The sequence below is a fragment of the Streptomyces sp. NBC_01384 genome (assembly GCF_045040035.1).
GTDB lineage: Bacteria > Actinomycetota > Actinomycetes > Streptomycetales > Streptomycetaceae > Streptomyces.
This window is the reverse complement of the sequence record NZ_CP109559.1, coordinates 4237516-4698888: the sequence shown is the minus strand read 5'-3', so window position 1 is coordinate 4698888 and position 461373 is coordinate 4237516. Positions and strand designations below refer to the sequence as shown.

General features: G+C 69.9%; 413 protein-coding genes, 3 tRNA genes, 3 rRNA genes, 25 pseudogenes and 1 riboswitch (1 of these 445 only partly in view). Of the genes and pseudogenes, 243 read left to right on the top strand and 201 right to left on the bottom strand.

Annotated elements, in window-relative coordinates:
• The first annotated feature begins 372 nt into the window (after positions 1-372).
• From pdhA to OG747_RS21455, 3 genes are read left to right on the top strand one after another with little or no spacing between them, the layout of a single operon-like run.
• Positions 373-1623 (top strand): pyruvate dehydrogenase (acetyl-transferring) E1 component subunit alpha, encoded by a 1251-nt coding sequence (pdhA, locus tag OG747_RS21465; protein ID WP_405880952.1) that lies wholly within the window; start codon positions 373-375, stop codon positions 1621-1623.
• 2 nt (positions 1624-1625) lie between these two features.
• Positions 1626-2606 carry an alpha-ketoacid dehydrogenase subunit beta gene (locus OG747_RS21460; protein WP_405880951.1) on the top strand — a complete coding sequence of 327 codons (981 nt, stop codon included), beginning with the start codon at positions 1626-1628 and terminating at the stop codon, positions 2604-2606.
• Between the two features lie 10 nt (positions 2607-2616).
• On the top strand, positions 2617-4095 hold the full coding sequence (locus OG747_RS21455; RefSeq protein ID WP_405880950.1) for a dihydrolipoamide acetyltransferase family protein: 1479 nt from the start codon (positions 2617-2619) through the stop codon (positions 4093-4095).
• Positions 4096-4574: 479 nt separating this feature from the next.
• On the opposite strand, the gene OG747_RS21450 is transcribed toward OG747_RS21455, so the two are convergent.
• On the bottom strand, positions 4575-5477 hold the full coding sequence (locus OG747_RS21450; protein ID WP_405880949.1) for a D-alanyl-D-alanine carboxypeptidase family protein: 903 nt from the start codon (positions 5475-5477) through the stop codon (positions 4575-4577).
• Positions 5478-5711: 234 nt separating this feature from the next.
• Here OG747_RS21450 and OG747_RS21445 point away from each other — a divergent pair, with 234 nt between their 5' ends.
• Complete coding sequence (locus tag OG747_RS21445) at positions 5712-6386, top strand: GntR family transcriptional regulator (protein WP_405880948.1); 675 nt, start codon at positions 5712-5714, stop codon at positions 6384-6386.
• Positions 6383-7687, top strand: coding sequence for a nitrate/nitrite transporter (locus tag OG747_RS21440; RefSeq protein ID WP_405880947.1), 1305 nt, complete (start codon positions 6383-6385; stop codon positions 7685-7687). The genes OG747_RS21445 and OG747_RS21440 overlap by 4 nt, the downstream gene beginning before the upstream one ends.
• Positions 7688-7809: 122 nt before the next feature.
• On the opposite strand, the gene OG747_RS21435 is transcribed toward OG747_RS21440, so the two are convergent.
• Positions 7810-10335 (bottom strand): N-acetylmuramoyl-L-alanine amidase, encoded by a 2526-nt coding sequence (locus OG747_RS21435; RefSeq protein WP_405880946.1) that lies wholly within the window; start codon positions 10333-10335, stop codon positions 7810-7812.
• Between the two features lie 263 nt (positions 10336-10598).
• Positions 10599-11423, bottom strand: coding sequence for a maleylpyruvate isomerase family mycothiol-dependent enzyme (locus OG747_RS21430; protein WP_405880945.1), 825 nt, complete (start codon positions 11421-11423; stop codon positions 10599-10601).
• 154 nt (positions 11424-11577) lie between these two features.
• Here OG747_RS21430 and OG747_RS21425 point away from each other — a divergent pair, with 154 nt between their 5' ends.
• Positions 11578-12372, top strand: a complete 795-nt coding sequence (locus OG747_RS21425; protein ID WP_405880944.1) for a carbon-nitrogen family hydrolase — start codon at positions 11578-11580, stop codon at positions 12370-12372.
• 90 nt (positions 12373-12462) lie between these two features.
• Here the strand turns inward: OG747_RS21425 and OG747_RS21420 are convergent, their stop codons facing one another.
• Both OG747_RS21420 and OG747_RS21415 read right to left on the bottom strand, forming a co-directional pair.
• Complete coding sequence (locus tag OG747_RS21420; RefSeq protein WP_405880943.1) at positions 12463-12957, bottom strand: LURP-one-related/scramblase family protein; 495 nt, start codon at positions 12955-12957, stop codon at positions 12463-12465.
• Entirely contained in the window at positions 12954-13964 is a 1011-nt protein-coding gene (locus OG747_RS21415) for a GlxA family transcriptional regulator (protein ID WP_405880942.1), read from the bottom strand. Before OG747_RS21415 ends, OG747_RS21420 begins: the two co-directional genes overlap by 4 nt.
• A gap of 51 nt (positions 13965-14015) precedes the next feature.
• On the opposite strand from OG747_RS21415, the gene OG747_RS21410 reads away from it, so the two are divergent.
• Positions 14016-14408, top strand: a complete 393-nt coding sequence (locus OG747_RS21410) for a cupin domain-containing protein (protein ID WP_405880941.1) — start codon at positions 14016-14018, stop codon at positions 14406-14408.
• A 127-nt stretch (positions 14409-14535) separates the two neighbouring features.
• Positions 14536-16377, top strand: coding sequence for an NHL domain-containing thioredoxin family protein (locus OG747_RS21405; protein ID WP_405880939.1), 1842 nt, complete (start codon positions 14536-14538; stop codon positions 16375-16377).
• 466 nt (positions 16378-16843) lie between these two features.
• On the opposite strand, the gene OG747_RS21400 is transcribed toward OG747_RS21405, so the two are convergent.
• Both OG747_RS21400 and OG747_RS21395 read right to left on the bottom strand, forming a co-directional pair.
• Positions 16844-18160 (bottom strand): M18 family aminopeptidase, encoded by a 1317-nt coding sequence (locus OG747_RS21400; protein ID WP_405880938.1) that lies wholly within the window; start codon positions 18158-18160, stop codon positions 16844-16846.
• Between the two features lie 408 nt (positions 18161-18568).
• Complete coding sequence (locus OG747_RS21395; protein ID WP_405880937.1) at positions 18569-20395, bottom strand: acyl-CoA dehydrogenase; 1827 nt, start codon at positions 20393-20395, stop codon at positions 18569-18571.
• Between the two features lie 143 nt (positions 20396-20538).
• Here OG747_RS21395 and OG747_RS21390 point away from each other — a divergent pair, with 143 nt between their 5' ends.
• The 7 genes from OG747_RS21390 to OG747_RS21360 all read left to right on the top strand — a co-directional run bounded on the left by OG747_RS21390 (position 20539) and on the right by OG747_RS21360 (position 27575).
• The gene (locus OG747_RS21390) at positions 20539-21012 is read left to right on the top strand and encodes an SseB family protein (protein ID WP_405880936.1); all 474 of its coding nucleotides are present in this window, start codon (positions 20539-20541) and stop codon (positions 21010-21012) included.
• 223 nt (positions 21013-21235) lie between these two features.
• Positions 21236-22093: an SDR family NAD(P)-dependent oxidoreductase gene (locus OG747_RS21385; RefSeq protein WP_405880935.1), complete on the top strand. Its 858-nt coding sequence runs from the start codon at positions 21236-21238 to the stop codon at positions 22091-22093.
• Positions 22093-23493, top strand: coding sequence for an aminotransferase class I/II-fold pyridoxal phosphate-dependent enzyme (locus OG747_RS21380; RefSeq protein WP_405880934.1), 1401 nt, complete (start codon positions 22093-22095; stop codon positions 23491-23493). Before OG747_RS21385 ends, OG747_RS21380 begins: the two co-directional genes overlap by 1 nt.
• Positions 23450-24439, top strand: coding sequence for a diiron oxygenase (locus OG747_RS21375; RefSeq protein ID WP_405880933.1), 990 nt, complete (start codon positions 23450-23452; stop codon positions 24437-24439). Before OG747_RS21380 ends, OG747_RS21375 begins: the two co-directional genes overlap by 44 nt.
• 49 nt (positions 24440-24488) lie before the next feature.
• A complete protein-coding gene (locus tag OG747_RS21370; protein ID WP_405880932.1) occupies positions 24489-25259 on the top strand; it encodes a tryptophan 2,3-dioxygenase family protein in 771 nt (256 codons plus the stop codon).
• A gap of 175 nt (positions 25260-25434) precedes the next feature.
• Entirely contained in the window at positions 25435-26406 is a 972-nt protein-coding gene (locus OG747_RS21365) for a pirin family protein (RefSeq protein WP_405880931.1), read from the top strand.
• A 110-nt stretch (positions 26407-26516) separates the two neighbouring features.
• Positions 26517-27575 carry an AI-2E family transporter gene (locus OG747_RS21360; protein WP_405880930.1) on the top strand — a complete coding sequence of 353 codons (1059 nt, stop codon included), beginning with the start codon at positions 26517-26519 and terminating at the stop codon, positions 27573-27575.
• Here the strand turns inward: OG747_RS21360 and OG747_RS21355 are convergent.
• Positions 27533-29695 (bottom strand): SpoIIE family protein phosphatase, encoded by a 2163-nt coding sequence (locus tag OG747_RS21355; RefSeq protein WP_405880929.1) that lies wholly within the window; start codon positions 29693-29695, stop codon positions 27533-27535. The genes OG747_RS21360 and OG747_RS21355 overlap by 43 nt on opposite strands.
• Before the next feature lie 138 nt (positions 29696-29833).
• Here OG747_RS21355 and aspS point away from each other — a divergent pair, with 138 nt between their 5' ends.
• Both aspS and OG747_RS21345 read left to right on the top strand, forming a co-directional pair.
• Positions 29834-31597 (top strand): aspartate--tRNA ligase, encoded by a 1764-nt coding sequence (gene aspS / locus OG747_RS21350; RefSeq protein ID WP_405880928.1) that lies wholly within the window; start codon positions 29834-29836, stop codon positions 31595-31597.
• Positions 31598-31758: 161 nt separating this feature from the next.
• Entirely contained in the window at positions 31759-32685 is a 927-nt protein-coding gene (locus tag OG747_RS21345) for an intradiol ring-cleavage dioxygenase (protein ID WP_405880927.1), read from the top strand.
• 100 nt (positions 32686-32785) lie between these two features.
• Here OG747_RS21345 and OG747_RS21340 read toward each other — a convergent pair whose 3' ends face one another.
• The 3 genes from OG747_RS21340 to OG747_RS21330 all read right to left on the bottom strand — a co-directional run bounded on the left by OG747_RS21340 (position 32786) and on the right by OG747_RS21330 (position 35130).
• Positions 32786-34234 carry an ATP-binding protein gene (locus OG747_RS21340; RefSeq protein WP_405880926.1) on the bottom strand — a complete coding sequence of 483 codons (1449 nt, stop codon included), beginning with the start codon at positions 34232-34234 and terminating at the stop codon, positions 32786-32788.
• Between the two features lie 45 nt (positions 34235-34279).
• Positions 34280-34546, bottom strand: a complete 267-nt coding sequence (locus OG747_RS21335) for a hypothetical protein (RefSeq protein WP_405880925.1) — start codon at positions 34544-34546, stop codon at positions 34280-34282.
• A gap of 158 nt (positions 34547-34704) precedes the next feature.
• On the bottom strand, positions 34705-35130 hold the full coding sequence (locus OG747_RS21330; protein ID WP_405880924.1) for an ATP-binding protein: 426 nt from the start codon (positions 35128-35130) through the stop codon (positions 34705-34707).
• Positions 35131-35351: 221 nt separating this feature from the next.
• On the opposite strand from OG747_RS21330, the gene OG747_RS21325 reads away from it, so the two are divergent.
• The 5 genes from OG747_RS21325 (at position 35352) to OG747_RS21305 (ending at position 38429) form a co-directional block, all read left to right on the top strand.
• A complete protein-coding gene (locus OG747_RS21325; RefSeq protein ID WP_405880923.1) occupies positions 35352-36194 on the top strand; it encodes a helix-turn-helix domain-containing protein in 843 nt (280 codons plus the stop codon).
• 3 nt (positions 36195-36197) lie between these two features.
• A complete protein-coding gene (locus tag OG747_RS21320) occupies positions 36198-36380 on the top strand; it encodes a DUF397 domain-containing protein (protein WP_405880922.1) in 183 nt (60 codons plus the stop codon).
• Positions 36374-36571: a DUF397 domain-containing protein gene (locus OG747_RS21315; protein ID WP_405880921.1), complete on the top strand. Its 198-nt coding sequence runs from the start codon at positions 36374-36376 to the stop codon at positions 36569-36571. Before OG747_RS21320 ends, OG747_RS21315 begins: the two co-directional genes overlap by 7 nt.
• The gene (locus tag OG747_RS21310; RefSeq protein ID WP_405880920.1) at positions 36568-36945 is read left to right on the top strand and encodes a hypothetical protein; all 378 of its coding nucleotides are present in this window, start codon (positions 36568-36570) and stop codon (positions 36943-36945) included. The genes OG747_RS21315 and OG747_RS21310 overlap by 4 nt, the downstream gene beginning before the upstream one ends.
• A 137-nt stretch (positions 36946-37082) precedes the next feature.
• On the top strand, positions 37083-38429 hold the full coding sequence (locus OG747_RS21305) for a polysaccharide lyase family 1 protein (protein ID WP_405880919.1): 1347 nt from the start codon (positions 37083-37085) through the stop codon (positions 38427-38429).
• A 56-nt stretch (positions 38430-38485) separates the two neighbouring features.
• Here OG747_RS21305 and OG747_RS21300 read toward each other — a convergent pair whose 3' ends face one another.
• Complete coding sequence (locus OG747_RS21300; protein ID WP_405880918.1) at positions 38486-38962, bottom strand: hypothetical protein; 477 nt, start codon at positions 38960-38962, stop codon at positions 38486-38488.
• 479 nt (positions 38963-39441) lie between these two features.
• Here OG747_RS21300 and OG747_RS21295 point away from each other — a divergent pair, with 479 nt between their 5' ends.
• Positions 39442-40665 (top strand): IS110 family transposase, encoded by a 1224-nt coding sequence (locus OG747_RS21295; protein WP_331744925.1) that lies wholly within the window; start codon positions 39442-39444, stop codon positions 40663-40665.
• 255 nt (positions 40666-40920) lie between these two features.
• On the opposite strand, the gene metG is transcribed toward OG747_RS21295, so the two are convergent.
• Both metG and OG747_RS21285 read right to left on the bottom strand, forming a co-directional pair.
• Entirely contained in the window at positions 40921-42648 is a 1728-nt protein-coding gene (gene metG / locus OG747_RS21290; protein ID WP_405880917.1) for a methionine--tRNA ligase, read from the bottom strand.
• A 172-nt stretch (positions 42649-42820) separates the two neighbouring features.
• A complete protein-coding gene (locus tag OG747_RS21285) occupies positions 42821-44611 on the bottom strand; it encodes a VWA domain-containing protein (RefSeq protein ID WP_405880916.1) in 1791 nt (596 codons plus the stop codon).
• Between the two features lie 219 nt (positions 44612-44830).
• Here OG747_RS21285 and OG747_RS21280 point away from each other — a divergent pair.
• Positions 44831-45151: pseudogene (locus OG747_RS21280) on the top strand (phosphatase); the annotation flags it as partial.
• A 52-nt stretch (positions 45152-45203) separates the two neighbouring features.
• Here the strand turns inward: OG747_RS21280 and OG747_RS21275 are convergent.
• The 4 genes from OG747_RS21275 to OG747_RS21260 form a co-directional block, all read right to left on the bottom strand.
• Positions 45204-47147 (bottom strand): FUSC family protein, encoded by a 1944-nt coding sequence (locus OG747_RS21275; protein WP_405880915.1) that lies wholly within the window; start codon positions 47145-47147, stop codon positions 45204-45206.
• Between the two features lie 217 nt (positions 47148-47364).
• Positions 47365-47655: a hypothetical protein gene (locus OG747_RS21270; protein WP_405880914.1), complete on the bottom strand. Its 291-nt coding sequence runs from the start codon at positions 47653-47655 to the stop codon at positions 47365-47367.
• On the bottom strand, positions 47652-48035 hold the full coding sequence (locus tag OG747_RS21265; RefSeq protein WP_405880913.1) for a DUF6247 family protein: 384 nt from the start codon (positions 48033-48035) through the stop codon (positions 47652-47654). Before OG747_RS21265 ends, OG747_RS21270 begins: the two co-directional genes overlap by 4 nt.
• Before the next feature lie 174 nt (positions 48036-48209).
• Entirely contained in the window at positions 48210-48995 is a 786-nt protein-coding gene (locus tag OG747_RS21260; protein ID WP_405880912.1) for an alpha/beta fold hydrolase, read from the bottom strand.
• Positions 48996-49089: 94 nt separating this feature from the next.
• On the opposite strand from OG747_RS21260, the gene OG747_RS21255 reads away from it, so the two are divergent.
• A complete protein-coding gene (locus OG747_RS21255) occupies positions 49090-50463 on the top strand; it encodes a PLP-dependent aminotransferase family protein (RefSeq protein WP_405885621.1) in 1374 nt (457 codons plus the stop codon).
• On the opposite strand, the gene OG747_RS21250 is transcribed toward OG747_RS21255, so the two are convergent.
• Positions 50378-51277 (bottom strand): hypothetical protein, encoded by a 900-nt coding sequence (locus OG747_RS21250; protein WP_405880911.1) that lies wholly within the window; start codon positions 51275-51277, stop codon positions 50378-50380. The genes OG747_RS21255 and OG747_RS21250 overlap by 86 nt on opposite strands.
• Before the next feature lie 341 nt (positions 51278-51618).
• Positions 51619-52077, bottom strand: a complete 459-nt coding sequence (locus OG747_RS21245) for a hypothetical protein (RefSeq protein WP_405880910.1) — start codon at positions 52075-52077, stop codon at positions 51619-51621.
• A gap of 173 nt (positions 52078-52250) precedes the next feature.
• Between OG747_RS21245 and OG747_RS21240 the strand changes: the two genes are divergently transcribed.
• The 4 genes from OG747_RS21240 to OG747_RS21225 all read left to right on the top strand — a co-directional run bounded on the left by OG747_RS21240 (position 52251) and on the right by OG747_RS21225 (position 56402).
• The gene (locus OG747_RS21240; protein ID WP_405880909.1) at positions 52251-52886 is read left to right on the top strand and encodes an NAD(P)-dependent oxidoreductase; all 636 of its coding nucleotides are present in this window, start codon (positions 52251-52253) and stop codon (positions 52884-52886) included.
• A 31-nt stretch (positions 52887-52917) separates the two neighbouring features.
• On the top strand, positions 52918-54210 hold the full coding sequence (locus OG747_RS21235; protein ID WP_405885620.1) for a PP2C family protein-serine/threonine phosphatase: 1293 nt from the start codon (positions 52918-52920) through the stop codon (positions 54208-54210).
• An 87-nt stretch (positions 54211-54297) separates the two neighbouring features.
• Positions 54298-55383 (top strand): hypothetical protein, encoded by a 1086-nt coding sequence (locus tag OG747_RS21230; RefSeq protein WP_405880908.1) that lies wholly within the window; start codon positions 54298-54300, stop codon positions 55381-55383.
• 89 nt (positions 55384-55472) lie between these two features.
• Entirely contained in the window at positions 55473-56402 is a 930-nt protein-coding gene (locus OG747_RS21225; RefSeq protein WP_405880907.1) for an extracellular solute-binding protein, read from the top strand.
• Here OG747_RS21225 and OG747_RS21220 read toward each other — a convergent pair.
• A complete protein-coding gene (locus OG747_RS21220; RefSeq protein WP_405880906.1) occupies positions 56380-57633 on the bottom strand; it encodes an amidohydrolase in 1254 nt (417 codons plus the stop codon). The genes OG747_RS21225 and OG747_RS21220 overlap by 23 nt on opposite strands.
• A 23-nt stretch (positions 57634-57656) precedes the next feature.
• A complete protein-coding gene (locus tag OG747_RS21215; RefSeq protein ID WP_405880905.1) occupies positions 57657-58085 on the bottom strand; it encodes an ATP-binding protein in 429 nt (142 codons plus the stop codon).
• A gap of 83 nt (positions 58086-58168) precedes the next feature.
• Between OG747_RS21215 and OG747_RS21210 the strand changes: the two genes are divergently transcribed.
• From OG747_RS21210 to OG747_RS21200, 3 genes are read left to right on the top strand one after another with little or no spacing between them, the layout of a single operon-like run.
• Complete coding sequence (locus OG747_RS21210) at positions 58169-59017, top strand: helix-turn-helix domain-containing protein (protein ID WP_405880904.1); 849 nt, start codon at positions 58169-58171, stop codon at positions 59015-59017.
• Positions 58977-59186, top strand: coding sequence for a DUF397 domain-containing protein (locus OG747_RS21205; RefSeq protein ID WP_405880903.1), 210 nt, complete (start codon positions 58977-58979; stop codon positions 59184-59186). Before OG747_RS21210 ends, OG747_RS21205 begins: the two co-directional genes overlap by 41 nt.
• 20 nt (positions 59187-59206) lie before the next feature.
• Positions 59207-59764, top strand: coding sequence for a Uma2 family endonuclease (locus OG747_RS21200; RefSeq protein WP_405880902.1), 558 nt, complete (start codon positions 59207-59209; stop codon positions 59762-59764).
• Positions 59765-59825: 61 nt separating this feature from the next.
• Here the strand turns inward: OG747_RS21200 and OG747_RS21195 are convergent, their stop codons facing one another.
• Both OG747_RS21195 and OG747_RS21190 read right to left on the bottom strand, forming a co-directional pair.
• On the bottom strand, positions 59826-60998 hold the full coding sequence (locus tag OG747_RS21195) for an RNA-guided endonuclease InsQ/TnpB family protein (RefSeq protein WP_405880901.1): 1173 nt from the start codon (positions 60996-60998) through the stop codon (positions 59826-59828).
• Positions 60999-61247: 249 nt separating this feature from the next.
• Positions 61248-62873: an IS1182 family transposase gene (locus OG747_RS21190; RefSeq protein ID WP_405877939.1), complete on the bottom strand. Its 1626-nt coding sequence runs from the start codon at positions 62871-62873 to the stop codon at positions 61248-61250.
• Positions 62874-63195: 322 nt separating this feature from the next.
• Between OG747_RS21190 and OG747_RS21185 the strand changes: the two genes are divergently transcribed.
• Positions 63196-63327: a hypothetical protein gene (locus OG747_RS21185; protein WP_405880900.1), complete on the top strand. Its 132-nt coding sequence runs from the start codon at positions 63196-63198 to the stop codon at positions 63325-63327.
• Here the strand turns inward: OG747_RS21185 and OG747_RS21180 are convergent.
• On the bottom strand, positions 63308-63514 hold the full coding sequence (locus tag OG747_RS21180) for a hypothetical protein (protein ID WP_405880899.1): 207 nt from the start codon (positions 63512-63514) through the stop codon (positions 63308-63310). The genes OG747_RS21185 and OG747_RS21180 overlap by 20 nt on opposite strands.
• A gap of 152 nt (positions 63515-63666) precedes the next feature.
• Here OG747_RS21180 and OG747_RS21175 point away from each other — a divergent pair, with 152 nt between their 5' ends.
• Complete coding sequence (locus OG747_RS21175) at positions 63667-65010, top strand: helix-turn-helix domain-containing protein (protein WP_405880898.1); 1344 nt, start codon at positions 63667-63669, stop codon at positions 65008-65010.
• Positions 65011-65064: 54 nt separating this feature from the next.
• Here the strand turns inward: OG747_RS21175 and OG747_RS21170 are convergent, their stop codons facing one another.
• The 6 genes from OG747_RS21170 to OG747_RS21145 all read right to left on the bottom strand — a co-directional run bounded on the left by OG747_RS21170 (position 65065) and on the right by OG747_RS21145 (position 71130).
• On the bottom strand, positions 65065-66903 hold the full coding sequence (locus tag OG747_RS21170; RefSeq protein WP_405880897.1) for an alkyl/aryl-sulfatase: 1839 nt from the start codon (positions 66901-66903) through the stop codon (positions 65065-65067).
• A 91-nt stretch (positions 66904-66994) separates the two neighbouring features.
• Positions 66995-67216 (bottom strand): hypothetical protein, encoded by a 222-nt coding sequence (locus OG747_RS21165; RefSeq protein ID WP_405880896.1) that lies wholly within the window; start codon positions 67214-67216, stop codon positions 66995-66997.
• The gene (locus OG747_RS21160) at positions 67213-69126 is read right to left on the bottom strand and encodes a transglycosylase domain-containing protein (RefSeq protein ID WP_405880895.1); all 1914 of its coding nucleotides are present in this window, start codon (positions 69124-69126) and stop codon (positions 67213-67215) included. Before OG747_RS21160 ends, OG747_RS21165 begins: the two co-directional genes overlap by 4 nt.
• A complete protein-coding gene (locus tag OG747_RS21155; RefSeq protein WP_405880894.1) occupies positions 69123-69863 on the bottom strand; it encodes a hypothetical protein in 741 nt (246 codons plus the stop codon). Before OG747_RS21155 ends, OG747_RS21160 begins: the two co-directional genes overlap by 4 nt.
• Positions 69860-70423 (bottom strand): SigE family RNA polymerase sigma factor, encoded by a 564-nt coding sequence (locus OG747_RS21150; RefSeq protein ID WP_405885619.1) that lies wholly within the window; start codon positions 70421-70423, stop codon positions 69860-69862. Before OG747_RS21150 ends, OG747_RS21155 begins: the two co-directional genes overlap by 4 nt.
• Before the next feature lie 140 nt (positions 70424-70563).
• Positions 70564-71130 (bottom strand): hypothetical protein, encoded by a 567-nt coding sequence (locus OG747_RS21145; protein ID WP_405880893.1) that lies wholly within the window; start codon positions 71128-71130, stop codon positions 70564-70566.
• A gap of 361 nt (positions 71131-71491) precedes the next feature.
• On the opposite strand from OG747_RS21145, the gene OG747_RS21140 reads away from it, so the two are divergent.
• The 3 genes from OG747_RS21140 to OG747_RS21130 are packed head-to-tail and all read left to right on the top strand — an operon-like array spanning position 71492 to position 73171.
• Entirely contained in the window at positions 71492-72052 is a 561-nt protein-coding gene (locus tag OG747_RS21140; RefSeq protein WP_405880892.1) for a SigE family RNA polymerase sigma factor, read from the top strand.
• The gene (locus OG747_RS21135) at positions 72042-72839 is read left to right on the top strand and encodes a L,D-transpeptidase (protein WP_405880891.1); all 798 of its coding nucleotides are present in this window, start codon (positions 72042-72044) and stop codon (positions 72837-72839) included. Before OG747_RS21140 ends, OG747_RS21135 begins: the two co-directional genes overlap by 11 nt.
• A gap of 53 nt (positions 72840-72892) precedes the next feature.
• Positions 72893-73171 (top strand): ribosomal protein L7/L12, encoded by a 279-nt coding sequence (locus OG747_RS21130; RefSeq protein ID WP_405880889.1) that lies wholly within the window; start codon positions 72893-72895, stop codon positions 73169-73171.
• A 148-nt stretch (positions 73172-73319) separates the two neighbouring features.
• Here the strand turns inward: OG747_RS21130 and OG747_RS21125 are convergent, their stop codons facing one another.
• On the bottom strand, positions 73320-74261 hold the full coding sequence (locus OG747_RS21125; RefSeq protein WP_405880887.1) for a hypothetical protein: 942 nt from the start codon (positions 74259-74261) through the stop codon (positions 73320-73322).
• A gap of 144 nt (positions 74262-74405) precedes the next feature.
• Here OG747_RS21125 and OG747_RS21120 point away from each other — a divergent pair, with 144 nt between their 5' ends.
• The 3 genes from OG747_RS21120 to OG747_RS21110 all read left to right on the top strand — a co-directional run bounded on the left by OG747_RS21120 (position 74406) and on the right by OG747_RS21110 (position 75808).
• Complete coding sequence (locus tag OG747_RS21120) at positions 74406-74738, top strand: MerR family transcriptional regulator (protein ID WP_405885618.1); 333 nt, start codon at positions 74406-74408, stop codon at positions 74736-74738.
• Between the two features lie 319 nt (positions 74739-75057).
• A complete protein-coding gene (locus tag OG747_RS21115; protein ID WP_010986199.1) occupies positions 75058-75261 on the top strand; it encodes a cold-shock protein in 204 nt (67 codons plus the stop codon).
• A 271-nt stretch (positions 75262-75532) separates the two neighbouring features.
• Entirely contained in the window at positions 75533-75808 is a 276-nt protein-coding gene (locus OG747_RS21110; protein WP_405880886.1) for an SCO5918 family protein, read from the top strand.
• 114 nt (positions 75809-75922) lie between these two features.
• On the opposite strand, the gene OG747_RS21105 is transcribed toward OG747_RS21110, so the two are convergent.
• Positions 75923-76753, bottom strand: a complete 831-nt coding sequence (locus OG747_RS21105) for a hypothetical protein (protein WP_405880885.1) — start codon at positions 76751-76753, stop codon at positions 75923-75925.
• 229 nt (positions 76754-76982) lie between these two features.
• Positions 76983-77405: an ATP-binding protein gene (locus OG747_RS21100; RefSeq protein WP_405880884.1), complete on the bottom strand. Its 423-nt coding sequence runs from the start codon at positions 77403-77405 to the stop codon at positions 76983-76985.
• A gap of 269 nt (positions 77406-77674) precedes the next feature.
• On the opposite strand from OG747_RS21100, the gene OG747_RS21095 reads away from it, so the two are divergent.
• Positions 77675-78238, top strand: coding sequence for a hypothetical protein (locus tag OG747_RS21095; protein ID WP_405880883.1), 564 nt, complete (start codon positions 77675-77677; stop codon positions 78236-78238).
• A 25-nt stretch (positions 78239-78263) separates the two neighbouring features.
• Here OG747_RS21095 and OG747_RS21090 read toward each other — a convergent pair whose 3' ends face one another.
• From OG747_RS21090 to modA, 3 genes are read right to left on the bottom strand one after another with little or no spacing between them, the layout of a single operon-like run.
• Entirely contained in the window at positions 78264-79403 is a 1140-nt protein-coding gene (locus tag OG747_RS21090) for an ABC transporter ATP-binding protein (RefSeq protein ID WP_405880882.1), read from the bottom strand.
• Positions 79400-80266, bottom strand: coding sequence for an ABC transporter permease (locus OG747_RS21085; protein WP_405880881.1), 867 nt, complete (start codon positions 80264-80266; stop codon positions 79400-79402). The genes OG747_RS21090 and OG747_RS21085 overlap by 4 nt, the downstream gene beginning before the upstream one ends.
• Positions 80263-81117 carry a molybdate ABC transporter substrate-binding protein gene (gene modA / locus OG747_RS21080; RefSeq protein WP_405880880.1) on the bottom strand — a complete coding sequence of 285 codons (855 nt, stop codon included), beginning with the start codon at positions 81115-81117 and terminating at the stop codon, positions 80263-80265. The genes OG747_RS21085 and modA overlap by 4 nt, the downstream gene beginning before the upstream one ends.
• Before the next feature lie 175 nt (positions 81118-81292).
• Here modA and OG747_RS21075 point away from each other — a divergent pair, with 175 nt between their 5' ends.
• Positions 81293-81781: a molybdopterin-dependent oxidoreductase gene (locus OG747_RS21075; RefSeq protein WP_405880879.1), complete on the top strand. Its 489-nt coding sequence runs from the start codon at positions 81293-81295 to the stop codon at positions 81779-81781.
• Between the two features lie 27 nt (positions 81782-81808).
• Positions 81809-82066 carry a hypothetical protein gene (locus OG747_RS21070; protein WP_405880878.1) on the top strand — a complete coding sequence of 86 codons (258 nt, stop codon included), beginning with the start codon at positions 81809-81811 and terminating at the stop codon, positions 82064-82066.
• A gap of 26 nt (positions 82067-82092) precedes the next feature.
• On the opposite strand, the gene OG747_RS21065 is transcribed toward OG747_RS21070, so the two are convergent.
• A complete protein-coding gene (locus OG747_RS21065; RefSeq protein ID WP_405880877.1) occupies positions 82093-82488 on the bottom strand; it encodes a molybdopterin-binding protein in 396 nt (131 codons plus the stop codon).
• Between the two features lie 94 nt (positions 82489-82582).
• Positions 82583-82831 carry a hypothetical protein gene (locus tag OG747_RS21060; RefSeq protein ID WP_405880876.1) on the bottom strand — a complete coding sequence of 83 codons (249 nt, stop codon included), beginning with the start codon at positions 82829-82831 and terminating at the stop codon, positions 82583-82585.
• A 227-nt stretch (positions 82832-83058) separates the two neighbouring features.
• Here OG747_RS21060 and OG747_RS21055 point away from each other — a divergent pair, with 227 nt between their 5' ends.
• On the top strand, positions 83059-84609 hold the full coding sequence (locus OG747_RS21055) for a serine/threonine-protein kinase (RefSeq protein WP_405880875.1): 1551 nt from the start codon (positions 83059-83061) through the stop codon (positions 84607-84609).
• A gap of 162 nt (positions 84610-84771) precedes the next feature.
• Here the strand turns inward: OG747_RS21055 and OG747_RS21050 are convergent, their stop codons facing one another.
• Positions 84772-85617 carry a Cof-type HAD-IIB family hydrolase gene (locus OG747_RS21050; protein ID WP_405880874.1) on the bottom strand — a complete coding sequence of 282 codons (846 nt, stop codon included), beginning with the start codon at positions 85615-85617 and terminating at the stop codon, positions 84772-84774.
• A gap of 101 nt (positions 85618-85718) precedes the next feature.
• Entirely contained in the window at positions 85719-87695 is a 1977-nt protein-coding gene (locus tag OG747_RS21045; protein ID WP_405880873.1) for a YncE family protein, read from the bottom strand.
• A gap of 253 nt (positions 87696-87948) precedes the next feature.
• Between OG747_RS21045 and OG747_RS21040 the strand changes: the two genes are divergently transcribed.
• Positions 87949-88098, top strand: coding sequence for a hypothetical protein (locus tag OG747_RS21040; protein ID WP_405886097.1), 150 nt, complete (start codon positions 87949-87951; stop codon positions 88096-88098).
• Positions 88099-88191: 93 nt separating this feature from the next.
• Complete coding sequence (locus OG747_RS21035; RefSeq protein ID WP_405880872.1) at positions 88192-89001, top strand: L,D-transpeptidase family protein; 810 nt, start codon at positions 88192-88194, stop codon at positions 88999-89001.
• Between the two features lie 109 nt (positions 89002-89110).
• On the opposite strand, the gene OG747_RS21030 is transcribed toward OG747_RS21035, so the two are convergent.
• Genes OG747_RS21030 through OG747_RS21015 form a run of 4 tightly spaced genes read right to left on the bottom strand, consistent with a single transcriptional unit; the run spans position 89111 to position 92803 of the window.
• Positions 89111-90526 carry a hypothetical protein gene (locus OG747_RS21030; protein WP_405880871.1) on the bottom strand — a complete coding sequence of 472 codons (1416 nt, stop codon included), beginning with the start codon at positions 90524-90526 and terminating at the stop codon, positions 89111-89113.
• Positions 90523-91395 (bottom strand): class I SAM-dependent methyltransferase, encoded by an 873-nt coding sequence (locus OG747_RS21025; RefSeq protein WP_405885617.1) that lies wholly within the window; start codon positions 91393-91395, stop codon positions 90523-90525. Before OG747_RS21025 ends, OG747_RS21030 begins: the two co-directional genes overlap by 4 nt.
• Before the next feature lie 50 nt (positions 91396-91445).
• On the bottom strand, positions 91446-92063 hold the full coding sequence (locus tag OG747_RS21020) for a DUF2064 domain-containing protein (protein WP_405880870.1): 618 nt from the start codon (positions 92061-92063) through the stop codon (positions 91446-91448).
• A complete protein-coding gene (locus OG747_RS21015) occupies positions 92060-92803 on the bottom strand; it encodes a glycosyltransferase family 2 protein (protein ID WP_405880869.1) in 744 nt (247 codons plus the stop codon). Before OG747_RS21015 ends, OG747_RS21020 begins: the two co-directional genes overlap by 4 nt.
• A gap of 103 nt (positions 92804-92906) precedes the next feature.
• On the opposite strand from OG747_RS21015, the gene OG747_RS21010 reads away from it, so the two are divergent.
• Both OG747_RS21010 and OG747_RS21005 read left to right on the top strand, forming a co-directional pair.
• Positions 92907-93770, top strand: coding sequence for a response regulator transcription factor (locus tag OG747_RS21010; protein WP_405880868.1), 864 nt, complete (start codon positions 92907-92909; stop codon positions 93768-93770).
• 92 nt (positions 93771-93862) lie between these two features.
• Positions 93863-94975, top strand: coding sequence for a sensor histidine kinase (locus tag OG747_RS21005; RefSeq protein ID WP_405885616.1), 1113 nt, complete (start codon positions 93863-93865; stop codon positions 94973-94975).
• Between the two features lie 83 nt (positions 94976-95058).
• Here the strand turns inward: OG747_RS21005 and OG747_RS21000 are convergent, their stop codons facing one another.
• From OG747_RS21000 to OG747_RS20990, 3 genes are all read right to left on the bottom strand, one after another.
• Positions 95059-96054 (bottom strand): NAD-dependent epimerase/dehydratase family protein, encoded by a 996-nt coding sequence (locus tag OG747_RS21000; RefSeq protein WP_405880867.1) that lies wholly within the window; start codon positions 96052-96054, stop codon positions 95059-95061.
• A gap of 185 nt (positions 96055-96239) precedes the next feature.
• Complete coding sequence (locus tag OG747_RS20995) at positions 96240-97622, bottom strand: ATP-binding protein (RefSeq protein WP_405885615.1); 1383 nt, start codon at positions 97620-97622, stop codon at positions 96240-96242.
• A gap of 91 nt (positions 97623-97713) precedes the next feature.
• The gene (locus tag OG747_RS20990) at positions 97714-98391 is read right to left on the bottom strand and encodes a response regulator transcription factor (RefSeq protein WP_405880866.1); all 678 of its coding nucleotides are present in this window, start codon (positions 98389-98391) and stop codon (positions 97714-97716) included.
• Positions 98392-98527: 136 nt separating this feature from the next.
• Here OG747_RS20990 and OG747_RS20985 point away from each other — a divergent pair, with 136 nt between their 5' ends.
• On the top strand, positions 98528-99187 hold the full coding sequence (locus OG747_RS20985) for a hypothetical protein (protein ID WP_405880865.1): 660 nt from the start codon (positions 98528-98530) through the stop codon (positions 99185-99187).
• 90 nt (positions 99188-99277) lie between these two features.
• Here OG747_RS20985 and OG747_RS20980 read toward each other — a convergent pair whose 3' ends face one another.
• Complete coding sequence (locus tag OG747_RS20980; RefSeq protein WP_405880864.1) at positions 99278-100423, bottom strand: winged helix DNA-binding domain-containing protein; 1146 nt, start codon at positions 100421-100423, stop codon at positions 99278-99280.
• Positions 100424-101070: 647 nt separating this feature from the next.
• Here OG747_RS20980 and OG747_RS20975 point away from each other — a divergent pair.
• The 5 genes from OG747_RS20975 to OG747_RS20955 all read left to right on the top strand — a co-directional run bounded on the left by OG747_RS20975 (position 101071) and on the right by OG747_RS20955 (position 105757).
• Positions 101071-102246: an acyltransferase family protein gene (locus OG747_RS20975; protein ID WP_405880863.1), complete on the top strand. Its 1176-nt coding sequence runs from the start codon at positions 101071-101073 to the stop codon at positions 102244-102246.
• A 29-nt stretch (positions 102247-102275) separates the two neighbouring features.
• Positions 102276-102440: a hypothetical protein gene (locus tag OG747_RS20970; RefSeq protein ID WP_405880862.1), complete on the top strand. Its 165-nt coding sequence runs from the start codon at positions 102276-102278 to the stop codon at positions 102438-102440.
• A gap of 183 nt (positions 102441-102623) precedes the next feature.
• Positions 102624-102986 carry a DUF952 domain-containing protein gene (locus OG747_RS20965; RefSeq protein WP_405880861.1) on the top strand — a complete coding sequence of 121 codons (363 nt, stop codon included), beginning with the start codon at positions 102624-102626 and terminating at the stop codon, positions 102984-102986.
• Between the two features lie 798 nt (positions 102987-103784).
• Positions 103785-104597 carry an esterase/lipase family protein gene (locus tag OG747_RS20960; protein WP_405880860.1) on the top strand — a complete coding sequence of 271 codons (813 nt, stop codon included), beginning with the start codon at positions 103785-103787 and terminating at the stop codon, positions 104595-104597.
• A gap of 176 nt (positions 104598-104773) precedes the next feature.
• Positions 104774-105757 carry a hypothetical protein gene (locus tag OG747_RS20955; protein WP_405880859.1) on the top strand — a complete coding sequence of 328 codons (984 nt, stop codon included), beginning with the start codon at positions 104774-104776 and terminating at the stop codon, positions 105755-105757.
• Positions 105758-105864: 107 nt separating this feature from the next.
• Here the strand turns inward: OG747_RS20955 and OG747_RS20950 are convergent, their stop codons facing one another.
• Positions 105865-106524, bottom strand: coding sequence for a hypothetical protein (locus OG747_RS20950; RefSeq protein ID WP_405880858.1), 660 nt, complete (start codon positions 106522-106524; stop codon positions 105865-105867).
• 243 nt (positions 106525-106767) lie between these two features.
• Between OG747_RS20950 and OG747_RS20945 the strand changes: the two genes are divergently transcribed.
• Complete coding sequence (locus OG747_RS20945) at positions 106768-107400, top strand: hypothetical protein (protein ID WP_405880857.1); 633 nt, start codon at positions 106768-106770, stop codon at positions 107398-107400.
• Positions 107401-107596: 196 nt separating this feature from the next.
• Positions 107597-109396, top strand: coding sequence for a S8 family serine peptidase (locus OG747_RS20940; protein WP_405880856.1), 1800 nt, complete (start codon positions 107597-107599; stop codon positions 109394-109396).
• A 99-nt stretch (positions 109397-109495) separates the two neighbouring features.
• Here the strand turns inward: OG747_RS20940 and OG747_RS20935 are convergent, their stop codons facing one another.
• Positions 109496-110821, bottom strand: coding sequence for an alpha/beta fold hydrolase (locus OG747_RS20935; protein WP_405880855.1), 1326 nt, complete (start codon positions 110819-110821; stop codon positions 109496-109498).
• 302 nt (positions 110822-111123) lie between these two features.
• Positions 111124-111657, bottom strand: a complete 534-nt coding sequence (locus tag OG747_RS20930) for a TerD family protein (RefSeq protein WP_405880854.1) — start codon at positions 111655-111657, stop codon at positions 111124-111126.
• 218 nt (positions 111658-111875) lie between these two features.
• Between OG747_RS20930 and OG747_RS20925 the strand changes: the two genes are divergently transcribed.
• Entirely contained in the window at positions 111876-112322 is a 447-nt protein-coding gene (locus OG747_RS20925; RefSeq protein ID WP_405880853.1) for a hypothetical protein, read from the top strand.
• Positions 112323-112499: 177 nt separating this feature from the next.
• Here OG747_RS20925 and OG747_RS20920 read toward each other — a convergent pair whose 3' ends face one another.
• Positions 112500-112835, bottom strand: a complete 336-nt coding sequence (locus OG747_RS20920) for a winged helix-turn-helix domain-containing protein (protein WP_405880852.1) — start codon at positions 112833-112835, stop codon at positions 112500-112502.
• Between OG747_RS20920 and OG747_RS20915 the strand changes: the two genes are divergently transcribed.
• On the top strand, positions 112834-114276 hold the full coding sequence (locus tag OG747_RS20915; protein WP_405880851.1) for a chaplin: 1443 nt from the start codon (positions 112834-112836) through the stop codon (positions 114274-114276). The genes OG747_RS20920 and OG747_RS20915 overlap by 2 nt on opposite strands.
• Before the next feature lie 319 nt (positions 114277-114595).
• Here OG747_RS20915 and OG747_RS20910 read toward each other — a convergent pair whose 3' ends face one another.
• Positions 114596-115363, bottom strand: coding sequence for a thiamine pyrophosphate-dependent enzyme (locus OG747_RS20910; protein ID WP_405880850.1), 768 nt, complete (start codon positions 115361-115363; stop codon positions 114596-114598).
• 300 nt (positions 115364-115663) lie between these two features.
• Between OG747_RS20910 and OG747_RS20905 the strand changes: the two genes are divergently transcribed.
• The 3 genes and pseudogenes from OG747_RS20905 to OG747_RS20895 all read left to right on the top strand — a co-directional run bounded on the left by OG747_RS20905 (position 115664) and on the right by OG747_RS20895 (position 118944).
• Positions 115664-117157, top strand: a complete 1494-nt coding sequence (locus OG747_RS20905) for an FAD-binding oxidoreductase (protein ID WP_405880849.1) — start codon at positions 115664-115666, stop codon at positions 117155-117157.
• A gap of 516 nt (positions 117158-117673) precedes the next feature.
• Positions 117674-118165 (top strand): annotated as a pseudogene (locus OG747_RS20900) (hypothetical protein); the annotation flags it as partial.
• Positions 118166-118272: 107 nt separating this feature from the next.
• Positions 118273-118944: a vitamin K epoxide reductase family protein gene (locus OG747_RS20895; RefSeq protein WP_405880847.1), complete on the top strand. Its 672-nt coding sequence runs from the start codon at positions 118273-118275 to the stop codon at positions 118942-118944.
• A gap of 122 nt (positions 118945-119066) precedes the next feature.
• Here OG747_RS20895 and OG747_RS20890 read toward each other — a convergent pair whose 3' ends face one another.
• Positions 119067-119690 carry a DUF4142 domain-containing protein gene (locus OG747_RS20890; protein WP_405880846.1) on the bottom strand — a complete coding sequence of 208 codons (624 nt, stop codon included), beginning with the start codon at positions 119688-119690 and terminating at the stop codon, positions 119067-119069.
• A gap of 481 nt (positions 119691-120171) precedes the next feature.
• On the opposite strand from OG747_RS20890, the gene OG747_RS20885 reads away from it, so the two are divergent.
• Both OG747_RS20885 and OG747_RS20880 read left to right on the top strand, forming a co-directional pair.
• Entirely contained in the window at positions 120172-120573 is a 402-nt protein-coding gene (locus OG747_RS20885; RefSeq protein WP_405880845.1) for a hypothetical protein, read from the top strand.
• A gap of 728 nt (positions 120574-121301) precedes the next feature.
• Complete coding sequence (locus OG747_RS20880) at positions 121302-122564, top strand: serine hydrolase domain-containing protein (protein ID WP_405880844.1); 1263 nt, start codon at positions 121302-121304, stop codon at positions 122562-122564.
• Between the two features lie 109 nt (positions 122565-122673).
• On the opposite strand, the gene OG747_RS20875 is transcribed toward OG747_RS20880, so the two are convergent.
• Both OG747_RS20875 and OG747_RS20870 read right to left on the bottom strand, forming a co-directional pair.
• The gene (locus OG747_RS20875) at positions 122674-123423 is read right to left on the bottom strand and encodes a hypothetical protein (protein WP_405880843.1); all 750 of its coding nucleotides are present in this window, start codon (positions 123421-123423) and stop codon (positions 122674-122676) included.
• 180 nt (positions 123424-123603) lie between these two features.
• Positions 123604-124236, bottom strand: a complete 633-nt coding sequence (locus OG747_RS20870; RefSeq protein ID WP_405880842.1) for an RNA polymerase sigma factor — start codon at positions 124234-124236, stop codon at positions 123604-123606.
• Between the two features lie 574 nt (positions 124237-124810).
• Here OG747_RS20870 and OG747_RS20865 point away from each other — a divergent pair.
• From OG747_RS20865 to OG747_RS20850, 4 genes are all read left to right on the top strand, one after another.
• Positions 124811-125305 carry a DUF1877 family protein gene (locus OG747_RS20865; protein ID WP_405880841.1) on the top strand — a complete coding sequence of 165 codons (495 nt, stop codon included), beginning with the start codon at positions 124811-124813 and terminating at the stop codon, positions 125303-125305.
• Between the two features lie 324 nt (positions 125306-125629).
• On the top strand, positions 125630-126445 hold the full coding sequence (locus tag OG747_RS20860) for a hypothetical protein (protein ID WP_405880840.1): 816 nt from the start codon (positions 125630-125632) through the stop codon (positions 126443-126445).
• Positions 126442-128724, top strand: coding sequence for a bifunctional polysaccharide deacetylase/glycosyltransferase family 2 protein (locus OG747_RS20855; RefSeq protein ID WP_405880839.1), 2283 nt, complete (start codon positions 126442-126444; stop codon positions 128722-128724). The genes OG747_RS20860 and OG747_RS20855 overlap by 4 nt, the downstream gene beginning before the upstream one ends.
• A 304-nt stretch (positions 128725-129028) precedes the next feature.
• Positions 129029-131125: a transglycosylase domain-containing protein gene (locus tag OG747_RS20850; protein WP_405880838.1), complete on the top strand. Its 2097-nt coding sequence runs from the start codon at positions 129029-129031 to the stop codon at positions 131123-131125.
• A gap of 263 nt (positions 131126-131388) precedes the next feature.
• On the opposite strand, the gene OG747_RS20845 is transcribed toward OG747_RS20850, so the two are convergent.
• Positions 131389-133629 carry a protein kinase domain-containing protein gene (locus tag OG747_RS20845; RefSeq protein WP_405880837.1) on the bottom strand — a complete coding sequence of 747 codons (2241 nt, stop codon included), beginning with the start codon at positions 133627-133629 and terminating at the stop codon, positions 131389-131391.
• 165 nt (positions 133630-133794) lie between these two features.
• Here OG747_RS20845 and sigJ point away from each other — a divergent pair, with 165 nt between their 5' ends.
• Positions 133795-134739: an RNA polymerase sigma factor SigJ gene (gene sigJ / locus OG747_RS20840; protein ID WP_405880836.1), complete on the top strand. Its 945-nt coding sequence runs from the start codon at positions 133795-133797 to the stop codon at positions 134737-134739.
• 93 nt (positions 134740-134832) lie between these two features.
• Positions 134833-136029: an NAD(P)/FAD-dependent oxidoreductase gene (locus tag OG747_RS20835; protein WP_405880835.1), complete on the top strand. Its 1197-nt coding sequence runs from the start codon at positions 134833-134835 to the stop codon at positions 136027-136029.
• Between the two features lie 64 nt (positions 136030-136093).
• On the opposite strand, the gene OG747_RS20830 is transcribed toward OG747_RS20835, so the two are convergent.
• The 3 genes from OG747_RS20830 to OG747_RS20820 form a co-directional block, all read right to left on the bottom strand.
• Positions 136094-140536, bottom strand: coding sequence for a choice-of-anchor D domain-containing protein (locus tag OG747_RS20830; protein ID WP_405880834.1), 4443 nt, complete (start codon positions 140534-140536; stop codon positions 136094-136096).
• 324 nt (positions 140537-140860) lie between these two features.
• Positions 140861-141415 (bottom strand): cupin domain-containing protein, encoded by a 555-nt coding sequence (locus tag OG747_RS20825; RefSeq protein WP_405880833.1) that lies wholly within the window; start codon positions 141413-141415, stop codon positions 140861-140863.
• Between the two features lie 259 nt (positions 141416-141674).
• Positions 141675-142442 carry an MBL fold metallo-hydrolase gene (locus tag OG747_RS20820; RefSeq protein ID WP_405880832.1) on the bottom strand — a complete coding sequence of 256 codons (768 nt, stop codon included), beginning with the start codon at positions 142440-142442 and terminating at the stop codon, positions 141675-141677.
• A 65-nt stretch (positions 142443-142507) separates the two neighbouring features.
• Here OG747_RS20820 and OG747_RS20815 point away from each other — a divergent pair, with 65 nt between their 5' ends.
• From OG747_RS20815 to OG747_RS20790, 6 genes are all read left to right on the top strand, one after another.
• The gene (locus OG747_RS20815; protein ID WP_405880831.1) at positions 142508-143161 is read left to right on the top strand and encodes a TetR/AcrR family transcriptional regulator; all 654 of its coding nucleotides are present in this window, start codon (positions 142508-142510) and stop codon (positions 143159-143161) included.
• 491 nt (positions 143162-143652) lie between these two features.
• The gene (locus tag OG747_RS20810; RefSeq protein ID WP_405880830.1) at positions 143653-146013 is read left to right on the top strand and encodes a nitrate- and nitrite sensing domain-containing protein; all 2361 of its coding nucleotides are present in this window, start codon (positions 143653-143655) and stop codon (positions 146011-146013) included.
• The gene (locus OG747_RS20805) at positions 146010-146480 is read left to right on the top strand and encodes a roadblock/LC7 domain-containing protein (RefSeq protein WP_405880829.1); all 471 of its coding nucleotides are present in this window, start codon (positions 146010-146012) and stop codon (positions 146478-146480) included. The genes OG747_RS20810 and OG747_RS20805 overlap by 4 nt, the downstream gene beginning before the upstream one ends.
• Positions 146477-146869, top strand: a complete 393-nt coding sequence (locus tag OG747_RS20800) for a DUF742 domain-containing protein (protein ID WP_405880828.1) — start codon at positions 146477-146479, stop codon at positions 146867-146869. The genes OG747_RS20805 and OG747_RS20800 overlap by 4 nt, the downstream gene beginning before the upstream one ends.
• Positions 146850-147506: a GTP-binding protein gene (locus tag OG747_RS20795; RefSeq protein WP_405880827.1), complete on the top strand. Its 657-nt coding sequence runs from the start codon at positions 146850-146852 to the stop codon at positions 147504-147506. Before OG747_RS20800 ends, OG747_RS20795 begins: the two co-directional genes overlap by 20 nt.
• 917 nt (positions 147507-148423) lie before the next feature.
• Positions 148424-150262 carry a hypothetical protein gene (locus tag OG747_RS20790; RefSeq protein WP_405880825.1) on the top strand — a complete coding sequence of 613 codons (1839 nt, stop codon included), beginning with the start codon at positions 148424-148426 and terminating at the stop codon, positions 150260-150262.
• Between the two features lie 184 nt (positions 150263-150446).
• Here the strand turns inward: OG747_RS20790 and OG747_RS20785 are convergent, their stop codons facing one another.
• The 7 genes from OG747_RS20785 to OG747_RS20755 form a co-directional block, all read right to left on the bottom strand.
• On the bottom strand, positions 150447-150800 hold the full coding sequence (locus OG747_RS20785; protein WP_405880824.1) for a hypothetical protein: 354 nt from the start codon (positions 150798-150800) through the stop codon (positions 150447-150449).
• A gap of 73 nt (positions 150801-150873) precedes the next feature.
• The gene (locus OG747_RS20780) at positions 150874-151560 is read right to left on the bottom strand and encodes a TNT domain-containing protein (RefSeq protein ID WP_405880823.1); all 687 of its coding nucleotides are present in this window, start codon (positions 151558-151560) and stop codon (positions 150874-150876) included.
• A gap of 592 nt (positions 151561-152152) precedes the next feature.
• Positions 152153-154519, bottom strand: a complete 2367-nt coding sequence (locus OG747_RS20775; RefSeq protein ID WP_405880822.1) for an NACHT domain-containing protein — start codon at positions 154517-154519, stop codon at positions 152153-152155.
• Between the two features lie 192 nt (positions 154520-154711).
• On the bottom strand, positions 154712-155917 hold the full coding sequence (locus OG747_RS20770) for a low temperature requirement protein A (RefSeq protein ID WP_405880821.1): 1206 nt from the start codon (positions 155915-155917) through the stop codon (positions 154712-154714).
• A 29-nt stretch (positions 155918-155946) separates the two neighbouring features.
• A complete protein-coding gene (locus tag OG747_RS20765) occupies positions 155947-156246 on the bottom strand; it encodes a hypothetical protein (protein WP_405880820.1) in 300 nt (99 codons plus the stop codon).
• Between the two features lie 87 nt (positions 156247-156333).
• A complete protein-coding gene (locus OG747_RS20760; RefSeq protein ID WP_405880819.1) occupies positions 156334-156972 on the bottom strand; it encodes an alpha/beta hydrolase family protein in 639 nt (212 codons plus the stop codon).
• Positions 156969-157850, bottom strand: a complete 882-nt coding sequence (locus OG747_RS20755) for an alpha/beta fold hydrolase (protein WP_405880818.1) — start codon at positions 157848-157850, stop codon at positions 156969-156971. The genes OG747_RS20760 and OG747_RS20755 overlap by 4 nt, the downstream gene beginning before the upstream one ends.
• Before the next feature lie 182 nt (positions 157851-158032).
• Here OG747_RS20755 and OG747_RS20750 point away from each other — a divergent pair.
• The 6 genes and pseudogenes from OG747_RS20750 to OG747_RS20725 all read left to right on the top strand — a co-directional run.
• Positions 158033-158530 (top strand): annotated as a pseudogene (locus OG747_RS20750) (LuxR C-terminal-related transcriptional regulator); the annotation flags it as partial.
• Positions 158531-159380: 850 nt separating this feature from the next.
• Positions 159381-160906 (top strand): 16S ribosomal RNA (locus tag OG747_RS20745).
• A gap of 317 nt (positions 160907-161223) precedes the next feature.
• Positions 161224-164346: ribosomal RNA gene (locus OG747_RS20740) — 23S ribosomal RNA — on the top strand.
• A gap of 94 nt (positions 164347-164440) precedes the next feature.
• Positions 164441-164557: ribosomal RNA gene (rrf, locus tag OG747_RS20735) — 5S ribosomal RNA — on the top strand.
• The 16S, 23S and 5S rRNA genes sit together here, the layout of an rRNA operon.
• Positions 164558-165244: 687 nt before the next feature.
• Complete coding sequence (locus OG747_RS20730) at positions 165245-166045, top strand: MerR family transcriptional regulator (protein WP_405880817.1); 801 nt, start codon at positions 165245-165247, stop codon at positions 166043-166045.
• On the top strand, positions 166042-167256 hold the full coding sequence (locus tag OG747_RS20725) for a glycosyltransferase (RefSeq protein ID WP_405880816.1): 1215 nt from the start codon (positions 166042-166044) through the stop codon (positions 167254-167256). Before OG747_RS20730 ends, OG747_RS20725 begins: the two co-directional genes overlap by 4 nt.
• A gap of 332 nt (positions 167257-167588) precedes the next feature.
• Here the strand turns inward: OG747_RS20725 and OG747_RS20720 are convergent, their stop codons facing one another.
• Entirely contained in the window at positions 167589-169709 is a 2121-nt protein-coding gene (locus OG747_RS20720) for a protein kinase domain-containing protein (RefSeq protein ID WP_405880815.1), read from the bottom strand.
• Between the two features lie 534 nt (positions 169710-170243).
• Between OG747_RS20720 and OG747_RS20715 the strand changes: the two genes are divergently transcribed.
• Complete coding sequence (locus OG747_RS20715; protein ID WP_405880814.1) at positions 170244-170783, top strand: hypothetical protein; 540 nt, start codon at positions 170244-170246, stop codon at positions 170781-170783.
• Here OG747_RS20715 and OG747_RS20710 read toward each other — a convergent pair.
• Positions 170771-171748, bottom strand: a complete 978-nt coding sequence (locus OG747_RS20710) for a hypothetical protein (RefSeq protein ID WP_405880813.1) — start codon at positions 171746-171748, stop codon at positions 170771-170773. The two genes, OG747_RS20715 and OG747_RS20710, sit on opposite strands and share 13 nt — an antisense overlap.
• Positions 171749-172293: 545 nt before the next feature.
• Between OG747_RS20710 and OG747_RS20705 the strand changes: the two are divergent.
• The 6 genes and pseudogenes from OG747_RS20705 to OG747_RS20680 all read left to right on the top strand — a co-directional run.
• Positions 172294-172611 (top strand): annotated as a pseudogene (locus OG747_RS20705) (PIN domain-containing protein); the annotation flags it as partial.
• A 73-nt stretch (positions 172612-172684) separates the two neighbouring features.
• Positions 172685-173521, top strand: coding sequence for an alpha/beta fold hydrolase (locus OG747_RS20700; protein ID WP_405880812.1), 837 nt, complete (start codon positions 172685-172687; stop codon positions 173519-173521).
• Positions 173522-173543: 22 nt separating this feature from the next.
• Positions 173544-174077: a TetR/AcrR family transcriptional regulator gene (locus OG747_RS20695; RefSeq protein WP_405885614.1), complete on the top strand. Its 534-nt coding sequence runs from the start codon at positions 173544-173546 to the stop codon at positions 174075-174077.
• A 344-nt stretch (positions 174078-174421) separates the two neighbouring features.
• Positions 174422-174637 (top strand): annotated as a pseudogene (locus OG747_RS20690) (phosphotyrosine protein phosphatase); the annotation flags it as partial.
• A 248-nt stretch (positions 174638-174885) separates the two neighbouring features.
• A complete protein-coding gene (locus OG747_RS20685) occupies positions 174886-175536 on the top strand; it encodes a ricin-type beta-trefoil lectin domain protein (RefSeq protein ID WP_405880811.1) in 651 nt (216 codons plus the stop codon).
• Positions 175537-175941: 405 nt separating this feature from the next.
• Positions 175942-176685 (top strand): DUF4232 domain-containing protein, encoded by a 744-nt coding sequence (locus OG747_RS20680; protein ID WP_405880810.1) that lies wholly within the window; start codon positions 175942-175944, stop codon positions 176683-176685.
• A gap of 59 nt (positions 176686-176744) precedes the next feature.
• Here OG747_RS20680 and OG747_RS20675 read toward each other — a convergent pair whose 3' ends face one another.
• A complete protein-coding gene (locus OG747_RS20675; RefSeq protein ID WP_405885613.1) occupies positions 176745-177548 on the bottom strand; it encodes an SDR family NAD(P)-dependent oxidoreductase in 804 nt (267 codons plus the stop codon).
• Positions 177549-177687: 139 nt separating this feature from the next.
• Here OG747_RS20675 and OG747_RS20670 point away from each other — a divergent pair, with 139 nt between their 5' ends.
• On the top strand, positions 177688-178596 hold the full coding sequence (locus tag OG747_RS20670) for a LysR family transcriptional regulator (protein ID WP_405880809.1): 909 nt from the start codon (positions 177688-177690) through the stop codon (positions 178594-178596).
• Between the two features lie 104 nt (positions 178597-178700).
• Here OG747_RS20670 and OG747_RS20665 read toward each other — a convergent pair whose 3' ends face one another.
• A complete protein-coding gene (locus OG747_RS20665) occupies positions 178701-179300 on the bottom strand; it encodes a TetR/AcrR family transcriptional regulator (protein WP_405880808.1) in 600 nt (199 codons plus the stop codon).
• A gap of 147 nt (positions 179301-179447) precedes the next feature.
• On the opposite strand from OG747_RS20665, the gene OG747_RS20660 reads away from it, so the two are divergent.
• Entirely contained in the window at positions 179448-180581 is a 1134-nt protein-coding gene (locus OG747_RS20660; RefSeq protein WP_405880807.1) for an FAD-dependent oxidoreductase, read from the top strand.
• Positions 180582-180677: 96 nt separating this feature from the next.
• Here the strand turns inward: OG747_RS20660 and OG747_RS20655 are convergent, their stop codons facing one another.
• The 4 genes from OG747_RS20655 to OG747_RS20640 form a co-directional block, all read right to left on the bottom strand.
• Positions 180678-181652: a hypothetical protein gene (locus OG747_RS20655; RefSeq protein ID WP_405880806.1), complete on the bottom strand. Its 975-nt coding sequence runs from the start codon at positions 181650-181652 to the stop codon at positions 180678-180680.
• Positions 181649-182269, bottom strand: coding sequence for an RNA polymerase sigma factor (locus tag OG747_RS20650; protein WP_405880805.1), 621 nt, complete (start codon positions 182267-182269; stop codon positions 181649-181651). Before OG747_RS20650 ends, OG747_RS20655 begins: the two co-directional genes overlap by 4 nt.
• 341 nt (positions 182270-182610) lie before the next feature.
• Positions 182611-183831, bottom strand: coding sequence for a DMT family transporter (locus OG747_RS20645; RefSeq protein WP_405880804.1), 1221 nt, complete (start codon positions 183829-183831; stop codon positions 182611-182613).
• 275 nt (positions 183832-184106) lie between these two features.
• Positions 184107-184532, bottom strand: a complete 426-nt coding sequence (locus OG747_RS20640) for an organic hydroperoxide resistance protein (RefSeq protein WP_405880803.1) — start codon at positions 184530-184532, stop codon at positions 184107-184109.
• Between the two features lie 298 nt (positions 184533-184830).
• On the opposite strand from OG747_RS20640, the gene OG747_RS20635 reads away from it, so the two are divergent.
• Both OG747_RS20635 and OG747_RS20630 read left to right on the top strand, forming a co-directional pair.
• Complete coding sequence (locus OG747_RS20635; RefSeq protein WP_405880802.1) at positions 184831-185787, top strand: helix-turn-helix transcriptional regulator; 957 nt, start codon at positions 184831-184833, stop codon at positions 185785-185787.
• Positions 185784-186335, top strand: a complete 552-nt coding sequence (locus OG747_RS20630; RefSeq protein WP_405880801.1) for a hypothetical protein — start codon at positions 185784-185786, stop codon at positions 186333-186335. The genes OG747_RS20635 and OG747_RS20630 overlap by 4 nt, the downstream gene beginning before the upstream one ends.
• Positions 186336-186592: 257 nt before the next feature.
• Here OG747_RS20630 and OG747_RS20625 read toward each other — a convergent pair.
• The 3 genes and pseudogenes from OG747_RS20625 to OG747_RS20615 all read right to left on the bottom strand — a co-directional run.
• Positions 186593-186823 (bottom strand): annotated as a pseudogene (locus OG747_RS20625) (RNA-binding protein); the annotation flags it as partial.
• Positions 186824-186910: 87 nt separating this feature from the next.
• Positions 186911-186994: pseudogene (locus OG747_RS20620) on the bottom strand (transposase); the annotation flags it as partial.
• Positions 186995-187353: 359 nt separating this feature from the next.
• Positions 187354-187427, bottom strand: a tRNA-Gly gene (locus OG747_RS20615).
• Between the two features lie 503 nt (positions 187428-187930).
• Between OG747_RS20615 and dcd the strand changes: the two genes are divergently transcribed.
• Positions 187931-188506 carry a dCTP deaminase gene (dcd, locus tag OG747_RS20610; RefSeq protein ID WP_405880800.1) on the top strand — a complete coding sequence of 192 codons (576 nt, stop codon included), beginning with the start codon at positions 187931-187933 and terminating at the stop codon, positions 188504-188506.
• A gap of 28 nt (positions 188507-188534) precedes the next feature.
• Positions 188535-189032: a phosphoribosyltransferase gene (locus tag OG747_RS20605; RefSeq protein WP_405880799.1), complete on the top strand. Its 498-nt coding sequence runs from the start codon at positions 188535-188537 to the stop codon at positions 189030-189032.
• A 114-nt stretch (positions 189033-189146) separates the two neighbouring features.
• On the opposite strand, the gene OG747_RS20600 is transcribed toward OG747_RS20605, so the two are convergent.
• Both OG747_RS20600 and OG747_RS20595 read right to left on the bottom strand, forming a co-directional pair.
• Positions 189147-190184: a Yip1 family protein gene (locus OG747_RS20600; RefSeq protein WP_405880798.1), complete on the bottom strand. Its 1038-nt coding sequence runs from the start codon at positions 190182-190184 to the stop codon at positions 189147-189149.
• Between the two features lie 127 nt (positions 190185-190311).
• A pseudogene (locus OG747_RS20595) lies at positions 190312-190599 on the bottom strand (hypothetical protein); the annotation flags it as partial.
• Between OG747_RS20595 and OG747_RS20590 the strand changes: the two are divergent.
• Positions 190569-191500 (top strand): annotated as a pseudogene (locus tag OG747_RS20590) (Tat pathway signal sequence domain protein); the annotation flags it as partial. The pseudogenes OG747_RS20595 and OG747_RS20590 overlap by 31 nt on opposite strands.
• 207 nt (positions 191501-191707) lie before the next feature.
• Here OG747_RS20590 and OG747_RS20585 read toward each other — a convergent pair.
• Together OG747_RS20585 and OG747_RS20580 are read right to left on the bottom strand one after the other, a co-directional pair.
• A complete protein-coding gene (locus tag OG747_RS20585; protein WP_405880797.1) occupies positions 191708-191962 on the bottom strand; it encodes a GntR family transcriptional regulator in 255 nt (84 codons plus the stop codon).
• A gap of 50 nt (positions 191963-192012) precedes the next feature.
• Positions 192013-192270, bottom strand: a complete 258-nt coding sequence (locus OG747_RS20580; RefSeq protein WP_405880796.1) for a GntR family transcriptional regulator — start codon at positions 192268-192270, stop codon at positions 192013-192015.
• A 155-nt stretch (positions 192271-192425) separates the two neighbouring features.
• Here OG747_RS20580 and OG747_RS20575 point away from each other — a divergent pair, with 155 nt between their 5' ends.
• Both OG747_RS20575 and OG747_RS20570 read left to right on the top strand, forming a co-directional pair.
• On the top strand, positions 192426-192725 hold the full coding sequence (locus tag OG747_RS20575; RefSeq protein WP_405880795.1) for a hypothetical protein: 300 nt from the start codon (positions 192426-192428) through the stop codon (positions 192723-192725).
• Positions 192725-193006 carry a hypothetical protein gene (locus OG747_RS20570; protein ID WP_405880794.1) on the top strand — a complete coding sequence of 94 codons (282 nt, stop codon included), beginning with the start codon at positions 192725-192727 and terminating at the stop codon, positions 193004-193006. The genes OG747_RS20575 and OG747_RS20570 overlap by 1 nt, the downstream gene beginning before the upstream one ends.
• Before the next feature lie 103 nt (positions 193007-193109).
• Here OG747_RS20570 and OG747_RS20565 read toward each other — a convergent pair whose 3' ends face one another.
• Positions 193110-195377: a (Fe-S)-binding protein gene (locus OG747_RS20565; RefSeq protein ID WP_405880793.1), complete on the bottom strand. Its 2268-nt coding sequence runs from the start codon at positions 195375-195377 to the stop codon at positions 193110-193112.
• A gap of 271 nt (positions 195378-195648) precedes the next feature.
• Between OG747_RS20565 and OG747_RS20560 the strand changes: the two genes are divergently transcribed.
• The 5 genes from OG747_RS20560 (at position 195649) to OG747_RS20540 (ending at position 201047) form a co-directional block, all read left to right on the top strand.
• Positions 195649-196764: an MraY family glycosyltransferase gene (locus tag OG747_RS20560; protein ID WP_405880792.1), complete on the top strand. Its 1116-nt coding sequence runs from the start codon at positions 195649-195651 to the stop codon at positions 196762-196764.
• A gap of 95 nt (positions 196765-196859) precedes the next feature.
• Positions 196860-198710: a molecular chaperone DnaK gene (dnaK, locus tag OG747_RS20555; RefSeq protein ID WP_405880791.1), complete on the top strand. Its 1851-nt coding sequence runs from the start codon at positions 196860-196862 to the stop codon at positions 198708-198710.
• Positions 198707-199375 (top strand): nucleotide exchange factor GrpE, encoded by a 669-nt coding sequence (gene grpE, locus OG747_RS20550; RefSeq protein ID WP_405880790.1) that lies wholly within the window; start codon positions 198707-198709, stop codon positions 199373-199375. Before dnaK ends, grpE begins: the two co-directional genes overlap by 4 nt.
• 33 nt (positions 199376-199408) lie before the next feature.
• Entirely contained in the window at positions 199409-200593 is a 1185-nt protein-coding gene (dnaJ, locus tag OG747_RS20545) for a molecular chaperone DnaJ (RefSeq protein WP_405880789.1), read from the top strand.
• A 4-nt stretch (positions 200594-200597) separates the two neighbouring features.
• Positions 200598-201047 (top strand): heat shock protein transcriptional repressor HspR, encoded by a 450-nt coding sequence (locus OG747_RS20540; RefSeq protein WP_405880788.1) that lies wholly within the window; start codon positions 200598-200600, stop codon positions 201045-201047.
• A 147-nt stretch (positions 201048-201194) separates the two neighbouring features.
• Here OG747_RS20540 and OG747_RS20535 read toward each other — a convergent pair.
• A pseudogene (locus tag OG747_RS20535) lies at positions 201195-201493 on the bottom strand (cellulose 1,4-beta-cellobiosidase); the annotation flags it as partial.
• Between the two features lie 377 nt (positions 201494-201870).
• Between OG747_RS20535 and OG747_RS20530 the strand changes: the two are divergent.
• A complete protein-coding gene (locus tag OG747_RS20530; RefSeq protein WP_405880787.1) occupies positions 201871-202998 on the top strand; it encodes a sugar ABC transporter substrate-binding protein in 1128 nt (375 codons plus the stop codon).
• Positions 202999-203068: 70 nt separating this feature from the next.
• On the opposite strand, the gene OG747_RS20525 is transcribed toward OG747_RS20530, so the two are convergent.
• Positions 203069-203638: a hypothetical protein gene (locus OG747_RS20525; protein WP_405880786.1), complete on the bottom strand. Its 570-nt coding sequence runs from the start codon at positions 203636-203638 to the stop codon at positions 203069-203071.
• 142 nt (positions 203639-203780) lie between these two features.
• Here OG747_RS20525 and OG747_RS20520 point away from each other — a divergent pair, with 142 nt between their 5' ends.
• Positions 203781-204296: a hypothetical protein gene (locus tag OG747_RS20520; protein ID WP_405880785.1), complete on the top strand. Its 516-nt coding sequence runs from the start codon at positions 203781-203783 to the stop codon at positions 204294-204296.
• Here the strand turns inward: OG747_RS20520 and OG747_RS20515 are convergent.
• The gene (locus tag OG747_RS20515; protein WP_405880784.1) at positions 204271-204459 is read right to left on the bottom strand and encodes a DUF397 domain-containing protein; all 189 of its coding nucleotides are present in this window, start codon (positions 204457-204459) and stop codon (positions 204271-204273) included. The genes OG747_RS20520 and OG747_RS20515 overlap by 26 nt on opposite strands.
• A 2-nt stretch (positions 204460-204461) precedes the next feature.
• Positions 204462-205352, bottom strand: coding sequence for a helix-turn-helix domain-containing protein (locus OG747_RS20510; RefSeq protein ID WP_405880783.1), 891 nt, complete (start codon positions 205350-205352; stop codon positions 204462-204464).
• A 246-nt stretch (positions 205353-205598) separates the two neighbouring features.
• Here OG747_RS20510 and OG747_RS20505 point away from each other — a divergent pair, with 246 nt between their 5' ends.
• Together OG747_RS20505 and OG747_RS20500 are read left to right on the top strand one after the other, a co-directional pair.
• Entirely contained in the window at positions 205599-206075 is a 477-nt protein-coding gene (locus OG747_RS20505) for an ATP-binding protein (RefSeq protein ID WP_405880782.1), read from the top strand.
• Positions 206076-206602: 527 nt separating this feature from the next.
• The gene (locus OG747_RS20500) at positions 206603-207370 is read left to right on the top strand and encodes a class I SAM-dependent methyltransferase (RefSeq protein ID WP_405880781.1); all 768 of its coding nucleotides are present in this window, start codon (positions 206603-206605) and stop codon (positions 207368-207370) included.
• A gap of 75 nt (positions 207371-207445) precedes the next feature.
• Here OG747_RS20500 and OG747_RS20495 read toward each other — a convergent pair.
• Positions 207446-207589 (bottom strand): annotated as a pseudogene (locus tag OG747_RS20495) (transglutaminase family protein); the annotation flags it as partial.
• A gap of 278 nt (positions 207590-207867) precedes the next feature.
• On the opposite strand from OG747_RS20495, the gene OG747_RS20490 reads away from it, so the two are divergent.
• Positions 207868-208902, top strand: a complete 1035-nt coding sequence (locus OG747_RS20490) for a LuxR C-terminal-related transcriptional regulator (protein ID WP_405880780.1) — start codon at positions 207868-207870, stop codon at positions 208900-208902.
• A gap of 146 nt (positions 208903-209048) precedes the next feature.
• Here the strand turns inward: OG747_RS20490 and OG747_RS20485 are convergent, their stop codons facing one another.
• Positions 209049-210002 (bottom strand): helix-turn-helix transcriptional regulator, encoded by a 954-nt coding sequence (locus OG747_RS20485; protein WP_405880779.1) that lies wholly within the window; start codon positions 210000-210002, stop codon positions 209049-209051.
• 351 nt (positions 210003-210353) lie between these two features.
• On the opposite strand from OG747_RS20485, the gene OG747_RS20480 reads away from it, so the two are divergent.
• The gene (locus OG747_RS20480; RefSeq protein ID WP_405880778.1) at positions 210354-210689 is read left to right on the top strand and encodes a hypothetical protein; all 336 of its coding nucleotides are present in this window, start codon (positions 210354-210356) and stop codon (positions 210687-210689) included.
• Between the two features lie 193 nt (positions 210690-210882).
• Here the strand turns inward: OG747_RS20480 and OG747_RS20475 are convergent, their stop codons facing one another.
• Positions 210883-211296, bottom strand: coding sequence for a pyridoxamine 5'-phosphate oxidase family protein (locus tag OG747_RS20475; RefSeq protein ID WP_405880777.1), 414 nt, complete (start codon positions 211294-211296; stop codon positions 210883-210885).
• A gap of 143 nt (positions 211297-211439) precedes the next feature.
• Between OG747_RS20475 and clpB the strand changes: the two genes are divergently transcribed.
• The 4 genes from clpB (at position 211440) to OG747_RS20455 (ending at position 215203) form a co-directional block, all read left to right on the top strand.
• Positions 211440-214037 carry an ATP-dependent chaperone ClpB gene (gene clpB, locus OG747_RS20470; protein WP_405880776.1) on the top strand — a complete coding sequence of 866 codons (2598 nt, stop codon included), beginning with the start codon at positions 211440-211442 and terminating at the stop codon, positions 214035-214037.
• Positions 214038-214061: 24 nt separating this feature from the next.
• Complete coding sequence (locus tag OG747_RS20465; RefSeq protein WP_405880775.1) at positions 214062-214286, top strand: hypothetical protein; 225 nt, start codon at positions 214062-214064, stop codon at positions 214284-214286.
• Entirely contained in the window at positions 214283-214603 is a 321-nt protein-coding gene (locus OG747_RS20460) for a type II toxin-antitoxin system PemK/MazF family toxin (protein ID WP_405880774.1), read from the top strand. The genes OG747_RS20465 and OG747_RS20460 overlap by 4 nt, the downstream gene beginning before the upstream one ends.
• Before the next feature lie 69 nt (positions 214604-214672).
• Entirely contained in the window at positions 214673-215203 is a 531-nt protein-coding gene (locus OG747_RS20455) for a YbjN domain-containing protein (protein WP_405880773.1), read from the top strand.
• A 55-nt stretch (positions 215204-215258) separates the two neighbouring features.
• Here the strand turns inward: OG747_RS20455 and OG747_RS20450 are convergent, their stop codons facing one another.
• From OG747_RS20450 to OG747_RS20440, 3 genes and pseudogenes are all read right to left on the bottom strand, one after another.
• Positions 215259-216461 carry a hypothetical protein gene (locus OG747_RS20450; RefSeq protein ID WP_405880772.1) on the bottom strand — a complete coding sequence of 401 codons (1203 nt, stop codon included), beginning with the start codon at positions 216459-216461 and terminating at the stop codon, positions 215259-215261.
• A 122-nt stretch (positions 216462-216583) separates the two neighbouring features.
• Positions 216584-216685, bottom strand: a pseudogene (locus OG747_RS20445) (aminotransferase); the annotation flags it as partial.
• Positions 216686-216729: 44 nt separating this feature from the next.
• Positions 216730-217749, bottom strand: a complete 1020-nt coding sequence (locus tag OG747_RS20440) for a thaumatin family protein (RefSeq protein ID WP_405880770.1) — start codon at positions 217747-217749, stop codon at positions 216730-216732.
• 190 nt (positions 217750-217939) lie between these two features.
• Here OG747_RS20440 and OG747_RS20435 point away from each other — a divergent pair, with 190 nt between their 5' ends.
• A complete protein-coding gene (locus OG747_RS20435) occupies positions 217940-219859 on the top strand; it encodes a sigma-70 family RNA polymerase sigma factor (protein ID WP_405880769.1) in 1920 nt (639 codons plus the stop codon).
• 53 nt (positions 219860-219912) lie between these two features.
• Here OG747_RS20435 and OG747_RS20430 read toward each other — a convergent pair whose 3' ends face one another.
• On the bottom strand, positions 219913-220932 hold the full coding sequence (locus OG747_RS20430) for a thaumatin family protein (RefSeq protein ID WP_405880768.1): 1020 nt from the start codon (positions 220930-220932) through the stop codon (positions 219913-219915).
• Between the two features lie 359 nt (positions 220933-221291).
• Between OG747_RS20430 and OG747_RS20425 the strand changes: the two genes are divergently transcribed.
• Positions 221292-223331 (top strand): flavin monoamine oxidase family protein, encoded by a 2040-nt coding sequence (locus tag OG747_RS20425; protein WP_405880767.1) that lies wholly within the window; start codon positions 221292-221294, stop codon positions 223329-223331.
• Between the two features lie 182 nt (positions 223332-223513).
• Here the strand turns inward: OG747_RS20425 and OG747_RS20420 are convergent, their stop codons facing one another.
• The 3 genes from OG747_RS20420 to OG747_RS20410 all read right to left on the bottom strand — a co-directional run bounded on the left by OG747_RS20420 (position 223514) and on the right by OG747_RS20410 (position 225426).
• Entirely contained in the window at positions 223514-223774 is a 261-nt protein-coding gene (locus OG747_RS20420) for a Txe/YoeB family addiction module toxin (RefSeq protein WP_405880766.1), read from the bottom strand.
• Positions 223775-223784: 10 nt separating this feature from the next.
• Positions 223785-224042 (bottom strand): type II toxin-antitoxin system Phd/YefM family antitoxin, encoded by a 258-nt coding sequence (locus OG747_RS20415; RefSeq protein WP_405880765.1) that lies wholly within the window; start codon positions 224040-224042, stop codon positions 223785-223787.
• A gap of 163 nt (positions 224043-224205) precedes the next feature.
• Positions 224206-225426, bottom strand: coding sequence for a pyridoxal phosphate-dependent aminotransferase (locus OG747_RS20410; RefSeq protein WP_405880764.1), 1221 nt, complete (start codon positions 225424-225426; stop codon positions 224206-224208).
• Between the two features lie 920 nt (positions 225427-226346).
• Between OG747_RS20410 and OG747_RS20405 the strand changes: the two genes are divergently transcribed.
• The 7 genes from OG747_RS20405 to OG747_RS20375 all read left to right on the top strand — a co-directional run bounded on the left by OG747_RS20405 (position 226347) and on the right by OG747_RS20375 (position 233973).
• The gene (locus tag OG747_RS20405; RefSeq protein WP_405880763.1) at positions 226347-226868 is read left to right on the top strand and encodes a DUF2617 family protein; all 522 of its coding nucleotides are present in this window, start codon (positions 226347-226349) and stop codon (positions 226866-226868) included.
• A gap of 214 nt (positions 226869-227082) precedes the next feature.
• Entirely contained in the window at positions 227083-228726 is a 1644-nt protein-coding gene (locus tag OG747_RS20400) for a polyamine aminopropyltransferase (protein ID WP_405880762.1), read from the top strand.
• A gap of 68 nt (positions 228727-228794) precedes the next feature.
• Positions 228795-229667 (top strand): SRPBCC family protein, encoded by an 873-nt coding sequence (locus tag OG747_RS20395; RefSeq protein ID WP_405880761.1) that lies wholly within the window; start codon positions 228795-228797, stop codon positions 229665-229667.
• Between the two features lie 181 nt (positions 229668-229848).
• Positions 229849-230637 carry an aldose 1-epimerase gene (locus tag OG747_RS20390; protein ID WP_405880760.1) on the top strand — a complete coding sequence of 263 codons (789 nt, stop codon included), beginning with the start codon at positions 229849-229851 and terminating at the stop codon, positions 230635-230637.
• Between the two features lie 10 nt (positions 230638-230647).
• A complete protein-coding gene (pyrE, locus tag OG747_RS20385) occupies positions 230648-231196 on the top strand; it encodes an orotate phosphoribosyltransferase (protein ID WP_329365972.1) in 549 nt (182 codons plus the stop codon).
• Between the two features lie 186 nt (positions 231197-231382).
• Complete coding sequence (gene fbaA / locus OG747_RS20380; RefSeq protein ID WP_405880759.1) at positions 231383-232405, top strand: class II fructose-bisphosphate aldolase; 1023 nt, start codon at positions 231383-231385, stop codon at positions 232403-232405.
• Positions 232406-232473: 68 nt separating this feature from the next.
• Positions 232474-233973: an MFS transporter gene (locus OG747_RS20375; RefSeq protein WP_405880758.1), complete on the top strand. Its 1500-nt coding sequence runs from the start codon at positions 232474-232476 to the stop codon at positions 233971-233973.
• A gap of 117 nt (positions 233974-234090) precedes the next feature.
• On the opposite strand, the gene OG747_RS20370 is transcribed toward OG747_RS20375, so the two are convergent.
• Positions 234091-234510: a DUF3151 domain-containing protein gene (locus OG747_RS20370; protein ID WP_405880757.1), complete on the bottom strand. Its 420-nt coding sequence runs from the start codon at positions 234508-234510 to the stop codon at positions 234091-234093.
• A gap of 2 nt (positions 234511-234512) precedes the next feature.
• On the opposite strand from OG747_RS20370, the gene OG747_RS20365 reads away from it, so the two are divergent.
• The 4 genes and pseudogenes from OG747_RS20365 to OG747_RS20350 form a co-directional block, all read left to right on the top strand.
• Positions 234513-234644, top strand: a complete 132-nt coding sequence (locus OG747_RS20365) for a hypothetical protein (protein WP_405880756.1) — start codon at positions 234513-234515, stop codon at positions 234642-234644.
• Positions 234645-234733: 89 nt separating this feature from the next.
• Positions 234734-234913: riboswitch (M-box (ykoK) riboswitch) on the top strand.
• A gap of 316 nt (positions 234914-235229) precedes the next feature.
• Positions 235230-236576: a magnesium transporter MgtE N-terminal domain-containing protein gene (locus OG747_RS20360; protein WP_405880755.1), complete on the top strand. Its 1347-nt coding sequence runs from the start codon at positions 235230-235232 to the stop codon at positions 236574-236576.
• Entirely contained in the window at positions 236573-237874 is a 1302-nt protein-coding gene (locus OG747_RS20355; RefSeq protein WP_405880754.1) for an NRAMP family divalent metal transporter, read from the top strand. Before OG747_RS20360 ends, OG747_RS20355 begins: the two co-directional genes overlap by 4 nt.
• A gap of 51 nt (positions 237875-237925) precedes the next feature.
• Positions 237926-238336, top strand: a pseudogene (locus OG747_RS20350) (cation diffusion facilitator family transporter); the annotation flags it as partial.
• A 27-nt stretch (positions 238337-238363) separates the two neighbouring features.
• On the opposite strand, the gene OG747_RS20345 reads toward OG747_RS20350, so the two are convergent.
• Positions 238364-239482, bottom strand: coding sequence for a magnesium and cobalt transport protein CorA (locus OG747_RS20345; protein ID WP_405880753.1), 1119 nt, complete (start codon positions 239480-239482; stop codon positions 238364-238366).
• Between the two features lie 250 nt (positions 239483-239732).
• Here OG747_RS20345 and OG747_RS20340 point away from each other — a divergent pair, with 250 nt between their 5' ends.
• Both OG747_RS20340 and kynU read left to right on the top strand, forming a co-directional pair.
• A complete protein-coding gene (locus tag OG747_RS20340; protein WP_405880752.1) occupies positions 239733-240581 on the top strand; it encodes a tryptophan 2,3-dioxygenase family protein in 849 nt (282 codons plus the stop codon).
• Positions 240582-240663: 82 nt separating this feature from the next.
• A complete protein-coding gene (gene kynU / locus OG747_RS20335; RefSeq protein WP_405885612.1) occupies positions 240664-241857 on the top strand; it encodes a kynureninase in 1194 nt (397 codons plus the stop codon).
• 129 nt (positions 241858-241986) lie between these two features.
• On the opposite strand, the gene OG747_RS20330 is transcribed toward kynU, so the two are convergent.
• Complete coding sequence (locus OG747_RS20330) at positions 241987-242643, bottom strand: TetR/AcrR family transcriptional regulator (protein WP_405880751.1); 657 nt, start codon at positions 242641-242643, stop codon at positions 241987-241989.
• Positions 242644-242878: 235 nt separating this feature from the next.
• Between OG747_RS20330 and OG747_RS20325 the strand changes: the two genes are divergently transcribed.
• The 8 genes from OG747_RS20325 (at position 242879) to OG747_RS20290 (ending at position 252374) form a co-directional block, all read left to right on the top strand.
• Positions 242879-243772: an alpha/beta hydrolase family protein gene (locus tag OG747_RS20325; RefSeq protein ID WP_405880750.1), complete on the top strand. Its 894-nt coding sequence runs from the start codon at positions 242879-242881 to the stop codon at positions 243770-243772.
• A gap of 134 nt (positions 243773-243906) precedes the next feature.
• Positions 243907-245052, top strand: coding sequence for an alpha/beta hydrolase (locus tag OG747_RS20320; protein ID WP_405880749.1), 1146 nt, complete (start codon positions 243907-243909; stop codon positions 245050-245052).
• A 199-nt stretch (positions 245053-245251) separates the two neighbouring features.
• On the top strand, positions 245252-246451 hold the full coding sequence (locus tag OG747_RS20315; protein ID WP_405885611.1) for an acyltransferase: 1200 nt from the start codon (positions 245252-245254) through the stop codon (positions 246449-246451).
• 10 nt (positions 246452-246461) lie between these two features.
• Complete coding sequence (locus tag OG747_RS20310; RefSeq protein ID WP_405880748.1) at positions 246462-248159, top strand: histidine kinase; 1698 nt, start codon at positions 246462-246464, stop codon at positions 248157-248159.
• Positions 248156-248836, top strand: coding sequence for a response regulator (locus OG747_RS20305; RefSeq protein WP_405880747.1), 681 nt, complete (start codon positions 248156-248158; stop codon positions 248834-248836). The genes OG747_RS20310 and OG747_RS20305 overlap by 4 nt, the downstream gene beginning before the upstream one ends.
• Before the next feature lie 119 nt (positions 248837-248955).
• Positions 248956-250314 (top strand): sensor histidine kinase, encoded by a 1359-nt coding sequence (locus tag OG747_RS20300; RefSeq protein WP_405880746.1) that lies wholly within the window; start codon positions 248956-248958, stop codon positions 250312-250314.
• Entirely contained in the window at positions 250311-250985 is a 675-nt protein-coding gene (locus OG747_RS20295) for a response regulator (protein ID WP_405880745.1), read from the top strand. Before OG747_RS20300 ends, OG747_RS20295 begins: the two co-directional genes overlap by 4 nt.
• A gap of 105 nt (positions 250986-251090) precedes the next feature.
• Positions 251091-252374, top strand: a complete 1284-nt coding sequence (locus tag OG747_RS20290) for a cytochrome P450 (protein ID WP_405880744.1) — start codon at positions 251091-251093, stop codon at positions 252372-252374.
• Positions 252375-252460: 86 nt separating this feature from the next.
• Here OG747_RS20290 and OG747_RS20285 read toward each other — a convergent pair whose 3' ends face one another.
• Entirely contained in the window at positions 252461-254077 is a 1617-nt protein-coding gene (locus OG747_RS20285) for an ABC transporter permease (RefSeq protein WP_405880743.1), read from the bottom strand.
• On the bottom strand, positions 254074-254991 hold the full coding sequence (locus OG747_RS20280) for an ATP-binding cassette domain-containing protein (RefSeq protein ID WP_405880742.1): 918 nt from the start codon (positions 254989-254991) through the stop codon (positions 254074-254076). The genes OG747_RS20285 and OG747_RS20280 overlap by 4 nt, the downstream gene beginning before the upstream one ends.
• A gap of 103 nt (positions 254992-255094) precedes the next feature.
• Here OG747_RS20280 and OG747_RS20275 point away from each other — a divergent pair, with 103 nt between their 5' ends.
• Positions 255095-255592: a GbsR/MarR family transcriptional regulator gene (locus OG747_RS20275; RefSeq protein WP_405880740.1), complete on the top strand. Its 498-nt coding sequence runs from the start codon at positions 255095-255097 to the stop codon at positions 255590-255592.
• Positions 255593-255655: 63 nt separating this feature from the next.
• On the opposite strand, the gene OG747_RS20270 is transcribed toward OG747_RS20275, so the two are convergent.
• A complete protein-coding gene (locus OG747_RS20270) occupies positions 255656-257176 on the bottom strand; it encodes an APC family permease (RefSeq protein WP_405880739.1) in 1521 nt (506 codons plus the stop codon).
• Positions 257177-257403: 227 nt separating this feature from the next.
• Between OG747_RS20270 and OG747_RS20265 the strand changes: the two genes are divergently transcribed.
• Positions 257404-258798 (top strand): ethanolamine ammonia-lyase subunit EutB, encoded by a 1395-nt coding sequence (locus OG747_RS20265; protein ID WP_405880738.1) that lies wholly within the window; start codon positions 257404-257406, stop codon positions 258796-258798.
• Positions 258795-259634, top strand: a complete 840-nt coding sequence (gene eutC, locus OG747_RS20260) for an ethanolamine ammonia-lyase subunit EutC (protein ID WP_405880737.1) — start codon at positions 258795-258797, stop codon at positions 259632-259634. The genes OG747_RS20265 and eutC overlap by 4 nt, the downstream gene beginning before the upstream one ends.
• Before the next feature lie 30 nt (positions 259635-259664).
• Here the strand turns inward: eutC and OG747_RS20255 are convergent, their stop codons facing one another.
• A complete protein-coding gene (locus OG747_RS20255) occupies positions 259665-260591 on the bottom strand; it encodes a diacylglycerol kinase (RefSeq protein WP_405880736.1) in 927 nt (308 codons plus the stop codon).
• 191 nt (positions 260592-260782) lie between these two features.
• Between OG747_RS20255 and OG747_RS20250 the strand changes: the two genes are divergently transcribed.
• Both OG747_RS20250 and OG747_RS20245 read left to right on the top strand, forming a co-directional pair.
• Positions 260783-262066, top strand: a complete 1284-nt coding sequence (locus tag OG747_RS20250; protein ID WP_405880735.1) for an adenylosuccinate synthase — start codon at positions 260783-260785, stop codon at positions 262064-262066.
• Positions 262067-262281: 215 nt separating this feature from the next.
• A complete protein-coding gene (locus OG747_RS20245) occupies positions 262282-264099 on the top strand; it encodes a 5'-nucleotidase C-terminal domain-containing protein (protein ID WP_405880734.1) in 1818 nt (605 codons plus the stop codon).
• A 52-nt stretch (positions 264100-264151) separates the two neighbouring features.
• Here OG747_RS20245 and OG747_RS20240 read toward each other — a convergent pair whose 3' ends face one another.
• The 4 genes from OG747_RS20240 to OG747_RS20225 form a co-directional block, all read right to left on the bottom strand.
• Positions 264152-264793, bottom strand: a complete 642-nt coding sequence (locus tag OG747_RS20240) for a Uma2 family endonuclease (RefSeq protein WP_405885610.1) — start codon at positions 264791-264793, stop codon at positions 264152-264154.
• Positions 264794-264827: 34 nt separating this feature from the next.
• Positions 264828-265475 (bottom strand): hypothetical protein, encoded by a 648-nt coding sequence (locus OG747_RS20235; RefSeq protein WP_405880733.1) that lies wholly within the window; start codon positions 265473-265475, stop codon positions 264828-264830.
• Between the two features lie 106 nt (positions 265476-265581).
• The gene (locus OG747_RS20230; protein ID WP_405880732.1) at positions 265582-265761 is read right to left on the bottom strand and encodes a DUF397 domain-containing protein; all 180 of its coding nucleotides are present in this window, start codon (positions 265759-265761) and stop codon (positions 265582-265584) included.
• Between the two features lie 2 nt (positions 265762-265763).
• Entirely contained in the window at positions 265764-266597 is an 834-nt protein-coding gene (locus OG747_RS20225) for a helix-turn-helix transcriptional regulator (protein WP_405885609.1), read from the bottom strand.
• Positions 266598-266722: 125 nt separating this feature from the next.
• On the opposite strand from OG747_RS20225, the gene OG747_RS20220 reads away from it, so the two are divergent.
• The 4 genes from OG747_RS20220 (at position 266723) to OG747_RS20205 (ending at position 268610) form a co-directional block, all read left to right on the top strand.
• A complete protein-coding gene (locus tag OG747_RS20220) occupies positions 266723-267148 on the top strand; it encodes a hypothetical protein (RefSeq protein ID WP_405880731.1) in 426 nt (141 codons plus the stop codon).
• Positions 267149-267552: 404 nt separating this feature from the next.
• Entirely contained in the window at positions 267553-267774 is a 222-nt protein-coding gene (locus OG747_RS20215; RefSeq protein ID WP_405880730.1) for a hypothetical protein, read from the top strand.
• A 126-nt stretch (positions 267775-267900) separates the two neighbouring features.
• Positions 267901-268167, top strand: coding sequence for a hypothetical protein (locus tag OG747_RS20210; protein WP_405880729.1), 267 nt, complete (start codon positions 267901-267903; stop codon positions 268165-268167).
• Entirely contained in the window at positions 268164-268610 is a 447-nt protein-coding gene (locus OG747_RS20205; protein ID WP_405880728.1) for a hypothetical protein, read from the top strand. Before OG747_RS20210 ends, OG747_RS20205 begins: the two co-directional genes overlap by 4 nt.
• A 158-nt stretch (positions 268611-268768) precedes the next feature.
• Here the strand turns inward: OG747_RS20205 and OG747_RS20200 are convergent, their stop codons facing one another.
• The 4 genes from OG747_RS20200 to OG747_RS20185 form a co-directional block, all read right to left on the bottom strand.
• Positions 268769-269419 (bottom strand): hypothetical protein, encoded by a 651-nt coding sequence (locus OG747_RS20200; RefSeq protein ID WP_405880727.1) that lies wholly within the window; start codon positions 269417-269419, stop codon positions 268769-268771.
• 112 nt (positions 269420-269531) lie between these two features.
• Positions 269532-271994, bottom strand: coding sequence for a dolichyl-phosphate beta-glucosyltransferase (locus OG747_RS20195; RefSeq protein WP_405880726.1), 2463 nt, complete (start codon positions 271992-271994; stop codon positions 269532-269534).
• Positions 271991-272686, bottom strand: coding sequence for a GntR family transcriptional regulator (locus OG747_RS20190; RefSeq protein WP_405885608.1), 696 nt, complete (start codon positions 272684-272686; stop codon positions 271991-271993). Before OG747_RS20190 ends, OG747_RS20195 begins: the two co-directional genes overlap by 4 nt.
• A 163-nt stretch (positions 272687-272849) precedes the next feature.
• Positions 272850-274205 (bottom strand): aspartate aminotransferase family protein, encoded by a 1356-nt coding sequence (locus tag OG747_RS20185; protein ID WP_405880725.1) that lies wholly within the window; start codon positions 274203-274205, stop codon positions 272850-272852.
• A 314-nt stretch (positions 274206-274519) separates the two neighbouring features.
• Here OG747_RS20185 and OG747_RS20180 point away from each other — a divergent pair, with 314 nt between their 5' ends.
• Positions 274520-276436 (top strand): protein kinase domain-containing protein, encoded by a 1917-nt coding sequence (locus OG747_RS20180; protein WP_405880724.1) that lies wholly within the window; start codon positions 274520-274522, stop codon positions 276434-276436.
• 89 nt (positions 276437-276525) lie between these two features.
• Here OG747_RS20180 and OG747_RS20175 read toward each other — a convergent pair whose 3' ends face one another.
• Positions 276526-277266: an SLATT domain-containing protein gene (locus OG747_RS20175; protein WP_405880723.1), complete on the bottom strand. Its 741-nt coding sequence runs from the start codon at positions 277264-277266 to the stop codon at positions 276526-276528.
• 354 nt (positions 277267-277620) lie between these two features.
• On the opposite strand from OG747_RS20175, the gene OG747_RS20170 reads away from it, so the two are divergent.
• From OG747_RS20170 to OG747_RS20160, 3 genes are read left to right on the top strand one after another with little or no spacing between them, the layout of a single operon-like run.
• Positions 277621-277965 (top strand): YbaB/EbfC family nucleoid-associated protein, encoded by a 345-nt coding sequence (locus OG747_RS20170; RefSeq protein WP_266457444.1) that lies wholly within the window; start codon positions 277621-277623, stop codon positions 277963-277965.
• A 57-nt stretch (positions 277966-278022) separates the two neighbouring features.
• Entirely contained in the window at positions 278023-278622 is a 600-nt protein-coding gene (recR, locus tag OG747_RS20165; RefSeq protein ID WP_100596382.1) for a recombination mediator RecR, read from the top strand.
• Positions 278615-279274, top strand: a complete 660-nt coding sequence (locus OG747_RS20160; protein ID WP_405880722.1) for a DUF5063 domain-containing protein — start codon at positions 278615-278617, stop codon at positions 279272-279274. Before recR ends, OG747_RS20160 begins: the two co-directional genes overlap by 8 nt.
• Before the next feature lie 137 nt (positions 279275-279411).
• On the opposite strand, the gene OG747_RS20155 is transcribed toward OG747_RS20160, so the two are convergent.
• The 3 genes and pseudogenes from OG747_RS20155 to OG747_RS20145 all read right to left on the bottom strand — a co-directional run.
• Positions 279412-279933 carry a hypothetical protein gene (locus tag OG747_RS20155; protein WP_405880721.1) on the bottom strand — a complete coding sequence of 174 codons (522 nt, stop codon included), beginning with the start codon at positions 279931-279933 and terminating at the stop codon, positions 279412-279414.
• 121 nt (positions 279934-280054) lie between these two features.
• Positions 280055-280774 (bottom strand): sulfite exporter TauE/SafE family protein, encoded by a 720-nt coding sequence (locus OG747_RS20150; RefSeq protein ID WP_405880720.1) that lies wholly within the window; start codon positions 280772-280774, stop codon positions 280055-280057.
• 271 nt (positions 280775-281045) lie between these two features.
• Positions 281046-281153, bottom strand: a pseudogene (locus tag OG747_RS20145) (DNA-binding response regulator); the annotation flags it as partial.
• Positions 281154-281453: 300 nt separating this feature from the next.
• Here OG747_RS20145 and OG747_RS20140 point away from each other — a divergent pair.
• From OG747_RS20140 to OG747_RS20125, 4 genes are all read left to right on the top strand, one after another.
• Complete coding sequence (locus OG747_RS20140; RefSeq protein ID WP_405880719.1) at positions 281454-282740, top strand: aspartate kinase; 1287 nt, start codon at positions 281454-281456, stop codon at positions 282738-282740.
• Positions 282740-283861, top strand: coding sequence for an aspartate-semialdehyde dehydrogenase (locus OG747_RS20135; protein WP_405880718.1), 1122 nt, complete (start codon positions 282740-282742; stop codon positions 283859-283861). Before OG747_RS20140 ends, OG747_RS20135 begins: the two co-directional genes overlap by 1 nt.
• 587 nt (positions 283862-284448) lie before the next feature.
• The gene (locus OG747_RS20130; RefSeq protein WP_405885607.1) at positions 284449-285024 is read left to right on the top strand and encodes a SigE family RNA polymerase sigma factor; all 576 of its coding nucleotides are present in this window, start codon (positions 284449-284451) and stop codon (positions 285022-285024) included.
• Complete coding sequence (locus OG747_RS20125) at positions 285021-286202, top strand: hypothetical protein (protein WP_405880717.1); 1182 nt, start codon at positions 285021-285023, stop codon at positions 286200-286202. Before OG747_RS20130 ends, OG747_RS20125 begins: the two co-directional genes overlap by 4 nt.
• On the opposite strand, the gene OG747_RS20120 is transcribed toward OG747_RS20125, so the two are convergent.
• On the bottom strand, positions 286172-287056 hold the full coding sequence (locus OG747_RS20120; protein ID WP_405880716.1) for an SURF1 family protein: 885 nt from the start codon (positions 287054-287056) through the stop codon (positions 286172-286174). The two genes, OG747_RS20125 and OG747_RS20120, sit on opposite strands and share 31 nt — an antisense overlap.
• Positions 287057-287219: 163 nt before the next feature.
• On the opposite strand from OG747_RS20120, the gene OG747_RS20115 reads away from it, so the two are divergent.
• Positions 287220-289067 carry a S9 family peptidase gene (locus OG747_RS20115; protein WP_405880715.1) on the top strand — a complete coding sequence of 616 codons (1848 nt, stop codon included), beginning with the start codon at positions 287220-287222 and terminating at the stop codon, positions 289065-289067.
• A 254-nt stretch (positions 289068-289321) separates the two neighbouring features.
• Here OG747_RS20115 and OG747_RS20110 read toward each other — a convergent pair whose 3' ends face one another.
• Entirely contained in the window at positions 289322-291340 is a 2019-nt protein-coding gene (locus tag OG747_RS20110; RefSeq protein WP_405880714.1) for an NAD-binding protein, read from the bottom strand.
• A 385-nt stretch (positions 291341-291725) separates the two neighbouring features.
• Between OG747_RS20110 and OG747_RS20105 the strand changes: the two genes are divergently transcribed.
• Both OG747_RS20105 and OG747_RS20100 read left to right on the top strand, forming a co-directional pair.
• Positions 291726-292295, top strand: a complete 570-nt coding sequence (locus OG747_RS20105; RefSeq protein WP_405880713.1) for a Chromate resistance protein ChrB — start codon at positions 291726-291728, stop codon at positions 292293-292295.
• On the top strand, positions 292292-293500 hold the full coding sequence (locus tag OG747_RS20100) for an MFS transporter (RefSeq protein ID WP_405880712.1): 1209 nt from the start codon (positions 292292-292294) through the stop codon (positions 293498-293500). Before OG747_RS20105 ends, OG747_RS20100 begins: the two co-directional genes overlap by 4 nt.
• Here the strand turns inward: OG747_RS20100 and OG747_RS20095 are convergent.
• Positions 293478-294860, bottom strand: a complete 1383-nt coding sequence (locus OG747_RS20095; RefSeq protein ID WP_405880711.1) for an ATP-binding protein — start codon at positions 294858-294860, stop codon at positions 293478-293480. The two genes, OG747_RS20100 and OG747_RS20095, sit on opposite strands and share 23 nt — an antisense overlap.
• Entirely contained in the window at positions 294857-295528 is a 672-nt protein-coding gene (locus OG747_RS20090) for a response regulator transcription factor (protein WP_405880710.1), read from the bottom strand. Before OG747_RS20090 ends, OG747_RS20095 begins: the two co-directional genes overlap by 4 nt.
• A 162-nt stretch (positions 295529-295690) precedes the next feature.
• Between OG747_RS20090 and OG747_RS20085 the strand changes: the two genes are divergently transcribed.
• Genes OG747_RS20085 through OG747_RS20075 form a run of 3 tightly spaced genes read left to right on the top strand, consistent with a single transcriptional unit; the run spans position 295691 to position 298118 of the window.
• The gene (locus OG747_RS20085) at positions 295691-296383 is read left to right on the top strand and encodes a DUF4956 domain-containing protein (protein ID WP_405880709.1); all 693 of its coding nucleotides are present in this window, start codon (positions 295691-295693) and stop codon (positions 296381-296383) included.
• Between the two features lie 50 nt (positions 296384-296433).
• A complete protein-coding gene (locus OG747_RS20080; RefSeq protein ID WP_405880708.1) occupies positions 296434-297264 on the top strand; it encodes a polyphosphate polymerase domain-containing protein in 831 nt (276 codons plus the stop codon).
• Positions 297261-298118, top strand: a complete 858-nt coding sequence (locus tag OG747_RS20075; protein ID WP_405880707.1) for a phosphatase PAP2 family protein — start codon at positions 297261-297263, stop codon at positions 298116-298118. Before OG747_RS20080 ends, OG747_RS20075 begins: the two co-directional genes overlap by 4 nt.
• A 286-nt stretch (positions 298119-298404) precedes the next feature.
• Here OG747_RS20075 and OG747_RS20070 read toward each other — a convergent pair whose 3' ends face one another.
• The 3 genes from OG747_RS20070 to OG747_RS20060 form a co-directional block, all read right to left on the bottom strand.
• Positions 298405-298710 (bottom strand): DUF6247 family protein, encoded by a 306-nt coding sequence (locus tag OG747_RS20070; protein WP_405880706.1) that lies wholly within the window; start codon positions 298708-298710, stop codon positions 298405-298407.
• 71 nt (positions 298711-298781) lie between these two features.
• Positions 298782-299195 carry a hypothetical protein gene (locus OG747_RS20065; protein WP_405880705.1) on the bottom strand — a complete coding sequence of 138 codons (414 nt, stop codon included), beginning with the start codon at positions 299193-299195 and terminating at the stop codon, positions 298782-298784.
• Positions 299195-299539, bottom strand: a complete 345-nt coding sequence (locus OG747_RS20060; protein ID WP_405880704.1) for a hypothetical protein — start codon at positions 299537-299539, stop codon at positions 299195-299197. The genes OG747_RS20065 and OG747_RS20060 overlap by 1 nt, the downstream gene beginning before the upstream one ends.
• A gap of 183 nt (positions 299540-299722) precedes the next feature.
• Between OG747_RS20060 and OG747_RS20055 the strand changes: the two genes are divergently transcribed.
• Positions 299723-299992, top strand: a complete 270-nt coding sequence (locus OG747_RS20055; RefSeq protein ID WP_405880703.1) for a GntR family transcriptional regulator — start codon at positions 299723-299725, stop codon at positions 299990-299992.
• A gap of 130 nt (positions 299993-300122) precedes the next feature.
• On the opposite strand, the gene OG747_RS20050 is transcribed toward OG747_RS20055, so the two are convergent.
• From OG747_RS20050 to OG747_RS20040, 3 genes are all read right to left on the bottom strand, one after another.
• Positions 300123-300449, bottom strand: coding sequence for a hypothetical protein (locus OG747_RS20050; RefSeq protein ID WP_405880702.1), 327 nt, complete (start codon positions 300447-300449; stop codon positions 300123-300125).
• Positions 300450-301072: 623 nt separating this feature from the next.
• Entirely contained in the window at positions 301073-302656 is a 1584-nt protein-coding gene (locus tag OG747_RS20045) for a hypothetical protein (protein WP_405880701.1), read from the bottom strand.
• Between the two features lie 124 nt (positions 302657-302780).
• A complete protein-coding gene (locus OG747_RS20040; protein ID WP_405880700.1) occupies positions 302781-303530 on the bottom strand; it encodes a TioE family transcriptional regulator in 750 nt (249 codons plus the stop codon).
• A gap of 58 nt (positions 303531-303588) precedes the next feature.
• On the opposite strand from OG747_RS20040, the gene OG747_RS20035 reads away from it, so the two are divergent.
• From OG747_RS20035 to OG747_RS20025, 3 genes and pseudogenes are all read left to right on the top strand, one after another.
• Positions 303589-304806, top strand: coding sequence for an erythromycin esterase family protein (locus OG747_RS20035; RefSeq protein WP_405880699.1), 1218 nt, complete (start codon positions 303589-303591; stop codon positions 304804-304806).
• A gap of 213 nt (positions 304807-305019) precedes the next feature.
• A pseudogene (locus tag OG747_RS20030) lies at positions 305020-305367 on the top strand (WbqC family protein); the annotation flags it as partial.
• A 58-nt stretch (positions 305368-305425) separates the two neighbouring features.
• Positions 305426-305644, top strand: a pseudogene (locus OG747_RS20025) (flavoprotein); the annotation flags it as partial.
• Here the strand turns inward: OG747_RS20025 and OG747_RS20020 are convergent.
• Both OG747_RS20020 and OG747_RS20015 read right to left on the bottom strand, forming a co-directional pair.
• Positions 305645-305811 (bottom strand): annotated as a pseudogene (locus OG747_RS20020) (mobilization protein); the annotation flags it as partial.
• Between the two features lie 569 nt (positions 305812-306380).
• Positions 306381-306764: an STAS domain-containing protein gene (locus OG747_RS20015; RefSeq protein ID WP_405880698.1), complete on the bottom strand. Its 384-nt coding sequence runs from the start codon at positions 306762-306764 to the stop codon at positions 306381-306383.
• A gap of 789 nt (positions 306765-307553) precedes the next feature.
• On the opposite strand from OG747_RS20015, the gene OG747_RS20010 reads away from it, so the two are divergent.
• Both OG747_RS20010 and OG747_RS20005 read left to right on the top strand, forming a co-directional pair.
• A complete protein-coding gene (locus OG747_RS20010; protein WP_405880697.1) occupies positions 307554-307949 on the top strand; it encodes a DUF5994 family protein in 396 nt (131 codons plus the stop codon).
• 267 nt (positions 307950-308216) lie between these two features.
• Positions 308217-309458: a PP2C family protein-serine/threonine phosphatase gene (locus tag OG747_RS20005; RefSeq protein WP_405880696.1), complete on the top strand. Its 1242-nt coding sequence runs from the start codon at positions 308217-308219 to the stop codon at positions 309456-309458.
• Between the two features lie 300 nt (positions 309459-309758).
• Here the strand turns inward: OG747_RS20005 and OG747_RS20000 are convergent, their stop codons facing one another.
• Positions 309759-310031 (bottom strand): hypothetical protein, encoded by a 273-nt coding sequence (locus OG747_RS20000; protein ID WP_405880695.1) that lies wholly within the window; start codon positions 310029-310031, stop codon positions 309759-309761.
• 91 nt (positions 310032-310122) lie between these two features.
• Here OG747_RS20000 and OG747_RS19995 point away from each other — a divergent pair, with 91 nt between their 5' ends.
• On the top strand, positions 310123-310272 hold the full coding sequence (locus OG747_RS19995; protein WP_405880694.1) for a hypothetical protein: 150 nt from the start codon (positions 310123-310125) through the stop codon (positions 310270-310272).
• A 135-nt stretch (positions 310273-310407) separates the two neighbouring features.
• Here the strand turns inward: OG747_RS19995 and OG747_RS19990 are convergent, their stop codons facing one another.
• From OG747_RS19990 to OG747_RS19970, 5 genes are all read right to left on the bottom strand, one after another.
• Entirely contained in the window at positions 310408-310653 is a 246-nt protein-coding gene (locus OG747_RS19990; protein WP_405880693.1) for a hypothetical protein, read from the bottom strand.
• Positions 310650-311147: a DUF5994 family protein gene (locus OG747_RS19985; RefSeq protein WP_405880691.1), complete on the bottom strand. Its 498-nt coding sequence runs from the start codon at positions 311145-311147 to the stop codon at positions 310650-310652. Before OG747_RS19985 ends, OG747_RS19990 begins: the two co-directional genes overlap by 4 nt.
• Positions 311148-311495: 348 nt before the next feature.
• Positions 311496-312107: a DUF5994 family protein gene (locus OG747_RS19980; protein WP_405880690.1), complete on the bottom strand. Its 612-nt coding sequence runs from the start codon at positions 312105-312107 to the stop codon at positions 311496-311498.
• Positions 312108-312298: 191 nt separating this feature from the next.
• Positions 312299-312469 carry a hypothetical protein gene (locus tag OG747_RS19975; protein WP_405880689.1) on the bottom strand — a complete coding sequence of 57 codons (171 nt, stop codon included), beginning with the start codon at positions 312467-312469 and terminating at the stop codon, positions 312299-312301.
• Between the two features lie 55 nt (positions 312470-312524).
• Positions 312525-312881 carry a PRC-barrel domain-containing protein gene (locus tag OG747_RS19970; protein WP_405880688.1) on the bottom strand — a complete coding sequence of 119 codons (357 nt, stop codon included), beginning with the start codon at positions 312879-312881 and terminating at the stop codon, positions 312525-312527.
• 558 nt (positions 312882-313439) lie between these two features.
• Between OG747_RS19970 and OG747_RS19965 the strand changes: the two genes are divergently transcribed.
• Positions 313440-313733: a hypothetical protein gene (locus OG747_RS19965; protein ID WP_405880687.1), complete on the top strand. Its 294-nt coding sequence runs from the start codon at positions 313440-313442 to the stop codon at positions 313731-313733.
• 588 nt (positions 313734-314321) lie between these two features.
• Here the strand turns inward: OG747_RS19965 and OG747_RS19960 are convergent.
• From OG747_RS19960 to OG747_RS19945, 4 genes are all read right to left on the bottom strand, one after another.
• Positions 314322-315038: a GAF and ANTAR domain-containing protein gene (locus tag OG747_RS19960; protein WP_405880686.1), complete on the bottom strand. Its 717-nt coding sequence runs from the start codon at positions 315036-315038 to the stop codon at positions 314322-314324.
• A gap of 183 nt (positions 315039-315221) precedes the next feature.
• Complete coding sequence (locus tag OG747_RS19955) at positions 315222-315983, bottom strand: GAF and ANTAR domain-containing protein (protein WP_405880685.1); 762 nt, start codon at positions 315981-315983, stop codon at positions 315222-315224.
• Positions 315980-316609 (bottom strand): hypothetical protein, encoded by a 630-nt coding sequence (locus OG747_RS19950; RefSeq protein ID WP_405880684.1) that lies wholly within the window; start codon positions 316607-316609, stop codon positions 315980-315982. Before OG747_RS19950 ends, OG747_RS19955 begins: the two co-directional genes overlap by 4 nt.
• A 56-nt stretch (positions 316610-316665) precedes the next feature.
• Positions 316666-317091, bottom strand: coding sequence for an STAS domain-containing protein (locus OG747_RS19945; protein WP_405880683.1), 426 nt, complete (start codon positions 317089-317091; stop codon positions 316666-316668).
• Positions 317092-317542: 451 nt separating this feature from the next.
• On the opposite strand from OG747_RS19945, the gene OG747_RS19940 reads away from it, so the two are divergent.
• Positions 317543-317680 (top strand): hypothetical protein, encoded by a 138-nt coding sequence (locus OG747_RS19940; RefSeq protein WP_405880682.1) that lies wholly within the window; start codon positions 317543-317545, stop codon positions 317678-317680.
• Between the two features lie 122 nt (positions 317681-317802).
• Here OG747_RS19940 and OG747_RS19935 read toward each other — a convergent pair whose 3' ends face one another.
• On the bottom strand, positions 317803-319008 hold the full coding sequence (locus OG747_RS19935) for a peptidoglycan DD-metalloendopeptidase family protein (RefSeq protein ID WP_405880681.1): 1206 nt from the start codon (positions 319006-319008) through the stop codon (positions 317803-317805).
• A gap of 506 nt (positions 319009-319514) precedes the next feature.
• On the opposite strand from OG747_RS19935, the gene OG747_RS19930 reads away from it, so the two are divergent.
• The gene (locus OG747_RS19930) at positions 319515-321293 is read left to right on the top strand and encodes a phosphatidylglycerol lysyltransferase domain-containing protein (protein ID WP_405880680.1); all 1779 of its coding nucleotides are present in this window, start codon (positions 319515-319517) and stop codon (positions 321291-321293) included.
• 3 nt (positions 321294-321296) lie between these two features.
• Here OG747_RS19930 and OG747_RS19925 read toward each other — a convergent pair whose 3' ends face one another.
• Entirely contained in the window at positions 321297-322088 is a 792-nt protein-coding gene (locus OG747_RS19925; protein WP_405880679.1) for a BTAD domain-containing putative transcriptional regulator, read from the bottom strand.
• Positions 322089-322623: 535 nt separating this feature from the next.
• On the opposite strand from OG747_RS19925, the pseudogene OG747_RS19920 reads away from it, so the two are divergent.
• Positions 322624-322917, top strand: a pseudogene (locus OG747_RS19920) (AMP-binding enzyme); the annotation flags it as partial.
• Positions 322918-322976: 59 nt separating this feature from the next.
• Here OG747_RS19920 and OG747_RS19915 read toward each other — a convergent pair.
• The 7 genes and pseudogenes from OG747_RS19915 to OG747_RS19885 form a co-directional block, all read right to left on the bottom strand.
• Positions 322977-323300 (bottom strand): hypothetical protein, encoded by a 324-nt coding sequence (locus OG747_RS19915; protein ID WP_405880677.1) that lies wholly within the window; start codon positions 323298-323300, stop codon positions 322977-322979.
• A 570-nt stretch (positions 323301-323870) separates the two neighbouring features.
• A complete protein-coding gene (locus tag OG747_RS19910) occupies positions 323871-324479 on the bottom strand; it encodes a hypothetical protein (protein ID WP_405880676.1) in 609 nt (202 codons plus the stop codon).
• Positions 324480-324644: 165 nt separating this feature from the next.
• Positions 324645-324884 (bottom strand): lactococcin 972 family bacteriocin, encoded by a 240-nt coding sequence (locus OG747_RS19905; protein ID WP_405880675.1) that lies wholly within the window; start codon positions 324882-324884, stop codon positions 324645-324647.
• 572 nt (positions 324885-325456) lie between these two features.
• Positions 325457-326245: pseudogene (locus OG747_RS19900) on the bottom strand (chromate transporter).
• A gap of 23 nt (positions 326246-326268) precedes the next feature.
• Positions 326269-326700, bottom strand: a complete 432-nt coding sequence (locus tag OG747_RS19895) for a chromate resistance protein ChrB domain-containing protein (protein WP_405880674.1) — start codon at positions 326698-326700, stop codon at positions 326269-326271.
• Positions 326697-327275, bottom strand: a complete 579-nt coding sequence (locus OG747_RS19890; protein WP_405880673.1) for a Chromate resistance protein ChrB — start codon at positions 327273-327275, stop codon at positions 326697-326699. The genes OG747_RS19895 and OG747_RS19890 overlap by 4 nt, the downstream gene beginning before the upstream one ends.
• A gap of 96 nt (positions 327276-327371) precedes the next feature.
• Positions 327372-327800 carry a sensor histidine kinase gene (locus OG747_RS19885; protein ID WP_405880672.1) on the bottom strand — a complete coding sequence of 143 codons (429 nt, stop codon included), beginning with the start codon at positions 327798-327800 and terminating at the stop codon, positions 327372-327374.
• A 30-nt stretch (positions 327801-327830) separates the two neighbouring features.
• Here OG747_RS19885 and OG747_RS19880 point away from each other — a divergent pair, with 30 nt between their 5' ends.
• From OG747_RS19880 to OG747_RS19860, 5 genes are all read left to right on the top strand, one after another.
• Positions 327831-328322 carry a DUF1259 domain-containing protein gene (locus OG747_RS19880; RefSeq protein WP_405880671.1) on the top strand — a complete coding sequence of 164 codons (492 nt, stop codon included), beginning with the start codon at positions 327831-327833 and terminating at the stop codon, positions 328320-328322.
• Between the two features lie 20 nt (positions 328323-328342).
• The gene (locus OG747_RS19875) at positions 328343-329026 is read left to right on the top strand and encodes an ATP-binding cassette domain-containing protein (RefSeq protein ID WP_405880670.1); all 684 of its coding nucleotides are present in this window, start codon (positions 328343-328345) and stop codon (positions 329024-329026) included.
• Positions 329023-329814, top strand: coding sequence for an ABC transporter permease (locus OG747_RS19870; RefSeq protein ID WP_405880668.1), 792 nt, complete (start codon positions 329023-329025; stop codon positions 329812-329814). Before OG747_RS19875 ends, OG747_RS19870 begins: the two co-directional genes overlap by 4 nt.
• The gene (locus tag OG747_RS19865) at positions 329811-330716 is read left to right on the top strand and encodes a YncE family protein (RefSeq protein ID WP_405880667.1); all 906 of its coding nucleotides are present in this window, start codon (positions 329811-329813) and stop codon (positions 330714-330716) included. The genes OG747_RS19870 and OG747_RS19865 overlap by 4 nt, the downstream gene beginning before the upstream one ends.
• Before the next feature lie 410 nt (positions 330717-331126).
• Positions 331127-331621, top strand: a complete 495-nt coding sequence (locus tag OG747_RS19860; RefSeq protein ID WP_405880666.1) for a hypothetical protein — start codon at positions 331127-331129, stop codon at positions 331619-331621.
• Here the strand turns inward: OG747_RS19860 and OG747_RS19855 are convergent.
• Positions 331537-332010: a hypothetical protein gene (locus OG747_RS19855; RefSeq protein WP_405880665.1), complete on the bottom strand. Its 474-nt coding sequence runs from the start codon at positions 332008-332010 to the stop codon at positions 331537-331539. The genes OG747_RS19860 and OG747_RS19855 overlap by 85 nt on opposite strands.
• Before the next feature lie 337 nt (positions 332011-332347).
• Positions 332348-332869: a hypothetical protein gene (locus OG747_RS19850; RefSeq protein ID WP_405880664.1), complete on the bottom strand. Its 522-nt coding sequence runs from the start codon at positions 332867-332869 to the stop codon at positions 332348-332350.
• Between the two features lie 316 nt (positions 332870-333185).
• Here OG747_RS19850 and OG747_RS19845 point away from each other — a divergent pair, with 316 nt between their 5' ends.
• Both OG747_RS19845 and OG747_RS19840 read left to right on the top strand, forming a co-directional pair.
• On the top strand, positions 333186-333440 hold the full coding sequence (locus tag OG747_RS19845; protein WP_405880663.1) for a hypothetical protein: 255 nt from the start codon (positions 333186-333188) through the stop codon (positions 333438-333440).
• A gap of 306 nt (positions 333441-333746) precedes the next feature.
• On the top strand, positions 333747-334202 hold the full coding sequence (locus OG747_RS19840; protein ID WP_405880662.1) for a tyrosine-type recombinase/integrase: 456 nt from the start codon (positions 333747-333749) through the stop codon (positions 334200-334202).
• A 278-nt stretch (positions 334203-334480) separates the two neighbouring features.
• On the opposite strand, the gene OG747_RS19835 is transcribed toward OG747_RS19840, so the two are convergent.
• On the bottom strand, positions 334481-334828 hold the full coding sequence (locus OG747_RS19835) for a hypothetical protein (RefSeq protein ID WP_405880661.1): 348 nt from the start codon (positions 334826-334828) through the stop codon (positions 334481-334483).
• 662 nt (positions 334829-335490) lie between these two features.
• Here OG747_RS19835 and OG747_RS19830 point away from each other — a divergent pair.
• Positions 335491-336582, top strand: coding sequence for a hypothetical protein (locus OG747_RS19830; protein WP_405880660.1), 1092 nt, complete (start codon positions 335491-335493; stop codon positions 336580-336582).
• Between the two features lie 27 nt (positions 336583-336609).
• Positions 336610-337152 carry a hypothetical protein gene (locus OG747_RS19825; RefSeq protein ID WP_405880659.1) on the top strand — a complete coding sequence of 181 codons (543 nt, stop codon included), beginning with the start codon at positions 336610-336612 and terminating at the stop codon, positions 337150-337152.
• Between the two features lie 478 nt (positions 337153-337630).
• On the opposite strand, the gene OG747_RS19820 is transcribed toward OG747_RS19825, so the two are convergent.
• A complete protein-coding gene (locus OG747_RS19820) occupies positions 337631-338029 on the bottom strand; it encodes a hypothetical protein (protein WP_405880658.1) in 399 nt (132 codons plus the stop codon).
• 325 nt (positions 338030-338354) lie between these two features.
• Positions 338355-338540: a hypothetical protein gene (locus OG747_RS19815; RefSeq protein ID WP_212726939.1), complete on the bottom strand. Its 186-nt coding sequence runs from the start codon at positions 338538-338540 to the stop codon at positions 338355-338357.
• 646 nt (positions 338541-339186) lie between these two features.
• On the opposite strand from OG747_RS19815, the gene OG747_RS19810 reads away from it, so the two are divergent.
• The 6 genes and pseudogenes from OG747_RS19810 to OG747_RS19785 form a co-directional block, all read left to right on the top strand.
• Positions 339187-339396 carry a hypothetical protein gene (locus OG747_RS19810; protein ID WP_405880657.1) on the top strand — a complete coding sequence of 70 codons (210 nt, stop codon included), beginning with the start codon at positions 339187-339189 and terminating at the stop codon, positions 339394-339396.
• A gap of 22 nt (positions 339397-339418) precedes the next feature.
• Positions 339419-340015 (top strand): DUF2637 domain-containing protein, encoded by a 597-nt coding sequence (locus tag OG747_RS19805; RefSeq protein ID WP_405880656.1) that lies wholly within the window; start codon positions 339419-339421, stop codon positions 340013-340015.
• Between the two features lie 11 nt (positions 340016-340026).
• Positions 340027-340218, top strand: a complete 192-nt coding sequence (locus OG747_RS19800; RefSeq protein WP_351925844.1) for a mobile element transfer protein — start codon at positions 340027-340029, stop codon at positions 340216-340218.
• 9 nt (positions 340219-340227) lie between these two features.
• Positions 340228-340422 (top strand): hypothetical protein, encoded by a 195-nt coding sequence (locus OG747_RS19795; RefSeq protein ID WP_405880655.1) that lies wholly within the window; start codon positions 340228-340230, stop codon positions 340420-340422.
• Positions 340423-340436: 14 nt separating this feature from the next.
• On the top strand, positions 340437-340682 hold the full coding sequence (locus tag OG747_RS19790; protein ID WP_405880654.1) for a SpdD protein: 246 nt from the start codon (positions 340437-340439) through the stop codon (positions 340680-340682).
• 130 nt (positions 340683-340812) lie between these two features.
• Positions 340813-341055 (top strand): annotated as a pseudogene (locus OG747_RS19785) (replication initiator); the annotation flags it as partial.
• Between the two features lie 62 nt (positions 341056-341117).
• Here OG747_RS19785 and OG747_RS19780 read toward each other — a convergent pair.
• Both OG747_RS19780 and OG747_RS19775 read right to left on the bottom strand, forming a co-directional pair.
• Positions 341118-341603, bottom strand: a complete 486-nt coding sequence (locus OG747_RS19780; protein WP_331744895.1) for a hypothetical protein — start codon at positions 341601-341603, stop codon at positions 341118-341120.
• Positions 341604-341667: 64 nt separating this feature from the next.
• The gene (locus OG747_RS19775; protein ID WP_331744898.1) at positions 341668-342921 is read right to left on the bottom strand and encodes an IS256 family transposase; all 1254 of its coding nucleotides are present in this window, start codon (positions 342919-342921) and stop codon (positions 341668-341670) included.
• Positions 342922-343049: 128 nt separating this feature from the next.
• On the opposite strand from OG747_RS19775, the pseudogene OG747_RS19770 reads away from it, so the two are divergent.
• The 3 genes and pseudogenes from OG747_RS19770 to xerC all read left to right on the top strand — a co-directional run.
• Positions 343050-344113 (top strand): annotated as a pseudogene (locus tag OG747_RS19770) (replication initiator); the annotation flags it as partial.
• Complete coding sequence (locus OG747_RS19765) at positions 344106-344288, top strand: helix-turn-helix domain-containing protein (protein WP_405880653.1); 183 nt, start codon at positions 344106-344108, stop codon at positions 344286-344288. The pseudogene OG747_RS19770 and the gene OG747_RS19765, both read left to right, overlap by 8 nt.
• On the top strand, positions 344288-345457 hold the full coding sequence (gene xerC, locus OG747_RS19760) for a tyrosine recombinase XerC (protein ID WP_405880651.1): 1170 nt from the start codon (positions 344288-344290) through the stop codon (positions 345455-345457). The genes OG747_RS19765 and xerC overlap by 1 nt, the downstream gene beginning before the upstream one ends.
• 97 nt (positions 345458-345554) lie before the next feature.
• On the opposite strand, the gene OG747_RS19755 is transcribed toward xerC, so the two are convergent.
• From OG747_RS19755 to OG747_RS19745, 3 genes are all read right to left on the bottom strand, one after another.
• A tRNA-Pro gene (locus OG747_RS19755) sits at positions 345555-345628 on the bottom strand.
• 28 nt (positions 345629-345656) lie between these two features.
• Positions 345657-346457 carry a Pr6Pr family membrane protein gene (locus tag OG747_RS19750; RefSeq protein ID WP_405880650.1) on the bottom strand — a complete coding sequence of 267 codons (801 nt, stop codon included), beginning with the start codon at positions 346455-346457 and terminating at the stop codon, positions 345657-345659.
• A 214-nt stretch (positions 346458-346671) separates the two neighbouring features.
• Positions 346672-347598, bottom strand: a complete 927-nt coding sequence (locus OG747_RS19745) for a metallophosphoesterase (RefSeq protein WP_405880648.1) — start codon at positions 347596-347598, stop codon at positions 346672-346674.
• A gap of 155 nt (positions 347599-347753) precedes the next feature.
• Here OG747_RS19745 and OG747_RS19740 point away from each other — a divergent pair, with 155 nt between their 5' ends.
• Entirely contained in the window at positions 347754-348218 is a 465-nt protein-coding gene (locus OG747_RS19740) for a GatB/YqeY domain-containing protein (RefSeq protein WP_405880647.1), read from the top strand.
• 266 nt (positions 348219-348484) lie between these two features.
• On the opposite strand, the gene OG747_RS19735 is transcribed toward OG747_RS19740, so the two are convergent.
• A complete protein-coding gene (locus OG747_RS19735; RefSeq protein WP_405880646.1) occupies positions 348485-350800 on the bottom strand; it encodes a transglycosylase domain-containing protein in 2316 nt (771 codons plus the stop codon).
• A 621-nt stretch (positions 350801-351421) separates the two neighbouring features.
• Here OG747_RS19735 and wblA point away from each other — a divergent pair.
• Positions 351422-351760, top strand: a complete 339-nt coding sequence (gene wblA, locus OG747_RS19730; protein WP_028799159.1) for a transcriptional regulator WblA — start codon at positions 351422-351424, stop codon at positions 351758-351760.
• Positions 351761-351900: 140 nt separating this feature from the next.
• Here wblA and OG747_RS19725 read toward each other — a convergent pair whose 3' ends face one another.
• On the bottom strand, positions 351901-353328 hold the full coding sequence (locus OG747_RS19725) for an ArsA family ATPase (protein ID WP_405880645.1): 1428 nt from the start codon (positions 353326-353328) through the stop codon (positions 351901-351903).
• Entirely contained in the window at positions 353325-354302 is a 978-nt protein-coding gene (locus OG747_RS19720) for an ArsA family ATPase (RefSeq protein WP_405880644.1), read from the bottom strand. The genes OG747_RS19725 and OG747_RS19720 overlap by 4 nt, the downstream gene beginning before the upstream one ends.
• Before the next feature lie 95 nt (positions 354303-354397).
• Between OG747_RS19720 and OG747_RS19715 the strand changes: the two genes are divergently transcribed.
• The 4 genes from OG747_RS19715 to OG747_RS19700 all read left to right on the top strand — a co-directional run bounded on the left by OG747_RS19715 (position 354398) and on the right by OG747_RS19700 (position 356848).
• A complete protein-coding gene (locus OG747_RS19715) occupies positions 354398-354559 on the top strand; it encodes a DUF4177 domain-containing protein (RefSeq protein ID WP_075033571.1) in 162 nt (53 codons plus the stop codon).
• A complete protein-coding gene (locus OG747_RS19710) occupies positions 354556-355026 on the top strand; it encodes a RidA family protein (RefSeq protein WP_405880643.1) in 471 nt (156 codons plus the stop codon). The genes OG747_RS19715 and OG747_RS19710 overlap by 4 nt, the downstream gene beginning before the upstream one ends.
• Positions 355027-355151: 125 nt before the next feature.
• A complete protein-coding gene (locus OG747_RS19705) occupies positions 355152-356021 on the top strand; it encodes an NUDIX hydrolase (protein ID WP_405880642.1) in 870 nt (289 codons plus the stop codon).
• A complete protein-coding gene (locus OG747_RS19700) occupies positions 356018-356848 on the top strand; it encodes an MBL fold metallo-hydrolase (RefSeq protein ID WP_405880641.1) in 831 nt (276 codons plus the stop codon). Before OG747_RS19705 ends, OG747_RS19700 begins: the two co-directional genes overlap by 4 nt.
• 29 nt (positions 356849-356877) lie before the next feature.
• Here OG747_RS19700 and OG747_RS19695 read toward each other — a convergent pair whose 3' ends face one another.
• Complete coding sequence (locus OG747_RS19695; RefSeq protein ID WP_405880640.1) at positions 356878-357114, bottom strand: hypothetical protein; 237 nt, start codon at positions 357112-357114, stop codon at positions 356878-356880.
• An 85-nt stretch (positions 357115-357199) separates the two neighbouring features.
• Complete coding sequence (locus tag OG747_RS19690; RefSeq protein WP_006382668.1) at positions 357200-357874, bottom strand: Crp/Fnr family transcriptional regulator; 675 nt, start codon at positions 357872-357874, stop codon at positions 357200-357202.
• Between the two features lie 318 nt (positions 357875-358192).
• On the opposite strand from OG747_RS19690, the gene nth reads away from it, so the two are divergent.
• From nth to OG747_RS19675, 3 genes are read left to right on the top strand one after another with little or no spacing between them, the layout of a single operon-like run.
• A complete protein-coding gene (nth, locus tag OG747_RS19685; RefSeq protein ID WP_405880639.1) occupies positions 358193-359209 on the top strand; it encodes an endonuclease III in 1017 nt (338 codons plus the stop codon).
• 52 nt (positions 359210-359261) lie between these two features.
• Complete coding sequence (locus OG747_RS19680) at positions 359262-360092, top strand: NUDIX hydrolase (protein ID WP_405880638.1); 831 nt, start codon at positions 359262-359264, stop codon at positions 360090-360092.
• Between the two features lie 13 nt (positions 360093-360105).
• Entirely contained in the window at positions 360106-361305 is a 1200-nt protein-coding gene (locus OG747_RS19675; RefSeq protein ID WP_405880637.1) for a MarP family serine protease, read from the top strand.
• A 33-nt stretch (positions 361306-361338) separates the two neighbouring features.
• Here the strand turns inward: OG747_RS19675 and OG747_RS19670 are convergent, their stop codons facing one another.
• The 6 genes from OG747_RS19670 to OG747_RS19645 all read right to left on the bottom strand — a co-directional run bounded on the left by OG747_RS19670 (position 361339) and on the right by OG747_RS19645 (position 370175).
• Positions 361339-361518, bottom strand: a complete 180-nt coding sequence (locus OG747_RS19670) for a hypothetical protein (protein ID WP_405880636.1) — start codon at positions 361516-361518, stop codon at positions 361339-361341.
• 150 nt (positions 361519-361668) lie between these two features.
• Positions 361669-362607 (bottom strand): alpha/beta fold hydrolase, encoded by a 939-nt coding sequence (locus OG747_RS19665; RefSeq protein WP_405880635.1) that lies wholly within the window; start codon positions 362605-362607, stop codon positions 361669-361671.
• Positions 362604-363080: a phage holin family protein gene (locus tag OG747_RS19660; RefSeq protein WP_405880634.1), complete on the bottom strand. Its 477-nt coding sequence runs from the start codon at positions 363078-363080 to the stop codon at positions 362604-362606. Before OG747_RS19660 ends, OG747_RS19665 begins: the two co-directional genes overlap by 4 nt.
• A 177-nt stretch (positions 363081-363257) precedes the next feature.
• Positions 363258-364655: a Na+/H+ antiporter NhaA gene (gene nhaA / locus OG747_RS19655; RefSeq protein ID WP_405880633.1), complete on the bottom strand. Its 1398-nt coding sequence runs from the start codon at positions 364653-364655 to the stop codon at positions 363258-363260.
• A gap of 510 nt (positions 364656-365165) precedes the next feature.
• Positions 365166-367166: an acetate--CoA ligase gene (gene acs / locus OG747_RS19650; RefSeq protein WP_405880632.1), complete on the bottom strand. Its 2001-nt coding sequence runs from the start codon at positions 367164-367166 to the stop codon at positions 365166-365168.
• A gap of 558 nt (positions 367167-367724) precedes the next feature.
• Positions 367725-370175, bottom strand: a complete 2451-nt coding sequence (locus tag OG747_RS19645; protein WP_405885606.1) for a bifunctional SulP family inorganic anion transporter/carbonic anhydrase — start codon at positions 370173-370175, stop codon at positions 367725-367727.
• Between the two features lie 334 nt (positions 370176-370509).
• On the opposite strand from OG747_RS19645, the gene OG747_RS19640 reads away from it, so the two are divergent.
• Positions 370510-371781: a hypothetical protein gene (locus OG747_RS19640; RefSeq protein ID WP_405880631.1), complete on the top strand. Its 1272-nt coding sequence runs from the start codon at positions 370510-370512 to the stop codon at positions 371779-371781.
• Here the strand turns inward: OG747_RS19640 and OG747_RS19635 are convergent.
• On the bottom strand, positions 371771-372751 hold the full coding sequence (locus OG747_RS19635; RefSeq protein ID WP_405880630.1) for an ATP-binding protein: 981 nt from the start codon (positions 372749-372751) through the stop codon (positions 371771-371773). The genes OG747_RS19640 and OG747_RS19635 overlap by 11 nt on opposite strands.
• Before the next feature lie 101 nt (positions 372752-372852).
• Between OG747_RS19635 and OG747_RS19630 the strand changes: the two genes are divergently transcribed.
• Positions 372853-373677, top strand: coding sequence for an oxidoreductase (locus OG747_RS19630; protein WP_405880629.1), 825 nt, complete (start codon positions 372853-372855; stop codon positions 373675-373677).
• A 412-nt stretch (positions 373678-374089) separates the two neighbouring features.
• Here the strand turns inward: OG747_RS19630 and OG747_RS19625 are convergent, their stop codons facing one another.
• On the bottom strand, positions 374090-374923 hold the full coding sequence (locus tag OG747_RS19625; protein WP_405880628.1) for an HAD family hydrolase: 834 nt from the start codon (positions 374921-374923) through the stop codon (positions 374090-374092).
• A gap of 596 nt (positions 374924-375519) precedes the next feature.
• On the opposite strand from OG747_RS19625, the gene ssd reads away from it, so the two are divergent.
• From ssd to OG747_RS19590, 7 genes are all read left to right on the top strand, one after another.
• Positions 375520-376614, top strand: coding sequence for a septum site-determining protein Ssd (ssd, locus tag OG747_RS19620; protein ID WP_405880627.1), 1095 nt, complete (start codon positions 375520-375522; stop codon positions 376612-376614).
• Entirely contained in the window at positions 376611-377831 is a 1221-nt protein-coding gene (locus OG747_RS19615) for a TadA family conjugal transfer-associated ATPase (RefSeq protein ID WP_405880626.1), read from the top strand. The genes ssd and OG747_RS19615 overlap by 4 nt, the downstream gene beginning before the upstream one ends.
• 32 nt (positions 377832-377863) lie before the next feature.
• Entirely contained in the window at positions 377864-378697 is an 834-nt protein-coding gene (locus tag OG747_RS19610) for a type II secretion system F family protein (RefSeq protein WP_405885605.1), read from the top strand.
• Positions 378694-379473, top strand: coding sequence for a type II secretion system F family protein (locus tag OG747_RS19605; protein ID WP_405880625.1), 780 nt, complete (start codon positions 378694-378696; stop codon positions 379471-379473). Before OG747_RS19610 ends, OG747_RS19605 begins: the two co-directional genes overlap by 4 nt.
• A gap of 69 nt (positions 379474-379542) precedes the next feature.
• On the top strand, positions 379543-379749 hold the full coding sequence (locus OG747_RS19600; RefSeq protein WP_405880624.1) for a DUF4244 domain-containing protein: 207 nt from the start codon (positions 379543-379545) through the stop codon (positions 379747-379749).
• Complete coding sequence (locus tag OG747_RS19595; protein WP_405880623.1) at positions 379736-380125, top strand: TadE family type IV pilus minor pilin; 390 nt, start codon at positions 379736-379738, stop codon at positions 380123-380125. The genes OG747_RS19600 and OG747_RS19595 overlap by 14 nt, the downstream gene beginning before the upstream one ends.
• Before the next feature lie 44 nt (positions 380126-380169).
• Positions 380170-380637, top strand: coding sequence for an Rv3654c family TadE-like protein (locus OG747_RS19590; protein ID WP_405880622.1), 468 nt, complete (start codon positions 380170-380172; stop codon positions 380635-380637).
• Here the strand turns inward: OG747_RS19590 and OG747_RS19585 are convergent.
• A complete protein-coding gene (locus OG747_RS19585; RefSeq protein ID WP_405880621.1) occupies positions 380603-383056 on the bottom strand; it encodes a DEAD/DEAH box helicase in 2454 nt (817 codons plus the stop codon). The two genes, OG747_RS19590 and OG747_RS19585, sit on opposite strands and share 35 nt — an antisense overlap.
• Positions 383057-383136: 80 nt before the next feature.
• Between OG747_RS19585 and bldG the strand changes: the two genes are divergently transcribed.
• From bldG to OG747_RS19525, 12 genes are all read left to right on the top strand, one after another.
• A complete protein-coding gene (gene bldG / locus OG747_RS19580; RefSeq protein ID WP_010986038.1) occupies positions 383137-383478 on the top strand; it encodes an anti-sigma factor antagonist BldG in 342 nt (113 codons plus the stop codon).
• A gap of 116 nt (positions 383479-383594) precedes the next feature.
• The gene (locus OG747_RS19575; RefSeq protein ID WP_405880620.1) at positions 383595-384029 is read left to right on the top strand and encodes an ATP-binding protein; all 435 of its coding nucleotides are present in this window, start codon (positions 383595-383597) and stop codon (positions 384027-384029) included.
• Between the two features lie 300 nt (positions 384030-384329).
• Entirely contained in the window at positions 384330-386735 is a 2406-nt protein-coding gene (locus OG747_RS19570; RefSeq protein WP_405880619.1) for a sodium-translocating pyrophosphatase, read from the top strand.
• Between the two features lie 195 nt (positions 386736-386930).
• On the top strand, positions 386931-387542 hold the full coding sequence (locus OG747_RS19565; RefSeq protein WP_405880618.1) for a small secreted protein: 612 nt from the start codon (positions 386931-386933) through the stop codon (positions 387540-387542).
• A gap of 187 nt (positions 387543-387729) precedes the next feature.
• Positions 387730-389259 carry a methyltransferase gene (locus OG747_RS19560; RefSeq protein ID WP_405880617.1) on the top strand — a complete coding sequence of 510 codons (1530 nt, stop codon included), beginning with the start codon at positions 387730-387732 and terminating at the stop codon, positions 389257-389259.
• A gap of 248 nt (positions 389260-389507) precedes the next feature.
• Positions 389508-391631, top strand: a complete 2124-nt coding sequence (locus tag OG747_RS19555) for a serine/threonine-protein kinase (protein WP_405880616.1) — start codon at positions 389508-389510, stop codon at positions 391629-391631.
• Between the two features lie 119 nt (positions 391632-391750).
• On the top strand, positions 391751-391948 hold the full coding sequence (locus OG747_RS19550; protein WP_405880615.1) for a hypothetical protein: 198 nt from the start codon (positions 391751-391753) through the stop codon (positions 391946-391948).
• Between the two features lie 235 nt (positions 391949-392183).
• Complete coding sequence (gene topA / locus OG747_RS19545; RefSeq protein ID WP_405880614.1) at positions 392184-395000, top strand: type I DNA topoisomerase; 2817 nt, start codon at positions 392184-392186, stop codon at positions 394998-395000.
• 134 nt (positions 395001-395134) lie between these two features.
• A complete protein-coding gene (gene tmk, locus OG747_RS19540) occupies positions 395135-398398 on the top strand; it encodes a dTMP kinase (protein WP_405880613.1) in 3264 nt (1087 codons plus the stop codon).
• Between the two features lie 156 nt (positions 398399-398554).
• Positions 398555-399760 carry a DNA polymerase III subunit delta' gene (locus OG747_RS19535; protein WP_405880612.1) on the top strand — a complete coding sequence of 402 codons (1206 nt, stop codon included), beginning with the start codon at positions 398555-398557 and terminating at the stop codon, positions 399758-399760.
• Positions 399761-400149: 389 nt separating this feature from the next.
• Positions 400150-401793, top strand: coding sequence for an alpha/beta hydrolase (locus OG747_RS19530; RefSeq protein ID WP_405880611.1), 1644 nt, complete (start codon positions 400150-400152; stop codon positions 401791-401793).
• Positions 401794-401900: 107 nt separating this feature from the next.
• Positions 401901-401974, top strand: a tRNA-Thr gene (locus OG747_RS19525).
• A 564-nt stretch (positions 401975-402538) separates the two neighbouring features.
• Here the strand turns inward: OG747_RS19525 and OG747_RS19520 are convergent.
• The 6 genes and pseudogenes from OG747_RS19520 to OG747_RS19495 form a co-directional block, all read right to left on the bottom strand.
• Positions 402539-402886: a hypothetical protein gene (locus OG747_RS19520; protein ID WP_405880610.1), complete on the bottom strand. Its 348-nt coding sequence runs from the start codon at positions 402884-402886 to the stop codon at positions 402539-402541.
• Complete coding sequence (locus OG747_RS19515; RefSeq protein ID WP_365157397.1) at positions 402883-403512, bottom strand: SigE family RNA polymerase sigma factor; 630 nt, start codon at positions 403510-403512, stop codon at positions 402883-402885. Before OG747_RS19515 ends, OG747_RS19520 begins: the two co-directional genes overlap by 4 nt.
• Before the next feature lie 71 nt (positions 403513-403583).
• Entirely contained in the window at positions 403584-404036 is a 453-nt protein-coding gene (locus tag OG747_RS19510) for a hypothetical protein (protein ID WP_405880609.1), read from the bottom strand.
• 81 nt (positions 404037-404117) lie between these two features.
• Positions 404118-404417: a hypothetical protein gene (locus tag OG747_RS19505; RefSeq protein ID WP_365157394.1), complete on the bottom strand. Its 300-nt coding sequence runs from the start codon at positions 404415-404417 to the stop codon at positions 404118-404120.
• Between the two features lie 253 nt (positions 404418-404670).
• A pseudogene (locus OG747_RS19500) lies at positions 404671-405123 on the bottom strand (transposase); the annotation flags it as partial.
• Positions 405124-405298: 175 nt separating this feature from the next.
• Entirely contained in the window at positions 405299-406177 is an 879-nt protein-coding gene (locus OG747_RS19495; RefSeq protein WP_405880608.1) for a helix-turn-helix transcriptional regulator, read from the bottom strand.
• A 105-nt stretch (positions 406178-406282) separates the two neighbouring features.
• Here OG747_RS19495 and OG747_RS19490 point away from each other — a divergent pair, with 105 nt between their 5' ends.
• The 3 genes from OG747_RS19490 to OG747_RS19480 all read left to right on the top strand — a co-directional run bounded on the left by OG747_RS19490 (position 406283) and on the right by OG747_RS19480 (position 409661).
• Positions 406283-406981, top strand: coding sequence for an SDR family NAD(P)-dependent oxidoreductase (locus tag OG747_RS19490; protein ID WP_405880607.1), 699 nt, complete (start codon positions 406283-406285; stop codon positions 406979-406981).
• A 450-nt stretch (positions 406982-407431) separates the two neighbouring features.
• Complete coding sequence (locus OG747_RS19485; protein WP_405880606.1) at positions 407432-408385, top strand: helix-turn-helix domain-containing protein; 954 nt, start codon at positions 407432-407434, stop codon at positions 408383-408385.
• Between the two features lie 37 nt (positions 408386-408422).
• Positions 408423-409661: an IS256 family transposase gene (locus OG747_RS19480; RefSeq protein ID WP_405880605.1), complete on the top strand. Its 1239-nt coding sequence runs from the start codon at positions 408423-408425 to the stop codon at positions 409659-409661.
• Positions 409662-409930: 269 nt separating this feature from the next.
• On the opposite strand, the gene OG747_RS19475 is transcribed toward OG747_RS19480, so the two are convergent.
• From OG747_RS19475 to OG747_RS19445, 7 genes are all read right to left on the bottom strand, one after another.
• Positions 409931-410836 carry a hypothetical protein gene (locus tag OG747_RS19475; protein ID WP_405880604.1) on the bottom strand — a complete coding sequence of 302 codons (906 nt, stop codon included), beginning with the start codon at positions 410834-410836 and terminating at the stop codon, positions 409931-409933.
• A gap of 305 nt (positions 410837-411141) precedes the next feature.
• Positions 411142-411501 (bottom strand): hypothetical protein, encoded by a 360-nt coding sequence (locus OG747_RS19470; protein ID WP_405880603.1) that lies wholly within the window; start codon positions 411499-411501, stop codon positions 411142-411144.
• A 326-nt stretch (positions 411502-411827) separates the two neighbouring features.
• The gene (locus OG747_RS19465; protein WP_405880602.1) at positions 411828-412142 is read right to left on the bottom strand and encodes a hypothetical protein; all 315 of its coding nucleotides are present in this window, start codon (positions 412140-412142) and stop codon (positions 411828-411830) included.
• Between the two features lie 558 nt (positions 412143-412700).
• Positions 412701-412841 carry a hypothetical protein gene (locus OG747_RS19460; protein ID WP_405880601.1) on the bottom strand — a complete coding sequence of 47 codons (141 nt, stop codon included), beginning with the start codon at positions 412839-412841 and terminating at the stop codon, positions 412701-412703.
• Positions 412838-412978 carry a hypothetical protein gene (locus OG747_RS19455; RefSeq protein ID WP_405880600.1) on the bottom strand — a complete coding sequence of 47 codons (141 nt, stop codon included), beginning with the start codon at positions 412976-412978 and terminating at the stop codon, positions 412838-412840. Before OG747_RS19455 ends, OG747_RS19460 begins: the two co-directional genes overlap by 4 nt.
• Positions 412978-413802: a recombinase family protein gene (locus tag OG747_RS19450; RefSeq protein WP_405880599.1), complete on the bottom strand. Its 825-nt coding sequence runs from the start codon at positions 413800-413802 to the stop codon at positions 412978-412980. The genes OG747_RS19455 and OG747_RS19450 overlap by 1 nt, the downstream gene beginning before the upstream one ends.
• Positions 413803-414155: 353 nt before the next feature.
• Positions 414156-415142, bottom strand: a complete 987-nt coding sequence (locus OG747_RS19445) for an alpha/beta fold hydrolase (RefSeq protein ID WP_405880598.1) — start codon at positions 415140-415142, stop codon at positions 414156-414158.
• A gap of 144 nt (positions 415143-415286) precedes the next feature.
• On the opposite strand from OG747_RS19445, the gene OG747_RS19440 reads away from it, so the two are divergent.
• Positions 415287-415853 (top strand): helix-turn-helix domain-containing protein, encoded by a 567-nt coding sequence (locus OG747_RS19440; RefSeq protein ID WP_405880597.1) that lies wholly within the window; start codon positions 415287-415289, stop codon positions 415851-415853.
• 44 nt (positions 415854-415897) lie between these two features.
• On the opposite strand, the pseudogene OG747_RS19435 reads toward OG747_RS19440, so the two are convergent.
• The 3 genes and pseudogenes from OG747_RS19435 to OG747_RS19425 form a co-directional block, all read right to left on the bottom strand.
• Positions 415898-417716 (bottom strand): annotated as a pseudogene (locus OG747_RS19435) (DUF4158 domain-containing protein); the annotation flags it as partial.
• Positions 417717-417855: 139 nt separating this feature from the next.
• A complete protein-coding gene (locus tag OG747_RS19430) occupies positions 417856-417990 on the bottom strand; it encodes a hypothetical protein (RefSeq protein WP_405880595.1) in 135 nt (44 codons plus the stop codon).
• Between the two features lie 69 nt (positions 417991-418059).
• Positions 418060-419301: an IS256 family transposase gene (locus tag OG747_RS19425; protein WP_405880594.1), complete on the bottom strand. Its 1242-nt coding sequence runs from the start codon at positions 419299-419301 to the stop codon at positions 418060-418062.
• Positions 419302-419457: 156 nt separating this feature from the next.
• Here OG747_RS19425 and OG747_RS19420 point away from each other — a divergent pair.
• Positions 419458-420223 (top strand): annotated as a pseudogene (locus OG747_RS19420) (ABC transporter substrate-binding protein); the annotation flags it as partial.
• A 102-nt stretch (positions 420224-420325) separates the two neighbouring features.
• Here OG747_RS19420 and OG747_RS19415 read toward each other — a convergent pair.
• The gene (locus tag OG747_RS19415) at positions 420326-421489 is read right to left on the bottom strand and encodes a DUF6183 family protein (RefSeq protein WP_405880593.1); all 1164 of its coding nucleotides are present in this window, start codon (positions 421487-421489) and stop codon (positions 420326-420328) included.
• A gap of 119 nt (positions 421490-421608) precedes the next feature.
• On the bottom strand, positions 421609-426258 hold the full coding sequence (locus tag OG747_RS19410; protein ID WP_405885604.1) for an RICIN domain-containing protein: 4650 nt from the start codon (positions 426256-426258) through the stop codon (positions 421609-421611).
• Between the two features lie 843 nt (positions 426259-427101).
• Between OG747_RS19410 and OG747_RS19405 the strand changes: the two genes are divergently transcribed.
• The 3 genes from OG747_RS19405 to OG747_RS19395 all read left to right on the top strand — a co-directional run bounded on the left by OG747_RS19405 (position 427102) and on the right by OG747_RS19395 (position 432091).
• Complete coding sequence (locus tag OG747_RS19405) at positions 427102-427284, top strand: hypothetical protein (protein ID WP_405880592.1); 183 nt, start codon at positions 427102-427104, stop codon at positions 427282-427284.
• An 83-nt stretch (positions 427285-427367) separates the two neighbouring features.
• Positions 427368-428264, top strand: a complete 897-nt coding sequence (locus OG747_RS19400) for a glycosyltransferase family 2 protein (protein WP_405880591.1) — start codon at positions 427368-427370, stop codon at positions 428262-428264.
• Between the two features lie 452 nt (positions 428265-428716).
• Positions 428717-432091 (top strand): BTAD domain-containing putative transcriptional regulator, encoded by a 3375-nt coding sequence (locus tag OG747_RS19395; RefSeq protein WP_405880590.1) that lies wholly within the window; start codon positions 428717-428719, stop codon positions 432089-432091.
• Between the two features lie 100 nt (positions 432092-432191).
• Here the strand turns inward: OG747_RS19395 and OG747_RS19390 are convergent, their stop codons facing one another.
• Both OG747_RS19390 and OG747_RS19385 read right to left on the bottom strand, forming a co-directional pair.
• Positions 432192-433886, bottom strand: coding sequence for a bifunctional 3'-5' exonuclease/DNA polymerase (locus tag OG747_RS19390; RefSeq protein WP_405880589.1), 1695 nt, complete (start codon positions 433884-433886; stop codon positions 432192-432194).
• A 241-nt stretch (positions 433887-434127) separates the two neighbouring features.
• Positions 434128-434862 (bottom strand): Clp protease N-terminal domain-containing protein, encoded by a 735-nt coding sequence (locus OG747_RS19385; RefSeq protein WP_405880588.1) that lies wholly within the window; start codon positions 434860-434862, stop codon positions 434128-434130.
• Positions 434863-435002: 140 nt separating this feature from the next.
• On the opposite strand from OG747_RS19385, the gene OG747_RS19380 reads away from it, so the two are divergent.
• Positions 435003-436151 carry a DUF2786 domain-containing protein gene (locus tag OG747_RS19380; protein WP_405880587.1) on the top strand — a complete coding sequence of 383 codons (1149 nt, stop codon included), beginning with the start codon at positions 435003-435005 and terminating at the stop codon, positions 436149-436151.
• Positions 436152-436315: 164 nt separating this feature from the next.
• Here OG747_RS19380 and OG747_RS19375 read toward each other — a convergent pair whose 3' ends face one another.
• Together OG747_RS19375 and OG747_RS19370 are read right to left on the bottom strand one after the other, a co-directional pair.
• Positions 436316-436894: a DUF4232 domain-containing protein gene (locus OG747_RS19375; RefSeq protein WP_405880586.1), complete on the bottom strand. Its 579-nt coding sequence runs from the start codon at positions 436892-436894 to the stop codon at positions 436316-436318.
• A gap of 163 nt (positions 436895-437057) precedes the next feature.
• Positions 437058-437615, bottom strand: coding sequence for a hypothetical protein (locus tag OG747_RS19370; protein WP_405880585.1), 558 nt, complete (start codon positions 437613-437615; stop codon positions 437058-437060).
• 337 nt (positions 437616-437952) lie between these two features.
• On the opposite strand from OG747_RS19370, the gene OG747_RS19365 reads away from it, so the two are divergent.
• Positions 437953-438558, top strand: coding sequence for an ABC transporter ATP-binding protein (locus OG747_RS19365; protein WP_405885603.1), 606 nt, complete (start codon positions 437953-437955; stop codon positions 438556-438558).
• A gap of 8 nt (positions 438559-438566) precedes the next feature.
• A complete protein-coding gene (locus OG747_RS19360) occupies positions 438567-439367 on the top strand; it encodes an ABC transporter permease (RefSeq protein ID WP_405880584.1) in 801 nt (266 codons plus the stop codon).
• A gap of 75 nt (positions 439368-439442) precedes the next feature.
• On the opposite strand, the gene OG747_RS19355 is transcribed toward OG747_RS19360, so the two are convergent.
• Positions 439443-441440: a polyprenyl synthetase family protein gene (locus OG747_RS19355; RefSeq protein ID WP_405880583.1), complete on the bottom strand. Its 1998-nt coding sequence runs from the start codon at positions 441438-441440 to the stop codon at positions 439443-439445.
• A gap of 265 nt (positions 441441-441705) precedes the next feature.
• Here OG747_RS19355 and OG747_RS19350 point away from each other — a divergent pair, with 265 nt between their 5' ends.
• From OG747_RS19350 to OG747_RS19335, 4 genes are all read left to right on the top strand, one after another.
• Positions 441706-441831 (top strand): hypothetical protein, encoded by a 126-nt coding sequence (locus tag OG747_RS19350; protein WP_405880582.1) that lies wholly within the window; start codon positions 441706-441708, stop codon positions 441829-441831.
• 140 nt (positions 441832-441971) lie between these two features.
• Positions 441972-442394: a metalloregulator ArsR/SmtB family transcription factor gene (locus OG747_RS19345; protein ID WP_405880581.1), complete on the top strand. Its 423-nt coding sequence runs from the start codon at positions 441972-441974 to the stop codon at positions 442392-442394.
• The gene (locus OG747_RS19340) at positions 442391-442882 is read left to right on the top strand and encodes an SRPBCC domain-containing protein (protein ID WP_405880579.1); all 492 of its coding nucleotides are present in this window, start codon (positions 442391-442393) and stop codon (positions 442880-442882) included. Before OG747_RS19345 ends, OG747_RS19340 begins: the two co-directional genes overlap by 4 nt.
• Positions 442883-443075: 193 nt before the next feature.
• Positions 443076-443345, top strand: a complete 270-nt coding sequence (locus OG747_RS19335; RefSeq protein WP_405880578.1) for a DUF397 domain-containing protein — start codon at positions 443076-443078, stop codon at positions 443343-443345.
• A 177-nt stretch (positions 443346-443522) separates the two neighbouring features.
• On the opposite strand, the gene OG747_RS19330 is transcribed toward OG747_RS19335, so the two are convergent.
• Positions 443523-444044: an ATP-binding protein gene (locus OG747_RS19330; RefSeq protein WP_405880577.1), complete on the bottom strand. Its 522-nt coding sequence runs from the start codon at positions 444042-444044 to the stop codon at positions 443523-443525.
• 336 nt (positions 444045-444380) lie between these two features.
• On the opposite strand from OG747_RS19330, the gene OG747_RS19325 reads away from it, so the two are divergent.
• From OG747_RS19325 to OG747_RS19310, 4 genes are all read left to right on the top strand, one after another.
• Positions 444381-445205: a helix-turn-helix domain-containing protein gene (locus OG747_RS19325; RefSeq protein WP_405885602.1), complete on the top strand. Its 825-nt coding sequence runs from the start codon at positions 444381-444383 to the stop codon at positions 445203-445205.
• 196 nt (positions 445206-445401) lie between these two features.
• Entirely contained in the window at positions 445402-446862 is a 1461-nt protein-coding gene (locus OG747_RS19320; protein ID WP_405880576.1) for an aldehyde dehydrogenase family protein, read from the top strand.
• Between the two features lie 144 nt (positions 446863-447006).
• Positions 447007-447546: a DinB family protein gene (locus OG747_RS19315; RefSeq protein WP_405880575.1), complete on the top strand. Its 540-nt coding sequence runs from the start codon at positions 447007-447009 to the stop codon at positions 447544-447546.
• Between the two features lie 38 nt (positions 447547-447584).
• Complete coding sequence (locus OG747_RS19310) at positions 447585-448226, top strand: PadR family transcriptional regulator (protein WP_405880574.1); 642 nt, start codon at positions 447585-447587, stop codon at positions 448224-448226.
• A 44-nt stretch (positions 448227-448270) separates the two neighbouring features.
• Here the strand turns inward: OG747_RS19310 and OG747_RS19305 are convergent, their stop codons facing one another.
• Positions 448271-449677: a glutamate decarboxylase gene (locus OG747_RS19305; RefSeq protein WP_405880573.1), complete on the bottom strand. Its 1407-nt coding sequence runs from the start codon at positions 449675-449677 to the stop codon at positions 448271-448273.
• A 150-nt stretch (positions 449678-449827) separates the two neighbouring features.
• Positions 449828-449965 (bottom strand): annotated as a pseudogene (locus tag OG747_RS19300) (ion channel protein); the annotation flags it as partial.
• Positions 449966-450370: 405 nt separating this feature from the next.
• Between OG747_RS19300 and OG747_RS19295 the strand changes: the two are divergent.
• A complete protein-coding gene (locus OG747_RS19295) occupies positions 450371-451138 on the top strand; it encodes a MerR family transcriptional regulator (RefSeq protein WP_405880571.1) in 768 nt (255 codons plus the stop codon).
• Positions 451139-451222: 84 nt separating this feature from the next.
• Here the strand turns inward: OG747_RS19295 and OG747_RS19290 are convergent, their stop codons facing one another.
• A complete protein-coding gene (locus OG747_RS19290) occupies positions 451223-451405 on the bottom strand; it encodes a heavy metal-binding domain-containing protein (protein WP_405880570.1) in 183 nt (60 codons plus the stop codon).
• 170 nt (positions 451406-451575) lie between these two features.
• On the opposite strand from OG747_RS19290, the gene OG747_RS19285 reads away from it, so the two are divergent.
• Entirely contained in the window at positions 451576-452613 is a 1038-nt protein-coding gene (locus OG747_RS19285; RefSeq protein WP_405880569.1) for a DedA family protein, read from the top strand.
• A 111-nt stretch (positions 452614-452724) separates the two neighbouring features.
• Here OG747_RS19285 and OG747_RS19280 read toward each other — a convergent pair whose 3' ends face one another.
• Together OG747_RS19280 and OG747_RS19275 are read right to left on the bottom strand one after the other, a co-directional pair.
• A complete protein-coding gene (locus OG747_RS19280) occupies positions 452725-454368 on the bottom strand; it encodes a threonine/serine exporter ThrE family protein (RefSeq protein ID WP_405880568.1) in 1644 nt (547 codons plus the stop codon).
• Positions 454369-454486: 118 nt separating this feature from the next.
• Complete coding sequence (locus OG747_RS19275) at positions 454487-454978, bottom strand: inorganic diphosphatase (RefSeq protein ID WP_405880567.1); 492 nt, start codon at positions 454976-454978, stop codon at positions 454487-454489.
• Positions 454979-455057: 79 nt separating this feature from the next.
• On the opposite strand from OG747_RS19275, the gene dacB reads away from it, so the two are divergent.
• From dacB to ftsH, 5 genes are all read left to right on the top strand, one after another.
• On the top strand, positions 455058-456722 hold the full coding sequence (gene dacB, locus OG747_RS19270) for a D-alanyl-D-alanine carboxypeptidase/D-alanyl-D-alanine-endopeptidase (protein ID WP_405880565.1): 1665 nt from the start codon (positions 455058-455060) through the stop codon (positions 456720-456722).
• A 98-nt stretch (positions 456723-456820) separates the two neighbouring features.
• Positions 456821-457960 carry a zinc-dependent metalloprotease gene (locus OG747_RS19265; protein WP_405880564.1) on the top strand — a complete coding sequence of 380 codons (1140 nt, stop codon included), beginning with the start codon at positions 456821-456823 and terminating at the stop codon, positions 457958-457960.
• A 193-nt stretch (positions 457961-458153) separates the two neighbouring features.
• Positions 458154-459161, top strand: a complete 1008-nt coding sequence (gene tilS / locus OG747_RS19260; protein WP_405880563.1) for a tRNA lysidine(34) synthetase TilS — start codon at positions 458154-458156, stop codon at positions 459159-459161.
• A gap of 230 nt (positions 459162-459391) precedes the next feature.
• Positions 459392-459952 carry a hypoxanthine phosphoribosyltransferase gene (hpt, locus tag OG747_RS19255; protein WP_010986089.1) on the top strand — a complete coding sequence of 187 codons (561 nt, stop codon included), beginning with the start codon at positions 459392-459394 and terminating at the stop codon, positions 459950-459952.
• A gap of 198 nt (positions 459953-460150) precedes the next feature.
• Positions 460151-461373 carry the 5' portion of an ATP-dependent zinc metalloprotease FtsH gene (ftsH, locus tag OG747_RS19250; protein WP_405880562.1) on the top strand. The gene runs 805 nt beyond the window's last position, so 1223 of the gene's 2028 nt are visible here — the first part of the coding sequence; it begins with the start codon at positions 460151-460153; its stop codon lies off the right edge, out of view.

Here is a 461373-nt window from a genome sequence, read left to right as displayed (position 1 = left end):
TGTCACACGCCACCCCTGGCCCCGCCCGGGGTGAACTCTTCCCGTGCCTGGGGTCACCGGGATAACGTGCCCGTGTTCCGGCCCCTTGCAAGGCTGCGACCAGTGCTGTGACCAGCGACTGTTCCCGACCTGTGCGCATTACTTGGAAATCCGACTAAAAAGTAGTGGGAAGTCCAAGCAAAAACGCAGGTCAGGAGGGGTTTCACAGAAATGTGGAGCACTGGGTAACGTTGCCGTTGCAGGGCGCTCGCCGGGGCACCTGTCACGCCTGTTCCCGGTCGAGTGCACCCACCCCGTGCACGGGTACTTGGAGCAGGCGAGCCGCACTGGCCACCCGGCAACCCCGGGGGCCGGACCGACGGAGGAGCACACGTGACCGTGGAGAGCACTGCCGCGCGCAAGCCGCGACGCAGCGCCGGTACGACCGCTGCGAAGAGCGGCGCCGGTACGACCGGTACGAAGAGCGCCGCGAGCAAGCGCACCAGCGCGGCCGGCAAGAAGTCACCGGGCGTACCCGGCGCACCTGGCGCATCGGGCACCGGTCCCGAGCTCATCCAGCTGCTGACCCCGGAAGGCAAGCGGGTCAAGGACGCCACGTACGACCCGTACGTCGCCGACATCACCCCCGAAGAGCTGCGCGGTCTGTACCGGGACATGGTGCTGACCCGCCGCTTCGACGCCGAGGCCACCTCCCTGCAGCGCCAGGGCGAGCTGGGTCTGTGGGCCTCGCTGCTCGGCCAGGAGGCCGCCCAGATCGGCTCCGGGCGGGCCACCCGCGAGGACGACTACGTCTTCCCGACCTACCGCGAGCACGGCGTCGCCTGGTGCCGCGGGGTCGACCCGACCAACCTGCTCGGCATGTTCCGGGGTGTGAACAACGGCGGCTGGGACCCCAACAGCAACAACTTCCACCTGTACACGATCGTCATCGGCTCGCAGACGCTGCACGCCACCGGCTACGCCATGGGCATCACCAAGGACGGCGCGGACTCGGCCGTGATCGCGTACTTCGGGGACGGCGCCTCCAGCCAGGGCGACGTAGCCGAATCGTTCACCTTCGCCGCGGTCTACAACGCCCCGGTCGTGTTCTTCTGCCAGAACAACCAGTGGGCGATCTCCGAGCCCACCGAGAAGCAGACCCGCGTCCCGCTCTACCAGCGCGCGCAGGGCTACGGCTTCCCGGGCGTCCGGGTCGACGGCAACGACGTCCTCGCCTGCCTGGCGGTCACCAAGTGGGCGCTGGAGCGGGCCCGCCGCGGCGAGGGCCCCACGCTCGTCGAGGCGTACACCTACCGCATGGGCGCGCACACCACCTCCGACGACCCGACCAAGTACCGGGCCGACGAGGAGCGCGAATCCTGGGAGGTGAAGGACCCGATCCTGCGCCTGCGCACGTATCTCGAAGCTTCAAACCACGCGGACGAGGGATTCTTCGCGGAACTTGAGGCCGAGAGCGAGGCGTTGGGCAAACGAGTACGCGAAGTCGTACGGGCCATGCCGGACCCGGACCACTTCGCCATCTTCGAGAACGTGTACGCGGACGGGCACGCGCTCGTCGACGAGGAGCGGGCCCAGTTCGCCGCCTACCAGGCGTCGTTCGCGGATGAAGGGGAGGGCAAGTAGCGATGACCGCGGAAAAGATGGCGCTGGCCAAGGCGATCAACGAGTCGCTGCGCACGGCCCTCGACGCCGACCCCAAAGTCCTGATCATGGGCGAGGACGTCGGCAAGCTCGGCGGTGTCTTCCGGGTCACCGACGGGCTGCAGAAGGACTTCGGCGAGGACCGGGTCATCGACACCCCGCTCGCCGAGTCGGGCATCGTCGGCACGGCGATCGGCCTCGCCCTGCGCGGCTACCGTCCGGTGGTGGAGATCCAGTTCGACGGTTTCGTCTTCCCGGCGTACGACCAGATCGTCACGCAGCTCGCGAAGATGCACGCGCGGTCGCTCGGCAAGATCAAGCTTCCCGTCGTGATCCGGATTCCGTACGGCGGCGGCATCGGCGCGGTCGAGCACCACTCCGAGTCCCCCGAGGCGCTGTTCGCGCACGTGGCGGGCCTGAAGGTGGTCTCCCCGTCGAACGCGTCGGACGCCTACTGGATGATGCAGCAGGCCATCCAGAGCGACGACCCGGTGATCTTCTTCGAGCCCAAGCGGCGCTACTGGGACAAGGCCGAGGTCAACAAGGAAGCGATCCCCGGACCGCTGCACAAGGCGGTCGTGGCGCGTCAGGGCAGCGACCTGACCCTCGTCGCCTACGGCCCCATGGTGAAGGTCTGCCTGGAGGCCGCCGCGGCCGCCCAGGAAGAGGGCAAGTCGATCGAGGTCCTGGACCTGCGCTCGATGTCGCCCCTCGACTTCGACTCCGTCCAGGCCTCGGTCGAGAAGACCCGCCGCCTGGTCGTGGTGCACGAGGCCCCGGTGTTCCTCGGTACGGGCGCGGAGATCGCCGCCCGCATCACGGAGCGGTGCTTCTACCACCTGGAGGCACCCGTCCTGCGGGTCGGCGGCTATCACGCCCCCTATCCGCCGGCGCGCCTGGAGGAGGAGTACCTTCCGGGCCTGGACCGGGTGCTCGACGCCGTCGACCGCTCGCTGGCGTACTGAGGAGAGGGTCGTGACGACGATGACTGAGAACGCGTCGGGGCTCCGCGAGTTCAAGATGCCCGACGTGGGCGAGGGGCTCACCGAGGCGGAGATCCTCAAGTGGTACGTCCAGGCCGGTGACTCCGTCACCGACGGCCAGGTCGTCTGCGAGGTCGAGACCGCCAAGGCCGCCGTGGAGCTGCCCATCCCGTACGACGGTGTGGTGCGCGAACTCCGCTTCCCCGAGGGAACGACGGTGGACGTGGGCCAGGTGATCATCGCGGTGGACGTGGCCGGTGGATCGGCTCCCGCCGCGGAGCCCCCGGCCCCCGCCGCCGAGCAGGTCCCCGCCGCCCCTGCCGCTCCTGCCGCTCCTGCCGCCCCTCCCGCCCCTGCCGCTCCTTCCGAGGAGCCCAAGCCCGAGGGCCGCACGCCGGTCCTCGTCGGGTACGGGGTGGCCGAGTCCTCCACGAAGCGCCGCCCCCGCAAGGGCACCGAGGTCCCGGCCCAGCAGCCCGAGACGTTCCTGGCGGCCACCGCGATCCAGGGCGAGCTCAACGGCCACGGCCACGGCCAGCAGCAGCGTCCCCTTGCCAAGCCCCCCGTCCGTAAGCTGGCCAAGGACCTCGGCGTCGACCTGACGACGATCACACCGTCGGGCCCGGACGGCATCATCACGCGCGAGGACGTGCACGCGGCGGTGGCCCCCGCCCAGGCTCCGGCCCCGGTGGTGGAGCCGGTTCCGGCCGCCCCCGCCCAGGCCCCCGCCCGCCTCCAGGCACCGGCCCCGGTCGTCACGTACGACACGGCACGGGAGACCCGTATCCCGGTCAAGGGGGTCCGCAAGGCCACCGCCGCCGCGATGGTCGGCTCGGCGTTCACCGCGCCGCATGTCACCGAGTTCGTGACGGTCGATGTGACGCGCACGATGAAGCTGGTCGAGGAGCTGAAGCAGGACAAGGATCTCGCGGGTCTCCGCGTGAACCCGCTCCTGCTCATCGCCAAGGCCCTGCTGGTGGCGATCAAGCGCAACCCGGACGTCAACGCGTCCTGGGACGAGGCCAACCAGGAGATCGTCCTCAAGCACTACGTCAACCTGGGCATCGCCGCGGCGACCCCGCGTGGCCTGCTCGTCCCGAACATCAAGGACGCGCACGTCAAGACGCTCCCTCAGCTCGCCGAGGCACTGGGCGAGCTGGTGGCCACGGCCCGCGAGGGCAAGACCTCACCGGCCGCGATGCAGGGCGGCACGGTCACGATCACGAACGTCGGCGTCTTCGGCATCGACACCGGCACGCCGATCCTCAACCCCGGCGAGTCGGCGATCCTCGCGGTCGGCGCGATCAAGCTCCAGCCGTGGGTCCACAAGGGCAAGGTGAAGCCGCGCCAGGTGACGACGCTGGCGCTGAGCTTCGACCACCGCCTGGTCGACGGCGAACTGGGCTCGAAGGCCCTGGCCGACGTGGCGGCGATCCTGGAGCAGCCGAAGCGGTTGATCACCTGGGCGTGAGCCAAGGGGTATGAGCCAAGGACAGGGGGCCGTTTCCCTGAGAGGTGCTGTCGGGGATCCCGGCGGGGCCCCGGCGAGTGGCCGTTGAGTCTCAGCGACACGCCGTGAGCCACGGCGTGTCGCTGAGACTCTCAGGACATTTACGTCGCCTACGTCGCCCGACACGTTCGCCGACAGCATGCTGCGGGGTGCGTGCGTGCAGGGAAACAGTCGACGCAGGCCGAGGCCGCCGAGGCGCTCACCGCGTCCACTCCCAAAGTTGCGAAGATCGAGCGTGGGCAGATACCGATGCGCGACCCGGATGCCCGGGCCGCGTCACCGGGCGTGGACCGCACATGCCCGGGCTTGAACTCGGTCAGGGAACGCGACGAAGGGGGCCTGCCGCGGTCAGCGGCGGACCCCCTTCGTCGTATGCCGGGAGTGTTTCCCTTGTCCGGGAGTGTTTCCCGTATCCGGGAGTGCCTCCCTCGCGCCTGGGGCTACTGGGCGAAGCCGTAGTTCAGGAGCTTCGTCGCGTCCGTGGCGCGCTGGGGGATCGAGGTCGACGCGAGGACCGTGCCGATGATCGTCTTGCCGTTGCGGGTGGCGGCGAAGACGAGGCAGTACTTGGCCTCGGGGCCGGAGCCGGTCTTCACGCCGATGGCGCCGCTGTAGCTGCTGAGCAGCGTGTTCGTGTTGGTCCACGCCGCCATGGTGCGGATGGTGCCGGTCTTCGTGACGGTCTTCGCCGTGTACGACTTGGTCTTCACGACCGTGCTGAACGTGGCGTTCTTCATCGCGCTGCTGGCGAGCTTCGTCAGGTCGCGCGGCGTCGAGTAGTTGGTGCCGGTGCCGGTGCCGATGCCGTCGAACGAGTCGAACTTCGTGTTCGTCATGCCGAGGCTCTTCGCCGTGGCGTTCATCTTGCCGATGAACGACGCCACGCGGGCGGCACGCGTCGTGCCCGAGCCGAACTTGTCGGCGAGCGCGTACGCGGCGTCGCAGCCGGACGGCAGCATCAGCCCGTAGAGAAGCTGACGGACGGTGACCTTGTCACCGACGATCAGGTGGGCCGAGGACGCCGTGTTGGCGACGATGTAGTCGCTGTACGCCTTCTGGATCGTGACCTTGGCGTCGAGGTTCAGGTTCGGCTGCGCGAGCACGACCTTGGCGGTCATGATCTTGGTGGTGGAACCGGTGGAACGCTTGGTGTCCGCAGCCTTGGTGTACAAGGTCTTGGCCGTGCCGTTGTTCATCACATAGCCGCCCGCGGCGACGATCGTGGGCGTCGTGACGGCCCCTGCGGGGACGGCCCCGAACGCTCCGACCGCCAGCACGGCGCCGGTGGTGACGGTGACAGCGGCGGCTCGGCGGATACGCTTGCCCTTAATGCCGGTAATCAAAATTAACGCTCCGAATGCGCGAAATGCCCCTGGGAGAACGGCACATGGCAGTGCCGTCTTACGTACGGACTCTCGACACCCTCAAAGGGATGCACTGAAAGGAGGGTTGGTTCGTGTGACGTGGGTTACGTCAGGAGGCTATAGGTGGTTGTGTGAGGGGCCTTTGGGGGGTGCGCCGGTCCGCATCCTGGACGGCGCACGGACATGCGTACGTGTTGTATCTATGATGTGCGCATGCCTGCCGCCCCGTCCGTGTCCGCTCCGCCCGCCATCAAGCAGCCCCCCGCCGCCGACCGTGTCTACGCCCACGTCAAGCAGGGTGTCCTGGAACGCCGTTACGAGGGCGGCACGCTGCTCACCGAGGGCGAGCTCGCCGAAGCCGTGGGGGTCTCGCGCACGCCGGTGCGCGAGGCGCTGCTCCGGCTCGAGGTCGAGGGCCTGATCAAGCTCTACCCGAAGAAGGGCGCGCTCGTCCTGCCCGTCTCCGCGCAGGAGATCGCGGACGTGGTCGAGACGCGGCAACTCGTGGAGGAGCACTCGGTCCGCAAGGCCGTACCGGCGTCGCCGTACCTCATCGCGCGCCTGGAGGAACTCCTCGCCCAGCAGAAGGAACAGGCCGCCGCGGGCGACCTGGCCGGCGCCGCCGTCACCGACCGCTGCTTCCACGCCGAGATCGTCCGCAGCGGTGGCAACGAGATCCTCGCCCGGCTCTACGACCAGCTCCGCGACCGGCAGTTGAGGATGGGCGTCGCCGTCATGCACGCCCACCCCGACCGGATCACCAAGACGCTCACCGAGCACGAGCAGATCCTCGAAGCGCTGCGTTCCGGCGACGCGGAGGCGGCGATCGGCATCGTCCACCGGCACGTCAGCTGGTTCTCGAACCTGGCGCGGGGAGAGGTCCGATGAGCTCCCACTCGGCCGTGTCGCTCCCGGGAGATCCGCCCGGCGGTCGCCGGGCCATCGGCGTCTGGGGCATCGGCGTCTCCGTCTACTTCGTCGCCGTCATCTTCCGTACGTCGCTGGGGGTGGCCGGGCTCGACGCCGCGGACCGCTTCCATGTGAACGCCTCCGCCCTCTCCACCTTCTCGATCCTCCAGCTCCTCGTCTACGCGGGCATGCAGATACCGGTGGGTCTGCTCGTCGACCGGCTCGGCACGAAGAAGGTGCTGACGATCGGCGTCCTGCTCTTCACCGCGGGCCAGTTGGGCTTCGCGTTCTCCCCTTCGTACGGGATGGCGCTGGCCTCGCGCGCGCTGCTGGGCTGTGGGGACGCCATGACGTTCATCAGCGTGCTGCGGCTGGGCACACGGTGGTTCCCGGCGCGACGCGGTCCGCTGGTCGCGCAGCTCGCCGGGCTGGTGGGCATGGCGGGCAACCTGGTCTCCACCCTCGTCATCGCGCGGCTGCTGCACGGGGTGGGGTGGACGGCGGCGTTCGCGGGCAGCGCGTTCGCCGGAGTCGTCGTCCTCGTACTTCTCCTCCTGTTCCTGAAGGACCACCCCGAGGGACATGAGCCGGAGCCGTTCCCGCATCAGGGGGCCGCGTATGTGCGGCGGCAGATCGTGGTGTCCTGGCGGGAGCCCGGTACGCGCCTGGGGATGTGGGTGCACTTCACGACCCAGTTCCCCGCGATGGTCTTCCTGCTGCTGTGGGGCATGCCGTTCCTGGTCGAGGCGCAGGGGTTGTCGCGGGCGACGGCCGGTGAACTGCTGACGCTCGTGGTGCTGTCCAACATGTTCGTGGGTCTCGTCTACGGGCAGATCGTCGCCCGGCATCACGCGGCACGGCTTCCGCTGGCGCTCGGGACGGTGACGGCGACGGCGGTGGTCTGGGCGAGTGCGTTGGCGTATCCCGGCGACCGCGATCCCATGTGGCTGCTGGTCGTGCTGTGCACGGTGCTGGGGGCCTGCGGCCCGGCTTCCATGATCGGGTTCGACTTCGCGCGGCCCGCGAATCCGCCCCAGCGGCAGGGGACCGCGTCCGGGATCACGAACATGGGTGGTTTCGTCGCCTCCATGACGACGTTGTTCGCGATCGGTGTGCTGCTGGATGCGACCGGGGACAACTATCGCGTCGCGTTCTCGGCGGTGTTCGTCCTTCAGGCGGTGGGGCTGAGCCAGATCTTCCGGTTGCGGAAGCAGGCGGCGCGGAGGGAGCGGGAGCGGTTGGTGGCCAGCCGGGTGGAGACGGTGCACGTCCCTGCGTAGCCACCCGGTGTGGGGTTTGGACCACCTCTCGCCCGTAGGTTCGGTCGCGGCACAGACGGAAGGGCCGGCCCAGGAGGGGTTTCCTCCTGGGCCGGCCCTTCACAGTCTCCGGCGCAGGCTGCTCAGCCGATGGTCGTGATGCCGTCGGTGGTGACGGCGGGGCGGCCCGAGGTGCCGACCACGACGATCTTCAGGGTGTGTTTGGCGGAGCTGGACCAGGTCTTGGTCCAGATCGCCTGCCGGTACTGGGTGGTGGAGGACTTCAGGTCCACCGTGGTGACCTTGGTGCCGTCGACGTAGACGTACGCCTGGCCGGAAGTGGAGGCCCGCGAGACTATCCAGGCCACCGAGCGGCCGGTGAAGGTCCAGCTGATCGAGGCCCCGGCGGACGAGGAACTGTAGGAGTAGCCGCCCAGGTAACTCGTGCTGCTCTTGTGGCTCCAGCTACCGGTCCGGGTGGTGGAGGTCTCCTGGATGACGTACGGCGTCCGGTAGACGGAGGTGCCAGCGGTGTTGCCGGCCACGTCGTACGCCTTCAGGGCGAACAGGTCCGAGGTGCCGGGCTTGGCGGTGGTCGCCCAGGAGGTCACGGTGGGGCCGAAGGTGGCGGAGTACGGCGAGGTCGCCAGGACCTTGGCGAGCGCCGCGGTGTCGGCGGCCTTCCAGGTCACCGTGACCGGGACCGCCGTGGAGTTCACCGTGCCGGTACGCACGCTCACCGTGGGAGTGGTCGGGAAGGTGGGCGCGGTGGTGTCGCCGACCAGGGTGACCGAGCCGGACAGCGTGGTCGACCCTCGGACGTGGGTGGCACGCACCTGGACGGTGTGGCTGCCCGCGGCGACCGAGACCGAGGCGGAGCGGGCGGAGCCGGAGGTGTGCGCCACGGCCTTTCCGTCGACCAGGACGTCGAACCCGGAGATCACCGCCGACGGCGTGGAGGCCGTCCAGCTCACCGTGGCCGAGCCCCTGGTGTAGTAGCTCGTCCCGGACTTGGCCGCCCCGCCGGACATCCCGGTGACGGCGACACCACTGACCGGGCCGGACGCGTAGGAGCGGATTGCGGCCAGGGCGTTGTAGAGCTGGTTGCCGGGGCAGTCGGTGGCGAAGCCATTGCGGTGCCCGGAGACCACGTTGAACTTGTAGCTCGTGCCCAGGGTGAAGCCGGAACTGTTGGAGGCCCCCTCGGTCAGGGAGGCGGTACCGGTGCCCGGATCCACGCCGGTCATGCCGAACTTCCAGGCCGCGAGCCGGGCGATGGAGCCCAGCATCGCCGTGCTCGGCGTGGCTCCGGTGAAGGTGCTGGCCGTGGAGTCGCCGCCGGTGAAGTCGGTGTACGTGCCGATGGCGGCCACGCCCATGCTGTTGGTGTTGAACCCGTACGTCTGGGCGCCCACGAGCGGCAGCGCCATCCCGCCGAAGCGGCCCTCGAAGATGGTGCCGCACTTGTCGACCAGGAAGTTGTAGCCGACGTCGCGCCAGCCCTGGTTGAGGTGCTCCGCGTAGATGCCCCGCACGATCGCCGGCGAGTCCGAGCAGGAGTAGTCGTTGGTGGTGTCCGTGTGATGGACGAACATCGTCTTCACCGACGTTCCGTACAGCGGGTAGCCGGTGTCCCGGGCGCACTCGTCCGCACCCCAGCCGGCCCTGGTGACCACCGTCGGCGGTGCCACCGTCGAGGTGGTCGTGGCCGGCATCGGGTCCGGCGGGGTTTGCGACGCCGACGCCGAGGCGGAGGGGCCGGCCGAGGAGGTCGGGCAGGACGGGTACGCCTCGGACAGCGTCGGAAGCTGGCTGGGCCAGGAACTCGCGGACGCGCTCGGCGAGGTGGAGGCAGAGGTCCCGGTGGACGGCGAGGCGGAGGCGGAGTCCGTGGCCGTCGCGGTAGCCGTGGTGTCCGCGGGGGAAGCGGAGTCGGTCGGGGCCGCGGTGTCCGGCGTACTGGCACTGCCAGTGGCCGTGTCGGTCGGGGTGCCGCTGTCCGACGTCGTGGCGGTGCCGCCGTCCGTCGGCATGGCGGTGCCGCTGTCCGTCGGCATGGCGGTGTCGGTGGCCGCCACGTCCATGGCGTAGCCCGCCAGCCCCATGCCGGAGCCCGACGCCTCTCCGGCGCCGGTGGCGGCCTTGCCCGGATCGATCAGGTCCACCCGCAGCCCGGCGGGCAGCGCGGTCGCGTGGTGCGCGCCAGTCGCGCGGACCTGGATTCCGTTCGACGGCCCCGACCACATCGGCGACATCCCGCCGCGTACCCCGGGACGGTCCAGCTCGGAAGGGTCGGGAATGTCGTCCGGCTGCTGCAACTTCAGCCACTGCGTCCAGTGGCCGCCCACGGCGGAACGGGTCCGTACCTCCACCGTGCCGCGCAGCTCGGCGTGTGCACCGCTCCAGGTGACGCCCACCATGCTGAACGGAGCCGTGGACCTGGCGCCCAGCGTCTTGAGCGACGCGTCGGTCCCGGTCAGGGGCAGCGAGTGCACATGCGTCTTGATCGGTGCCGACACGGCCGACGCCCCGGTACCGCCGCCCGACTTGACCGCTGCGACGGCCACCGCGGCCACGCCGCCTCCCGCGACGACCGCCCCCAGCGCCACCCACGCGCGCGTTTTCAGCCCACCGCGACGCGCGTGGTCACCCCTGTGTTCAGTTCTCATGCCCCACCCTGAAGGAACGTGGCATCACAGGCCACATGCCGAATGTGGGGGGCCGGTGACGTGCTGCACGCAGAGCCACGCTCTCCCCCCGCTATAACTGCCATAGCTTTGGGCACAGCTGTCACAAGGTGCCCCGTACATCCAGCGCAGCGGAATGCTCAGACGTCACAGGTGTGGAACCGGGGACAGGGCGGTCAGCTGTTCAGCACTGCCCACACCTGACAGAACGGCTGTTTCTCATGGAGGTCCGGCCGGCCCCCGTGCTACCGCGTGACCGTGAAGTTCCTCAGGATGGCCGTGGTCAGTTCCGGGTCGCCTTCCGTCTTGATGCGGTCGGAGACCGCCTCGGGTGAAACGCGGCCGCAGGCGAGGCGGTAGTACGTCTCCCAGTCGAGGGTGAGGGTGGCGGCGGGGCCGAGGGAGGGGGCGCCGTCTATCGAGCCGCGTCCCTCGGCGTCGACACGCACCGTGCGCAGGAACTCCAGCGGCCCGTGGATGTCGAAGACGACCGCCGAATTCGCGGGCGCCCCCGCGTCCTTGGCGACGACCTTCGGGAGGGCCGCGAGCAGTTCGTCGCGGACGATGTGGGCGCCCGGGGAGTCGAGGTTGCCGGGGACGCCGAGGGAGGCTCGGAGGTCCTGCTCGTGCACCCACACATCGAAGGCCCGGTTCCGCATGGCCTGTTCGAGGGTGATCTCGGTCCCGAGCGGACCGCGCACCTTCGCGTCCGGCTGCCGCGACTCGTTCCGCAGCTGACGGTTGCGGCGGATGACCGTGTACTCCAGCTCGGAGGTCATCTCCGGCGCCGTGTGGTGGCGGCGCACGTCGACCTGCATCTCCATGTACCGCTGGTGCTCGTTCGTCACGTGGAACAGGTCACGCGGGAGCGTGTGGATCGGCCGTGGATCGCCCAGCATCTCGCAGTCCAGCCCGATGACGTGCGAGACGAGATCCCTCACCGACCAGCCGGGGCAGGGTGTCCGCCGGTTCCACTCGCCTTCCACCAGCGGCGACACCAGCTCGGATATCGCATCAATGGAGTGGGTCCAGGCGTCGGCGTAGGACTGAAGGCTGGGATGCAGACTCACGGAACGGGACCCCTCGGGCGGTTGGACGCGGGCAGTGCTCAGGTAGCGGGTGTCTTGGGACGCTAAGTTACGCTGCTGTGAGGCACCCCGGCAGTGCTTTCGTGTGACGATCGTAGGCCCGTATGAACGGCTCGAATGCCAGGACGGTGGTAGTGTGCGCGCCTCGCTCCTCCAGATCGACGTAAACGACAGCGAATCGGTCGATTCGCGTCGGCAGCGCCTGGCGACTCTGGTACGAGAACAGGCCGGAGTCGATCTGGTCGTGCTGCCGGAGCTGTGGACCACGGGCGCGTTCTCCTACGAGTCGTTCGGTACGGAGGCGGAGTCCCTCGCGGGGCCGACGTCCGAGGCCATGGCGAAGGCGGCGAGCGACGCGGGCGTGTGGCTGCACGCGGGTTCGATCCCCGAGCGGGACCCCGACGGCACGCTCTACAACACCTCCCTCCTCTTCACCCCCTCCGGCGACCTGGCCGCCGCCTACCGCAAGATCCACCGCTTCGGCTTCGACAGGGGCGAGGCGGTGCTGATGGGCGCGGGCGGCGAACTGGTGACGGTCCCTCTGCCGGACACCACCGTCGGCCTCGCCACCTGCTACGACCTCCGCTTCCCCGAGCTCTTCCGCGGGCTCGTCGACGCGGGCGCCGAGACCTTCGTCCTCTCGGCCGGCTGGCCCGAGCGGCGTCGCTCCCACTGGACGCTGCTCGCCCAGGCCCGCGCGGTCGAGAACCAGGCGTTCGTTCTTGCCTGTGGAACGGCCGGTACCCATGCGGGCGTTCCCCAGGCCGGTCACTCGATCGTGGTCGATCCGTGGGGGGAGGTCCTGGCAGAGGCCGGGGACGGGGAGCAGGTGCTCACAGTGGACTTCGACCCCGGGAAGGTGGCGACCACGCGCGAGCAGTTCCCGGCGCTGAAGGACCGGATGCTGGGGCTGGCGGCGCCCCGCCGCTGAGTCGGCCTTCGGTCGGTGCCTTCGGTCCGTGACTTCGGGACAGATCTCGGTCCGGTCCTTCGAGTCAGTCCTCGTTCCCGGTCCTCTGAGTCAGTCCTCGCCCCGTTCCCTCTCCGCCAAGTGGATCACGCACACCGCCACCGCGATCAGCAGCGCGGGGTCCGCGTCCTCGCGGACGACGTCGACGCCGTACGTCTCCCGTACGTGCAGCCACCGGCGCGAGATCACCGCCAGCAGCTCACCGTCGTAGTCGATGGCGAACTCGCGGTCGAGGATCTTGCCGCTGACGTCGAGTTCCGTACCGTCCACCAGGGACACCCGGTAGTGGTTGCGGAGCAGGGACAGCCGCTTGCGTCTGATCGTCGCCAGCGGTTCCCCGTCCCGCCCGATCACCATCGTGTCGCGCAGGGCGAACATCTTCTGGTGGATGTCGATGAGGACACGCCCATGGGTGTCCTTCAGCTCGAAGGTGTCCCGCAGCCGCATCGCCTTGCCGTCGACGAGGAACACCTTGGTGCCGTGGTCGTCCTCGATCCAGTAGTCGTCACCGAAGCCGAGGAGCCGGTCGCGCACGAGGAATCTCATAAAGGCAGGGCTTCCCCGATGGCCGGTCCGAAACGCCGTCGGTAGGCCGATGGGCTGAGGCCCGTCTCCCGTCGCAGCCGCGCCCGCAGGTTCGCGGCGCTGCCGAGGCCGCTGTGCTGCGCGACGACGTCGAGCCGGTGCTCGCCCCGCTCGATGAGGCGACACGCGAGCGCGACCCTCTCCCCGGTCAGCCACGCCAGCGGAGTCGTGCCCAGCTGTGCCCGGAAACGGCGGTGCAGCGTGGCCGTGCTGACCGCCGCGTACGCCGCGAGGTCCGCGACCGTGAGCGGCTCGCCGATCCGCTCCAGCGCCCAGGCCAGCAGCGGTGCGAGGGACTCGTCCGGTACGTCGGGCACGGGCCGCTCGACGAACTGCCGCTGCCCGCCGGCGCGGTGCGCCGCGAAGACCAGCCGCCGCGACACGGCGTTGGCGATCTCGGCGCCGTGGTCGAGCCGCCAGACGTGCAGCCCGAGGTCGAGCGCCGCGGCGCTGCCGGCGGCGGTCAGGATGTCGCCCTCGTCCACGAACAGCACGTCCGGTTCCAGCAGGACCCTCGGATGCAGCTGCCGGAAGGAGTCGGCCCAGCGCCAGTGTGTCGTGGCCCGGCGCCCGTCGAGGAGCCCGGCCTCGGCGAGCGCGAAGCTGCCGGTGCACAGGCTCAGGACACGGGCCCCGCGCGCGTGGGTGCGGCGGATGGCGTCGAGCACGGCGGTGCCGCGCGGCACGACGTTGTCCGGGCGGCCGGGCACGACGAGGGTGTCCGCCTCGTCCACGGCCTCCAGACCGGGTACTCCGGTGAGGGTGAAGAAGCCATGGTTCATCCGGACCTCGGGCGAGGGCGTGCACAGCGTCACCTCGTACAGCGGTCCAGGGAGGCCGAGTTCGGGCCGAGGCAGTCCGAACAGCTCGGTCGCCACGCCGACCTCGAACGGGTTGGTGCCCTCGTCGATGATCACGGCGACCCGGTGCGGTCGTCGTCCGTCGGACTGAGAGGATCCTTGCGGCATATGCGATTTCTAGCACTCGTGCGGCCCGGGAGACACGGCCAGGATGAGTCCATGAACACCGAACCCGTCTCCCTGGCCGCCGCCCTCGCCTCCTTCTCCGACCTCTGGAGCCCCCGTATCGTCACCGCCGTCAACGACTACGACGTACGCATCGCCAAGGTCGAGGGCGAGCATGTGTGGCACGTGCACGACCACACGGACGAGTTCTTCCTGGTTCTGGAGGGAGAGCTGACCATCGCGCTCCGGGAGACGGCGGGCGAGCGGACCGTCGTCCTCCCCAAGGGCTCCGTCTTCACCGTCCCCCGTGGCACCGAACACAAGCCGAGCGCCCCGACCGGCGCCGCGATCCTCCTCTTCGAGCCCACCGGAACCGTCAGCGTCGGCGACCGCCATGACGAGGTCCCGGACCACGTGGACGCCACGACGGGCCATGCCCTGAGGTGAGTTCCTTGCCTTTGACTCCGCTGACTCCGCTGACTCCGCTGTGCGTTCACAGGGTGATCTGCGGATCGTCCGGGCCGGGGAAGGCCGGGCGGAATAGGGCTCGGGGGGGGTGTGGTTGGCTTGAACCATGGCAAAGCGAGCACGCGTCCGGGCCCCTGAACTGGCAGGTAAGGGTGGCTGGATCAACACAGTCGGTGGAGGGCTCAGCCTCGCTGACCTTCGAGGTCGCATCGTAATCGTTGATTTTTGGACATTTTGTTGCGTGAATTGCCTGCACGTCCTGGACGAGCTGCGCGAGCTGGAGGAGAAGCACCGGGACACGGTGGTGATCATCGGGGTGCACTCGCCGAAGTTCGTGCACGAGGCCGAGCACCAGGCGGTGGTCGACGCCGTCGAGCGGTACGGGGTCGAGCACCCGGTGCTCGACGACCCCGAGCTCGCGACCTGGAAGCAGTACGCCGTACGGGCCTGGCCGACGCTCGTCGTGATCGACCCCGAGGGGTACGTCGTCGCGCAGCACGCCGGTGAGGGGCACGCGCACGCGATCGCCCGGCTGGTGGAGGAGTTGGAGGCCGAGCACGCCGAGAAGGGGACGTTGCGGCGCGGCGACGGGCCGTACGTGGCGCCCGAGGCGGAGCCGACCGTGCTCCGTTTCCCCGGCAAGGCGCTCGCGCTGCCGAACGGGAACCTCCTGGTCAGCGACACGACCCGGCACCAGCTCGTCGAGCTGGAGGGCGATGGGGAGAGTGTCGTACGGCGGATCGGGTCCGGCGTACGGGGGTTTGTGGACGGGGCGGCCGGGGCGGCCGGGTTCAGTGAACCGCAGGGGATGGCGCTGCTCGACGACGGCTCGGTCGTCGTCGCGGACACCGTGAATCACGCGCTGCGTCGGCTGGACCTCGCGACCGGCGAGGTCACCACCCTCGCGGGGACGGGGCGCCAGTGGTGGCAGGGCTCGCCGACGTCCGGACCGGCGCGCGAGGTCGACCTGTCCTCGCCGTGGGACGTGGCCCTGTTCGGCGGCAAGGTCTGGATCGCCATGGCCGGGGTGCACCAGCTGTGGGTGTACGACCCCGAGAGCGGGACCGTCGGGGTCGCGGCCGGTACGACGAACGAAGGGCTCGTCGACGGACCGGGAGCCGAGGCCTGGTTCGCGCAGCCGTCCGGGCTCGCCGCCACCGCCGACCGGCTCTGGCTCGCCGACTCCGAGACCTCCGCCCTGCGCTGGGTGGACCTCGACGGGGCCGTGCACACCGCCGTCGGCACCGGCCTGTTCGACTTCGGGCACCGCGACGGGGCCGCCGGACAGGCCCTGTTCCAGCACCCGTTGGGCGTCACGGCACTCCCCGACGGATCGGTCGCCGTCAGCGACACGTACAACCACGCGCTGCGCCGCTACGATCCCGTGACGGGCGAAGTGACCACGCTGGCGACCGACTTGAGGGAGCCGAGCGACGCGGTCCTCGTCGGGGACGACATCGTGGTCGTGGAGTCGGCACGGCACCGCCTGACCCGGCTGCGGCTGCCCGAGGAGGCCGTACGGGTGGAGTCGGTCGCCCACCGCACCCAGCGCGCCGCCACCGAAGTCGCCCCCGGCGAGCTGCGGCTGGACGTCATCTTCCAGGCCCCGGCGGGCCAGAAGCTGGACATCCTCCCCCACGCTCGAACAGACTCGCGCGGGGGCACCCCCATCGGGCCCTCGACCTGGCTGCTGGTCTCCTCCACCCCACCCGAGCTGCTGCTGAAGGGCGAGGGCGCGGACACGGACCTGTCCCGCACGCTGGAGCTCAACCCGGAGGTGAAGGAGGGCGTGTTGCACGTCTCCGCGATGGCGGCGTCCTGTGACGACGACCCCGCGAACGAGTATCCCGCCTGTCACGTCCACCAGCAGGACTGGGGCGTGCCGGTCCGCCTCACCGAGGGCGGGGCGGACCGGCTGCCGCTGGTCCTGGCCGGGATGGACGGCTGAGTCGCCCGCGGACCAGAAGGGCTGGAGGGACCAGAAGGGCCGGACGGAGCAGAAGGGCCGGGCAGAGCAGAAGTTGTACGGCTTGGCCGTGTTCCAGTTGGTGACGGCCAGGTCGGGGCCCGAGGTGACTTTGTCCCGCAGCTTCTGCGTCAACAGGTTCGCGGAGTCCGACTCGGTGCCGCCGGTGTCCATCGACAGGCGCACCAGGTCCCAGGAGTCGCCGCCCTGCTGCGTCGGGTCGAGGACGATCGCCGAGTAGACCTTCTTGCCGCTGGTCAGGCGGGACCGAGCGGTAGTTCGCCGCCCCCGGTGGCCACGGCGACCGTTTCGAGCAGCCTGAACTCCACGACAGCGCTCCCCTTCCCCCCACCCCCCCCGTGCGGTGAACGGTTCAGGATACGTGGCGGCTGCAGACATGAGGGGAGACGCCCATCGGCCAGGGGCGGGGGGATGTCGCCTCGCGGCTCTATCCCTCCAGGAACGCCACCAGCGCGTTGGCCAGCAGGAACGGGTCGTCGGCGCCGCACAGTTCGCGGGCGCTGTGCATCGAGAGGATGGCCACACCGATGTCGACGGTCTTGATGCCGTGGCGGGCCGCGGTGATCGGGCCGATGGTGGTGCCGCAGGGCATGGAGTTGTTGGAGACGAAGGACTGGAAGGGGACGCCGGCCTTCGCGCAGGCGGCGGCGAAGACGGCGCGGCCCGAACCGTCCGTGGCGTAGCGGTTGTTGACGTTCACCTTGAGGATGGGGCCGCCGCCCGCGCGCGGGTGGTGCGTCGGGTCGTGCCGCTCCGCGTAGTTGGGGTGGACGGCGTGGCCGGTGTCGGAGGAGAGACAGATCGTGCCCGCGAAGGCGCGCGCCCGGCCCTCGTACGAGCCGCCACGCGCGTACACCGAGCGCTCCAGGACACCGCCGAGCAGTGGACCGTCGGCGCCGGTGTCGCTCTGCGAGCCGTTCTCCTCGTGGTCGAAGGCCGCGAGCACGGGGATGTACGGGAGGCTGGTGCCGGTGTCCGAGTCGGTTCCGGCGCGTGTGGCCACCGCGATCAGTGCCGCCGTGCCCGCGTGCAGGGACAGCAGGTTGTCCATGCGCGGGCCGGCCACCAGCTCCTTGTCGCGGCCCAGGTAGGCCGGGCGTTCGACGGAGTGGGTCATCAGGTCCCAGCCGGTGACCTCGCCCGCCGGCAGCCCGGACTCCTCCTCCAGGAAGGCGATCAGATCGCCCTCGCGGGGGTCGCCGAGGCCCCAGATGGGCTGCAGATGGCGCTGCTTGTCGAGCTTGAGGCCGTCGGTGGAGACGGAGCGGTCGAGGTGGACGGCGAGCTGGGGCACGCGCAGCAGGGGGCGGTCGATGTTCACCAGGCGTGAGGAGCCGTCCTTCAGCGTCAGCCGCCCCGCCAGGCCCAGGTCCCGGTCCAGCCAGGAGTTCAGCAGTGGCCCGCCGTAGATCTCCACGGCCACCTGGCGCCAGCCGTGCGCCCCGCTGTCCGGCCGCGGCTTCACCCGCAGATTGGGTGAGTCGGTGTGCGCGCCCACGATCCGGTACGGGGTGTGCGGGTCGGCGCCCTCGGGCACGTACCAGGCGACGATCGCGCCGCCGCGCAGCACGTACTTGCCGCCGCTCGTCCCGTCCCACGCGTCGGTTTCGGCGACCTGACGGAATCCGGCCTTCTCCAGTCGCTCGGCGGCGTTCGCCACGGCGTGGTACGGCGTCGGGCTCGCCGCCAGGAAGGTCATGAGGTCGTCAGTGTGGCCGCGGTCGAAGCGGGCGCTTGTGCTCATGGGGTTCACCTTAACGACGCCTGAGGGGCCGTTCCCGGGGATGGGGAACGGGCATTCGTAAGGGGGATGTGAAGGCCGGACACCTGACTGGATGGACAGGTTCCGTTTCAGCGTCCGGTTCGGCGCCCGGTGTGGTGTCCGGTTTGGTGTCCGGTTTGGTGTCCGGTTCGGCGTCGGCTTTCCCGGAGGGGTCCTCCCCCGGGCCGATGCGTGCCGCCGTCTCCGTGCCGGGCCTGGCACGGAGACGGCGGCCCGTTCCCGGAAACCGAATCCGGGAACGGGCCGCCGTCAGTGCTTCAGACGCCGTGCGTTGCTTCAGCCACTGGCATCGCTTCAGCCACTGGCATCGATTTGGCTACCGGCGTCCTACGTCACCGGCGTCCTACGTCCTGGAACGCCGCCTCCGTCCTAGAACGCCGCCTCGTCCAACTCCATCAGGTCCAGCTCCACGCCCTCGGCGAGCTTGCGGGCGCCGGTGACGCCGGGCAGGACGTTGGCCGCGAAGAACTTCGCCGCGGCGATCTTGCCGGTGTAGAAGGGCTTGTCCTTCGCCGAGGCCGTCTCCAGCTTCTCGGCGGCCACGGCGGCGCCGCGCAGCAGCAGGTAGCCGACGACCACGTCACCGGAGGCGAGGAGCAGGCGGGTCGTGTTCAGACCGACCTTGTAGATGTTCTTGACGTCCTGCTCGGTCGCCGCGAGGTCCGTGAGCATGAGACCGACGATCGCCTCCAGCTCGACGGCCGCCTTGGCGAGCTGCTCGCGGGCCGTGGACAGCTCCTCGCCGCCGGTGCCGAGCGCCAGGAACTCCTTGATGTCCTCGGCGAGGGAGTTCAGCGCCGCGCCCTGGTTGCGGACGATCTTCCGGAAGAAGAAGTCCTGGCCCTGGATCGCGGTCGTGCCCTCGTACAGGGTGTCGATCTTGGCGTCGCGGATGTACTGCTCGATCGGGTACTCCTGCAGGAAGCCGGAGCCGCCGAAGGTCTGCAGCGACTGGGCGAGCTGCTCGTAGCCCTTCTCGGAGCCGTAGCCCTTCACGATCGGCAGGAGCAGGTCGTTGAGGGCCTCAAGGGCGGCGGTGTCCTCGCCCGCGGCCTCCTTGACCATGATCTCGTCCTGGACGGCCGAGGTGTGCAGCACCAGCGCGCGCATGCCCTCCGCGTACGCCTTCTGCGTGATCAGCGAGCGGCGTACGTCCGGGTGGTGCGTGATGGTGACCTTGGGCGCGGTCTTGTCCATGAACTGCGCGAGGTCGGGGCCCTGGACGCGCTCCTTGGCGTACTCCAGCGCGTTCAGGTAACCCGTCGAGAGCGTCGAGATCGCCTTCGTGCCGACCATCATGCGGGCGAACTCGATGATGCGGAACATCTGGCGGATGCCGTCGTGCTTGTCGCCGATCAGCCAGCCCTTGGCGGGGTGACGGTCGCCGAAGGTCATCTCGCACGTGTTGGACGCCTTGAGGCCCATCTTGTGCTCGACGTTCGTCGCGTACACGCCGTTGCGCTCGCCCAGCTCGCCGGTCTCGAAGTCGAAGAGGTACTTCGGGACGAGGAAGAGGGACAGGCCCTTGGTGCCGGGGCCGTGGCCCTCGGGGCGGGCGAGGACGTAGTGGAGGATGTTCTCCTCCATGTCGTGCTCACCGGACGTGATGAACCGCTTCACGCCCTCGATGTGCCAGGAGCCGTCCTCCTGCTGGACCGCCTTGGTGCGCCCGGCGCCGACGTCCGAACCGGCGTCCGGCTCGGTCAGCACCATCGTCGAGCCCCAGGTCTTGTCGACCGCTATCTGCGCGATCTTCTTCTGCTCCTCGGTGCCCTCGTCGAAGAGGATGCGGGCGAACGCCGGGCCGGACGAGTACATCCACACGGCCGGGTTCGCGCCGAGGATCAGCTCCGCGTACGCCCAGATCAGCGACGGGGGCGCGGTCGTACCACCGAGCTCCTCGGGCAGGCCCAGCCGCCAGTACTCGGAGTCCATGAAGGCCTTGTACGACTTCTTGAAGGAGGCCGGTACGGGAGCCGTGTTGGTCTCCGGGTCGAAGACCGGCGGGTTGCGGTCGGCGTCCGCGAAGGACTCCGCCAGCTCGTTCTCCGAGAGACGGGTCAGCTCCTCGAGGACGCTCTTGGCCGTGTCGACGTCCATCTCCGCGAAGGGTCCGGTGCCGTACAGCTTGTCGCGCCCGAGCACCTCGAAGAGGTTGAACTCGATGTCGCGGAGATTCGACTTGTAGTGCCCCATGGCGACGGCTCCGTAAGGGATCGGGGAGGCGGAGATACTCGCAGCCTCGTTACACGTACCAGCAAGTAGCTCCGATGATGCTACCCGTCGGTAATAAGAATCAACCCCTGATGGCCCATATGTGGCCGACTACTCTTTGACGCATGTACGGATACGGCCATGACGCGACTGGTGGTGCCGCCCAGCAGCAGTACGCCCAGCCGCAGCAACAGATGCCCGGCGGGTACGGCCAGCAGCCGCCGCTCTACCCCGAGCCGTCCCCGCCCTCGCTGGCGGACGCGGTGCGCGCGTTCACCACGGGATCGCTGTCCGCGGAGGACTTCCAGCAGGTCTTCGCGACGTCGAAGGTCTACTGCCCGCGCGGCGACAACCCCGGATTCCTGGCGCTGCACAACACCCAGCAGCCGGTCATCCCGATGTTCACCTCGCTCAAGGAGCTGCGCCGGTACGCCGGCAAGGAGTCCAAGTACTTCGTGATCACCGGCGCCGAGGTGATCGACCTGCTCCCCACCGGCTACGGCTTCGTCCTCGACATGGAGGGCGAGCACCGCATGGTCTTCGACGCGAAGGCCGTGGAGCAGATGGTCGACTTCGCGATGCGCAGGATGTACGGCTAGGCCGACGGGTCCCAGGCATGTCCCAGGCGTGTTTCCTGCGTGCCCTGGGCGGGTCCTAGGCGCCGTCGTACCGGCTTCGATGCCACGTAGTCCCCGTCCGCGCTGAGCTCCGGCGGACAGCCTGCCCACTCCGGCGGAATCGTTCCTGTCGCCGTTCGTCAGTCCGACGAACGGCGACAGACGAGCGAAGAGCGGCGATCGGCCGGCCGGAGCGGGGGCGTGCATGGCGGTGGGGCGGAATGTTCTGATCACCGGTGGCTCGGCGGGGATCGGGCGAGCGTGCGTGGAGCGGTTCGCGAGCGAGGGCGACCATGTCTGGTTCACCTATCACTCGGGCCGCGAGCGCGCGGCCCGGCTCGTGTCGGAGCTGGCGGGCGTCTGCCGCCACCCGGCGAAGGCCTTCGAGTTCCGCCAGGGGGAGTGGGACGACCATGTGCGGCTGATGGAGGAGCTGCCGGGCCCGGTGGACGTGCTCGTCAACAACGCGGCGGTCGGCTCGAAGACCGTCGACCGGTATGTACCCGGTCCCGACCACGCCCGCGACGCGGCCTTTCTGCAGATCAACACGGTCGGACCGCTCTGGCTCATCCAGCAGTTGCTGCCGGCCATGCTCGACCGCGGCCGGGGCAAGGTCATCAACGTCTCCAGCGTCGGCGGCGGGGTCGCCCAGTTCCCCGGCTTCCGGATCGCGGACGGGATGAGCAAGGCCGCACTCGCCTATCTCACCCGGCACCTCGCCGCCGAGCTCGTCCACGATCCGGTGGACGTGGTGGCCATCTGCCCCGGTGCCGTCGAGACCCCGATGTTCGAGGCGAGCACGCTCGCGGGCCTCGGCCCGGGCGGCCGCGCCGCACTGGAGGCCGCGCTTCCCCGGGGGCGGATGATCAGGCCCGGTGAGATGGCCGACCTGGTGTGGTGGCTGGCCGGTACGGAGGCCGGGGTGCTGCACGGGGCGGTGATCGACGCGTCGATGGGGCTGGGGGTGCGTCCGGGGCTGTTCACGGGGCCCGGGTCCCATGCCGTCCACCGGCATGAGTACGAGCCCCGCTCCACCCCCCACGCCCTCCGAGAAGGTGAGTGATGGTCTCCCAGCAGGCCTCCCGGCTGGTCGCGGGTTCCCCGGCCATCGCGGAGGCCCACTTCCGCGCCGAGGCGTCGCCCTACCATCCCCGGCTGCGCCCCGACGGATATCTCAACCTCGGCACCGCGGAGAACCGCCTCGTCCAGGATCTGCACGAGGCCCGTGTGTCCCGGCACCGGTCCCTGACAGGGCTCACCGGGCTCACCGGGCTCACAGGGCCTGCGGGGTCTGCGGGGCCTGCGGGTCCCAGGGAATTCACGGAGCGGGACACCCGGTACGCACCGCTGCACGGCACACCGGAGCTGCGCGAGCGCATCGCCCGGCTCCTCACCCGCGTCTGCCGGTACCCGGTCGACGCCGAGAACCTGGTCGTGGTCGGCGGAGCGACCGCGGCGCTGGACGTGATCGCCACCGCCCTGTGCGACCCGGGCGACGCGATCGTCGTACCCGCGCCCTACTACGGCGCCTTCGACACGGACCTCGCCGGCCGCTCCGGAGCCTGGCTGCTGCCCGCGCCGTCGGCCGCGAGCGACGGGTTCCGCCCCTCGGCCGAGGCCGTGGACCGGGTGATCGCCGATGCCCGGCGCGACGGCGTCACCGTCCGGGCGGTGGCCCTGGCCTCGCCGGCCAACCCCACCGGGTACGTCCTTTCCCCGGCCGACCTGCGAGAGCTGTCCGAGGTGGCGGCGTACCACGACGTGGACGTCATCGCCGACGAGATCTACGCGGGCTCGGTCTTCGGCCCGGAGCCGTTCACCAGCCTCCTGACCGTCGCCGCGCGACCGTCCCGGATCCACACGGTGTGGGGTTTCGCCAAGGACTTCGGCCTGCCCGGCTTCAAGGTGGGCGTGCTGCACACCCGGGACCCGGAGCTGCGCGCCGCCGCCCGCGCGCTCGCGTACTTCGCGCCCGTCTCCACCCACACGCAGGCCTTTCTCACCGACCTGCTGGCCGACCCCGGCTGGGTGGACGGTTTCCTCGCCGAGAACCGCCGCCGGCTCGGCGCCTCGTACGAGCTCGCCGCCGCGCTGCTGGACACCTTCGACGTGCCGTACGTTCCGGCCGGGGCGGGCTGTTCCCTCTGGGCCGATCTGAGCAGCCGGCTCCCGCACCCGGGTTTCGCCGGTGAGCGGGCGCTGCACCGGACCGTCCTCGACCGCACCCACGTCAGCATCCTGCCCGGTGAGGCCTTCCACTCCCCGGAACCAGGCTGGTTTCGCGTCTGCCACTCGCTCGACGCGGCCCTCGTCCGCGAGGCCCTCACCCGCCTCGGCCACCTGCTCACCTCCCCGGCCCCGGACTCCCCACCCCCGGACTCCCCGCCCCGGAATACCTCGCACCGGAACGGAGCCACCCATGACGACGGACGACGCCGTACGTCCACGGTCGCCGAGCCCTGAGCGGACCGCGCCGGGGCCGCTCGACCGCTGGTACGAGCAGGCCGGCGTGCGCACCGGCGTACGCCGGCTGTTCCACGAGGAGGCCGAACGCGGCAAGGTCTTCTTCCCGGCCGCCCTCGTGCCGTACGGCGACCACGAGGCCGTACGGCAACTGGCGCCCGAGCGGGTGCGGGAACTGACCGTCCGGCACCTCTACCAGTTCCTGCTGTCGACGACCCATCTGGAGACGCGGGTCGTCAACACGGCCGCCGAGCCCGTCGCCAACAACCGCGCCGGTCTCGACCTGTCCGCCGCCCTGCGCATGGACGCCTTCAAGGTCTACTGCGACGAGGGGTACCACGCCCTCTACAGCCTCGACCTCGCCGACCAGATCGCCGCCGTGACCGGTATCCCGGTCCCCGACTGGGACTACGGCGGCTTCGTCGGCCGGCTCCAGGGCACCGCACGGCGTCTGCTGCCCGACGCGCCCGCGCTCGCCCGGCTCCTCCAGGCGATCGTCTTCGAGACGCTGATCACGGCCGTACTGAACGAGGTGCCGGGCGACCCCACCGTGGTCGGCACGGTGCGCGACCTGCTGCGCGACCACGCCCGTGACGAGGGCCGCCACCACCGTTTCTTCTCCGCGCTCTTCCGGGAGCTGTGGGCGCACCTCGACACCGCGGACCGCACCCGGGCGGCGTACGCCCTGCCCGCCCTGATCCATGCCGCCCTGACCTGGGACCTCGCCCCGGTGCGCGCCTCCCTCCGGCTGGCTGGACTGGACGCGCGGACCGCGGAGCGGGTGGTCGGCGACTGCTACGGAGGCGGCGCGGGGACTCGGCGGCTCAACGAGATCGCCCGCTCCACGCTGCGGCTGTGCGACGCGGTGGGCGCCTTCGAACTGCCCGGCGTCCGTGAGCACTTCGCCGCCCACGGCCTCGGCGACGGCCGGGAGGACACCGCGTGAACCTGATCACCGTGACCACCCTGACCCTCATGTACGCGGAGGACGCCGCGTGATACCGACCACCGCACCCCTCACCTACGGCGCGTATCTGCGGCTGCCGTACCTGCTCGACCAACAGGTGCCGCTGACCGGATCGGCACACGACGAGCACCTGTTCATCGCCGTGCACCAGGTGCACGAGCTGTGGTTCAAGCTGCTGCTCGTGGAGTGCGCGGACGCCCGGGACCGGATGCTGGCCGGTGAGACCGCCGTGCCCGGGACGCGGCTGCGGCGCTGCGAGCTGATCGTCGGGACCCTGTGCGACGCGGTACGGCTCCTCGACACGATGGAGCCGCGGGACTTCCTGGCGTTCCGCGACGGCCTCGGCACGGCCAGCGGAGCCCAGTCCGCGCAGTACCACGAGATCGGGATTCTCCTGGGCGGCCCGAAGGACCGGGCCCGGATCGGCCGCATGGGGTGGCTGACGCCCGACGAACGGTCCCGTGTGCGGCGACGGCTGGCCGAGCCCAGCCTGTGGGACGGGTTCCTCGCCCTCCTGGCGGCGGCGGGTTTCGCGCACGGGACGCGGGCCGAGCGCTTCGCGGCCTACGCCGAGATCGCCCGCGACCCCGCGCACAAGGCGCTCGGCGAGTTGATGGAGTCGTTGCTCGACCATGACCGGGCGTGGTCGCGATGGCGGTCCCGGCACGTCCTCGTCGTCGAACGGCAGCTCGGCGGCGCACCCGGCACGGCGGGCAGCGCGGGAGCCACGTATCTCAGGGCCCGTGCCGACGAGCGGTTCTTCCCGGAACTGTGGGGGTTCCGCGGCACCCCAAGATGAGCGGGACGGCCTGTACGCGACGACTACCGCGACGACCACCGCGACGAATACGCGACGAATACGCGACGACTACGCGACGACGGACGCCCGGAGGGAATGCCCTCCGGGCGTCCCGTGTTACGGGTGGCAGAAAGTTCAATAATCAACTAACCTCGAAGCATAAGGAGGTACCGACATGCCTGCAGTGACCGTCGAAAACCCGCTGACCCTTCCCCGTGTGGTCGCGCCGGCCGACGCCGTGGCCCGTCCCGTGCTCGCTGTGACGACCGCGCCCAGCGGCTTCGAGGGCGAGGGCTTCCCGGTTCGCCGCGCGTTCGCCGGGATCAACTACAAGTACCTCGACCCGTTCATCATGATGGACCAGATGGGCGAGGTGGAGTACGCGCCGGGCGAGCCGAAGGGCACCCCCTGGCACCCCCACCGCGGCTTCGAGACCGTGACGTACATCATCGACGGCATCTTCGACCACCAGGACTCCAACGGTGGTGGCGGCACCATCACCAACGGCGACACCCAGTGGATGACCGCGGGCGCCGGCCTCCTGCACATCGAGGCCCCGCCGGAGTCGCTCGTCATGTCCGGCGGCCTCTTCCACGGCCTGCAGCTGTGGGTGAACCTCCCGGCCAAGGACAAGATGATGGCCCCGAGGTACCAGGACATCCGCGGCGGCTCGGTCCAGCTGCTGAGCACCCCCGACGGCGGCGCCCTGCTGCGCGTCATCGCCGGTGAGCTCGACGGCCACCAGGGCCCGGGCATCACGCACACGCCGATCACCATGGTCCACGCGACCGTGGCGCCCGGCGCCGAGCTCACCCTGCCGTGGCGCGAGGACTTCAACGGTCTCGCGTACGTCCTCGCCGGGCGCGGCAGCGTCGGCACGGACCGCCGCCCGGTCCACACCGGCCAGACCGCCGTCTTCGGCACGGGGTCGTCGCTGACCGTCCGCGCGGACGAGAAGCAGGACTCGAACACGCCGGACCTCGAGGTCGTCCTCCTCGGCGGACAGCCGATCCGCGAGCCCATGGCCCACTACGGCCCCTTCGTGATGAACACCCGCGAGGAGCTGCAGCAGGCCTTCGAGGACTTCCAGAAGGGCCGCCTGGGCACCGTCCCCGCGGTGCACGGGATGTCCGAGGGCGGGCTGTAAGCAGGGTCTGGTCCTGACACCGGAGTTCCGGCACCGGAGTCCTGACACCGCGTCACCCGGGCGGGTCGTCCTGACAGGACGGCCCGCCCCTCGCGTGTTCGGGTGGAGGCGTGCAGTTACTCCCCGAAGGCGTCCGGCGGCTGGCCGCCTGGTGCGCCGTGATCCTGCTCGTCGCCGGTGTGGCGTGGGTCGGGATCCGGCTGGCCGGGGAGCTGCGTACGGCGGTCGTGCCGGTGCTGCTCGCCCTGCTCGGCACCGCGCTGCTCCGGCCGATGTACCGGCGGCTGGTGACCGTCGGGGTCAACCGGTCGCTGGCCGCCGCCCTCACCTGCGTCGCGGTGGTCGTGGTCGTCGGCGGCGCCGTCTACATCGTGGTCGCCGCGCTCATCGACACCGGGGACCAGATCGTCGCCTCGCTCAAGCACGCCGCGCGGTCCGTCGCCCAGCACTTCGGGGCGGCGGGCACCTCTCTCGACGACCTCGCCTCCCACTCCAAGGACCTGCTGACCAAGTTCGGCGGCACGGCCGCGTCCAACGTCATCAGCGGCGTGAGCGTGGTCGGCGAGAGCCTCGCCATGGCCGTACTGGCCCTGCTGCTCGTCTTCTTCTTCCTCCGAGACTCCCACCGCACCGCCGGGCTGCTGCGCTCGCTCGCGCCGCGCGGCACCGCCGACACCATGGAGGCCATGGCCCGGCGCGCCTTCGAGGCCATCGAGGGTTTCATGCGGGGCACCACGCTGATCGCCCTCATCGACGCCCTGTGCATCACCGTCGGGCTGCTGATCCTGCGCGTCCCGGGCGCCGCCGGGCTCGGCGCGCTCGTCTTCGTGACCGCGTACATCCCGTATCTCGGCGCGTTCCTCTCCGGCGCGCTGGCCGTGCTGGTCGCGCTCGCCGACCGGGGGTTCGTGGTCGCCCTGTGGGCGCTCGGGGTCGTCGTCGCCGTGCAGGTCCTCGAAGGGCATGTGCTGCAGCCGATGATCCAGAGCCGGACCGTGCAGATGCATCCGGCGGTCGTGATGCTGGCGATCACCGGGGGCGCCTCCGTCGCGGGCATCCTGGGCATGCTGCTCGCCGTACCGCTCACGGCCGCCGCGTTCGGAGTGCTCTCGGAGCTGCGCACCCACTACGGGGCGGGCTCCTCGGACGCTTCCTCGGACGCCTCGTAGAACTCGAACCAGATGCTCTTGCCCTCGCCCTGCGGGTCCACGCCCCACGAGTCCGCGAGGAACTCCATGAGCATCAACCCGCGCCCGGAGGAGGCCAGTTCCCCGGGGTGGCGGAGGTGCGGAAGGTCGTCGCCGGCGTCCGTGACCTGCACCCGCATCCGGCGGTCGTCCGGACCGCCGTCCACCTCGGCGACCAGCAGCGCGTCGGCGTCGGTGTGGACGAGGACGTTGGTCAGCATCTCGGAGACGAGCAGGACCGCCGCGTCGCGCTGGTCCTCCGAGGCCCAGTCGTGCAGCATCTCGCGCAGCTGCTGGCGGGCTCCCGCGATCCGCTCGGGCTCGGCCTGCGCCACGGTCAGCGCGGTGCGGCGCACGGTGGGGAAGACCGAGGCCGCGATCGTGTCGCCGCGCCCCTCGCCCTCCCGGCTGAGCAGCAGGACCGCTATGTCGTCCTCGCGCCGGTCGGCCAGCGGCCCGGGGGTGTGGTGCGAGGAGGGCCCGTGCACACCCTGGACCAGCGCGTCGGCGAGCTCCTCCAGGTCGTCGTCGTGGGACTCCAGGATGTGACGGATGCGGCGCCACCCGGTGTCGAGGTCGTGGCCGCCGGTCTCGATCAGCCCGTCGGTGCAGATCAGCATGGTCTCGCCGGGCTCCAGAGCGAGCCGCGTGGTCGGGTAGTCGGCGTCCGGGTCGATGCCCAGCGGCAGCCCGCCCGCCGTGGGCCGGATCAGCACCGTCCCGTCCGCCATCCGTATCGCGGGGTCCGGGTGCCCGGCACGGGCGAAGTCCAGCATGCCGGTCGCCGGGTCCACCTCGACGTACAGGCAGGTCGCGAAGCGGGGGTCCGCGGTGGTGCCGCCGCTCTCGCCGCTGGAGCCGTAGGTCACCGCGTCCGCGATCCCGCACAGGAACCGTGAGGCCCGCGAGAGGACCGCGTCCGGGCGGTGGCCCTCGGAGGCGTAGGCGCGCAGGGCGATACGGAGCTGGCCCATCAGCCCGGCGGCCCGCACGTCGTGGCCCTGGACATCGCCGATGACCAGCGCGAAGCGGCCGGTCGGCAGCGGGATCACGTCGTACCAGTCGCCGCCGACCTGGAGACCGCCGCCGGTGGGGACATAGCGCGCCGCGACACCCATGCCCGGCATCCGTGGGCCCAGCGTGGGCATCATCGAGCGCTGCAGGCCGTCGGTGAGCTCCCGCTCCGTTTCGGCGGTCACGGCCCGGGAGAGGGCCTGCGCGAGCATCCGGGCCACCGTCGTCAGCACCGAGCGCTCGTCGGGTGTGAAGCCGACGGGGTACTTGAAGGCCGCCATCCACGCGCCCATCGTGCGCCCGGCGACGGTCAGCGGCAGAAAGGCCCAGGACTCCCGCCCGAAGTGCTCGGCGAGCGGCCAGGAGACCGGATAGCGCTCCTTGTAGTCCTCCGGGGAGGAGAGGTAGACGGCCCGGCCCGTGCGGACGACCTCCGCGGCCGGATAGTCCGAGGCCAGGGACATATGAGTGAAGGGTCCCTCGTCACCCGGCTTGTGCCCGTGGTGGCCGATGACGGTGAGCCGGTCGCCGTCCATGCCGAAGACGGCCAGGCCGTCCGGTGTGAACCCCGGCATGGACAGGCCCGCCGCGACCCGCAGCACCTCCGCCGTGGACCGCGCCTCAGCCAGTGCCCGCCCCGCGTCCAGCAGGAACGCCTCGCGCGAGCGGCGCCAGTCGCCGGTGAGCGGGGTGCGCGCGGCGGTGGCAGGCGAGGGCTCGGTGACCTCCTGGAGGGTGCCGAACAGCTCGAACGCCCTGGTCGTCGGGTCGAACGTGGGTCTGGAGCGGCTGCGCACGGTACGGATCACCCGCCCGTGCTCGTCCATGATCCGCAGCCGGACCTCGGCGAGCGTGTCCTCGGCGACGGCGAGCTGCACGACGCTGACGACCTCGTTCCAGTCGGCCGGGTGGAACCGGGAGCGCACTGCCACCTCGGTGACCGTCGCCGGTTCCGCGGGCAACCCGAGGAGCCGGGCGGCCTCGGCGTCGAGTGTCACCTGCCCGTGGGCGTTGTCCCAGCGCCACACGCCGGTCGCAAGGGCGGCCAGGACGTCCCCCACGGCGGGCAGGGGCTCACCAGTGCGCATTGACCCACTGTATGAAGAGGTGATCGTCGGGTGCCACCGCAAACGGACGGTGTCAATGATGGGGAGGCGATCTTGGGTCGCCCGGTACAGTTTCACGTGAAACATGCCCACCGATCCGCGAAGACTGGATGAACGACGATGCATCGGTACAGGTCCCACACCTGCGGCGAGCTCCGCGCCTCTGACGTCGGCAGCGACGTCCGGCTGAGCGGCTGGCTGCACAATCGCCGAGACCTGGGCGGCATCCTCTTCATCGACCTGCGCGATCACTACGGCATCACGCAGCTCGTCGCCCGCCCCGGCACGCCCGCCTACGAGGCCCTCGACAAGGTCTCCAAGGAGTCGACGGTCCGCGTCGACGGCAAGGTCGTCTCGCGCGGCGCGGGGAACGTGAACCCGGACCTGCCGACCGGCGAGACCGAGGTCGAGGTCAGCGAGGTCGAGCTGCTCGGCGCCGCCGCCCCGCTGCCGTTCACGATCAACGCAGAGGACGGCGTCAACGAGGAGCGGCGCCTGGAGTACCGCTTCCTCGACCTGCGCCGCGAGCGCATGCACCGCAACATCCTGCTGCGTACGGCCGTGATCTCCGCGATCCGTCACAAGATGACGGCGCTGGGCTTCAACGAGATGGCGACGCCGATCCTCAGCGCCACCTCCCCCGAGGGCGCCCGCGACTTCGTGGTCCCCTCCCGTCTGAACCCGGGCAAGTTCTACGCCCTGCCGCAGGCCCCGCAGCAGTTCAAGCAGCTGCTGATGATCTCCGGCTTCGACCGCTACTTCCAGATCGCGCCCTGCTTCCGCGACGAGGACGCCCGCGCGGACCGCTCGCCGGGCGAGTTCTACCAGCTCGACGTGGAGATGTCCTTCGTCGAGCAGGAGGACGTCTTCCAGCCGATCGAGAAGCTGATGACGGAGCTGTTCGAGGAGTTCGGCGGTGGCCGTCACGTCACCTCCCCCTTCCCGCGCATCCCGTTCCGCGAGGCGATGCTGAAGTACGGCTCCGACAAGCCGGACCTGCGCGCCCAGCTGGAGCTCGTCGACATCACCGACATCTTCGAGGGCTCGGAGTTCAAGGCCTTCGCCGGCAAGCACGTACGTGCGCTGCCGGTGCCGGACGTGTCCGGCCAGACGCGGAAGTTCTTCGACGGCCTCGGCGACTACGCGGTCGAGCAGGGTGCGAAGGGCCTGGCGTGGGTGCGCGTCGGTGAGGACGGCTCGCTGACGGGCCCGATCGCCAAGTTCCTGACCGAGGAGAACGTGGCGGAGCTGACGAAGCGCCTGTCGCTCGCCGCCGGCCACGCGGTGTTCTTCGGAGCGGGCGAGTTCGACGAGGTCTCGAAGGTCATGGGCGCGGTGCGGGTCGAGGCCGCGAAGCGCTCGGGCAACTTCGAGGAGAACGTCTTCCGGTTCTGCTGGATCGTCGACTTCCCGATGTACGAGAAGGACGAGGACACCGGGAAGATCGACTTCTCGCACAACCCGTTCTCGATGCCCCAGGGCGGTCTGGAGGCCCTGGAGACCCAGGACCCGCTGGACATCCTGGGCTGGCAGTACGACATCGTCTGCAACGGCGTCGAGCTGTCCTCCGGCGCGATCCGGAACCACGAGCCCGACATCATGCTCAAGGCCTTCGAGATCGCGGGCTACGACCGTGAGACCGTCGAGGAGCAGTTCGCCGGCATGCTGCGCGCCTTCCGCTTCGGCGCCCCGCCGCACGGCGGTATCGCCCCGGGCGTCGACCGCATCGTCATGCTCCTCGCGGACGAGCCGAACATCCGCGAGACGATCGCGTTCCCGCTCAACGGCAACGCGCAGGACCTGATGATGGGCGCGCCGACGGAGCTGGACGAGACCCGTCTGCGGGAGCTGCACCTCTCGGTGCGCAAGCCGCAGCCGAAGTAGGAAGTTGGCCTCAGGCAGGCCTCAGGCACGCCCCAGGCAGGCCTCAGTCAGGTCGAAGGGCTCGAAACCGGCGCCGGTTTCGAGCCCTTTCGCTTGCGCACTACGTTTCACAGCGCATTCCAATATTCCCCCCAGGCTTCTTACCTCTACCGTCCCGGGGCATGACGGATTCTCAAGCACCCGAAAACAGAGGGAAGTTGCCCCGCCGTACGGTCCTGATGGCGAGTGGCGTGGCGGTGACCGCGATGGGGGTCGGCGGCGCGCTGTCGGTGAACGCCTCGGCGGAGGAGACCGCTCCGGAGGCGTCCGCTTCGGCGGAAACGTGCTACACGCTCACCTCGGAGCTGGTCGAGGGCCCGTACTACATCGACGCCGACAAGATCCGCCGGGACGTCACCGAGGACCAGGAGGGCATCCCGCTCACCCTCGAACTAAAGGTGATCGACGCGGACACCTGCAAGCCGCTCAGGAACGCGGCCGTGGACATCTGGCACTGCAGCGCGACGGGCGTCTACTCGGGCTACGAGTCGAACGGCAACGGCGGTGGCGGCCCGGCCCCGACGGGCCCGCCGCCCTCCGGTACCCCGACCGGCGCGCCCCCGACCGGCGGCCCGGGCGGTGGCGGCGGGGGCCACCAGAAGCCGACCGACGACGACCGCTTCCTGCGCGGCACCTGGCGCACGGACCGGCACGGCCATGTCACCTTCAAGACGATCTTCCCTGGCTGGTACCGGGGCCGCGCCGTCCACATCCACACGAAGGTGCACGTCGACGGCACCTGGACCGACGCGGGCTACGAGGGCGGGCACACCTGCCACACGGGCCAGTTCTTCTTCGACGAGAAGTCGGTGCTGGCGTCGGCGGAGGTCTCCCCGTACTCCACCAACACCTCCACGCGCACCACGCTCACCGAGGACACGATCTACCCCCAGAACGGCCACACGGGCGGCCTCCTGTACCTCAAGTACGACAAGAGGAACATCGCGAAGGGAGTCCGCGCCCACCTGACGATGGGCGTGCTCCCGGACGAGACGCACGACAGCACGGACACCCAGCCGAGCGAGTCGGCGTCGCCCTCGGCGAGCTGACACACCAGCTCGCTCGACCAGGGCCCGGAACTCCACTGGTTCCGGGCCCTACACCAGTGACGTTTCCGGGCAGGGGTGCCGGGGCTCGCAGAGATACGCCTCAGGGCCGCCAGGCCGAGACGACATCCCCTGGACCCCACAGCAGCTCGATCTCACCTTCGAGTGCCGTCGTACCGGACAGGGACACCACGACCAGACCGGCGACGCCGGGCGTGAACCCCGGGACCTGCGCGGCGCCCTGCGCAAGCGTTGCCAGGTCGTGCCGGTCGAAGGGTGAGGCCAGCCACTTCACGGAGCCGGCGAAGTACACGCTCCCGGCTATGGGCGCGCGATCCGCGCCGATCAAGTCGATCTCTGGTGAGAACTGCCGGTTCCACCAGCCGCCGACGACTTCGGTATCGGGCCGGGGGAAGCCTTCGCAGGCCGCCGCGGCCAGTTCCAGCGCTTCACGGATCAGGGGCTCGACGGCTCGTCCCCGCCATGTCGTCCAGCGCCGCTCCACAATTCGGTACGCGGCTTCGGGGCGCCCGCGCCGGGACAGTTCTTGCGCGGACCGCGTCGCGGCCAGATAGAGACGCAGGTTGCTGTCGGCCACACGGTAGAGGGCGGGCTTGCCGGGGGCGGTGGACAGGGGCGAGTCGGAGGCGAGCATCCGCTTCTCGTCGGTGAGGCGTCGCAGCAGGGGGGACAGTATTCCGGACGGCAGGGCTCCGCTCTGGCTTCCGGCTGTCGCGGCGATGTTGGCGTACGTACGGTCTCCGCTGCCCACCGCCTCCAGGACCCGGCGCGCCTGGTCGGGGGCCGGGAACTCGGCCATGAGCGCCGCTTCGGGGACACCGAAGAGCGGTGAGGCCGGGTCGGCGCACTCGGCCTTGATGAAGTCGAGGGCGGGAGTGGCGTGCGGCCAGGCGCGCAGCACACCGGGCAGGCCGCCGGAAACGAGGTGCGCGTCGATGGCGTCCGCCGCGTTCAGCCCCAGCGCGTCCCCCGTCTCGGCCGGGTTGAGCGGGCCGAGGACCAGGCTGTCGGCCCGACCGTAGAAGGGTCGGTCGTATGCCGTGAGCCGCTCCATCATGTGCAGGTCGCTGCCGAGCAGCAGGAGGAGCACCGGCCGGGTGGCCAGGAGTCGGTCCCATGCGGTCTGCAGCGCTCCGTCGAACACGGGGTCCTGCTCGGCGAGCCAGGGCAGTTCGTCGAGAACGACGATGCTCGGCGAGTCGGGCAGCACGGCGGCCAGCGCCCGGAAGGCGTCGGGCCAGCTGGTGGGGGCTTCCGTCGGCACCAGTTCGGGGTCGGCGGGCAGCGAGGACTCCCGCAGCTCCGCCGTGAAGTCGGCGATCGCTTCCAACGAGGATGCGCCCTTGGTCGCACTGAAGAAGACGTACGGCCGCCGGGCCAGGTCGCAGAACTCCTGGACAAGCCTCGACTTCCCGACCTGTCTGCGTCCCCTTATGGCCATGGCGACCCCGGCACCGGCGGCCGTGACGCGGTCGAGACGCTTGCGAAGGAGAGCCAGCTCGGCCTTGCGGCCGACGAAGGGGGTGCGCATGCGATCTCCTGCTAGGTAGATTCATTCTACGTAGATTGATTCTACCTAGTCTCCTGATCCGAGCCCTTCGGGGAACCGGTCGAACAGGTCCTCGGCGTTGGAGACGGTGAGGGCCTCGTCCACCCAGTGGAGCAGGGTGACGGGGTCGTGGCAGGAGCTGATGCGTTCTCGGATGGAGGCCGGGGTGGGGATGCGCCGCTTCTCCAGCAGGCGCAGGACCAGTGAAGCCCGCTCTTCGATCCGACCGGCGGTGACGCCGCGGAGGAATGTCTCCTCGATGAGAGTCCCACGGCCGGGGAAGTAGCTGCCCACGATGCCTCCGACTTTCAGTACCACCTGCTGTTCGCCCCGATTCTGTTCCGTGTCGTGCCTGCGCCCGGCCGGCGCGCTGGATTGGGAACTTAGGGGGATCACGAGCCGGGCGTTCGGTCGAAGGGATGGGATCACTCTTCCGGGGACGGAAGGAACGTTCACGCCGCCGCGGTCAGTTCGCACCAGATGTACTTGCCGGTGCCGACGATGTTTCTGACGTCCCGTTGGTGAACCCATCCCCAGGTGTCCGCACAGCTGTGGACGAGTGCGAGGCCGCGGCCGGTTTCGGCGTCCGGGGTGGGGTGTCGGGTCGGGCGGGGTGGCGTGGGGTCCGCGTCCCAGACGCCGATACGCAGCGTGCCGTTCTCCGCGCGGAGGCGTAGGGCGGCGGGGCCCTTCGTGTGCTGTACGGCGTTGGTGACCAGCTCCGTTGCCAGTAGTTCGGCGGCTTCCGTGAAGTGGGGGAGGCCGTGGGCGGCGAGGATCAGGCGGAGGGTACGGCGGCAGATCGTGACGGCTCGTGGGTCGTTGGGGATGTAGAGGGTGTACTCCCAGGGGGTGGGGTCCGCGAGGGGCTCAGGCATGGTTGAACTCCGTTGGTGGGGGAGAGGAGTCTGGGTTCACTGCGGTCGTCGGGCGGTGGCATGTCGCGGCCGTCGTGGCATGACGGGGCGGTGCGCTTCCGGTACCCCGGGGTTTCGCAGAGTGTGCGTCGCGTCACTGACGGTAGGGCATGAATTTCTGCCATTGCAAGCCGCTCACGTAATCTGGCCCCGTACGAGGGGTGTTGAGAGGAGAGGTGCGTATGCCGCCGAGGAGTCAGCCGACCGCCCGTCAGGTCCGCCTCGGCACCGAGCTGCGGCGGCTGCGGGATGCCGCGGGCCTGACGGCCCGGCAGGTGGCTGAGTTCCTGGGGTCGACCTCGGCCCAGATGAGCCAGATGGAGGCGGGGATCGCCGGGGTCAGTGAGGAGCGGGTGCGGAGGCTCGCGGCTCACTACACCTGCACGGACCAGGAGTTGATCGACGCCCTGGTGGAAATGGCGACGGACCGTACGCGGGGGTGGTGGGAGGAGTACCGGAACGCGCTACCGCCCGTCTTCTTGGACCTGGCCGAGTTGGAACACCACGCCAAGTTCATCGAAGAGATCTCGACTGCGCACGTACCAGGGCTGCTCCAGACCGAGGACTATGCACGCGCCGTCATCGCGTACTGGCGACCGGAGCTACCGGACAGTGAGCTTGCGCCGAGGGCGGAGCACCGAATGCGTCGCAAGGCGGTCCTCGGGACGACTCCGTACACGGTCGTGCTGCACGAGCCCGTGCTGCGCACGCGCGTCGCCGACCGCCGCGTGGCGCGAGCCCAACTTGATGTGGTCCTGGAGCAGTCGGAGGCACCTGGTGTCACGGTACGAGTGATCCCGTTCGACGTGGACGGCTTCGCGGGAGCCAGTGCGGAGCTTCTCTACGCGGGCGGCAGGGTTCCCGCGCTGGACACCGCTCAGCGCGACACCCCGCAGGGTTCGGCATTCATGGACGCGGCCGTGCAACTCCTGTCCATGCGAACACTCTTTCGTAAGGTGGAGGCGGTGTCCCTCGACCCCTCCCGTTCCCGGGACTACATGCACCGTCTGGCGAAGGAGCTGTAGCACGTGATCCAGTGGCAGAAGTCGACCTTTTCCAGCGGCAGCGACGGCAGTAACTGCGTGGAACTCGCCCATTGCGAGAACATGTTGCTCCTCCGCGAGAGCGACGACCCCGGCCGAATACTCCCCGTCTCCCCCGTCGGCCTGGCCGCGCTGCTGCGGCGGATCCACGTGGATCGTCAATGGTGACAGACGGCGGGTTCCAGTGGCAGAAGTCGTCCTTCTCCGGAGGCGCGGCGGGAAACGAATGCGTCGAACTCGCCCGTACCAACGAATCGTTGCTCCTCCGCGAGAGCGACGACCCCGACCGAATACTCCCCGTCTCCCCTGACAGCCTCGCCGCGCTGCTCACCCGTATCCGCGCGGACCGTACGTCGTGACGGCCGACGACGGGTTCGAGCGCGCTCTGGAGACCGTGCTGCGGGACCTTCGGGCTCAGTGTTCTGTGCGGCCCGATGTCCGTGAGCCCGAGGACGACTACCCGGGGCTCATGCTCTACGCCCCCGACGGCTCAGGTCAGGGTGTGTACGGGGTGGGGATCGCCGAGGTCGCGGACGGGGTGCAGGACTGGGCCGTGGAAGCGTTGTGGGCGGAGGGGGAGTCGGCGGTGTGGCCCGAATGTCCCGCGCATCCTGACTCGCATCCGCTGAGTGCGACCCTCGTCGAGGGTGTGGCGGTGTGGGTCTGCCCCAAGGAGGGCGAGGTGCCCGTCTGTCCCATCGGTGAGCTGCCCCCGCGTGACTCGAACGGGTGACGGCGCCCTCCGTCCGACGAGTTGAAAAAAGATCGGCAACCTTTTCGAACCCGGCGACCACACATGAGTCAGAAGCCCCGTTCACCGGAGCTTCGCGCACCACAACACGTGCTCCACCACCACGTAAGGACTCATCCGTGGCATCCCCCTCGCACCGCAGGTCCCTCCGTAAGCGTCGCACCGTCATCGTCTCCGCCGCCGCCGTGACGGCAGTGGGCCTCGGTGCTGTCGCGTTCGTGATGAACGCGAACGCGGGTACGGTCGACCTCGCGCACCAGGTGCTGCCCGCCAAGGACGGCTGGGCGGCGTCCGGATCCGGGACGACCGGCGGCTCGCAGGCCGACTCCTCGCACGTCTACACCGTCAGCACCCGCGCCCAGCTCGTGAAGGCGCTGGGCAGCAGTTCCAGCACCACGCCGAAGATCATTCAGATCAAGGGCACGATCGATGCCAACACCGACGACTCCGGCAAGAAGCTGACCTGCGCCGACTACTCCGCCGGGACCGGTTACTCGCTGTCCGCCTATCTCAAGGCCTACGACCCGGCCACCTACGGCCGCTCCAAGCTGCCCTCGGGCACGCAGGAGAAGGCCCGCGCCGCCGCGCAGCAGAAGCAGGCCAAGAACATCGTCTTCAAGGTGCCCGCCAACACCACCGTCGTGGGCGTCCCGGGCACCAAGGCCGGGATCACCGGCGGCAGCCTGCAGGTGCAGAGCGTCGACAACGTCATCATCCGCAACCTCAGCTTCTCCGCCACCGAGGACTGCTTCCCGCAGTGGGACCCGACCGACGGTGACTCGGGCAACTGGAACTCCCAGTACGACGCCGTCACCCTGCGTGGGGCCACCCACGTGTGGGCCGACCACAACACCTTCACCGACGCGCCGTCGTTCGACAGTGTCAACAAGAAGTACTACGGGCGCGAGTACCAGATCCACGACGGTGACCTCGACATCACCAAGGGCTCGGACCTGGTGACCGTCGAGCGGAACCAGTTCACCAACCATGACAAGACCATGCTGATCGGCAGCAGCGACACCGACAGCGTCGGCAAGCTGCGCGTCTCCATCCACCACAACGTGTGGAAGGGGATCGTTCAGCGTGCGCCGCTCACCCGTATCGGGCAGGTGCATATCTACAACAACTACTTCGACACGACGACCGTCAACGGGTACACGGTCCTCTACAGCATCAACTCCCGCGCCAAGGCCCAGGTCGTCGCCGAGGACAACTACTGGAAGGTCTCCGCCGACCAGAAGATCTCCAAGCTGCTCAGCGGCGACGGCACCGGCTCGATCGCCGGCAGCGGCAACCTCGTCAACGGCACCTCGACCGACCTCGTCGCCGCGTACAACGCCGCGAACTCGAAGAAGCTGAAGACGACCGTCAACTGGACGCCGACCCTCAACGCCGGAATCCAGAGCTCCGCGAAGAACCTGCCCACCGAGCTGGCCACCACGACCGGTGCGGTCCTGACCAAGTAGGTCGGGACACGGAAAGGGCGCCCGGGACTGGAAAGCCCCGGGCGCCCGATCCTGGCTCAGGTGTCGTACCGGCCGTTCCACGGCTCGGCGAACGCGAGGCGGTCCGGGTAGAGCTCGGCCCAGGCCTCCTCCTCGTCCTGCCTGATCACCAGGCCGAAGAGCACGCCGTCGACAGTGCGCTGGAAGGGACGGATCGCGATGTCCGTGTAACTGCGCCGGGGCAGGCTCCGCAGGAGTTTCGCCAGGTGGGCGCGGGCGCGGGAGAGGACCGAGTCCGGTCCGTCGGGCGCCAGTTGCTGTTCGGCCCAGGCGCCCGCGCACCAGATCTCCGAGTCGCGGTAGCGGCCCTCGGCGTCGAAGGTGTGCAGCACCGTGTAGAGACGTTTGTGCTGTTCCCAGCCGTCGTCGGGACGGTACCCCTCGGGGAAGGCGTAGGTGATCGACGCCAGAAACTGGCCGTCCGCGTAGCGACCGATGCTTTCGGTGCGGGACTTCGGCTCGTAGGCGATCGGGATGACCGGAGGGACTGCCATGGCGAAACCATACGGGTGGTCAAGAGCATGCCACCAGCGGGGTCGGTTTCCGGCCGAGGGCTGAGACGGAGGACGGGAGAAGAGTGAGGGCCGGCACCCCCGCGGATGCTGTCGGCGCATCCGGTCGGCCGTGCCTGCTCCCCCACCTGTGTGTCGGCAACCGTGAGCACTAAAGCGCTTTAGTGCTCACGGTTGCCGGAGAGGGTGTCCCGTTACCTTTTCCGTGGCCCCGCAATGGGGCGCCTGGCCCCCGGGCCCGGTATGGCTGTGTGCCCCCTGTCGTACGGATGACCTGGGGGGTGTTGCCGCCGGGCTTCGGGGCACCGCTTGACCGCTGATGAGGGGCCTGACGACCGCTTGGTCCGGCGCAATGCCGGGCCGCTTCACGGGCGGCATGTCTGCGTAACGTGGTTGCCGGCGTGTGGTGCCGCAGGGACGGCCGGGAGTTTCAGGAGACGAGGGGCGAGGGGCACGCGCATATGGTCGATACGACCGCGACAGATCTCTTCCTCGGCCTGGACCTGGGCAAGGAGTTCCACCACGCCCACGGCCGGACCGAGGACGGCAGAACCGTGCACGACAAGCGGCTGCCCAACACCGAGCCGAAGCTGCTGGAGCTGTTCACCAGGCTGGTGGCGAAGTTCGGCACCGTTCTGGTGATCGTGGACCAGGTCGCCAACATCGGTGCGCTGCCGCTGACGGTGGCCCGCGCGGCCGGCTGCCGGGTGGCCTACCTGCCCGGGCTGTCGATGCGGCGGGCCGCCGATCTGCATCCGGGCGAGGCCAAGACCGACGCCCGCGACGCGTTCGTGATTGCCGAGACCGCCCGCACCATGCCGCACACCCTGCGCGCGGTGGACCGCGACGACGAGGTGCTGGCCGAGCTGACCATGCTCACCGGCTACGACAACGACCTGGCCGGCGAGGTCAACCGCGCCACCAACCGGCTGCGCGGCCTGCTCTCCCAGATCCACCCCTCTCTCGAGCGTGTGCTCGGCCCGCGCCTGGCCTACCCCTATGTCCAGGCCCTCCTTCAGGGCCACGGCTCCCCGGCCAGGCTGAAGAAGCTGGGCCGTGCCCGCTGCGAGGCCCTGCTCAAGGTGCACGGTTCGCGCAAGGCCCGCCACCTGACCGCAGAGATCTTCGACGCGCTCGCCGAGCAGACCCTTGTCGTTCCGGGCACCGAGGCCAGCGCGCTGATCGTGCCGGGACTCGCCGCCCAGCTCGCCGCCGCCCACGCCCAGCGTCGCCAGGCCGAGCAGGAGATCGCCGCCCTGCTGGAGGCCCTCCCTCTTTTCCACCTCCTGACCTCCCTGCCCGGCCTGGGCGTCAGGACCACAGCGGCCGTGATCGTCGCGATCGGTGACGGCATGTCCTTCCCCACCGCCGGACACCTCGCCTCCTACGCCGGACTCGCGCCCGCCACGAAGTCCTCGGGCACCTCCATCCGCGGCGAGCACGCACCCCACCGCGGCAACCGGCTCCTCAAACGCGCCCTGTTCCAGGCCGCGTTCGCCGCGATCGGCTGCAAGTCCGACCCGTCCTCCCGGATCTACTACGACCGGCAACGCGCACGCGGCAAGACCCACACCCAGGCGATCCTCCGCCTGGCCCGCCAGCGCGTGAACGTCATCCACGCGATGATCCGCACCGGGGCCCTCTACGAAGCACGCACCCCGGGCGGCGTCGACCTCGCCGCCTGACGACTCCACCACCCCTGCCCTCCAGGCCCCATCACGCCCGCGCACCGGCACGGCCACTCCGGCCCTGCCGGCCACAGGGCTGCCCATCAGCCACCCGATCCGCCGGGAACATCCCGCTTCGCGGGACGTTCCCGAAAACCAGGATCAACCCCTACAAGCCGACCACACCGGGGTTGACGAAACAGATAGGGGCACCCCCCCGCCGCGGATTGCCAACAGCATCCCGCGGCGGGGGGGGCACCCTCTCCGCCGTCACTACTCCGGTGCGCCGCCGAAGCGCTCCTTGTACGACTCCAGGTCCTCGTCCGTGATCTTGGCGAAGAGGACCGGGGGGACCGTGAAGGGGGTGCCCGCCGGGACGGAGGACAGCGCCTTCGCGTCGTCCGCCGTGACCCACACCGCCGTGTCGTCCGTCAGCGCGAACGCCGAACGCATCGCGCGGGAGGACGCGGGGATGAGGGGCTCCGAGACCACCGAGTAGAGGTGGATCAGGTTCATCGCCGTGCGCAGGGTCAGGGCCGCGCCGTCGGGGTTGGTCTTGATCTCCAGCCAGGGGGCCTTCTCCTCCAGGTAGGAGTTGCCGGCCGACCACAGGGCGCGCAGCGCCGCCGCGGCCTTGCGGAACTGGAGGGCCTCCATCTGGGTCTCGTACTCGGCCAGGAGACTCGCGATCTCCTCGCCGAGCCTCGCCTCCGCCTCGCCCGCTTCGGCGCCCGCCGGGACCTCCTCGCCGAAGCGCTTCTTGGAGAAGGACAGGACACGGTTGACGAAGTTGCCGAGGGTGTCGGCCAGGTCCTTGTTCACCGTGGCGGTGAAGTGCTCCCAGGTGAAGGACGAGTCGTCCGACTCGGGGGCGTTGGCGATCAGGAAGTAGCGCCAGTAGTCAGCGGGCAGGATGTCCAGCGCGTGGTCGGTGAAGACGCCGCGCTTCTGGGACGTGGAGAATTTTCCGCCGTAGTACGTCAGCCAGTTGAAGGCCTTGACGTAGTCGACCTTCTTCCACGGCTCGCGCACGCCCAGCTCGGTGGCCGGGAACATGACGGTGTGGAAGGGCACGTTGTCCTTCGCCATGAACTCCGTGTAGCGGACGGTGTCATCCGCTTCGTACCACCACGACTTCCAGTCCCGGTTCTCCGGGTCTGTGTCTCGCGCGGCGGCTGCCCACTCCTTCGTCGCGCCGATGTACTCGATCGGGGCGTCGAACCAGACGTAGAAGACCTTGCCCTCCGCCGCCAGCTCCGGCCAGGTGTCGGCCGGGACCGGCACGCCCCAGTCCAGGTCACGGGTGATCGCCCGGTCGTGCAGGCCCTCGGTCAGCCACTTGCGGGCGATGGAGGAGGCGAGCTGCGGCCACTCGTGCTCGTGGCCCGCCACCCACTCCGAGACCTCGCTCTGCAGCTTCGACTGAAGGAGGAAGAGGTGCTTCGTCTCCCGGACCTCCAGGTCCGTCGAGCCGGAGATCGCCGAACGCGGGTTGATCAGGTCGGTCGGGTCCAGGACGCGGGTGCAGTTCTCGCACTGGTCGCCGCGTGCCTTGTCGTAGCCGCAGTGCGGGCAGGTGCCCTCGACATAGCGGTCCGGGAGGAAGCGGCCGTCGGTAGGGGAGTAGACCTGGCGGATGGCACGCTCTTCGATGAAGCCGTTCTCGTTCAGGCGGCGCGCGAAGTGCTGGGTGATCTCTCGGTTCTCCGGGCTGGAGCTGCGGCCGAAGTAGTCGAAGGCCAGCTCGAAACCGTCGTACACGGCCTTCTGCGCGTCGTGCGCCTGCGCACAGAACTCGTCGACGGGGATGCCCCGCTCCTTCGCCGCCAGCTCGGCCGGGGTGCCGTGCTCGTCCGTCGCGCAGATGTAGAGGACGTCGTGGCCGCGCTGGCGGAGGTAGCGGGAGTACACGTCCGCCGGGAGCATGGACCCCACCATGTTGCCCAGGTGCTTGATCCCGTTGATGTACGGAAGGGCGCTGGTGATGAGGTGTCGAGCCATCGCGGGCTGCTCCCAAGTCGCTACGTGGGGTGACGATCGTCGGTTCAGGTCGTGTCGCCGGTCGTCTTACGAACCTTGAAATCGTAGCCGACATGGGTGGGCCGCCCGCTTCCCCTTTTCAAGGGGTGGGAAACGGGCGGCCGGGTGGTGGGTGTCGGTCGGTCGCTGGGGGTTATGGGCGCCAGTTCGCCAGTACGCCCTCGTAGACCTCCGCGTCGGTCAGCTCGCGGGGGGTGGGGCCCGCGTGGAAGAAGGCCGTGTTGTCGGTCTTCAGTTTGCGGAGGTAGTCGAAGGCCTTGTTGTCGTGCTCGCCGAACGCGACGAAGGAGAAGAAGACGGTGGGGTGGTTCGCCGCCGCGTCCGTGAGGGACTGGGTGGCGGGGGTCTTGGCGTCCGGGGCGCCGTCCGTCTGGAAGATCACCAGGGCCGGGGCCGTGGGGTCGTCCGACTTCTCGTGCTGCGTGATCACTTCCTGTACGGCGATGTGGTAGCTCGTACGGCCCATGCGGCCGAGGGCGGCGTGGAGGTCGTCGATCTTGTTCTCGTGCTCGGGGAGGGTGAGCTCGCCGGTGCCGTCCAGTTCCGTGGAGAAGAAGACGACGTGGACGGTCGACTCCGGGTCCAGGTGGGCGGCGAGGGCGAGGGCCTGCTCGCCGAGGGCCTGGGCGGAGCCGTCCTTGTAGTACGGGCGCATGGACGCGGAGCGGTCGAGAACGAGGTAGACCTTGGCACGGGTGCCGGTGAGGTCCCGGTTCTTGAGCGCGGTACCGGCTTCGTCGTATGCGGTGGCGAGGTCGGGGGCGTGGGACTTGACGTGGGTGAGGGGTACGGCGGGCTGGGCGTCTGCGGCGTCCGCGGCGACCGGCTCGGGGGTTTCCTCGACGGCGGGCTCGGGAGCCTCTTCGGGGGCGGGTTCCGGCGTGGGCTCGGGCTCGGCGGCGACCGTTTCCACGGGGGCGACCTCTGCGGCGACCGGCTCAGGGGTTTCCTCGACGGTGGGCGCGGAGGTCTCTTCGGCCACGGGGGCGGGGGCCTCTTCGGCAACCGGCTCCGGGGTCTCCTCGGCGGCGGGTTCCGGCGTGGGCTCGGGCTCGGCGGCGACAGGCTCCTCGGCCTTCGGCTCCGACTCCGGCTCCGGCTCAGTGACCTCGGGCTCCGGCTCCGGCTCAGTGACCTCGGGCTCCGGCTCGGAGATCTCCGGGACCTCGGCGACCGGCTCGGACTCGACGACGGGCTCGGCTTCGACCACAGGCTCCGGCGCGGGCGCCTCCACCACAGCCTCGGCCGCAATTTCCGTCTCAACCGCAACCTCGGTCTCAACCGCAACCGCAACCTCGGCCTCAGCCACCGGCTCAGGTTCAGCCACCGGCTCAGCCTCGGCGACCGGCTCGGGCTCGGCTTCGACCTCGGGCTCGGGCTCCGGTGCGGGCGCGGGCGCCTCCACCACAGCCTCGACCGCGGCCGGAATCTCGGGCTCGGCCACAACCTCAGGCTCAACCTCAGCCACAGCCTCGGGCTCGGCCACAACCTCAGCCACAACCTCGGACTCGGCCACAACCTCAGGCTCAGCCTTGGCCGCTACCTCGGGTTCAGCCGCCGGTTCAGCCTCAGCCGCCGGCTCGGTCTCGGTCGTCGGCTCGGGGGCCGGAGTCGTCTCCTTCTCCTCTTCCTTCCGCTCTTCCTTCTCTTCATCCACCGGCTCCGCCGGCTTCGGCACCGTTACGTTGTCGAATGCCGCCGACACCAGCTCGTCCACGACGGACGACTTGGGCTCCGGCTTCGGGGCCGGCTCCGGCTCGGACGAAGGTGCGGGGATCTTCGGCTGCACCTCCGGAGGAACCCGCTCGGTCGCCGGGGCCGGGACCGTGGGGGCCGAAGCCTCCGTCGGCGAGGTCTCCGCGTCGGCGTCACGCCCCTTGCGTGAGCGGCCGAACGCGTTCCGCAGGAGAGTGATAATGCCCATGTGCGCAACCCTTCGCATGAGTTGTAGCCCGTCAATCCCTGGCCAGGACGGACACGTAAGGTTAGCGGCCGCCGTCGGCGATCTTGGGCAGGGTCGGGTACCGACAGGTAGCGGTGTCAAGAGCGTTATCAAGTCCCCTGCGTATTGAGTGGGTTCGCTCTCCGTTCATTCGGGTGAAGCGTCCTTGTACCCATGTCCCCCTAGCGTCACGCTCACACCATGGGTTCGTATGGGGAGAGTAAAGTGCGGCTGCTGCCGTTGATCGGAACGCCCGGCTCGCATTCCGGCGGGCGGTCCCCCTTGGCCTGTAGGTTCCGCTGTGGTGACGCCTGCTTCCACGAGGTGCCCAACACCAGCGACAACCCGTACGTCGGTGACGTCATCGCCGGTGCCCCGCAGGCCCAGGCGGCCGAGGCTGCCGGGGCCGCCGACGCGAGCGCCACGGCCCACGCGGCCCATACGACCGACAAGGCCGGGCGCGGTCTCCGCTTCAGCCCCGTCGCGTCCAACACCGCCGACGCCGTCACCGTCCCCGACGGATAGGGCCAGAACGTCGTCATCCGTTGGGGTGAACCCATCCTCCGCAGTGGTCTCAGTGCGGCGACGCGATGGCGCGGGCCGCCGCGACCTCCTGCCGGAGCGGCTCGAGCACACTGCCCGCCGGCCCGGTGAGATCCGTACGGACCGCGACGAGGACGTCCGTCTCGCGCAAGCCCTCCGACAACTCCCGTAGCTGGAGGGCGACATGGGTGACCTCCGCCGGGGAAGGTCGCTGGGCCCCGTGCCGGATCCGTACCCCGGCCGCGGTGGTCGCGTCCACGATCCGTTCGACGGCGACGACGAGCGGCAGCCAGGCGGCGGCGCGCCGGCCGTTCGGCGGCGGTTCGCTCAGCGCGCGCTGGAACTCCGTACGGATGGCGGAAAGATCGCGGTAGAGGCGGCGCCGCATGCGGGCGCGGGCGGCGGGGTCGGCGTCCGCCCGGAAGGCGTACTCCACATAGCGGGCGGTGTCCGCGACCGCGTCCGCGAGGCGGTCGCCGACCCGGGTGTGCCAGCTCTCCGGCCACAGCAGATAACCGGCGACGAGGGCGATCGCGCAGCCCATGAGGGAGTCCACCAGGCGCGGTACGAGCAGGGCCGTGCCCAGGTGGTTGAGGACGTCGGAGAGGAGGAGGATCACCGGGGTGACGGCGGCGGTCTGGTAGCCGTAGCCGCGCGGGCTGAGGACGGGGATGAGCGGGGCGAGGACGAACAGGACCGCTACGTCCCACCAGCCGAGCGGCACCGCGGCGAGGACGACGGCCGCGACGACGAGCCCGGCCACCGTGCCGAGCGCGCGCAGCAGCGCCCGGGAGAAGACCGACCCGAAGTCGGGCTTCATGACGAAGGTGATGGTGAGGGCGACCCAGTACGAGCGCGGCACCGGGACGAGCGAGACCAGGGCCTGGGCGAGGCCGATGCAGATGGCGAGGCGCAGTCCGTAGCGCCAGGAGGCGGCGGACAGGACGACGTTGCGGGCACCGCGCGCGGCGCGGACGCGGAGGGCGGCGGGCCTGCCGAGGCGGTCGTCGACGTTGTGGAGGGCCGCTTGGCCGGCGGACCGGTCGCTGACCACGTCGGCGGCGTGGCGCAGGGCGTGGTTGACGGCGCGCGCGGTCTCGTTGGTCGGGACCGGGAGACTGAGCCCTATCGGGCCGGTGTAGCCGGTCTCGATGGCGTCGGCGAGGTGGCGTACGGCGGTGGGGACCTCGGGTGACAGGGGTTCGCCGAACTGGTGCGCGGCCGGGGCGGCTTCGATGACGGGCGTGATGGCGTTGAGCTCGGCGAGCAGCCGGGCGAGCTCGGGGCTGCGGCCGTGCTGGAAGGCGCGCCGGGCGAGGGCGAGGTCGTAGGACTGGTTGAGGGACTGGGTGACGGCGTAGCGGACGTCGACGTACCTCTCGGTGCCGCTCGCGGCGAGCAGGTCGGCGACGGTCCGGTAGGTGTGGGCGACGGCGGCCCGCTCCGGGACGCCCGAGCGCAGCGGCCAGGCGAGCAGGGCGAGGGCCAGCACGAGGAGGCCGCCGCCGGACATCAGCAGGGGTGCGAGCCACCAGGCGCCGGGCAGGGGCAGTCCGGCGCCGATGGAGCAGTTGAGGAGCAGCAGCAGTCCGGATACGGAGGCCACGGCGCCGATCGTCGAGATCATCCCGGAGATCAGCGCGACGCCGGTGACGGCGCCGACGGCGACCCAGCCGTGGCCGTAGGCGAGCGAGCCGATGGTGACGCCGACCGCGCCGAAGAGCTGGGGGACGGCGATGTTGAAGATGCGCATGCGGTACGCGTCCGCGGTGTCGCCGATGACGCCCGACAGGGCGCCCATGGAGGCGAGGGCGCCGTATGCGGGCCTGCCCGCCGCGAGGCCGATCGCGAGCGGCAGGGCCATGGCGATCGCGGCGCGGGCGGCGGCGGCCCAGGGGACGGGGGCGTGCTGCGGCCGAAGGTTCCTGACCAGCCAGTCGGGAGGGGCGAGAACGCTGGGCAACTGGCGGGACATGCCCCCATTATGACCGCGTCATACTCGCACTCCCGGGCTCATGTGCGCTGGTGGAGGGCGATGTGGAGGGTGATGTCGACGACGAGGGCGCGGTGGTCGCTGCCGGTGATGCCACGCGGCCGCCGCAGTCTCCACGTCCCGGCCCGCCTTCCACTCGTCCGCGTGGGGTGCCCGAATCCTCCCTCAAAGACGGGGTGGTGTGGCGGAGGGTTGCCCTCTAGAGGTCGGTGAAAGGGGGAATGACCCGGGTGATGGCGATGAGGCGGAGGCGGGGGACGGGCAGGGCGTAGAACCAGCCGTCGGCCAGCAGCGGCACGCGGCGCAGGCCGCCGGGAACGCCTCGCCGTGGGCCTTCGCCGATGTCCGTGACATCGACGCCGACTTCGGCCAGGGCGACCATCTCGCCGGCGAGGCGCTCGACCTCGAGCACGACATGCTCGGGCAGGCCGGACACGACGTGGTGGGCGTCCGGGTCGTACTCCCAGCGCCACTGATCCTGGTCGCTCACGCGGCGCCCTGCTGCCGGTCGAGGCCCGCTTCGACGCTTGCCACGTCGAGGATGCGCCCGATCTCGGCGGCGATGGTGCGTGCCTGGTCGAGGTCCTCGGTGTCCGCGGCGCGGGCTTCGAGCCGGTGCAGTCGGGCTGCCCGTTCCGGGTAACGCTCTATGGCGACGTACACCGCCCACTGGCCGACGAAGCGTCGCATGGGCGACGCGCTCACCTGATCGCGTGCCTGCTGCAGCGCTGCCGCCCGCTCGGCGTCGAAGGTGGGCAGTGCGTCGGGGGCGATCACGGCCAGTGCCGCGCGCAACTCCTCCGGAGTGCTCGCGGGCTGTGCGATGCGCGGGCGGCCGGAGGCCGGGGGCTGGCCGGGCTGCGTGCTCATCGCGGTCTCCTGAGGCGTCGTCGTTGCTTCGCTGTGCTCCACCGTACGGGCTGCGGGCGACGTCCCGCACGCCCTCGACCGGGCTTGACCCTTTCGAGTGCCTCGGGCCGTGATCCGGGATCCGGGATCACGGCACGGGCGGCACCCGACCCGCCGTCACGTGGGGGACCCGGGTCATTCCTCCAGCCGTTTCAGGAAGTCCGCCAGTGCCCCGTTGAACTCCTCCGGCCGCTCCAGATTCGGCAGGTGGGCCGCCGAGTCGATCACCCGCAGGGTCGAGTCGGGCAGGGCCGCGTGCATCGCCTCCGCGTCCGAGACCGGGGTGTACTCGTCGTCGGCGCCCACGACGACGAGGGCCGGGACGGTGACCCGGGTCAGCAGCTCGCGGTAGTCGGGGCGCTGCGCCCGCCCCCGCAGGGCCGCCGCCGCGCCCTTTGGCGGTGTGGCGGTCATCATGCGGTGCACATGCGCCGCGACCTGCGCGTCCGCGTACGGCGCGACCATCTTGTACAGCACCTCGTCGGCGTAGCCGAGCATTCCCTCGCGCATGAGCCGGTCCGCCATCTCGCCGCGCGCCTTTTGGCCCTGCGGCGTCTCGGCCGCCGGGAACGTGTCGGCCAGCACCAGCCCCCGGATGCGCTCCGGGAACTGCCGGTAGCACTCCATCGCGATCTGGCCGCCCATGGAGAGTCCGCAGAGGATGAACCGGTCCACCCCGAGGTCGTCCAGCAGTGCCGCGATGTCCTCGGCGAAGGTGGCGAGCGGGGTGAGGCCGGGGACGACCGGAGACGCGCCGTAACCGCGCAGGTCCGGGGCGATCACCCGGCGCCCCGACGAGAACGCGGTGATCTGCGGGGCCCACATCGTGTGGTCGAACGGGTGGCCGTGGATCAGGACGAGAGGGAGCGCCGCGGAAACGGCGGCGCCCCCTTTGTCCTCGTACGCGAGGAAGGGTGCCATGGCCACGACCCTAGGTCCGCCCAACTCCTCGGTGCAATAAGATCTTTGCCCTCGGTGCAATCCGAACCGGAAGACAGGGGGAACGGTTCACGTGGTGGAGGACTACCGGCGCATCGCCGACCAGCTCGCCGACGACATCGCCGCCGGACGGCTCACGCCCGGCGAGCGGCTGCCCCCGCAGCGGGTGTTCGCCCGGCGGCGCGGGATCGCCGGGTCCACGGCCGGGCGGGTCTACGCCGAACTGGTGCGCCGAGGGCTGGTGGTCGGCGAGGTGGGGCGTGGCACGTTCGTGCGGGCCGCCGCCCCGGTCCCCTCGGGGCGCGCCCTCGCCGAGCCGTCCCCCGGGTTCCCGGCCTCGCCCGGACCGGGGGGAACCCCGGCCACCGCACCCGTCAACCTTGAGCTCAACTACCCTTCCGTGCCCGGCCAGGCGGAGCTGCTCGCCCCCGCCCTCGCCCCGCTCCTGCGCCCCGACGTCCTCACCGAGTCCCTGCGCACGGCTCCCGCCACGGGTACGGCCGCCGCCCGCGAGGCCGCCGCCGCGCTCCTCGCCACCCCGGGCTGGCGCCCCGACCCGTCCCGGCTGGCCTTCGCCGGCAACGCCCGCCAGGCCATCGCCGCCGCGCTCGCCTCCCTCGTCCGGCCGGGCGGCCGCGTCGGCGTCGAGGCGCTGACGTACCCCCTGGTCAAGGAGATCGCCGCCCGGCTGGGCATCACCCTGGTCCCGCTCGCCATGGACGGCGAGGGCCTGCGCCCGGACGCCCTCGTCGCGGCCCATCGTTCGGCGTCCCTGTCCGCCGTGTACGTCCAGCCGACCCTGCACAACCCGACGTCGGTGACGATGGGGGACGCGCGCCGCAGGCAACTGGCGGCAGTGGTACGGGACATGGACGTCGCCCTCGTCGAGGACCGCATCTGGTCCTTCCTCTGCGGCGGTCACGACCCCCTCGCCGCCTACGCCCCCGAGCGCACCTACCTCGTCGACAGCCTCTCCAAGCGCGCCGCGCCCGGGCTCACCGTCGGCTTTCTGGTCGTGCCGGAGGGGCGGGTCGAGGGTGTGGCGGCGGCCCTGCGCTCCGGAGCGTGGACCGCGGGGCGGTTCGCGCTGGAGGCCGCGGTGCGCTGGATCGGCGACGGGACGGTCGAACGGCTCGTCGCCGCCAAGCGCGTGGACGCGGCGGCCCGGCAGCGGCTCGTCGCCGAGCACCTCGCCGGGTTCTCCGTACGGGCCGATCCGCGCGCGTACTACGCCTGGTGGGAACTGCCCGCGCCCTGGCGGGCGGACACGTTCACGGCGGCGGCAGCGGCGCGCGGGATCGCGGTGACCCCGGGCTCGGCCTTCTCGACCGCCCCGGCCTCCTCGGCGGGCGCCCCGGACGCCGTCAGGCTCGGACTCGCGTCGGCTTCTCCGCCGGAGCTTGCCCGGGCGCTCGGGACGCTCGCCGACGTCGCGCGTACGCGGTGGTGAGCAGGGCGATCAGCGCCACCGTGACGCCGAGGGCGAGCAGCGCCCAGGAGACCAGACGGAGGGTGCCCGTGAGGGCGTCGTAGACCGCGCCCACCGCCGTGGGGGACACGTCGGGCGGCAGGTCGGCGAGGGTGAGCCGGCGGCCGAGGGCGACCGCGGCGCCCAGCAGCGCGGCGCCCGTCGCGGTGCCGAGCCCGGTGGCCAGCACCGCCCGTCTGCGGCACACCGCGACGAGGATGCCCGCGACGGCGAGGACGGCCGCCGCGACCGGCAGCCAGAAACCGGCGACTTCAAGCACGGGGAACCCCTTCCGGAGCTCGGCCAGATCCTCCGACGGCAGCACCGTGATCTCGGTGTGCGCGACGGGGATGCGGTTCGCCAACGGCATGTGGTCATAGGCGAGTCGACGATTGACCTGCTCGGTGACCGGCGCGAGGTCGATCGTCACGGCGCCGTCGCGGTCGCTGCGCAGCGCTCGCATCACGGCGTCGTGCGCGGCCCGGTTCGCCGCCTGCCAGGCCGTGCGGAACGCCGGTGTCCGGGTGAACGAGCGTGCCGCGTCCCGCACGAAGTGGTGCACCTGCCCCTGGAGCGGCGCCCGCACGTGGACTTCGCGCAGGATCCCCTCCGTGACGGCCCCGGCGATCGCCTCCCGGACGTCGGTGTCGGCGGCGAGCGGCTCCATCGCGGCCTCGTAGCGCCCGCTGTCGCCGATCCCGTACATCGCCCAGGTCGACAGCGCGCCGAGCGGCGCGAGCAGACAGGCGAGCAGGATCAGGACGGCCGACAGGGCGCCGCGGACACGAGGGGACACCCCACCAGGCAAGGCCGCGCGGGCGCCGGGCGCGAGCGGTGTGACGGCATATGGGCGCACACGACAGCCGAACGAGACCCTCCGAACGACGGTACAGAGCTCCCCATCGACCGTACGGCGACCGTACGGAACTCTCCATCGACCCTACGGAGCCCAGTGATCCCACGGCCGACGCCCCCTCAGGTGGAGGGTTCACCCGAACGGGTGTTTCCTGGTTCTGGGGAGAAGGAGGCTCCTGGGACTTGATCCCAGGGGGTAGGTGAGTGAGGGAGGTGCACGAGGCCCCGGCAGGCTGCCGGGGCCTCGTGCACCAGGTGCCGTTCCGTCAGCGTGCCGTTCCGTCAGCTCACCGGATGGCCCGCCGCGTCCTCGTGCGTGTAGTAGCGGTAGAAGCTCGCCGCGAACACGACGACCGCGACCCCCAGCGCAATGAACGTGGACCGCAGCACGCTCTCACCGGTCAGGCTGTAGAGGAACCCGAACGCGATGCCCGCGAAAGCGCTCCACACCAGCGCGTGCAGCTCACGCCTCATCACCGGCGCGAGCATGCGGACCCCGATGTAGGCGGCCGCGAACACGATCGCGCACACGAACCCGAACAGGACGTTCCAGCCCGTGATCGGTCCGGCGTCGCGCAGGTTGGCCGCCGCCCAGTACCCGTACAGGAGCCCGCCGGCGACGGGTACCGCCCACTTCGCGATGGCGTGGGTGCGCTCGTCGAAGACGTCGGGTGTGCGGTGTGTCCTCGCCGCCCATGTCGATCCGGCGATTCCCGCTGTTCCCGCCGTACGTCGTGTCACCGCTGTACGTTCCGTCACCGCTGTACGTCGTGCCCCTGACGTCGATGAGGCAGGTGCCGCGTGAGCCATGGGAGCACTCCTCTCTCCTCGCTTCTGCCTTCCAGGTCACACCCCGTCCGGGCGGCTGGCAAGTCGGGATGCGGGGGCTGTGACCCCGTGTTTCGCTGAGTTCCATGAAGCTCGTACTCTTTGGCGCCACCGGCATGGTAGGCAGCCGTATCGCCACCGAAGCGTTGGCGCGCGGGCACCAGGTCCTGGCCGTGAGCCGGTCCGGTCAGTCCCCGATCCCCGGGATCACCACGACCGCCGCGGACGCCTCGGACCCGGTGAAGGTGGCCGAGGTGGCGGCGGGCGCGGACGCGGTGGCGTCGGCGTGCGTGCCCCCGAGAGGCGGTTCGGATCCCCGCGGGCCCTTCCTCGCGATCAACGCGTCGCTGGTGGAGGGGGTGCGGGCCGCGGGTGTGGAGCGGCTGGTGGTCGTCGGCGGCGCGGGCAGCCTGGAGGTCGCGCCCGGACAGGCATACGTCGACCAGCCCGGCTTCCCCGAGGCCTACCTCCTCGAGGCGCTCGCCCACCGCGACGCCCTCGCCTTCTACCGCACCGTCGACGACCTCGACTGGACCTATGTGTCGCCCGCCGCCGAGATCGCCCCCGGCACCCGCACCGGCCACTTCCGGATCGGCGGCGACCTGATGCTCACCGACGGCCACGGCGACAGCCGGATCAGCGCCGAGGACTACGCGATCGCCTTCGTCGACGAGCTGGAGAGGCCCGCCCACCCGCGCGCCCGGATGTCGGTGGCGTACTGACAGGAAGGGGCGGTACGGCGACGTGGGCGCCCTGCGACGCATCAGAGGCCTGTCGCCGCGGCTCGGCCCGCTGCCCCCGGAGGGGCGCGACGACCCCGTCCAGCGGCAGAGGTTGCTGCGGCTGCGCGGCTGCAGCGTCGCCTGGGTGCCGCCGCTGATCCTGCTCATCGGCATCGCCGTGGCGGACTGGAACACCTCCGGCGAGTTCCGGATCATCTCCTGGATCGTCCTCGTCCCGGCCATCGCGGCGGCGATCTGCGGGGTGTGGGCCACGGCGGCCTTCGGGTGTCTCTCGCTCCTCACCTACATCGCGGTGGACGATTCCTGGCAGCACCAGTACCAGACCGGGCTGCCCGACTTCATCCTCATCAGCGTGGGCGGCGTCCTCGCGATCCTGGCGTGTGTGGTCCGGGTCCGCGGCGAGCGGCGCATGCTGCACATGATGGATGTCGCCGAGACCACCCGGCGCGCGGTGCTGCGCCCGCTGCCGCCGGGCTGGGGCGGCCTGGAGCACGCGGCCGTCTATCTCGCCGCCGACAGCGAGGCCCGGGTCGGCGGTGACTTCTTCGACATCCAGCCGGGCCCCTGCGGCACCCGGCTGCTCCTCGGCGATGTGCAGGGCAAGGGGCTGGGCGCGGTGGAGACGGCGGCCGCGCTGCTCGGCACGTTCCGTGAGGCGGCGTACCACGAACCCGTCCTGCGCACCGTCGCCGACCGCCTGGAGGTGCGGATGCTCCGGCAGATCCGCTATCGCACGGCGGTGGGCCGCGACGACCGTGACCGCTTCGCCACCGGCATCCTGGTCGGCTTCCCCGACGACGGCCGGGGCACCGTGGAGGTCGTCAACTTCGGCCATGAGCCGCCGCTGGTGGTCACGCCCGACGGCGTACGGTCCCTGCCGCCGGGCGACTGGCTCCCGCTGGGCCTGGCCGAGCTGACCACCGAGCGGCCTCTGGTCCTGACGGTTCCGCTGGTCCCCGGCGAGACCCTGCTCATGGTCACGGACGGGGTGACCGAGGCCCGCGACGCCGACGGCGTGTTCTTCCCGCTCGCCGACCGGGTGGCCCAGGCCCTCACCGAGGACCCGGGCGCCGCCGTGCCGGCCCGCCTCGTCGAACTCGTCCGCGACGGCACGCTGCGGCACTGCGGGGGTCACCTGGCCGACGACACGACGATCTTCGCGGTACGACGGCGGGGGGTCCCGGACTCGGGGGTCCCGGAGGTCACGGGCGAGGTCACGGGCGGGGTCACGGGCGGGTTCACGGGCGAGGTCGCGGGCGATGGCGCAGGTGGGGGCACCGGCGGGGGCACAACCCAGCCATAGGAGGGCGTTTGCCCAGCTGCCGTCCCCCCTTCGCAGGCGCAGCGGTTACGGTGCTGGCGTACGTGATCGATGGGGAGGGAGGGAACCATGCCCGGAACCGTGCTGCTGCTGGCGGCCTCGCCGGTGGGCAAGGGGTGTCTGGTGGACGCGGCCTCCGTGCTCCCCGTACTCGCGGCCGTGTCCCCCGCGGTGCTGTCCGGCACGGACACCGCGAACGTGGTGGAACTGGCCGACCCGTTGGAGCCGCAGGCGGTCCTGACCCGGCTGCGCGCGGCGGCGGCGGCCCCCGGCCCGCTGACGATGTTCGTGACGGGCCAGCTCCAACTGGACCGCCGCCAGCGCCTGCCCCATCTCGCGCTGGCCCGCACCACCCCGGCGACTGTCCGTTACACGGCGTTCCCCTGGCACTGGATATCCGAGGAACTCCGGCTGCGCCCACCGGGTACGACGACCCTGCTGGTCGACCTGCACGCCGACGCGGAGACCTGGGAGCACCTCGCGACGAGCCCCCTCACCGTGGGTGCGGGTGCCGGCCTGTACGGGCGGATCGTGCCGCCGCCGCCCCGGCGGACGGTGGCGGCACCGGCGTACATGAAGGCCGTCGCCACGATCCTGCGCAGTGGCCACCGGCCCGAACTCCCCGTGCTGCATCAGCAGGCGCTGGCCCGCGCCGAGTCCGAGAGCGGAACGTCGGGTCGGCCGGGTCGGCCGGGGATCGTGCTGGCGGCAAAAGCGCGGCTGCCTGTGGTTCCGGATCCGCATGCCGCGATCACCGCCGCCGCGCAGGCGGGCCGGCACGCCGAGGCCGTGGCGCTGGCCGAGCGGTGGCAACAGGAGGCGGTCCGCACCTGGGGTGCCGCCTCCGAGGAGGCCCTGCACTGGGCGGAGGTCCGCGCGGACCTGGCGATGCTCGCGGGCGACGCGGTCGGCAGCTGCCGGACCTGGCTGGCGATCGCCGCACACCGGCTGGACGCCGGGCAGTCCCCCGACGCCCCGGCCGTGGAGTCGGCCGTCGACCGGGCCCACCACCAGTGGGGCCGGATCGACGACCCGGCGCGGGCGCGCGAACTCGGGCCCGCGCTCGCCGAGTTGCGGCTGCGGGTGCCGGGGCGCCGACGGGGCGCGCTGGACCACGTACAGCGTCAGCTCAGCCGACTCCAGACGCAGGTGTGACACACGAAGGCCCGCCTCCCCTCGGGGAAGCGGGCTCTTACGCCGTGGTGTGCGTCAGCCGGTGAAGATGAGTGGGCAAAGGTCAAGTCGTGCCACTGGCAACAGGACGGCGGGACTACCTCAAGCAGGCGCACGTCCAGGACACCGACCTGAGCAAGGGGATCGCCTGGTGGCAGCTGCGGGACCTCACCGACGCCGTCGAGGCGCCGGGCCGGCCGCGGCCGAAAGGATACGAGAAGGGCTGGACCACCCAGCTCGGCCCGTACGAGGGCCGCACGGTCAACGGGGTCGAGGCGTTCCTGTCCGCCACGGACGGCATCGGCCTCACCGACGAGGGCGGCCGCTACACCGCCACCGTCCAGCAGCTGACGGACGGCCTCGCGGAACTGCGCGCCCGCACCCAGGGCCCGTACACGCTCGGGGACGCGGTCCGTTCCGACGAGGCCGAGTCGCTCACCGACTTCGCCGACGGCCGCACGGCGTTCCTGCGCCACTGGCCGTACGCCTACCGCACCCTGCACCAGTCGCTGAGCGACGCGCAGTTGGGCGTCGCCCCGCTGCCCGGCCGGGCGGTGCTCGGCGGTCAGAACCTCGCGCTGGCCGGATCATCCCAACGGGCCGACAAGGCAAGGGAGTTGATACGGTTCCTCACCAACAAGGAGAGCGAACGCTGTCTGCTCGACGCGGGGTTCGCGGCCACCCGGGAGTCCGCGTACACGGCCGACGACGTGACGTGCGGCGCGGCGAGGACACCAGGAGCCGCCTCCCCCTCGGCCTCGCCCTCCGGCGAGAGCGCCGACCATATGCCGCGCGACGACCACGGGCGTCCCGAGTACGCCCGTACGATCCTGCTCCCCGCGCTCCGGCGCGCCGTCCAGCGCCCCCGCACCCCGTTCTACGGTGCCTTCACCCAGACCTTCGCCACCGAGCTGGGCAGGCTGTTCAGCGACGACCCGCCGGGCGACGCGGAGTTGGCCGCCGATCTGGACAACGAGCTCAGGAAGGTTCTTCCGGACTGACGAGGTAGGAGAGCGCCCCCGACACCAGTGTCCGCACGCCCGGCGCGACCGTGGACAGGTCGGGTGCGAAGTGCGGGCTGTGGTTGCTGGGCACGGCCGCGAACTTCTCCATGAGGTCGCTGCCCGGGGCCGCGTCCCACACGTCGGCCGGGGTACTGGTCACGAACCAGTAGGAGTACGGGATCTTCCCGTCCGCCAGCCGCGGGAAGTCCTCGCTGCCCATGGCCGGGCCGGGGTCGAGGATCGTCCCGGCGCCGAAGACCTCGCCGTGCACGGCCGCGACGCGGCGGTCGGTCTCCGCGTCGTTGACGGTGACCGGGAAGCTGCTGCCGACGACGACGTCGGGCTCGCGCGGGCAGTCGGCGGCCAGGCACTCGCCCGCCGCGATCCGCCGGATCGCCGCGATCATCCGCTCGCGGACCTCGTCCGACTGCGTACGGAGGTTGAGGGCGATCCGGGCCTCGGAGGGGATGATGTTGTGCCGGGTGCCCGCCTCGATCCTCCCCACGGTCAGCACGGCCGACTCGCGCGCCGCGATCTCCCGGCTGACGACGGTCTGCAACCGGGTCACGAGGTACGCGGCGGTGACGACCGGATCGACGGTCGACTCCGGGCGCGAACCGTGTCCGCCCCGTCCGTGCACGACGATGTCGACGTCGGTGGAGGCGGACATGATCAGTCCGGGCGAGTGGGCGTAGAGCCCGGCCGGTCCGGGGGCCGCGTGCTGGGCGAGCAGCACGTCCGGCCGCGGGAACCGCTCGTACAGCCCGTCCGCCACCATCCCCGCCGCGCCCTCGCCGGTCTCCTCGGCGGGTTGCCCGAGCACGAGGAGCGTGCCGGACCAGGTGTCGCGCCCGGCGGCGAGCGCGTGGGCCGCGCCCGCCAGCCAGGTGACGTGCAGATCGTGCCCGCAGGCGTGCATCACGCCGGGCGCTTCGGAGGCGTACGGCAGTCCGGTCTCCTCCCGCACCGGCAGCGCGTCCATGTCGGCGCGGAGGAGGACGGTGGGGCCGTCGCCGTTGCGCAGCACCCCCACGACTCCGGTGCCGCCGACGCCCTCGGCCGTCTCGTACCCGGCCTTTCTCAGCCGTTCGGCGAGTGCGGCGGCCGTCCGGTGTTCCCGCGTCGACAGCTCGGGGTGCCGGTGCAGGTCCCGGTAGAAGTCCTCCAGGGCGGGGACCGGGAGGTCGGCGGTGAGATCCAGCGCGGTGCGTGCGGCGGGAGAGGTCACGGGCTCAGGGTATGCGCGCGCGGTCACCGGTGGGACGGCTCGACATGACACTCGAACCAGACCGTCTTGCCGCGCCCCGGCAGCGGATACCACCCCCACCGGTCGGTGACCGCGTCCACGATCCTCAGCCCCCGCCCGCCCTCGCCGAGTTCGTTGTCCACAGCTGTGGACAACGGTGGCCGGGGGCAGGAGTCGGTCACCTCCACCCGGAGCCCCTCCGGCCGCCACAGCATCAGCAGCGCGGCGCGACGGTCGGGCACATGCCGTACGACGTTGGCGACCAGCTCGGTCAACGCCAGCAGGGCGGAGTCGGTCATCTCCGTCATCTCCCAGGCGATCAGATAGGCCCGGAGGATGCGGCGCAGATGCCGCGCCGAGTGGTCACCCAGGGTGAAGTTGATGCCGTACCTGGCGTCAAGGGGGGTGCTGGGCAGGTCGGTTGCGTGATTCACGTCACCAGAGTGGAGTGATGTGGTTACGCTCGGCTACGTCCCGGAAATAACGCCGCGACGCGTCGACTTGGGGGTAGCCCGTCATGGTCAACATCCGCGACCTCGATCCCAGCGCGAGCCCGCTGGACTACTTCGGAGCGGAGCTGCGCCGCCTGCGGGAGGCGGAGGGGCTCCAGCAGAAACAGTTGGGTTCGATCGTGTTCTGTACGGGGTCGCTGATCGGACAGATCGAGACGGCGAAGAAGGTACCGACGCGGGAGTTCACCGAGCGGGTGGATGTGGCGTTGGGGACCGAGGGGGCGTTGTCGCGGCTGCTGGGCTTGGTGCTGCGGAGTCAGTTGCCGCACTGGTTCCAGCCGTATGCGGAGATGGAGGCGCGGGCGACGTACATCTCCACGTATCAAGCGCAGGTTGTGTACGGGCTTCTGCAGACGGAGGAGTACGCGCGTGCGGTGCTGGGTGTACGGAAGGAGGGGGACCTCGACGCCAGGGTGGCGGCCAGGCTGGAGCGGCAGCGGATCCTGGCGAGGGATGAACCACCGGTGGCGTGGGTGGTGTTGGACGAGGCGGTGCTGCACAGGCGGATCGGCGGCCGCGAGGTCATGCGAAACCAACTCGCCCACCTGTTGGAACTACCTCAGGACGGTTGGACGCAGGTGCAGGTGCTGCCCTTCGAAGTCGGTGAACACCATGGTCTGCCCGGGACGTTCAACCTCCTGCGCTTCCCGGACGACCCGGACATCGTCTACACCGAGGACTTCGTCCAGGGGCACATGACCGCCAACCCGACCAAACTCAAGGAAGGCTTGCTCCGTTACGATCACTTGAAGGCCGCCGCTCTCTCCGTAGGGGCCTCGGCGGAGCTGATCGCTCGTGTGATGGAGGAGCGTTATGGGCACCAGCCAGGATCTGACGACCGCGCAGTGGCGTAAGTCGTCGTACAGCTCCGACACCGGCGGCGACTGCGTTGAAGTCGCCGTCGCCCCCCTCACCCCCCACATCGCCCTCCGCGACTCCAAGAACCCCACCCTCGGCGCCCTCACAGTCACCCCGGCCGCATACACGGCCTTCGTGCAGGCGGCCGCGCGCGGCGCTCTCTGACTGGCGAAGGATGGGGCTGTATGGATGTCGTGGACGTCGAGCAGGCCTTCGAGTTGTTCAGTGCGGCGGCTCCCGAGGGCTGGCGCGTAGAACTGATCGAAGGGGAGATCTGCCTGTCGCCACCGAACAGCGGGCGGCACGGGGGGATCGTGGCGGAGCTTGTTGATCAGCTCCTGAACCATGGCAACGGGATGCGCTGTTACACGGGCATCGGCCTCAACGTCCCCGGCGCCTCGGTCACCGGTCATGCCATTCCTGACCTGGCCCTCGCCCCCAAGCGCAGCTTCTACGACGAGGAGGAGTGGCACGACCCCTCCCCGGTGCTCCTCGTCGCCGAGGTCACCTCGGCCTCGACCGCCGAACGCGACCGCGCCAAGAAGATCCGTGGCTACGCCCGCGCGGGCATCCCCGTCTACCTGCTGATCGACGGAGAGGAAGGCGAGGTGCTGGTGTACTCCGACCCGACCGGCGACGACTACACCAAGGGGCTGAAGCACAAGCTGGGCCTGGTGGTGCCCCTGCCCGCCCCCCTCGGGTTCGAGCTGGACACGGCGGAGTTGTCAACGACCCGGGAATGAATTCCCGGGCTTGCAGCTCGTGACCATCACTGGCGGTGATGGGTCCGGCCGCGTCCAGAACTCACGCGATGAGCGTGAGTTCAGGGGTCGCTGACTGGACCCCGCAGACCCACGCCATCCACCCGCGGTGGGCGATGTTGTGGGACGAGTTGCGGTCCGCGTGATCAACGAATCCGCAGGACCGGCAGGCGAACCGGGCTTGTGAGGGCCGGTTGCCGCGTTCGATGTGATGACACTGGGAGCATTCCTGGCTGGTGTACGCCGGATCCACGTACACCACCGGCACCCCGGCCTTCTTCGCCTTGTAGACGATGAAGGCGCCGAGTTGCGCGAAGGGCCAGGAGTGGAGCGTGGTGCGTTGGGGCTTTCTCAGCCGGGCCCGCTCGCGAATGCCCTTCAGGTCTTCCAGGGCTACTCCGCGACCGGTGCGTTCAGCCTCCGCCACGATCCGTTTCGAAATCTTGTGGTTGATGTCCTTGTTACGGCGGGCCTCTTTACCCGCGTACTTCCTCGCCCGCCGCCTGGCCGACTTGGTCTGCTTCTGCTGCAGCTTGCGTCGCAGCTTGCGGTCGTTCTCCCGTTTCCGGTTGATCCGGCGCCCGAAGTGGCGTTCACCGTCGCTGGTGGCGGCGATGTTCACGATGCCGAGGTCCACGCCGAGGAAGGCGACCGGGTGGGTGTTCAGCGCGGCTTCGGGCATCTCGCAGGTCGCGATCAAGTACCACTTCCCGCCTTGGTGCAGCAGGTCGGACTCGCCCTGACGGCGTTGGGCCAGGACCTCCAGCTGTTCGGCCTGTCCGGTGAAGGCGAGGTTTTTCATCCGGCCCGCCGTGGTCCAGACCGACACGGTGCGAGCCTCGTGCTGCCACGACAGCATCCGGTCGTCGTAGGGCTGGGCGGCCTCCGGGCGGAAGGCGACCGGTTTACCCGAGGCGCGGGTGTGGCGTTTCGATCCCGGCTTGCCGTACCGGCCGGCCCGCAGACTGGCCCCCAGGGTGGTGTAGGCGTCGCAGGTCTTCTTGATCGCGTGCTGGGCGGCCTGCGCCCCCAGCCCCCACCGGGCCTTGATGTCCTGGTAGGCCAGCTTTCGCAGGGCCAGGTTCTTGCGCGCCCCCTCCTCGAAGGCGACGGACGCGGCCCAGGTGGCGGCCTCGTTGCAGGCGGTCAGCGTCGCCTCAAGTGCCGCCGCCTGCTCGGGCGTCGGCAGCAGCTTGACCCGCACCACCAGCTTCATGACGCCGACCCTAACCCTCTGGGCGTACCAGCCGCCCCACCGCGTACATGCCCAACACGATCAAGCGACCGGTCGCGCACATGTACGCCTCACGCTCCTTCTCCGGCTCCGCCGGACAGCGACACGGGCACTCCGCACCCGAAGAAGAAGCCGCTGCGACGCTCCGCGTCACAGCCACGGGATGCGATTCCTCCCGGGCGTTTACGACTCCGTTGGGAAATCCGCAAACTGGCGGGTGTGATCTTGTTGTCAGGCGGCGAGTTGGAGTCGGGCGAGGTGTGAGGTGCGGGTTCCGCCGAGGGGTGTTTCGTTGAGCCAGGCGTCGAGTCTGATGATGTTGATTGCGGTGGCGGCGAAGATGTGTCCGAGGCGGGTCTTGGGCAGGCCCGTGTAGCGGGTCCGGCGGATGCGGGTGCGCCGGACTGCCTGGGAGATGGTTCCCTCCACCCCGGCGCGGACGTTGTAGCGCTGCTGCCACTGGTCGGTCAGCTGCTCGCGACGCCGGTCTTCCAGCGCTTCCTGCTGGTCTTGGGGCAGCAGGGTCAGGCTGCGGCCCCACTTGCCGTTCGCCGCCTTGGTGCACTTGTCCTGCACCGGACAGGCCGCGCAGTCCTGGGCGGTGAAGTGCACCCGTGAGACAGGAGTTCCGCTGCTCTTGCGCTGGTCGGACCAGCTGGCACTGATCTTGCCCTGGGGACAGACTGCCTTCTTGGCCTCCCAGTCGATCGTGAACGCGCTCTGCGTGTAGTGCTCGCCCTCGTAGTTCTCGTGACACGTATCCAGCCCGACCGGCCCCAGCAGCTCGATCCCATGCGCGTCGCGCGCGGCCACGATGTGCGCGGCGGTGACGTAGCCGGCATCGACGTCGTGTTCATCAGGCAGCAGTTCACGTGCGGCCAGGCCCTGGTGGACGGCTCCGGTGACCTCGGTGTCGGCGACGGTGGCGTCCGTGGTGACGACATGGGTGATCAGGTGTGGGGCATTGGGCTCGCACGTCTCGCTGAGGTGGGTCTTGTAGCCGCACCAGCCCGAGCCGCGCTTGGTCCCGTAGCGGGCGTCGGGGTCGTAGGGCGAGGAGAGCCGCCGTCTGCCCGGCGGGAGGTCTTTGCCCTCCCGCCAGCGCACCCCCTCGCCGTCGCGGTGGTACTGCTCCACCCAGGCCCGGCGCAGGACCTGGACGGCGGGGATCTCCCGTAACCAGGCAGGAGCCTGGGGTGCGTAGACGGCCTCCAGGATGGTGAAGCCGTCCCGGCCGACCTGTTCGGCCCACTCGGTGCGGACGTTGTCGCCCTTGGGGAAGCGGTAGGAGTCGATCCGGGCGCCGTAACGTTTGGCCCAGTCGGCGTTGACCATGGACGAAAGCCACGCCGGGGCGGCTGCGGCCAGTGCCTCCAGCGCCGCGCGCAGGGTCTCGCCGACGAACTCCATCCGGTTCAGCGTCCGCACCGCTGCAAGGACGTGGGTGGAGTCGGTCCGCTGCCGACCGCCTGCGCGCAACAGCCCGAGCTCGGAGCACCTGGCCAGGACCAGGTCCAGGACGTGCTCCTCCAGTCCGTGCCCGATCAGCCGGGCACGGAAGTCGCTCAGGACAGAGAAGTCGAACCCCGGATCGTCCAGCTCCAAGCCGAGGAGGAACTTCCAGTCCATCCGGGCCCGCACCTGGTCAGCAGCCTGCCGGTCGGTGTGGCCCTCGGCGTACTGCAGCACCAAGACCAGCGCCAGCGCTCCCGGTGACACGGCCGGACGCCCCCGGGCCGAGAACGCCTCAGCGAAAGACTCGTCCTCGAACAGCGGGCCGAGCGCCTCACGTACCCGGACGGCCAGCGTCCCCTTCGGGAACGACGCCCGCACCACCCGGGCGGTCAGCTCCGGCACCCCACCATCGTCCCGAGACTCCAGCGACACTCAGCCACACCCCTCGCTCCGACAAACAGAACGATCATGCCGACCTCAGCACGCCGGCGAAGCCAGTTTGCTCATTTCCCAACGGAGTCGTTCACGCCCGGGGTTCCTCGCAAGATCAGGCTGAACGCGGCAACGGCGCGTACGACCGGCGTGAGGACCGAGCAAGCCGTCTACCGGCGCCTGCGCGAGCTGCGCGACCGCTTCACGCCTCCGCCACCAAGTCACGGCCAAGGGCATCACCCGCCGGCTCGACCCCCAGCTCCCCGACCTCATCGTCACCCACCGTGACACTATGCTCACCGGCGATCCGCTGGACCCGCGCGAGATCCTGCTCGCCATCGAGATCGTGTCCCCGTCGAACCCGGCCGACGACTACGAGAGATCGACACCGGCGGGCTGCCGCTCTAAAGCCGGAAAGACATGATGCCGGGCCCTGAGGAGACCGACTCCGAGTCCGAGGACGCCCCCGGCGTGTAGTGCGCGTGGTGCGCGTGGTGCGACGGCTCCGACGCGCGCGCGGGGCCCGCGTTGGCCGCCAGGACCAGCGCCGCCACGGCGACGACGGCCGCACCGATCCCTCTGGAGTAGCGCGCGGAAATACGTCGGAGCATGGCGACCTCGCAACGACAGCGGCGTATTAAGCAGGTTTAATCCGCCGCTTAACGTAGGGGTTCGGGGTGCCAAAGGGCAAGAGGGGCAAAGATAGTTGGATATTAGTCAAAAGTCGCCGCAGCGTAAGTGCACTTAATGGCATGCTTAATTCATGGCGGAGCGTGACGGCCCGGAGGTCATCGGGCGAAGGGTCCAGCAGCTGCGTAACGAACGCGGTCTGACACAGAAGCAGTTGGCGGAACCGGCGTACACGCCCGCCTACATCTCCACTCTGGAGGCAGGCCGGGTGCGCGCCTCCGAGCCCGCGCTGCGGCACATCGCCGAGCGGCTCGGGGTGGCGTACGAGGAGATCGCGACGGGGCGCCCCGCCCACCTCGCCACCGACCTGCGGCTGCGGCTCACCGACGCGCAGCGCACGCTCGCCACCGGCGAGGCCGAGGTCGCGGCGGAGCAGTACACCGCCCTCCTCTCGGAGGCGGACGCGCACGGGCTGGTCGCCGAGCAGGCGGCCGCGCTGCTCGGGCTCGGTGAATGCGCCATGGAGACGGGGGACCTGGAGACGGCCAGGCAGCGATTCGAGGAGTCCGAGCAGCGGCTCGGGGACGCACCGCTGCCGAACCGCGTGCCCGCTCTGCGCGGACGGGCGGTGTCCCACTACCTCGCCGGTGAACTCCGTTACGCCTGCTACCTGTTCGAGTCCACCCTCGATGAGCTCAATCGGACGGGGATGCACGATCCGGACGCCTTGCTGCTCCTCTATACGGGGGTCATAGCCCCGTACATGGACATGGGCGCGCACGCGCGGGCGGCCCAGGCGGCGGAGTTCGCCCTCGCCCTCGCTCCCCAGGTCGGCGACCCGGCCCTGGTCGCCCGTATGCACCGCTCCGTCGCCCGCACGATGATCGCCGAGGGGCGTATGGCCGAGGCCGACGCCTCCCTCGCCAAGGCCTCCGAGCTCTACCGCCAGCTCCAGATCCGTACCGAACTCGCCAACTGCCACTGGATGCGCGGGTATCTGTACGCCCAGAACGGCGAACTGGAGCGTGCCGAGAGCGAGTTGCGGGAGGCGCAGGCCATGCTCTCCGCCAAGCGCGCCGCCCTCTACACCAGCCAGGTCAACGTGGAGCTCGCGGACGTACTGCACCGGCGCGGGAAGTCGGACGAGGCCGCCGTCCTCCTCCACGAGGTGCTCGGCCATCTCAGCCCCGAGCGCGGCGCCGTGCACTCGGCCGGCGCGCACCGCCTGCTCGGCATCATCGCCGAGGACGCCCGGGACACGGAGTCCGCCGAGGAGCACTACGTGCGGGCGCTGAGCCTCCTGGAGCGGGCGGGCGCGGCGGGCGACCTCGCCGACCTGTGCCGGCTGCTGGGGGATCTGCTGCGGCGCACGGGGCGGGTGGAGGCCGCTCTCGACGCGTACCGGACGGGGCTCGGGCACCGCACCGCCCCCGGCACCACCACCCTGGGCCCGGCCCCGGCACAGCCTCCGCTCTGACGCCGGGGCGCGGTCTCCCGAACGGGTTTCCGCGTGTACGCCCTCTTGGGGCCCTTACGGCATCACGATCGCGAAGGCCTTGTCCGGCTCGGAGACGTACGAGAGCAGCCGGGCCAGGAGGGTGGTGTCGCCGTCGGATTCGATGCCCGTCAGGCCCTGGCCCGTCAGTACCCCCAGGAGTTCAGGGCGGGTGAGGGTCAGGGTCAGGTCCGCGTGGGGCTTCGGGGTGTGGTGGATCGGCATGGCGCGGTGGGTGAGGGCGCCGTGGTGGAGGTTGACGCGGTGGCGGCGCTGTTCGTCGATGACGACGAGGTCGAGGGTGAGGTGCGCGTTCCAGGCGCGCGGGCCGTCGATGCGTACGGCGAGCGAGTCGAGGAGCATGCTCACGGTGAGCGCGGACGTCAGTCCGGGACCGGTGGTGTCGATGGCGATGTCGGCGGTGCCCGCGCGCAGTTCCAGAGCGGCCGTGAGGTAGGAGTTGCGCCAGGTGCCGTTCTCGGCGCCGTGCCCGAGCCGTTCGTAGACGCCCGCGAGGGTGTCCTTGGCGGCGGTGTTGGACGGGTCGGCGAAGACCAGGTGGTTGAGGAGGGTGGCGGCGAACCGGAGGTCGCCGGAGTCGATGTACGCCCGCGCCTTGACCAGGGTTTCCGTCGGGCCGCCCGCCAGTTCCACGTACCGATGGCCGAGTGCGACCGGCGGATGCTCCCAGAGGTGGGCGGGGTTGCCGTCGTACCAGCCCAGGTAGCGCTGGTAGACGGCCTTGACGTTGTGGCTGACCGAGCCGTAGTAGCCGCGTGCGTGCCAGGACTTCTCCAGGGCGGGCGGCAGCAGCAGTTCCTCGGCGATCTCGGGGCCGGTCAGGCCGTTGTTGAGCAGGCGCAGGGTCTGGTCGTGCAGGTAGGCGTACAAGTCGCGTTGCTCGCCGAGGAACTGGACGACGGTCGCCCGGCCCCAGGTCGGCCAGTGGTGGGAGGCGAACGCGACGTCGTACGCGTCGCCGAAGATGTCGATCGTCTCGTCCAGATAGCGGGCCCAGACGTGCGCGTCGCGGACCGGGGCGCCGCGCAGGGTGAGCACGTTGTGCAGGGTGTGGCTGGCGTTCTCGGCCACGCACAGGGCGCGCTGCTCGGGGAGCAGGAAGTTCATCTCGGCGGGCGCCTCGGTGCCGGGCGTGAGCTGGAAGACGAACCGTACGCCGTCGACGGTCTCCTGCTGCCCGGTCCGGGTGATGTCCACATTCGGGGCGATGAGCGTGACGGTGCCCCTGGAGGTGACGGTGCCGAGCCCGGTACCGATCTGGCCGCGCGGCGCCTTGGGCAGCCGGGTCCCGTGCATGAACGCGGCGCGCCGCAGCATCGCGTTGCCGGCGAAGACGCTCTCGCTGACCGCGTGCTCCAGGAACCCCGCGGGCGCGAGCACCGGTACCCCGCTGTCGCTCCCGTGCGGCAGCACCCCGCGGGCGCCGCCGAAGTGGTCGACGTGGGAGTGGGTGTAGACGAGCCCGGTCACGGGCCGTGGCCCGCGGTGCTCGCGGTAGAGCGCGAGCGCGGCGGTGGCGCACTCCGCCGAGATCAGCGGGTCGACCACGATCACGCCTCGCTCGCCCTCGACGAGGGTCATGTTCGAGAGGTCGAGTCCGCGTACCTGGTACAGGCCCTCGGTGACCTCGTACAACCCCTGCCGCGCGCACAGCTGTGACTGCCGCCACAGACTGGGATGCGCGGTGTCGGGACAGTCGTCATCGAGGAACGCGTAAGCGTCCACGTCGTGGACGACCCGCCCCTCGCGGTCGGTGATCACACCCGGCACCAACGCCGCGATGAACCCCCGATCGGCGTTCTCGAAGTCCGTGAGATCGTCGAAGGGAAGGTCATCACGCGCCGGGACAGTCATGGGTCCAGCGTCTGGCGCGGACCGGTGAGCTGCTAGTGGAGTGGGCCGTTCGGGAGCTTCGAGGACTTCGGGAGCTTCGGGCGGAGGGGCGTTAGAGCCGGTCCATCCGGGTGTAGGGGCTGAGGATGCGGGCCTGGCGGGAGCCGAAGTCGACGAGCATGGCGATGCCCTCTTCGACGCCGATGATCGTGCCCAGGCCGAACTGGTCGTGGGAGACGCGGTCACCGAGGCTGAATTCCTTGGCCACGGGGACGACAGGGGCTGCGAAGGGGCTGGTGGGCAGGTGGCGCCGGGGCGCGGAGGATTTCGTCATCGTGTAGCCAGTATGGGCTTTGTTTGGCCGGTTGGGAGCCCCGGATTTGGTTCCGCCGCCGGATCGTGGCCTTCGGCGGCACCGACGATCTTGGACCAGACGCCCTTGGAGACGTGGAGGGAGCGGGCCTCGGCCGTGTCCGGGAGGGGCCCGGGAAGGGCCGGTTTTTTGCCCTGGGCGGGATGTTCCGCAAAGAGAGCAACGGTGAGGGTGAGGTGCTCGTCGTAGTTCGTCTGCCACAGCGTGCGCAGACCGGCGGCGCCGGTGTGGGTGGCCGGCGCGACGTCGAGCCCGCCGTGCAGGAGTTTGGTGATCGTGTCCGCGCCCCCGCGCGGCATGGCCGTACGGGTGCGGGGGTGGGCCTCGAAGAGCGTGTGGCCCGCACGGGTGATCTTCGCGACCGTGTACGGATTCGCGTAGACGCCGTGCGCCGCCGCCGTGGCGTACGCGGAGGCCAGCCGGAGGGGGGTGGGGGCCGCGGTGCGCGGGAGGTCCGCGAGGGGCGCGAGGAGTTTCGTGGCGGAGAAGGGCTGCAGCGCCGTGCCCGCCTCCACCGCTCCGTCCAGCGCGTCGTTGAAGGGCTGGCGGGCGTAGTCGGCGCCGCCGTACAGGACGCGGACCGCGCCGTCGCCGGGGACCAGGGCCACCACGGCCGTATGGACCTGCAAGGCCTCGCTCTCCTTGGCCTCGGTCCTCTTGTCCCCGGTCTTCTTGTCTGCGTTCGTGTCTGTGTTCGTGTTCGTGTTCGCGTTCCTGCCCTCGGCGCCGTCGGCTGCCAGCTCCGCTGTCGCGTCCTGGGCCGTCAGGTCGAAGGTCGTACGGACCGTGTAACCGCCGCGGGCGAGCTGGTCCTCGGTGATGCCGAGCCGGTCGGCCGCTTCGGAGGCGGCCGCGTCGATGAGGTACTGGCGCTGACCGTCCGTGTCGCCCGGCGGGTAGAAACGGAAGGCGGGGAAGCGGGCCGCGGCGCGCTGCGCGGGCGTGATCGCACCGCTGTGCGCCATCTCGTCCAGCACCCACTCCCAGCGGTCCACCAGCGTGGCCGTCACCTTCGGGTCCGAGCCGGCCTTCTCGTAGTACGAGGGAATGTTGATGACGGACGCGAGCGCCGCGCCCTGGCTGACCGTGAGGTCCTTGGCGTCCACGCCGAAGTAGTTCCGGGCGGCGGACTGGATGCCGGCCGCGCCCCGGCCGAAGTACACCGTGTTGAGGTAGCCCTGCAGGATCTCGTCCTTGGAGCGGGTGCGGTCCAGTTTGATCGCGATCAGGGCCTCGCGCGCCTTGCGCGACAGCGACTGCTGCGGGCTGAGCAGGGCGTTCTTCACGTACTGCTGGGTGATCGTGGACCCGCCCTGGCGGCCGCCCCCGCTCACCGTCGACCAGGCCGCGCGGGCGATCGCCTTCGGGGAGATGCCCGTGTCCGTGCGGAAGGATCGGTTCTCCGCCGCGATCACCGCCTCCTGCACATGCCGGGGGACCTGCGAGAGGGGGATCTCCTGCCGGTCCACGGGGCCGCGCCGGCCCAGGTAGTCGCCGTGGTCGTCGACGAACACCGTGCTCTGCATCGCCGTCTCCGGGTGCGGCTCGGGGATTTTCGTCAGGTGGTACGCCACCAGGACCGCGCCGACGAGGTTGGCGAGGACGGTGAGCAGGACGATGAGGGTGCGGCGCAGGCGGCGGCCGCGGGTGCGGCGGATACGGATACGCCGGTTGACGAGACGGCGGCGCAGGCCCGCCCGGGCACCCCGGACGACCGCCGTGCCCCGGCCGGTGCTGGTCCTGGTGCCGGTGCCGGTGCCGGTGCCGGTGTCGGCGTCGGCGTCGGCGTCGGGCGTGTTGTCGATGTCGGTGCTGCCCACGTCCGTGTTCCCGCCCGTGCTCCTGGTCTCGTACCTGGCCTCGTCCCTCACCGTGTGGCCTCCGTACTCGCGACCACCCCGCCCGCCGAGTCGTACACCGTGACTCTCCTCGCGATGCTGGTGAGCCGGTCGCTCTCGGCGGCCTTCGCATCGCTCACCATCGCGTACCAGACCCCCCAGTGCGGGCCGCCCGCGAGGGTGAGCACCGTGCCGTTCACGACCGCGCCCCCGGCGGTGTCGATCTCGACCCGGGCCGCGTCGCCCTTGCCGTGGTAGATGCCGGAGAGGAAGTACTCGTAGCCGCCGGCACCCTCCTGCTGGACGCCGACCCCGGGCCCGCTCAGGTCGAGGTTGCCGTCCGTGACGCTGCGGAACTGCGACCCGGGATTGCCGGGCGAGGACCAGTGCTGACCGTCCTCGGTGAGCCAGATCTTGATGTCGGGCGAGACCTTGACCCGCTCGCCGGGTGTCACGACCCGCACCGTGCCCTTGGGCGCGGCGGAGGGCGACGCTCTCACGGCCGTCGGGGACGTCAGGTGCTCGGCGCCCGGCCCCGAGGACAGGGCCTCACGCAGAGCGACCACGGCCAGCGGGATCACCAGCAGCGCGCACGCGGAGCCCACCACCGCCGTCGTACGGCGACGCTTGCGCAGGCGGCCCGCCCGTTCGATGGCGGCCAGCGGCACGGCGGAGGGAGTGACGTCGTACGCGGCCTCCGTGAACACCTCGCGCAGCCGCTCGGCCTCGGCCTCGGCCGAGGGGCGGAGGGACCTGCGGTGACGGTTCATGAGCGGGCTCCGGAGACGGGGTGCCGGCGGGCGAAGGAGGGAGCGAGGGAAGGGGCGACGGAGGGGTGCGCCCGCAGAGCCTGCAGACCGCGCCGGGCATGGGTCTTGACGGTGCCGACCGAGCAGCCGAGCAGCTGTGCGATCTCGGCCTCGTTCAGGTCCTCCCAGTAGCGCAGCACCACCACGGCCCGCTGCCGGGCCGACAGCGCGGTCAGCGCCTGATCGAGCGCGGCCCGCCGCTCGATCGCCTCCGCGTGGCCCGGCTCGGGCTGCTGCACCCGCTCGGGCAGGAACGGCATCAGCAGCTGGACGACGCGTCTCTTCCGTATCCGGCTGAGGTTGTTGTTGACCAGCGAGCGCCGTACGTAGAAGTCGACGTCGTCGCGCGGGATGCGCCGCCAGCGGGCGTAGACCTTGGCCAGCGTGGTCTGGACGAGATCCTCGGCCTCGTGGAAGTCGCCGGTGAGCATGTGCGCGGTGCGCACCAGCCGTGGCCAGGCCACGGTGGCGTACGCGGCGAAGTCGCCGTCACCGCCGGGCGGTTCGGCTTCACCGGCCATGTCGGAGGCGGCGTCGGAGGAGGTGTGCGGCACGACCGGCGGTCCCTCGGAGTCGGGTACGTGGGGGCGATGCGAGGAGGGGGGAGGGGCGGTGCGGGGGAGTCGAGACCTGAACAACCCGGCTCCCCCGCCCCGCGGGCTCACTTCAGCTGGGCGTAGACCCTGCCCTTGGTGTCGTAGACGGTGATGGTGCCGAGGTAGGTCAGGCCGCCCTGGCCGTCGGTCGTCGGCACCACGGCGGTGGCGTACCAGACGCCCCAGCCCGGCTTGCCCGCGAGCTCGAGGAGCTTGCCGTGCACGGTCCCCGCCTTGGTCTGGACGGTGACGCGCGACGCGGTGCCCTTACCGCCGTAGTAGAGGCCGGAGAGGACGAAGTGGCCGTCGGCCGAGCCCTCCGCCTGCATCGACACGCCGGGGTGGCTCCGGTCGATGTTCCCGTCGACCACGCTGCGGAACTGCGGGTCCGGATTCGTGGGCGTCGTCCAGTACTTGCCCTCCTCGGTGAGCCAGACCTCCGCGCCGTCGGTGACCTTCACATGCTCACCGGAGGCGACGATCCGGGCCGTGGGGGCCGGGTGGGCCGCCCTGTGCGCCGTCGTGCCGTACGCCGCCTTCCCCTCCTGCGAGGCGGCGTACGACACCGAAGGCACCCCCAGCACCGTGACCGCGACCGCCGCAGCGGCGACGTACTTCTGTATCCGTGTCATGAACGGACAACTCCTCGTGTGGCAGGAACCCTTGCGGGGTCCTCGTGGGTGATGCGGAACGGAGGGCGCCTCTCCACCACTCCAAACGCTTTGGGAATGGGCCGCGGATGACAGCAACGGCCATGTTTCTGAGGTCACTTCAGCGCGCTGCCGTCCCGCCACTGCGCCGCGCACACCGCCGCCGTCCAACTCGCCGCGAAACGGCGGCTCCTGGCTCTGCCGGTCATCCTGACCCCCCTGCGGTGTGTTTCGATGTGCGGCGTACGGGACCTCTACGCACGGCACGGACCGCCGGGTTGCACGGGACCGCGGAAATTCCGGAATCTCCGGCGGGGGCATGACCGAGGAAGACACGGGGGGCATGACCGAGGAAGAGTTCGACGCGTTCTACGCCGCCGCGTTCCCCCGGCTGACCGGCCAGCTCTACGCGTTCACCGGGGATCACGGCGAGGCGCAGGACGTCGTCCAGGAGGCGTTCGTACGCGCCTGGGACCGGCGGCGGGAGTTCCTCGCCGAGGGGGCCCCGGAGGCGTGGATACGGACCGTGGCGATGCGGCTCGCGGTGAGCCGCTGGCGCCGCGCGCGCCGCTGGCTGGAACTCGTTCGCCGCACGCCGCCGCCCGAGCACACGCCGGGCCCCGACCCCGAGCGCATCGCGCTGGTCGCCGCGCTGCGCACGCTGCCCGAGGCGCAGCGGATGGCGCTGGTCCTGCACCATCTGTGCGACCTCAGTGTCGAGCAGGTCGCCTCCGAAACCGGTGCGCCCATGGGTACGGTCAAGGCCCGCCTGTCCCGCGGCCGGGCGGCGCTGGCCCGGACGCTGGCCGCGGGGGACGAGTGGGGGACCGCGGACGAGGGGAAGAAGAGGGCGGACAAGAAGAGGACGGACAAGGGGAAGAGGGAGGACGACCGTGTCCGATGAACTCGCCTCTGCTCTGCGCGAGGTGGCCCAGGACGCCGAGACGCTCCCGGCGGTCTCCGGCGCCGAGATCCGGCTGCTGGCCGTACGCCGCCGACGCCGCCGCCGTACGACCGTGACCGTCGCCGGTGCCTGCGCCGCGGCGGGCCTGGCCCTGGTCGTGGCCCTGAACCTCACCGGCGGCGGCCGCGAGGACCGTCCCTCCCCGGCCGCGACCCCGTCCACCCCGTCCGCCCCGCCCAGCACCCTCGCCGCGCCCGACGCCACCGTCGACCTCGCGCGGCGGGTGCTGACGATCGCGGGCCGCGAGCTGCCGATCTCCTCCGGCTCCGCCCGCTACCCCACGGCGAGGGGACGGATGACGGTCGTCATGAAGAACGAAGTCGTGGCCATGCCCTTCGACCTGACGGGCCTTGAGGGGAAGTACGCCCAAAAGGTGGCCTGGGTGATCGAGTTGCGCGCCGCCGACGGAGCGAGCAACTTCATCGCGGCTCTCACGGCCGACGAGAAGGCGCCCGGCAACTACGACATCACGCGCCGCTGGATCGGCCTGCGCCCGACTGACGCCAAGTGGCTGTACGGGCGGTTGGAGGCGGGCGCGGTGATCGAGATCGGGGGCGCGAGGGCCACCCCGGGCACGGCCGCGGACGCGGCGCCGACGGCCACCGACGGCACGGGGCTCGTCGGGAGCGGCGGGAACAGCACGGGAACCTCGGGTGGCTCGGCCGCTCGGACCGTCGTGACGCCCGTGCCGTCCGGGCCGTCCGTGACGCCCGTGCCGTCCGGGTAGATGCCGTCCAAGTAGGCGTCGAGCGCGGACGCGCTTCCCTAGGATCGGGACCCATGGGAATACTAGGTTTCTTCGTACTCGCCATGATCGTCTTCGCGGGCTACGCGGGTCTGGAAGGCCGGCTGAGCCGCAACGACCGCAGGATCGCCCGTGTCGAGCAGAAGCTCGACCTGATCATCGACCATCTGGGCCTGGCGCAGACCGACCCGGAGTTGGAGCAGGTCGCCGCGCTCGCGCGTGACGGCAAGAAGATACAGGCGATCAAGGCCTACCGGGAGGTCACGGGCGTGGGCCTCAAGGAGGCGAAGGACGCGGTCGACCGGATGGGGTGACCGACCGGCGCCGGCGGGGTGCCGGTGCCCCGGCGTCAGTACCCCACGCGCTGGTCGAAACCGGACAGCCAGGCGGGCGGGGATTCGGGGCGGAGCCCCGCCCTGGGGTGCGGGGAACTGCGTGATCAGGGCCCACCCGCCCGAAGCTTCAACCCTGTTGGGCGGCGTCGGTGGCGTCGGTGGCGTCGGCGGTTTCGGTGGGGCTTTGGGTGGGGTGCTCGGTGGGGGGTCGGCCCGCGAGGACGTCCTGGAGGCGTTGGGTGCCGCGTTGGACGGCCTGTTGGGTGGAGTCCTCCGCGGCGCCGCCGAGACCGCCGTTGGTGAGGGAGACCGCACGGTCACCGACCCGCACGGCGGCGAAGTCCAGCGTCAGCGTCGACGCGCTGTCGGAACCGTTACCGCCGTCACCGCCGCCCCCGTCGGATTCACTGCTCATCGTCACCCGCAGACCCTCACGGGCGTCGCCCACACCGGGCAGCCGCGCCGGTACGACCGTCACGGACTGCCGGCCGCCCCGGACGTCGGTGGACGTGAACTGCGCGCACTTCGTCGGCAACGTGCGCAGCCACGCCAGCTTGGTGTCCACGTCGGCCGGGGCGGCGTACGCGGCGACCTGGTAGCGCAGTTGCGCGCCGTTGTCGCTCTCGTCGAGGCCCACGACGGCCCGGGGCCCCTTCGGCTCGCCGAGCAGATCCTCGGCGTACAGGCCGTCGAGCAGCCGCTGGCAGTCCGGGACGTCCGTCCTGCCTTTGAGGAGCCCGTCCCGCCAGGTCGCCGCGCCCTGCGTCGCGGACCACCGGTCGCCCAGTTCGGACGGGGTGATCAGCGCGGCCGAGGCCTGGGCGTCGGTGAGCGAGGGGGTGGCGGCGGAGGACTTCTGGGCGGCCGGGGACGCGTTGGCCCGCGCGTTCGCGTTCTCCCCGACGCCCCCGGGGAACTGGCACGCGGCCGCCGACACCAGGACGCCCGCCGTCAGGGCGCCGACGAGGAGACGGGAGGGGCCGGTCGAACCGTTCGAACCGTTCGAATCGTTCGAGGCGTTCAAGGTGTTCGAGCCGTTCGGACCGTTCGGACCGTTCGGAACCTTCATGGCGGAGGCCTCCTGGAGGGCGGACGCGCAGGTGTCCTCCTACGCCACCACCCGGCCCGGCGGGCCACCAGCGCACCGGGCCGTCCGAGTGAGCGGCCGGGGTCCGGGCCTGTCGGGGGATCTGCCAGAGTGGGAGAGGTGCACGTGCCCCCGGGAACCCCAGCGAACGCCAGCGACCGTTTCGAGGACGACGACTACCCCGCGTACACCATGGGGAGCGCCGCCGAGATGATCGGGGCCACCCCCGCGTTCCTGCGCTCCGTGGGCGAGGCCGGGCTGATCACCCCGCTGCGGTCCGAGGGCGGCCACCGCCGTTACTCCCGTGCACAGCTCCGCGTCGCCGCCCGCGCCCGCGAGCTGGTCGACCAGGGCACCCCGGTCGAGGCCGCCTGCCGCATCATCACCCTGGAAGACCGTCTGGCCGAGGCACTCCGCCTCAACGCCCAACTCCGCCACGCCCCGTCGCAGGACACCTGACCCCCACACCCCGGACGAATACTGGTGCCGATGGGGCCGAATATCTATCGTGGCGGCGGTAGAAAACGGCACGGCCGTACGGGCGGTTTTTTATCCCCCGAGGTGGGGTGAGATAGTGCGCCGCCCTTCGGGAGCCGCATCGTGCTAGTGTCGATATCAGTTGCAGTTGTGGTTCCCAAAGTCTTGGAGCGCACTTTCCGGTCCGTACCGGTCGGTCGCTTCTGAATTATCCGGTGAGTTTTCCGGATGGGGCAATCATCGCGGCGACGCGGACCCGCACAGTGTGGGTCCTCGAGCTTTGCCCCGAAGGAGATATGACATGGCTACTGGCACCGTGAAGTGGTTCAACGCGGAAAAGGGCTTCGGCTTCATCGAGCAGGACGGCGGCGGCGCCGACGTCTTCGCCCACTACTCGAACATCGCCACCCAGGGCTTCCGTGAGCTCCAGGAAGGCCAGAAGGTGACCTTCGACGTCACGCAGGGCCAGAAGGGCCCGCAGGCGGAGAACATCGTCCCCGCCTAGTCCGGGACCTGCTGACGCCTGACTTCTGAGTCGGCCGACGCTTACAGGTGGCCGGGACCTGCACCACGAGGTGCGGGCCCCGGCCACCTGCTTTTTTCGCTCTCCCGCCCGGTTCGATCCCGGTCGGCTCCGAATCAGTCCCGATCGGCCCCGGCTCAGTTCCGGTCGGCCCCGGATTGAATTTCCGGCGAATTTTCTGGCCACCGTGCCCACTTTCCGCTCCGCCGTGCCCACCTTCCGGCGCCGGGAAACTTCACCCCACGGAGACACCATGCGTTGCGTGATCGCCCGTTTCCCCTTCGACCTCATCAAGAGCGAGGTCGAGCACTCGATGGCGGGTGTCCAGCCCGAGCCCGTCACCAGCGCGTCCGTGGTCATCGGCCCGCACACCTACCCCGTCAAACAGGTCGGGGAGGTCATCACCAAGCAGGACCGCCGTGACTTCACCGAGGTCGAGGTGGCGCGCGCCCTCACCCGGCTGGGCTTCGTCTGCCGCCCCGCCGCCCCGGCCCGCGCCGCCGTCCCCAGCTGGGCCGAACCGGCGTAGCGGCACGGCGCAGCACCTCGTTCGGCCCAGCGGGATCGCCCCTTCAGGGGTGCGTGGAACCGCGCGAACGGCCCCGCCCACCCGAAGCCGAAGCCGAAGCCGAAGAAGGTCGCCTCAGCCCTTCTTCCACGGGGAGCCGGGGACGCCTGTCCGGACTCGTGCCGCCCCGAAGTCCACCATCGCATAGCGGCCCGGGGAGAGCCGGGCGGTGATGCGGCGGAGGTTGCCGTCGGTGTCGATCCAGTAGGTGAGGGGGGAGGCATCGGCGGGGGTCGCGGAGGCGTTCGGGCGGGGGCGCGGGCCGGAGAAGACACCGTAGCCGTGGCCGTCGAGGCGCTCGTCGCGGAGCCACAGCGGGTCCGACCGGGCGAGGAGTCGGGCGTTGTCGGGGCGGTCGGCGGCGACGGACAGGACCAGGCGCAGGGCGCGGTCCAATGGGGCCGTGGAGTAGGGGCGGTGGGTCCACTGGTCGCGCTTCAGGCTGCGGGCCTTGCGGGCGGCCTGCGCGGCGGTCGTCACGATGTCGGGGGCGGGTGCTCGGGTGGTTGTTCGGCCGGGCTCGGCGCCGGGTGCCGGGGCCGGGGGGCGGGCCACGGCGATGCCCTCCAGGTCCCAGGCGAGCAGGCCCCGTAGGGTCCGGGCGTCGTCCACCACCTCGTACGCGCCCACCGCCCGGTGCGCATGCTGGTCGGCCACCGCGTGCACCGTGATCGTCCCGTCTCCCGTTCCCGCCGCGGGCAGTCGTACCGTGACCTCGGAGGGGCTCGCCTCGTACGCGCGGAAGCGGGCCAGTGCCATGCGCTGGACCTCGTCCGTCGAGACCGGGCGCGCGGGGGTGTCCCCGCCGCCGGAGAGCAGGAGCAGCAGGGCGGTCAGGGCGCCGGCCACCACCGTCGTGGCTGCGACGGCCGGCACAAAGGTCTTCTTGCGAGGAGAGAAGCGCATGGGTTGTCTCTACATGCGGTCGGGCCGCCCACCGGTCCACTCCGGTGGGCGGCCCGCCCCACGTCACCCTCCCGGGTGAGGCGGATGATGGGGCTCAGCGCTTCTTGGCCCTTGTAGGCGCAGGCGGGGGTGCGGGGTGGGCGTGGTGAGATGACGGGGCATCAGGCGGGGCGCCGTGGGTGGGCCGCCGGACACCGAGTCCGCCGGCCGTGGAGTGGTGAGCCGGGAGCTATACCGCCAGGATCGCGCGTACCGTCTTGCCGCCCATGCCTGTGTTGACGACCTCCAGGCGGTGGGCGAGTTGCTGCACCATCGCGAGGCCGCGGCCGCTCTCCGCGTCCATGTCCACCGGGCCGACCCGGGGCCGGCCGGGGCTGTCGTCGTGAACCTCGACGGTCACCTCGCCGCCGTGCCCCAACTGCAGTCGCAGTCGGCAGCCGGTGCGGCCGTGCCGGACGGCGTTGGCGACGAGTTCCGAGGCGATGAGCGTGGCGTCGTCGACCTGGTCGGCGGTCGGTGCCGCCGTTCGCGGACGCGGCCTGGTCAGGAACGCCGAGGTCAACCTGCGGGCCCTGCCTGCGGAAACGGCCGCGCGCGGCAGTGTGTACTCCACGCGGGCGGTTTGCCGGACGGCGCGCTGCTGCGCACGCATGACAACCTCACTTCCCCTCCCAGGACAACCGGTGCCCGGCGGCCGGACCCCCCGCCGGCCGGGACCCGCGCGAAACGGTGCGCGGCCGGTCCTGCCTCCGGGTGATGCCCGCCCCCGGCGATCGGCAACCAGGGGCGGAGGTCACAAACCTGCCAAGGCTGTACAGCGGGCGGTTACCGCGGATGTTCCTGGGGCGGGGCGGGACGGCGGGGGTGAACGGAGCGGGGCCACGAGGTGCGTCAACTCGATGTGCGGTCACCCCGCGGTACGTGCCGGATCAGCGCGAGGCCGGCCGGCAGCATGACCGTTCCGGTCGCTCCGGTCGCACCAGTCGCTTCGGCGCCAACGCGGGCCAGTACGGCCGGCGGCTGCGCAAGCTCGGCTACACCGGCCGGATCGTCTCCTTCGAACCCACCGCGGACGCCTTCGAGAAGCTGGAGCGGGCGGCGAAGAAGGACGACGACTGGTGGGTGTACAACGTCGGACTCGGCCGTGCGGACTCCGCCCAGTCCATCCACGTGGGCTGGAACACCATGAACTCCCTGCTCCCGCCCAGCGATTACGGCAAGGACCGCTACCTGCGGTTCGCGAAGACCCATACCGAGTTCGCGGGCGCCGGTGACCGGGTCGCGGACTTCGTGGGCATGCAGTCGGAGGTCGCGGCGCTGCGGCTCTACGAGGGCAGCCCGCGGATGGCCGAGGCGATCGCCACGTACGAGGGCGGCGGGTTCGAGATCTCGGGCATGTACCCGGTGACGCGCGAGGAGACCACCGGCCGGGTGGTCGAGTTCGACTGCGTGATGGTCCGCGCGGACGCCGTACCCAAGGAGTAGCCGCTCACCGGCCCTTCGCCCCTCGTCATGCCGGATAGGCGTGCGTCTGGGTGGCCTTCACCGTCGCCCAGACCGGGGCCCCCGTGTGCAGGTCGAGTTCGGCCGCGGCGGCGGTCGTCAGGTCGGCGGCGAGCGGGAGTTCGCCGGTGAGGTCCGCGCGGATCTGGTCGCCGTGCGTCTCCAGGCCCGCGACCTCGCACCGCCACAGGTTGCGTGCGCTGGAGCCGGTCGGGCGGTCGCGGTACAGCGTGACGGCGCCGGGCGGGAACGCCACGAAGACGGGACCGGCCAGGTCCTCGGTCGTGGTGATCGCCGGGCCCGCGTCCAGCCGTACGGTGTGGCCCTCGGCGGCGCCCCGGTAGAGGTTGAGGCCGACCAGCCGGGCGATGTAGTCCGTGCGCGGGTGGCGGGCGATGTCCGCCGGCGTCCCGTCCTGGACCACCCGGCCGTGCTCGACGACGACCAGCCGGTCGGCCAGCACCATCGCGTCCAGCGGGTCGTGTGTCACGAGTACGGCGACGGCCTCGAAGTCGCCCAGATGGCGCCGGATTTGGGAGCGTACGTCCAGGCGGGTGCGGGCGTCGAGCGCGGCGAGCGGTTCGTCCAGCAGGAGCAGCCGGGGGCGGGTGGCCAGCGCCCGGGCGAGCGCGACGCGCTGTGCCTGCCCGCCGGACAGCCGGCGCGGCTTGGCGGCCGCGTGCTCGGCGAGCCCCATCCGCTCCAGCCACTGTGCGGCCTGCGCCCGTGCCGCCGTCTTCGGCACGCCCTGGCAGCGCGGCCCGAACGCCACGTTGTCCAGGGCGGACAGGTGCGGGAAGAGCAGGTAGTCCTGGAAGACGACGCCGACCGGGCGGGACTCGGGCGGCGTACGGTCCAGATCCGCGCCGTCCAGCCGCAGCCGTCCGCCGGCGGACAGCGGGGTGAGCCCCGCCAGCGCACGCAACGCGGTGGTCTTTCCCGCCCCGTTCGGCCCGAGCAGCGCCACGACCTCGCCGGGTGCGGCGGTCAGGGCGACGTCGAGGTGGAAGGCGCCGCGGTGCACGACGAGGCGGGCTTCGAGGCCCTCCCCGGAGGCAGGTTCGCCGGCGAATGTGACACTCGCCCCGCCAGTGTCACATTCGCTGGTGGACATACCCTTCCCCGGCGCGGGGTTCATGTCCGTCATGACGCCGTCATCCAGCGGTCCCGCAGGCCCGCCAGGACCGCGATCGACACCGTCAGCAGGACCAGGCTCAGGGCGATCGCGGCCTCCGGGTCGTTCTGGAGGGCCAGGTAGACGGCGAGGGGCATGGTCTGGGTGCGGCCGGGGAAGTTGCCCGCGAAGGTGATCGTCGCTCCGAACTCGCCGAGGGCCCGCGCCCACGCCAGTACGGCACCGGCCGCGATCCCGGGCGCGATCAACGGCAGGGTGACCCGGCGGAACGCGGTGAACCGGGAGGCGCCGAGCGTCGCCGCCGCCTCCTCGTAGCGCGGATCGGCCGCCCGCAGCGTGCCCTCCACGCTGATGACCAGGAACGGCATCGCCACGAACGCCTCCGCGACCACGACCCCCGCCGTGGTGAACGGCAGCGTGATCCCGAACCACGCGTCCAGCCACTGCCCGACGACACCGTTGCGCCCGAGTGCCAGCAGCAGCGCCACACCGCCCACCACCGGGGGCAGGACGAGGGGCAGGGTCACCAGGGCTCGTACGAGGCCGCGTCCCGGGAAGTCCGTACGGGCGAGAAGCCAGGCCAGGGGCACCCCCAGCACCAGGCTCACCCCGGTCGCCGCCGTCGCGGAGAGCAGGGACAGCTGCAGCGCCTGCCAGACCTCCGTGCTGGTCAGCTGATCGGGGAGGCTGCGCCACGGGGCGCGTAGGAGAAGAGCGATCAGGGGGAGGAGGAGGAAGGCCAGGCCGACCAGGGCGGGGAGGAGGAGGGGAAGCGGGACCCCGGCCGGCCGGCCGCCCGCCCGGACGCGTCGGCGCCGCGGCCCACCGGTGAGGGTGTCGGCCTCGGCGTCGGACGCGTCCGGCTCGGGAGTCACGGCTGCAGGAATCCCGCCGCGGTCAGTACCTTCTGCCCCTCGGTGGACTGCACGAGCGCGATGAACGCCTTCGCCGCCTCCGCGTGGGGCGCGTCCTTGAGCAGGGTGATCGGGTACTCGTTGATGGCCTGCGCCGACTCGGGGAACTCCACGCCCTCCACCTTGTCACCCGCCGCCTTCACATCGGTCTTGTAGACGACGGCGGCGTCGGCCTCCTTCAGCTCCACCTTCGTCAGGGCGCTCTTGACGTCCTGCTCGTACGAGACCGGGGTGAGCTTCAGCTTGCTCGCGTCCAGCGCCTTCTGTGCGGCGGCGCCGCACGGCACCGTCTTGTCGCAGAGTACGACCTTGAGGCCGGACTTGGTGAGGTCCTTCAGGGAGGCGACCTTGTCGGGGTTGCCGGGCAGGGTCGCGATCTCCAGCTGGTTGCGCACGAAGATGGCGGGCGTGGTCGCCGCGTCCTTCTTGTCCGTCACGATCGCCATGGTCTTGGGGCTGGCCGCGGCGAATACATCGGCCGGGGCGCCCCCGGTGATGCCGGCGGCGAGCGCGTCGCTGCCGGCGAAGTTGAAGGTGACCTTCGTGCCCGGGTGGGCGCTCTCGAACTCCTTGCCTAGGGTCGTGAAGCTCTCCTTGAGCGAGGCGGCGGCGAACACGGTCACCGTGCCGGAGAGCTTCGGCGAGGCGGAGGCCGAGGTGTCGGACTTCGGGGAGGAGCTGGGGTCGGAGGAGGAGTCGGAGGAGGAGTCGGAGGAGGAGCAGGCGCTCAGGGCCAGCAGCGCGGCGGCGCTGACGCCGACGACCTGCAGGGTCCGGCCGGCACGGCGGGTCCGGCGCGCGGATCGGGTCATCACGGGTCTACTCCCTAGGAAGCCTCTGGCATGCTGACGCCGATCATACTTCCGCAGATGCAAGCCAGAAGTCTCCTGTCGCATCGCATGAGCTGCACAATTGTTGCCTGGGTATATGCATGTGCGTTTGTACGGGACCGCCTTCTGGGTACGGTCATCCGGGAGGTGGTGCCCGGTGAGCCAGTCCCAGAGCCAGTCCCTGAATCAGCCGCCCGCCCACTCGCTCGCGTCGGTCACCCTGAGCGGAGACCTCGCCCGCCCGGTCCGGCTGACCGTGCCCGACCTGCTGGCCTGGCCCCAGCACCGGGCTCGGGTCAGCTTCGAGTGCGCCACCAGCGGCGTGCAGCACCACCGCTTCGAGGGGCCCCTGCTGCACGACGTCCTGCACGACGCCGGACCCGGCTTCGACCCCGCCCGCCGCAAGGACCGGCTGCGCTTCCTCATCGCGGTGACCGGGGCGGACGGCCACCACGCCCTGCTCACCTGGGCCGAGATCGACCCGGACTTCGCGCACGCCCCGGTCCTCCTCGCGGTCGGCATCGACGACACCCCGCTGGACCGGGCGGGCCCCCAGCTCGTCCTGCCCCAGGACCGCTGCGGCGCCCGGCACATCAGCGGCATCAACGCGATCAGGGTGGACGGGCGCTACCCCTCATGGACGTGATGCGAAAGCGTCCGCGAATCTGACGGGATGCCGCTGTGCCGGCTGGAGTACCTGGTCGCACTCGCCCGGGAGCGGCACTTCGCCCGCGCGGCGGCCGCCTGCTCCGTCTCGGGTTCCTCGCTGTCCGCGCGGGCCCGTCACGCGGCGGGCACCCGGGAGATCCCGGAGTCGTGGCCCGACGGTGCGCCGATCCGGGACGAGTGCCTGATCGTCGACGCGGGTGCGCCGGCGGGAACGGGGGCGCGCTCGTACTCCGTCTCCGTCACCATGTGGTCGAGCGGGTGACCGAGTAGCAGGCGGCCGCCGCCCGCTCAGACCCGGTCGATGTGCACGTTCGTCGACTTCACTCGGGCGGTGGCCTCCATGCCGACCTCGAGGCCGAGTTCCTCGACGGCCTCCCGGGTCAGCAGGGAGACCAGTCGGTGCGGTCCGGCCTGGATCTCCACCTGGGCCGCCACGTCGCCGAGCTTCACGGCGGTGACGATGCCCGGGAACGCGTTGCGTACGGAGGTGTAGGAGGCGTCCTCCTCACCACTGCCGCCCTTGGCGAGCTCGACCGAGAAGGCCGCGAGATCCCGCCCGTCGATGACGCGCCGCCCGCCCTCGTCCCGGTGCGTGGCCATCCGCCCGGCGTCTGCCCACCGCCGGGCGGTGTCGGGGCTGACGCCGAGCAGCCGGGCCGCCTGACCGATGGTGTAGGACTGCATGCGCGCCAAGATAGGCGCGAAATCCTTGCATATGCAAGCAAGCGGGCCGTGACACACGCCGCTGCCGTGACAGACGCCGCTCAGGCGCTGGTCGTCACAGTTCACCCTTGACGTACGAGCGGGCCGCGGCCATGACGTCCTTGTGCCGGTCCTCGGCGATGGCCTGCAGTGGCGAGTCGTGCTCCAGCTGCGGGAGCTCGATGATCTGGAACACCTGGTGGGCGGCTCGCAGACGCAGCTCGGAGTCGATTCTGGGGCTGTTCCGGGAGGTGCACCACTTGCCGACCTGCTTCGGGTCCTCGATGCCGGCGATGAACGGAGAGGCCGCGCTGGAGGCGGTCACCGCGTTCCTGGAGGAGGACGAGCACCTGGGTACGGCGACGACGACCAGCTCGCGGCCCGCGTCACCGTGCCCGTGCCCAGGACGGCTCCCAAGGATCCTGAGCTCCCTGAGGCCCTTGAGGCACCTGCCGTGTCGTGGCCGAAAGTATCGCCGCAACCCGCGCCGACTATGGTGTCGACACGAATCGAACGCACAGCGGTTCGAAGAGAGTCGGCGAGGGGCACGCGGTGGCGGACGAGGGGCGGCTGATCGCCGGGCGGTACCGGCTGATCGAACAGATCGGCCGTGGTGGCATGGGCACGGTGTGGCGTGCCGAGGACGAGGTCCTCAGCCGCGAGGTCGCGCTCAAGCGACTGCACGTCCAGCGGCACCTGACCGACGACGAGCTGGCCACCCTGCACGAACGCACCCGCCGTGAGGCGCGCAGCGCCGCCCGTATCGCCCATCGCCATGTGGTCGTCGTGCACGACGTGGTGGACGACGAAGGGCTGCCCTGCATCGTCATGGAGTACGTGCCCTCCACCACCCTCGCCGCACTGCTCACGGGCGGCGCCGTGGTGCCGCCCGTCGAGGCGGCCCGGGTCGGCCTCGGTATGGTCGCCGCGCTGCGGGCCGCGCACGCCGCCGGGGTGCTGCACCGGGACGTCAAGCCCGGCAACGTCCTGCTGGGCGCCGACGGCCGGGTCGTCCTCACCGACTTCGGCATCGCTATGGCGACCGGCACCTCGACACTGACCAAGACCGGCGAGATCATCGGCTCGATCGACTACATCGCGCCCGAACGGATGCGGGGCAAGAAGCCCGGACCCGCCGCGGACCTGTGGGCGCTTGGAGCGACCCTCTACCAGTCCGTCGAGGGGCGGCCCCCGTTCCGTAAGGCCACGGCCGTGGAGACGGCGTACGCCATCGCCGTCGACCCGCTCGAACCCATGAAGCAGGCCGGGCCGCTGGAGCCGCTGATCGACGCGCTGCTGGCGAAGGACCCTGAGGAGCGGCCGTCGGCGGAGGAGGCGGAGCGGGTTCTGAGGGGAGTGGTGTCGGGGGCGCCGACGCAGCTGATGCCCACGCGGCCGGTTCCGGCTCCGGCTCCGGTTCCGGTTCCGGTTTCCGTTCCGGCAACAGCGACGACAGCGGCACTGGCAGCCGCGACGACGGTGCTCCCCTCTTCCCCACCCCCGTCCCGCCCCCGCAGGCGCCGCGTGCTCGTCGGGAGCGTGCTGGCCGTGGCGCTGGCCGGCGCGACCCTGGCGGCCGGGCTCTCCATGGCGGGGGACGACAACGGCGGCACACACCGGGGGGCCGCCGCGACGGCCTCCGCCTCCGCACCCGCGCCCGTCCCCGCGGGCTTCCACCGGGTCAAGGACGAGAAGCTGGGCATCTCCTTCCCGGTGCCGGAAGGCTGGAAGCGCGGCAGGGCCACGGCCGAACAGGTCACCTACACCGACAAGACCGGCCTCGTGGAACTCACCATCGGCATGGTCGAGCCGGCGGGCGCGAACCCCGAGTCGCACTTCACGAGCATCGAGGCGAACACCAAGGTCAACTACCCCTCGTCGTACCGGAAACTGCGCATGCTGCGCACCACGTTCCAGGAGAAGCCTGCGGCCGTGTGGGAGTTCACCTTCCAGGGGCGGGTCCGGGTGTTCCGAGCCATCGACCTGGGCTTCGGCCAGGAGGGCGGCAGGGAGTACGACATCTACCTGTCGGCCCCGGACGCCCAGTGGGACGACTACCGCCCGGTCTTCGACAAGGTCTCGGCGGGCTTCTGGGTCGACTGACGGGTGGCAGCGGGTTCAGAACCTGCTGTCCGTCAGCTCGCCGGCGTCGAGCGGCAGCCGCAGGCTGACCCGGCGGCGTACGGAGGCGAGTTCGCGGTGCGGGGGCGAGCGTGGTACGGCCAGTACCGGGCAGGCGGCGTGCGCGAGGCAGTCACGTGGTCTTCACATGGCCGGCAGGCGCAGCATGCGGGCGATGGTGCGCAGGACGCCGTTCTCGTTGTTGGAGGGGGCGAGGTGGCGGGCCCGGCGGATGATGTCCGGGTGGGCGTTGGCCATGGCGAAGGACCACTCCGCGGCGTCGAGCATTTCGAGGTCGTTGAAGTAGTCGCCGAACACCATCGTCTGTGCGGGCGTGATGCCCAGCTCGCGCTGGAGGCTCCGGACGGCGGCGCCCTTGTCGGCGGTGACGTTCATGACGTCGACCCAGTGCTCGCCGGAGACGACGACCTGGTGGGTCGGGGCGAAGGGCTTCATGGCCGGGGCGGTGTCCCGCTCCACCGGTCCGAAGTCGAAGAGGGCGACCTTGAGGATCTCGTCGTCGACGGTGGTGACGTCGTCGACGGGCTTCAGCCGGGTGTAGTACCGCCGCACCTCGGCCAGGAAGGGTCCGTCGGTCCGCTCGACATAGGCGGTCCGCTTGCCGCAGACGACCGCGCCGACGTCCACCCCGTCGGCCGCGAGCCGCCGCGTCGCGGTGACGATCCGGGCGGCCGCGGACGGGTCCAGGGGATCGGAACTGAGCTCCACCCCGTCCCGTACGACGTAGGTGCCGTTCTCGGCGATGAACACCATGCCCTGCCCCGCGTCGCCGAACTCCTTGGCCAGGGTGGCGTACTGGCGGCCGCTCGCGGGACAGAAGAGCACGTCCCGGCGGCGCAGCTCGGCCAGCGTCGACCACAGGCCGTCGGGTATGCGTTTGGCGTCGTCCAGGAGCGTGCCGTCCATGTCGGTGACGATGAGCCTGATGTCGGCGGCTCCCTCCGGGGGCCGGGACGCGGTGATGGTCATCCCCGGTACCTTACCGGCGGGATACGCGAAACCCCAGGTCGGAGACCTGGGGCTTCGTCACACGGAGGCGGTGCGGACGGACTGGACGGACTGGTTACGGACTAGTTGGAGAAGTACAGGTACTTCCAGGGCCCGTACGTCGTCGTGTTCACGTTGTCGCCGGACGCGCCGTCGACGTACGTCGACCGCATCCGCGCCTTGATCCCGGACTTGCCCGGCGCCCCGAGGCGGACGGCCGACGTGCCGTTCGTGGCGAGCGCGAAGTACTCCGGGTTGCCGTCGGCGGTGTCGTACCACTTTCCGGAGTAGTAGACCTGCAGGTCGAAGCGCTGCTTACGACCCTTGTAGTAGGTCATGGTCGTGGTGAGTACCGGGTCGGTGCTCTTGTGGAACCAGTAGTACGACGTCGAGCCGATCTTGGCCGTCTTGTACTGCTTGGAGACGGCGGTGGAGATCTTGACCCTGGCGTACGCCGTGGACTTCACCGTCTTGGGCGCGAAGCGGGCGTCCCCCTTGAAGACCGCGGTGACGGCCGTGTCGCGCGTCATGCCGACCGTCACGGAGATGTTGCCGCTGGAGTTGACCGTCCCGGTCTTCAGCAGCTTGTTGGGCTTGTCGGCGCCGTAGGGGTCCGCCCAGATCTCGACCGTGCGGTTCTTGTACGTCGAGCCGAGGTGGGCGGTGAAGGAGACGGCCTTGCCGTAGTCGTAGACCATATTGTTGTTGTTCAGGGTCAGCGTCGGCGCCGTACGGGAGACCGTGACCTTGCCGGAGGCGCTGACCGGCATGTGCTCGGCGTCGCCCGCGTAGGAGACCTTGTACGTGACCGTGCCGCCGGCCGGCGGGGTGTCGGTGAAGCTGTACGAGCCGTCCGCCTTCACCGTCACGGCGGGCAGCGCCTTGCCGCTCGGGCTGTCCAGGTCGGTACGGGTGACCTGCAGCTTGGCGCCGCTCGGCAGCGGGACCGTCGCCGACAGCTTTCCGGTCACGGTGAGCTGCTTGGCGCGCGTGGCCGTGGCCGGCGCGTTCACCGTCAGGCTCGGGTTGCTCACCGTCGGGTCGGTGAGCACCTTGAGGGTGTAGTCGTTCTCCGGCCCCGAGAGCGTGAAGATCCGCGAGGAGTCCGGGGCCCACGTCAGGTCGGGTGTGTCCTGCGTGCCGGCCGTGCCGGTGGTGTAGGTGCGGATCGGCTGGGTGGTGTTGGGCCGGTACACGGCCACCTTGGCGCCGTTGACCTGGGCGATCAGTCCGTTCGCGGCGATGTCGGCGCGCTGCCCGGCGGGATAGGAGCCGTCGGCGGTGAACGAGCTGCCGACGTAGGCGTCCCGGTCCGTGCCGTTGACCAGCACCTGCCGGGTGCCGGGCACCAGGTCGATGTCCCTGATGCCCTGGTTCAGCGTGTAGTCGCCGAAGTACCAGGCGGTCAGTCCCGGCGTGCTGCCCGAGACGTCGACGACGGCCATCGAGTCCGTGGAGATACCGGTCTGGCCGACGGCCAGCGTGTCGGGCGCGGACGGGTCGGTGTCGAGCAGCGCCGGGCCCCAGAGCCCCGGATACGGCTGCGGGAACTGCGCGAGCGTCACCGGGTCGGTGCCGCTCGCCGGGTCCACGGCCGGGTCGACCGAGCCCAGGTCGCCGTCCCACTGGTCGCCGTAGGTGAACCAGACCTTGCCGCCGGCGAAGGCGACGGAGCGCGGTCCGGTGTTGGTGGCCACGGTGTACCGGGTCTTGACGTCGAGGGTGGCCGCGTCGAGTGCCACGATCTCGTGGGTGTCCGGTAGGGCCGCGTACAGGGTGGCGCCGTCCTGGGACACCGCCAGGTCGGAGACCGAGCCGAGCGCACTCACCGAGTCGACGAGGGCGCCGTTGTAGTCGGTGGCCAGGATCTTGCCGACCGCACGGTCGCCGACGAACACCCGCTGCAGAGCGGCGTCCGCGACGATGCCGCCGGGTGAGGCGACGTTGGCGGTCGAGGCCGAGGCGGACCCGGCCGCGACGACGCTCAGCGCCGCCGAGCTGAAGAGGACCGCGAGCGCCGTTGCCGTCGCTGTCGCGGTCGAGAATCTGCGCGTACGCACAGTGCTGTTACCCCCACAAAGAATCCCGGTGGCTGACCGGGAGCTGAGTGGCGCCGCGCAACGCCCGAACGTGGCCGCGGACTCGCGGTGACGCGCGGGGCGCGGCTGCCATCGGGCAGCGTATGGCATGCCAGTGACAAATGAGGAGGGGGTTTTCCGTAGCCGGGGTCGGTCATGGACAGCGTCTCTGTCTGCCTCCTGAAGTACATGCCTGGTACGTCTCCGGTTCACGTCCGGGCGGACGGTGGTGCTCGTGGGTCGGGAGCCGTGCTTCTACGACAACTCCCTCGTCGGTGATGTGGTCGTCGTGCGCAACTCGAACGACAAGACGATCGCTCCCGACAACGGCCTCAACGGCTGGAACATGTCATGGAGTCAGTGGAAGGCGGGCTCCGCGCGCTGAGCCGTACGGGGTCGTACGGGGTCGTCGCCGTCCACCGGATCTCGCGTGGCGGGCCTCACCAGTTCCTCACATGTCCCCTCCAGGCTGATGATCATGGCTTCATCGACCATCTCCTTCACCCCGCGCCAGACCCGGTCGGCGATATCGGCCGCGGTTCTGCTCCTGACCACGACGCTCGCCGGGTGCGGGGGCATCGGCACCGTACCGGCCTCCGGCGCCCGGCCGTCGGCCCCGGCGTCCGGCGCCCCCGGCACGACCCAGGCCATGCCCCGGCAGCCCGCCGCCGACGGTGCGGCGTCCACCGCGTCCGTTCCGGCGCGGCTGCCGGGCCTGGGTCCCCGGACGCTGGCCGAGATCCCCGAGAACGCGCGGCAGGTCGTCCTGGTCACCGGCCGGGGCAAGGACTCCCCGATCTCGCAGGTGGTGCTGTACCGCCGTACGACCGAGGGCTGGGAGCCGGGAGCGGCCTGGCCGGCACACAACGCGCTCAAGGGCTGGACGGACGACCACCACGCCGGTGATCTCCACTCGCCCATCGGCGTGTTCACGCTCACCGACGCCGGCGGGCGGCTCGCCGATCCCGGCACCAGACTTCCGTACGACCAGTCGTCGCGGGGCTTCACCCTCGGCGGTACGGGCTTCGAGGGCGAGCCGCTGGCCGGCTCCTTCGACTACGTCGTCGCGATCAACTACAACCACAAGCCCGGAACCTCCCCGCTCGACTGGACCCGCCCGCTCGGCGCGGACAAGGGCGGCGGCATCTGGCTGCACGTCGACCACGGCGGCCCCACGCACGGCTGCGTGAGCCTGGCCCAGGAGCACATGAAGGAACTGCTGCGCACCCTCGATCCCGCCCGGCACCCGGTGATCGTCATGGGCGACGCCGAGTCGCTCCAACGCTGACGCCGACCCGTGCACGTACGAGAGACGGGTAGCCGTAGCCGTACCGTGAAGGCCGCCGCCGACCCTGGCCGGCGGCATCGGTGTGGTTCGACCGCATTTCCGGGGAGAGTCACCATCCCGTCAGGAGGAGGTGGTTGAGGAGCAGGGCCAGGGTGGCCTGCGCGGCGAGCCAGCCACGGGGCCGGGGCAGGAACGCGCACGCCGACAGCAGCCACATCGCGAACGGCAGCCAGATCCGCTCCGTTTCCGCCTTGCTCATGCCGGACAGGTCGGCGACGAGGAGGGCGAGCAGCGCGGCGAGCACCAGCAGGGCGAGGCGGGTTTCGGGGGCGGCAGTGCGGCTGAAGCCGCGCAGACCCTTGCGTAGGGGAGCCACGGCCACGGCCGTACCCACGGCCGTACCCGCCCGGCGCAGGCCCGCCACCGTCGCCGGGCCCACGATCAGCACCGTGCAGGCGAGGTTCGCCCACACCCAGTAGCCGTACGGCCGGGTCCCGCCGATCCCTTCGTAGTAGCGGGTGACCAGCAGGCGGTACGCCTCCCACCAGTTGAAGCCGGCGAGGGTGAACACGACCGGGACCACCGCGAGTCCGGCGAGGAGGTACGGCAGGGGGCGGAGCCGGTGGGAGCCCAGCAGCAGGACGGCACCGGCGATCACCACGAACAGCGTCAGCCCGTACGAGAGATACGCGGTGAGACCGAGGAGGAGCCCGGAGGCGAGGCCCGTCGCCCGCGGCCGGTGTCCCGTGACCGCGAGGGCGAGGAAGGCGACGGCCCAGGCGGCGACCGCGGCGAAGTACCCGTCCGCGGAGGTGCCCACCCATACGGCGGCCGGGGCGAGGACGAGGAAGGGTGCGGCGCGGCGGGCGAGGACCTCCCCGCCCTCTCGGCCCTCCCTGGCCAGCACCCGTACCGCGACCAGGACCGCGACCGGCGCCGTCGCCCCGACAGTGATGCACCAGACGCCCGCCCACCCGCCGCCGCCCAGCCCGATCCGGTCGAGGAGGACGAAGGTGAGGGTGGCCGCGGGGGGATGCCCGGCGATGTGCGCGGGCCAGGGGGCGGGGGAGTGGCTCACGATGTGGTGGGTGAAGTCCCGCAGGGCGACGGGTATGTCGTGGAAGCGGTCGATGACCCGGAGGTACTCGTTCGTGGTCGTCAGCCGCCCGGCGATTCCGCGCTGCCAGCCGTCGACCAGCGCGAGCGAGAACGTCCAGGCCGTGGCGGTGCCCCAGGCGGCCCACAGCAACGCCCGCCAGGGCAGCCGGGCGGCGAGCGGAGGCCCGTACGCGACCACGGCCACGGCCACGACGAGCGCGGCCGGGGTGCCGAGGCCGACATGCGGCTCCCACTGGGCGAACACGGGGGGCCAGCGGACGTACAGCGTGTGGGCGCGGCGTTCGATGGCGGTGCCGACCAGGGCGGCCGCCGTGACGAGCAGGGCCCCGGCCAGGGCGGCGGACAGATCGAGGAGAAGATCGCGACGACGCTCGCCGAGCGGTTCGCGGGGAAGATCGCGGTTCACACCGGCACGCTAGGCCGCGGACCGCCCGCCGGAGCCGCCGCCGGGGTGGACGTCAGCATTTCGTCATGGTTCACGGACGCTTCGGACCCGCCCCTTCCTCCCGTTCCTCCCGTTCCTCCCCTTCCTCCCCCGCGTTCTGGTGCGGCCCGTTGCACCACCGGTTCCTGGCCCGCCGGCCTGCTGTGGCTGCTGTGGCTGCTGCGGTTGCGCAGGGCGACGAAGGAGCGGCCGCCGGTCGACCACTGACCGGCCGGGTGCCAGCCCGCGCGCGCCGCGTACCGGAGCAGGGCCGGGGTGCCGAGGCGGGCCCAGGGGAAGGCGGGTCCGGCGGCGCCCCGGTGGTCGGCGACCCGGACGATATGGACGCTGACGCGTTCGTCGACATCCACGTCCGGGATGGTCTCTACGATCAACAGCCCACTGGGGGAGAGGAGTTGGGACAGCCGGTGCAGGAGGGCGGCCGGGTCGCCGCCGATGCCGACATTGCCGTCGAGGAGGAGGGCGGTGTCCCAGCGGCCCTCCCCGGGGAGGGGTTCGAAGACGGAGCGTCGCAGGGCCTGCCCGCCGAGCCGGACGGTGTGTGCGACGGCCGCCTCGCTGACGTCGATGCCGAGTGCGGGCCGGCCCCGGGCCGCCAGTTCGGCGACGAGCCGCCCCGGTCCGCAGCCCACGTCGAGCACGGTCCCCTCACAGCGCTCCAGCACCCTCAGGTCCACCGCGTCGGCCCGTGCGCACCAGCGCTCCACCTCCAGGGGCAGCAGCCAGCCGTCGGCCCGCCGCAGGAAGAGCGGGCCGCGGCCGGTGACCAGGGCATCTGAGTAGGGGTCGGCGGACCAGGGGCGTAGGGCGTCGCCGTCGGCGACGGACATGGGGCGGAGCGGGCCGGTCACCCCCGGCGGCGTCTTCTCGCGTGCGGTGCTCATCGTCCGGTGGCCGCCTTGAGGCGGAACAGCTCGGCGGCGAAGTCGCTGCCGGGCGCGGTCGCGGCGACCACCTCCGCGTCGCGGGCCGTGTCGATGTCCCGGAGGCGGGGCAGGTCACGCACCCGCAGTCCGGCGGCGACGAGCCGGTCCCGCTGCATCGCACCGGTCGTGGGCGTCGACATCGGCACGCCCCGCAGCAGGTCCGGATCGGGGACAGCGAGCCCGAGGGCCCAGAAGCCGCCGTCCTCGGCCGGACCGAAGTACGCCTCGCAGTCGGCGAAGTCCACGGTGAGGAGCGCGGGCGTCACCTGCGGTGTGTCCATGCCGATGAGCAGCGCGGGTCCGTCGCAGGCTGCGAAGGCGGCGGCCAGCCGCTCGTCGAGTCCGCCCGCGCACTGCGGTACGACGTCGAAGCCGGGCGGCAGCCAGGGGCCCGCCGCTCCGTCGAGCACCAGCACGCGGCGCCGCGCGGGCGCCGCCGCCACCGTACGCAGGGTGTCCACGAGGGCCGCCTCGGCGAGCCCCGCCGCCTCCCGGGGCGTGAACGGCGGGGTGAGCCGGGTCTTCACCCGCCCCGGCCGCGGTTCCTTGGCGATGACCAGGAGCGTCGTCACTGGGCGGTACCTCCCTGGGACGGGGTGAGGGGAAGGGACGGGGCGGGCGGCTCGGCCAGCACGCGGCGCATGTCCCGTACCGCCTGCCAGGTGCCGCGCCAGGTTCCGGTGACCTTGGAGGTGCCGGTGCGCGGGAGGTACGGCACGTCGTGCTCGGTGACGCGCCAGCCGGCGTCGGCGGCACGGACGACCATCTGGAGCGGGTAGCCGCTGCGGCGGTCGGTGAGCCCGAGGGCGAGCAGCGGTTCGCGGCGGGCGGCACGGAGGGGGCCGAGGTCGTGCAGGCGCAGACCGGTGCGGCGCCGGAGCATTCCGGACAGCGCGAGGTTGCCCGCCCGGGCGTGGGCGGGCCAGGCGCCCCGGCCCTGCGGGCGACGCCGCCCGAGCACGAGGTCGGCCGCGCCGTCGTGCACCTCGCGTACGAAGGGCACGAGCCGGGACGGGTCCAGCGAGGCGTCGCAGTCGCAGAAGCACACGATGTCCGCGGTGGCGGCCAGCAGCCCGGCGTGGCAGGCGGCGCCGAACCCGCGCCGCGTCTCGCGCACGACACTCGCGCCGAGGCTGTGGGCCAGTTCCGCCGAACCGTCCGTGGAGCCGTTGTCCACGACCAGGGCGCGCCAGCCGGGCGGGATACGGGCGAGCACCCAGGGCAGGGCCTCGGCCTCGTTCAGGCAGGGGAGGACCACGTCGACGGGCGCCATGGCTGTTTCCGGTTCGGGAGAGGTCGTCACGGCATTCACCTTACGAACACGAAAGGGAAATATCGGACTTCAGGTCCTTACGAAACACGGACGTCGAGTCGGGAGCGTCGCACGGGGGTGGGGCCGGTGGGAGGCTGGATCCATGCAGCAGCCGTACGAATCCGCAGGCGCCGGACCCGGTGAATCCGCAGGTGTCGGACCTGGCGAATCCGCAGGTGTCGGACCTGGCGAATCCGCAGGTGCCGGGCCTGCCCCGAGCGGGACCGGGGAGGCGGCGCGCGGGAACGGGGAGGCGGCGCGCGTCCTCGTCGTCGACGACGACCCCACCGTCGCCGAGGTCGTCTCCGGCTACCTCGACCGCGCCGGGTACGTCGTGGACCGTGCCCCGGACGGCCCCGCGGCTCTCGTCCGTGCCGCCGCGCACTGGCCGGACCTGGTGGTGCTGGACCTGATGCTGCCCGGGATGGACGGGCTGGAGGTGTGCCGCAGGTTGCGTGGCCGCGGGCCGGTGCCGGTCATCATGCTCACCGCGCGCGGTGACGAGGACGACCGGATCCTGGGCCTGGAGGTGGGCGCCGACGACTACGTCACGAAACCGTTCAGCCCCCGCGAGCTGGTGCTCAGGGTGGAGTCGGTACTGCGCCGCACCCGGCCCTCCGCCGGCGCCCGCCCTCTCCACCGGGCCGGTCTCACCGTCGACCCGGCCGCCCGCCGCGCCACCAAGAACGGTGAGGAACTCGCCCTCACCATCCGCGAGTTCGACCTCCTCGCCTTCCTCCTGCGCAACCCCGGCCGGGCCTACAGCCGCGAGGACCTGATGCGCGAGGTGTGGGGCTGGGACTTCGGGGACCTGTCGACGGTCACGGTCCACGTACGCCGGCTGCGCGGCAAGGTCGAGGACGACCCGGGGAGACCGCGTCTGATCCAGACGGTGTGGGGGGTCGGCTACCGCTTCGAGGAGCCCACGCCCCGCGAGGCCCCCACACCCCGCGAGGAGGCGGTCTGACCATGCAAGCCCTGCACACAACGCAAACCCTGTACGCCGCGCACGCCACGCAAACCCTGTACGCCGCGCACGCCGCGCACGCCGTGCACACCATGCACGACATGCTGCTCATCGCCCTCTACGCCTTCCTCGGCGCCGCCGCGGCCGGACTTCTCGGCGCGGGCGCGCTGTGGCTGATCCGGCGGCGGTCGCTGACCGCCTCCCTCGCCGTCGTCGCCGCCGTGGCGGTCACCGCGATGCTCGCGGGGACGCTGGTCGTGGCGTGGGCGATGTTCCTGTCCCCGCACGACCTGAGCGTCGTCACGACGGTCGTGGCCATGGCGGCCGTCGTCTCCCTGGCCACGGCGCTGTTGCTCGGACGTTGGGTCGTGGCCCGCAGCCGGGCGCTCACCCTCGCGGCCCGCTCCTTCGGCGACGGCGGCGACTTCGCGGCCCCCGACGGACCGGCCACCGCCGAACTCGCGGCGCTGAGCCGGGAGTTGCAGGCCACCAGCGCGAAGCTCGCCGAGTCCCGCGACCGTGAACGCGCCCTGGAGACCTCGCGCCGCGAGCTCGTCGCCTGGATCTCGCACGATCTGCGCACCCCGCTCGCCGGACTGCGCGCGATGTCGGAGGCGCTGGAGGACGGCGTGGCGGCCGACCCGGACCGCTACTTCCGGCAGATCCGCACCGAGGTCGAGCGCCTCAACGAGATGGTCGGCGACCTCTTCGAACTCTCCCGCATACACGCCGGGACCCTCGCCCTGTCCCCCTCCCGCATCTCCGTCTACGACCTCGTCGGCGACGCCCTCGCGGGTGCGGACCCGCTCGCCCGCGAACACGGCGTACGCCTGGTCGGCGACCGCGTCGAGCCGGTACCGGTCGAGGTGGACGGCAAGGAGATGAGCCGGGTGCTGGGCAATCTCCTCGTCAACGCGATCCGCCGGACACCGACGGACGGTACGGTCGCCGTCGCCGCCGAGCGATCCGACGAGGGTGTCGTCCTGTCCGTCACCGACGGTTGCGGCGGCATCCCGGAGGAGGACCTCCCGCGCGTCTTCGACACCGGCTGGCGCGGCACCCACGCGCGCACCCCGCCTGCCGGAGCGGGCCTGGGCCTCGCGATCGTCCGCGGCATCGTCGAGGCCCACCAGGGCCGGGCCGCCGTCCACAACGTTCCCGGCGGCTGCCGCTTCGAGGTCACGCTTCCCATGGCGAGGGCGTAGGCGTAGGCGTAGACGAGGGCGTAGGCGTAGGCGTAGGCGAGGGCGACCTCCGGCCGGGCGCGGAGTGCCCGAGACCCAGGTGGTTACTCCCCCCGAAGCCTCGCCGTCGCGAACTCGCGCATTCCCTCCGCGAACCCGACCTCGGGCTTCCAGCCCAGCTCGGCCCGCAGCCGTGACGAGTCGGCCGTGATGTGGCGTACGTCCCCCAGCCGGTACTCCCCGGTCACCACGGGCTCGGGCCCCCCGTACGCGGCGGCCAGCGCCCGCGCCATCTCGCCGACGGTGTGCGGCTCCCCGCTCCCGGTGTTGTAGGCCGTGAGAGCCCCGGCACGCGAACCCGCCTCCAGGGCCGCCACATTGGCCGCCGCCACATCCCGTACGTGTACGAAGTCCCGCCGCTGGCCGCCGTCCTCGAAGACCCGAGGGGCCTCGCCCCGGGCGAGCGCGGACCGGAAGAAGGAGGCGACCCCGGCGTACGGGGTGTCACGCGGCATCCCCGGCCCGTACACGTTGTGGTAGCGCAGCGACACCGCCGAACCGTCCGTCGACCGGGCCCAGGCCGCCGCCAGATGCTCCTGGGCCAGTTTGGTCGTCGCGTACACGTTCCGGGGGTCGACCGGAGCGTCCTCGCCGACCAGCCCGGGTGTCAGTTCCTCACCGCACCGCGGGCACCGGGGCTCGAACCGTCCCGCGTCCAGATCGGCGACGGCCCGGGGCCCCGGCCGTACCACCCCGTGCCACTCACACGCGTACGAGCCCTCCCCGTACACGACCATCGACCCGGCGAGGACCAGCTGTCGCACCCCCGCGTCCGCCATCGCGGCGAGCAGCACCGCCGTACCGAGGTCGTTGCGCGACACGTACTCGACCGCGTCGCCGAACCCCGTTCCCAGCCCCACCATCGCCGCCTGATGGCACACGGCGTCCACACCCGGCAGGGCGCCCGCGACCGCCTCGGCATCCCGTACGTCCAGACCGTCACGCAGATCGAACACGACCGCCTCGTGCCCCCGCGCGGTCAGCGCCCGGACGATCTGGGACCCGATGAACCCGGCAGCGCCGGTGACCAGTACTCGCATACACCGAACGCTAGGCGCGCGACCCCGTCCCACCGCGGCACCGCGCCCGTCACGTCACGAGTCCGTAAGACCTGTTCCGATCGCTCACCATTGTCAGGGGGTGTGAGCGGAAGGGCGTCCGAATACGCGTTCACCGGCCGGGCGACCTTCTTGACGGTACCGGCGTCGAGCGCCAAGGCGTTGGCTCAGCTCGGTGCGACGGCGACGGCGGCGGCGAGCGGGAGGCGGGCGACGATGCGGGCGCCGTGCGGGTGGGGCTCGGCGGTGAGGGTGCCGTGGTGATGGGACGCGATGTCGCGGGCGATGGCCAGGCCGAGGCCGGCTCCGCCGAGGTCGCGGCTGCGGGCGTCGTCCAGGCGGGTGAAGCGCTCGAAGATCCGGTCGCGGTCGGCGTCAGGGATGCCGGGGCCGTCGTCGGTCACCTCCAGTACGGCCGTGTGGGCGCCCGGGTCGGCGTGCAGGGCCAGCTCTATGTGCTGGTCGGCGTGCCGTTGGGCGTTGTCGAGCAGGTTGGTGAGGAGTCTGGTGAGCCGGCTGCGGTTGCCTTCGACGGTGATGCCGGGTCGCAGGCTCGCGTCGATCCGGATCCGGTCGCCGTGGCGTGCGGCGAGGGTCGTACGGCAGAGGTCGGCCAGGTCCAGCGGGCCGCTCTCGACGGGCTCGGCCGCGTCCAGCCGGGCCAGGAGCAGCAGGTCGGCGGCGAGGTCCTGGAGCCGGACGGTGTCCTCCAGGACCTCGCTGACCAGGTCCGGCCACAGCGCCGGGTCCGGATGGGCGAGGGCGACCTCCAGCTGCGTACGCAGGACGGTGATGGGGCTGCGCAGTTCGTGCGAGGCGTCGGCGATGAACCGGCGCTGGCGCACCACCGCGTCCTCCAGGCGGTCGAGGGTGGCGTTCATGGTGCGGGCGAGGCGGGCAACCTCGTCCTGGGCGTCCGGGACCGGGACGCGGCGGTGCAGCGCATGCCCGGTGATCTCGGCGACCTCGGACCGGATGGCCTCCACCGGACGCAGCGCCCGGCCGGTCACCCACCAGGTGACCAGGGCGACCGTGGCCAGCAGCAGCGGCGTGCCGATGCCCAGCGCGGCCCCGGTGATCTCGTCCGCCTGGTCCGCGTCCCGCAGCGACGTACCCGCGTACACGGTGACCGTGCCGCTGGGGGTCCGGGCGGTGACGGCGACGATCCGCTGGCGGTGTTCGTCGTGGAACGGTTCGCCGGACCAGGTGGCGCGCAGCTTGCCCTTGTGCGGGCGGAGGTGGCCGATGGGCGGACGGCCGCTGAGGTTCTGGCTGGCGGCCACCACGCGGCCGTGGGCGTCGACGACCTGGATGAAGTCGGCGCCGTGGGCGAGTGGCAGCAGGTCCGGGAGCCTGCCCTGGGCGGCCAGCCGGCCCACGGTGTCCGCCTGCTGGGTGGCGGCGTCGTTGGCGCTGCGCTGGAGGTTGGCGTGCAGGATGGCGAGGAGCGCGAAGGAGGCCGTGGCCAGCGCGAGGGCGACGACCGCGGTCGCCCCGAGCGTCGCCCGGGCTCGTACGGACCCCGGCCACAGGCGTCGCGCGAGTTTCATGGCGTCGGCGCGCAGGCCCGGACCCAGGCCCGGCCTCAGGCGCCGGGTCGCGGCCAGGACGGCGTCGGGGTGCGGGAGGTACCGGTATCGCCTAGCCACCGTCGGCCGCCAGCCGGTATCCGGCGCCCCGGACGGTCTCCAGGGCGGAGCGGCCGAAGGGGGTGTCGATCTTGCGGCGGACGGCGCTGACGTGCACCTCGACGAGATTGAGGTCCGCCTCGAAGGCGGAGTCCCAGACGTGCTGGAGGATCTCGCGCTTCGGCACCACCTCGCCCGCACGGCGCGCGAGATACTCCAGGATGGCGAACTCCCGCGTGGTGAGCCGCACTTCACTGCCGCCCCGGGTGCACGTACGGCGGGCCGGGTCGATCACGAGATCGCCGAGCTCCAGTGTCGGAGGAAGCCGGTGGCCGGTACGGCGGTGGAGCGCGCGGAGCCGGGCGACCAGGACGACGTACGAGAACGGCTTGGACAGGAAGTCGTCGGCACCGGTGTCCAGCGCCTCGGCCTCGTCGTACTCGCCGTCCTTGGCGGTGAGCATCAGGATCGGAGTCTCGCTGCCGACCGCGCGCAGTCTGGCGCAGACCCGGTAGCCGTTGAGGCCGGGCAGCATGATGTCGAGCACGATCACGTCATAGCTGTGCTCCAGGGCGAGCCACAGCCCCTGGTTCCCGTCGTGGGCGACATCGACGGTGAAGCCCTCGGCTGTGAGGCCTCGCTGCAGGGCGGCGGCCAGCCGCTTCTCGTCCTCGACCACCAGTACACGCACGCCGTACAGCCTCGCACGCCGTCCGGCGGCTCCCTGAAGACGCCTTCAGCTGCCTTCAGCCTGGCTTCAGCATCGGCCGTCCAAGCTGACCGCAGCAGCCGGCACCGGGCCGGCCGATGCGATCAGGAGCCCGAGCATGTCCCAGCCCGTCCCGCCGGAGCAGCCCGAGTCCAAGCCGGCCACGTCGTCCCGGAAGCGCCTTCCGCGCCTTCCGCAGCTGAGGCGGAGCCGTTGGCTGGCCCTCGGTGTCGGGGTCGTCCTGCTGGGCGGAGCCGCGGCCGGCGCCGCCGCGATCGCCGACCATGACCACGGCGAAAGGGGCGACCGCGGCAACATTGCGGCGGAGCGCGACGGGAAGGGCGGCGGTTACGGCGACCACCGCACGCGCGGAGCGGGCCGGGGCGAGGACCGGCGCGAGGGCGGAGGCGAGGATTCCGGCAGGAGCGACGACTCCAAGGCGCACCAGAAGGGCCAGAGCGGCCAGAACGGCCAGAACAGCCAGAACGGCCAGAACAGCCAGAACAGCCAGAACGGTCAGGGCACTGTCGCGCCCGCGCCGGTGCCGGCGGTGTCGGCCGCCAAGGCGATCGATGCGGCCGGCAAGGCGGTCCCCGGTGGCAAGCCGGACGCGCTGCGCGTGGTGGTGCAGCAGGGCGGCGGAAGCGCCTGGGAGGTCGAGGTGCTGGGCACCGACGGCGTCCGACACCTGGTGACCCTCGACGGTGCGACCGGCGCGGTGACCGGCAACACCGTCGCGCCCACGGCCCCCACCGCCCAGACCGCCCCGACCGCCTGACGCTGAAGAACGCGGTTCTTCTGCTGCCTCCCCCTCCCCCTCCCGCTCCCCCTCCGTGTGCCACTGCGGATTGAGCGACAAAACCGCTGATCACAGCGGCGTTGGCAGCAGCCGCACCTCGGACTCGGGGAGCTTGGCCCACCAGTGGTGATAGCGGCTGTAGACCGCCGCCTCACGGTCTGCGAGCAGCGTCGTCAGGGATTGGGCCTCTGCGGCGAGTCCGTCCCAGACAGCGGGCGGGAGGGGGTGGAACGCCGTGGCCTCGATGTCGCCGTCCACCGGCCGCCACACGCCGGCGACATGGCCGTCCACCAGCAGGGTGGGCAGTACATCGCCGTTGTTCCGGATCACCAGAGAACGGTAGGCCGGGGGTATCACCCGGCTGCGGTCGGCGTAGGCCAGCAGAATGCTGTCCCACATAGCCATGAGCCGGGGTGGGGCGGGGGTGTCCGCGGGCGGCCGGGGGGCGCCTGGCAGGTCGTACAGCGTGACGCCGTCCGGCCCTTGGAGCTGCTCGACGGCGCCGTCCAGAGCGCGGAGGGCCTCACGGACAGGTGCCCGCTGCACCATGGCGAACTGCGCGACGTCCGCCACCGACGCGGGCCCGAACCCCGCGAGATAGCGCAGGATCAGGGTCCGTAGCGCCTCCGGCTCCACCAGCCGCCCCGTGGGCACGGGCCCGGTCCCGGCCGCGACGAAGGACGGTCTGACACCGAACGACCAGGGCGCGCCCGTCGGGGCATGGTGCAGCGGCGCGTACGCCTTCAGCCCCCACCACGCCCCGTCCTGCTTCTCGGCGCCGAGTCGCTCCTCGACCCATGCCCGCATCTCGGCCGCGGTCCGCGGGCGGGCGGCGTAGGCCAGCAGCTCTGGCATCACCTCCTCGGCGTCCGCCGGCGTGCGCCTCCCGGCGGCGTAGCGAGTCCCGAGGCGTGAGCCGTACAGCGTCGGCTGCATCGCCATACGGAACGCCTGGTAGTCCTCGGCGTGCACGGCGTGCAGGGTGATCCGCATCAAGGTCGCCTTGACCACCGAGCGCCGGGTGAAGGCGGCGTCCAGCTCGGCCGGGGCGAAGCCAGTGAGCCGATTCCAGAGTGCGAGATACGGTGAGGCCGGGTGCTGCGCCTGAAGCGCGACTATGCGCCGCACTCCGTCAGGGACGGTCAACGGCTCCCGCTCCAGCAGCAGTTGGCGACTGAGGGTGGCCCGGTTGAGTTCGCGCGCGGTGATCTCCACGACGCAGGATTCTGCCGTGCCCCGTCCCGCACCCGCCGGCACCGGGTCGCGGCGGAGGCCCTACATGCCCCCGCCCTCCGCGTACCTCCCCCGATCTACGAGATGTCGGGGGACGATCCACGAGATGTCGGGCCGTCGATGAACCAGGCACGCTGTATCGCCAGGGCGCAGCCCAGCGCATCGCTGCCGGGCCGGGTGCGCAGCGCGACCGGTCCCGCGGCCGCGGCGGCGGGGCGGGCAGGTGCGCATGCGCCGCCACCGGCAGCGCCCGGGCGGGGGGCCGCCGAGGCGCACCGCGATCACGTGTCGCGCCTGGATGCGGGCATCGGCGCGATGATGTGAGGTGTCTGGTCCTCTGCCATCGGACCGACCCCGGCGTACCGGCTCGACCGGTTCGACCAACTCGATCGTTCCGGGCGTACTGGGTAGTGCCCGATACGGAGGCGTGTGTCCTGCCTTCGGCCATTGAACTTCCCGGCCGTGTACGACGTTAGTCACTGTGGGTGGCGTTGCACCGTGGTGACTGTGGGTGGCGAGCGCGCGCCGAGAGAAAGGGCCGAACGATCTCAACGAAATCGAACCATCCCGTCAGCAGCGTCGACCTTGGCTCACCCGTCCCGGCACGGCAAGGGGACAGCACAGGTGAAGTGCACGGTCGCAACCATGTGCTGGGCCTTGACGGCCTCCGCGGCTTGGCCGCACTGTACGTGCTCCTGTTCCACTGCTGGCTCATCACCTTTCCAGGGTTTCCCCGCAACTCGGGTCCCTCCTGGCTGGGCTGGCTGATGTACGGGCGTCTCGCTGTTGTCTTCTTTCTGGCGCTGTCCGGTTTCTCCTTGGCCATCTCGCCGGCGCGTAACGGTTGGCATCTGGGCGGCGTTGTTCGTTTTCTGCGTCGGCGCGCCTGGCGAATCCTGCCGCCGTACTGGGCGGCACTCGCGTTGAGCTTGGCAGTCGCTGGGTTTGTGGTGCCCGCCTCGCACATGGGACCGCCGAGCGACAAGTCGATTCTGGTGTACGGCCTCTTGGTCCAGGACATGTTTACGGCTCCGACGCCGAATGGGGCGTTCTGGTCGATCGGCGTGGAGGCGGAGCTCTATCTGGTCTTTCCGTTCCTCCTTTTGATCCGGCGGCGGCTGGGGGCGGTCATCCTGGTTGTGGGTGCGACGCTCCTGGTGGTGGCACGCGGCTTGTCGGCGGCAAACGCGTCCCCGGTGGAAGGTGTGAACTGGCTGACTCCGAATCTCGCCCCGGTATTCGTTGCCGGCCTGGTGGGTGCGGGAGTTGTCGTCGCGCCTGAGAAGGTCCGACGCCTGCCATGGCATTGGCTCGCCGCCCTGGCAGCTGTGCCAGTTCTGTCACTTGTCATGGTCAAGGGATCGGTTTGGACGGTAGACCATTATTTCTGGGTCGATCTTGCCGTCGTGCCCGCCATGACGATGCTCCTCGCGGCCGTTGCCACAGGCAGGCCCGTCTTCCTCATGCGCCTCCTGGCTACGCGACCCATGCGCAGTCTCGGCGACGTTTCATACAGTCTCTACCTCATTCATTTGCCGATTGTCATGATTGTCAGTCGAAAAATCGCCCCGCTGTACGTGTCGCCCGGCCTGCCCGCATTCTGGTTCACGCTGATGCTGGGACTGCCCGCTTCGGTGCTGGGGGCACTGATATTCGCCAAGGTCTTCGAGACACCTTTCAAGCGAAACCGATCTTGGAAGTCCATGTTCTCGGCAGGGCGTTCACGCTGGACATGGATGCGGTTGAGTCTCCGTCGACCGTTTCACGATGGCCGGCCTGACGAGAAGTCGTTTCGGCACCGATAAGGTTCACGCGGTGTGGTGCGGCAGCGGAGATGCGGGTACTCGCCCACATGCCGCCCGAGTTCAGTGTTCCCGAAGGCCGCGCTCAACCGGGTGAGGGGGAACTGGCCGTCGCGGGAGGCGAGTTGTCCCGGCTGATCGGCCGCCCGACCACGCCGATCGGCGACACCGTCGCGGCCGCGTTCAAGCGGACATGACCGGCGATCCAGCGATCCATGCCGCCGCACGTCGTACCGAGGAAGGGATCACGACGGACGGCAAAGCCGGACGTACCACGGTCAAGGCCCGGGCTGGACGCGGGGCAGCCCTCCGCGGTGAGCCGCTGTGACGGCCCGGATTGTTCTTCGATCCTTGGTCATACGCTGTTGTATAACCGGGCCATGATCTATCACGTCGTGCCGCTCGACGAGTGGAACGCCAGTCCCGACCAGCCATACGCCCCCGCTTCCCTCGCGGAGGACGGTTTCGTCCACTGTTCCCCCGACGAGGAGACCACGCTCACCGTCGTCAACGCGTTCTACCGCGACTCTCCCCGGCCGCTGCTGGCGCTGCTCCTGGACGAGGACCGGCTCACCGCGAAGTGCGAATGGGAGGCGGCGGTGCCCGCCCCGCCGGCCGGGGTCGCCGAGGACGTCCGGTTCCCGCATGTCTTCGGGCCCCTCAACCGCGACGCCGTCGCGCGCGTCCTGGAGGTCCGGTGGGACGACGAGGGCCGGGCGACGGGACTTGGGGACGCCGGCTGACGGGCCGTCGTCTCGACGGCGATCGTCGACGTCGCCTTCCCCGCCGACTCCCCTGGGGCCCCGGTGCCCCGCCGCGGGCTCAGGGGCACCGCGCCACTGCTCCGCCTCGTGGCCCCTCGGTCACGCTGGGTAGTGCGGGCCCTCATGAGGTTCGGGCCCCGGGGGCGCGGTCGAGCCGGGGGCGACCGAGGGGAGAGGCGAGGGTCATTTCCAGCCGTCTGGCGCACTCCGGTGGAAGCGGTGGATCGTTGACCATGCGTGGCAGGACATGACCTCGGTGGAGCCGATGGGCGGCGTACCGCCGCGGACTATGCGGACCCGCGCGGGCTCCGCCGTGCGCTCGTACGTTGCGAGCCGGATTTCGTGCGGCGTCTGGGGATCGCGACCGCGGGGGACCCGCGCGGCGTCCCGGTGCCTGGTGCGCTGGGCGAGGCGGTGGCGCTGACCGCTTCTGCGGCTGTCTCCCCCGGTTTCCGTGTGAAGTCTGGATGACCTCCACGTAAAGCCTGGGTGACCCCCGCGCCCCTGGTGGCATCCGGTGATACCCCTCCGAAGCGCGCTCCTCCGGGCCCAACGGCCTCACAGTACGCGGGCCCAGCCGCCTCAAAGTACAATAGGGACAATTCAGGCCACGGCTACGGCCAGGTTCGGCGCCCGTCGCTTTGCATGCAATGGGCGCCGCGGCGGCACGATTCCTGGCGGCGGCGTACCTGAGAGGTAGGCCGCCGTTTCCGTGTGAGTGCGGGCCGCGGGAGGTATGCAGGGATGGACCTATACCCAGCACAAAGCGTCGGCCGGATGGCGCGTGGCGCGGTCACCGAGGCAGCGGCCGTCACCGCGGCCCTGGCTCTTCTTCCCTTCGGCGCCGGCGGCGGTAGCGGGAGTGTCTGCACCGGTCACACCCCGCTGCCCCAGCTGCCGGCCGTGCACGGCGGCGTGCCCGGGGAGAGCGCCACTCGCGCTCCCGTGCTGCTCGTACACGGGCTGGGCGGCAACCGGGCGGTCCTGACGGTCCTGAGCAAGGGACTGCATCGCGGTGGCTTCCCGTGCGTGTCGGCGATGAACTACCGCTCGTTGGCCGGAGATATCGCCGATGCCGCGCAGCAACTGGACAGGGAGGTCCGACGGTTGTGCGAGCACGGTGACTGCGAGCGCGTCCACGTGGTCGGTCACAGCCTCGGTGGCCTGATCGCCCGTTACTACGTGCAACGCATGGGCGGCGATGCCCGGGTGGACACCCTGGTCACTCTGGGAGCGCCCCATCAGGGGACCTGGGCCGCCATCGTGCCGGCCCCGGCCCCCATGATCCGGCAGATCCGGCCGGGTAGTGCCCTGCTCGCCGAACTGGCCCTGCCCGCGCCGGGATGCGGGACCCGTTTCGTCGCCTTCCACAGCGAACTCGACGAGATGGTCATCCCCTCCGGTCATGCCCGGATCAGCCACCCGGACCTGCTCGTCGACAACGTGGCCGTTCAGGGTGTCGGCCATCTGTCGCTGTTGTTCCACCGCGGCGTGATCGACGACGTCTGTCGCGTGCTCGCCTCTCCGGCCGAGCAGCCGGTACTGCCCCTCACGCCGTCTGAGCCTGAGCAGTGGCCTGAGGCGACGTAGCGTTCGGGGGGGCAGTTGAACCGCCTCCACCGTCCCACCGCCCCACCGCGGCCATCTCGGACAGTGCTCGGCGAATCCCTGCCTCGGCCGTTCCCCCAGATGCGGGAGCGGCCGCTTTCCGACATGGTGGAAATGACTGATCCTTTCCGAGCATCGCACCACCCGGAGGGAACGCGATGGCCGTAACGACAGATCTCCTCATACCGGCGCTGCGCGAGGTTCGCGAGACCGAGGCTGCGCTTGCCGACCGTTTCAGAAGCCATCTCGCGGTCACACCTCCCGGGGACCACCGGGAATCATTGGAGCGCCGCGCCGGCGACGCCCGGGGCCATGTGTACCGCATCGACGAACGCCTGCGCTCGCTGCAGCCCCGCAGCGGGGTGCAGACCTTCCTCGGCACTGCCTGGCACCTCACCGAGCGGGCCGCCCGGCTGCCTTTCGATGCGGCGATGGCCGTCCCGCAGATCGTGCTGCAGGGGCAGGTGAAGCCAACGAAGCATCAGCTGCTGAAGAACGCCGAGGACGAGTACGCGGTCACCGCGCTCGCCGTAGCCGTCTGCCGGGCTGCCGAGCGCATCGCGCAGGAAGCCGAGGACGCCAGCAGTTCGGATCTGCTCAACTCCATCCGCCGCAACGGCGAGGAGGCACTGGAGGAGCTCGGCAGCAGCCTCGAACAGCGCGCCGAGGAAGCGGTGGCCGCCGAGGCCGCCGACGGCTCACCGGCGGCGGCCGTCACCCGGACGGTCCGCGCCTGGAGCAACTGGCTGCGGGAATCCGCCGAGCGTGTGCCAGGCGTGCAGCGGCTCCAGGGTGCACCGCAGGGAGCCTTCATCACGGAGGCCGAATTGCCGATCCCGGATTACCGCGGACTCAGCACCAAGGCGATCCTCGACCGGCTTCCGCACCTGCCCCAGACCGACCTGGCCACAGTCGACGCCTATGAGCGCTCGCACGCGGGCCGCCCCGTGATCTTGAGCAGCATCGTGGATCTGCTCGGCCCCGAGCCCTGGCCGGGCTACGACAGCGAGACCGCGGACGAAATCGTCAAACGCCTCCAGGACACCGAATCGGGCCCGGTCCGGCGAGTGTTGGACTACGAACGTCGCCATCAGGCACGCGCCACCATCCTTTCAGCCGTCATGCGAGCTGCGACTGACTGACTGGTCTGGTCGCGAAGGCAGCGGGATCCCAGGCATTGCCTGGGATCCCGCTCCCTGTGTGTCGTGGAGGTGGAGGTCCTGCGGGTCGTGGAGGTCCGGCGGTCGGTTTACGTGTCCTGGTTACGTGCCCGGTCCAGGTGCTTGATCTTGATCCAGTCGCGGGAGCGGCGTCCGGGCAGGTAGGGGCTGGTGAGGCGTTTCGCGACCACGCCCTCGTAGCCCTCGACGACGCTCTGCTCCAGCGCCTCGGCCGCCATCGAGGGCCAGGCCGCGGGCACGGCGATGGCCGGTCCCGTCAGCGCGAGGTCGTCGAGGAGGTCGCGGCGGGCGGTGTAGGGCAGCTGTACGGTCGGCTCCCCCAGGTAGAGGATGTCGAAGAGCATCAGCCTGGCGGGCAGGTCCCTGGCTGCGTGGGCGACCGCGGTCGGGTGGTGCAGGCTCATGCGTTGCTGCAGCCGCTGCACGGACGGGCGTCCCTCGCTGTCCCGGGTGACGATCTCCCCGTCGAGCACCGCCTCCGGCCCGGGCAGCAAGGCGGCCAGTGCCTGGAATTCGGGGTACTGGGCGGTGACGTCCAGCCCGGTGGTGGCCAGCAGCCGCACCCTGCCGTCCCCGGGCAGGTGGGCGATCACGCGGGCCCCGTTCCACAGCGTTTCGTACGCGTATTCGGCCTCGGCTTCCGGCCCGGGTGGCGGGCCGATCACCCCCAGCATTGGCGACAGTGCCGGCAGCACACGTTGAGCGCCGGTCGGTGGGTGCACGCTCATGATTCCAGCGTGCGCCCGTTGGCGTGGATCGGCCACCCGCCGCCACGGCCGTGCGGTCGCAGCGGTGGCGGGCAGGGCCGTTGCCGCGGCCGTGTGGATGGCCGGCGTCGCGGGGTGACCGCGCCACTCGGAGATATGTCCCGGAATGTGCACTTCGTCGATTGATGGTTTGCTGCTTGTGGCGGCAGCCGTAATCGGTTCGTCGCTCAACGTGTGCATCCGGAAACTCAAGGAGGAGACCGCATGTCCGTCTATACCCCCCAGCAGATCAGCCAGCCGCAGACCCAGCAGCCCTACAGCCAGCAGTCGTACGGTCAGTCCCCCATCGCGCAGCAGATGTTCGGCCCGTCACCGATCAGCCAGCAGGGCCAGTTCGGGACGCAGGGCCAGCAGCCGTTCGTGGTGCAGCACCAGCAGCAGCTTCCGCAGCTGGTGACGGAGCTGTCGCTGCGCTGTGCCGCGACCGTGGTGAACGCGATGGTGGAGCAACTGCGGATGGACCCGCAGATCCAGCTGGGGATCCAGACGCAGGGGCAGATCCCGCCGCACGCCTGGAGCAACGTGCTGACCGAAAGTGCCCGCCGGATCGCCCCCGTCGTTCACGCCGCGCTGGCCCAGATCACCGGCCAGGGACAGGTCGGCCAGTACGGCCAGCAGTTCGGTCAGCAGCCGCAGGGCCTGCTCGGCCAGCTCCAGGGTCAGGGCCTGTTCGGGCAGCAGTCGCAGTACGGGCAGCAGCCCCAGTTCGGACAGCCGCAGTACGGGCAGCAGTCGCAGTTCGGGCAGCAGCCGCAGTTCGGACAGCCGCAGTTCGGACAGCACCCGCAGTACGGGCAGCAGTCGCTGTTCGGTCAGCTGTCGCCGATGGGCATCTGACAGGCATCTGAGGCCGCCGGCCGGGCGCCGCCTGCACCCACTCCCAGGGTGAGGCCGCCCGACCGGATCCGCCGCCCGGTTCGAGGCTCCGGGCGGCGGGCCGCCGGTGGGAGCGGGGACACCCCCGCTCTCACCGGCAACAACGGAAGATCCAGGACGCGTAACGACCTTTTGAGTCTGAGATGGCGGTTGGCTGATGAGTGAGCAGGGCGCCGGCGGTATGAAGCCGGGCAACGGAGGCAAGGGCGCGAAGTCCCAGGGCGCGCAGGGAGCGGCGGGCAAACAGCAGTCGGCCGCGAGCGAGCCGCGCGGTGTGGACGACGAACGGCACGAGCGACCCGAATCCCGTGTGCCGGGGCGGGGTGCGCGGGCCGGGTGGGGCCGGTATCTGGTGGCGCCGCGGCCGTTGGGCCTGCTGCGCGGTGGGGTGGCGCCGATCGAGGCCGCCGTGCTGTTCGCGCTGCTGGAGGAGGACCCCGACGTGGAACCTCTGGCACAGGTATGGCCGTCACGCTCACGGGGGCTCGGGGCGATCGCCGAGCCGCATCTCGCGTGCCCGCCGGTCGCGGTGGTCGCGATGCCCGACGAACGGGCCCGCGCCCTGGCGGCGAACCCGCAGGTCGTCGTGGAGATCGACCAGGCCCTCTCCTACACGCCCACCCCATCGGCCGGCGGCGGAGTCGGCACGACCGTGTCCGTGATGGATCCGGCACTGGCCGTCGTGCTGGAGGAGCCCGAGCACCTCACCGTGCGGGTCAGGGGCGGCGACGGGGAGGCGGTTCCCGGCGCGTACGTGTGGGCGATCGGCACCGGCGCGACCGTGCACGGGGTCACCGACCGGGACGGCCGGGTGACCCTCGCCCTGACCGCGGACACCCCTGACACCCTTCAGGGCGTATATGTGCGGCCGGTGGGCGGGTACTGGCCGCTGCGAACCGGCAGCCCCCGCCCCACGAACGGCGGAGAGGCCGTGGTCGAGGTGCAGGCCCTGTCCGAGACGTTCGAGGGCTTTCCCGGCCGGGCGGTGAGCGGCTGGGGAGTCCAGGCCATGCGACTTAACCAGATCCCCCCGACCTATCGCGGCCACGGCATCCGTGTCGCCCTCCTCGACTCCGGCGTGAACACCGCCCACCCCGACCTGAAGGACACCGTCCGGTACGGCCATGACTTCACCGGCTCCGGAAACGGCACATGGGGCATGGACGTCACCGGCCGGGGCACATGGTGCGCCGGGATCATCGCCGCGGCCGACAACCGCGCCGGTATCACCGGGATCGCGGCGGAAGCCGAGCTCCACGCCCTCAAACTTTTCCCCGGCGGGCACGTCAGCGACCTGCTGCAGGCGATCGACTACTGCGTCGCCCACGACATCGACGTCGCCCAGGTCAGTCTCGCCTACCAGGCCCCTTCCCAACTGGTCGCGTGGAAGCTGCTGGACGCGCACGCCGCGGGCATCACCGTCATCGCCCCGGCCGGCGACACCACCGGCCCGGTCGCCCACCCCGCCGCCCTGCCCGGCGTCCTGGCGGTAGGGGCGATCGCCCACACCGGCACCTACCCCGCGGGCAGCCCCCTCGCGGCCGTAGAACCGCCCTGGCCTGGGCCCTATCCGGCCCCGTTCACCCCCGCAGGACCCGGCGTCGACCTGGTCGCCCCCGGCGCGGCGGTGATCACCACCGGCCTCGGCGACGGCTACACCCCCGCCGACGGCACCGCGATCGCCGCGTCCCACGTCACGGGACTCGCGGCGCTGCTGCTGGCGCACCACGACCACCTGCGCACCCAGGCCGTCCCGCGCACCCGGGCCCGCGCCGACCGTCTGCACACCCTGCTGCGGACCGCCTGCCGCCCCCTGCCCGGCGCCGACCCGGCCCGCACCGGTGCCGGGATCGCCGATGCCCCCACCGCCCTCGGCATCCCCACCACCTGGCAACAGGACTACCGTGGCGAACACCTGTACGCGGCAGCCGGGGCCTATCCCCGAGGCCAAGGCTGAAGAACGGCCCCGCGACGCTCCGTCCCCGGCGTCCGACGTCACGCGCCGGGGACGGCCCAGGTCGGCCGGATCGCGGCCCGAGGGGTGACGAACGGCCGGTCAGGGCTGTGCGGGCATGCTCCAGCAGTTGGAGGTGGCCCGCTTGCCGGACAGCCGGTCGGTCAGCCACGCGACGGCGTCGCCCTGGTCGGTGAGCAGCGGGGCGAAGTGGTTGAGAAGGGCGCTGCCGACGCTGGGCAGCACCACGGCCTTGTACGTGACGTCGGCGCCCTTTCGGCACCAGTCGACTGCGAGCCCGCGGGCCTGGGCGTGCGGGACGAGGTTGTCGCTGATGCCCGTCGCCAGGCGGACGGGGCCGGCCGGTTTCAGCGTGCCGATGCGTTGGCTGTCCAGGAACGCCTGGAGCGTGGGCGTGGCGGCGATGATGTCGCTGAGGGACCGTCCGTCGGTCGTCCACTGGGTGCTCTTCGCGTAGCCGTAGCCGATGAGGGCGTCGCCGACGCACATCGTCGACAGGTCGGCGAGGGCCGCCTTGCCCGCGGCGTTCAGATGCGCCTCGGCGATGGGCTTCAGCGACGGGTCGGACTGGAGGAAGCCGTTGAGCGACCAGCCCAGCGCGCCGGCCAGTTCGCTGCCGTCGATGGCCTTGGTGACGGAGGTCAGGTCTGCGGGCGGTGCGCCGGCGTATGTCCCGGCGAGGGTGACGTCGGGCGCGTAGGAGGACTGGAGTTCGGCGGCCGCGGCGGTCGCTCCGCCGCCCTGGCTGTAGCCGAAGAGCCCGACCCGGGAGTCGGCGGTGATCGACGTGCCGTCGAGCGAGCGGGCGGCGCGGACGGCGTCCAGGACCGCGTGTGCCTCGTCGACACGGTTGACATAGGTGTGCAGCCGGTCCGTCGTGCCGAGTCCGGCGTAGTCGGTGACGACCACCGCCGCGCCGGACGCGAGGAGACGGTAGATCGCCACGTCCTCATAACCGACCGACACGGTCTGGCCGCCCAGTTCCAGCGGGTTCTCCAGGCCGAGGGACGCGGCGCACTGGTCGCCCTGTCCCATGGTGCCGGGTGCCACCGCGACCAGGGGCCGCGGTCCGTCGCCCGTCCAGTCGGCCGTCGGTTCGATGTACGCGCCGGTGACCGCCATCGGCTGACCCGCCGAGTCGGTGGACTTGTACATCAGACGGGTCGCGCGGCCCGGCAGCGGCCCGTGGAGGCTGGGCAGACTGACGGCCAGCGGGAGGGGCTCGCTGCGGACGAGGGCGCCGTCGGCGGCGGGCAGGGTGGCGGGTGGGTTGTAGAACGCGGGGATGGTGACGCCTCGGGACACGACCTCGTCCGCCGCCGTGGCGGCGGTGTCCGAGAGCGCCTGGGCGCCGAGGCAGGCGGCAGCGGTGACTGCTGCGGCCAGGAGCCGTCTGCGTGCGGGCATGGCGAACCTCCTGTGGAGCGGCCGGCAGGAAGCAGCCTCCGTGTCGGGCGCTCCAAGCCGGCCCGGACACAGAGGTGCGGAGCTACGGCGGCACGGTGTCGCACACGCGTCCCACGGGCTTGCCCGCGCCGCTTGAAGTAGTTCGGGAGGACCCTACCTACCGGTAAGTTACTCGTGGTAGCACTCGGTAGGTTACGGTTCAGTAATGTGACGGACTGTCCAATCGGGGGGTCCGAACGGCGGGTCCGAACGGCGGCCGCACGGGACGGTGCACCCTCGGCCTCGCCCGCGAAGGCCCCCGGTCAGGGCTGTGGGGTGCTGCCCATCTCCGCTGTGAAGACCACCGGGTCGCTGTCGAAGCCTCGGATCATCTCGTGAAACTCCCACGTTCCGGAGACATCCCTGGTGAACTCCGCGACCGTCGCGGCGGTGGATCCGGCGACCCGCGCGAAGTCGTCGGCCAGCAGCTCGCTGTAGCCCTTGACGACCAGTACCCCCGCGTTCGATATGTCGCCGAAGGTTTTGGGGCCGTGGTTCTGATGGATCGCCACACCCACGACCACCCGCGCGAACGAGGAAGCCAGGCGGTCGAGCTCCAGGACCATCACCTCGACGAATCCGAAGCCCTGACCGGTCTCGCTGTGCCTGGGCATGTTGATGGTGCCGTCCGGTGAGCGGCTGTCGAAGTGGACGACGTACACCGGCCGTCCGCAGGGATCGTCCGCCGAGTAGGTCGTGGCGATGACGTCGAGATGATGGGGCGGTCGACTCCAGGGACTCGGGTCCCACTTGAGTTTCACTTCGACCTTCCCCAGTTCCCTGCTGACGCCGCTCACTTGACGCTGCCTCTCCCGAATCAGGTCACCACGGGACGATCCCCGTAAGATCAAGTATGGCTTTCGGACAGCCTGTTGAAGCCGCTGGACCAGCTCGGGGCGGCGTGACATCGACCTGAGCCACCGGACTCCGTCGCGGATGAGACTGCGCTCGGCGCATGAGCGTCTTCGGGCAACCCCCGTCTCGGGGTCGGCCGGCATGCGCGCGGACGAGCGGCATGCGGCCCGGGCGGTGCGCACCGTGGTCGAAAGAGGCGGCTGGGACGTGGAGCGCCGCGGCGGCCGGCGGCATCCCGGTCGACGACCGGTCCTCGGCGCTGACCTACAAGGGCACCTGGGCGTCGTCGTCGGTGAACTCGGCCTGGTCGAAGACCGAGCGGGTGTCCGCGACGCCGGGCGCCACCGTGTCCTTCACGGCGGACGGCACCGAGCTGCGGATCGTCGCGACACGCAGGGCCGACGGTGGCCGCTTCGCGGTGGTGGTGGACGGGACCACGGTGGGCACGGTGAACACCTACGCCTCGGCCACCGGCTACCGGAAGGCGGTGTTCTCGTACACGCTCGGTACGAAGATCACGAATCACAAGGTGCAGCTCCGGGTGCTGTCCGGCAGCAAGGCCGGCCGCGCCACGGTGCACCTGGACGCGGTCATGATCACCCGCTGACCGGCCCGGCCCGTCGGAGCCCCGGGACGCACCGCGCGTCCCGGGGCTCCGCGCTTTCCGTCGGCGGGTCCCCTGGCTTCGGCCGGTGCGAAGCGGGTGGGGAAGGTGGCCTCCTCCATGGCGGTGTCGCCGCTACCGACCACCGCGACCGACCACGACCACCGCCACCGACCACCACTACTGACCATGACCACCGACCACCGACCACGACCACCGACCACGACCACCGACCACCGACCACCGACCACGATGTCGCAGTCGCGACCGCGTCTCCTCACGCCAGACGCGCACCGCTTCGGCGCCCTGTTCGACGGCCCGCTTGTCCGGGCGCTGGAAGGACAGCGTCCAGCGGCGCAGATACTTGCCCGCGCCTTGCTCGGCCGGTCCGACCCGGTACAGCTCGGCAATTTCCGGCTCGACCGAAACGGTGAAAAGCGCAATCGTCGAGCTCGTCGGTCGTCTGGTTTTCGGGGCGTGTGCTGGAATTCGGTCGACCTGCCTTTCGGGGTGCATGGCAAATGGTCTGAGCGGTCATGTTTGTGCCATGTCCACCCGTGCCCGCCATTGCCTGTACGCCATGGTGATTGGAGAAGAGGTGGTGGCAATGTCCGCGGTGAAACCTTCCTGGCGCACGCGCACCGCATCGGTGCCCCTGGTGGCGTTCGCGATCGCGAGTGCTCCGCTGGCCGTTCAAGCCCAGCCCCTGGTTGTGCCGACGGGTGCGAACGCCCATCGGGCGCCCGGCACTCCGGGGGTCCCGCAGGCCCCGGTCACGGTGTTCGTGGAGGACTTCGAAAACGCCGGCAAGACCCCGGTTCTCCTGGAGAACTACGTCGGCGCTCCACCGCTGAACGAGACGTACACGGCCGACCCGCCGTGGCTGGACCACGGACAGTGCAACGGCATCGTCCTCAGCCAGGCCGGTGCTGATCAGCCGGACTGCCAAGCAACGACTACGGTCGGGATGGCGCAGCTGAAGGGCATGGCCAGTGTGCTGGGGCAGGTGGGCGGGACGAATCCGCCGACCAACCACGCGGTGTCCGCGTACACCTTCGTTGTGAGCCCCGGTACCGACATGGTGGAGTTCCGGACCAAGCAGCCGATCCCGATCGCGAAGCCGAACCGCTACATCACCTTCGCCGTGGACGCGGCGGCGGACAACTGCCAATTGCAGGCCCAGCCGCTGCTGAAGTTCTATCTGACCGACGACGGTCCGGACATCCCGACCTTCACCACGCCCATCAATCCCTGCACCGATCCCAACTCCAAGCCCTACCCCGGAGGAAATCAGCTCAGGGCCGGGTCGTTCGCCGGGAACAGAGCCGTACTGTTCACCGGCACCCAGTTGGGCATCAAGATGCTCAATGGGCAAGGCGACTGGAACGGTAATGACCACGCCTTCGACAACATTCGGGTCCTGGACGCGACTCCACAGCTGGACAAGGCGTTCAGCCCCGCCACCATGGATAGGCGTGGCACCTCGACGCTCACCATGACGGTGACGAACACCAGTGAACTGGCGGCGAAGGCCGACTTCGGCTTCACCGACAGCCTGCCCGCGGGGGTGAGGGTGGCTTCGGACGCACATGCGTCGACGACCTGCGGCGACGGCACGGTCTCCGCGGCGCCGGGGGGCTCGTCCGTTGCTCTGGCCGGCGGCGATCTGGCCGCCGGCGAGAAGTCCTGCACGGTCACGGTGAATGTCACCGCTGACAAAGCGGGAACCTACGTCAACCGCCCTGAAGGGATCACCACGGTCGGCCTGAATCCCCCGGACCCCGCGACCCTGACCGTCCGGGGAGGAGCATCCGGCACCGCGACGGGCTCCGGCGGGCTGCTGTCCGGCAATGTCGTGCAGGTACCGGTGGACATCCCGGTCAACGCCTGCGGCAACACCGTGAACGTCATCGGACTGCTCAACCCGGCGGCGGGCAACGTCTGCGTCAACGGCTAGGCCGCGAGCCGCCAGGTCGGCTCGCGGAACCGGAACCCGGCTGTCCCTGGGGGTAGGGGGCGGGGCTCAGCGGTTTATCAACCGGCTGACCCGTCCCCCCGCAGGGCCTGGGCGGTCCTGAAAACCGTCGCGGCGGCGGGATGTCACCGACCACCCGGCCTTGGCGGACGGACGGCCGCGCCCAGGGCCTCGGTGAGCGCACCCTGCTGACGGCGCTGAACGGTCTGGTCGGCCAGGCGCTGGAGCGGGCCCGGCCGTACGACGTGGCCCGGGTGTCCCCCCAGAACGGTGTGTGCGAGCACTCGGTCGGGGCGCGAGGTCAGAACGGGCCGTGGAGACCGCCCAGTCTGTCGGTCAGACGCAGATTCTCGGAGTAGTCGACGGGGCAGGCGATCACGGAGACCGTGTCGTCGTCGAGGGCGCGGCGCAGCACGGGCAGCAGTTGGTCGGCGGCTTCGATCGCGTAGCCGCGTGCGCCGAAGCTTTCGGCGTAGGCGACCAGGTTCGGGTTGGTGAACCGGGTATGGCTGTGGCGGCCGAGTTCGAGTTCCATCTTCCAGGTGATCAGGCCGTACTCCTCGTCCACCAGGACGAGGACGACCAGCGGGACGCGTTCACGGACGGCGGTCTCCAGCTCCTGAGAGTTCATCAGGAACGAGCCGTCGCCCATCATCGCCAGCACCCGCCGGTCCGGCCGGGCGAGCTTGGCGGCGATCGCACCCGGCAGCGAGAACCCCATGGTGGACAGGCCGTTGGAGACCAGACAGGTGTCCGGTTCGTAGGTGGGGTAGAGGCGGGACATCCACATTTTCCCGGCGCCGGTGTCGGCGAGCACGATGTCGTGGCGGTCCAGCGCGGTGCGGACATCGGTCACCACGCGCTGCGGCACCAGGGGGAACGCGTCGTTGTCGCGTCCGTACTGGAGTTCTTCGTCGAGCAGCGTACGGATCTTCTCGCTGCTTCCCGAGTCGTAGGTGAGTCCGTCGGGCAGTGCTGCCGCGAGTGCGTCCAGCGACTGGGCGAGGTCGCCTATGACGCCCACCGCGACCGGGTAGTGGGCGCTGACGTCGCGATCAGCAACTTCCATGGATCGACGGGACCTTGAAACAGCCTTGAGCGAGAATATGGAAACACTTCCCGAGTTTCTGTGTAAGGGCATCACTGGATTCGCCCGACTTGGCTCATTCATGCCCGCCCTTATATATCCTCCTTCAACAAGTCGTCGTCGTCCTCAATTGGCGTGTCGGGCCATACTGTTGCGGTCACCCCTGTTACTCTGCAGCTCTCAGAAATCATCTATAATCCATAAAGGATTGAACGAGCCGGCTGGCGGCCAAGGTGTGCCTTAGCCGAATACTGGCGCAGCCCGGTCGAGAGGATACGGACCATGCACGATTTTTCTCGTCGTGGACTGCTCAAGGCGACGGCGGCCGCCGGCGCCGGCGCGGTCGTTCTCCCGGGGATTACGGCCGCAGAAGCCCCGGGTGCGAGCGCCGCGCCCCTAGGGGCCGAAAGCACGAAATGCAAGCCGGCGAAGCTGACCGGCCGCATCGTCCGTCCCAACGACCCCGGGTACGCGGATGCGAGCCTCGGCTGGGACGAACTCTTCGTTCACTATCCGCTGGTCATCGTCTACGCCCAGAAGACCCAGGACGTGGTCAACGCCCTCACGTGGGCGCGGCAGCATGACGTCGCGCTGCGGGTGCGGAGCGGCGGCCACAGCCTTGAGGGCTGGTCGAACGTGGACAACGGCATCGTGATCGACGTCAGCGAGTTGAAGTCGGTCCACATCGACACCGCCTCTCGTATCGCGACTGTCGGCGCCGGGCTGAACCAGTTGGAAGCGGTGACCACGCTCGCGAAGAAGGACCTCGCGGTGACGACCGGAACGGAGGGCAGCGTAGGCCTGTCCGGTGCGACGCTCGGCGGCGGCTTCGGCTTCCTCACCCGCTACCTCGGCATGGCCTGCGACAGCCTGGTGGCGGCTGAGATCGTCGTCGCGTCGGGTGCCGAATGCGCCAAGGTGATCAAGGCGGACCTGAAGAAGAACCCGGACCTGCTCTGGGCGCTCCGCGGGGCGGGAAACGGCAACTTCGGGATCGTCACCTCACTCACCTACAAGGCGGCTCCACTCAAGAGCGTCGCTTATCTGCAAGCGACGTGGGAAGGCCTCGGGGACCTGCAGGGGGTCTTCGACGCATGGCAGCGTACGGCACCGAGCGCCGAGGACCGCCTCGGAACCCAGCTCGAGATCCACAGAAACGCGATCCTGTTGTTCGGGGTTCTCGCGGAAGGGTCGGAGGAAGAGGCGAAGGAGCTGCTGGCCCCGATCCTGTCGGTCGGCGATCCCGAGGTCTCGGTGCAGGTCGGTAACTGGGGCGACGTATATGCGGGATTCCAGATTCCGACCGCGGTCGAGCCCGCGAACTGGAAGTTCTTCTCCCAGTTCACCACCGAGCCGTTCCCGAAGAAAGCGATCAGCCTGATCGCCTCATTCATGCAGGACGCCCCCTCGGACGACAGCAACTTCTTCACCCAGGCCTTCGGCGGGGCGGTGAGGAGGGAGCCCCGCGGCGGCGCGTCGTTCCCGCATCGCGACGCGCTTTTCTATTCCGAGCCCGGCGCCGGCTGGGGGACTCGTGGAAAATCAGGCAGCGGCGACGAGATCACCCCGAAGGCCCAGGCCTGGATCGCCGAGTTCAGCCAGGCGCTGCGGCCCTATGTGAACGGCGCCTACGTCAACGTGCCGAACATCGGGACGCAGGACTGGGAAACCGCCTACTGGGGACGCAACTTCGACCGGCTGCGCAAGATCAAGGCGAAGTACGACCCCCACAACGTCTTCCAGTACGAGCAGAGCATCCCGCCCGCGTCCTGCTGACCGACATTCGCCCCCGGGACCCCGGCCACGAGGCATGCGGCTCCGACCCGTGGATCAACGGTGTCGACCTGACCAACCTGACCGCGATCTTCCACCCCAACGCGGCGGGTTACACGAAGGGTTACGCCGCGAAGCTCAAGGCCACCTGGGGCTGACCCCGGTCTGGACGACACACAACCCCCGGGTCGATGACCCGGGGGTTTGTCATGGAGCGGGTGACGAGAATCGAACGCGCGCTCTCAGCCGGGGAAGCGACGGCGCTTCCCCGGCGCTTCCCCGGCGGTTCCCTTCCGATCCCTTCCGACCGGGGCACACGTGGTGCACGTGTGCAGCTCTGCCGGGCGGCCGGGACCGCCGACAGGTCTGACGGCCCCCATGGAAAGGGCGTCGAACCCTCTCCAACAGGGCCATTCGGCCCTTGTCGCCCCTTGGGCTCACTGACTTCACTGATCCCGCGGTTCGGGCCGTGTGAGAACGAAGAGGAGAGCGTCGTATGGCGGGAAGGGAAGTGGGGAGATGATCGCGGCGGTGGGGCACGCCGACCTGACCCCGGACACGCTGAGGCTCGTGGAGTCCGAGCTGCGGGGACGGCTGGAGCAGCTGTTCGCGACGGTGCCGGGGATGGTGCCGGGGATGGTGCGGGCGGGCGCCGGTGTGCCGGTGGCGTTCGGGCGCGCGGTGCGGGCGGCGGGGCGGCAGCTGGTCGTGGTGATTCCCACGCAGGCGGCGGTCCCCGCGATGCCGCCGGAGCGTGATCGGGTGGCGGCCGGCGAGTTGCTGTCCTTGGCCGGGGAGGTGCGCCTGCTGGCGTACGACCCGGCCGACCGGGACGCGTGCGTCGGCGCGGACGAGCGGCTGATCGCGGGATGCCGGCAGGTGCTGGCCGTGTGGGACGGCTCGCCGTCCAGCGGCCGCGACGCCACCGCGCATCTGGTGGCGTACGCCCGCGCCCGCGGCGTCCCGGTGGAGGTGCTGTGGCCGGAAGGGGCCGCCCGGGAGGCCGTACCCGGCGCCCCGCAGCGGGACGGCGGTCGTGGTCCGCGCGGCGGCGGTCACCCCTTGCTCACCGTGCGCCCGGAGCCGATCCGGACCGCCGGCGAGGCGGTACGACTCCGATGACGAGCAAGACCACCACCGTGCACCACCTCACCGCCAGAACTCAGCAGGCCAGCGGCCGACGGGAGACGACGTCGGCAGGCGGAGGCGGATTCGGAGCCGGTCGCGCCTTCGCCTGGCTGCTGATCATCGCCGGTGCCCTCGGCATCCTCGCCTCCTTCGTGATCACCCTCGACAAGTTCCAGCTGCTTCAGAACCCGCACTTCTCGCCGTCGTGCAACCTCAGCCCGGTCGTGTCCTGCACGAGCGTGATGCGCAGCGCCCAGGCGGGCGTGTTCGGGTTCCCCAACCCGCTGCTCGGCCTGCTCACGTACCCGGTCGTCGTCACGATCGGCGCGGCGCTGCTGGCCGGGGCCCGCTTCCGCCGCTGGTTCTGGCTCGGGCTGAACGCCGGCGCGGTGTTCGGTGTGGGCTTCTGCATGTGGCTGATGACCCAGGCGCTGTACGAGATCGGCGCGCTGTGCCTGTGGTGCTGCCTGGCCTGGGCTGCCACCATCGCCCTGTTCTGGTACACCACCGTGCACAACCTGCGGCACGGGATCATCCGTGCTCCGCGCGGGCTGGTCGCCGGGGTGCTGGAGTTCCACTGGGCGGTGCCGGTCACCTGGTACCTGACCGTCGTCATGCTGATCGCCACCCGCTGGTGGAGTTACTGGCAGACACTGTTCTGAGCCGACCCTTGCCCCAACGCGTTGTCCGGCCGGCCACCGCAGCACGTTGTCCGGATCCGAGGCCGCCGGCACTCCCGGCGACGGCGGCGGCGGAGGCGGCGGAGGCCCGGTCGGGCCGGCGGTCAGAGCGGCGCCGTGTCGTTCGCGATCGCTTCGAAGTCGACCTTTCCGGTCTTCTCCAGCATCGTGATGTGGTCGAGCACGGTCTGGTTGGCGGCTGTGGCCAGCTCCCGCACCAGCGAGTTGCGGGTGCTGCTGCGCACCTGCGCGACTGCCTGGAAGACCTTGCCGTGCGCGGAACGCAGCAGATTCGCGAACTTCCGCTCGTAGTCCTCGCCCTGGGCCGCCGACAGCTCCGCGAGCCAGCCCTGCTGCTGCGCGTCAGGCTGGGTCGGCAGCGCGATGGCGAGGTCGGCCGCGACGGAGCGGACGCGCTTGTCGAGGTCGGTGTGGCCGGCCACCAGATGGTCGCCCGCCTCCTTGATCGCCTCCGTGGGGGCGCGCTCGATCGCCTGCCGGCCCGCGGGTATCTCCCACAGCCCGGCGAGCCGCACCCGCACCACGAGGTCGCGATCGGCGGCGGTCAGCGGTCCCCAAGGTGTGTCCACCGATGCGCCGGGGTCGGCCACGGCGGCCTTCACGGCGTCAAAACGGTGCGGGTACGAATAGAACACCGGGTACGCGAGTGAGCCGATCGTGCCGACGATCGCCAACACCAAGAAGAACGTGCCGTAGCTACGCCGCAACTGAACCTCCCGGAGGACCAACTGGTCGCTGGAACCTGTACGTGGCCCGTGCGGGCCGCACGGGCCGGAGCCGTTCATGGCGCGTACCGGGTGCTCCGGCCCCTTTCCCGTCCGGGGGGAACGGGAGTCGCGGAGGCGGGGGCACCCGGCCGCCGCGCCAGAAGACCACTGCGCCGAACGGGGTGGATAGGGCCGAACGGCCCCGCGGACCGTAGGGCCGAACGGCCCCGCGGACGGGGACCGGGCGGCCCTGCGGACGGGGCCGGACGGACGCCGGGCCGTGGTGCGAGACTGGCAAACCTGCCTCGCGGCCGCTCGCCTCGCCGCTTGACCGTTGCCGGGTCCGGGTGGCGGCGGAAGCGAGCATGCGTGCTCAGCCCTTCCGACAGGAGCCGTCCGATGCCCCGTCCCACGTTGCGCGTCGCTGTCGTCCGCGCGCTGTCCGCGGCCCCTGGAGATGATGCGGACCCGCAGGAGTACGGTGGGAAGTACTGAGGGCACGTCGTACGCCGGTGGTCTGACCGGTCTCGTCCTCGTCGCGCAGCAGACACGGGCCGCTCCGGTCCGAGGCAGGTTCCGCCCCATGACATCCGAAGCCACATACCGACCGGACTGTGCCGCATCTTCGGACGAGCTCCACGGGCAGGGCCGGGTGGAGGTCCGCCTGGTCTCCGAGAACCCCGAAGCGGCGCGGCGTGTCGCCGACGCGCTCCGGTTGCTGTTCGCCGGAGACGAGCAGCGGAGTTATCCCGGGGGCCGCTCGGGGACGGGGACGCGACTGCATCTCACGATCGACGCCTCGCACGCCGCCGGCCCGCTCCGCTCCTGGCTCGACACCAGCAGACCGCCCGCCGACCGGACCCACCAGGGCGAGACCGCCTGACGGTCCCGACCGCTCGTACCCACCCCGCGGAGTGCGGACACGCGCCGCGGACCCGAGCGACGGCGCTTGAGGGGCGGCATGATGGCTGACCTGTAGGTATGCCGTCTTTTCGGCTGGGGGAGCGGGTCCGTTCGGACCGCTGTCCACCGTGGTTGCCCGCCCTTACGGGCACGGATCGGGTACGGCGTCGGCTTGGGCAGTTCGGCAGCGCCCCCATGCCCTTGGAGAGGGGTACCAGGTGCCGGCTCGGCAAGGTGCGTGCGGCCGATGCTGCGTGCGCAATACAGGTGGCGCAGTCCCCCTGGACCCGCCGGGCCGCCACGCCCGACTCCTCCCCGATGGCACGCCGTTCCACCAGGGCAAGGAGACCGGTAAGGCCCCCTCTTCTCCATCTGGGACGAACACAGGTCGTCGGCCCGCACGTCACCCGGCGGCTGCGTCCCGCCGACAGTGAGGTCGAGCGTCTGCTCTCAGCTCGGACAACACCAAGGCCCGCACCTTCGCCGGACCCCCAGAGACACGTGGGAGGCGGGCCCGGCCGCCGCGCCCGCCGGATCGCCGGCAGTGTCGCGGTGTTCGTCCTGATCGGGCCTGACCCGCAGTCAGGTGTCGGGGTGCGGTCAGGGTTTGCTCAGGGACGTTCCCTGATGAGCTGGGCTGTCGGGTCGGAAGAGACTCGTGGCCGGGCCACCACCGGTCCGACCGCCACCACCTTGGAGAGCCTTACTGTGAACTGCTCCGCTGCCCGTACCCGTTGGTCCACCGTGGCCGCGTCCGGCGCTGTGCTGGTTGCCCTGGCCGCCGGTATGGCCACTCCCGCCTCCGCCGCCACCCCGGCTCCAGCGCCCGCCACCGCCACCGCCGCCGCGACCGGCGCGCCGCTGCCCGGGCTCGACCCGGCCAAGCTCCAGGCGGCCATCGGTGGCCTGCCGAACGCGGACGTCACCGGCGGGCTGCTGCGGATCACCGGCAGCGCGGGACACTGGTCGGGCACCTCGGGCGTGGGCGACCTGGAGACCGGTCAGGGCGTTCCGCCCAATGCGCACATCCGGATCGGCAGCATCTCCAAGGTCTTCACCGCCACCATCGTCCTCCAGCTCGCCGCCGAGCGCCGGATCGACCTGGACAAGCCCGTCCAGCAGTATCTGCCGGGGGTCCTGCCCGCCGACCTGCCGCCCGTCAAGGTCGGCCAGCTCCTCAACCACACCAGTGGCCTGCCGCGCGGCGCCGCCGGCCCGGACTTCGGCGACGGCAGCCCCGAATGGTTCGCCGCCAACCGTCTGAAGAGCTTCACCCCGCAGCAGGTGATCGACCTGATGGCAGGCCAGCCGATGCAGTTCGCGCCGGGCACCGCGCAGCAGTACAACGGGATGAACTACTACGTCGCCGGCCTGCTGGTCGAGAAGATCACCAGGCACACCTTCGCCCACGAGGTGCGGTCCCGGATCACCCGGCCCCTCGGCCTGCACGACACCTACGTCCCCGATGCCGACGACCCGCGCCTGCCCGGCCCGCACTCCCACGGCTACCTGACGGTCACGTCCTCGGACGGCACCACGCACCCGGTGGACGTCACCGAGCAGAGCCCCTGGCCCTGGGCGGAGGGCGGCATGATCTCCACCCCCGCCGACCTCGACCGCTTCATGACCGCCCTCTTCCGCGGCCGTTTCCTCCCGCCGGCCCAACAGGCCGAGCTCTTCACCGTGCCCGACGTCCCCAGCTTCCACAGCAGCCAGTGCCGCACCGAGGCCGACGCCGGCCGGGCCTGTATGACCATGGGCATAATGCGGGTGAAGGCCTCCAACGGTGTCGTGGTCTGGGGCAAGACCGGCTCCCGCCCCGGCTACACCAGCGGTGTGTTCGCCACCCGCGACCTCTCCCGCAAGATCGTCTATTCCGTCAACCCGACCAACCTCAACGGCACCGAGATACGCTACGTCCAGCAGATCGCCGCCGCCTCCTTCGGCACCGTGGTCCCGGCCACGAACTGACCCCCGAAGAGCCGACACCCTGCGTGAGGCGGGTCCTGCTTTGGGGAGTCCCCTGGCGGACCGGTTCAAGGCATCGGAACTGCGGCACCTCAAGAGCATCGGAACCAAGCTACTTGGGCTTCCCGCTGCCCATGCCGCCGCCTGTCCGGCCGTTTCCGGCCGCGTTGCCCGTGCCGCCGGGGTCGTTGCCGGACGCGCCGTTGCCGGAGGCGCGGGTGTTCCCCGGCGTGCCGTTGCCGGCGTCCGCGGCGCCCTTGCTGGGTTTGCCCGTGCCGGCCGGCCTGCTCGGCGCGGACGTCGCCCGCGCCAGTTGCTCGGAGCAGTACGCGGCGACCTTGTCCTTCCCGCCGGCGGCCGCGACGAGCTGCTGCCAGGTCCTCGCGCCGAGCGCCTTGCCGCGATCCTTGACCTGCTCGTAGGCGCGGCAGTGGGCTTCGGTGTCCTGGGCAGGGGTCGAGCCGTGCGTCGGTCGGGGGCCGCCGGAGGACGCCGACGAGGCCTCACCGCCCGGCCGGTCCGGGGCGACCGCCGACGGGTGCGCGGCCCCCAGGCCGGTACCGGCACCGTCCGTGGACGAGCCGGCGGAACCGATGGCCGCGACCGCGACACCACCCAGGGCGAGGCTGGCGAACACCACGCCGAATGTCATCTTCGCAGGTCGCCCGGCACGCCGCTCCGCGGGCAGCCGCCAGTCGTCCCGGCGCCGGGTACGCGCCCGGTGCGCGCCCGCGCCGCGGGGGGCCCGGAAGCCGGCCAGGGCCCGCTGCTCGGCCTCGGGGTCGAGATGGCCTCCGCGTATGACGGCGGCCAGCACCGTTTCCAGCGTGGCGGTGTCCCGCACGTCCCACGGGCCGGACACGGTGCCAGGGTGCACACGTCGACGGCCCGGAGCTCCGTCGCCGCTCAGCCGTTCACCCATGTCCGCTTCCGTTTCCGTCCGCTTCTGTTTCCGTCCGCTTCCGTTCCTGTCCGACAGATTCGATTCGTTCGGCGTACCCGTCCTGGTGCCTGTCCGCCGGCCCACTGTCGCCGGCGTCGTTCATTTCGACTCCCCCAGCGTTTGGTAAGCCTCATCCGTCACACCCTCGTCCGCCTCGCTGCCGACGCCCAGCTGGCGCGCGAGGCGTTTCAGGCCTCGGTGGGCGGCAGTGCGCACCGCTCCCGGGCGCTTGCCGAGGACGCGTGCGGCGGCGGGACCGTCCAGGCCGACGACGACCCGCAGGAGTACGGCCTCGGCCTGGTCCCGCGGCAGCCCGCGGACCAGTTCCAGGGCCCGCTCGGTGGAGAGGGACTCCAGGGCCTGTTCATGGGTGCTGTGCGGGCCGGGCAGGTTCAGTACGTCCTGTTCGGTCCCTCCCGCCCGGGGCCGCACGCGCTGGCGGCGCAGATGGTCCAGTGCCCGGTGCCGGGCGATGGTCGCGGTCCAGCCACGGAACCCGGCCCCGTCTCCCTTGAAACGTCCGAGGTCACGGGCGATCTCCAGCCACGCGTCGGACGCCACGTCCTCCGCGTCGTCGCCGACAAGCCCGTGCAGATAGCCGAGCAGGCCCGGCTGCACGATCCGGTAGGCGACCGCGAAAGCGGTCTCGTCGCCGTCCTGGGCCCGCGCGACTGCCGCGCCCAATTCCCCGTCGTACGACTGTACGCGCCGGGGTTGCCGTCGCTGGCCCAAGACTGTCCTCGTTCGCACCGTTTACAGCGAGTCCGGGCCGTCAGCCGCCCTCCGGTCGCTGACGGCCCCATGGTGACCAGCGTCCGTCCTCACAGAAGTGTCACAACGCCTCAGACATCCTTCACGTCGTCGCCGGCGCCCTGCCGCACAGCCGCCGAAGGCGCGAGGGCCGGCGCGGCAGCTCCAGAGAGCCGCGCCGTGTCGGGGACACGTGCCCGCGTCGGGGACAGGTGCCCGCGCCGGGGCCACCGGGACGGCTCCTCGGGCCCGTGGATTCGGTGTGCGGACGGCGCTGCGCGACCGGCGGTGCGCGCAAGGTGGCCTATCTGCCGGACCTGACCATGCGGCGGATCGCCGATCTTTGTCCCGGCGAGGCACGGGGTCTCGTCTCCTGCTCTGTCGTCACATAAGGAGAAGCGAGGTCAGCGGCCGATCCGTCACCCGGTTCCGGGGGGATTCCCGGCAACCGGCGTGGGACCGCCCCAGCTCGCGCGCACGACGGTCGAGGGGTCTTCCCAGAACGGGGTCCGTCGGGTCGCGTGATGCTTCGGCGCCCCCGTGCGCTCCTTCTGGCATGAGTACGTACCTCCGTCTGCGAGCGGTGCCGCCCCCGGCACTGCGCAACAGTGCGACCTGGCTTGAACGACTGTTCGAGGATGACTCGGAGACCGTCCGGCACGGGGTCGGCCGGCACCGTGAGGAGGTGCTGGGCAAGCGTTATCTGGACCAGGAGCGCATCTATGTCGGCGCTCCCCCGCATCGTGCCGAGGACCGGCCCCAGACCCAGGTGGTGCTCGGTGGCCGGCCGGTGTTCCGCCCCGACCGACACAAGCCGCCGTTCCTGGTGCTGACGGCGGCCCAGGCCCGTCGGGTGGCCAGGTTCCTGACGATGGCCGACTTCGACGCGCTGTGGGTTTTCGCCCGCGACGAACTGGTGCCGCGCTACGGTGGCGCGACCGCGGAGCCCAGGACGTGGGGTGCGTTCGCGGCGGCGCACCAGGAGTTGAGGGCGTTCTACGCGCAGACGGCCGAGTGTGGGGACGCGGTGGTGAAGTGGCTGCCGGCCTGAGGCACGCAAAGGGCGCGGGCCAGGAATCCGCGGCCGACAGAGGCATCGCGTGTCCGCCTCGCCGAGAACCGACGGCAAGCTTGCTCCCCGCTCCCGCCCCCGCCGCGGAATACCTGCCCGTCGCGTAGGGGGGCGCGGTGCCGGCCACCCTGCCGCACGCGGGCCCTCGGCAAGCCATCAGCACGATTGCTCACTTCTTGTCCGTCTCAATCTCTTTCGGGCTGCTTGGTCCGTGCTGTGAGGCCGAGGTGTAACACTTTCGGTCGAGTTCGCTCTTTCCATGTGGACGACTGCGTCGGTCGGCCATGACAGGGGGCACGACTCGTGCAGTGGACGGACGAAAGCGGCGGAGCGTACGGCGAGGATCCGTACGGCGGCGTCGGGTACGCGGATGCCTATGGCCGTGAGCACAGCGGCAGCGTCAGCACCGACACGGCCACGCTGTCCCGGGATCCGGTACAACTCGCGCGGCGGACGCACCCGACGGGTCACACCCGGGCGATGGGGACGGACCTGCACGCCACAGGGATGCCTCTCTCCGCGGCCGGGCCGGACCCCGCCACGACGGCGTGGGACGCTCCCCACGGTGACGTCCTCACCGTGCCGCCCCCGGAGTCCGACACACCCGGCCTTCCGGTACCAGGACCGGACACGCCGGCGAGCGCGTCGGCGCGGCCGGTCTTCGTCGATTCCTCGGGGCGACGCCAGCGCCGCGTGCTCCGCGCCGCCCGGCTGCTGGTGATCCCCGCCGGCGGCTACGTCGCCCTGCTGATCAGTGCCGTGCTGGGCGGCCCCAGCATCAGCTCTCCGTTCGTGCCGCAGCCGGACTCCACGCACCCGGCCACGCCCCGGGCGACCGCACCCGATTCCTCGCCCGGCACCGGCCACTCCGCAGGGAGCGTGAGCCCGACCGCAGCGCGGAAGAACTTCCGCCCCGCGGCGCAGAAGACCCCCGCCCCCGGCCCCACCGACCGGGCGGCAGCATCCACCGCCCCTGCCGTCACGTCCGGGCCCACCGCGGCGCCCACCAGGATCACGTCCCCGACCTCGACCGCCGCCTCCGCCCCCGCCTCCGCCCCCGCCTCCACCTCCACCTCCAAGGGGCGCGCCATCGGCTCGACCCACAATCCCGTGAAGTGATCCAGGGCTCTGACGTGACCGACCGCCGACGCCGCAACGCTCTTCCTCGCCGCCGCAGCCGCACCCGCCAGATCACACCGCGCGCCCACTGGCTGCTGCTGAGCGCGCTCGCGGTGACCCTGTCGGCGGCCCTGCTGCTGCAGGGCTACACCCACCACATGTTCGGCATCACCTCGGACGACGTGACCGGCGCCCGAGGCCGCAACGGCACGGTGCCCAGCCAGGTGGTGCATGGCGGCCCCGTGATCGCGAACGCCGCCACCTCCCCGCACACCGCCCGAGTGAAGGCCCGCACCATCGCGCTGACCTTCGACGACGGCCCGGACCCCGTCTGGACGCCACGGATTCTGGACGTGCTGCGCCGTAACCATGTGCACGCGACCTTCTTCGTCGTCGGAACCCAGGCCGTCGCCCACCCGGAGCTGGTCCGCCGGATCGTCGCCGACGGCCATCAGATCGGCATCCACACCTTCACCCATCCCGACCTGGCCCGGCTCGCTCCATGGCAGCGTTCCCTGGAACTGCGCGAGACGCAGCTGGCGGTGGCCGGTGCCGCGGGGGTCACCACCGCACTGTTGAGGCCGCCGTACTCCTCGGAGAACGACGCACTGGGCGATGCCGACTGGTCCGCCCTCAAGCAAGCCGGTGCGGCAGGCTATGTGACGGTGCTCACCACCCGGGACGCCGAGGACTGGCAGCGTCCCGGTGTGGACCGCATCGTCGCCAACGCGACACCGCACGGCCACGCCGGGCAGATCGTGCTGATGCACGACGCCGGCGGTGACCGGTCCCAGACCGTCGCCGCGCTGAGCGCCCTGGTGCCACGGCTCAAGGCACAGGGCTTCACGTTCGCGACGGTGTCCGACGCGGTCGGCATGGCCGCACCCGTCCAGCCCGCCGGGCTCGCCGACCATCTGCAGGGACTGGCCCTCATCCAGATGCTGCGGGGCGGCGACCGGGTCGTGTGGCTGCTGGGCCTGCTGATGTACGCGGCCGGGGCGATCAGCGTGCTGCGCGCGGTGGTCGTGCTGATCGCCGCCCGGCGGCACCGGCGCCTGCGGACGAAGGGCCGGGGCCGGTCCTGGGGACCGCCGGTGACCGAACCGGTCAGCGTGATCGTCCCCGCGTACAACGAGAGCGCCGGGATCGAGGCGGCCGTGCGCTCACTGCTCGCCTCGGACCATCCGGTCGAGATCATCGTGGTGGACGACGGTTCGACCGACGGCACGGCCGATCTGGTGGAATCGCTGCACCTGCCGGTGCGGGTGATCCGGCAGCAGAACGCGGGCAAGCCCGCCGCACTCAACACCGGACTCGCCGCGGCCTCCTGCGACCTGGTGGTCATGGTCGACGGCGACACGGTCTTCGAAACCGACACCGTCCGCACGATCGTGCAGCCCTTCGCCGACCCCCGCGTGGGCGCTGTCTCGGGCAACGCCAAGGTCGTCAACCGAGGTGGCCTGCTGGGCCGCTGGCAGCACATCGAGTACGTGGTCGGGTTCAACCTCGACCGCCGCCTGTTCGACCTCGCCGAATGCATGCCGACCGTACCCGGAGCGGTCGGCGCGTTCCGCCGCCGGGCGCTGCTGGACCTCGGCGGCGTCAGTGACGTCACCCTCGCCGAGGACACCGACCTCACCATGGGGCTGTGCCGCGACGGCTGGCGCGTGGTGTACGAGGAGGGCGCGAGGGCCTGGACCGAGGCGCCCGCGTCACTGAACGCCCTGTGGCGGCAGCGGTACCGCTGGTGCTACGGCACCCTGCAGGCGATGTGGAAGCACCGCGGCGCGCTGGTGCAGCGCGGTGCGGCAGGAAAACTGGGCCGCCGGGGCCTGGCCTATCTGCTGCTCTTCCAGGTACTGCTGCCTTTGCTCGCACCCGTCGTGGACATCTTCGCCCTGTACGGGCTGGTTTTCCTCGACCCGGTCCGGGTCATCGGGCTGTGGCTCGCCTTCCTGCTGCTGCAACTCCTGATGGGCCTGTACGCGTTCCGCCTGGACGGAGAACGGCCCGGCCCGCTGTGGACCCTGCCGCTGCAGCAGTTCGTCTACCGGCAGCTGATGTACCTGGTGGTGATCCAGTCCGTCTTCACCGCCGTGTCGGGCTCACGGCTGCGGTGGCAGCGCATGGAGCGGTACGGCAGCCTGCGGGCCCCGGTGGGCGCAGAGACGCCCGGCAATGACCTCCCTCCACAGGACCCCGGCATTCCGCAGCAGGCGCCGAGCGACGGCTGTCCGCAGTCGGCGCCGCACGACCCGTTCCCGCAGCCGGCACCGTAGGCGGCCTTCCACAGCCCCCACCCCACCCCGGTTTCCGGCAGCCCGGACCGTCCGAGACACCACAGTTGTACTGAGAGGACAGTGATCAGAGCCCATGAGCGGACACCGGCGCCGACCGCCGCAGCCCTTCAACGGCGGCACGCGTGCCGGGGGTGACCGCGCCACGGGCCGCCGGGCCTCACGTCGTGACCAGGGCCCCCGACAGGACGTGCCACGCCGCGCCCGGAGAACGGCGCCGCAGAAGAAACGTTGGATCGACTACCCGCGCCGGGGCAGGACAGGCCCGCGCCACTGGCTGCCGTCGGTGCGTCAACTGTTGGGGCTCTTCATGCTCTGCTTCGGCGCCACAGCAGCGGCCATCGGTTATGCCTACGCCACGGTCACCATCCCCGACCCCAATCCCACGTCGCAGCTGCAGAACAACGTCTACTACTGGTCCGACGGAACCGTTCTGGCGACCGACGGCAGCGTCAACCGGCAGAACGCCACCCTCTCGCAGGTACCCGCGGACGTGCAGTGGGACTTCATCGCCGCGGAGAACTCGTCCTTCTACACCGACCCGGGCATCGACCCGCAAGGCATCCTCCGCGCCGTCGTCCACATGGGCGAGGGCGGCTCCGTCCAGTCCGGATCGACGATCACCCAGCAGTTCGTCAAGAACACCTACCTCGATCAGTCGCAGACGATCTCACGCAAGTTCAAGGAACTGCTGATCTCTTCCAAGATCGGCGCGGTCATGACCAAGCGGCAAATCCTCCAGGGCTATCTGAACACCTGTTTCTTCGGCCGCCAGGCCAACGGCATCCAGGCCGCCGCCCGCATGTACTACAACCTCCCGGTGGAGAAGCTCGACGTGAGCCAGGGAGCCTTTCTCGCCGCGGCCGTCAACGAGCCGAGCCTCTTCCAGTACGCGGACTCCGACCCCGCGGCCAGAGCGCAGGCGCAAGCACGCTGGTCCTGGGTGCTCGACCGGATGGTGACCACCGGCAAGCTGACGCCCGGGCAGCGGGCTCGGTACGCGGCCGCCGGCTTCCCGGCGCCCAGGAAGTGGACCCCCGGTTCGGGGTTCACGGGCCAGGTCGGCTACCTGGTCCAACTGGCCAGGGCGTATGTCCAGGCGCACGACCGGACCGTCACCGACAGCAGTTTGAGCCGGGGTGGATACCAGATACACACCACCTTCGACAGGAAGAAGACGAAGGAACTGGACCAGGCCGTCGCAAGGGTACGCAAGCAACGTCTCGACCCCGCCCACCGGTCGGTCGACCGGGACGTCCAGGTCGGAGCCGCCTCGGTGGATCCCACGACCGGCAGGATCCTGGCCGTCTACGGCGGCCCTGGCTTCGACCAGGCCCACTATTCGGACAACGCCGACACCTCCGGCGTCCCGGTGGGATCGACCTTCAAACCGGTCGTCCTCGCCGCCGCGCTCCAGTACGGAGCGGTCATGCAACCCGGCAGGCCCCCGGAACCGATCACCCCGGCCAGCAAGTTCAACGGTGCCGACGGCATCCAGATCAAGGACCAGCAGGGCACCTACGTCACCGACGCCAAGGACCCCACCGGGCTCCTCCACCAGCACAACGACACCACATACCGCTGGGGCTACATCAATCTGCGCAAGGCCATGGAGCAGTCGGTCAACACGCCGTACGTGCAACTGGGAGAGGACGTCGGCCACGGGAACGTGGCGAAGACGGCGGAAGCCCTCGGCCTGCGCCCGGGCAGCCTCGCCGCCCCCAGCGCCGGCTTCTACATCGGCACCTCGACGCCGAGTGCCATTCGGATGGCGGGTGTCTACGCGACCTTCGCCGCCGACGGGATGCAGACCGCCCCGTACTCGGTGACCAAGGTGACCCATGACGGCACGGCGCTGTCCGGCTTCACCGCCCCCGCTCTCGTACGGGCCCTGCCGGCGGCGATCGCCGGCAACGTGACCGACGTGCTCCGGGGCGTCATCACCCGGGGCACCGGCACCAAGGCCCAGGCTCTGGGCAGGACCGCGGCAGGAAAGACCGGAACCACCGACGACTACCGGTCGGCCTGGTTCATCGGCTACACCCCCCAACTCGCCACCTCGGTCGTCCTCTTCCGGGAGGACCCGACCCACCCGCAGCTGCAGTCTCTGGCAGGCGTCGGCGGCCTGCAGAAGGTGTTCGGCGGCGACATCCCCACCGAGATCTGGACCCAGTACATGCGCGACGCCCTTGCCGGCCTGCCCGACGCCCCCTTCCCCGCGCCCGCCCCCCTCGGCCACGGCACCGACGAATCCGGCGCTCCTTCCCCCTCTCCCTCCGCGACCCCCGGCAAGCGGGGCGGCAGCACCGGCAAGAAGACGACCACCACCACCCGGCGCACCCCGACGGCCAGCCCCAAGTGCCACCACCACAAGTGCCGTTGATCGCGTCAGCACCGGGGGCTTTCCGCGCGGAGCCCGAAAGCCCCCGGAGCCCGAGAACGTGTCGGCGGTACGGGCAAGGTGCCACCGAGGCCTCCCTCGTCGTCCATGACACCCCGCGTCCATGACTCCCCCGTGCGGACGGGGCCCCGGAGAGCTTCCCGGGGGCCCGTCGGCCGCGGTGCCGTCCGCGCCGGGTGAGGAGCTCCTGGCGGGACCTGTCGGAAGTGGCCTGGAGCGGAGGGCGCCGGCCCGGCGGGCACGGGTCAACTGCCGGTGGTCGGCGACGACCGGGCCACGGGACGGTCCGGACGTACGGAAAAGACCGTGTCGCCCGCCACCGCCACGATCGCGTCCTTGACGAGCAGCAGGCTCGGCGTGTTCTCGTCCGCCGAGTCCCCCACGCCGTCCAACGCGGCCGTGCGCCACCGCTCCGCTCCTGTGTCCCGGTCCAGCGCCAGCAGGCGGCCGAAGTGGTTGGCGAAGTAGAGATCGCCGTAGGCCGCCGAGAACACCGGTACGGACAGGTTCTCCAGCTCCGTCGTCTTCCGCCACAGCTGCTTGCCGGAGGTCGTCGACACCGCGGTGACCGCTCCGCCGTCCCGTACGACGTAGACGACGCCGTCCACCAGGGCGGCGGCGCCTCGCGGCGATCCCGCCAGCGGTAGGTGCTGGACGGCGCCGCTGCTCGGGTTCACCCGCACCAGCTCCGCGTACGACTCGTCGCCCACGGACTGCGACACCTTGTCCGGGTCCTGCATCACGGCGAACAGGAACTGTCCGTCGACGACACCGAGCGGTTCCGCCGCCGGCGGCAGCGTCGCGATGTCGCTCCGGGTGCCGTCGGACGCGTTGAGCCGCAGCAGGCTCATCGGAACCCCGCCCGGAGACCCGCCCGACGAGCACAGACCGTACGGGGCGTCGCTCAGTACCAGCGGTACGCAGGACTTCCCGCCCGACGCCGACGCCGACGACGTCCACAGTTCCTCGCCCGACGACCCGTAGGCCACGAACTGCGTCCCGGAGGCCGACATCGTCAGCACCCCGCCGCTGAACAGGTACGCCGGTGCGTTGTTGTCGCCGATGCGGCGGGCCCACCGCTGTTTCCCGGTGCCGGCGTCCAGGGCCACCAGTTTGAGGACCCTGTTGCCGTCGGCCGCGTCGTCCGGAAAGTAGTAGACGTAGACGAGCCCGCCCCGGACACCGACAGGCCGCGCTTCCTGCGGATTGGTGCCGGCCCGCCACAGGGTGCGGCCGGAGGCGGCGTCGACCTTGGCGACCGTGAAGCCCGTTCCGGCGCAGTACGCGGCGTTTCCGCCCGACACGCACCCGGACTCCGCGTAGAAGATCGGGTCGATGTTGCCCGAGTCGTGGGTCAGGTCCGTCCGCCAGGGCTCCCAGCCGGCGGGCAACGTTGCGGCGCGCGGGCCCGCGGCGGTGGGGGACGCGGATTCCGTCGGCGCCTTCGAGGTCGTGTCCGAGCGCGACACGAGGTGCATCGTCGTGATGCTCAGCCCGGTGACGGCCAGGGCCGCGGCGAGGCTGATGAGGATGATCCGGCGCGCTCGGTGTCCGCGGCCGGTTCTGGTCCCGACCGTCTGGCCCATCACCTGGGTGGAGGCCACGCCTGGTGGTGCGGGGCGAGGACGGGAACCCTGGCGGCGGGGTTCCACGGTGGTCGCGTCTCCGGCGGAGTCCGGCAGCGTCCGGAGCATGCGGTGCAGTTCGGCCGGGCCGGGCCGGGCGGCCGGATTCTTGTCGAGGCAACGCTCGACGATGCTCAGGAGCGGCTCCCCGACTCCATCCAGCCGCGGGGATTCATGCATGACCTGATAGCCCGTCAAATAGGGGCTGTCGGCGCTGAACGGACGGGTGCCGGTGGCCGCGTACACCAGCACCGACCCCAGCGAGAACACGTCCGAGGCCGCGGTGACGTCCCGCGGCGAGATGAACTGCTCCGGGGACATGAAGGGCGGGGTGCCGATCAGGCGTCCGGTCACGGTGAGGGCCTGGTTGTCGGCGGCGCGTGAGATGCCGAAGTCGATGACGCGCGGTCCGTCCTCGGCCATCAGGACGTTGCTCGGCTTCAGGTCCCGGTGCACCAGGCCCGCCTGGTGGATGTCCCGCAGTGCCTCGACGAGCCCCAGCCCCAGCGTGCGCAACTCCCGCCCGCTCAACGGGCCTTCCTTGGCCACCATGTCCGACAGCGTGCGGCCCGGCACATACAGCGTCGCCATCCACGGCACTTCGGCGTCCGGATCGGCGTCCACCACCGGGGCGGTGAACGCCCCGCTCACCCTGCGGGCCGCCGTGACCTCCTGCCGGAAACGGGCCCGGAACTCCTCGTCCTGCGCGTACTGGGCGTGCACCACCTTCACCGCGACCTGCCGCCCCGACGCCGAGCGTGCCAGGTAGACGACCCCCATGCCGCCGCTGCCCAGCCGGTCGATCAGCGCATAGCCGCCTATCGACCCTATGGACTCCGCATCCCCGGGGCTCAGCGACATCGCCGGTCACCTTTCCCACATTCCATGCCTCGAAAGCTAGTTCTGATCATCAGACTAAAGGCTGCCCCTGTCCGCCCTGTCCGCCCCGTCCGCCCCGTCCGCCCACGGACACGAAGACACGCCACCCACAAGTGAACCTGGCCAAGCCCTACTAGGATTCGGCCCATGGCCCTGACCATGAACGACGTGGATCGGTTCGAGGCGTCCAGGCCCCGCCTGGAGGCCATCGCCTACCGGCTCCTCGGCTCCGCGAGCGAGGCCGAGGACGCCGTGCAGGAGACGTTCCTGCGCTGGCAGGCCGCCGACGTCGACCACATCGAGGTCCCCGAGGCATGGCTGACGAAGGTTCTCACCAACCTGTGCCTCAACCAGCTCACCTCGGCTCGTGCGCGGCGCGAGACCTATGTGGGCCAATGGCTCCCCGAGCCGCTGCTCGCCGGGGACCCGATGCTCGGCCCGGCGGACACCGCCGAACAGCGCGAATCGGTCTCGTACGCGGTCCTCGCCCTGCTGGAGCGACTCTCCCCGGGCGAGCGGGCGGTGTACGTGCTGCGGGAGGCCTTCGACTACCCGCACCGGGAGATCGCCGAGATCCTCGACATCACCGAGGCCGCCAGCCAGCAGATCTTCCACCGCGCCAAGAAGCACGTCGCGGACGGCAAGGCCCGCACCGAGATCGACGAGGCCGCCGTCCGGCGGATCGTCGACGAGTTCCTCGCGGCCGCCACCAGCGGCCGGACCGAGCCGCTCGTGCGGCTGCTCACCCAGGACGCCATCTCGATCGGCGACGGCGGCGGGAAGATCCCGGCCCGCGCCAAGGTGGTCGAGGGCGCCCTCGCGGTCGCGAAGTTCATGCGGGGCCTGTTCAAACCCGGCAAGGCCAAGCGCGCCCTGGCCGGCGGCTCACCCGAGGTCTACGCCACGACCGCCAACGGCGACCCCGCCGTCGTGGCGGTCGTCGACGGCCGGGTGGTCGGCGTCATGTGCCTGGAGGTCACCGCCGAGGGCATCGCCGCGTTCCGCAACCAGGTCAACCCCGACAAGCTCGAACGCGCCACCCGGCGGTGGGCGGCCGCCGACCACGGCGAACCCCTGCTCAACGCCTTCTGACCCCGATGTGAGGTGCTTCACATCGCGTTGCTGTCAGGAAACGGTGGGCCGCCCGGTTCAGGTGGCGAACCCGCCCAAGACAGGAGCACGTATATGCAGCACCGCATCATCGTCCTCGGAGCCGGATACACCGGAGCCATCGCCGCCGGGCGCCTCGCCAAGCGGCTGCGCCGCGAAGATGTCGCCATCACCCTCGTCAACGCCGAGCCCGACTTCGTCGAGCGCGTCCGGTTGCACCAGCTCGCGGTCGGCCAGTGCCTCAAGCCCCGGCCCTTCAGCGAGATGTTCGCGGGCACCGGCGTCGAACTGAAGCTCGCGAAGGTCACCGGCGTCGACGTCGACCGCAGGACCGTCGCCGTCATCGACGCGAACGGCGCCGAGGAGCTGGAGTACGACACCCTCGTGTACGCCCTCGGCAGCGGCTGGAACAACCAGGGCGTCCCCGGCACCGCCGAGCACGCCCACGAGATCGCCAGTCGCCCCGGAGCGCTCCGGCTGCGCGAGCGCCTGGCCCGCCTGGACGCCGGACAGCCCGTGGTCGTGGTCGGCGGCGGCCTCACCGGCCTGGAGGCCGCGACCGAGATCGCCGAGGCCCGCCCGGACCTCGATGTCGCGCTCGCCGCCCGCGGCGGCCTCGGCGACTGGCTCTCGCCCAAAGGCCGCCGGCACCTGCGGAAGGTCTTCGACCATCTCGGCATCACCGTGCACGAGCACGCCGCCGTCACCGGTGTGGAGGCCGACCGCGTCGCCGCCGCCGACGGCACGTCCATCCCGGCCGCGGTCACCGTGTGGACCACGGGTTTCGCCGTCCACCCGATCGCGAAGGCCACCACCCTGGAGGTCACCGACACAGGCCAGATCGTGGCCGACGGGACCATGCGCTCGGTCTCGCACCCGGACGTGTACGCCATCGGCGACGCGGCCATGGTGACGGGCCCCGGCGACAAGCCGCTGCGGATGTCGTGCGCCTCGGGCGTTCCCTCCGCGTGGCAGGCCGCCGACGCCATCGCGGCGCGCCTGACCGGCGGGAAGCGCCCGAACGTGGCGCTCCGCTACTTCAACCAGTGCATCTCGCTGGGCCGCAAGGAAGGCCTGATCCAGTACGTCACCGCCGATGACCGCGCCGTCCGGGCGGCCCTGACAGGACGGCTCGCCGCCGTCTACAAGGAGCTGGTCTGCAAAGGCGCGGCCTGGGGCGTCGCCAACCCGGCGCTCGGGATGCCGGTCCGGCGCCGCCGCGTTGTGCGGGAGCCGGCCCAGGCGAGCTCGGCGGTCAAGGCGCCGGCCTGACTCGCACAGCGGAACGGGCGCCCTCGGTGCGAGGGCGCCCGGTCCGGGCGGCGACGATCGCCGCTCACTGTCTGACGGTGAAGTACTGCCAGGCGCCCCAGGTGCTGAGGTTGGTGTTGTCCTTGCTGCTGTGGATGTACTGCGCGGCCACGCGGAACCTGCTGTTGACGGCCTTGGTGAGAGACATCTGGTGGCGGCCGGTGCTGGTGGAACCGAGGGAGGAGCAGGGGGTGGTGGTCTGCGTGTGCCAGGCGCCGCCGTAGTACCGCTGCACGTGGAAGACAACGCACTGGCCGGCCTTGTCGGGTGCGACGGTGACGTCGAGTTGCTCCTTGGCGGTGTGGTGGTACACCCGGTAGAGGGTGCTTCCGTAGTGCGTGCTCGTGTAGTAACCGGACAGCTTCTCCGAGATCCCCACATAGGAGTGCACACTTCGGGCGACGGTCTTCGGGGCGTACCGATAGTCGCCGGCGAACACCGCGCTGAACGTGGTGTTGCGGGCGAGCTTGTAGGACCCCGTCAGATTGCCGTGGGAGTCCACTGTGCCCGACTTCACCAGGACCGTCTTGCCGCCGTACGGCTGAGCGTAGACCGCCACCGTACGCCTGTTGTAGGTCGTACCGAGGTGGGTGGTGATCTTCGCGTACTGGCCGTACTTGTACGTCGAGAGGTCGGTGGCGATGGTCAGGGACGTCGAGACCCGGGATACCTGGACGGTGGCGGTGTGGCTGCCCGTCTTGTGCGAAATGTCGCCGCTGTAGGCCACCTTGTAGGTGTTGGCGCCGCCGGTCTGCGGGGTGTCCGCGAACGTGAACGAACCGTCCGCGGCGACCTTCGCGTCGGCGAGTGCGGCACCGGACGGGTGGGCGAGGTCGGTCTTCGTCACCTTGACGACCTCACCGGCGGCGAAGGGCGAGCCGGAGAGCTTGCCGGACACGGTCAGTGCGTGTGCGCGGGTGGCCGTGGCCGGAGCCGCCAGAGTGACCGAGGTGGGCAACTTGGACACCTGGACGAGGTTCGCGGCGCTCGCCGTCTCGTGGGTCTCGTCCCCCGCGTAACGTGCGGCGTAGGTGTAAGTGCCCTCTGCCGGCGGAGTGTCGCCGAACGTGAAGGAGCCGTCCGTCGCCGTCGTCACATCGCGCAGTGCCGCTCTGTTCCGCGTGATGTGTACGACCTGGCCCGGGGCAAGCGCCGCGGTCGAGGTCAGCGTGCCGCGGGCCGTCAACGGCCGGCCCGGGACACCCGTGCTCGGGGCGGTGAGATGGAGCGAGGTCGCCGCCTTGGGCTCCGGAGCCGGGGGCGCCGCCTCGCTGACGACCAGGCCGCTCACCGTCTGCGCGTCGGCGCTGTCGCCCGTGGCGCCGGAGAAGGCGACGAGTGCGCTGGATGTCAGCGTCGGTGTCGCGTCCAGTACCTGCGTCCCGTCGACCCAGACGTACACATGGCCGGCGTCCACCTGGACGTCCACCTGGTGCGTGCCCTGACGCAGGGAGGTGCCGAGTTTGGCCACCGACTGGTAGTCGATCGCCGACGAGCCGGCTGAGCTGTGGCCGACACCCACGAAGTTCTGTTTCTGCAGCGTGTTGTTCCAGCCGGTGTCGAGCGCGACCACCACGCCCGGCCGCCCCGCGATGCCGAGGCCGCCGCCGGCCCCGCCCAGTGCCGAGGCGGAGTTCTGGGCGGGGTCGAGGAGGGAGAGCGTCATGCCGTTCCCGCCGCTACCAGGACCGAACTTCGCGGTGAAGGTGGCCCGCAGGCCGTCGGTGCGCAGCGGTTTGGTGTACACCGCCGTGCCCGCCTGGTTGCTGGTGGCCGGGGTCAGCTGGACGCTGCCGTCGTCGGCCGGCACCGCCGTGCCGTTGGCCTGCCACAGCCCGTCCTTGGCCGAGGTGGTCGTGGCGGTGCCGGTACCGGTGCCCTTGACCGGCACGTACATGGCGCCCTGGCCGTTGCCGTTCGCGTCGACCCCGGTCCCGGTGACCTCGTAGAAGGCGCTCAGGTCCGCAGCCGAACGCGGAGTGAACGTCACGCTCTGCACGGCGGTCTGTTCAGGACCGATGACCAGGCCCTCGGACAGCTGCATCGGGCTGTTGAAGTCACCCGTCGGCGCCTTGGCCTTGGTCACCGTCACCGGGATGTTGCCGGTGTTGGTGATGGTGAACGAGAGCGACTTCGAGCTGCCGATCGGAACCGGGCCGAAGTCCAGCGAGCTCGTGGAGAACTCCAGGTGTCCTTGTCCCGTGATGGCCGTTCCATTGACCGGCACGCTCAGAGTGTGCGTGTCGCCGCTGCTGCTGCTGCTGCTGATCACGAGTGCGTCGCTGTCATCCTGGTTGCCGACCGGCGTGTAGGTGACCGAGAGAACGAACGAATCACCGGCCCGTACGACCGTGCCCGTGCTCGGCAGCCCCGAGGCGGCGAACGAGCCGGTGGGCGAGTCGATCGAGTCGATCGTCTCCGCTTCGGTGCCGGTGTTGGTGATCTGCAGGTTCAGCGTCGAGGTGCTGCCGGTGGGCACGTCCCCGAAGTCCATGGCGGTGGGTGCCGCCCCAAGACCGGGCCTGGTGCCGACGCCATGGAGTGCGAAGACGAGTTTCTGGCCGTCCGACAGATTCGCGGTCAGCGTGCCGTTGATGCCGCCGGTGGTCGTGGGAGCGAAGCTGATCGGTACATCGAGTGTGGCATCCGTCGCCAGCGCCGTGGGCTGCTCGGCCGTGGGCTGCTCGGCCGTGGGCATGGCGGACGGGTCGACCGAGAACGCGCCGGAGGCCTTGAGCCCGGTGATGCTGACGTCCTGCGTGGCTGTCAGCTTCATGTCGGCCGAGCTGCTGCTGCCCACGCCGACCTGGCCGAAGTCGAGAGAGGCCGCGGTCAGGGCGGTCCTGGCCGGGCTGCCGAAACCGTAGAGCACGCCGTCCCGGGTGCCGACGTACACCTTGCCGTCGCCGGCGGTCGGAGTGCTGAACTTCGTTGCCGTGCCGATCGGCGCGGACCACAGCAGCTGCAGCAGGCCGTTGCCGTCGGGGGTGGGGCTGTAGGCGCGCAGGGTGCCGTCGGCCCCGGAGGCGTTGCTCGCGGAGACCATCCACACCAGGGCACTGGAATCGTCCGTGTTGTTGGATGTGACAAGGGGAGAGCCGCTGGTGTAGCCGAAGGTGTCCTGGCTCTGGCCGGTGAGGGTGAGCGCGGGTGTGCCGCCGTTGCGCACGCCGTACTTGAGAGCGCGCAGCGGACCGTAGTTGCCGACGACATAGACATAGCCACCGTCGCCGCCCCAGAACGCGGGATGCCCCCACATTCCCTGGTAGGGGCCGGACACGCTCACCGCGGCGTCGCCGCCCGAGGCTCCCTGGCCCATGCCACCGAGGTTGTCGCGGTCGAGCAGGAACACCCTGCCGTCCTTGCCCTGCTGGACCAGCAGGTGGGGGTGTTCGCTGGTACCGAAGCCGTCCGGCAGTGCCACCGGGGCGCCCGAGGAGATGTCCTGGTCGTTCAGGTCCAGGGTGGAGGCGTCGCTCGGGCTGAAGAAGTCGGCCGTGCTGAGTCTGTTGTCCGCGTTGACCTGGAGGCGGACGACGGACTCGGCCAGGGTTCCCTGCGTGGTCCTGCCCGGCCCGGGGGCCGGGCTGATGCCGTTTCCGGTGCTGAAGAAGATCCGGCCGGAACCGTCGGAGACCAGGCCGCCGCCCGACTGCCAGATGCCGGCGCCGCCCGTGCCGGCACCGGTCACCGAGGCCCACATCGAGGTGATGCTGTGTTCGGTGGTGCTCACGCCGACCACGTAGCCGCGGTACGGCCATGCGTCGCAGTGGCCGCCGAAGCCCGCGTAGACGACGCCGTCCATCAGCAGCAGGCCGGGGCGCTGCTGTTCGTAGTAGGCGTCGAAGCTTGCACTCGGGTCGTTGCCGGGGCTTCCGCCGATGGTGACCGGCCACCCCGAGAGCTCGGTTCCGGAGGTCGGGTCCACCGCGTGCATCAGCCACTTCGGGTGGCGGTGCGTGGAGGTTCCGTCGTCGACCTTGGTGGTGAAGTAGAGGGCGTTGGTGGCGGGGTCGTAGACGGGAGTCGCGGTCGCCCCCACGTTGGGCACCAGGTCACCGCAGCCGATCGCCGAGGCCGGCCACGCCGGTCCGTAGTTCTTGCTCCACTCGATCGCACCGGTGGTGCGATCGAGGCCGTACACGGTGTTGCTCTCGGTGACCGCGATCACCTCGTCGCCCAGCACCAGCGGCTGGGCGTATATCTGCCCGTCCAATTTGGTGGCGAAGAGCCGGCCGAAGGCGGACGACTGGACAACCGCCGGGGAGAGCCCGGCTTCGTTCTGGTCCCAGTTGGTGCGCAAGCTGTCGACGCCCTGGGTGGTCTGGTCGGCCTGGGCCGACGGCATCAGCAAGCTGATCGTCGTGCCGATCAGTGCCGCACCGGCCACGGCTGCGATGGCGAACAGCCGTGTGCGTCGCCGGTCGCGATGGCGGCCACGGCGTGCGGGCGCGGAAAACCCGGCCAAACCGGGACCTCCTCCAGCTATTCGCGCCCGGAGTGGTCACAGGTGCGGGGTAAACATGAAGACTGAGCGGTTTTTCTTACCATCAGCCGACCTGTTTCTGTACCGCTTGTGCACACTTCGTTCAAAGATCGTCACCTGTCGCCGCGCCGCGCGAGTACGGGCAGACCGTCACCACTGCGCGGCCCTCGCCTGATCGACACCCTGGCCGCCGCGGCCCGAGGGCGCGGGAGGCGATCCGTGGCCCCGAGGGCCCATGCCGCGTCCTCAGAAGGCGCTCGGGCCGACGGTCTCTCGGCCCGAGCACCGTTGCTGTGCCGCCCTCGCTCAGGCTTCGTCGGCGGGCCTGTTGAAGTCCGCTTCCTCGGGCAGCACCTCCATGTCGATGTCTTTCCGTCCGAGGAGCGCCGCCAGCGCCAGGCCGCGCTCCGGCGGCCAGAACTCCGGCTTCCCGCCGGGGACGGGGTCGTCCCCGGCCTCCAGGAACAGCGCCTCGCCGCCGCCGGGAGTGTAGAAGGCCACCATGTGTGTCACTTCGCCGGTGATGTTCCGGAACCGGTGCCGTGTGCCCCTCGGCACGAAGACGAAGTCACCGGCGTTCGCCACGAAGGTCTGATCGCCGTTCAGGAATTCCAGCGCACCCGAGATGAGGTAGAAGGCTTCGTCGGCACTCTTGTGCACATGCGCCACCGGGCCGTTGCCCGGAGGAACCCAGCAGTCTATGAAGCCCAATGCGCCGTTGGTGGACTCGGCCGTCGCCTTGACTTCGTAGACGTCGCCGGACATCCACTTGACCACGCCCTTCTCGGCGGGGACGTGCATGACGCACGGACGGTAGTAATCCGGCGTCTGAGCGCCGTTGTTCGGCGGTGCAGAACTCATGTCGTTTCCTTGGAAGGTGATGGATATCGTCGTGCCGGGCGGTGCGCCACCTGGAGATCTGCTGTACGGCGCCGCGGCACCTCTCGCTGTCGCGCATGTACGTGAGCGGCTGCCGGACCTCGTACCACCGAAGACCGGCCTCAAGGTGTGGAAGCCGATATGCGGTGAGAGGTGCTCGGCCGGCCCCGCGGCGGACCCCGGATCCGCCCTGCGCTCGTGGTCATGTTTCCGCTCCTCGACATCACCTCTGCGTGGGAGGTCAGTGGACGCCTAGCTGCCGTGCCTGTCGGGTGGCGGTTCGGATGCCTTCGGTGAAGGGCTCGCCGTGGCCGGGCAGCAGCAGGTCTGCCGTCAGTTCGTCGAGGCGGTCGAGGGCGGTGAGTGCGGCCCGGCTGTCGTGGGTGAAGCAGCGGCTGACGATCGTGGGTCCGGTGCGGTCGGAGAAGCCGTCGGCGGTGACCAGGGCGTCGCCGGTGAAGAGCAGCCCGCGGTCGGTGAAGAAGTATGCGGTGCTGCCGGGTGTGTGGCCGGGCAGTACGACGGCCTGCGGGGCGCCGGGGACGTCTTTCAGCACCTGGTCGGCGTCGAAGACCCGCGCACCCTGCACTGCGGGAGCGGTGAAGGCTCCGGCGCGGGCCAGCTGGAGGGGGAGGGCGAGTGCGGAGGGTCTGCGCAGCAGGTAGGGGAGCATCGAACGCTCGGGCTTGGCGTGGCGCATCGCGCTCCGCGGCCCGTCGCGCAGGATGACGGCGTCCCGCTCGTGGATCCAGAGGTCGGCGCCGGCTTCCTGGAGGGGGTGGGCCAGCCCGGTGTGGTCGGCGTGGCCATGGGTCAGGAGTACGGCACGGACGTCGGCCACGGAGCGGCCGAGGCCGGCCAGCAGCGTGCGCAGTTGCTTCAGATGGGCGGGCGTTCCCGCGTCGACCAGGACGAGACCGTCGGGGTCCTCGATCAGGTAGAAGTTGACGCCATGATCGCCGAGGCGGTGGACGCCAGGTGCGACCTGCGTGGGCGCGGGACGGGACATACAAGCCTCCGGCGACCGAGCAATATTCAATACAGTCGACTGTAACAGAATTGGAGGGTGTGCCGATGACGGACGGGACGCCACGTCGGCCCTACAACTCCGGGCGCCGGCGCGAGGCCGCGCGCCGCAACCGTGCCGCGGTGCTGGCGGCCTGCCGTGAGCTGCTCTTCCGGGAGGGCTACCACGCCACGACGGTGCGTGCCGTGGCCGAGCGGGCGGGAGTCTCCGCCGAAACGGTGTACAAGTCGTTCGGCGGCAAGCCGGGCATGGTCAAGGCCCTGTGGGACATCACGCTGGCCGGAGACGACGAACCGGTTCCCATGGCGGACCGCCCCCAGGTTCAAGAGATCCTGCGGACCAGGGAGTTGGGCACCAAACTCCGGCTCTACGCCGCATACGCGCGCGGAATCCATGAACGGATCGCCCCGCTGTTCGCCCTGCTGACCCAGGCCGGGCCGGACGTCGGGGAGGTCCTGGAGATCGGTGAGCGGGAGCGGCTGACCGGCGTCACCGCGTTCGTCACGCACCTCGACGAGGCCGGCGCGCTGGGTCCGGAGGCGGATCCGGCCCACCTGGCGGACGCCGTCTGGGCCCTGGCCGGCCCGCAGTTGTACACCCAGCTCACGGCAGGACGGGGCTGGTCCGCCGACACGTACGAGGAATGGTTGGCCGAAACGCTCACTGCCACGCTCTTGCCCCCTCCGCCCCGGAAGCGGTAAGCGCCCACCGCATCCGCTGCGACGGGGTGGGGCGGGGCCGTTCACCCGGGCACCTCGGGGGCGGTCGTGCGGGCCGGGTCGTACCGCTGTCAACCGTGGTTGTCCGCCCTTACGGGCACGCGGTGGGCACGATGCCGGAGCAGGCGGGCGGATGCGTACGCGCGCCGGCCCTCCCGCTGTCATACGAGGTCGACTCCCATGCGGGGGCATGCACGGAGTTCGGGAGAGTGGGCTCCCTGGATCCTCCCGTCACGATACGTGCATGCACGGTCACCCGAAACATCCGTATCAATCCGAACGATCAAACTATTGAGATCAATTGTGTGATGAGTAGGCTTCGCCTGACATCGCGCGGACCCAATTTCGGCCAGTCCGCCATCGCTAGCATGCCGGGGACTTCTGTGGCACTTCACGCGCGAGCGGAAAAACAGCAGACAAGCCAAGAAGCGGAACCGCGGCAAGGCGGCCAGGAGACGCTTCCGAAGCGCGGGTTGTCGCTGCGTACGACCCTGCTCGTCCTGGCCCTGGTTCCCACCATCGCCCTGGTCGCCCTGTGGGCGATGAACTCGGCCCAGCTCTACGGCAACTGGAAGACCGTCCACGACCGCAACGAAGCGGGCAAGAAGGTCGGGCAGCCGATCGCCGTCGTCTTGTACCAGTTGCAGGCGGAGCGGCAACTGAGCGCTGCGGCGCTCGCCGACCCCAAGGCCTACCAGTCGAAACTGGCGAAGCAGCGTGCGCTCACCGACCGGTCCGTCCAGGGGCTCGAAGCACTCTCCGACGCCATGCCGGCCGCTCTCGCCCAGGGTTACCAGCGGGTCGGCCGGGGCCTGGACCGACTGCCCGCGTACCGTCAGGCGGTGGACGAGCGGGACGCCACCCAGGAGCAGACGTTCGACCACTACACCGATGTCATCGCCTCGGACATTCAACTTTTCGAGGACTTCACCAACGTGGGCTTCGGCCAGGTCACCGTCCTCACCAAGCCGCTGATCGACTCGCAGTGGGGCGTGGAGATGCTCTCGCGCGAGAACGCGGTCTTCACCGCCGCAACGGTGAGCGGCCACTTCACCAGTGCGCAGCGCTCCCAACTCGCCCAGGCGATCGGCGGTCAGCAGCACATCTACGACGACAAGGTCGTACCGCGGCTGCCGAGCGGGCCCGCCAAGACGTACCAGGGCATCCTGTCCGGCGCGGCCTGGAAGCAGAAGACCCGGATCGAGCAGACGGTCCTGACCGCCGAGAACCCCGGCGAAGACGGCCGGACCCCGGTATCGGCACAGCTGGGCAAGGAGTGGCAGCAGAGCTACGGGGCGATAACACCCCAGCTGACACAGGCAAGCGGCTCCTACGCCGAGTACCTCGTGAGCGCCACCGATGACCAGCTCGGCGGCATGATGACAGACCTGATCGTCAACAGCGTCGTGGGCGGCGCGGCCGTACTGCTGGTGTTCCTGATCTCGCTGCGGCTCACCGGAGTCCTGCGCCGCCGCATCTTCGGGCTCCGCTCCGCGGCGCTGGAGCTGCAGACCCGGCTGCCCGACATGGTGGAGCGGCTGCGGCAGGGCGAGACCGTCGACACGGACGCCGAACTGCCCGAGATCCGGTACGGCAACGACGAACTGGGCATGCTCGGCCAGGCTCTCAACCAGGCCCGCGGCAGTGCCCTGGAGACAGCCGTGCGGCAGGTCGAGCAGTACCGCGGCTTCGAGCGTCTGCTGCAGCGCATCGCCAGACGCACCCAGTTGCTGATCGGCATGCAGATGAAACGTCTCGGCGAGATGCAGCGGCAGCATGAGGACCCCGAGGTCCTGGAAGGACTCTTCGACGTCGACCACCTGGCCGCCCGACTGCGCCGCTACGAGGAGAACCTGGTCATCCTCGGTGGCGGTCAGCCCCAGCGGCGCTGGCGCAAACCCGTGCTGCTGCTGGACGTGCTGCGCTCCGCGCAGGGCGAGGTGCAGGACTACCGGCGCATCCGGATCGACACGGAGGGCGAGATCTGGCTGTCCGAGCGCGCGGTCGGTCCCATGGTGCACGTACTGGCCGAACTGATGGAGAACGCGGTGTCGTTCTCCAAACCGCCGACTCCGGTGGAGGTGTCCGTGTCCCGGGTGGGCCGCGGCGTCGTGGTCGAGATCGAGGACCGCGGCATGGGCATGGACCCCGAGCAGTACGCCGGGGCCAACCAACTGATGGCCGACCCGCCCCGTATGGACGTGATGTCCCGCGCCGACGACGCCCGCCTCGGCCTGTACGTCGTGGCGCAGTTGTCCGCCAACCTGGGGCTGAAGGTGGAGCTGCGGCCCTCGTCCTTCGGTGGCACCCGGGTGGTCGTCCTGGTGCCGGCAGAGCTGCTCTCCGACGGGAGGCCGCGCTCGGAGCCGCCGGACGGCGCTGTCCCGGCCCAACTCGCGATCACCGGCGCGCCCCGCTCCGGGCAGGACGGCGATCCCCGAGATACGTTGCCGGAGCCTCAGCCTCAGCCGCAACTGCAGCCCGGCGGCCAGGAGGCGTTCACCCGCTCGCTCACCGGCCCCGGGGCCAGACCGCCGGCTCGCACCACCGCCGTGCCCCCCACGGCGAGTTCGGACCCGCTGCCCCGCCGGGTACGGCAGGCCAGTCTGGCCGCCGAACTTCGCGAGCCTCCCTGTGTGTACGCTGAGGAGCCGGACGTCGAGACGTCTGAGGCCGAGCCGTTGCCGCGCCGAACCGCGCCGCGCCGCTCCGGCGCCACCGTCGGCGCCTTCCAGCGCCAGTCCCGGATGGCCCGGCTCGGGCCCGACTCCGATCAGCAGCCCACTCACCCCTCACCGGGCCACGACGGGGCCCGCAAGGAAGACGGACGATGACTCTGCGAACCACTGCCACCAACTCCGACCTCGACTGGCTGCTCGACCGCTTGGTCGACCAGGTTCCGGGCACCAGGAACGCCATCGTGCTGTCCGACGACGGCCTGGTGGTCAGCCAGTCCAGCAGTATCGACCGGGTCGACGCGGAACGCCTGGCCGCCATCGCCACCGGCCAGCAGAGCCTGGCTCGCGGAGTCGGTGAGGTCTTCGGCGGCGGACCGGTCCACCAGGTCATCATCGAGCTCCACGAACTCTGGCTCTTCGTCAGCTCCGCCGGGCGGGGCACACACCTGGCGGTCGTGGCGGACCAGGAGGTGGACGCCGAGGTGATGTCCGTGGCGATGCACACCCTCGTGCAGCAGGTCGGGCAACGCCTGGGCACCGAGGTGCGTGTGGTGGGGGAGCATGCTGAGGGAGGGGGGTCCCGCCGCTCCGGCGACGCCGAGAGCGGGGGAGGACGTGGGTGAGCCACTGGGCGGACGCGGCACCGGATGACGAGTACGCGGAGCAGAGTTTTGTCAGGCCGTACACGATCACCCAGGGGCGCACGACCTCGGCTCGGGACGACCTCACCCTCATCACCGTGATCGCGACCGTTGTCGCGCCCGGTGAGCAGCCCTCGACCCGTGGCCTGCAACCCGAACACAGGCTGATCCTCCAGCAGTGCCGCACCCCGGTGGCTCTCGCCGAGGTCGCCGCCGGGCTGAACCTGCCCGTGGCGGTGACGAAGATCCTTGTCTCCGACCTGATCACGCTCGGCAGGGCGACGGCCCGGCCACCGCTGGCGGTCGCGGTGGGCCAGGGACCAGACATGACACTTCTTCAGGCGGTGAAAGATGGCCTACTCAGACTCTGACGACCGGGTCGGGACACATGCGACCTCCTCCATTGCGGCCCAGGCTCCGGCGGCGGTGAAAATACTCATCGCGGGCGGATTCGGCGTGGGCAAGACCACCATGGTCGGTGCCGTGAGCGAGATCGTGCCCCTGAACACCGAGGAGCACCTGACCGTCGCGGGCGTCGGTGTGGATGACATCGACGGGGTGGACCAGAAGACCACCACGACGGTGGCCCTGGATTTCGGCCGGATCACCATGAGCGCCCAACTCGTGCTGTACCTCTTCGGCACACCCGGCCAGGAACGCTTCTGGTTCATGTGGAACGACCTGGTGCACGGGGCGCTCGGCGCCGTCGTCCTCGTGGACACCCGGCGGCTGGAGAGCAGTTTCGCGTCGATCGACTTCTTCGAGAGCCGCGGCATCCCGTTCGTCGTCGGTGTCAACTGCTTCGACGGACGCCAGGACCGTACTGAGCCCGAGGTCCGGGAGGCACTCGACCTCGACCCGCACATCCCCATCGTCATGGGCGACCTCCGGCAGCGACTGGCAAGCCGCGACCTGTTGCTGGCTCTGATCGAGCTTCTGATGTCCGGCCGGGCGCCGCTCCCGAGACACCCGATCGCCGTGCTGCCGGGCACGATCAGCACCATGTGACTCTCGCCGGGAGGACGGCGGGGGCCGGGCGGGGCGGGCCCGGTCAGGATGACCACCCGCCAATGGCGCGTACGGCCGGAACCGGGACCGGGACCGCCTGCGGCCACCTTCCTGTCGACTCGGGCGAGGTCGTCGTCGGCGTGAGAACCGGGCCGGCACGGCCGATCCGGCGCGGTTCGCAGGGTGCCGTGGCTCTGATCAAGGATTTACTTCCTCCTGATTGTTTCTGGTTGACGGTACGGGCTAGCATCCCCGCCAGCAGCCTCCATCACTCAGTAGGCCGTTTGGCCATGGAGGCCTCTGCGAGGGTGGGCGTGGAGGAAGTCGGCGGACGCGTTGGAAGAGCCTGTGCATCCTGCGCACGGCCAAGGGCGCTGTCCGTTTCATGCTCTGCCTGGTCGCCTGTGTGGTGCACCGAGGCGGTCGCGGTGGACGCGTTCTTCCGGGCGTGCGACGCCCGGAACCGCCGACCGTCCTTACTGGTCAGCGCCGAGGGCAGGCTCACGCGGGCGCGCCGCCCCCTCGATTTCGCCCACTGGGTCGCCTGATGGGGACTCAGGTGTTGCGCGTGTGGTTATCGGTCTGAGGCGGATCTCCCGCTTCCGCGCGCACCTCACGCGGTGTTGATCAGCAGCATTCCGGCCATGCATCCGCCCCCATCTGTCGAAATGACTGTCATGGACAGATAAGTCGGCCTCAAGCCGGCCCCAATCCGTACTACAGAGAAGGGAAGTTCCTTGCACTCAAGGGCCGAAGATTCCACTTCGGAGCCGGGCGGCAGACGGAGAAGTCGGGCGGGCTCCGCCGCGGCCGCTCTGCTGTCCGCCGCGGCACTCATATCCGGCGGACCGTTCACGGCGACCGCGTTCGCAGCCTCGGCCGCACCGTCGGCTACTTCGGCGGCCCACGTCAAGCACATGTGCGCCCGCGCCACCAAGCCGGGCCAGATGGCGTGCCTGGCCGAGGCCCGGACCGACGTCGTCCAGCACATGACCCTCAGCCCGAACACCACACCGTCCGGCTACGGCCCCTCGGACCTGCAAAGCGCCTACAACCTGCCCTCCTCCACCGCCGGTTCGGGCCGGACCGTGGCGATCGTCGACGCCATGGACGATCCCACCGCCGAGGCGGACCTCGCCACTTACCGGTCCCAGTACGGCCTTCCCGCCTGCACCACCGCGAACGGCTGTTTCCGCAAGGTCAGCCAGACCGGCACCACCACCTACCCGAGTGCGGACCCGGGATGGGCGGGTGAGATATCCCTCGACCTCGACATGGTCAGCGCCGTCTGCCCGCAGTGCCACATCCTGCTCGTCGAGGCCAGTTCCACGAGCGTGTCCGACATCGGCACGGCCGAGAACGAGGCCGTCGCCCTCGGCGCGAAATACGTCTCCAACTCCTTCGGCGGCAGCGAGGACCCGAGCGAGACCACCGCGGACGTCCAGTTCTTCAACCACCCCGGCGTCGCCATCACTGTCAGCGCGGGTGACAGCGGCTATGGCGCCGAGTACCCGGCCACCTCGCCGTACGTCACCGCCGTCGGAGGCACCTCGCTCAGCCACGCGAGCAACTCCCGTGGCTGGAGCGAGTCGGTGTGGGACACCTCCAGCACGGAGGGCACGGGATCCGGGTGCTCCGCGGACGAAGCCAAGCCTTCCTGGCAGTCGGACGCCGGTTGCTCCCACCGCACCGTCGCGGACGTCTCGGCGGTCGCCGACCCGGCCACCGGTGTCGCGGTCTACGACAGCTACGGGGCCACCGGCTGGGACGTCTACGGCGGCACCAGTGCTTCGTCGCCCATCATCGCGGCCACCTACGCCCTTGCAGGCACCCCGACCGCGAACAGCTACCCGTCCTCGTACCCGTACGGCCACAAGTCGGCGCTGAACGACGTCACCACGGGTTCCAACGGCACGTGCTCACCCAGCTACCTGTGCACCGCGGGCTCCGGCTACGACGGCCCGACCGGCCTCGGCACCCCCAACGGCACCGTCGCCTTCACGGGCGGGCCGAACACCGTCAATTCGCTGAAGCCCGGCCAGAAGCTCACCTCCGGCCACCGACTGAGCAGCGCGAACGTCACGCTGTCGATGGGGAGCGACGGCAACCTGGTCGCGTACCTCAAGACGGGCGGAACGGGCAGCGGCCCGGCGATCTGGTCCAGCCACACCTCGGGCCACTCCGGTGCGTACGCCTCCATGCAGAGCGACGGAAACCTCGTCGTCTACACGAGCACCGGCGGTCCGGGAATCGGCGGCACCTTGTGGTCCACCGGCACCTCCGGTCACACCGGCGCCTACTTCCTGGTGCAGGACGACGGCAACATGGTGGTCTACGGCGCCGGCGGCGGGCCGAGCGCGGGCGGGTCGCTGTGGACGGACGGCACCAACGCGCGGTCGGCGACGATCGGTTCGGGTCAGAAACTCAAGGGCGGCTGGTGGACCCAGTCCCGGTACACCCGTCTGGTGGTGCAGCCGGACGGCAACGTCGTGATGTACCGCAAGCGCGACGGCAAGGCGATCTGGTCCACCGGTACGTCGGGGCACTCGGGCGCCTACACGTACATGCAGAGCGACGGAAACCTGGTCGTGTACACGAGCACTGGCGGTCCGGGAATCGGTGGCGGCCTGTGGTCCACCGGCACCTACGGTCACACCGGCGCGTACGCCACCATGCAGAGTGACGGGAACTTCGTCGTCCACGGCAGCACCGGCGGCGCACTGTGGGCCAGCAACACCTGGCAAGCCGTGCCCTGACCCTTCCCATCATCGACTGCCCGCCCTGACAAAGCACGCCGGGCGGGCAGTCGAAACTCGCCGAGCTGCGCCGCCACCTGCAGCGGTTCGCCCACCGGCAGCTGGTCGCGCCCTTGTCAGCTGCAGCTGCTCACGGCCAGGTGTCCCTGGGTGCTTCACATGTCTCGCGATGGATGCCTCGTAGTCAACCATCGTCAGCCGCCCCACGGCGACCATGGAAGTCTTCCCACGCTTGCCGCTGGATCTCCTCGGCGTTCGCGAGGAGCTTCTCCAGGGGCTCCGCGGTCCCTGAAGGGGGAGGGGGCATCTGCGTGAGCGTGTCGTAGAGGTACTCGCAGGCTTCGGCTTCGGTGCCGAAGCGCCGCATGACACTGTCCTCGGAGCGTTGGCGCAAACCGACGGTCCAGGCATCCGCCTCACGGCGCAGGAAGTAGTAGGCGTCCGGTTGGACGGGCACGTCGTGGACACCGGCAATCTCGTAGAACGCCTCGGGAACGTCCGCCTCGCGCAGTCTTTCGACGAGTTCTGCGCTGTCCATCAGGTCCGTCCCGTCGCCCGGTTCAAGGTGGCCTCTGACGTGTGGGTCCGAGGCCACCCCGGGCCTTGTGAGGTCAGGCTACCGGCAACGCGTCCAGGTACTTCGTCGTGACGAGGTCCGCGACCGACGGGGTCGTCACGTACTGGAGACCCAGGCCGGGCTGGCCGAACCAGGGCCTGATCGGGCCGGCCTCGACGGTGAACGGCTTGTGGACCCGGTACAGGTGGTAGCTGTACGGATAGGCCTTGACGTAAGTGTCGAGATTGCTCGGCGGAATCGCGCGCTTGGCGTACGGCGTGCCCGCGGGGGCGAGGAAGTTGCCGAAGCCGCTGCCGAAGAGGTCGACCAACTGGCCCTTGCGGAGCGTCACGTGATGCTCGACCGGCTTGCCGTTCTTCAGCACAAAACCGTTGTTGTCGGGATACCACCAGCCCGACTTCCCCGTCTGGGGATCCGTCTGCCAGTAGCACCCGAGGAACCAGTATGCGGAGGTGTGATCCGTGCGGTGATAGCCCCTCAGCATCCTGCTGAGGGCGCCACTCTGGGGGAGGTATGCCGGTCCCAGCCGCCAATCGGCGAGGTAGTAGCGCTGGTATGCCGTTTGCGGTGCGGTGTTGGACCCGCGGTTGTGGTGCGTGATCGGGCAGTGTGCGGCGTTCCCCGCACGGGGATGGTGGGCTTGGGCCGTTGCCGGTGAGATGCCGATCAGCAGGAGGAGCGATGCGAGGGCGCTCCCCACGAAGGCACGCAGTACGCGCATCCGATGTCCCTTCTCTCCCGGCGCGAACCAGGCGCCGTGTGAGGGCGGGCAGCCGGTCCCGGTGACCGGCTGCCCGCCTCATCGTGTTGCAGGGCCCAGTTCATGCGCGGCATACGCACGAGGGGCGAAGGCGCCGCAGACAGTCACCCGAACCGATGAACACAATTCCTCGGACAGCCGAAGACTGGAGGCGATGGCCCGGCCCGCGAGGACAGCAGTTCCGTGACCGTGGGTGCCTCGCGCCCGTAGGCGAGCAGGATCATCCTTCCCATCCCGATTCGCCGGACCCGGTGTACTGGGTCACCCCGCCCCACTTGGCCGGGGACGACGGCGCGCTGGCCGAGCGGATCGGCGAGACTCTGGCCGCCCCCCCGAACCCCCTACGCCCCTTCTCGCTGCCGGTGCCCGGAGGGCCGGCCTGGTCAACCCGTCCTTTCCGCAGGCCACTTAGGGGTTCACATGCGCCTTCACACCACGACTGTCCTCAGCCTGAGCGCCCTTGCCGTCCTGGCTCTGGAGGGCTGCTCGACCGTGACGGTGCTGCCTTGCAGGGGCTTCAAGATCAACGCATTTCCCCTTTGGCCCATCTCGGTCACACCCCTGGCTGGGGGGCCTCGTTGTCCATGTCCGGGGAGATCTGGCGGGCATCGTGGGCCGGTTCACCGGCCAGGCGTCGCTGGAGGTCGACGTGGCGGAACTGGTACAGGCCGGCGACTTGCCGCAGCACCCCCCGCCGCTCGTGGGCGTCGGAGAGAAAGCTCATCAGGTCACGGGGCAATCCGTATCTGAGCGTCAGATACCAGCGCGTGACCGTGAAGGGTAGCCATGCAGATCGATACGGCATGCCTGTGGCGACGTAAATAATGACTACCACAAGCCCCACTGTTACACCGCTGATCGCGCCCTTCACCGCAGCCTCGGCGAGGTCTCCTGAGAGCCTGTTCCAGACCGGCTGTCCGGCACCTGCGGTGATCGTGCCCGCCGCCACGGCCGCGAAGACGCCCTGCAAGAAGGATCGACGGTCACGGGCCAAGAGGCCGGCCGGACGTCCCGCTTTCGTCACGTCGGCTGCGGCCGGTCGCACGCCCCCGAGAATGACGCCCCCGATCGCGATCGGAAAACCGACGGCAATCCCGTAGGAGACGCCGACAGCGGTGGCAACAGCAATGCCGGCGGCGACCCCGATCGCGGCACCGAGAAGAGCCGTCCTGCTGGCCACGGACCATCCCACGGTGTTCAACGGGACGGGTTCCCGAGACCAGATCCGGGATGTGCCCGGCAGGAGGCCCTGAGCGGCGATCACGCCGGCGGTGCCGATGGCGAACACCACGGCCAAGGTGAACCCTGCGGACTCCATGGCGACAATGCCCGCGGCCATGTCTGTCCATGAGCCACCGGTGATCCTACTGACCACTCCGTACATGACGCCGCCGGCGCACGCACCAACCACGCTGACGGGGATCATGACGGTCATGGCAGCGATGGTCCACACGAACAGGGCGGTCGGTCCCCGGGGCAGGGCAAGCGGTAATCGCCACCAGGCCAGGTCGGGTGTCCCGCGTAGATCGTGATCTAGATGGCGAGCGAGAAACGTCAGCGCCCGCTTGGCCTGATCGACCGGGAAAGGCAAGGCCGCGCCTGGGACAATCGGCCGATACGCGGCTGGAACGAACGCGTCGAACAAATGGCGCTCGAGCGCCGCCTGATCGGGAAAGAGGGCGGGATCGCAGAGAGCGGCGGGATCGGGCACCACCACGTCGGGGTCGGTGCCCGGACGAGGGTTGTAGACGGTCCGGGCCAGAAACAGCATGAGAGGGGTGCGCAGGGTCAGCCCCACCGGCGTATCAGCATCCAACTGTTGGACAACCGGCTCCCAGCGGCTGAGCGCGGAGGCATCACCGCCGGCATCCCGCACGAGATAGGAGGCGATAGCAGCGGCATCGAGCGACTGCAATTCGATACCCGCCGCCCCGGCGAGCTTGATCGAAATACGCCCGTCGGAGGCTGCGGCTTCCCGGTACTCACGCGTGCGGCTCGAGACGATCACGCCCTGCCCGGGCGTAAGCGAACCGTTGATGGCATCGAGCGCGGCCGACCGCGATGGGGCGGGCAGCTCGTCAAGCCCGTCGAGGATCGGCAGGATCATGCGCTGATCCAATAGCGCGCGAGCGCGAGTCACCGAGCCGCGCCGCCCCGGCGCGGATATCGGCTGTTCCAGCCCCGGATAGTCACGGGCCAGGCAGGCGGCCATCCACTCGTACAGCCCCTGGCCGAACGGATTCCACGAAGCCAGGGAAAAGATGACCGGCGCCGGCCAACCGGCCTCACCGGCGCGCAAGTCGATCAGCCCTTCGGCCAACCTGACCAGCAGCATGGTCTTGCCGGCGCCCGGCTCGCCGAGCACCACCAATCGCCGGGTCGGCACGCGTGTGGTGAAGACCTCAAGGATCTGTGACCAGTCACCACTCAGGCCGTCCGACCCGTGCGTCCACCCGGCCGGGTCGGAAGCCGGTCCCTCGGGCCACGCCCGAGCGATGGAGGTGAGCAGCGGCCAAGCCTCAACCAGGTCATCGGGGGCAGGCCGCCACGAAACAGCGAGCGCATAGGGATCGTTGAGTCGCCGCAGGCGCGCCTCGTCCTGCCACTGCGCACTCACTGCGCGAGAGAGGTCATCCGCGATGGACGCGAGATCCTGTCCGTTGCCCGCCTCCGAGTGATCCGCGCGGAACGTGGCCCAGGCCAGATAGAGGCCTGGCGCCGCAGACAGCACGGTCACAGCAGTCGCGGCCACACCTAAGTGGAAGCGGTGCGCAAGAAACACGGCCCCGCTACTGCCGAAGATCGTCAACGCCAGATAGACCAGGCCGACATAGCCGCGCGCGTCCCGCCTTCCAGTCGCCATGCCGATCATCATGGCGCGCACCAAAGCCCTGTCGCACCGGAACTGACGGTCTTTCATCAAGACCGTCCACAATCTCCCAGAAGTTCCTCATCACCTCAGACAAGAACAAGGGCAACACTCTTCCGCCGTCACCGCGTACCACGTCCTCGCCGATGTCCCATTCGTGCTCCAGGGCCAACCCGAACCGCAGGCGGCCTCCGTGCTCCGACTCTTCAGCTCAGCGCCTAAGTACGTCCCGGCGTCGAGTGATCAGTCCGTCCGCCGCACGGCCCAGGTCGTCACCGCCGCCAGCGCCGCGGTGATCACGGCCATCAGGGGCACGGCCGCGGAGGTCCAGGCCGCGGCCAGCACCAGAACCGCGGCCACGGGCGAGGCCGCGACGGCGGGACCGCGCAGCGGCGGGCCTACGCGCAGCCACCAGACCGTCGCGATCCAGGCGGCGAGGGGTATGCCGACAGCCAAGCCCTGCTGCAGGTGTGTGACGTGCGCATGGCCGATGAGGGCGTCGACGGCGACGGCGAGTCCGGCGCCGATCGCCGCGGTCGAGGTGAAGACGAGGTAGTGGCCGTAGCCCCAGATGATCGTCGTGGGCATGGAGCGCAGCATGCGCTGGGTGGTCCGGTCGAAGTAGAGCCACCACAGGCTGAAGACGAGCAGCAGACCGCTGCCGGCCAGGACCAGCAGCTCGACGTCGGTGCCGTCGCGCGAGTCGGCCGCGGTCTGCACGGCGATGGTCGCGGCCAGCACCGCCTCGCCGAGCACGATCATGGTGAACAGCCCGAACCGCTCGGTGATGTGCTCCGGGTGAAAGGTCGTCACCCGCGCCCGCTCGGCCCAGATCGGGACCAGCAACTCGCCCACGGCCACCGCCAGCCCGACATAGAGGTACGTCGGCTGGTCGAAGGCGAGGCGAGCGACCCATCCGGCCTGTACCAGGGCGTAGCCGACGGCGTACCGCAGGGCGGTCGTGCGCCGTTCCGGATCGGCCCTGGCCGCCCGCAGCCACTGCATGACCATGGCCAGCCGCAGGATCACGTAGCCGAGGGTGATGACGAGATAGTCGCCGGTCTCGAAGGCCCGGGGTACGCCGGCGGCCAAGGTCAGCGCCCCGGCGATCTGCACCATGGTCAGCAGGCGATAGGCGTCGTCGTCGTTGTCGTACGCGGAGGCGAACCAGGTGAAGTTTCCCCAGGCCCACCAGATCGCGAAGAACACCCAGAGGTAGTTGCCCACGGCATGGCCGAGGTGCCCGCCGCTCAGGTCGTGATGCAGATGGGAGGCGGCCTGCGCGACGGCGGCGACGAAACAGAGGTCGAGGAACAGTTCCAGCGGGGTGGAGGACCGGTACGCCTCGTCGGTCCGGCGGGCCGTCATTCTGCGTAGGTTCAGCACCCGCGTGCCGCGGCCTTCCGCGGCCGGTTCCAGGCCGACCGCTTCTCTGTTCTCCCCGGGCATGGTTCGGCGATCCGTCCTGGCTGTCTGTGTCAGGTTCCGGTGTTGAGCAGGTCGTGGGCCGCGACCCACAGTGTGTAGGGGTTCGCCGGCTCGGGATGGGCGGCCGTCATCCGGTCGATGAGCTCGCCCGGTGCGGAGCTGCGTTCCAGTGCCGTCTCGAAATCGGCCAGGTAGCGGCGGCTTTCGTCGATCTGGCGGTGGGCGTCGTCGTCGGCGGCCCGTGGATCGCGGTGGCCGGCGATCAGGGTGTCGGCCTCCAGCGCCGCCACGGCGTCCAGCGCCCGCGCCCAGTCGGCCCGGGAGGCCGGTGTCGATCCCGCCAGCCACATGTGCGTCCGGTTGTACTCGTCGCCGCGGCGCGCAAGCAGATCGCGGAGCTGCAGGCGATGGCCGGGGACCAGTGATGTAGGCGACGGTCACGCCTGTTCGTGGATCCAGGCTTTCGCCAGCGTGGTCCATATCGCGGCCTCGCCGGCGTTCCGGGCGAGGCCGAGGCTGTGCGGGCCGTGGGCGAACACGTGCACGGCGTGGGGGACTTGGCCGGCCGCGAGCGCCGCGGCAAGGCGGTAGTTGTGTTCGGCGGGGACATAGGGGTCCTCCGCGGTGTGCCAGACGAAGAACGGCGGCGACTGGGGCGTGACCAGCGAATCCAGCGATGTCGACCGGCGCAGCTCGGGGCCGGCGTCCTCGCCGAGAAGGATCACCCGGGCCGGACGGTAGGTCTCGGTCTCCATCGAGGTGATGGCGTAACCGAGCACGGCGAAGTCCACCGCCTCATCGGGCGGGGCGCCCGGCGCGAGGGCGGCCAGCCCGGCCAGATGACCTCCCGCGGAGAACCCGATGAGACCGATGCGCTGTGCGCCGGCCGCCCGCCGACGGCGGATCTCGGCGCGCAGCGCGTTGAGCGGCTCCGGGTGCCGGGCGCGGAGCGGATAGCGGAACACGCTCGCCCGCACGCCTATGTCGCCGAGCCAGTCCACCACCGGCCCGGCCTCGTGCGAAGCGTGTTCGGCGTACCCGCCGCCGGGCAGGACGATCATGTGGGTGCCGGTCATCGAGGGCCGCCGAGGAAGGCGTCGACGTCCGCGGCGAATTCCGCGTGGTGCTGGGACAGGAACCCGTGCGCCGAGTCGGGATAGATCTTCACGCGGGCCTGCGGGATCAGACCCGCGAGCAGGTGGGAGTAGTGCGGCAGGATCATCGGGTCGCTGTCGCCGTTCGCCACGAACACGGGCATCTTCAGGCAGCTGAGCCGCTGGAGCTTCGCGTGATCGGGGATCCCCCACGTGCACACCGCGTCGTACTGCGCCTCCCGGGTCGCCCAGTTGGTCGCCGTGTCCCGGTCTTCGCTCCGGGCGCCGTAGATCCGCTGCAGGGTTTGCCGACCGGCCTGCAGGCTTGCCGGGGATCCGGTGAAGAAGACGCCCAAGTATTCCTCGGGCCTGGTTTCAGGCTTGCCGACAGCGTCGATGACCTCAGGGGCCCAGCCGTGCATGCCGACGGCGCCCTGCGGCGCCGACGAGGCGAGGACCAGCCTTCTGACGAGCGCCGGCCTGGTCAGGACGATCTGCTGCGCGACGAAGCTGCCGAGGGAGAATCCCAGTACATCGACCGGGCCCTGGCCGAGGCCCAGGGCCCCGATCGCCTCGATGAAGGCGATGGCGTCGTGTGCCATCTGGTCCGCGGTGTTCGGAGTCGTCCCGGTGGAGCCGCCGACTCCGGCGTTGTCGAAGGCGATGACACGCCGGGCCGGTGCCAGCGCGTCGATCAGCGCCGGATCCCAGTTGTCGAGGTTTCCACGGAAGTGCTGGAGAAGGACCAGCGGCACACCGGCGCCGTCGTCCGTCGGGCCGGTGTCGCGGTACGCGTAGTCGATGCCGTTCGCGGCCTTGACCCGCTCGTTCGGCAGACCTGAGTACGAGTTGAGCTCCATGACCCGAGCGAATCAGCCGCGGCGCGGCGGCGGAATCCGCATGTTGACTGCACCGGGCCGCCGCGGGGGAGGTGCAATCAGGTCGCGGATACCGAGGTTGGCCCAAGCCCGCGCACAGTCGAAGTGGCAAGTGATCGACTGGCGGCGGTATGGAGGGGCCCTGTCCTACGAGCCGGGCGGGCCTGGTGGACGTCCGCATGCCTCCCGGCTTCACGGACGAGGGAGTGCGGGCCTCGCTGGTCATCAAGCGGCAGTGGCCGAAGACCGCGGTACTGCTGCTCTCGCAGTATGTGGAGGAGCGGTACACAGCGGACCTGCTGTCCGCGAACACCTCGGGGATCGGCTACCTGCTCAGGCGACGGGTCGCGGATGTCGAGGAGTTCGCCGACTGCCTGCGGCGGGTGGCCGCGGGCGGCACTGCGCTGGACCCGCAGGTGGTCTCCCAGATGCTGGTGCGTCGCCACAGCGATCCGCCGGACCGGCTCACCTCGCGAGAGCGCGAGGTCCTGGAGCTGATGGCGGGTGGCCGGTCCAACGCCGAGATAGCCGAACAGCTCGCGGTCAGCGAGAGCGCGGTGGCCAAACACATCAACAGCATCCTCACCAAGCTCGACCTGCCGAAGGCGGACGCGGACCACCGCCGGGTGCTTGCCGTACTGCGCTTCCTCGGCGTTGCCTGAGTACGGTGGGTCGTGGGCCGTGCCGGTTCGAACCGATGAGCCGGCTGTCAGCAGCGGCAAGTCCCTGGCGTGACCTGCGCGCTCCACGGCCCAGACCCCCAGATCGTTGGAGGTCGCCCATTGCCGACGGGACTGCCGAGGGTCCGCGCTTCGCGCTGATCGCGGCAGGAGTGGCCGACTTGCATCAGCCGCCTGGCTGATGGTCCGTGCGGTCGGCGTAGTCCCGCGATGAGGAGTTCGACCAGCCGACGTGCGTCGTAGCGGGGATAGAAGCTTGACGCCCGCCAGGAAGATCCGTAGCATGAGTAGGTTGCATCGAGTCGAGACGATTCTGTAGTGGAATTCACCGCCACTCAGGCGACAGGGCAAGCCGCTGGCGCGGTCTCCCAACGGGACTGAATTCGGGCATGCCTGCATGCGTGAATTCAGCTCCATCGCCTCGATTATGAGCGGCCGGGAGAATCCGCTAGGGTTTGAGACGCCGGAACGGCCCAACGGTCGAGAAGGCACCCCCTCCGACGGGAAAGTCAGATGTCGAAAGAGTCTGATAGAGTCGGAAACACCGAAGGGAAGCGCCCGGAGGAAAGCCTGAGAGAGTCTCTCGGGTGAGTACAAAGGAAGCGTCCGTTCCTTGAGAACTCAACAGCGTGCCAAAAATCAACGCCAGATATGTTGATACCCCGTCTCCGGCCGATCGGCTGGGACGAGGTTCCTTTGAAAAAGTCCTGCCGGGCACTGCCTGGCAGGCGCACAGCGAGGACGCTGTGAACCGGGGGGATTATTCCTCCCCTTGGTTCCGCTCTCGTGGTGTCGTCCCCGCAGTCTTTAATTAGACGCAGTCGGGAAAACATTCACGGAGAGTTTGATCCTGGCTCAGGACGAACGCTGGCGGCGTGCTTAACACATGCAAGTCGAACGATGAAGCCCTTCGGGGTGGATTAGTGGCGAACGGGTGAGTAACACGTGGGCAATCTGCCCTTCACTCTGGGACAAGCCCTGGAAACGGGGTCTAATACCGGATAATACCTGCCTGGGCATCTGGGTGGGTTAAAAGCTCCGGCGGTGAAGGATGAGCCCGCGGCCTATCAGCTTGTTGGTGAGGTAGTGGCTCACCAAGGCGACGACGGGTAGCCGGCCTGAGAGGGCGACCGGCCACACTGGGACTGAGACACGGCCCAGACTCCTACGGGAGGCAGCAGTGGGGAATATTGCACAATGGGCGAAAGCCTGATGCAGCGACGCCGCGTGAGGGATGACGGCCTTCGGGTTGTAAACCTCTTTCAGCAGGGAAGAAGCGAGAGTGACGGTACCTGCAGAAGAAGCGCCGGCTAACTACGTGCCAGCAGCCGCGGTAATACGTAGGGCGCAAGCGTTGTCCGGAATTATTGGGCGTAAAGAGCTCGTAGGCGGCTTGTCACGTCGGGTGTGAAAGCCCGGGGCTTAACCCCGGGTCTGCATTCGATACGGGCTAGCTAGAGTGTGGTAGGGGAGATCGGAATTCCTGGTGTAGCGGTGAAATGCGCAGATATCAGGAGGAACACCGGTGGCGAAGGCGGATCTCTGGGCCATTACTGACGCTGAGGAGCGAAAGCGTGGGGAGCGAACAGGATTAGATACCCTGGTAGTCCACGCCGTAAACGGTGGGAACTAGGTGTTGGCGACATTCCACGTCGTCGGTGCCGCAGCTAACGCATTAAGTTCCCCGCCTGGGGAGTACGGCCGCAAGGCTAAAACTCAAAGGAATTGACGGGGGCCCGCACAAGCAGCGGAGCATGTGGCTTAATTCGACGCAACGCGAAGAACCTTACCAAGGCTTGACATACACCGGAAACGGCCAGAGATGGTCGCCCCCTTGTGGTCGGTGTACAGGTGGTGCATGGCTGTCGTCAGCTCGTGTCGTGAGATGTTGGGTTAAGTCCCGCAACGAGCGCAACCCTTGTTCTGTGTTGCCAGCATGCCCTTCGGGGTGATGGGGACTCACAGGAGACTGCCGGGGTCAACTCGGAGGAAGGTGGGGACGACGTCAAGTCATCATGCCCCTTATGTCTTGGGCTGCACACGTGCTACAATGGCAGGTACAATGAGCTGCGAAGCCGTGAGGCGGAGCGAATCTCAAAAAGCCTGTCTCAGTTCGGATTGGGGTCTGCAACTCGACCCCATGAAGTCGGAGTTGCTAGTAATCGCAGATCAGCATTGCTGCGGTGAATACGTTCCCGGGCCTTGTACACACCGCCCGTCACGTCACGAAAGTCGGTAACACCCGAAGCCGGTGGCCCAACCCCTTGTGGGAGGGAGCTGTCGAAGGTGGGACTGGCGATTGGGACGAAGTCGTAACAAGGTAGCCGTACCGGAAGGTGCGGCTGGATCACCTCCTTTCTAAGGAGCACTTCTTACCGATCCCTCCGGGGTGAGGTCAGAGGCCAGTACATCAGCGAATGTCTGATGCTGGTTGCTCATGGGTGGAACGTTGATTATTCGGCCGGGTTCACGGGTCGGAGGCTGCAAGTACTGCTCTTAGGAGTGTGGAACGCATGATCTCCGGACGGGATCGGGTCGGGCACGCTGTTGGGTGTCTGAAGGTACGGCCGATTTTGGCTGCCTTCAGTGCCGGCCCCAGTGAACTCCGGTGGTAACCGGGGGTGATGGGTGGTTGGTCGTTGTTTGAGAACTGCACAGTGGACGCGAGCATCTGTGGCCAAGTTTTTAAGGGCGCACGGTGGATGCCTTGGCACCAGGAACCGATGAAGGACGTGGGAGGCCACGATAGTCCCCGGGGAGTCGTCAACCAGGCTTTGATCCGGGGGTTTCCGAATGGGGAAACCCGGCAGTCGTCATGGGCTGTCACCCTTGCCTGAACACATAGGGCAAGTGGAGGGAACGCGGGGAAGTGAAACATCTCAGTACCCGCAGGAAGAGAAAACAACCGTGATTCCGGGAGTAGTGGCGAGCGAAACTGGATGAGGCCAAACCATATGCGTGTGAGACCCGGCAGGGGTTGCGTATGTGGGGTTGTGGGATTTCTCTTTCACGGTCTGCCGGCCGTGAGACGAGTCAGAAACCGTTGATGTAGGCGAAGGACATGCGAAAGGTCCGGCGTAGAGGGTAAGACCCCCGTAGTCGAAACGTCAACGGCTCGTTTGAGAAACACCCAAGTAGCACGGGGCCCGAGAAATCCCGTGTGAATCTGGCGGGACCACCCGCTAAGCCTAAATATTCCCTGGTGACCGATAGCGGATAGTACCGTGAGGGAATGGTGAAAAGTACCGCGGGAGCGGAGTGAAATAGTACCTGAAACCGTGTGCCTACAAGCCGTGGGAGCGTCGGACATCAAGCTTGCTTGGTGTCTCGTGACTGCGTGCCTTTTGAAGAATGAGCCTGCGAGTTTGCGGTGTGTTGCGAGGTTAACCCGTGTGGGGAAGCCGTAGCGAAAGCGAGTCCGAATAGGGCGGTTTAGTAGCGCGCTCAAGACCCGAAGCGGAGTGATCTAGCCATGGGCAGGTTGAAGCGGCTGTAAGAGGTCGTGGAGGACCGAACCCACCAGGGTTGAAAACCTGGGGGATGACCTGTGGTTAGGGGTGAAAGGCCAATCAAACTCCGTGATAGCTGGTTCTCCCCGAAATGCATTTAGGTGCAGCGTCGTGTGTTTCTTGCCGGAGGTAGAGCACTGGATAGGCGATGGGCCCTACCGGGTTACTGACCTTAGCCAAACTCCGAATGCCGGTAAGTGAGAGCGCGGCAGTGAGACTGTGGGGGATAAGCTCCATGGTCGAGAGGGAAACAGCCCAGAGCATCGACTAAGGCCCCTAAGCGTACGCTAAGTGGGAAAGGATGTGGAGTCGCAGAGACAACCAGGAGGTTGGCTTAGAAGCAGCCACCCTTGAAAGAGTGCGTAATAGCTCACTGGTCTAGTGATTCCGCGCCGACAATGTAGCGGGGCTCAAGCGTACCGCCGAAGTCGTGTCATTGCAGCTATAGGGCCAACGCCTGCTGTGATGGGTAGGGGAGCGTCGTGTGCCGGGTGAAGCCGCGCCGGAAGGCAGTGGTGGACGGTTCACGAGTGAGAATGCAGGCATGAGTAGCGATACACACGTGAGAAACGTGTGCGCCGATTGACTAAGGGTTCCTGGGTCAAGCTGATCTGCCCAGGGTAAGTCGGGACCTAAGGCGAGGCCGACAGGCGTAGTCGATGGATAACCGGTTGATATTCCGGTACCCGCTGTGAAGCGTCAAACATTGAACCAGGCGATGCTAAGTCCGTGAAGCCGTCCCGGAGCCTTCGGGCAAAGGGGAGTGGTGGAGCCGACGGACCAGACCTGTAGTAGGTGAGTGATGGGGTGACGCAGGAAGGTAGTCCATCCCGGGCGGTGGTTGTCCCGGGGTAAGGGTGTAGGCCGTGCGATAGGCAAATCCGTCGCACATCAAGGCTGAGACCTGATGCCGAGCCGATTGTGGTGAAGTGGATGATCCTATGCTGTCGAGAAAAGCCTCTAGCGAGTTTCATGGCGGCCCGTACCCTAAACCGACTCAGGTGGTCAGGTAGAGAATACCGAGGCGTTCGGGTGAACTATGGTTAAGGAACTCGGCAAAATGCCCCCGTAACTTCGGGAGAAGGGGGGCCATCACCGGTGATCGGATTTACTCCGTGAGCTGGGGGTGGCCGCAGAGACCAGCGAGAAGCGACTGTTTACTAAAAACACAGGTCCGTGCGAAGCCGTAAGGCGATGTATACGGACTGACGCCTGCCCGGTGCTGGAACGTTAAGGGGACCGGTTAGTCACTCTTCGGGGTGGCGAAGCTGAGAACTTAAGCGCCAGTAAACGGCGGTGGTAACTATAACCATCCTAAGGTAGCGAAATTCCTTGTCGGGTAAGTTCCGACCTGCACGAATGGCGTAACGACTTCTCGACTGTCTCAACCATAGGCCCGGTGAAATTGCACTACGAGTAAAGATGCTCGTTTCGCGCAGCAGGACGGAAAGACCCCGGGACCTTTACTACAGTTTGATATTGGTGTTCGGTTCGGCTTGTGTAGGATAGGTGGGAGACTTTGAAGCGGCAGCGCCAGCTGTTGTGGAGTCGTCGTTGAAATACCACTCTGGTCGTGCTGGATGTCTAACCTGGGTCCGTGATCCGGATCAGGGACAGTGTCTGATGGGTAGTTTAACTGGGGCGGTTGCCTCCTAAAGAGTAACGGAGGCGCCCAAAGGTTCCCTCAGCCTGGTTGGTAATCAGGTGTTGAGTGTAAGTGCACAAGGGAGCTTGACTGTGAGACCGACGGGTCGAGCAGGGACGAAAGTCGGGACTAGTGATCCGGCGGTGGCTTGTGGAAGCGCCGTCGCTCAACGGATAAAAGGTACCCCGGGGATAACAGGCTGATCTTCCCCAAGAGTCCATATCGACGGGATGGTTTGGCACCTCGATGTCGGCTCGTCGCATCCTGGGGCTGGAGTCGGTCCCAAGGGTTGGGCTGTTCGCCCATTAAAGCGGTACGCGAGCTGGGTTTAGAACGTCGTGAGACAGTTCGGTCCCTATCCGCTGTGCGCGTAGGAATATTGAGAAGGGCTGTCCCTAGTACGAGAGGACCGGGACGGACGAACCTCTGGTGTGCCAGTTGTCCTGCCAAGGGCATGGCTGGTTGGCTACGTTCGGGAGGGATAACCGCTGAAAGCATCTAAGCGGGAAGCCTGCTTCGAGATGAGTATTCCCACCCCCTTGAGGGGTTAAGGCTCCCAGTAGACGACTGGGTTGATAGGCCAGATCTGGAAGGCGGGTAACCGCTGGAGGTGACTGGTACTAATAGGCCGAGGGCTTGTCCTCAGTTGCTCGCGTCCACTGTGTTGGTTCTGAAACCACGAACAACCCCATGCCCTGGGCCACTGGGTATGGTGCGGTAGTTACAGTTTCATAGTGTTTCGGTGGTCATAGCGTGAGGGAAACGCCCGGTTACATTCCGAACCCGGAAGCTAAGCCTCACAGCGCCGATGGTACTGCAGGGGGGACCCTGTGGGAGAGTAGGACGCCGCCGAACAAATTTTGAGAAAGGCCCACACCGAAACGGTGTGGGCCTTTTTGTATTTCACGACGGCTTCCTCGCGGCACCTTGAAGAGCGGCCATGATGCTCTGCCGGCGCGACGGCCGTCGGGGGATCGAAGAGCAGCGCGGCGGCATGGGCGGTGTGCAGACAGTGGTTGAGCATCCGGCGCAGAGCTGCCAGCCGCTCCTCCGCGCTTTCGGTCGCGTGGACGAGTTCTGGCGGCGTGTCCAGGGAAGGGCCCGCTCCGTACGTATCGTCACCGTGCCGACAACGATGAGCAGTAGGCCCAGCTGTCTCTCCCCCTCCCGCTCGTCCGCTTCCTGTCCAGGCATCCAGCGTCTGGCACGTAGCCGACACGGAGCAGGGCGCACGGTCAGCGGAGTCAGGCGATACAGGCGCACGCGGGTCAGTACGTCAGGAGCGCTCTTCTGGGTGCACGCTTTCCAACTGTGGTGGTGGGGTGGTGGGTTGTGTGCAGGAGCGTTCACCTGCGTTCGTGGGCGGACTGCCTACGGTGAGGTCCTGGCGCATGGTCTCGGCTAAACGGTCGTGAACGGGGCTGAACGAGACGGGAACTGAGACGGAGCCCGGATGTTCGGTGACTGGGGCGACAGGGGTGAGCCAGTTGACCCTCCCCTTACGTCAGGCTTGAGGCTGAGGTCAGACGAAAGGGCAGGTGCATGGGGTACTCCGTGGGGCAGGTCTCCTCGCTCGCCGGGGTGACGGTGCGTACGTTGCATCACTACGACAAGACGGGGCTGCTCTCACCGACCGGCCGCAGCCACGCCGGCTATCGGTTCTACAGCGACGCCGACCTGGCCCGCCTCCAGCAGATCCTCTTCTACCGCGAACTGGGCTTCTCCCTGGAGGAGATCGGCGCCATCTTGAAGGACCCGCAGGCCAACGCCCTGGAGTATCTGCGGGCCCGGCAGCGGCAGTTGAACGAGGAGATCGCCAGGCTGCAGCGGCTGGCCGAGGTGGCGGAACAGGCCATCGAGGTCCAGCGGACGGGGGTGTCGTTGACTCCTGAGGAACGCTTCGAGGTCTTCGGTGAGATCGCCTTCGACCTCAGCTATGCCACCGAGGCTCAGCTGAAGTGGGGGCACTCGGACGCGCATCAGGAGGCGATGAAGCGCGCCGACATCCACACCAAAGAAGACTGGCGGCGCCTGATGGGAGAGGCCGCCGTCTGGCGGGCGGAGTTACTCGCGGCCTTCGACGAGGGGGAACCCAGCGACGGCGAGCGGGCCATGGACATCGCCGAGGAACACCGTCGCCATCTGGCCCGTTGGTTCACGCCCTGTCCGCCCGACGTGCACCGGCGCATCGCGGACGACTTCGTCGCCGACCCGCGCGCCTTCGCCCTCGTCGTACCGCCGTCGCAGCAACGCCCGGGTCTCGCCGCCTATCTGTGCAAGGCGGTTCACGCCAACGCGTCGCGCCGCGCCGGTTGCCGTACCGAACCCGAGGAGAACCGATGAAAATCATGATCGCCGCCGCCGGATCTCGCGGTGACGTCGTGCCCTACACGGGCCTGGGTGCCGAGCTGCTCCGCGCCGGGTACGACGTCGCCCTGGCCACCACGGACGCCTTCGCGCCCCTCGTACATCAAGCCGGGCTGGAATTCCGTGCCCTGCCCGCCGACACAGGGGCCCACGCGGGCGTGAGAGGCAGACGTGAGCTGATGCGCGCCGCCGCCGCGTTCGTCACCGAACTGGGCGGGGGGTTCGCCGATGCGGTGGCCGACGGTACGGATCTGCTCCTGTTGTCGACCACCACGGCCCCGCTCGGCTGGCATCTCACCGAGGCCACGGGCATCGCGAGCCTCGGCGTGTACCTCCAGCCCACCGCACCCACCGGCGACTTTCCACCCGTGGTGATGGGCACCCGCTCGCTGGGCCGCCTCGGCAACCGCGCAGCCGGACGCTTCGCTCTCCGCATGACCGACCGCGTTTACGAGCAGGCGGTACGGGACCTGCGCCACCGCTTCCACCTGCCACCGCTCTCCGCCTCCGCGATGCGCCGACGCCAGGAGGAGGCGCACTGGCCCGTCCTGTACGGCTTCAGTACGGCACTGCTGCCACGCCCCGCCGACTGGCGACCCGGACTGGAGGTCGTAGGAACGTGGTGGCCTCACGTCGACGCCGTCGAGCAGCTGCCCCCGGACCTGGAGGACTTCCTCGCGGCCGGGCCCCGCCCCGTCCTCATCGGCTTCGGCAGCATGGCGGCCGGAGACGGGGAACGGCTGAGCGAGATCGCCGTACGAGCCCTGCGGCGCACCGGGTTGCGCGGCATTCTCCAGTCCGGAAGCGCTGGCCTCGCGGCAGAAGGCGACGACATCCTCACCATCGCGGACGTACCGCATGCCCTGTTGTTCCCGCGGCTGGCCGCGGTGGTCCACCACACCGGGGCCGGCACCAGCGCGGCGACGCTGCGCGCCGGAATTCCCGCCGTGACCGTGCCAGTGACCGCGGACCAGCCGTTCTGGGCAGGGCGGCTCGCCGCGATCGGCGCCGCCACCGATCCCATACCGTTCCGCTCCCTCACCGCCGAACGGCTCGCCGACGCGCTCGACCGCGTCGTGAAGCAGCCGACATACGCACGAGCCGCCTCGACCGCGGCGCAGCACATGGCGACCGAGGACGGAGCGGGCCAGACCCTGAAGGCCATCCAGCATTTGGCCAGAGATTAGCGGGTGACGAGAATCGAACTCGCGCTCTCAGCTTGGGAAGCGACGGTGCTTGGATGGCGGCACAGCTTCTGACCTGCGGGTACGCCGCCTGGGGGTGCAGTTTGAAGGGCTGGTTTCGCGCCGCTGTTTACCGTGGTTGTCCGGTCTTATGGGCACGCTTTGGGCACGCACCCACATGGGGGCGCTGCGCGGGGGCCGGACGGCTCTGCTGCGGTGGGACACCTGCGGGTGTGGGATGCCCCCGACACATCGGCTCACAGATGCACACCCCTATGGGGGCGTATGCGGTGCGAGGGATGATCCGCACGGTGCACGGTGATTGCCTCGGCCGGTCAGGTGGGCCCGTCAGGGCTCCGGGAGAAGGCCGTGTCGCCGGCCATCGCCACGATCGCGTCCTTGACGAGCAGCACTCGCGGCGGGTAGCTCTGCACTTTGTCCCCGGGGTCGTCCAGTGCGGAGGTGCGCCAAACCTCCGCTCCGGTGCGGCTGTCCAGAGCCAGCAGACGGCCGAAGCGGTTGGAGAAATAGACCCGCTTGTACGTCGCCGACACCGCGGGCGCGGACAGACTCTCCACGTCCGTCATCTTCTGCCAGAGTTGTTTGCCGCTGTCCGCCGACACCGCGGTGACCGACCCGTCGGACCGGACGAAGTAGACGACGCCGTCCACAAGGGTGGCCGCGCCGGTCAGCGGATGTGCCAGCGGTATCCGTCTGACCTGCCCGGTTTCCGAGGCCACCCGCAGCAGCGCGTTGTACGGCCGTTCGTACCCGGCTTCGTACACGTCCTTCGCGGTCTGGGGGGCGAGGAACAGGGGTTGCCCGCCGACAGCGCCGAGCGCTTCCGCCTTCTTGGGCAGTGCGGCCGTTTCGGTCAGGCTGCCGGGTCCGAGCTTCATCAGCTCGACCGGGGCCTGGCCGGACTCGGTGCCGGCTGAACACAGCGCGTAGGGGGCGCCTCCCAGCGCCGACGGAGTGCAGACCTCGTTCAGCGAGGGCGCCCGCCACAGTTCCTTTCCGGACGGCCCGTAGGCCACGAACGACGAGTAGTCGGGGGACAGGGTCAGCAGTCCGCCGTCGTACAGGACCGCGTCCTGGGACTTGTTGATGTCGCGTTGCCACCGCCGGTGCCCGGTAGCGGCGTCGAGAGCCACCACGCGCCTGGTCCTGTCGTCCGGATCCTCGTACATGTAGACCAGCCCGTCGCGAACGCCGATCGGCTCCGCCCCCTGAGGGCGGGTGCCGGCCCGCCACAGGGTGCGGCCGGAGGCCGCGTCGATCCTGGCGGCTGTGAAGCCCGTACCGCCACAGAACAGGGCGCTTCCCTCTGTCACGCATCCGGGTCTGTCGTAGTCGAGCGGGACACCCTTCACGTCGTACTGCAGCTTCGTGTGCCACGGCCGCCAGCCGTCGGGCAGTGACGCGGCACGGGCGGTGGTGGTGTCCGGGCCGGACACGAAGACAGCCACCCCGATCCCCAGCCCCGTGACGGCCAGCGCCGCGCCGAGGCCGGTGAGCAGCATCCGGGCTCGGCGTCGCTTGCCGGTGCCGGTCGCGGCGCCCGCGGAGGTGGTGGCCGCGCTCCGAGAAGTGGGGTGGCGCCGGGGTTTCGCGGCCTGCCCGGTCTTCGGGGACCCGGTGGCGTCGGATTCCGGCAGCGCCTGGAGCATGCGGTGTATGTCCGTCAGTTCCGGCCGTGCGGCCGGGTCCTTGTCCAGGCAGCGCTCGACAATGCGCAGGAGCGCTTCGGGCACCCCGCCGAGGTCCGGGGTCCCGAACACCACCTGATAGCCGGTTATATACGGGCTGTCGGCGTCGAACGGTCCCGTGCCGACGGCCGCGAACACCAGCAGTGACCCCAGCGAGAACACGTCCGAGGCCGGGGTGACCTCTCGGGGAGAGGCCACTTGTTCCGGCGACATGAAGGGCGGAGTGCCGATCATCCGCCCGGTCGTGGTGAGGCTCTGGTTGTCGGAAGCGCGCGATATGCCGAAGTCGATGACGCGCGGCCCGTCCTCGGTCATCAGGACGTTGCCCGGTTTCAGATCCCGGTGCACCAGGCCCGCCCGGTGGATGTCGCGCAGCGCCTCGGTGAGCCCCAGCCCCAGCGCGCGCAGGTCCCGCTGGCTCAACGGGCCGTCCTTCTCGACGACTTCGGAAAGCGTGAACCCCGGCACGTAGAGCGTCGCCATCCACGGCCGGTCGGCGTCCGGGTCGGCGTCCACCACAGGCGCGGTGAAGGCGCCGCTCACTCTGCGCGCTGCCGCGATCTCCTGCCGGAAGCGCGTCCGGAACTCCTCCTCCTGGGCATACGGCCCGTGCACGAGCTTGACCGCGACCTGCCGTCCCGAGGCGGAGACTCCCAGATAGACGACTCCCATGCCGCCCGCCCCGAGCCGACCGAGGAGGGTGTACCCGCCTATGTACTCCGGGTCCCCGGTACTCAGGGGCGTCATCGCCGATCATCCTTCCCAGCGCCTGCCTGCCTCACGGGGATCAGAGTAGGGCCTGCCGCCCCGGAAATGGAGCCGCGCCTACCACGCATCGGTGTCCCTCTGCCCCTGAGCCGCGCGGTGGGTCTCGGGCCGGTTGTGGAGGTCGTCCGTCGCAGCGACGACGCCCGCGGCTTTCAGGTCCTGGGCCGGTGCGGCTCGTGCGGGGGGATATATCGCGGGCGGGGCGGTGGTGGGCGGGGCCTCCCGAACAGCTCGTTGGTGCACCGAGCAACAACACCATCGCTCCGCTCCGGTGTCGCGATCCGGCGCCGGCAGGCGGCCGCAGTGGTTGGCGAAGCAGAGGTCGCCGAAGGTCGCCGACAACACCGGTACGGACAGGTCCTCCATCCGGTGCGAGGCGGACGCCGGGCTGGTACATGCCTGATAACCGTGGCGGTGGCGAGGCCATCTGGTTCACCATGGGGTGTGCGATTCGACTCCGTTCCCATGCCGGCGACCGTCGAGGCCAGACCTCGTGACAGCCGTGGCTATCCCGTGCCTGCGATCACCCCGTGGGAGGGGGACCAGCCCCAGTTCGCGCTCACCGACTACGGACGCAGCGCCGAGTGCGCGCGACAGCGGCTGTGTTCGGTCTGCAACACCCTGATGCCCAGAGGACCGGTGTGGCGGGTGGTCGGCGCCGCGGAGAGTGCCGCGATCCGCGAGGCGCTTGCTGCCGGGCGGCCGTACCGCAACATGGCGGCGACCCTGGAGGCTCCGGGGCACCGCGCGTGCATGCTCTACGCCTCGATGGTCTGCCCGTATCTGGCGCGCCCCAACGCGCGGCGGGGGCTGACGGCACAAAGCCCGGACGACATGACCGCGCATGTCGTCCGGGGCGCTGTTCGTGGGGACATGGGTGCTGTGGTGGGGTACGGCGACTACGAGTTCGCCGTCACCAAGGCCCAGGTTCTGTTCCGTTTTCTGGATGTGGTCGAGTACCTGCCGCATGACACGGCCGACCAGCACCTGCCTGAGCTCCAGGCTGAACTCGCCCGTCTAGGCAGCCGGTTGGGCGGCGGTCAGCCGCGGTAGGCGGGCAGGCCGGTGTGCTTGGAGACCTTGACGGGCTTGCCGAAGCCGTGGGCGGTCTTCGTGATGGTGTACGTACCGGTGGGGGCGCGGAAGGCGATGGTCTTGCCGTTGGGCGACCAGGTGGGCTCGGTGTAGTTGGTGGTGGCGCCCGGGGTGATGTCCTTGACGACGTTGGTGCCGTCCCTGAATTCCTCGACGAAGAGGTGGTCGTGCCCGTGGACGGAGCGGACGAAGACGACCTCCTCGTTGTCGGGGGAGAGCGCGGGCTCGGAACCCTTGGTCAGCGCGCCGCCCTGCTGACGGAGGTAGTCGTCACGGATGTAGACCTCGCCGGTGTGGGTGTTCTCGTAGACGGACGTGCCGTAGCTGCCGCCGACATTCGGCCAGGTGTTGTTGGTCTGGGGGACGTTGCCGTCTCCCGGGTCGCCGTTCAGGCTGATCTTGGTCGGCTTGCCGTGGTTGCTGGTGGCCTTGACGCCCTCCAGGACGGTGCTGCCGTGGATCTTGGCCGAGAAGATGAGGTTGTTCTTCGCGGGGATCTGGTTCGTCCGGTCGGCGGCGGTCACCTGCCAGGTGGGGTGGGACCAGGTCTGCCCGCCCGGGTTGGCGGCGACAGTGACGCGGTGGCTGCCGTCGGGGTTGGAGACGACGAGGTCGCCGTGCGCGTCGATGAAGGCGGCCTTGCTGCCGCTGGGGTTCCAGGCCAGGTCGCGGACAATGGTGCCGAAGTCGATGGACTTGCCGTTGACGATGACGTGGCGGGTGCCGTCGCTGGTGGTAAGTCCCCTGGGCACGGTGAGTGTGTGGGCGGACGCGGCTGCGGCGACCATCGCGGCGCTGCCCTTGGCATCACCGCCGGAGGACGGAGCAGCCATCGCGGTGGCGGCCGTGCCGCACAGGGTGAGCAGTGCGGCGGCACCCGCGGTGATGACTGCCGCGGTGCTCCGACGGTTACGAGCGGACATCGAGGTTCCCCCAGGGATGTGAATGACGCTGCGATGAGAGTCTCGCGGGAATCGCCCGCCGTCCCCGGAACCGGAACCGGTCCGCTCGGCTCGCTGCCCCTCGCGATGAGAGGAGTCTTCCAACAGAGGATGACGGAGCTGTGCGCTCGCCGTAACAGCTGTGCAATAGCGGGTCGGATGAGATGAAGAAACGTCAGGAACGGGCGCCGTCGCACCGAACCGGCCTGCGTGGGGCAGACGCCGCGCACTCCGACAGGCCGCTGACGAGATCATTCCGGCCCGAAATCGCAGGTCGTCGCACCGATCACCTTCAGCACGATCAACACGATCAACAACTGGACCGTCGGGCACCTCCGGCACCCGTGCAGGGACATCCTGTCCGATGCGTACGGCACAGGCACCCCCACCCGCCGTCCTGGTTCCGCCGCGGCGCGCAGGCGGTTCTCGCGCACCTTCGAGGGGCCGGGACGTGCGCCTCCGACAGCCGAGGTTCGTGACGTGGTTGCCGACGCGGTCCACCGCAAGACGGACTCCGGAACCATCGCGTGATCACCGTCATCGCCGACACGTCAGGTCTCCTGGCCGCCCTGAACTCGACGCACCCGGAACACAGGGCGGCGAACGAGGCGATCGTGGCGGCCGGCCTGCTGATCATGTCGCCACTCCTGTTGGCGGAACCCGATCACGTCGATCACGTCGCCACGCGAGAGCTCGGGCGGGATGCCGCCGACAGCGCGGTTGACGACCTTTGCCGTTGGATGAGCCGGGGCCGAGTCGTCCTGCCGGATATCACAGAGGATCACCTGGGCGCAGCCCAGCCTGTTCGTGTCCGTTTCCACGCACTGGATCTCGACCTCGCCGACGACTTCGTCGTTGACAGATTTGGCTAATGAGATTAGCTTGTAGCTAACAGAGTTAGCCAAGCTGGAGGATGTCATGACCGAGTACCTTGCCGTCGACGGCGGCACGATCGCTTACGAGGTGGCGGGAGCCGGCCCGCTGATCGTTCTCGCGCACGGCATGGGCGACAGCCGCGCCGCCTACCGTGCTGTGGTCCCGCAGCTGGTGGCGGCGGGCTATCGGGTCGCCGCGGTCGATCTGCGCGGCTGTGGCGAGTCCGGCGTCGGTTGGCCGGTCTGGAGCCGCACTGTCATCGCCGACGACCTGCTCGCCGTGATCCGCCACCTGGGCGGCCCGGCCGTGCTCGTCGGCCACTCGATCTCCGGCGGCGCCGCCACCATCGCCGCGGCACAGGAGCCCTCGCTGATCACCGCGGTTGTCGAGTTGGCGCCGTTCACCCGCAAGCAGTCGATCCGCCTCGGCGACCTGCGGGTCAAGCGCTTCCGGCGGGGCATGCTGCGGCTGCTCGGCGCGGGCGCGTTCGGCAGTGTGCCGCTCTGGCGTTCATACCTCGACGTTGCCTACCCCGGCGTAAAGCCGGCCGACTGGGCCGAGCGGCTCGGCCGCATCGACTCCCTGCTGCGCGAGCCGGGCCGGATGAAGGCCCTGCAGGGCATGGGCCGCAGCGCCCCGACCGACGCCGGCGCGCAGCTCGGCAACCTCCGCTGCCCGGTTCTGGTCGTGATGGGCACGCTCGACCCCGACTGGGCCGACCCGCATGCCGAGGGGTCGGCGGTCGTTGATGCCCTGCCGTCCGGCCTCGGCCGCCTTGAGATGATCGAGGATGCCGGGCACTACCCGCACGACCAGTTCCCCGATCAGGTGGTTTCGCTCATGCTCGTTTTCCTCCGCTCGGTCGCCGCTCGTGCCTAGGGCCGGTCTGGACCCGGCGGCCGTGGTCGCGGCCGGTGCCGCCCTCGCCGACGAGGTGGGCTTCGCCAACCTGACGATGGGCTTGCTGGCCGAGCGGGTGGGCGTGCGGACCCCGTCCCTGTACAAGCACGTGGGCAGCCAGGAAGACCTCAACCGGCGCATCGCGGCCCTGGCATTGAACGAGGCCGCCGACGCCGTCGGCGGAGCGATCCAGGGGCACGCGGGCCGCGATGCCCTGGCGGCCGCTGCGCGCGCCTTCCGCGCCTTCGTCCTGGAGCACCCCGGCCGGTACGCCGCGACGATCGGTGTGGAACCGTCCGGCCCGGACGATCCGCTGGCCACGGCGGGTCAGCGGCTGCTCGGCGCGTTCATGGCGGTCCTGCGCGGCTACGAGATCCCAGAGTCCGACGTGGACCACGCCCTGCGCATGCTCCGCAGTCTCTGCCACGGCTTCGCGACGTTGCAGGCGGACAACGGCTTCCAGTGGAGTGCCGACATCGACGAGAGCTTCGAGTGGCTGATCGCCTTCGCCGACCGGGGCCTGCGCGCTGTGTGAGAGATGCTGCCGCCATCGACGAGCGCGGGCAGTGTGCTGCATCTGGATTGGCGGAGAGCTCGATCAGCAGGTCCAGCTTCCGGCCCGCTTCCTGGAGTTCGGCAGCGGTCGCGGTGATGCGAGCACGTTCAGCATGCAATTGTTCGAGCATCTCGGGACCCGTGTGCATGCTTCGATGCAGGACAGGAAGGCCGCGATGACGCGGCCGCCGAGCCCGGCGGCGTAGAGCTGCTGGCTGAGTCGCACCCGGTCGACCGCGGACCCCGGGTAGAGCCGCTGGCCACTGGGCGTGCGCTCCGAGCTGAGGATGCCCTGCGGTTACGGCTGCCTCGTCACGAATTGAGAAGATCCCGACCACCCAAGCCGTCCAAGCGTCGGACGTGGCGATCGCCATGGGGTGCGGCGACACTTGCCCCGCCCTCTCCGGAAAGACGTACCTGGACTGGAAGTTGGACGACCCCGCTGGGCAGGGCGTCGACGCCGTACGCCCGATCCGCGACGAGATCGAGAACCGCGTACGGGGCCTGCTCGCCGACCTTGGTGTAAAGCCCGGCACATGACAGCCGCGACGCACGGCGTGAACTACTGCTTTGCGTAAGCGACTTCGCAGAAGCCATCCGCGATAGCGATGCAGGTCACACGAAATGTGTATCACTATTTGAGATAATTCGGGGCAGAGGTGGCCGGAGTGGCGCCCGGACACCCCTGAGGTGACCGCGCAGCCTCGACTTAGGGCACATTGAGGGCATGACACCCCTAAATTGGACTAGACAATAAACAAACCCCAGGCCGCTGACCTGGTCCGCCGATGCCTCGGGCGGCGCCTTCCCTACAGGGCGGACGAGGCGATGACCGCGGTGAGAGCGGCGACCGTGGTGCGGATCGCGTCGACGGCCATGGCCTCTACGTCCCGGTCAGCGGGGACTTCGACGCCGCGACCGTCGCCGCGGTCAGGGCCTTCCAGACCGAGGCCGGCCTCACCGTCGACGGCAAGGTCGACGCGCAGACCAAGAAGCTCCTGTACGCCCTGCCCCGCGGAACCGCCCAGGCCGGCTCGGTCACGGTGACCGAGAGTGTCAACGCCTTCTCGGTCGCCCGGTGTCTCGACAATCGCGGCTCGGACGTCCAGGTGTGGGGGTGCAACGGCACGGACGCCCAGAAGTGGGCCTTGTACCGTGTGGCCGGCCAGGGCTCTCAGTACCGCGTCGTCAATCGGGGCAGCCATCTCTGCCTGGACGCCGACGCCGGCACGACCGGCCAGAACGGCCAGGAGATACAGGCCACGAGCTGCGACGGGCTGAGTGCCCAGACGTGGCAGCTGGGCGGCGGCGGAACGCTGGTCAGCGTCCCGGACGGCTTCTGTCTGGACGCGGAAGCCTCCACCTCCGGGCAGGACGGTCAGCGGGTCCAGGGCTTCGGATGCGCGGGCAGCACCAACCAGGTGTGGCACTGGTCCTGACGGCCCCGCCGAGGGGTGGACACGACGTCGCCCCTCCCCTCACAGTCGCGTCATGGGCGCGGGCATGCCCGCCCGCGTGGATTGTTGCCTTCGTATGCCCAGGTTCGGCCGGTCTGCCGGTACCTCTACACCCCCTGGCGGGACGCAAAAACCGGCGAGAAGGGCCGGGTGGTTACGCGGGTGACTTCACCGCGTGTGCCTTCAGGGCCCAGCAGCCGTTGCGATGGGCCCGGTCTGTCCGTTTTTCTCCGCTTTCCCGTAACGGCGCGTCAACTCGCTTGTCACAGCGGTGTCTTGGTGCAACTCCGACGGCAACGGATGGCCCGGCAGCGGTCTCCTATGAAGCAACCGAGGCCGCTCAGCCGGAGCGAGCGGCCGATACGACACCGCTTCCCAGGAGTACCGATGCGCGTCAAGAAGATGCCCGCCTTCGCCCTCGTCGTCGCTGCTGCCGGCCTCTCGCTGACCGCGTGCGGCAGCGGCGACGGATCGAGCGCTTCCGCCAACTCCAGCGCGTCCACCGCCGCGAGCAGCTCCACCACTGGCGGCACCTCCACCACTGGCGGCACCTCCACCGGCGGCCAGGGCTCGACCTCAGGTTCCTCCTCGTCCGGTTCCACCGGCTCCACCGGTTCCACGGGTTCCACCGGTTCCACGGGTTCCACCGGTTCCACGGGTTCCAGCAAGGGCAGCGAACTCTCCGCCAAGACCCAGTCCTCGACGTCGGGCTCCATGTGCAAGACCGACCGTCTCGCCTTCAGCGCCTCCGCCAGCGGGACCAAGGACGAGATAGTCGTCAACCTGAAGAACACCGGTTCCACGAAGTGCAGCATGCACGGCTTCCCGGGCGTCCAGCTCGTGGGCCCCGATGGGCTGGGCGACACCGGGCCGGACGCCGCCCGCACCGACGCCTCGGCGCCCACTGTCACTATCGGGCCCGGGGAGGAGACCCGCTTCCTGCTCCGCTACATCCCGGACACCAGCGGCTCCGGCAAGAAGTACACCCGGCTCGCCGTCACCCCGCCGAACGAGAAGGTCTCTCAGATCGTGAATCTCAACGGTCTCGCCTTCACCATCGCCACGTCCAGCGGCAACGCTCCGGACGTCTACGTCGACCCGGTCGGCTACCACGTCGGATCCGGTAAGTAAGCCCAGCAGCCACGCCGTTGCCCAGATGACCGCCCACCACTGACACCCGGCGCCGGCGCTCAGCCGAACGCAGCCAGGGAGACCGGCTGCCACTGGCGCCAGGTGCTCAGACGCTCCTCGTAGAGAGTGGCGACATCGGTGAAGGACTTGCCGAGGAAGATCCTCAGTGGGGGCCGTTCCGCATCGACGATCCGAAGAATCGCGTCGCGGGTCGCGCGCGGGTCGCCCACCTCGAAATCCTGCGCGGTGGCCGCGTGGACTTCGGTGTAGTCCGGGTGCCGCTCACTGTGCCGTGCCCCGCCAGCCAGCCAGTCGGTGGCATAGGGGCCGGGCTCGACGTTGGTGATGTGGATGCCGAAGGCTGCCACTTCCTGCGCCAGGGACTCCGACAACCCCTCAAGAGCCCATTTGGACGCGTGGTACGCACCGATGCCGGGGAATGCACGTACGCCTCCCTCGCTGGTCACTTGCAGGATCCTTCCCGAGCGTTGCGACCGCATGACGGGCAGCACGGCCTGCGTGACCCACATGGCGCCGAAGAAATTGGTCTCCATCTGAGCCCGGAGGTCGTCCTCGTTCAACTCCTCGACCATGCCGAAATGCCCGTAGCCGGCGTTGTTGACCGTGATATCCAGCGAACCGAAATGCGAGGAGGCGATCTGCACTGCCTCGTGCACCGCGGTGCGGTCGGTGACGTCGAGCCGGACCGGCAGTACCGCGTCCCCGTACCGCTCGACCAGAGGGGTCAGCAGGCTGACGTCCCGAGCCGTCGCCGCGACGTGATCGCCGCGTTCGAGCGCCGCTTCTGCCCACTCGCGGCCGAACCCCCTCGAACTGCCCGTGATGAACCACGACTTCGCCATGACTGGTGCGCCCCTTGCGTGAATTGCTGTGCGTGAATTGCTCGCTGTTGCTCCTCCAGCGTGCTGCTGATCCAGGTATTCCACCAGCGAAGGTCTTACATAAGAGACATGCGGTTTTGGAATGTGCCAGGATGACGGCATGGCGGACTTCACCCTGATCGGTCTGCGCGTCGTCCAGGCAGTGGTCGACACCGGATCGTTCACCGCCGCGGCCGACGCACTCGGATACACGCAGTCGGCGGTGTCCCGTCAGGTGGCGGCGATGGAAGCCGCCGCGGGCGCACCGCTGTTCGTCCGGGGCGCCCGCGGGGTGGCCCCCTCTCCCGCGGGCATGATGCTCGCCCGCCGAGCCGCCACCGCCCTCAATGAGATCGACGCCGTCAGCACGGACCTCGCCGGACTGCAGGACCACGTCACCGGACGAGTCGCCATCGCGGCGTTCCCCTCGGCCGCCGCCGTGCTCGTCCCCAGGACATTGGCCCGCCTGGGAAACGACCACCCGGGTCTGATTGTCGACTTCGGCGAGGCGTCCTCGCCCACGCAGCTTCGCCAGCTCCGCGCCCACCGCATCGACGTCGCGGTGATCGGCGTGGGACCGGACCTGCCCGCCTACGATTTCGAGGGACTGCGCCGCGATCTGCTCCTCGACGGCGGCCTTCTGCTCGCCGTCCCTGCCGACCACCGGTTCGCCGGCCGCGGAACCATCCCGGTGACCGAGCTGAGGGACGAACCCTGGATCGTCGGCAAGGGCCTCCGTGACGACCCGCAGTTCGGCGCCTGGCCGACCCTCGACCACCCGCGGATCGCCTACGCCGCCCGCGAATGGCCCACTCGCCTCGGCCTTGTCGCCACCGGTCTCGGCATCGCCGTACTCCCCGAAGTAGCCGCGGCCGCGGTCCCCACCGGAGTCCGCGTCGTTCAGGTCGACGACCCCGCCTGGCTCGGCCGAGCCGTCGTCGCCGTCACGGTCCGCGACCGCTCTCCCGAGGTGACGGCCACTGTGGGGGCGCTGCGCCACGAGGCCGCACAGCTTCGTGCGGCGCCATGACGCTCACTCCTGATGGGAGTGAACGGGCTTGTGCAGCGGGCGTACCCCTTTGTGAGAACGGGCCGCCCTTCCGGGGCCGCGCCGCCTGACGGTTGGGACCGAGGTCAGTCGCGGCCGTCACCGAACCGCGGGGCCGGGGCGCTCCATCCGTGTTCGAGGAGGTCGAAGGCGGCGTCGACGGCTCGTTCGGGGTCGTCGGCGCGCTGGGCGAGGGCGGAGGTCTCCAGGGCGAAGCGGGCCAGGGCGGCGCTGCGCGGGTCGTCGGGTGTGACGCCGAGGTCTTGGGCGATGGCGCGGGCGAGGGCGTCCTGGTGGCGCATCCACATGCGGTGGGCGTAGTCGCTGAGGGCCGGGGTGGTTTTCACCAAGTAGAGGAAGTCGGCGTAACGGGCGTCGGAGTCGGCCCGGATGCGGACACGCTTGACGTGCGCGCACAGGGCCTGGGGGATGGTCGTGCCGGGGGCGCGGTCGCGGACGGCGGTGACGAGGCCGGCTTCCTGGTCGGCCTCCTCGTCGAAGACGAGCGCCTCCTTGCTGGGGAAGTGCTTGAGAAGCGTGGTGGTGGACACGTCGGCGGCCTCGGCGATCTCGTGCAGGGTCACCGCGTCGTAGCCCCGTTCGATGAAGAGGTTCAGGGCGGCGTCGGCGAGCGCCTGGCGCGTGGCGGCCTTCTTGCGCTCGCGCCGTCCTACAGGTGTCGTCATGCTCCCATCATACATAAAGGTATCTGATGCAAAAAGTTGTACCGTTGCACTTATTTAGTGATCGTGCTTTTGTGAGGGGGTGGAGTGGAGGAGCCGGACGCCACCCGACCGTGCCGACCCCTGCCCCGCATACCCGCGACAAGGAGAATGACCATGAACCGCATCGCCGTCATCGGCGCCGGACCCGGCGGCCTGACCTGCGCCCGCATCCTCCAGCGCCATGGCATCGACGTCGCCGTCTATGACTCCGATGCCTCCGCGACCGCCCGCGACCAGGGCGGCACCCTCGACATGCACCCCGACACCGGACAGCACGCCCTGCGCACCGCGGGTCTGTGGGACGGCTTCACCGCCCTGGCCCGACCCGAGGGCGAGCAGATGCGCCTCGTCGCCCGCGACGGCCGCATCCTGTTCGACGCCGCCCCGCCCCAGGACGGCCAGGGCAACCCCGAGATCGACCGCGGGCAGCTCCGCGACCTCCTGCTCGGCTCCCTCGCCCCCGGCACCGTCCGCTGGGGCCACAAACTGGAGCGCGCCGAACCGCTCGGCGACGGCCGCCACCGCCTGCACTTCACCCACGGCCACAGCACCGAGACCGACCTCGTCGTCGGTGCCGACGGCGCCTGGTCCCGCGTGCGCCGCATGCTGACGGACGCGGTCCCGCTCTACACCGGCGTCACCTTCGTCGAGACCGGCCTGAACGACGCCAACACCCGCCACCCGTCACTGGCCGCCCTGACCGGGAACGGCACCATGATGGCCCTCGACAACAACCTCGGCTTCGTCGCCCAGCGCAACAGCGGCGGCCACATCCGCATCTACGTCGGCATGCGCACCCCCCAGGACTGGCACCAGCAGGCCGGCGTCGACCTCACCGACCCCGCCGCCGTCCGCGACGCCCTCCTGCACCGGTTCGCCGACTGGAGCCCCGCCCTGCGCGGCTTCATCACCGACACCGACACCGGCTACACCAACCGACCCCTGTTCGCCCTGCCCGTCCCCCACACCTGGGAACCCACCCCCGGCGTCACCCTGCTGGGCGACGCCGCCCACCTGATGTCCCCCTTCTCCGGCATGGGCGCCAACCTCGCCATGCGCGACGGCGCCGACCTCGCCCAGGCCCTCACCGAACACGCCACCGCCGACGACGCCGTCACCGCCTACGAGAAGATCCTCATCCCCCGCTCCGTCGAAGCGGCCGAGGGAGCCGCTGAAGGCATCGACGGCGCCTTCGCCCCCGACAGCGCCGAGCAGACCCTCGCCCACATGACCGCCCACTGATCGTCAGGAGCAGGAACAACCGACCGAGGGCGCCTGGGGGCGTGCAGCGCCCCCAGGCGCCCTCGGTCGTTCGAGGACCTCTTCGTCGGTCCGGTGTCAGCCGATCTTGTCCGTGAAGCCCACCGCCAGGTACGTCTGATGGGTGGCCTTGCCCTTGCTGGCTCCCGCCGTCCACGTGAAGGTGTACTCCAGAATGGAGCTCGTCTTCGGGTCGACGATCACCCGGCCGACGCTCTTGGCCTCCGCGAACTCCAGGGCGGTTCCGCCGCGCCCGATGCTGTCCTTGACGGTCCCGACGAGTTTGACGCCCTTCAGTCCCGCCATCGCCTTGAACAGCCCTGCCCGCAGTTTCGGGCTCGCCGGGGACTCGCCGAGCAGGGTGACCGCCTGGTCGAAGGGGGAGATGCTCTTGGGCCTCGGCGGAGTCTGGAGCAGCTGGAGCAGCTGCGCCGGGTCCGTGGTCAGCTGGTCCAGGGACTTCCAGTCGAGGTCCTTCGGCCCGAGCTGCCAGTCGGGCCGGCGCCCCTTCTTGTACGCCTTGCCGTCGTTGACGACGTAGAAGTCCATGGACTGCGAGAGGTACGAGTCGCCGACCGTCAGGTGCATCTTCCAGTACTTCCCCGAGGAGACCGACCGGGTGGCGGCCACCGTGGAGATGTCGTTGAGGAAGACGGACGCGGTGTCCGCGCGCGCCTCGCTCCTCGTGCCAGTGCCCGTGTCCGTGCGTGTCTCACCGGTGTTGGCGTACGTCACCGCGCCGACCGCGACCGCGGCGGCGGTGAACAGGCCGACGAGGACCCGGCGGCGCGCGGACATCAACCGCAGCGGTGCGGTCACCGCAGCGCCCTGCTTGCGCCCGGCGGCGGGCCCGGCCTCCTGCGCGGCCACCGCCGCCTCGATCCCCGCCAGCGCCCTGGCCAGCGCCTGTGCCGACGGCGGCTCGACCCGCCCTGCGGCCACCAGTTCATCGGCGCCGGGGAAGTCCAGCAACGCCGCCCGCTCGGTCATGCCGGTCTCCTCCGCGTCCTGCGTGCTCATGCCGGTCCGCTCCACGTCGTCGTACGTACTCATGCCATGTCTCCCGTCACGCTCAGGTGCCGTCCGGCCGGGCGCGTTGGTGCGAGCCGGTCGCGCAGCCGACCCCGTGCCCGGTGCAGCCGCGAGCGGGCGGTGCCCGCCGGGATGCCCACAGCGGCGGCCGCCTCGGCGGGGGTGAGCTGCTCCCAGCTGACGAGCAGCAACACCTCCCGCTCCTCGACGGGCAGTTCGGCCAGCGCCCGGCGCAGCACGGGGGCCAGCGCGGCCGCGTCGAGCCGCTGGTCCACCGCCTGCCAGGGATCGGTGCTCTCCACTCCCGGTACGTCCTCCTGCCGCCCCGCCCGCCGCAGGTGCTGGGCCAGTACGTTGCGGGCCACCCCGAACAGCCAGCCCCGCGTCGAGCCGCGCGAGGGGTCGAACGTGCGCCGCGCAGCGAACGCCTGCAACCACGCCTCGGCCAGCAGATCGTCCGCCGCGCCGGGCATGCGCCGGGCGAAGTAGCCGTGCAGGGCGGGCGAATACGCCTCCACCAGCGGGGTGAACGCCGCCGCGTCCCCCGCCGCCGACCGTGTCAGCTGGGCGTCGCTGTCGCCGTCACGGTCGGGGGCGCCGTCGCTGCGTTCCTCGTGTTGCCGGGTATCCGGTTTCACGGAATCTCCGTCTCCGACCGCCGGACGACGGTCTCACCCTGTACTTGTCATCAAGTCGCGGATCCGTTCGCACCCCCTGGTCCGGCCAGTGCGTCTCGATCCGCTTCAGGTTCACCCGGTTGCGGGCCCTGGCTTCCAGGGGCCCGTAGTCCACGGCCGGCTTCTGGCCGTCCGGCAGCGCCATCCGCGAACCTGGAACACCGGTTCGGTTCGCACAACTTGTTCTCACGCGAGAGTGGGTGATGCCCCCTTCTGAGGACTGGAGGGTGCGGAGATCCATCCCCCGCCCCTGACGCTCGGTCCGGACACGACCGCGCCCGGGCTGCGATCGGATGGGCGGCCTACCGCCGCCGTCCGCGGTCCGCCCATGACTCGGCGGGAGCGTCGAGGTTCGGCTCCTCTTCCTCTGTGCGTGGCATGCGCGGCATGCGCAAGAACAAGGTGTCGAACGCCCCCGCACCGTGATAGGTGGTGAGGGTGACCGTTGGGCTCTCGTCCCCGGTGTACCTTGCCCAGTCCACTCTGGGGTCTTGTCGGGCGGGGTCCGGGAACGTCGGGTGCCGCAGTGCGGGCGGAGGCTGGGGTGGGTCGGGGGCGTAGGCCGGGTACGGCGGTATTCCTGTACTGAGGTGTCTGCCCTGCTGGGCCATGGTTTGTTCCGCGACGCCGCTCGTGACCACGACCGTGACGCCTACGATGATCAACAGGAGCCCGGGCACGGTCGCGGGCTTGATGCCCTGCCCCATGAACCACCACGCGGCGAGCGCCGCCACGGGCGTCTCCAGCAGGAGTAGGACGCTCATTGTCGTCGCCGATGCCCTGCCGAGGGCGAAGTTCAGTGAGCCGAGTCCCAGGATCTGGGGAAGGACGAGCAGCCCGAGCAGCGACAGTTGCGTGGATCTGTCGAAGCCCGTCAGCGGGATGTGGGCCAGTCGGCAGACGGCGAGGAGTTCCACACCGCAGACCAGCGAAGTGAACGTCGAATACAGCGGCGTGCTCACATCCGCGCGCGACCGTTCGCTCAGCGCGGTGTAACCGGCCTGGGCGACGGCCCCGGCGAGGGCGAGCATGTCCCCCAGCAGCGCCGTACCGCCGGACCTGATGTCGAGACCGCCCGCCGCGGCCGCGCCCAGCACGGCGAGCGCGAGACCCGCCCAGGTCCGGCGGGACGTCCGCACGCCCTGGCCCGCGGCGATGAGGGCCTGCCAGACGGGCTGGGTGGCGACGAGGGCCGTGGAGATGGCGACCGAAGTCAGTCGGGTGCTCGTCATGAAGGCCGCGAAGTGCAGGGCGAGCGCCGTGGCCGCGAGGAAACCGAAGACCAGGGGCCGCCACTGCTCCCGGCGCAGGATGCCGCGCTCGCCCCGAGCGACGCGCACCACCTCGCGACGGCGCAGTAACAGCAGGAGAGGCCCGAGCACGGCGAAGCCCAGGCAGTTGCGCCAGAAGGCCATGGCGAGCGGCGAGGCGGAGGCGGCGGCGGTGAGCGGAGCAGTGGCCGAGACGGAGACCACGGTGACTGCCATCGCCGCCATGGACAGCGGATCGAGCCTGGACTTCACGCCTTCGTACCGCCGTCCGCGGTAAGTCCGATATTGGTCACTGGGCACGCGGTTTCTGGGAAGTTGGGGCGGCGGCTCAGGGCTTCGCCGGCGGAAGTGAGACGGTTCGGCGCCGACGTGAGCCGAGGTTGCCGGGTGGCCCGACGGGGAGAGTCCTCACCGGCCGAACAACCCCCGGCTGTGGTGGCCAACGGGCCTGGTGGGCACGGCTGCCGCCACCACACGGCGGCAGCAGCCGCTGAGTTTCTTCGGGGGCGTCGGCCGTCCGAAGTCCCTTACTGGACCGTGGCCGTGAGGGTCACCTCGATGTTCCCCCGGGTGGCGTTGGAGTACGGGCACACTTCATGAGTGGCCTTCATCAACTGGTCGGCGGTGGACTGCTCCAGGCCCGGCAGGTGCGCGGTCAGCGACACGGCCAGGGTGAAACCGCCGGCCTCCCGCGCCAGCAGGCTCACCTTCGACTGCACGGTCGAGGCCGCTAGTTCGACCCCCTGCCCGCGCGTGATCAGGCGCAGTCCGTTGTGGAAGCAGGCGGCGTATCCGGCGGCAAAGAGCTGCTCCGGGTTGGTCCTGTCGCCGCCGGGGCCGCCCATCTCCTTCGGGACCGCCAGGACTTCATCCAGGACGCCGTCGAGGGACCGGACTTCGCCGTTGCGACCGTCACCGGTCGACAGGGCCTCGGTGGTGTACAGCGCAGACATGTTGTTTCCCTTTCGTGAGACGCGGTCCGGCCGGTACGCCGGACATCGCGTCCGGGACGTGGTGGGCGGGGATGCCGTGGCCAAGTGAGTCGGGCCGAGCCGAAGCCGGGACCGCGTGGACGGCGAAGCCGCCGTGCCGGGTTCCGGGCCGGTGACGCCGGTCGGCCCCCGCCCGTGTTCCGTTGCGGGGGCGGCCCTGCGTCCTGCTCGTGGCTCCGAGTGTGCTGGCGTCGGCTGCTTGCAGCCTGCCCTTGCCAGGGGCAGGCTGCCTGGCGTCCCGGTGCTCGATACTCGGCGCATGGACAAGAAGCCGCGGTTGGGGGAGTTCCTCAAGATGCGCCGGTCGCAGTTGCAGCCGGCGGACGTAGGGCTCCCGGATTTCGGGGAGCGTCGTCGTGTGCCGGGTCTGCGCCGTGACGAGCTGGCCCAGCTCGCCGGGGTGGGCCTGTCCTACTACACGCGGCTGGAGCAGGGGCTCTCGCTCAACGCGTCACCGGAGGTGCTGGACGCGCTGGCCCGTGCCCTCGGGTTGGACGAGGTGGAGCGGGCCCATCTGCACGACCTGGCCCGCGCCTCGCGCCGCACCGGGACCCGGCGCAGGCCCGCGCCGGAGCGGGCGGGTGACACGACCCAGCAGTTGCTCGACGCGTTCGGCGACGCACCCGCGGTCGTGCTCGGGCGCCGCAGCGACGTACTGGCCTGGAACCGTACGGGACACGCCCTGTTCGCCGGGCATCTGGACCCGCACATCCCCGATCAGCCCGACCAGCGCCCGAACACGGCCCGGCTGGTCTTCCTGGACGCGCACACCCGGGACCTGTACGACGCGGACTGGCCGAAGAAGGCCAGGGACGTGGTGGGGAAGCTGCGGCTCGCCGTCGGGCAGCATCCGGACGATCCTCGGCTGGCCGCGCTGATCGGTGAACTGGCCATGAAGAGCGCAGAGTTCACCACGATGTGGTCCGAACACCGGGTCAGGAAGTGGGACCTGGCGACGTACCGCATGCACCATCCGCTGGTAGGCCGCATGCAGCTCAACCTCCAGACCCTGAACGTCCCGCAGGAGGAGGGCCAGCGCATAGTCGTGGCGACCGCCGACGCCGGGACCGCGTCAGCGGCAGCGCTGTGCCTACTCGCCCAGACCGGCGTCCCGACAGCTATTCCAACCACACGGCAGGCGGGACGCACCGAGACTCCGGAATCCCCACGGGACGGGGCCGACAGCCGGAGCCAGGCGCTTATGCGGAAGCGATGACCGCGCCGCGCCACCCAACGAGACCGGGCCGACACAGGGGGCGGCCGCCGGCGACTTCGCCTTCTCATCGCAACCCGTTCCACTACTGCCAGATCTCTCCGATCGACCCGCTGCACTCTCTCGACATACTTCTGGCCGGCGCAACCACCACGGCACTGCTGACCCTCGGCGTCTTCGCCGGCAGCGCCGGCGCGTCTGCCGCCCCCGCCACCACCGCGTCGGTGTCGGCCATGGACTCCGGCTCCCGGGCCCCCGCCGATGTCGTCTCTCATCCGTTTGCGCTCTACATCGACAACACCTTCGCCGAGTACCTCGCGGGCGTCGAGGGCCTGAGCGGCAACCAGGTGACCTTGGTACGCGGTGCGACCCGTAGCCAGGCCCTCGACAACTTGATCAACTTGCCTGCGGGCCAGCGGAAGAACATCTCCGTCCAGGTGCTCGACGACAACGGCAACCCGGTCAAGACCTACAACATCGCCAACGCGCAGCCCATTCGCTACGACGGTACAAACGTCACCCTCCAGTTCTCACAGATCATCGTGTCGTAGGCAGTTCGCTGCCGGAACGCGGTGGCCTGACCCCCGGGACCACTGACCTGAGGAGCAGTGCATGGCGGAGATCCAGATCGAGGTCGACGTTCCGGGCCGGCACGAGAGCTGGCTTTCCAGGCGCTACCGAGGCTTGAACTCGGGAGACAGCGGGATTCTGCTCCCATGAGCCCGCGCAGTGCGCCATCGGCTCCAGGTCCAGTACGTGCGGGCTAGAGCAGAACGATCTCGATCGCGAGGGCGCCGAGGGCTTCCTTCTAGGGTGGGTAGATGGCGCGGATGTTGGCCAGTTGCTGGTCGCGGGTGGCGGTCGGGTTGACGTTGGCCGCCCCCTCACCGTCGAGCAGGGCGGCGAAGTCGGCGTACTCAGTGAGCCGGGCGATTCTGACCTCGCAGGTCTCGTCGGTGCCCTTGATGCGGAAGCGGATGGTGCCGCCGGCTGCGAGGTCGGCGAGGTGCGGGTATTTCACCCGTACCTCGATGGTCTTGGTGATCAGGCGGCCGATCTCGGCTGCGGAGTACGAGCGGAAGAAGCGGCGGGGGCCGGACAGCAGGGTCGCTGTCAGGGCCAGCAGCTGCTCGGCGTACTCGGCGTGGCCGGTGCCGTCGAGGGTGAAGTAGCGCAGGGCGGTGAACTGGGCTTCGATGCGGTTGAGCCAGGGGGGTAATGAGCACCACTGACAACGCGGCTCCCGAACGGGTGGCGGGGCTCGTGCGGTGAGCCGAGAACGGCCGCCGCGGCCCCGGGCCGGTCATCGCACGTCGTGGTCTGCACGTAGCTGCCGTGAACTGCTGCTTTGCGTAAGCGACTTCGCAGACACAGCGCGCAGTAGTGGTGCAGGTCACATGAAATGCGTCTCGCCATTTGAGACGATTGAGGGGCAAGTTGTCCAAAGTGGCCCGTGAGCACCCCTGAAGTGGCCGCTTCGCCTCGACTTAGGGCACGCAGAGGGCGCGCAACCCCCAAATTGGACTAGACAACAAACAAACCCCAGGTTGTTGACCTGGGGTTTCATAATGGAGCGGGTGACGAGAATCGAACTCGCACTCTCAGCTTGGGAAGCTGATGTTCTACCACTAAACTACACCCGCGCAAGACGCCGGTTGGCCCGGTGTCGAATGCTCGCTCACTCTACCTCATGCCTGGTCCCTGGCGCTGACGTCATGGGATCGGTGCGCGTTTCGGGGGGTGGACGCGGGTGCGGGGGGCGGGAGTTGGGGCGTACGGTGGGGGCGTGGAAGAGGGTCTGGGCGGGGTTGGAGTGCCGCCTGGAGGGCCGTCCCTTTCATCCCGTAATGTGGCCGCCGTCGTCAACCAGACGCGGCTCTTGGGGAAGGGACTCTGAGGACTTGATGGAGCGCACCGTCGTCCGTTGTGCCGAGGGGCACGTGTTCAGCACCGCTTCGTTCCCGATGCAGCAGGCCGAGCGGCTCGGCCCCGGTCGATTGATCCGGTGTCCGCGGTGTACGCGGCTCCGGAACGTCGTTCCGGTCACGCTCGAAAAGCGCTAGGACCCAGCGGTAGGACCCAGCGGTAGGACCGGGGGCGCGGGGACTGTTCACAATTGGAGACAGTCCCCGCGTATCCTCGGGGCGTGCTTCTCTCAGACAAGGACATCCGGGCCGAGATCGACGCAGGCCGGGTGCGCATCGCCCCGTACGACGAATCCATGGTGCAGCCCTCGAGCATCGACGTGCGGCTCGACCGCTACTTCCGGGTGTTCGAGAATCACCGCTACCCGCATATCGACCCCTCCGTCGAGCAGGCGGATCTGACGCGGCTCGTCGAGCCCGAGGGGGATGAGCCGTTCATCCTGCACCCCGGGGAGTTCGTTCTCGCCAGTACGTACGAGGTGATCACGCTTCCCGTGGATCTTGCCTCGCGGCTGGAGGGCAAGAGTTCGCTCGGACGGCTGGGGCTCGTCACGCACTCCACCGCCGGGTTCATCGACCCCGGGTTCTCCGGGCATGTGACCCTCGAACTGTCCAATCTCGCGACGCTTCCGATCAAGCTCTGGCCCGGTATGAAGATCGGGCAGTTGTGCATGTTCCGGCTCAGCTCGCCTGCCGAGTTCCCGTACGGCAGCGACCGGTACGGGTCCCGCTACCAGGGCCAGCGCGGGCCGACCGCCTCCCGGTCCTTCCTCAATTTCCATCGGACCCAGGTGTGACGGATGGCGGAACGGCGAGGGTATGAGCATGTCTGACGTGCGGGAGAACCTCACCTACGAGCGGTTCGGGGTCGCGGTCCGCGAGCTGGCCCAGACCATTGCCGACGACGGGTATGAGCCCGACATCGTGCTCAGCATCGCCCGCGGGGGCGTGTTCGTCGCGGGTGGGCTGGCGTACGCCCTCGACTGCAAGAACATCCATCTCGTAAATGTCGAATTTTATACCGGTGTGGGTACAACGCTCGAAATGCCCGTCATGCTCGCTCCCGTCCCCAACGCCATCGACTTCTCCGACAAGAAGGTCCTGATCACCGACGACGTCGCCGACACCGGCAAGACGCTCAAGCTCGTGCACGACTTCTGCGTCGACACCGTCGCCGAGGTCCGCAGCGCCGTGATCTATGAGAAGTCCCACTCGCTGGTGAAGTGCGAGTACGTGTGGAAGCGGACCGACGACTGGATCAACTTCCCGTGGAGTGTCGAATCGCCGGTGATCAAGAGGGCCGGGCAGGTTCTCGACGCCTGATCGCCTGATCCGGCGTACGGAGACACCCGCGTACGGAGACAAAGAGGCCCCCGGCAGTGCTCCTCAAGCGCCGGGGGCCCTCTCGTACGTACTCGACGTACCGCGCGTGCCAGGCTAGAACGTGCCCAGCTTGATGATCGAGAGGATCGCGATCAGCTGGATCGCCGACGCGCCGAGCGCCTTCGGCCACGGGAGGTCGTGGGACTTGCTGACCATGAGGGTCAGCAGGGCGCCCGCCGCCACCCAGGTCACCCAGCCGAGCAGCTGGACGAAGGACGCGTCGCCGCCGAAGAACATGGCCACGACCAGGCGCGGGGCGTCGGTGATGGACATGATCAGCATGGAGAGGCCGACCGTGGGCTGCCAGGCGCCGTCGCCGCCGAGCTGGCGGGCCAGGGTGTGGGTGACCACGCCCAGGATGAACGTGCTGATGACGAACGCCACGGCCGTCGTCAGGACGATCGGGACGGCATTGGAGAGGGTGGCGTTGATGGCGTCCTTGCGGGCGCCGTCGAAGCCGAAGACCGCCAGCAGGCCGTAGAGGAACGTCACGATCAGGGCCGGGGCCCACATCGTGTAGTCGCGCATCTGGAGGAAGGTCTGGTTGGGGGCCATGACGATGCCCCTCAGCAGGTCCTTCCAGCGCAGGCGGGGGCCGACGGGCGGGGCCGCGGCCTGGCCGGCGCGGTACGTCTCGCCCTGGTTGTAAGGGTCCTCGCCGACCGAGAACGCCTGGGTGTGACCGGGGCTGTTCGCCGCGTACGGGTCCGGGCCCTGCTGCGGGTGACCGTCGCCGAAGTACTCCGGCTCGCCGTGGCCGCCGGCGCCGCCGCCATGGCTCTGGGGCCAGCCCTGCTGACCGCTGCCGCCGCCGTACTGCTGACCGCCACCACCGTAGGGCTGACTTCCGTACGGCCGCTGCTGCTGGTGTTGCGGCGGCGCGGGCGGGTAGCCGTACGGCGGCTGCTGGCCTCCCTGCGGGGCCTGCTGTCCGTACGACGGTCGGTGTTGTTGCGGTCGCGCTTGCGGGGCCTGGTTGTCCCGGCCGCGTCCGATCCTGAATCCAGCCACGTCATCGAACGTACCTGGTCCCGCGGAGTGAGGTGGTGGGCGCGGGCCTGCGGGGAGGGGTTTGGGGCCGAGCTGTGACATCCCCTAAGGGGAAAGGCGCCGGTGTCCCTTACGGGGCCCGTGGGAACGGCGGAGGCCGGGCCCGTGGGTACACGGGCCCGGCGTGACGTACGGAAGAGACCGTGAAGAGGCCGTACGTAAGGCGGGGTCAGTCCGCGAAGTTGGCGCCGAAGGGCGGGGTGCCCGTCGTCGAGACGCCCGTGTCGGCCGGCCAGATGGCGCGGGAGCCGGTCGTGGTGATCTTCGAGCCGTTGGAGGGCAGGTAGGTGACGGTGCCGTCGCCGCCGTTCTCGTAGGAGCCGACGAGGAGGTCGGCCTTGCCGTTGCCGCTGACGTCGTCGAGCTTCGTGTCCAGGCCGAAGCTGTCGCCCTTCTCGTCGGTTCCGAGGACGCCCGGCGTGCTCTGGGCGAAGGCCTGGGCGCCGGAGGAGGTGTTGCGCGGGCGGCGCGCTGTCCTCGCTGCTCGGGGCGTCCGGCGACAGTCCGATCTACGACAAGTACCTCAAGGAGCTCGGCGCCGCCGCGCGTCCGACGCGATCTTCGCCACCGGCGCCCGGTGCCCCATCACCGACCTCGAACACGCCGACGGCGCATACGAGTTCAACTGGGGCACCAACGTCACGGCGAGCACCGGCAAGGTCGTCGACCAGACCGTGTCCAAGGCGCTCCAGTCCCAGTTCGCCGAGTACCAGGCCTCCCTGAAGCTGCGGGGCCTGAACGGCTTCGGCCGGCTCGCGGCCCGCAACTACGACGACTACCTGGTGGAGACCTACCTCCAGCCGTCGGCCACCAAGTACCTCACGGACCTGTCGGACTCCGCCCGCGCGACCTACCTCGCCGCGAACACGTTCATCACCTGGTCCGACGGCAAGGCCACCTTCTCCTGGGCCGACTTCCTCACCCACGTGGGTGCCCGCAAGAAGACCACCCCGGCCTTCGACGCCTTCGACCTGTCCGCGGGCGAGAACAACGAGTTCGGCGTCGACACCACCGAGGCGCGGCACTTCACGGCGTACGGCGCGAAGAACGACACCACCGGCCTCAGCACCAAGCGGGTCGCGAGCGACATCCCCGAGAAGCTCGACCTGATGAACCCGATGTACCACCTGGCGAAGCGGAACCCGGGTCGCTCCAAGCACTGGTGGATCCGCCTCGGGACCAAGGACTCCGACACCTCGCTGACGGTGTCCGCCAACCTCGCCGCCGCGGCCGAGAACCTGGGCGACGACGTCAACCACCTCTACTACTGGGACGAGGGCCACGGCTCGAACATCGACCCGGCCGACTTCCTCAAGTGGATCGCCAAGGTGACGGGCGACAGGCACTCCGCGAAGTAGCCGCCCCACCGCGACGCCGAGCCCATGCATCACCGGGCTCGGCGTCGCGGTCTGCGCGTGTGCGAATCCGGTTGCCGGGTCTTCGGGGCTGAGCGGTGGGCAAGGAGCGTGGGGGGTCAGGCAGGGTTGGCGCAGGGAATGTGACACTCGGCGCTCAAGTGTCACATTCCGGCGGGACACAGGTCCGGTAGGCAGGCGCCGTCGACCTCAGCCTTCGGCGGCGGGCTTCGCAGACTGCTCGGCGACGAACGAGCCGAGGCCGGGCTCCGTGTAGGTCAGCCCTTCCTCGCGCAGCGCACGGAGCACCTTTTGGGCGGTCGCGTTGGCGATCCCGAACTCCGCCGTGAGCTGCACAACGGAGGGGACGCGTGTGCGCGGCGGATACGTGCCGTCGGCGATCCGGCCGCGCACCACCTCGGCCACCTGGCGCCAACGGGGGATGTCGGGAACAAATTCGATCACCGCTCCAGCATGCGCATGTCTAGGGCCCCACGCGCTGCCTTTCTGCGGCTTCACCCGCCAGTGGTGGGTTCCACGGGCTGTTCGGCGACGAACGAGCCGAGGCCGACCTCGGCGCGGATGAGCCCTTCCGCCTTGAGGTGGGCCAATGCCTTCTGCGCGGTCGAGGCCGCGATGCCGAACTCGGCCGACAGTTCTACGACGGACGGCACTCGGGCACCCACGGGGTAGTCGCCGTCAGCGATACGGGTGGCGATGGCTGCGGCGACCTGCCGCCAGACGGGTCGGGTTCGGTCGAGTTCGGGGCTCATGCAGTGGACGCTAAAACTCTGCGGTAGACCGCGCGACCGCGGTAGACTGCAATAGGCCGCGAACGGAGCTGTGCGCGGAGACATGAAAACCCCCGCGACGGGAGCAAGCCGTCCGGGGGCGTGGCCACCAGCCGAACCTGAACGGAGCTGATGACATGACCGACCTTATCCGCCGTCTCACCGCCTGGGTGGGCCTCCTGCTCATCCCACCCGGTACGCACCGCACGCGCCCGGCCTGTCCGGCACGGGCTGTCTCGCCCAGGCCGAGAGTCACGCTCCCTGTCCACCGCAGCCCGTACGGCCTGGACACCCCCCTCGACGGCACCGCCACCGTCGCCGTACGCCCGTACGTGACCGCCCACGAGCAGCGTGAGCGGCGGCGCGAACTCGTCCTGGCCACCCTGGGGCTGGACATGCCCGGTCCGTACTGGATCCACGGGCTGGAGGTCGCCTGATGGAAGCGGAATCGCCACGCCTGTTGCCCTGGTCCGGCTCCGAGGGCAAGCCCTGCTACCTGATCACCGACGACCACGGCGGACCCGTCTCCCGCCTGGCCGATGCGGCGGAATCCATCCAGCTCGGCATGGGCACGGAACTGCTCGCGCACGCCCACGACATGCTCCCGGACACCCCGCCGGGCGAACTCCGCTTCCTCGCCGAGCGCCTGACCGAGGCCCTCCAGGACGCACTCCGCGTCGCCGAGAGCCGAGGCCGACGGCTGCATCACCTGAACTGAACACGACGACTGGACTGAACACGACGACGCCCCATGCCCCCGGGCTGAACCAGGGGCACGGGGCGTCGTCGTCTTGAAAGGCTCGGCCTCTTGAAAGGTTCGGCTACTTCACCGGCTCCGGCTCAGGCTCGCTCTCCGCCTCCGCCGCCCCCGCCGGGTCGACCGGCGTCCTGACGGAGTCGAGGAGCAGCTGGGCGACGTCCACGACCTGGATGGACTCCTTGGCCTGGCCGTCGTTCTTCTTGCCGTTGACCGAGTCGGTCAGCATCACGAGGCAGAAGGGGCAGGCCGTCGAGACGATGTCGGGGTTGAGGGACAGGGCCTCGTCGACGCGCTCGTTGTTGATGCGCTTGCCGATCCGCTCCTCCATCCACATCCGCGCACCACCGGCACCACAGCAGAAGCCGCGCTCCTTGTGGCGGTGCATCTCCTGCTGGCGCAGGCCCGGGACGGCCGACATGATCTCGCGCGGGGGCGTGTAGATCTTGTTGTGGCGGCCCAGGTAGCAGGGGTCGTGGTAGGTGATCAGACCCTCGACCGGGGTGACCGGGAGCAGCTTGCCCTCGTCGATGAGGTGCTGGAGCAGCTGGGTGTGGTGGATGACCTCGTAGTCGCCGCCGAGCTGCGGGTACTCGTTGCCGATCGTGTTGAGGCAGTGCGGGCAGGTCGCGACGATCTTCTTCGCGGACTTCGGCTTCTTGGTCGACTCGTCCTCGTCGTCTTCCCCGAACGCCATGTTCAGCGCCGCCACGTTCTCCATGCCGAGCTCCTGGAACAGGGGCTCGTTGCCGAGGCGGCGGGCGGAGTCACCGGTGCACTTCTCGTCGCCGCCCATGATCGCGAACTTCACGCCCGCGATGTGGAGGAGCTCCGCGAAGGCCTTCGTCGTCTTCTTGGCGCGGTCTTCGAGGGCGCCGGCGCAGCCGACCCAGTACAGGTACTCGACCTCGGACAGGTCCTCGATGTCGCGTCCGACCACCGGGATCTCGAAGTCGACTTCCTTCGTCCACTCCAGGCGCTGCTTCTTGGCCAGACCCCAGGGGTTGCCCTTCTTCTCCAGGTTCTTGAGCATCGTGCCCGCCTCGGACGGGAACGCGCTCTCGATCATGACCTGGTAGCGGCGCATGTCGACGATGTGGTCGATGTGCTCGATGTCGACCGGGCACTGCTCGACACAGGCGCCGCAGGTGGTGCAGGACCACAGGACGTCCGGGTCGATGACGCCGTTCTCCTCGGCGGTGCCGATGAGGGGGCGCTCGGCCTCGGCGAGGGCGGCCGCGGGGACGTCCTTGAGCTGCTCCTCGGACGCCTTCTCCTCGCCCTCCATGCTCTTGCCGCCGCCGGCCAGCAGGTACGGGGCCTTGGCGTGCGCGTGGTCGCGCAGCGACATGATGAGGAGCTTGGGGGAGAGGGGCTTGCCCGTGTTCCAGGCGGGGCACTGCGACTGGCAGCGGCCGCACTCGGTGCACGTGGAGAAGTCCAGCAGGCCCTTCCAGGAGAACTGCTCGACCTGGGACACACCGAAGACGTCGTCCTCACCGGGGTCGGTGAAGTCGATGGCCTTGCCGTCGCTGGTCATCGGGAGCAGCTCGCCGAGGGCGGTCTCACCCTTGGCGTTGCGCTTGAACCAGATGTTGGGGAAGGCGAGGAAGCGGTGCCAGGCGACACCCATGTTGGTGTTCAGGCCGACCGTGATCGCCCAGCCCATGGTGACGCCGAGCTTGATCATGGCGGTCAGGTAGACCAGGTTCTGCAGGGTCCCGAAGCTGAGGCCCTTGAAGGCGGCGACCAGGGGGTACGAGGCCCAGTACGCGGCCTCGTAGTGGTCGACACCGTGGATCGCGCCCTCCAGGCCGCGCAGGGTCATGATCGCGAGGCCGATGACGAGGATCACGGCCTCGACGAAGTACGCCTGACCTGTCTTGGAGCCCGCGAAGCGCGACTTGCGGCCGGGCTTCGACGGCCGGTTCAGCTGCCGGATCGCGATCAGTACGAGGATGCCGAGCGTCGTGAACAGTGCGATGAACTCGGTGTACAGCTCGTACGGCAGCCAGTCGCCGAGCACCGGCAGTGTCCAGTCGGCCTTGAACAGCTGGCCGTAGGCCGTGACGATCGTCAGGCCCAGGGTCAGGAAGCCGACGGCCACGAACCAGTGCGCGACGCCGATGATCCCCCACCGGTTCATACGGGTGTGGCCGACGAACTCCTTGGCCAGCGTGACGCTGCGGGCCTTCCAGTCGTCGGTACGGCTGCCGGCGGGTACGGGCTGGCCGAGCTTGATGAACCGGTAGATCTGCGCGACGGCCCGGGCGATCAGCGCAACGCCGACCACGGTCAGGACCAGCGACACAATGATCGCGGCGAGTTGCATTCGGGGGCTCCTCGGGCCTGCGAGGTGTTGCTTCGAGTGTGACCTCGAAGGTGATTACTAAGCGGTAACTTATGCGGTCCGTCTGAGACTACCCATATCTTCCGCCGCACTGTAGTCAGCGGTGCGGTGATCTGCGTCGCTGAGGGGCACCTGAGTGGGGCGTCTCCTTCTCGGGTGTCGACTGGGGGGTCGACTGGGGGCGTCGACCGACACGTAAACCCGATCGTGTGATCTGCGGTGTATTTATGACATTTAACCCTAAATTGGCGATGTGTTGTACGGAATCGCCGCCGCCACCGCCGCCCTGATCCTCGCCGCCGTGCTCACCGCACTCCTGCGGACGCTCGCCCTGCGCTGCGGCGTGGTCGAACGGCGGCGGGCGCGGGTGGTGCCGTTGCTCGGCGGGGTGGCGGTGGTGGCGACGACGGCGTTGGTCGCCGGGGCCGGGGACTGGACGGGTGTGGCGCCGCTGGGGCCCGCGGCCGGGCGGCTGCTGGTCGCCGGGGTCGCCGTCGGCGTCCTTGGGCTGTTCGCCGACCTGTTGTCCGTAGTGCTTCCCCTCCAGGTTCCGCTCCGGATTCCCCTCCGGATTTCCCTCCAGGTTCCCCTTCAGGTGGCCGTCGTGGCCGTCCAGGTGGCCGTCGCCGCCGCGCTGACCGTGCCGTACGACGAGCTCGGGCCGGTGGTCGGGGTGGTGGCCGCCGGGTGGATCGTCCTCGTCGCGCACGCCTTCGCCTCGCTCGATCACGCCGACGGAGTGATGGGGACCGTCGCCGTGCTGACCGCCTTCGCGCTGAGCGGGTGCGCGGCCGCCGAGATCATGGACGGCCTCGCGGCGCTGCTCAGTGTGCTGGCCGCCGCGCTGACCGGGTTCCTGATGCACAACTGGCCGCCGGCCCGGATCGTGCCGGGGCGCTGCGGCGCGCTGTTCGCCGGGTTCGTGCTGGCCTCGGCCGCGGTGCGGGTGCACGCCGGGCGGGAGGCCGGGCCGGGCATGGGTGCCGTGTTCGCGCTGACGGCCGTGGCGACCGCCGATGTCGTACTCGTGCTGGTGTCGCGGCGGCGGGCCGGGCGTCCGCTGCTGCGCGGCGCCCCCGACCACCTCGTCCACCGGCTGCGGCGGCTCGGCGTCACGCCCCAGGGTGCCGCGGTCGTCGTCGGGGTCACCGGCTTCGCGGGTGCACTCGTCGGAATGCTGATCGACCTGGGGTGGTTGGGTGCGACGGCGGCCCTGTGGGTGGCGGGCGGCGCCTGTGTCGCCGTACTGGCGCTGCTTCGGATTCCCGCGTACGGGGTACGGCGTACCTCTGCCGACGCGCTGCGAATCCCGGCAAAGCGCCAGGTCAGCCCGCATGTCTCGGCGCACCTGCGCGTAAGGAACAGATAAGACTTGAGTCTCCGCGACTCAGGTCTGTTGACCCAGCGGTGGAAGTCGTGCACACTTGAGTCCGTTCCACTCAAGTCATTGCTGGAGGAATTGAAATGGCACGTGCGGTCGGCATCGACCTGGGCACGACTAACTCCGTCGTCAGCGTTCTGGAGGGCGGCGAGCCCACCGTCATCACCAACGCCGAGGGCGCCAGGACCACGCCGTCCGTCGTCGCCTTCGCCAAGAATGGCGAGGTGCTCGTCGGCGAGGTCGCCAAGCGCCAGGCGGTCACGAACGTGGACCGGACGATCCGGTCCGTCAAGCGTCACATGGGCACGGACTGGAAGATCGAGCTCGACGGGAAGAACTTCAACCCGCAGCAGATGAGCGCTTTCATCCTGCAGAAGCTGAAGCGCGACGCCGAGGCCTACCTGGGTGAGAAGGTCACGGACGCGGTCATCACCGTCCCGGCGTACTTCAACGACTCGGAGCGCCAGGCGACGAAGGAGGCCGGCGAGATCGCGGGCCTGAACGTCCTGCGCATCGTCAACGAGCCCACGGCCGCCGCCCTCGCGTACGGCCTGGACAAGGACGACCAGACGATCCTCGTCTTCGACCTCGGTGGCGGCACCTTCGACGTGTCCCTCCTGGAGATCGGCGACGGCGTCGTCGAGGTGAAGGCCACCAACGGCGACAACCACCTCGGTGGTGACGACTGGGACCAGCGCGTCGTCGACTACCTGGTGCAGCAGTTCAAGGCCGGTCACGGTGTGGACCTCGCCAAGGACAAGATGGCCCTCCAGCGCCTCCGTGAGGCCGCCGAGAAGGCCAAGATCGAGCTGTCCTCCTCCACCGAGACCTCGATCAACCTGCCGTACATCACGGCCTCCGCCGAGGGCCCGCTGCACCTGGACGAGAAGCTCACCCGCGCCCAGTTCCAGCAGCTGACCGCGGACCTGCTGGAGCGCTGCAAGACGCCGTTCCACAACGTCATCAAGGACGCGGGCATCAACCTCTCCGAGATCGACCACGTCGTTCTCGTCGGTGGTTCCACCCGTATGCCCGCCGTCGCCGAGCTCGTCAAGGAGCTGACCGGTGGCAAGGACGCCAACAAGGGTGTGAACCCGGACGAGGTCGTCGCGATCGGCGCCTCGCTCCAGGCCGGTGTCCTCAAGGGCGAGGTCAAGGATGTGCTTCTCCTTGACGTGACGCCGCTGTCCCTCGGTATCGAGACCAAGGGCGGCATCATGACCAAGCTCATCGAGCGGAACACGACGATCCCGACCAAGCGGTCCGAGATCTTCACCACCGCCGAGGACAACCAGCCCTCCGTGCAGATCCAGGTCTACCAGGGCGAGCGCGAGATCGCGGCGTACAACAAGAAGCTCGGTATGTTCGAGCTGACCGGTCTGCCGCCGGCGCCGCGTGGTGTCCCGCAGATCGAGGTCTCCTTCGACATCGACGCCAACGGCATCATGCACGTCACGGCCAAGGACCTCGGCACGGGCAAGGAGCAGAAGATGACCGTCACCGGCGGCTCCTCGCTGCCGAAGGACGAGGTCGACCGGATGCGCCAGGAGGCCGAGCAGTACGCGGACGAGGACCACCGTCGCCGCGAGGCCGCCGAGACCCGCAACCAGGGCGAGCAGCTCGTCTACCAGACGGAGAAGTTCCTCAAGGACAACGAGGACAAGGTCCCGGGTGACGTCAAGACCGAGGTCGAGGCGTCCGTCGAGGAGCTGAAGGCCGCGCTCAAGGGTGAGGACACCGCCGAGATCCGTACGGCCACCGAGAAGGTCGCCGCCGTCTCGCAGAAGGTCGGCCAGGCCATGTACGCCGACGCCCAGGCCGCGCAGGCCGCGGGCGGCGAGGCCCCCGGTGCCGACGCGGGCGCCAGGTCCGCTGACGACGACGTCGTCGACGCCGAGATCGTCGACGAGGACCGTAAGGACGGTGCCGCGTGACGGAGGAGACCCCGGGCTTCGAGGAGAAGCCTGACGTCCCCTCCGGCGCCACCCCTGACGACGCCGAGCCGCAGGCCGCCACCCCCTCCACGGAGGAGGCGGCGGCCCCGGCCGGGGACGCATCAGCAGCAGCACAGACGGTCGGTCTGACGGCCCAGCTGGACCAGGTCCGTACGGCGCTCGGTGAGCGCACGATGGACCTTCAGCGGCTCCAGGCCGAGTACCAGAACTACCGCCGCCGGGTCGAGCGCGACCGGGTCGCGGTCCGGGAGATCGCGATCGCGAACCTCCTGACCGAGCTCCTGCCCGTGCTCGACAACATCGCTCGCGCGCGGGATCACGGCGAACTCGTCGGCGGCTTCAAGTCGGTGGCCGAGTCGCTGGAGACCGTCGCGGCGAAGATGGGCCTGCAGCACTTCGGCAAGGAGGGCGAGCCCTTCGACCCGATGATCCACGAGGCCCTGATGCACTCGTACGCGCCGGACGTCACGGAGACGACGTGCGTGGCGATTCTGCAGCCGGGGTATCGCATCGGCGAGCGCACCATCCGCCCCGCGCGGGTGGCGGTCGCCGAACCCCAGCCGGGCGCGCAGACCGTCAAGTCCGACGACGTGACGGCTGAGGCGGCCGAGGACAAGGAGAGCGGTGGCCCGGACGAGGGCTGACGTTGACGCGATGAGGAAGGAGGGACGTCGAGGATGAGCACCAAGGACTTCATCGAGAAGGACTTCTACAAGGTTCTCGGCGTCCCCAAGGACGCCACCGAGGCCGAGATCAAGAAGGCGTACCGGAAGCTCGCCCGCGAGTTCCACCCGGACGCCAACAAGGGCAACGCCAAGGCCGAGGAGCGCTTCAAGGAGATCTCCGAGGCGAACGACGTCCTCGGTGACCCCAAGAAGCGCAAGGAGTACGACGAGGCGCGCGCCCTCTTCGGCAACGGCGGCTTCCGCCCGGGTCCCGGCGCGGGCGGCGGCAACTTCAACTTCGACCTGGGCGACCTCTTCGGAGGCGGCGCCCAGAGCGGAGCGGGCGGGGCCGGCGGCTTCGGCGGCGGTATCGGAGACGTCTTCGGCGGCCTGTTCAACCGCGGCGGCGCGGGCACCGGCACCCGGACCCAGCCCCGGCGCGGCCAGGACATCGACACCGAGGTGACGCTTAGCTTCACCGAGGCGGTGGACGGCGCGACGGTCCCGCTGCGGATGACCTCCCAGGCGCCCTGCAAGGCCTGTTCGGGCACCGGCGACGCGAACGGCACACCGCGCGTGTGCCCGACGTGCGTCGGCACCGGCCAGGTCGCGCGCGGCTCCGGCGGCGGCTTCTCGCTCACCGACCCCTGCCCTGACTGCAAGGGCCGCGGCCTGATCGCGGAGAACCCCTGCGAGATCTGCCACGGCAGCGGCCGCGCCAAGTCCTCGCGCACGATGCAGGTCCGCATCCCGGCGGGGGTGAGCGACAGCCAGCGCATCCGCCTCCGGGGCAAGGGCGCACCCGGCGAACGGGGCGGCCCGGCAGGCGACCTGTACGTCACGGTCCACGTGGACGCCCACCCGGTCTTCGGCCGCAAGGGCGACAACCTCACCGTCACCGTGCCCGTCACCTTCACGGAGGCGGCACTCGGCGGCGAGGTGCGTGTACCGACCCTGGGCGGCCCCCCGGTCACCCTGAAACTGCCCCCGGGCACGCCCAACGGCCGTACGATGCGGGCCCGCGGCAAGGGCGCCGTCCGCAAGGACGGTACGCGCGGCGACCTCCTCGTCACCGTCGAGGTCACGGTCCCCAGGGACGTGTCGGGCAAGGCGCGTGACGCCCTGGAGGCGTATCGCGAGGCAACCGCGGACGAGGACCCGCGTGCGGAGCTGTTCCAGGCCGCGAAGGGAGCATGAGCAGATGGACGGCCGTCGTCGGAACCCCTATGAGCTGACCGAGGAGACCCCGGTCTACGTCATCTCGGTGGCGGCCCAGCTCTCCGGCCTGCACCCGCAGACCCTGCGTCAGTACGACCGCCTCGGCCTGGTCTCCCCCGACCGCACGGCCGGGCGCGGCCGGCGCTACTCGGCCCGCGACATCGAACTGCTGCGCACCGTCCAGCAGTTGTCGCAGGACGAGGGCATCAACCTGGCCGGCATCAAGCGCATCATCGAACTGGAGAACCAGGTCGCCGCGCTCCAGTCCCGCGTCGCGGAAATGGAATCGGCCCTGGACGGCGCCGCTGCCGCCATGCAGCAGCGCGAGGCCGCGGTGCATGCCTCGTACCGCCGCGACCTGGTCCCGTACCAGGAGGTCCAGCAGACGAGCGCGCTGGTGGTGTGGCGGCCGAAGCGGCCGCCCGAGCAGTAGGCGGACGCGACACGCCTGAGGGGCCCGCACGCTGACGGACTGTCGGCGCGCGGGCCCCTTCGCTGTCCTCTGTCCTTCGGGCCACCGCCGCGCGAACGTGCGGTCGCGTCGTCGAAGCGCCGCTCCTCGCGGTGGACCCGGAACTCGGTAGACGCGAATGCCGTCCTGGGTGGCGGCGGACAGGGCGAAGGGACCCCCCGACCCGAAGTCCCGGGTGACGGTCCGACGGACTCCGAAGTTGTCCTTCGGGAGGCCCGAGGCGGGGGCGCCGGAGCCCCAGTTCTCGTCGACCGTCGCGTCGCAGTCCGTTTTCTTCGGTGTGCCGGAGAAGGTGGTGTTTGCGAAGAACTGCCGTTTATAGGCAGGTAGGCAGGGGAGGTGCAGGACGTCGCGGCCGAGGCCGGTGCGGCGCCGGCGGTGAGCAGACCGCCCGTGACGGCGGTCATCAAGGCCGCGGTGAAGGGCGCGGTGAACGGCGCGCCGAAGGTGGGGCCGGCTGTGCCGAAGGCCGTGATGCGTGCTGCTCCGCCGCGTCGACCTGCTCTCATGCCTCCCCTGCCCAGGGTTTCTGGTGTGCTGGCCGCCTTCAAGGCTCCTGGGCGGCGGTGGGGGTCGTGCGGCCCTGAGGAGCGAGTGCCCCAAGTCAATCAGAGGGGTTCCGTGGAAGTGGAAGCGCACCCCCTTCCCATCGTGTTCACTTGGGGAACACAGAATGCTGTTGCCATCTCGTTAAGTGGTTACTCCTTGACGCTGAGGTGATCGCCGCGTTGGCTTTCAGCCACCTGGGTCGCAAAGCAGCTACCTCGCCCGGAAGGCACCTGATGTGAACACTCGTAACACCCGGCTTCGTCGTACCGCCATAGCCCTGGCCTCCTCCGCGATGACCGTCTCCCTCGCCGCCTGCGGTGTCGTGAGCGGAATCGGCGGCGGCAGCACCAAGGCGAGCCCGACCAAGGGTGACGACATCACGGTTGGACTGCTCCTCCCGGAGACGGCCAACACCCGTTACGAGAAGTTCGACTACCCGATCATCAAGGATCAGGTCGCCAAACTGACCAACAACAAGGGCAAGGTCGACTATGCCAACGCGGGCGCGAGCGCGTCCAAGCAGAGCCAGCAGCTCCAGCAGATGGTGAACGACAAGGTCGACGTGATCCTCGTGGACGCGGTGGATGCCAAGGCCATCGCGAGCGGCGTGAAGAAGGCCAAGGACGCGGGCATCCCCGTCATCGCCTACGACCGCCTGGCGCAGGGCCCGATCGACGCGTACATCTCCTTCGACAACGAGCTCGTCGGCCAGGTGCAGGGCAAGGCCCTCCTGGCGGCGCTGGGCACCAGCGCCGCCTCGAAGAAGATCGTCATGATGAACGGCTCGGTCACCGACCCGAACGCGGCGCAGTTCAAGGCGGGTGCCCTGGGCGAGCTCAACGGCAAGGTCGTCATCGCCAAGTCGTACGACACCACGGACTGGGACCCGGTCGTCGCCAAGGCCAACATGGTGAAGGCCATCAGCTCCATCGGCCTCAGCAACATCGCCGGCGTCTACTCCGCCAACGACGGCATCGCGGGCGCCGTCATCGACGCCCTGAAGACCATGGGCGTCAGCACGGTGCCGCCGGTCACCGGCCAGGACGCCGAGCTGGACGCGGTGCAGCGGATCATCCAGGGCGAGCAGTACATGAGCGTCTACAAGTCGTACCCGCAGGAGGCCTCCGCCGCCGCCGAGATGGCGGTCGCGAAGGTGCAGGGCCGTGGCATCGAGTTCGACGCGCTCACCCGGGACAAGGTCGACAGCCCCACGAACGGGAAGATCGCGGCCCAGCTCGTGCCCGTGGTCGCCCTCACCAAGGACAACGTCAAGGCGACGGTGATCCAGGACGGCATCTACACCGTCAAGCAGATCTGCACGACCAAGTACAAGGCGAACTGCACGGCGATCGGCCTCAAGTAGCCGTGTCCGTCCTCTGACGAACGCGCGGGAGCCTCGGTCAGGTGCTCCCGCGCGTTCGTCGGATCAGGAGTCAGCGCCCCATCGACTGCCAGCCGGTCAGCGCCAGAGCCGTGCACGACGTGGCGGCGGCGAGGGAGGGCAGGGGCCGGCGGGTGCGTTCCAGGGCGTCGAGGCGGGACTCGTGCTCGTCGAGGGTCTTGTCGGTCTGGTCCGAGGCCCGCATCCGCGACCTGATGCCGCACCGGCCGCGCTTACGGCGGTTACGGGAGGGCGAGGACGACCGGGACACGCCGCCGGGCGGCGAACCGGGCTGGAGCGCGGACAGCAGGACGAAGAGAGAGACGGTCGGGTACGCGGCGGTCGCCGCCGTGACGGGCAGGCCCAGCAACGCGTACGCCAGGAAAGAGAGCGTGCGTACGGCGGGGCCCTTGCGCGCGGTCATCCGCTCCGGGGCATACGGGGCGTAGGTCATCTCGATCCGGTCCGGATCAGTCGCCATGAGTCGGCCACTTCCGCTGAACGTCCGCTCCCCGCCCGCCGCATCGGTGAACGAGTACGTCTTGGTGAGCACCTCGCCGACGTAGTCACTGTCCTTGTAGACGGCGAGGACGGTGATGCCGCGGTGTGGCGCAGCAGCCACCGGCCCACCGTGGCTTGGCACACGGCGTACGCCACCGCGCACCCGACAAGGCAGCTGTACGTGCGTTCGACAGTCCCGACTCTCAAGTCCCGGGTGAACCATTCCGGGCCCGCCCGTGTCTCAGAGGGAGACCGTTCTTGTCGTGCTGGAGGCACCCGTGGCCATGATCGGCCTGTTCTGGATCACCAAGGAGAGCGTGTACGTGGGCGCCGAGCCCGAGGGGTACGGGCGCGGTGTGCGGCTCACTCCCGAGGGGCTGGAGGCCGTGGGCGCGGGGCAGAAGGGGTTCTGGGCCTGGGCGGACGTGCGTGCGGTCACCGTGCATGACGCCCAGGTGCGCTCCAGCACCCGGTGGCTGGTGAACAGCGTGATGGACACCGTCCTCGACGTGGCGACGGGCGGCGGTGAGGCGCCGCCCGCGTTCGAACTCCACGTCCGGACCGACGAGGAGAAGGCCGAGCTGACGGTGTACACCGCCGCCGTCGGAGGGTACGTCCAGTCCGAGTACGAGCTGTCGCTGGCGCTGCTGGACCGGTTCGTGGACGGTACGGCGGATGTGGCACGGCTGTTGGAGTGGGGGAGCGTCGAGGGCGACGGCGTGACGCCCTGGCGGGCAGCCCGCGAGGCGTTGCTCAGCAGCTGGGCCGCGGCCGCCTGAGGTGCCGGAGGAGTGCGGCGAGGCGGTCGGGGGTGGTGGCGAGTACGGTGCCGGGTTCGTCGCTCTCGCGGAGGCGGATGGTTCCGTCGGGGGCGGTGGCTACGAACACGCAGTTCGCTTGGTCTTCGCTGAACGACGACTTCTGCCAGGCGAGTTCGGACATGTTCAAGCCTCCTGAAGGCTGTAGAGCAGGTGCTGGAGCAGGGCCAGGGAGTCGCGGGACTCATGTGTGGACGCAGGTACGGCCGGGTCCAGGAGCGGTAGAGCCGCAGTGCGAAGGCGGTCGAAGCGGGTCCGGTACTTCAGGACGGCTTCGCCTTCGTGGACGTAGAGCGTCGCGGCCGGATTTTCGACGAGGACCGTTTCCAGAGCTGACCCGTGGGAGTCGGCGAGCAGGAACGGGGTGCTGAAGGCGGACAGCCCTTCGGCAGTGAACGGCAACACCTGGATCGTGACGTGCGGCAGTTCCGCCATGCGGATCAGATGCAGAAGCTGCCTGCGCATGACGGTCACGCCGCCGAACCGCACGTGCAGGGCGGCCTCGTGGATCACCGCGTGCAGGGACGGGGGCTCCGCCTGTCTGAGGATCTGTTGCCGCTCCATGCGGAACTGGACGGCCCTCTCCAGGTCGTTGTGCGGCCGCTCGCTGGAGCGGAAGATGGACCGGGTGTACTCGGGTGTCTGCAGGATTCCCGGGATGAAGAGGGACTCGTACGAGAAGAGCGAGTCGGCAGCCGCTTCGAGCTCCGCGAGATCCAGGATGGGCTGGCTGAACGTGCGGCGGTACTCGGTCCACCAGCCTTTGCCGCTGTCCTCCCCCATCGCCACCAGGGCCTCGACCAAAGGTTCCCGTGTGCACCCGTAGGCGTGAGAGAGAGCGCGCAGTTTGTCCGCCGGAATCCCGGTGCGGCCGGCCTCGACGTGGCCCAGGTGTGCCCGGCCCATGCCGATGAACGCCCCACCCTCCGTCACGGAGTGGCCCGCCTGCTCGCGCATCTTCCGCAACTCTGCGCCGAGACGCCGTTGCCGTTCGGTGGTACTGCTGCGCAGTGCCAACGCGCTTCCCTTTCTCGCTGGTTGGCGCCAGTCTGCCCCGCCTGGGCTGTGAGAACCACCCAATCCGACGAACGGGTTGCACGCGGTAACCCTTATTCCCTACCGTGAGTGTGGCGCCGATAACGCTCCGGAACCGTACCGGAGTCGTCCAACTCCCCTGCCCACAAGCGAAAGCGCACCCGGACCGGCAGCCGGCCGGACCCGGACAATGCCATCGCGGGCGTACGACAGGAGCTGATCCCACCCATGGAAGCTGCCCGCAGGGCGCCCCACCGCCCCGCCCAACTCGCCTACGACTACAGCCTCTTCGCCCCCGCCGACGCCACCGCCCCCAAGGTCTGCCGGGACTTCGTACGCGCCGTACTCCTCACCCTCGACCGCGAACCCCTCGTCCTGCCCGCCACCCTCTGCACCTCGGAACTCGTCACCAACGTCCACCTGCACACCAAGGGCACCGCGATGCTCCGCGTCCAGCTCACCCCGGCCCGCCTGCGGGTCAGCGTGTACGACGAGAGCCACGACCCGCCGGTCACCCCCGAGACACGTGCCACCGCCTGCAGGGGCCGAGGCCTCGCCCTGGTCGCCGAGGTCGCCGACCTGTGGGGCGTGGCCGCCGACCGGGCGGGGCGGTTCGCGAAGGGGGTGTGGTTCGAACTGGGCGGGCCTGATCGTCTGCCACCCGTACGGGCGCTGGGCCTTTCCTCGTCACCTGTCAGGCCCTAACGTGCAGGAGGGAACTGGTGGCGAGGAACCCCAAGAGTAGTGGGCGCCGCCCCGCCTTCGAGTCGGACCTGAGGCGGGTGCCGGGGAAGAGGGAAGCCCGTCGGCGGCTGCTCGTCGTGTGCGGTGCGGATGTGACCGAGCGGCTTGGTCGCACATGTCGCCAATCCGGCCGTGACGGTGAGGATTACGGGATCTTCGAAGTTGAGCGATGCGCGGGGAGCGCAGGCGCCCGAGTGGTGAGGCACGCGGATGTGACACTCGGCGCTGAAGTGTCACATCCGCGTGGGCGAAGGTAGTGCGGGCAGGCGCCGACAGATGGCCGCACCGTTCAACTTCGAAGACCCGGATGACGACGAAGTGGTGCTCACCCTCACAGCTGAACGTGCGGGTCGGGGAGCCGTTCCCGGCCAACCGACGGTCGCTCGGCGACACGCTCACCGCCGTGCCGACGGGCGCGGCTCCTCTGGCGGCTTGGCCACGCGAAATGACCGACCACTGACGGCGTAGATCGTGTCAGGATGCTCGGCATGTCTGGTCGCGCACTGAGCTTCGGAGTGATGGCGGAAGCATACGAACGCTTCCGGCCGGGGTATTCCGCAGAGCTTTTCGACAGGGTGATGGCGTACGCGGGTCAGCCGGTCCGGACTGCCCTCGAGATCGGCGCTGGGACAGGCAAGGCAACCCGCCTGTTCGCTCAGCGGGGGGTCAGCGTCACCGCGACTGAGCCTGACGGGGCCATGCTCGCCGAGCTGCGCAGACATGTGCCGGCAAGTGTCAGGACGGTGCAAGCCGCGTTCGAGGACTTACGACCGGGTGAGAGGTACGGGCTGGTTTATGCGGCAGCGGCGCTGCATTGGACGAACCCGGAGGGTCGGTGGTCACGCATGGCCGCGCTGCTGGAGCCGGGTGGCGTGTTCGCCTCGTGCGGCGGGCCGATCCGGCCGGCTGACCCGGCCGTGGAGGAAACTGTTCGCTCGGCGCGGGCACCGTTCCTGGAGAGCGACGAGGTTCCCTCCCCGGACGGGACACCTCCGGATCATGACATGCAATGGCCGGGTACGGAGCTCCAACGGTCGGAGTGGTTCACCGGTGTTCAGCAATCGGTGATCGAACGGCGCTTGACGATGAGTGCTCGCGACTATGTTGGCCATCTCTCGACCGTCTCGGCTTATCTCGTACTGCCGACCTTGGAGCGAGAGCAGGTATTTGGCCAGATCATGCAGGTCCTGCCTGAGACGGTCGAGATTGCCGCCGACCTCACCGTCCATCTCGCGCGTCGCTGCTACGAGCCGTAGTACTTCGGCGCCCCGTACGCGATCTACGGACCCCGGGGGCTCAGCGCCTGAACCCCCGGGGTACCGAATGCGCCCTCACGCCACCCGCGTGAACTCCACCGTCACGTCCGGCGGGCCGCCGGCCCCCCGATAGATCCCCTTGTGCGGGGTCACGTCGTCGTAGACGCGGCCTCGGCCGACCACGACGTGGGACTCGTCGGCCCGGGTGCTGTTGGTGGGGGAGCCACGGTCGAACGGGGATGTTCGGCCGGGGTCGTGCCAGGACGCCGTGTCGCCCTGGGGAGGCGCCTCCACGATGCACCGGCGGGTGCGGCACCACCACGTCATGTTGTTGCAGAGCGCCGTGCGGAGGCGGGGAAGTTTCTGGATGTATAAGGGCGAGAGGGTGCGTGCGGAGGGCGAAGCTGTGTTGCGATGGCGGTCGGGGCCGCGCATAGTTGCGCTGCGGAAGACGCGGAGGCGTCGCATCGCAAGGATGCTGGAGCCAGGGGTGGGAGATGGCCGGGCACAGGACGGACAGGCATCCGCACGGCGCTGACCGACTGTGCGAGGTGGGGGACCGGGTGTACTCCCGGGCCGTGCGGCGCGGGCGGGTGCCGCGCGCGGACGCGGAAGCGGTGCCCTGCCTGCTCGAACTGGCGCTGCTGCACCCGGACCCCGACGACATGGGCTGGCTGGTGCCCACCTCGCCGCAGGAGGTCATGACGCGGCTGCTGCGGGGCGTGTACGAGGAAGTCAGCGCGAGCCAGGCGCGGGTGGGCGAAGCGGTGGCGGCGTTCGAGTGGTACGCCGGGCTCGGCGGGCGCGTACAGGCGCCGACCGAGGGCGTGGCGATCCGCGTCCTGGACGGGCTGCCGCGGATCCAGGCCGCGATGGACGAGGCGACCGAGGCGTGCAGAAACGATGTGATGACGGTGCAGCCGGGCGGCATCCGGCGCGAGGACGAACTGGCGGAGGGGCTGCACCGGGCGCTGGAGATGCGCCGGCGGGGGGTACGGATGCGCTCCCTCTACACGCACGTGGCGCGGCACGGCCAGGGCCTGCACAACTACATGGAGCTGATGGGCGACGCGGCCGAGGCCCGTACCCTCGACGAGGTCGTGGAGCGGCTCATCGTCTTCGACCGCAAGGTGGCGTTCATCCCGGCGAACGCCGACCGCACGATCGCGCTGGAACTGCGGCACCCGGCGCTGGTCGACTATCTGGTGACGGTCTTCGAGCGGCTGTGGCGGCTGGCGCTCCCGCTCGCCGCGCCGCTCCCGGACACCGGCATCGACGGGATCACCCATCGCGAACGGTCCATCGCGGCGCTGCTCGCGGAGGGCCACCAGGACGCGGTGGTCGCGGAGCGGCTGGGCATCAGCGTGCGTACCTGCCGGGCGCACATCGCGCGCCTCTCGGAAACCCTGGGCGCGGCGAGCCGTACGCAGTTGGGGGTGCGGATCGCGCAGGCGGGGCTGGACGGGCCGCCGCGCGCCGCGGAACTGCTGCCGTTCAGTGCTCCGGGTTCAGAATCCCCGACCTGCCGATGAGATGGCCGAGCTGGGCCGGTCGACGAGGCAGGGGGCCTCGTCGGCGTCCGCGCCGCGTGAGCGCCCGTCGCGCAGGGCCTGTTCGTACGGTTTCACTCCCGCTGCGCGCACCTCTTCCACACCGTGGGCCGGGTGCGGCGGCATGGTCACTCCGCTGCTCCCTCCTGCTTGAGGATTCCTGATTCCGCTATGAGATAGCCGAGTTGGGCGCGGCTGCCGCTGCCGAGCGCGGTGGCCAGCTTGGCTATGTGGGCGCGGCAGGTGCGCACGTTCATGCCCAGGCGGCGGGCGATGGCCTCGTCGACGTGGCCCTCCACGAGGAGTTTGGCGATGGAGTGCTGGATGTTGGTGATGCCGCCCAGGGCGGGTTCGTAGGGGGCGCCGGCGCTGAGCGGGACGGCGCGGTCCCACATGAACTCGAAGACCTTGATCAGGTAGCGGACGAGGCCCGGTTGGCGAAGCTCCAGGGCCACCTGCTGGTCGTCGCGGGTGGGGATGAAGGCGACGGTCTCGTCGCAGACGATGAGACGCTCCACCAGCTCGTCGATGGTGCGGTATTCGACCTTGCCGTCCGAGAGCTGGGCCACGTAGGCCAACTTCTCGGGGCTGTGCCGGGCCGTGTGCTGGTAGAGGGTCCGGATGCGCACGCCACGCTCGATCAGGGGCCGGTCGCGCTCCAGGCCGAGAAGCAGGCTGCGTTCGGAGCCACGGTCGCTCGGCTGGATGGTGAGCATCTCGGTCTGGCACTGGGCCGTGGCCAGGTTGAGTGCCGCGTTGATCCGGTCCCCGCCCTCCAGCACCGTGATGGAGTGCGCGGGTGTCGCTTCTTGTGCGCTCAGAGCCATGAACGGCTCAAAAGCATCGCTCAGTTCGATCGACAGCCGTCTACGGTCGGCGATCTCGCGCTCTAGGGGGTTGAGTCGCTGCGCCAGGGCGACGAACGGGGGCACCGGACGGAGCCAGCTCGCGTCGTCGGGATCGGGATGAAGGAGCGCGAGTTCCATCAAACAGGGGGCGGGTGTCACGTCCGCGCGTGCGATTCGTCCGGTGCGCAGGGCGTTCGCGTAGAGACGGCCACCTGACTCGCACAGCTCGGTCACCCCGTGGGGATGTGTCGCGTTAGTCCGATTTATTGCCAAAACTCCACCCCCCAGGGTCCTGAACGTGCAGGAACATGATGCATCGATTATGTGGCCACCACGTGCCCGAATGAGCCATCGTCTAACTCGACGGGGGAAGACGGGACTTTCAAGTGAGGACGAAGCCGATTATGCGTAACAAAATGCTTCGCTCGGTGCTTGTCGCCGCCTTCTCCGCCATGGTGGCATTCGGAGCTTTGGGCGGCTTCTCAGGCACGAAGAGTGACGTCCGGGCGGACAGCCACTGGCCGGCGGCAGCAGCGGACATCAAGACGACGGTGACTACGGCGGACGACGGCTCCGGGAGCTGACGTGACGACACCCCCCGACGACCGATCCTTCCGCCGAGAAATGGCCACTGCGTACCGCTCCGGCTGGCACTTCATCGACCTGGCGACCGCCATCCCCCACAGGGGTGACTCGCTGATGGTGACCGTGTTCGGAGAGCCGGTCGTCGTCACCCGGGACGAGGACGAGGACGTACGGGCGTATCGGTGTCTGCGGCGCCCGCGCGGCGCGCCGCAGCCCGTGCGATGTGCCATTCGGTACGGAATGATCTTTGTGAACCTCGACCAGCGTGACCACCAGCTGGCCGAGCCGGAAACCCCGGACGTAAGGACTATCTCAGCCACCCCCCGCAGTGCCTGACGCGATTCCCCCGTCGCAGTAGATCGCGCAGGTACTTCCCCCCGCAGCGGCGTCACCGTGACCTGAACACGGTGACGCCGCTGCAGTTTTGGGCGAAACATCCTGGTATTCACCGGGAACGGCTTCACCGGGAACGGCTTCACCGGGAACGGCTTCACCGGGAACGGCTTCACCGGGAACGGCTTCTCCGGGATCAGCCGCGCCCCATCGCCGAGGTCAGCGCGATCTCGATCGCCACCCGGTCGGGGTTCGGCGAGGGCGCCCTCCCGTACCGCTCCGCGTACCGCCGCTCCGCCTCCGCGACACGCCCGGGGTCCGTGGAGATCCTCGCGCGCCCCTCCAGCGTCGCCCACCGGCGCCCGTCCACCTGGCAGACCGAGACGCGCGCCCCCTGCGCCCCCGCGGCCAGCACGTGCCCCACCTTCGCACTGGACTTGTTGGTGATCACCCGAGCCAGACCCGCCTCGGGGTCGTATGTAACCCCGACGGGCACGACGTGCGGGCTGCCGTCCGCCCGGAGGGTGGTGAGGGTGCACAGATGGCGTTCCTGCCAGAAGGTGAGGTAAGCGGGGTCGGGATCGCGCGGGTCCACCGGGTAGGCGCTCATGGTCTGAAATGTATCCCCACCGGTGTACGCCATGGCCTCCCAGGTTCCCCTTGAGTGGAATAGACTCAACTTTGTGTACGTTAGGTGAGTCAGTCCGTACAGCAGGGTCGTACGGAGGGTCGTACGAGGAGGAGAACGCGAACGTGGACGCCGAGCTGACCAACAGGAGCCGGGACGCGATCAACGCGGCCACCAACCGGGCCGTGTCCGAGGGGCACCCGGACCTCACCCCTGCCCACTTGCTGCTCGCGCTGCTGGGGGGTCAGGACAACGAGAACATCACCGACCTGCTGGCCGCGGTCGACGCCGACCAGGCCGCCGTACGCGCCGGGACCGAGCGCGTTCTGGCCGGTCTGCCCAGCGTGACCGGGTCCACCGTCGCGCCCCCGCAGCCCAACCGCGAGCTGCTCGCCGTCATCGCCGAGGCGGCCGAGCGGGCGAAGGAGCTCGGGGACGAGTTCCTGTCCACCGAGCACCTGCTCATCGGCATCGCCGCGAAGGGCGGCCAGAGCGGCGACGTACTCTCCCAGCAGGGCGCCAGTGCCAAGAAGCTGCTGGAGGCGTTCCAGAAGAGCAGGGGAGGGCGCCGGGTGACGACCCCGGATCCCGAGGGCCAGTACAAGGCGCTCGAAAAGTTCGGTACGGACTTCACCGCCGCCGCGCGCGACGGCAAGCTCGACCCCGTCATCGGCCGGGACCAGGAAATCCGCCGGGTCGTGCAGGTGCTGTCCCGGCGCACCAAGAACAACCCCGTCCTCATCGGTGAGCCCGGCGTCGGCAAGACCGCCGTCGTGGAGGGGCTCGCCCAGCGGATCGTGAAGGGCGACGTGCCCGAGTCCCTCAAGGACAAGCGGCTGGTCGCGCTCGACCTCGGCGCCATGGTGGCCGGGGCGAAGTACCGGGGCGAGTTCGAGGAGCGGCTGAAGACCGTCCTCGCGGAGATCAAGGGCTCCGACGGACAGATCATCACCTTCATCGACGAGCTGCACACCGTCGTGGGCGCGGGCGCCGGCGGCGACTCCGCCATGGACGCCGGCAACATGCTCAAGCCCATGCTCGCCCGCGGTGAGCTGCGCATGGTCGGTGCGACGACGCTCGACGAGTACCGCGAGCGGATCGAGAAGGACCCGGCGCTGGAGCGCCGCTTCCAGCAGGTGCTGGTCGCCGAGCCGTCCGTCGAGGACACCATCGCCATCCTGCGCGGACTCAAGGGCCGCTACGAGGCCCACCACAAGGTCGTGATCGCGGACAGCGCGCTGGTCGCCGCGGCCACCCTCTCCGACCGGTACATCACCTCCCGCTTCCTGCCCGACAAGGCCATCGACCTCGTCGACGAGGCGGCCTCCCGGCTGCGCATGGAGATCGACTCGTCCCCGGTCGAGATCGACGAACTCCAGCGTGCCGTGGACCGCCTCAAGATGGAGGAGCTCGCGCTCAGCAAGGAGACCGACCCCGCGTCCCGGGAGCGCCTGGAGAAGCTGCGCCGCGACCTCGCCGACAAGGAGGAGGAGCTGCGTGGCCTCACCGCCCGCTGGGAGAAGGAGAAGCAGTCCCTCAACCGCGTCGGTGAGCTGAAGGAGAAGCTCGACGAGCTGCGCGGCCAGGCCGAACGCGCCCAGCGCGACGGCGACTTCGACACCGCCTCCAAGCTGCTCTACGGCGAGATCCCCACCCTGGAACGGGACTTGGAGGAGGCCTCCGAGGCGGAGGAGGAAGTCGCCAAGGACACCATGGTGAAGGACGAGGTCGGCCCCGACGACATCGCGGACGTGGTCGGCTCCTGGACCGGCATTCCGGCCGGCCGGCTCCTGGAGGGCGAGACCCAGAAACTCCTGCGGATGGAGGAGGAGTTGGGCCGCCGCCTGATCGGCCAGCGCGAGGCCGTACAGGCCGTGTCCGACGCAGTGCGCCGTACGCGTGCCGGAATCGCCGACCCGGACCGGCCCACCGGCTCCTTCCTCTTCCTCGGCCCCACCGGCGTCGGCAAGACCGAACTCGCCAAGGCCCTCGCCGACTTCCTCTTCGACGACGAGCGGGCCATGGTCCGCATCGACATGAGCGAGTACGGCGAGAAGCACACCGTCGCCCGGCTGGTCGGCGCCCCGCCCGGGTACATCGGCTACGAGGAGGGCGGCCAGCTCACGGAGGCCGTGCGCCGGCGCCCGTACAGCGTCGTCCTGCTCGACGAGGTCGAGAAGGCACACCCCGAGGTCTTCGACATCCTGCTCCAGGTGCTGGACGACGGACGGCTGACGGACGGCCAGGGGCGGACGGTCGACTTCCGCAACACCATCCTGATCCTCACCTCCAACCTGGGCAGCCAGTTCCTGGTCGAGCCGCTGACCTCCGAGGAGGAGAAGAAGCAGCAGGTCCTGGAGGTCGTACGGGCCTCCTTCAAGCCGGAGTTCCTCAACCGGCTCGACGACATGGTGGTCTTCTCCGCCCTGAACAAGGAGGAGCTGGAGCGCATCGCGGGGCTCCAGATCGGCCGCCTCGCGGGGCGCCTCGCCGAGCGCCGGCTCACCCTGGAGGTCACCGACGCGGCCCTGGCCTGGCTCGCGAACGAGGGCAACGATCCGGCGTACGGGGCCCGGCCGCTGCGCCGCCTCGTCCAGACCGCGATCGGCGACCGGCTGGCCAAGGAGATCCTGGCGGGCGAGGTCAAGGACGGCGACACGGTCCGGGTGGACGCCTTCGGGGACGGGTTGATCGTGGGCCCGGCCACAGAGAAGACGCTGTAATACGTTTTGCAATACGCTGTCTCCATGGGAACTCTGAACGTCCGCACGGACGACGCCATGGAGACAGCCATAAGGACACTGGCGGAGGAGTTCGGCTCCCGGACCGAGGCCGTGCGCTATGCGCTCCTGCGCACGTACAAGGAGCGACTGATCGAGCAGGCCAAGGCGGATGCCGAACGCCTGGCCGCCGACCCGGACGACCAGGCGGAGATGCTCGCGATCCAACGGTTCATGGGGGTCGCCGAGTGATCTTCCGGGGGGCGATTTACGAGATCAAGGTCCTGCCCGGGGCGCAGGGACAGGAACAGCAGGGCCAGCGCTACGCGGTCGTCGTCCAGTCCGACCGCTTCTCGACGAGCACGATCACGGTCGCGCTCACCTCGACGAGCGCGGGCCCTGCCGTGTACCGCCCCCAGATGGAGCTCGACGGCAAGACCACCCGCATCCTGACCGACCAGATCCACTCGGTCGCGCCGACACGGCTCGGAGACTTCAAGGGCACGCTCGACGTGGACGAGCTCGGGGCTCTCGACCAGGCGCTCCTGCTCAAGCTCGGACTGTTCTGACCTTCCGGGTTGCCACTCCCCGCCCCGCATGAGGGAGGATGGCAGCATCCGTACGAAGGGAAATACACGGTGAGCATCGACCCGTCCTCGATTCCGAACTTCGGGGGCCAGCCCGAGCCGCAGCCCGGCGGCCCGGCGGGCCCCGTCGTCCCGGATCAGGACCTCGTGAAGCAGCTCCTGGACCAGATGGAGCTGAAGTACGTCGTCGACGACGAGGGTGACCTCGCGGCGCCGTGGGAGGAGTTCCGTACGTACTTCATGTTCCGCGGCGAGGGTGACCAGCAGGTCTTCTCGGTGCGGACGTTCTACGACCGACCGCACCAGATCGACGAGAAGCCGACGCTGCTGGAGTCCATCGACGACTGGAACCGCCGCACGCTGTGGCCCAAGGTCTACAGCCACACGCACGACGACGGTACCGTCCGCCTGATCGGCGAGGCGCAGATGCTGATCGGCACCGGTGTCGCCCTTGAGCACTTCGTGTCGTCGACGGTCAGCTGGGTGCGGGCCGCCATCGAGTTCGACAAGTGGCTCGTCGAGCAGCTCGGCCTGGAGCAGGAAGTCAACGAGGCGGACAAGCCCGAGGACGACGAGGAGTAGCCCTCCCATAGGCAGTCAGGCAGGCAGTCAGGCAGTTAGCCAGGCATTCAGGTTTTTACAGCGGCGTGTGCGCGATGACCACCAGGTACGCGCCGTAGGCGAACGAGAGCCCGGCCAGGGCGCCGACCACCAGGGCGGCGTGCCAGGGCCGGGCTCTTGCCGTGCGTACCAGCGCCCGGGCGAGCGGCAGCAGCAGCGGGAACGCGGGCAGCAGGAAGCGCGGCTTGCACTCGAAGAACCCGGAGCCGCCGAGCGCGATCAGCAGCAGGACCCCGCTGTGCACGAGCAGCGGCAGCGGGGCACGGTCCGCGATCAGCATCCCGTACAGCAGCACGGCCGCCGCCACGATCACCATCGTCATGGGGAAGACGAAACGGCCCCCGTGCATCAGCAGATGCTGGATCAAGCGCAGCGAGCCCGCGCCGAAGTCGAAGCGCGAGCCCCACAGCCGCTGCACCTCGAAGTAGCCGCCGAGCGGGTCGCCCTCGCGCCGGCCCACCCACAGCACATAGGCGGCCCAGCCGAGCGGGGCGAGCACGGCGCCCGTCCACAGCCTGTGGGGAACTTTTCGGCCGCGCCGCTTCGCCACCTCGTACGCCGCCGAGGCCAGCACCGCCGCGGCCACCGCGAGCCCGTTCGGCCGCGACAGGCCCGCGAGCGCGGCCAGCGCGCCCGCCCACAGCCAGCGCCCGGTGAGCACCGCGTACAGCGACCAGGCGGCGAAGGCGGTGAGCACGGGCTCGGTGTACGCCAGGGACAGCACGATCGAGTGCGGGAGCAGCCCCCAGAGCAGGACCAGCACGGTGGCGACGGCGCGGCCGTGCAGCAGGGCGCCGCACTTGTAGATCCCGCAGGCGGCGGCCGCGGTGGCGGTCCAGGCGACCAGCAGGCCCGCCGCGCCCCAGCTCAGCGGGGTCAGCGCGGTGGCGGCGCGGATCAGCCCCGGGTACAGCGGGAAGAACGCCAGGTCGCTGTGGACGATGGTGGGCTTGAAGACCTGGGTGCGCCCGTAGCCGTGCGCCGCGATCCCCAGGTACCAGATCGAGTCCCAGGACCGCCCGAGCAGGGCGAGGGGGCGTTTGCCGTCCGCCCAGGCGGTTCCGGCGAGCACGAGGACGCCGACGAGCCGGGCCACCGCGAACAGCGCCAGCGCGTGCGCGACAGGGGGCAGGCCGCGCCCGGGGCGCGCCGGGCGGGCGCGGCCCCCGTCACCGGACTTCGGGGCGGCGGGGGCCGGAAGGGTACTGGCGTGGGTCACATCCGAACTGTGCGTGCCTTATGGGGTATTTGCTAGCTTTACACGCCTGGGTGAGTACGGTTTCCCCCACTTCGGCGCGCCGTTCCCACCGGCCGTGGCCCCCGTGCTACCAGGCCCCCGCGCTACCAGGCCTCCTTGAGCCGCTTTGCCGCCTCTTCCAGCACTTCGGTCCGCTTGCAGAACGCGAATCGTACGAAGGGGGCGCCGGCCTCCCGGTGGTCGTAGACTCCCTTGCCCGCTTCTGCCGACGGATCTCTGGCGCAGGACACTAGGTGCCGTTCGTCGTGCCGAAGGTCACCCGGTAGTAGCAGGCTCCCTTGCAGGGCATCGTCGCCCCGTCGTCGAAGGCGTAGGAGTAGGCGTAGGACTCGGCGCGCTTGAAGACCTGGGTGTAGTCGACCGGCCACTTGGACGGCACGCAGTTGTCGCGGCCCGCCCAGGCGCCGCGGCAGCAGTACGTGTCGCCGCCGAACGCCGCGCACGGCGGTTTGCAGCCGATCTCCTGGCCGCCGGAGAGGGCCTGCATGGCCTTGGGGCAGTTGACCTCCGTGGTGCAGGTGCCCTTGTAGCAGCCCGTGGAGCTGACCGGGTCGGTGGTCGTGGTGTGGGAGATGTTGATCCACATGGGCAGGTTGGAGCCGTCGACCATGCTGACGTCGTAGAAGTCCATGCCGGCGTACGCGTCGAAGGTGAACTCGCCGAGGGTGGTAGGCGGGTTGCCGCCGTTGCAGACGCTGGTGCAGTCGCCGGTCGCGCAGTAGCCCGCGGCCGTGCCGGTGCATCCGGTACGGCCCCAGATACGGCCGCCCCAGTTGTTCGCCACGGTCAGCGAGAGGCTCTGGCCGGGGGCGAGCTTGCGGCCCGCCGGGTAGACGGAGGTGTTGGTGACGATGGCCCAGACCGTCTTCTGGGTCTTGTTGACGACGGTGATCAGGCGTTTGCCCGCGGGTGCGGTGGCGGGCTGCTGGGTCTGGACCGGCTTGTCCGTCGCGGTGGTCGTCGGCTTCGGGGTGTTTTTCGGCGACGCCTTGGGCTCGGCCGAGGCGGAGGGCGAGGCGCTGTGGCTCGATGAGGACGACGGGGAGGGCGCCGAGGTGGCCGGTGTGCCGGACGGGAGGGCCGCGGCCGTCTGACGGTCCACCGTGCCGGCGGCGCCGGTTCCGGACGACGGTGTCCACATGCCGTAGGTGATCAGTACGGTGACGGCCGTCGCGAGGGCGGCCGTGCCGGCGTACCACCAGCGGCGTCGCGGTGGTCTCGCGCCGTGTCTCCTGCGTCCTCGTGCCATCCTTGTGCCTTCCTCGGGCTGTGCCAGATGTGTGCCTGCCTTTCGGTGACCTGGTCGACGAGGGCCGTACAACATAAATTGCGGAGCCGAACAGGTTTCGACGTCGGCCCGCCGGTTTTTCTGTTGTCCTCGTGTGCGTCGGGGGGTCTCCGTTCCGACAGCCCGACCCTGCACGGAGGAACAGACCCATATGCCCAAGATCCACCGGAGTGGACCCGGCCCCGGCGTGGTGACGGCCGCGCGCGCGGGTGACAGACCGGCCCTGGAGCACCTGGTGACCCAGTGCCTGCCGCTGGTCTACAACATCGTCGGCCGGGCCCTGAACGGTCACGCCGATGTCGACGACGTCGTACAGGAGACGCTGTTGCGCATGGTGCGGGGGCTGCCGAAGCTGCGGGATCCGTCGGCGTTCCGGTCGTGGCTGGTCGCGATCACGATCCGGCAGGTACGGAACCGGGAGCAGTCGCGGGCCACGGACCGGGACCGCAGGGCGCATCTGGACGACGCGGAGGCGATCACCGATCCCGCCCTGGACTTCGCCGGGCTGACCATCCTGCGGCTGGGTCTGACCGAGCAGCGCCGTGAGGTCGCCGAGGCGACGCGCTGGCTCGACCCGGACGACCAGGAGCTGCTGTCCCTGTGGTGGCTGGAGGAGACCGGCGAGCTGGAGCGCGCCGAGCTCGCCGGTGCGCTGGGGCTGTCCGACCGGCATGCCGCGGTGCGGGTGCAGCGGATGAAGAAGCAGATGGAGGTCTCGCGGTGTGTGGTGCGGGGACTGGGGGCCGACCCGCGCTGTGCGGAGCTGGACGGGATCGCCTTGCCGTGGGACGGCACGCCGAGTCCCTTGTGGCGTAAGCGGTTCGGCCGTCACGTACGTGGCTGTGGGGTGTGCGAGGGCCTGGAGCAGGGGCTGCTGCCGATGGACCGGCTGCTGAGCGGCCTTCCGCTGGTGGCCGTGCCGGCCAGTCTCGATCCGGCGCGGGTGCTCGCCATGGCCGCCGGGGGTTCCGGTACGGCAACCGGGGGTTCCGGCTCGGCAACCGGGGGTTCCGGCTCGGGTGGTGCTCGTCGCCGGCGGCACGGGCGTACCGGCAGGCGGGTGGTGAGCAAGCAGGTGGTCGTGGGTGGCTCGGCGGCGGTCGCGATCGTCGCGGCGGCCGCGCTGGTCGCCGCCCGGCTGACGGCGGGCCCGGCCGCCCCGGTCGCGGAGACGGCCGCGCCGCCGACGCCGGTGGCGATCACGTCCGCCGGCCCGAGTCCCAGTCCCAGTTCCAGCCCGAGCCGTACGCAGTCGCCTTCCCCTTCGGCGTCCCCGAAGCGGACGGTGAAGCCGAGTCCCTCGAAGCACACGGCGGCCCCCGTGCAGGTCGCCTCCGGTGCCAAGAAGGGCGTCGGCGTGTGGACGTTCGGCGGGGTGAGCCAGGCGCTCGCCGCGAGCGGGGCGAGCTGGTACTACACCTGGAACACCCAGCACCAGGGCGTGACGACCCCGGGGTCGGCCTCCTTCGTGCCGATGATCTGGGGGGCCTCGTCCGTGACCGACGCGTCGCTGACGCAGGCGCGCGCGGAGGGGCCGTACCTTCTGGGGTTCAACGAGCCCGACATGGCGCAGCAGTCGAACATGACCGTCGAGCAGGCGCTGGGGCTGTGGCCCAGGCTGATGGCGACGGGCAAGGTGCTGGGCAGCCCGGCGGTGGCGTACGGCGCGGACACGGCCGGCGGCTGGCTGGACCGGTTCATGTCCGGGGCGAAGGCGAAGGGGTACCGGGTCGACTTCATCACGCTGCACTGGTACGGCGGCGACTTCCGCACCCCGCAGGCCGTGCAGCAGCTGACGTCGTACCTGTCCTCGGTCTACGAGCGGTACCACAAGCCGATCTGGCTCACCGAGTACGCGCTGATCGACTTCTCCCAGGGGACCCGTTTCCCGTCCGCGCAGCAGCAGGCGGACTTCGTCACCGCGTCCACCAAGGCGCTGGACGCGCTGCCGTACGTTCAGCGCTATGCGTGGTTCGGGCTGGGCGCGGACCCGGCGAAGCCGAGCAGTGGGCTCTTCACGAACGGTACGACGGCCACGGCGGCGGGCCGGGCCTTCCAGGCCGCGCGCTGAGCGGAGGGGGGCTGGGGCCGGTGCGGTGGTCACCGGCTCCAGCCCCCTCCGGGTCATGGGCTGACGCCCCAGGTGACGCGGTAGCCGCACTCTCCGGAGCAGGTGAACACGCTGGTCGCGTCGTCGTTGACGTAGGAGTAGGCGTTGGGGTCGGCCGCCTTGAACACCGCGGCGGAGTTGACGGGCCACGAGGACGGCACGCACTGGGGGCGAGCGGCGTAGGCGCCGGTGCAGCAGGTCTGGTCCGTGTTGAACACCAGGCAGGCGCTCAGGCACGCGACGACATGGCCGTCCCGGACGCGCTGGAGCTTCTTCGGGCAGGTCGCGCTGGTGTCCTTGACGCACCCCGCCGCGGTGCAGCCGTTGGCGTCGATCTTGTCGGTGGAGCTGCCGCCGTAACTGTTGATCCACATCGGCAGGTTGTAGCCCTCGACCTGGCTGACGTCGTAGAAGTCCATGCCGTTCCAGGCGTTGAGGTTGAACTCGGCGAGGGTGGAGGGGAATTCGCCCCAGGTCGAGCCGCACTGGAAGTGGCCGCAGCCGCCACTCAGGCAGTTGCCGTTGCCGGCGGCGTCGAAGGAGCAGCCGGTGCGGGCCCAGAGGCGGACGTCCCAGTGGTCGGGGATGGCGAAGCTCAGGCTGGCGCCGGGGCGCAGCACCCAGCCCGTCGCTTCGACGGGGTGTTTGGGGTCGGCGGCGATGGCGGGCCAGATGGTCTGGTTGAGGCGGTTGATGAGGGTGATGGTGCGTTTGCCGGGGGTTTTGGCGGCGGTCGTCGGCTGCTTTGCCGTGCGGGAGGGGGAGGCGGTGGCGGAGGGCGAGGTGCGGGGCGTGGCGTGCGGGCTCGCCGAGCGGGACGGTGACGTCTTCGGCGAGGAGCTGCTGAGGGGGGTGGCGGTGGCCGTCGTACGGGGCGTGGCCGAGGGGTCGGCGGCGACGGCGCGGTGTGCCGATGCGGGGCCCGACTGCATACGGGCCAGCACCACGCCGGTCACCAGGGCGAGGCACGTGAAGAGTACGGCGGCGGTGGCGGCCAGGCCGGAGAACCGGCGGCGCCGGCGGCGATGGTGCATGTCACAAGACTCCTGTCCGTTCCCACGGGCGTGGGGCTTCCATAGGGGAGACCGGAGTGGTTCGTGCGGGATAACGGAAACGGGTGTGGCTGGGGAGCTGCAGCCGGCGGAGCTTTGCCGTGCCGCTTGAGGGCGTGCCAGCAGGCAGCAGGCAGCAGGGAGCAGGGAGCAGGGAGCAGGGACAGCGCGCGGCGCGAACCGCGGGCCTTCGGCCGCCGGGCGCGTGCGGGCGCGCGCGGAAGCATCTGTTCCGCGCGCGTGCGCTACGGGCGGGGGAGTCGAGCCCCCGCGCTCGCACGTTCGGGTGACCATTGATCATCTCTTGTCCACGGCACTCTGGCGGGCCCTATCCAGGACGTATGCATGAACTCCGCACCGCAGCCAGCCAACCGCCGTTGTCCCGGCGGCGTTTCACGACCGCCGCCGGCACGGCCGCCGGCGTCACCGTCCTCGGACTGGGCACCGCCGACCCGGCCACCGCGGCACCGGCCGCCCCTGCCGCTCCCGCCGTCCCGGGGCAGGCCCCCTGCCCGTCCCGCTCCACCGCCGACTGGGACACCTGTCTTGCCGTCGCCCGCGCGCTGCTGGTCGTCGACGCCCACGACAGGCCCCTCGTACCGACGTACGAGAAGATCCTCGGTTCCGGGCTGCCCCGCGCCCGGGCCAAGGCCGCCAAGAAGGTCCTGGTCGTGGGCGCTGGTCCGGCCGGCCTCGTCGCCGCCTGGCTGCTCAAGCGCGCCGGACACCACGTGACGCTGCTGGAGGCCAACGGCAACCGGGTCGGCGGACGTATCAAGACCTTCCGTACCGGTGGCCACGAGCACGCCGCGCAGCCGTTCGCGGATCCGCGGCAGTACGCGGAGGCCGGCGCCATGCGTATCCCCGGCAGCCACCCGCTGGTAATGCACCTGATCGAGCAACTCGGTGTCAAGAAGCGCCCGTTCTACCTCGTCGACGTCGACGGATCCGGCAAACCCGTCAACCACGCATGGCTGCACGTCAACGGCATCCGCGTACGCCGCTCCGATTACTCCAGATCCCCCCGCCGCGTCAACCAGTCCTTCGGAGTACCCCGCAAGTACTGGGACACGCCCTCCTCCAAGATCCTCGGCGATGCCCTCGACCCCGCACGCGACGAGTTCAGCACGGTCGGGCCGGACGGCAAGCGCGTCGACAAACCCATGCCGGAGCGGGTGCAGGGCTGGGCACGGGTCGTCCAACGCTACGGCGACTGGTCCATGTACCGGTTCCTGACCGAACAGGCCGGTTTCGACGAGCGCACCATCGACCTGGTCGGCACCCTGGAGAACCTGACCTCGCGGCTGCCGCTGTCCTTCGTCCACAGCTTCATCAGCCAGTCCCTGATCAGCCCGGACACCGCCTTCTGGGAGCTGGTCGGCGGCACGGCGACACTCCCGGACGCGCTGCTGCGGCAGGTGTCCGACGTGCTGCGCCGCGACCGGCGCGCCACGCACATCGAGTACTGGGACGCCGACCGACAGCACGAGCCCGGTGCCGACGACACCTCGCACGTGCGCCGGGACGGCGCGCACGTGTGGATCGACACCGTGTCGGAGGGCCGCGACGGCAAGGTGGTGCGCGAGCAGTTCACCGGTGACCTGGCGATCGTCACCGTGCCGTTCTCCGGGCTGCGACAGGTGCAGATCAGCCCGCTGATGGCATACGGCAAGCGCCGTGCCGTCGCCGAGCTGCACTACGACAGCGCGACCAAGGTGCTGCTGGAGTTCAGCCGCCGCTGGTGGGAGTTCACCGAGGCTGACTGGAAACGCGAACTCGACGCCGTACGGCCTGGGTTGTACGACGACTACCTGCGCGGCAAGGCGCCCGCCGACGGCAGCCTGCTCGGGGCGCACCCCTCGGTGCCGCGCGGCCACATCAGCCCGGCACAACGCGCGCACTACGCCGCCAACCGCTGGATCGGCCGCGACCAGCCCGAGGCTGCTCACATCACCGGCGGCGGGTCGGTCTCCGACAACTCCAACCGCTTCATGATCAACCCGTCGCACCCTGTCCCTGGCAGCAAGGGAGGCGTCGTCCTGGCCGCCTACTGCTGGGCTGACGACGCCTCCCGCTGGGACTCCTTCGACGACGAGGCCCGTTACCCGTACGCCCTGCGCGGCCTGCAACAGGTCTACGGACAGCGGGTGGAGGTTTTCTACACCGGTGCAGGCCGCACCCAGAGCTGGCTGCGCGATCCGTACGCGTACGGTGAGGCGTCCGTTCTGCTCCCCGGCCAGCACACCGAACTCCTCGGGCACATCCGCGCCCCCGAGGGCCCGCTGCGCTTCGCCGGGGACCACACCTCGGTCAAGCCGTCGTGGATCGAGGGTGCCGTCGAGTCCGGCGTACGGGCGGCACTGGAGGTGCACCTGGCCTAGGGCCTAGTGGCTCCGGGCTTTGGCGGCGCCCGGGCAGCCCTCACCGTCGCGTCGGCCGGCTCGCCCACCGGCGTTACCGAGCAATCCGTCTCCGCCTCAGGAGAAGCCCTTGGCCGTTACCGCCGAGCCCGCGCCGCGTGATGCTGGGGCCGGCAGAGGCTGTGCTCGCTCCTTGAGCCCTGTCAGCTTTCGTAGTGGTAGCGGCACTGTGCGATCAGGACGGTGTCTTCGGTGGCCTTGTAGATCAGTCGGTGTTCGTCGTTGATGCGGCGTGACCAGTAACCCTGGAATCCGTGCTTGAGCGGTTCCGGTTTGCCGATCCCCTCGTTGCCGTTCCGGGCGATGTCCGCGATGAGTGTGTTGATGCGCTTCAGGATCTTCCGGTCCTGAAGCTGCCACCACACGTAGTCCTCCCAGGCACGGGAGGAGAAGGTGATCTTCAACTCGCCGCCTCTATTCGTCGCCGGCCAGCTCGCGCACGGTACCGCCGCCGTTTTCCAGTTCGTCGATGGACGCGAGCAGGCGCCGGGCGTTCGCCGGGCTTCGCAGCAGGTACGCCGTCTCCTTCAGGGACTCGTAATCCTCAAGGGAGACGATGACGACCGGCTCATGTCCGGCCCGGGTGATAACGACCTCTTCGCGGTCGTCGGTGACGGAGTTGAGCACTTCGGCATACCGCGCGCGCGACTCGGAATACGTCATGGTCTTCACGATCGGCCCTCCTTCGACGTACAAGAAACTGTACGTCGCCCCTTGTGCTGCGGCAAGCGCCAGAATGACGGCCGGGACCGGGCGGTCTCCGGTGCGAAAGTTCCGGGCGGGTGAGGTAGGGCAGGCGACGAGGAATGCGACGACCGGCCCCGTAGGACGGCGGTCAGAGCGCGAACGCCTTGCGGAGCCTTTCCGTCGCGTCCATCAGCACCTCGGTGCGTTTGCAGAATGCGAACCGGACATAGGGGGCGCCCGCTGCGGTGTGGTCGTAGAAGACCGCGTTGGGGATCGCGACCACACCCGCGCGCTGCGGGAGGGAGCGGCAGAAGGCGATGCCGTCGCTCTCGCCGAGGGGGCGGATGTCGGTGGTGATGAAGTACGTGCCGGCCGGGCGGAAGACCGTGAAGCCCGCCGCCTCCAGGCCACCCGCCAGTAGGTCGCGCTTGGCCCGCATATCGGCGCGGAAGGCGTCGAAGTACGAGTCCGGGATGCGCAGCGCCTCGGCGATCGCGTACTGGAAGGGGCCCGACGCGACGTACGTCAGGAACTGCTTGGCGGAACGCACGGCGGAGGTGAGTTCTTGGGCCGCGGTCACCCACCCGACCTTCCACCCCGTGAAGGAGAAGGTCTTCCCGGCCGAGCCGATGGTGACCGTGCGCTCCCGCATCCCCGGGAAGGAGGCCAGCGGCAGGTGCTCGGCGTCGTCGAAGACGAGGTGCTCGTACACCTCGTCCGTGATGACAAGGAGATCCCGCTCGACGGCGAGCGCCGCGATCTCGCCGAGTTCCTCGCGGGTGAGGACGGTGCCGGTCGGGTTGTGCGGGGTGTTGATCAGCAGCAGCCGGGTGTTGTCCGTGACCGCGTCGCGCAGCTCGTCGAGGTCGAGCCGGAAGCGCCGGTGGGTGACTCCGTCGCGGGTCTCCTCGTGCGGGCGCAGGGTGACCGGGATCCTGGTCCCGCCCGCCATCGCGATGCTCGCCGCGTACGAGTCGTAGTACGGCTCCAGGGCGATGACCTCGTCACCGGGCTCGACCAGCGCGAGCAGTGCGGCGGCGATGGCCTCCGTGGCGCCGGCCGTGACCAGCACCTCGCGGTCCGGGTCGTACGACAGCCCGTACCGGCGCTTCTGGTGCGCGGCGATCGCCGTACGCAGCTCGGGCACGCCCGGGCCCGGCGGGTACTGGTTGCCGCGCCCGTCGCGCAGCGCCCGCACGGCCGCCTCCCGGATCTCCTCGGGCCCGTCCGTGTCGGGGAAGCCCTGCCCGAGGTTGATCGAGCCGGTGCTCAGGGCCAGGGCCGACATCTCGGCGAAGATCGTCGTGCCGAACTCGGCGAGTCGGCGGTTGAGCAGGGGGCGGCGGCCGTTGGAGGTCATGCCGGTCATCCTGCGCCGAAGCTCTCGACTTCCTCAACTCTGCTTTGGCCGGTGAGGCCGGAGGGCATCCCCCCGTCACGCAAGAAGCGAGGCGCCCACGGGGGGTCGCTTCGGGGGAACGAAAGGAGGGTGACGCCATGATCATCGGCATCATCCTGGCAGTCGTCTGCATTCTGTTCGTCGTGTCGTTCAGGGCCGCCGCTCGCAGCCGGAAGAAGGTCGGGCTGTCGAAGGGCTCGCGGGGCTCGGTGGGGAGCGGCCGCCGCTCGCGCCGCGGTTCCTCGGACAGCTCCGGCAGCTGGTGGGCCGGCGGGGGGAGCGGGGGCGCCGCGTCCTGCGGCAGCGGTTCGTCCGGCGGGCACCACGGCGGCCACTCGTGCGGGGGGCACTCGTCGTGCGGGGGCGGCTCGTCCTGCGGAGGCGGGTCGTCGTGCGGGGGCGGCGGATGCGGTGGAGGCAGCTGACAGGGGCAACTGACACGGGGCAACGGACATGGGGCAACGGACATGGGGCAACTGACATGGGGCAACTGACATGGGGCAACTGACACGGGGCAGCTGAGCTTCGCGGGGGAACGCATGCGCGGCGCGCGGAAGTGCCCGTCGGGAAACGGTTCCCGACGGGCACTTTCGCGCGCTGACGGCGCGCTTCGGGAGACCGCGCCCGGCGCTCACTCTCGCGCGCCCCGCGCACGCCGTGGTTGAACAGTTGAACTGTGGAGCCCTCGGGGGGATGGAAACCCTACGAAGTTGGGTAAAAACGCTGTGGCGGCGCCACAGTTCATGATTCCCTCTAAATCACCAACGCAGCCCTCGGATCGTCCCTTCCTGACAGGGCAGACCGGGCTGACCGGGCCGATCCTCCGGTGCCGACCGGACCGGGTGCGCCGGACCCCCACCTCACTTTTTGCGTGCTAGCGGAGCCGACCCATGCTCACGACCCTGAACACCTCGTACACCGACACGCGTGCGGCCGACCTCGCCTGGGCCCTGGGCCGCGAACCGCTTCCCGCGCTCGCCACCCTCGACCTCGAACTCGACGGAGCCAGACTGCAGTTGCGGCTCCTCGGCGCGTCCCACCAGGTCCTCCTGGAGGAGGAGCGGGGCAGCTGTTCGGAGACGGTGGCGTGCATCGCCGGCAGCAGTACGCCGCTTCCGCTCGGGGTGGCCAAGCGGGTCGGCGACTGGGAGTACGAGTTCGCGGCACGCGTGGAAACCCTGTCCCGCGGGTCCTTCGCGGGGCGTGCGCAGGAGCTGCTGGCCCTGGTCTCCGACCATCCCCACGGTCTCGCGGGCGTCTTCCCCGGCAGCCCGCACGCCTTCACCGCACTGCTCGCCCAGCGCTACCAGGGGCAGGTCCACTGGCGTACGTGGCATGCGTACCCGCAGGACGGGCAGTTGGTGGCGACGCGGACGAGGGTGGGGGTACGGGTGACGGCGACGGCGCGTTGAGGGCGGGGTTCCCTGGCGGGTTCTTCGGCTGCGGGTGGGTGCGGGGCTGGTCGCGCCCACGCGGCGAAGCCGCACAGTGTCACAGCCCCGCACCCCTGACGGGGCGCAGCCCCCAGGGGGCGGTCACATCGACGCCGGGTGTTACACATCAGGGTCGCACTTCCACACGTGTGGGTGACGAAGCGTCGTGCCAGCGTGACGTAGCGTTCCACGGGTGATCGAACCGCACGCGCCTGCTCCCCCCGGCGCGCCGCCGCCCTGGCGCGTCCAGGGCCAGGCGCGGCTGCCCGTCCGCCCGGGCACAGGGCGGTTCCTGGTCCTCGCGGGCGTATTCGTCTGCGCTGCCTGTGGACTCGTGTACGAACTCGAACTCGTCGCCCTCGCCTCGTACTTGATCGGCGACTCGGTCACCCAGGCCTCCGTCGTCCTGTCCGTGATGGTCTTCGCCATGGGCATCGGCTCCCTCGCCGCGAAACGCCTGCGCCTCCGCGCCGCGGCCGGTTTCGGCGCGGTCGAGGCGGCGCTCGCCCTGGTCGGCGGCTGCAGCGCGATGGCGCTGTACGCGGTGTTCGCGTGGACCGGCGACTGGGGCGGCGTATGGGCGAGCGGGTCGCGCTGTCTGCTGGCCGCCTTCTCCCTGGCCATCGGCCTCCTCATCGGCGCCGAAGTCCCCCTCCTCATGGAGCTGATACAGCGCATCCGCCGCCAGGACCCGGGTGGAGCGGTGGCGGACCTCTTCGCGGCGGACTACGTCGGCGCCCTCGTCGGCGGTCTGGCCTTCCCCTTCCTCCTGCTCCCGCTCCTCGGGCAACTGGAGGGCGCGCTGCTCACCGGTACGGTGAACGCGCTGGCCGGCGGCGGCCTCGTACTGGGCCTGTTCCACAGGGACTTGAGCAGACGCGAACGCTGGGTCCTGCTGATGGCCAACCTCCTGGTCCTCGGCCTCCTCGCCACGGCCGCCGCCCACGTCGACGACTTCGAACGGGCGGCCCGGCGCGCCGTCTACGGCAAGGACGTACGGGTCGCCCTGCGGACCGGCGTCCAGGAGGTCGTCCTCACCGGCGGGACGCACGGCCGCCCGCTCGACCTCTTCCTCGACGGCCGCCTGCGGGACAGCGGCCGCGACGAGCACCGCTACCACGAGGCACTGGTGCACCCCGCCATGAACGGACCGCACGCGCGCGTGCTCGTCCTCGGCGGCGGTGACGGACTCGCGACCCGCGAGGTACTGCGCCACCCGGGCGTGCGCAGCGTCGACGTGGTCGAACTCGACCCCGGAGTGGTGCGGCTGGCGCGCAGCGACCCGGCCCTGTCCGCACTCAACGGGCACGCGTTCGGCGACCGGCGCGTGCACGTGTTCACGTCCGACGCCTTCAGCTGGCTGCGCGGCGCCTCATCGACGTACGACGTGGTCATCTCGGACCTGCCGGACCCCGGGATCACAGCGAGTACGAAGCTGTACTCGCAGGAGTTCTACGGCCTCGCGCGCCGCGTCCTCGCCCCCGACGGCCGCCTGGTGGTCCACGCGGGCCCGGTCTCCTCCCGCCCCCGCGTCTTCTGGACGGTCGAGTCCACGCTCCGGGCGGCCGGCCTGCGCACCGCCCCCTACTGCGTCGGCGGCCGGGACTCCGGCTTCGCGGCCGGCCCCGACCGCACGGCGGGCGCGTCGCGCGCCCCCCACGACTGGGGCTTCGTCCTGGCCTCCGCCATGGGCACGCCACTGCGCCTCGACCCGCACGGCCCACGCCTGCGCACGCTCACGCAACCCGCCCTCACCGCCGCCGCCCGCACCGCCGCCCGCACCCGCGTCCCCGGTCTGCGGCCCTCCACGCTGATCCATCCGCGCTACGCCGACTGAGACGACGGACGGGCGAATCCCGGGATACGAAGGTGCGGTGCGGGCCGGTCTGGGTAGGCTCGGCCGACATGGAGCATGAGGTGTTCGTTCCGGTTTCGGCCGAGCGGCTGAGGGAGGCGCTGGCCGATCCCGTACGGGTGGCCCGGGCGGTCCCCGGCCTCCAGCAGGACGCGGGGACACCGCCCGTCTCCGGGCGCCTGAAGGTCCGCGTCGGCGGCCACACCATCACCTACCGCGGGGCGGTCCGGGTCACCGCCCGGGACGACGGTTCGTACGCCGTCGAGGGCGACGCCACGGAGGCGCGCGGCCCGGGCACGGTGAAACTCGCCCTCACCATCGCTTTCGCCCCCTCCGACGGCGGCACGACCGTCACCTTCACCGGAACCACCACGGCGGACGGCCGCGTGGCGGAAATCCCCCCGGACGCGGTCTCCGCGGCCACGGGGCGCCTGCTGACCCGGTTCGCGGAGAACTTGGCGGGAGCGACGGGTGAGACAGGAGCGACGGGTGTGACGGGAGCGGCAGAGGTGCCTGGGGCCACGGGTGCCGCCGAGGCGGGCGAGGGTGAGGGCGAATTCGAGGGCGAGGGTGAGGACGAGGCTGCGGACGGCGGGGCTGAACCTGAGGCCGAGGAGTTGACCTCCCCCTCCCCCTCCGTCTTCGACGCCGAAATCCCTGCCGAGGAGGGCGAACCGGCTCCGGTTTCCGCGGGCCGTGCGAACAGGGAGGACGCCATGGCGGAGGCGGCGCACGCGCGACGGACGATGATCGGCCGCAGTGCGGAGGAGGTGGACCATGCCCCGCCGCGCGGTCGCTACGCCCCCGTGCCGGCGCCGGAGGCCACCGCGGCCCGCGCGACGCTCCGCTGGGCGGCTCCCGCCGCGGCCGTGGCCCTGGCGTCGGCGATCGCCGTCACCCGAGCCCTCCGCAAGCGCCGCTGACCCGTGCCGGGGTGAGGCTTTCAGGGGTACGGGGCTGTGACATTGTGCGGCTCCGCCGCGTGGGCGCGAGCAACCCCCACCCACCCGCAGCCGAAAAACGACCCCGGGGGACGCCAGGGACGCCAGGGGCGGCGGGGACGGCGGGGGCGGACAAGGAATGCGGCCCAGTAGGGTCGACTCCGTGAGTAACGAAGACATCACGCTGACCGCGGGCGACGCGGAGGTGACCGTCACGCCGAGCAACGGCGGACGGGTCGGCAGTCTACGAGTCGGCGGCGTCGAACTGCTGCGGCAGGGCGCGAAGTTCGGCTGCTTCCCCATGGTCCCGTGGTGCGGACGCATCCGCGACGGCCGCTTCCTGGACGGCCCCACCGTCCGGCAGATGCCGCTCAACTCCCCACCGCACGCCATCCACGGCACGGCAAGGGACGGCGCCTGGCGCACCGCCCGATCCGGCAAGGACGAGGCCGTGATCACGTACGACCTCGTGGACCCCTGGCCCCACCCCGGCCGCGTCACCCAGGCCTTCACCCTGGCCGAGGACGCCTTCACGCTCACCATGTCCGTGGAGACGTACGGCTCCTCCTTCCCCGCCCAGATCGGCTGGCACCCGTGGTTCAACAGGACCCTGGGCCAGGAGGACGCCCAGGTCGACTTCACCCCGACCTGGCAGGAGGAGCGCGGCGAGGACCACCTCCCCACCGGCCGACGGATCGATCCGAAGCCCAGCCCCTGGGACGACTGCTTCGGCATGCCCGACGGAGTCGACGTCACGCTCACCTGGCCGGGTCAGCTGGAGCTGAAGGTCGCCAGCCGGGAGGAGTGGGTGGTGGTGTACGACGAGCAGGAGGCAGCCGTGTGCGTAGAGCCGCAGACCGGCCCGCCCAACGGGCTGAACACCCACCCCCGCCTGGTCACCCCCATCGAGCCCCTGGAGGCGGCCACGACCTGGAGCTGGCGGCGCCTCTAAGCTGGCGGACATGAGTGACGTACGTGGCGCGCTGCTGCAGCAGATCAAGGACAAGGCCGTGGTGCACGGCAAGGTGACCCTCTCCTCGGGTCTGGAAGCCGACTATTACGTGGACCTGCGCCGGATCACGCTGGACGGTGAGGCCGCGCCGCTCGTCGGGCAGGTGCTGCTCGACCTCACGGCCGAGCTGGACTTCGACGCGGTGGGCGGGCTGACCATGGGCGCCGACCCGGTGGCCGCGGCCATGCTGCACGCGGCCGCCGCGCGCGGAAAGCGACTCGACGCCTTCGTCGTGCGGAAGGCCGCCAAGGCGCACGGCCTGCAGCGCCGCGTCGAGGGCCCGGAGATCAAGGGCCGGCGCGTGCTCGTGGTCGAGGACACCTCGACCACCGGCGGCTCCCCGCTCGCCGCCGTGGAGGCGGTGCGCGAGGCCGGTGCCGAGGTCGTCGGCGTGGCGACCATCGTCGACCGGGCGACCGGCGCGGCCGAGAAGATCGAGGCGGGCGCCGGGGTGCCCTACCTCTTCGCCTACTCCAAGGACGAGTTGGGCCTGGACTAGCTCACCCGGCACGGGACCCCGCCGCACTCGGGGTCCCGTATGGCGGACAGGGTGTCTGGAGCATCCGGTCAAGTCTGGAAAGATGGGGACGACGATGACGTCGCCCCCCTAGGTCAGGGCCGAAAGTACCAGTCCCGTCGTATCGCAGCAGCGGTACGCAGACCCGCACATACAAGGAGCGGACAGATGCCCATCGCAACTCCCGAGGTCTACAACGAGATGCTCGACCGGGCGAAGGCAGGCAAGTTCGCCTACCCGGCCATCAACGTGACCTCCTCCCAGACCCTGCACGCTGCACTGCGCGGCTTCGCGGAGGCGGAGAGCGACGGCATCATCCAGATGTCCACCGGTGGCGCGGAGTTCCTCGGCGGCCAGTACAAGAAGGACATGGTGACCGGCGCCGTCGCGCTCGCCGAGTTCGCGCACGTCGTCGCCGCCAAGTACGACATCACCGTCGCGCTGCACACGGACCACTGCCCCAAGGACAAGCTGGACACGTACGTCCGTCCGCTGCTCGACATCTCCGCCGAGCGCGTCGCCAAGGGCGAGAACCCGCTCTTCCAGTCGCACATGTGGGACGGCTCCGCCGAGACCCTCGCCGACAACCTGGCCATCGCCCAGGAGCTGCTCGCGAAGGCCGCCGCCGCGAAGATCATCCTTGAGGTCGAGATCACCCCGACCGGTGGCGAGGAGGACGGCGTCAGCCACGAGATCAACGACTCCCTCTACACCACGGTCGAGGACGCGTTCCGCACCGTCGAGGCCCTCGGCCTGGGCGAGAAGGGCCGCTACCTGCTGGCCGCGTCCTTCGGCAACGTGCACGGCGTCTACAAGCCCGGCAACGTCGTGCTGCGCCCCGAGCTCCTGAAGGAGCTGAACGAGGGCGTCGCCGCCAAGTACGGCAAGCAGTCCCCGTTCGACTTCGTCTTCCACGGCGGCTCCGGCTCCACGGTCGAGGAGATCGCCACCGCGCTGGAGAACGGCGTCGTGAAGATGAACCTCGACACCGACACCCAGTACGCCTTCACGCGCCCCGTCGTGGACCACATGTTCCGCAACTACGACGGTGTCCTGAAGGTCGACGGCGAGGTCGGCACGAAGTCGAAGTACGACCCGCGCACCTGGGGCAAGCTCGCCGAGGCGGGCATGGCGGCGCGCGTCTCCGAGGCGTGCGTGGCGCTGCGCTCGGCGGGCACCAAGCTCAAGTAGTCACCGAGGTTCGTACGAGTAAGGGCTCGGCGCCCCCGCGGTGCCGGGCCCTTCCGTATGCTCCACGTATGGCTGCCCCTCCGCAGGAGAAACCGGCCGTACGGATCTCCACCCCCACCGGCAAATGGATCCTGCTGACCACCGTCCTCGGCTCCAGCATGGCCATGCTGGACTCGACGGTCGTCAACGTCGCGCTGCCCACGATCGGCCGTGACCTGAACACGGGTCTCGCGGCACTCCAGTGGACCGTGAACGCGTACATGCTGACCCTCGCGGGCCTGATCCTGCTCGGCGGTTCGCTCGGCGACCGCTACGGACGGCGCAAGATCTTCGTCCTCGGCGTGGTGTGGTTCGCCTCCGCCTCGCTGCTGTGCGGGCTCGCGCCGAGCGGGGGCGTGCTGATCGCGGCCCGCGCCCTGCAGGGAGTCGGCGGCGCCCTGCTCACCCCCGGCTCGCTCGCGCTCATCCAGGCCTCCTTCCACCCGGACGACCGGGCCAGGGCCGTCGGCCTGTGGTCGGGCTTCGGCGGCGTCGGCGCGGCGATCGGCCCGTTCCTGGGCGGCTGGCTGGTGGACGGCCCCGGCTGGCGCTGGGTCTTCCTGATCAACCTCCCGGTGGCGCTGATCTGCGCCCCCATCGCCCTGCGTCACGTCCCCGAGTCGGCGGACGGCCGTACGCACAGCCGGGGCTTCGACGTGCTCGGCGCGGCCCTGGGCGCCCTGGCGCTCGCGCTGGTGACGTACGCCCTGATCGAGGCCACGAGCGGTTCGGTACTCGTCTGGGTGTCGGCGGTCGCGGGCGTGGCGGCCGGGGTGGCCTTCGTGTACGTCGAGCGGAGCCGCCCCGATCCGATGATGCCGCTGGACATCTTCGCGTCGCGCCAGTTCACGGCGGTCAATCTCGTCACGCTGTGCGTGTACGCGGCGTTCGGCGGCTTCTTCTTCCTGACCGCGCTCCAGCTCCAGGTAGTGGCGGGTTACTCGGCCCTGCGTGCCGGTACGGCGCTGCTGCCCACGACCGTCCTGATGCTGCTCTTCTCCGCCCGCTCCGGCGAGCTCGCCCAGCGCATCGGCCCGCGCATCCCGCTCACCGTCGGCCCGCTGCTGTGCGCGACGGGCATGCTGCTCATGCTGCGGGTGGGCCCGAACGCCTCGTACCCCACCGATGTGCTCCCCGCGCTGCTGGTGATGGGCGCGGGCATGGTGACCCTGGTCGCGCCCCTGACCGCGACCGTCCTGGCCTCCGTGGACGCCGGGCGGGCGGGGCTGGCCAGCGGGATCAACAACGCGGCGGCCCGGGCGGCCGGGCTGATCGCGGTGGCCGCGCTGCCGCTGCTGACCGGGATGGGCCCGGAGGCGTACCGCTCGGCGGACGCCTTCGACGCCGCCTTCCGGCGCGCGATGCCGCTGTGCGCGGGCGTGCTCGTCGTCGGCGCGGTGCTGGCCTTCGCGACCGTACGCCGCCCCGCGCCCGACTGCCGGCACCCCGAGTGCCTCAGGTACGGCAACGTGACAGCGCCACCGCTGGAACCCGGCCCGAAGATCTCGGGCGCGCTTCCGGACGCCTGACCCGAGTGCAACACCCGAGTGCAACACCCGAGTGCTACATGTGATCGTGTACTCCGTGCCGCTGCCGTTTTCTGAGGGGCAGCGGCACGGACGTCCTGACGCCGTTGACGGCCGTGACTACCGCTTCAGCTCGGCGTATGCCTCGGCGCTGCTGTCCTGCAGGAACTGCCGGCAACGCTCCGCCTCGTCCTTCTCGTTGATCTCCCCGGCGGCGCGGGCGAGGGCGCCCAGGCAGCGCAGGAACCCGCGATTGGCGCGGTGGCTCCAGGGGATGGGGCCGTGTCCCTTCCATCCGGCCCTGCGCAGGGCGTCCAGGCCGCGGTGATAGCCGGTGCGCGCGTAGGCGTACGACTCGACCACTCGCCCCGCCTCGAAGGCGTCGTCGGCGAGCATCGCCCAGGCGAGCGAGAACGTGGGGTGCTTCGCCGCGACCTCGACCGGAGGCTGGGACTCCTCGCCCAGCAGGCGGTACGCCTCTTCGTTCTCCGGCAGGTACGTCGGCTCCGGGCCGCCGAGCAGGTTCTTGTGAGTCGTCATGGATGCAGTCTGCCACTTGCGGCCAGGCGTTCGGGACGTCTCATCGGGCGCCCCGGCAGCACCTGCGGCGGGGTCTGATCGACACCTTCGTCGCCGAGGAGGGCACCGAGACCGGGGCCACTCAAGGGGCGTGATCCAGAGCCCGGGACGATGCCCGTGGTCAAGGGCTGGTCATGGATTGGGCGGCAGGGTCGGCCGAGGCGTACTCTTGCGGCGGTTTGAACAGACACCTCGTTCGGTGAGGCGTCTTCACGGACACAGGCCACTGATCCCACCCGTCGAGAGACGCTCCGGATCAGGACAGGTCTCCCCGGCCCAAGGGGTGACCCCAAGTGGCTTCCCCGCGCTCCTCGCGCGGGGACACGCCGTGGAGTGCCAAAGCTCTGACGAGTTGGGGTGTGCCGGGCCATCCGTCCCGGTTTCCCCTTGCCGCGCCGCCACGACGTCCGTCCCGTGGCGAGGACCGGGAGGAGGCGTGATGGACAGTAGTCCGGGCCATAGTCGGCCCTTCCCCACGTTGTCCTCGCCGTCCTTCCGCGACCCGGGACAGCCCCTCCTCACCTGACCCACCCACCCGCCCGACCTGTTCCGGCGGGACGTCTGGCGTGTGTACGCGCGGCGCATCGCCGCCGGTCACCAGGGGTACCGTCCCGTGCCGCCTTGCCGCCCCGCCATGCCGGGGCAAGGGGGTGTTCACCTTGGCCACCAACACTCGGCTCATGTCCACCACGGCCCGCCTGCGCGACCGCAGGGTCCAGCTGGAACGGCGCGCGACCGCCTCCAAGGCGGTCCGCACCTCGCTGGTCTCGCTGGCCGGGCTGATCGGCGCGCCGGTCACCAACCAGTCCGGGGAGGAGGTCGGCCGCGTCGTGGATGTGGTCGCCCGCCTGTACGGCCCTGAGCCCTACCCGCCGGTCACCGGCCTGATCATCCGCATCGGACGGCGGCGCGCGTTCCTGGCCGCCGACGCGATCGGCAAGGTCCAGGCCGGACGCGTCCGCCTCACGACCGCCCGGGTGGACCTGCGGGACTTCGTCCGCCGCCCCGGCGAGGTGCTGCTCGCCCGGGACGTGCTGGACCACCAGCTCGTCGACGTCGACGGCGTGCAGGTCACCCGCGCCGCCGACCTGTACCTGGCACCGCTGGTCGACAAGGTGGTGCTGGTCGGTGTGGACGTCGCCCTGCCCACCCTGCTGCGGCGGCTGGGCCCGCGCCGCTGGCAGGCCCGGCCGACCCCGGAGCGGGTGCTGGACTGGCAGGCCATCGCCCCGTTCGCCGAACGGGCCACCGACGGCCCCGCCGAGGTACGGCTGCGCGCCTCCCGCTCGGCGCTGCACCGCCTGCGCCCCGCCGACCTCGCCGACATCCTCGAAGACCTCGGCCGCAGCGAGCGCCAGCAGCTTCTGGGCTGGCTGGAGCCGGAGCAGGCCGCCGACGCGCTGGAGGAAATGGAACCGGCCGAGCTGGAGAACCTGCTCCGCGAGGCCCGACCCGAGCACGCCGCCCGGCTCGTGGACGAGATGGAACCGGACGAGGCCGCCGACGCCCTGCGCGACCTCAGCCCCGACGAACGCGAAACCCTGCTCACCCGTATGCCCACCACCGAAGCCGCCGAGCTGCGCCGGCTGCTGACCCACCGCGAGGGCACCGCCGGCGGCGCGATGACCACCCTGCTGGTCACCGCGACGAAGGACCGGACCATCGCCCAGGTACGGGCCGAACTGGCCGCCCAGGCCGAACACCGCACCGAGATCGACGCGGTCGCCGTGCTCGACGAAGACGGCCGACTCGTCTGCGACATTTCCCTGTTCGACGTGGCCGTGGCCGAGGACACCGCCTCGGTGGCCGACCTGGTGGCGTGGCTGGCCCAGTTCGGCCCGCCCGCCGTCGTGCACCCCGACACCCGTCTGTCCGAGGCCGCCGACCAACTGGTCGCCGCCCGCGCCTCCTCCCTCCTCGTCGTCGACGACGAGGAGCGCCCGCTGGGCCGGATCCTGGCCGACGACATCCTCGACGCCGTACTGCCCGAGCGCGGCCGCCTGCACTTCCGGAGGTTCCTGCAGTGACCCGCGACCTCGACACCACCATGGACGCGGCCACCGGGGCGGTGCCCGCGCCCGCCGCCCGCCGAAAGGGCCTGCGACGCCTGGCCGTCGTTGCGACGATCGCCGGACCGGGCCTGGTCGCCGCGAACGCCGGCAACGACGCCGCGGGCATCGCCACCTACGCCTCCGCCGGATCCCAGTTCGCCTACGGAACGTTGTTCTTCATGGTGCTGGTCACCATCGCCCTCGTGATGGTCCAGGAGATGGCGGTCCGGCTCGGCGCGCACACCGGCAAGGGCCTGGGTGCCCTGATCCGCGAACAGTTCAGCCTCCGCCTGACCGCGCTCGCGGTGTTCTGCCTGCTGCTGGCCAACACCGGCCTGGTCGTGAGCGAGTTCGCGGGAATCGGCGCCGCCTTCGAACTCCTCGGCGTGCCGAAATGGGCGGTCATCCCGCCGGCCGCCCTGATGCTCTGGTCGCTGGTGCTGTTCGGCTCCTACCGCTGGGCGGAGCGCATCTTCCTGATCATGTCGCTGGCGTTCTTCGCCTACCCCATCGCCATGATCCTCGGCCACCCCCACTGGGGCGCTGTCGGCCGGCACCTCGTCGTCCCGCACATGGAACCGAGCAAGGACTTCATCCTCCTCGCGGTCGCGCTGATCGGCACCACCGTCAGCCCCTATATGCAGTTCTACGCCGCTGCGGGCGTCGTCGACCGCGGTGCCAAGCCCGAGGACTACCGCCTGATCCGGGCCGACGCGATCCTGGGCGCCGTCTTCGCCTGCGTCATCAGCCTGACCATCATCATCGCCACCGCCTCCGCCATCGGCGGCACCGGCCCGCTCACCTCCGCCGCCGAAGCCGCCAAGGCCCTCGAACCGGTCGCCGGACAGAGCGCTGAACTCCTCTTCGCCCTCGGCCTGATCGGCGCCTCCGCCCTCGCCGGCGCAGTGGTGCCGCTGTCCGCCAGCTACGCCATAGGCGAGGCCGCGGGCGTGGAACGTTCGGTCTCCCGGAGTTTCCGCGACGCCCCGCTGTTCCTCGGCCTGTTCACCGCCCAGATCGCCCTCGGCGCGATCGTCGCCCTCACCCCGGTCAACGTCATCCAACTCCTCATCGGCACCCAGGTCCTCCAGGGCCTGATCAGCCCCATCGTGCTGGTCTACCTGCTGGTCCTCACCAACCGCCGCTCCCTGCTCGGCCCGGCGGCCAACAGTCCGCGCTACCGCATCGCCGCCACCACCGTGGTCGTCGGCGTGGCCGGGATGTCCACCATCCTGCTCGTCCAGACCCTCCTCGGCTGGTTCGGCCTCGGCTGACCCCGCCCCGTACCCGGGCATGTTCCCGCGCCACAGCCGGGGGCTGCTCGCCTCTGCCGAGAGTGGGTGGCCCGCTACCGCATCCGCACCGGCCGCAGGATCGGCTCCGCCGCCCTGGTCGCCGACGGCCTGCACGCCCGCACCGATGGCTTCACCTCCCTGGCCGTCCTCCTCGGCGCAGGCGGTGTCGCGATCGGCTGGCGGTGGGCGGACCCGGTCGTCGGCCTGCTGATCACCGTCGCGATCCTCCTGGTGCTCAAGGACGCCGCCCGCGAGGTCTACCGCCGACTGATGGACTCCGTCGACCCCCATCTGACCGTGATCCAGGCCCACGAGGTGGCGGTCGCCGCCGAGCACGCGCTCATCCACGCCGTACCGCGGCTGACCGCCGCCACCGTCCACACGGACCACCTGCCGCACGGCACCGACCCGCACGGGGTCCTGGCCCACCACAGTGCATGACCTGCGCGACGCGGATGCCGACCGGTGTCACAGCCAGCCGTTGCGCTTGAAGCCCCGGTGGATGAGGAAACAGGCGACCGCGATGACGGTGAGGGCGAGCGGGTAGCCGAAGCGCCAGTGGAGTTCGGGCATGTTGTCGAAGTTCATGCCGTACACGCCGCACACCATCGTCGGTACGGCGATGATCGCGGCCCAGGCCGTGATCTTCCGCGCGTCCTCGTTCTGGGCGACGGTCACCTGGGCGAGATGGGCCTGGAGGATGGAGTCGAGCAGGGCGTCGAAGGCGGTGATCTGCTCCGTGGCGCGGGCCAGGTGGTCGGCGACGTCACGGAAGTACGTCCGTATCTCGGGTGGAACGGTGCCGATGGGCTCGGTGGCCAGCAACTGGAGAGGGCGACCGAGGGGGACCACGGCCCGCTTGAGTTCCAGGAGTTCGCGCTTGAGCTGGTAGATGCGGCCGGCGTCGGCCACCTTGGAGCCCTGAGGGGAGAAGACGTCCGTCTCGACTTGGTCGAGGTCGTTCTGAACGGCGTCGGTGACGGTCAGGTAGTCGTCGACGACATGATCGGCGATGGCGTGCAGCACGGCGGCAGGGCCCTTGGCGAGCTGCCCGGGTTCGGCTTCGAGGTCTTCGCGCAGGGGGCCGAGGGACCCGTGTCGGCCGTGCCGGACGGTGACGACGAAGTCGGGGCCGGCGAAGACCATGATCTCGCCGGTGTTGACGACCTCGCTGGTGGCGGTCAGTTCCTCGTGCTCGACGTAGGCCACCGACTTGAAGACGGCGAACAGGACGTCGCCGTACTGCTCGACCTTGGGCCGCTGATGAGCCGTGACGGCGTCCTCGACGGCGAGTGGGTGCAGGCCGAACAACTCGGCGATCCGCGCGAACTCCGTCTCGGTGGGCTCGTGCAGGCCGAGCCAGACGAAGCCGTGACCGCGACCGTGGCCGTGGTTGTGGCCGTGTTTGCGCACCCGGGCAACGGATTCCTCCACCGTGGGCGCGGCCTCCTGACGGACGCCGTCGCGGTAGATGACGCAGTTGACCACGGTGGAACCGAGCGGAGAGCGGGCCGGGTGGCTGAGGTCCACGCGTCGCCCCCGTCGTCCGATGCGGGCGACTTTGCGCAGGTTGCCGACCATCGACATACAGGACTCCTTCACCGGGTCCGGTCAGTGTGCCAGGAGGCGGCAAGGCGAACGTCAGCGCCTGCCGGCGCTGGGCTGAGGCCGGGTTCTCGCGGGCCATGTGGTCCACCTGGTCGATGTGACCGGGCGGACCGCTGCGGACCTTGCGGTTTCGGGGGACGATTGTGGAGGATGCCCGGTGGGGACCGGGGCCCCCTGTCGATAACGGCAGGGGCGGACCGCTACCCGGAGTACGCATCAGGAGACAGCGATGTCGTCCCATCAGGCTCAGCCCGCAGCGGCTCAGGAGCCCGAGACCCCGCATCTCGACTTCCACGGCACGACCCCGTACGAGGACTACGTACAGGCGGACGTCCTGACCCACCTCCAGCACACCCGCTCCGACGACCCCGGAGAGATGGTCTTCCTGGTGACCACCCAGGTCATGGAGCTGTGGTTCACGGTCATCGTCCATGAGTGGGAGACCGCGGCGAACGCGCTCCGCGAGGACCGGGTGCCGGTCGCGGTGGCTGCGCTGAAGCGGTCCGTACGGGAGCTGGAGGCGCTGAACGCGTCCTGGCGGCCGCTCGCCCAGCTCACCCCCGCCCAGTTCAACTCCTACCGCTCGGCCCTCGGCGAGGGCTCCGGATTCCAGTCCGCGATGTACCGCCGGATGGAGTTCCTGCTCGGCGAGAAGTCCGCCTCCATGCTGGTCCCGCACCGGGGCGCGCCGCGCGTCCACGCGGAGCTGGAGAAGGCCCTGCACGAGCCGAGCCTGTACGACGAGGTGCTGAGGCTGCTCGCGCGGCGCGGCCACGCGATTCCGGCCGACGTCCTGCGGCGGGACGTATCCCTGCGCTACGAGCAGTCGCCGGAGGTGGAGGCGGCGTGGACGTCCCTGTACGCGGGCGACGAGCACGACGAACTCGCCCGCCTCGGTGAGGCGTTGACGGACGTCGCCGAGCTGGTGTGGCGATGGCGCAACGACCATCTCGTCGCGACGCGCCGCGCGATGGGCGCGAAGGCGGGCACGGGCGGCTCCGCCGGGGTGGCCTGGCTGGAGAAGCGGGCGCAGAAGAACGTGTTTCCCGAGCTGTGGACGGCGAGGTCTCATGTCTGAGGTGTCCGAGGTGTCCGAGGTGTCCGAGGTGTCCGAGGTGTCCGAGGTGTCCGAGGTATCCGAAGTGTCTGAGCTGCCTGAGCTGTCTGAGCTGCGCGGTAGGGCCGCGGAGCTGGATGCTTCCGACGACCTCGCCACACTGCGCGCACAGTTCGTACTGGACGACGTGGTGTACCTGGACGGGAACTCGCTCGGCGCGCTCCCGGCGTCCGTCCCCGGCCGGGTCGACGACGTCGTACGCCGGCAGTGGGGCGAACTCCGTATCCGCTCCTGGGAGGAGAGCGGCTGGTGGACGGCGCCGGAACGGATCGGCGACCGGATCGCGCCGCTGGTAGGGGCGGCGCCGGGGCAGATCGTGGTCGGCGACTCCACGAGCGTGAACGTCTTCAAGGCCCTGGTGGGAGCGGTCCGCCTGGCCGCTCTGTCCTCCGACGGGCGTAACGAGATCATCGTCGACGCGACGACGTTCCCGACGGACGGCTACATCGCGGCGTCGGCGGCCCGCCTGACAGGCTGCGAACTACGCCCGTTGGACCCGGCGGAGGTGCCCGGCGCGCTGGGCCCCCGCACGGCGGCGGTCCTCCTGAACCACGTCGACTACCGCACCGGCCGCCTGTACGACCTCCCGGCCCTCACGTCCGCGATCCACGACGCGGGCGCCCTGGCGGTCTGGGACCTGTGCCACAGCGCGGGCGCGCTTCCGGTGGACCTGGACGCCCACGGGGTGGACCTGGCGGTCGGCTGCACGTACAAGTACCTGAACGGAGGCCCGGGCTCCCCGGCGTACCTCTACGTCCGCGCCGACCTCCAGCCCCGCTTCGACTCCCCGCTCCCCGGCTGGAACTCCCACGCCGACCCCTTCGGCATGAGCCCGGCCTACGAACCGGCCCCGGGCGCCCTGCGGGGCCGTGTCGGCACGCCCGACATCCTCTCGATGCTGGCCCTGGAGGCCGCGCTGGAGGTGTGGGAGGGCGTCTCGATCGAGTCCGTCCGCACCAAGTCCCTGGCTCTGACCGACTTCTTCCTGGAGTGCGTCTCGGCGTACGTCCCCGAGGGCCGGGTCGAGTCGGTGACCCCGTCCGCCCACGCGGAACGGGGCAGCCAGGTCGCCCTGCGGTGCGCGGACGCGGGCGAGGTGATGAAGCGCCTGATCGAACGCGGCGTGGTCGGCGACTTCCGCCACCCCGACATCCTCCGCTTCGGCTTCACCCCGCTGTACGTGGGCTTCGGGGACGTGGAACGGGCGGCGCGGGTGCTGGGGGAGACGGTGGGGTAGATATCGGCGTTTCCCCGCTCCTCAAACGCCGGGGCGCAGCCCCGGCGGGGTCTGGGGCGGAGCCCCAGAAGGATGGGACGGGTAGGGGCGGCGGGGCGAGATCACACTCCCGCCGACCCCCACGCCGGTTCACCCCCTGACGACGTACACCCCCGCCACCGCAGCCGCGAACGCCGCCTCCGCCGCCCGCTCAGCCGCAGCCTCGTCCGGCACCACCCCGGCCGTCAGCAACGCGTAGTACAGCGGCGCCGACACCGCCCGCACCACCCCCGCCGCATCGGTCCCCGCAGGCAACTCCCCCCGAGCAACCCCCTCCTCGACACACGGCACCCACTCACCCACCCGCACGTCATAGAACCGCCGCAACGCCTCCGCCGTACGCGAGTCGCACGTCGCCGCAGCGATCACCGCCCGAAACAGCGCCCCCTGCCGAGGATCGGCCAACGTCCGCCGCACCAGCGCGGCATTGGCCCGCAGATCACCGAGCACGGACCCGGTCTCCGTCCGTGGCAGCGACTGCTCCGCCATGTCACTCAGCAGATCGGAGACCAGCCCGCTCACCGACCCCCACCGCCGGTACACCGTCGTCTTGCCGACCTCCGCACGCCGCGCCAGATCGGCGAGATCGAGATGCGCGAACCCCTGTTCGGCAAGCACGTCCCCCGCGGCACGCAACACGGCGGCACGGACACGGGCGGTACGCCCACCCGGACGTACGGTGCCGGGCTCGGCGGGTCCCACGGTGCGGGGCTCGGCGGGTCCCACGGTGCCGGGCTCGGCGGACATGCGGGACTCCTTCGCGGTGATGTTCAGGCTGTTCAGGGTGGCTTCACGCTGTTCAGGGTGGCGTTCACGGCCGTGCGCGCCACCCGCCCAGCCTAACGAAACACCAGAACCGTTTACCCCTCACCGAGCGTGATATCCGGGTGTAGGCGCACGTCACGGGCCTGATACCGTCCCCGCCAACGGCCGAATTCTCTCCTGGTCCGCCAAATCCGTTTCACCGCTGAGAGGTTGGAGCATGCCGGACGACGCCGGAGCAAGGGACTCCGCTGCACGGGACGCCGCCGAAGAGGCGTCGGCCTTCTCCCACCCGCCGGTCGACCCCGACACCACCGCCGCATACGGCGACCACCCCGACCAGGTGATCGATTTCTACACCCCGCGCGAACCCGACCCCGCGGTGCCCGCCCCGCTGGTGATCGTCCTGCACGGCGGCGCCTGGCGCGCCCCGTACGACCGCAGGCACATCACCCCGTTCGCGGACTTCCTGGCCCGCCGCGGCTTCGCCGTGGCCAACGTGGAGTACCGTCGCGGCAGCGCGATTCCCGCGCAGGGCGGCGAGGGCCCGGTCGCGGGCCGCTGGCCGGACACCTTCGACGACATCGCGGCCGCGCTGGACGCGCTGCCGGAGTTCGCCCGCGAGCACCTGCCGCAGGCCGACCTCAGCCGTACGGTGATCACCGGTCACTCCGCCGGCGGCCACCTCGCCCTGTGGGCCGCCGCCCGCCATGTCCTGCCCGCCGACGCCCCCTGGCGAACCGATCGTCCCGCCCCCCTGCGCGGCGTCGTCGCGCTCGCCCCGATCGCGGACTTCCGGGTCGCCGAGGAACTGGACGTGTGCTCCGGGGCGTCCCGCCAACTCCTCGGCGGTGAGGCCAGGTTCGCCCAGCGGCAGCCGTATGCCGACCCGGTGTTCCTGCTCCCCACCGGCATCGCCACGACCCTCGTACAGGGCCGCGCCGACATCGTCGTGCCGCAGGCGGTCGCCGAGTCGTACGCGGACGCGGCGGCGAGGGCGGGTGAGGTGGTGGGCCTGACGCTCCTGGAGGACGTGGGCCACTTCCCGTTGATCGACCCGGCGGCGGACGCGTGCGCGGTGGTGGCCGAGGAGATCGCCCAACTGGCTTGGTAACCCGGTCATACCCGTAATACCTGAGAGCTACCTCCCAGGTGAGCTCCCTGGCGGGACGCGAACGACACGTCACGATCCGTAACTTCCCCTTCAGAGACGCCCGATGAGCGGGCGGACTGGACGGGAAGGACGCCATGGAGCTCCGGGCGAAGCCGAACGCGGCGAGGAGAGCAACGCGAGCCGCACACACGGCGCCGCCTGACCCGGCGGAACAGGCAAAGCCGGCAGAGCAGTCCGAGCAGGCACAGCAGGCACAGCAGGCACGCCAGGCAGAGCCGGCAGAGCAGTCGTCGCCCAGCCGTAGAGGCCGGGCCGTCGTCCGGCGCCTGCGCCGCACCGCCCTCGCAGTGCTGGTGACAGCCGCCGTGGTCGTTCCGGTCTCCGCCGCCGCCCGCCCTCGGATCCCCGCCCCGGCCCCGGCCGTACTCGCCCCTTTGACGACCTCGACGCTGGACAGGGCCTACGAGGCGAACCGCGCGAACGCCGCGGAGGCGTCCCGCATGGCCGCCGACCACGGCGACCGTACCCGCGCCGCCGCGGACCGCACCCTGGCCGCCCCCTCCCGCCACTTCCTCTCCTTCGACGGCCGCGGCCAGGGCCAGGCCGTCGAGGTCCTCGGCGACCTCGCCCACGCCGACCGCGTCGCGGTCCTGGTCCCGGGTTCCGACACGACCCTGGAGACGTACGGCCGCTTCCGCGCCGCAGCACTCGCCCTGCACAACCGACTCAACCAGTTCACCCAGCTCAACCCGCTCAACCCGCATACGGCGGTCATCGCCTGGCTCGGCTACGAGACACCGGGCACGGTCAGCACCACGGTCCTGACGACCGGGCGTGCCGAGGACGCGGCCCCGCACTTGAAGGGATTCATACGCGAACTGCGCGGCGTCGTCGGCGAGAAGGCGCACGTCTCCCTGCTGTGCCACTCGTACGGCACGGTCGTCTGCGGTCGCGCGGCCCAAGGACTGGACGTGGACGACATGGCCCTCCTCGGCAGCCCCGGCGCGGGCGCGGACTCTGCGGCGGCCCTGCACACATCCGCCCGCGTCTGGGCGGCCCGGGGTGCCGACGACTGGGTCGCGAACGTCCCGCACACCCACGCCGATCTCTTCGGCACCACCGTCGGCTTCGGCACCGACCCGGTGTCCCCGGCCTTCGGCGCCCATGTCTTCGCGGCGGGCGGCGGCGGCCACAGCGACTACTTCAAACCGGGATCGGTGTCCCTGGACAACCTCGCCCGGATCGTCCTTGGAGCCACCTCGGAGGTAACCCGTGCGTGAGTCGATCGTCCGTGACCACACAACCGAAGCCCGAACGACCGTGCCGAAGCAAGGCAAACGCCCCACTGCACCTGTCCTGGCAGGCACCCACGCCCCAAGGACCGCAACCCTCACCCCAAGGACCGCAACCCACGCCCCAAGGACCGCAGCCCAAGCCATACGAACCGCAACCCACGCGCCACGAACCGCAGCCCAAGCCATACGAACCGCAACCCACGCCGCAGGAGACGGCGTCCGCCGAATCGACGCCGCCACCCCCGCGGAGCGAGACCGTGCCGTCGACGCCCTGCGCGCCTTCGCGATCCTCGGCGTGGTCCTCGGCCACTGGCTGGTGACGGCCCTGGTCGTGGACGGCGGCGCGCTGCACACGGCGAGCCCGTTACAGCGCATGCCGTGGCTGGCCCCCATCTCCTGGGTCTTCCAGACGCTCGCCGTGTTCTTCCTGGTGGGCGGTCACGTGGCGACGAAGGGCTACGCGTCGGCGCGGGCACGCGGCACGACGTACGGCCAGTGGCTGCGCACCCGCCTCGCACGGCTCTTCAAACCGGTGGCCGCCGTACTGACGCTGTGGACGGTGGCCACGACCTGCCTGCTCCTGTCCGGCACCGGCGTCGAGACGGTCCACACCCTCGTCAAACTCGCCCTGTCCCCGCTGTGGTTCCTCCTGGTCTTCGCTGCGCTGACGGCCGCGACCCCTCTCCTCACCCGAATCAACCCGCTGTGGCCGCTGGCCGTCGTTCTCCACGTGGACCTGATTCGATTCGGACTCGGCGGCCCGTCCTGGCTCGGCTGGGTGAACGTGGCGGCGGGCTGGCTGGTCCCCTACACGCTGGGCGCGGCCTGGACGCGCGGCGAGTTGGACCGGCGGCGCGCGGGCTGGGTGCTGCTCCTCTGCGGCGCGGCGGCGACCGCGGCGCTGGTGGCGTGGGCCGGATACCCGGCGTCGATGGTCGGCGTCCCGGGCTCGGCGGTCTCGAACCTGAACCCGCCGACACTGGCCGCGGTCACCTTCGGCCTGGCCCAGTGCGGTCTCGCGCTGCTGCTGCGCGAGCCGTTGCGCCGGTGGATGCGGCGGCCGCCGGCCTGGGCGGCGGTGGCCCTGGTCAATCTGTCCGCGATGACGATATTCCTCTGGCACCAGACGTCCCTGATGGCGGTCACCGCGGTGGGCCTGCTCGGGGGCCGTCTGCCCGGCCTGCACATGGTCCCCGACGACCTGGGCTGGGTGGCCGCCCGCCTCGCCTGGCTCCCGGTCTTCGCCCTCGCCCTCACTGTCTGCTGGGCCGCCTTTCGCTCCTACGAACAGGGTTCGCGCCGCGGCACAGGTCGCCCGTCCCGGATCGTCCGCGTCCACCGTCGCGGCGGTCAGGCGGGTACACGAACGGCCCGCCGTGCTTAGGGTTGATCAAGTGACCAGCGCCGAGCCCAGGGACCCGAACAGCGAGCCTTCCATGCCCGACGCCACCACTCAGGACCCGAGCCACCCCAGCCTTACGGACCCGAGCCACCCCAGCCTTACGGGGCCGAGCCACCCAAGCCTTACGGGGCCGGGCTGCCCCAGCACCGCGGACCCGCGCCGAAACAGCAGCTCGGACGCCGCAGAGTCCGCGCTCCACCCAGCCCACAAGCCCACCCCCGACGACGCCGCCCGCAGAGCCACGCTCCCCGACACCTATTCCGCCCGCATCCACCACACACGCACCCTCCTGCGCGAGATCCTCACCGATCTCACGTCTCCGTCCGCCGCCCCCCTGCTCCCGCTGTCCAGGCCCCGATTACTGCGTTGGCTGCCGCACGTCGTGGTGTGCGCGGTCGCCCTCGGGATCGCGGTCGGGGGCGCGCACGACCAGACCGCCGGCGATCAACTCGGCTTGGTGCTGGGCACGGTGATCGGGTTCGCGCAGGGCGTGACCATCGCCCTCGCCCTGTGGCGGCCCGTGGTGGCCTGGTGGCTGTCGCTGGGCGGCGCCGTCGTGGCCGCCGCCGCGGTCAGGGAACAGATGGCGGTGGCCATCCCGGACCCGGGTCTGGGTCCCGCCAGGCCACTCGTCCTGGACCCTGGCCCGGAGTGGCCGTGGAGCTCGACCGCGATCATCGCGCACGCCTTCGTGCTCTTCTTCCTCGCTTTGCGGGTGCCCACCCGCGTGGCCGTCGGCGCGCTGTCCGTGACCGCCCTGACGACGTACTTCCTGGAGGGCATCGTCGGCGGACAGGCCTTCCGCTCGACGGGGATGCTGGCGGTCGTCGTCTTCGCCGCCGTCGTCCTCCTCGGTATCGCCCTGCGCGGCCGCACCCAACTCGTCGAACAGGCCTCGCAGACCGAGGAGGAGCGCGCCCGCCGCACCCTCCTGGAGGAGCGCAGCCGGATCGCACGCGAACTGCATGACGTGGTCGCCCACCACATGTCGGTCATCTCCATCCAGGCCCAGGTCGCCCCGCACCTGGTCGAGAACCCGTCCGAGGAGCTGAAGGAGAACCTCGAGGGCATCCGGCAGAACGCCCTGGAGGCACTGACCGAGCTGCGCCGCGTCCTCGGCGTACTGCGCTCCGAGAACCCGGAGGACCCGTACGGCCTCGGGGCCGGCACCGGCGCTGCCCCCAACTCCCCGCAACCCACGCTCGACCGCCTCGACGCCCTCGTCGAGAACACCCGCGCCGCCGGCCTCGAGGTGGCCACGGAGATCACCGGCGAGCAGCTCCCCCTGCCGCCCGGTGTGGAGTTGTCCGCGTACCGGATCATCCAGGAGGCGCTGAGCAATGCCCTGCGGCATGCGCCCGGTTCGGTGGTCCGCGTGGAGCTGTGGCACTTCCCGCGCGGTCTTCAGGTGCGGGTCATCAACTCCAGACCGCAGCGCCCGGCCCCGCCGTCCCCGGGCGCGGGGCACGGTCTGCTCGGTATGCGGGAGCGCGCCGCGATGCTGGGCGGCACGCTCGTGACCTCCGAGACGTCGCACGGCGGCTTCGTGGTGGCGGCCTTCCTGCCCCGCAACGGCGTCGCTTCCACCGACGAAGACTCCAGCGACGACCGCACCAGCGACGACCGCACCACCGGCGACGGCTCCACCGACGACAGCCCCGCACGCCCGACAGGAGAAGAGACCCCATGACGAGCGCGAGCGGCACCATCCGCGTACTGATCGCCGATGACCAGCAGATGGTCCGCCAGGGCTTCACCGTGCTGCTCAACACCCAGCCCGACATCGAGGTGGTCGGCCAGGCGGTGGACGGCCTGGACGCGGTCGCCAAGGTCGCCGAACTCGCCCCGGACGTCGTCCTGATGGACATCCGCATGCCCGAGCTCGGCGGCATCGACGCGACCAGACGCATCACCGGCGAGACACCCCACATCAAGGTGCTGGTGCTCACCACCTTCGACCTCGACGAGTACGTGTACGACGCGCTGCGCGCCGGAGCCTCCGGGTTCCTGCTCAAGGACGCGTCCGCCGACCAGCTCGCCGAGGCGGTACGGGTGGTCGCGGCGGGCGACGCGCTGCTCGCACCCGGGATCACGCGCCGTCTCATCGCCGAGTTCTCCCGCCTGGACTCCACACCCCGCGCCCCGCTCAAGCAACGGGTGGGCGAGCTGACCGAGCGCGAGACGGAGGTGCTCGCGCTCATCGCGCAGGGCCTGTCGAACGCGGAGATCGCCGAGTGCCTCGTCGTCGCCGAGCAGACCGTGAAGACCCACGTGGGCCGCATCCTGGTGAAGCTGGGCCTGCGCGACCGCACTCAGGCCGCGGTCTTCGCCTACGAGTCGGGACTGGTACGCCCGGCCGGCTACTGACCTCCCCGGATCTGCCCCGGATCTGCCCCGGGGGATACCCGTAGTACCTGAGACGGATCCCGCAGGACCCGTCTCACTGGTGACGACCGCGACCCAACCGGCGGCCTACCGTTTTGAATGTGACCGAGACGACCCAGACGCAGACGATGCAGATGACGCCGCCGGGCGGGGCCAAGCCACGCAGCCCGGAGTTCCGGCTGGCCGCGGACGCCCTGCGCGGGCTGCGGCAGGACCTGTTCCACGACGCCTTCGCCTACCGCCCGCTGCCCCGGATGCGGGTGGACGGCCCGCTCACCCGACGCCTGCCCGAGGCCATCAGGGAGTATGTGGCCTGGACCCCGCACGCCGTGGTCGGGGCGGTCGGTCTGCTGGCGATGCTGAGCGCCTATTTCGGCAGTGACGGCAGCGGCGATTTCGGCACCCTGCTGTGCTGCCTTCTCGTGCTGATCCCCGTCCTGCTGACGCTGGTCCGGCCGGTCGGTGCCTTCTGGTTCTCCATGGCCGCGACTCCGGTCGTCGCCGTGCTGCGCGATTCCGGGGGCGACCGGCCCTGGTCGACCGGCAGCTTCGTCGCCCAGCTGACGGTGCTGACGGTCGTGGCGCTGCGCACCAGGCCGCGCACCGCCGCCTGGATGTGGGCGCTGACGGCGGTGTACGGATTCCTGGCCGAGTCCTTCTCCAGCCCTGGGCACTTCTCGACGAACACGGCGCCGCTGCTGTTCGTCTCCGCCCTGGCCCTTCTGGTCGTCACCGTTATCCACATACGCCGCGAGGCCGAGCAGGAGGTGACTGCCCATCAGTCGGAGACGGCGCACGAGCGCTCCAAGCGCACCCTGCTCGAGGAGCGCACCACCATCGCCCGCGAGCTGCACGATGTGGTCGCCCACCACATGTCGGTGGTCGCCATCCAGGCGGAGGCCGCCCCCTACCGGGTGGAGAATCCACCGCCCGAGCTGGAGCAGGCCTTCGTCACGATCAGGGAGAACGCGGTGGCGGCGCTCACCGAGCTGCGCCGCGTCCTCGGGGTCGTGCGGGCCGAGGACTACGAGGCCCCGGACGCCCCGCAGCCCACCCTCGCCGACCTCGACGCCTTGCTGGCCAATGTGCGGGAGGCGGGCCTGAGCGTCGAGAAGGCGGTCACGGGCGCGGTGCGCGAACTCCCGCAGGGCGTCGAGCTGTCGGCGTACCGCATCGTCCAGGAGGCACTGAGCAACACCCTGCGGCACGCACCCGGCGCGACGGCCCGGGTGGAGATCGGTTACGTTCTCGGCGGGCTCGGGCTGCGCATAGTCAACGGTCCCGCGCCGGCCGCCATCCTGGTGAAGTCCACACACGGCGCGGGGCACGGCATCACCGGGATGCGCGAGCGGGTCACGATGCTGGACGGCGAGATGACGGCGGGCGAGACGGACGACGGGGGATACGAGGTGACGGTCTTCCTGCCGGTACCGCTGCCGGCGGCGGAGGAAATTGGATGACGAACGGCACCATCCGCGTCCTGATAGCCGACGACCAGGTGATGGTCCGCGAGGGCTTCTCGGTGCTGCTCGGCGCGATGCCGGACATCGAGGTGGTCGGCGAGGCGGTCAACGGGCGGGACGCGGTCGAGCGGGTCCGCGAGCTCACCCCGGACGTCGTGCTGATGGACATCCGCATGCCGGAGCTGAACGGCATCGAGGCGACCCGGGAGATCGTCGCGGCGGACAGCGCGGCGAAGGTGTTGGTGCTCACCACCTTCGACCTCGACGAGTACGTGTACCAGGCGCTGCGCGCGGGGGCCTCCGGGTTCCTGCTCAAGGACGCCTCGGCGCGCCAACTCGCCGAGGGGGTGAGGGTGGTGGCGGCCGGGGAGGCGTTGCTCGCGCCCTCGGTCACCAAGCGGCTGATCACCGAGTTCTCCAAGCTCGCGGACGCCCCGCGGCTGTCGGCCACGGCGCAGGCGGCCTACGGCGACCTGACCGAGCGCGAGACGGAGGTGCTGGTCCTGATCGCCCAGGGGCTGTCGAACGCGGAGATCGCCTCGCGGCTGTTCGTCGCCGAGTCCACGATCAAGACCCATGTGAGCCGCATCCTGGTGAAGCTGGGCCTGCGGGACCGCACCCAGGCGGCGGTCTTCGCCTACGAGGCACGACTGATCACCCCCAGGTGACCACCGAGGCGACCACCGAGGCGACCAGGGGCTGACCAGGGGGACGGTGGCCCGCTCGCCGAGACACCCCTGTTCAGCGGGCGCGAGTCGGGCTAGCGTCCGCCCATGGCAGCCTCGCACACCCCGCAGTCTCAACAGACTCCGCCGTCTCCACAGACTCCGCAGTCTTCGCGTTCCCCGCAGACCGCTCTGGCCTTCGACCCCTGGGACCCGGCGTTCGTGGCGAACCCGTATCCCGCGTACGAGGAGCTGCGCGAGCGAGGCCGGGTGCACTACTACGAGCCCACCGACCAGTGGCTGGTCCCGCACCACGCGGACGTGTCGGCGCTGTTGCGGGACCGGCGTCTGGGCCGGACGTACCAGCACCGTTTCACGCACGAGGACTTCGGGCGGACGGCACCACCGCCTGAGCACGAGCCGTTCCACGTCCTCAACGACCACGGGATGCTCGACCTGGAGCCGCCGGACCACACGCGGATCCGACGGCTGGTCTCCAAGGCGTTCACGCCGCGCACGGTCGAGCAGCTCAGGCCGTATGTGGACCGGCTGGCGAACGAGCTGGTCGCCGATCTGGTCGCGGCCGGCGGCGGTGATCTGCTCACCGATGTCGCCGAGCCGCTCCCGGTGGCGGTGATCGCGGAGATGCTGGGCATCCCGGAGTCCGACCGGGCGCCGCTGCGGCCGTGGTCGGCGGACATCTGCGGGATGTACGAGCTGAACCCTTCCGAGGAGACGGCGGCGAAGGCGGTCCGGGCGTCGGTGGAGTTCACGGAGTACCTCCGCGAGCTGATCGCGACGCGCCGCAAGGAGCCGGGCGACGACCTGATCTCGGGTCTCATCGCCGCGCACGACGAGGGTGACCGCCTGACCGAGCAGGAGATGATCTCCACCTGCGTCCTGCTGCTGAACGCGGGGCACGAGGCGACGGTGAACGCCACGGTGAATGGCTGGTGGGCGCTGTTCCGCAACCCCGACCAGTTGGCGTCCCTGCGCGCCGACCGCTCCCTGATCCCCACGGCGGTGGAGGAGCTGATGCGCTACGACACCCCGCTCCAGCTCTTCGAGCGCTGGGTGCTGGACGACATCGAGATCGACGGCACGACCGTTCCTCGCGGTGCGGAGATCGCCATGCTCTTCGGCTCCGCCAACCACGACCCCAAGGTCTTCGAGGCCCCGGAAAAGCTGAACCTCTCCCGCGCCGACAACCCCCACATCTCCTTCAGCGCCGGCATTCACTACTGCATCGGCGCCCCCCTGGCCCGCCTGGAACTGACCTCATCCCTCACCGCCCTGCTGAACCGTGCCCCCACCCTTCACCTCACCACCGAGCCGACCCGTAAGCCGAACTTCGTGATCCGCGGCTTGGAGGCCTTGAACGTCCAGCTCTGACGCCCCAGGAGCGCCCCGTCAGGGGCGCGGGGAACTGCGCGGCCGGCCCCCACCCGCCGGCAGCTGAAGAAGGACCCGCCTCACCCTCATGTGCTCATGTCCCGTCGCCGCAACCCCGCTACCCCCACCGCGGTGAGAGCCACCGCGACCCCCAGCAGAATCAGTACCGGGGTCCACGCCATGTCTCCGCCCGGCAACTTGGGGAGGTGGCCGAAGGGGGAGAGGTCCATGACGGACTGGGGGACGTCGAGGGCGGGGCCGATCCAGCCCAGCAGAAGAGCGAGCCCGGCCGCGCCCCAGGCGCCGGGCGCCAGTCGGGGTGAGACTCCGTAGAGGAGGACCGCCAGTCCGCCCAGTGTCCAGATCGCCGGGATCTGGACGAGGCACGCACCGACAACGGCCCCGAGTTCATGGCCGTACCCCAGGCCGAGACCGAGTCCGCCCAGCAGCATGATCAACGCCGCCCCGCCGAAGGCGATGACGAGGTGCCCGCCGGCCCACCGCGACCGCCCCACCGCGTTCGCCAGCACCGGCTCCGCCCGTTGCGAGGTCTCCTCACCGTGCAGGCGCAGCACCGACGAGACGACGTACAGCGCGGCCACCATCCCGAGCATGCCGACCATCGCGGCGAGGAACGCGTCCGTGATCCCCGACTGTCCGCCCATCCTCTCGATGATGTGGCGGGTCTTCTCGTTGGTGCCGACCAGATCGGACGCCCCCTTCGTCATCCCGCCGAACGCGGCCCCGGCGGCGAGGAACCCGAGGCTCCACCCGAGCACGGCACCCCGCTGCAACCGCCAGGCCAGCGCCCCGGCCGACCCGAGCCGCCCCTCCGCGGGCCCCGGCCGCGTCGGCAGGAAGCTCATCCCGACATCGCGCCGTCCGGCGAGCTGGTAGGCGACCGCGCCCTGGATCACCACGGCGGCGGCGAACAGCGACAGCACCCACCACCGCTCCGCCGCGAAGGACCGCTGGTTCTCCAGCCACCCCAGCGGCGACACCCAGGTCAGGGGGGACGAACCGTCGTTCACGGACGAGTCGCCCGCCGCGCGCAGCACGAACGCCGCGCCGAGCAGCCCGCCCGTCAGCCCCTTCGCGAGCCGCGCGCTCTCGGTCAACTGGGCGACGATCGCGGCCATGGTGGCGAAGACCATGCCGACACCCCCGACGCCCAGCCCGAGGGTCAGCGCCCCGGCACCGCCCTGGCCGGCCAGCCCGCCCGCGATGAGCAGCGCGAGGACGCCGTTGGCGACGAGGGCGGCCAGCAGTGCCGCCGTGAGCGGGGCGCGGCGCCCCACCATCGCGGAGGAGATGAGTTCCTGGCGCCCGCTCTCCTCCTCCTCGCGGGTGTGCCGTACGACGACGAGCAGGCTCATGATCCCGGCGAACAGACCGGCGTAGCCGCCGATGCGCCAGGCGGTGAGTCCGCCGAGCGAGTCGCTGAACACCGGCCCGTACGTGGCGCGCAGTGAGCTGTTGGTGAGCATCTGGCGGGCGAGGTCGGCGCGTTCGGCGGGGGTGCTGTAGACGGCCTTGAGGGAGTTCGGCAGGGAGAGCACCATCAGGCCGATCACGCCGACCCAGAGCGGCATCATCAGCCGGTCGCGGCGCAGGCAGAACCGCAACAGCGTGCCGGTTCCGGCGAGGTGGCGGGAGCCCCGGGCCCGTACCCCGCCCCGTACGGCCTGGGTCGCGGTGGTCATCGTGCCATCGCCCCTTCGGTGCTCACGGGGGCGTCGTCCTGGTAGTGCCGCAGGAACAGTTCCTCCAGGGTCGGCGGCGTCGAGGTCAGGGACCGTACGCCCGAGTCGGTGAGGGAGCGCAGTACGGCGTCGAGCTTGTCGGTGTCGACCTGGAGCTTGACCCGTTTCCCCTGTACGTCGAGGTCGTGCACGCCGGGCAGGTGCGCCAACCCGTTGGGCGGGCCGACGAGTTCGGCGGTGACGCTGGTACGGGTGAGGTGGCGCAGGTCGGCGAGGGTGCCGCTCTCGACGGTCCGGCCCTTGCGGATGATGCTGACGCGGTCGCACAGCTCCTCCACCTCGCTGAGGATGTGGGAGGAGAGCAGGACGGTCCGGCCGCGGTCGCGTTCCTCCTCGACGCACCGCTGGAAGACCTCTTCCATCAGCGGGTCGAGGCCGGAGGTCGGCTCGTCCAGGATCAGCAGGTCGACGTCGGAGGCGAAGGCGGCGACGAGGGCGACCTTCTGCCGGTTGCCCTTGGAGTACGTGCGCCCCTTCTTGGTGGGGTCGAGTTCGAACCGCTCGATCAGCTCCGCCCGCCGCGCCCGGTCGAGGCCCCCGCGCAGCCGCCCGTACAGGTCGATGACCTCGCCGCCGGAGAGGTTGCGCCACAGGGTCACGTCGCCGGGTACGTACGCGACGTGGCGGTGCAGTTCCACCGCGTCGGCCCAGGGGTCCCGGCCGAGCATCTGCGCCGAGCCCGAGTCGGCGCGCAGCAGGCCCAGCAGGACCCGGATGGTGGTGGACTTCCCGGAGCCGTTCGGACCGAGGAACCCGTGCACCTCGCCCGCCTCGACGTCGAGGTCGAGACCGTCCAGCGCGTGCGTCCCGCCGAACGACTTGTGCAGCCCGGAGACGGCGATTGCCTTCGTCATGCTTCAGAACGTACGCTACTTTCACAAATTTATGAAGTTAAGGAAACATATAAACTTTGGATACCCTTGAGGATGGTGCGGGAGCAGGGGAGATGATCGAGTGATGACCGAACCCACCGGGACGGCGCGGGACGAGGAAGCGGTCTCCCAGTTCGTCGAGGGCTTCGCGGCGCAGCTCGTCGAGGCCGGGATGCAGCGGATGCCGGCCCGCGTCTTCGGGGCGCTGCTCGCCTCCGACACCGGCACCCTGACCTCCGCCGAACTCGGCGAGCAGCTGCGGATCAGCCCCGCCGCGGTCTCCGGCGCCGTGCGTTACCTCGCCCAGCAGCACATGGTCTCGCGCGAGCGCGAGCCCGGTTCGCGCCGCGAGCGCTACCGCGTGCACAGCAACCAGTGGTACGAGGCCCTCACCAACCGCGAGGCGGTCCTCAAGCGCTGGGAGTACGCCCTGCGCGAGGGGGTCGAGAGCCTGGGCCGTGAGACCCCCGCCGGCCGCCGTCTCGCCGAGACGCTCGCCTTCTTCGAGTTCGTCGACGGTGAGATCGCCATGATGATGGAGCGCTGGCGGGTCCACCGGGAGCAGCACTTCGGCGAGGGCTGAGAGCCCTCGCCGAAGAGAGAAGCGGCGTTCCTGCCTCTCCTTTGGTCCTGCCTCTCCTCGGTCCTACCTCTCCTTGGTCTCCTCCAGCACCGTCCGCCCCAGCAGCGCGTACCGCTGCGGAGCCTTGCGCTTGAGATAGGTCGCGTAGGCGACTCCGCCCACCGCGATCAGGGCGACGATCCAGGGGGTCGCCTTCAGGATCAGGGAGCCGGACTCGGTACCGGCCGCGGCGCCCATGTTGGACACCAGCAGGACGACCACGCCGAGCATCGCGAGACCGCCGATGAGCGGGGCGGTGAAGGTCCTGAACCAGTGCTTGCTCTCGGGGTGGTTCTTGCGGAAGTACGCCAGCACCGCGAAGGAGCACACCGCCTGCACCACCAGGATGGCCATGGTGCCGAGGATGGCGAGCAGCACATAGGTACCGGTGTACGGGTCCTTGCCGGCGATCCAGAACGCGGCGATCAGGAGGGCGCTGACGACCGTCTGGACGAGTCCCGCGATGTGCGGGGAGCCGTGCTGGGGGTGGGTGCGGCCGATCGTGCGCTGGAGCGAGGGCAGGACGCCTTCGCGGCCCAGGGCGTACATGTAACGGGCCGCGCAGTTGTGGAAGGCCATGCCGCAGGCGAGCGAGCCGGTGATCATCAGCCACTGCATGACGTCGACGGCCCAGTGGCCGACGTAGTGCTCGGTGGGGTTGAAGAACAGGGCGAGGGGGTTCGCGGAGGAGGCGGCCTTCACGGCCTCCGACTCGCCGTTGCCGGTGATGGCCATCCAGGAGACGAAGACGTAGAAGACGCCGACGCCCAGGACGGAGATCATCGTCGCCTTGGGGATGATCTTCTTCGGGTCGCGGGACTCCTCGCCGTACATCGCGGTGGACTCGAATCCGACCCACGACCAGAAGGCGAAGAAGAGGCCGAGCCCGGCGCTGGTGCCCTTGAAGGCGTTGACCGGGTTGACCGGGCCGAAGGTGAAGCCGTGCGGCCCGCCGCCGTGCAGGGCGACGGAGATCGCCATGGCGGCGAGGATGGTGACCTCGGTGGCGAGCAGCACGACGAGCAGCTTCTCCGCGACGGACACCCCGAACCACGTACCCGTGGCGTTGACGGCCAGCATCAGGATCGCGAACGCCCACCACGGCACGTCAAGTCCGGTCTGGTCCTTGAGGGTTCCGGTGGCGAAGGTCGAGAAGATGCCGATCAGGGCCGGCTCGAAGACGACGTAGGCGAAGGTCGCCAGCAGTCCCGAGGCGAGACCGGCGGTGCGGCCGAGACCGTACGAGATGAAGCCGTAGAACGCTCCGGTGGAGGTGATGTGCTTCGCCATCGAGGTGAAGCCGACCGCAAAGATCGCCAGGACGACCATTGCGACGAGATAGCTGGCCGGGGCGCCGATGCCGTTGCCGGCGGAGACCATGAAGGGCACGTTGCCGGTCATGGCGGTGATCGGGGCGGCGGTGGCGACGGCCATGAAGACCACGCCGAGCAGCCCGATCGCGTTCGGTTTGAGCCGGTGAACAGTCCCTCCGCCCGCCTCCGCGGTGTCCGGTGCCCCAGGGGCCATGCCCTCTTGTACTGCCATCGGGTGGCCCCTTTCCAGTTCACGCCGACGTCGTCGGTGTGGGTGATCGGCGTGTGATCGGTGTGTGCGACGAGCCGGAATCCTGCTGTGCGAATGAGTCGGATTCCAGGTCGGGGCGTTAAATGTTTGTCAACTAGACCTTTAGATAGACCTTTGGAGCGAACGTCTGCGTTAACTCTCGGCCCGGGCGTGGACCCCGGCGCCCGACCCTTCGTACGGTCGCGGACATGAGCACCTACACCGCCGTCCTCGGCGGCCGGACCCACCAGTTCGACGGACTGGCCCGGCTGCTCGCCGCCGCGAGTCCCGAGCGTTCCGGCGACCGGCTCGCCGGGCTCGCCGCCGAGTCCGCGCAGGCGCGCGTCGCCGCCCGGTGGGCGCTGGCGGAGGTTCCGCTCGCCCGGTTCCTCGCCGAGCCGGTGATCCCGTACGAGGACGACGACGTGACCCGCCTGATCATGGACAGCCATGACGCGGCGGCCTTCGCACCCGTGTCCGGCCTCACCGTCGGGGAGTTCCGCGAGTGGCTGCTGTCGGAGGCGGCGGACGCGCCGACGCTCGCCGCACTCGCCCCCGGCCTGACCCCGGAGATGGTGGCCGCGGTCTCCAAACTGATGGGCAACGCGGACCTGGTGGCGGTCGCCCGCAAGGTGCGGGTGATCACCGCCTTCCGCTCCACGATCGGCCTGCCGGGCCGCCTCGCCACCCGTCTCCAGCCCAACCACCCCACCGACGACCCGGCGGGCGTGGCGGCGGCCCTGCTGGACGGGCTGCTCCTCGGCTCCGGCGACGCGGTGATCGGCATCAACCCGGCGACGGACAGCCCGAAGGCGGTACGGGACCTGCTGGACCTCCTGGACGGAGTGATCGACCGCTACTCCATCCCCACCCAGTCCTGCGTCCTGTGCCACGTCACCACCAGCATCGACCTGATGGAACGCGGCGCCCCGGTGGACCTCGTCTTCCAGTCCATCGCCGGTACGCAGGCCGCGAACGCGTCGTTCGGAGTCACCTTGGGGCTCCTGGACGAGGCATACGAGGCGGCGCGGGGGCTGGCCCGGGGCACGGTCGGCTCCAACGCCCTGTACTTCGAGACGGGCCAGGGCAGCGCGCTGTCCGCCGACGCGCACCACGGGGTGGACCAGCAGACGGTGGAGGCACGGGCGTACGCGGTCGCCCGCCGCTACGAGCCGCTGCTCGTGAACACGGTGGTGGGCTTCATCGGTCCGGAGTACCTGTACGACGGCCGCCAGATCCTGCGCGCGGCCCTGGAAGACCACTTCTGCGGCAAACTCCTCGGCCTGCCGATGGGCCTGGACATCTGCTACACCAACCACGCCGACGCCGATGACGACGACATCGCCACGATGCTGACCATGCTCGGAGTCGCGGGCGCTTCGTTCGTGATCTGCACGCCGGGCGGCGACGACATCATGCTGAATTACCAGTCGGCCTCGTACCACGACGCGTTGTATCTGCGCGAGGTGCTCGGGCTGCGCCCCGCGCCGGAGTTCGAGGCGTGGTTGGAGCGGAGTGGGCTGTTGGACGACGTGGGCGGGATACGGGACGTGACGGGTACGGCCCACCCCTTGATGACGATCGGCAAGGAGCTCGCGGCATGACGGACCAGCGACTGGCGACGCTTGTACGGGCTCTGGTCGAGCCCGGACCCAAGTCCGAGCCCGAGTCCGACGCCGCCCTGTGGGCCGCCCTCCGTCGCCACACCCAGGCCCGCATCGGTCTCGGGCGCGCGGGTTCGGCGTTGCCCACCCGGCACCGGCTCGAACTGCAGGCCGCGCACGCCGCCGCGCGGGACGCGGTGCACTCGCCGTTCGACCCCGACGTGGTGGCGTCCGCGCTGACGGGTATGCCGACGATACGGGTGCGCAGTGCGGCTCCCGACCGGCTCACGTATCTCCAGCGCCCCGATCTGGGGCGCCGGCTGCACGACCTGGACCGTGCGCATCTGCCCCGTGACGGCTGGGACGTGGTGTTCGTGGTCGCCGACGGGCTGTCGAGCCGGGCGGTGCACGAGCATGCGGCGGCGGTGGTGCGCGCGACGACGGAGCGGCTTCCCGCCGACTGGCGCGTCGCTCCCGTCGTGCTCGCCGAGCAGGCGCGCGTCGCCCTCGGCGACGACATCGCGCACGCCCTGGGGGCCGGCATGGTCGTCGTCCTCGTCGGGGAGCGGCCCGGTATGTCCGCCGCGGACTCGCTGGGCGCGTACCTGACCCACGACCCGCGCCCGGGCCGCACCACGGACGCCGACCGCAACTGCCTCTCCAACATCCGGCCGCCGCTCGGGCTGTCCCACGCCGCGGCGGCCGCCAAGCTCGCGGTGTTGATGCGCAGGGCGCGGGAGCTGGGCTGTACGGGGGTGGCGTTGAAGGACGAGTCCGACGACTCCGGCGAGTCCGACACGACGTTGCCTCCGGCGCGGCCGGGCCACACGGGCTGATCCCCCGTTCCCGGGGCGAGACCCATGGCCTCAGCCCGGCAACGTGAGCCCCCATCCCCCCTCCCGAACCGTCCACGTCCGAGTCCGCACAGGCCCGGAGATCACCGAGTCCGCCCGATACCGGAAGTCCGCCCCGGACACGGTCACCCGTCGCCCCACCACCCGCAGCGGCGAAGCCGCCGCGCCCACGGACACCGGCCGGACCTCGACCGCCGCGCCGCCCGCGACCCCGGGGGTCACGGACACGGCCTCCACGGGCTGGTCGAGGTCGACGAGCGTGACGCCGTCGACCTCGATGCGCAGCCGGGCCGGGCCGGGCCTGGGGACGGAGGCCAAGCGGGCGGGCCGGGCGGCCAGGGTGCGGACGAGGGACTGACAGGTACGCAGCCAGGGGTGCGCCCCAGCCCCACCCCCGGAGCCGGTCCCACCTCCGGGACCGGTCCCGGCCCCGGAACCGGCTCCGGAGCGGCCCCCGGCCGCGGACCCGCCCCAGGAGTCCTCGGCCACCGGAGACAGAGACGGCACCGACGGAATCCGCAACGCCCCGAGCACCACCCCGTCACTGTCGTCGACCAGCAGGTCGAGCCGTCGCTCGGCCCCGTCGAGCACGGCCCGCGCGGCGGCCACCGCCCCCGTCGGCACCCCCAGGGACCGCGCCAGCGCGAGCACACCCCCCACCGGTACCAATGACAGCCCGCACACGGCCAGCTCCCGCTGTCGGTGCAAAAGGGACACAGCGCGCAGCAGCGCCCGGTCGTCGCCGACCACGACCGGCCGCCGTGACCCCCTCCGGGCCAGCGCCCGAGCAAATTCCTCGGGCCCTTCCGGTAGGCATACTTTCGTCGCCGCACCCGCGCTGAGCACGTCTTTTGCGATCCGTACAGACTCGCCGTCCGTCCGACGGGCGACCGGGTCGATGACCACAAGGAGCTGGTCGGAAGCCACCACCTCGGTCATGCCTCGCTTCCTCGGGTAGCATCTTTGTGCAAGAGCCCCTTGCGCTATTGCGCCAGGGGCTTCGTCTATTCCGGGGCATCCGGTCCGACGGTCGCGGCCAAAGGAGGTCGCCGGCGTACGCAGCCGTATCGAAAACCAGCCGCGTACGTCCCCGACCTTGGACATGCCCCGCCCGGAAGGGGTGTACGCCTGTGCCCGCACTTGTGCTGCTCGGTGCTCAGTGGGGTGACGAAGGCAAGGGAAAGGCCACCGACCTGCTCGGTGGATCCGTGGACTATGTGGTGCGCTACCAGGGCGGCAACAACGCCGGCCACACGGTAGTCGTGGGCGATCAGAAGTACGCCCTCCACCTCCTCCCTTCCGGAATCCTCACGCCGGAGTGCACACCGGTGATCGGAAACGGAGTCGTTGTCGACCCGTCGGTCCTGTTCTCCGAGCTGAACGGACTGAACGAGCGCGGCGTCGACACCTCCAAGCTCCTGATCAGCGGAAACGCTCACATCATCACGCCGTACAACGTCACTGTCGACAAGGTGACGGAGCGCTTCCTCGGGAAGCGGAAGATCGGTACGACGGGGCGCGGCATTGGGCCCACCTACGCGGACAAGATCAACCGCGTCGGCATCCGCATCCAGGACCTCTACGACGAGTCGATCCTGACGCAGAAGGTCGAAGCGGCCCTCGAGGTCAAGAACCAGCTGCTCACCAAGCTCTACAACCGCCGCGCCATCGAGGCCGGCCAGGTCGTCGAGGAGCTGCTGGGCTACGCGGACCGGCTCAAGCCGTACGTCGCCGACACCGTCCTGATCCTCAACCAGGCGCTGGAGGACGACAAGGTCGTGCTCTTCGAGGGCGGCCAGGGCACGCTCCTCGACATCGACCACGGCACGTACCCCTTCGTCACGTCGTCGAACCCGACTGCCGGCGGTGCCTGCACCGGCTCGGGCGTCGGCCCGACGAAGATCAGCCGGGTCATCGGCATCCTCAAGGCGTACACGACCCGCGTCGGCTCGGGCCCGTTCCCGACCGAGCTCTTCGACGCGGACGGCGAGGCGCTGCGCCGCATCGGCGGCGAGCGAGGCGTCACCACCGGCCGTGACCGGCGCTGCGGCTGGTTCGACGCGGTCATCGCCCGGTACGCGACCCGCGTGAACGGTCTGACCGACTTCTTCCTCACCAAGCTGGACGTCCTGACCGGCTGGGAGGAGATCCCGGTCTGCGTGGCGTACGAGATCGACGGCAAGCGCGTCGAGGAACTTCCGTACTCCCAGACCGACTTCCACCACGCGAAGCCGGTCTACGAGACCCTGCCGGGCTGGTCGGAGGACATCACCAAGGCGAAGTCCTTCTCCGACCTCCCGAAGAACGCCCAGGCGTACGTCAGGGCGCTGGAGGACATGTCCGGCGCCCCGATCTCCGCGATCGGCGTGGGCCCGGGCCGCGACGAGACGATCGAGATCAACTCGTTCATCTGACAGCCGCGTTGAGTTTGTTCGAGGGGCGCCCACTCGGGCGCCCCTCTTTTTTCTCCTCGGCCCACCATGCCCATCCTTGACCTGGACATGGCCTGTTCCTGGTTCCCGGCAGGCCGGGACGCGGCGACTATCTACGCGTGTAGTGCCCAAAGTCCCCGCACCGCTCGCGCAGTTGCTCCCGTCAGCCAAGTTTCAGCCAGTCCCAGGAGACACGTATGCCCGTCAATCCCATGAACCGCCGGGAGTTCGTGAAGAAGTCGGCCGTCACCGGGGCGGCCGTCACCGTCGCGGGGTCGGTCGCCGCGACCCCGGCCCAGGCCTCGGACCGCAAGCCCGAAAAGGCGCCCCGTACCTGGTCGTTCTCGATCCTGGGCACCACCGACCTGCACAGCCACGTCTTCGACTGGGACTACTACACGAACGCGGCGTACAAGGACAGGGCGGGCAACTCGGTCGGCGTCGCCCGCGTCGCCACGCTCATCAAGCAGCAGCGCGCGGCCAAGGGCGAAGAGCACGTCCTGCTCGTCGACGCCGGCGACATCATCCAGGGCACCTCGCTGGCGTACTACTACGCCCGCGTCGACCCCATCGTCGGCACCAACGGCAAGCGCGGCTCCAAGCACCCCATGGCCGTCGCCATGAACGCCATGCGCTACGACGCCGCCGCGCTCGGCAACCACGAGTTCAACTACGGCATCGAGACCCTGCGCAAGTTCGAGAAGCAGTGCCACTTCCCGCTGCTCGGCGCGAACGCCCTCGACGCCAAGACCCTGCGCCCCGCCTTCCAGCCGTACACCGTGAAGCGCATCTGCGTCCCCGGCGCCCCGGACATCAAGGTCGGCATCCTCGGCCTCACCAACCCCGGGATCGCCCTCTGGGACAAGGACAACGTCGCCGGGAAGATGGCGTTCACCGGGCTGGTCGAGCAGGCGAAGAAGTACGTCCCGCGGATGCGCGCCCTCGGCTGCGACGTCGTGTTCCTCACCGACCACTCGGGCCTGGACGGCAGTTCGTCGTACGGCAGTGAGCTCCCCTACGTCGAGAACGCCTCGAACCTCGTCGCCCAGCAGGTCCCCGGCATCGACGCGATCCTCGTCGGTCACACGCACACCGAGGTCTCGTCGTACACGGTGAAGAACGAGGAGACCGGCAAGGACGTCATCCTCTCCGAGCCGTACTGCTGGGGCATGCGCCTGACCGTCTTCGACTTCGAGCTCGAACTCGTCCACGGCCAGTGGAAGGTCACCAGCACCAAGGCGCAGACCCTCAACAGCAACGCGGTCGCGGAGGACCCGGAGATCACCGAGCTCCTCAAGGCCGACCACGACCTGGTCGTGAAGTACGTCAACACGCCGGTGGGCACGTGTACCGCGGACCTCTCCGCGGCCGAGGCCTGCTGGAAGGACGTCCCGGTCATGGACTTCATCCACCAGGTCCAGATGGCGTCGGTGGCCTCCGGCCTGTCCACGGCCGACGCGGCCCTCCCGCTCATCTCGGTCGCCGCGCCCTTCAGCCGCACCGCCGACATCCCGGCGGGCAGCGTCACCATCCGCGACGTCGCCGGGCTCTACATCTACGACAACACCCTGTACGGCAAGAAGCTCACCGGCGCCCAGCTCAAGGACTACCTGGAGTACGCGGCGAAGTACTACCACCAGGTCGCGTCCGGCACGAAGGTGGACACCGCCACCGTCACCAACGCCAACAACTTCTGGGACTACATGTACGACACCGCCGCCGGCGTCGAGTACGACATCGACATCGCGCAGGCCGAGGGCTCCCGCATCAAGAACCTCACCTACAAGGGCGCGGCGATCGCCGACGACCAGGTCTTCGTCGTCGCCGTGAACAACTACCGCGCCAACGGCGGCAGCGGCTACCCGCACATCGCCGCCGCCGACATCGCCTACAGCTCCACCAACGAGATCCGCCAGCTGATGATCGACTACGTCACGTCCAAGGGCACCCTGAACCCGGCCGACTTCGCGGTCACCAACTGGAAGCTCACGCAGGACGGCACGCCGGTGTTCTGACCCGGTAGGGAAGCCGCGCCCCGCATCCCGGCGGGGCGCGGCTTCCCTGCTGTCAAGCCTTTTCGGCGCCCTCGTCGTCCGCTTCCGGCTTTTTTGCTTGAGGCGCATGGAATCCGCTGGTGTCGAGGGTGCAGTCGAACGGGTCGGGGATATGGAGCTCCTCACCGAACGGCTTGGGGAAGCTGCCCTCGTAACCCTTGGCGGTAGGTGCCCAAAAGACCGTCGCCTGTTCCTCCTGCATGTCGAGGACCAGGTACACGGGGACGCCCGCCCTGCCGTAGGCCGCGACCTTGTCGGCCAGGTCGTCCTCGCGGGTGGAGGGGGAGGCCAGCTCGGCGACGAAGGAGAGGGCTTCGCCGTCCAGGCGGTTGCTCGTTGTGTCCAGCGCCCGCTCATGTGCGGCATGGATATCCGGGCCGTAGGCACGCTCGACCCCAGGGAAGACGAAAAGCATGGGTGCCTGGCTGATGAGGTGGTCTTCGGGCAGGTGTGGTTGAAGCTGCCTGCACACCAGATTCATGACGCGAACGTAGTACCCCTTCGACCACGGCGACTCGACGATGTTCCCCCTGATGATCTCGGCCTTGTAGCCGTCCGGTACGCGCAGCTCGTCGAGGGTGTCCAGCAGGGCCTCGAATTCAAGGGCACCCCAGACCCCGCCGACTTCGCGGTCACCAACTGGAAGCTGACGCAGGACGGCACGGCCGTCTTTCACACGCGCTCGTGACTCAGCCCGTCGGCCCCTCCTGGTGTGGGGCCGGCGGGTTCTTGGTGCCGCAGCTGGTGCAGGCCGGGGGCGAACTCAGGCACGAGTGCAGGGCTGAGCACAGTTGGGTGTCGAGGCGTGTCCGCTCGGCGGGGCCCGGGGATGCGGGCGGGATGAGCGCGAACGGAGTCGCGATGGTCAACAGGGCGTCGGCCATGATCTCCAGGTCGCCGCCCGAGTGCAGGGTGTAGAGGCGCCCACGCAGCCAATGGAGGGCCCGCAGGTGCAGCGGTGTGGCGGACCCCGCCAGAGCGGCGAGGCAGAGGTCGGGGCTGGTGCGGGCGGTTGCCTCGGTCACGGGGTGCTCGCGGAGCAGCCGGGCGGCGCGCACGATCTGCGCGATCACGTGGCAGGACGGCGGCGTCGGGCCGTCCCCCGTGCCCGTGGCTTCCGTGTCAGCCGCCACACTCAGGATGCGGTTCAGTTCCGCCGCGCAGGCGTCTCGGAACAGGTTCTCGGGCTTCGGCCAGTTCCGGTAGAGGAACTGACGGTTGGTCAAGGCCAGGCGCGCGATCTGCGCGATCGGTGGCTGACGCGCACCATGCTCGGCCATCGTGTCCAGCACCGCTCGGTAGACGGCGCCCATCCCTGGCGGGGCGTGACTGCTCATGAGAGCAGCTTGCCGTGCTCCCGGCGGGCCGGGGCCGATTCGTCGGACGGCCACCCGCAGGTGGTGTGGATTCAGAATGTGACAGGTGGGGGTGGGAGTGTCACATTCAGTGGGGCCACATGAGGAAGGCGGACCAAGCCGGGGCGCCCACCGCGAGGGACGGCAGCTCCGGGTTCTTGGAGTCGCGAACGTGGATGGTCTCCCGCTTTTCGTAGGCGACCTCAAGGCATTCACCGCCGCTGTCATTGCTGTAGCTCGACTTGAACCACTGCAAGGTGCTGGTCATCGCTACTCTTCTCCTGCCAACCGCTCGATGAGGCTCAGCGAGTCGTCGGGGCTCAGAGCCTGTGTGCGGATCTTCGCATAGCGGTGCGAGAGTTGGGCGACCTTGCCGGGATTGCTGACAAGGTGGCTCTCGTCCTCGATCTCCATGTAGACCATGTGGTGGTGCTCTTCGGTCTCCACCAGAGTCATGTCTCCGCGGGCGCCCGCGTGAGTACCGCGCAAGCCACGGTCCAGTGGCATCACCTGGATGCTGACGTTGTCCCGCTGCGCGTCCTCGACGAGGGAGTGCAGCTGCCCGCGCAGGATCTCCCGGTTTCCGAACGGCCTTCGTAGCACCGTCTCGTCGAGGATCATCTCGATCATCGCGGTCGGGTCGCGCGCGAAGAGCTTCTTGCGTGCCATGCGCGCCTCGACCAGCTCGTTCACCTTGGTATCGGTGAGCTTCGGATAGCCGCCGCCGATCAGCGCCCGTGCGTAATCCTCGGTCTGAAAAAGACCGTTGACGACGTACGTCACGTACGACGACAACGTCACCGCCCGCGCCTCCATCAACGAGAAGTCCTTGAACTGCGGCGGATACTTGTCCAACAGAACGAACGTGCGGGCCTTCTCGAAGACCCCGAGCCCGCCACCGATCGTCTCCTCCAGCTTGACGAGCATCTGGTCGCTCGCGGGCTGCGCACACGTTTCCATGGCGCTGACCGCCGAACCGGTGTAGCCGATTTTCTTGCCCAACTGCTCCTGAGACAAACGCTGTTGCTCGCGCAGGGCTCTCGCCAGGGCGGCAACGAGCTGAGCCGTCCCACCCGCCTCGACCTTGTTCTCCGCCCGCGCCATCACGGTCACCTCCGAACTCAACTGATCTCAACCGGTCTCAACACCACGCCACCCATCCCCGACCGTGATCGACCGGCGACGCAGAGTCATGGAAAACGCTAACGCGGCCTGCGAGAACTGTCCCCATGGATACACAAAGTCACGAAACAAACATCCACGAACCCCCATTCATCCCTGACTGGATCCCCATCACCGGCATCCAACTCCGCAAGGCAGGCGTCCAGTTCGACGCCGTACGCGTGGACGGCGACACCGGTCGCCAAGTGGCCGACGCCCTCGCGAAGATGACGGGTGGTGACCCGGGGCCGGTCGTCGAGGAGGCGAACGGATGCCGAGCCGTGTACTTCCTGGTCCCCGCCGGCAGCACCTCGCACCGCACATGGCCCGACGGGGTCACCAGACTCACCGCGGGCCCGCAGCGCGTGTCGTACGTCCCCGTCCCGGCCCTGGATGGCCAGACCTGGCCCCTGAGCTGGCGCTACCGCCCCGGCGCGGACGGCCGCTTCGTCCACACCCTGCTCCTGCGCTCCGCGCTTCACTCCCAGGGGTGAAGAACGCGAACGTCTGCCAGGGAAAAGGGAGTTCGGCTTGCGTCGGTCGCTCTGAGTGCCCATAGAGTCACGCCAACGAAACGCCCCCGCGGTGCGCCAACACCCGGGGGCTCGACACCAGGAGAAAGCCCTCCCGATGCGTATTCATCGTACGGCGCCCACGCACGCTTTTTCAGTCTTCAGTGACGCCCTCGTCCGCGACCGGAGCATCTCCTGGTGCGCCGTAGGCGTACTGACATACCTCCTGAGACTCTCGAACCGCGCCCGCGCCACCATCCGCACGCATGCCGAGCAGCGCAAGGAGGGGCGGGCGCGGATCGCGGATGCCCTGCGCGAGCTGGAGGAATCCCGGCAGCTGCGACGGGTGGTTCGCCGGGACGGGGGGGGTAGGTCAACTCCTCACCGTGTACGAGGCGTTCGACACTCTGTACGGCATCGAGCCCCTCGCGGGTGAACCTCAAAAAGTCGAGAACCTGGCTGAATCGGCAGCCGCCGCTCCGGTCACGACCGTCGAGATCCGCACCGTTGACTTCCGTAAGTCCGGCGCATCCGCCTACCGGGAAGCCGCCCGGCGTGGCGGCGCACTGGCCCGCGTGCTGCTGAGCGGGCGGCCGAAGCCGGCGTAGGGCCCGAGGAGACTCCCGGTGTGCAACCGCGCGGCCGGGTCCCCGAGAGAAACCAAGAGAAACGGACCACCGATGACCGTCGCACTCGCACGCCCGGAGGCGGTATACCGGCGGTATACTGCCCCTATGGCTGACACCACGATCAAGGTCGACCCCGCTGTCCGGGACCGCCTCCTGGAGCTGGCTCGGGAGCGCGGCATCACTATGCGCGACCTCGTGGCCGAGCTGGCCGGGGCCACGCCCACCAAGGAAGAGCTGCGGAAGCGGTACGAGGAGACCAGGGCGTACGTCGAGGAGCACTTCCTTGGCAGGCCGTACACGGAGGAGGACGAGAAGGCCGGCGAGAAACTGTGGGCCGACCTCGAGGCCGGGCGCATCGGAGAGGTCCAGTGACGGAGAGGGACCACTACCCGCTGCCGCGTGCCGTCATCCTCGACGACACGGCCGCGCTCGCGCTCGGCGCGGGGAACAGCATGGCCTCCCGGCTCGTCGTCGAGGCCGAGAAGGACCCGGCCCTGCGGGTCTACGTCCCGGCACTCAGCCTGGCCGCCGCCGAGCGCGAGCGGGCGGGAGTGGCCGAACACCTCGGCGCGCTGCCGTCCGTCAACATCGAGGGTCTTGACTTCGCGGCGGCGGCCGCCGTGGGCAAGCGCCTGAGGACCGCTGCCTCCGGGGGCGAGGAACAGAGCGACAAGGGTGAGCCGGACTGGAGCGGTGCCCATGTGCTGCACATGGCTCTGCCCACTGTCGACTGGCCTCGCGGTCGCCCTGTTCTGACCAGGACACCCACCCGGTACCGGGGTACGGGTATCCGCACGATCCGCATCGTCGAGTAGGGCCGACGGCGCGACGGCGCCCCCGGTGACGCTTCGGCCGACCCGGGGCGCCGCCCACGCCATGCCCATCCGCGACGACGATCTACGGCGAACGGACGGGCGGCGGCGGTGGCTTTCGTGCCGGCCGGCCGGCCGTCCGGCGCGGTAGAGCGGCCGGGCTAGCTGAAGATGATCATCGAGCCCTGGGCGAGACTCCGGGTCGCCGCCGCGTGCAGGCCCAGCCACACGTGCCGTTCGCGGGCGAACGGGCTCGCGTCGTACGGGGCGGGCGCGGCCGGTTCCTCCAGCTCCGTCGGGGCCATGGGCGGCTGCGGCGCGGCCGGCGGGTTGGCCGGGTCGATGCCGATCGACGGGGCCACGAATTCGAGTTCGCGCAGCAAGGCCTGCGAGGAACCCAGGGGGCCGCCGCCGGCGAGGAGTTCGTCGTTGGCGAGCGGGTGCGGGAAGTCGACCGGGACGTACGCGCCCGCGTGGTCGTAGTGCCACACGAGGTGCGACTGCTGGGCGTTCGTCGAGAACATCTCCAGCAACTGCTCGTAGTCGCCGCCCAGTTCGTCCACCGGGGTCACCGCGAGGCCGCACATCTGGAGCAGATACGCCCGGCGCAGGAAGTGCAGCGCGTCGTAGTCGAAGCCCGCGACCGGGGCCACATCGCCGGACAGCCCCGGCATGTACGCGTACACCGGGACCGGCGGGAGCCCGGCCTCGCCCAGCACCTTGTCGTAGAGCGCCAGTTCCTCGGCGAAGGGGTTGTCGGGGGTGTGGCACAACACGTCGACAAGCGGGACCAGCCACAGGTCACAGGCCAACAGACGGCTCCTCTAGCTCCTGGGGAAGCATGGTGGTCGGGGAGTGGCTCCCGGGGGGAGCACGGTGGTCGGGAAGCGTAGGTCAGGGAAGCGTAATGGGTGGGGCCCGTCCTCAGCGCCCCTCGTGCAGATCCCATACCCACACCCCGTGCACCCACTGACCGGAGTGGCCCACCAGCTTGTCCACGGTCTCCCGCAGCTTGTCCTGGTTGTCCTGCGGAACCAGCACCAGCGCGCCCGCCTTCCAGTACGCGAAGTCGATCCGGGCCTGCGCCTGCCAGTTCTTGCCGATCACGGGTACGACGCCCGTATACCGTACGTCGCGCAGCATGTCGGAGGTGTAGCGGGGCGAGGCGCCGTAGATGCCGATGTGGTCCTCGCCGTACGGGCCGTTGTAGTAGCCGCCGGGCAGTGCGAAGCCGAGGTGCGCGGCGGTCTGCCAGTGCAGCGCCTCCGCCTCACCCGGGTCCGGCAGCGGCACCGGCACCAGGGACTCGCCCTTGCCGACATACGTCTTCCAGGTCCCGTCGGTGAAGAACGCGGGCACCGGCACCCGGTCCACCGTCTTCAGCGGCGCGGGCACGAGGGGAAGCAGCGCGGCGGCCACGGCCAGCGCGCCGAAGTACTGCGTGGCGGCACTGCGCGACCGCAGCAGCGCCTCGATCGCCAGGGCCACCAGGATGCCCAGCGCGGGCGCGCAGACCATCGCGACCCGCCCCTCGATGACGGACTCGAAGAGCGGCTTGTCGGACACCAGCGCCCAGGGCCCCGGCAGCACGGTGCTGGTCATCGGAAGCCGGAACTTCGGCCCGAGGGAGAGGAAGGCCGCGGCGATCGCGGTGAACGCGAGCGCCTTCACGACGGCCCGCTCCCACAGCCGTATGACGACCGCGAAGGCGAACGCGACCAGCGGCCACCCGTAGAAGGCGTTCTGTTCGGTGGGGTTGAGGGAGAGCGCGTTCGCGTTCGCAGCGTTCCCGGCGATGAGCGAGCGCTCGGCGAAGGAGAGGAGAGCGAGGGGACTGTTGCCCGCGTTGTCGCCGTGCAGCACGCTCTTGTAGCTCTGCGGCCCGGCGAACTGCCAGTAGAGGGGGAAGGCGACGAACGGCAGGCACACCGCGCCGGCGATCGCGATCCCCCTGAGGAGGGGACGCCAGGAGGCCTTGGCCATGTCCCGGCGCACGAGCCCGTACCCGACCGCGAAGAGCACCATCCCGATCGACGCGAGCAGCAGGGGCTCCTCGCCGAGGAAGATCTGGTACGTCACCATCAGCCCGAGCACGATCCCGTTCCGCACGACCCGCGCGCCGGTGCACAGGCGCAGTGCACGGTCGAGGATGAGCGGGACCATGAACAGGACCATGAAGTTCGGGTGCGCGTTGGCGTGGCTGACCATCGGGGGAGCGAAGGCGGCCAGCGCGGCCCCGACGAAGGCCGCGCCCCGGTGCCGTACGACCCGCTTGGCGATCAGCCAGTACCAGGCGGCGCCGGTCGCGGCCAGCCCCAGCGTCATGACGAGACTCAGGGCGATCGCGGGGCCGAAGGCCAGGGTGATGGGCGCGAAGGGGACGGACAGGCCCAGCATGACCGTGTTGGCCATGAGGTTCACGCCGTCCGGGAAGCCCTGGAGGGTGCTGAAGAGCGGGTTGTGGAGATGGCGGACGCTGTCCGCCGTGACCGCGAAGAACCACTCCCACTGGTTCTGGTCCTGCAGCGAGTCCGGGAGGTAGCGGCCGTTCGGGTCCGCCCAGCGGCCGGAGTAGAGGACGACCGCCATGAGGAGGAAGAGGGCGGCGGCGAGGAGGTCGGCGGGCCGGACGGAGCGGGCCTTGAGGAGGGTCAGTTCGGCGAGGACGCGGCCGTAGTCGAGGGGCCGTACCTTCGAGCCGGGCTGATGGGACCAGCGGACCGGAACCTCGGCGACGGGCCACCCGGCCCGCCGGAAGTGCTGCAGCACCTCGACGTCGATCCCCCACCCGTTGAGCCGCGCCGCACCGAACGCCTCCCGCGCCCGGTCCCCGTCGAAGAGTTTGAACCCGCACTGGGTGTCGCGTATGCCGGGCACCGCGACCCGCCGTATGAGGAAGTTGCCCGCGCGGCCGAGGAATTCCCGCAGCCGGTGCTGACGTGTCTCTATGGTCGCGCCGGGTGTCGCACGGGACCCGATCGCGGCCGAGTGCCCCTCCGCGAGCGCCTTGTCGAGCAGCTCCAGCTCGTCGATCGGCGCGGCGAGATCGGCGTCCGTGACCAGGATGCGACTGCCGTACGAGGTGAGCACGCCCAGGCGCAGGGCGTGGCCCTTGCCGCGGTTGCGGGGGCTGGTGACGAGGTGGACGCGGGGCTCACGGGCGGTGACGGCGCTGACGACGTCCCGCGTCCCGTCCGTGGACCCGTCGTCCACGACGATGACTTGCCACTCACCGAAGCGGCTCTCGTTCTCGCGCAGGTGCGTGACGATGGCGTCGAGGGAGGGGGCGAGTCGTCGCTCTTCGTTGTAGGCGGGAACGACGACCGTGAGATCGATGGCAAGGGCCGACATGCCCTCTATGACGTCCGCGGGGAGCGTCGCGCTCATCCGGTGGCCAGGCGCTCGATGAGCGCGAGGGAGTGCGCGTTGTACGCGGCGACGATCGCGTGCGCCGCGTACGGGTCGCGGCGGGCCAGCGCGTCCACGAGCTCCGTGTGCCCCGCCCACAGGTGGCCCTTCAGATCCTCCACCCGGCGCAGGTGCTGCACCGTGCACACCCACGACTGGACGCGCAGGCGGTGCAGGAAGTCGGCGAGGTAGGGGTTGCCGAAGAGGGTGCTCAGCTCGCGCCAGAAGCGGAGGTCGTAGCCGATGAGGATGTTCAGGTCGCCGGCGGTGGCGGCGCGCTGGGCCTCCTCGCCGCGGCGGCGGACGCCGGCGAGAGCGGCGAGGGTGCGCGGTTCGTCGGCCTGTGCCATGCCACCGGCGGTGAGACTGCGGAACATCCCGTCGGTGACGAGACTCCTGGCCTCGATCATGCTGCGGTAGTCGTCCGTCGAGTACTTGTGCACGCGGAAGCCGCGGTGCTGGTCCGCCTCCAGGAGGCCCTGGGCCGACAGGTCGACCAGGGCCTCACGGACCGGGGTCGCGGAGACGCCGTACTGCTCGGCGATCTCCTTCACCGTGAACTCCTGCCCCGGCTGGAGCCGGCCGGCCAGCACCTCGTCGCGGAGCGCGTCCGCGATCTGCTGCCGCAGGGTGCTGCGGGTTACGGCGCCATTGCCGCCGGTGCCGGGCATGGTGTCTCGCTTCCCCATCGCGTACGGGCGCACGTCGCAGGCGTGCGCTTGTGCTTCTTCTATGAGCACGTCACCTTACGCGTTGGGGTTCCCAAACCCTTTTCCTCGCCCCCGCCGCCCCCTTCGGGGGCGCGGGGAACCAGGGGCGGAGACTCCCGCGGTGTCACACAGTGTGCTCGTCCGCCACCGACAGCGCCTCGTCCAGGGCCGCGAGGCCCTCCTTGGCCTCGGCCTCGCTGATGTTGCACGGCGGCACGACATGGGTGCGGTTCATGTTGATGAACGGCCACAGCCCCCGCGACTTGGCGGCGGCGCCGAACGCGGCCATCGGCGCGTTGGCCTCACCGGCGGCGTTGTACGGCACCAGCGGCTCCCGAGTCTCCTGGTCCCTGACCAGCTCCAGCGCCCAGAAGACTCCCGTACCGCGCACCTCACCGACACTGGGATGCCGGGAGGCGAGCTCCCGCAGCCCGGGTCCGAGCACCGTCTCCCCGATCCGCGCGGCCTGCTCGACGATGCCCTCCTCCTCCATCACGTTGATGGTGGCGACGGCGGCGGCACAGGCCAGCGGATGCCCGGAGTACGTGAGCCCCCCGGGGTAGGGCCGCCGGGCGAAGGTCTCCGCGATCGCCGCGGAGATGGCGACGCCGCCCAGCGGGACGTACCCCGAGTTCACGCCCTTCGCGAAGGTCATCAGGTCCGGCGTCACGTCGTAGTGGTCCGCCGCGAACCACTTTCCCGTACGCCCGAACCCCGCCATGACCTCGTCCAGGATGAAGACGATCCCGTACTGGTCGCAGAGCGCCCGCACCCCGGCGAGATAGCCCGGAGGCGGCGTCATGATGCCCGCCGTCCCCGGAATCGTCTCCAGGATGATGGCCGCGACGGTCCCCGGCCCCTCGAAGACGATCGTGTCCTCCAGGTGCTGCAGCGCTCGCTCGCACTCCTGCTGCTCACTGTCGGAGTGGAAGGGGGAGCGGTACAGGAACGGCGCCCAGAAGTGGACGACACCCGCCGCACCGCTGTCGTTCGGCCAGCGCCGCGGGTCACCGGTGAGGTTGATCGCGGTGGAAGTGGCACCGTGGTACGAGCGGTACGTGGAGAGCACCTTCGGGCGGCCGGTGTGCAAGCGGGCCATGCGCGTGGCGTTCTCCACGGCCTCCGCGCCACCGTTGGTGAAGAAGATCTTGTCCAGGTCGCCCGGGGTCCGCTCGGCGATCAGCCGCGCCGCCTCCGAACGCGCCTCCACGGCGAACGCGGGCGCGAACGTGGACAGCGTCGCGGCCTGCTCCTGGATCGCGGCGACGACCTTCGGGTGCTGGTAGCCGATGTTGGTGAAGACGAGCCCGCTGGTGAAGTCCAGATACCGCTTGCCTTCGTAGTCCCAGAAGTACGACCCCTCCGCGCCGGCGACGGCGAGCGGGTCGATGAGCTCCTGCGCGGACCAGGAGTGGAACACGTGCGCACGGTCCGCGGCCTTCACGGCGGCGCCGGCCTGGGGGTTGGGCTGAGGGGTCATGCGCCGAAGCGTAAATGTCCACGGAGGGGACGCGATATCGGCGTCCTGTCTGTGCTCGGGGCCTTTCCACGACAGTCTGTCGGGCTTGGCCACGACGAGCAGGATATGGACAGCGCGGCCGGCGCGCTGACACAAGCACCGCCGCGCCGAACCGCTCTCCCCGACCGCAGCCGGCCACGCCGCCGTCGCCGCGACGGACGTCACGAACACGGCAGACGCTGTTACGGAACCGTAGAGACCGCCTCACCCACCTCCCCGTACGCCCGCACTATCCTCAGGCTGTTGCCACACGTACGGGGGAAGGCGGCGCGACGATGGAGAAGCTGGGGGCCGGGGATCCGCAGCGGATCGGGGTGTACCGACTGCTCGCACGGCTCGGCGCCGGCGGCATGGGGCACGTCTATCTGGCCCGCTCCGACCGGGGCCGTACCGTCGCCGTCAAGCTGGTGCGCAAGGAACTCGCCGCGCAGGAGGAGTTCAGGGCACGCTTCCGGCAGGAGGTGCAGGCCGCGCGCAGGGTCGGCGGGCACTGGACCGCACCCGTGCTCGACGCGGACACGGACGCCGCCATTCCGTGGGTGGCCACCGGTTACGTCGCCGGACCGTCCCTCCAGACCGTCGTGGGCCACGACCACGGTGCGCTCCCGGAACGGTCCGTCCGTATCCTCGCGGCCGGCCTCGCCCACGCCCTCAAGGACATCCACGCCGCCGGGCTCATCCACCGCGACCTCAAGCCCTCCAACGTGCTCGTGACGATCGACGGCCCGCGCGTCATCGACTTCGGGATCGCGCGCGCCCTGGAGACCGTCACCGACGGCGGTCTCACCCGCACCGGCGCACTCGTCGGCTCGCCCGGATTCATGGCCCCCGAACAGGTCCGCGGCGACCGCGTCACGCCCGCGTGTGACGTCTTCTGTCTGGGCTCGGTCCTCTCGTACGCCGCCACGGGCGCCCTGCCGTTCGGGGCGGCGGGCAGCGGGGTGCACGCGATGATGTTCCGCATCGCGCAGGAGGATCCGAACCTGGAGGGCGTACCGGAGGGCCTCGCCGACCTCGTACGGCGCTGTCTGCGCAAGGACCCCGCCGCCCGTCCCAGCCTCGACGAGATCCTGGAGCGCACCGGCGCGGAGGACACCGTCGCGGACGGGCGCTCCCGCGACCCGTGGCTGCCGAGCGCGCTGGTGGCCCAACTGGGCCGGCACGCGGTGCGGTTGCTGGACACGGAGAACCCGGACGAGCCCTCTGCCGTACTCCCGCCCGCCACCCCGGCCTCAGCCCCGGACCTTTCCGGGCCCCCCTCCCCGGCCTGGTCCGCGCCCGTCCTGCCGTCCGTCCCCGAGGTCTCCCCGGAACACGCCCCCACCCCGCCCCCGCCGGGAGAGCCGGCCTCCCCGGACCACCTCCCCACGATGATCGGGGGCGTCGGCCAGGCACCCCCGCCGGCCGCACCGCCCGCCGCGCACCCCGCGTACGGCTACCCCCAGCAGCACCCCAGCCCCGCGGGCCCGCCGCCCGCGTACGGCTATCCGCAGCACAGCGGCTGGGGCGCTCCGGGGCCGTACGGTTCGACGCCGCCGTACGAACCGGGGGTGCCCACACCGCCGTACGGTCCCGCGGGCGCCCCCGAACCCGAGCCGCCGCGCAGAAGCGGCCGCTCCACCGCCGCGCTGGTCGTCGTGGCGCTGGTCGTCGCGCTCGGCGCGGGCGGTTCCGTCTACGCGCTGATGCAGGGCGGCGGCGGCAAGGGCACCGACGACGCGAAGGCGTCCTCGACCGCCAGTGCGCCCACGACGCGGGGCCCGACGACATCCGACCCGTCCCCGTCCTCCTCGTCCTCCGCTTCCGATTCATCCTCCCCGCAGGCGTCCCCGAGCGGCACGGTCCCGGAGGCGTTCCTCGGCACCTGGGACGCCTCCATCGACAACGCGACGGGCCACAACACCCGCCAACTGACCATCCAGCAGGGCAAGGTGGGCGACGCGGTCCTCTCCCTCGTCGCGGACGGGCCGGCCGGCAGCGGCACGTACCACTGTGTCTTCCGGGCCAAGCTGACCGCCGCCCCCGGCGCCGACGGCCCCCTGGAGATCGGCCCCTCCGACGTCAGCAGCGGCGAACCGGCCTCCTCCTGCACCCCGGGCGCCGCCTCCGAGGTCACTCTCCAGTCCGACGGGCGGCTGCGCCGGGTGAACACGGACTCGGGCGAGGCGCTGACGTACACGAAGACCGGCTGACGCCGGGCCTGAAAATCTGCGGCACCGGCTGACCGGCCACCCCGGGTCCGGGGCGGAACCCCAGGTTCAGGATGGATGGGACGGGAACGCTACCTCGGCTCCGGCGGGCGCTGCCGGGGCATGTTCGGCCGCGTCCCCGGCGGTAACGGCAACCGCCCGTGCGAGTTGCCCTCCGGCCGGGGCGACCCGGCCGGCGACGACTGGATCCCCAGCGGCGCCGGCCCCGTCCGGAACTCCACCATCCAGTCCACGGTCTCGGCCCGCACCAACTCCGTCACGTCCTCGGAGAACCTCCGCAACACCCCAAGACACCGCTCCGCCGCCTCACCGGCGGTCCCCTCCGTCGGCCCCAACACCTCCCGCGCGCTCTCCGACGCCCAGTCGAACTGCAACACCTGAAGCCGCCGCTGCACGGCCTGCGCGGTCGCCACGTCCCTTATCCACCCGGAGGTCACCCCGAAGAACCGGTCCCCGGCCACACACGCGACCCCGAGCAGCAGCGCGAGGTACCCCCAGGGGGCGACCCCGCCGACCACCCCGGTGAGGTCCAGCAGGGGAAGCGCGGCCCCGGCCACCGCACCCGCCGCCGCCCCACCCCGCAGCACCCGTGCCCCCCACCGCTTCCCCACCCGGTCCGCGAGATACCAGGACGCCGTGTCGAGCGCCCCCCGCTCCACCCACCGGTACAGCTCATGGAGCCGTTCCGCGGGCTCCCCCCAGTCCCCGAGCGGAAACGGCCGACCGGTCAGATCACCCGGCCGGGGTCCCGCGGCCCCGTCGTCCCGCCCGTCCTGGGGCGGCCCCTCGGGCTGCATCTCCGGCTGGCTCACCCGGCACTCCCTACTGGCGAAGGACGAAGAAGAATGACGAAGGAAGAAGAAGGATGACGAAGAACAACAAAGACTGGCAAAGAACGACGACGGATGGTGACGAGCTACTGACACGGTGACGCTGTGTGAGATCTCGTGACACGTGGTACCGAAGTGCCGCCCCCTTCCTACCGCCCAATGGGTGGCGATGGCCCGGGTTTCGCCGGTTTTCCGCCCAGAAGAGGGTCTTGATCAGGTATAGGCTTGCAGGTCATCTCACTCGAAAGAGTGCTTGGGCGACGGCCCACCCGACCACGTAGGCTCGTGCTGAACGGGAAAACCCGTCCAGACAGCCGTACGAACCAGGAGCTGATCGTGATTCCCGGTGGTGGCCAGCCCAACATGCAGCAGCTGCTCCAGCAGGCCCAGAAGATGCAGCAGGATCTCGCCAACGCGCAGGAGGAACTCGCGCGCACCGAGGTGGAAGGCCAGGCGGGCGGCGGTCTGGTGAAGGCCACGGTGACGGGTTCCGGCGAGCTGCGCGCCCTGGTCATCGACCCCAAGGCCGTGGACCCCGAGGACACCGAGACCCTCGCCGATCTGGTCGTCGCGGCGGTCCAGGCGGCGAACGAGAACGCGCAGGCGCTCCAGCAGCAGAAGCTCGGCCCGCTCGCCCAGGGCCTCGGTGGCGGCAGCGGCATCCCCGGCCTGCCTTTCTAAGACCGGCGGCGGCCAACTACCGTACGTACTGAAAGATTCCAGGAAGGGCGGCAGTCCGTGTACGAAGGCGTGGTCCAGGACCTCATCGACGAGTTGGGGCGGCTGCCCGGCGTCGGTCCCAAGAGCGCGCAGCGGATCGCCTTCCACATCCTGCAGGCCGAGCCGACGGACGTCCGTCGGCTCGCGCAGGCCCTCATGGAGGTCAAGGCGAAGGTCCGCTTCTGCGCGACCTGCGGCAACGTGGCGCAGGAGGAGCTGTGCAACATCTGCCGCGACCCGCGCCGGGATCTGACCGTCATCTGCGTGGTCGAGGAGCCGAAGGACGTCGTCGCGGTCGAGCGGACCCGTGAGTTCCGCGGGAAGTACCACGTGCTCGGCGGTGCGATCAGCCCGATCGAGGGCGTGGGCCCGGACGACCTCCGTATAAGGGAACTCCTCGCCCGTCTCGCCGACGGCACGGTCACGGAACTGATCCTCGCCACGGACCCGAACCTGGAAGGCGAGGCCACGGCCACGTACCTCGCCCGCATGATCAAGCCCATGGGCCTCAAGGTCACCCGCCTGGCCAGCGGCCTCCCGGTGGGTGGCGACCTGGAATACGCGGACGAGGTCACGCTCGGCCGCGCCTTCGAGGGGAGACGACTCCTAGATGTCTGACGCCACGCTGCACGCGACCAGCCAGGACCCCGACGACTTCGTGGTCCAGATCGCGGACCAGGTAGAGAGCTTCCTGGTCGCCGTCACCGAGGTGGCCAAGGGTGACGAGCCGGACTCGGCCGTGCCCTTCCTCCTCCTGGAGGTCTCCCAGCTGCTGCTGGCCGGCGGCCGCCTCGGCGCGCACGAGGACATCGTCCCCGACGAGCGCTACGAGCCGGACCTCGGCCCGGAGCCGGACGTCGACGAGCTGCGCGAGCGCCTGGCGACCATGCTGGACCCGGTCGACGTCTACTCCGAGATGTTCGACCCGTACGAGCCGCGCAAGGCCCCGGTGGCCTGCCGCATCTCGGACGACCTCGCGGATGTCATCACCGACCTGCGTCACGGCATGGCCCACTACCGCGCGGGCCGCACCACCGAGGCCCTGTGGTGGTGGCAGTTCTCGTACTTCTCGAACTGGGGCTCCACCGCCTCGGCCGCCCTGCGCGCCCTCCAGTCCGTGGTCGCGCACGTCCGTCTGAACCAGCCCCTGGACGACCTCAACGGCCTCGACACCGACCAGGACCTCGGCGAGGAAGTCCTCGCGGAGGAGGCGGGCAGGGTGATGGTGGAGGAGATCGCGGGGCCGCTGGGGCTTCCGAGGGCCAAGTGAGGGTCAAGTAGCGGCAGCCCGCCGCGGCCGGATCGACGGGCATGGCGCGGAAGTCGGCCTCCGCGCCGTGCCGTCCGGGCCTCTTTCAGCGCCGTGCCGCCCGGGTCTCCTTCAGCGCCGTGCCGCCCGGGCCGCACTCAGCTCCGCGCGCGCTCCACACGCTCCGGCCATGCGGCGATGCCCCCGGCGATACCCGCACCGAGGAGAACGAGCGCGATGGTCAGCGGGATCCACTGGCGGGTCGCCAGATCGAGGACGCCCTGGTCCAGGGCCCCCAAGGCCTGCGCCCGTTCCGGGTACCGCGGGTCATAGACGACGGTCGTCGCCACCCGGTTCTCGCTGTCCCGGGGGCCAGGGGGGACGTAGAGGGAGCCGTCGATCGCCTCTTCCGGCTCGCCGACGGGTTCGCCGGAGGAGTCGGTGAAGTCGAGCCACACCGAGGACGTGGCGCAGTGGATGTCCCGCCCGTTGGAGCAGACGGTGGACACGGACGCGCGCGCCGACGTGTGCCGCCCATGGTCACGCAGTGCGGCCAATTCCTCGTGACCGGCCTGGAGCCGGCGGATCTGGCTCGCCAGTAGCAGTACACCGGCCAACGCCACCGTGACCGCGGCCGCCACCGGCCACCATCGGCGCAGCTGCCCCTTCGCGCCCACCACCGGAATCCCTCCTCACGACCGTTGTCCCGGTCGGCACCGCAACCGGCAACCGGCAACCGGTACCCGTAACCGGCAACCGGCACCGTAACCGGCACCTCTCCGGTCGGTTCGGCGAGGGTGGTCACCACCCCCACAGCCCCTTCCCCAGAGTCGTCACCCCACCCGTCAGGGCCAGCACCAGCACCAGCGCCCGGGCCCGCCGCTCCGGTACCCGCCCCGCGAGCACCGACCCGATCGTGGCCCCCACCGCCATCCCCGTCACCACCAGCGCCCAGCGCGGCGGGCCGAGGTGCGGGAACCCGTTCGCGGCGACCGAGAAGGTGTTCACCACCACCCCGTAGAACTGCGCGTTCGGCACGAACTCCCGTACCGTCCACCCCGCGTTGAGGGCGTAGAGGGAAACCGGCGGTCCGCCCACCCCGGCCGCGGAGTTCATGAAGCCGCCCGCCGCCCCCGCGGCCACCGCGCCCCGGGTGCCGCGCAGGGCGGGCAGCCGGGTGCCCCGCATGACCACGACCACGGCCATCGTCACCAGCGCACCCATGAACACCAACAGCGCGGGCTGGGGCAGCCGTCGAGCCAGCCAACTGCCCGCCGGCACGGTGAGTGCCGCCGCCGCGCACAGCGGCACCATGGCGCGCGGCCGTACCCGCCGCCACCCGCTCGCCAGCCCCACGACGCTGATGGCACCGGCGGCGCAGTTCGCGAGGACGACACCCTCGGCCGGGCCGAGCAGCAGCACCAGCGCGGGGACGGCGACGAGCGCGAAGCCCATGCCCGTCAGCCACTGCACACAGGACCCCAGCAGCACGATGCCGCCCAGCATCAACTCGCCTGCCATCGCCACCCCTTGCTCTCCCGGCCCCCTTGTGTCGCCGTCACCACACCCTCGCACAGCGTGAGTTGGGCGGGAGTCGGATCAGCCCTGCACGTCCGCTGGACGGCCCCTAACCGGCGTGAAGAGAGGCTGGAGTCGCTCCCGCAGCAAGCGGAGCACCCCCACCGCACTGGAGCTCTCATGAAGCGCCAGATACGCAAGCGTGCCGCCGTCATCACCGCCTCCACCCTCGTCGTGGCCGGTGCCGTGGGCGTCGGGATCTTTCCTGGGCCGGCGCCGCGTGGCCGGTCCTCACCCACTCGACCGCGAAGCCGTAGCGCAGCAGTCCGCGCCGCAGGGACTCGGCGACCGGCTGATCGTCTTCCACCAGGAGTACGCGCACGGCCGAACCTCAGTGCTTGAGAGTTAAGTCACGGCGGGCTCGTGGGACACCTCATATGACCTCGTGTGACCTCGTGTGACACAGGGCACGTTTCGGAGTGACGGGGTACGAGCGCGGGCAGGTGCCGCTCCGAGCGGCCGGAGGAACCTCGCCGGCTTCGGTGGACCTGACGGTCCGGAGTGATCACGTCGTGAGCGGGACATCTCACGATGCGATACTTCGGAAGGGAAATCCGGCCGCTCGTTAGACTGAGCCGACCGCAGTTGTGCGGTGCAGAGACGGATTGAGCGAGGAGCGCACGTGGGCCTTGTCGTGCAGAAGTACGGAGGCTCCTCCGTAGCCGATGCCGAGGGCATCAAGCGCGTCGCCAAGCGAATCGTGGAAGCGAAGAAGAACGGCCACCAGGTGGTCGTGGTCGTTTCCGCGATGGGCGACACGACGGACGAGCTGATCGATCTCGCCGAGCAGGTATCTCCGATGCCCAGCGGACGAGAGTTCGACATGCTGCTGACCGCCGGAGAGCGGATCTCCATGGCCCTGCTGGCGATGGCGATCAAAAACCTGGGCCACAGCGCCCAGTCGTTCACCGGTAGCCAGGCAGGTGTCATCACCGACTCGGTCCACAACAAAGCGCGGATCATCGACGTCACGCCCGGCCGTATCCGTACGGCCCTCGACGAGGGCAACATCGCCATCGTCGCCGGGTTCCAGGGCGTCTCGCAGGACAAGAAGGACATCACCACGCTCGGGCGCGGCGGGTCCGACACCACGGCCGTCGCGCTCGCCGCGGCGCTGGACGCCGAGGTCTGCGAGATCTACACCGACGTGGACGGCGTGTTCACCGCCGACCCGCGGGTGGTGAAGAAGGCGAAGAAGATCGACTGGATCGCCTTCGAGGACATGCTGGAGCTCGCCGCCTCCGGCTCCAAGGTGCTGCTCCACCGCTGTGTGGAGTACGCCCGCCGCTACAACATCCCGATCCATGTGCGCTCGTCCTTCAGTGGACTCCAGGGCACCTGGGTCAGCAACGCGCCGATTCGGCAGACTCAGCAAGGGGACCAGAAGGTGGAGCAGGCCATCATCTCCGGTGTCGCTCACGACACCTCCGAGGCCAAGGTCACGGTCGTAGGCGTCCCGGACAAGCCGGGCGAGGCCGCCTCGATCTTCCGCGCCATCGCCGATGCCGAGATCAACATCGACATGGTCGTGCAGAACGTGTCCGCCGCCGCCACGGGCCTCACGGACATCTCCTTCACCCTCCCCAAGACCGAGGGCCGCAAGGCCATCGACGCCCTGGAGAAGGCGAAGGCCGTGATCGGCTTCGACTCGCTGCGCTACGACGACCAGATCGGCAAGATCTCGCTGGTCGGCGCGGGCATGAAGACCAACCCGGGTGTCACGGCCGGCTTCTTCGAGGCGCTGTCCGACGCGGGCGTGAACATCGAGCTGATCTCGACCTCCGAGATCCGTATCTCGGTCGTCACCCGCGCGGACGACGTGCCGGAGGCCGTGCGCGCCGTGCACACCGCGTTCGGACTCGACTCCGACAGCGACGAGGCCGTCGTCTACGGAGGCACTGGCCGCTGATGGCCGAACGCACCGGGCGACCGGCTGGAAACCCTGGAAACCCTGGAAACCGCCCTGGACGCCCTGGACGCCCTGGACGTCCGACGCTCGCGGTCGTGGGTGCGACCGGGGCCGTTGGCACGGTCATGCTCCAGATCCTGTCCCAGCACGCGGACATCTGGGGCGAGATCCGTCTGCTCGCCTCCCCGCGCTCGGCCGGCCGCAAGCTGGCCGTGCGCGGCGAGGAGGTCGAGGTGATGGCGCTCTGCGAGGCCGCCTTCGACGGGGTCGACGTCGCGATGTTCGACGTCCCCGACGAGGTGGCCGCGCAGTGGGCGCCGATCGCCGCGGCCAAGGGCGTGATCGTCGTCGACAACTCGGGCGCCTTCCGGATGGAACCGGACGTGCCCCTGGTCGTCCCCGAGGTCAATCCGCACGCCGCGCGCATGCGCCCGCGCGGGATCATCTCCAACCCGAACTGCACCACCCTCTCCATGATCGTGGCGCTCGGCGCGCTGCACGCCGAGTTCGGCCTGCGCGAGCTGGTGGTCTCCTCGTACCAGGCGGTGAGCGGCGCCGGGCGCGCCGGCGTGGAGACCCTGCGCCAGCAGCTGTCCCTGGTGGCCGGTACGGAACTGGGGACCAGCCCCGGTGACGTACGCCGGGCCGTGGGCGACAACACGGGCCCGTTCCCGGAGCCGGTGGCGCTGAACGTCGTCCCGTGGGCCGGATCGCTGCGCGAGGACGGCTGGTCCTCGGAGGAGATGAAGGTACGGGACGAGTCCCGCAAGATCCTCGGGCTGCCGCACCTGCCGGTGGCGGTGACCTGCGTCCGCGTCCCGGTCGTCACCACCCACTCCCTCACCGTCCACGCCCGCTTCGAGGGCCGGGTGACGGTCGCCAAGGCCCGCGAGATCCTGGCCACCGCCCCAGGGGTCGTCCTCTTCGACGACCCGGCCGCCGGCGAGTTCCCCACCCCCGCCGACGTCGTGGGCACCGACCCCACCTGGGTGGGCCGCGTCCGCCGCGCACTGGACGACCCCACCGCCCTCGAACTCTTCGTCTGCGGCGACAACCTCCGCAAGGGCGCCGCCCTCAACACGGCACAGATCGCGGAACTGGTGGCCGCGGAGCTCTACTGACTCGCCGTTCGGTTCCCGCGACTGGCGTGACCTGGCCGGTAAGTTCCCCGCCGGGGCGTTCGGGAGCGCAAAAACTCCATGGTCGTAGCAGGATTCGTTTATAAGATCCGTGTCAGTCATGTGGCTGGAATAATGGTCCGGACCACTTGATCAGGACCCGCTCGGCGTTCGAAGATTTTCTCCCCGCCCTCCGCAACCGCGCGGAGGGCGGGGAGCGTCTTTGCGGTCGCCCTGAAGGGGTGCCCGGGGGCGGCACGGCATATGGGGCATAGGGGATGAGCTGTACGCATGAGGGCATTCAATGCACGGTCGGGCGCGCTGCGGGGCGCGTCGGCGGGCGTTCCGGCACGTGTCCCGATGGGGGTCGTGGTGTGCGTGGGAACGGGCGCTTCGCCCGGTGTGCTGCCTGACGCGATGTCGCCCGGTGTGATGCCCGACGCGAATGTGATGCCTGTCGCGTACAACCCTGACGGGGGGACGCGTGTCCAACTGGCGTGGCAGAGGTACTCGAATTCACCGCGGTACAGGCGAGGGGCACGCTCCTTCGTCCACCCCGACGACTCCGCAGCCCCGGCGTGCCCGGCGGCATGCCGGTGATCGCGCCCATGCCCACAGCGCGGCCCGCCCGCATACCGAGTCAGCGCGACGGCGCTGAAGACAGCATGGCCGCCGGCACCACGGTCGACCATCTCACCGAGACCTACCGCGCCCACTACCGGTCGCTGCTGGGCCTCGCGGCGCTCCTGCTCGACGACACCGCGTCCTGCGAGGACGTCGTCCAGGAGGCCTTCATCCGGGTGCACTCGGCGCGCAAACGCGTCCGTGACCCCGAGAAGACGCTCGCGTATCTGCGCCAGACCGTCGTCAACCTCTCGCGCTCCGCCCTGCGCCGGCGCATCCTCGGACTCAAGCTCCTCTCGAAGCCGATGCCCGACATGGCGAGCGCCGAGGAGGGTGCGTACGACCAGCTGGAGCGCGACGCCCTGATCAAGGCGATGAAGGGCCTCCAGCGCCGCCAGCGCGAGGTCCTCGTCCTGCGCTACTTCGCGGACATGACCGAGGCCCAGGTCGCCGAGACCCTGGGGATATCGCTCGGGTCGGTCAAGGCGTACGGCTCGCGCGGTATCGCCGCGCTCCGTATCGCCATGGAGGCCCCGGCATGAGTGAGTACGAGGAGCGGCGACGCCCCGATGAGGACGGGCGGCGCCCCGAGCACGAGCACAAGCAATCGCAAGCTGGGAACGAAATTGTGAACCACGGCCCCGACGGACACGGCCCCCACACGCAGGGCCCGGACGCAGTGGGCCCGGACGTACTCGCCCCGGACGCACTGGGCCCCGAAGGGCTCGGCTCGGACGAGCTGGCACTGCGCAGGCTGCTGCACCAGGCCGTCCAGGAGATCGAACCCCCCGACGGCACGCTGGAGCACCTTCGTCGCGCCGTGCCCGCCCGACGGGCCCGCAAGCGCCAGGCCCTCGTCGGCATGGCCGCCGCCGCGCTCTTCCTCGGCACCGCCGTCCCGGCCCTCGTGCACGTCTCGAACGCCTCCGGGGAGAACGCCGACCCGTCCATAGCGGGCAACAGCTCACAGGCCCAGGGCGGCACCAGCCAGGGCAAGGGCCCGGACGGCGGGGAGAGCGCCACGGGCGGCGCCTCCGGCACCTCCAAGAACACGGACAGGCGGGGGCAGATCGGCACGCCCGGCAAGGGCAAGGGGACGAGCGCCGGGTCGGCGACCGGCGCCCCCGATCCGTCGGCCTCGGCCGCGATCGTGCCCGCGTGTACGGCGGGGCAGCTCGGCGGGGCCACCAGCGCCGTCGGCACCCCGGACGCCACCGGCACGGTCTACGGCTCCTTCACCGTCTCGAACGTGTCGACCACCAGCTGTACGGTCAGCGGCGCGGGCACCGTCAGCACCCTCGCGCAGGGCGCGGCGGACGCGAGCAAGATCAGCATGGTGACGCATGTGGCGGGCGACGCGGCCACCGGGCTGCCCGACCCCACCACGGAGGTCGCCTCCCTGGTGCTGAAGCCGAGGGTCTCGTACGTCGTGAAGTTCGCCTGGGTGCCCTCGGCGACCTGTCCGACCACCACCAGCAGCGGGCAGCCCTCGCCGACCCCGAGCACGACCACGGGGGGCGCCGCCACCACCGGCGCCACCGGCACGGGCACCGGTAGCACCGGCACCTCGACCCAGCTCGTCACGGAGGACGGCGGAGTGGCCGGCGGCAGCGTCAACGTCTCGTACACGGCGGGGACGGGCGCGGCGGCGGTCACGACGACCGTGCCCAACGCGTGCGCCGGGACGGTCTACCGCACCGGGATGCTCTCGGCGTCCTGACCGGGTGCCTCCCCGGTGGCATCGGGGGTGGTGGCTTCTGCGGCAGTGGCATCGGCGGTGCTGGTGCCCTCTGCGTGAGCGGTTTGGGCGTGGTCCGGGACCAGGCCCAGCTCCGCGTCCCGTGCGAACTCCGCCTCGCGGCGCAGCAGCCGGAACCACATGAAGACCACGAAGCCCGCGAAGACGAACCACTCACCGGTGTAGCCGAGGTTCTGGAACGCCTTCAGGTCCAGGCCGGTGTTCTGCGGCGCGGTCGCGGGCACCGCCTTCATCGCGCCGTCGGCCTTTGTGAGGGTGATCCAGGCGTCGTACAACTTGTACGGCACCAGGTTCACCAGCGACGCCGAGCTGATCGCGCCGGTCTGCCCGGCGGGAAGGCCGCCGGCGGCGTTGACGCCGTTCGACCCCGGGTCCTCGGACGCCTGCAGCGCGCCGGTGACGGTGACCTCGCCGCCAGGGACGGCGGGCGCCTTCGCGGGGTCCGCGTCACCGGGCAGCCAGCCCCGGACGACGGGCAGCGCCCTGGCACTGCCGTCGACGCGCAGCAGCGTCAGCACGTAGAACCCGCGCTCGCCGTCGAGCTCGCGGTCCGGCACGAGGAGCTGCTTGCCGTACCGGCCGGTCGCGACGGCCTGCTTGCCGGAGGTCTCCGTGTTCACGGGCAGCAGCTCACGCAGTGGACGGGCCGCTTCCGTCTTGGCCGCCGCGGCCTGCTCACCGGCCGCGCGGTGGTCCTGCACCCGGGCCTCGAACCGGCTCAACTGCCACGACCCCATGAAGATGCAGAAGGGGATGGCCAACAGCACGAAGACGTTGATCCCCCACCAGCGGGGCGTCAGCAGGAACCGGTACACGACTTCAAAGGTACGGGTGTCGAGCGGGGTCCCAGGCGCCGGGGCCCTTCTCCTGTTGCTCTCCTGTTCCTCTCCTGGCGCCCGCCTGGTGCGATCGGCGAAGTTATCCACAGGCTGGGGGCCTCGCCGACGCGGGGTCGGTCGGGCCAGGCACTATGGGGCCATGACTGAGAGCCACGGGTCCATCGAACAGCAGCAGGCGGCCATGCCCGACTGGGAGAAGCGCTTCCGGGCGCCACGGGTGTCCCTGCCCGACTGGGCGGAGGACGCCCCGCACCGCTCGTTGTTCGTCTCCAACGCGACGGGGACGTACGAGCTGTACGCGTGGGACCGCGCGACGGGCCACCAGCGCCAGGTCACGAACCGGGCGAACGGTACGACGGACGGGGTGCTCTCCCCGGACGGTGAGTGGATCTGGTGGTTCGACGACAAGGACGGCGACGAGTTCGGCATCTGGCGCCGCCAGCGCTTCGCAGGATCCGACGCCGGGGAAGCCGTTGATGGCGTTGATGGCGTTGACGAGCCCGCGGCCCCGGGCCTGGACGCCTCGTACCCCGGGGGCCTGGCCATCGGCCGGGACGGCCGGACGGCGGTGGTGGGCCGCTCGACGGACGAGGAGGGCTCGACGATCCACGTGGTCCGAACCGGAGAGGCCCCCGTGGAGATCTACCGCCACCGGGAGTCGGGCGGCGTCGGCGACCTCTCGCACGACGGCTCCCTGATCGCCGTCGAGCACACCGAGCACGGCGACGCGATGCACTCGGCGCTGAGGGTGCTGCGCCCCGACGGCTCGACGGTCGCGGAGCTCGACGACACCGAGGGCGGCACGGTCGAGCTGGGCCTGGAGGTGCTGGGCTTCGCCCCGGTCGACGGGGACACCCGGCTGCTCATCGGGCATCAGCGGCGCGGCCGTTGGGAGCCGCTGGTGTGGGACGTGGCGACGGGGGAGGAGACGGACCTGGCCCTGGACCTTCCGGGCGACGTGGCGGCCGAGTGGTACCCCGACGGTTCGGCCCTCCTCATCGCCCACAGCTTCGAGGCACGCAGCGACCTGTGGCGCTACGACCTGGCGTCCCGCGAGCTGGTCCGGGTGCCGACGCCGCCGGGCACGGTCTCCGGGGCGACGGCCCGCCCGGACGGAACCGTGGAGTACCTGTGGTCCTCGGCGGCCGAGCCGTCGACGGTCCGCTCGACGACGGGCGAGATCGTCCTCGATGCGCCCGGCCTGAGGTCCCCGGGCTCGGTCCCGGTGGAGGACGTCTGGGTCGAGGGTCCGGGCGGCCGCATCCACGCCCTCGTGCAGAAACCGGCAGGCACCACGGGCCCTCTCCCCACGGTGTTCGACATCCACGGCGGCCCGACCTGGCACGACAGCGACTCCTTCGCGGCGGGTCCGGCGGCCTGGGTGGACCACGGGTACGCGGTGGTCCGGGTCAACTACCGCGGCTCCACCGGCTACGGCCGAGAGTGGACGGACGCCCTCAAGCACCGGGTCGGCCTGATCGAACTCGAGGACATCGCAGCGGTCCGCGAATGGGCGGTGACGTCCGGCCTCGCCGACCCCGACCGTCTGATCCTCACCGGCGGCTCCTGGGGCGGCTACCTCACCCTCCTCGGCCTCGGCACCCAGCCGGACGCGTGGACCCTGGGCATCGCCGCCGTCCCGGTCGCCGACTACGTGACGGCGTACCACGACGAGATGGAAGCCCTGAAGGCGATGGACCGCACCCTCCTCGGCGGCACCCCCGAGGAGGTCCCCGAACGCTTCGAGGCGTCCTCCCCCCTCACCTACGTCGACTCGGTCAAGGCCCCCGTCTACATCTCCGCCGGCGTGAACGACCCGCGCTGCCCCATCCGCCAGGTTGAGAACTACGTCGACCGCCTCGCCGCCCGAGAAGCCGTCCACGAGGTCTACCGCTACGACGCCGGCCACGGCTCCTTGGTCGTGGACGAACGCATCAAGCAGGTAAAACTGGAACTGAACTTCGCAAAGAGGCACCTGGACATGTGACGCCCAGGGGCACTACCCACCAGGGGCGCGTGGAATTGCGCGCCCAGCCCCGCGGGGGTCCGGGGCGCAGCCCCTGGCGGGGTCTGGGGCGGAGCCCCAGGTTGAGGATGGGACGGGTAGGGGCGGCGGGGGCGAAGAAAAAACCGCCCCACCCGAACAGGCCCCTCACCGAACAGACACCCACCCGCAGAACAAGCCCCGCAGAACAAGCCCCGCAGAACAAGCCCCGCAGAACAAGCCCCGCAGGCAAGGGCCTACGCCCCCGCAGTCTCCCGACGCCGCCGCCCCAACAACTCCGCAAGCCCCCGCCGAGTAGCAGCCAACACCACCCGATCCTCGGCCCGCAGCACATACGTGGCAGGAAGATCCCAGACCAGCCCCGACGCCCGTCCACCCCCCGGGCCGGACGCCGGACCACCCCCCGGGCCGGACGCCGCACCACCCCGTCGCCGCCCCACCCCCGCCACATCCAGCGCAAGCACCCGCCAGGCCCCCGCCCGAAACGCCTCCCCCACGGTCCGCCCCTCCAACTGCGGATGCCCACCCACATCGATGGCGGCGAACAGCAACACCCGCCGCTCGACAGGAATCGCCCCCAGGATCTGCCGCCCCATCATCGCGCCGGCAAACGCGGGCGCAGCCAGATGCGACACGCTACGACTCCGGGTCAGCGCCTGCGGATGCGCCGCGCGCAGGGTCCGGTACACGGCGGTGGCGAAGTCGTCGTCGTACAGCCGCAGCACGACCCGCAAATCGGGCCTCAGGGTGCGGGCGTACAGTGCGGCCTCCAGATTCGTCGTATCCGCGCTGGTGAGCGCGAGCAACGCATGCGCCCGATGGATCTTCGCGGCCTCCAGCACGCCTTCCTGGGTCACATCACCCAACACCACCGGCACGCGCAACCGCCGCGCCAGCGCCAGCCCCCGCGCCTCGGGATCCGCCTCGACGCACACCACCGGAATGTGAAGCTCACGCAGCCGCGCCAGAACCCGAGTCCCGAGCTTCCCGACGCCGAGCAGCACCACATGCCCGGACAGCCCCCGCGGCGGCTTGCGCAACGCGGACCCGCTCCGGAAGGTACCGAGCGCCTCCAGCACGGCGGCGAGCAGCACGGGCAGCAGCAACAACCCGACGAGTCCCGAGAAGAGCTGAAGAACCTGCCGTCCGACGGGCTCCCCGATGGCGGGATTGTTGATGGCGAAGAGATCGAGCAGCGTCAGATAGGTCGCCTGCAGCGGAGGCTCTCCGGTGACGACCATGGAGGCGACCGCCAGTCCGACCACACACCCCACCAGCCCGGCGAACGACCAGCGCAGCCGTCGCGACAGCAGCGAGCCGAGGGGCACGACACTGCGCCCGGCGGACGGCGCGGTGCCGGTGTACGACACCGTCTCCAGGACAACGGTCCCGCGCCCGGTGGCCGCCGCCACCGCCCGTTCGTCGGGCAGCAGCCGAGGCCCCTGCGGACCGCTGCCCTCGGAACCGTCGGCCCCGGCGGGGTCGTTGGTGGTGGCGGACAGCAGCGCGAGTGTGCACAGCCCGGGGTCGGCGACCTGCCCCGGCCCCGGTGGCGGCCGCTCTACCGCCCGCAGCATCAGCCCGTCCGTCTGGACGACCTTGCTGGTACCGGCGACGGCGGTCGCGGCGAGCGCGGGCGCGGCGGTGTCGGCATCGGACAGCACGGTGGTAGAAGCATCGAACCCTTGCACCCCAGCCCGAGCCCCAGCCCCAGAACCAGACCCAGAGCCCGCACTCGCACCGCCCCCGTCACCACCTCCGCTCCCGCTCCCGCCACCGTCGAGATCGGCGGTGGCCATGGCCAACGCCGAGGCCTGATCGAGGAGTTCCTCGATGTGCTGCCCGAGGCGCCGGTTGTAGAGCCGGATGACGAGCCGCAGCCGTGGATTGAGGCGGCGCGCGGTGAGCGCGGCCCGGATGTTGGTCGCGTCGTCGTCATGGACGAGCGCGAGGGCGGCGGCCCGTTCGACGCCGGCTTCGGCGAGTACGGCCTCGGTGAGTTCGTCGGCCTCCAACACCCGCTCGGAGCCCGGGGCTTCGGCCGTCCGGCCGGGCGGCCCCTCCCCGTTGCCCGCGGCCCGGTTCACCGCCGCGGACATCCGGTCGAACAGGGTCGAGGTCCGCGCCCGTCCGACCACTGGCGGCCGTACGCGGCGCTGGGTGGGCGGCACGACGAGGGTCACCCGCTCGCCGTAGACACCGCGCAGTTCGGCGGCCAGTCGGTGTGCCAGGGCGTCGTCCCCGGCCACCACCATGTGTGCGGCGGTGTCGGCCGACGGGCTTTGATACGGAAGGGTCCCCACAAGGGAGAAGAGTGCCGTACGGGGATGCGCGGTTCCAGACGGCCGACGGTGGCGTCCGGTGCCGGAGCGGCCTTCGTACGGTGATGGCGCCCGTCACCGTCGTGCACGTGCCTCCCGTGGCGGCGGAACGAACTGCAACTCCAGCGCGACCGGTGGCTCGGCGACCCCCGGTCCTCCGGCGGACGCCCAGCTCACCAGCTCCTCGGTGCAGTCGTCGCCCATCGCGAACCCGATCCAGGTCGCCCGTCCGCCTCTGCGCCGCCCGTCTCCCGAAGGGTCTTCACCCCCCCTGCCGGGTGCTCCTCGGCCTGATGTAACGAGTGATACATTTATATCTGTGACTGTTGACTCTTCTGCTGCTGTGCGGTGGGTGGTGCTGTTGGTGCGGCTGCCCACCGGGCCCTCCCGTCATCGCGTCGCGGTCTGGCGGGAGTTGCGCCGAATCGGCGCGCTCTCGCTGGGACAGGGTGCCTGGACCGTCCCGGATGTGCCGGTGTTCGCCGACGGTCTCGCGCGCGCGGTGGAACTGGCCGCCCGGGCCGACGGGGAGGTGGTGACCCTGGACGCGGCCGGCCGCACGCCCGCCGACTCGGCCCGCCTCCAGCGGCTGTTCACCAACGCCCGCCAGGAGGACTGGGCGGAGTTCCTCGCCGACTGCGGCAAGTTCGAGAGGGAACTGGCCAAGGAGATCCGTATCGCCAAGTTCACGCTGGCCGAGCTGGAGGAAGAGGAGCAGTCCCTGGAGCGGCTGCGGCGCTGGCACCGTGATCTGACCGCCCGGGATGTGTTCGGCACCCCGGAGGCGGTCGAGGCCGGTGAACGCCTCAGGCAGTGCACGGCCGCCTGCGAGGACTACGCGGAGCGGGTCTTCCGCGCCCTGCACGAGACGCCGGAGCAGAACGGATGACGCAGGCGGAGGCGGTACGGGTCGCGCCGGCCCGGCAGATGTGGCCGCTGTACGCGGCCGGGTTCACCACGGCCTTCGGCGCCCACGGCATCCCCGCCAACCTGGGTGGTTTCTCCCATGACGCGGTCACCTCGCTGATGGTGCTCGGCGGCCTGCTCGCCCTGTACGACGGGGCGGAGGTACTCCTCAAGCCCGTCTTCGGCATGCTCGCCGACCGCGTCGGCGCCCGCCCGGTGCTGCTGGGCGGGCTCATCGCCTTCGCCCTCGCCTCCGCCGTCTACGCGGTGGCGGACAGCCCCGGCTGGCTGTGGGCCGCCCGCCTCGGCCAGGGCGCCGCCGCCTCGGCCTTCTCGCCTTCGGCGTCCTCGCTGGTCGCCCGCCTCAACCCGGCGGCCAAGCACGGCCGGGCCTTCGGGTCGTACGGCTTCTACAAGTCCGTCGGCTACGCCCTCGGCCCGCTGCTCGGCGGGGTGCTGGTATGGGCCGGGGGCCTGCGGCTGCTGTTCATCGTGCTGGCGGTGCTCGGCGCCGTCGTCGCGGTGTGGGCAGCGCTCGCCGTCCCGGCCGTACCTCCGCTTCCCAAGGTTCGCCAGACGGTTCTCGACCTGGCCCGGCGGCTGACCCACCCCGCCTTCCTCCGGCCGACCGCCGCACTGGCCGCCGCGACCGCGGCGCTCTCGGTCGGTGTGGGGTTCCTGCCCGTCTCCGGCCGGGCGGCCGGACTGGGCACGGTCACCACCGGCGCCGCGGTGTCGGTGCTCGCCGCCTGCGCCGCGATCGTCCAGCCCCGCGCCGGACGGGCCCTGGACGGCGGCCGCTTCACCGCGCGCGGCGGCATCACCGCGGGGCTGCTGATCACCGCCGCGGGCCTGGGCTGCGCGATGCTGCCCGGCCTGCTCGGTGTGCTGTCCGGTGCGGCCCTGATCGGCGCCGGAACCGGCCTGATCACCCCGCTCGGGTTCGCCTCCCTCGCCGCCTCCACGCCGGCCGAACGGCTCGGCCAGACCATGGGCGCCGCCGAACTCGGGCGTGAACTCGGCGACGCGGGCGGCCCGTTGCTGGTCGCCGCCGTCGCCACGCTCACCACTCTCACGTACGGCTACGCGGCCCTGGGCCTGCTGCTCGCGATCGGCCCGGTGATCGGGCTCGTACGCCGCGCCGGCGGTCCTCGCCGACCGGCTCTCAGCAGGCGATGTCGAGTGTGACCGTGGCCCCCGGAGGGGTGTTCGCCGCGTGGGCGGTGCCCTCGTGCGATGCGGCGACGGCGGCTACGAGGGACAGACCCAGTCCCGTACCGGGTGTGGTGCGGCTGGCCTCGGCGCGGCTGAAGCGGTCGAAGGCGTGCGGGAGGAAGTCGGCCGGGAAGCCGGGGCCTTCGTCGGTGACCGACAGGCGCAGGCGGCCGTCGTGGCTCTCGGCGTGCAGCCGGATCGCGCCGGCGCCGTGGCGCAGGGCGTTGTCCAGGAGGGTGCCGATGGCCGGTTCGAGCCAGCGCGTGTCAACGTCCACCGTGGCGCCGTCGTGGTCGACGGTGAACGTACGTGCGTCGCGTTCGGCAGCCGCCCGGTAGGGGGTGCAGGCGTCGTCGAGGAGGCGGCCGAGGGCGATGGGAGCGCGCTGGATGCGTTCGCCGCTGCCGAGCTGTTCGAGGTCGAGGAGGGCGTTGGCCAGGGTGACCAGGCGGCGTGCCTCGGTGTCGACGGAGCGCAGGGTGTCGGTCAGCTCCTCCGCCGTGCGCGGCCGGAGCAGCGCGACGTCGAGTTCGGCACGCATCAGGGTGAGCGGGGTGCGCAGTTCGTGGCTGGCGTCCGCGATGAACTGGTGCTCGCGGGCGGCGGAGGCTTCCAGCCGGTCGAGCATGCGGTTGAGGGTGTGCCCGAGCCTGGTGATCTCGTCGTCCCGGTCGGTCGGTACCTCCAGGCGCAGGCCGTGGGCCTCCTCGGCGTCGTCGGCGAGCGTGGCGGCGCCGCCGCGGTAGCGCTCCACGGGGCGCAGGGCGGCGCGGGCGGTGCGGTAGCCGACGTAGGAGGCGGCCAGCAGTGTCAGCCCTGAGGCGAGGGCAAGCTGGGCGAGGAGTTCGCGCAGCGCCTCGTCGCGGTGGCCGCGCTGGACGGCGGCGACCACGACGCGCGTGTGTCCGTCGGAGGTGACGCGCTCGGCGCGCAGGCGCAGGGTGCCGGCGGTGATGGGCAGCAGGGGGCCGATGTCACGACGGACCGTGGCGCCGCGCGCGGCGGCCAGGCGTTCCGCGGGCGTGAGCAGCGGCTGATCCCGGACGGCGTCGCTGGAGCGCAGCACCCGGCCGTCCGTGTCGAGAACCTGATGGACACTGCCATTGGGGCCGGACGGAAGGTCCTGACCATCTTGTACGGCCTGGTCCAGGCTCTGCTGATACGTGGCCAGGTCCTCGTCCAGCTGGCCGTCCAGGGCGGCTTCGACCCGCAAGTAGACCAGGCCCGCGGCCCCGGTCAGGACGAGCGACATGGTGAGGGCGACGGCGAGCACCAGGCGGGCGACGACCGGCAGACGGCGGAGGCGTGCCGACAGCCGCCCGGGCTGTGTCACGGGGCGGTCTCCAGGCGGTAGCCCCGGCCGCGCAGCGTCGTGATCGTCGTACGGTCGAAGGCGCGGTCGACCTTGAAGCGCACCTTGGAGACGTGGACGTCGATCGCGTTGCTGCGCAGGTCGGTCTCGCCGTCCCAGACCTCGTCGAGGAGCTGCACCCGCGAGACGAGGCGACCGGCGTTCTCCATCAGCACCCGCAGGACGTCGAACTCGCGCCGGGACAGGTCGAGTTCGCAGTCGCCCCGCCAGGCCCGCTGCTGCTCGGGATCGAGGACGAGATCGCCGACCTGGAGGCGGCCCGCCGGGTCGGGGCGGCGCCGTGAGATCGCCCGCAGCCGGGCCAGCAGTTCCTCCATCGCGAACGGCTTGACCACGTAGTCGTCGGCGCCCGCGTCGAGCCCGGCGACCCGCTCGCTCACGGCACCGCGCGCGGTGAGCAGGATCACGGGCACGTCGATGCCCTCGCCGCGCAGCGCACGGCACACCTCGACACCGTCGAGCCCGGGGAGCATGACGTCCAGGACCACCGCGTCCAGGCGGGGGTCGCGGGCCGCCGCAAGCCCGGAGGGCCCGTCGTAGCAGCCGTCGGCGTTGTGCCCGGACTCGCTGAGGTAGCGGACGACCAGATCGGTCAGGCGGATCTCGTCGTCGACGACCAGGTAGTGCATGGCGGCCAGGCTAACCGGGGTCCGCAGCGCCGGTGCCGGTGCACCAGGCATCGAGAAGTCTTCATGGTCTGTTCATGCGTGATCTCTAGCGTCCCTGACGTCGCGGTGCCGCGCGGACCGGGGCAGGTCCGCCGTTCGGCGCGCCGCCGGGAAGGAACCGCCATGAACACGGCGATAGCAACGCTCGCCGCCAAGGGGGTCACGGATCACATCGCCCCCGGGGACCTGATGACGCGAGGCGGTCTCGACGTCATGGCCCTGCTGATCCTGGTCGGCTGGCTCTACCGGCGCCGCCGCAGCGCACCGGAGATGCCGCTCGTCCTGACCGCGCTCAACATCGGCCTGTTCGCCGCGATGGCCGCGATCAGCGCGGGCAAGTTCCCGACCGGGGTCGGCTTCGGCCTCTTCGGCATCCTCTCCCTGGTCCGGCTGCGCAGCGCGGCGTTCACCCTGCGGGATGTCGCGTACACCTTCGCCGCGCTGGTCATCGCCCTGTGCACGGGGCTGCCGCAGCGCGCGAGCTGGCTCGTCATCGGGCTGGACGTCCTCGTGCTGGTGGCGGTGTGGGTGGTCGACGACCCCCGGACGTACCACCCGACCCGGCTGGTGAAGGTCACCCTGGATCGCACCTACTCCGACCAGGCCGACATCCTGGGGGACGTCGCCGCTCGCTTCGGCCAGGTGCCCCTGTCCGTGGACGTCGACGAGGTCGACTACGTACGCGAGACGACCCGGGTCTCGGCCCGCTATCCGGTCGAGCCGGGCCGGCCCGGTGAACCCGCGGCCGCCGCGGAGATCTCCGCCGTCATGGAGCCCGAAATCCCCGCGGCCCGGGACGCCGGGAGGACGCTGTGACTCCCGCGGCCTCCTTGGCTCCCGCGGCCTCCTTGGCTCCCGCGGCCTCCTTGACTTCCGCAGCCTCCTTCGCCACCGCGCTCGGTCTCGTCCGGCCGGCCGGTGCGACGCTCACCGAGGTCGACGCGGCCGCCGCGCTCCAGCACCGCACCGACCGCAAGTACCTGGTCCCCCTCGACCGCGCCCGCGAGTTCGTGGCTCGGCTCGCCGACAGCCACCGGGTCCTGGACCTCGACGGACGCCGTACGACCAGCTACCACAGCACCTACTTCGACACCCCGCAGCTCGGCTCCTGGCGAGGCCACGTCCAGCAGCGCCGCCACCGCTGGAAGGTCCGCACCCGTCTGTACGCGGAGGACGCCCTGTGCCGGGTGGAGGTCAAGACCAAGGACGGCCGCGGCGCCACGGTCAAGCACGCGCTCCAGGTCCCGGCAGCCGCGTACGGCCAACTGGACGCGCAGGCGGTCGAGTTCGTGGACAAGGTACTCAAGGCCGCCGCGATCCCCGTCCCCGCCACGCACCTGACACCCACCACTGAGATCCGCTACGTCCGTGCCGCCCTCGCCGACCTGCACCACGGCACCCGCGTCACCCTCGACGGCGTCCTCACCTGCCACCAGAGCGACGGCGACCGCACCGCGGCGCTCGACCCCGGCCATGTCCTCGTCGAAACCAAGGGCGGCGCCCGCCCCGCCCCCGCCGACCGCCTGCTCCTGAACCTCGGCGCCCGCCCCGTCTCCCTCAGCAAGTACATCGTCGGACAGGCCCTGCTCACCCCCGGCCTCCCCGACAACGACGTACGCCGTCTCGCCCGCACCCACTTCCTGACCGGCCCGCATCCGACGCCGGCAGCGCTCCTCGAAAGGAACCACGCCGCATGAGCGCCCTGCGCAGCATCAAGTGGCCGTACGCCGTCATCGCGGTCCTCGCCGTCGCCGCCGCCTCCTACGGCGTGCTGCGACCGCAGCTGCCCGCGGCCTTCGCTTTCACCCAGCAGAAGAAGCCCGGAGCGACCGCCCGCGTCAAGCAGAGCCCGCCACCCACCCTCTTCACCGACGCGGCGATCGCCGACCTCGGCCGGCAGGTCGCCGCCCAGCATAAGAAGGCCGACGACCTCTTCGCCCACTGGAAGGCGCAGCACGGCACCACCCGCGACGACAAGGCATTCGCCGCCTGGGCCGCCCAGCAGGTTCCCGCACCCCCCTCCGCCAAGACCCGCACCGCCGAACTCCACCAGGTCCAGCAACTCGCCAAGACCCGTACCGCCGCGGGGAAGAAGGCCGCCACCTGGCTGGAGCTCTACGGCAAGCAGGACATCTGGAAGCTCTACCTCCACGACCAGCGCGAACTGATCCCCGCCGCCCAGGGCAAGACCGAGAAGGCCCAACTCAAGTCCGCCCTGACGCTCGCCAAGACCATCAGCGACCAACTCGCGGCCCGCGACAAGCAGCCCGCCCCGTTCGTCCTCGACCCGACCTTGCGCCCGGACAAACACCTCAAGCCCGGCGCCAAGGGCCCCTACTCCTACCCCTCCCGCCACGCCGCCCGCGCCGCCGCCGCAGTCACCGTCCTCAGCTCCTTCGTCCCCCACCGGGCCCAGGACTACGAGTGGATGCAGGACGAAGTCGTCTACTCCCGCGTCTACATGGCCGGCCACGTCCCCAGCGACATCCTCGCCGGCACCCTGCTCGGCGACCTCATCGGCGACTACGAACGTGCGGTCAGCGGGAGTTGACGCACCATCCATCACGAAGCCCTGGGGCCGGTGAGAGCCACGCACGGTGGTTCTCACCGGCCCCAGGGCTTCTCGCGGCAATGCCGCCATGCGCACCCTTGACCAACGCTGACTACCCCTGACTACCCCTGCTCCCCCCTGACCAGCATCGAACCTTGCGGCCGTCCTTCGCAGCGTGGTCGGACCCGTCCCGGTCCGCAGCGGCGCTGGTGAGGCGGCGGCGGGCGCTGTCGACCGAGCGGAAGTGGTCGGCGGAGTGCCTAACTCGTCACTCGTCACTCGTCGGTCAATGGCCGGGCTCCAGGTCCCGCGCGCTGTAGCGGATCCTCGACACCTCTTCGAGCAGGGCCTTGGCCTCGGTGTAGTCGGTGGCCTCTGCCGCGCGGTGGTGGAGGTCGGCCACGTGGGCGTCGAGCTCGGGATCGCGGGCGATTGAGTACTCGACCCACCAGCGGGCGAGAAACGCAGGGAGCGGGCCGATGTCGTAGGTGTCGGCGATCGCCCTCTTCCAGTGCTCGTCGAAGTCGGGAAGGAGTCGCGGCGCGTGCCGGGTAATCGCCTCACGCAGCGCCTTCGGGTTCCGCTCCGGCATGGGTGGGACGACCGGTGTCGGTTCGGCGGCGTGGGCGGTTATGACCGATGGGCTCCTTCGACGCGTCGTGGTTACGACCATAGCTCGCCCCTTGCGTCCTGCGGGGCCTGTCCGTGGGCGGCCTCTTGCTCTCCTGAGTCGTCGGTGTCCTCGACGTCCTCGGTGTCCGGTGCGGGCAGGCGCATGCCCCGGGACTCGGCGACGCGCAGGGCGTCGGTCAGACACTCGGCGAGCCGGAGGCCGACGTAGCGGACCTCGGTGTACGGCGATGCGGGGTCGTCCAACAGTGGGCGGGCGAGGTCGAGCACGTCGGCGGCCGTGGCGAGCTGCGCGGCCTCCAGCTCGTCGGCGAGGCGGGACAGGTACCCGCCGCCGCTGTCGTCCGTCACCAGGTAGCAGGGTTTGCCGTCGGGGGACGGCCAGGGAAGGAGACGGGGGGACGAGGAGGTCGTCGCGTGGCCGGTGTGGTTGGTGGCGTGTTTCATCAGGCGGCCACCTCCTGCGCGCCGATCAGGTGCCGGTCGAGATCGAACCCGAAGTCCGCGGCGAGGACGAGGGCGAGGCGACGGCGCTGTTGGAGCGCGGCTTCCCGTTCGTGGGCGGCGAGGTAGGGGCGCACGAGGGCGGAGTCGGTGGCGTCGAAGGGGGTGAAGAGACCGTACGGGGAGCGGTGACGGGGGAGGTGCGGGGACAGGGGGGTGAAGGGGTGGCGTACGGCGGTGAAGTGCAGGCAGAGGTGGGGGTGGCGGTGGGTGCGGCGCCGTTTGCCCGTGCCTGGGCCGAAGAGAAGGCGCAGCCATTCGAGGGTGCGGCGGATAAGGTCGTGCATGTCGACGCTCCTATTCAGCGTTGGCCGTGCCCCGGGAGGTCTTGTCCACCTCGCCGGGGTCTTGTCATTTCGACCATACCGGTAACTGCGTCCCCCTGCACCCCTCTACGTTCTTCTGCGTTCCACCGCGGTGGAACGCGTTCCAACCCTGCGCTGTGCGTTGGGCTGCGGCACCGTGGAGAGATGAGTGAGCTTCCGCGCTACGAGTACGTGAAACTCGCCGACGCCATCGCGGCGGACATCGCGGCGGGCAAATTGCCGCAAGGGGCCGCGCTGCCGGGCGAGCGAGCTATGACGGAGCTGCACCGCGTGAGCATCGGCACCGTGCGTCGCGCCATCGTTGAACTCCGAAAACGAGGGCTCGTCGCAACTCTGCCTGCGAAGGGGACGTACGTCATCGGTATGCCGGAGTCATCCAGTGACGCACCTGAAGCAGGCGAACCGAACGCCTGAAGGGGCCGCGCGGCCCCTTCAGGCGTCAACCCGTCCGGACTCCGGGACCGTCTGGGCGGCGGCTGGGGTGGCGGGATTTGGACCCACGACCTCTTCGTCCTGACAAGGTCAGGGCAAGATCCCCGGAGTACTAGGGCACGATGATCAGGACGCTTCCGCGGTCGAAGCGGAACCCGTGGTGGTCGAAGCCGTGGTCGAAGCGGAACCCGTGGTGGTCGAAGCCGTGGTCGAAGCGGAACCCGTGGTGGTCGAAGCCGTGGTCGAAGCGGAACCCGTGGTGGTCGAAGCAGTCTCCGCCCCAGTCACCGCGGTCGCCGCACCCGTTGGTGGTCACCTGAGTGTGCACGGCAGGGGCTGCTGCCGCGGCCGTGCCTGCCGCGCCGATCGCAGCGCCGCCGGCCATCAGAATGCCGGCCGCGGACACCGCGGCGAGACGCCTCGCGCGTTGTGCTCGCATGATGGATGCACCTTTCCTTCCATCGTGTCGCGTAACTCTCAGCGGCACGAGATGGATAGCCGCAGCCGCAAGGGAGGAGCGGCGCGGTCGCAGGCATCGCCTCGTACATACGAGGAGCACGTCTTGCAGCCAAGATCCCCGCTGTACGGGAAACAGCCGACCGGGGCGTACCCCCGGGTTGCAGCTCTCCTTATCAGTACGTTGACGGCGCCCTTTTGGATTGGAGCTTCGGCGGGAAGTCCGCGGCAATGTGGCAGCCGCCTTCTCTCGGAGCGTGGGCTTGCGCTCCTGGCCGGTGTGGCGTGGGTACTTCTCCCGGTGACCGCGTAAGTGGGGACGAGTCGAGTCTCCGGAAGCGGTGTACGGGTTCGACTTGATCCGGGGGCTCGCACGTGTGGTCGTCCGGTGGTTCGCACGTGCGCGGGCGCCGCTGTGGGGTGAGCTCAAGGATCGGATCCGGGCGTTTCAGGCGGTGGTGTCGTCGTAGGCCAGGTCGCCGCCTGAAGCGGGCTGGAATCCGGGGGCAGGTCGGCCAGCTACTGCCCGCACTGGCGGCGAGGACGGTTGTCCAGCAGGGCGGCGAGGCACCCGCCGGCTTCATGCCCGAGGTTGCCGGTTGCAGCCTAACGAGCCGTCCCAAGGTGATTGCGACGTGTCGCAACCAGGTAGCGCCATCGTTCGCGGGTCTGTCGTTCTCCGTCGATCCACCGCGCTCGCGCGGTGTGCTCGGGAAGCGGAAGGCCGGTCATGAAGTGCGCGATTTCGACGTAGTAGACGTAGTCACCGCCCTGCGTGAGTTCGCGCAGACGGGTGATCGCGATGGCGAGGTTGTCCTGGGCATCGAGGACGGCGTGGTGGAAGCACAGGGCCAGTTGCAGTTTCGCCGCGGCGTAGGAAATGCCCGAGACACCGATTTCGGCGAGCAGCACGGCCGCCCGGTCGGGCACGTCTGCGGCGAACCCGGCGTCGCGTACGAGTGCGGCGATGCGAGCGGTCATCTCGCTAGAGCGCAGGCTGAGGCGCGACAGCAGCCGGTCCGCCAGGTCGAGTTCGTCATCGGCCCGCAGAGGGTCGGCGAAGGAGACGGCGAAGGCGAGATGCGCCTGGACCATGGCGGTCTCGCCGACCACACCGTGTTCTTCGGCTTCGCTCCGGGCTGCCAGGTAGGCGGCTTCCGCCCGCTCCATGTCGCCCTGCACCCACCACACATCTCCCAGCACCCGATGGTGCCGCCCCTCCCAGCCCAGCCTCCCTGCGGCTTCGACCACCGTAGGGAAGTCTCCGGACAATCGGCTCAGATGTGCCAGGCCGCGCCGAGCGGCGGAAGCGAGCCGACCGTCGGCGGAGGCGACGCGCTGCATGCCACGGCATGAATCATCGGTCAGTCCGAGGTCTCGCTGGGCCTTCGCCAGGTAGTACGTGGCCAGTTCGACCAGGTCATCGGGGAGCAGCTCCGAGGCGAGGACGGCCGAGAGTCGACTGGCCGTGTGTTCACGGTGTTCGTGCTGGCGCCGGGCGATGGCACTGAGCGTTTCCACCAGGGCATCCGCGGCAGTCTGCAGGCTGCCCGACGACGTGTCACCGGTGGCGGGGAGTGCCAGCGGTTCGCAGATGGAATCTCCTACGTACTGGAATGCGGCATCGGCGAGCCAGTCGAGATCGAGTCGGAAGTCCCGCGCGAGGAGCAGCCCTTGTTGGAGGCAGCCGACCAGGATGGCGCGGTCGTGTCGTTGGTCCTGGCGCCACTGGGATTCCAGGGCGCGGAAAGCACGCTGGGCCGCGCGCTGCCAGTCCTGCTCCGACCAGCGGTCGTCACTGCCGTCGTCCGCGTTGCGGATGGCGGCGCGGATCAGGTCGTGGACATGAAAGGGCCACACACCGGAGGGGGACTCCCGGATGAAGGGGCGCTCGGTCAACCGTAGGGCGGGCGCGTCGTGGTCCATGCCGGCGACCTGGGTGGCCAGGGGCACGGAGAACGCGTTGAGCAGGCTGACCGAGCGGAGTACGTGGCGTTCCTCGGCGGTCAGGTCGCTGAGGGTACGGGCGATCAGGGCGGGGAAGTCGTGGTCGAAGTCGGTGACCTGCGGCTGCCTGCGGCCGCGCCGAAGTTCCAGGTAGCGCATGACCGAAAGGTCCAGGTACAGAGGCAGCCCATGGGAGCGCTCGGCGATGATCCGGCGGACCGGTTCGGGGGCACGCGAGAACAACCGCTTTCTCGACAAGCGTGTCGCCGAACTCGAAGCTCAGCTTGCCGAGCTGTTGATCCAACGTGGGGCCCTGGAGCTGCCTTGACGAGGCGGCTCTCGTTCTCTTCGGCTGGTGACCGAAGTCTCATCCGCGCTCGCGGAGGTACGCCTCCAGCTCTGCGGCCCCGGTCAGCATCGCCCGCCCGCGGGCGGACAGCCGACCGTGCCAGTCGCACAGTGCGGCCTCCAGCGGCTCCAGCCCGCCGGCCGCCCGCACCTGGGCGATCAGTGGGGCGATCTGCTCCAGCAGGTATCCGCCCCGCCTGAGCTGGTGGGCCAGCCGGGCGTCCCGTACGTCCGCCTCGTCGTAGACGCGGTATCCGGTCCGCAGGTCGCGGCGCGGACGCACCAGCCCGGCGCGCTCCCATTTGCGCAGCGTCGCGGGCCGGATTCCGAGCTTGTCTGCCAGCGGTCCGATGAACGTGCCGTCGGGCCGGGACACCACGGTCGGCTCGGACTCCACACCGGGCTCGGGCGCCGCGGTGGGCTCCAGGTCGCGGAGGGCGCTCTCCACGGCCTGGAGGGTCCGCCGGTCGTCGAGGAGTTGGGCGTGGCTCTCGTCGATGAGGCGGAACGCCTCATCGACCGCGCCCTGGTTCACGGTCCGCATGATCGACGTTGCTGTCTGGTGGCCGTGGCCGGGCACCAGGGCGAGAAACGCGCGCAGGGCCCCCGCGTGCAGCGAGGTATAGGTGCGGTAGCCGTGGGAGGTGCGAGTGGCGGCCGGAAGGATGCCGGCCTCTTCGTAGTTCCTGATCGCCTGCGTGGACAGACCGTGCCCGCGCGCCAAATCAACCGGCCTGAGCCGATCGCCGCTTTGAAGGTTTTGCACCATGGTGCTGACGATATCGCGGGAAAGTTTCAATCGAAGGTTCAACGATAGCGTTGAAGGTATGGCTATTGACATCAAGGACATCGCCCATGCCGTCGAGGCCGCCGCCGTCATGCGGCTGTTTCCGGCCCGGCCTCGGCTGCTCGCCCTGGGCGAGCCGACCCACGGCGAGGACGCTCTGCTCGACCTGCGCAACGAGCTCTTCCGGCAGCTTGTCGAGCAGGAGGGCTACCGGACGATCGCGATCGAGAGCGACTGCATGATGGGCCTGGCCGTGGACGACTACGTCACCTCGGGGACGGGCACCCTCGACGAAGTCATGGAGCAGGGAATCAGCCACGGCTGGGGCACCTTTGCGGCCAACCGCGAGCTGGTGCGGTGGATGCGCGCCTACAACGTCCGCGCCGACAAGGACGGTCGGCCCGCGTCCGAGCGGCTCCGCTTCGCCGGTTTCGACGGCCCGCTGGAGATCACCCACGCCGCGAGTCCCCGGCAGGCCCTCACCGCACTCCACTGCTACCTCGCGGCCCGGGTGGCCGCGAACTTGCTCCCCTGCACCGCGGACACACTCGATCGCCTGCTCGGCGCCGACGACCGGTGGACCAATCCCGCCGCGATGATGGCCCCGGACCAGTCCGTGGGGCGGTCGGCCGAGGCCGGCCAACTGCGGCTGCTCGCCGATGATCTGGTGGCGTTGTTCGACCAGCAGACGCCGCGCCTGCTCGTGACGACCTCGCGGGATGACTGGGACCGGGCGCGCCTGTACGGGCGCACCGCGACCGGCCTGTTGCGCTACCACCACTGGATGGCCGACACCTCACCGGCCCGCATGACGCGGCTGTGCGCGCTGCGGGATTTGATGATGGCCCACAACCTCCTCGCCGTCGCCGCTCGGGGTCCGGCGCTCATCCACGCCCATAACTCCCATCTCCAGCGTGAGAAGAGCACGATGCAGATGTGGGAGGGGCCGGTGGAGTGGTGGAGCGCCGGTGCGCTGGTGAGCGCCCAGCTCGACGAGGAGTACGCCATCGTGGCCACGGCCCTCGGCACGATCCGGCACCAGGGAGTGGACACACCGCCGCCGGACACGCTCGAAGGACTCCTGTACGCGCTCCCGGAGGACCGCTGCGTCATCGACGCCACGCGGCTGGCCACCGCCCTCGGCGACACACCGCCCGCACCCCGCACATCCCCCTGGTTCGGCTACGCCCCGCTTGACCCGGCACACCTGGCGGATAGCGACGGCATCGTGTTCGTCAAGGACGTCCCGCAAAGCTAGCGACCTCACTGTCCTGGGCGGAGTAGGCATCCTCACTGCCGACGGCCAGCCCTGACACACGCCCTGGCCGCAGGACTGGTCCGCTCGAAGGTCATTCCTGAGGCCGGGTCGCGTCCGACTTGCCCCCACTGCCCGTCTCGCCGCTGATGACGTGGGCACTGACAGAACGGCAGTCAGCAGCGCTGTTCTTCACGTCGCGGACATGCACGCGACGTGAACGTCCAGTTCAAGGGCTCTTCTGCACACTCGATACTCGGAAAACTCGACGACGTTCAGTTCGCACGCCGGGACTACCAGCACCGCACCCGGCTCGCAGCCCTGGACGACCCGACCAGGCAGCAGTGGCTCACGCTCCCCACGCACCTGCCCCACGGGCGCCCGACGCTCGTCAACCAGGCACTGCTCGCCGAGCCGCGCCGGTCCCGCCGGACAGTCGGCCTGCTCATTCGCCAGTACTACGGCCGCAGCCACCACTGGCCTGCGGTGAGTGAGGTCTTGGACGTGGTCCTCGATCGGTTCGAGAGCACGGACCGCGTGGCGGACCTCGCGAGGACATCGACCTTCGCCCTGCTTACCGCCCTCGGCTGGAGCGGCGAAGTACTGGAAAGCAGCGCCGTCCCGACCCGCCATGGACATCCCGGTCGCCGTGCTGCCGTACCTGAACTCGGCCCAGGCCGCCCATCCCGCGTACCGTCAGAGTCTGGAGCGGCTGCGCGAGATGGGCGTCCTGATCGGCTCGTACGAGCCTCACCGGCCGAAGGCCGGCGGCGGGGCCGACCGCTACCGCTGGGAGGAAGTGCTGGAGCTGCTTGCCCCCAGGCTGTCCGTACGGTCGTGATCAGCGCCGCCGTGCTTGCGGCGGTTGCGGAGCCGGGACGGCGGCTGCTTCGTGGGCCGGAGTGCTGGGGCGCTGGGTGTTGGCCTTGCGCTGAGGCGTTGGATGCGCCAGGTAAGGACTCGTGCGGGGGAGTCGGCGTCGTCCAAGGCGCGCTGGTCGGCGGTGCGCGTACAACAACGACAACAGGGCCTCCGGGAACCGCTCGGAATGGGGTCGCACCCCCGAGCTACCAGGAGGCCCTGCCTTCATGCGCGTACGGCCGGAAGATCACCCGACCAGGAACTCCGTTCGACTCACACGTTCCAAGATCGGTTGAGATACGGCTTCTTACAGCTGTCGGGGTGGCGGGATTTGAACCCACGACCTCTTCGTCCCGAATGGGGTTCGGTCCTGACCGACACCTGCCTGATTGGTATGTGTGCAGGTCAGGGCGTTGGGCTCGGTGGGTTTCGTGCGGTGTCGGGAGGGCTTGGGGAGCGGGTTGGCTCCCAGACGGCTCCCAGGCGTCTCCCCTCTCACGCATACCTCTGGACGGGAACGGTTCGCCTCGGACTCGAGTTGCTGCCTCCGCGCATGACCGCACCCGCCTTGCCCTGCCGCATGCTTTTGCGAACGGCGCGCCCGCCGAGGCGCGGTGACCGCGGGACGTCGGCCATGCCGTTGCTGACCGGCGGTTCCCGTTCCGTGGCGGCCGGGGCGCTCCTCGGGCGAGGCGGCAGACGGCTTCTGCCGTACGTTACGCGGATCGGTCTGCCGGCGGGCGCCGCCGCTCCCCACTGTCGGCGAGCACGCCCTGCCAGGCGTCCTGGGCACTCGCGTACCGGGGGAACCGCTCATCGAGGGAGCCGGCCTGGAACACGAGACCTATGCCCGACCGGGTGTAGACGACGCGCGCCCACCCTTGCCGCTCCCTGCAGTCGTCCCACGCCGCGCACAGCGGGGCCAGGACGCTGCCGTCCATGAACGTCACGTTGCTCAGGTCGACGATGAGGAAGAGGCGTCCGGTGCCGTGGCGGACGTCCTCCAGGCCGCGCGCGAAGGCTGGAGCGGTCGTCAGGTCCAGTTCGCCGTCGGATCGGATCACGCGGCACTCGTCGAACAGGTCGGGATGTGGGCCCATACGCCCCATCTCCTCTGTCTGCGGGGTGGCTTTCGCCTTGCGCAGGGCCTCTGTTGCGCGGAAAGGGACTGCACGGAGAGGGCCGGGGGCAGGGGCTGCCGCATGGTCAGCGTACTGCCGTGGAGGGGCGGCCGGGCGTCCCGCTTCCGGTATCTGTGGAGGGGTTCGTCGAAGGAGCCGTTCCTGGCCGGTTCCTGGTCGGTTCCTGGTGGTTCGGGGACGAAAGCTGCAAGGGAGGGGCGTGGGCAGTGGTTCCGGAAGGCTCGCGGTCTCCGGAGTCCCGTTTTCCGGCGGGCGGGGTACGGTGGGGGAACCGAGGGCACGTCGTACGCCGGTGATCGGGCCGGTCTCGTCCTCGGCGCAGGACGACGCCGGGCGGCTCATTGCCCGGGGCAGGTTCCGCCCTATGACGGCCGAAGGCGTTCGCCCTCCGCTCGGCTGTGCGGCGGCCGAACTCACTCGGCCGGTCCAGCCGCGGTATACGGGCCGACGCACGGACCGAACCGCCGGCGCCCACTCCGTGGCGGACCGTCGAGCCGCCCGCGTACTCCGCCGGTGCCTCGTCCGCGACGACCAGAGCGGCAACGGGAGCGGGGCCATCGCCTGAGGGCCCGCGCACCCCCATACGAAGGCAGCCCGAGCCCCCGGCCGCACGGTTCGCACCGAGGCCACCGAGTTCAAGGAGTCCTGCCCGTCGCTCGGCTCGACCGAGCCGTCCCGCTCGCCGTCGGATCAACACGCGCGAGCCTTCGGCACGCCGAAGGTGTGCCCCCAGACAGGAGAGTTTCCATGGCCACCGTCCTCGAACCCCTGCCCTCCCCGCCCCTCGCCCGCGTGCGGCTGGCGCCGCACCATGACCTTCCGCGGCGCATCGACGGGGCATGGTGGCCCCGCTCGCGCGATCTCCTCGTCGAACTCCCGCTGCTGATCGGCGCGTTGCCCTGTGCGTGGGGACAGATCACCGCCGTCACCGTCAACACGGCGATGTGGCCGATGTCGCCCGGACGCATGCTCGTCGCCAACCACGTCGTACGGCTGCGCAGGACGGCCGGGTCGCACGGCCGACACACCATCTGTCTGCTCAGCCAGGGCCGGGGCCGTTGGGACCTGCTGGTCGTGCCGCCGGAGGTCGACGCGGCGGACGCCGAGCCGCTGATGGCGGCCGCGGCGGTCGACGCCCGCTGACGATGGAGGGCCATGTGTCCTGACCATGTGTGACATGCCGCGTGTGGCGTAATGGGCTCTTTGGGTTGCTCGGTCGCGTCACTCTGTGCGGGTTGGTCACGGCCGTGTCAGGAGCCCGTGTGTACAGATCACGTGAGCGGGTCGAGCACATCCGCCGTGACCGCCGGATGGACCCGCGGGCGTCGGGGCGGGCGCTGGATCCGCGGCACGAGATGAGCAGGGACATGGTGGCCGAGGCTTTGAAGACGCCGGTGCGGGGGTGCGGCTGTGGCGGAAGGTGAGCGGCGGCCCGACAAGGGCATGGTGGACCGGTCGGAAGGGTTCGGTGAGCGGCTGCTGGGGGTGCTGTTGGACCGGGCACACGAGATGCCGCCGCAGCTGGTCGCCCCGCTGATCGCGGAAGAGGTGACCAGGGTCGGTGGCCGCGACGTCTCGATCCTGCTGCAGGACTACGGCCAGCTGGTGCTGGTGCCGCTACTGGGCCGGCGGCTGATGGTCGGCGAGCCGGAGCCGATCGATGACTCTCCCGCCGGCACGGCCTTCCTGTACGCGATCACTGCCGAGGTGCCGCAGGCCGACGGCGTCCGGATGTACCTGCCGTTGCTGGACGGCAGCGACCAGGTGGGCGTGCTGGCCCTCACCCTGGACACCGTCGATGACGACGACCGGCGGCTGCTGCGCAGGCTCGCCGGCCTGGTCGCCGACATGCTGGTCACCAAGCACAGCTACACCGACCAGTTCTTCCTCACCCGGCGCCGCGAACCGATGAGCCTGGCCGCGGAGATCCAGTGGTCCCTGCTGCCGCCGCTGGCGATGTCCAACCCGCAGGTCGCGGTGGCCGGAATCCTGGAGCCCGCCTACAACGTCGCAGGCGACAGCTTCGACTACGCCCTCAACGAAGACATCCTGCACCTGGCCATGGTCGACGCGATGGGCCACGGCCTGGACGCCGCCACGATGGCGACCGTCGCCGTCGGGGCCTACCGGCACGCCAGACGTGCCGGCATCGGCCTGTCCGAGATCTACGCGTTCATGGACCGGGCCATCGCCGAGCAGTTCGGGCCCGACCACTTCGTCACCGCGCAGATGATGCGTCTGAACATCGCAACGGGCCACCTGCAGTGGGTCAACGCCGGCCACCCCGCACCGTTGCTGATCCGCAACCACCGGGTCGTCCGGCAGCTGGAAGGCCCGACCACCTTGCCGGTCGGCTTCGGCGGTGAAGATCCCCAGATCAGCCAGCAGATGCTCCAACGCGGCGACCGAGTGCTGTGCTTCACCGACGGGCTGATCGAGGAGCACGAAGCCGGCGAAGAACAGTTCGGCGAGGAACAGCTCATCCACTGGGTCAATCGCATCGAACACGGGGAGAAGGGAGTACGAGCGGTGGTGCGCTCACTCTCCCACGCCCTGAAGCGGCAACGGGGCGGCCGCACCAGCGACGACGCGACCCTCTTCCTGATCGAATGGCGCGGGGGTGCCGCCGACCATCTCGCCGTCCTGGAGTGAGCCGACAGCCGCACCACCATGAACAGAGCCGACGGCACGCAGACCCGCTGCCTGGCCAACCGCGGTGCACACTCACCACTGACTGTCCACCAGTGCGCCCCTGACCGCGGCCACACACGGAACCGGGGTCCTCACGAGCCATGCACGTCGCAGCCGCGGCCCGAGGGAACAGGGATTACCAACCGATCGCTCAGCTCTGCTCCTGCCGCTGCCGCTGCCGCGAACACTCTGCCGGTAGAGCGCGAACAACGGCGTGGCAACACCCAGGGGGAGCCATCGGTCAGCGGCGCCCGCGGCGCGTCAGCCGCGTTCCTCCTCTTCGGCCTCCATGAGCCGGATCCCCCGATGCGTCAACATCACCATCGCGGGTGTATTTCCTTGCGTCCAGTCGACGGTGATGAGCTCTTCGCCCACCAGGTATGCGCAGGCCGCGGCCAGATCCTGCTCAGGGACCTGGAGGTCGTCATGCAGCCTCGCTCCGGTGATGCCAAGGAGGCGATTGCCTTCCGTGGCCTCGTACAGCGTTTTCATGATCGCTTCGCGGTAGCTCTTCCGCTCGTGCAGTGTTGCCATGATTGCCGCCACTCGTGCCGGGCATCGACGAGGAGTCCGTGGGGCCGGGGCCGGAGCCGTGTCCGCAGTGAGTGGCCACGACGGTCTCCACGTGGAAGAGATCACCGGAGACGTGCTCGTTGACGGTTGTAGGGCCGACGATCACGGGCATGGCACGAACCCGTCTTATGGCGGGTCTTCACCGTCCCGTCCGCTGCAATGGCTCGGCGAGAACGGCACCAGCGTGGAAGCCGGTGTGTGAAGGATTCCCTGTCCCCTCACTCTACTCCGGGCCCTGTCCGGAGAACTGTGTGTGACGTAGGGGTCCGGTCCCGGGGCGACCGACGACGCGGGTTCGGCGACAGGACCCGGCGGCGAGTGTTCCGGCGCCGGGGGTTCAGTCGGCCTCGGCCGACGTCCCGGGTTTCGCGCCGGGGGTGGACCGTGGGGGGTTCGGCGGCGAGTCCGGAAGGTGGTTGTCCGACGGCTTGCCCGGGATGTTCCTCCCGGTCGGTGGGGTGCCGTAGGAGTGGAGACCGATGCTTTCCGCGTGCTGCGCGCTGAGCCGGGTGATCACACGGGTGGCCGCAACGGTAAGGATCAGCAGGGCGCTGAAGGCCACGGCGGCGACCATGACGCTCACTTCGCCGTGATCAGGCGGCTCGGCCGGGCGGCAGGTGCCCGGTAGGAGGAGGCGTCATCCCCGCCCTCCCAGGTTTCCTCGGAATCCTGGTCCAGGTCAGTCATGGAACTGCCGTGGAGGGTGTGTTCCGCTGCCACAAGCGCGCTCGCGGTCGTCGGAGGGCCGGAGCTGTCGCTCGCGGCGGCCATCAGGCGGCCGGCTGCCGGGGCGCTGGTCTCCGGTGGTACCACCAGCAGGTTCCAGCTGCCCGTGGTGTGGGACAGCAGCAGGATCTTGTGGGGGTCCAGCTCTGTCGTGAACCAACCGACCTTCACCACGTGACCGTTGACGGGCACGCTGCTCGGGATGGCAGGCCAGTGCGTCGGGTTGACGGCGATCCGGGTGATCCGTCCGGACAGGGGGTCCAGTACGTCGGCCAGAGCGGAGAGTTCGTGTGTCAGGTCCCGGGAGCGGGGCCACCAGGCACCGTCGAGAGGCCCTCGGGACGTGCTCACGGTTTTAAGAGCGATGCGAGCGGTCGGAACCCTGAAGGGCACGATCCGCAGCGGGGGTTGGTCGGCGGTCGCGGACATCGCGCGTACCTGTCTCCCGGCCGCTGCTTGGGGCGGCGGCCCGGTGTCGTCACTCGCCGAGAACGACACCGGCATGGCGGCCGGTGTGCGAAATACTCTCGATGCCTCCACGCTACTCCCGCGGCACGTCGGACGGACCCCGGCGAGACACCGGTTCCGAACGCGGGGCAGCGCGACGGCCCTGACGCCGGGCAGGCGTCAGGGCCGTCGGCTCACCCACGCCCGGTCTGGGACGCGGCTCACCCACGCCCGGTCTGGGATGCGTGTCTGTCACTTGCCTTCCGCCGTCATCGGCACGCCGCCGATGACGGCCGCCGCCGGGCCGCGCGAGGGCGTGCGGCGGGCATCGTGTCCGCCTTCGGAGTCCCATACCTTCTCCCGGGTCGAGTCCCATGCCGCCTCGGCCTCGGCGGCGACGCGGAAGAGCTTGGCCTCCTTGACCAGGCCGCTCGCGGTGAGGCTGCGTGCGGGGTCCGTGGCGGTGGTCATCAGCCGGGTGGCCGTGACGGCGTCGGTCTCGGGTGGGATCACCAGAAGGTCCCAGCGGCCGACGGTGTAGGAGAGCAGCAGCAGTTTGTGCGGGTCCTGCTCGGCCTCGAACCAGCCGACCTTCACCGCATGGCCCTGGACGGGAACCTTGCGGGGGATGACCGGCCAGAACGTGGGGTTCACGGTGACGCGGGTGATCCGCCCCCACAGCGGGTCCAGAACCGCGGTGAGCGCGGGCAGTTCGGCCGTCAGGTCGCGGGAGCGCGGCCACCATGCGCCGTCGATCAGGGCGGGGGCCGTGCCGGGCGACGCCAGCTGCAGCCGGAGAGGTGGCGGTGAAGAAGGGGAGGTCCGGTCTTCGACCGCGGGCTTGCCGAACGTGGTTGCGGTCATCACACGGACCCTGCCCCGGGCCGGCCAGGACCGGCCCGGTGTCGTGAATCGCCGGGGACGGCACGGGCATCGAAGCCGGTGTACGAAGTACCCTCGGTATCTCCAGGATACTCCTGGCCGGAGTCCGATGGACGGTTACCGTGGCGCGAGTTCCACGGCGTGCCGGACGCGTGGTCGCCCGCTGCCCGCCGTCAGCGGATGGGGCGATGGTCGGCGCGCCGGGACCATCGGACGTAGGCGATGGCCACATCGGCCGCGAGAAGCACGATGCCGATGATCAGCAGATATCCCAGGCTCTCGGCTGCCACGCCGATGATTCCCAGGACAACAGCCACGAGGACGAGGAGAAGGAAGAGCACCATTGCCTGAACGCCTTCCTTGGGCTGGACCGGATTGGGTGGGACGGGGCGCGGTCGCTCAGCGGCGCGCGAGTTGGCGTTCGCCCTTCACGCCTGGCTGGTAGGTCATGCCGTAGTGCTGGAAGATCCCCTTCTCCTGCTCGGCGGGCAGGATGTCGTCCGTGCCGATCGAGGGAGCCTTTCTCACCAGGCTCTTGGCGTAGGAGACCTTGAGGTAGCCCGGCCCGAGGACTGCCTCGTCGAGGGGGACGAAAACCAGGCGCTGGCGGGTGGGCAGCCCGGTCCGCACGGTGGCCACGGCCGGTTCGTCGGTGGTGGTGTCCACATAGACCGCTTCGAGCACGCCGATCTTGCGCCCCTTCGCGTCCACGACATCATGGTCGCGCCACTCACGGATATCGGCTGCCTGGATCATGCCCTCTCCCTTCCGGGCGCGGCACCCTCACGAGGCATGAGCCAACGGCTCCGGCGCAAACACGCCGGAGCCGCCCTTCCGGGCGGTTGCACGTGAGAGTGAACCAACCCATAACCAACGATACTGCGGTCCGTGCGGCTCGGACGTGCTCCCGGCCGGCCCCTTGGCGGTTTGGATCGCGGCGGTGGCGGACATAGCGATGGCCGCTGTCGTCCTCACGATGACGCCCGCGAGGGCGCTCACGAGATGAGCGACGGCCGTGTCGAATGCGCCCTCGGCCTCTTCCAACGCCTGACGTGGGCTGTCGGCGAAGGTGTTGAGGGCGTGTCGGAGCCGCAGGGTGAGTTCGTTCGCGGTGCGACGCTGCCGGGGGCCGGGGCGGCACGTCGCACGCCAGCCCCTTCCGGTATTTCCTCAACAGGCGCCAAGCGGCCATCGATGTCCGGCAGTAGACGCATGTGTCGCGCGCTATCGGCAGTCTTCGGGCAGGACTACGCTGTGGGGTGAGGCCCCAGTCCCCGGTACCGATGCTGTGTTCCGCTCCCGGGGAGGCCCGCTGTGTTCGTTCTGCTTCTCGTCCTGATCGTGGTCTTGTTCGGCTTCGGCTTCCTCAACCCCGTCTGGTGGGTCGCCGCGGCTGTGTTGGTCTTCGGAGCCACCCGTTACGGCCGCGGTGGCGGGGGCCGGGGCCGCGGCGGCGGGTCCGACATCGGTGAGTACCAGGACTACCGGGACCGCCGGGAGCGTCAGGACCGCTGGGATCGCCGCTACAGCCGTCAGCACCGAGCGCGCTGGAACCGCGAGGACCGGCGGGACCGCGAGGACCGGCGGGACCGCGAGCGCCGCGGGTGACCGATGAAGTGTCCGGGCGTGTGGACACCACCACCCCTGCCTGCCGCTGCTGCCAGGTCCGTGCCGAAGCCGCGCCCGGGGCGCCGGTGACGGCGGGTTTCGCGTCGACCTCGGCGGTCCCGTCCTCGCGGGCGAGCCATGTCCCCCGCCTCGCCCGCGTCCCGTTCCGAAGCCGCATCGAGGCGAGAACGCGTACGTCGTGCCCTGTTCCGCTCGTCGTGCATCTGCTCTACGCTCCGAGCAGGGCAGGCGGGACTTCGTCCGTGTCAGGAATCGACGGAACCGGCAAGTCCCCCACCCAGGCTCCCAGCCCCCGAGTCGCAATCGAGGCCGGCCGGAGCCGCATCGCCGGAGAACGCGGCTCCAGCTTCCGTCCTCCCGGCGTTTTCCACGAGGGGTGCTCCCGCAACCCCGCCGCCGCGGAGGACAGCGCGCGAGGACACGATGGCCGGGGGGCCTCGCGTCCTCGCGACCACGGCCGCCGCCGAGCACCATCGGCGGCGGCCGTCCGGCCCGGGAAGCAGAGTCTGTGAACCACAGCCCGCGGACCACAGTCCGGGAGCCGCTGCTGACAGGCCGTGACATCGGTCAGGACCTCAGGCCGGGAAGGGCTTCGGAGTCGTCGATGAACGCGCGGGCCAGGTCGGACAGGCGCCGGTTGTGAGCACGGGCGTAACCGCGCAGTGTGGTGAAGGCTTGTTCCATGTCGATGCCACGGCGTTCGGCGAGTTTTCCCTTGGCCTGTTCGATCAGGACGCGGCTGTTCAGTGCGCTCTGCAGTTGCTCGTTGAGGACGGTACTGCGGTGCGCGGTGCGCTGTTGCAGCAGGCTGATGGTGGCGACGTCGGCCAGGGCCTGGGCGAGCGGCGTGGCGTCCGGCTCGAAGGGGCCCGGGGTGGCGTGGAAGAGGTTCAGGGCCCCGACGACCTCGTCCCGTAGACGCATCGGCAGGGCCTGGACCGACCCGAACCCGCTGCGCTGGGCCGCCGCGACAAAGCGTGGCCAGCGGTCGGCTTCCCCGCTCAGGTTGGCGACGATCACCGGTGCGCCGGTGTGGAAGGAGTCCAGGCAGGGCCCTTCGTCGTTCTGCAGCTGGAAGAGCTCCAGCAGGCGCACTTGTTCGTCGGAGGCGGCCATGACGCGGAGTTCGCCGTCGCGGTCCGCGAGCAGTACGCCTGCGGCACTCGCGCCGAGCATGCCCACACAGCGGTCGGTGAGCAGGCGCAGGAAATCGATCAGGTCGAAGTCGGCGACCAGGTTGTCCGCCAGCTCGACGAAGGTCTTGGCCAGGAGTCGCTGATTCATCGTGTACACCCTCCGTCGAGACTGATCCCGGCCCGAATGAAGGGACGGGAAGCGCAACTCACTTCTTTTCCGGTTTCTTGGATTGGTTCCTGGTCCGGTTCCTGGTCTGGTTCTTGGGCGCGATTCTCGGGTTCGGTTTGCGGGTTTGGATTGTTGGTTCGGCTTCTTGGTCCGGCAAAGGTGTCAGGCTTCATCGTCGGTCTGATCCGTGTCCGCGCCCGGGGGGAACGTGAGCCGGTGGGCGACGACGTCGGCGGCCACCGCGGCGAGGCGGCGTCCTCTCGCGTAGGCATAGGCGCGCAGCCGGACGAAGGCTTCTTCGACACTGACTCCGAGCTGGGCCGTGAGCATGCCCGTGGCCTGGTCGATCTCCGACCGGTACGCGCCCAGGTCCTCGAAACGACCGTCCGTCGACCATCCGTCGGCCGGGCCCTCTTCCCCGTCGATCCGGGAGTCGAGCAGGACCAGCGTGGCGGTGTCGGCGAAAGCCGACGCGTCGGCCAGCTCCTCCGCGTTCAACCGGACCGGGACTTGGGAGTACAGGTCCAGAACTCCGGGGCTGATCGCTCCCATTTGCAGAGGGAAGGCGAAGACGGCGCGTGCCCCGGCCTCCAGGGCCGCATCGGCGAACACGGCCCAGCGGTCCTGCACTTCAGCGGTGAGCAGATCGGGCGTCAGGACGGCCGAGCCCTGTGTGAAGGCGTCCACGCAAGGCCCCTCGCCCAAGGTGAGCTGGAGCTCCTCCAACTGTTCGCTGACATCGTCGGTGCTGCACAACGGATGGCTTGCCGCGGATCTGGACATCGCGGAAAGTCCGGCCCCGCCGACCGGCAGTGCGGCCACGGCCGCGGTGCACACATCCACCACGCCGACCCGGGCACCCCGCCGGGCCGCCTGCTCAGCGACCAGTACCTGGATCCGGGCCGACCGGCTGTCGGACCTCACCCGGGCCACCGGGTCCAGGCTTCGTGTGCAAGACCCTCCAGCCTTGCCGTGGCCCGTTCCCCGAGGGGGAGCACCAGCGCACGGAACGTGGTGGGGTTCGTCGGCCTCAGAACCTCTCCGACGTCCAGCCATCCCCGGGAGCGGAGCGAGTCGAGAGTCGGGCGGTCGGCCTGATCCACCAAGGTGGCGCCGAGGGTCGCCTGGTGGTCGGTCAGCAGCCTCTCCTGCAGACGGTGGGCCAGCTTCTGGTCCTGCGGGTGCGGGCGGACCAGAGTGTCGCTGATCGCGAAGACACTGCTGGACTTGGTGATCCGCTCAATGGTGCGTGGTAGCGCACCGTCGAAACCGAGCCACCAGCGGCCGTCGCTGAGTACCGGGAACCCGAAGGCGCACCCCATCAGACTGTCCGTCTCCGCGATCACCATGGCGAACCCCGGCCGGCGGACGTCGCCCGCGAGATGGTTCAGGAAGTCCTGGCGGCTGGGACTGCGGTGTGCCTCACCCGATGCCGTTGCGCAGGACTCCTCGTACAGATCCCCGAGATCCTCACGGATGTCCTCCACGAGCCACCGGTTCACCCGGCGCAACCGCACCGCGTCCGCGCCGGAATCCACGCCGGAGTCCACGCCGGGCTTGTCGTCTCCACGGGGCTGCCGTGACGGTCCCCGATGCGGCCGAGCCGTCACACCGCACCGCCCGAGAGGACAGGCACCGGCGGAACAGGCCGGTGCGGCGGCACTGGAGCGGTCGTGGCCGGGGCGTTCCCGGGAGGAGGCGGCAGCTGCCCGAACGGAAGGCCCAGGAGCAGGAATGCGCAGCCGGCGACGTCGAGCATGAGGGCCAGCGTCGGCGGCGGACGGTGCAGTCGCAGCGTCCCCCCGGCCGCGGTGATGCGCTGTGAGGCGTGGAGGAAGGCGTTGAGGCCGCTGCAGTCGCAGAAGGTGACGGGGGTGAGGTCGACGTCGATGGTGCGGATGCCGTCGCGCAGACACCGTTCCAGTGATGCGCGCACCAGGGGCACCGTCTCCAGGTCGATCTCACCGGCCAGCGTGATCAGTGCCCGATTCTTTCGGTCGTGACGGTAGACGGTGAGCGGCGGAAGGGGCATGACGCCTCGGTTCGGAAGACCGTCCGGCAGCGGATGCGGTGGCGCCGGAATCCCGGCACCGCCGGCCCACTTCCGGCAGCGGAGTACATTCGGCGGAGGTCGAGCAACGGCCGACCGGCCGGCCTGCGCGGCAGGACTGAGGACCCACCCGGTTCCCTCCAGGGATGCGCCGGGCGACGGGCGAAGGGCCCGCTCCCCGCGGCGATCTGTGCTCGACAACGACATGCCGCCGGGGTCTGGGACGTCTGCACAGCAGCGTAGTCCTCGCCCGGTGCGACAGACGGTCGGAGCGGCCCATTCCCAGCATGTGGACGGTATCGAGGCATGGCTGCGTGCGCATGTCCTGTGCACCGCACGGTACTTGGGAGTTCAACCTCGCAGAGATCCGAGCCCGGCGCCCTCGGCCCGCAGACAGCGCACCAACAGGTGCGCGACGTCCTCCACTGCCGCCGTGTTCCGCGACCGGGTCGTGCCTTCGGCGTCGATCGACCGCCAGACCGACCCCGGCCCGGCGGTCCATCTCGACGAGCGGAAGGCCGCGATGGAGGACTGGATCAAGAGCTGGAAGTATCGGTACGCGGTGCGCTGATGGGGCACGAGGTGATGCTCAGCCAGGATGCGCAGTCGGCCGTGTTCTTGGTGCCTTTGCACACCGTCAGGTAGCCGGTCGTCGTGAGCTGCAGGTGGGGCGATGCGACGGCCATGGGATGCCTACGCGCGGACGGTCCGGCCCCGGCACAGCGGGCCTGAGACCCCCTGGAACTCCAGGTCGAGGCCGAGGCCGTCGCGCTCGGCGTGGAGGTGCAGGTGCGGCTCGCTGCTGTTGCCGGAGTTCCCGACCTCGCCGAGCACCTGCCCGACGCGCACGGGGTCGCCGGTGCTCACGGTCACGGTGCCGGGGCGCAGATGGGCGAGCTTGACGATCTCGGCGCCCGTGTCGATCCACACGTGGTTGCCGTACAGGGGTTGGTAGCGGATGGCGCCGGGTTCCTGGTCGTCGATGTGATCGGCGGCGGAGACGACCGTACCGTCGCAGGGTGCGTGCACGGGCTGCCCGTAGATGCGGTAGCGCTCGTTCTTGCCGCGCATGCCCTGGCTGCGGGCGCGGTGACGCCCGCGCGTCCCGCCCGGGCCGACCTGGACCACGTCCAGGGCGCCGCGTTGCTCGGGGACGGCGACGTGATGGTTGAGGCTGCGTCCGCCTCCCTGCCCCACGTACCAACTGCCGCCCCGCAAGGGGAAGACGAGGGGCCGGGAGACGGCCGTCCCCCAGCGGTGACGCCGTGCCCGGATCAGGAGTACGCCGAGGACGGCGACCAGGGCGGCCCCCACGACCAGTTCGGGGGCACCGCCCGACGTGGGCAGCCCCGGCAGCCGCCAGGCGGAGGCGAGGGCGACGAGCGCCCCGGCCTCCAGCGGCCGGCGTATCCACCACGGAAACAGGGCGGGGGCACGCCAGCCCTCCACGACCAGGTATCCGGCCGCGACGATCAGCAGGCGGCCGCACCAGGCGATCCGGGAGGGGGCCTCCCAGCAGGCGTCGATGCGCACGACGAACAGCAGCACCAGCACGGTCCAGGCCAGAGCCGGGCGCACCCAGTCGGTGCGCAGGCGTGCCGGGAGGTGTGCGCCGGGGGCGATCAGGAGCCCGTCCAGCTCATGGCCGTCCCTGGTGGCGGCGAAGGCGAGGGCCCGCCCCCGGGTGCCTTCGATCACCAGTCCGTCGCGGCTGTCGCGCACGCCGGTGACCTCGCCGACCCGTCCGAGCGTGGTGTCCACGATCTCGTCGAGCCGCTCCCGGCCCACGGCGGCGACCACGCGCGGCGCCAGGCGTTCCCGGTCGGCGGGCTCGGCGGTGAGGAACCGGTACAGGGCGTCCGGCGCGGCGTTCGCCGCTTCCCCGGTCCTGTCACGCATCGGCCGCACCGTCCTGTCCCGCCGTCATCGCCACCGGGGTCATGCCGCGAGCAGGAAGCACCGGCTGATCGGAGTCGCGGCGCCGCCGACCGCGGCGAGAGCCGCGATCACCGCACCGGCGACGGCACGCTTGCCGTTCATGGTGGTTCCCTTCGAGTGGTGACACATTCAAGGAGTTGCGCGAATCGATGCGCAGAAAAGTGCGCACGTACTCCCAAGGCTCGATACGGCGCGAAATGGCCTTGAGCAACCGGGGAGTGCGCTCATGCTAGCCATGACTCGGCACGGCACTCAACGAAATTCCTGGCCGCGAAACGGAGTTCGACCCTCCAGGCTCAGGTAAAGCTCAAATCCAAGGACGTGTCTTGTTGTTCTTCCCGCTGCGGCTTGCGCAGTTTTTACTCTGTGATGGGTTCTTCGAGAAGAAGCTAAACCCGCGCTAACGGCCCCCGAAATGAATCGGTAAGGCAGCGGAATCGGACCTTTTCTGCCTCTAGGGTTGGAGCATGAACGAGCGTTATCGGAACGGGCGGCCATGGGTTCCGTCAGCGGCGGGCCACGTCTGCCGGCTGATCGGTGTCCTGGATCTGGTGAGTGCCCTCTTTCCCGGCTTCCGGCACTCCCGGGTCCACGACTGGCTCGGTGAGCTTCCTGGCGGGGTGACCACTCTCGCCGCGGTGGGTCAGCTGACGAGCGGACTGCTGCTGGTCCTGCTGGCCCACGCGCTGCGCCGCCGCAAGCGCCGGGCCTGGCGCGCGGTGGTGCTGCTGCTGCCGCTGAGTGCGGCACTTCACCTGCTGCACCGCCATGAGCCGGTTACGGCGCTCATCGCGCTGGTGCTGCTGGGGCTGATCCTCGTCCACCGACAGGAGTTCTACGCCAAGGCCGACCCGCGCACCCGGCTGAGGGCGCTCGCCAATTTCCTCGGCCTGGGCACCCTCAGCGTCCTGCTCGGCCTGGTCATCGTCAGCGTCCACCCGTCGAGCGAGCGCCGGTCGTACAGCTTCCCGCAACGGCTGGAGCACGTGGTGTACGGGCTGTTCGGCTTCGAGGGGCCGGTCGGGTACACCTCCGGTCGGATCGCCGATCTGGTGGGCTACTCGCTGGGCGCCCTGGGCCTGCTGACCGCCCTGACCAGCGCCTGGCTCGTACTGCGCCCGGAGACGCCGGAGCCGGAACTGACCGCCGGGGACGAGGAGCGCGTACGGGCGCTGCTCGACCGCTACGGCGCCCGCGACTCCCTCGGCTACTTCGCGCTGCGGCGGGACAAGAGCGTGCTGTTCTCCCCCTCCGGAAAGGCCGCGATCGCCTACCGGGTGGTCTCGGGGGTGATGCTGGCCTCCGGCGACCCGCTCGGCGACGTCGAGGCCTGGCCGGGCGCGATCGACGCCTTCATGACCGAGGCCCGCGAGCACGCCTGGGTACCCGCCGTGGTCGGTTGCAGCGAGACCGGCGGGGAGATCTGGGCCAGGGAGACCGGACTGGACGCGCTGGAACTGGGCGACGAGGCGGTGGTCGACACGGCCGACTTCTCGCTCTCGGGACGCGCCATGCGCAACGTCCGGCAGATGGTGAAGCGGATCGAGCGGGGCGGGTACGTCTGCCGGGTCCGCCGGGTCTCCGAACTGGACGACACGGAGCGGCAGCGGATCGGTGACGCCGCGGCACAGTGGCGCGGAACCACCGTGGAGCGCGGGTTCTCCACCGCGCTGGGCCGGTTCGGCGATCCCGCGGACGACGAGTGCGTCGTCGTCACCGCCCACAAGGCCCCCGATGAGGCAGCGGGGGAGGACCCGGCCGGCGATGACCTGAAGGCGATACTGCACTTCGTGCCCTGGGGGCCTGAGGACATCTCCCTGGACCTGATGAGACGCGACCGCTCCGCCGACCCCGGCCTCAACGAGCTGCTGATTGTCGCGGCCTTGCAGGCGGCGCAGCAGATGGGCGTGCGTCGCGTGTCACTGAACTTCGCGATGTTCCGCTCGGCCCTGGCCAGGGGTGAGCGACTCGGCGCCGGACCGGTGCTGCGCGTGTGGCGCGGACTGCTGGTCTTCTCCTCGCGCTGGTTCCAGATCGAGTCGCTCTACAAGTTCAACGCCAAGTTCCAGCCGCGCTGGGAGCCGCGGTTCCTGGTGTATCCGCAGGCCCGAGACCTGCCCAGGATCGGCCTCGCCATCATGCGGGCGGAGGCGTTCATCACGCTGGAACTACCGCGGGCCAAACGCCCCGGGCGGCGCACCTCGCTGAGGCCCACCCTGGCCGAGGACGTCCGGCCCGCGGTCTGAGACTTACGAGACCAGCGGAAGGGCGGCCTTGTCCTCGAGCCAGGAGGCCCGGGAGAGAACGGCTCGCTGCACCTGCCGGAGCCGGAGGCTCGGTTCCATGCCGAGCCCTTCGACGAGCTTGTTCCGGAGGGTGTTGTAGACGCCGAGTGCATCGGCGGTGCGGCCACTTCGGTAGAGAGCCACCATCAGATAGAGATAGAGGTTCTCCCACAACGGCTGGTCCGCGACCAGCCCATAGGCTTCGCTGATCACCCAGGCGTTCCGGCCGAGCCGGAGTTCGGTTTCCACCCACAGCTCGTGAGCGGAATTCCGCTTCTCGTCCAGTTGGTGGCCCAGATCGTCCAGCACCGGCAGGCCGCGCACGTCGGCGAGGGCCGGCCCGCGCCACAGCGCGATGGCCAGGGCCAGCAGCTCCGAGGCCTCCTCCAACCGTCCGACGGCGGTCAAGCGGTGGGCCCTGGCCACCGTGGACTCGAAGCGGTGCAGGTCCAGTTCATGCCGCTGCCCCAGGTCCAGGAGGTAGCCGGGAGCCCGCGTGGCCAGGACGCCCGGGTCCGCGCCCAGTGCCGACAGGTGCTTGCGCAGCCTGGACACGTAGACCTGCAGAGCGGTGGCCGCGGTGCGCGGCGGGTTGTCCGCCCAGAGCAGGTCGGTCAACTGCTGGGTGGAGACGACTCGCTCGGCGTTCAGGCACAGCAGCGCCAGCAGCGCCCGCTGTTTGAGGGCGCCCGGGCCCGGTGAGGTGGAGCGGCCGGCCGCCGCGATCTCCAGTGGTCCGAGTATGCGGAAGTCCAATTTTGTCCCCCGTGATGTGCTTCCATGACGGCGAGTTGGTCAATCCCGCCGACGAGTGATCTTCGGTGGCGCTCCGGACTTCAGGCAAGTTCGCGGTGTTCCTTTTGCCGAGAGATGGGGTGACTCTCACCGCGACTTGAGCCCCGGGACGACCGGGCCGATCGGATGTGACGTACGCCATCGTTGTTGAATATGTACTGCTGGACGCATGAGGTGCGGCTGATCCGGCGCATGGGAGGGTTCAGCGGTGCGGTCCAGTCTCTGAAATATCTGCACAACGTGATTTACGGGGGAAGGAGTTGGACGGCACACGTCTGCCAATTTCGGCCGCCCAGTACGAGATATGGTTGGCCGAGCAGGTGAATCCGAAAGGGCAGCAGTCTCGCATCGGTGAATACCTGGAGATCCGCGGACTGATCGACGCGGAGAAGTTCGAAGCCGCACTCCGGCGGACCATCGCCGAGGCCGAACCCTTTCACGCACGGTTCGGCGAACGTGAAGGCGTGCCCTGGCAGACCGCCGACCTGGCCGATGACTGGGTCTTCCCCGTTCGGAGTACCTGGGCCGTACCGACCACCAGGTCAAGATCAGGGGTATCCGGATCGAACCGGCGGAGGTCAGGGACGCCGTCGCCGGCTGTCCGGGTGTCACCCAGGCCGAGGTCGTCGTCCGTGACGACCCCTCGGGAGCCGCTTGTCTGGTTGCCTATGTGGTGGAGCAGGGCGGGGGATCACCGGCTCCGGCGGCCGTCCGCGAGCATGTGGCGGAGCGGCTGCCCAGGCACATGGTGCCGGCCGCCGTGGTCGTGCTCGACGCGTTCCCGCTGCCCCCCAACGGCAAGCTCGACCGCCGGGCCCTGCCCCGACCCGACTGCCGTCAGCGTTGCCGTCATTCGAGGGTGCGAAGACCGCGCGTCCGAAAGAAGCGACGCGCCGCCCGGAGGGCCAAGACCAGGACCGTGACCGCCAGCACGACGTTGAGAGTGTCCACGATCATGACGACGGAGTGGGGCGCGAGCAACAGGTTCGGCACCTTGCCGCCGATCATCCCCAGGCCCATGAGGAGGGGGAGCCATGCCCGAAAGAAGCGCATGTCCTGATCGGGACTCGCTCCCTTCCGAACCGTGGTCCGCTCCCACCACCGACTGCCGATACTCGCGAGGACCAGCGCGCACCCCATCGCGACTACGGACCAGTCCATGAACCGCAGCATCACGCCTCCTTGATCGGCAGACGGATCTTCCTCCCGCGGGTGACCGCGGTCAAGGGGCCGGCGTCCCACCGCAGCCCCGGCCCTTTTGAGTCCTGGAGCTGTGCGCGGCGCCCGGGGCACGCTCAGACACTGTGACACTCGCTTTAGGAGTTCGACTCCTCCACCTGCTCCGCCCAGCGGTCCCGCTCCCCCTGCATCCGGTTGCGCAGCGGCTCCGGCGCGTCGGTCGGTTCCGGGTTCTCGAGTCGGGCCGTCGCGGACAGAATCGTCAGGACATGCCCCTTCCCGGTACGTCGTCACAAACGGCCTTGATCACGGCGGCTGTTCTCATGCCCGATGGGCACCCCGGCAAGCCGCTGACCAGCGCGAGCACGTCAGCGATCAAGAACTACAGCTGCCGTGACTGAGGATGGCGACCAGGGGTTTGGAGGTCTGAGGCCGAGCGTAGGACGCCGGTCCGGGAACGGCGAATGAATTGCCGGCCAGGGGAACAGGGGGCACGGTCCGGGCAACGGGGCCGCGAGGCGCAGATACGCACGGTACGCGTGGGGCGTCGAGGCAGGATCGCGCCTACCTTCGCGCTTGCCCGGCGGAAGGCCGGGACCGCCAGGTGATCACCGTGTGCCCCACCAGGGCGAGGATGACAGCCACCGCAATGAAGCGGATGACGCTCCATGTCGTAGTGGCGACTGTTCCTTCCAGCGGAGCATCGAAATTGAGTCGCTGTGTCGTATCGACGACAGCCACCAGTGGAACCAGCACCCGAAAGGGAAGGCCGCGAAGTCCGTGATTTCGCGCCAGGTTCCCAGCCAATCCCAAAAGAGAGCCGAGAAGGCAGGCGGCTATGCACCAGACTACCGTTTTCGACAAGAAGGCAGACCACTCAATCTGCGTTGTTGTCGCCGAAGGGTTATTCAGGTCCAGTGTCCGGAACTCTCCCTGGCCCAGTTTGGTGACATAATAAGCGATCACGGCCGTGATCAGGGACGCGGGGGCCAGAATGACGGATTCCATCCTGGATTTTCGCGCGAGCCCGACACAGAAAGCCAATGCCGCCCAGGTCCATCCAGCGGACAGGATGAGATCTGCCACATGTCCTATCGGGCTGCCGACCGTGCCAAGAAGGGGGGCGAGGGTCCCGAGTGTCGCGCCGATTGTCAATACGGCCGCAGATGCCATGACACGGGATCGTGAAGAGAACACGATGTTCGAAAAGTCCTTTTCGATGTCCAGGCAGGAGAGCCTGGCGTGGCGGTTCCGTTGCTGCAATGGCGGATGTCCCGGCCATCTCGGCGGAGAACCGAGAGTGGCCGGGACCGCAACGGCACTAGAGCCTGGAAGCTCTTAGTACGTGGACCAGTACACGTGGCACGTGTACGCCCAACCGGCGTAGGCGTAGGCGTCTGCCCAGTAACCGGAATTAGCGTATTCCTTGTCGGTGCCGTTGGCTATGATCGCTGTTGCCGAGTGGTACTTCGAATTGTGGAGGTAGTCGGAGTAGCAGCCCTTGAGGCCACTGCTGTCGGCTACGGTGCCGTAACTCCATGTTCCGCCGCCGGCGCTGACGACGGTTTTCGGGGTCACACTCGTCGCGGAAACCTTGAAGGTGACCTCTCCCCATGCCTTGGGGTGTCCCAAGAACTTGGGTGCCTGGCGGGTTGCCGTTCTGGCCGACGACGACTGGTCGACTGTCGCACTGGCCGGCGAAGTAAGAGCTCCGGCAGTCATGGTCGCGCCCATAGCGGCGAGAGCCATTATTTTACCAAGAGTCCTCATGAAACATTCCCCCTTTACCTGCGTCCAGTGAGCGATAGGGAGATCCTCGGTGTTCGAGATTTGAAAGTAAAGGCACATCTGTGGTAATGGCCGAAAAGGTTCGCTGCCTCTTATGTCGCGATTGGTCGTATTGCACTCGGTCGACTTCCCCTTTTCTTGCCCAATGACCCCATTACGCCTGACGGTATAGGGGTCTTTTCCGGACATTTCAAGGTCAATTCGGGAGTCCGGGTGCGCCCCCGCGTTCTGTTGTGGAGCCTCGCGAGTTCCTGGGCTGCTGCAGTCCGCCTCGCGCCGCCACCACCAGCACCAGCACCAGCACCAGGCCGCCGAAACCCACCGCCGCCGCGACGCCGTGACGGAGAAGCCGTGATCAAGAACTACAGCTGCCGTGGATGATCACGGTCTTTATCCAGGGATCGAGCACCGGCACTCCGTACGTAGAGCCCGGATCTGCTGCTGGGTTGAGCGGGCGGCGCCGAGATATTTCGGTTTCTACCGCGTGCCCTGAGCTTCGCCGGTTCCTCAAGTGGGTGCAGTTTCAGGTGTTTCGGGGGCGAGGAACCGTCGTCGGCGGAGTGCGCGGCGGCAGGACGCAGGGTGTGCGGAGCGAGGCGGGCCAGCAGCCGGCCAATGAGCGCCGCGGCCACGTTGACCAGGGGGAAGGGGACGGCGAAGAGTGCGAGCGCGGAGAAGGAGGCGACCGCGAGGGCGATGAGGGCGGGGTGGGTCAGGGAGCGGCGGCCGACCCGCCACACCGCCTGGGCGACGATCGCGACCACGGCCGGGGCGAGCCCGGCGAACAGACCGGTGACGGCCGCGGTCGTACCGAAGGCGACGTAGAGGGCGGACAGGCCCAGCAGGGCGAGTACACCGGGCAGCGCGAACAGGGTGCCCGCGGCCGGGCCACCGCGGGTGCCGTTGAGCAACCATCCGATTTAGATGGCCAGTTGCTGGGCCTCGGGGCCGGGCAGGAGCATGCAGTAGCTCAGGGCGTGGTTGAACCGCTGCCGGCCGATCCAGCGTTTCTCCTCCACCAGGGCGCGCTGCATGACCGCGATCTGGCCGGCCGGTCCGCCGAAGGTCTGCAGGGATATCGCGAACCAGGTGCGTACCGCCGTTCGGAAGGGGACGATGTCGCGTCCGCTGTCGGTTGCGACGACGGACACGGACTCCGCGGTGGGGTGAGTGGTCACGCGGGGTCCCGCCCTGTCAGCGTGGCGCGGCGGTGGTACTCGTACAGGCCGTCGAAGAGCGGGCCGGTCAGTTCGAGGATGCGTTCGTCGTCGCAGATCATGGACAGGCCGCGCAGGGCCACGTCCATGCCCGGTGCTTCGGGGGCGTCGTAGCGTTCGTCGTCGAGGTCGGCCTCGTGCACGATCTCGGCGAGCTTCCACAGCACCGGGTCGGTCAGCTCGTAGCGGCGCAGGATCGTCTCGAAGGAGCAGTCCCCGCCGTGGTGGCCGAGGTCCACGCCGCGCATGTCGAACGGCGTCGCGTGCTCGGGGACTTGGGCGGGGTCAGTCACGAAGACGAACTCCGCCTTCTTGTCGACGTGGCGGCGGATCAGCCAGGAACAGGCAGCGCGGTCGATGTGGATTCCGGCGCGGGTTGCCCACTTCATGACTTTTCCTCCTGGTGGTGCGGAGTCTCCAGCGGTACGCCGTCGGCGTCGTCAGTCTCGGGTTGGTTCGGTTCGTCGGTCCCGGAACCGTCGGGTGTGCCGGATTCGTCGGCAAGGGCTCGTACGGCGGCGTGGGCCCGGTCGCGTTCGGGCGGCGGGAAGAAGTCGCGGCGGCCGATGCGCCGCAGTTCGGCGCGGAGTCGCCGCACGGCCGTGGTGGTGCTCGCGCCGCTCGCCGTGGCTTGGGCGGCCTGGTCGATGATGCTCTGGTATTCGGCGGCGCGGGCGTCCGCCATGCCGGTGGCCAGCTCGTGCTCCTGCGTGAGCGTCGCGGGCCGGGCGAGCCAGATCGAGGCGGTGCCGCCCGCCTCGATCGCCTCGTCCGCGATCCACTCCAGCTGCTCGCGGGTCCGGGCGTCGGCGGGCAGCGCCACGAGCCCGTCGGAGAGCTGGGCGACACCCAGCCGCTTCAGCTTGCGCCAGACGGCGATGCGGGGCGTGGAGGGTTCGCGGGGCAGGCGGTAGGAGAGCAGGACCCACTCGCCCGGGTCGCGTACCGCCCGGTCAGCGGGCATGACTGTCCCGGGCTCGCACGGAATGCGGAGCGCGGATCATTCGGGCTCCTGAGGTTCCCAGCGGTATGTTGTAACCATGGTTGCATCCAATCATGGTTACAACAACGTGGAGGGGAGTGTGATCCACGCGGTGGCGCCTCCGTCGGGATGGTTGGTGGCGCCGTAATCGCCACCGCAGGAGCGGACGATGGCGGCGGTGATGGCCAGGCCGAGCCCGGCGCCGGTGGTGGCGCGGGCCCGGTCGGCCTGGGTGAACCGGTCGAAGGCGTGCGGCAGGAAGTCGGGTGGGAAGCCGGGGCCGTGGTCGCGGACCTGGATGCGAATCTGCCCACCCTGCGGCGGGCGGGCGGTCACCTCGACGGGGCCCAGGGCGTGCTGCTGGGCGTTGTGGATCAGGTTCGTCACCGCGCGTTCCAGCCGGTCCTGGGGGATGGCGGCCGTCAGGCCGGTGGGCAGTCGACGATGACCGGCCGGTCGGCCGCACCGTTGCGCAGGCGGGTCGGCAACTTCCAGCCGCTCGGTCATAAGAAAGCCGCAATCAACGGCGACTTCGTCATGACCGCACCCGAGGTGCAGAGGGTCATCCAGGCGCTGCGCAAGGGCAACATCGACATCGTCGAGCTCCACAACCACGCTCTCAACGACCAACCCCGCCTGTTCTGCATGCACTTCTGGGCCACCGCCGACGGCGTCACCCTCGCCACGGCCCTGCGCCCGCCCTGGACGCCACCAACCTCGTCCCGCCCACCACCTGACGCACCCACCGATCCCATCGAGCGGGAGGGGGGAGGCACCGTGCTCACCTACGGACATCTGCTGTACGGCGCCACGCTGACCGCCATCGCCGAGGCCGCTCTGATGCTGCTGGTGCCGCGCCGGCGTCGTCCCGGGCTGATCGCGACCACGGCGGCCATCGGCTTCCTGGCACCGTTCGGCCGGCAGGTCGTCCTGAAGGTCACCGGCCGATGCGTGACCAGCCCGCCCGGAGGGTGGGTGCTGACATCACTCGCCATTCAGTGCAACCATGGTTGCACTGAACTATTGTGACGAGGGAGGTCGGCTCTGTCGTGGACGCAAGCGCCCCCGTGTTCGCCTTGGAGCAGGTCACGGTGCGACGGGGCGCCGCGACCCTGCTCGAAGCGGTCACCTGCCGCATCCCTGCCTCGGCCTGCACCGCGCTGGTCGGGCCGAGCGGTGCGGGCAAGACCACCCTGCTGCGGCTCCTCAACCGTCTGGAAGAACCCGTGAGCGGAACCGTGACGTTCCAGGGCCGCCTGCTCCCCGACTGGGACGTCCTCACGCTGCGCCGCCGGGTCACCCTCGTCGGCCAGCAGCCCGTACTGCTCACCGACACCGTCCTGGACGACCTGCGCGTCGGCCGACGCGATCTGGACGAACCGCGAGCAGCGGCACTGCTTGAACGCGTCCACCTGTCCGCCGCGTACCTCCACCGTGCGACCGCGGGCCTGTCGGGCGGTGAAGCCCAACGTGTGTGCCTGGCGCGGGCGCTCGCCGTCAGTCCCCAGGCACTGCTGCTGGACGAGCCCACCTCCGCCCTCGACGCGGTCGGCGCCGCCACCGTCGAACGCGTCGTACGGGAGCTGGCCGTCGACGGCCTGACCGTCGTCCTGGTCAGCCACAACACCGCGCAGGCCCGCCGCGTGAGTGACCAGGTCCTCGTCCTCGACGGCGGGCGACTCGTCGAACAGGGCCACGCACACCACGTCGGCTACCTCAAGGAGGGCGCATGAACCCCGCCGTCCCCACCTGGGCAGGCGTGGCCGCCTCCGCCGCGCTCGTCGTGCTCGCTGCCGCCGTCGCCTGGCGCGGACGCCTGCACCTGACCCGCGACATCGCCGTCGCGGGCGTCCGCGCGGGGCTGCAGCTGGCCGCCGTCGGCGCCATCCTGCTGCTGGTCTTCCGCCACACCGGACTGGCCGGAGCCATCGGCTGGCTCGCGATCATGGTGCTTATCGCCGGCCGGGTCGGCGCCCGCCGCGCCGCCGGTCTGCCCCGGGCCCTGGCCACGGCCACCGCCGCGGTCGCCGTCGGCACCGCCGCGACCCTCGGCACCCTCCTCGCCCTGGGCGTGATCGCCACCCAGGCCCGGGTGGTGATCCCCGTCGGCGGCATGGTCGTCTCCGGCGCCATGCAGGCCACCTCCCTGGCGCTGACCCGGCTGCGCGACGAGGCCCGTACCGCTCGTCCCGCCATCGAGGCCCGTCTCAGCCTCGGCCTCGCGGCGGCGGACGCGTTCGCCCCGCACCAGCGCACCATCGTGCGCACCGCGCTGATCCCCGCGATCGACTCCACCAAGACCGTCGGCATCATCAGCCTGCCCGGCGCGATGACCGGCCTCATCCTCGCCGGAGTCGACCCGCTCACCGCCATCCGCTACCAGATCGTCGTGATGTACATGCTGCTTGCCGCAGCCGCCCTGGCCGCCGTGACCGCCGCCCGCCTCGCCGAACGCGCCCTGTTCGACGACGCCCATCGCCTCCGCCCGCTGACTGCCGAACCCCAGGAGGCCCGCCGATGACCCCCCTCCCACGACGCCGGGTCTTTCTCGCCTTGGCTGTCGCCCTGCTTCTTGCCGCGGCCGGGGTGGTGGCCGGCGTGCTGCTGACCCGGACCTCCGAGCCGCCCCGCCGCGCCCTCCCCCTGCAGCGCGTCGGCGAACTGGCCCTGCCCGGCGACAGCTCCCGTTTCGACTACGCCAGCCTCGACCCCGGCCGCGGCCTGCTCTTCATCGCCCACCTCGGCGCGAGCGAAGTCATCGAGGTCGACGTACACAGCAACCATGTCGTGCGCACCATCACCGGCCTGCCGGACGTCCACGGCGTCCTGGTCGTCCCCGCCCTGCACCGCGTGTACGCGACCGCGACGGGCGCCGACGAGATGGCCACCCTGGACGAGAACACCGGCGCCGTCCTGCACCGCACTCCCACCGGCGCGTACCCGGACGGCCTCGCCTACGACCCGGTACGCGGCACGGTGTGGACGACCAACGAATCCGGCGGCTCGGAAACCGTCATCGACGCCGCCACCGGCACCGTGCGCGGCACGGTCGACCTCGGTGGCGACGCGGGCAACGTCGCCTACGACCCCGTGGGCGGCGGGCAGATCCTCGTCGACGTCCAGAGCCGCAACCAACTGGCGGTCATCGACCCCGTCACGTTGGCCATCACGCGCCGGATCCCGCTGCCCGGCTGCGACCACGACCACGGCCTGGCCCTCGCCCCCGACGACCGGCTCGCCTTCGTCGCCTGCGACGGCAACGCCCGCCTGCTCACCGTGGACCTCACCACCCGTCGGATCACCGGTACCGACGAGGTCGGCTCCGACCCCGACGTCCTCGCTTACACTCCGCCGCGCATCGCCTCTACGTCGCCGCGGAATCCGGCTGGCTCACCGTCCTGGACAACCACGACCACCGCCTGACGGTCTCCGGCCGTGCCCACCTCGCCGACGGCGCCCACGTCGTCGCCGTCGACCCCACGACCCACCGCAGCTACTACCCGGTCCCCCACGGCAGCGGCGGCCACCCGGCCCTCCTCACTTACCGGCCCGTACCCTGACGGCGCGACCGGGGCGACCTCCTGGACGGGCTCGTGACCGACGCGGGCTTCGAAGTGCGGGGGAGCGGCGACGTACGACCGTGGCTGACCTATGTGCAGGCCGTACGCCCCATGCCGAAGGCGGAATGACAGGGCGCTGTGTCTGCTGCGTGGCGCGTGCGAATCCACAGGTGACTCCGCTGTCGGGCACAGGTGGCATCTCTAGGCTCCGCCTGCGGTCCGTGTGTTGCGGGTGCGCTTGGGGATGTCGGAGGCAGGCGGGGAAACGAGGGCGTGGAGAACCAGGGGTACGCGGAGAGTCGGCGAAGCCTGGCCGACGGGGCGTGGCTGGTCGCGCGCGCCCTCGTGACCGTGGTGGTGGGTGGCGTCACGCTGATCACGATGGGCGTCGCCGCCACCATGGTCGGCCCGATCCTCGCGATCCAGGTCTACACCCCGGCGGTGGCCGCCTGGTGGGCGGTGTTCACGGCCGTGGTCGTGCAGGGTGTTCCGTTCCTGCTGCTGGTCCTGAGCGGTGTCGCGGTTCTGCGGATCTCGCTGTTCAGCGATCTGTATCTGCGGTACATGCAGGCAGGGCTGCGGCCCTACCTGATCGTCTCTGGGGTGTTGCTGCTCGCCGTGGGGATCGCCGGTGCCGCCCTCACCAAGTGGTGGGCCCCGGACGCGCACGAGCACGACAGCGGTCACGATGATGGGCGGGTCATGGCGACTTCGACCCTTGTGTCCCGCCTGCGCCGGTCCGGCAGCGTGCCGTCCACGGTGCGGTAGACGCCGCCGTACATCTGCGAGACCTTGAGCCAATCGCGCTGGCCCGACGCGGTGTCGAAGGTGAACAGCACGTACTCGGCCTTGGCCGTCTTGCACACGCCCTGGCGGTAGTCGAGGGCCTTTCCGGCGACCTCGGGTTCCGCGCAGCCGACCGCCTCGGCCAGCTGTTCCAGGCTCGCCGGCTTCGCGCTCGACGCCGGGCTCGCACTTGGCCCCACCGGCGTCGTGCTCGGACCGGTCGTGGCGGACTTCCGCTCCCGCTCCTCCCGCTCGTCGGCCGAGGCGTCGCTGCATCCGGTGAGGAGGAGCGTCACGGTGGCAGCCAGGGCGGGGGCAGTGACGAGGCTGCGGACGCGGGGACTCAGTTCCCCGCTGGATCTGGCACGCATCTGGCACGTCTGCGTTGGTGCTGGCTGCCACCACAAGGCCGTTGTCAGTGGCGGGTGTTAGCTTCCGGACCAGGGATGAGCCGGTTCAGTGTTCTCGCTGAGGAACACGGCGGCTAAGGGGGGTGGCCGGATAGGGGTCCCCGGATCCGCTGGATCCCGGGACGCCGAATGGCTCCGCACCCACCCCCCTCACCACCTTCTGATCCGTAGCTCTAGAGAGATCGGTCAACGGAGGTCGTAGCGATTGCCGTGACGTCGATCAGAGTTGCTGCCAATCATGGTTGGTTGCTGTACTTCGCTGCTGTACTTCGCTGCTGTATCGGGCAGAGCAAGTGGCCTACCGCGGCCGGTATTCCGTGGTTACCGGGATAGCTCCCAGCAGTTGGTATCCACACGTCTTCGCTCCCGCCAGGAGGGTGCCGTCGTAGAACCCAGGCGTCGCGCCGGAGGGGTAGTCGACGGTCATCTCCAATGTGTGACTGGTGGATCCGGGAAGGTTCCCGAGGACAGCGTCACCGCCAAGCCACTGGGCGGTGGACGACTTGGTCGCCGCGTGCCAGGTCATGATCAAGTGATGCCACGACCCACCGTTGAACTTCCACCAGACGATGGGCGCCGCACCTTTGTGGTTGCTGGGAGACACCATCTCGTAATCGAAGAACACGCCCGACAGCGGTGCCGATTTGGCGTTGCGCACGGTGGTGTACGTGACCAGGTTCTGCCCTGCCCTCGTGGAAATCGGTTCGTTAGACAGGTTGCCCGAACCGGTGATCTCGCCATACGCGCAGGTCGGCTTGGAACTGACGGAAGCCGCCGTTGCTGCCTGAACTGTGCCGGGAGGCATGGTCAGCACGCTCACCCCTGCGGCCAAGGCTGCGAGTCCCCACCTGAAAATCCTCATGAACCCCTCCGCTTCACGCCGTGCCATCACGAGCGCGAGCAGATCGTACGACCATCAACAACTATGGCTCCAGTAAGAAACCTGATCGATCCCACGGCTCAGGGCACACGGCTCCGGAGGCCCCTTGGGTGTTCGGTGTCCCTGCAGGTCAGGGGCCCGTGGCTGGGACTTCATGGCGTGTGCTGTCCACAGATGGTCCACGGACTACCAGGAACGTCGCCAGAGGGTCGCACGCAGGGGTACGCAGCGAGCAGAGCGCGCATATGATCGCGCGGTGATCGTAGGGGTGATCGTCTTCGCAGTTGTGGGCATTGGCTTAGCTGTTGCCCAGGCCATCAAGCGACAGTGGCCCCAAGCCTTTGGCGCGCTTTTGGTGACGGTCGGCGTGGAGATGGGCTATGCCTCGATGGCCTTCCACCGGCCTTGGCTCTCCATCGTTGCCACCGTCCTCCTGGTGGCGGGTGCTGTCCTTGTACGGCGACTCAAGCGGCGAGAGCTGCGCAGGGCCGAGAGGCAGCAGCCGAGCTGATCCCTGCTTTACAAGTTCCCCCCAACAGTCCAACGACCAGGGGTGCAGCCGTCCGGCCTGGCCTGCGAGGTACGCGGCTGGTTCTCCCGATACGGCAATGTGCACCGGTGTTGCCGTCAAGGACTACCGTCACGTCACGGGGCTCGGAGCTGCGGTTTCGTCCACGAGCCGATGGTCCGCCGGCCGTGCGGAGCGCTGAGCGATCCAGCCAGAGACCCGCGGGCGCCGCTCATGGCGTTCACTCCACCCGCCCGGCATCAAGGCCAAGGGCCCGGTATACAGCGAGCGCGGCCGCCTTGAGAGCAGGTGGGCCCAGTCGATTTTCGGTCACGAACGCTTCGACTTGATGGCTTGGACTCGATGACCTATCCGCCACCGCATGTCTCTCACCTCGGGCTATGCAAGGCATTGAATAGATGTTCGACATCCGGCCACATCAAGGCGGCCGGCCGAGTCTTCACGACCCGGAGTGGCGAGCCGCTCGACGCCGCCAACGTCCGACGTGACTTCAAGGCCATCGTGAAGAAGGCAGGACTGGAGCCGGAGTGGACGCCGCGGGAGCTCCGGCACAGCTTCGTGTCCCTGCTCTCTGATCATGGGATCCCGTTGGAGCGGATCGCGCTCCTGGTCGGTCACAGCAGCCAGGCGACGACGGAAGCGGTCTACCGGAAGCAGCTCCGTCCCGTGATCACAGAGGGGGCTGAGGCCATGGACGAGATCTTCGCCGATGACGATGAGGGGGTGGACGCGGTCGGGGCTTGATCGAAAGCCTTTGGCCCCCTGTTTGGCCCCCCAATGGCGACAGGGGCCACATACGGATATCCGTATATGGCCCCTGACCAGTGTCGGGGTGGCGGGATTTGAACCCACGACCTCTTCGTCCCGAAGCAACTTGGGTGTGGACGCTGCCTTGGGCTGGCTTGCCTCTCACCTGCGCTGATGGTCCGCAGGCGTCCGTGCTCGTCCGCCGCTGTCCGTCGGCGTTGTCACGCAGTTAGACACTCAGGCAGAGCGACGGTTCTCCGTCCTTACCTCGACGGTCAACTCCACTCGACGGCCTGGGTCATCCAAGCGAAGGCGTCTGTTGTTCGAGTAGCCAGTGATCCGGCACGCCAACAGTCAGTGATGTCGGTCCAGTCGTGGAGGTAGGCGCTGCGCGCTCCGTGCTCGGATGCTTGGTCGTAGAAGAGGCTGAACCTGTAGACCTTGCCGTCATCGGAGATGACTTGGCCATCCTCGTGATCGGGGCCCTCCTGCAAAAGGTCGACGACAACCGTCCGATTCGGATCGAGCCCCTGAACCTTCAGAAGCACCCGCAACCGGCTCCATAGGTCGTAGTCGCTGGTCCGCAGAAGATCGGTGTACTGAACGACGATGCTTGACACCATGAACCTCATGATCGGCCTTGCATCCGGTAATGGGAAGCAGGGGGCATCGGCGTAGTGGACACTGCCGGTGACCGGGCTGGCGCTTCGTCTTCGCACGGGCAAGGCGACACTCGCTTTAGGAGTTCGATCTCTTCCCGGTGTGGCCGGGGTCTACCTTGCGCACCGATGCCACGCGTGACTGCCGATTGTCGCCGCCGTCCGTGGTCGTTGATGTCAGCGTTGGATGTCAGCGGAGCATTCAACGCTGTGGCTCACGTTGAGCGCCACAGCGAGCTCTCGCATGAGAACGACCTGGACGCCATGGGTCGCGTCTGCTCGGCTGTCTGGGTGATGATGTACGGGATAGGAGCGCCCTGCGCACGCCACTACGGACCCGCAGTCGCGAACTGTGCGCCCCCTCCATCCCGGTGCCGGCCGATCTCCCGCCGGAGACTTGGCCTTGACCGTGACCCGCTATGCGGTGATCGACTGATGGCCATGACCGCTTCCAGCCAGATGTTTGGCGTGCGCTGATCTTCGGCGATCGGAGTCATGTGCAACGTGGCGGCCGGGTCGGTAGCCAACCGGAAAGCCCCGCCGTTGCGGGCCGATAACTGTGTTGCTAGAGCGGGGGAGTTGATGTCTAGTGACCTCGCACATCATCATCTAAATAGGAGAAAAGAGTGATCAGACTCAGACGCCTGCTGGCGTCGATGACCGCCGCCGGAATCGCGTGCATGCTGAGCGCGGCTCCCGGGGCTGCGGTGGCACAGCACCACGCGGCGGCGCCGGGTGCCGCGTCGGCGATGGGCGTTTCGGCACTGTCGTTCAGCGCCAAGTCGGTCGATGCCACCTCAGGATCGGCCACCATCGAACTGAACTGGACGATGATGTCGTCCAATCCGAACGCCCTCGGCTTCGGGGGCGACATTCACATACGCCGGATGAATCCGAAGACCGGCGCCTACATTGGCACCGAACTCGCCGCCAACTTCGACTCCCAAGGCTCACTGTCCGGCGACGTCACCGTCAAGCCCGGCGCCACCCCCGCCTCGACCACGTACACATGGACCGTCCCCGTCCCGCAGTACGGAGCCACGACGAAGACGACCTGGGCGGTCTCGGAGATCCAGGGTGGTGACGGCGCTGGCGACAAGATCGACTGGACCGCGCCCCAACTCTCCGCGCTCCCACGCTCCTTCACCGCCCGGACCACCGTGGACCAGGGCTACCCGAGCCTCGACCAGATCGCCCTGGCGCAGGGTATGCAGGCCACCGTCTACGAAGCCCCCGGCCAAGGTGCTGCGCTGCGGTACCAGCTCGACAGCCAGGAGAACAAGTCCGGCGTGTACGGCGGAACGGTTGTGGTCACCGGTTCGGGTGGCCGCACGGCCCGCGGATCGTTCGCCATCGTCCGGGACGCGAGCGAGGGCTACCAGGGCTGCGGCAACATCGACTGGATGCAGCGGCAGGTACTCGACTGCGCCGTGACCGTGTCGCTGCCGGTCGGTTTGTCGGAGGGCGATTGGAAGGTCACCGAGGTGGACCTGACCAGCAATGCCGGAGTCACCCACGCCTACACCGGGCTGTCCGAAGCCCCGGTGCACGTGACCTCTGACAGCGTGCTGTCCGCGACCGGCTTCGCGTTCACCCCGAGCCAAATCGACAGCTGGCACTCGCCCGTCCCGACCGTACAGCTCTCCCTGCGGGCTTCTGGCGCCGTGGGCGGGGTCAGCTCCGTACAGCTGACGAACTGGGGAAACAACGCCACCTAGTGCCAGCAGCTGTCCACCACCCCGACCGTGCAGGCGGACGGTACGGTCACCGTGCCGGTAGGCGGGCTGCGGGGCCAGTTCAGCTGTCAGCTCACCGGTTTGATCATCACCGACGGTCACGGCGACCAGGCCGTCTACGGTTCATCGCTGGGCGCCCCGGACATTGATGCGACACTGACCAACATCCCTGACACCGTGTTGCCCACGGTGGACGCGGTCACAGTCACCCCGGGTACGGTCGCGGCCAACGACACCCAGACATGGATCAAGCTGACGATCGACCTGTCCGCCTCCACAGCCGGGGTGAACGGCCTCGACCTGTATCTGGTCGACGCCTCCGGGCACGTCGATTCGATTCAGTCCGGTGGTGTGTCCACCACCTTCTCAGGTCCGTTGGACGAGTACTTCACGCTGCCGCAGGGCACCGCACCCGGCACGTACACCATCGGTTTCACGCTCCAGGACCAGGGCTACAAGACCGTGAGCTACGGCCTGCCGGGCAGCGGCAGCCAGCCGATGCCCGGCGGACCGGTCACCCTTAGAGTCACCGACCCGGCAACCGCCAGGTGACCATTCGGGACAGGCTCCGCGGCTTCACCTGTTCCGTCACGTCAGCGTGAGGGACAGGAGGGGCGATCCTGAGCAATCACGCAACAAAGTCCCGAAGTCCGCTGAGTCGCAGCAGTTCACAGCGCAGATCCGTCAGTGCATGACGGGCGACCGTGACCGTGCGATCGCTGGTCGGCTGGGGGCTGCGATCCGCGAGGGCGGGGGAGGCTTGGACTGAGGGGGCCGACTCGGGAGGAAACCCTTCCTGAGTCGGCCCTTCCTGCTATGCCCCCTGCAGGATTCGAACCTGCGACACCCGCTTTAGGAGCGTGGTGAGGCGAGTTGAGGTCTGACCTGCGGGATGCCGACTTCGGCGTCTGCTGGATGTGGCCCCCGTCAGCAGCCGCTGCTCCCCGTGAGTCCCCGTCCGTTCTGGCGCGGTTGTGGCACGGGGAACTTCTAGGGGTCACCCGTCCCTGAGGCTTCGTTCAACGTGTGATCAGACCACCAGCGCCGAGTGCAGCGCGTCGAATATCTCACGAAGTTCCCAAGTGGCGATTGGATCGATCTCCATCTGCAAGTGACACGCGTGGTCGTCGCCGTTCGGGGTCAGGCGCACGAAGAAGGCGAAACCGTCCCCGACGGGCTCCGCGTTCAACCTCAGCGGATTGTTGCGGCCGGGAGTCACCGCCGCCGAAAAGCGTCCACCCGACGGCGCGCGCAGGTGAAAGAGCATCCGCGCTGCGAAGTCCGCAGCCTCCGCAGCGCTGAGATCCGCGGTGAAGTCAGCTGTCAGGCAGGAGTCCCAATCTGCGGTGACCTGCCAGCTGTCCTCAGCGGTCCGAGTCAGTTCCAGCCACACGTTATCGCTGCCGAGACGTATCCGCGGCTGTTCCATCGTCGCCCTCCGACATCCGTGCCTGAGCTCTAGATCCCATGGGGCGGATCTTCGCCATCGAGGTCGTCGCAGCTCATCCACCCTCCCAGCAGCCAGGCGAACCTTCATGTTCAGAGCGCTAGGGACACCCTTACGGGTCGGCCCGCAGGATTTGAACCTACGGCCTCATCCTTATCAGGTCGATCACGGGGGTCTGCCAGCGTCGGCCAACCGCCCCTGCGCCTCGCCCGATCGTTCACCGGGGTCCGGCCTCGACCGCTGCTGTCCGTGCTTGTTGGTGTCAGCCGCTGGTGTCATCCCCTGCACGCGGTCTTGACGAGGGCGGTCACCCAAGAACGATCATTCCGGTCAGCGTGATGATGATTCCTGGGACTGCCCAACGCCAATCGGTGGTGCCCGGACTACGTCCGTTCTTCCAGACGCCGTTCTCCTTGTCCCATACCGCTCGGCGGGACATGTACATGAGTCCGAGGCCGACGAAGAACGTGATCCAACCCAGGGCAGCCCGCATGGCGTCTTCCTCCCCATCGGAGACCGCAGTGTAGCGAGCTGGGCAACCGTGACCCACCCACCTCAACCCACCACTCTCCCCAGCTCCCATCCCGTCTGCCGTCGGCCCACACACCGTGGAGCGGGCGTGGCTCCTGGCGTCCAGGTGGAGCGCGCCACTGTACGAACGACCTGGACGCCAGGAGCCGCGTCTGCTCGGCTCTGCCTGGGCTGATGGCAGGCGGGATGGGAGCTCCGCGCGCACGCCACTATTCGGCCGGCACTCGCGAACGGCGCCCCCTCCATCTCGGAGCCTGAGCGGCCCCGCCGGAGGCACGTTCTGACCGTGCCCGCTCTCTGCGGTGCTCGACTCATGGCCTCCGGGCCCTATCCACACGTGGGCGCGCGTCGGCGCAGCGTGCGCGGAGCGGGCCGAAGGCAGGAGCGCAGCGCGCAGCTGAGCCGGGAAGCGCGCCCGGCGGAGCGGAGCGCAGCCGGGGCTTGAACCCTTCCGGCCCGCAATGCCGCTCGGGCCGACCGATGCCCCGGTACCGCTGCTCAAGCCAGTCCCGCTCGCCGAGTAGCCGCTCACCACGCTCCAACGGCCGGCACGTCCGTCCCGTGCCAAGTCCCTACCCCCGCCATGCCCAAAACCCGAGGGAGCCACCTTGTCCCGCCCGTCCATTTCCGAAATCTCGGCGCTGATCGCCGACCTGGCCGACCACCGCAAGTTCGGAGTCGGCGACTACCACGAACTCATGAGTCGCAAGGCGGACCTGCTGGAACGCATCGCCGCCGACCAGCCCGGCAACACCGAAGCGGCCGAGGTCGCCGCCGCTGCCCGCGCACGGGCCGATGAGCTCAAGTCCACCGACTGACCACACCGGAGGGAATCGAACCATGCGCGCCCACGTGGCCCGCGTCGATGCGGCGCTCGTTCAGGCAGTCATCGCCGCCGCGCTGTCCTTCGCCCACCTGCACGACCTGGCCTCGGCCGCCGGACAGCACGGGTGGAAGGCGTGGGCGTATCCGGTCTCCGTCGACCTGCTGTTGGTGGCGGCCTGGCGGAGGCTCCGCTCCGGCGGGGCGAAAGCGGCCGGGTGGTCCTGGTTCTTCGTCGCGCTGACCGCCTCACTCGGCGCCAACGTCGCCACCGCCGGCCTGCTCGACCTGGGTGCCGTACCCGCATGGCTCCGCATCCTGGTCGCCGGTTGGCCCGCGGTGGCCTTCCTCGGAGGCACCCTGCTCGCCCACACCGCACACGACGCGACCGGCGAACCCGCACCCGTCATCCCCGAGCCGACCGGCCCCGAGCCCGAACCGCGACCGGCCATCGCCCCTTCCCCGGTGCCGGTCCCGGCCGCCCTCGTCGACCATGCCCGAAAGGTCGCCGCCGAGCACCGCACGCGGACCGGAGCGGACATCGACACCCCGACCCTCCGCGCACGGCTCGGTGTCCCGGCACCGCTGGCCGAAGCCATCGCCGCACAGCTCTGAAAGGAGCGCTCATGCCCGCCAACCGCCGCTTCCGCAACGTCGTCCGAATCGGTCCCGTCCAGGTCGGCACGTACTACGACGGCCGGGGCCGCGAGAAGCACACCGCCGCCTGCACGGCCCCGCGCTGCGGCTTTTCCACGGACTACGACAGCCGCGCCGCCGCCGAGCTGGCCGCCCGCACCCACCGCTGCGCCGTCCGCTGAGGAGCCTCCGTGACCGTCTCGCTCCCGCTCGTCTTCGTCCTGGGCGTCATCGCCTGGGCCGCGATCAAGTTCCTCGGCATCCGCCTCTGGGTCGCCGTCGTGATCGCGCTGTTCGGCTTCTTGCTCTCGCACACCTTCCTGGCCCCCGCCATTGAGTCCGGCACCCGATCCGGGGTCGGCGTCGTCAACGGCACCCACAAGTGACAAGGAGGTCCGCCATGTTCCGCCCCAAGTTGCCCGATGTCCCGACGCTGCCGACGACGCCTGTCGTCCCTCCCCAGTCGCAGGCTCCGGTGCCCCCCACAGGCCGGTCTCTCACCCCCCACGCGGGTGCGGTCGCCGCCGTGGTCGTCGTCGGCATCGTGCTCACCGCGCTCCTGGCGGCCGTCGCCGTATCGGCCGTGTCCGTGGCCATCGCCGCTGTGGTCCTGCGCTCCCTGCTCAACGGCGCGAACAAGCGCTGACCGGCTGCCGGGGCGGCAACAAGCCGCCAAGCATCCCGCCGCCCCGGAGCCGTCCTCCCAACCGCCGAAACAGCCGAAAGGAAGTCCCATCATCACCCGGCAGACTCCGCCACCGCTTGCGGAACTTTCCATGCTGGCCTCCCTCGGCACCATGCCCGAGCTGGCCCACCAACTCTCCGGCCTGGGCGGCTGCACCCACCCCGTCCGCCTCGAAGGCCACCGCACGGAGTACGCGGTCAACACGGAAACCGGCGAGATCGGCCGGGCCCTGCACCACCTGGACTCCGCCACCCTCCCCGCCGGTCAGCTCCTCGTCCGCTGCAACAACCGCCGCGCCACCCGTTGCGCCGCTTGTGCCGAGACGTACCGCCGCGGAGTAATTGTCAAATCCTGTGGACCAGACGAGGTTGCGCGGTGTAGCTGCCAAGGACGGAGTTATGGTCGGCCGGGGGTCTGGCCGGTCGTGACTTGCGCTACGAAGCGTCTCAGAGCGTGCGGATTCCGAATCACGTGCAGGTTCGCATCACCGGCGTGGGTCGTGATCGTCGCGAGGAGGAGCGGTCGGCTCCGGCGTCGGTAGGCCCATACCCACCGCCAGAAGTCGCCGCGTTCCCGAGAGCGTCGGATCGCTCGCCAGGCGCAGCGCCAGAACGAGAAGTCCAGCAGGATGACGGTGTCCGCCGCTTGGAGCCGGACGGCAGGGACGTCGTAGGGCCCGAGGTCGCCATCCATGATCCAAGCCTCGTCTCGGACGAGTTCACGTTGGACGGCGGCCCACTGATCGAGAGGTGTCGCTTCAAGGCCGGGTCGCCAGAAGTGCTTGTCCAGCTCGATGACGGGAAGCCCGGTGATTGCGCCCAGGCGGGCCGCGAGGGTTGACTTCCCTGAACCGCCACGCCCCAGGATCACGACTCGCTTCATGGCCGCCATAGTTCCAGGCCGGTTCCGGGACGCCTACTTGTTAACGGTGCGCAGCGGGCCGGTGTCATGCTGCAGCGGCCTCGGGCCGTTCGACTAGGTGGCCGTTCTCGAAGCGGGCGCCGGCCCGGACATGGGCGACGAGGTGGGGTGCGGTGATCGCCCTCCAGCGGTCCTGGGCGGACTCGGCGAGCTTGAAGACCATCGCGAGGGCGGCGGCCGGGCTGCCCGCGCCGCGGGTGACCTTGGTCCGGAGCTTCACCGTGGAGAAGGTCGACTCGATGGGATTCGTGGTGCGCAAGTGGATCCAATGTTCGGCGGGGAAGTCGTAGAACGCCAGCAGCTCGTCTTCGTCGTCGGTGATCTTCTTCACCGCCTTGGGCCACTTTGCCCCGTAGGTCTTGGCGAAGTCCTTCACGGCCTTGGCGGCGTGGGCGCGGTCCTCGGCGTTGCAGATCTCCTGCAGGGCCTTCTTCGCGCCGGGCTGCGCGGACTTCGGCAACGCGTTCATGACATTACGGACCTTGTGGACCCAGCACCGCTGGTGCCGGGCGGCGGGGAAGACTTCGGCGAGGGCGTTCCACAGGCCCATCGCGCCGTCCCCGGCCACCAGGGCGGGGTCCGTCATGCCGCGGCGGCGGCAGTCGCGCAGGAGGTCGGCCCAGGACTCGGTCGACTCGCGCAAGCCCTCGGCGAGCGCGATGAGTTCCTTGCGGCCGTCGGCTCGCACACCCATGAGGACCAGGACGCAGGAGTGCGCCTGACCGAGCCTCACCTTGGGGTGAACACCGTCGGCCCACACGTACACGTAGTCGGAACCCGACAGGTCACGGGCCTGGAAAGCGGTGTGATCGTCGGTCCACTGCTTGGTGAGCCGGTTCACGGTCGGCCCGGACAGGCCGGCCGCCGAGCCGAGGAACTGCTCCAGTGCGGGCACGAAGTCCCCGCCGGACAGGCCGTGCAGGTAAAGCAGCGGCAGCACCTCGGAGACCTTCGGGGACTTCCGGCACCACGGGGCCAGGATCTTGGAGGAGAACCGCTTGCGCTCCCCGGTCGTCTCGTCGACGCGCTTGTCGTTCACGCGGGGCGCGGTGACCTCGACCGCCCCGGCCGCCGTGGTCACCTCACGCGGACGGTGACGGCCGTTGCGAACCACCAGCCGGCGGCCCCTCTCATCCCGCTGATCGACCAACTCGGCTATGTACTGCTCGACTTCCGCTTCCAGAGCGGCGGCCAGCATCCGACGCGCACCTTCGCGGACGATGTCGTCGATCAGGGATCCGGTGGCGGTGGTGCCGTCTTCGGTGACTACGCTGAGCACGGGCGTGCCTTCCCGACCCGCGCACCAACGCGGGCCTACTCGGTGACCTTCAATCGATCACTCGGGAAGGTACGCCCTTCGCGTCCAACCCGAGCACGATCCACAGATCTTGAGCATTGCTCCCGCCGCGCGACACCTACCACCTGATCACCGCCGGACTCCGGGGCGGCAAGGGAACGTCGGAACGGGTCGCGACGCACCCGCGCGCCTTCGCCACCTTCACCGCGCCGAGCTTCGGACCGGTCCACAACCGCCCGTCCAGCGGCCGGGACTGCCGCTGCGGCACCCGTCACGACGAGCAGGACCCCGCCCTGGGCACTCCGCTCGACCCGGACACGTACGACTACGAAGCGGCCGCCCTCTGGAACGCGTACGCCGGTGCCCTGTGGCGGCGCTTCTCGATTTACCTCCGCCGGGAGATCGCCAAGCGAGCCGGCCTCACCCAGCGCGCATTCCGCGATCACGCACGGATCTCCTTCGCGAAGGTGGCCGAGTACCAGAAGCGCGGCGCCGTTCACTTCCACGCCGTCATCCGACTCGACGGCCCGGAGGGCGGTGACACAGCTCCGCCGGCCTGGGCCACAACGAGCTGCTGACCGACGCCACCCGCGCGGCTGCCACTGCGGCGCGCATCGACGGCCCGGAGATCGACAGCCGGTCGCACTCGTTCGTCTTCGGCCGTCAGCTCGATGTCCGCCCGATCCGCTCCGCCGACTTCGACGGCGACCAGGACCTGACCGAACGGGCCGTCGCGTCGTACATCGCCAAGTACGCCACCAAAGGCGCCGAGACCGCGACCGGCACCCTCGACCGGCCGATCCGCTTCCTGGCCGAGCTGGCCCAAGCACGGATCACCGAACACGCCCGACGCATGATCCGAACCGCCTGGGCCCTCGGCGCACGCCCCGAACTGGCAGACCTCCGGCTGCGTGCCTGGGCCCACATGCTCGGCTTCCGCGGCCACTTCTCCACCAAGTCCCGCCGCTACTCCACCACTCTCGGCACCCTCCGCGACGCCCGCGCCGAATGGCGCCGCGCACAAGCAGCTCCGGCCGTCCCACAGGACGGCGAGACAACGCTCGTCCTCGCCCACTGGGTCTTCGCCGGCACCGGCCTCAGCACCGCCGAAGCCTGGCTCACCGCCTCACTCGAACCCGCCCCCGGAACAGAAGGAGAACCGACGCATGCGTGACGACGAGCTGCTGACCGTGGCCGATGTCATGGAACGCCTGAAGGTCGGGCGCTCGACGGTCTACGACCTGATCCGCACCCGGCGTCTGCCGTCTGTCGCCATCGGGCGGTGCCGACGCATCCCCGCCTCCGCCCTCGGCGACTTCATCGCCGGTCAGATGGAGCGTGCGGCCTGATGACCAAGCGTCGGAGTCGCGGTGACGGCGGCTTGCACTGGGACGAGAAGAGACAACGGTGGATCGCCACGGCGAACCTCGGCTTCGATCCGAGCGGGAAGCGGATCGTGAAGCGGGGGAGTGGCAAGACCAAGACGGAGGCGAAGAACAAGCTCAAGGAGGTGTTGCGGGACCATGAGGACGGCCTTGCCATCGCGCCCACCAACTACGCGGTCAAGGACGCCGTGACGGACTGGCTGGCGTACGGCTTGGCGGGTCTCGACCCCAGCACCGTCGAGACCGTGACGCTCCTGAGTCAGAAGCACGTGATCCCTTCGCTCGGTGCGCGCAAGCTGCGCGAGCTGAGTGCGGAGGACGTAGACCGCTGGCTGGCCACCAAGGCGAAGACGCTCAGCACGCGCACCCTCCAGGGGATCCACTCCTGCCTCAATCGCGCGGTCAAGCGGGCCATGGCCCGGGACAAGGTGAAGCGCAACGTCGTTGAGCTGTGCTCGGTGCCTCAAGGGCAGGCTGGGCGCCCGTCCAAAGCGCTCACCTTCGCCCAGGCGGAGGCCGTACTCAAGGGCGCCGAGGGAACCTCGATGTACGCGTACATCGTCGTCGCGCTGCTGACCGGGGCCCGCACCGAAGAACTGCGGGCCCTCACCTGGGACCACGTCTTTCTGAAAGGCCGACCGGACCTCGACCCGCCGCAGCCTCCGCATATCGCCGTCTGGCGGTCGGTCCGACGAAGCGGGGACACGAAGACCCGGAAGTCCCGGCGCACGCTGGCTCTGCCGGCGCGCTGCGTCGAAGCCCTCTGGCAGCAGTTCGAAGATCAGGGATGGGATCGGCTCGCCGCTGATGACGAGTGGGAGGAACATGGCCTGGTCTTCTCGTCGGCCGTGGGCAAGCCGCTCGACGCTGCCAACGTCCGACGCGCCTTCCGTCAGGCGCTCAAGGGCATCGACGGGATCAACGCCGACGAGTGGACTCCGAGGGAGCTGCGGCACAGCTTCGTGTCTCTGCTGTCCGACCGTGGCGTCCCGCTGGAAGAGATCTCCCGGCTCGTCGGACACTCCGGGACCGCCGTCACCGAGGAGGTCTACCGGAAGCAGATCCGGCCCGTGATCCAGACCGGGGCTGTGGTCATGGACGGGATCTTCGGCGCGCAGGAGCGGCGCCCGTAGACACGCGAAAAGCGGTAGTCACGCAGTTAGACACGCAGAGAAAACAGGTGAGGCACCTACTAGCGACTAGTAGGTGCCTCACCTGGTGTCTCGGCTGTCGGGGTGGCGGGATTTGAACCCACGACCTCTTCGTCCCGAACGAAGCGCGCTGCCAAGCTGCGCTACACCCCGATTGTCGCTGCTCTCGCGGCGACGTCGTTTACTTTAGCCCACTGGTGGCCGGAGACGAAATCCGGTTTTCGGGGCGTCGGCCGCGGCGGCGGAGCGGGTCGGGGCGGAGGTGGTCGAGGGCGACGACGAGGAGGGAGAGGGCGTAGAAGGCGACGCCGAGAATCGCGGTGTTGCCGAGGATGCCGACGTAGCCGTGTCGGTCGACGTCCACGAAGGAGTAGAGGTAGCGCTCCGGGGTGCCGGGGGGCAGCATCGCGCCGCGGGCGAGGGAGAGGGCCAGGTAGGCCAGGGGGTAGAGGAGCCATGTGGTGGCGTACCGCACCGCGAACGGGGCCGGGCGGGTCAGCAGGACCCAGTCGATCACCGCGGCGATGGGTGTAGCCGTGTGCAGGATCTGGTTCGAGACCGCCTGCCAGCCCGTGAACGTGGCGATGTCGCCGGTCATCGAGAAGCCGTTGGGCTGGTTCGCCAGGATCAGGTGGTAGACCAGGCCCGTGATCGAGATGTAGAGCAGCGTGCCGCCCATGAGTGCGGCCGACAGCGGGCGGCGGGCCGTCCATGCCCGCCGGGCGGAGGCGGCGAAGACGACCGCCACCAGCAGGTTGCTCTGGATGGTGAAGTAGCTGAGCACGTGGAGCGGGCTGCCCAGGAGCAGGTCGATGGCCACGCCCGCCACGGCCGCGAGGGCGACCAGGGCGCGGAAGGCTGCTGTGAGTGGGCGGTGCACCGGGTCCACCACTGCCGCCGCCGGGACGACCGAGAGGACCGGTGGGGCGATGCCCGGGATCGCGGGCAGGTCGGGTATGTCCTTGGGTATCGGGGCGATCATGCCCCCACGCTAAGCCGGGTGGACGAATCGGGCGATACGGGTCGGCTAGGTGGGTTACGGCTGTGTCGTCACGTGGGAGCCGCCGGGGTCAGCCCCGGGGATCGGCGCCCCGGGACTTCCGCACACCCCTGACCGGTTCCTGACCGGTTCCTGACCGGTGTCCGACCGGTTCCTGACCGGTGTCCGACCGGTTCCTGGCCGGTGTCCGACCGGGCTACGCCTGGCTCACCAGCGTCAGCAGCGACGCCTCCGGCGGGCACGCGAACCGTACCGGCGTGTAGCGGTTCGTGCCGCAGCCCGCCGAGACGTGCATGTAGGACGTCCGCCCCTCCGCCGTATGGGTGGACAGGCCCTTCACGCGGTCCGTGTCCAGGTCGCAGTTGGTGACGAAGGCGCCGTAGAAGGGGAGGCAGAGCTGGCCGCCGTGGGTGTGGCCGGCCAGGATCAAGGGGTAGCCGTCCGCCGTGAACGCGTCGAGCGTGCGCAGGTACGGGGCGTGGACCACGCCGAGCGAGAAGTCGGCCGACTCCGACGGGCCGCCGGCCACGCGCGCGTAGCGGTCCCGCTTGATGTGCGGGTCGTCGAGGCCGGTCAGCTCGATCTCGGCGCCTTCTATCTTCAGCGTGCCCCGGGTGTTCGTCAGGTTCAGCCAGCCCGCCGTGTCGAAGCCGTCGCGCAGCTCCTCCCACGGGTTGTGGACGGCTCCCACGGCCGGCTTGTTGCCGTTCAGACCGTGGCGGCCCTGGGACTTCTCCATCAAGTACCGGGCGGGGTTGCGGGGTTTCGGGCCGTAGTAGTCGTTCGAACCGAAGACGTACGCGCCCGGGAACTCCATCAACGGGCCGAGGGCGTCCAGGACTTCGGGGACGCCCTCCGGGTCGGAGAGGTTGTCCCCGGTGTTGATGACGAAGTCGGGGCGCAGTCCGGCCAGGGAGCGCAGCCAGCGCTGCTTCTTGCGCTGGCCGCTCACCATGTGGATGTCGGAGACCTGGAGGACACGGAGCGGTCGCATGCCCGGGGGCAGGACCGGGACCGTCACCCGTCGGAGGCGGAACGAGCGGGCCTCGAAACCCGCCGCGTACAACAGTCCGGCGGCGCCCACCGCCGTGATTCCCAGGGGTACTCCGTATCGCGCGCGCATACGTCCATCGTGTCAGACCCCGACGCTCCCGCGTTCCCCCCTGTGGACAACCCCGGGCGCGTGGGCCCCGCTCCGTGCCCGCGCCCCGCCCGCGCCGAAACCGGCAGCCGAAATCAACAGGCGACCGCCGCACCACACCTGCGACAATCGACGACATGACCACGCTCAAGTCGAAGCTGCAGGAAGACCTCAACGCCTCCATCAAGGAGCGCGACGAGCTCCGCTCCGCGACGCTCAGGCTGACCCTCACCGCGATCACCAAGGAGGAGGTCGCGGGCAAGACGAAGCGCGAGCTCTCCGACGACGAAGTACAGAAGGTGATCACCCGCGAGGCGAAGAAGCGCCGTGAGGCCGCGGATGCCTTCGCGCAGGGCGGGCGTCCCGAGTCGGCCGAGCGGGAGAAGGCGGAGGGGGAGGTACTCGCCGCGTACCTGCCCAAGCAGCTGTCCGACGAGGAGCTCCAGCAGATCGTCTCGCAGGCTGTCGAGGAGGCCAAGGCGGCGGGTGCCGAGGGGCCGCGCGCCATGGGCCAGGTCATGAAGATCGTGAACCCCAAGGTGGCCGGACAGGCCGAGGGCGGTCGCGTCGCCGCGGTGGTCAAGAAGCTGCTCGCGGGCTGAGAGTCCTCGGGGGCTGAGTCCTCGGGGGCTGAGCTCTCACGGGCTGAGCGACCAGGGGGCAGATGCGGGAGGGTATGAAACGGGGCGCCTGGGACTACGCCGGCGCCCTCACCCTCACCCGCGACCCGGCGCCCGCATGGAGGCATCGGCCTGCTACCAGGTCACTCTGGCAGGTCACTCTGGTGGCCGCGCGCAAGACTCCCGAGGCCACGGAGGTGGCCCACGTCGGTCTGCGCGCGGCCAGGACTCACCTGATCGCGACGGGGTCACCCGTTACGGCCCCCGTTGCCGTTCTGCCCCTGAATGAAGCCCTCGGGAAGGGAGAACGTAGGCGTCGGGAACCCGCCTCCGGTCGTGCCGCCGTTGGTGCTGGTCCCACTGATGGTGTTGCCACTGATCGTGTTGCCGTTGGTGGTGTTCCCACCGTTCCCCTGGCCGTTGTTCCCGTTGTTCCCCCCGTTGTTGCCGCCGTTCCCGCCGTTCCCGTCGTTCTGGCCCTGTCCCTGGCCCTTGTCGTCGGGAATGTTGACGAGGTTGAAGGAGGGGGAGGCCTTGCCCTGGAGGGCGCCGGTCATGGCGTCCTTCCAGATGGGGCCGGGCACCTGACCGCCGTAGACCAGGTCGTGGTAGACGCCGCCGATGTTGATGTTCGTCATCTTGACGTTCTGCTTGGGGCTGCCGACCCAGACCGCGCCCGACAGGTTCGGCGTGTACCCGACGAACCAGGCGTTCTTGCGCTCGTCCGTCGTACCGGTCTTACCTGCGTTGTCGCGGTCGGAGAGACCGGCCTGCTGACCCGTACCGGAGTCGATCACGCCCTGGAGCAGCGTGTTGACGGTGTCCGCGGTCGTCTCGGACATGGCCCGCGAGCAGGTCGACTTCGGGACCTCGAGCGACTTCTGCTTGCCGTCGGCCTTCTGGGTGATCGACTCGATGGCGATCGGCGTGCAGTACATGCCCCGGGAGGCGAAGGCGGCGTACGCGCTCGCCATGGTCAGCGGGGAGATGCCCTTGGAACCGAGGGTGATGGCGGGCACCTCGGGCAGCTTGTCGCCGTTGCCCTGCACGACGTGCAGCTTGTTGGTCACGTTTACCACCGGGCAGATGCCGATGTCCGAGATCATCTGCACGAAGTAGGTGTTGACCGACTTGGCCATCGCCGTCTTGAGCGCGTAGGGGCCCTTCTCCGCGGTGCTCTCGTTCGACAGCGTCTCGTTGCTCTGGTTGGTCCAGGGCTTGCTGCTGCACGTCTGCACGGGGCTGGGGTAGGACATCTTGTACGGCGACGAGTACTGCTGGGTCGCCGGTCGGCCCTCCTCCAGCGCGGCCGCGGCCACGAACGGCTTGAAGGTCGAACCGGTCGGGAAGCCGTAGTTCGAACCGCCCATGTCACGGTCGACCGAGTAGTTGTACTCCGTCTCGTTCTTCCCGTAGCCGTACGGCCTCGACTGCCCCATGCCGACGATCTTGCCGGTGCCCGGCTCGACCAGGGTGGCCGCCGTGGCGACCGAGTCCGACTGGTTGACGTGGCTCTTGATCGAGGCCTGCACCGACGCCTGCGACTGGGGGTCGAGCGTCGTACGGATGGTCAGACCGCCCTGGTTCCAGACCTTGGCCCGGGCCTCCTTGGTCTTGCCGAAGACCGGGTCGGTGAGGAACACGTTCTCCACGTACTTGCAGAAGAAGCTCGCGCCCTTGACCGCCGTGATGCAGCCGTTCTTCGGCTGGCTGACCTTCAGGCCCAGCTTCGTCTCCTTGGCCTGGTCGGCCTCCTGCTGGGAGATGTCGTGCACCTCGGCCATGCGCTGCAGCACGGTGTTGCGGCGCTTGGTGGCCTCGGCCTCGTCGTTCACCGGGTCGTACCGGCTGGGCGACTGGACGATGCCCGCGAGCAGCGCCGCCTCCTGGAGTTTCAGGTCCTTGGCGGGCTTGGAGAAGTAGCGCTGGGAGGCGGCCTCGATGCCGTAGGCCTGCTCGCCGAAGAACGTGATGTTCAGGTAGTTCTCGAGGATCTTCTTCTTGCCGAGCTTCTCTTCCAGCTGGATCGCGTACTTCAGCTCGCGGACCTTGCGGCCGAGGGTCTGCTGGGTGGCCTGGGCGACCTTCGTCGGGTCGTCGCCGGCCTCCTCGACGAAGTAGTTCTTCACCAGCTGCTGGGTGAGCGTGGAGGCGCCCTGGGCCACCCCGCCGTTCTGCGCGTTCTGGTTCAGCGCGCGCAGGACGCCCTTCAGGTCGATCGCGCCGTGCTGGTAGAAGCGCGAGTCCTCGATCGCGACGATCGCCTTCTGCATGTAGGGCGAGATGTCCTTGAGGTCCACCACCGTGCGGTCGCGCGAGTAGACCGTCGCGATCTGACCGCCCTTGCTGTCCAGGATGGTGGTGCGCTGGCTGAGCGCCGGACTCTTCAAGTTGTCGGGAATGTCGTCGAACCCCTGGACGGAACCCTTGGCCGCGAGACCGAGCGCACCCGCCGCGGGCAGGGCGATTCCGGCCATGACTGCTCCAGCGAGCACGCTGACACCGAGGAACTTGGCGGCCTGCTGCGTTGCCGACAGACCACCGCCCGAGCGCTTCTTTGGCATGAGGGCAGCCTAATCCGTAGTGATGAGCGTTCCGGTGGAGCGGGTGCCCCTCGGGATGTTCGAGTGCCGGATCGTGACATCACGGGGCAGCCGACAAGCAGTCGATGAGCAGCCGGCAATCAGCCGATGCGCAGTCGACGGGCAACCGATGAGCTCCTCGCCCTTCACCAGGGATCAGCTTGACGGCACAGCAGCATTTGACGGCACAGCAACATGAGGTGTCTACGTTCTCATTCGCCGGACACGCGTATATGCCTTGGCCTAAGCTGCTCTCAACTGTCACAGCAGTGCGGCCACGTATCAATACGTCCGGCGACCCCGAATCGTTCCGGAGGTTCCCCAATTTTTTTGGGGAGGTCGTGTCCGAATCAGCCTCATGCGTCACCAGGTGTCCGTTGTGACTCAACTGAACTGTCCCGGTTTGCCGTGATGCTCACTTATGTCCGCGGCTCACTCCCCCGGGTGATCTGCCGCTTACGCATAGTCCGTTCGGGCCATTCAAGATTGGGCCCGAAGGGGGTGTTGCGCTGTGCCCACCTTCCGTAACGTCCTCAACTGGCGGCGGTGAATATGCCGCTGCCGCCGTGGGGGAGCCTCGATTCGGGAGAGGACGGCGCCGGTATGGGCTGGGTAACCGACTGGAGTGCGCAGGCGGCCTGCCGCACTACCGATCCGGATGAACTGTTCGTTCAAGGAGCAGCGCAGAACAGGGCGAAGGCAGTGTGCACCGGATGTCCGGTGCGCACGGAGTGCCTCGCCGATGCGCTCGACAATCGCGTCGAATTCGGCGTGTGGGGTGGCATGACGGAGCGGGAGCGCCGCGCACTGCTGCGCAGGCGTCCCACCGTCACCTCGTGGCGTCGCCTGCTGGAGACCGCGCGTACGGAGTACGAGCGCGGTGCGGGCCTGCTGCCCCTCGACGAGGAAGAGGTGTACGAGCGCTACGCGGCGGTGGGGTGAGGGCGCCGCACTGAGGCGTCCCTCGGGACCACCTCGGCCCCCTCTCGGACCCATCACCACGGGCCCACCAGAGGCCCACCACGGACCCGCCAGAGGCCCAACCACCACAGGCCCGACCTCGGGCCCATGGGCGGCGCCGCTCAGGCGCCGGTTTCAGGCAGCTCCGGCCGATTGGCCGCGAGCCGGTCTCCGATGTCCCGCAGTCCCGCGAGGTCGTGTACATCGCCGGGCAACGCGGCCACTTCGGCAACGGCCACCTCCGGGTGGAGCGCGGCGAAGCGGTCACGCGTGCGCTGCTCGCGGGAGAGCAGCTGCATGCGCTCGGCGTGCAGCCTCAGCAGGCCTGCGGTGAGTTGTTCGACGGTCCGGTCGGTGTCCGTGGCGGCGGGGGAGCCTTCGGCGGGACCGTCGGGAGTTGATGTTTCGGAAGCGGGAGATTCTGAACTGCCGTACGTGTCGGGAGAGTTACGAAGTCCAGCTTTCCCGCCCTCCTGATCCACAATGCGGGTGTCGTCAAGATTTTCTGCAGCCAGGGGATCAAGATCTTCCGCGGCGCCGGAATCAAGGTCCCCGGCGGCCTCGGGGTCAAGGTCTTCGGTGGCCTCAAGGTCAAGGTCCTCGGCGGCCGCGGCATCGAGGTTCTCCGCAGCGGCGAGCGCCCGTTCGGCGGACAGCTGGGCGGCGCCGCTGCCGTGCACCCGGTTGAGCACCAGACCGGCGAACGGCATGTCCTCGGCGGCCAGCCGCTCCACGAAGTACGCGGCCTCGCGCAGCGCGTCCCGCTCAGGGGCCGCCACTACCAGGAACGCCGTCCCGGGCGCCTGGAGCAGCTTGTACGTGGCGTCCGCGCGTGTACGGAAGCCCCCGAACGTCGTGTCCATCGCGGCCACGAACGTCTGGACGTCCTTCAGGAGCTGTCCTCCCAGCAGCTTCCCCAGGGTGCCGGTCATCATCGACATCCCGACGTTCAGGAACTTCATCCCCGCGCGCCCGCCCAGCTTCGCCGGAGCCGTCAGAAGCCGGATCAGCCGTCCGTCGAGGAAGGACCCGAGCCGCTTCGGAGCATCCAGGAAGTCGAGGGCCGAGCGGGACGGCGGCGTGTCGACGACGATCAGGTCCCACTCGTCCCGGGCCCGCAGCTGCCCCAGCTTCTCCATCGCCATGTACTCCTGCGTGCCCGCGAAGCCCGCTGAAAGCGACTGGTAGAAGGGGTTGTTCAGGATCGCGGCCGCCCGCTCGCCGTCCGCGTGCGCCTCGACGATCTCGTCGAAGGTGCGCTTCATGTCGAGCATCATGGCGTGCAGCTCGCCGCCCGCGGAGTCGTCGATGCCCTTCACGCGGCGCGGGACGTTGTCGAGAGAGTCGATGCCCATCGACTGGGCGAGCCGGCGTGCCGGGTCGATGGTGAGCACGACCACCTTGCGGCCCCGCTCGGCGGCGCGCAGCCCCAGGGCCGCCGCCGTGGTCGTCTTGCCGACGCCGCCCGAGCCGCAGCACACCACGATGCGGGTCCTGGGGTCGTCGAGCAGCGGGTCGACGTCGAGTACGCGGGCCGGTTCCAGACTCATGAGATCCCTTGAGAGCGCAGTTCTGTGGCCAGTTCGTACAGGCCCGCCAGGTCCATGCCCTCGGCGAGCAGGGGGAGTTCGTGCAGCGGCAGGCCCTGCTCCGTGAGGACGGCCCGCTGCTCGCGCTCCAGGGTGTGCCGCTCGGCGTACTCCTCGGCCTGTTCCAGGAGGGGTTCGACGAGCCGCTCGGCGCTCCCGCCGCGGCGGGCACCGCCGAGTCCGGCCGCCGAGAGCGACTTGGCGATGGCGCTGTGCGCGACGGCGCCGGTGAGTTCCAGGTCGACCTCGTCGAGGAGCGCGGGTCGCACCATGTTCACGAAGATCCGCCCCACCGCCAGCTTCGCCGCCCGCAGCTCGGTGATGCCGTCCGCGGTCTCCTGGACGGGCATCTCCTCGAGCAGTGTCACCAAGTGCACGGCCGTCTCCGGCGACTTGAGGACGCGCATCACGGCCTGTGCCTGATTGTGTATCGGCCCGATCTTGGCGAGCCCCGCGACCTCGTCGTTGACGTTCAGGAAGCGCGTGATCCGTCCCGTGGGCGGTGCGTCCATGACGACGTAGTCGTAAGCGAACCGACCGCTCTTGTCCTTGCGCCGTACGGCCTCACAGGCCTTTCCCGTGAGGAGCACGTCCCTGAGACCGGGCGCGATGGTGGTCGCGAAGTCGATGGCGCCGAGCTTCTTCAGGGCCCGTCCGGCGCTGCCCAGTTTGTAGAACATCTGGAGGTAGTCCAGGAGGGCCAGTTCGGGGTCGATGGCGAGGGCGTACACCTCCCCGCCCCCCGGAGCGACGGCGATCTTCCGCTCCTCGTAGGGCAGCGCTTCTGTCTCGAAGAGCTGCGCGATGCCCTGTCTGCCCTCGACCTCGACGAGGAGGGCGCGCTTGCCCTCGGTCGCGAGGGCGAGCGCGAGGGCCGCGGCTACCGTCGTCTTGCCGGTACCGCCCTTGCCGCTGACGACCTGGAGCCTGCTCACGTCTTCGAGCCTAACCAGTCCGCCGCCGGACTACGCAGGAGGCTGTGGACAACGCGTGCGCGAGGCCCCCGGCGGCAACGGCTACAGTCGGCGACATGACCAAGTGGGAATATGCAACCGTGCCACTGCTCGTCCATGCCACGAAGCAGATTCTGGACACCTGGGGCGAGGACGGCTGGGAGCTCGTCCAGGTCGTGCCCGGGCCGAACAACCCCGAGCAGCTGGTGGCCTACCTGAAGCGCGAGAAGTCGGCATGAGCGGCGCCGTCGAGTCGAAGCTCGCGGAGCTCGGCCTGACCCTGCCGGACGTCGTCCCGCCGCTGGCCGCCTACCAGCCCGCCGTGCAGTCCGGCGTGTACGTCTACACGGCCGGCCAGCTGCCGATGGTGGACGGCAAGCTTCCGCTGACCGGCAAGGTGGGCGCGGAGGTCACCGCCGAGGAGGCCAAGGACCTGGCCCGCGTCTGCGCGCTGAACGCGCTGGCCGCGGTCAAGTCCGTCGCGGGCGACCTCGACCGCGTCGCGCGCGTCGTGAAGGTCGTCGGCTTCGTGGCCTCGGCCTCGGACTTCACTGGCCAGCCGGGTGTCCTCAACGGCGCGAGCGAACTCCTGGGCGCGGTCCTCGGCGACAAGGGCGTGCACGCCCGCAGTGCGGTCGGCGTGGCGGTCCTCCCGCTGGACGCCCCGGTCGAGGTCGAGATCCAGGTGGAGCTGACGGGGGCGTAGACGGTCGGGGTGGGGCGAAAACCCCACCCCACCCCACCCCACCCCACCCCACCCCACCCCACCCCCAGCCCGGCGATCCCCCGAGGCCCCTCGAACATTCGCCCGGCTCGGGATAGCCTCCGGCCATGGCGAATGGGCAGTGGTATCCACCGGAATGGCCCGAACGGATCCGCGCGCTCGCGGAGGGCACGCTGACCCCGGTGCCGCCCAGGCGCGCGGCCACCGTCATGCTGCTGAAGGACACCGACGCCACCCCCGTGGTGCACATGCTGCGCAGACGCGCCTCCATGGCCTTCGCCGGAGGCGCGTACGCGTATCCGGGCGGTGGCGTCGACCCACGCGACGACGAGCACCAGATCCGCTGGGCGGGCCCCACGCGCGCGTGGTGGGCGAACAGACTCGCCACCGACGAGACGTCCGCCCAGGCCGTCGTCTGCGCCGCGGTGCGTGAGACGTACGAGGAGGCCGGCGTCCTGCTGGCCGGGCCCACCCCGGACACCGTGGTCGGCGACACCACCGGCGACGACTGGGAGGCGGACCGCGCGGCCCTGGTCGCCCGTGACCTCTCCTTCGCCGAGTTCCTCGACCGCCGGGGACTCGTGCTCAGGTCCGACCTCCTGGGCGTCTGGGCCCGCTGGATCACCCCGGAGTTCGAAACCCGCCGCTACGACACCTGGTTCTTCGTGGCCGCCCTCCCGGAGGGCCAGCGCACCCGCAACGCCTCCACGGAGGCCGACCGCACGGTCTGGACCCGCCCCGCGGACGCGGCGGACGGCTACGACAAGGGCGAGCTCCTGATGATGCCGCCCACCATCGCGACCCTGCGCCAGCTCATCCCGTACGACAGCGCCGCCGACGTCCTCGCCGCCGCGCCCGGCCGCGACCTGACCCCCGTCCTGGCCGAGGCCCGCCTGGAGAACGGCGAAGTGATCCTCGCCTGGCCCGGCCACGACGAGTTCACCAAGCACATCCCGACCGGTGGAGCCCCCGCATGACCGACGCCGCCGCCCTCCCCGGCCAGCCACGAGGCGGGGTCCTCTCCGGCCCCGCCACCCCGCGAGCCCTCAACGTGCTCGCCCCCAACGCGTCCGCGATGACCCTGGACGGCACCAACACCTGGATCGTCGCCGAGCCGGACTCCGAGCTGGCGGTGGTGATCGACCCCGGCCCCCTGGACGACGTACATCTGCGCAATGTCGTGGACACGGCCGAGAAGTCGGGGAAGCGAGTGGCGCTGACCCTGCTGACGCACGGGCACCCCGATCATGCCGAGGGCGCCGTGCGGTTCGCCGAGCTGACGGACACGAAGGTGCGGGCGCTGGATCCGGCGCTGCGGCTCGGGGACGAGGGGCTGGCGCACGGGGACGTCATCACCGTCGGAGGGCTCGAACTGCGCGTCGTGCCCACCCCCGGCCATACCGCCGACTCGCTGTGCTTCCATCTCCCGGCCGATCGGGCCGTCCTGACGGGTGACACCATCCTCGGCCGCGGTACGACCGTTGTGGCCCACCCCGACGGCCGCCTGGGCGACTATCTCGACTCGCTGCGGCGGCTCAGGTCCCTCACCGTGGACGACGGCGTGCACACCGTCCTTCCCGGCCACGGGCCCGTCCTGGAGGACGCCCAGGGCGCCGTCGAGTTCTACCTCGCCCACCGCGCCCACCGCCTCGCCCAGGTCGAGACGGCGGTCGAGAACGGCTACCGGTCGCCGGCCGAGGTCGTCGCGCACGTGTACGCGGACGTGGACCGTTCGCTGTGGCCCGCCGCGGAACTGTCCGTACGGGCGCAGATGGACTACCTGCGGGAACACGGCCTCATCTAGGACCTGTGCCAGACGGCCGGACGGTGTGGTCACCGCTCGGCTCGTACCCGAGGGGCCGCCTCGATCCGCTCGCGCCCACGCGGCAGGTGTGCGGCCGAGTTCTCGTCCAGGAGGGGCGTCAGGAGGGGCGTACAGAGGCAGGCGACGAACCAGCCCGGCCGGCCCAGGTCGTACGTCTCCAGGTCGCTCAGCGCCCGTGTACGGCCGACCAGGAGCGTCCCGACCCCGTCGATCATCCGCGGGAACTTCTTGGCGAGCCACGTCAACGACGACGGGGTCCCGCCCAAGCAGGCGGGACCCCGTCGTCCTACGGTCGTCGTACGGCCAAGACGCCAAGACTTCGACGTCGCGTCAGCGCGAGCGCTTCGCGAGCCTCTCCACGTCCAGCAGGATCACCGCGCGGGCCTCGAGGCGGAGCCAGCCGCGGCCCGCGAAGTCGGCGAGCGCCTTGTTGACCGTCTCGCGGGACGCGCCGACCAGCTGGGCCAGTTCCTCCTGCGTCAGGTCGTGCACGACGTGGATGCCCTCTTCCGACTGCACGCCGAAGCGGCGGGAGAGGTCCAGGAGCGCGCGGGCCACCCGGCCGGGCACGTCCGAGAAGACCAGGTCGGACATCTGGTCGTTGGTCTTGCGCAGCCGCCGGGCGACGGCGCGCAGCAGCGCGGCGGCCACCTCGGGCCGCGCGTTCAGCCAGGGCTGGAGGTCGCCGTGGCCGAGGCCGAGCAGCTTGACCTCGGTCAGCGCGGTGGCGGTCGCCGTGCGCGGGCCCGGGTCGAACAGCGACAGCTCGCCGATGAGCTCGCCGGGGCCCAGGACGGCCAGCATGTTCTCGCGGCCGTCGGGGGAGGTGCGGTGGAGCTTCACCTTGCCCTCGGTGACCACGTAGAGGCGGTCGCCGGGGTCGCCCTCGTGGAAGAGCGCGTCGCCGCGCGCGAGGGTCACCTCACTCATGGAGGCGCGGAGCTCCGCGGCCTGCTCGTCATCGAGCGCCGCGAAGAGCGGGGCGCGCCGCAGAACGTCGTCCACGAGTTCTCTCCTTGTCGACCTGCTCAGGGGATCTTGCTCCCCCGTGATACCAGGGGACCGTGTTCCCCATCTTGCCGGACGGTCCAAACAGTGTGATCAGTCACAAGTCTGCCGCACCGGCGTCCCGGGCAGTGCGGCAGGGGGCCAATTGGGGGCTGATCTTCTGGGTCCGGGGCGGATGTCGGTGGTGGGCTTTAGGCTGGCCGAGTGTCCAAATCGCCGGTGAGAGCACAGGCCAAGGGGGCTGGGCGGGTGGTTGTACGTCGCGATTCCGCTGTGGGTGAACAAGGTTCCGGCGACAGTAGAAAACAGACAAAAGTGGCAAAGTCGACGCCGGTGAAGCCGGCGGCGAAGAAGGCCACTCAAAAGGCGGCAGCCACGACCGAGAAGGCGACAGCAGCGATCAAGAAGGCGACAGTCGCAACCAAGAAGGCGGCACCCGCGCGAGCCGCCACCAAGAAGGCGGCACCGGCGAAGACCGCGGCCGAGAAGGCGGCCCCCGCGAAGACCCTCGCCAAGAAGGCGACCCCCGCCAGGGCCATCCCCAAGAAGGCCCCCACCGCCGAGTCCCACACCGCCCTCGTCCGCCGCGCCCGCCGTATCAACCGCGAGCTCGCCGAGGTGTACCCGTACGCCCACCCGGAGCTGGACTTCGAGAACCCCTTCCAGTTGGTGATCGCCACGGTCCTGTCGGCCCAGACCACCGACCTGCGGGTGAACCAGACGACTCCGGCGCTCTTCGCCAAGTACCCCACTCCGGAGGACCTCGCCGCGGCGAACCCGGAGGAGGTCGAGGAGATCCTGCGGCCGACCGGATTCTTCCGGGCCAAGACCAAGTCGGTGATAGGCCTCTCCAAGGCCCTGGTCGAGGACTTCGGAGGCGAGGTCCCCGGCCGCCTCGAAGACCTCGTCAAACTCCCCGGCGTGGGCCGCAAGACCGCCTTCGTGGTGCTCGGTAACGCCTTCGGGCGCCCCGGCATCACCGTGGACACCCACTTCCAGCGCCTCGTCCGCCGTTGGCAGTGGACCGACGAGACCGAGCCCGACAAGATCGAGGCCGCCGTCGGCGCGCTCTTCCCGAAGAGCGAGTGGACGATGCTCTCGCACCACGTGATCTTCCACGGCCGCCGTATCTGCCACGCCCGCAAGCCCGCGTGCGGCGCCTGCCCCATCGCCCCGCTCTGTCCGGCGTACGGGGAGGGTGAGACGGACCCGGAGAAGGCGCGGAAGCTCCTGAAGTACGAGAAGGGCGGCTTCCCCGGCCAGCGCCTCAACCCGCCGCAGGCCTACCTGGACGCGGGCGGTATCCCGGCACCCCCACTGGGCGCCGGATGACGGAACGAACACGGCACCGGCCGACGTTGGGGAGAGCAGAACGGGGGTGGCGATGACGCACGCGAGCAATACGCACAGCAGGCGCGACGGGCCTGACACGCACGGCAGGCACGACGGGCCGGGCACGCACCGCACGCATGAAGGGGCCGACACGCACCGCACACACGAAGGGCTCGACACGCACCGCACACACGAAGGACCTGGTTCGCGGGACGGCCGGGTGGTGGTGAGCAGGGACGGCCTGCCCGACTGGCTCGACCCGGTGGTGCGCGTCGTCGAGACGGTGGAGCCGCTCCAGCTGAGCCGCTTCCTGCCCCCGGCGAACGGCGCGGGGCGCCAGTCCGCCGTCCTCATCCTCTTCGGCGAGGGCGCCCGCGGCCCCGAGCTGCTGCTGATGGAGCGCGCCAGCTCCTTGCGCTCGCACGCCGGACAGCCCTCCTTCCCCGGCGGCGCCCTCGACCCCGAGGACGGCGACCCGAAGGCCGACGGGCCGCTGCGGGCCGCGCTCCGCGAGGCCGAGGAGGAGACCGGCCTCGATCCGAGCGGCGTCCAGCTCTTCGGTGTGCTGCCGAAGCTCTACATCCCCGTGAGCGGCTTCGTGGTCACCCCGGTCCTGGGCTGGTGGCGCGAGCCGACCCCGGTCGGCGCGGTCGATCCGGCCGAGACGGCCCGGGTCTTCACGGTCCCCGTGGCGGATCTCACGGACCCCGCCCACCGCGCGACGACCGTGCACCCCAGCGGCCACCGAGGCCCGGCATTCCTGGTCGAATCGGCCCTGGTCTGGGGCTTCACCGCGGGAATCATCGACCGCCTGCTGCACTACTCGGGCTGGGAGCTGCCCTGGGACCGCGAGAAGCAGGTCCCACTCGACTGGCGCGCATGACAGGGTGGCGTCCGTGAACGTGCTGGACATTTTGTTGCTGGTCGCCGCCGTGTGGTTCGCGATCGTGGGCTACCGCCAGGGCTTCGTCGTCGGCATCCTGTCGGTGATCGGCTTCATGGGCGGCGGCCTCGTCGCCGTCTACGTGCTCCCCGTCATCTGGGGCTGGGCGACCGACGACACCAAGGTGAGTACGACCGCCGCCGTCGTCGCGGTGATCGTCGTGATCGTCTGCGCCTCCGTGGGCCAGGCCCTCACCACCCACCTGGGCAACAAGCTGCGCCGGTACATCACCTGGTCCCCGGCCCGCGCCCTGGACGCGACCGGCGGCGCCCTCGTCAACGTCGTCGCGATGCTCCTGGTCGCCTGGCTGATCGGCTCGGCCCTCGCCGGTACGACGCTGCCTACGCTCGGCAAGGAGGTCCGCGGCTCCAAGGTGCTGCTCGGCGTCTCCCGGGCGCTGCCCTCCCAGGCCGACACCTGGTTCGCCGACTTCTCCTCGGTCCTCGCGCAGAACGGCTTTCCGCAGGTCTTCAGCCCGTTCGCCAACGAACCCATCACCGATGTCCAGCCCCCTGACCCGGCGCTCGCCGGCAGCGCCGTCGCCACCCGCGCCCAGAAGTCCATCGTCAAGGTGGTGGGCACCGCCCAGAGCTGCGGCAAGGTTCTCGAGGGCAGCGGCTTCGTCTTCGGCGACCGCCGCGTGATGACCAACGCGCACGTGGTCGGCGGGGTCGACGAGCCCACCGTCCAGATAGGCGGCGAGGGCAGGAAGTACGACGCCAAGGTCGTCCTGTACGACTGGGAGCGCGACATCGCCGTACTCGACGTGCCGAATCTGAAGGCGCCCGCCCTGCATTTCACCACCCAGGACGCGACCAGCGGCAAGGGCGCGATCGTCGCGGGCTTCCCGCAGAACGGGGCGTACAACGTCCAGCCGGCGCGCGTACGCGGCCGCATCACGGCCAACGGTCCGGACATCTACCACCGCAAGACGGTGCGCCGCGACGTCTACTCGCTCTACGCGACCGTGCGCCAGGGCAACTCCGGCGGCCCGCTGCTCACGCCCGACGGCAAGGTGTACGGAGTGGTCTTCGCGAAGTCCCTCGACGACGCCAACACCGGGTACGCGCTCACCGCGGACGAGGTCCAGCCGGATGCCACCCAGGGTCGTACGGCCAATCAGCAGGTGGACAGCGACAGCTGCGCGCTCTGAGGCCGAGGGTGACCGGTGGTGGTGTGTGCGGATTCAGCCGCGTGGGTGACGCAGCCGTACCGAGACCCAGCGGACCCGGCGGCGCAAAATGCGCGGGATCCCCACTTGGGGGTCCGCGCCCGGCAACTGCGGGGTGCCCCTCTGATGGGAGCTCAGGCCCGCGGCCGAGCGGCGGTTGCGTGCTGCGTCACTGTAGTCGTGCGTCCAGCCCATACCCCGACGTGTGCCCCTGCCCCAAGGTCGATAACCGCGCCCTGGCCCCTCAATTGGCCTATGCGCGAGGCATTTGGCTGTTCGTAGGACAGGCGTTCCCGTTCGCATTCCGGGCGCGCCACGGGCCGCAATCGGACAGTCACCGACGGGTCACCGGTCAGGCTCGGGATCCTTCAGCCAGTTGACCAATTCGGTGGAAAACGCCACCGGGTCCTCCTCGTGCGGGAAGTGCCCGAGACCGTCGAACAGGCGCCAGCGGTACGGGGCTTCGACGTACTCCCCGGATCCGGCCGCGCTCCGCGTCCGCATCACCGGATCGAGCGAGCCGTGCAGATGGAGCGTCGGCACCCGAACCGGCCGCTTCATACGCCGGTTGAACTGAATCCCGTCCGGTCGCGCCATCGAACGAACCATCCACCGATAGGGCTCGATCGAACAGTGCGCCGTCGACGGGATGCACATGGCGCGGCGGTACGTCTCCACGGCCTCGTCGTCCGGCAGCCGCGGCCCCGACCAGTCCCGTACCAGACGACCCACCAGAGCGCCCTCGTCCGCGACGAGTTGGCGCTCCGGGATCCACGGCCGCTGGAACCCCCAGATGTATGAACCCGCGGCCGTCTGCTTGACGTCGGAGAGCATGGCCGAGCGCCAGCGTCGCGGATGCGGCATGGACGACACCGCGAGCCGGCGGACGAGCTTGGGGCGCATCACGGCCGCCGTCCACGCCAGATAGCCGCCCAGGTCGTGCCCGACCAGCGCGGCGTCGGGCTCACCGAGGGACCGTACGACCCCGGTGATGTCGAGCGCGAGGTTGGCGGGGTCGTAACCGCGCGGCGTACGGTCGCTGCCGCCGACGCCCCGCAGATCCATGGCCACAGCCCGGAACCCGGCGTCGGCGAGCGCGACCAGCTGCCGGCGCCAGGTCCACCAGAACTGTGGGAAACCGTGCAGCAGCAGGACGAGCGGCCCGTCGCCCATCTCGGCGATATGGAAGCGCGCGCCGTTGGCGGCGACGTCCCGGTGGGTCCAGGGACCGTCGGGCCGTACGACCGAGCTGGGTTGCGCCCAAGGGGTGGCGGGGTCCGTCATGACGACGAGCGTGCCACAGCCTCGACCGCGTCACTCACGGGGGCGGGCCGGGGGTGCGGTTTGGCGTTCTGCAGCACGCCCGCCGTCTCCTTGACCGAGGCGGCGACCTTCTGCGGCCCCTTGCCCTTCTTCGCCTTCTTCGCGAAGACCACACCGATCAGTGCGAGGACGCCGGCGACCAGCACGTTCGCCGCGAACGACAGGACGAAGCAGATCGCGAGATTCCAGTGGCTCCAGGTCTGGATGCCGTAGGCCAGAGCGAAGCTCAGCATGGGAAGGGAGAAGAGCAGCACCACTCCGGCCGCCGCGAGCGCGCCACCACTGACCGCACCACGCTTGACGTCCTGCTTGAGCTGCGCCTTCGCCAGCGCGATCTCGTCGTGCACCAGTGCGGACATCTCGGTCGTCGCCGAGGCGAACAGCTGGCCGATGCTGCGTTCGGCGCCGACCGGGCTGCCGTCGGGTGCGCTCATCGCGGACTCTCCCTCTTCTGCATGTGTCTGCTCTGTACAGGTCTGGCTGTTACCTGGGCCGGTACGGTCTGGCTTCACCTGTGTCTGCACCGTCTGGATCTGCCCGCCTGGTTCGTCCATCTGGATCTACCCATCTGGATCTACCTGTCGGATTCTGCCCGTCTGGTTCTGTTCAGATCATGCCGGACCGTCGTTCTCCTCGCTTGCCCTGCCCGCCACTTCGGCAAGCCTTCGGTGCTCGGCGGCCTTCCGTTCGTGGATCTCGGCCATCCGCAGGTGGTACGCCGGGTTGTCCTGCTCGTAGATGTCGGGGATGCCGTCGCTGTCCTCGTCGCGCTCCTCGGCCTCGCACAGCGCACGGTACTTGGCGTTGCGTATCTTCAGCAGCGCCGTGGCGAGTACGGCCGCGATGAGCGAGCCGGTCAGTACGGCTGCCTTGACCTCGTCGGTGAGCAGCGTGTCGCCCTTGAAGGCGAGCTCGTCGATGAGGAGTGAGACGGTGAAGCCGATGCCGGCGAGGGTGGCGACGGCGAAGACGTCGGCCCAGGCGAGATCCTCACTGAGCGAGGCCCTGGTGAACCGCGCCGTCAGCCAGGTCCCCCCGAAAATGCCGACGGCCTTCCCGACGACGAGCCCCAGCACGACACCGAGCGTCTCGGGCCGTGTGAACACGTCCCCCAGGGCCCCGCCGGAGACGGCGACCCCCGCGCTGAACAGCGCGAACAGCGGCACGGCGAGCCCGGCGGAGAGTGGCCGCACGAGATGCTCAATATGCTCCCCCGGCGAGTGCTCCTCGCCCTCCCGTCGATGGCAGCGCAACATCAGCCCCATCGCCACACCGGAGATGGTGGCGTGGACGCCGCTGTTGTACATCAGCCCCCAGATGGCGAGCGCGAGCGGCACGTACATGTACCACCCACGTACGCCCTTGCGCAGCAGCACCCAGAACACGCCGAGCCCGACAACGGCCCCGCCGAGCGCGGCGAAGTCGATGGTGTCCGTGAAGAAGACCGCGATGATGAGGATCGCGAACAGATCGTCGACGACGGCGAGGGTGAGCAGAAAGGCGCGCAGGGCGGACGGCAGGGAGGTGCCGATCACGGCGAGCACCGCGAGCGCGAAGGCGATGTCGGTGGCGGTGGGCACGGCCCATCCGCCGAGGTCCCCGCCCCCGACCACATTGGTGAGGGTGTAGACGAGCGCGGGCACGGCCATGCCGCAGATGGCGGCTACGACGGGCAGCAGCGCGGCTTTCGGATCCCGCAGATCCCCCGTCACCAGCTCCCGCTTGAGCTCAATGCCGGCAACGAAGAAGAACACGGCCAGCAGTCCGTCCGCAGCCCAATGCTGAACGGACAGATCCAGCCCGAGCGCCGAGGGCCCGAAGTGGAAGTCACTCACGCTCGCATAGCTCTCGCGCAACGGAGTATTGGCCCACACCAGTGCGGCGATCGCGGCGACGAGCAGCAGCACCCCACCCACGGTCTCGGTCCGCAACGCGTCCGCGACGAAGTTCCGCTCGGGCAGGGACAGACGTCCGAGGAGCTTGCGGTTGTTGGTGCTGGGCGCGGCCACGGCGGGGACCTCCGGGTCGTTACGGCTGCTTGCTGACGGCCGCCACGCGGGATCGCCGACCAGACTTCCCGGCACACCCTGGGGTCACTACTTTACCTTGTCATTACAGCTGAATAATTCGCGTTGCGGACATATGGGGTGTTTGGGGTTGGGGTGGGGCGGGGGTTGGGGTGGGGCGGGGGGCGCCTGCCGGGGGGTGTGGGGTCGGGGCCGTGCCGGTACGTCGAGCCCGTCGCCGCCGGATCAGACGTTGCCCTATGGGGAACCGTTTCCAGATCCGAACGTAAGCGACGGGCTTGCGACGTACCGGCACGACCCCTTCCGTGGTCTGGCGGCTGGCGGCTGGCGGCTGGCGGCTTGCGGTGTATGACGTATGGCCCAGGCCGGGGCGCCCAAGTACGGGGTGCGGGGGACACGGTCCCCTGCCGGGGTACGGGGGCGGAGCCCCGCGGTTGTCGGGTGTGGGGGGCACACAGTGCCCCCCACAAAAGGGGCGGGTGGGGTGAGCCCTCAGTCCTCGCTCGGCGCCGCCGGCAACTTCGCCTGGATGAGATCCATCACCGTCGAGTCCGTCAACGTGGTGACATCCCCCAGTTCCCGGTTCTCCGCCACGTCACGCAACAACCGCCGCATGATCTTCCCGGACCGAGTCTTGGGAAGCTCAGCCACCGGCAGCACCCGCTTCGGCTTGGCGATCGGCCCCAGCGTCGTACCCACGTGATTCCGCAGAGCCGCCACCAGCCCGGCATCCTCCGCGGAAGCGGTCCCCCGCAGGATCACGAACGCGACAATCGCCTGCCCGGTCGTCTCATCGGCGGCCCCGACCACCGCCGCCTCAGCCACCGCCGGATGCGAGACAAGCGCCGACTCGACCTCCGTGGTCGAGATGTTGTGCCCGGACACGAGCATCACGTCGTCGACCCGCCCGAGCAGCCAGATGTCCCCGTCCTCGTCCTTCTTCGCCCCGTCCCCGGCGAAGTACTTCCCCTCGAACCGCGACCAGTACGTGTCGAGGAACCGCTGGTCGTCGCGCCAGATCGTGCGCAGCATCGACGGCCACGGCTCGGTCAGCACGAGGTACCCCCCGCCTCCGTCGGGAACCTCCTGGGCCTCGTCATCCACCACCGTCGCCGAGATCCCCGGCAACGGCCGCTGTGCCGACCCCGGCTTGGTCTCCGTGACCCCGGGCAACGGCGAGATCATCATCGCGCCGGTCTCGGTCTGCCACCACGTGTCCACGATGGGCGTCCGGTCGCCGCCGATGTGCTTGCGGTACCAGACCCACGCCTCGGGGTTGATCGGCTCACCCACGGACCCCAGCACCCGCAGGCTGCTGAGATCGAACTTCGCGGGGATGTCGTCCCCCCACTTCATGAACGTACGGATCGCGGTGGGCGCCGTGTAGAGGATCGTCACCCCGTACTTCTGCACGATCTCCCAGAACCGCCCCTGGTGCGGCGTGTCCGGCGTCCCCTCGTACATCACCTGCGTCGCACCGTTCGAAAGCGGTCCGTACGTGATGTACGAGTGCCCGGTGACCCAGCCGATGTCGGCCGTGCACCAGTACACGTCGGTCTCGGGCTTGAGGTCGAAGACGGCGTGGTGGGTGTACGAGACCTGGGTGAGGTAGCCGCCCGAGGTGTGCAGGATGCCCTTCGGCTTCCCCGTCGTCCCGGAGGTGTAGAGGATGAACAGCGGCTGCTCGGCGTCGAACGCCTCCGGTGCGTGCTCGGCGGACTGCCGCTCGACGATCTCGTGCCACCAGACGTCGCGGCCCTCGGTCCAGTCGACCTCCTGCCCGGTGCGGCGCACGACCAGCACCTTGTCGACCCCGTCGACCCGGCGCACCGCGTCGTCGACGGCGGGCTTGAGCGCGGACGGCTTACCGCGCCGGTAACCGCCGTCGGAGGTGATGACCAGCTTGGCGTCGGCGTCCTGGATGCGCGTGGCGATCGCGTCCGCGGAGAAGCCGCCGAAGACGACCGAGTGCGCGGCGCCGATCCGGGCGCAGGCCAGCATGGCGACGACGGCCTCGGGGATCATCGGCAGGTAGACGGCGACCCGGTCACCCTTGCCGACCCCGAGTTCGGTCAGGGCGTTGGCGGCCTTGCTGACCTCGTCCTTGAGTTCGGCGTAGGTGATCGCCCGGCTGTCGCCCGGCTCGCCCTCGAAGTGGATGGCGACCCGGTCGCCATGGCCGGCCTCCACATGCCGGTCCACGCAGTTGTACGCGACATTCAGCTTCCCGTCGGCGAACCACTTCGCGAACGGCGGGTTCGACCAGTCCAGGATCTCGGTCGGCTCGGTGGCCCAGGTCAGCCGGCGGGCCTGCTCGGCCCAGAAGCCGAGCCTGTCAGCCTTGGCCTGCTCATACGCCTCCGCGGTGACGTTGGCGTTCGCGGCCAGGTCGGCGGGCGGCGCGAACCTGCGCTCTTCCTTCAGCAGGTTGGCCAGGCTTTCGTTGCTCACGACATCTCCCTTTCCCAGGGTGTCCGTTGTGTCCCAGGCCACAGCTCATCAGACCGGAGGCCTCGATGACAAGGGCCGATCTCAAATTGGTATAGACCTGTCGGGGCGCAGGGGCCTTCCAGGGGCACCCACCAGGTACACACTCCGAGCCACGTACGGACCGGTATTCGGGTTCACTTGGCAACGCGTCCTGCGGCCAGGCCTGAACAGGCGACGTGCCCCCGGGCGAAGAGGGCACCGAGTGGAAGTTCTACCGGCCCCAGCGGGATGCTGTGACATGTTTCGTAGCCCGGCGTGTCGAGGTCCCACGCCCGCACCCGCTCCCGCCCTCCCCGCCCTCGAACGGCTCCCCGGGGCCAACGGTCCCCCTGAAACTGGTCACGGTCGCCTGGAACTGATCACGGTCGACGTGCACACCGGGTCCCCGCAGGGCACTCCGCACCTGCCGCATGCAAGCGCACGGCATGATGCGCGGCCCCGCCGACTGGGGCCGCGCACCAAGGCAAGGTGACGCGAGATGGCAAGGTAAACGAGGGACGGCGAAGGTTACGCGGGACGGCAAGGTCACGCTGGACGGCAAAGTCGCGCGGGACGGCAAGGTCACGCGGGATGCCGCAGATCCTCCGCCGCCCCCACGTGATCGAACAGCTCGCCGCCGTCGCGCTCGACCAGCAGGTACGCCTGTGCCTCGCCGACGTGGAAGTACATCCCGTGCAGCTCGAGCACACCCTCCCGCAGGGCCCGCGCCACGGACTCGTGCGCCCGCAGATGCTCCAACTGCTGCACCACGTTGGTCAGGCACAACTGCTCCACCGCGTCGGCCGGCGCCCGCCCGGCGAGCCGGGCCCAGGGCCGCTCCTTCGCGGTCATCCGCTCCAGACTCGGCAGCCCATGCCGCAGCCACCGCCTGAGTGGCGTCTGCGCCCCGCCGGGCTCCGACTTCAACAGGGCCTGCATCGCCCCGCACCCGGAGTGCCCGCACACCGTGATGGACCTCACATTGAGCACGTCCACGGCGTACTCGATCGCCGCGGCCACCGAGTCGTCCCCGCTCTCCTCTCCGGGCCTCGGCACGAGATTGCCCACATTGCGTACGACGAAGAGGTCACCCGGACCACTGGAGGTGATCATCGACGTGACGAGCCGTGAGTCGGCACAGGTCAGGAACAGCTGCGACGGCCGCTGCCCTTCCCTCGCCAACCGCGCCAGCTCACCCCGCACCAGGGGCGCGGTGTTCCGCTGGAACGCACTGATACCGCGCGCCAGTTGACGCCCGCTCTGCCCACGCTGCTCATCGGGACCACTCTGCCCACTCTGCCCACTGTGCCCGGAGGAACCGGGAGCTTCACCCGGTCCGCCTGATGCGGCCGCAGGGCTCACCCCGCCCGCCCCGCCCGACCGGCCGCCGGGGGATACGGGCTGCGGGCCGGCGGAAGGCTCGCAGTGGTGGTTGCGCCACGGCGTCCAGGGGCGGCAGCGGCAGTGGGATGTGCTCGTGGGCTCGGCGATCCGGGTGCCGGCCCGCCCGGTCAGCTCGACCATGCCGCCCTGCGCGCAGTGCGCGTTCTGCCAGTCCTGCAGCGACTCGTACGCCGCGTGGTCCATGAACGAGCCGTCCAACTCCACGACGGCATTCGCCCCTTGGGGTACCAGATGCAGATCGCGGCTGAGCCGGGGCACCGCGAGGAACGTCAACTGCCCTCGTACATGTACGTAATGGACTCCTCCTCTCTCTTCGTGCGTGATGCGGGTGCGGGCGAGGCGGTGCAGGGCGACGGCGACGGCCACGGAGACCCCCAGCGCCACGCCCTCAAGGACACCGAGGAACACGACGCCGAGCGTGGTGACGGTGTAGACCAGCACCTCGCGGTGGCGGGTGACCGTGCGAATGTGGTGCAGGGACACCATCTGGATGCCGACGGCCATCACCAGGGCGGCGAGCGATGCGAGGGGGATCAGCTCCAGGATCGGGACCATCAGCAGCGCGGCAACTACTACGAAAACGCCGTGCAGCATCGTGGAGTTCCGGCTCACGGCACCGGATTGCACATTCGCGGAACTGCGGACGGCGACCCCGGCGACGGGCAGCCCGCCGAGCGCGCCGGAGACGACATTGGCGGCGCCCTGCCCGAGCAGCTCCCGGTCCAGGTCGGAGCGGCCCACCCGGGGCTGCTGCGCGGGCCGCCCCGCCATCAGCTTGTCCACGGCCACCGCGCCGAGCAGCGACTGCACACTGCACACCAGCGTGATGGTGAGGACGGCGGCGGCGATCCCGAGCACCGGCCCATCCGGCAGCCCGGCCAGCGCGTGGCTGCTCCAGGACGGCAGGTCGACCTTGGGCAGGATCAGCCCGGCGAGTGAGGCGGTCAGGGTGGCGACGGCGACGGCGACGAGCGCGGCCGGTACTTTTCGCAGGCCGTGCCCGACCCGGCCGGGAATCCGCGGCCAGGCGAGGAGGAGCGTCAGTGTCAGCGCGCTCATTGACACCGCCGCGGGGTGGACGTGCGCCAACTGGGCGGGCAGTGCACGGAGGTTGTCGAGGACGGAACTCTGCGGGGTGCCGCCGAGGACGATGTGCAACTGGGCGACGGCGATGGTCACGCCGATCCCGGCGAGCATGCCGTGCACGATCGCGGGGCTGACGGCGAGGGCCGTACGGGCCACGCGCAGGCACCCCAGGCCCAGCTGGGCGACTCCGGCGAGGACGGTGATGGCGCAGGTCGTACGCCATCCGTAACGGTGGATCAGCTCGGCGGTGACGACCGTGAGCCCGGCGGCGGGCCCGCTCACCTGGAGCGGTGAGCCGCCGAGTCGCCCGGCGACGAGTCCGCCCGCGGCGGCGGCGACAAGGCCCGACTGGAGTGGTGCTCCGGTGGCGAGGGCGATGCCGAGGGACAGGGGCAGGGCGATCAGGAAGACCGCGATCGAGGCCGACAGGTCGGCGCCCGAGATACGGAATCGGCGGGGTGGGATCGGTGGGGGGCTGTGGGGTTGGTGGATGCGCCTGGGCCGAGTTGAGTCGGCGGCGCGGGTGGGGACGCAGGCAGGCATTCCCGTCTCCTCCGGGGCAGCGCGGTCGCGGAACAGGTGGTCCCCGTCCAGGGCGGGCGGGGGCGGATCGCGGCCGTGGGTCACGGCGTGCAGCGGCGGGATTTTCAACGCTCGGTAAACGGATCGTAATGCAGAGTAAAGCCCTTGTGTGGACTTTAGCGGCATATGGGGCAGCAAATCACTCTTCCGGGTGAACCAAGCATTTGATCGGCTTGTCGTATTTATTCGGTCTCGGCCCTGTGCGACCTTGGCGGCGCTGGCGGCATTTCGCCGTACATCACACCAAAACGCCTTAGTGAGCGTTGCCCTGACCGAAGGAAGAAGGTGGGCGGAGATGGCCGCCACCCAGAGGATCGCCGCGGGCGTAGCACTCGCCGCGGCCTGCGCCACGGCGCTCGCCGGTTGCTCCACCGGCGCCACCGGATCCCAAGAAGGCGCGCATGGCGCGAAGAAGGCGGCGGGGGCACCGGCGCCCCAGAGCGCGGTGCGCCTGATCGGCGACGGCTCGACTGCGTACACCGGAGCGCAGCCGCATCTGCCCAAACCCGAGCGGCTGAAGCCCGGTCAGGAGCCCCCGCAGTTCGTGGTCTTCTCGTGGGACGGCGCCGGCGAGGACAGCCAGAAGCTCTTCTCGCACTTCCGGAAGATCTCCAAGGCCAACCGGGCGACGATGACGTACTTCCTCAGCGGCGTGTACATGCTTCCGGAGGACAAGCGCGAGCTGTACAAGCCGCCGGAGCACTCGCCGGGCAGCTCGGAGATCGGTTTCAACGACGAGCAGGGAATCCAGGACACCGTCGAGCAGTTGCGCGGCGCGTGGCTGGAGGGCAACGAGATCGGCACCCACTTCAACGGCCACTTCTGCGGCAGCGAAGGTGGTGTCGGTGAGTGGTCGGTCGAGGAGTGGAAGAGCGAGATCGCCCAGGCGAAGTCGTTCGTGCAGTCCTGGAAGACCAATACGGGCATGAAGAACGCGGCTCCGCTGCCCTTCGACTACGACAAGGAGCTCATCGGCGCCCGCACACCGTGCCTGGAGGGTCGGAAGAACTTCGTGAAGGCGGCCCGTCAGCTGGGCTTCCGCTACGACACCAGCGGCGTCAACAATCAGGTCTGGCCCAAGAAGAAGGAGGGCCTGTGGGACCTGTCGATGCAGCTGGTGCCCTTCCCTGGACACTCCTACGAGCAGCTCACCATGGACTACAACTTCATGGTCAACCAGTCGGGCACCCAGACCCAGGGTGACCCCGACAAGCGGGAGTACTGGGGCGACCAGATGCGTGACGGTCTACTCAAGGGATTCGAACGCGCCTACGGCGGCAACCGCGCGCCGCTGATCATCGGCAACCACTTCGAGTCCTGGAACGGCGGCACCTACATGCGCGCCATCGACCAGGTCGTCGAGCGCGTCTGCAACAAGCCCGACGTCCGCTGCGTCTCCTTCCGGCAGCTCGCCGACTGGCTCGACGCCCAGGACCCGGCCACCCTGGACAGGCTGCGCGGCCTCAACGTCGGCGAGGCCCCGAAGCAGGGCTGGGCGTCCTTCCTCTCCGGCCGCCCCGCCCCGGCTCCGAAGGGCGTCCCAGGAGCCCCGGCGGTCAAGCCGTAGCCGCCAGGCCCTCACCGAGTACGAAACCGGGGTCGACCTGCGCCGCCAGGTCCGCCCCGGTTCGCTCGTTGCCCCAACTGCCGGCGTTCTTCAGGTGGAAGTGCACCATCTGACGGGTGTAGCGCTCCCAGTCGCGCAGTTCGTACGTGGCGTCGGTGGCGGTCTGCAAGGTGCGCAGGGCGCGACGGTTGGTGTCCTCCAGGAGTTCGAACCGGGGCGGGCGGCCCTTCTCCATGGCGCGCACCCAGTCCGAGTGTCCGACCGTGACCAGCAGGTCGTCACCGACCTCGGCGCGGAGGAAGTCGATGTCGTCCTGGCCCTGCACCTTGTTGCCGACGACCTTCAGGATGACCCCGAAGTCGTGGGCGTACTCCTTGTACTGGCGATAGACGGAGACTCCCTTCCGGGTCGGTTCGGCGACGAGGAACGTGATGTCGAAGCGGGTGAACATGCCGGACGCGAAGGAGTCGGAGCCCGCCGTCATGTCGACGACGACGTACTCGCTCCGGCCGTCGACGAGATGGTTCAGGCAGAGCTCCACTGCACCGGTCTTGGAGTGGTAGCACGCCACTCCCAAATCGGCCTCGCTGAACAGGCCGGTGACCATCAAACGGATGGCTCCACCGTCGAGTTCCACCGGCCGCGCGCAGGCGTCGTACACCGGATTGTTCTCGCGTACCCGCAGCAGTCGCGACCCCTCCCCGGGCGGGGTCGTCTTGATCATCGTCTCGGCGGACACGATCCGCGGATTGGAACCGCGCAGATAGTTTTTGATCAGTGGCAGCCGCACGCCCATGGCGGGCAGCCCGGCGGCCACCGCCTCGTCGAGACCGAGCGCCGCCCCCAGGTGCTGGTTGATGTCGGCGTCGACCGCGACGACCGGCGATCCCGTGGCCGCGAGGTGGCGGATGAAGAGGGAGGACAGGGTGGTCTTGCCGCTGCCGCCCTTCCCAACGAAAGCAATTTTCATGTTCACCAAGAGTAGTGCGTTGACTGCGCACGGTGTCCTGTCGGCGTGAAGAAGACCACTCCTTCGTGGGGTGGGCCGCCGGGGTGCGTAGTGTCGTACTCATGAGTACGACAGGCGCGACCGCCGATCCGCTCGCGGCCCTGGGCTCGCTGCCCGGGGTGGCCGAATCCGTGGAGTCCGTCCGCAAGGCGGTGGACCGGGTCTACGGGCACCGGATCATGCGGCGCCGTAGCAACGAGATCACCTCCGAGGCCGCGCTGCGGGGCGCCCGCGGCTCCGCGGCGCTGTCCGGTGCCGACTGGGCCCTCGAAGAGGTGCGCCGCCGCACCGACTTCAGCGGTGACGACGAGGCCCGTACGGTCGGCGCGGCCCTGCGGCTGACCGCCGAGGCGGGCCAACTTCTGTCCATCTGGCGGCAGTCGCCCCTTCGGGTGCTGGCTCGGCTGCACCTCGTTGCGGCCGCGGACAAGGGGGACGTGGTCGGCCGGCCGCGTCAGGACGGCGAACCGGTCGATGAGCCGCTCGTCGAGCTGCCCCTGCCGGACGCGACCGAGGTCGCGGGCCGACTCGAGGGGCTCTCCCAGCTGATCATCGCGGGCGGTTCGGCCCCCGCCCTGGTGACAGCGGCCGTCGTGCACGGCGAGCTTCTCGCCCTGCGCCCCTTCGGCACCCACAACGGTCTGGTCGCGCGCGCGGCCGAGCGCATTGTCCTGATCGGCAGCGGCCTCGATCCGAAGTCCGTCTGCCCGGCGGAGGTCGGCCACGCCGAACTCGGTCGCGCCGCCTATCTGGCGGCTTTGGATGGTTATGTCGCCGGCACCCCGGAGGGTATGGCGGCCTGGATCGCCCACTGCGGCAAGGCGGTTGAACTGGGAGTCAGGGAATCGACGGCGGTCTGCGAGGCGCTCCAGCGCGGCGCGGCGTGAGCATTCGCGGCGCGGCGTGAGCGTCGGCGAGTCCATCGAGCCCTTGAAATCGAGCCCTTGAAAAAGGGTTGCGGCGGTACGAGTTTTCGTACCGCCGCTGGCATGCGCACCGCGTTACCAAGCGTCCTCGATATGTTGCCCATCAGGTCGGGAACTGCTGCCCGTCACCTGGTGTGGCTGGCCCGTAATCGACGGGTCGACGTCGCGTGGGTGCCCAGTGTTCATGCTCGGTCCGTGGGGCCTTGGTTGCGTTTAAAGGTGATCCTTTCGGATGTCCTTGGTCTCGCGGGCCGCTAATCCCTTTGTACTCCAGGTCCAGAGGAAGCGGAACCCCTGGCTGCAGTTCTTTACTTTTAGGTTCAAACGGGTCTTAATCGGGCGTGCATGTGCTGCACGCGCACGCGTGACGCTCTCACGCCACCGTCGCGCGCCGTCGGCTCGCGTACCAGACGAGCCCCGCCGTGGCTGCCGCCGCTCCTATCGCGGCCGCCGCGACGAGCGCCGGACGCGGCGGTACCGACAGCGCGGGCAGCCGCTGCTTGAGCCGGACCGGACGGTGGAAGTCCAGAATCGGCCAGGAGCGGGCGAGCGCCTCCCGCCGCAGCGCGCGGTCCGGATTCACCGCATGGGGATGGCCGACGGACTCCAGCATCGGGAGGTCCGTCGAGGAGTCGCTGTAGGCGTAGCAGCGCGCCAGGTCGTACCCCTCGGACGCGGCCAGCTCCCTGACCGCGTCGGCCTTCGTCGGCCCATATGCGTAGTACTCCACCTCTCCGGTGAAGCAGCCGTCCTCGCCCACGACCATGCGGGTGGCCACCACCCGGTCCGCGCCGAGCAGCTCGCCGATCGGCTCGACCACCTCCGCCCCGGACGTGGAGACGATCACCACGTCGCGCCCGGCGGTGTGGTGCTCCTCGATGAGCGAGGCGGCCTCGTCGTAAATGATCGGGTCGATCAGGTCATGCAGCGTCTCGGCGACGATCTCCTTGACCTGCTGGACGTTCCAGCCACGGCACAGCGCGGACAGGTAAGCACGCGTCCGCTCCATCTGGTCGTGGTCCATGCCGCCCGCCATGAACACGAACTGGGCATATGCGGTACGCAACACGGCCCTTCGGTTGATCAGCCCGCCTTGGTAGAACGACTTGCTGAACGTGAGCGTGCTCGACTTCGCAATGACCGTCTTGTCCAGGTCAAAGAAGGCCGCTGTGCGAGGCAAGGAGTGGTTTTCCACGAGCCCGAGCATATGCGCCCACCATTCGGGCTAGCGTGGGGCGTGTGGGTTTGCCTGAGAGGGCCTTCGGGTACACCATGGAAGTCACGGATCGTTCGCGACCGTGCTAACCCGGTCCGACTCCTCCCCCCCCGAGTCGGCCGTGGGGACGACCCCCGCTCTCCCCCCCGGCGGGGGTCGTCGCATGTCCGGGTGGGTTTTTCCCCTCTTTGGCGCGGCCTCGGGACCTTGTTATCACCGCTGCAGCCGCCGCTTTCGCACGGGCGTGATCCGTCACTGAGGGTAGTCGTGAGGCTGCTCTGTGGAAGGTGTGCGCGGGTCACCGGTATGGGTGAACGCGATATTCACAACCACTGAGTTGTCCACAGTTATCGACCAAGATCCACACGATTTCCTGGATCGCTGCACCGTGATTCCAGCGCGTCCTGCTCGCGGCGAGTTCCTCGCGGCAAGTTCATGGCCGGTTCCGTTTGTCGGACGCGTTTGGCCGGTTCGTATCGGCCGTTCATATGGAGGCCGCTTGCCGGTTCTTCACACGAGCGGGAATCGCGGGTCCGCAGAGGACCCTGCGAGCCCCGCGCAAGAAGCAGCGAAGGGGGCTGGAGATCGTGGCGGGAGCCATCACACACGACCTGCCGCCCGCCGCCGAGGGGCGGCAGGGCGGACCATTGATCGTCACGGAGGACGCCGAACTCCTGGACGACCTGCTGCGCTTGTGCGCGGCGGCAGGCGCGAGGCCGGAGGTCCACCACGGGGTACCGGAGCGCCGGGGCAGTTGGGAGGCGGCACCGCTGGTACTGGTCGGCGACGACGCCGTGCGGCGCGTGCGCGGTGCCGCGCGCCGACGCGGGGTGGTGCTGGTCGGCCGGGATCAGGACGACTCCGGTGTCTGGAAGCGTGCCGTCGAGATCGGCGCCGACCACGTCCTGGTGCTTCCCGACGGCGAGCAGTGGCTGGTCGACCGCATCGCCGACGTGGTCGAGGGAGTCGGCCGCCCCGCGCTCACCGTCGGCGTGATCGGCGGCCGGGGCGGGGCCGGAGCCTCCACGCTGGCCTGTGCGCTCGCCGTCACCTCGGCGCGTGAGGGGCGTCGCACCCTGCTCGTGGACGCGGATCCCCTGGGTGGCGGACTCGATGTACTCCTGGGAGGAGAGGCGGCCGAAGGCCTGCGCTGGCCGGCCTTCGCCGCCTCCCGCGGCAGGGTCGGCGGCGGCGCCCTGGAGGAGTCCCTGCCCGAACTGCACGCGTTGCGCGTCCTCAGCTGGGACCGCGGCGACTCTGTCACCATCCCGCCGCAAGCCGTCCGCGCGGTCCTGGCCGCGGCCAGACGGCGCGGTGGCGCGGTCGTCGTCGATCTGCCCCGCCGCGTCGACGAGGGCGTCGCGGAAGCCCTCGCCCAACTCGACCTCGGGTTGCTGGTGGTCCCCGCCGACCTGCGCGCGATCGCGGCGGCCGGACGGGTGGCGTCCGCGGTCGGCATGGTCCTGCGCGATGTACGGGTCGTGGTCCGCGGTCCCTACGCACCCGGGCTCGACGACCGAGAGGTGGCCCGCCTGCTCGGACTGCCCTTGGTCGGCGAAGTGCCTGCCGAATCCGCGCCGCCGGACACCGGCGTCCCACCCGGAGGAGCGGCGCGGGGGCCGCTCGCCCGGTTCTGCACGGCCTTCTGGGAGCGGGTTCCGGTGCAAGGCGGGGGCGTATGAGCCGAGAAGCAGGCACGGGCACGGGCACGGGCGCAGGACTGCTGGACGGCGTACGGCAGTGGCTCGCCGAGAGTGGATCCGAACCGACCCCCGCGCGCGTGGCCCAGGCCCTGCGCGAGCAGGGGCGGGTTCTCGGGGACGCCGAAGTCCTCGGCGCGGCCCAACAGTTGCGTTCCGAGCTGGTCGGCAGTGGACCGCTGGAGCCGCTGCTCGCCGACCCTTCGGTGACCGACGTGCTGGTGTCCGCGCCGGACCGGGTGTGGGTGGACCGGGGCGCAGGCCTGGAGCTGACGGCCGTCTCCTTCCCGGACGCGGCGGCCGTACGACGCCTCGCGCAGCGCCTGGCGGCCGTGGCCGGCCGAAGGCTCGACGACGCCCGCCCCTGGGTCGACGCCCGGCTTCCGGACGGCACCCGTCTGCACGCGGTGCTCCCCCCGGTCGCCGTCGGCTCCACCTGCCTGTCCCTGCGGGTCGTACGGCCGCGCGCGTTCACGCTCGAGGAACTGGTGGCGGCGGGGACGGTGCCGCCCGGCGGGGACCGGGTCCTCAGAGCTCTGCTGGAGGCCCGGTTGTCCTTCCTGATCAGCGGCGGGACCGGGAGCGGCAAGACGACGTTGCTGAGCGCGCTGCTGGGCCTGGTCGGTCCAGGGGAGCGGATCGTGCTCGCCGAGGACTCGGCCGAGCTGCGACCCGACCACCCCCATGTGGTGCGCCTGGAGGGACGGCCCGCGAACCAGGAGGGCGTCGGGCTCGTGGCGCTGCAGGACCTGGTCCGTCAGGCCCTGCGCATGAGACCGGACCGGCTGGTCGTCGGCGAGGTGCGCGGACCGGAGGTCGTCTCGCTGCTCGCGGCACTCAACACGGGCCACGAGGGTGGCTGCGGAACGGTACACGCGAATGCGGCGGCGCAGGTACCGGCCCGCTTGGAGGCGCTGGGAACGGCGGCCGGGCTCGACCGGGCCGCGTTGCACAGCCAGTTGGCGGCGGCGTTGTCCGTGGTCCTGCATCTCGTACGGGATCGGGCGGGGCGGCGCCGGATCGCCGAGGTGCACGTCCTGGAGCGCGATCCGTCGGGGCTGGTGGTGACGGTGCCCGCGTTGCGGTGGGGCGCGGAGGCGTTCGTGTGTGAGCGGGGGTGGCAGCGACTGCGGGGGCTGCTCCGGGACGGGAACGGGACTGGCGCGAAGGGCGGAGCCGAGGGGAGCGGGCTGTGGTGACGAGGGTCGGTGACCTGTCGGTGGGGGCTGCCATGGTGTGTGCCGGGGCGGCGGCCTGGTTGATGGGCGGCTGGGATTCGGGGGTGCGCAGAGCGCGGTTGGTGTGCGCGGGGGGCGGGGTGGTGGCGACCGGTCCGCCCGCGTGGGAGAGGGCGCTCGTCGAATGGCGGCGACTGCGCGGGCGGCTGCGGGCCGAAGCATGGTCGCTGGTCGCCGGGTTGGCGATCGCACTGCTGGGCGCGTCCCTGCTGCCGCTGCTCCTCGGGGCAGCCGGAGTACCGGTGCTACGGCGGGTGCGGCGGGCCGGGGAGGCACGGCGCGAGAGGGAGCGCCGGGGCGACGCGGTGATCGCCCTGTGCGGGGCGCTCGCCGGGGAGGTGCGGGCCGGGCGCCAGCCGGGCGAGGCGCTGCTTCGGGCCACGCGTGACTCGGGCGGGCTCGGCGAGGCGCAGACGGTGGTGCTGGCGGCGGCTCGGTTCGGTGGAGACGTGCCGGGCGCGCTCACGGATGGGGCACGGCAGCCGGGGGCCGACGGGCTGGTGGGACTCGCCGCCTGTTGGCGCGTGGCTGTGGACCGGGGCGCGGGGCTGGCAGCCGGGCTCGACCGCCTGGAGGGGGCCCTGCGCGCGGAGCGGGACCAACGCGCTGATCTGCGCGCCCAGCTGGCGGGATCGCGATCGACGGCGGTGATGCTCGCGGGGCTGCCGGTCATGGGGCTCCTGCTCGGCACCGCGCTGGGCGCCGATCCGCTGCACGTGCTGCTGCACAGCGGCGCAGGCCTCGGCTGTCTGCTGGTCGGCGGGGTGCTGGAGGGCGTGGGGCTGTGGTGGGCGCTGCGCATCGTGAGGGGAGCGGAGGCGGCATGAGTACGGAGGTTGTCCACAGGCTGGGGGCGCTTGTGTGCGGGGCGCTGGTGCTCGGGTGGCTGGTGCGGGCGCTCGGTGCGATGCGGCGGGAGCGGCGGGTGCGCAGCAGGCTGGCCGAGTTGCTGGCTCTGGAGAGGGCGCCCGCAAGACGGCGCTTCGAGGTCCGCGGTGTGGGGCGGCGGTGGCTGCCGGTGGCGGGCGCGGTGTGCGTCGGCTGGGTGCTGGTGGGCGGTCTTGTCGGCGCTGGGGCCGGGCTGGTGGCCGGGCTCGGGGTCTGCCGGTGGCGGCAACGGCGAAAGCCGGGGCCGGTTGAGGAGTACGACGCCGCGCGGGCCACCCGGCAACTCCCGCTGGCGGCCGACCTGGTGGCGGCCTGCATCGCGGCCGGCGCGGACCCCGTGGTGGCGGCCCGGGCCGTGGGCGAGGCACTGGGCGGACCTGTCGGGGCGCGGCTCGCACGGGGCGCGGCTGAGGTGCGGCTCGGGGGCGAACCGACCGAGGCATGGCGGAGTTTGGCGTCGATGTCCGGTGCCGGGGCGCTGGCGCGGCTGCTGGAGCGGGCGGGCGAGTCGGGCGTACCGGCGGCCGTGCCGGTCGGGCGGCTCGCCGCGGAGGCCCGTGCCGAGTGGGGGCGTGCCGCGACGGCGCGGGCACGCCGGGCGGCTGTCATGGTCACCGTGCCCGTGGGGCTGTGCTTTCTGCCCGCCTTCATCGCGATCGGTGTCCTGCCCGTGGTGATCGGGCTGGCGGACGGGGTGTTGGGAGGGGCCGGATGACGGGCTAGGGCGGCGGTGTGACCGGCGAGTGGCAAGTGATCAACAGGGCTGAACCTTACGGGGGTTGAGATGTTCAAGGCAGTACGAGTGCGAGTGCGGGCGTGGCTGCTTGGTCTGGCGGCGCGGAGGGACGCGGGAATGGTCACCTCCGAGTACGCGGTGGGGGTCATCGCGGCGGTGGCCTTTGCGGCCGTGCTCTACAAGGTGGTGACGAGCGGCCAGGTCGGCGCGGAACTGCAGGGGATCGTGGGGCGAGCGCTCAATGTCCCGATGTGAACGGACGGCGAGCGGTCCGGCCCGCTGCGGCGACCGGGGATTCGTGACCGCCGAGGCCGCCGTGGTGCTGCCCTCTCTTGTGCTGGTCGGAATGGCGCTGGTCTGGGCTTTGCTCGCCGCGTCCGCGCAGATCCAGTGCGTGGATGCGGCCAGGGCGGGCGCCCGCGCGGCGGCCCGCCAGGACCCGCCGGACGCGGTACTGGCGACGGCTCGCCGCGCGGCGCCGCGGGGCGCCAGGATCATGGTGAGCCGGGAGGGCGATTTCGTCCGGGTCACGGTCAAGGCGAGCGCGCCGGGGCCGGACGCGCTGTCGGTGGAGCTGAGCGATGATGCCGTGGCTCTGGCGGAGGAGACGGTGGGGGTGGTGGGCGGATGAGGGGCTGGAGTCTCCAGCGCGTTGCCCGGCCCGTCGTTTCGATAATGAGCGTTGCACGGACTGCCGTTTCGACGGAGCGCGTTGCACGGACTGTCGTTTGGACAAGTCGGCGCCACCGGAGGGCTGTCACCTCTGCCGCCTCCGACAGAGGATCGGCGACCGTCTGGACCGTCGGGGTGATCGCGGTGCTCTGTGTCGTCTTCGGGGCGGCCCTGGCCATGGGACAGGCGGTCGTGGTCCGGCACCGCGCGGCGGGGGCGGCCGATCTGGCCGCGCTCGCCGCGGCGGACCACTGGATGGACGGTGGCCCGGCGGCCTGCGCCGACGCGGACCGGGTGGCGCGGGCCCAGCACGCCCGGCTGGTGCGGTGCGCGGTCGAGGGCGAGGTCTCGGACGTCACGGCCGCGTCGGGCCGGGGCCCTTTCGGAGTGGAGGCCAGGTCCAGAGCGGGACCCGCGACACCGCAGGCCCCAGCGGCTAGTCCTCCGGCGCCCCCCGTAGCAGCTCCGTGAGGAGCCGCACAGCACCTCGCTTGTGCAGAGGCTCGTTCCCGTTGCCGCACTTGGGGGACTGGATGCAGGACGGGCAGCCGGCCTCGCACTCGCAGGACGCGATGGCCTGGCGGGTGGCGGTGAGCCAGGCGTGGGCGGTGCGGAAGGCGCGCTCCGCGAAGCCCGCGCCGCCCGGGTGGCCGTCGTACACGAAGACCGTGGGCAGGAGCGTGTCCGGGTGCAGCGGGATGGACACGCCGCCGATGTCCCAGCGGTCGCAGGTGGCGAACAGCGGGAGCATGCCGATCGACGCGTGCTCGGCGGCGTGCAGGGCGCCGCCGAGGATCTCCGGGTTGATCCGGGCCGCGTCCAGCTGGTCCTCGGTGACCGTCCACCACACGGCGCGCGTGCGGAGCGTACGAGGAGGGAGGTCGAGTTTCGACTCTCCCAGTACTTCACCGGTGATGACACGACGGCGCAGGAAGGAGACGACCTGGTTGGTGACTTCGACGGAGCCGTAACACAGCCGGCCTTCGCCCCAGGGGACTTCGGTGTCCGTCTCCAGGACGGAGATGGAGGTCGTGTCGCGGGCGACCGTCGAATACGGCGGGTTGGCCTCCTCGACCAGGGCGACGGAGTCCTCCAGGTCCAGGTGCTGCACCAGGTACGTACGGCCCTGGTGCAGATGGACCGCGCCCTCGTGGACCGTGGTGTGCGCGGAACCGGCGTCGACCGTGCCGAGCAGCCGCCCGGTTCCGGCCTCGACGATCTGGACCGGACTGCCGCCCTCACCTCGGATGTCGGTCAGGTCGGCCGCCCGCTCCCGACGGGTCCAGTGCCATGCCTTCGTCCGCCGGCGCAGCAGTTTCGCGGCCTCCAGCTGCGGCAGCAGATCCGGGGCGGCCGGGCCGAAGAGCTCGAGGTCCTCCTCCGTGAGGGGGATCTCGGAGGCGGCGGCGCACAGGTGCGGGGCGAGGACGTACGGGTTGTCGGGGTCGAGGACGGTGGACTCCACCGGCTGGTCGAACAGTGCCTCGGGATGGTGCACGAGGAAGGTGTCCAGCGGGTCGTCGCGGGCGACCAGTACGGCGAGTGCGCCCTGTCCCGAGCGGCCTGCGCGGCCTGCCTGCTGCCACAGGGACGCCCGGGTGCCCGGGTAGCCCGCGATGAGGACGGCGTCCAGTCCGGAGACGTCGACGCCGAGTTCCAGGGCGGTGGTGGCGGCGAGGCCGAGGAGTTCGCCGGAGTGCAGAGCGCGTTCGAGTGCGCGGCGTTCCTCGGGGAGGTAGCCGCCGCGGTAGGCGGCGACGCGCCGGGCCAGCGATCGGTCGACCTCGGCCAGCCGCTCCTGGGCGATCACCGCGATCAGCTCGGCGCCGCGCCGGGACCGCACGAAGGCGACCGAGCGCACGCCCTGGACCGTCAGGTCGGTGAGGAGGTCGGCCGTCTCGGCGGTGGCGCTACGCCGAACGGGTGCGCCCTTCTCGCCGTGCAGCTCGGTGAGCGGGGGTTCCCAGAGGGCGAACACCAGTTCCCCGCGTGGGGAGGCGTCGTCGGCGACCTCGACGACCGGGAGGCCGGTCAGCCGGCGGGCGGCGACCGAGGGCTCCGCGGCGGTCGCGGAGGCCAGCAGGAAGACGGGCGAGGCGCCGTAGCGGGCGCACAGGCGGCGCAGTCTGCGCAGCACCTGGGCGACGTGGGAGCCGAAGACGCCGCGGTAGGTGTGGACCTCGTCGATGACGACGTACTTCAGGGCGCGGAGGAAGGACGACCAGCGGGGATGGGAGGGCAATATCCCGCGGTGCAGCATGTCGGGGTTGGTCAGGACGTAGTTGGCGTACTGACGTACCCACTCGCGTTCCTCGAACGGAGTATCGCCGTCGTACACGGCTGGGCGAATCGCATGGCCCAAAGGTTGTGAAAGTTCCTTCACGGAACGGCGCTGATCGGCTGCGAGGGCCTTTGTGGGGGCCAGATAGAGCGCGGTGGCCCCACGGCCGTTCGGAGCCTCGGAGCCGTCCAGGAGGGCCGTCAGGACCGGGGTGAGGTACGCCAGGGACTTTCCCGAGGCCGTGCCTGTGGCGACGATCACGGAGTCGCCGTCCAGGGCGTGCTCGGCGGCCAGTGCCTGGTGGGCCCAGGGGTGCTCGATGCCCGCGGCCTGCACCGCGGCGATGACCTCCGAACGGATCCGGTCGGGCCATACGGCATGGCGACCCGCCCGCGGGGGCAAGTGCTCCGTATGAGTGATGCGCGAAGCCCGACTCGGCCCCGAGGTGAGCCGGTCCAGGACCGTGCCCGGAGCGGGGCGGGAAGCGGTGTCCGTCGAGGGTCGATCGGATCGGTGATTCTTGGCCATCGGTACCGAGTGTGTCACTGGCGTGACGGACAATGGGCTCAAGGCGTCGTGCACGCCTGCCGGTAAGTGATTGAATGCCATCGCGGCTGGCGAACCGTCCCGGGGGCTCTGCCGAGGTGTCCCTTGGGGCGACCGCTCGATAGCAAGGTGCTGGAGGATCCGTGGACCTGTCCCTGTCGACCCGTACCGTCGGCGATCGTACGGTCGTCGAGGTCGGTGGCGAAATCGATGTATATACCGCGCCCAAGCTGCGCGAGCAGCTGGTCGAGCTGGTGAACGACGGCAATTTCCACCTCGTCGTCGACATGGAGGGCGTGGATTTCCTCGACTCCACCGGGCTCGGCGTGCTGGTGGGCGGCCTGAAGCGTGTGCGTGCCCATGAGGGCTCGCTGCGACTGGTCTGCAACCAGGAGCGCATTCTGAAGATCTTCCGCATCACCGGTCTCACCAAGGTGTTCCCCATCCACACCTCGGTCGAGGAAGCGGTAGCGGCCACCGACTGACCCCGTTCCCCGGGCCTCACGAGCGAAGTGGCGTCCGGGGCGGTAGAAGCAATGGAGGGGGACCGGGCCTCGGCGACCCGGCCCCCTGACAGCACGCCCGTAGTTGAGGGGGATGCATGGCCACCGTTGAACTCCGCTTCAGCGCGCTGCCCGAGCACGTCAGGACCGCCCGACTGGTGGCGGCAGCGGTGGCGCGCAGGGCCGGAGTGGACGAGGCCGTCCTCGACGAGGTCAGACTCGCCGTCGGCGAGGCCTGTACTCGTGCCGTCGGACTGCACCAGAGCAACGGCATCTCGGCGCCGGTGCGGGTGACGCTGACCGAGGAGGAGAAACAGTTCTCCATCGAGGTCGGCGACGAGGCGCCGCATTCGGCGCCCGGTGAGACGGCGCCCGGTGCCTCGGGCGACCCGGACACGGACGCCGAGGAGGACGAGATGGGCCTCGCGGTCATCAGTGGCCTCGTCGACGACGTCGAGGTCAGCGCCGATGAGCACGGTGGACTGATCAGGATGAGCTGGCCGACCACGCCGCCGGCCGCGCTCGTTCCCTGATCGCACCCCCGCAACAACCTCGAAGGGCCCTGCTCAGCAGGGCCCTTTTTGTATGCCCCGTTCCCGTCCGGGTGCCCGCCCCGCCTTTTCGTGAAATGATTCACGAGCAATCACGTGATTATTCGATCAAGTGTCAACGCTTTTGGGGCATTACTTCTTTTGGGTTCCATGGGTACCCGCCGATCATTTGCTGAAGAGCATGTGAAGGCGAATTCCGTTTACCGTGCACTGTTTTGATCAGGATCGGGTACCTACAATCCGTCCACATCTTGAGCTCAGCCCAAGCGTCAAGGAGGACGAATGGCGGGGCTTTCTACCCCTCATCAGTTTGACCACCCCACAACCTTCGCAGCCGCAGTACTGACCGATGACAATCGCTTGATCGTGATGGTCATCGGCATCGTCGCCCTGGCTGCCCTGGCGGTCGCCGGGGTGCTGGTACGACAAGTGCTCGCGGCCGACGAGGGCACCGACAGCATGAAGAAGATCGCGGCGGCGGTCCAGGAAGGCGCGAACGCCTACCTGGGGCGGCAGTTGCGCACCCTCGGCGTATTCGCCGTCGTGGTGTTCTTCCTGCTCATGCTGCTGCCCGCGGACGACTGGAATCAGCGCGCCGGACGGTCGATCTTCTTCCTGATCGGTGCGGCGTTCTCGGCGACCACCGGATATATCGGTATGTGGCTCGCCGTACGGAGCAATGTCCGCGTGGCCGCCGCGGCAAGGGAAGCGACTCCGGCCAAGGGTGAACCCGAAAAGGATCTCACCGCCGTCTCACACAAAGCCATGAAGATCGCTTTCCGTACCGGCGGCGTCGTCGGCATGTTCACGGTGGGGCTCGGTCTGCTGGGCGCCTCCTGTGTGGTGCTGGTGTACGCGGCCGACGCGCCGAAGGTCCTGGAGGGCTTCGGTCTCGGCGCGGCGCTGATCGCCATGTTCATGCGTGTCGGCGGCGGCATCTTCACCAAGGCCGCCGACGTCGGCGCCGACCTGGTCGGCAAGGTCGAGCAGGGCATTCCGGAGGACGACCCGCGCAATGCCGCGACCATCGCCGACAACGTGGGCGACAACGTCGGCGACTGCGCCGGTATGGCCGCGGACCTGTTCGAGTCGTATGCCGTCACGCTCGTCGCCGCGCTGATCCTCGGCAAGGTGGCGTTCGGCGACTCCGGGCTCGCGTTCCCGCTGATCGTGCCCGCGATCGGCGTCCTGACCGCGATGGTCGGCATCTTCGCGGTGGCGCCCCGGCGCTCCGACCGTAGTGGCATGTCCGCGATCAACCGCGGTTTCTTCATCTCCGCGGTGATCTCGTTGGTGCTGGTGGCGGTGGCCGTCTTCATCTACCTGCCGGGTAAGTACGCCGACCTCGACGGTGTCACGGACGCGGCTATCAGGGTGAAGGGCGGCGATCCGCGGATCTTCGCGCTCGTGGCCGTCGCGATCGGCATCGTGCTGGCCGCGCTGATCCAGCAGCTGACCGGCTACTTCACCGAGACGACCCGGCGCCCCGTGCGGGACATCGGCAAGAGCTCGCTCACCGGCGCGGCCACCGTCGTCCTCGCTGGTATCTCCGTGGGTCTCGAATCGGCCGTCTACACCGCCCTGCTGATCGGCCTCGGCGTGTACGGGGCCTTCCTGCTCGGCGGTACGTCGATCATGCTGGCGCTCTTCGCGGTGGCGCTCGCCGGAACCGGCCTGCTCACCACGGTCGGCGTCATCGTCGCCATGGACACCTTCGGGCCTGTCTCCGACAACGCCCAGGGCATCGCCGAGATGTCCGGCGACGTCACGGGCTCGGGCGCGAAGGTGCTCACCGACCTGGACGCGGTGGGCAACACCACCAAGGCCATCACCAAGGGCATCGCCATCGCCACGGCCGTCCTCGCGGCCTCCGCCCTCTTCGGCTCCTATCGGGACGCGATCCTGACGGCCGCGAACGACGTGGGCGAGAAGGTCTCCGGGCCGGGCGCACCGTTGAACCTGATGATGGACATCTCGCAGCCCAACAACCTGGTGGGCCTGATCGCGGGCGCGGCGGTCGTCTTCCTGTTCTCCGGGCTGGCGATCAACGCCGTGTCGCGGTCCGCGGGGGCCGTGGTCTACGAGGTGCGGCGGCAGTTCCGCGAGCACCCCGGGATCATGGACTACACGGAGAAGCCCGAGTACGGGCGGGTCGTCGACATCTGCACCAAGGACGCCCTGCGGGAGCTGGCCACTCCGGGTCTGCTCGCCGTCATGGCGCCCATCGCCATCGGCTTCACGCTCGGCGTCGGCGCGCTCGGCTCGTATCTGGCGGGCGCGATCGGCACCGGCACGCTGATGGCGGTCTTCCTCGCCAACTCCGGCGGCGCGTGGGACAACGCGAAGAAGCTCGTCGAGGACGGTCATCACGGCGGCAAGGGCAGCGAGGCCCATGCCGCGACGGTGATCGGCGACACCGTCGGCGACCCCTTCAAGGACACCGCCGGCCCCGCGATCAACCCGCTCCTGAAGGTGATGAACCTGGTGGCGCTGCTGATCGCACCCGCGGTCGTCAAGTTCTCGTACGGCAACGACAAGAACCTCGGGCTGCGCATCCTGATCGCGGTGCTCTCGCTCCTCGTGATCGTGGGCGCGGTGTACATCTCCAAGCGGCGCGGGATCGCCGTAAGTGACGAAGACAACGCGGAACGGGTGTCCAAGCCGGCCGACCCCGCGGTGGTTTCGTAGGCCTCGGGTCTTTTACCTGGTCCCGACGGGCGGGTGGCGCGTGTGGACGCGCCACCCGCCCGTCCGTTTGTGTGTGTTCACATCCGGGTCGTGAGCCTTCTCTCGCCTGTAGCAAATGGCTGCAATAAGGGCCAAAGCGGAAATTCGGCATGGGGTTGTCGCCCAGGCGGCGTGTATGTTCCGGGGCCGAGAGCCATGGAAGGGACCAATCCGGTGAACAAGAAGCTCGCGGCCGCACTGTCCGGCGGTGCGGTACTGGTACTGGCGCTGTCGGCATGCAGCAGCAACAGCGGCAGCAGCAGCAGCAAAGTCGACAAGCTGGATCCCTGGGCCAAGCAGGTCTGCGACGCGGTGCAGCCGCAGGTCCAGAAGATCTCGGCCGCCAACGCCGAGATCCAGAAGGAGACGACGGACCAGAGCACACCGGCGGACGTGCAGAAGGCCGACTCCAAGGGCTTCCAGGACATCTCCGACGCCTACAAGGCGATGGCGGCCGCCATCGAGCAGGCCGGGCCGCCGGACGTGGACAACGGCAAGACGAAGCAGGCGAACGCGGTCAAGGAGCTCAACGCCCTCTCCACCTCCTACGCCGATCTGGGCAAGCAGTCCCAGGCGCTCAACACGAAGGACCAGGCGAAGTTCGCGGACGGTCTCGACGGGGTCGCCCAGCAGCTGGGGAAGCTCAGCAAGACCGGGACCGACGCACTCAAGGAGCTCGAGGCGGGAGACGCCGGCACTGCCATGGCCAAGCAGCCGAGCTGCAAGTCCGCCTCCGCCTCCGCCTCGCCTTCGACGACCCAGGGCTGACCCCCCGGGAGAGCGATCGTTCGTCAACCTGAAGAGGGCCCGGTACGCGCGCGTGCCGGGCCCCGGCGCGTACCGCGGCTCTCGGCCGGCCCTGCGCGGCTCACGGCGCGGGCGCGTCCACAGGCGTACGGGCCCGTCGGCGTGGGCTGTCCACAGGTGTGCGTCCCTTTCGGCGGAAGCGGACACAATGGGGGACGTGAGTCACACCAGCCTGTCACCGTTGCCCTCGTCCGACCGCGTCGACGTCGCCGCTCGGCTGCGAGGCGCCCTGCTCGGCGCCTCCTTCACCGCCGACGGCCTGCTCGACCTGCTCGGCGCCCCCGCGTACGCGGCGCTGGCGCGCAGCGAGACCGTGCCCGCGCTCCGGGCGACCCGCGGGGACACACCGCTGGAGACGCTCGTACGGCTGTTCCTGCTCCAGCAGCCCGCGCCGCACGGGCGTGTGGCGGACGTGCTGCCGGTGGAGGACTGCCTGGAGAGCGGCTGGCTGACCCGGGCGGGCGCGGACGAGGTCGCCGCGACCGTGGACATCCGGCCGTACGGCGGGCCCGGCGGCGAGGACTGGTTCATCGTGTCCGACCTGGGGTGCGCCGTCGGCGGCGCGGGCGGCATCGGCAGCCGCGAGGAGGGCGTCGTCCTGGGCGTGGGCGGCGCGTCCATGACCCTGGCCGGCATCACCGTCCGTACGCCCGTCTCCTCCGCGCTCGACCTCGGCACCGGCTCCGGGATCCAGGCCCTGCACGCCGCGCAGCACGCCACGCGCGTGACCGCGACCGACCTCAACCCGCGCGCCCTGCACATCACCGCGCTCACCCTCGCGCTCTCCGGCGCCCCGGCGGCCGATCTGCGCGAGGGCTCCCTCTTCGAACCGATCGCGGACGACGAGACGTACGACCTGATCGTCTCGAACCCGCCTTTCGTGATCTCGCCCGGCGCCTGGCTCACCTACCGCGACGGCGGGATGGGCGGGGACGATCTGTGCCGCACGCTCGTTCAGCAGGCGGGAGACCGGCTCAGCGACGGGGGGTACGCGCAGTTCCTGGCCAACTGGCAGCACGTGGAGGGCGAGGAGTGGCAGGACCGGCTGCGCTCCTGGGTGCCGCGCGGCTGTGACGCCTGGATCGTGCAGCGCGAGGTGCAGGACGTCACGCAGTACGCGGAGTTGTGGCTGCGCGACGCGGGCGACCACCGCGACGACCCCGCCGAGTACCAGGCGCGGTACGACGCCTGGCTGGACGAGTTCGAGGCCCGCAAGGTCAAGGCCGTCGGCTTCGGATGGATCACGCTGCGCAGAACGGCGGCGGCCGAGCCCTCGATCACGGTCGAGGAGTGGCCGCACTCCATCGAGCAGCCACTCGGCGAGACCGTGCGCGCGCACTTCGACCGCGTCGACTACCTGCGGGCGAGTGACGACGCGGCCCTGCTCGCCGGGCACTTCAGGCTCGTGGCCGAGGTCGTCCAGGAGCAGGTCGGGCTGCCCGGCGCCGAGGACCCGGAGCACGTGGTGCTGCGCCAGCACCGCGGGATGCGCCGGGCTACCAAGGTGGACACGGTCGGCGCGGGCTTCGCGGGCGTGTGCGACGGCACGCTGAGCGCCGGGCGGATCCTGGACGCCATCGCCCAATTGGTCGGCGAGGACCCGGTGTTGCTGCGCGACCGGACGCCCGCGCAGATCCGGCTGCTGGTGGAGCAGGGGTTCCTCGAGCCGGCGGAGTGAGCACGGGCGCTGCGGAGCGAACCGGGCCGGCTGCCGCGGGGTGGTGGGGGCGCGCGCCTTCCGCCTGCGGAGCGCCTGAGACGTATCCCTACCACCGAGTCACCTGCGCCCGCTTCTGGTGTGATTGGTCAAGATTGGTAGAGATTCGTCGGTAAAAGGGCTCCTGTCAGTGGTGCGTGCGAAGCTACTTTCAAGAGACAGGCTCCATGCGTCCTCGGGGGGAGGCGCGCTGTCTCGGGGGAGGCGCCATGGCGGGGGAGACGCCGGATCAGGGCGAGGGCAGGATCATCAGTGGCCGGTATCGGCTGCTGCGGATGCTCGGCGCGGGCGGCATGGGCAGGGTGTGGCTCGCGTACGACGCGGAGTTGGCCTGCGAGGTCTCCATGAAGGAGATCGCGTTGCCGGACGTGCCGATGGACGCGACGGAGCCCGCACAGCGGATCGCGCGGGCCCGCAGCGAGGCACGGCACGCGGCGCGGTTGCGCGGGCATCCCCATGTGGCCACCGTGCACGACGTGGTGGTGCACGAGGGGCTGCCGTGGATCGTCATGGAGTACGTGCCGGACGCGGTCGATCTCCAGGCGGTCGTACGGCAGTCGGGGCCGCTGTCGCCCGCCCAGACCGCCCGGATCGGGCTCGCCGTCCTCGACGCGCTCTCCGCCGGACACCGGATCGGGATCCTCCACAGGGATGTCAAACCGGCCAACATCCTTCTGGCGCCGGACGCTTCGGGCGATCCCTACGCGCGCGTGCTGCTCACCGACTACGGGATCGCGCTTCAGCCGGAGTCCCGCGAGCCCCGGCTGACCGCCACCGCCGGCATTCTCGGCACGCCCGGCTATCTCGCCCCCGAGCGCGCCCGCGGCGAGCCGCCCACCCCGGCCGCCGACCTCTTCTCCCTCGGCGCCACGCTGTACGCGGCTGTGGAGGGCCGGGGCCCCTTCGACCGCCAGGGCCAGTACGCGACCCTGACGGCCCTCCTCGGCGAGGAGCCCGCCCCGCCCGTCCGTGCCGGCGAACTGGCATCCGTGCTGCACGGGTTGCTCGTCAAGGACCCGGTGCGGCGGTCCTCGCCTGAGGCGGTCGCACGGGGGCTGGAGCGGGTGGTGCAGGGAGCGGCGGGCGGAGCGTTCGGGCCACCCCCGGGGTACGTCGCGGGGGCGCCGCCCGGGTATTCAGCGGGGGCGCCGCCCGGGTATGTCGTCGGCCCGCCGCCGGGCACCCCGCAGACCCTGGGGACCCCGCGGACGCCGGGCACTCCGCAGACACCGGGCGCGCACCCGACTCCGCACACCCCACCGCACACGCCGCACACCTCACCGGGCGGCCCCGCCACGCCGGGTGGCCCGCCCGGTCCGGCCTCCGGTACTCCGCCTCCGTACGGCCCCTGGCGTCCGTCCACTCCCAGCGGTGGGTACGGCTGGAATCCTTACGCCGGGACCGGCACGTCCACGCAGCCCACGGTCGGGACGCCCCCGCCTCCCGTGCGCCGCAAGAGGCCCGTGGCCGCCGTCGCCCTTGTCGTGGGCGTCCTCATGGTGGCCGTCGGCGGCACCTGGGCCGCGGTTTCGCTGACCGGCGGTGACAGTGGCAAGAACGGCACGACGGCGAAGAAGCCCTCCACGGCAAGCGCATCCCCGCCGGGGCCGGTGTATCCGTACGGCGAACAAGTGGGCCTCACCAAGCCGTTGCAGGCCGGCGACTGTGTGAAGGCGGTCTGGTCGGGGACCGCGTTCAAGTCGGCCCTCAACCTGGGCGTCGTGAACTGCGCCAAGGGCTGGCCGGACGGCCAGGTCGTGGCCGTCGACACGGCCAGTGACTACGCCGACGCCGGCGCCCACGGTGCGCAGCGCTGCGCGAGCCAGAGCTCGGCGACGGCCGACGCCCTGCCCGACGCGGGCGTCTACGCCGTTGCGCCGACGAAGGACGGGTTCAGCGCGGCCAAGGGCGGTACGGCATGTCTCGTACTCGGGCGCCATGTCGCGATAGGTGGCGAAGTCGGGCGGTTCCGGGATGCGGGAGTGAACTTGTGGCCCACGCAGATGGGCACCGGGGACTGCTGGATCTACGCGGAGAAGGACAAGGGCTTCGAAGCCCACCTGGCCGACTGCGGGGAGTCGCACACCGACCAGGTGATCGGCGCGGTGCAGGCCGCGGAGGGCATGGACTACAAGAAGGCGCTCGCCGAGGGAGGCAAGCTCTGCACCAACAAGTTCGCGTCGAGTTGGGCGTCCGACACGGAGCGCACCGTCTCCGGTTGGTTGGCCAGCAAGGACGAGTGGAACCAAGGATTCACCAAAGTCGTGTGCACCGTGAGGCGCGTCGACGGCGCGAGGACGAGCGGGCAGATATCCGACCCCGGTACGGTCTGAGCGGCCCGTGGGGCGTCGTCTTCCTGGCGTTCACCGCAGGTTCGCACGGGCGCTTCCGGTCCGCTTCCAGGGGGTGCCAGCCTCCCGACCCTGGGGACTCGGGGTGGAGGGACATATCGATGGAAAGCGGACCGGCGATCTTCGCGGGGACGGTGTTCGCCCTGTTCGGAGGCGGACTTCTGGTCTGGACCGCGGTGCGGCTGCGGCGGGGCGAGCCCGTCGCCGTCGGTGTGAACCGCGTCGCATCGGCGACGCTCGCGAGCGCCGCCGGAGCGGGTGCGCTGGCGCTCGGGATGTGGTGCTTCACGCGCGTGTAGGACCGGGTCTCCGGTAACTGAGAGGTCACGCTCCGGATAGACCCGAAAGGGCTGCTGGACACTCCGGGCGGCAGGAATGGCGGTAGTCGGGTTACCGTTCGAGTGGCCGTTGCGGGCTTTTCCCGTTTGACACGGGGGCGGGATGTACCGTCACACTCCGCAGCGTCAGCATGACCCGACCCCCGGGACCAAGGCCTGGGGAGACCCCCTGCGTCGACCGGAGAGAAGAGCGAAGTTGTCCCCGACCAGCGACACCGCACACGGCGGCCGCCGACTCGTCATCGTCGAGTCGCCTGCCAAGGCGAAGACGATCAAGGGCTATCTCGGCCCCGGCTATGTCGTCGAAGCGAGCGTCGGGCACATCCGCGACCTCCCCAACGGCGCCGCGGAAGTGCCGGAGGAGTACACCGGCGAGGTGCGCCGCCTCGGCGTGGACGTCGAGCACGACTTCCAGCCCATCTATGTGGTCAACGCCGACAAGAAGGCCCAGGTCAAGAAGCTCAAGGACCTGCTGCGCGACTCCGACGAACTCTTCCTCGCCACCGATGAGGACCGCGAGGGCGAAGCCATCGCGTGGCACCTCCAGGAAGTGCTCAAGCCCAAGGTCCCGGTCAAGCGGATGGTCTTCCACGAGATCACCAAGGCCGCGATCCAGGCCGCTGTCGCCAACCCGCGCGAGCTCAACCAGAAGCTCGTCGACGCCCAGGAGACCCGCCGCATCCTCGACCGCCTCTACGGCTACGAGGTCTCGCCGGTCCTGTGGAAGAAGGTCATGCCGCGGCTGTCGGCCGGCCGCGTCCAGTCCGTGGCGACCCGTCTCGTGGTCGAGCGGGAGCGCGAGCGCATCGCCTTCCGTTCCGCCGAGTACTGGGACCTGACCGGCACCTTCGGCACCGGCCGCGCCGGTGACCCGAGCGACCCGTCCTCGCTGGTGGCCCGCCTCACCGCGGTCGACGGCAAGCGCGTCGCCCAGGGCCGCGACTTCGACTCGCTGGGGCAGCTGAAGGGCGCGAACACGCTGCATCTGGACGAGACCAACGCCCGTGCGCTGGCCGCCGTCCTGGAGAACACGAACTTCGCGGTCCGCTCGGTCGAGTCCAAGCCGTACCGGCGCTCGCCGTACGCGCCGTTCCGCACGACAACCCTCCAGCAGGAGGCTTCGCGCAAGCTCGGCTTCGGCGCGAAGGCCACCATGCAGGTGGCGCAGAAGCTGTACGAGAACGGCTTCATCACGTACATGCGTACGGACTCCACGACCCTCTCGGACACGGCGATCTCCGCCGCCCGTGCCCAGGTCACGCAGCTCTACGGCGCCGACTACCTGCCGGCCCAGCCGCGGACGTACGCCGGGAAGGTCAAGAACGCGCAGGAGGCGCACGAGGCGATCCGGCCCTCGGGCGATCGTTTCCGCACCCCGGCCGAGACGGGCCTGTCCGGCGACCAGTTCAAGCTGTACGAGCTGATCTGGAAGCGGACCGTCGCCTCCCAGATGAAGGACGCGGTCGGAAACTCCGTCACCGTGAAGATCGCCGGTACGGCCTCCGACGGCCGCGACGCCGAGTTCAGCGCCTCCGGCAAGACGATCACCTTCCACGGCTTCCTGAAGGCGTACGTCGAGGGCGCGGACGACCCGAACGCCGAGCTCGACGACCGCGAGCGTCGCCTCCCGCAGGTCAGCCAGGGCGACCCGCTGTCCGCCGAGGAGATCACGGTCGACGGACACGCCACCAAGCCCCCGGCCCGCTACACCGAGGCGTCGCTGGTCAAGGAACTCGAGGAGCGCGAGATCGGCCGCCCGTCGACGTACGCGTCGATCATCGGGACCATTCTCGACCGCGGGTACGTGTTCAAGAAGGGCACGGCCCTGGTGCCGTCCTTCCTGTCCTTCGCCGTGGTCAACCTCCTGGAGAAGCACTTCGGGCGGCTCGTCGACTACGACTTCACGGCCAAGATGGAGGACGACCTCGACCGCATCGCGCGGGGCGAGGCGCAGGCCGTGCCGTGGCTCAAGCGGTTCTACTTCGGCAAGGGCGACGCCACGGGCGCCGCCGAGGCCGGCAACGGCGACGGGGACCACCTGGGCGGTCTCAAGGAGCTCGTCACCGACCTGGGCGCCATCGACGCCCGCGAGGTGTCGTCCTTCCCGGTCGGCAACGACATCGTGCTGCGTGTGGGCCGCTACGGCCCGTACATCGAGCGCGGCGAGAAGGACTCCGAGAACCACCAGCGCGCGGATGTGCCCGAGGACCTGGCCCCGGACGAGCTGTCCGTCGAGCTCGCGGAGGAGCTGCTCGCCAAGCCGAGCGGCGACTTCGAACTCGGCACGGACCCGGAGTCGGGCCACCAGATCATCGCCAGGGACGGCCGCTACGGCCCGTACGTCACCGAGGTGCTCCCCGAGGGCACCCCGAAGACGGGCAAGAACGCCGTCAAGCCGCGTACCGCCTCGCTCTTCAAGTCGATGTCCCCCGACACGGTGACCCTCGACGACGCCCTCAAACTGATGTCCCTGCCGCGCGTCGTCGGCAAGGACGCCGAGGGCGTGGAGATCACCGCGCAGAACGGGCGCTACGGGCCGTACCTGAAGAAGGGCACCGACTCGCGCTCCCTGCAGTCCGAGGACCAGCTCTTCACCATCACCCTCGAAGAGGCGCTGGAGATCTACTCCCAGCCCAAGCAGCGTGGGCGCGCGGCCGCCAAGCCGCCGCTGAAGGAGCTGGGCGAGGACCCGGTCAGCGGGAAGCCCGTCGTCGTCAAGGACGGCCGTTTCGGGCCGTACGTCACCGACGGCGAGACCAACGCGACCCTGCGCTCCGCCGACAGCGTCGAGGACATCACCCCGGCGCGCGGCTACGAGCTGCTCGCAGAGAAGCGCGCCAAGGCCCCGGCCAAGAAGACCGCGAAGAAGGCCGCCGCCAAGAAGACGGCGACAAAGAAGGCGGCCCCTGCCAAGAAGACGGCCGCAAAGAAGACGACGAGTTCGAAGACGGCCGCCAAGAAGGCACCGGCCAAGAAGACCGCTGCCAAGAAGACGGCGACTTCGGAGAACTGAGGCCCCGGCCCGCAGTCTCCGCCGCATCTCGCAGGCCCTGCCACATGTGGACGCCTCTACACCTTTCGGTGTGGGGGCGTCCACATGTTCGGCCACCCCTTCGGGCAGTCAGTACGGCCGGATAGGCTTGCAGGATGACGCGAGCCGAGCAGCCAACGGCCCACACCCCGGCCACCGACGACGCCCTGGTCGCGGATTCCCGCGAGCGCGCCGTCCGTGCGCTGCTGCGCCGACCCCAGCTGAAACGGCTGTGGAGCGCCCACCTCGTGGGGGGTGTCGGTGACGCCCTGGCTCTGCTCGTGCTGGTCATCCTCGTCCTTCAGGCGGCGGTCGCCGAGGGTTCCTTCGGCGGTGGCGACCGCGGGGTCGCCCTCGCCGTGGCGGCGGTCTTCGGGGTACGCGTTCTCGCCACGCTGCTCTTCGGAGCCGTACTCCTCGGGCCGCTCACGTCCCTGGCGTCCCAGGAAGGGCCCCTTGACCGGCGCTGGACCATGGTCGGAGCCGACGGACTGCGCGCCGTGCTCATGCTCCTCGCGCCCCTGTGGATCGGCTGGACCCCGGACAACGCCCTCGCCGCCCTCCTCGTCATCGTCTTCGTGACCGGGGTCGCCGAGCGTTTCTGGACGGTGAGCCGGGAGAGCGCGGCGCCCGCGCTGTTGCCCGCGCCGCCGCTGGAGGGCGCCACGGTGCGCCCGCTGCCGGACCACCTGGACGCGCTGCGGCGCCTGTCGCTGCGTACGGCCTTCGCGGCGGTTCCGATCGCGGCCGCCGCACTCGTCGTGGTGTCGCTCGTCAACAACCTGCTGGGTGCCGGGATCACCTGGTTCGACCAGCACCAGGGGGCGCTCGCCTCGTACGTCGCCGCCGGGTTGTTCGCCGCCTCGCTCTCGGTGCTGACGCTCCTCGAACTGCCCGACACACGCACCCCCCGCGCGCGCTCGCCCCTGGAGGGCCTGCGCCGCCCCAGGACCGGCACGGGCGTCGACAAGGGCCGTACCGGCGCGATTCCGCTCCTGGTGCTCGCCTGCGCGGCCGTCGCGGCCGCGATCGCGGCCGCCGTCGCCGTCTCCGTGCTGCAGGCCAAGGACGTGGGCGGCGGACCGGTGACGTACGGCCTGCTGGTGCTGGCACTGACCGGGGGTGTCGTCGTCGGCATCCGTACGGCCCCTTCGGTGCTGCCGTCGCTGTCGCGGCGCCGGCTGCTCTCGCTGGCGATCGCCTTCACCGGGATCGCGCTGCTCATCGCCGGGCTCGTCCCGGACGTCACCACGGTGCTGTTGATCGTCGCCTTCGCGGGCATCGGCGCGGGTGTCGCCGCGAACACCGGGCACGCGCTGCTCGACCAGGAGACCGAGGAGTACCGGCGGGCGCGTACGACCGAACACCTGCACGCGGTCGTACGGGTCTCGGTGGCGCTCGGCGCCCTGCTGGCGCCTGTGGTGGCCGCGGCGGTCGGCCCGCACCGGCTCGAGAACGGCAAGTTCGTGTTCGCGCACGGGGGCGCCGCCTTCACGCTGATGCTGGTGGGCGCGCTGCTGCTGCCGGTCGCGGCCCTGGTGCTCTCCAAGGTCGACGACCGCTCCGGGGTGCCGCTGCGGCATGACCTGCTGGACGCGCTGCGCGGCGACGACCCGGTGCAGACTCCCACCGACAACGGGTTCTTCATCGCCCTGGAGGGCGGAGACGGCGCCGGGAAGTCGACGCAGGCGGAGGCGCTCGCGGAGTGGATCCGCGCGAAGGGCCACGAGGTCGTGGTGACCCGCGAGCCGGGCGCCACGCCGGTCGGCAAGCGGCTGCGGTCGATCCTGCTGGACGTGTCCTCGGCGGGCCTGTCGCACCGTGCGGAGGCGCTGCTCTACGCGGCAGACCGCGCGGAGCACGTGGACACCGTGGTGCGGCCCGCGCTGGAGCGGGGTGCCGTCGTCATCTCGGACCGGTACATCGACTCGTCGGTGGCCTACCAGGGCGCAGGACGGGACCTGTCCCCGACCGAGATCGCCCGTATCAACCGATGGGCGACGAACGGGCTGGTGCCGCACCTGACCGTGCTCCTGGACGTCTCCCCCGAGGCGGCGCGCGAGCGGTTCACGGAGGCGCCGGACCGGCTGGAGTCGGAGCCCGTCGAGTTCCACACGCGCGTGCGGTCCGGTTTCCTGACGCTGGCCGCGGCCGACCCGGGGCGCTACCTGGTCGTCGACGCCGCCCAGGAGCCCGAGGCGGTCACCACGGTCATCCGGCACCGGCTCGACGTGATGCTGCCCCTCTCCGAGGCCGAGGTGAAGGCACAGGAAGAGGCCCGCAAGGCGGCCGAGGAAGAGGCCCGGCGCAAGGCCGAGGAAGAGGCCACCCGCAAGGCCGAGGAAGAGCGGCTGGAGCGCGAGCGCCAGGAACAGCTCGCCCGGCTCCGCGCGGAGGAAGAGGAGCGCAAGCAGCGCGAGCTGGAGGAGGCCCAGCGGCGCGAGGCCGAGCGCCAGGCGGAGGAGGCCAGGCAGCGTGCCGAGGAGGCCCGCCGCCGGGCCGAGGAGGAGCGGGCGCGGCTGCTGGCCGAGGAGCAGGCCCGGGCCGCCGAGCAGGACCGGCTGCACAAGCTGGCCGAGGAGCAGGCACGGCTGCGGGCCGAGGCGGAGGAGCGCCGCCTGGAGAAGCAGCGCAAGGCCGAGGAGGCGTTGCTGCGGGCCGAGGAGGCGCGGCGGGCCGCGGCGGAGACGGCGGCTGCGGCCGCAGCAGCGGCCACTGCAGCGGCTTCGGCTTCGGCTCCGTCTTCCGCTGCTGCGACTTCCGGGGAGTCGGCGGCGGTGGGTTTCGTGGCCGACAACGAGACGACGGTTCCCACGCCGGTCGTGACGTCCCCGAACGTGTCGGGCGGGCCGGTGGACGAGACGACGGTGTTGCGGGCGGTGCGGTCCGCCGACAGCCGCGATGGTTCACGGCCCGACTCCGAGGAGACGGCCAAGCTGCCGCAGCCGCCCGCGCCCGAGGGGGCGGCGGACGAGACGGCGGTGCTGCCACCGTTGGTGCTGGGCGCCGCGGACGAGACGGCGGTGCTGCCACCGGTGGTGCCGGGCGCGGCCGACGAGACCGCGGTGCTTCCTCCGGTACGGGACGGGGGTGCGGGCGCTGTCACGGGTGCGGGTGGTGCGGGTGGTCCCGCGGATCGGGTGCCCCCGGGCTTCTTCCGGGACGAGCGGCCGGCGCCGGCGCCCGACAGGTCCGGCGACCGTACGCGCGAGTTGCCCCAGGTCGACGCCGAGGGCGCGCCGCGCCGTCGGCCCCGCTCCGACTGGGCGGAGGAGACCCCGCTCGACGACCTCCCGACCCTGGCGGACGAACTGCTGGGCCCGCGGGAGGACGACGAACCGGACGACGGGCGCGAGGGACGGGGCGGTCGCCGCCGCTGAGACGGGGCGGTCACCACAAGCCCGGCCCGGGCCCGGGATCGGGAGTCGTCCGGCCCGGGATCGGGAGTGGTTCGGGACTGGTCCGGGGACTCGTTGTCAGTGGCGACCCGCACAATGGACGCGGCAAGGCAAAGTGCGACGAAAGGGCGGTGAACCATGCCCGTATGGGACGACCTGGTGGGCCAGGACAAGGTGAGCGAGCAGCTCGCCGCCGCCGCTCGGGACGCCGATGCCCTCGTCACGGCGGTCGCCGCCGGCACCCCGCGCCCCGAGGCGTCCAAGATGACGCACGCCTGGCTGTTCACCGGCCCGCCCGGCTCGGGCCGTTCCACCGCGGCGCGGGCCTTCGCGGCGGCGCTGCAGTGCGTGAGCCCCGACCGCGCGCTGGGCGGAGTCCCCGGCTGCAGCTTCTGCGACGGCTGCCACACCAGCTTGATCGGGACGCACGCCGACGTACAGATCGTCCGTACCGACCTGCTCTCCATCGGCGTGAAGGAGACCCGCGACCTGGTCCGTCGCGCCCAGATGTCGCCCGCCGGCGGCCGCTGGCAGGTCATCGTCCTCGAGGACGCGGACCGCCTCACCGAGGGCGCGGGCAACGTACTGCTGAAGGCAGTGGAAGAGCCCGCTCCCCGCACGGTCTGGCTGCTCTGCGCGCCCTCCATCGAGGACGTCCTGCCCACCATCCGCTCCCGCTGCCGCCTGCTCACCCTGCGTACCCCGCCGGTGGACGCCGTCGCGGACATCCTCGTACGCCGTGACGGCATCGAGCCCGGAGTCGCCGCTGCCGCCGCCCGCGCGACGCAGGGCCACATCGGGCGGGCCCGCCGCCTGGCCACCGACCCGCGCACCCGTGAGCGCCGGGCCGCCGTCCTCAAGCTCCCGCTGAGGGTCGACGACATCGGGGGCTGTCTCAAGGCGGCCCAGGAGCTGATCGACACGGCTGCGGAGGACGCCAAACAGCTCGCCGAGGAAGTCGACGTGAAGGAGACCGAGGACCTGAAGGCCGCCCTCGGCGCGGCCCAGGGCGGCCGCATGCCGCGCGGCACCGCCGGTGTCATGAAAGAGCTGGAGGACCGGCAGAAGCGCCGGAGAACGCGTACGCAGCGCGACAGCCTGGACCTGGCCCTCATCGACCTCACCGGCTTCTACCGCGATGTCCTGGCCCTTCAGCTCGGCTCCCGTGTGGCCCTCGCCAACACGGAGGCCGAGGATGTACTCGAGCGACTGGCCCGTGGCAGCTCGCCGGAGGCGACCCTGCGCCGGATCGACGCGATCGCCGCGTGCCGGGAGGCTCTCGACCGCAATGTGGCCCCGCTGCTCGCGGTGGAGGCGATGACAATGGCGCTGCGAGCCGGCTGAGCGCGCGGAACTTTGTCCGTGATCCGTGTCACGGGCCCGGCTGACGCCACTCGGCTGACGCCACAGGCGTGGCTGGTGGGGCCGAGCGTGATCGGTGTTGACCAGAGGTGGTCGCCCTGACCGGAGTGGGTCGGGTTGACCGGAGGCAGTCGGTCCGACCGGAGGTGATCGGTGTGACCGGAGGTGGCAGGTGCGACCCCCGCAACGGGTTGGCTGACCAGCGGCGCGATGGGGTGAGCGGGTTGACGGCATCACTCGTACGAGGCACATCCGCGACTGTTGGTGATCATTGCATCGCGCAGGGTTACGCTCGCGAGATGTACTCCAGGTACTCCGGCCGCACCCCTCGGCCGCCCCGGTCCCGCAGCCCGATTCGACCCTTCCGCGCGATGCGATCCCTCCGCACGATCGGACCCCTCCGTGCTGTTCGTGCGGTTCGTGCGGTTCGCGCGGTGCGTGCGGTGCGTGCGATCCATGCGGCTCGTACGGGCGGCGGCGTGTTGCTGGCCGCCACCGCGCTGCTCGTCTCCGCCTGCTCCGCGGGGAGTTCGACCACGACGACCACGGCGCCGGCGGACGCGGTGCTGGCCGCGCTGCCCCAAGCCACGCCGTCCGCGCTGGCGCCGTACTACGAGCAGAAGCTGACCTGGCGCAGTTGCGGCGCCGCCGGCTTCGAGTGCGCCACGATGAAGGCGCCGCTCGACTACAGCAAGCCGGCCTCGGGTGACGTCAAGCTGGCTGTCGCCCGCAAGAAGGCGACGGGCCCGGGCGAGCGGATCGGCTCGCTGCTGGTCAACCCGGGCGGCCCGGGCGGCTCGGCGGTCGGCTACCTGCAGGCGTACGCGGGGATCGGTTACCCGGCGGAGGTCCGTGCCCGCTACGACATGGTCGCGGTCGACCCGCGCGGGGTCGCCCGCAGCGAGCCGGTCGAGTGCCTCACCGGCCGCCAGATGGATACGTACACGGAGACGGACATCACCCCCGACGACAAGAAGGAGACGGGTGAACTGGTCGACGCGTACAAGAAGTTCGCCGAAGGCTGCAGCCGGCGCTCGCCCGAACTGCTCCGGCATGTCTCCACGGTCGAGGCGGCCCGTGACATGGACATCCTGCGCGCGGTGCTGGGCGACCAGAAGTTGAACTATGTGGGGGCGTCGTACGGGACGTTCCTCGGGGCGACATACGCGGGCCTGTTCCCGGACCGGGTGGGCCGCATGGTCCTGGACGGCGCGATGGACCCGTCCCTGAACGCCCGCAAGCTCAACGAGGACCAGACGGCGGGCTTCGAGACGGCGTTCCAGTCCTTCGCGAAGGACTGCGTGCGCCAGAGCGACTGCCCGCTGGGTGGCCCGGGCACGAGCCCCGATCAGGTGGGCAAAAACCTCAGCGCCTTCTTCAGGCAACTCGACGCGAAGCCGATCCCGACGGGCGACGCGAACGGCCGCAGGCTCGGCGAGGCGCTCGCGACGACGGGCGTGATCGCGGCGATGTACGACGAGGCGGCCTGGCCGCAGCTGCGCGGAGCGCTCACCTCGGCGATGAAGGACAAGGACGGCGCGGGCCTGCTCGCCCTCTCCGACAGCTACTACGAGCGCGACGCCGACGGTAAGTACGCCAACCTGATGTTCGCCAACGCGGCCGTGAACTGCCTGGACCTCCCGGCCGCCTTCTCCACCCCCGACCAGGTGGAAGAGGCCCTCCCCGCCTTCGAGAAGGCGTCCCCCGTCTTCGGTGACGGCCTGGCCTGGGCCTCCCTGAACTGCGCGTACTGGCCCGTGAAGCCCACCGGTGAACCCCACCGCATCGAGGCGAAGGGCGCCGCCCCGATCCTCGTGGTCGGCACCACCCGGGACCCGGCCACCCCCTACGCCTGGGCCCGGTCCCTCGCCTCCCAGCTCTCCTCCGGGACGCTCCTCACCTACGCCGGCGACGGCCACACCGCGTACGGCCGCGGCAGCGTCTGCATCGACTCCACGATCGACCGCTACCTCCTCCAGGGCACCCCTCCAGCCAAGGGAAAGCGCTGCTCATAGCCCTCCCGCACGCCCCGGAACCGGTCCTCCCGGGGCGTGTACGGAGCACCCCCGGAAACTGTGTAGACTTACCGACGTTGCTGATCGCACCATAGTGCGGACAGCGCGCCGCCTTAGCTCAGATGGCCAGAGCAACGCACTCGTAATGCGTAGGTCTCGGGTTCGAATCCCGAAGGCGGCTCCGAGAAACCCCAGGACTCACTCGCCGTGACCTGGGGTTTTTCCTTTTCTGCGGTCTCTGGGCTGTCCTTGGCCCCTTCTCGGGGCAGCATTCAGGGGCCTCTGGTGGCCGAGCGGTGGCCATTTGTGCAGCGGGCGTGCAGCGGCGGTGGCCGGGGTGCGTGTGGAGCGGGCTGAGATGCTGTCAGGTTCCTACAAAGCGCCTGGACGAGAGTCTTTTCGGTGCCGGTCCGCAGCGGCCTGAGCGGCCTGGCTGTTGCGGACCAGAAGCGGTTCGCCTCCGCCGTGGCCGGAACGAGCAGGAGGTGATCGGCGAGCCGGTCGTTCCTGGAAAGCGGGCTGGACTGACCGAGCGGATGGCGGCCGTGGTGCTTGCGGGAAGACTGGGTGTGGTCATCCGTCGGGGGCGCAACGTGCCCTGGGCCGCTACCTGTTCAACATCGAGGCCAGCGGCCCCGGCCAGGGCCTGCGCCCCTTCCGCGACCCCGACGCCGCTGAGGACGACGAGGAAGAGGCCTGACATCCTGGGCGTATCCGGGACGTCAGGCCGTTCGTTCGCTACTTGCTACCGGGCCCTGGGCCCGGACGCGACGGCGGAGGGCACCGGGTCCGGGGCGGTGGAGGGCACTGGATGCGGGACGGTGGAGGTAGGGGCGACGGTGGGGGTGGAATGTTGTGCGGGCGGTGCCGGGCGGGGGTGGTCCGGGGTGTGGGAGGACAGCAGGAGGACGACGGCGGCTGCGGCCGCCGCGGTGGCGGCGACGGCAATGGACAGCACTCGCCGGATCCGGCGTGTGCCCCAGGTGCTTCCGGTGGGCGGGCGGGCCGGTGACAGGTCGTGGGCGCTGATGAGCCGCCCGCGCGCTTCGAGCGCGGCACGCAGCCGTTCCTCGAGCGGCGCCCGATTACTCATCGGTCCACCTCCAAAAGCTTTTCCAGAGTGGCGAGCGCGCGGCTCGCGGTCGACTTGACGGTGCCACGTGACACGCCGAGGGTCTCGGCGATCTGCGCCTCGGTCAGGTCGGACCAGTAACGCAGGACGAGTACCTCGCGCTGGCGTTCGGTGAGCTGTGCCAGCGCGTCGAAGACCTGCCGGTGCTCCTCGGCAAGCAGCAGCAGCTCGTCGACCGGCGCCCCCGGGCCCTCGTACGGCGGGGTGTACGCGCGCGCTGTGCGCCGCCGACGCAGCACCGAGCGGGCGGCGTTGACCACCGCGGTGTGGAGGTAGGCGTGCGCGTCCTGGAGGTCGTCCAGCCGTTCGCCGTGCCGACGGCAGACGGCGGCGAAGGCATCCTGGACGACGTCCTCGGCGGTGTGCAGGTCGTCCACCAGGAAGGCCGCCAGCCGGACCATGTCGAGCCGCCGGGTCCGGTACAGATCGGCGAGTGTGGGGGAATCTTCCTCGCCGTCCCGGTCGGCCACCGAACGCAGGTGCCGGAATCGTCGGCCGGGGTGCGGCGCGCCCGACGCCGGAGACGGGGTGGTCCGGGCGCGGCGCAGTAGCCGGGCCCACCAGGGCGGGGCAAGGGTGAGCTGCATCGTCCTCGTTCAGATCAGGGGTACGGCGGGGCCGGCTCCGGTCCGGCCCCCCCACGCGTAGGGTCGGCGGCTCAGCGGCCGGTGTTGCCCGGGTAGGGCTTGCCGTTCGCGTCACCCGGGACCGGAGTCGGGTCGGTGTCGGTGGAGGTCTGCTTGCCCGGGGTGGAGGGCACGGCAGACGGGTAGGGCTTGCCGTTCGCGTCACCCGGGACCGGAGTCGGGTCGGTGTCGGTGGAGGTCTGCTTGCCCGGGGTGGAGGGCACGGCAGACGGGTAGGGCTTGCCGTTCGCGTCACCCGGGACCGGAGTCGGGTCGGTGTCGGCGGAGGTCTGCTTGCCCGGGGTGGAGGGCACGGGCTTCGGGTCGGCCGTGGCCGACGTGCCCGACTTGGCCGGGTGCGCGTGGCCGGAGCTGGCCGCCTGAGCGGCGATGCCGCCGCCCACCACCAGGGCGAGGCCGGCAGTCGACCCCAACACCCAGGTGCGCAGGGAACGGTTCGACTTCTTGGCGCGGATGTGCCGCATAGGAAACGACTCCAAAGAGTAGAGACAACGCTGAAGGTCGGGCAGCGCCGGGGCTGAAAATCCCGTCCCGGAAACCGCCTTTCACCCCACCAGACGTGCGGCCCCACCCGGGGTTGTCGCGATCCGCGAAAAAAATCTGCAGCCTTCGTGGGTCCAGCCGGTGAACGTCCACGCGTGGACGGCGGTGATGCCCTGGGCGGGGCCGCCCGCGCTCCGCGCAACCACTTCACCGACACCTGCGGCGCCCTCGCCCCGCTCGGCTACCCAGCCCTCCACCACCTCGCCGGTCCGCTGCGCAAGGCCGCCACCGACGCCGGCGATACCGGTCTGATGCATCTGTGGCCGCGCACCGGCTACCGCCCGGCCCTCGGACATGGTCATGGTGACGATGTTCAGCCTCACCCGCAGCGCCGAACTGGCCCCAGTCGGACACAGCTATCGCGAACAGGCCGCGCCCTGGATGACCACCACTCCTGCCGGCATGCCGCCGTGATGTGGTTCGAGCCCGGCGCCGGCCCCGATGACGGCCGCCGCTTCTATGCCTGCGATGGTCACGCGGGGCAATTCGCCCGGAGCGTGGTCATGGCGTCGGCCGCAGGCGGAAAGGTCGTCTGAGAGAGGCTCTCCCTGCTCCCTCCAGCCAGCACAGTTCGCGCGCTGCCGACAGCACATGCGTGGAGTCCGTCCGGGCCCGGCCCGCGCTCTTGAGCAGCCGCTTGTCACGGGCCGCGACCAGGACGCCGTCCAGCACCCGCCGCCCGGCGTCCGCCCCAGCCAGCCGGTCACGGAACTCCGACAGCACCGAGAAGTCGAAGCCCGGATCGTCCAGTTCCAGCCCGAGCGCGTACTTGAAGTCGATCCTGGCCCGCACTGCTTCAGCGGCCTGCCGGTCGGTCAGCCCCTCCACGAACTGCAACACCGACACCAGCGCCAGCCCGCCCGGTGACCAGGCCGGCCTGCCCCGCGCCGGGAACAGGTCCGCGAACTCCTCATCTTTGAACAACGAGCCCAACTCGTCCCGCACCCGGATCGCCAGGCTCCCCTTCGGGAACGCGGCCCGAGTCACCCGCACCGTCTCCGCCGGGATCTCCCCAGACCCCTTGAGCCTCCGCCAACTTGAAGACGCAGGTCAAAGGGCTGGCGTGACGGTCGCCCCAGGTTCTCACGCTGGTCGGAGGCGGCAGTCTCCGGACCGCCGGTGTCAGGACCAGGCGATCTCGCCGGGGACCGTGAGCCGTCGGTCGGCCGATGGGCGGGGCGGATCAGTTGCGCGTGCCGGCCGGTGGGCCGACGACGGTGGTGAGCTGGAGTTTGGTCTCGTCCTCACTGCCCGGCGCGGCGGTCATGATGACAATCTTGAGCTCCGTGTCGCCGTCGGTCAGGACATCGCAGTCCACCGTGACCGGGCCCACCGAGGGGTGATCGACCGTCTTGCGGACCTCGCGGTTCGCGGTCACCTCTCCCGTCGCCCACAGCTCGGCGAACCTCGCGTTGCCTGCGTTCAGGTCGCGGACCAGCGCGGCCAGGCGACTGTCCCGGGGGAAGCGGCCGGTGGCGCGGCGCAGATCGGAGACGAGGGCGGCGTCGGCGGTGTCGGGGTCCGTCTCGGTGACCGGCCACAGCGCGAGGGGGGTGTGATCGGCGCCCACCGGGAACCTGTCGCGGGCGAAGTTGCGCATCCGCGGCGGCGAGGCCAAGGGGTCTCCCAGCAGGGCGGCCCACCCGTGGTTCCACCACACCAGTTGCCAGTCCGCCGCGAACACGGCAACCGGTACGTCTCCGAGGCGGACGAGCACTCGTTGCATACCGGGCGGGAGGTGGTCGCAGATCGTGCCGTCCGCCGGCGGCACGATCTGGGCCAGCCGGTAGAGGTGGTCCCGCTCGGCGGTGGACAGTTGGAGAGCGCGCGCCAGGGATGCCACCACCGACGCCGAGGGTGTCGTGGCCCGCCCCTGCTCCAGGCGCACGACGTAGTCGACCGACACTCCGGCCAGGTCGGCCAGTTCCTCGCGCCGCAGCCCGACAGCCCGGCGCTTGCGGACGACCGGCAGCCCAGCGGCTGACGGGGGCAGCCGGTTCCGCCACGTGCGGATCATCGCGCCCAGTCCAGCTCCGGGGGGTGTCGTCGTCATGCTCTTCATCCTCCCGCGTCCCCGATCACATGCGGGGGCGCGAGGGTGGTACTGGTCTTCCCACCGTCGAAGCGTCCCTGGTCCGGCTCCCTCGTCCAGGCAACCATCGAAGGCATGACGATCACTTTCATCACCGGAGCCAACAAGGGCATCGGCCGCGAGACCGCCCGCCGCCTTATCGCGTGCGGTCACACCGTTCTCCTGGGAGCCCGCGACCGTGAGCGGGGTGAGGAGGCAGCCGCCGCGCTGGGCGCACGCTTCGTCCCCGTCGACGTGACCGACGACGCGTCCGTGGCCGCCGCCGCCGCGGACGTCGCCGAGCACGAGGGCAGGATCGATGTCCTGATCAACAACGCGGGGGTCCAGGGTCCCTTCGGTGATCCCGGCGACCTCACCGCCGCCGACGCCCGCGCCGTCCTCGACGTCAACGTCATCGGCGTGGTCCGCACCACCACCGCGTTCCTGCCGCTGCTGCGCCGTTCGGACGACCCCGTGATCATCAACGTCAGCAGCGGCATGGGCTCCCTCGCCTTCACCCACGACCCCGGCCGGTCCGAGTCGCAGGTCGCCGTGCCGCTGTACGCCTCCTCGAAGGCGGCGCTGACGATGTTGACCACGCAGTACGCCAAGGGGCTCAAGGGCATTCGCGTCAACGCCGCCGACCCCGGCTACACCGCGACCGACATAAACGGTCACAGCGGCTCCCAGACCGTCACCGAGGGCACGGACGCGATCGTCGCCCTCGCCACCGAGGGGCCCGGTGCCGGCACCGGACGCTTCATCGACCGCCATGGCGAGATCGCCTGGTCCTGACACCGGCGGTCCGGAGACTGCCGCCTCCGAGGCTCATTCCACCCCCACCGTCGCCCCTACCTCCACCGTCCCGCATCCAGTGCCCTCCACCGCCCCGGACCCGGTGCCCTCCGCCGTCGCGTCCGGGCCCTAAAGGCGCAGAACGGCCGTACCGACCTTGCTGCGCCGACGCACTCAGTCCCTACCGGCGACAGCCCGTCCGCCACTCGCGAGGTGGCGGACGGGCCGTGCGTGTCGACCGCGTCCTGCTGCCGCGATCACCAAGGCCGGCCGTGAGGTGCCATCGGCCCGGGCCGGCCTGCTCCGAAAGACAGGCCCCAGGTGAACGACAGTTCTGATCGTGTCCCCGGGGCAGATCACGATGCTCCTTCGGGACCGCCGACTGTTCTACGGCGACACCGCGCTGTGGACGTCAGCGAGCGTCCTCCGCCGACATCAAGAGGATTTCACGTGTTCGCGTCCCTCGCGTTCGATCTGGCACCGTATGCCGACATTGATGAAGATCAGTTCGTACAACGTGGTTACTGCAGTTGGCGCGACGCGGGTTGGCGATCGCTGCTGGTGCAGAGTTTTGTGCATGTCCGCCAAGTCGAGGACTTCCTGCTGCCTGGAACGTCCGACCTGCATCTCGTGCTGTGCACTGAGGGAGAAGCGATGATGCGGGTCAGCTCCAAAGGGACATCGACCAGGCGTCGTTGGAGGCCCGGCCGACTCGAGCTCAGGGTGCCCGGCCAGTCGACAGTACGGAGCTACACAGCGACGTCGATCATGTCCACCATCCAGGTGCATGTACGACGGACTGATATCGAGCAGGCCGCGCACGGGCTGAAGAAGCCCGCTGCCGACTTCGAGGAGTTGTCCGCCGAACTGAGCGCGGGTGACCCGGTCGTCGAACACATCGTCCGGTCCTTGCCGGCCAACCGGGACGCGGGGGACCTGTACGCCGAGTCAGCCGCGGCGTTCCTCGCAGCACATCTCATGTCCAGGGGCCGGATTCCTCGCATGCCCGGACATGAGCACGCCGCAGTGCGCAACGCCATTAGCATCATGCAGGATCGCCTGGCAGAACCGCTCACCCTCGCCGAGATCGCGGCCGAAGTGCATCTCAGCGTGTACCACTTCGTCCGTGTCTTCCGGGATGCCACTGGCGTAACACCATATCGATATCTCACCCGGCTTCGTATCGAGTCAGCCCAGCGACTGCTGGCGGAGACCAACCTCACCCTTGAGCAGATCACCCAGCGGTGCGGCTTCGCCGGGTCCAGCGCCTTGTCATCGGCATTCCTGCGCCAGGTCGGTGTCCGGCCGGTTGCGTCCAGGGAAGTGGTGTACGGGTTCGACCTGATCCGGGGGTTTGCTCCGGCATCGGGATGGTGCCCGCATAGACGAACGGCCACCGGCTGATCTTCGAAGTGTCGAAGCCTCGAAGGAGATCAGCACGATGACCGCACCAAACAGTCTGCCCCTGCACGTTCTCGCGGAGGACAACCTTGCCGCGGCGAGTCCCGACGTGTTGCGCGCGATGGTCAAGACGTTCGCCGACGCACTCATGTCCGCGGAGGCCGATGCCCTCTGCGGCGCCGAATACGGGCAGGTCAGCGACGAGCGCGTCAACCACCGCAACGGCTACCGCCCGCGCGAGTGGGACACCCGCGCAGGGACCGTGGAACTCGCCGTTCCCAAGCTGAGGCAGGGCAGTTACTTCCCGCACTGGCTCCTCGAACGGCGCCGCCGGGCCGAACAGGCCCTCATCTCGGTGGTCGCGACCGCCTACCTGCTCGGTGTCTCCACCCGCCGGGTCGAGAAACTCGCCGAGTCCCTCGGCGTCACCCAGCTGTCGAAATCCCAGGTCAGCGCAATGGCCAAGCACCTCGACGAGCAGGTCACCGCGTTCCGTAACCGGCCCCTGGACCAGGGCCCTTACGCGTTCGTCTGGGTCGACGCACTGACCCAGAAGGTCCGCGAGGGCGGCCGCATCATCAACGTCCACGCCCTGGTCGCGGTCGGCGTCAACGCCGACGGCCACCGCGAGATCCTCGGCATCGACGTCGCCACGGCCGAGGACGGCGCCGGCTGGCTCGCCTTCCTGCGCTCCCTGACCGCCCGCGGCCTCTCCGGCGTCCAGCTCGTCGTCTCCGACGCCCACACCGGCCTGGTGAACGCGATCGGCGCCGTCCTGCCCGGCGCTTCCTGGCAGCGCTGCCGCACGCATTACGCCCGAAATCTGCTGAGCCAGGTCCCGAAATCCGCCCAGCCCTGGGTGGCCACGCTGCTGCGGACCGTTTTCGAACAGCCCGATGCCGACGCGGTCCAATCCCAGATGCGGCACGTCCTGGACGCTCTGGAGGCCAAGTTCCCCAAAGCTGCGACCCACTTGGATGCCGCACAGCACGACCTGCTGGCGTTCACCGGCTTCCCGCGTGAGATCTGGCGGCAGATCTGGTCGAACAATCCGCAGGAGAGGTTGAACAAGGAGATCCGCCGCCGCACCGACGTGGTCGGCATCTTTCCCGACCGCACCGCCCTGATCCGCCTGGTCGGCGCGGTGCTGGCCGAGCAGAACGACGAGTGGACCGAGGCCCGCCGCTACATGGGGCTGGACCTGCTGGCCAAGACCCGGATCCACCCGATCGAGTCAGAAACCGACGAGACCGACCTGCCTACCGAACTCACCGCATAACCTCAAAACGAGATCACCGAGTGGCCGTCGATACACCACTCCAGCGGACGTGACCGTCCGGCCCTCCGCCTACCGCAAGGCGACTGCCGAGTAGCTCTCCGACGGGCGTTCTCGGGCGGTCTTCGCCAGGAGACGCCCGAGAGTGGTCAACCGCCCTGCTGTCGTACGGCGGCCGGCAGTTCTGCATCTCTTCGCCGTGCACGACGGTCCAGTGACGTCGGAACGGCTCGCGCAGGGACTCGCCGTGCCTGACATCATGAACCACCGCATCAACTCCCGGAAGAGCCCGCGAGGAGGCGCGCTGCCCGGCTGGTGCTTTCGGCGACCTGCTTCTGGTAGGCGGTCAGGGCAGTGGAGTTGGCGGAAATCAGTTGCCGCTGGTACCCGGTGAGTACGGCGAAGTAGACCGCGGCCAGACGCGAGGAGCCGGTGCAGGATTCGGCGGCCGTGGCCGCGGCGATCTCATTGGCAGTCGGCCGGTCTGTGTCCCAGGGCCCTGCGGCCAGTTCCTCGGGATCCTGGGCGGGATGTCCCGCTGCCGTCATGCATGCGGACCAGCGCTTGCGGGCGGTGACCACTCGCTGGTCCGTACCCGTCTGCTGGAATGACTGATCGAAAAGGGTCCGGACGAGCTTCCAGCCGTCGGTGTTTGCCAGACCCGGTAGTTGCTTGTCCGCCTCGGCAGAGCAAGCTTTGAAGTCCTTCTGCGAATACCCGGATCCACCTCCCGCGCCGCCCGGAAGTGCAACCGCCGTGTGAAAGCCCCTGCTCTTGGCTGTTGCGCGGCCGATGTAACCCCAGGCGCCGACCGGGCGGACCGCTTCGTTCCCCTCACTGCTCTTCGCGGCGACGCGGATCATGTTCTGGCCCGAGTAGGTCTTATTCCCTCTGCTCTTCATACAGCGGACCACCAAGGCCTTTCGCGTCCTGAACAGCAGGTCGTCGTCTTGCTCGGAAGTGTTGTAGGCAGATAGCGGGAGCCGTGTCAGCCCGTCGTACCCACTGGCAGGCGCTGTCGGCGAGGCTGTGATGACCGGCGGCGCGCCCGCCGCACTGCCTGCGAGGTTCGAGGAACAGGCGGTGGCGAGCAGGCCGGAGACAACAATCGTCGCCGCCACACCGGCAAAGCGTCTTGCTCCTCGCCGTGCGGCGAGCGGGACCCTGGTGAATGCCATGCGGGAAGTACCTCTTCGGGAAGGGCAACAACGTGACCGGGCTCGCATCTGCTAACAGACGGCCACGACGCCCAGCTCGCGGCCCGAGTTGACGGCGGGTAAACCTCTACGGCGCTTCGGGGCCGGCTTTCTGGTCCCTGGTGCGGAAACAGACCTCGGCTGGCTGCGGCCCCGCCAGGGGGCTCACAGCCAGCGAAGTCTCCAGCAAACGCCGGGCGAGGGAGCCGCCGTGGTCGCTTGGCTTTACGCACCGGCGGCCAGGTCAACCGCGCGCAGCCGGAGCTGCCGCCCTAGTGGATCTTATTTCAGTAAATGCCCACGCCGTGAATGTCCGGTGGCCGGTTCGGGAATACGGTCCAGGTCCACTTCGCAAAATCGGTAACTGTGCCATTGACGTCATCAATCCAGGCGACGTTGTTGCCCGTGTAGATTTCGTCGAGCCACCCCTCCACCCTTCCGTACGTGTGCGGGCCCGCAAAACAGCGTGTGCCATACCACGAATCAGACGCGACACTGCGAGCTTTGATCTTCAGGTAGTCGGTGTGGTCGCCGCAGGGAAGTTCGCCAGCGGAAGCATTTGTCACCGGCCCGAGCAGGGTCATGACGGCGGCCCCCGCAAACGCGATAACTCCGCCTACTTTCAATCTCTTCTTGATCGAGTGCACATTCTCTCCTGAAGCTCGTCCAAGCCCGCGCCTGGCGGGCATTGGGATGTGATCTCCAAATTAGGTGCACGCGGTTGCGCATGGCCATGCTTCAGCTTGCTGCCGCAGCAGCGTGATCTTGCGGTACGCCGGCAACCGGTCACTGGCGCCCCGCCCTCCAGCGCGGCGAGGGTGATATGGGCACGATCGAAACGCACACCGACCCTGGCACACCGGACACACAACCGAGACCAACCGCGAAGCACAGGCCCCTACACGTCCTGCCGAGCTACTCCTCCTCCCCGATCCGCGGATACGCCCGGGCGAAACCGAATGAGGATGGAATGTCATGAATCATTCCTGATAGACCCGCGTTGACCAGGTAAACCCTGCGGCATCCGTCGGCTTTGTGCCGATGCTGGCATGATGATGATGGATGCTACGAACGCGCTGGCTGCGATCAAGGCTCTGGAGACGCAGAGGTCTGTGCCGCTGGTGTCGTCAAGGGCGGTGACGTTGATGCCGGTCTCCGGGATGTCGCTGTCGATCGCCGCGACGCGGCTGCCACAGATCGGGCAGAAGCCGCGCTTCGCCTCGCCTTCGAAGGTCTCGCACCAGGTCGGCTTGCTCTCGCCGGTCCAGGTGACCGTCGCGAAGCCCACCCACCACGTCGCCGGGGTGCCGCCGAGCTTCCGGCAATGCTCGCAGGCACAGGTGGGGATCGTCCGGGATACCGGATGCCTCGTACATGTGGTCGCCACACTGGCAGCGCCCAGTCCACAAGGTCGGGGACGACGATTCGCTCGTCCACGGGGACGGCTCCTGGGTGCGGGAGAGCTGATTCCGGCGACAGTGTGCCGCGCCACAGCGAGATCGCGCTGGCGTTCGACATCAGCCGACCCCAACGGGATGGCGATTCCACCCTTGAAGGCGAATATCCGTACGAACCTACACGGTTCGACGTCGCAGTACGCACAGGCCACGCGTGGGCAGCGGGTGGCGCCTCGCCTCCGCTCGCATCGGACAAGCACTCATGACAAAGCCCCCGGAATTGAATGAGTTGCGATGCCGGGGACCCTGCCCGTTGCGTGAGGGCCGGAGGTCAGGCGGCGGGGGTGAGGGCCAGGGTGTAGTGGCGGCCGGTGGCCAGGTGGACGGTGAGGGTGTCGCCGTCGGCGGTGGCGGCCTGGTAGGCAGGGTGGGCCAGTGTGTGACGAGGGCTATTCGCCCGGGTCGAAGTCCGTGTCTGAATCCTCGGCCTCGCAGGGCTCGGGCCAGCGGCCGAACGGCCCGATCGGCTGCTCCGGCGCGGCGCCGAGCAGGCCCGGCCCCTTCGTTCGGTGCGGCGGCAGCGGGATCACGCGTCCTCCCCTTCGCGTCGGGCCTGCGCCAGCAGCGCGGCCACGACATCGTTCGTCCCGTCCTCGGTCTGCTCAACGAGCGTGTGCAGCACGTCGTCCGTGGTGCCGTCCATGACCTGCCGGGTGAGCCGTTCCATCAGCTCGGGGTCGGTGCCGCTGCCGGGGCCGGTGAGGTCCACCCGGGTCGGCCGGCGCGAGGCGATGATGTCCGGCCCCCGGCCGGTTGGCCGGTCTCCCCGGCGTCCGCGAGCGCGCGGTAGACGGAGGCGACGGAGGGGTGCTGTCCGGCGTTCTTCCCGGTCTTGATCGTCAGCTTCCCCGCGATCTCGGGGACGGGTACGCCCTTGTCCTTGAGCGCGCGAGCGAACAGCAGCATGTCGTCGTCGATGACCTTCGGCCGTCCGCCGTGGTTGCCCTTGGTCGCGGCGGCGTGCTGCCCCTCCAGGGTCTTCTCCCGGATGTAGTTGCGGTCGAGCTGGGCGGCGACGGCGAGCACGGCGAAGAACATGGCGCCCATGCCGTTGGGGTCGTAGATGCCGCTGAGCGGGCCGGTGAGGAGTTCGAGCTGGACGCCGGCGGCCTGGAGCTGGTTGGACAGGGTCATCAGCTCGGCGGCGTTGCGGGCCAGGCGCTTGAGCTCGTGGACGGTGAGGATGACCTCCTGGTCAGGGGCGGCCTCCTTGATGTCGTACGCCAGCTTCAGCGCCTGCTCCAGCTTCGGCCGCGTCTTCACCCGCGTGCTGATCTTCTCGGAGAAGATCCGCTTGCAGAGCGGTTCGAGCGCGTCGAGCTGGCTCTGCAACTCCTGCTGCGCGGTCGAGCAGCGCGCGTACCCGATCCGGATCGGCTTGGCCGCCGCGGCGACCGGCACCGCCTCCACGGGCGGACCCTGCTTCCAGGGTCGTCCCGGGCCGCGGTCCTCCGGCACGAGGACGTCGAGTTCCTCGCGGAGCGCGGGCACGAGGATGAAGCGGGCGGTGTGGTACTTCGTCGCGGTCTTCCCGCCGCGGGTGCGGCAAGCACTGCCAGCCGAGGCTTCACACTTCGGACAGTCGTTTCGTTCTACCGCGTTTGCGGCTTGATCGGGCGTCAGATCCACTCCGGAAGTCTGTCAGAACTGTCTCGCACAACATGCGGGTTTTGAGAGGCCTTCTGCGAATGGCGACCTGCGGATCGTGATCGGCTTCGAGCCTCTCGCAGAACTCTCGCAACTGTTCATTTGTGAGAATCACGCAGCACCCGGCCGTAGCCGCTGCGCTCGGGTACGCGCGCCGAACTGTTCCGTGTACAGAGGCCCCGGCCGCGCCTGGCGGTTCAACCCGTGAGGGTGTTGAGCCAGCCGGTCAGCAGACGGTTGATCTCCTCGGGGCGTTCCTGCTGGATCCAGTGGCCGCAGCCCTCTACGAGGTGGGAGGCGGTCAGGCCGGGGAGGGTGGTGGGGAAGGCGTCGATAGCGTCGGACATCCAGGTGGTGGAGGCGTCCAGGGCGCCGCCGATGAACAGGGACGGCTGCTTGATCGGGGCTCCGCGGTGGGGGGCGAGGTCCTCCCAGTCGCGGTCCACGTTGCGGTAGCGGTTGAGGGCGCCCGTCAGACCCGTGCGCTCGAACTCTCCGGCGTAAACGTCGAGGTCGTCCTCGGTCAGCCAGGCCGGGAGGATGCCGGCGGGAAAACGGTCACGCAGCCGGCCGCCGTGGGCGACGAAGTGCGGGTCGGGCTCGCCCTGGGCGGGCATGGTGTCGGCGGACAGGGCGGCGTAGAAGCCCGCGAGCCAGCCCCGCACGTCAGGCTCGATCTCCGTCTCGGCGCGGCCGGGCTCCTGGAAGTAGGAGACGTAGAACTCCTGCTCGGGGCCGCCGATCTGGCCGAAGATGTCGGTGGGGCGGGGGCCGCCGGGTGGCGCGTACGGGACGCTCAGCAGGGCGACGGCCCGGAAGACCTCGGGGTGGAGCAGGGCGGAGGTGGCGGCGATGTTGGAGCCCCAGTCGTGGCCGACGACCACCGCGTTCTCCTCGCCGAGGGCGTGCACGAGGGCGACGTTGTCCTCCACCAGGTCCAGCATCCGGTAGGCGTCGGTCTCCGCAGGCTTGGAGGAGCGGCCGTAGCCGCGCACGTCGATCGCCACCGCCCGGTAGCCGGCCGCGGCGAGGGCCGGGAGCTGGTGGCGCCAGGAGTACCAGGACTCGGGGAAGCCGTGCACAAGCAGGACCAGCGGGCCGGTGCCCTGCTCGACCAGGTGAAGGCGCCCGGCCGGGGCCTCGACGGTGCGGTGGCGGAGTGCGGCGGACGGCTCGGGCTGCATGGGGGCTTCTCCTCGGTTCGCGGGTGGATGCAGGTACGCATCGATCATGCGGCGCGACGACCGTCCACCGCGATTACCCTTGCCAATCTGGCAAACTTGCAGGACAGGATGGTGGAGCGGCACGTCCGGAAGGGGGCAGAGCGGGTGACAGGCGACGACGTGGCCGACACGCTGGCGGCGATGGGCCCCCGGCTGCGGGCCGCGCGCGAACACCGCGGCTCCACGCTCACCGGCGTCAGCTGCGCGACCGGCATCTCCCCGAGCACGCTGTCGCGGATCGAGACCAGCCGACGCAAGCCCACTCTGGAAGTGGTGCTGCAGTTGGCGAAGGAGTACGGCGTCTCCCTGGACGAGCTGGCCGGCACCGCTCCCGCCGCCGAGCCCCGCACCTCCGCGCTCCAGCGTTTCGGCGACGACAAGGCGGTGCTGCCGCTGACCCGGTACGTCGGGGGCCTGCACGCCCACAAACATGTCCTGCCCGCCGTCCAGGAGCCGCCCGCGCGGCCTCGGCAGGTCTCCCACGACGGCTGGGAATGGCTGTGCGTCCTGTACGGGCGGCTGTGGCTCGCACTCGGCGACCAGGACCTCGTCCTGAGTGCCGGGGACGTCGCCGAGTTCGACACCCGCAATCCCCATGGGGTCGCGAACGCCGGCCCCGGCGGCCCGGTCGAGTACCTGATCATGTTCGGGCCGCAGGGAGAGCGCCTGTGACCGCGCACCCCGCCCGCCCCCGGCCCCAGGGCCCGGTAGCAAGCGATCCTGGGGAGCATCGCCTCCGTGGTGTTCTTCAGCCAGGTCAGCGACTCCGGCTCACCCACCGCGCCGAGCTTGTCCACCGACAACCTGGCGCGGCCGCCGCCCTCGGGGACGACGACCTCCACCTTCGCGTCGTCCCCGGCCTCTTCCAGCCGGTCGGCCATCTGCCGCCACGTGGCATCCAGGGCGGGCCTGGACCAGCTGGTCCAGGTGCTCGGCGGCGTCCTCGGACAGGGACAGGCCCGCCAGCACGTCCGCCTTCATCGCCTCCCACCGCGGCCCGTCCAGCAGCCTCGCGCGCGGGTCCGCCCACCGGTTCGACGGCGAGGCGAACACGTCCCGCCGGTTCAGCGCGCGGTGCAGCTGCTCCAGCACGCACACCACGTATGCGTCACGGTCGACCGCGCCCTGCGGCAGCTTCGAGTTGGAGAACACCGCCCGCTTCCACATCGCCGGCACGAGTTCGGCGTCGACCTCGCGGGGCAGCAGCGGCCGGTCCTTGACCCGCCGCCGCGACAGTGCGGGCAGCCGGCGTACCGCGGCGAGCACCCGCCGCCCGGCCGGGGCCGCACCGAGCGCGTCCGACTCACCCAGCAGGGACAGGAAGGGCCGGACGGTGTTGTAGCGCAGGGCCAGCTTCTCCCGCATGGCCGCCCCGGCCGACCCGTCGTCCTCCGGCACCAGAGCCTCCACGGTCGCGACCGCCCAGGACACCGCCGTACGCGGCACGGCCTCCTCCACCGCCGCCCACAGGGCGCCGACGTCCAGGTCCGTCCCGGCCTCGGCGACCAGGTCCAGCTCCTCGGTCAGGATCTTCGACGCCTTCGCCAGAATGCGGGCCGCCTTCTCCAGCTGCGGCAGCATCGCCAGCCGCTCCCGGTCCGACGCCCGCCGCGCCGGGCTGATCAGCCGGTTCGCCATCAGCACCACGAACAGGTCCAGCGCGTCATCGACCGCCTGCGCCTCCAACTGACGCACCACCGCCGTCAACAGCGCGGTCCGCCGCGGCTCCGGCGCCCGCTCGATCGTCTGCGCCTTGCTCAACTGCCCGTACCGGGCCAGCGTGGACAGCCGGTTCACCGGCACCCGGGACAGGTTCACCCGCCCCAGCGCGAACGCCGAGATCTCCTCCACCCGCTCCATGGCCCGCACCATCGCCGTACCCGTCGACTTCGTCGGCGGAGTACGCAGCCGCTCCAGCTCAGAGACCCGCTTGCCCTCCGGCACGACCAGCAGCTCAGCCAGCGCCGGCGCGAGCGACGGATCGGCCCGGGACGCGGCGCGGGCCACCGCCTCGTACAAGCGCCGCTCGGCAACCGTCCGGGCCTCCGACACCTGCCGGGCCAACACCGAAACGCCGGGCAGTAGCACCCGGTTCTTCCGCAGCCACGTCACCGCGTGGTTGAACAGCGCCACAGGCCCCTCGGCATGTGTCCACGCCCGCCCGTACAGGAAGCCGCGGAACCGCCCCCACTTCCGATCCGTGAAGTCCCGGTACTTGAACCGCTTCTGGATCTCCGCCGCGTGCTCATACACCGTCCATCGGCGCTCCGGGTACCGCTTCACGCACGAGGCGTCGGCGATGCCGAGCTGCCCGGCCAGATACTCCACGGCCTCCCACGGCACCGCGAGTGGGCCCTCACCCAGGAACCGGCCGATGTAGCGGACCGTGCAGATCTGCAGGGCCATGCCCAGGCGATGTGCGTCCGTACGACGCAGGGCGATCAGGTCACGGTCGTCATCGTCGAGGAAGAAGAACCGCTCCAGTTCCGGGCGGGTGGGCACCTCGGTGAACTTCCCGTACGCCTCGGCCTTTATCTATACGCAGGCCAGAAGTGTCAGGGACGGTAGCCATGCCCCGACAGCAATCGAGGATCTTCCTCCGAACCCCCGCACCAGGCCGATCACGTGTGCTAGACGACCATGATCATTCTCACCGGGATTTCCTGTACCTCAACTACTCACGCCCGGCCTCCGCCTCAACGAGTTCAGCCGCGATCCGCTCCATCTCCGCGCAAAGCTCCTCCGCCCGCACCTGGGCAGCCGCCTCCCGCTCCTCCAGCATCCCCATCACCGACGGCATCGGTGTCATCGGTCACGTCCACGGACGTGGTGTACGGCTGACGCTATGAGGGGCGTCAGCCGTGGTCACTCACATAGCTCAGTTGCGGAGTGCGGGCGGTCCTTCGGGCTCGGGGGTGTCGGTCTCGGCTGATGCAGTGCCGGTGCAGTTGGCGAGGATGTCGGGGCCGATGTAGCGGCGTTGTTCGGTCCATTCGTCGGTCTGCTCGGCGAGCACGGCGGTGACCAGGCGGAGGACCGCGTCGCGGTCGGGGAAGATGCCGACGACGTCGGTGCGGCGGCGGATCTCCTTGTTCAGCCGCTCTTGTGGGTTGTTCGACCAGATCTGCTTCCAGACCTGCTGGGGGAAGTGGGTGAAGGCCAGCAGGTCTTCCCGGGCCTCTTCCAGATGGAGGGAGGCTTTGGGGAAGCGCACGGACAGCGAGTCGATCACCTGGTCCATCTGCCGCTGGATCGCTTCGGCGTCGGGCTGTTCGAACACGGTCCGCAGCAGTGTCATCACCCCGCTGACCGCGCTCTTTGGAACGCAGGAGGCCAAATTTCGGGCGTAGTGCGTTCGACAGCGTTGCCAGGAGGAACCGGGCAGCGTGGCGCCGATCGCGTTGACCAGGCCCTCGTGCGCGTCGGAGATGACGAGCTTGACTCCGGACAGGCCGCGGGCAGTCAGGGAGCGGAAGAACGCCAGCCAGCCGGGCCCGTCCTCACTGGTCACGGCGTCCAGGCCGATGACCTCGCGGCGGCCCTCACTGGTGACGGCGACCGCGACCAGGCAGGCGATGTTGACCACCCGGCCGTCCTCACGGACCTTCATGGTCAGTGCGTCGGCCCACACGAACACATACGGGCCGGCATCCAGGGGACGGTTGCGCCACGCGTCCAGCTGCCCGTCCAAGTGCTTGTCCAGATTGGAGACTTGGGACTTCGACAGCTGGGTGACACCGAGGTCTTTGGCGATGCCCTCGACCCGGCGCGTGCTGACTCCCCGCACGTAGCAGGTGGCGATCACGGACATCAGGGCCTGCTCGGAACGGCGGCGGCGTTCCAGCAGCCACTCGGGGAAGTAGCTTCCTTCGCGCAGCCGGGGCACGGCCAGTTCGACGGTCCCGGCCCGGGTGTCCCACTCGCGGGGCCGGTAGCCGTTGCGGCGGTTGACGCGCTCCGGTGTCACTTCGCGGTACTCGGCGTTGCACTGTTCCTGCACGTCCGCGCTCATCAGCGCGTTCGCGAAGGTGGTCAGCATCTGCCGGACGAGATCGGGACTCGCCGAGGCGAGATAGTCCTCCAGCAGCTCGGGGAAGGACACACTGTGCGGAGCGGTCATCGGGAACCTCCACGGACGGGCTTTGATCGGTACGTCCGAAAGGCTCATCCGATGGCCGCTCCTTCATGTCCCACACCACCCGCATGCCTGGTCAAACCACCCCGACCAGCGACGGCCTCAACAACCCGCCGTACACCACGTCCGTGGACGTGACCCCTGGAGCACAAGGTGGGCTACCGCGTCGACATCGTGCAGGTCGACGCGGTCCCCGCCTGGGACGCGCTCAGCCAGGGCCGCGTCGACGCGATCCTGGAGGACTGGGGCCATCCCGACCAGGAGAAGCGGTCCGTCGACGACAAGAAGACCATCGCGCACGGCGGCGACCTCGGGGTGACCGGGCACATCGGCTGGTACGTCCGGACGTACCTCGCCGAGCAGCACCCGGACATCATGGACTGGAAGAACCTGAACAAGTACGCCTCGCTCTTCCGCACCGCGGAGAGCGGCGGAAAGGGCCAGCTGATGGACGGCTCCCCGTCCTACGTCACCAACGACAAGGCGCTGGTGACCAACCTCAAGCCAACCAGGTGGTGTTCGCCGGCTCCGAGGCCGCGCAGATCACCCAGATCCGCCAGTTCGCCGAGGAGAAGAAGCTCTTCCTCACCTACTGGTACGCGCCCCAGTGGCTGTTCAAGAAGATCCCGATGACCGAGATGAAGCTGCCCCCGTACAAGGACGGCTGCGACGCGGACGCGGCGAAGGTGGCCTGCGCCTATCCGCACACCCCGCTGCGGAAGTACCTCATCAACGCCGACTTGGCCCACGACGGCGGCAAGGCGGCCGTCTTCCTGAAAGGTTCAAGTGGACGACGGAGGACCAGAACGAGGTCTCCCTGATGATCGCCGACAAGAAGATGAGTCCGCCGGACGTGGCGAAGCAGTGGGTGGAGAGCCATTCGTCGGTGTGGAAGGCGTGGCTTTCCTGGCGCCTCGCCCGCCGAACCCACTCTGGATTCGGCGGGCGAGGGGCTGTCAGCCCTCGCGGGGGACTGCGGAGCCGCTGACATCAAAAGGTGCTGCTGGAATCAGTCGGTGTCCGTGGCAGTGAGGACTGTGATCTCCTGCCCGCCCGGTCGCAAGGCGGCCACGGCGAGGTCCCAGGCCACTTGGTGGAACCAATCCGATGAGGGGTCGGCGATGAACCAGTGTGCCTGTTCGACCAGCATGGCCGTGTGGTTGATCGGCGCGTCCGGGGCGGCGCCGACCAGGCCGCCGAGGGAGCGCCAGGCAGCGAGCCGCCCATACGCACCGAACATGCCGTTGCCGTAGGCGGGGCTGCGCACCGCCGCGGTGAGCAGCACCTGCAGCACCCTGTCGGAGGTGGCCGGGTGCAGCCGAGCCCTGGTCTCTCCCGTTGGCCATGCTGTGAGTGCCAGCCGCTCGAAGACGGCTGCGAAGTCGTCCGGTGAGACAGGGGACGCGGACCAGAACTCCTGCGCGGCGACCATGCCGTTGGACTCCTCGAGCCAGTGCCGCACCGCAGCGCTCATGGCCTCGGCCACCTCCGGAACGGTGATGTCCGCCGGATCGACCGCGACACTGCGCCGGCGCATCTCCGGCGAGACACGGAGTTCGGGTTGGTCGCTGTGCTTCTCCACCGTTGCCGGGGGCAAGGCCCACGTCCAGTCGTGCGGAGCGTGCGTCGGCCTGAGCAGCGCACGCTCCGTCGGCAGCAGGTGGAGCGGCAGGGGCGCGAGCGGATGCTCCTCCGTCACGAGCGCTTCGCCGAAGGACCGCAGAAGGGGGTACTCCGGGACTGCGACGTCTTCGAGTACCAGCTCTTGCAGCAGGCAGGCCTTGAACTCGTCCGACGCCGCAGTGCCGAGCTGCTCGCCGTAGACGACCGGGACGATGTCCGCAGGCCGATGCCCCAGGGCCACCATGTGGGCCAGGCGTCGCTCAGCCCTGGTCTGTGCCGACTCTCCGGCCTGCAGGCTGCTTGGCAGGCACATCAAAGCGCGCAGGCTCTGCTGTCCCGCCGTTGTGGCAAGAGCTGTCTGCAACCGGTAGAGCAGGAAGGCGTGTTCAGATGAATCCTCGCCTTCATGGGCGGCCCGCCGGGCGAGCTCCGCGCCGAGCAGCGTCGCCCACTCGAAGTCTCCGGACGAAACCCGATGCTGGATCTCTTCGCCAAGTGCGGACGCCGCTGAGAAGTCACTGTCCAGCAGTTCTTTGATCCGTTGAGTCATGTCGCTGTGCATGGTGGAATCACTTTGCCTCACGCTCGTCGAGTCCGGGACTCGGCCGACGCCGTACAGCGCCGGCCGAGTCCCGTTCTTCTGCTTCTTCTACGACGCGGCGCGGACCGCTATGGCGCAGCCACCGGATAGGCGCTCAGAATCTCCTTGGTCTGCGGATTGACCGCAATCTGCAGATACTCCTCTCCCCTGGTCCCGATTGCTCTTCCCATGGGGAAGACGAACCTGAAAGCATCCGCGGGATCCTTTATCGCCTTGCTCTGCATGGCCCACGCCTCGTCCACCAGGGCGAGAACCTTGCCGGGGTCCTTCTCGATGAACACCGTGTGCGTCGCTCTGGAGGCATCGGGCACCGTGTGGGCGAGCACATGGTCGATCTTGTTGCCGAACTTCCTGTCGAAACCGTAGATCAGCCCGCCGGGCGATTGGAGCTTGCCGCCGCCCAGGTCGACGAAGCCGACCGGGCAGAACGTGTTGTGCACGAGAACCGGCGTGGTCCCCGCCAGCACATAGTAGGTGTGGATGTCGGCGACGCTGAGGTTGTAGGCGGAGTGGAGCCGCTGGTAGCGGTGGACGCCTACGACGGTGACGGTCTCTCCGCTGCTGGTGCGCAGCGTCTGGCCGGGCCTGAGATCGCCGGCGTCGATCCATCGGTGGGCGCTGGGCGACCAGAACGGGTGGTGCTGTGTGGCGGTGATCCGTGACCGGCCGGCGTCGATCCTGATGTCGGCGAAGTCGGTGTCGTCCGGCGTGTAGATGGTGTCGGTGACAGTGCGGCCTGCGGTCCGGCCGCTTCCGGGATCGGTGGCGAGGACCGTGTCACCGGCCCTGACGTCCTTGATCTCCTTGGTCGTGCCATCGGCCATCAACACGTGCGTGGCGCCGGGGAAGCTGTTGGGCCGGCATGCCATGCGGGATTCTTCGTAGGCATTCACCGACCGCTCGATGCTCGCCAACGCCTCCGCGTCGATGTCCAGAGCACGCAGTGCCTTCATCGCGTCAGCGACGCCGATGCCGGTGCGCATGGCGGCGTCCACGGCACGGATCGCTTCGGCGACCTTGCCGATGGGACCGCCGAGCGGGAGCCAGGTCGCGGCCCAGAAGCAGTCGCTCGCATTGCCCTCGCCGCCGCCGAAGGCCTTGTGGTAACAGCCGGTGAAGTCACCCTTGATCGACTTGGCGATGCCCTTCCAGACGTCGACGGTCGCGTCCCATGTGGAGATCTTGACCGTCTTGGTCTGGTCCTTGATGGTGACCGTCTTCAGGAAGTACGTGTCGTCGGACGGGCAGCCGGCCGGGGTGGCGGGCACATCGGGGTTTGCGCACAGGTAGAAGCTGACCACCGCGTCGAAGTGCGCGACGTACACCATCTTGTCGCAGACGACGACGTCGTGGCACTCGTTGGGGAGGCGCTCGGGCTCCCCGCGCTGCCTGATCTCGTCGATGACGGAGAAGACCCCGCCGACACCGGTCCCCGAGCCGTCCTTGACGTTCTTGCTGGCCTGAGCCGCCTCCGCTTCCGTGGCGGCCTGTTGGGCTTCCTTGGAGTACTTGTCGGCGTCTTTGGCCGCTTGTTCGGCTTCGGTGGCGGCGGTGTCGGCGCGGGTGGCGGCGGCGCGGGCGTCCTTGGCGTCCTGTTCGGCCTGGGCGGCTGCGGCGCGGGCGGCCGAGGCGTCGAGTTCGGCCTGGTCGGCGGAGTCGCGGGCGCCCTTGGCGTAACCCTCCGCGTTGCCGGCTGCCTTGTCGGCGGCTGCGGCGTCGGCGGCGGCCTGCTTGTCGTAGTCGATGGTGCGGGCCAGCGAGGCGGCCGCCTTGGAAGCGGCGGTGGCGGCGTCGGCCGCGTAGCCGAGGGCTTCCTTGGAGTAGGTGCGGGCGTCGGCCGCGTACTGGGCGGCGTTCGCGGCGTGCTGGTAGGCCTCCTTGCTGTCGCCCTGTGCCTGGTCGGCGAGGTTCTTGGCGGCCTGGGCCTCGGCGGCGGCGTTGCCGGCGTGCGCCTGTGCGACGGCCTGCTGCTGCTCCGCGATCGACTTCGACGCCTGTCCGGTCAGGACGACCAGGCCGGCGGCGGAGTCGGTGTCGACGTAAGGAGAGCCGAGCTGGATGGCGTCGTTGGCGGGGGCCGCGACCTGTTCGGCCGCTTTGGCGGCGTCGACAGCGGCCTGGGCGGTGACGTGAGCGAAACCGGCGGCCTTGGCCGTTGCGGCGATGGCCTTCACGGCTTCCGCGTTGGCGGCGTCGGCCTGGGTCTTGGCGTCCTTGGCGTGCTGTTCGGCCTCGTCGGCGAGTTTGACCGCGGCCTGGGCCTCGGCGGCGGCGTCCTGGGACGCCTTGATGGCGTCGGCGACCGCGGCCGTCGCGGTCTTCACCGCGGCGTCGGCCTTGAGCTTGTCGGCCTGGGCGGCATCGGAGGCGGCGCGGGCGCGCTTGGCGGCCGCCTCGGCGCGGGTGGCGGCGGCGTCCGCCGCGGCTGCGGCCTCGGTGGCGGCATTGGCCTCGGAACCGGCCTTGTCCGCCGCGGTCTCGGCGTCGTCGGCGGCCTTGTCCGCCTCGTTCGCGGCCGCGCGGGCGTCCTCTGCCGCGGAGCCGGAGCTGAGCTTGTCGGCGTAAGCGTCCTTGGCGTCGGCCTTCGCTCGCTTGGCGTTGGCCTCCTGCCGCGCGTCCCAGGCGTCGTCGCGCATGGCCTTGGCGTGGTCCCTGGCCTTGACCGCGTCGTCCCGTTTGCCCTGGGCGGTCTTCTCGTCGGCCTCGGCCCGGTCCTTGGCGTCACTGGCCTTGGTCGCCTCGGCCTCGGCGTTCTTCCTGTGCTCGGCGGCCTCGGCCTGCTCGGCGGCGGCCGTCTCCTTCTCGGCCTTGGCCGTCTTCTCCTCGGCCTCCGCGGTGAGCCGCTTGGCGTGGGCGTCGGCGGCGGCCGCCTGCGCGTCACCTTCGGCCGCGAGCGCGACGGTGAGCTTGGCCTCCGCGGTCTCCTTGTCCTTCTTGGCGTTGTCCCGGTGTACCTTGGCCGCGTCCGCGGCCGCCTTGGCCTGGAACTCGGCCGTCTTCGCGGCCTCCTTGCGGAATTCCGCCTTGGCCTGCGCGGCCTGCGCCAGCGCACGTTGCGCGATGGTCGCACTGTCCCCGGCGGCAGCCCGGGTGGCGGCCTCGGCCGTCTCACCGGCCTTCACCAACGCCGTCAGAGCCGCGACCGCACCCTCGGTCACCTGCGCCTTCTGCTGACCCACCAGCAGACCCCGACCCCTCGGCGCGCCATTGGCGTCCGCGGTGTTGTACGCGGTCTGCAGCGCGGCGTCCGAACTGGTCGCGGCCTTCTGCGCGGCGGCCAACTGCGCCTTGAGCACGGCCAGCTGGCTCTTCGCGCCGGTCTGGGCGGCGGTCACCCCGTTCTTCGCCTGGGTGAACTGCGCCTTGTCCGGGTAGCCCAACCTGGTGTCGCCGGTGTGCCCCTTGGGCACGATGCGCAGCTTCTGCGAGGCCGAGCTGTTGCAGGCCAGCAACGAGGAGTTCGTGCTGTTGTCGAACGAGGGCAGGTTCAGGCACTTGTCCGTCGCGGCGTTACGGAACACGCCCGTCGCCCGCACATCGAAGTCCCACTGCTGCGCCTTGCTGCCGTTGCAGCTCGAGATCTGGATTTTCGTACCGTCGGCGTTCTTGCCGCCGGCCACGTCCAGGCACTTCAGCGACTTGGTGTTCGCCAGGGCGTAGCCGCCGTCGTACGAGCCCCCCAACTGCCACTCCTGCGCCGAGCCGCCGTTGCAGGTGTAGACCTGGACCGCGGTGCCGTTGGCCGTGCCGCCGCCCTCCACGTCCAGGCACTTGCCCTTGGCGCCGGGGATCTCGATCGTCAGCGGGGCGTCGCCGATGTAACCGATACCGCCCGCGGACCAGTAGTCCTGCCAGCGGGTGGCGTGGTCGGCGATCCAGGAGTGCCCGAGCATCTCGCCCAGGGCCTTGGTGCCCTTGGCCAGCGCGTCGACCGCTGCCTTGTTGGCATCGAGGATCTGGTTGCGCTGACTGGCCTGGGAGGCGATCTCCTGCTGCCACTCGCCGGCCGCGGTGGACGTGATGTCATCCAGCACGCCGTTCGGATCCAGCGGGTCACGCCAGCCGCACGCGGCGAAGCGGGACTTCACGTCCTCCACCGCGATCCGGTACTCGGGCGTGCCCGGCTGCGGTGCGGTGCGCGGGAAGCCGCCCGAGGCCAGGAAGATCCGCGCGTCGTCCGCACCCGGGTTCGCACTGGGACGGCCGTGCATCCACTCGAACGCGGCGTGCTCGGCCAGCGCCTGGTTGAACTCCTCCCGGGTCTTGCCCACCGAGCTGGGGTCCTGCCCGTACAGGGAGGCGCCCACCTGGTCGACGGCAGCGAGGGTCTTCTCGTCGGCCGCCGGGGTCTCGTCGTCGTAGAAGTCGGAGTCGGTCCGCCAGTACCGGTCCGAGATCCACGACGTCAGACCGGTCTGCCCGTAGAACGACTGCTGCCCGTCGTTACTGGTGCCCGGCGGCCAGTGGAACCCGGTATCCGTGAACCCGCCCGGCGTCGCCAGACCGTCCAGCGGCTTCTTCCAGGACTCCTGGAGCGCGGACAGCGCCGCGCTCTCCTTGCTCGCCGCGTCCTTGTCCGCCTTGTAGGCGACGGCCAGCGGCGTCTTCTCCCAGTTCTTCCGGTCGGCCGCGACATGCAGCTTCTCCGGCGTCTGGTTGAGGCCGTCCTGCGCGGTCGCAGCCATCGACGCGCCGCCCAGCCGCAGCACATCGGTCATCAGACACTCGTCCTGCCGCAACTGCTCGGCAGCCGTGTCCTCGTACCAGGGGTAGGAGTCACTCGCCGGCTCGTCCCGCAGCGGCGACGCACCGGGCTGGACTGCCAACCCGGCCAGCACCGCCAACGCCACGGCGGAGGTGGTCACAAACCCTGAACTGCGTGATCTGGTCAGGCCGGACCATGGTTTGGAACGCAAAGAAGCATCCTTGTCTTCGTCAAGGGGGATGCGTGCCGGGAGAGCACCGAAGAACAGCCGAAGAGCAGCCCAGTAGCCGTACGAACGGCTACGGCGGCATGACGAAGCGAACCTTCCCCGTCAACGACAGTGTTCCCCCGGTCGCTGATAGATGTGCACAGACACGGGCTGGTCAGGACCGGTCATGCGCGGACATCATATGGACACGTAATGTGCACGTAAAGTCCCCACCTGTATGTCAAGTTGGCCCGCCGGGGACATCCGTGCTGGTCACTGGCTGGTTGCGATGAGCGGGGCCCGTCAGCAGCCGGGTTGTTGTGATTATCTTGTGCTCTCTCCGAGAGGCACTTCGATCAAGGGCGTCAGGCCGGCCGACAACGCTGCGCACCTGATCGGGATCCTGGAATGGGCCAAGGGGAACGGCCCGGTCATCCTCGTCGCGCGTCGAGCACTTCGAGGTGCGGGGCGCGTACGCGGGTTGAGGCCGTGCGGTGTGCGCCCGGTAAGAGCCGGTGGGATCTGGTGAGAGTCGGTGAGAATGCGGGCGTGTATCCGTGTCGTTCCGGCGCGTATCCGTGCCGTTCCCCCCGCGCCGAGTAGGTTCGCCCCTGACCACGGAAGGGCGAGGGCGAAGCCGATCACGCGATGCTCTGGATCGCCTGCCCGCGCAAGGCGGCCGGGCACCGCAGCGACATCACGGAGAACGCCCTGCGCGAGCTCTTCCTGCCGCTCGGGGTGGTCGATGTGAAGGTGGCCGCGCCGGGGGAGGACCGGTCGGGACTGAAGTTCGTACGGCGCAAGGAACTGCGTAAGGAGTGTGGGGAGTAAGGAAGGGTGGCGTACCTGGGGGGGACTCAAGGTGAACGGTTAGCATCGCGGGCAGAGTTGTCGGCCTGGGATGGAGTGGTGTCGTGTCGGAGGGGCCTCGGATCGCCGTTGCCGTCGTGACCATGGGGAACCGGCCCCGCGAGGTCGACGCGCTGCTCACCTCGGTGGCCAAGCAGGACGTCGCACCCGCGCGGATCGTGATCGTGGGGAACGGGTGTCCGCTGCCCGAGTTCGCCGAGCGGCTGGGGCTGCCCGGGGTCGTGACCACCATCGAGGTCGACGAGAACCTCGGCTGCCCGGGCGGGCGGAACGTGGGCCTCGCCCGGCTCGGGGAGTTCGGGGACGTGGACGTCGTCGTCGAGCTCGACGACGACGGGCTGCTGGTCGACGCGGATGTGCTGCGCAAGGTACGGGACCTGTACGCCACCGACCCCCGCCTCGGCATCGTCGGCTTCCGCATCGCCGACGAGAACGGGGAGACCCAGCGCCGGCATGTGCCCCGGGTCGGGGCCAAGGACCCGATGCGGGGCGGGCCCGTCACCGGTTTCCTCGGCGGCGGGCACGCACTGTCGATGCCCATGCTCGCGCAGATCGGGGACTGGCCCGCCGAGTTCTTCTTCGCGCACGAGGAGACCGACATGGCCTGGCGGGCCATCGACGCCGGGTGGACCGTGCTCTACGAGCCCGAACTGCTGCTCCAGCACCCGAAGACCTCGCCCGCCCGGCACGCCATCTACTACCGGGTCACCGCCCGCAACCGGGTCTGGCTCACCCGCCGCCGGCTGCCGCTCCCGCTCATCCCCGTGCACTTGGGGATCTGGATGCTGCTCACGCTCGCACGGACGCGGTCGATCGGCGGCCTGCGGGCCTGGTTCGGCGGCTTCGCGGAAGGTGTGCGGAAGCCGGGCGGGGAGCGGCGGCCGATGCGCTGGCGGACGGTGTGGCGACTGACGCGACTGGGACGCCCGCCAGTCATCTGACGCCCGCCGGTCATCTGAGGTCCGATTGCCGTCGGGCGCTCACCGGTCGTCCGACGTCCGACTGTCGTCCGGCGGCTGCCTGCATCCGACTGTCGTCCTACGTGTGGCTGTCGTATGACGGCTGCCGTTCAACGGCCCGGAACGGACGAAGGCCCTGGTCGCTCACCTCCGACGACCAGGGCCTTCTCTGTCCCCGGATCCGGCCACGGCGGCGACACTCCCCCGAGTTACGCGTCGTACGCGCGCACCGTCGGGCCAGATCCGATGGACTGATCCCATCAGGCGGCGCCAACGGATCGCTAACATGTCGCCAACGGTTTCCATCCGGAAACCGGGAATCCAGAAGTCGGTCGACGCGAAGTCGCCCAAGAAGGCGCGAAGTCGCCATGGGTGCGGTCAGGATCGATCGAGACCGGTCGGGACGGTCGCACGGGAAGGCAGTGGGGCGGGCTATGCGGTACGGGCTGCGGTTCGGGCTGCTGGGTCCCCCCGTGTTGTACGACGCCGACGGCGAGGTTCGTTCGATCGGCAGCGGCAAGATGCGTGCCCTGCTGGTCGCGCTGCTCCTGGAGCCGGGCCGGGTCGTCTCGGTCGACGTGCTCAAGGACGCCCTGTGGGGCGGAGCGCCACCCGCGTCCGCGCAGGCCTCGCTGCAGAACCATGTCACCAGGCTGCGCCGACTCCTCGACGATCCTGAGCGGCTGCGCGCCGTACCGCCCGGGTACCTTCTGCGCGTCGGCGAGGGCGAGTTGGATGTCCGCGTCTTCGAATCCCACGTCACGGCCGCACGCGCCGCGCACGCCGGGCGCGACTGGGCGCGGGCGCTGCGTGAGGCCCTGGCGGCGCTCGCGCTGTGGCGCGGCACACCGCTCGGCGGAGTCCCGTCCGAACTCGGCGGACACGCGTTCGTCCAGCGCCTGGAAGAGGCGCGACTGCTCGTACTGGAGTGGCGGTACGAGGCTGAGCTGTGGCTTGCGGGGGACGCTCACGCCGGCGGTGCGGGGGAGGCCGCCCGGGGTCAGGGGCGTGACGGGGGCGCTGGGGGTACTGGGGTTTCTTGGATCTTCGGGGACGTCGGGGCCTCCGCCGATGCGCACGCGAACGCAAGCGCCGACGAAGCTCGCGCTGCCAGGGGCCTCGGCCCCGTCCGACTGGCCGCCCTCGCGCCCGAGTTGGCCGCCCTCGTCGCCGAGCACCCCCTGCGGGAGGCCTTCCACCGGCTGCTGATGCTCATACTGCACCGCACCGGACGTCAGGCCGAGGCCCTGGCCGTCCACCGTGACCTGCGCGCCCGCCTGATCGAGGAACTCGGGATCGAGCCGGGCCCCACAGTGCGCGAGGCGCATCTGGAGATCCTGCGGGACCAGGACCGGGACCAGAACCAGGACCAAGACCAAGACCGGGACCGGGATCAGGACCGGGAGCGGGAAACCCACGAGACCGAACGTGACCATGACGGTGATCGTGGCCATGACGGTGATCGTGATCGTCATGAGGACGCCGACCTGGCCGAGCGCACCGCCCCTGCGGAACCGCCTCCGCCCCGGCCCGCCCAACTCCCACCCCCACCGGCCCACTTCACCGGCCGCAGAGACATACACCAGGAACTGAACCTGGCCCTGGCCTCGAACGCGGATGTGGATGCGGATGCGGATGCGGATGCGACGGACCCTCGTCCCAGACCCCCCGCTCCGGCCGTTGCCGTCATCAGCGGTATGGCCGGAGTCGGCAAGAGCGCGCTGGCGCTGCATGTGGCGCATGGGCTGCGGGAACGTTTCCCCGACGGCCAGTTGTACGTCAACCTGCACGGGGCCACGCCCGGAATGACCCCCCTTACGCCCGGCCAGGCGCTTGCCGCAATGCTGCGCGACCTCGGCGCCGAGCCGCGCCGCATTCCCGAACACCCGGACGCGGCCGCCGCGTTGCTCCGGTCGACGCTCGCGCCGACGCGCACCCTGATGGTGCTGGACGACGCCGCGCACGCCGGGCAGGTACGGCCGCTGCTGCCCGCGGGCGCGGGGTGCGCGGTGATCGTGACGAGCCGTTCGCCGCTCACCGCGCTCGACGGCGCACACCGTTTCCCGCTCGCGCCTCTGTCGGACGAGGACAGCGCCGCCCTGCTGCGCGCGGTCTCCGGCCGGGTGGACGGCCTGGACGGCGGACACGCCCTCGTCGAACTCACCGGCCGGCTCCCGCTCGCCCTGCGCGTCGTCGCGGCCCGCCTCGCCGCGCGACGCGCGCTCACCCCGGACGTCCTCGCCGGTCAACTGACGGCAACGGAAGGCCGGTTGCACCACCTCGAGTACGACGACCTGAGCGTCCGCAGGTCGCTGGCCGTCGCGCACGACGCGCTGCGCGCCTCGGAGCGCGAAGCGGACCGGGACGCGGCGCTCGCCCTGCGCAGCATCGGCGCGCTCGACCTCCCCGTGTACGGGGCGCCTCTCCTCGCCCGCCTCTCCGGCATCGCCGAACACCGCACCGAGGCCGCCCTCGACCGTCTCGTCGACGTCGCTCTCCTGGAGGAGACGGCGTACGGCCGCTACGCACCCCACGACCTCGTCCGCGACTTCGCCAGGGAGATCGCGGGAGCGACGAAGGACGCTCGTGAAGGAAAGGATGCTCCCGAAGGAGAGGGAGCTCCTGAAGAGAAGGGCGCTCCCGAAGGCAAGGACGCTCCTGAAGGCAAGCATGCCGATGAAGGAATGGGCGGGGGCGTGTCCGAGCGCGCTCTGCGCTGGTACGCCGGTGTCGCCGCCCGCTCGCTCGACGCGATCGTCGAGCCGGGGCTCGACCGCGAGGACCGCAGTCGGCCGACCGCCGCGCAGCCGGCCGCTCATACGGCGGACGCCGCGGCCACGCCCCCCTTCTGCTCCGCCAAGGACGCCTTCGCCTGGGGCGATCTGGAGCTGGAGAACGTGGTGGCGCTGGTGGGGCGGTACGCGGACTCCTCCGCCTACGTTCCCGTGCTGGTGCGACTGCTCAACCCCTACCTCCAACGCAGCGGCCGGGTCGCGGAGTCGGAGGTGCTCCAGCGGGCGGCGCTGGGCGCGGCGCGGCGGCTCGGCGACGAGGCCGCGGAGGCGTACGCGCTCGGGGACCTCGCGGGGCTGCACTTCATGACGGGGCGCGCGAGTGACGCGCTCACCCTGAACGACGAGGCGTTGGCGATCTGGCGGCGGCTCGGCGTGCTGTCGTGGGTGCGGCGGGGCCTGAACAACCGCGGAATGCTGCTGGAGGGGCTCGGACGCTACGCCGAGTCCAGCGAGGCGCTGCTGCAGAGCCTGGAACTCTCCCGGGAGTTGGGGGACCCGCACACCGAGGCCATCACCTACAGCCACCTCGGCAACCTGTACGAGCACACGGACGCCCGCGCCGCAATCGCCCACCACAAGCGCAGCCTGGCGATCGGCGATGCGATGGACGACGTGATCATCCGGAACGCCGCGCACTGCAACATCGGCTACGCCCACCTCACCCTCGGCGAACCGGCCGCCGCCGTACCGCACTTCGAGGAGAGCCTGCGCATCCTCGGCTCCGACGACGACTGGCCCGGCGAGTCGCAGACCCGGCTCGGGCTGGTGCGCGCGCTGCGCGGGGTCGGGCATGTCGAGCGGGCCGGGCGCGAGTGCGATCTGTTGCTCGGTCGCGCCGATCAGCGCGCCGACCGGTACACCGGCGGGCTCGTTCGGCACCAGCGGGGGCTGCTGCTGCGCGCACAGGGGGATGTCGAAGGGGCGTACGAACTGTGGGCGTCGGCCCTGGAAGCGCTGGACGGGACGGACACGCCGGTGGTGGGGGAGTTGAAGGAACTCCTGGAGGGGAGGTAGTCACGTCGCGGTTCTGTAGAACGGGTTACGTCGAGGTTCGGCAGAAGTGGGTGCTCAGCGGTTCCGTAGAAGTGGTTGCTCCATGGTTCCGTAGAAGTGGTTACTTCGCGTCCGCGTAACACTCCACCACCGCCGTCGTGAACGGGAAGCGGACCGGTGTCTCGCCGAACGTCAGCCGCCCCGCAAGCTCCGCCGCCTCCCGGATCGCCGCCACGACCGTGTCCGCCTCCTCGGCCGGACAGTGCACGATCACCTCGTCGTGCTGGAAGAAGACCAGTTCGGCGGCGAGGTCCGCGCAGGAGCGGCGGAGGGCGGCGAGCAGCAGCAGCGCCCAGTCGGCGGCGCTGCCCTGGACGACGAAGTTGCGCGCGAAGCGGCCGCGGGCGCGGGAGTTGGAGGAGGCGTAGCCCGGCACCCAGCCCTGGTCGCCGCCGAGGGCCTCGGCGGGCTCGTCCTGCGGGAGGCCCGCCTCCTCGGCCGCGGCGTCGGAGGCGCCGGCCGCCGGGGGACTCGTACGCCCCAGCCAGGTCCGCACGAGCCGGCCCTCCTCGCCGGCCCGCGCCGCGTCGTCCACGTACGCGACGGCCTTGGGGAACCGTCTTCGCAGCGCGGCCAGGTTCTTCAGGCCGTCGCCGGACGTCTGCCCGTACACCGCGCCGAGCACGGCGAGCTTGGCCTGGGCCCGGTCGCCCGCGAACGCCCGGTCCGACACCGACTGGTACAGGTCGCTCTCCCGGCCCGCGACCTCCATCAGGCCGGGGTCGCGAGAGATCGCGGCCAGCACCCGCGGCTCCATCTGGTCGGCGTCAGCCACCACGAGCCGCCAGCCGGGGTCGGCGACGACGGCACGCCGGATGATCTTGGGGATCTGCAGCGCGCCCCCGCCATTGGTCACCCACCGCCCGGTGACGGTCCCGCCCGGCAGGTACTCGGGGCGGAACCGCCCGTCGCGCACCCAGTCCTGCAGCCAGGACCAGCCGTGCGCCACCCAGATCCGGTACAGCTTCTTGTACTCCAGCAACGGTTTCACGGCCGGATGGTCGACGGACTCGATCTCCCATCTCCGCGTGGACTTGACCTTGATCCCGGCCTGGGCGAAAGCCTTTATGACGTCGGCGGGCAGGTCGGGCCGGACACGTCTGCCGAAGGCCGCCGACACCTGATCGGTGAGCTCGGCGAGGCGTCGGGGTTCGCCGCCGCCCGCATACCGCTCGCCGAGCAGTTCGTGCAGCATCTCGCGGTGGACGTCCGCGCTCCAGGGCAGCCCCGTGCTGTTCATCTCGGCCGCCACCAGCATGCCCGCGGACTCGGCCGTCGTCAGCAGGTGCATCCGCTCCGGGTGTGCGCTCGCGTCGTGGCGGCGCCGCTGGTCGGCGTACACCTCGATGAGGTCTTCGAGCGGTACGCGGACCGGGCGCGGCTCGAAGAGGGACGACTGCGAGCCGGGCTCGGCGGAGCGCTGCGGAGGGTCCGGCGGTACGGGGCCGCCGCGCAGCCGGGCCAGCGCGGCGGCCGCCGAGCGGGGCTCGCCGAGTCGGCCCTCGTGGCCGAGCAGCAGCGTCTCGGCGGCCTCGACGTCGTAACACCGCTCCACTCGCACCCCCGCGGCGAGCAGACGCGGATATACGTCGGCCGTGGACCGCCAGACCCACCGGACCACGCCGGGCCGCCCCCGCACGGCCTCGACGAGATCCGCCTCCCTGCGCACCGGTCCCGCGGGCAGCCCGTCGGAGCCGAGGGGGGCGACTTCCGCGCCACCGTCCTCGGCCGGCCCGAGAGCCCACCGGTCGCTCATGATTCCGAGTCTCGCAGGCGGGTCTGACAATGACCGGGGACGCGCGACGCGGTGCGGTGCGCTTGCCGCGGTGCGCGTGGCGCGGTGTGCGTGGCGCCGGGAACGGGGCTCGGCAAGCCCGTCCGGCGGCGATGCGGGCCAGGCGTCACTGCGGGCCGATCGCGTCACACCTCTGCCCTGGCGGTATCCGTGCTCGCTGGCGGTAGCCCTGCCCCGGGTGGTAGCTCGCGCCCGCCGTCGCTCAGCCCTTCTGCTCCCGCGCCCTCGCGATGCTCTCCACCGCACGTGCGAGCTGGGCCTCGGCCACCGCCTTGTCGATGCCGACCCCGCTGAGGACGCCCTTGCCGTTCTCGTACTCGAGGAGGGCCAGGAGGATGTGTTCGGTGCCGATGTAGTTGTGGCCGAGACGGAGGGCCTCGCGGAAGGTGAGTTCCAGTGCCTTCTTGGCGGCGGGGCCGTACGGGATGAGCTCCTGGACCTGGTCGGCGGCCGGCGGCAGTACCGCGGCCGCGGCCGCGCGGACGGCGTCCAGGGTCACCCCTTGCGCGGTGATCGCCTGCGCGGCGAGCGACTCGGGCTCGGCGAGGAGGCCGAGGACGAGGTGCTCGGGGAGCACCTCGGCGTTGCCCGCCGCCTTCGCCTCGTTGTGCGAGGCCATCACCACGTTCCGGGCGCGTTCCGTGTAGCGGCCGAAGCCCTGGCTGGGGTCGAGGTCCGACTCGGCCTTCGGGACGAAGCGCTTCTGCGCCGCCTGCCGGGTGACCCCCATGCTCTTGCCGATGTCCGTCCAGGACGCGCCCGAACGGCGGGCCTGGTCCACGAAGTGGCCGATCAGATGGTCGGCCACGTCGCCGAGGTGGTCCGCGGCGATCACCGCGTCCTGGAGCTGGTCGAGCGCGTCGGTGTGGACCTTCTTGATGGCCTCGATGAGGTCGTCGAGACGTACGGATGCCGTGCCGAGTGGGTTCGTCGTCATGTGTCAACCGTAAGTTGACAGTCGGAGGGTGTCAACCGGGAGTTGACACCCCGCTTGGGCGTCGCCGGGCGATTCACTGTCCACAGGGTGTGGATGACCTGGTATCCCGGGCACGCCGGCGCGCGTGACACGATCGAGGAATGAGTAGTAGTACGTCCAGCACCGTCGAGCGGGCCTTCGAGACCGCGCTCTACGCCGAGACCGACGCGGCCCTCGACACGGGCGCCTCGCTGCTCGCCGCCGACCCCGCCGGTGACGCCGAACTCGCCCGCCGCGGCGAGGAGTTCGTCGCCGCGGCCTGGCGTCGCGGCTGGCAGCCCGCCGACGTCGTACGGATCGCGCGGCGCGAGCTGGACGACGTACACGTACGCCTGGTGTCGGCGCTGATCCTCGGAGAGGCCGGTCGTGACCGGCGGCCTCGGGGCCCGCGCTGGGCCGCGCAGCTCGAAGAGCTGGACGGTGCCCGGGCCCCGCGCGCCGACCGCTTCTCCTACGCGACCGCCGTGCTGGAGCTGTACCGGCTGCTGCTCCGCCTGCCAACCCTGGAGCCCCTCGACACGCCCCAGTCCCCCCACGCACCCCGGGACACGGCCGCCCCGAAGGACTCCCGCATGCTCACCCGCATCCGTGCCCTGCTCGCCAAGGCCGAGGCGACCGGGTTCCCGGAGGAGGCGGAGGCGCTGAGCGCCAAGGCACAGGAACTGATGGCGCGGCACAGCATCGACGAGGCCCTGCTCGCGGCCCGTACGCACGCCAAGGACGCACCCGGTGCCTGCCGCATCGGCGTCGAGCCGCCGTACGAGACGGCCAAGGCGGTGCTGCTCGACGCGGTGGCCGACGCGAACCGCTGCCGCGCCGTGTGGAACGAGTCCCTCGGCTTCTCGACCGTCGTCGGTTTCGAACCCGACCTGGAGGCGGTCGAGCTCCTCTACACCTCGCTGCTCGTGCAGGCCACGGCCGCGATGACGAAGGCGGAGGCGGCACAGCGGGCCGGCGGAAGGAAACGTACGAAGACCTTCCGGCAGTCGTTCCTCGCCGCGTACGCGCACCGGATCGGGGACCGGCTGGCGACCGCCGCCGAGGGGGCCGAGGGGCAGGCCACGTCGGCGGAGAGGGAGTTGCTGCCCGTCCTGGTGGCCCGTGACGTCGCGGTCACGGACCACATGGAGCGCATGTTCCCGAACACCGTCACCACCCGGCTGCGCGGGGTCGACGACGCGGCCGGGTGGGAGGCAGGTGCCGCGGCGGCGGACCAGGCCCAGGTCAGGGCACGGCCGCCGCTGCGGTGACGCACGAGGGCGGGGGTGGAGGGGGCTGGTCGCTCAGTCGCCGACGCGACGCGACGGCCGCGACGGACTCAGCCCGGTCGCTCACCCGCCCACGCTCACTCGCCCACGCTCACTCGCCGACGGGCCGCGACGGGCTCAGGTGCCGGTCGCTCGCTCACGCTCGCTCAGTCGCCGGCGGCCTGGAACGTGCTCACGGAGGCGTTCAGGTCCCCCGGCCCGCTGTTGCCCGCGAGCGGGCCGTACGACCACTTGAAGCTCTGGGTGGCATCGGCGCCGGGCAGGCTGATCTTCAGCGTCGACGCGTCGAGACTCTTCCCGTCGCCCGCCGCGCCCCGTACGTACGTGATCGTGAAGGAGGCCGTACCGCTCTCCGCCAGGGGCAGCTTCGGCGCCTTCGCGGACTTCTCCGCGGGGATGTCCGTACTCCTGCCGTTGCCCTCCACCTTGATGCCGGGGAAGCCTTCGAGCGTGCACTGGGCGCCGCGATTGGTGAGCGTGACGGGTACGTTGCCGGTGTCCCCGGCGGCCGGGGCGGTGTTGGCGGGGCCGACCTGGACGCCGACCTGGTCGATCTTGCAGGCCGTGGAGGAGCCGGAGCCGGAGCCGGAGGCGGAGACGGCGGAAGCGGTCGAGGCGGTCGAGGCGGTGGAGGCCTTCGAGCCGTCGTTACCACTGCCGCTGTCGCAGGCGGTCAGGGTGAGTGCCGCCGCGGCGGCGACGACGGCGATCGGAAGGGCGCGCATGGGGTTCCCCCTGAGTTCGTGACGATGCCCAAGGATCATCACGCAGGCGGCTGACCGAGCGTTGCGCGCCCCCCGTCGTACGGCGCGCTCCGGGTCGTGAACGCCCCGAAATCTCCTTTACGCCGACGCGATGAGCCGACCCTCGACACCAGAGGAGGGAGGATCAGGAGCCCAGACTCGCCGTCGGCAGCCCCGACGGCAGCTGCCCGCCCTCGGCCTTCGTGTACGACTCCTTGCCGATGCTGCCCGACCAGGTGACCTTGAGCGTCGTGCCGTTCACGGAGTCGACCATGCCAGTGGCGCGGTTCTTGTTCTTGTCCGTGCACTTGAGGTGGATCATCTGCATGCCCGCCTCGTCGCCCGCGGTCCCGCTGCACACGGTGCCGCCCGTCGTGAAGAGTCCGGCCTGCTTCCCGGTGATCACCAGCGCCACGGCCTTGCCGCCCGTCGTGGCCACCCAACTGCCCTCGAGCTTGCTGTTGGCGGTGGACGAGGCGCCCGAGCCGCCGCCTGTATCGGCCGTCCCGGAGGCGGACGCGCCGGGGCTCGCGGACTCGTCCCCGGAGCCGGAGCCGGAGCCGGAGCCGGAACCGGAGCCCGAGTCCCCGCTGCTGCAGCCGGTCAGCGCGAGCGCGCCCGCCAGACCCAAGGCCACGGCCGCGGCCTTGGCCGCGCCCCGCGCCCGCCGACGCGAGAGGTTCGCCGAAGTCGCCGATGTCACTGAAACCCCCAAGGGTGGTGGTGTCGCTGGGGTCGCCGGAACGACCGCAGCAAGTTACCAGGGCGACTCATGAACACCCTGAGCGTGCCATCGGGAGAACTTACGAATGGTTCTGAGCGACGAACGTTCTGAGCGAGCCACCGAAGCCACCGGGAACGAGTTACCAGGAGGACTTGCGGACGCCCGGACGCCCGGAAGGAATCCCGCGTGTGCCTGCTCCCGCAGATGCCTCACCTGTGCTGTGGCGTTTCCTTGCGACCGTTGGTTCGTTGACAGTTGTGGGACATCCATATGGCCTACATCGGGGGCCGGGAGGGCTGAGGGATAGGGGGCGTTGATGGAGGCAGAGGGAGTCCACCATTCCTACGGCGGTCGGCGGGTATTGCGCGGTATCGATGTCGCGCTGCCCGCCGGGTCGGTGGTGGGCATTGTCGGCGAGAACGGGGCGGGCAAGTCAACGCTGTTGAAGATCCTTTCGGGGGAGCTCCGACCGGACCGGGGCGTGGTCCGGCACGGTGGGCGGTTCGGATACTGCCCTCAGCAGGTGGTGCTCAACGACGTGTTCACGGTGCGGCAGCACCTGGAGTTCTTCGCTGCGGCTTATGCCGTTGCGGATCTGCGGCGGGCCGAGGACGTCATGGCGATCCTGGGTTTCACCCAGTACGCCGGTGCCCTGGTGGGAACGCTCAGTGGCGGCACGCGGCAAAAGCTGAATCTGACGCTCGCGGTGATGCACGACCCGCAGGTGCTGCTGCTGGATGAGCCGTACCAGGGCTTCGACTGGGAGACGTATCTGCGTTTTTGGGATTTGGTCGCGGACCTGCGTGCGGCTGGCCGATCGGTCCTCGTCGTCTCGCATCTGGCCTACGACACCGATCGACTGGACCAGGTGTGGCGGTTGCGGGACGGCGTGCTGCACGGAAGGCAGGAGGAGGTGCGGTGAGGCGCGGGGTGCGGCTCTTCAAGATCGCCACGCGCTATGGCTTGGTGGAGCACGCCAGGAATCGGTTCGCGATGCTGCTTGTGGCGGTGTTTCTTCCGGTGTGGGTCATTTTGACGGGCTGGGCCGTCGCCAAGGAGCCGGTACAGTTCCGGCTGCACAGCACCGGTCACGTGTTGACCGCCGACAGTGACAAAATCACCCAGATCACCGGGGCGCTGAACGGGGTCACGCTGATCATCGGATTCATGATGTTCGCGGCGACCTTCAGTAATGAGGCATTCGACCGCCGCCTGTCCATGGCCGGGTTTCCCCGGGTTCCGCTGGGGCTGGCGAAGGTCGCCTGCCTGGTCATTGCGTCGGTGGCGGTCTGTTCGTACGCCACCGCGGTCATCTGCTGCTTCTGGTCGCCCAGGCAGCCCGTGCTGCTCGGCGCAGCGCTGTTTTGCACGGCGATGACCTACGGTGCGCTGGGCGTCACTCTCGGCACGCTCCTGCGTCGTGAGGTGGAGGGCATGTTTGCCATTGTGATGATCAGTGTCGTGGACCTGGGCTTGCAGAATCCTCTCGCCAGCAGCGGGGCGGACAGTGACATGGTGCGCTGGCTGCCCTCGTACGGTGCCATGCAGGCCGCGACAGCCGCAGGCTTCTCCACCACCGTGCCCGCCGTGGACTTCGCCGTTCAGCTGGTCTGGTTCACCGCCAGCGGCCTCATCGGGCTGTTTGCCTTCCACCGGCGTACCCGGTCTGCTCTGACAGCCGACGTGCGGATCGGCCGGCAGGCGGATGCCGACCCGGTGCCGTTGGGGTAGGTGGCGAATCGATGAGGGCAGTGTCTCCGCGCGAGCAGCCCGCGCGGGGACACCGTGATTCTTTCGCCCTCGGGACTACCGCGCGGACGGGGCCGGGGCGGCAGGCCCGCTGATCTCACGGCGCAGGCGCTCCAGGTCCGGTCCCGCGGCCGTGGTCTTCGGTTGGTACCTTTCGGACTCGTCCTGCCGCATATCAAGGAACAGTTTCATCATGTCGTAGATCGCCGCATACCGGTCGCCTCGGCCGGAGAGGCCGGGCAACGTGCGGAAGAGTACGGGCACGTATTTGAATACCGCGTTGAATTGGGCGTGCTTCTCCGCCACTTGGCGTTCCACCCGCTCGATGGCTTCCGCGCGGCTGCACCCCATCTCGTGGCGGATCGCCCTGACCAGGTTGTAGGGGACCTGATCTGCCTCGTCCCCGTCCAGTCCCGCCAGGTCGTTCTCAGCGAAGATGACGAAGAAGCCGAGCTCCTCAAGACGTCGGACCATGCGGTGGCTGCGCACCGCCGGCGGCATCTCCCGGTCCTGCACGATCTCCGAGCACGCCAGGCCGACCTCGAATGCACTGGTCGCCCTCCGCAGCGGCAGGTAGTCCGCCGTTGAGGGGATGTAGCCGCTGATGCGGTGGCGTGCCTCACGCTCGCAGGCGTGGAGCCATTCTTCGATGTTGTCGAGCAATGCCTCCTGCCATCGCGCTGTCCTGCCTTTACACAGGCGCGGCCACAACTGCGCCCAGGACCTCGGGATCGCGCCGTGCGTCCATGGTGCGGCCGGGTCCTGGCGCAATGTCGCCACCAGGCCTTCCCTCAGTGCGGTAACGGCTTGCGGGTCCGTCAGCTCCGGATCTTCGAACAGGTCGTCCCACACGGCGATCAGCGTGGCCAAGGCTGCGCTGGTCTGCTTCCTTTCGAAGACGCCATCCTCGCTGCCGGCCCCGTCCTCCACCCGAGGAAGGACCCGCTCGATCATCGACAGAGAGCCCGTCACACGGTGGTGGTCGGCCTCGGCTGGGGTGGCGGCGATGCCGGTGTCCACGAGCCAGCTCTTCATCCACTGCGTGACCTGCTGAGCTTGCGCGCTGTCCTGGGGCTGAGGTGCCTGCCGGACCTGGCGGGGAATGGCCGCGGGGCGGGAAGCAGTGGGCCGGTCGAGCACCGCCCGAGAGTAGGCCGTCAGCCCACCGAGCGCATGAGGGTGATCGGCAAGATCGGCGAGCTGATCAGCGGCCTTGACCATGTGCGCGTCAGCCACCGCCTGTGCCTCCTGCACGGCCCCGGAGGCGACAACGAGGTCCCGGGCACGTGCGACTTCCTCCTGCGTCAGCTCCCTGCCCAAAAGGCGGCCAAGATCAAGGTCGCGGGAAGCCGCCCGGATCACAGGCAGGGTGTAGACACCCTCGGACAGATCCGTGTTGACGGGCTTGCCCAACTCCTCGACTGTGGACGTCAGGTCGAGAATGTCATCGCGTAGCTGATAGGCGTGCCCGAACTGCCAGCCGAATCCGGCCAGCGCCTCCTCCCGGCTCTCCTCCCGGCTCTCCTCCCGGCCGTCGTGCCGACCGCCGACCCCGTTCGCCTGCATCGCCCCCAGCCGGCAGGCCAAGGCGAACAGATGCGCCGTCTTGCCGCCGATCGCATCGAGGTAGGCCTGCTCGCTGCGCGAGGCCGTATACAGGTCGGCCGCCTCCATCACCATGCCGGCGCACATCCGTTCGCTCGCCGTCGTCCCGGCGATGACTTCGCGCTGACCAAGTTGCGCCAGCATGGTCAGGCCGGTGAGCATCACGCAGTCCCCGGCGAGGATGGCCAGGTGCTCACCCCATACCGCGTTGGCGCTGGGACGGCCCCGGCGCTCGTGAGCGTGGTCCACGACGTCATCGTGGTAGAGCGCGCCCAGGTGCAGCAGCTCGACGGCTGCGGCGGCGAGCACGGCCCGGTCATCGGCCGGCTTCGAAGGATCCGCGAGAACGTAGTACGAGAGCAGAGCAAGGGTGGGACGGACCAGGCTGCGCGACGTACCGGGCCCGTCCAGCGTGAGCGCGTCGAGTTCGGGTCTGCCCTGGATGCGCACCGGTCCGAGAGCGTCACGGACCCTGTCCAAGTCCGCCTCCAGACAGGGGAAGACGGCCGGAATAATCCCAGAAGGTGGCATATTGCGCTCCTGACGCTGGTCGGGGTTCACCGAGCGGGAGGAGAGCCGAGACGTCGCACAGGATGCCGCAGCACCCGCTCCCCGTCATGACCACCCCCACGCCTCGCCGCCAGAAAACAGGAGCCGGTCGAAGTGCGCGTGCAGGCCTGAGCCAAACCACCTCATCGCATGAACGCTCGCCACCGTGCGCGACTACCAGCCGGCCTTGACCTTGTTGTATGCGGTGCGGTCGCTGGAGATGCAGGTGCGGAAGGCGAGGGCGCGCGTTAAGGAGGCCCTGCCGCTCGAGGGAAGTCTCGCGGGCACCTGAGCCGCAAGTCGGGACGTGGGCACAGGTGCGTGCAGCCGTGGCCGCCAACATGCACGAGTTCGTCAGGCGTGGGCGAACTCGGGGGTCTGGAGCTGCTGCCGCTGGAGTGCGCTCAAGCGTGTTCTGGTGAGCGGGAGTGAGTGCCGGTGGTCTGTGTCGTGGCTAGCGCCAGGCGGGAAGAGGTGCTGCGCCTGCTGCGCGAGCAGGGACCTCAGCCCGTCCAGGCGCTGGCCGACCATTTCGACATGCGCCGCCCCAGTCTCTCGGAACACCTCAAGGTGCTCCGAGAGGCCGGCCTCGTCACCGAGCAGCGCTCGGGGCGCCAGCGCATCTACTCCCTCGAAGCGGCCCCCTTGGCCGAGGTGCAGGACTGGCTCCACCCGTACGAGCGGTTCTGGCGCGACCGCCTCAGGGGGCTCGGGGCTCTCCTCGACCACATGGAAGCCGAAGCCGAAGCCGAAGCCGAAGCCGAAGCCGAAGCCGAAGCCGAAGCCGAAGCCGATGGTGACAGTGGCGGTAGCGGTAGCGGTAGCGGTGACGATGATCTCGGTGGCGAGACATGAACCCTGCCCCCGTCCCGGACGGAGACCTGCCCCCCGTTCCGGAGGATGAACTCACGACGATCCGCGTCGACCAGTTCCTCCCGCACCCTCCCGCGAAGGTCTGGCGAGCCCTCACCGAGCCCGAACTCCTCGCCCGCTGGCAGATGCCGGGCTCGGAGGACTTCCGGCTCGAAGTGGGGCACACGTACACCCTTACCTCCGTCCCACGCCCCAACGCCCGCTTCTCCGGCACCGTCGACGTGCGGATTCTCGCGTACGAGCCGGAGCGGATGCTGCGCGTCCGGTGGGCCGACGCCGATCCGGCGAACCCTGCGGATTGGGCCATTACGTGGAAGTTGAAACTCGAAGGGCACGGTACGCGTCTGTTCCTAGTACATGAGGGATTCGACCCGGACGACCCTGCACAGATGATGGCGCGGAAGATCATGGACGGGGGCTGGAGATCGCATGTCATGCGATCTCCGGGGCAAACGCTGGACCAGATGTAGCCCGGCGAGTACCAGCCAGTAGTCAAGCGGGCAACACGCAGTAGTCAAGTGGCGGTAAAAGCTGTAACCGCAGCAGCACCCCCCGTGCACGTGCATCTGCCCATGCATCTGCACATGAACAGAGCTATGATCCGGGGCAGTTGGCCACTGCATCAATGGCCACATCGGCCACTGCACGACCGGGGAGCGACCTGTGGACCACGACGTGTTCGACGTGGATGACCTGGATGACGTGTACAACGGCATGGCTGCGACGGAGCTGACCGGGGTGGCCTGGCAGAAGAGCAGGCACAGCAACTCGCAGGGCTCCTGTGTGGAGTTCGCGAGGCTGCCCGGCGGCGACGTCGCGGTGCGGAACTCGCGGTTCCCCGAGGGGCCCGCGCTCGTCTACACCCGTGCCGAGATCGAGGCGATGCTCCTGGGCATCAAGGACGGCGAGTTCGACCACCTGATCGCCGGCTGACATGACCCGACGCCAGGCGCCGGGGCGCACACCCGAGTAGCCAACTGGTATCACCCAGCCGACAAGCGCCACTCAGGCAACCAGCACCACTCAGGCAACCGCCATAACCGACAGCAACCGCTTTCTCGCGGTGCGTAACGCGCGTAGAACCGCGGCGCCAAAAAGCGCCGCGGTTCTCTATTCGCTCGAAATCGACGCGGTGGCGGCCGGCTGCGGAAGCCGGAACAGCGCCCACACGACCTTGCCGCTGAGCGTGCCCGCGAGTGGGTGCCAGCCCCAGCTGTCGGCGAACGAGTCGACCAGGAACAGGCCGCGGCCCGACTCCGCCGAGAAGTCCTCCGAGTCGCCCGCGACCGGACTGTCGTGACTGGGGTCGCGCACCGCGCACACCAGACGTGAGGTCCACCGCATCAAGTGCAGCCGCACGGGCGGGCCTTGGTCGTCCGGGCGGGGCGTGTCCGAGGGCAGTGCGTGCCGCAGCGCGTTGGTCACGAGCTCGGAGACCACCAGACAGACGTCGTCGAAGCGGTCGCCGATGTCCCACTGGTCCAGCGTTCTGCGGGTGAACTGCCGCGCTTCGCGCACCGCTTCATAGCGTGCGGGCAGGGCGCAGGAAGCGGCGTTGGACACAGCCGCGGGGTCGAGCGGCGGAAGTCCCTGCCGTAAAGGCTCGAGCATGGTCGATCCATTCGTCCCCATGCGAGGCACTCCCGGGTGTTCGCGGTCGTTGCGATGCAGCGGTGGCGCGAGGACCATGGTTCCGAATGCGTTCAGCAGATGCAAGGGCAGATGCACGTGCACGCGCCCGAATTGGACCTTCCTCTACCGTTTCTTGGTCATTTTTTCCGTCACCTTCTTCCCGCTTGTTGCCCTCAACTGATCTCTTCCTGTGTGGCCCCGTTGGAAGCTTTCCGTTTCTGTAATCGAACGTGTACTGCTTGAAGTGTTTTAGTGGCAGACTTCGGCGTCTGAAGACGGTTGGGGAGGCTGACGAACGTGAGCGCTGGTGAGTCGAGCGGCTCGGTGGTGCGGCGCATGCTGCTTGGGTCACATCTGCGGCGCTTGCGGGAGACGCGCGGAATCACCCGGGAAGCGGCCGGTTACTCAATCCGTGCCTCCGAATCGAAGATCAGCCGCATGGAGTTGGGACGGGTGAGCTTCAAGACGCGCGACGTCGAGGACCTGCTGACGCTCTACGGCATCACCGACGAGGCGGAGCGCACCTCGCTCGTGTCCCTCGCCAGGGAGGCCAACGTCGCGGGCTGGTGGCACAGTTACTCGGACGTCCTGCCCAGCTGGTTCCCGACCTACGTCGGCCTGGAGGGCGCGGCCCATCTCATCCGTTCGTACGAAGTGCAGTTCGTGCACGGCCTGTTGCAGACGGAGGCCTACGCCCACGCAGTCGTCGAGCGCGGCATGAGGGGCGCGTCCCCCGCCGACATCGAGCGGCGCGTCGCGCTGCGCCTGGAGCGGCAGAAGTACCTCGTCTCCGAGAAGGCCCCGGAGTTCCACATCGTTCTCGACGAGGCCGCGCTGCGCCGCCCGTACGGCGACCGCGAGGTGATGCGAGGGCAACTCCAGCACCTGATCGAGGTGTCGGAGCGTCCCAACGTACGACTTCAGGTCATGCCGTTCAGCTTCGGCGGCCACTCGGGCGAGAGCGGCTCCTTCACCATCCTGAGCTTCCCCGAGTCCGACCTGTCGGACGTCGTCTACCTGGAGCAGCTCACCAGCGCGCTCTACCTGGACAAACGCGAGGACGTCACCCAGTACGAAGGCGCGCTCAAGCAGTTGCAGCAGGACAGCCCCGGGCCGTCCGAGAGCCGCGACCTCCTTCGGGGGCTGCTCCAGTTGTCCTGAAGCCGCCCCCGAAGCCGCCCCTCGGTCCGGTCTTCGCTCGATCCGGTCTTCGATCCGGCCTTCACGGACTCTCCGAAGGAGCTCTCCAACTCCCTTTGAACACAAGTACGATGACGTCTGATCAGACGTTGATCGAATGTGTCTGCTGACTCAGGCTCGGATGTCTGCCTCGGCAGCAAGGGGATCGAGGGAGCACATGTCGTCCTACTTCACCGACCTGGCCCAGCAGTACATCGGCGGCGAATGGCGCCCGGGCACCGGCTCCTGGGACATCATCGACTTCAACCCGTACGACGGCGAGAAGCTGGCGTCGATCACCATAGCCACGGTGGACGAGGTCGACGAGGCGTACAGCGCCGCCCAGCGGGCCCAGAAGGAATGGGCCGCGACCAACGCGTACGCGCGCCGTGCGGTCTTCGAGAAGGCCCTGCGCATCATCGAAGAGCGCGAGGCGGAGATCACCGAGGTGATCATCGCCGAGCTCGGCGGCACCCACCTCAAGGCCGGCTTCGAGCTGCACCTCGCCAAGGAGTTCCTGCGCGAGTCGATCCAGCTGGCGCTGCGCCCCGAGGGCAAGATCATCCCCTCGCCGATCGACGGCAAGGAGAACCGCGTCTACCGCGTCCCCGTCGGTGTCGTCGGTGTGATCAGCCCCTTCAACTTCCCCTTCCTGCTCTCCCTGAAGTCCGTCGCCCCGGCCCTGGCGCTCGGCAACGGCGTGGTCCTCAAGCCGCACCAGAACACCCCGATCGTCGGCGGCTCCCTGGTCGCCAAGATCTTCGAGGACGCGGGCCTGCCCGGCGGTCTGCTCAACGTCGTCATCACCGACATAGCCGAGATCGGCGACGCCTTCATCGAGCACCCCATCCCCAAGGTCATCTCCTTCACCGGCTCCGACAAGGTCGGCCGCCACGTCGCCACCGTCTGCGCCTCGCAGTTCAAGAGCGCGGTGCTGGAGCTTGGCGGCAACAGCGCCCTTGTGGTCCTGGACGACGCGGACATCGACTACGCCGTCGACGCCGCGGTCTTCAGCCGGTACGTCCACCAGGGCCAGGTCTGCATGGCCGCCAACCGTGTGCTGGTGGACCGCTCGATCGCGGACGAGTTCACCGAGAAGTTCGTCGCCAAGGTCAAGACGCTGAAGGTCGGAGACCCGAGCGACCCCCAGACGATCATCGGCCCGGTCATCAACTCCTCCCAGGCGGACGCGCTCACCGGCGCCGTCGACCAGGCGATCGCCGAGGGCGCCACCGCCCTGGTACGCGGCGCCACCACCGACAACCTCGTCGAGCCGACCGTCCTGACGGACCTGCCCGCCGGCTCCGCCATCCTCCAGCAGGAGATCTTCGGCCCCGTCGCGCTGCTCGTCCCCTTCGACGGCGAGGAGGAGGCCGTACGCATCGTCAACGACACCCCGTACGGGCTCAGCGGCGCCGTGCACACCGCCGACATCGAGCGCGGTGTCTCCTTCGCCAAGCAGATCGACACCGGCATGTTCCACGTCAACGACGGCACCGTCCACGACGAGCCGCTGGTCGCCTTCGGCGGCGAGAAGCACTCGGGCATCGGCCGCCTGAACGGCGAGGCGACGGTAGAGGCGTTCACCACCCAGAAGTGGATCTCGGTCCAGCACGGCCGCAGCTTCTTCCCGTTCTAAGACTTTCCCGTTCCAAGAATCTTTGTCGGACTCCTTGTTGCCGCCGGGCCCTTGCGGACAGAACCTGACCGCAAGGGCCCGTACTTTCGTCGGTGCCAGGCAGGGGATGTCAGGCAGGAAGACCCGATGAAAGGCGGCCAGATCATGGTTACTCACGTTTCGGCGGAGGCTCCCGGCGACGAGCGCGGAGCTCTGCTCTCCTTCTTGGAGGCCGAGCGCGGCGGTATCCGCCGGGCCCTGATCGGTCTGACACCGGAACAGGCCACGAGCAGGCCGAGCGCGAGCGAACTGTCGCCGGCCGGGCTGCTCAAGCATGTCGCCGAGGTCGAGCAGAGCTGGATCGCCCGTGCCAAGGGCGAGGCGCCCGCGGTGAAGCGGGACGAGTCGAACTGGCACGAGTGTTTCGTGCTCGCCGGCGGCGAGACCGTCGAGTCGCAGCTCGCGTACTGGGAGAAGGTCGCGGCCGAGACCGACGCGTTCATCCGCTCGGTGCCCAGCCTCGACGACACCTTCCCGCTGCCGAACGACCCCTGGTTCCCGCCGGACGAGCGGGTCTCGATGCGCTGGGTGCTGCTGCGTCTGATCTCCGAGATGGCCCGGCACGCCGGCCACGCCGACATCATCCGCGAGTCCCTGGACGGTGCGACCGCCTTCGAGCTGGTAGCCCGTGAGCAGGAGGGTTGACCTCCGCGCTCTCATCTTCGCCGCATAATCTGGACCCCATGTCAGCGATCCGTCTCCTGGTGCTGGGCGCCGTCCGCCAGCACGGGCGGGCCCACGGCTACCAGGTGCGCAACGACCTCGAGTACTGGGGCGCCCACGAGTGGTCCAACGCCAAGCCCGGCTCGATCTACCACGCGCTCAAGCAGATGGCGAAGCAAGGACTGCTGCACGCCCACGAGATCGCCCCGTCCACCGCGGGCGGCCCGCCGCGCACCGAGTACGAGATCACGGACAAGGGCACCGAGGAGTACTTCACCCTGCTGCGCCAGTCGCTGACCGCGTACGACCAGAAGCCGGACATCCTCTCGGCCGGGCTCGGCTTCATGGTCGACCTGGGCCGGGAGGAGACCCTCGAACTCCTTCAGGAGCGCGTGCGCACCATCGAGGAGTGGCGCACCTCCGTCACCGAGTACTACACCCCCGGGGACGGTCCCGGACAGCTCGGCCACATCGGCGAGATCATGAACTTCTGGGTCCACTCTGCCGACTCCGGCGCCCAGTGGACCCGGGACCTGATCGAGCGGATCCAGAGCGGCGCGTACACATTCGCCGGCGAGGGCGAGCCGTTCGTCGGCGTCCTGGTGGACGGCGAGGAGAACCCCTACGCGACCGGGACACCCCACCCCGGCGACCGGGGGTAGCCACGCCCCTCGCCGGAGGTGTTCTGGTGTTCGCCGGAGGTGTCCTAGTGATGGAAACCGGTCGCCTCCTCCTTGTCCGGGGTCGACGGGTACGGCTGCCGACGCAGTTGGGGCAGCAGTCGGCTCAGGTCCTCGATGAAGAGATCGGCGAGGTCCGTCGAGAAACCGTTGCGGCACACCACCCGCAGCACGGACAGGTCCTCCCGGTTGGCCGGGAAGGTGTACGCGGGCACCAGCCAGCCGTTCTCCCGCATGCGCCGGGACACATCGAAGACGTCGTACGCGCTCACGTCGGGCGCCGTCGTGAAAGCGAAGACGGGCAACTCGTCACCCCGGGTGAGGAGTCGGAAGTCCTCCAGCGCCTCGATCCGCTCGGCGAGCCCGCGGGCCACGTCTCTGGTCGTCTGCTGCACGGCCCGGTAGCCCTCCCGCCCCAGCCGCAGGAAGGTGTAGTACTGCGCCACGACCTGTGCGCCGGGCCGGGAGAAGTTGAGCGCGAAGGTCGGCATGTCGCCGCCCAGGTAGTTGACCCGGAAGACGAGTTCCTCCGGGAGCTCGGCCGCCGTCCGCCACAGTGCCCAGCCGACGCCCGGGTAGACCAGCCCGTACTTGTGCCCCGAGGTGTTGATCGACGACACCCGCGGCAACCGGAAGTCCCAGACCAGGTCCTCGTCCAGGAAGGGGGCGACCATCGCGCCGGACGCGCCGTCGACATGGACCGGGATGTCGAGGCCCGTACGCTCCTGGAGCTGGTCGAGGGCCGCGCACAGCTCGGCGATCGGCTCGTAGGACCCGTCGAAGGTGGAGCCGAGGATGCCGACGACCCCGATGGTGTTCTCGTCGCACAGCTCGGCCGCCGCCTGCGGGTCGAGGTGGAACCGGTCGCCCTCCATCGGTACTTGGCGCGGCTCGACCTCCCAGAAGTTGCAGAACTTGTCCCAGCAGACCTGGACGTTCACCCCCATGACGAGGTTGGGGCGGGCTCCGGGGTAGCGGTCCGCGTTCCGCTGCGCCCAGCGCCGCTTCAGCGCCATCCCGGCGAGCATGCACGCCTCGCTCGACCCGGTCGTCGAACAGCCCACAACGGCCGCCGGATCGGGCGCGTTCCACAGATCCGCGAGCATCGCCACGCAGCGCCGCTCCAGCTCGGCGGTGCGCGGGTACTCATCCTTGTCGATCATGTTCTTGTCGCGGCACTCAGCCATCAGCACCGCGGCCTGCGGCTCCATCCAGGTGGTGACGAAGGTGGCGAGATTCAGCCGCGCGTTCCCGTCCAGCATCAGTTCGTCGTGGACGAGCTGGTACGCCGTCGAGGGAGCCAGCGGCCGGTCCGGCAGCCGGTGCTTGGGCGGCGCCTCGGTCATGTCGCCGAGCGGATTCGCCTCCCCGAAGAAGGGGTTGACGGACATCGGTCGCTCGTCGGGCTTCTCGGGTCCTTTGTGGAGCGGCATGGGCTCTCCCATCGAGTTGGCGGGTCGCAGTGTCCTACGGGTTCATCGGGTCAAGGTGTCTACGGGTTCATCGGATCGTTGTGTCGACTGGTTCATCTGGTTCATCGGATCGGAGGGGTCCGTCGGTTCATGATCGGGGCCCGGTTCGCGTCACCGGATCGGGGTCCCGTCGTCGCGCAGCTGCATCTGCGGCCGTCCGGTGACGATCAGCCAGGCCGGGACGGAGGCCGGCGCCGGCAGCGGCAGCACAGCCGGGTCGGCCACCAGCACGGCCGCCGTGAACAGGGTCTCCAACGGTGCGGCGATTGGCTTGGTGAAGCCGCGGAAAGCTGATTCCGGCTCGGGCGTAACCATATGCCGAGCTGATCGCCAACGGCATGACCATCGAGGAGAGATCGGCACCTCGCTCGGCGCCGACTCCCTCTACGGGGGCAGCGAGAGGTCGCAGGACGAGCGCCGCCGCCACACCGACCACCACGGAGGGCACGATCAACGGCAGCACACGCCGCATGGGGGTCACCGAGGGTGAATCGGCGCTCACGCCCACACCTTAAGCGGGCAAAAGCTGCACAACATCCCAGGGAAGTCGCTCCGGCACCCCGGGGAAGTCGCTCTGGCACCCCGCGATTTCCGGCTTGCACCTCACGTCGCGTGAGGGCCCATGGTGGGACGCGTACCGAGGAAGGAGCGGAAGTGGGTTACTCAGTGGGCCAGGTCGCCGGTTTCGCCGGGATCACGGTGCGCACCCTGCACCACTACGACGAGATCGGCCTGCTCGCGCCGAGCGAGCGCAGCCACGCGGGGCACCGGCGCTACAGCGACGCCGACCTCGACCGGCTGCAGCAGATCCTGTTCTACCGGGAACTCGGCTTCCCGCTCGACGAGGTCGCCGCCCTGCTCGACGACCCGGAGGCGGACCCGCGCGCGCATCTGCGCCGCCGGCACGAGCTGCTGACCGCCCGGATCGAGAAGCTGCAGAAGATGGCAGCGGCCGTGGAGCACGCAATGGAGGCACGCACGATGGGCATCAACCTCACGCCCGAGGAGAAGTTCGAGGTCTTCGGGGACGACGGCCCGGAGAAGTACAACGAGGAGGCCGAGCAACGCTGGGGCGGCACCTGGACGTACGAGCAGTCCCAGAAGCGGGTCGCCCGCTACACCAAGGACGACTGGCTGCGAATCAAGGAGGAGACCACCGCCTGGAGCGAGCGGTACGGCGCACTCGTGGCGCAGGGCGTACCCGCCACCGACGAGCGGGCGATGGACCTCGCCGAGCAGCACCGGCAGCACATCACCAAGTGGTACTTCGACTGCCCGTACAAGATCCACGAGGGGCTCGGCGAGATGTACGTGTCCGATGAGCGCTTCAAAGCGTTCTACGAGGCCGTCGGGCCCGGCGTCGCCGAGCATCTCAGGGACGCGATCGCGGCGAACGCCGCCCGGCACTCCCAGGGAGCCTGACGTAAGGGGCGTCCGCCGACTGCGGGCGCCCCTTACCGGCATGCGCCCCCTACAGGCATGCGCTGTTCCGCGGACCTGTGTGCGCTACTCCTTCGCCAGGACCACCGCGGTGCCGTAGGCGCACACCTCCGTGCCCACGTCCGCGGCCTCCGTCACGTCGAAGCGGAACATCAGGACACCGTTGGCGCCCCGCACGCGTGCCTGCTCGACGAGCCGTTCCATGGCCGGCTGGGGTCCCTGGCCGCCTCCGTACTCTTCGATGCCCATGACTCACAGCTTTGTCCCAGTGAGCACACAGTGCATCCTGGAAGTACTGGTGGAACCTGGCACGGACACAATGCGTTGATAGCTTTGGTCGGCCGTAGTGCCTGCCGTACTGCAGTGCTGCCGTACCAGGACCGCCGTACTCTTCCTTCACCACTCAGGAGCCCGGAACCGTGACGACGCTTGCCCTTGGTCCAAGCTGGCTGGATCCGAACACGCTCCTGGACAACTTCGGCATCTGGGGCCTGCTGCTGGTCGTCTTCGCCGAGTCCGGCCTGCTCATCGGCTTCTTCCTGCCGGGTGACTCGCTGCTGTTCACCTGCGGTCTGCTGATCACGTCGAACCAGCTGGACTTCCCGCTGTGGGCGGCCGTCGCCCTGATCTGCGTCGCCGCGGTCCTCGGCGACCAGGCGGGTTACCTCTTCGGCAAGAAGGTCGGTCCCTCGCTCTTCAGCCGCCCCGACTCCCGCCTCTTCAAGCAGGAGAACGTGGTCAAGGCCCAGGAGTTCTTCGAGAAGTACGGGCCCAAGTCCCTGGTCCTGGCCCGCTTCGTGCCGATCGTGCGCACGTTCACGCCGATCATCGCCGGCGTCAGCGGCATGAAGTACCGCTCCTTCATCACCTTCAACGTCATCGGTGGTGTCATGTGGGGCGCGGGCGTCACGCTGCTCGGCTCCTGGCTCGGAAAGATCGACTTCGTCAAGAACAACATCGAGGCGATCCTGATCCTGATCGTCCTCGTCTCGGTGGTCCCGATCGCCATCGAGTTCCTGCGGGCCCGCTCCAAGGCCAAGAAGAACCCGCCGGTGCCGGACGCCCTCCAGAGCCCGGCCCAGTACCAACAGCAGCCCCCGGCCCCCGTCATGGACGACGCGACGCGTCCGCTGCGCCTGCACCCGGCTCAGCAGGGCCAGGACCAGAACCAGTACCAGTACCAGCAGCAGGGGCAGTACCAGCAGGGCCAGTACCAGGAGGGCCAGTACCAGCAGCAGCCGTACGGCAACCAGGACCAGGGCTACTACCAGGGCTACGACCAGAATTACGACCAGAATTACGACCAGAACTACGACCAGAACTACGACCAGGGCCAGGCCTACCCTCCCCAGCAGTACCCGCAGGGCTACCCGCAACAGCAGCCCCAGCAGCCCCAGCAGCCGTACGGCAACCAAGACCAGGCCTACCCGCCCCAGCAACACCCGTACGGCAACTGAGCGCCCCGTAGGGGGGCGCGAGGCACGGCTCGGCCAGCCACGAACGACCCGCGGTCGCCGTCCCACAGAAGGCACCGAGCAGAAGGCACCGAGCTCCTGGGCACCCGGCGCTCAGAAACCTCGCGTCCGCTTCGCGGCCCGCCGCCCCCCGGCGGAGCCCCCCGGCACCCGCAGGAACAGCCGAGAGATCTCCGACCCCAGGTTCACACCGATGGCGATGGCCATGGCGAGCGCGGCGGCCTTGGAGAGCGACACCAGTCCCTTGTCGACCTCGTTCTGGGCGATCGACAGCAGCCCGAAATAGGTGGCCGACCCCGGCAGCAGGGGCCCGATCGCAGCCGTCGTGTACGGCAGCGCGGAAGCGAACCGGTACCGGGACAGCAGCTGCCCGAAGAGGCCCACCAGGCCCGCCGCGACGGCCGTGGAGGCGACCGGTGAGATGCCGCCCGGGTAGTGCATCGCCCCGTACACCGACCAGGCGACGCCTCCGTTGAGGGTCACCGCGAGCACGGTGGATCGTTCCTGCTGGAGCAGGACCGCGAAGGTCAGTGACAGCAGCATGGCGGCGGCGATCTGCACCAGGGGCCGCTCGGAGATGCTCAGCGCCTGGTCCGGATTGAGCGCGGCGCCGAACTTCACGCCGAAATAGAGCACCACGAGGACGCCGACGACGATGCCCACGAAGAGGTACATGACCTCCAGCAGCCGCGCGGACGCGGTGATGTAGAAGCCGGTGAGCCCGTCCTGCACGCCCGCGACGAGCGCCCGCCCGGGCAGCAGCGCGAACAGCCCACCGGTGATCACGGCGGAGGACTTCACATCGACGTTCGCGAGCTGGAGCGCGACACCTATCGCGGCCGGCGGCATCGCGGCCACCGTGAACTGGTAGAACTCCGGCAGCCCGCGCCCCGCGCACAGCCACGCCAGCCGGTCGCCCAGCATCGCGCCGAGCGCAGCGGCGACGAAGACGATCGCGTCACCGCCGACGAGCACCGAGGCCGCGCCCGCGAGCAGCCCGCTGGAGGCGGTGAGCACCCAACCGGGATACGGGTGCCGGTTGCGCCGCATCTCGGCGAGGCGCCGGTAGGCCTCCTCCAGGGAGATCGCGGTCTCGGGGTCGCTCAGGTCGTCGACGAGCCGGTAGACGGCGGCGAGGCGCGTGTAGTCGGTGCCCCGGCGGCGTACGGTCCGCGAGGCCGTCACGGGATCGTCCACCAGGGACGGTTGGTGCGAGATCGACAGCAGGGTGAAGGTGACGTTCGGCTCGCAGCGGTCCAGGCCGTAGGAGCGGCAGACGGCGAACATCGCCGTCTCCACGTCCTCGGCGCCCTCACCGCCCGCGAGCAGCAGCTCGCCGATGCGCAGTGTCAGGTCGAGCACGCGCGGGACCGCGGGCCCCGCCTCGTCCTCCTTGTGGACGGGTTCGGGCGCCGGACGCTCGGCCACCGGCATCCGCAGCATCGTGCGCATCCGGTCCTGCCAGGGCACGTCCTTGGTCAGACTGACCGCGGGGATGCCGGTCGCCGGGGTGAAGGCCGCCGTGGCGTGCTTCGCGCCGTAGGCGCGCGGGGCGCTGAACGCCGAACCCTCGGACTCGGCGCCGCCCGTCGGCTCGGGCGGCACGAGCCCCTCGGGGAGCGCGAACTCCGACGTCGTCCCCGATTCGTCCTCGGCCGCCGGTGCCACGCCGTCCGGCTGCGCGAAGGCACTCCGCGCCTCGTCCGACTGCGGTTTGCGGTCCTCCGCCTCCGTCACCCACTACTCCCGCTGTTGCAGACCGTGCACCTCCCGTAGGCCCCAGTATGCGCACTGATACGCGAACGGGCCGCGCCACCCCAGGAGGGGTCACGCGGCCCGTGAGGCTCAGGAGGGATCAGTGACCGCCCTGCTCCTTCAAGCGCTTGTAGGAACGCTCGATCTCGGCCTCGGCCTCCGCGCGGCCGACCCAGTTGGCACCCTCGACGGACTTGCCGGGCTCCAGGTCCTTGTAGACCTCGAAGAAGTGCTGGATCTCCAGGCGGTCGAACTCCGACACGTGGTGGATGTCCCGCAGGTGCTCCACGCGCGGGTCGTGCGCCGGGACGCACAGCAGCTTGTCGTCGCCGCCGGCCTCGTCCGTCATACGGAACATGCCGATCGTGCGGCACTGGATGAGACAGCCGGGGAAGGTCGGCTCGTCCAGGATGACCAGCGCGTCCAGCGGGTCGCCGTCCTCGCCGAGGGTGTTCTCGACGAAGCCGTAGTCGGCCGGGTAGCTGGTCGAGGTGAAGAGTCGACGGTCCAAGCGGATCCGACCGGTCTCGTGGTCCACCTCGTACTTGTTCCGCGAACCCTTCGGAATCTCGATCGTGACGTCGAACTCCACCGGTGGCTCCTCCATGATCAGCACATAGTTCTGGTGGTTAAGTGTCCCTCACGCCGGTGTGTGATCGCGAAAGGGGCTGGTGGTCGTGCCAGAGCTGAGGGCTTGGCGGGCCGCGAGACCGCATGTGGTGCGGATCAAGCGGACCGTGCAGCCGCATGTGGCGCGGGTCGCGCGGTCCGTGCAGCCGCGTGTGGCGCGGGCTGCGCGGTCCGTGCGGCCGCAGGTGGTGCGGGTTGCTCAAGCGGTGCGGCCGCGTTCCGGGAAGTTCACGACCCCCCAGCTCGCCGCCGTCGCCGCCACCGCGGGCCTGGCGCTCGCGGCCGGGGCGGTGGCCGTCGCCGGGCCCTGGGACTCCTCCGGTCAGCGTACGGCGGAGCGCGACTGGGCCGCATCGCGAGAAGGGGAGGGTGGCGCAGATCACGGACGTAATTCCGATACGTCTGCTACGTCCCCCACATCGCCGAAGCCCGCGCCCAGCGCCGCGTCCGTCCTGACCGGCCTCGGCGGCTCCGCGGTCTCCGCCGCGCTGCCCGCACCCGCCGAGAAGGCCCTCACAAGCACCCTGGACCGGCTCCTGGGCGACTCCGCGCTCGGCGGGCGGCGCACGGCCGTGGTCGTCGACGTGGCGACCGGCAAGCGGCTGTACGGCAAGGGCGCCGACGACGCGCAGACCCCGGCCTCCACGACGAAGATCGCCACCGCCGTCGCCGCGCTCTCCGCCGTGGGCGCCGACCATCGCATCGAGACCCGTGCGGTCCTGGAGCCCGGCACCAAGGAGGTCGTGCTCGTCGGCGGCGGCGACCCGACCCTGACCGCCCGCAAGGAGGCCGGCGGCACCTCCCGCTCGAACGAAGCCGGGAGCGGGGGAGGGTGGGCGAGCCTGCGCACCCTGGCCGACGAGACGGCGACCGCCCTGAAGGCCCGTCATCTGGACCGGGTGACGCTCTCGTACGACACCTCGCTCTACGCCGGTGCCACCCTGCACCCCATCGGCGCCAACCCCAACCTCGCGCCGGTCAGCGCACTGATGGCCGACGAGGCCCGCACCGACGACTCGACCAGCGGCCCGGTCGCGCGCACCACGGACCCGGCGGCGGACGCGGCCGGGAAGTTCGCGGACCTGCTGCACGCCAAGGGCATCAAGACGACCTCCCCCGGCCCCTCGAAGGCCACGAACCGCGCGCAGTCCCTCGCCTCGGTCTCCTCGCCGCCCCTGTCCGCCCTCATCGAGCGGATGCTGACGAACAGCGACAACGACATCGCGGAAGCCATGGCCCGTCAGGTCGCCCTCGCCACGGGCGGGCCGGCCAGCTTCGAGGGCGGTGCGAAGGCGATCGACGGGCAGCTGAGGAAGCTCGGACTCCCGCTGTCCGGCGCGCACTTCACGGACGGCAGCGGTCTGAACCGCGCCGACAAGCTGACGGCGGACCTGCTCACCGCCCTCCTGGTGAAGGCCGGCGACCCCTCCCACCCCGAACTCCGGCCGATCCTGACCGGCCTCCCGGTCGCGGGCTTCACGGGCACCCTCAGCGACCGCTACGCCGACGACGCCTCCGGCACCGGCGTCGTACGCGCCAAGACCGGCACGTTGACAGGCGTGAACACCCTGGCGGGCACGGTGGTCGACACCGACGGCCGCCTTCTGGCCTTCGCCTTCCTGGCCTCCGGCACGACGGACCCGGCAGCGGCCCAGTCGGCCCTGGACCGCACGGCCTCGACACTGGCGAGCTGCGGCTGCCGGTAGCTACCGCCCGTACCACGAGCCCCGTGGGCCCGGAACCGGGGGCGCATCGGGGGCCGTACCTCTCACCGCACCGCGACCCCCTCACGTACGGTTGACGCATGACGAGCATCGGTGGTGCCGAGATGGTCGACTGGAATCTCGCGGTGGCGACCGCGACACGGCTCGTGCGGCCTGGCCCCGAGGTGAGCCGCGACGAGGCCAGGGAGGTTGTCGCGGAGCTGCGCCGGCATGCGAAAGCCTCGGAGGAACACGTCCGGGGCTTCACTCGTATGGGCACGGAGGACACCCACGACACCCCCGTACTCGTGGTCGACCGCCCGGGCTGGGTCCGGGCCAACGTCGCCGGGTTCCGGGAGCTCCTGAAGCCCCTGCTGGACAAGATGCAGGAGCGGCGGGGGAGCAGCCCGGGCGGAGCCGTCCTCGGCGCCGTCGGCGGCAAGGTCACCGGCGTCGAGCTGGGCATGTTGCTGTCGTTCCTGTCGTCGCGGGTCCTCGGGCAGTACGAGACCTTCGCCCCGGCGACCCGGGAACTCCCGGCGGGCGGCACCCCTGATTCACCGAGTGGCGGCGGACGGCTCCTGCTCGTCGCGCCGAACATCGTCCACGTGGAGCGCGAACTCGACGTGGAGCCCCACGACTTCCGCCTGTGGGTGTGTCTGCACGAGGAGACGCACCGCACCCAGTTCACGGCCGTGCCCTGGCTGCGCGACCACCTGGAGGGCGAAATCCAGTCTTTCTTGGGCGAGACCGAGGTCGACCCCATGACGGTCCTGGAGCGCATCAGAGAGGCCGCCCAGTCGCTCGCGGGCGGCCGGCCCGAGGGCGAGGAGGACGACGGAGGCCGCTCACTGGTCGAGATCGTACAGACGCCGGCCCAGCGGGAGATCCTCAGCCGCCTCACCGCCGTGATGTCCCTCCTGGAGGGACACGCCGACTTCGTGATGGACGGCGTGGGTCCTGATGTGGTCCCGTCCGTGGGCGAGATCCGTGAGAAATTCCAGCAGCGCCGGGCCAAGGGTGCCTCGCGCCTGGACCTCGCCCTGCGCAAGCTGCTCGGTTTGGACGCCAAACTGAGGCAGTACAGGGACGGCGAACGGTTCGTGCGCGCGGTCGTCGACCAGGTCGGCATGGACGGGTTCAACCGTGTGTGGACTTCCCCGAACACTCTCCCGACCAAGACGGAGATCGCCAAACCGGCGGACTGGGTCGCGCGGGTGCATCGCAAGGCAGAGTCGTGAACCCTACGGCAAGGTCGTGAAACGAATCCGGCCGACGGCAGGTGAACGCCCCTCCAATCACCCGTCCGAGGGACCGTGAGCGATGGGTAGGCGTGCAATGCTCGGGGAACGGCCTGTTTCTGTCACCATCTACACACTCTGAGTGACCGAACCTCGGGCTCACCCCCCGAAAACTTCATGAAGGGAACCGGACATGGGTCCCCATCCTGCGGTCGCGGCGATACGCCTGGCGGTCCGCCGCGTACTCCACGACATCCTCACCGACCACACACCTCCCCCAGGCGAGTCCTCCCCGCTCGTCCTCGTCGCCTGCTCCGGCGGCGCCGACTCCATGGCGCTCGCCTCCGCCCTCGCCTTCGAAGCCCCCAAACTCGGCATCCGCGCCGGTGGCATCACCGTGGACCACGGTCTGCAGCCTGGCTCCGATCTGCGCGCCGACGACGTCGTCGGACGCCTCGTCGAGCTGGGCATGACGCCCGTCGAGTCGCTCGCCGTCACCGTCGGCCGCGGCGGCGGCCCCGAGGCCGCCGCCCGCGACGCCCGGTATGCCGCCCTGGACGCCGCCGCCGAGCGCCACGGCGCCGCCGCCGTCCTGCTCGGCCACACCCGCGACGACCAAGCCGAGACGGTTCTGCTGGGCCTCGCCCGCGGCTCCGGCATCCGCTCCCTGTCCGGAATGGCCGCGGTCTCGGGGGCCGGCGGCCGTTACCGACGCCCGTTCCTGCACCTGGACCGGCAGACCGCCCGCAGGGCCTGCATGGCCCAGTCGCTGCACGTCTGGGACGACCCGCACAACGCCGACCCGGCCTACACCCGCTCCCGGCTGCGCCACGAAGGTCTGCCCGCCCTGGAGAAGGCGCTCGGCAAGGGCGTCGTCGAGGCCCTCGCACGGACGGCCCAGCTCTCCCGCGACGACGCCGACGCCCTCGACGCCTGGGCCCGCCAGGCCGAGGCCTCCGTACGCGACACGGCGGGCCTCCTGGAGTGCGCGAAGCTCTACGTCCTGCCGCCCGCCGTACGCCGCCGCATCCTGCGCCGCGCCGCCATCGAGGCGGGCGCCCCGGCCGGTTCGCTGTTCGCCCGCCACATCGAGGAAATCGACCGGCTGATCACCGGCTGGCGCGGTCAGGGAGCCATCAATCTCCCGGGCAAAGTCGTCGCCCAGCGCCAGGGTGGCAGACTGGTGATTCGGCAAGGCTGAAACCGGACCCTCCACCGGGACCGCTCGCGCGGCTCTCCGGGACCCCTCACTCGGGTCGCGGGCGGTCCGGGTGGCCGCGCGAGTGAGCCGAAGGGGTGCGTCGCTGTCGAAAGGGAGAACGCGCGGAGGTCGTGAGGAACGAGCGACCGAGCACGGTCGACCGTCGACAGCGACATCAGAACCCCGTAGGTGAACGGGCCCAAAAAAAGTGGGACGGACGACCGAAAGTGATGCGGGTGGACGCGAAAGACATGGGCACCGACCTCAAGTCGGTGCTCATCACCAAGGAAGAGATCGACGCCAAGCTGGCTGAGCTGGCCGCGAAGATCGACGCGGAGTACGCGGGCAAGGACCTGCTGATCGTCGGTGTCCTCAAGGGCGCCGTCATGGTCATGGCGGACCTCGCGCGTGCGCTGTCCACCCCCGTCACCATGGACTGGATGGCGGTGTCGTCGTACGGCGCGGGCACCCAGTCCTCGGGTGTGGTGCGGATCCTCAAGGACCTCGACACCGACATCAAGGGCAAGCACGTCCTCATCGTCGAGGACATCATCGACTCCGGGCTGACCCTGTCCTGGCTGATCTCCAACCTCGGCTCCCGCGAGCCGGCCTCCCTCAAGGTGTGCACGCTGCTGCGCAAGCCGGAGGCGGCCAAGGTCGCGATCGACGTGGAGTGGGTCGGCTTCGACATCCCGAACGAGTTCGTGATCGGGTACGGCCTCGACTACGCCGAGAAGTACCGCAACCTCCCGTTCGTCGGTACGCTCGCGCCTCACGTCTACGGCGGCTGAACCTCCGGGTCCCAGTCCTCGTAAGAGGATCGGGAACCCCAGCGGGTTTCGCGCCGTTGGAGCATGCGTGGGCGGGATTACCAGTCGTCCCCTGCGGCTGCGGGTGACAATGCTGGGGTACCGTCCGAAGAACAGTCTTTATAAGTCTTTATCAAACTCACTATGGCAGGAGGGACGGGGCGACACCGCTCCGTATGGATGGACGTGAAGCGATACTTCCGTGGGCCGGTCATGTGGATCGTGCTGGCCGTCCTTGCCGTGGTCGTGTTGATGCAGGTCGTCGGCTCGTCCGGCGGCTACAAGACAGTGGACACCGGCCAGGTCGTCCAGGCGATCAATGACAACAAGGTCCAAGAGGCCAAGCTGACCACCGGTGACGAGCAGGTCATCAAGGTCCAGCTCAAGGACGGCCAGAAGGTCTCCGGCAGCTCCAAGATCCAGGCGAGCTACATCGGTGACCAGGGCGTCAACCTCGCCAACACACTCCAGGACAAGTTCCAGAACAAGCAGATTCCGGACGGCTACACGGTCTCGCCGTCCAAGCAGAACGCGTTCCTCGGCATCCTGCTGTCTCTGCTTCCCTTCGTCCTCATCGTCGTCGTCTTCCTGTTCCTGATGAATCAGATGCAGGGTGGCGGCTCCCGGGTCATGAACTTCGGGAAGTCCAAGGCGAAGCTCATCACCAAGGACACCCCGAAGACGACGTTCTCGGACGTCGCGGGCTCGGACGAGGCGGTCGAGGAGCTCCAGGAGATCAAGGAGTTCCTCCAGGAGCCGGCGAAGTTCCAGGCCGTCGGGGCGAAGATCCCCAAGGGCGTGCTCCTGTACGGGCCTCCTGGTACCGGTAAGACGCTGCTCGCGCGCGCCGTCGCGGGCGAGGCAGGCGTCCCCTTCTACTCGATCTCGGGTTCCGACTTCGTCGAGATGTTCGTCGGTGTCGGTGCCTCCCGAGTCCGTGACCTCTTCGAGCAGGCCAAGGCGAACGCTCCGGCGATCGTCTTCGTCGACGAGATCGACGCGGTCGGCCGCCACCGCGGCGCCGGCCTCGGCGGTGGTCACGACGAGCGCGAGCAGACGCTGAACCAGCTGCTCGTCGAGATGGACGGCTTCGACGTGAAGGGCGGCGTGATCCTCATCGCCGCCACGAACCGGCCCGACATCCTCGACCCGGCGCTGCTGCGTCCCGGCCGCTTCGACCGCCAGATCGCGGTCGACCGCCCGGACATGCAGGGCCGTCTGGAGATCCTCAAGGTTCACCAGAAGGGCAAGCCGGTCGCGCAGGACGTCGACCTCTCGGCCGTCGCCCGCCGCACCCCCGGCTTCACGGGTGCCGATCTCGCCAACGTGCTGAACGAGGCCGCGCTTCTGACGGCCCGCAGCGACATGAAGCTGATCGACAACTCCATGCTGGACGAGGCGAT

Coding starts and splice junctions, on each gene's coding strand:
- OG747_RS19890 (WP_405880673.1), bottom strand. CDS start 327,275: ATGCCCGCTGACCGGGCGGTACGCGACCCGGGCGAGTGGGTCCTGCTC.
- OG747_RS21200 (WP_405880902.1), top strand. CDS start 59,207: ATGGATGTCGTGGACGTCGAGCAGGCCTTCGAGTTGTTCAGTGCGGCG.
- OG747_RS21260 (WP_405880912.1), bottom strand. CDS start 48,995: ATGGCACCCTTCCTCGCGTACGAGGACAAAGGGGGCGCCGCCGTTTCC.
- OG747_RS19635 (WP_405880630.1), bottom strand. CDS start 372,751: ATGAAAATTGCTTTCGTTGGGAAGGGCGGCAGCGGCAAGACCACCCTG.
- OG747_RS21380 (WP_405880934.1), top strand. CDS start 22,093: ATGGTCTCCCAGCAGGCCTCCCGGCTGGTCGCGGGTTCCCCGGCCATC.
- OG747_RS19365 (WP_405885603.1), top strand. CDS start 437,953: ATGGAGGCAGAGGGAGTCCACCATTCCTACGGCGGTCGGCGGGTATTG.
- OG747_RS19415 (WP_405880593.1), bottom strand. CDS start 421,489: ATGACTCAACGGATCAAAGAACTGCTGGACAGTGACTTCTCAGCGGCG.
- OG747_RS21240 (WP_405880909.1), top strand. CDS start 52,251: ATGAAGCTCGTACTCTTTGGCGCCACCGGCATGGTAGGCAGCCGTATC.
- OG747_RS20130 (WP_405885607.1), top strand. CDS start 284,449: ATGCCGGTGATCGCGCCCATGCCCACAGCGCGGCCCGCCCGCATACCG.
- OG747_RS19575 (WP_405880620.1), top strand. CDS start 383,595: ATGGCCACCGTTGAACTCCGCTTCAGCGCGCTGCCCGAGCACGTCAGG.
- OG747_RS21440 (WP_405880947.1), top strand. CDS start 6,383: ATGAGCTCCCACTCGGCCGTGTCGCTCCCGGGAGATCCGCCCGGCGGT.
- modA (WP_405880880.1), bottom strand. CDS start 81,117: ATGACCCGATCCGCGCGCCGGACCCGCCGTGCCGGCCGGACCCTGCAG.
- OG747_RS20060 (WP_405880704.1), bottom strand. CDS start 299,539: ATGCACGACCTTATCCGCCGCACCCTCGAATGGCTGCGCCTTCTCTTC.
- OG747_RS20630 (WP_405880801.1), top strand. CDS start 185,784: ATGACCGCGCCGCGCCACCCAACGAGACCGGGCCGACACAGGGGGCGG.
- OG747_RS20150 (WP_405880720.1), bottom strand. CDS start 280,774: ATGGCAGGCGAGTTGATGCTGGGCGGCATCGTGCTGCTGGGGTCCTGT.
- OG747_RS19425 (WP_405880594.1), bottom strand. CDS start 419,301: ATGACCGCTCCGCACAGTGTGTCCTTCCCCGAGCTGCTGGAGGACTAT.
- OG747_RS21460 (WP_405880951.1), top strand. CDS start 1,626: ATGACCGCGGAAAAGATGGCGCTGGCCAAGGCGATCAACGAGTCGCTG.
- OG747_RS20305 (WP_405880747.1), top strand. CDS start 248,156: ATGACGAGCGCGAGCGGCACCATCCGCGTACTGATCGCCGATGACCAG.
- OG747_RS19615 (WP_405880626.1), top strand. CDS start 376,611: ATGAGCCGAGAAGCAGGCACGGGCACGGGCACGGGCGCAGGACTGCTG.
- OG747_RS20600 (WP_405880798.1), bottom strand. CDS start 190,184: ATGTCACAGCTCGGCCCCAAACCCCTCCCCGCAGGCCCGCGCCCACCA.
- OG747_RS19670 (WP_405880636.1), bottom strand. CDS start 361,518: ATGGGCTGGACGCACGACTACAGTGACGCAGCACGCAACCGCCGCTCG.
- OG747_RS19330 (WP_405880577.1), bottom strand. CDS start 444,044: ATGGGGACGAATGGATCGACCATGCTCGAGCCTTTACGGCAGGGACTT.
- OG747_RS20680 (WP_405880810.1), top strand. CDS start 175,942: ATGCGCGTCAAGAAGATGCCCGCCTTCGCCCTCGTCGTCGCTGCTGCC.
- OG747_RS21435 (WP_405880946.1), bottom strand. CDS start 10,335: ATGAGAACTGAACACAGGGGTGACCACGCGCGTCGCGGTGGGCTGAAA.
- OG747_RS21295 (WP_331744925.1), top strand. CDS start 39,442: ATGGTCGATACGACCGCGACAGATCTCTTCCTCGGCCTGGACCTGGGC.
- OG747_RS20970 (WP_405880862.1), top strand. CDS start 102,276: ATGCGGGTACTCGCCCACATGCCGCCCGAGTTCAGTGTTCCCGAAGGC.
- OG747_RS21415 (WP_405880942.1), bottom strand. CDS start 13,964: ATGCCGCAAGGATCCTCTCAGTCCGACGGACGACGACCGCACCGGGTC.
- OG747_RS19610 (WP_405885605.1), top strand. CDS start 377,864: ATGGTGTGTGCCGGGGCGGCGGCCTGGTTGATGGGCGGCTGGGATTCG.
- OG747_RS19935 (WP_405880681.1), bottom strand. CDS start 319,008: ATGCGTGACAGGACCGGGGAAGCGGCGAACGCCGCGCCGGACGCCCTG.
- OG747_RS20465 (WP_405880775.1), top strand. CDS start 214,062: ATGGGAACTCTGAACGTCCGCACGGACGACGCCATGGAGACAGCCATA.
- OG747_RS19625 (WP_405880628.1), bottom strand. CDS start 374,923: ATGCTCGGGCTCGTGGAAAACCACTCCTTGCCTCGCACAGCGGCCTTC.
- OG747_RS21420 (WP_405880943.1), bottom strand. CDS start 12,957: ATGAGATTCCTCGTGCGCGACCGGCTCCTCGGCTTCGGTGACGACTAC.
- OG747_RS20015 (WP_405880698.1), bottom strand. CDS start 306,764: ATGGGCCCACATCCCGACCTGTTCGACGAGTGCCGCGTGATCCGATCC.
- OG747_RS20210 (WP_405880729.1), top strand. CDS start 267,901: ATGGCTGACACCACGATCAAGGTCGACCCCGCTGTCCGGGACCGCCTC.
- OG747_RS21050 (WP_405880874.1), bottom strand. CDS start 85,617: ATGACCATCACCGCGTCCCGGCCCCCGGAGGGAGCCGCCGACATCAGG.
- OG747_RS20605 (WP_405880799.1), top strand. CDS start 188,535: ATGTCTGACGTGCGGGAGAACCTCACCTACGAGCGGTTCGGGGTCGCG.
- OG747_RS20125 (WP_405880717.1), top strand. CDS start 285,021: ATGAGTGAGTACGAGGAGCGGCGACGCCCCGATGAGGACGGGCGGCGC.
- OG747_RS20565 (WP_405880793.1), bottom strand. CDS start 195,377: ATGCAACTCGCCGCGATCATTGTGTCGCTGGTCCTGACCGTGGTCGGC.
- OG747_RS21390 (WP_405880936.1), top strand. CDS start 20,539: ATGTACGGATACGGCCATGACGCGACTGGTGGTGCCGCCCAGCAGCAG.
- OG747_RS20395 (WP_405880761.1), top strand. CDS start 228,795: ATGGAGCATGAGGTGTTCGTTCCGGTTTCGGCCGAGCGGCTGAGGGAG.
- OG747_RS19865 (WP_405880667.1), top strand. CDS start 329,811: ATGACCCCCCTCCCACGACGCCGGGTCTTTCTCGCCTTGGCTGTCGCC.
- OG747_RS20035 (WP_405880699.1), top strand. CDS start 303,589: ATGGCTATTGACATCAAGGACATCGCCCATGCCGTCGAGGCCGCCGCC.
- OG747_RS21445 (WP_405880948.1), top strand. CDS start 5,712: ATGCCTGCCGCCCCGTCCGTGTCCGCTCCGCCCGCCATCAAGCAGCCC.
- OG747_RS20670 (WP_405880809.1), top strand. CDS start 177,688: ATGGCGGACTTCACCCTGATCGGTCTGCGCGTCGTCCAGGCAGTGGTC.
- OG747_RS20635 (WP_405880802.1), top strand. CDS start 184,831: ATGGACAAGAAGCCGCGGTTGGGGGAGTTCCTCAAGATGCGCCGGTCG.
- OG747_RS20945 (WP_405880857.1), top strand. CDS start 106,768: ATGTCCGTCTATACCCCCCAGCAGATCAGCCAGCCGCAGACCCAGCAG.
- OG747_RS20540 (WP_405880788.1), top strand. CDS start 200,598: ATGGACGGCCGTCGTCGGAACCCCTATGAGCTGACCGAGGAGACCCCG.
- OG747_RS20230 (WP_405880732.1), bottom strand. CDS start 265,761: ATGACCAGCACCTTGCAGTGGTTCAAGTCGAGCTACAGCAATGACAGC.
- OG747_RS21375 (WP_405880933.1), top strand. CDS start 23,450: ATGACGACGGACGACGCCGTACGTCCACGGTCGCCGAGCCCTGAGCGG.
- OG747_RS21005 (WP_405885616.1), top strand. CDS start 93,863: ATGCACGACATGCTGCTCATCGCCCTCTACGCCTTCCTCGGCGCCGCC.
- OG747_RS20360 (WP_405880755.1), top strand. CDS start 235,230: ATGTCCACCACGGCCCGCCTGCGCGACCGCAGGGTCCAGCTGGAACGG.
- OG747_RS20760 (WP_405880819.1), bottom strand. CDS start 156,972: ATGACCGGCACCCACATGATCGTCCTGCCCGGCGGCGGGTACGCCGAA.
- OG747_RS20280 (WP_405880742.1), bottom strand. CDS start 254,991: ATGACGAAGGCAATCGCCGTCTCCGGGCTGCACAAGTCGTTCGGCGGG.
- OG747_RS21355 (WP_405880929.1), bottom strand. CDS start 29,695: ATGCGCACTGGTGAGCCCCTGCCCGCCGTGGGGGACGTCCTGGCCGCC.
- OG747_RS20785 (WP_405880824.1), bottom strand. CDS start 150,800: ATGGACAGCGCAGAACTCGTCGAAAGACTGCGCGAGGCGGACGTTCCC.
- OG747_RS19970 (WP_405880688.1), bottom strand. CDS start 312,881: ATGATCCAGGCAGCCGATATCCGTGAGTGGCGCGACCATGATGTCGTG.
- OG747_RS20780 (WP_405880823.1), bottom strand. CDS start 151,560: ATGCGCGTACTGCGTGCCTTCGTGGGGAGCGCCCTCGCATCGCTCCTC.
- eutC (WP_405880737.1), top strand. CDS start 258,795: ATGACGGACCAGCGACTGGCGACGCTTGTACGGGCTCTGGTCGAGCCC.
- OG747_RS21155 (WP_405880894.1), bottom strand. CDS start 69,863: ATGAACCGTCACCGCAGGTCCCTCCGCCCCTCGGCCGAGGCCGAGGCC.
- OG747_RS19310 (WP_405880574.1), top strand. CDS start 447,585: ATGTCAGCGATCCGTCTCCTGGTGCTGGGCGCCGTCCGCCAGCACGGG.
- OG747_RS19495 (WP_405880608.1), bottom strand. CDS start 406,177: ATGAAGAGCATGACGACGACACCCCCCGGAGCTGGACTGGGCGCGATG.
- OG747_RS19640 (WP_405880631.1), top strand. CDS start 370,510: ATGGCCGCCACCCAGAGGATCGCCGCGGGCGTAGCACTCGCCGCGGCC.
- OG747_RS21025 (WP_405885617.1), bottom strand. CDS start 91,395: ATGTCCGTCGCCGACGGCGACGCCCTACGCCCCTGGTCCGCCGACCCC.
- OG747_RS20195 (WP_405880726.1), bottom strand. CDS start 271,994: ATGAGCGCGACGCTCCCCGCGGACGTCATAGAGGGCATGTCGGCCCTT.
- OG747_RS20825 (WP_405880833.1), bottom strand. CDS start 141,415: ATGAGTTCTGCACCGCCGAACAACGGCGCTCAGACGCCGGATTACTAC.
- OG747_RS21115 (WP_010986199.1), top strand. CDS start 75,058: ATGGCTACTGGCACCGTGAAGTGGTTCAACGCGGAAAAGGGCTTCGGC.
- OG747_RS19560 (WP_405880617.1), top strand. CDS start 387,730: ATGGGGGACGTGAGTCACACCAGCCTGTCACCGTTGCCCTCGTCCGAC.
- OG747_RS20905 (WP_405880849.1), top strand. CDS start 115,664: ATGCACGATTTTTCTCGTCGTGGACTGCTCAAGGCGACGGCGGCCGCC.
- OG747_RS19410 (WP_405885604.1), bottom strand. CDS start 426,258: ATGACCGATGTGCTGCGGCTGGGCGGCGCGTCGATGGCTGCGACCGCG.
- OG747_RS19835 (WP_405880661.1), bottom strand. CDS start 334,828: ATGGTGTCAAGCATCGTCGTTCAGTACACCGATCTTCTGCGGACCAGC.
- OG747_RS21285 (WP_405880916.1), bottom strand. CDS start 44,611: ATGGGCATTATCACTCTCCTGCGGAACGCGTTCGGCCGCTCACGCAAG.
- wblA (WP_028799159.1), top strand. CDS start 351,422: ATGGGCTGGGTAACCGACTGGAGTGCGCAGGCGGCCTGCCGCACTACC.
- hpt (WP_010986089.1), top strand. CDS start 459,392: ATGCGGGTGGACGCGAAAGACATGGGCACCGACCTCAAGTCGGTGCTC.
- OG747_RS19265 (WP_405880564.1), top strand. CDS start 456,821: ATGACGAGCATCGGTGGTGCCGAGATGGTCGACTGGAATCTCGCGGTG.
- OG747_RS19855 (WP_405880665.1), bottom strand. CDS start 332,010: ATGCGTGCCAGATCCAGCGGGGAACTGAGTCCCCGCGTCCGCAGCCTC.
- OG747_RS20235 (WP_405880733.1), bottom strand. CDS start 265,475: ATGAGCAGTCACGCCCCGCCAGGGATGGGCGCCGTCTACCGAGCGGTG.
- OG747_RS19975 (WP_405880689.1), bottom strand. CDS start 312,469: ATGGTGCTCTTCCTTCTCCTCGTCCTCGTGGCTGTTGTCCTGGGAATC.
- OG747_RS20770 (WP_405880821.1), bottom strand. CDS start 155,917: ATGCCCGGGGAGAACAGAGAAGCGGTCGGCCTGGAACCGGCCGCGGAA.
- OG747_RS21230 (WP_405880908.1), top strand. CDS start 54,298: ATGCCCGGAACCGTGCTGCTGCTGGCGGCCTCGCCGGTGGGCAAGGGG.
- OG747_RS19380 (WP_405880587.1), top strand. CDS start 435,003: ATGAGTAGTAGTACGTCCAGCACCGTCGAGCGGGCCTTCGAGACCGCG.
- OG747_RS19805 (WP_405880656.1), top strand. CDS start 339,419: ATGCGCGCCCACGTGGCCCGCGTCGATGCGGCGCTCGTTCAGGCAGTC.
- OG747_RS20685 (WP_405880811.1), top strand. CDS start 174,886: ATGCCTCGGGCGGCGCCTTCCCTACAGGGCGGACGAGGCGATGACCGC.
- OG747_RS19590 (WP_405880622.1), top strand. CDS start 380,170: ATGAGCGTTGCACGGACTGCCGTTTCGACGGAGCGCGTTGCACGGACT.
- dnaK (WP_405880791.1), top strand. CDS start 196,860: ATGGCACGTGCGGTCGGCATCGACCTGGGCACGACTAACTCCGTCGTC.
- OG747_RS19385 (WP_405880588.1), bottom strand. CDS start 434,862: ATGACGACGAACCCACTCGGCACGGCATCCGTACGTCTCGACGACCTC.
- OG747_RS19780 (WP_331744895.1), bottom strand. CDS start 341,603: ATGAAGCGAGTCGTGATCCTGGGGCGTGGCGGTTCAGGGAAGTCAACC.
- OG747_RS20440 (WP_405880770.1), bottom strand. CDS start 217,749: ATGGCACGAGGACGCAGGAGACACGGCGCGAGACCACCGCGACGCCGC.
- OG747_RS19320 (WP_405880576.1), top strand. CDS start 445,402: ATGTCGTCCTACTTCACCGACCTGGCCCAGCAGTACATCGGCGGCGAA.
- OG747_RS19405 (WP_405880592.1), top strand. CDS start 427,102: ATGCTCTGGATCGCCTGCCCGCGCAAGGCGGCCGGGCACCGCAGCGAC.
- OG747_RS19490 (WP_405880607.1), top strand. CDS start 406,283: ATGACGATCACTTTCATCACCGGAGCCAACAAGGGCATCGGCCGCGAG.
- OG747_RS20135 (WP_405880718.1), top strand. CDS start 282,740: ATGGCCGAACGCACCGGGCGACCGGCTGGAAACCCTGGAAACCCTGGA.
- OG747_RS21210 (WP_405880904.1), top strand. CDS start 58,169: ATGGTCAACATCCGCGACCTCGATCCCAGCGCGAGCCCGCTGGACTAC.
- OG747_RS20430 (WP_405880768.1), bottom strand. CDS start 220,932: ATGCACCATCGCCGCCGGCGCCGCCGGTTCTCCGGCCTGGCCGCCACC.
- OG747_RS20000 (WP_405880695.1), bottom strand. CDS start 310,031: ATGGCAACACTGCACGAGCGGAAGAGCTACCGCGAAGCGATCATGAAA.
- tmk (WP_405880613.1), top strand. CDS start 395,135: ATGACGCGAGCCGAGCAGCCAACGGCCCACACCCCGGCCACCGACGAC.
- OG747_RS19535 (WP_405880612.1), top strand. CDS start 398,555: ATGCCCGTATGGGACGACCTGGTGGGCCAGGACAAGGTGAGCGAGCAG.
- OG747_RS20405 (WP_405880763.1), top strand. CDS start 226,347: ATGCTCACGACCCTGAACACCTCGTACACCGACACGCGTGCGGCCGAC.
- OG747_RS19530 (WP_405880611.1), top strand. CDS start 400,150: ATGCGATCCCTCCGCACGATCGGACCCCTCCGTGCTGTTCGTGCGGTT.
- OG747_RS19340 (WP_405880579.1), top strand. CDS start 442,391: ATGAACCCTGCCCCCGTCCCGGACGGAGACCTGCCCCCCGTTCCGGAG.
- OG747_RS20925 (WP_405880853.1), top strand. CDS start 111,876: ATGCGGCCCGGGCGGTGCGCACCGTGGTCGAAAGAGGCGGCTGGGACG.
- OG747_RS19960 (WP_405880686.1), bottom strand. CDS start 315,038: ATGAATCAGCGACTCCTGGCCAAGACCTTCGTCGAGCTGGCGGACAAC.
- OG747_RS20960 (WP_405880860.1), top strand. CDS start 103,785: ATGGCGCGTGGCGCGGTCACCGAGGCAGCGGCCGTCACCGCGGCCCTG.
- OG747_RS19515 (WP_365157397.1), bottom strand. CDS start 403,512: ATGCAGCTCACCCTTGCCCCGCCCTGGTGGGCCCGGCTACTGCGCCGC.
- OG747_RS19315 (WP_405880575.1), top strand. CDS start 447,007: ATGGTTACTCACGTTTCGGCGGAGGCTCCCGGCGACGAGCGCGGAGCT.
- OG747_RS20110 (WP_405880714.1), bottom strand. CDS start 291,340: ATGGTGGTGGCCGGGGACGACGCCCTGGCACACCGACTGGCCGCCGAA.
- OG747_RS20345 (WP_405880753.1), bottom strand. CDS start 239,482: ATGTCGATGGTCGGCAACCTGCGCAAAGTCGCCCGCATCGGACGACGG.
- OG747_RS20160 (WP_405880722.1), top strand. CDS start 278,615: ATGTCTGACGCCACGCTGCACGCGACCAGCCAGGACCCCGACGACTTC.
- OG747_RS20660 (WP_405880807.1), top strand. CDS start 179,448: ATGACCATGAACCGCATCGCCGTCATCGGCGCCGGACCCGGCGGCCTG.
- OG747_RS20370 (WP_405880757.1), bottom strand. CDS start 234,510: ATGACGACTCACAAGAACCTGCTCGGCGGCCCGGAGCCGACGTACCTG.
- OG747_RS21125 (WP_405880887.1), bottom strand. CDS start 74,261: ATGAAGGTTCCGAACGGTCCGAACGGTCCGAACGGCTCGAACACCTTG.
- OG747_RS19510 (WP_405880609.1), bottom strand. CDS start 404,036: ATGCGGCACATCCGCGCCAAGAAGTCGAACCGTTCCCTGCGCACCTGG.
- OG747_RS21265 (WP_405880913.1), bottom strand. CDS start 48,035: ATGAGCACGCAGCCCGGCCAGCCCCCGGCCTCCGGCCGCCCGCGCATC.
- OG747_RS20580 (WP_405880796.1), bottom strand. CDS start 192,270: ATGAGCCCCGAACTCGACCGAACCCGACCCGTCTGGCGGCAGGTCGCC.
- OG747_RS20290 (WP_405880744.1), top strand. CDS start 251,091: ATGGCAGCCTCGCACACCCCGCAGTCTCAACAGACTCCGCCGTCTCCA.
- OG747_RS19480 (WP_405880605.1), top strand. CDS start 408,423: ATGACCGCACCAAACAGTCTGCCCCTGCACGTTCTCGCGGAGGACAAC.
- OG747_RS19820 (WP_405880658.1), bottom strand. CDS start 338,029: ATGGAACAGCCGCGGATACGTCTCGGCAGCGATAACGTGTGGCTGGAA.
- OG747_RS19885 (WP_405880672.1), bottom strand. CDS start 327,800: ATGACCGAGCGGCTGGAAGTTGCCGACCCGCCTGCGCAACGGTGCGGC.
- OG747_RS21175 (WP_405880898.1), top strand. CDS start 63,667: ATGGCGGAGCGTGACGGCCCGGAGGTCATCGGGCGAAGGGTCCAGCAG.
- OG747_RS19565 (WP_405880618.1), top strand. CDS start 386,931: ATGGAAGGGACCAATCCGGTGAACAAGAAGCTCGCGGCCGCACTGTCC.
- OG747_RS20040 (WP_405880700.1), bottom strand. CDS start 303,530: ATGGTGCAAAACCTTCAAAGCGGCGATCGGCTCAGGCCGGTTGATTTG.
- OG747_RS19710 (WP_405880643.1), top strand. CDS start 354,556: ATGAGCGGCGCCGTCGAGTCGAAGCTCGCGGAGCTCGGCCTGACCCTG.
- OG747_RS21315 (WP_405880921.1), top strand. CDS start 36,374: ATGGTGACAGACGGCGGGTTCCAGTGGCAGAAGTCGTCCTTCTCCGGA.
- OG747_RS21090 (WP_405880882.1), bottom strand. CDS start 79,403: ATGACGGACATGAACCCCGCGCCGGGGAAGGGTATGTCCACCAGCGAA.
- OG747_RS20920 (WP_405880852.1), bottom strand. CDS start 112,835: ATGCACCCCGAAAGGCAGGTCGACCGAATTCCAGCACACGCCCCGAAA.
- OG747_RS20835 (WP_405880835.1), top strand. CDS start 134,833: ATGCAGCACCGCATCATCGTCCTCGGAGCCGGATACACCGGAGCCATC.
- OG747_RS19910 (WP_405880676.1), bottom strand. CDS start 324,479: ATGGCATCTGCGGCCGTATTGACAATCGGCGCGACACTCGGGACCCTC.
- OG747_RS19665 (WP_405880635.1), bottom strand. CDS start 362,607: ATGACGGACCCCGCCACCCCTTGGGCGCAACCCAGCTCGGTCGTACGG.
- OG747_RS21065 (WP_405880877.1), bottom strand. CDS start 82,488: ATGCAGTCCTACACCATCGGTCAGGCGGCCCGGCTGCTCGGCGTCAGC.
- OG747_RS21405 (WP_405880939.1), top strand. CDS start 14,536: ATGGCAAAGCGAGCACGCGTCCGGGCCCCTGAACTGGCAGGTAAGGGT.
- OG747_RS20730 (WP_405880817.1), top strand. CDS start 165,245: ATGGGGTACTCCGTGGGGCAGGTCTCCTCGCTCGCCGGGGTGACGGTG.
- OG747_RS19915 (WP_405880677.1), bottom strand. CDS start 323,300: ATGCTGCGGTTCATGGACTGGTCCGTAGTCGCGATGGGGTGCGCGCTG.
- OG747_RS20490 (WP_405880780.1), top strand. CDS start 207,868: ATGGCCGGGCACAGGACGGACAGGCATCCGCACGGCGCTGACCGACTG.
- OG747_RS20845 (WP_405880837.1), bottom strand. CDS start 133,629: ATGTCGCTGAGCCCCGGGGATGCGGAGTCCATAGGGTCGATAGGCGGC.
- pyrE (WP_329365972.1), top strand. CDS start 230,648: ATGAGTGACGTACGTGGCGCGCTGCTGCAGCAGATCAAGGACAAGGCC.
- OG747_RS21035 (WP_405880872.1), top strand. CDS start 88,192: ATGGCTTCATCGACCATCTCCTTCACCCCGCGCCAGACCCGGTCGGCG.
- OG747_RS20910 (WP_405880850.1), bottom strand. CDS start 115,363: ATGGAAGTTGCTGATCGCGACGTCAGCGCCCACTACCCGGTCGCGGTG.
- OG747_RS21070 (WP_405880878.1), top strand. CDS start 81,809: ATGCCGCTGTGCCGGCTGGAGTACCTGGTCGCACTCGCCCGGGAGCGG.
- OG747_RS21000 (WP_405880867.1), bottom strand. CDS start 96,054: ATGCGAGTACTGGTCACCGGCGCTGCCGGGTTCATCGGGTCCCAGATC.
- OG747_RS21170 (WP_405880897.1), bottom strand. CDS start 66,903: ATGACTGTCCCGGCGCGTGATGACCTTCCCTTCGACGATCTCACGGAC.
- OG747_RS20270 (WP_405880739.1), bottom strand. CDS start 257,176: ATGGCAGTACAAGAGGGCATGGCCCCTGGGGCACCGGACACCGCGGAG.
- OG747_RS20180 (WP_405880724.1), top strand. CDS start 274,520: ATGGAGAAGCTGGGGGCCGGGGATCCGCAGCGGATCGGGGTGTACCGA.
- OG747_RS21365 (WP_405880931.1), top strand. CDS start 25,435: ATGCCTGCAGTGACCGTCGAAAACCCGCTGACCCTTCCCCGTGTGGTC.
- OG747_RS20515 (WP_405880784.1), bottom strand. CDS start 204,459: ATGTCCGAACTCGCCTGGCAGAAGTCGTCGTTCAGCGAAGACCAAGCG.
- OG747_RS21400 (WP_405880938.1), bottom strand. CDS start 18,160: ATGAGCACAAGCGCCCGCTTCGACCGCGGCCACACTGACGACCTCATG.
- OG747_RS19660 (WP_405880634.1), bottom strand. CDS start 363,080: ATGAGCGCACCCGACGGCAGCCCGGTCGGCGCCGAACGCAGCATCGGC.
- OG747_RS20820 (WP_405880832.1), bottom strand. CDS start 142,442: ATGTCCCGTCCCGCGCCCACGCAGGTCGCACCTGGCGTCCACCGCCTC.
- OG747_RS21110 (WP_405880886.1), top strand. CDS start 75,533: ATGCGTTGCGTGATCGCCCGTTTCCCCTTCGACCTCATCAAGAGCGAG.
- OG747_RS20115 (WP_405880715.1), top strand. CDS start 287,220: ATGACTGAGAGCCACGGGTCCATCGAACAGCAGCAGGCGGCCATGCCC.
- OG747_RS20950 (WP_405880858.1), bottom strand. CDS start 106,524: ATGAGCGTGCACCCACCGACCGGCGCTCAACGTGTGCTGCCGGCACTG.
- OG747_RS21180 (WP_405880899.1), bottom strand. CDS start 63,514: ATGCTCCGACGTATTTCCGCGCGCTACTCCAGAGGGATCGGTGCGGCC.
- OG747_RS19815 (WP_212726939.1), bottom strand. CDS start 338,540: ATGCGGGCTGCCCTGGGTTGGATCACGTTCTTCGTCGGCCTCGGACTC.
- OG747_RS20985 (WP_405880865.1), top strand. CDS start 98,528: ATGTCCCAGCCCGTCCCGCCGGAGCAGCCCGAGTCCAAGCCGGCCACG.
- OG747_RS21100 (WP_405880884.1), bottom strand. CDS start 77,405: ATGCGTGCGCAGCAGCGCGCCGTCCGGCAAACCGCCCGCGTGGAGTAC.
- OG747_RS19725 (WP_405880645.1), bottom strand. CDS start 353,328: ATGAGTCTGGAACCGGCCCGCGTACTCGACGTCGACCCGCTGCTCGAC.
- OG747_RS19550 (WP_405880615.1), top strand. CDS start 391,751: ATGGAAAGCGGACCGGCGATCTTCGCGGGGACGGTGTTCGCCCTGTTC.
- OG747_RS19630 (WP_405880629.1), top strand. CDS start 372,853: ATGAGTACGACAGGCGCGACCGCCGATCCGCTCGCGGCCCTGGGCTCG.
- OG747_RS19390 (WP_405880589.1), bottom strand. CDS start 433,886: ATGAGCGACCGGTGGGCTCTCGGGCCGGCCGAGGACGGTGGCGCGGAA.
- OG747_RS20265 (WP_405880738.1), top strand. CDS start 257,404: ATGAGCACCTACACCGCCGTCCTCGGCGGCCGGACCCACCAGTTCGAC.
- OG747_RS21010 (WP_405880868.1), top strand. CDS start 92,907: ATGCAGCAGCCGTACGAATCCGCAGGCGCCGGACCCGGTGAATCCGCA.
- OG747_RS19700 (WP_405880641.1), top strand. CDS start 356,018: ATGACCGACGCCGCCGCCCTCCCCGGCCAGCCACGAGGCGGGGTCCTC.
- OG747_RS20410 (WP_405880764.1), bottom strand. CDS start 225,426: ATGACCGGCATGACCTCCAACGGCCGCCGCCCCCTGCTCAACCGCCGA.
- OG747_RS21185 (WP_405880900.1), top strand. CDS start 63,196: ATGCTCACCGGCGATCCGCTGGACCCGCGCGAGATCCTGCTCGCCATC.
- fbaA (WP_405880759.1), top strand. CDS start 231,383: ATGCCCATCGCAACTCCCGAGGTCTACAACGAGATGCTCGACCGGGCG.
- OG747_RS20225 (WP_405885609.1), bottom strand. CDS start 266,597: ATGGCGCGGGCGGAGAACAAGGTCGAGGCGGGTGGGACGGCTCAGCTC.
- OG747_RS19505 (WP_365157394.1), bottom strand. CDS start 404,417: ATGACCATGTCCGAGGGCCGGGCGGTAGCCGGTGCGCGGCCACAGATG.
- OG747_RS21300 (WP_405880918.1), bottom strand. CDS start 38,962: ATGGCAGTCCCTCCGGTCATCCCGATCGCCTACGAGCCGAAGTCCCGC.
- OG747_RS20995 (WP_405885615.1), bottom strand. CDS start 97,622: ATGAAACTCGCGCGACGCCTGTGGCCGGGGTCCGTACGAGCCCGGGCG.
- OG747_RS21145 (WP_405880893.1), bottom strand. CDS start 71,130: ATGACACGGATACAGAAGTACGTCGCCGCTGCGGCGGTCGCGGTCACG.
- OG747_RS20965 (WP_405880861.1), top strand. CDS start 102,624: ATGATCTATCACGTCGTGCCGCTCGACGAGTGGAACGCCAGTCCCGAC.
- OG747_RS20065 (WP_405880705.1), bottom strand. CDS start 299,195: ATGAAACACGCCACCAACCACACCGGCCACGCGACGACCTCCTCGTCC.
- OG747_RS19600 (WP_405880624.1), top strand. CDS start 379,543: ATGTTCAAGGCAGTACGAGTGCGAGTGCGGGCGTGGCTGCTTGGTCTG.
- OG747_RS19895 (WP_405880674.1), bottom strand. CDS start 326,700: ATGAAGTGGGCAACCCGCGCCGGAATCCACATCGACCGCGCTGCCTGT.
- OG747_RS19325 (WP_405885602.1), top strand. CDS start 444,381: ATGCTGCTTGGGTCACATCTGCGGCGCTTGCGGGAGACGCGCGGAATC.
- OG747_RS19555 (WP_405880616.1), top strand. CDS start 389,508: ATGGCGGGGGAGACGCCGGATCAGGGCGAGGGCAGGATCATCAGTGGC.
- OG747_RS19395 (WP_405880590.1), top strand. CDS start 428,717: ATGCGGTACGGGCTGCGGTTCGGGCTGCTGGGTCCCCCCGTGTTGTAC.
- OG747_RS20435 (WP_405880769.1), top strand. CDS start 217,940: ATGCCCAAGATCCACCGGAGTGGACCCGGCCCCGGCGTGGTGACGGCC.
- OG747_RS21340 (WP_405880926.1), bottom strand. CDS start 34,234: ATGCGCACCCCCTTCGTCGGCCGCAAGGCCGAGCTGGCTCTCCTTCGC.
- OG747_RS20220 (WP_405880731.1), top strand. CDS start 266,723: ATGGATACACAAAGTCACGAAACAAACATCCACGAACCCCCATTCATC.
- OG747_RS20665 (WP_405880808.1), bottom strand. CDS start 179,300: ATGACGACACCTGTAGGACGGCGCGAGCGCAAGAAGGCCGCCACGCGC.
- OG747_RS21105 (WP_405880885.1), bottom strand. CDS start 76,753: ATGCGCTTCTCTCCTCGCAAGAAGACCTTTGTGCCGGCCGTCGCAGCC.
- OG747_RS20085 (WP_405880709.1), top strand. CDS start 295,691: ATGAACACGGCGATAGCAACGCTCGCCGCCAAGGGGGTCACGGATCAC.
- OG747_RS20775 (WP_405880822.1), bottom strand. CDS start 154,519: ATGAAAGACCGTCAGTTCCGGTGCGACAGGGCTTTGGTGCGCGCCATG.
- OG747_RS20755 (WP_405880818.1), bottom strand. CDS start 157,850: ATGGAGCTCAACTCGTACTCAGGTCTGCCGAACGAGCGGGTCAAGGCC.
- OG747_RS20255 (WP_405880736.1), bottom strand. CDS start 260,591: ATGACCGAGGTGGTGGCTTCCGACCAGCTCCTTGTGGTCATCGACCCG.
- OG747_RS20050 (WP_405880702.1), bottom strand. CDS start 300,449: ATGCGAGCACAACGCGCGAGGCGTCTCGCCGCGGTGTCCGCGGCCGGC.
- OG747_RS19945 (WP_405880683.1), bottom strand. CDS start 317,091: ATGCCCCTTCCGCCGCTCACCGTCTACCGTCACGACCGAAAGAATCGG.
- OG747_RS19880 (WP_405880671.1), top strand. CDS start 327,831: ATGACCGCACCCGAGGTGCAGAGGGTCATCCAGGCGCTGCGCAAGGGC.
- OG747_RS20935 (WP_405880855.1), bottom strand. CDS start 110,821: ATGCCCGCACGCAGACGGCTCCTGGCCGCAGCAGTCACCGCTGCCGCC.
- OG747_RS20500 (WP_405880781.1), top strand. CDS start 206,603: ATGTCTGGTCGCGCACTGAGCTTCGGAGTGATGGCGGAAGCATACGAA.
- OG747_RS20185 (WP_405880725.1), bottom strand. CDS start 274,205: ATGACCCCTCAGCCCAACCCCCAGGCCGGCGCCGCCGTGAAGGCCGCG.
- OG747_RS21165 (WP_405880896.1), bottom strand. CDS start 67,216: ATGACGAAATCCTCCGCGCCCCGGCGCCACCTGCCCACCAGCCCCTTC.
- aspS (WP_405880928.1), top strand. CDS start 29,834: ATGCATCGGTACAGGTCCCACACCTGCGGCGAGCTCCGCGCCTCTGAC.
- dnaJ (WP_405880789.1), top strand. CDS start 199,409: ATGAGCACCAAGGACTTCATCGAGAAGGACTTCTACAAGGTTCTCGGC.
- OG747_RS20815 (WP_405880831.1), top strand. CDS start 142,508: ATGACGGACGGGACGCCACGTCGGCCCTACAACTCCGGGCGCCGGCGC.
- tilS (WP_405880563.1), top strand. CDS start 458,154: ATGGGTCCCCATCCTGCGGTCGCGGCGATACGCCTGGCGGTCCGCCGC.
- OG747_RS20275 (WP_405880740.1), top strand. CDS start 255,095: ATGACCGAACCCACCGGGACGGCGCGGGACGAGGAAGCGGTCTCCCAG.
- OG747_RS19430 (WP_405880595.1), bottom strand. CDS start 417,990: ATGACACCGATGCCGTCGGTGATGGGGATGCTGGAGGAGCGGGAGGCG.
- OG747_RS21275 (WP_405880915.1), bottom strand. CDS start 47,147: ATGTCCCGCCAGTTGCCCAGCGTTCTCGCCCCTCCCGACTGGCTGGTC.
- OG747_RS20425 (WP_405880767.1), top strand. CDS start 221,292: ATGCATGAACTCCGCACCGCAGCCAGCCAACCGCCGTTGTCCCGGCGG.
- OG747_RS20075 (WP_405880707.1), top strand. CDS start 297,261: ATGAGCGCCCTGCGCAGCATCAAGTGGCCGTACGCCGTCATCGCGGTC.
- OG747_RS21150 (WP_405885619.1), bottom strand. CDS start 70,423: ATGGCCGGTGAAGCCGAACCGCCCGGCGGTGACGGCGACTTCGCCGCG.
- OG747_RS19305 (WP_405880573.1), bottom strand. CDS start 449,677: ATGCCGCTCCACAAAGGACCCGAGAAGCCCGACGAGCGACCGATGTCC.
- OG747_RS20070 (WP_405880706.1), bottom strand. CDS start 298,710: ATGCCGGAGCGGAACCCGAAGGCGCTGCGTGAGGCGATTACCCGGCAC.
- sigJ (WP_405880836.1), top strand. CDS start 133,795: ATGGCCCTGACCATGAACGACGTGGATCGGTTCGAGGCGTCCAGGCCC.
- OG747_RS21130 (WP_405880889.1), top strand. CDS start 72,893: ATGGGAATACTAGGTTTCTTCGTACTCGCCATGATCGTCTTCGCGGGC.
- OG747_RS19980 (WP_405880690.1), bottom strand. CDS start 312,107: ATGACCGCAACCACGTTCGGCAAGCCCGCGGTCGAAGACCGGACCTCC.
- OG747_RS20765 (WP_405880820.1), bottom strand. CDS start 156,246: ATGTGGCTGGCGGGATCGACACCGGCCTCCCGGGCCGACTGGGCGCGG.
- OG747_RS21395 (WP_405880937.1), bottom strand. CDS start 20,395: ATGGGGCACTACAAGTCGAATCTCCGCGACATCGAGTTCAACCTCTTC.
- OG747_RS19790 (WP_405880654.1), top strand. CDS start 340,437: ATGTTCCGCCCCAAGTTGCCCGATGTCCCGACGCTGCCGACGACGCCT.
- OG747_RS20320 (WP_405880749.1), top strand. CDS start 243,907: ATGGAGCTCCGGGCGAAGCCGAACGCGGCGAGGAGAGCAACGCGAGCC.
- OG747_RS20700 (WP_405880812.1), top strand. CDS start 172,685: ATGACCGAGTACCTTGCCGTCGACGGCGGCACGATCGCTTACGAGGTG.
- OG747_RS21195 (WP_405880901.1), bottom strand. CDS start 60,998: ATGAAGCTGGTGGTGCGGGTCAAGCTGCTGCCGACGCCCGAGCAGGCG.
- OG747_RS19455 (WP_405880600.1), bottom strand. CDS start 412,978: ATGGAACGGCTCACCCGGCAGGTCATGGACGGCACCACGGACGACGTG.
- OG747_RS19585 (WP_405880621.1), bottom strand. CDS start 383,056: ATGGCATTCAATCACTTACCGGCAGGCGTGCACGACGCCTTGAGCCCA.
- OG747_RS19595 (WP_405880623.1), top strand. CDS start 379,736: ATGTCCCGATGTGAACGGACGGCGAGCGGTCCGGCCCGCTGCGGCGAC.
- OG747_RS20655 (WP_405880806.1), bottom strand. CDS start 181,652: ATGAGTACGTACGACGACGTGGAGCGGACCGGCATGAGCACGCAGGAC.
- OG747_RS20330 (WP_405880751.1), bottom strand. CDS start 242,643: ATGTCCGCCGAGCCCGGCACCGTGGGACCCGCCGAGCCCCGCACCGTG.
- OG747_RS20710 (WP_405880813.1), bottom strand. CDS start 171,748: ATGTCCGCTCGTAACCGTCGGAGCACCGCGGCAGTCATCACCGCGGGT.
- OG747_RS20805 (WP_405880829.1), top strand. CDS start 146,010: ATGACTCTGCGAACCACTGCCACCAACTCCGACCTCGACTGGCTGCTC.
- OG747_RS21325 (WP_405880923.1), top strand. CDS start 35,352: ATGCCGCCGAGGAGTCAGCCGACCGCCCGTCAGGTCCGCCTCGGCACC.
- OG747_RS19705 (WP_405880642.1), top strand. CDS start 355,152: ATGGCGAATGGGCAGTGGTATCCACCGGAATGGCCCGAACGGATCCGC.
- OG747_RS21140 (WP_405880892.1), top strand. CDS start 71,492: ATGACCGAGGAAGAGTTCGACGCGTTCTACGCCGCCGCGTTCCCCCGG.
- OG747_RS19740 (WP_405880647.1), top strand. CDS start 347,754: ATGACCACGCTCAAGTCGAAGCTGCAGGAAGACCTCAACGCCTCCATC.
- OG747_RS20245 (WP_405880734.1), top strand. CDS start 262,282: ATGCCCGTCAATCCCATGAACCGCCGGGAGTTCGTGAAGAAGTCGGCC.
- OG747_RS20055 (WP_405880703.1), top strand. CDS start 299,723: ATGAGTGAGCTTCCGCGCTACGAGTACGTGAAACTCGCCGACGCCATC.
- OG747_RS19290 (WP_405880570.1), bottom strand. CDS start 451,405: ATGGGCATCGAAGAGTACGGAGGCGGCCAGGGACCCCAGCCGGCCATG.
- OG747_RS19715 (WP_075033571.1), top strand. CDS start 354,398: ATGACCAAGTGGGAATATGCAACCGTGCCACTGCTCGTCCATGCCACG.
- OG747_RS19570 (WP_405880619.1), top strand. CDS start 384,330: ATGGCGGGGCTTTCTACCCCTCATCAGTTTGACCACCCCACAACCTTC.
- OG747_RS19765 (WP_405880653.1), top strand. CDS start 344,106: ATGCGTGACGACGAGCTGCTGACCGTGGCCGATGTCATGGAACGCCTG.
- OG747_RS21345 (WP_405880927.1), top strand. CDS start 31,759: ATGACGGATTCTCAAGCACCCGAAAACAGAGGGAAGTTGCCCCGCCGT.
- OG747_RS20915 (WP_405880851.1), top strand. CDS start 112,834: ATGGCAAATGGTCTGAGCGGTCATGTTTGTGCCATGTCCACCCGTGCC.
- OG747_RS20285 (WP_405880743.1), bottom strand. CDS start 254,077: ATGACCACCGCGACCCAGGCCGTACGGGGCGGGGTACGGGCCCGGGGC.
- OG747_RS20295 (WP_405880745.1), top strand. CDS start 250,311: ATGACGAACGGCACCATCCGCGTCCTGATAGCCGACGACCAGGTGATG.
- OG747_RS19870 (WP_405880668.1), top strand. CDS start 329,023: ATGAACCCCGCCGTCCCCACCTGGGCAGGCGTGGCCGCCTCCGCCGCG.
- OG747_RS20795 (WP_405880827.1), top strand. CDS start 146,850: ATGGCCTACTCAGACTCTGACGACCGGGTCGGGACACATGCGACCTCC.
- OG747_RS19605 (WP_405880625.1), top strand. CDS start 378,694: ATGAGTACGGAGGTTGTCCACAGGCTGGGGGCGCTTGTGTGCGGGGCG.
- xerC (WP_405880651.1), top strand. CDS start 344,288: ATGACCAAGCGTCGGAGTCGCGGTGACGGCGGCTTGCACTGGGACGAG.
- OG747_RS20720 (WP_405880815.1), bottom strand. CDS start 169,709: ATGACGCCCCTGAGTACCGGGGACCCGGAGTACATAGGCGGGTACACC.
- OG747_RS21205 (WP_405880903.1), top strand. CDS start 58,977: ATGGGCACCAGCCAGGATCTGACGACCGCGCAGTGGCGTAAGTCGTCG.
- OG747_RS20570 (WP_405880794.1), top strand. CDS start 192,725: ATGGAAGCGGAATCGCCACGCCTGTTGCCCTGGTCCGGCTCCGAGGGC.
- OG747_RS19645 (WP_405885606.1), bottom strand. CDS start 370,175: ATGCCTGCCTGCGTCCCCACCCGCGCCGCCGACTCAACTCGGCCCAGG.
- OG747_RS19745 (WP_405880648.1), bottom strand. CDS start 347,598: ATGCGCGCGCGATACGGAGTACCCCTGGGAATCACGGCGGTGGGCGCC.
- OG747_RS20325 (WP_405880750.1), top strand. CDS start 242,879: ATGCCGGACGACGCCGGAGCAAGGGACTCCGCTGCACGGGACGCCGCC.
- OG747_RS19750 (WP_405880650.1), bottom strand. CDS start 346,457: ATGATCGCCCCGATACCCAAGGACATACCCGACCTGCCCGCGATCCCG.
- OG747_RS19680 (WP_405880638.1), top strand. CDS start 359,262: ATGACGCACGCGAGCAATACGCACAGCAGGCGCGACGGGCCTGACACG.
- OG747_RS20375 (WP_405880758.1), top strand. CDS start 232,474: ATGGCTGCCCCTCCGCAGGAGAAACCGGCCGTACGGATCTCCACCCCC.
- OG747_RS21410 (WP_405880941.1), top strand. CDS start 14,016: ATGAACACCGAACCCGTCTCCCTGGCCGCCGCCCTCGCCTCCTTCTCC.
- OG747_RS19445 (WP_405880598.1), bottom strand. CDS start 415,142: ATGCAGCCCGAGCCGTCCGCCGCACTCCGCCACCGCACCGTCGAGGCC.
- OG747_RS20790 (WP_405880825.1), top strand. CDS start 148,424: ATGTGCGCCCGCGCCACCAAGCCGGGCCAGATGGCGTGCCTGGCCGAG.
- OG747_RS20725 (WP_405880816.1), top strand. CDS start 166,042: ATGAAAATCATGATCGCCGCCGCCGGATCTCGCGGTGACGTCGTGCCC.
- OG747_RS20675 (WP_405885613.1), bottom strand. CDS start 177,548: ATGGCGAAGTCGTGGTTCATCACGGGCAGTTCGAGGGGGTTCGGCCGC.
- OG747_RS19930 (WP_405880680.1), top strand. CDS start 319,515: ATGAACGAGCGTTATCGGAACGGGCGGCCATGGGTTCCGTCAGCGGCG.
- OG747_RS20365 (WP_405880756.1), top strand. CDS start 234,513: ATGCAGTCTGCCACTTGCGGCCAGGCGTTCGGGACGTCTCATCGGGCG.
- OG747_RS19800 (WP_351925844.1), top strand. CDS start 340,027: ATGCCCGCCAACCGCCGCTTCCGCAACGTCGTCCGAATCGGTCCCGTC.
- OG747_RS19735 (WP_405880646.1), bottom strand. CDS start 350,800: ATGCCAAAGAAGCGCTCGGGCGGTGGTCTGTCGGCAACGCAGCAGGCC.
- OG747_RS20505 (WP_405880782.1), top strand. CDS start 205,599: ATGGAAGCTGCCCGCAGGGCGCCCCACCGCCCCGCCCAACTCGCCTAC.
- OG747_RS21385 (WP_405880935.1), top strand. CDS start 21,236: ATGGCGGTGGGGCGGAATGTTCTGATCACCGGTGGCTCGGCGGGGATC.
- OG747_RS20100 (WP_405880712.1), top strand. CDS start 292,292: ATGACGCAGGCGGAGGCGGTACGGGTCGCGCCGGCCCGGCAGATGTGG.
- OG747_RS20895 (WP_405880847.1), top strand. CDS start 118,273: ATGACGAGCAAGACCACCACCGTGCACCACCTCACCGCCAGAACTCAG.
- OG747_RS19520 (WP_405880610.1), bottom strand. CDS start 402,886: ATGAGTAATCGGGCGCCGCTCGAGGAACGGCTGCGTGCCGCGCTCGAA.
- OG747_RS20955 (WP_405880859.1), top strand. CDS start 104,774: ATGGCCGTAACGACAGATCTCCTCATACCGGCGCTGCGCGAGGTTCGC.
- OG747_RS19475 (WP_405880604.1), bottom strand. CDS start 410,836: ATGGCATTCACCAGGGTCCCGCTCGCCGCACGGCGAGGAGCAAGACGC.
- OG747_RS20940 (WP_405880856.1), top strand. CDS start 107,597: ATGAGTGAGCAGGGCGCCGGCGGTATGAAGCCGGGCAACGGAGGCAAG.
- OG747_RS20575 (WP_405880795.1), top strand. CDS start 192,426: ATGACCGACCTTATCCGCCGTCTCACCGCCTGGGTGGGCCTCCTGCTC.
- OG747_RS20190 (WP_405885608.1), bottom strand. CDS start 272,686: ATGCCCGGCACCGGCGGCAATGGCGCCGTAACCCGCAGCACCCTGCGG.
- OG747_RS20475 (WP_405880777.1), bottom strand. CDS start 211,296: ATGAGCGCCTACCCGGTGGACCCGCGCGATCCCGACCCCGCTTACCTC.
- OG747_RS20865 (WP_405880841.1), top strand. CDS start 124,811: ATGAGTACGTACCTCCGTCTGCGAGCGGTGCCGCCCCCGGCACTGCGC.
- OG747_RS20340 (WP_405880752.1), top strand. CDS start 239,733: ATGTCGTCCCATCAGGCTCAGCCCGCAGCGGCTCAGGAGCCCGAGACC.
- OG747_RS20640 (WP_405880803.1), bottom strand. CDS start 184,532: ATGTCTGCGCTGTACACCACCGAGGCCCTGTCGACCGGTGACGGTCGC.
- OG747_RS20090 (WP_405880710.1), bottom strand. CDS start 295,528: ATGCACTACCTGGTCGTCGACGACGAGATCCGCCTGACCGATCTGGTC.
- metG (WP_405880917.1), bottom strand. CDS start 42,648: ATGGCTCGACACCTCATCACCAGCGCCCTTCCGTACATCAACGGGATC.
- OG747_RS19375 (WP_405880586.1), bottom strand. CDS start 436,894: ATGCGCGCCCTTCCGATCGCCGTCGTCGCCGCCGCGGCGGCACTCACC.
- OG747_RS21330 (WP_405880924.1), bottom strand. CDS start 35,130: ATGCCTGAGCCCCTCGCGGACCCCACCCCCTGGGAGTACACCCTCTAC.
- OG747_RS20010 (WP_405880697.1), top strand. CDS start 307,554: ATGGCCACCGTCCTCGAACCCCTGCCCTCCCCGCCCCTCGCCCGCGTG.